The sequence below is a fragment of the Martinezella multihospitum genome (assembly GCF_900094585.1).
Lineage (GTDB): Bacteria > Pseudomonadota > Alphaproteobacteria > Rhizobiales > Rhizobiaceae > Rhizobium > Rhizobium multihospitium.
Genome location: NZ_FMAG01000004.1, coordinates 57,672 through 519,044, shown reverse-complemented (window position 1 = coordinate 519,044; position 461,373 = coordinate 57,672). Strand labels below are relative to the sequence as shown.

The following is a 461,373-nucleotide window of genomic DNA, read 5'->3' as shown; positions in this document are numbered from 1 at the left end:
AGTAGACCCCTCCCTTTACCTGATAGGACATCCCATCGTCCCCGTGAAAGACGACGATCGGTGCGTAGCTCGTAACGATGTCAGAGCCCCGATTCATAACCGAGGCTTTCTGCATCGTTGCTATTTCCACGCGGCGGTCGAGCGCGACAACAACGCCGATCGTTTTCTCTCGATTGACGCCTGCCCTAACGGCACGCCAAACGAAGCGACAGTCGAGAAGGGCTGATACCGCCGTCAATATGGCGAAGGCGGTAATGAAGGCGAATTTCTGAAACCGCTTGGTTCCGGCTTTCGGCGCGTGTCGACTCGACCTTATCAATGGGGCCTCACTCGATCTTCAGAAAAGGATGAACAGTCACATCCGTTCATCTCACCTGAACCTTTGCTCTGCCGGCGATGCCTATTGCCAACGTTGGGGCTTCTATAAGATGAAACGTAAACTGCGGTCTGCAAGGTCTGGGCTTCCGAAAATTACGATCGCTGCTGGCGGGATGTAATCTGCACGGTTGGCCCCAAGCCGCTACGCTCTTACTTCTCTGCGCCGAAGAGGTGGCGTGGCGTCATCGTCAGCCGTCTTCCGCCCTCCGGCGTAACAACCACCGTCTCGCTGAATCCAAGTCTGGCGGCTGCCGTATAGACATGGAAAACCATGCCTTCTTCCAGCGGCCAATTCGCATCCGGCAGGAAAACCCGGGAGAAATCGCTGGTGCGCGGCGTGCGGGTATAGAGACCAAGCGTATAGGCCGTTACGTTATCGTAACGCTGTCTCAGTCCTGACGACATGAGACCCTGGCGGACGATGGCATCCACCTCGCAAGCAACAATGCCCGGCTTCATGGCTTCGATTTGCCGGTCCTGCAATGCGACGATGCGCGAGGCGATATCCTGAAGCCTTGCCGACGCACTGCCGATGACGATCGGCCGCATGAGACGGGCACCATAACCGCCTACGCGTGGAATAAGCTCCACATGCAGAATATCGCCTGCAGCAAGCAATTCGCTCTTGAAAGAGCCGTGCAGGAATTGGTGATCGCCGCTGGCCTTGACGATCGGACCGGTCTCGCCGCTGTCGGCACCTTCGAGTAGGAAGGTAGCTGCCGCGGTTGCGGCAGCCGTACGGGTCGAAGAACCAGCCCGCGTACTCTGCGCTATTGCCAACATGGCCTTATCTGCGATGCCGGCGGCCTGCGTCAGAACGGCAATCTCGCGGGCCGATTTGATCCATCGCAGGCTGTCGCTGATACCAGGAAGGGCGACGAATTGCGCTTGGGGCAGATGTGCCCGAAGCCTGGCCGCCGTATCGGCGCTGAAACTGTAGGAGGCGAAGTCTGCGCCGATACGGGCGTTGGCGAAACCGCGAGCGCCGATGCTGTCGGCGATGGCCTCGTGCGGATTGATCGTATCGGCAAATCCGATGATATCGGAAATCCAGGTCTTTTCCCTGCACGGCACTTCGTCGAGCTCGCGCAGAACGAACCAAGGCGCACCGTGTCGCGGAAGAAAGGCGGCACGATACATGGTTTCCGAAACGGTATAGCCGGTAAGCCACGCAAGGAGCTCGCCGCTGTCGATCAGGAGCAGATCGACAGCGGCGGCATCCATGGCGGCATGTGCCTTGGCGATACGCCAATCATATTCGTCACGAGGAAACATCGGACTTCAGGCAACCTCGCAAATATCGAGAATGGTGAGCATGTAGACGCGGATCATGTCGAGATAGTCGACGATATCGACGCGCTCGTCCGGCATGGTGTTGTACCGGCCGCCTGGGCCGCAGACGATGCCTTCCATACCAAGTTCATGGTAAAGGTGGCCGGCATCCGTTCCGTAAAAACGCGTGGGCGTAATGGCGCCAGTCGGCTGCGTCTCGCCGCGGACGGTTTCATAGGCGGCATTGATCGAGGTTACGATGCGTGAGGTCGGCGAGACTTCGAAAGGAGGCATCAGGGGACGGCCTTCGATCATCTCCGGCACCAGCTTGGCCTTCAGCCCGGGAAAGCGCTTTTCGAGCTCGACCAATTCTGCCGCGAGATCGGCAAGGACGCCTTCCTGCGTCTGGCCGGGCGCATAGCGGGCCGAACCTCGGATGCGGACGAAATCGGCGACCTGCGGCGGGCGCCATTCCTCCAGCTCACGCCCGAGCGCACCATGGACGACGCCGACATGCCCGCGATTGATCGAGCGGTGCACTTCGCTTCTCGCGCCGCTGAAGGTCATGGCGTTGATGCGCGGGATGAGATCGCAGGCCGCGGCGATGGCGTCGACCGATTGTTCGCGTTTGGACAGGTGCCGCGTGTCGCCGGTCAGCTCGATCACGAAGCTCAGCGCTGCGGCATGCATCGTCACGGCTGCAAGATCGCTCGGCTCGCTGTTGATGAAATAGTCGGCCTTGACGCCGTTGCGGATGGCGGCGAGCGTGCCGACACCGCCCTGAAGCTCGCCGACGACATAGGTCAGGATCACGTCGCCCTTCAATTTGACGCCGGCGTCGAGCAAGGTTTTGACCGCGCAGAAGTAGGCGGCATCCCCCGCTTTCATGTTGGAGACGCCGATACCGTAGATGAATTTGTCGTCGACGAGGCCGCCCCAGGGGTCGACGGTCCAGCCCTCGGTAACCGGGTTTGTGTCGAGATGGCCGTTGAAGAGCAGGCTCTTGCCGCCGCCGGTTCCCTTCAGGCGTCCGATCGCATTGAAACGCTCGCCATTATCGAAGGGTTGCAGTTCGGACTGAAGTCCGATCGCCTCCATCTGGCTTGCCATGATGCGCGCAAGCTCGCGTTCGCCTTCGGTCTGGGAATGGCTCTTCTGGCGAACCATCATCGACAGGAAGTCGAGGCAGCTCTTCTCATCGATTGTTCCGATGAGCGATTTCGGGTCCATTTGTGATGCTCCTTAGAAGTCTCGTTCTGTAGGTGCGGCGCCGGCAGGCGTCGGGACTGCGGCAAGCAGCCGGCGCGTATAGTCGGCCCGCTCGGGGCTGGTGATGTCTTCCGCCGGTACGATCTCGAGGAGATCGCCGCGATACATCACCGCAATGCGGTGGGCGATCTGACGAATGAGGTTGAGGTCGTGGGTGATGAAGAGAAAGGCGGTGGAATGCTCGCGATGCAGTTCCAGCAGCAGCTCGATGATGGAGGCCTGCACCGAGACGTCGAGCGCCGAGGTGATCTCATCGCAGATCACCAGCTTCGGTCTGGATGCGAAGGCGCGGGCGATGGCGACGCGCTGCTTTTCGCCGCCGGAGAGCTGATGTGGATAGCGATCGGCATGGGTACGCGGCAGGCGCACCTGCTCGAGCATGTCGCCGATCCGTTGGGCGATGGCCCCATTCTCACCTTCGCCATAGAGCTTCAGCGGCCGTGCCAGGATTTCGCGAATTTTCTGGCGCGGATTGAGCGAGGCGTCCGGATGCTGGAAGATCATCTGGACATTCTTGCGATAGGTTTTGTCCATGTCGGCAAGGCCTGAAATCGTCCGCCCGGCGAAGGTCATCCGGCCCTCAAAGGGATTGAGCCCGGTCATTGCCTTGGCAAGCGTCGATTTGCCGGAGCCCGATTCCCCGACGATGCCGAGGATCTCTCCCGGCTGCACGCTGAGGCTGACGGCACGATTGCCCGCGAAGCGCTCGAAGGACCGGCCGGTCAGCGCCGACAGGAACGGCTTGCGGCCGTAGTGCACGCTGACATTCTCGACCTGCATCAACGGCTGGTCTTGATAGGACGGGCGCGTCTGCGTCAGGCGGTCGCTCGGCCGGGGCACGGCGGCAATCAGTTGGCGCGTATAATCGTGCTGCGGCGCATTGAAGATCGCATCGACCGCTCCCTGCTCGACGATTTCGCCCCGGCGGATGACGGCAACCCGCTTTGCAGTGCGCGACAGCAAGGCGAGGTCATGCGAGATATAGAGCGAGGCGACGCCGGTTTCGGCCTGCAGATCCAGGAAGAGGTCAAGGATCTGACGCGAGGTGATGACGTCGAGCGCCGTCGTAGGCTCGTCGAAGATGATGCATTCCGGATTGCAGGCGAAGGCGGTGGCGATAACCACGCGCTGCTTCTCGCCGCCCGATGCCTCATGCGGCATCCGCTTCATCATTTCTGATGGGCTCTTGAGGCCAACACGATCCAGCATGGCTTCGCCTTCGCTCCAGGCTTGCCTTGCTGTCAGGCCGCGATGGCGCCTCAGCGTTTCCGTGAGCTGCGTACCGAGCGAAAGCGTCGGGTTGAGCGAGGTGCCGGGGTCCTGGAACACCATGCTGATCCGCTTACCCCGCATGCGATTGACTTCGGCCGGCGATTTCGCCGTCAGATCTTCGCCGCGAAGCCGGATTTCGCCGCCGATCTCGCGAGCGTTTGCCGGCAGGTAGCGCATGATCGACCAGGCCATCGAGGTCTTGCCGGAGCCGGACTCGCCGACGAGGCCGAGAATCTCGCCGGCACCCACTTCGAGATCGATATTCTTCAGCGCGTGGAACGCGCCATTCGCCGTCAGATAGTCGAGCGAATAATTGCGGACCTGAAGAATGATATTGTTTGTTGTTTCTGTCATCTCAGCCTCCGGTGCGCGGGTTCAGCGCATCGCGCAGGCCATCGCCGAGAAGATTGAAGCCGATGGCGACGATGGCGATCGCGAGGCTCGGCCAGATCAGGATGCCGGCGCTGATGTGCATGTATTGTCTCGCTTCGGAGACCATCAGCCCCCATTCGGTGGCGGGCGGCTGGGCGCCCAGTCCAAGGAAGCTCAGCGTCGCGAACAGCATGACGGCGAAGGAAACGCGGATCGTCGTTTCCACCACGATCGGTGCGACGACATTCGGCAGCATTTCGCGGAGGATGATGTAGCGGGAGCTCTCGCCACGGGCGATCGCCGCGCTCACATAGTCCTGCTTGCGCACGGAAAGCGCGACGCTGCGGGTGATGCGCGCCATGCCCGGCGCGAAGGCGGCGGCAACCGCGACCAGTGCATTGATGCTGCTGGACCCGAGCAGATTGACGATCAGCAGCGCGAACAGGAGGTTCGGGATCGCCATGATCGCGTCGATGGTGCGCATGATGAATTCATCGGCGCGACCACCCAGGAAGGCGGATACCGTGCCGATGAAGGCTCCGGCAAAGGTGCCTGCAAGTGTGGCGAAGACTGCCATCGTCACGGTCGAGCGCGCGCCGATCAACAGGCGGCTCAGGATGTCGCGGCCATATTGATCAGTGCCGAGAAGGAAATTCGCGCTCGGCCCCTTGTAGCGGGCAAGGATCGACATGGCTTCCGGATCGCGCGGTGCGAGAAAGGGACCGAAGACGACGACGATGAAGACGAGGAGGACCAGGACAAGGCCGACCGCGCCCTGCGGCGTGCGCAGCAGCCGTTTGAGAAGCTCAATCATACTGGATCCTCTTGTCGAGCCATGCGTAGAGAATGTCGGCGGCGAAATTGACGATGGAATAGGTTGCCGCCATCAACAGCACGCCGGCCTGGATCGCCGGAAGGTCGCGCGTCTGGATGGCGACGATCAATTGCCTGCCGATGCCGGGGAGGGCGAAGATTTCCTCGACGACGATGATGCCGCCGAGGAGATAGCCGACATCGAGCGCGACGACCGTAATGGTCGGCAGCAGGGCATTGCGCAGCGCGTGTCCGAACAGCACCCTCGACGTGGAAAGGCCCTTGAGCCGTGCCGCACGAATGTAATCGGTATGCAGCACGTCGACGAGTTCGGAACGCACCATGCGGGAGACATGCGCAATGAGGATGATCGACACCACGCAGACCGGCAACGCCAGATGAGCGAGGCCGTCGAGAAAATTCTCGGTCAGCGGCACATAGCCCGTCGGCGGCAAAAGCTTCGCCCAATCGGCGACGAAGAGTACGGCGAGCGTTGCCGTCACGAATTCCGGCAGCGATACGCCGGCATAGGAGATGAGGCTGACGACCATATCTGCCACCTTGCCGCGGCGGATCGCAGCAAGCACACCGAGCGGTATGGCGAGCACGAGCATCAGGGCGATGGAGAGCACGGCAAGCAGAAGCGAACGGCCGAGCGCCTGGAACATGGCTGGGCCGACAGGCTGGCCCGTGCGCAGCGACTGGCCGAAATCGCCATGCAGGATGCCACCCAGCCAGTGCAGATATTGCAGCCAGACGGGGTCGTTGAGCCCCATCTGCTGGCGCAGCGCCTCTAGCGCCTGATCGGTGGCGTTCTCCCCAAGCATCATGACGGCGGCATCCGCCGGCAGGACCTGGGTGATCGCGAAGACGACGAGCGACACGATGAAGAGCGTATAGACGATCATCAAAAGCCGCTTCAGGAGATAGTTCGGTGACAAGGGCCGTTCCCTGGCGTTGGAGCGACCGGTCGCGTCAACATACGCGCCGATCTTCTTGCTATGGGATGCGTCGCGAAGGTCGTTGGCCTCGCGACGCTCATTCAGCTCGTAGGTGCCATCAGCTCCGCTTCGGCGCCTTGTCGGTCAAGGAGACGTAATCGAGACGGAAGACGGAAGCGCGGGGATGGACTTCGAAGCCGGCGATCCAATCCCGCTTGGCGGCGAGAACATCGAAGAAGACCGGAATGATGGAAGGAACCTCTTCATTCATCAGCTTCTGCGCCTCGGCATAAAGCTCCTTGCGCTTGGCTTCGTCGGTGATGCCGCGCGCCTCGTTGACGACCTTGTCGAAGGCGGCATTGTTCCAGCGCGTTTCATTCCAGGCGGCATCGGATGTGTAGAGCAGCTTGAAGATTGCGTCTGCCGTCGGCTGCATGTTGTAGAAGCCGACATAGAAGCTGCCTTTCTTCCACACTTGCTCGAGATAGGTCGCATGCGGCATCGTCTGGACGTTGATGTTGATGCCGGCTTCCTTTGCCATTTCGCGCAAGGCGACGGCGAGCTGGGTGCGCTGGCTCGGCTTGTCCGATGCAATCAGCGTCGCCTCGAAGCCGTTCGGATAACCTGCCTCGGCAAGCAGCTTCTTGGCTTCCTCGATATTGGCCTGGCGCAACGGCAGGTCGGCGTAGAAGCGATAGGAGGAATTAAGGGCAGTATCGTTGCCCGGCGTGCCGAATCCCTCGGTGACGAAGTCGACCATCGCCTGCCGGTCGACGGTGAGCGCCAGCGCGCGGCGGACGCGGGCATCGTTGAAGGGCTTGGTGTCACAGCCGAAATTGATGTTGCAGAACTGGCCGGAGGGCACGCGCAGCGGATTGACGCCTTGGGCATCCTTCATCCGCAGATATTCGGTCGGCTGCACGGTCGAAATAATGTCGATATCGCCGGCAAGCAGGGCCGAGGTCTGCGCCGAGGTATCCGGAAAGACCTGGATTTCGACACGATCGAGATAGGGGCGCTTAGGGTCGTAATAATCGGGATTGCGTTCGACGACGATCAGACGGTCGGGTTCGTAGGAGACAAGTTTGAACGGGCCGGTGCCGACGGCTGTCGTCGACAGTTTCTTGAAGTCGCCAGTCGCGATGGAAGCCGGGATGATACGCGCGACCGTATAGGCTGTCGCCACGGGAAAGTCGGCGTAAGGGGTCGAAAGCTTGAAGACGGCGGTCAGCGGATCGGCTGCGATCACATCAGCGATCGGCCCGACATTGTTGAGTGCTGGCGACGCGTTCTTCGGATCAAGGATCGCCTTGAAGGTCTTGACGACATCATTGGCGGTCAACGGCGATCCATCATGGAACTTGACGCCGCTGCGAAGCTTGAAGGTCCATTCCGTCAGCGCATCGTTGGCGCTCCAGCTTTCGGCAAGATCCGGCTCAACCGACATATCGACATTCAGCCGGGTCAGGTTGCTGTAGAGCAGCTCGGTGACCATATATTCCGGGTTGACGCGCGTCAGCAGCGGATGGATCACGCTTGCGGCCTGATCGACGGAAATGCGCAACGTGCCGCCCTTGGCGGGAGCGGCGGCTTGGGCAAAGCCGATGGCAGGCGCTGCCAGAATGGCGGCGGTGCTCGCCAGGAAATGACGTCGATTCAGCTTCAGCATTGCAATGTTCCCTTATTTTGATGGTGCGTGTTCTGGAATGAGGCCGGTCTCAAAGTCGCGGGCGAGATAGGCAAGGATGCTCTGCGCCAGCGCGACGATATCCGTGGTCGTCGTATGTTCGTCGGGGCTATGGATGCAACTCTCCGGACGTCCAAGACCGCCGAGCAGGACTTCCTGCATGACGCCCGTTTGCTGCACGTAGCCGAAGTCCGAACAGCTGGCGGCACCCCATTTGCTGAAATCGGAATCCTGATAGCCGAAGCCGAGGCTGAGCGCCTTCTGCCAGCGTGGCCAATGCGGGCCGTCCGGATCCGAGGTCGGGATGAGATGGCCGACGAGGTCGATCCCGACTTGCAACTCCGGCGATTTCGCCATGACGGTGCGGACAAGCTCTTCGATCTCAGCCCTTGCCGTTTCGTAACTCTCCTCGGGTGCATAGCGGCGACTGACAAGGATTTTCAGCTCCGCGGGAACCTGTCCTCCCGACGTACCGCCATTGACGGCGGCGATGGAAAGCTGCGGCCGCAACGGTCCGCTCGCATGCGGCGGCGCCGGCAAGGCGGATGCGAAGGCGGCCACTTGCGGCTTCAGGGCGTACAGGGCATTGAGAAGAGGAAGGGCGCCGTCGATCGCATTGATGCCCGAGCCGGTGCGGTTGCCTTCGCCCGCGTGAACCGCGTGACCGCGAACGGTGATCTGAAGATTGAAGACGCCGAAGCAGCCCGCCCAGATGCGTGGTGCCGCCGAACCGTTGAAATTGACGATATGTCCCCTGAGCATGCCCTGCTCGGCGAGATATCGGATTCCCGGATAGAGGCCACCTTCCTCATCGGTGCAAAGGAGCAGCATCGGATCGTAGGCGAGTTCGACCCCACAAGCATCGCCGGCACGCAGCGCAAGCAGCGTCGCCGCGATGGTGCCTTTCATGTCCGCAGCTCCTAGCCCGAAGAGGCGTTCGCTTTCGCGGCGCAGACAGAGCGGATCGTGTTGCCAGGCAGGGGCGGCCGGCACCGTATCGACATGGTAGTACAGCCCGCAAACCGGCTTGTTGCCGGATCGCTCGGCAATGAGATTGACTCGCGCCCCTTGGGCCGGGCCATTGCCGACCCGCCACAGCTCTTCCGGCAGGATGACCTGCCGGCAATGAAAGCCCATGGGTTCCAGCAGGCTCGACATCAGCTCCGCAAAAGCCGGATAGCCGTCTCCGGGCGGAAAAGAGGTATCGATCGCGACCATTCGCGCGAGATCGCCGACAGCGCTTTCGACGTTCTCTTCAATGATTTTCAAGGCGCTTGCAAATGGCTCCTCGAAAGATGACAAGATTTGATCGCGCATGCTCTAATTCCGAAAAAGACGCGCAGAAACACATGGAGGCTCTGCACTCGTATTTATATAAACTATATAGTAATGATGCTGTCGCTCAGGCTCCGAGTCAACTCCAAATAAGAGGCAAATAATTGCGCGAAATGCCCAAATTTTCAGCAGATGTGCCGCGTGCATCCGAGCTCTCCGTTCCGCTCTACGAAGTCGTGAAACGTCAGATCACGGAAGCGATCATGATGGGCAAATGGTCGGCCGGGACCGTGCTGCCGAGCGAGATCGCACTGTCGCAAAAGTTTGGGGTTGCTGTCGGTACGATCAGGCGCGCCCTGCAGGATCTGACCAATGAAGGCCTGCTCAGCCGCCGGCGCAAGACTGGAACCGTGGTCACCGGCCGCACGCCGCAGCACAGCCTGCGCTTTTTCTTCCAGTATTTTCGTCTGCATGGGCTCGACGGTTCGCTGCAAAACTCGACATCCGATATTCTTTCGCTGAAACGCCGCAGGGCGAACGAAGAAGAGCGGGCCGGACTGCGGCTTGATGATGCGGCTGAAGTCATCTCGATTCACCGGCTGCGCAGCGTCGGAGGCAAGCCGGTCATGCATGAAGTCATGGCACTTCCGGCAAGGATGCTGCCGGAGTTTCCCGACAAGAAGGAGGAGATTCCCTCCCTTCTTTATCTCTTCCTTCTCGATCGCTATGGGATTCGCATTTCTGCCGTGCGAGAGCAGATTGCCGCCGACATGGCAACAGAGGAGGATTGCCGGCTGTTGCAGTTGAGCATGCCCAGCGCCGTGCTGACGATCGACGAAGTGGCCTATGATCAATCCGCAGTTCCAGTTCTTGTCGCAAAACATCGTGCGACGACCAGAAGCCATCGCTATGTGCACGAGGTTCAATAGCAGGCAAAAGGCGTAGCTCTCCGGCGCCGCAATCCGGAGACCGCGCGATATTATCTCGCTGCTGGTGCGCCTGCCATTTCTGCGAAATCCAGAAGGCTTGCCTGCGTTCCTGGCCGGAGAATCGCCTAAGGACCGGAGCTTGCCGGCCGCGTCTTGTCGGTCGACGATGCGACTGCGTTCGTTCAGCTTTGAGCGTTGTGACACGCAATGTTCGCGATTTCGAAGGCGTAGGCCTCTTCGATGGCGATTTCCGCCTGTCGATCAGCTTCGGAGATTTGCCGCAGCGTCTTGCAGCTCTTCCGCCGGGGCGGCAGAATAACTTCCGTTCTTCTTGTATCACAAGCTGCTCACTCGGTGAGTTGCCCAATGATATAGAGTTAATGGTTGTAATGAAGTTTGGCTTGATTACAGCATAGCGATAGTGTGACTAGGTGCGGGGCTATGAAAATCTCGGGGCGTCCTTACGGATTTATTTTATGTTGGGAATGTGATAGCTGACATATATTAAGGCTGCGAGAGTGAGAATGGTAGAATTCAAATTTAGTGAACCACCTGTAGGAAACGGTGCTGACGACATTTCAAACGAGTGCCAACGCCAATTGCAGCCTATAGTTAGTGAAATCGTCCGGGCCGCAGCTGCAGCCGGGTGGAATCAGAAAGATGTTCTTCTAGCGATGGTGGATGTCGCTTGGGACTTGTATGAAAAGCGCCGAGGCGATCTTTAGCGGTCGCAATGGTCGACAGCCGGCGGTCATGCTCCGTCGTGAAATGGCATCCATATCCCGTACGATCAGGTGCCGAAGGCCGCAGGATCCGTTCGACCGGATCAGAAAGTGACGCGCCCTGCTGGCTTATACTTTCTTTACCATCCTCATATCTCCCCTTCCAAACTCGGTAATTTATACTATTTAATCTTGCGCTATGAGCTGGTTTGCGGCGGCATCCGGCGGGCAGTGTTGGGAAAATGAGATCTCAGATGACGTTGGGATCTCGTCTGCTTGTTAGCATTTGCAGGGTTTCGTTCGGGCGGGGCGATGAAGAATGGATTATGCGGGTGAGGTGCGCGAGCGTACCGATCGATATGTGTTCGACATAATTCCCGAAAGTGCGGGTCCGAGAAAGGCCACCATGCGGGGGAGCGTCATCAGCTCCGTTCGCGAGCCTGGATCACAGACGTTCCTGGCCAAAGAACATGCGATGGGGATCGTACTGGCTCCTATGCGTGGCTTGCGAGCGTCTCTCGGCAGCGACAAGATCACCCAATATGACGCGCCTGTCGGTTGCCTCATCATCAATCCTGCCGATGTCGACAGCACTCTTGCCTGGTCGGAAACCAGGAGAAATCTTGTCGTCGCGATTCCCCCCCAAATTCTGTCCGAACTGGCACTGCAGGAGTTTGATCTTGCCAATGTAGAACTCGAGCCTCCAGCATTTGGAACCGTCGATCCTATCGCCCTCGGCATAGCGCAGAGGATTTCCGTCGAGTTAACCGGGAAAGCAGCTCCGAATGAACTCTATCTGGATTCATTGGTTACGTTGTTCAGTACACATCTTCTCCGTACCTATGCAAACAATATGAGACAGCTTCCGTCGCCCAGGGGAGGGCTCTCCGCGAAAAGCGCTCGACGCGTGGAAGAGTATCTTCACGAACATTTCACCGAAAAGGTTCACGTCGCTGAACTTGCGGCGGTCGCTGGCATTTCGCCAAACCATTTCATCGTGAGGTTCGCCAAGACCTTTGGCATGCCCCCACACCGGTATCTGATAAATCTGCGCCTGGACCTTGCGGAAAAGCTGCTCGCCGAAGGCGAAATCGCGATTGCGGAAATCGCGTATATGGCGGGGTTTTCGGATCAAAGCCATCTGGCGACCACGATGAAGAGATACCGTGGACGGACGCCGACGGAGCTTCGATATATGCGATAGCCGCACGGGCATGAAGGCAAGCCCGGGTCTGTCCTAAGCCAGTTCGAATATTCCGAGACCTGTGATTTTCAGCGCGCCAATCGAAAGGTGTAGGCGGGGATGGAACGTTTTCTGCTCACACGGCAGAAGAGATTTTTCGAAATGGAAAGAACCGTTTGGCGCAGATCGCCTAGCGGTTCGCCTCTTCATGCAGAACAGCCTTAGGTTAAGTGTGGCAAAGTGGCTACACCTGCAACCGGCTAAGCAAAAAACCGTAATTTCCTAAAAAAATTCCGGAATTTTCTAAAATACCGTTGCGCTGAAATAAGGCCATGTTCGTGGTGGTAACCATCCGGTGCTCTATGGACATTCAATTCCCTGAATTTGAAATCTTTGCTCCGAAAATCGAGGTAGCCTGGACTGCCTTGCAAGACCGATATGCCAGCCGCCTGACCGGCCCGGAAGTCGATTATCTATTTGCCTGCCTTGTCTTCGGTTTGACCTCTCCGGCCTACGGGGAAGGGGAGCCATTGTTCCATTTCGATGTCTGCCGCGCCCTGGTGACGACGAAGCTCCCGCCAGATCGGGCTGACGCCGCGTTGTATTCCGTTCCGGAGCTGACGCAGCCATGGGCCGACACCGTCCGCGAACAGCTCGAAAGCCAGGCCGCCAAAATGGGTCGCGCGCTTCAGCAAGCGCACAATTTCAACGACGACACAGCCGCAGATGCGGATTCACGCGCGCTCGGTCGTCCAGATAGCAGCGAGGAGAAAGCAGCATGAGCGAGTGCGTTGGGAAACATCTGCAGGCCAAATCGCGTATCGGATTTGCACGAAGCTGGATTTCGGGCGGTGATGGCAATCGCCTGGTTCGCCGGCGGCTGATGGCGGTGCTGCGGATGGCATCTCGCGTGCTCGGCTTCAAGCGGAGCCGTCTGGGGCACGGGATGCTGGGTGTTGGTGGAGCAGTGGCGATGGGTGCAATCGCATTCGGGGGCATCGCCACACCGGCCCTGGCGCAGTATGCCGCCGGCGGCGGAACCGCGACAGGCGCCAACTCCGTCGCCATCGGTAACGCTACTAACGCGAATAACGCGAACAGCGTGGCGTTGGGCACTTCCAATAGCGCAACAGGCGATGCTTCGATCGCCATCGGCTATTCGATGGGTGTCAATGGCCTCAACGCCATAGGCATGGGTGTCTTCGCGAACGCCACCGGCGTCAATGCTCTTGCCGTGGGCGGAAACGCCCGCGCACTGGCAGACGGAGCTTCAGCCTTTGGTGTCAACACTACTGCAAATGGGGCGAACGCCGTCGCTCTCGGCTCGACGGCCAGCGCTTCGGGTGGCGCCTCGGTAGCGATTGGATTGGCCTCCAACGCCTCATCTTCAAACGGCTCCGCCATTGCCATGGGGGTCGGCTCCAAGGCTAACGCTGGAACGGGCGGCGGTTCTCCCGTTGCTATCGGTACAAATGCCAATGCAAGCGGCACCGCTCCTGCCGGCTTCACATTCGAGGCTGTTGCGTTAGGCTCCGCCGCGACGGCCACGGGCGCATGGTCGAATGCCGTGGGTTCGAGCGCATCTGCGACGGGAACCGGATCCAGCGCTTTCGGCACGTCGGCCACTGCGTCGGCAGACCAGTCCACGGCGATCGGGAATGGGGCGACTGCTTCTGGCCTGAGAGCCTCCTCCATGGGCTATCTCGCCAATGCCTCCAACACCGATTCCATCGCCCTCGGCACGACAGCTGCCGCCTCGGGGACCAACTCGCTCGCTATCGGTCCCACTACTGTCGCATCGGGAGATTTCGGCGTTGCTCTGGGTAATCAGGCACAAGCGATCGCCAGTGGCGGTGCCGTTGCGATAGGTTCGGGCGCGATTGTCGCAAACGGTGCGACCTCCGGCATCGCCCTCGGCAACAACGCAAACTCTGCTGCCAATTTATCCGCCGCAGTTGGCGCCGGCGCGAATGCCTCAGGGACTGGGGCCGTATCCGTAGGTTATGTAGCACAGGCTACCGCCATCAATGCAGTTGCTGTAGGCCCGAACGCGATCGCGAACCAGCAAAACACCCTAGCTTTAGGCGAGTCCTCCACTGCCAGTGGCGTGAACAGCACCGCAATCGGCGGCGGGTCGGTTTCCAGCGGGGCTCAGGCGATCGCTTTGGGCATCAACGCGAACGGTGGAGCCGACTACGCGACCGCGATCGGATCGGCGGCCAAGGCTACCGGTGCCCGTGCGTTCGCGGGTGGCCGTAACGCCAATGCCGGAGGGGACGATTCTACCGCCATTGGCACGGTGGCCGTCGCGACAGGAGCAGCCTCGACCGCACTCGGTTCGGGCGCGGTGGCACAAGGCGTGAACGGGATCGCCGTCGGCACCGCCGCCGGCTCGCTCAGCGATGATTCCGTCGCCATCGGCACGGGCGCGATCGCCGATGGCGGTCAAGCCGTCGCCATCGGTGCGGGTAACACCGCTTACGGCGACGGCGCGGTCGCGATCGGCGATCCGAGCTATGCGAGCGGCACCGGCGCCTTCACCGGCGGTGCCAACAACATCGCCAACAGCGATGGCACGGCGACCGCCACCACCGCCAACCAGGCGGCCGGCGCGGTCGCGATCGGCAACAACAACAAGGCGATCGGCCAGGGCTCCGTCGCGCTGGGCAATGGTTCCACCGCAGGCGCTTCCGGCTTCGTCGGCAATATCGCCTTGGGTAACGGCGCAACAGCGACGGCGAGTTCCGGCGACGTGGCGCTCGGTTCCGGCTCGTCGACCCTTGCAGCGGTCGGTACCGCCAGCGCCACGATCGGCGGCAATACCTATAACTTTGCCGGCACGACACCGGCGTCGACGGTCAGTGTGGGCGCGCCGGGTGCCGAGCGCACCATCACCAATGTCGCGGCGGGCCGGCTCAACAACGGTTCGACTGATGCCGTCAACGGCTCGCAGCTCTTTGCGACCAACCAGCAGGTTGACCTGAACACGACCGCGATTAACAACATCAACACCGGCGCTGGTATCAAATATTTCCATGCCAATTCGACGGCGGCGGACTCATCGGCAACGGGTGCGGAATCCGTTGCGATCGGACCTCTCTCGACCGCGGCAGGGGCGAATGCCATCGCGGCTGGTAACAATGCGACCGCCTCCGGCCTCGACGCAGCCGCATTAGGATACATATCCAAGGCCACCGGCGACTACAGCACCGCGATCGGCCCCAATGCCAATGCTACGGCCACCTCCAGCACCGCGATCGGCCAGAATGCGTTTGCAACCGGTGTTCAGGCGAGCGCTCTCGGCGCAGGCGCGAATGCCGGCGCTCAGAACGCGCTGGCGCTGGGCGCTCTCTCTTCAGCCGCCAACGCAGGCGACGTCGCACTTGGCTCAGGCTCGGTGACCGACGTAGCAGTCGGTACCGCCAGCGCGACGATCGGCGGCAATACCTATAACTTTGCCGGTACGACACCGGCCTCGACGGTGAGCGTCGGCGCGGTGGGTGCCGAGCGCACCATCACCAACGTAGCCGCAGGCAGGCTCAGCAACGGTTCGACGGATGCCGTCAACGGTTCACAGCTTTTTGCGACCAACCAGCAGGTTGACCTGAACACGACGGGCATCACCAATCTCAGCAATATCGTCAACAACATCAACACCGGCGGCGGCATCAAATATTTCCATGCCAATTCCACACTGCCGGATTCTCAAGCCCTCGGAACGGATTCGGTTGCCGTCGGTCCGAATGCGGTGGCGAACAATGCCGGTGACGTGGCCATTGGCCTGAATTCTCAGTCTGGTGCGACGACGGCGGTTTCGGGAGCCACGGTGGGAGGCACCGCCTACACCTTCGCGGGCACCACCCCGGCGGGCGCCTTCTCTGTGGGATCCGCCGGTGCCGAGCGTCAGATCCAGAATGTTGCTGCCGGCCAGCTCAACGGCGGCTCGACGGATGCAGTCAACGGCTCGCAGCTCTTTGCCACCAATCAGGCAGTCGACAGTCTCAACACGACGGTCACCACGATCGGCGGCAACCTGACCAATCTCGGCAATACGATCAACAACATCGCCGGCGACACATCGACGACCTATACCGATGCAAACGGTAAGGGCATTCGATATGTGCGTACAAACGACAGCACGCTTGCTGTCAGCGATTCCTCAGCCCAAGGCGTCGGCTCCACGGCGGTCGGCTATAACGCCACCTCAACCGCCGACAATGCGCTTGCACTTGGGATGAATAGCCAGTCGACCATCGTCGGCGGTGTGGCCCTTGGTTCGGGATCGGTTGCCGATCGCGCCCTGGCTCCGGCCACAGGTCAACTTCCGGCGGGTCCAACGAACTTCATCCAATACAACACGACGGACAAAACCCTGTTGGGCGCGGTTTCGGTCGGTTCGAGCACGTCCTATCGCCAGATTACCAATGTGGCTGACGGTAGCAGCGCGCAGGATGCCGTCACGGTTCGCCAGCTCCAGGGAGCCATTGCTTCGGTGGCGGCAACACCAAGCAAATACTTCCATGCCAACTCGACGGCGGGTGACTCCCTCGCAGTCGGTGCCGAGTCGGTTGCGGTCGGACCCACAACTGTCGTCAACGGCGACAACGGCATAGGCATCGGCAATGGCGCGGTCGTCGACCAGGTTGCCCCGGGCGGCACTGCTATCGGCCAGAATGCCCATGTCATGCTGGCTGATGGCGTTGCCCTTGGCACGAACTCGCTGGCTGCGGGCGTCCAATCGGTGGCGCTCGGTGCCGGCGCGCAGGCCAACAACATCAACAGCGTTGCGCTGGGTGCCCAATCCGTAACGACCGTGGGTGCACAGACGAACTATACCGGCTTTGCGCTTACGAGCCCGCAGACTTCCGTCGGCGAAGTGTCGATCGGTTCGGCTGGATCGGAGCGCAAGCTGACCAACCTTGCTGCCGGTTCGGCCGACACCGACGCGGTGAATGTCAGCCAGCTCAAGGGGCTCGGCACCAACGTTACCAGCCTGATCGGCGGCAACACGACGGTCAATCCGGATGGATCGATCACCGGTCCGACCTATAATATCCAGGGCAACAATTACAATACGGTCTATGATGCCTTCGGTGCGGTCGACAACTCACTGACCAACATCATGAATGGCGGCGGCATCAAGTACTTCCACGCCAACTCGACGCTGGCGGATTCCACCGCCAGCGGCACCGACAGCGTTGCGATCGGTCCACAGAGTGTAGCCAGCGGAACAAGCAGCCTGGCAGCGGGACTTGGATCTACGGCGACAGGGCAGGGCGCGGTCGCCCTCGGTCAGGGCGCACAGGCCAACAATGCCAATGATGTGGCGTTGGGCTCCGGTTCGTCAACGCAGGCTGCCGTCGGCACCTCCGGCACGGATATTCAGGGTCAGCACTACGACTTCGCCGGCACCACGCCTGTCGGAACGGTGAGTGTGGGTTCTCAAGGGGCTGAAAGAACCATCACGAACGTTGCTGCCGGCCGTATTTCTTCCGACAGCACCGACGCTATCAACGGATCGCAGCTCTATGCGACCAATCAGGCGATCGACAGTCTGCAGACGGGTGTCGGAACGATCACCAAGAACGCCGTCACCTATGACCTCAACCCCGATGGCAGCAAGAAGAACAGCATCACGCTGCAGGGCGGTGACGTGAATGCGCCGGTGGTCATTTCCAACGTCGGCAAGGGTGTCGCCCCGACGGATGCTGTGAACGTCGCCCAATTGGGTGACAGCATCACTCAGGTCAAATCCTATACGGACACGGCAGCTGCCAATACGCTGGCTTCCGCCAACAACTATACGGACCAGAAGTTCGGGCAATTGAACCGAGAACTCGGAGATGTACGGTCGGAAGCGAGACAGGCGGCTGCAATTGGGCTTGCCGCGGCATCGCTTCGCTATGACGATCGTCCGGGCAAGGTGAGCGTGGCCGTCGGCGGCGGCGTGTGGCGAGGTGAGGGCGCCTTGGCCTTCGGCGCCGGTTACACCAGCGAGAACGGACGGGTCCGGGCGAATCTGTCAGGTACGGCAGCCGGCGGACAAGTGGGTGTCGGCGCTGGTCTCAGCTTCACCTTGAATTGAGCCTGCCATGTTCAAAGGAGCGCTCTTCGGCGTCCCGGCTTTCATGGCTTGCATGCTCCTGTTCGGCTCGACCGCAGCCGGACAGGAGGTTGCTCTTCCCAACTATCGCATAAGACCTTCCGAGGTCGTCGTTCCCCCCGAGTTGAAGGCCGGCGACTATCAGAGGATCATTCGCCCGTTCGAAAACTGGACGCTGATCTGCGACGAAAACTTGAAAAGTCACCAGCGAGTTTGCAACGTCACCCAGATCATCGAGAACCAGGCGGGACAGGTCGCGTTCAGCTGGTCGCTCGCGGCCACCAAAAAGGGTGATCCCTATATGATCTTGCGTGCCGCCCCGATCGCCAAGAACGATGGCCACTTCTCGCTGAAATTCGAAGGTCGCAAGGAGCCGATCCTTGTCCAGTTCAACGGGTGCAACAATACGGTTTGCGTCGGCATGCTGCCGGTCGGCCCCGCAATGCGCGAGCAGATTTCCAAAAACACGGCGCCAACAGTCTCCTACCCAACCACGGATGGGAACACGATCAGCGTGACCGCAAACCTCAAGGGCCTTTCCACAGCTGTTAAAGCAATAAAGTGACGGACGGATTTTCAATGAGCCAACAATCGATCCACGATCGCATCATGTCCCGAAACGCGAACGACGCGGCAATTCAAAATTTAGCCGGCGAGCAAGCTAGGCCGAGGCGAAGCTGGTGGAAAGTGACCTCCCTATCGGTGCTCGCAATCGCGGTCGCCGGCGCCATCGGCTACGCCGCCGTCCGATACGACGTGGTCGGCAGTCTTTTGCCGCAGCCGGCGGTTGCTGCGGCAAATGACGCCAATCAAGCGCTGCCCGATACGCCGTTCCTGCAGCACGCCAAACAGGCTGGCCTGCAATCCTGCTCGACCGTTTTCCCGATTCTCGGGCAATTGCTGACGAGCGGGACCCAATACAATGTCCAGTCGATCTGGAACAATGAAGCCGCGGACAAGCACGCGGTGCAGGCGCTGGTCGGTATGAACTATGCCACACAGGGCTATAGCGGTCCGGCCGCCGGCATCGTATTTGCCGCACCGGTCGCATCCGGCTGCGAAGGATCAATGGTTCGCGTCGCGCCGTTCACAGCGTCTTGCCCGGAAGTCTCGGCCAAGTTCCCGAACGGAAGCAAGCTCGTCAACAACCTCGATCAGGTCGGTGTCTACCAGCTCGGCAACGATGGTGGCGATGCGATGCTTTTGCCAAGCGGAAGCGGCTGCATCGTCATTTCCGTCGCTTCCGCAGCAGGAAAACAAGGGAGCCCAAAATGAGATTGAGATCTGCCATGGCAGCAATAGGCATGCTGTTTGTCTCTGCCGGCCACCCGTGGGCCGCCGATCTTTTTACGACGGAGCAGGCGCCGGTTCCTCCGCCTGAGGAACGCGGCATATGGGCGGCCATCGCCTATTCCGCGCCCGATGAAAAATACGGCTTCTTTTGGGGGGCCGACAAACGCCAGGAAGCCATGGATATCGCGCTCAAACATTGCGAGCGGGATAAGGGCAGCAGCTGTGTCGTGGTCAGCGTATTTCGCAATCATCGGCACTGGGATGACGACGACAAGACCGGCTTTCCCTACAATCATTGCGGCGCCCTTGCCATCGGCAAGGAAAAGCGTGAGCGCGCCACACCTTGGAGCGCGAATTCGGCACCGACACGCCGCGAAGCTGAAGATCTCGCGCTTAAGGCATGTGAGCGCTCAGGTTCTCGCTGCGCCGTTCGGGAGTGGGTATGCACCTGACCTATCCCGGTCACGGCAATCATAAACAACGCACCTCGTCCCGGCGGTGATCATCTTTGACCTTAGCCCGCTGCCTTCGCTCCCAATGGAACCGGCCGCGGAAGGTCGTATTTCAAGTCGAGAGATCTTATCCCTTGTCAAATTCCACATTCACTTCATCCCGAACGGTCGGCCGCATATCTTCTGCGGTGCTTGCCTTTGTCTGTGCTGGCTTTGCTTCTTCGGCCTTTGCGCAATCGGCTCTGCCAAATGGCGCTTCGAGCCTGCAGGAGACCTACCAGGACTGGCGCGTTGCCTGCAGTCAACGCGACAAAGCGTCGGCATGCACGATTTCGCAAGATCAAACCCAGCAAAACGGCCAGAGGCTGCTTGCCGTCGAAATGCAGATACGTCCCGACGGCGGCGCGCTCGCGACGCTGCTGCTGCCTTTCGGAATTGTCCTCGACTCGGGCGTGACGCCGAATATCGATGATCAGCCGCCTTTGAAGCCGGTGCGTTTTCGCACCTGTCTGCCTAACGGCTGCATCGCCTTGCTTCCGGTCGACGCTGCAACACTTGGCAAATTGCGAACCGGGTCGCGCCTGAACCTCAAGGTCGTTGCCGACGGCGGCAACCCGCTCGGCTTCCAGGTATCCCTGCAAGGTTTTTCAGCGGCTGCCGATCGCGTGGCCTCCTTGGGCGCACGATAGAAGCCGCATCTTCTCACCGTGCGGATGGGCCGTCACGCTGCTTTTGCGGCAAATCCAGAGGTCCGGCCCTGTAGGGCTGCGATTTCCAGCATCTTCGAGAACGGCAATTTGCCGTTCTCGCAACAAGGCTGGCCGTTCGATACCGGATACCTGCGCTAGCGCGGCTCCTTCAGGAGCAGCCCGTGCAAGACAAGATCGATGTGCGCCTTCAGATAGCTTGCTTTGTCCAGAGCTCGCCGCTCATCGAAAAGCAGCTTGAAGAACAGAAAGGCGATTGCGGGCGCAACGACGGCATCGGCGAACGCGGCCGGCGCCGCTCGAAACTCCCCGAGCTTTACCCCTTCATCAATAAGCGACTGCATTTGACGCTCGAGAGGATCGATGAATATGTCGTGGTGCCTGTCGACAATATGTGGAAACCGCGAACCTTCGGCAATGACGAACCTCATCAATTCCCGCAATTTGCGATCATTGATTATGAGATCGTAGATCAGCTCGATATTTTTTCGAAGCCGCTCCGTAGCGGTCCCCTTCAGCTCATTTCCGCTTATCAATAGATCTTCGAGGGGCGTCGAAATGTGCCGGATCATTGCCTCGAAAAGCTGCTCCTTGGCCTCGAAGTAAACGTAGACGGTTCCCTTCGTAACTCCAATCCTGGTGGCTATATCTTCGACGCGTGTCGCGACGTAGCCGCGTTCGACGAACTCTTCAAACGCAGCATCCAGGATCTGAACGGGGCGGCGGGCTTTCTGCTCCGCGCGCGTCAGCTTTTTCGTATCAGGCATATCCCACCTTGAGCGTTATTCGTGGTTTGGCGTCAAGACAATTTCCATTGACTTCCTAGTCAGTCAATAATATTCGTCTGCCGAACGGATGCAAGAGGTCAAATTCATGAAAGCTGTCCTTGTCGTCGCCTGGCTCAGTGTCAGTGCCGTCGCGCTTGCCTCATGCGAAAAGCAAAGCGCGAGCGAGACGAAGCCGAAGAACGTGGAGACCGTCGTGGCGAAGGTCACGCCGGTCGTGGAAAACAACACCATCACCGGCGAAGTCAGTGCCCGGGTCGAGAGCGACCTTTCCTTCAGGGTCAGTGGGCGCATTGTCGAACGCCTCGTCGATGTCGGCTCGTCGGTGAAGGCGGGGCAGGTGCTTGCGCGCATGGATGCCGAAGAGCAAAAGGCCGATCTCGGCGTCGCCACGGCGAACCTGCAGTCGGCGCTCGCCCAGCAAACACAGGCGCAGCTGGCCTTCGACCGGCAGCAGAACCTCTTCAAGACGCAGGTTACGACCCGTGCGGCGCTTGATCAGGCTCAGGAAACCCTCTTGACCGCTCAGGGGAGCGTGAAATCGGCGCAAGCGCAACTCGACACCGCCCAGGATGCGCTTTCCTATACGGAACTGCGCGCTGATGCCGACGGTGTGATTACAGCTAGAAATGCAGAGGTGGGCCAGGTCGCGCAGGCGGCGCAGCTGGTCTTCACCCTTGCGCATGACGGTCCGCGGGACGCGGTCTTCAACGTCTTTGAGTCCCTTTATCTGGGCCGCAATCTTGAGAACAAGGTCGCTGTCAGCCTCCTTTCGGCGCCGTCTCACAGAATAGAGGCCTCCGTCCGTGAAATCTCGCCCACGATTGACTCCTCGACCGGGACGATCAGGGTCAAGGTGGCTCTCGAAGGGGCGCCGGACATGCCGCTCGGCGCTCCGGTCGTCGGTCTGTTTCGGTCCGCCGCGCGGGACGCAATCGAATTGCCATGGTCGGCAATGACGTCGAAGAGCGGCAAGCCGGCCGTCTGGGTCGTCGATCCCGCCTCGTCGAGCGTCTCTCTTCGCCAGGTCGATGTCTCCGCCTATGAAACCGGCCGTTTTGCGGTGCGGGCGGGCGTGTCGCCGGGCGAGATCGTCGTCGCCGACGGCGCGAAATTTCTGCGATCGGGCCAGGCCGTCACATATGACAACGGAGCTGCAAAATGAATATCCGCATCACAGCCGGTCTTGCGATCCTCGGGTCATTGCTGCTGACTTCTTGCGAAAAACAGGATGAAGCCCACTACGAGCCGCCGCGTCCCGTGCTTTCCGTTGTCGCCAAGTCCACCGCGGCTTCTGCGCTGACCTTGCCGGGAACGGTCGAGGCCAAGATCGAGACCCAACTGGCATTTCGCGTCCTGGGACGGGTCATAGCGCGCAAGGTCAGCGTCGGCGATGTCGTCAGGAAGGGCGATGTCGTTGCGGCCATCGATCCGCTTTCGCTCGAGCTTGCGGTCAAGAGTTCCCAGTCCGAGCTTTCGAATGCCCAGGCGCAGCTGGCAAATGCCGCATCCACGGAAGAGCGCCAACGGTCCTTGCTCGAAAGCCGATCGGGAAGCGAGGCGGCCTACGAAGAGGCCGAACTCGGCCGCAAGAGCGCGAGTGCGGCGGTTGCCAAGGCACAGGCCAATTTGGACAAGGCCGAGGAGCAGCTGGGCTATGCCCAGCTTCGCGCGGAATTCGATGGTGTCGTGACCGCAACGTCCGCCGAAGTGGGCCAGGTCGTCTCCGCCGGCCAGAGCATCGCAACCGTCGCGCGCCCTGACCAGCGCGATGCCATCATCGACATACCGGTAGCAAGCTTCGACGGTCTCAAGGTAGGCTCGCCCTTTGAAGTGGCGCTCCAGCTCGACCCGACCATCCGCGCGAGCGGTGTCGTCCGGGAGATCGCTCCGGAAGCCGAAGCCACCACCCGCACGCGGCGCACGAAAATCACGCTCATCGATCCGCCGGCGGCATTTCGCCTTGGCTCTGTCGTCACCGCGACCGCGACTGTTATTGCGGATCCGATGATCCTGCTGCCGTCCTCATCCGTGCTGGTGAAGGACGGGAAGCCGAACGTCTGGGTGGTCGATACCGCGGCTCGCAAAGTCTCCATTCGGGCAATCAAGATCGACGGGGACCTTGTCGACGGCGGTTCGGTAAGGATCGCCGAAGGCATCAGCCCTGGCGAACGCATCGTCATTGCCGGAGTTCACAAGCTTGCAGACGGCCAGGCCGTCAGGGTAGACTAAGGAAAGATCCCCGTGAAAAAATTCAATCTGTCCGACTGGGCGCTCGAACATCGTTCGCTCGTCTGGTACTTCATGATCGTCTTCATTCTGGCCGGCGCGTTTTCCTATATCGGTCTCGGTCGCGAAGAAGATCCCGCCTTCACCATCAAGACCATGATCATTCAGGCGCAGTGGCCCGGCGCATCGGCCGAGGAAGTGACCAAACAGGTCACCGACCGCATAGAAAAGAAGCTGGAGGAGCTGGATTCGCTCGACTATACGAAGAGCGAGACGGTTGCCGGCCAGACGACCATTTTCGTCGAGCTTCTGCCGACGACCAAGGCCAAGGATGTCAATGCCATCTGGATGCGGGTCCGCAATATGATCGGCGACATCAAGGGGGATTTTCCAAGCGGCGTCGTCGGACCGTTTTTCAACGATAACTTCGGTGACGTTTACGGCAATATCTATGCCTTCACCGGCGACGGGCTGACGCAGCGTCAGCTTCGGGATCTGGTCGAGGATGCACGCGCGAAAGTGCTGACGGTCCCCAATATCGGCAAGGTCGATATCATCGGCGCGCAGGACGAGGCCATCTATCTCGAATTTTCCACACGGAAGATCGCCGCTCTCGGCCTTAACCAGCAATCCGTCATCGACACGCTTCAGGCGCAGAACGCCGTGACGCAGTCCGGTTTCGTCGATGCCGGTCCTGAACGCATCGCCTTGCGGGTGAGCGGCCAGTTTACATCCGAGGACAGCCTCAGATCGATCAATCTTCGCGTCAACGATCGCTTCTTTCCGCTGACCGACGTTGCGACGATCAAACGCGGCTATGTCGATCCTCCTTCATCGCTGTTCAGATTTAACGGGCAGCCGGCCATCGGGCTTGCCATCGGCATGAAGACGGGCTCAAATCTGCTTGAGTTCGGCAAGGCGCTCGACAAGGAAATCGAGCAGGTCACGGCCGATCTTCCCATCGGTGTCGACGTCCAGCGCGTGTCCGATCAGCCCGCCGTCGTCGACGAGGCCGTGTCGGGCTTCACGCGCGCGCTGTTCGAGGCCATCGTCATCGTGCTTGCGATCAGCTTCATCAGCCTTGGCGTCCGGGCGGGACTCGTGGTTGCCATCTCCATTCCGCTCGTGCTGGCGATCACCTTTCTCGTCATGGCCTATACCGGCATTTCCATGCAGCGTATTTCGCTTGGAGCGCTGATCATCGCCCTTGGCCTGCTCGTTGACGATGCCATGATCGCCGTCGAGATGATGGTTGCCCGCCTGGAAGTGGGCGACGATCTGAGAAAGGCGGCGACCTACGTCTACACCTCGACGGCCTTCCCGATGCTGACGGGCACGCTTGTGACGGTCGCGGGCTTTATCCCCGTCGGCCTCAACACCAGTGCGGCCGGCGAATTCACCTTCACTCTCTTCGTGGTCATTGCCGTTTCGCTCCTGGTCTCATGGATCGTTGCGGTGTTGTTCACGCCACTTCTGGGCGTGACGATCCTTCCGAAGACCATGAAATCCCACCATGATCAGAAAGGCCGCTTTGCGCGCGTCTTTGCCTGGCTCCTAAGCCTTGCCCTGCGTTGGCGCTGGATAACCATCGGCGCGACCGTGGCCGCGTTTGCCCTCTCCATCGGGGGGATGAGCCTGGTGCAGCAACAGTTTTTCCCTTCCTCCGACAGACCCGAACTGATCGTCGACTGGAACCTGCCGCAAAACAGCTCGATTTCCGAGACGAACAAGCAGATGGCCAGGTTCGAACGCGAGATGCTGGCAAACAACAAGGATATCGATCATTGGACGAGCTATGTCGGGCAGGGTGCTCCTCGTTTCATCCTGTCCTTCGATGTGCAGACACCCGACGTCTCGTTCGGCCAGACGGTGATCGTCACCAAGGGGCTTGACGTTCGCGACAAGGTCAAAGCCGAACTGCAGGATTATCTGACGAAGACCTTCCCCGGAACCGATGCTTTCGTGAAGCTGCTCGACATCGGCCCTCCGGTCGGCAAGCCGGTGCAGTACCGGATCAGTGGACCCGATATTCAGAAGGTCCGGGACATCGCCCAGCAATTTGCAGGCATCGTCGGTCAGCATCCCTTGCTGTCCAACATGACCTTCGACTGGAATGAACCTTCGCGCGTCGTCAAAGTCGATGTTCTGCAGGATAAGGCGCGGCAATTGGGCGTCTCGTCTCAAGATATCGCAACGGCTCTCAACGGCATTGTCGAGGGAACGGCCGCAACGAATATTCGGGATGACATCTATCTGATCGATGTGATCGGTAGAGCCCAGACAGCCGAGCGCGGCTCGATCGAGACGCTGCAGAACCTCCAACTGGCCGGCTCTAATGGCAAATCCGTGCCGTTGTCCGCGGTTGCGAATTTCCATTATGAGCTGGAGCAGCCGACGATCTGGCGGCGAACGCGCATACCGACCATCACCATCAAGGCCGCAGTCGTCGGATCGACGCAGCCGGCGACGATCGTCAACGAACTGCAGCCGAAAGTCGATGAATTCCGCAAGACGCTTCCAAGCGGCTACCATATCGTAGACGGCGGCTCGGTCGAGGAAAGCGCCAAGGCGCAGGGGCCGATCGTGGCGGTAGCGCCGCTGATGCTGTTCATCATGGCGACGATCCTGATGATCCAGCTGCAAAGTTTCAGCAGGCTCTTTCTGGTGTTCGCTGTCGCTCCGACAGCGCTTATCGGTGTGGTTGCCGCACTTCTCTTCAGCAACGCGCCGATGGGGTTTGTCGCAATCCTTGGCGTGCTTGCCCTCATAGGTATCCTGATCCGCAACTCGGTGATCCTTGTCGTGCAGATCGAGCACCTTCGAAGCGAGGGCGTGCCGGCCTGGCAAGCCGTCATAGAGGCGACGGAGCATCGAATGCGGCCCATCATGCTGACGGCCGCTGCAGCAACGCTTGCGCTTATCCCGATCTCCAGGGAGATATTCTGGGGTCCGATGGCCTATGCGATGATGGGCGGCATCGTCGTCGGCACGGTTTTGACGCTGCTCTTCCTTCCCGCCCTGTATGTCGCCTGGTTTCGCATTCCCCGTGACGGCGCGCAGCACGAGGTGATCTAATGTCAGACATTCGAAAGGCAACCTGTGCCCCCAGGCGGCCCTGTCTTTCTGTCCTTATGGCCCTATCGATATTGGCCGGATGCGCGGGGCGGCTGGAGAATGTTCTCCAGCCGGTCGCAACGGCGGGACCGGGCACCAGCACCGTGGACATCATGGTGGCGACGACGCGCCAGCCGACCGACAAACCGGGCGAGCTTTACTCCGGCGAACGCGGAACGGCGATTTCTCTCAACGATATCGTCGTTTCCATTCCTCCCGATCGAAACCGCAAGATCGGCGAAGTGCAATGGCCATCACATGTGCCGGCCAATCCCGAAAAAGAGTTCGCTGTCCTGAAGGTCGGAAGGGTGGCGTCCGAGCGCAATATTTTCGAATGGTTCAGCAAGAACCGCAATGCCAAGCGCCAGGTCGTCATTTTCGTGCACGGCTTCAACAATACCTATTCCGATGCGGTCTTTCGCTTCGCACAGATCATTCATGATTCCGGAACCGACGCCGCGCCGATCCTCTTCACCTGGCCCTCGCGCGGCAATGTCTTCGACTATCTCTACGACAAGGAGAGCACGAATTTCTCGCGGCGGGCACTGGAAGATATGATCCTGCAATCCGCCAAAAGTCCTGATGTCGGGGAAGTGACCATTCTTGCCCATTCCATGGGGTCCTGGCTGACCGCCGAGGCTCTGCGCGGCGTCGCGATGCGCAACAAGACAATTCCGTCAAAGGTGAAGAATGTCATCCTGGCATCGCCCGACATCGATATCGACGTATTTCGCCGGCAGATGATCGAAATGGGGCCGCAGCGCCCGCATTTCACGATCTTTTCGTCGACAAGGGACAAGGCTCTGCAGGTCTCACGATGGCTCTCCGGCGGCGTCAACCGTGTCGGCGGCTTCGATTCGACACCTTATGCCGCCGATTTGGCCAAGCTCGGAATCACGGTCGTCGATACGAGTTCCGTTAAACCCGACGATGCGCTGGGCCATAATACGTTTGCGGATAATCGGGATATGGTCCAATTGCTTGGACGGCGGCTGGCAGGACAGTCGTTGGATACCGGACAAACCTCGCTTGCAGATCGGGTTGGCATGGCGGCTGTGCGAACTGCGGACTTGGCGGGCTCCGCGGCAAAAGTCGCTGTCGCAGCGCCCATGTCGATCATCAGCAATGATGCGAGACAGGTGCTGAAGCAGCAGCTTTCACCCGGCTCCCCGCCCATCGTCGATGGACGTATTTCCTACTGAGCAACGGTCGTGAAGCCCGTTGCTCAAGAATGGATCGAGTCAAACCTATAGATATTGAAGAGCGCGGCCGCATGTAGCGGCCGGCCCAAATAGCAGCCGAAACGCGGTGAGATTAAGCACTCGCACACGGTAGGATTGCGAGAGACTTAGTCGGCTACAGAATTGACGACGCGGCAGAGATTGTCGCTCATGTTGGGAGCAACTTGGCCCTGCGGCACCATGAAAAGCGCATCAATCCGGCTGCCCTTGCCGCTCTTTCTGACGACGACGCGCAGGGTCTGAGGCCGACCCGAACCGGTCGTTTCCTGTTGCGCAGTTAGCGTGCCGAGTTGTTTCTCGGCATTCACATCCACAAAGCCTTCGGCCAGAACTGCCCGCGACACCTTATCAAAGGCGACGGCTGGGCTGACTGATGGGAATTCCATCCAGGTCTTATAAGTCACGCCGGTTACGAGCGGAACGCCGGTGCTTTGATAGTGTTGCGAGCATGGGCTGGCAGCGGCGGAGCTGAGAGAGATGGTGGCGAACGCGAAAGCGTAGAAAGCTGTCTTATACAAAGCGAAAACGTCCTCTGTTGATAATACGACGATAGGTCGATGGGGCAGGGGTAGGACAGTCGCGGTGACCGACCCCGCGTGCGGTGCGTGCTGCGGCTCGATTCCCAGCGAAGCTGGCGATCGCGTTCATCTTTTCACCGATTCAATTGCCGACAGCATATTGGTGCGGCCGGGATCATCGGCCGGCGCCAATTCGAGTGCCTTCTGAAAATCGGCCAATGCGGACTTGAAGTCCGCTTTGCTTCGATAAACCTCGCCTCGCACGAAGTAGGTCGAGCTCGATTGATCGTTGAGTTCGATAGCCTTGTCGAGATCGGGGAGCGCCTGATCGTTCCTGCCGATCTTGAAATAGGAAAGGCCGCGATTGCTGTAGGCATAGGGATAGGACGGATCGCTTTCTATGGCTTTCGTGAAATCCGCAATCGCTCTGCCGAAGTCGCCGGTCATGTTGTAGGCGTCACCCCGATCGTTGAGCGCTCTTGTATCGGAAGGGTTCAGTTGCAATGCATGGGTATAGTCATCGATCGCTGCACCGTAATTGCCGTCTTTTACATACAAGCCGCCCCGCTCGACATAGGTAACCTCGAAAGTCTGCTGCAGCATGGCTGACAGTTCGGGCTTGAGGGCGATGGCCTTATTGAAATCGGCGAGAGCCAGATCATATTTGTTTTGCGCGAGATAGCCGTTGCCGCGTCCGGCATAGGCTTCCGCAAAGTCCGGTGCAAGTGCGATGGCCTTGTTCATATAGCCGATCCTTGCTTCATGATCGCCATCGCGATCGGCAAGGGTACCAAGGATGAGATAGGCGTCGGGATGGTTATCCGGCTTCAACTCTACCGCTTTCTTGGCGTCAGCGATGGCCTTCTCATAAGCCCCTTTCGCAAACTCGGCATCACTTCGCCCTGCATAGGCGATATCTGATTTCGCATCGAGTTCCAGTGCCAGGCTGAAATACTCTTCAGCCAGATCCAGCTCGTTGCCGTCAATGCTCATATAGCCGGCGCTGCTATAGGCAAATGATCGATCTGTGTTTGTTTGCGTATCGTCCTGGGCAATGGTGAGGCAAGTCGATAAGGTCTTACATATGGATGTATCGTCGTTTCGCGCGGTCGCTGAGTCAGCGGACGTTGACTGTTGTGTCCCTGTGGACTCAGTTGTTTGCACATCGCTTGCATCAGCGCGCGACGTCGCCGCCAGCTGCACTCCAAGAAGAGCACAGCACAGAAAGCCCGACAACCGCATCGCAACGCGCACGTGATTACTCCGCCAGGGCCTTGTCCAACGCGGTCTTCTGTGCTGCGGAAGGGTTGCCCAAATAGAGCTTTGGACTCTTCTCGTCCTGGATCTCCGCCCATGCCTGCGTGCCATCCGCATTAAAGAGGATTGCTGCCTGGCCGTCATTTGTCGCATGCTGCTTGGCAAGGATGCTGATCGAGTAGTCGACCGAGTCGATGGAGATGGTCTTGACCGGCTCTGCGATGAACCTGTTCTGGTCGCGCACCCAGGCAGGCGTTCCCTTGGCAGATGACAGCATGGCCTTCCATGACCGGGCATGAACCGGGTCCTTCAGAAGATCATAAAAGTTGACGTCCTCGGCGTGGGCGATGCCCGCCATGCCAGCAATCGCAAGAATGAATAGGAACTTACGCATGAATCCGTGTTTGTCCTCTCACGACAGTGGATCACAAAGGGGAGGCTCGTCGCCTCGAACGGACCTCTATCGCAGTCGCGGTATCCGCATAGCCTGACGGCGTGGCCGATGACAGCCGATTTCCGCAATCTGAACGCAAGTGCACTTGTTATGGATGATCCTGCACTGCGCGGGCGCCGAATGCAAAGCCGGCTCGGCAGATTTGCGATGCGGCCAGCAATTTCCAGCTGCGGTCTGGAAAAGCAATTGCCGCGAAATGAATCGGTGCGGGGCTCGCAGCCTCCCGTTTCGATGCGAGAGATCGCGAACGTGCAATTCTGGACGGATGTGCACTCGAGATGGAGGGGAGTAGACCTCAGTCAAGTCCGCACGTCTTGAACGGCACACAGCCGTTGAATAGACATCCCTATATTTTTCGCTGATGTCCACATCTTCGAGGCCCTCTTGATTATTTACAAGCGCATTCTCCAACGCTCTGCCGGTCGCACTTTGCTCATATTGGCCTTTCTTCTGGGTGGCGGTCCGATTGCGACGGGCCAGAGTGCAGAGGTTGCGCCGAGCATACGATCGCGGGTTCCGGGGCTCGAAATCGCGCTTCTATCGCAATTGCCCAAAGCGCCTGCCTCGGCCCAATCCCGGGAAGAATGCGACGCGCTGGTCGTTCCGAAGAGCGCGGGCGGAAAAGCGGCCGATGCTCTCGGTTGGGGAGTGACGGGGGAAGCAAAGCTCGGATCCTATGACGCAGTGAGCTTTGCCGGCGAATTCGAACCTTCGACCGCCGGTGCCTGCGAGATCAGTCAGGGCAATATCGCGCTCTTCAGCGGCACGCAGCTTTTCGTCATCATCTACGCAAATAAGAACAGCAAGCTATCGATCGGCAGGATCATCGCGGCCAAGGACAGCCTGCGCATTGTCGATGGCGACCTTGTTCAAACGCCTATTGGTGACGTCCGGCTCGTTGACGGTCGTGCGATTGAAGTCGGGCCTCTGGCGAAAGAACAATCCGTCTGTGGCGGACAGGCCGTAGTGCCGAATGTTTACGGCAAGCCCGTCGCCGAGGCTCGCGCGGCGATCATTGCCGAAGGGTGGGAGCCGTTTCGCAGTCCAGCCCCCGCCTATCAGGATTTCGTCGGCGACAATATTCGCAAGAGCGGGATCATCGAGGCGACCGATTGCTCGGGCACGGATCTGGCATCCTGCAGCTACTATTATCACAAGGGCGACATGGAACTGAGCCTCACCAGCTTCGGCGACGGCAAGCCAATGGTTTCGGACTATCAAGCGACCTGCGAGCGGTCCAAATGGCATAAGGCGAATTGACAACCGCACATGGAAGCTCCCGGCTTTCTTTTCGGCTCCGGTCTGATCGAACGCGCCGTTGATCGCAGAAGGGGGGCGGAGCTTTCGATGACGGTATCGATCAGCAAGATTGCGATATCACCCAACCGGATCATCAGGCAGAAGAAATAAAGGAACAGAAGCCACCATGTGTCGTCATCAATCCATAGCAAGAGTTCGACTGACGATCGCCGGCCTTCTGGCGATCATGGGGGTGGGTGTTGCGACTCCTTCCTGGGCAATCGACTGCACCAAGGCGAGCGATCCGATCGATAAGAGAATCTGCGGCAACGCCAGCCTCAAGGCGGCGGATGCCGCCATGGGGCAAGCCTATGCCGCGCTCCTTAAATCGGCGCCAGATCCGGAAATCCGCTCGATGCTGGTGAATAGCCAGCGTCGCTGGATCGCGGTGCGCAACGAGGGATTGAAGACCGGCTTGGACGGTTCGGCGATGCCAGCCGGAAAGCTGCGACAAGCGATCGCAGAACGCACGGCACAGCTTAGTGATCAATCGGACAAGGGATTGGTCATGCAAGCTCAGGCGCAGCGCCGCTTTCTCGCGAAATACAGCGGAGGCACCCTTGCCGGCTTCGATACGAGTTGCGAGTTCATTCCCAACGACAGGGATGGGTCGAGCTATTCCTATCAATGCAGCGGCGCCATGCATGTCCAGAACAAGGCCCGCCTTTGCAGCGCCAGCACGGAATGGGCCAGCTGGTCCCTCTATGAATATCACGCCGTGAGCACCATCGAGGGCGACAATGCGAAACCCGCAGCTTTGTGCAGCGATCAATCGGGCGATATTTGCGGCGGCGGCAAGGATGCGACCTGGACGCTGAATCCCGATGCGGATCAACATTTTCCATCACCGAAGACAGGCCTTGCCAAACTCGATGTCGAAGGCATCTGGCCGCTCGAAACGACGGATACAGACTGGTTTGACCAGTGCCTGACGAGCCCAACCTATCCGCCGGCACTATGAGGGCAGCTTGACGCGATTAAGGGCAAGGCCGGCGCGATCACCGGGAGAACCAATGGGTATTGTTTTACCAGATGAACCTATGATCAAGACGACGAGTGCCCGGCGATCGCTTCATGTCGGTTCACGGCTCGTAGCGGCTTGCGTATTTCTTATCGCCCGCACGGCACTTGCCAGCGGATCTCTGCCGCCCGAACCTCTCGTGGCCGGCCCCTTTTCGACCTTTGCCGCATGCCTGGCCTACCTGACGGAGAAGCATCAGGAGCAGACGGCCTTGGCCATGCCAAAACCTGTGGCAATGCAGGCGGGCGGCACACGTCAAACCCTGGTCTCGACGAAGGGTGTCTCTCAAGGCCCCGGTGAACAGGCCGTCTATGAGGCGGAGGTTGACTATCAAAACCGGGCCATGGACGTGCAAACGCAGCGGATCGTCACCAACATTTCCTGGGAGCGCTATTCTTTAAGTTGTCAAGGTGCTGCTTTTAATGGGACAATTCTACGCGGCTACTATCTTCCGGCGATGGAGCCAGCCCCGTAAAGAGCCGGCGCCCAGGAATAATTTTGAGCTTAGCTATCGGGGAAGCCGGCCTTCCAGCTCGGTGGCCCGCTTGGATGTCGTTTGCACCAAACAATCGTCGACAACGACCAAAGCAGCCGTGCCGCCGTCTTTGTCCACGGCACATTGCTGGTCGCGTTCGGCAATCCAGCCCCGTTGTTCGTCACGCAGCTGAATGGCGCTGGGCTGCTTCAGCTTCGCCCGCAGGGTGCGATAGGCTCGATTGAGGCGATCGTCTTGATATTCAAGTTCCGCGCCTGCGCAGTTCCGCATCGTGACGGTAACACCTCCGGATTTGTCGAGGCAGGCCTTATAAGAGGGACGCACTGCGTCGGCCTGCTTCTGCACCGTGGTTGATTTTGGCGTTCCGGCTTTTTCGGCGGGGGCCTTCTCGTCGGTCCGGCGATAGACTCGAGAAAAACTTACGTTGATGCCGCCGCACATATGATTGTCGCCGACGACAAGATAGCGTCCCAGTTGGGCCATTCTGACCTGGCAGAGACCTGGGACATTCTTATCCTGATAGGGAAGAAGTTTCTCCGGCCGACGGTCAACGCCCGGCTCATAGCCAAACGCAACTTGGGACTGCCTGCCATCAATCAGAGCTGCAAACGCGCCTCCCTGCTCACCGTTGCCGAATTGTAGATTCGCCGTGGCGTCGACGCGGATCTTGTCGCCCTGAGCTTTGGCAACGATTGCTGTATCGCTGTCTCCCCACCGCCCGAGCCAATTTGGCGCAGGCGATATTTGGGCGAGCCGCGCCAATGGCAGCCATCCTGCGGTTTTGTCATCATAGGACTGTTTTGCGGGGCTCAGATATTCGGCGCAGGCACGATTGCCATCGACCCTGCTCACAGCCACCTGATCTCCCGGTAGAAGAAATGCGCCTTTCTTGCAGAACACGGATTTTTCAGGGCACTGAAACTCTACTCTGTCTCCCGGCTTGATCTCATAAAGCCGAACTGCGAGCGGATTGTCGTCCATTGCCTCGAAGCCATAGCAATCCATTCTCTGCTCGGCCGCGGCAACAAATGTCGGACTAAACAACACCAGAGCAGACAGTAGGAGATGAAAAGAGGCGCCGTGCCAGATGTTCATGCTGGCATCCTTTCAACGAGATAGAACGTTGATGGGGCTAGACCTCGCTGCGATTTGTTGCGCTTACGGAGCGATGTTTCGCCCCACCCAGAATGCTGATCATCCATATTCATGAAGAGTGACAGGCTCCCTCGTTCGCCCGCGGATGAATACGATCTTCGGGCCTCAACGCGTTTCATGGCGCTTTCAATCTGCCAAAATTGTTATCAGCAGATCGTCCGCATAAGCGGATCGAAAGAGCAGGATATAAAGTCCCGCTCAGCAATTCGCTTCGGCACCCTTACGACACGCAGGAGTTGCCGGCCAGCCGCCTGGATGGGGATTTGAAAATATAGACGGATCTACACTTATAACGGACGCAGGGATATCGGTGCAACGCAAGCGTTCTGATAATTGCCGACCGAACCGAGACGATCCGATAGGCAACGGCCCTTGAGAATAGGCCTGGAGATATCCGGCGTGTGACGAATGAAACCATTATTGGACGTTGAATTCGCATGCTCGAACCGATGAGGAATGCGCACCTCTGGAAACCGCAGCTCACGGCCGCGATATCTGTGATCAGTGTCTGCCTGGCGTTTCCGATCGCAAGAATAAATCCTGATGCTCCGGCCGACCCAAAGAACCGGCTTAGCGGAACCTTCTTCTGAAAGATCTAGCGATGCGTTTTATTCCCCTTGCCCTTGGCGCCTTGATACTTTTTTCCACCCATGCCCTCGCAGACGATAGCTCGGCCACACTGGGAACCGGTGGCTTGATCCTTCAGAAAACCGATAAGATCGCGCTCCTCTCCGAGGATCTCTACCTTTCTGCCGCGGGCATTCGCATTTCCTACCGTTTCCGCAATCTGACGAACGCGGACTATACGACCACCATCGCCTTTCCGATGCCTGCATTCCCGGGCGGCGGATCCAACTCCACGACCGTCGTTCCTGACCCGGCAAGCGACAATTTCATGAAATTCCAAACTGTGGTCGATGGGCAGCCTGTTGCCTCGCAGCTTGAACAGCGCGCTTTCATCGTAGCCGACGGTCAGCCAGACGAGGAGATTACTGGTAAACTCAAGACATTGCACATTTCCCTGGTGCCGACCGTCGAGGCCACCGAAGCGGCGATCGGTCGCTTGACGAACGGGCAGCGCAAGGAGTTGGTGGATGCCGGTATCTTCGATAGCGGCGAGGGCGATTATAACGGACAGCCGGCCGCGCTCTATCCGCTTTGGACGCTGCGATCCAAATATTGGCGGAGTCAGACCTTTCCGAAAGGGAAGGAGATTGTCGTACAGCAGACCTATGTGCCCATCGTCGGCAGTCAGTCGACGCTGTCAATCGGCGCGCCGGACATGGATGCGGATCAGCTCAAATCCTATCGCGAGAGGTTCTGCACCGACGAAACCTTCATGAAGTCGGCCCGCTCTCTCTACAGCCGAATTTCGGACGACAACGCCAAAGGCGTTCAAGCTTTCGAGCAATATCTTTCCTATGTCATCACCTCGGGCGGCAACTGGGCCGGGCCAATCGGTAATTTCAAGCTGATCGTCGATAAGGGCGATCCCAAAACGCTGGTCTCCTTTTGCGGCAGCGGCGTGAAGAAGATCTCTCCGACGCAATTCGAGATGGATATCAAGAATTATGCGCCCGACCGCGACATCGACGTGTTGCTGCTGCGAACCGTCTCCGAGCAGTGATCTTCCGGCATGTCCAAGCGCCTCCTGATGTCAGACACGTTCCATTTTATGACAATCCATCCAGAGAACCGGAGCTCGCTCATGATGAATTTCGCTTTGAGGCTTTGCTGTTCCAGGAAAATCCTCTTCGCCCTGGCTCTTCTATTGGCCTTTCCATTCTCCGTATCGATCCAGCCTGCCTTGGCGCAATCTTCAAACCAGGCTGCCTCCCAGCCGGATCTCGAAAGCGCCGGTTCGATCGAGGATGCGCTGAACATTTGGGAGAAGCGGCTCACGCAGGAAGGGCTCATTCTGCTCGGCTACTATAACGGTTTTGCCGACGGCTCCTTCGGACCGAGTGGCCGCAACGCGATTGCAAGCTATCAGCGCGATCATAACCGTCCGGCCACGGGCAGGCTTTCCGCCCCGGACGCGCTTGAACTGGGCAAAACGGCGCTCGATCTGCGCAAGCAATTGCAATGGCGCGCACTGGACAATTCCCTGACGGGCATGACGATCTCCTATCCTGCGGGCCTGTTGGCCCAAAGGCAGGGCAACAAGCTCGGCGGCGAGACCCTGCAGACGGAGGATGGCGCCATCGCGCTGAAGACGGCCCGTTTTGCCAATAGTGGCCCGGGCGATATCGATGCAGTCTATCAAAACCTTGCCAGCGAGCAGGGCAGCACGATCACCTACCAGCTCAAGCGCCGAAACTGGTTCATCATCTCGGGCACGACCGGCGATCGAAAATTCTATTCGCGCTTCGAACAGAGAGGCAATGAGATCCGCGGCTATGATCTCAGCTGGAACGCCGACAAGAACAGCAAGATCGTCGAAAACATCTCCGTGTTGATCTCGAACGGCTTTTATCCGTTCGGGGAAAATCCGGCCGACGGCGATCCAAGCTACCCGACACTGACGAAACTTGCGGATATCGCAAGCGCCGGCAGCCGCGGATCTGCGTCAAATGGCAATGGCTCGGCAGACAGTTCGACCGACGGTCAGGCGCAGTCGGAGCAGAGCAATGGTTCCGCTGACAGCCAGACAGCGCAGGCTGGTGGCGATGACGGGCTTACGGAACAAAAGGACGGCGCACTGCCGCCACCTTCGGACGGTTCGTTGGTGACATCGGACGGCAAGGGATTGCGTTTCGTCTATCACTATTTTCCGCCGGAAGACCCAAAGCTGAATTACGCTTACAAATGGGCCGTCGATACCCACCTCTTTTTGAATATTCCCGAAATCGACGGTCTTGATGGACTTTTCGTGACGCCGCGTCCGTTGCACTACGTCACGCGTCAATGCGATACGATCAACGCATTTTACAACAAGAAGAACGGCGCGGTTTTTCTCTGCTATGAGATGATCGACAGCCTCTTGCAGATGGGCAAGGCGCTCTCGAAAGGCGCATCGGACCCGGAGGCGTTGACGCTCGAGTTCGTCAAGGACAACCTGCGCTTTATCCTGCTGCACGAATCCGGCCACGCATTGATTGACCTGCTGGATATTCCTGCGGTCGGTCGCGAAGAGGATTCCGTCGACCAGCTCGCGGCGGTCCTATTGCTCTCGCATGTCGACGACAATGAAACCAAGAATGACATTGCGCGCGTTCTCCAGCTCGCGTCCGTCTGGTTCAAGGTCAACAGCCAGTCGTCGGGCACGCCGGATACAGCCTCGTTTGCCGATGAGCATTCGCTTGACGCACAGCGCTACTTCAATCTGCTCTGCATGGTCTATGGCCTTGATCCGGCAAACAACAGCCCCATCGTCGACAATGGCATGCTGCCGAAAGAACGGGCGGCCCGCTGCCCCGACGAGGCTTCCAAGATCAATCGTTCCTGGGCGCGGTTGATGCTTCCGCATTTCTCGCCGAGATTCCAACCGAAGTCGGATGACAGCAGTGGCGACCAGCAGAACGCAGCTGCATCGCAACAGCCGGCAGGCAGCAATCCGCTCGAATGGGATCGAAAGGCCAATCCGTTCGGCAAATAAGTATCTGTGACGTCGACGCCACCGCAAACGAGGGGATGGCGTCGGCTGTCGCCTAGCAGATGTTTTCAATTGCCGGGTACGCCGAAAGGCAAGGTCCAGCCCGAAGGCCGATTATCGTGCTCTCGACGGCGATGAGAAGCGGCGTGTTTCAGCGAGGAGCCGGCGCGAATATTTTCCAAAGTGTCACCGGGAGTGTGACCGAATTCGGCTTTGAATAGGCGGTAGAAGTATTTCTCGTTGGAGAAACCATGCCGCCAGGCGATCTCGGCGATATGAGGCTGCGGCCGATTGGGATCTCCCAGCATCTGGTAAGCGCGATGCAGTCTCCTGCGCTGTATTTGCCGCATGACGCCGCCGCTGCCTTCGAACAGTTGATAGAGTTTTGCGCGCGACAGGCCTACGTCCCGGCAAATGCGATCGGGCGTAAGATTGGCATCCAGCAAATGCGCATCGATGTAGCGCAGGATCCGATTGAAGAGCGCATCTCTTATCGGGCTGGCCGCTTCAATGACGGTATCCGGCGTTAACGAAACCGCGGCGGTCAGAAGCTGCAAGGTCGATTGAACGACATAGGGGACTTCATGCTCACCCAGGCTTTCAAGATTTCGCGACAATGAAAGGAGATGGTCTCCAAGGAGACGACCAACGCCACCTGCGAGGGTCAGCCCGTGCAAAAGCTGGGTACGGCTCGGCAGGAGATCTCTCGGCACCACCAAAGAGATCACTTCACCGGCTGCAACCATGCCTTGGTTCACTTGAGCAGCATCGAGAACGAAAAGATCACCAGCCGATTTTATGGGTTGATCCGTGGTCCATCGGCACAGGAATTGGCCGCTCACCATCAAGGTGAAACGAAAGAAATCCTGGCCGTCGCTCCGTATATGCCGTTCCGTTCGATTGATCTCATAGGCAGAAGGTCGAGCCTGATTGAGCCACCGCCTGGCGGATAGGATAAGAGGACCGAGAGCCGCACCGCTTGCTTCAGCGTCAAACGCGATGGGAGCTTCGTCACGCAATATGCAATCGCAGTGATTGTCGCTGACCCAAGCATGAAACCGATCTTTTTCGGGAAAGTCGAGCGTTGAGAAATTGAACATGAAGGTTGAATGCATCTGGGCCACGGGAACTGTCTACTTCCAGGCCTGCGGCCTTTGAGCGATAGGTAGAGCAACCGGAGAATGCGACAATGGGTGTGCGATCAAACGTTTTGCGTGCTCGTGCAAAATCTAGTCCGGCACCCTTGCGGCAGGGAAATGCGACGAGATGGCTCCTCATTACATTCATGGAATCCTGCGAACCTAGAAGGCGCCGCCAGCGCCGATTGACTATTTAGATAGAACGGTCAGTATAGAAAGTCCATATGGGAATTGCTGGACAACGAGGCATAATCTGTCCATTGCAGGATGAATTTCGCTTGAGGCATCGATGAGCCCGAAAAAAGAGCAACTTATCCTCATTGCGACCGACCTGTTTTCAAGGCACGGCTTTCATCCGGTCGGCATAGACCGCATTCTGGCTGAAGCCGGCGTTGCCCGCATGACACTCTACAACCATTTTCCCGGCAAGGATGATCTGATTGCCGCCGTGCTCGATCGTCGCTATCACGATATCATGGCCAGCCTTCGGGCATGTGTTGAGCCGATGGTCTCGGCGAAGGAGCAATTGAGGGCTATTTTTGCCTGGCACGAGACATGGTTCGGCACCCCGCAATTTTCCGGCTGCCTTTTCGAGCGCGCACTTGCCGAATTCGGCACCGACTATCCAAACATCTCTACCGTCGCCATTCGATACAAGAAGACCATGACGGCATGGATGGCCGACATGCTGAAGACGCTTTTGCCGGAACCTGCAGCTGCACACATCGCTTCGATCCTCATGATACTTCTGGACGGCGCGACGATCGATGCGCGCGCTTTTCATGACCCGACCATTGCGACCAAAGCATGGAATGCCGCCGAGGCCGTCATCGAGCGGGAAATGCTGGCTTCAATGAAACCGTAGTGACGCCGGTATTTGCGATAACGATATGCATAGGATCGAAAACTTAAAGTACATGGAGCGAATCTGAAAGATCGTGACGTGCTTTAGTTCAACGGCGCACGTCCCTTGCTCCGCGCCAGACAAGAGGCACCAAAACCAGAACGACAGCCGGCAAAACAATCCAGTTGATCGTCTCCCATCCGGAGCTGTGAAGCAGCGATCCGGAGAAGAAAGAAGCGCAAGCGACGGTTCCGAAGACGAGGAAGTCGTTTGCGCCCTGGACCTTGCTCCGTTCCGCGTGCGTATGGCAATCGGCGACCATCGACGTTGCGCCGATGAAACCGAAGTTCCAGCCGATCCCCAGGAGTACCAGCGAGACCCAGAAATGGGCGATGTCGAAACCGGAAAGTGCGACGGCGGCCGAGCAGCCGATCAAGAGAAGCCCGACGGCAGCAACGCGCTCCTTGCCAAACCGGACCATAAGGCGGCCGGTGATGAATGAAGGGCCATACATGGCAAGGATATGCCATTGGATTCCAAGCGCCGCCTGGTCGATGGAGTGGCCGTGTCCGACCATGGCGACTGGGGACGCCGTCATTACGAAGGTCATGAGACCGTAGGAGACGACCCCAGTTGCGATCGCAAGCAGATACCGGGGAGAGGTCAGGATGCGAAGAAGGGCGCGCTCGGCGACATCGGTTTCGACCTTCGATTTCTGTGAGGATGACGCGCGCAGGTGCCACAGGACAGGAAACGCCAAAGCGGCAAGCATCGCCTGGCTGATGAAGCTGCCGGCGAATTCCGTGCCGGGAACCGCGTCCCTGGTCCAGATGACGAGCTGCGGGCCGATGATGGCAGCGATCAGGCCACCGATCATGACGCGGGCGATCGCCTTCTGCGCTTCCGCGCCAGTCGCATTGTCTGCCGCCGCAAACCGGTAGCTCTGGACATAGGAAGAGTAGAAGCCCGCCATGCAGGTTCCGAGGCAGAACACAACGAAATTCGATAGGATGATACCCGTCGCGGCGATCAGGCCTGAGACCATTCCGATCAGCGTTCCGAAAAGATATCCGCGCTTTCGCCCGAACCGGCGCATGACATAGGCGGCCGGCAACGTTCCGAGTGCAAGGCCGAGATTGAGTAGGCTCACCGGTAGGGTGATGAGGCCAGGATCGGGGGATAGATGCTGCCCGACGAGCCCTCCGAGTGAAATGACGATAGGGGCGTTTGCTCCACCGAACGCCTGGGCCACTGTGAGGATCCATGCATTGCCCATGCCGGCGCTCGCATCGACCGGTTCCTTATATGCGACGTTCATTTCGATTCCATTCTCGAAAGGATGTCGGCGACAGCATGTTTGGCGGCCATAACAGCACCTGCGAGATATCCTGGTTCGGAGGGACTGGTTTCACTTCCCGCCATCAGCAGACGATCTTCCCAGGGGCCGGCGACCCATCGCGGGCTTCCCGGCATGGGATGCGCGCCGCCCGTTCGGTCGGCGTCGGTGGCCGTGAACGGATCTGCCGCCCAGTCCTTGAAGATGGTGGCATGCGGTGCCTGCGCTTCAGGTCCGAACAGTCTCGTGAACTGCGCGATGCATGCAAGTTCCAGTGTCTGCTTATCGATGGTCGCCCGCGCTTCGGCGCCTAGGCCGAGAAAGCCGAAGAGTGCGGGCCGGCCCGAGGCAGAAGTCGCATCATGAATTTCGACGAGGGGGCCAACCATGCTCTGGGCTGTTCCGGAAAGTGCGTTCGTCCGCCAGAACGCCTCGTCGTAGATGGCGAAGAACTTCGCGTGCGGGGCCATCCATGTCGGAGTCTCTCGCCAACGGGCAGCAATCTCAGGCTCTTGAGGGGGTGCGAACATGACGCTCGCCTCAAGGAGCCGCGGAGGCAGGGCGGCGACCACGCGATCGGCCTTGAGGTTCTCTGTCTTGCCGTCATTCGTTTGCAGTGACAGCTCGACGCCAGCACCTTTCAGCGCCATGGCCGTCACCTTGGTTCCAAGAAGAATGCGCTCGGCGGGCAACCGCCTTGCCAGCGCCCGCACAGCGGCGCCCGTGCCGCCGACGAGCCGCATCGACTGCTGATCCTGCGTTGCGGGCGAATATCTTTGCGGTTTTTCGCGCGACATGCGCTCGAAAACCACGTCGCCGGCACTGTATTGAGGGAAGGATCCCAGATCGAGCTCACCGATGAGGGTTGCCATCGCCGGCTGCATCACGGGCCAGTACCAGGACGGGCCGAGATCGAAGCCATCCTCCGATGGCTTCCCGTCGTCGCCAACGGTCAGGATCCGGCCGCCGAGCCGGTCACGGCCTTCGATGAGAATAACATCGACGCCGGCGGAATGAAGCGCTTGCGCCGTATAGAGACCCGAAAGCCCGGCGCCGATCACGGCCACCTTGAAGGTCTTCATCTATTCGGCCCTTCCGGAAGCGGTGCATCGAACGCCTGGACGTCTTCGTGCAGAAGCGGGGCGGACTTGTACCAAACGCGCGTACCCAGAGGGCCGGCCTTGGCGTGAAACTCCAGTCCTGCTGGAAGGCGCAGCCAGCTCCAGGGATCGAGAGTGTCGCCGCTTTCGGTGAAATCGCCATCGATGACGAACAGCTCCAAACCCTCGGGGTTGGCGACCTCTACATCGGCGCCTGCCTGCCACTCCTCCATCACGACGCGTTCGTGCGATCCCTCAAAGAGGACGATCGCCGACATGACGCCTGGGCGAAGAGTGGCTATCTGACCTTCACCGGGCAGTCTGACGATGCGTTCGCGGTCGGCCGCCCTGAACTGCCAGAGCTTGACGAGGATGGTACAACCGCCATCGCTCCTGGGGGCGTGTCCGGTTCCGGGCGGATTGCGCACATAGGTGCCGGCCGGAAAATTGCCGCTCTCATCCTGGAACACGCCGTCAAGGACGAGAAACTCCTCGCCGCCGGGGTGCTGGTGGTGCAAGAAACTGCTCTCTGGCGCGTAGCGGACGACGGACGTGGCGCGGGCCCTCTCATCACCGATCCGGAACAGCATACGCCGGTCGACACCCTTGGCGGGGCTGGGCATCCATTCGAGTGTCGCGGCATGGACGAGTGTGCGCCTGGTGAGCTCTTCGTTCAATAGCATGTCAGAGCTCCGATCTGCCGCCATCGAGGACCATCTCCGCGCCGAGCATGTAGCTGGAGGCGTCGCTGGCAAGGAAGAGGACTGCAGCAGCGATCTCCTCCGGTCGTCCCATGCGTCCGACCGGCACTTGCGCGCCGACGCGATCCGCATAGGCGCGAAACTCTTCCTCGGTCTGGTTACTTCCACGATGGATCGGTGTTTCGATCGAGCCGGGACTAACGGCATTGACGCGGATTTTGCGATCGAGCAGCTCGGCCGACATCGTCCGCGCGAAAGAGCGGACGGCCGCCTTCGAAGCGGACAGGATCGCCCGGCCAGGTGTCCCCACCTGGTTTAGCCAAGACGTGTTGAGAATGATCGAGCCACCCTCGCGAATAAGCGGCAGTGCAGCCTGCACGGTGAAGAATGCGCCCTTCACGTTGGCATCCATGATCTTGTCGTAGGTCGCTTCGTCTGTGGTCGCCAAAGGCGTGCCGAGTGCGACGCCGGCATTGACGAACAGGATGTCCAGGGAACCGAAGGCCTGCTCGACTTCGGTTTTCATGCGGGCGAGATCGGCAGCCGAGGTGACATCTGCCTGGATCGCGACGACATTACCACCGAGTTCCGCTACTGCTTGCTTCAGCTTTTCTCCTGAGCGTCCGGTGATGGCGATACGCGCGCCGTTGTCTTGCAACAGGTGGGCGGCGGCAAATCCTATTCCGCTCGATCCCCCAGTCACCAAGGCGTTCTTTCCTTCAAGAACCATAGCTCGATCCTCATCTCTTCAATGATCCATATCTAGACCCCGGCATTTGCAATCACGAGGAAAAGCCGCCATATCGGGAAGAAAGAAAATCTTTGTCGTGGCCAATATGAGAAACCTCACCAGATTGAAATCGCTGCAGGCACTGGAAGCAGCCGCAAGACACGGAAGTTTCGTTGGAGCGTCCACCGAGCTCGATGTTACGCCCCCGGCTGTTGGACAGCTTGTCCGTTCCCTGGAAGACTGGGTCGGCTATCCCCTGTTCAAACGAACCCGATCCGGCACTGAACGGCTGACACCCGTCGAAGAGGCGCGGGACGCACTCGACGATATCGCGCAGGGATTGGACCTCCTTGAGTCCGGGCTGCGCAAATTGCGGGGCCGAAAGGCTCGTTCGGTCGTGGTCGTGACGGCATCGCAGGCGCTCGTCGCCAACTGGCTTCTGTCAAGGCTCGAGGATTTTTCGGCAGGCCATCCCAACATCGACGTTCGGCTTGACGTCTCGGATCGGGTGATCGACCTGTCGCAGGGAGAGGCCGATATCGGTATCCGATGCGGGCTCGGCTCGTGGAAGGGCGTGAAGTCCACCTTCCTCATGGGGGAGGAGATCATCGCCGTCTGCCATAACAAGCTCCTGCCACAGGACCAGGAAGTCACGGCCGGATGGATCGCCGAGCAAACCCTTATCCACGATGGGACGCCGCACCCGGGCGGGGATTTTCCGACCTGGAGTGAATGGCTCGCTCGATCCGGAGCTAATCAAGCTCTGGCCGATGGCGGATTGAAGATCAACTCGACTGCGGCCGTCATCCAGGCTGCCGTGACCGCGCGGGGTGTGGCTCTCGTGCGCAAGGCACTCGTCGCCCAGGAATTGGAAAGCGGCCGTCTCGTCCATCTCATGCCGGAAATCCGCTGGCCAGTGAAATGGGCCTATTACGTGGTCGCATCTGCGAAGGCTCTGCGTCGATACGAGGTAGGGGCGTTTCATGATTGGCTGGCGGGTCGTTACGCTGAATTATCAACCTTGTAGGCAACAAAGCGTCTTCAGACATCCCGCAGGTGTAGAAGATCGGGATTATCATATCTCGTGATGATGAGACTGGACGAACAGGTGAGAATAAGCAAATCTTGTGATATGAGCGTATTCTTGTTCGATCTGCCAATTTTGCCGAAAGATTTCCGATTCCCTGACAGCTATACGGGCCTCGTACGAAATGGAGAGTTGCCCGACATCAAGCCATGGGAATTTCTGGCCGGAGACATGGGGCGGTCATTGAGCTATTATGGTTCGATGCTGGAGCGATACAAGCAGCTCCCTTTGATCCCATTTGCCATCATCGCCGACAGGACCGGTTTCCATAACGATGGCTATGTCACATTGGCCCTATTTGATGGTAGTGATGTTCACGGCGAGCCGCGAGTGCGAATCTTTGATTACGCCACTCCCAAGAAATCCCCGTGGGACAATATCGCCTATCAGAATTTCGAGGCATGGCTTGAGGCTGCCAAAGCAGAATCGGCAGACCACAAGTCGGAATGCGCCGATGCAGATGCAACTGATCAAGCTTGATCTTTGATCAAGTCTTTGGTTCCTCTTCGGCACAAGGCATCGCAGCGACCAGGGTGTTCATGGTCACCCATTATTGAGGCCACCGTCAACATTGAGCGATTCAGGTGAATGCGCATTGCGCAGCTGCCCAATCATCTGAGCGAAAACAATCGCTTATGATGGTCAGCAGCATGGCTCTCTGCCGATTGACAGGCTAGGATTCCATCCTAGCTAGATGATAGATCGACATGGCCTTGCTGACGCCCTTGAGTTCCGCCTCGTTTTTCGCGAGCGGGTAGGGCGCAATAATTTCCGCCACAGCCGGCGCGCGGTACACGTCTTCCGTAATGCAAATCTCGTCGCCATCGGCAAGGTTCTGCACCCGCGCCGCTATATTCACCGTCTGACCAAAATAATCGAGCCGCTCGTTGAGCGTGACCGCGATCGCGGCTCCCCGATGCACGCCGATCTTGAGGATGAAATCACGTTGCAGGCGATCCCGGTTGAGCTGATCGACCGCCTCGCGCATATCGAGGGCTGCCTGCACCGCATCGGCCGAAGTCAAGAATGCCGCCATGACCGCGTCGCCGATCGTCTTGGTGACGGCCCCATTGTGCCGAACGGTGGCGTCGAGAAGATGCTGAAAGTGCCGTTGCACCTGAATGTAGGCGTTGAGGTCGCCTATCCGCTCATAGAGCGCCGTGGAGCCCTTGAGATCGGTGAATACGAGGGTAACGTCGAGAACCGCAATGCCCTCTGTCGCACTGATTACTTCCGAGCGAAAGAAGTCGCGAAAGGTTTGTGTCGTCAGCAGCCGCTTACCGGACAAGGACGGCTCGAATTGAAGTCTCTCGCGCTGAAACGTCGCCGATGGAAGCTGCAGTATGCCGAATACCACGGGTAGTTTACCAGTGTTGCGGACTTCGAACACGACCTTGCCGGGCGTGATGTTTGCCGCGGCGGCCACGCATTTGCCGTGGTGAAGCGTGACCGGCACATGGGGTTGCGTCAAACCCGCTCCCTTTTCGACGGGGAAGAAAAATTGAGCGTCGCTTTCGAAATCCTGGCCCAGGAGTGCGCCTTCGGTGGCATCAACTTCAAGATTGACCGTAGTATCAGGCTCTATGCGGGTGAGCACCCGCACCAGCTGTTTGGCAGCCTCGCTCCATGGCACGCCGTCCGGCAGGACACCGCCGGACGTCAGTTTATAGTGGAAGACATAATCCCAGGCCGAAAGCGTATCCGGTTGATGGAAGCGGATGCTGCGCACAGCGGGCGAAACGGTAAATGTCACCGTGATGTAATCGTCCAGTGCGGCGTCGTAATCGCTTTGACAGAGGTGGCAATGAAAATGCGTGTGCAGTTTGCGCAGGCTCCGGAAGCTCTCGACAACGTCCGAGCACATCGGACACACAAGCAGCCAATCCATATCGAATAGTCCGGCCATGCATGCATGGAGAAAAAGATCGATCCCTTCAGCCTCGGCAATCGACTTTTCCTTGGCGAACTCAATCGGATTGATGCGATAAAGCGCCTCGTCCGTGCCCGAGCGCAGCAGCGTCTCCAGCCGCGCGACAACGCGCGGACTCCAGGATTTGGCCGTTTCGACCACGACCAAGCGCTCTTCAAGCTTCTTTTCGTCGATCATCGCATTGCACCGCGATAAAGCCTCGATCGCCCTCGGCGTTCCATCAGACGTAAATACACAATTCACGAGGCCGAGGCGAGCCCATCAAGGCTTCTTGCGGGAAGCGGGGAAGGGCCTCGCCCATTCAAACGGAATTCCGTTCGGTTGCTACACCGTCTCGATCATCCGCTCGACACAGTACGCCCGACTGATCTTTTCGACCTCCTGGCGCGAGCCAAAAATCACCGGAACCCGCTGATGCAAAGAGGTTGGTTCGATGTCGAGGATCGCGGTCTTCCCCGCAATGGCGGAACCGCCTGCTGCTTCGACCAGAAAGCCGATCGGATTTGCCTCATAAAGTAGACGCAGGCGGCCGCCGGAAGCAGGCTTGCTTCGATCGGCGGGATAGAGAAAGATTCCCCCGCGGTTGAAGATGCGATGTGTATCGGCAACCATCGAACCGACCCAGCGCATATTGTACCCAGGAGTTCTGATGGACCTGTCGACATATTCGGTAATGACGTCGTCCCAGGACGGACGACGTGCCACGTTGATCGCAAACTCCTTCGTCTCCGGAGCGATCTTGGCATCCGCAGTCGTCATCACGTAGACGCCGTGTTGGTCGAGCGTGAAAATCTGTACGCCATCTCCGATCGCAAGCACCAGATTGGTTTGCGGCCCGTAAGCGGCGTAACCCGCGGCCAGCTGATTGCGGCCGTTTTTCAGAATCTCAGCCGCGGAGCTGGCCTCGATGATGGAAAAGATCGTTCCGACCGTTACGTTGACATCGAGATTGGACGATCCATCGAGCGGATCGAAGATCATCGCATATCCGCCATCGGAATGAATGAGCACCTCGGCGTCGAGTTCTTCCGATACCGCGAAAGCAACTGCCGGCGATTTACGGCATGCCTCGAGCATGATCTCGTTGGAAAGTATATCGAGCGGCTTCTGCGTCTCGCCCTGAACGTTGATAGCATCGGTTGCGCCTGTCAGACCTGACAATGACGAGCTTCTGAGCTTGTCAGAAATCTGCCGGGTAGCCTCGGCAATATTGCTAAGGATGGCGACCATGTCCTCATTCAACAATGTTCCCTTATGGGCATCGAGATAGGCTTCGAATGTCGTCATCAATGTCTTTCTCCTGCGGGAGTGTATCGTTACGGAATCAAACAATGCCCGGTGGATGCCAAGGCTGATGGGCACACAATGAGGCCTGCGCCGAGGTCAAAGCCTTCGACGGCGTCCGAACGCAAGTTTCGGATACCCGAATTCGAATGGTCTCAACGGAAGAACGATCAGGTCTACCACGCGGTCCGCGCGGTGCCGAGCGCATATGAAAGGCACGACGAAACGTGCACGGCGAGAGGTTTGACGGTGATGGCGCAGTTTCCAGGACAGAACAGCTTATGTGCGTTCAGATGCTTCAGCAGCTCATCGACAGTACGTTTGTCTGTAAGCGGAAATGAAATCGTCATTGCGCGTTTCCTACAGCGGACAGAATAGCCTAAGGCAATTAGGAGCGATTTTCTTCGCGCTGCAACAAGAATTTTTTAATGCGCAAATTAAAATCGATTAGCTTCGCATCTCGATTTTTTAAGATCGATTTAAAAACTGCACGGTCGGATTTTGATCTCGACCACGGGACTGACAGCTCGTGTTGTTGACTCGATATCAGCAAGAAAGAAGCTCTCGAAATCTCTCGACGTGCTGCCTCCTTGCATCCTCGGCGGAAGTTGTTTGAGGTCGTCCAGGCCCAAGGCGGCTAGTTTTTCGCCGAAGCCAGCAATTTGATCTGCCGCAACGCATTGCCGTAATGGCTCTTTGCGCCGAAAAATTCGGATGAGACCACAAGGCAGCCGCGTTGCGGAGCCCCGTTTCATGCGCGATATCGATCGACAAGCGAAACGAGCCGCTCTACGGCAGCTACCGCGGCAGCGCGGTCCTGCGAGAAGTTCAAGCGCACACTGCCGTCGCAGAAAGGGCTGAACTCGGTGCCGGGCGTTACGATGACGCTTGCCTGCAAACGGAGGATTCGCACGAAATCCTTGCCGCCGACCACAAGAGGAGGCAATTGCGGGAAGATATAGCTTCCTGCCTCGGTGGTGCGAACCTTGATGTCCTTGCTCGCGCGGAATAGCTTGAGGAGGTCGTCGCGAATGGCCTCGTGCTCGCGCACGCGCTGGTCCATCCAGCCTTGCGGTTCGTTGAACCAAGTGCGGAACACCGCCTGACTATAGCCGCCGGCGCGCAGGGATACGATCGCCTGCAGCTTTTCCATCCGGTTGATGATCGCCTTCGAGCCGAAGGCAACGCCCAAACGGTAACCGCTCAGCGACTCGGTCTTCGACGGCCCCATGATGGTGATCACGTTTTCCGCATCGATGGCTTCCGCGCGCAGATGCGCATAGTCGACGCCGGAATAGAGCAGCCGCGAATAAAGCTGGTCGACGATGACGGTCGCGCCATAACGGCTGGCCAGCGACGCGATCGTCTTGATCTCCTCACGCGAATAAACGACACCTGCCGGGTTGTTCGGGTTGGAAAACAGGAAAACTTTCGCACCAGCCGCGAAGGCATCTTCCAGCTGGCCAAGATCGAGACCCGCACGCCCCTCGGCATTCAGGTAGTCCATCCGAATGGGCATCATATGGCCCTCGCAGAATTCTACCAGCTTGCGGTTGGCGAAATAATCCGGCTGCACCACCGCAACCTTGTCGCCATGCGCGACGGTGGAGGCGACGGCGAGGAACAGTGCACCCTGCGTGCCGGGCGTCAGAATCATGCCATCGGCGGCGTCGATCGGGGCGCCCGTGAAGCTCGCAAGGCTAGGCGCAAGCTGCTCGCGGATCGAGAGATCGCCGCGGTATTCGGTATAGGCCTGCTTGCCACCAGCCTCCACCCCAGCGGTGAAGACTTCGAAAGAGCCCGGCGTCGGCGTAAACGCATCGACGTCGCCATGGGAAAAATCGACCTGACGTCCCGCGATCCGTTCGCCGCGCAGCAGCGCCTCGACACCGTCGGCCTGCTGCCGCACTTCCTGGCCTGGCGCGGCGTCGGTGCCTATGCGCTCGAACTTGGCTTGAATGGTCATTGAAACTCCTTTCATCGGCGGGGAGGCCGCAAGACGGGAAAGCTAAGATACCTTGGTTTTAAAGCAATAAAATATGCTTGCCAGTTTCTTCAGAAGATAGAAAATATATCTTATGGATACGAAATTCCTTGAAAGCTTCCTCATTGTCGCCGAATGCGGATCGGTTGCCGAAGCCGCGCGGCGCCTGAATATGACCCCGGCGGCAGTCGCTCAGCGCATAAGGGCGCTGGAGACGGAGCTCGGGCAGATATTGGTTGCTCGCGTCGGACGCACGGTCCGGCCCACTGCTGCGGGCCTTGCCGTGCAGCGCCACGGACCGGCGCTTGTGCGCACGGCGAGAGACCTGCGAGCAATAGCTGCAGGCGATCTTCCGAGCGGGCAACTTCGCCTCGGTGCGACGGCGACGGCCATGACGGGCCTCATCCCTCAGATTACCGCGACCCTGAGCGAGCGTTTTCGGCAGATCGACTATTTCCTTCAGCCGGGTTCGTCTGTGAACCTCTACCATGCGGTTTTGTCAGGTGAGCTGGACGCCGCTCTCATCATCGAGCCGCAATTCCCGATTCCGAAAGCATTCGGCTGGTCGACCATCCGGCGCGAACCTTTGGTCTTGCTGGCGCCTGCGGACCTGGAAATTCGCGATTTTCATCTGGCACTTACGCAGCAGCCCTTCATTCGTTATGACCGCAATCAGTGGGGTGGCCAGATCGTCGACCGTTATCTCCGCCGTCATGCCATCAGCGTGCGCGAATGGGCGGAACTGGATGCGCTGGATGCCATTGCGGCATTGGTCGATCGCGGACTGGGCGTCGCGCTTGTTCCCGACTGGGCTCCGCCGTGGCCGGAGGGGCTGCACCTGCAAAAACATCGCATGGTAGATGGCGAGCTTCGCAATATGGGTGTGCTGTGGGCGAATTCCGGCCCGCGGATTGCGGCCATTCGGGCTTTTGTCGAGGCCTGTGAAGGGGTCTCCAAAACTTGAAATCCATGTAGGAGGGAACAATGAAATATAGAACTATAGGAATTATAGGCGCAGGCGTGATCGGCAGGAGCCTGTTCGCCTATGTCAGCAGTCTGGATGGGGTCGAGATCGCATATATTCTCGTATCCGACAAGAACAAACACGCGCAGAATGCCGACATGGCTGCCTTTGTCACGGATGACGCCGAACACGCGCTCGACCGGAAGGCGGACCTTGTACTCGAATCCGCGACACCGGCTCTTTTGAGTAGGCTAGGGCCGGATATCCTTGCCCATTCAGACCTCTGCGGATTCAGTTGCTCGGCGCTGGCGGATCGCGCTGCGGAAACGGCGATGCATGCGGCCGCTATCAGAAGCGGACGGCGCTTCTTTGTCCCGCACGGTGCCGTTCTCGGTCTCGATGGCTTGCGCGATGGCCGCGAACAAATCGAAGAAGTAGTGATAACCACAACGAAAAGCGGCGCGAGCCTCGGTCAGCCGGCCGATGCCAGGGGAACGCTCTTCGATGGTTCGACCCGCGAGGCCTGCATGCGGTTTCCGCGCAACGTTAATGTCCATGCCGCCGTTGCCTTTGCGGGCATCGGCTTTGACCGTACCCGCAGCATCGTTGTCGCCGATCCCGATACGAAAATGATGCGACACCATATTGCGGTTTCCGGCAAGGGTCTCGCATGGGATATTTCGGTAACATCGCAGTCGCTCGGCGGTGTGACCGGCTCTTATACCCCGGCCTCGGCCATCGGATCGCTGAAGAGAATTCTCGGCGCCGATGTTTTCGCCAACGCCTGACATCGCACGGCAGCCGGAAACCGCTCCGATGAGATATCGCCGATGCGGTTGCAGCCGCAAAGAACGATTTTGTAAGGTTCCTGACACGGTGATCGGAAACTTCCTGCCACTGTGTAAAATTGACTTTGAGTACCTTGCTGGAAGATTGTGAATTCAAGGGAAACCTGCGAACATGAAAGCAGGTTCTCTTCTGGCGGCTCCCTGATGGACAAAAAAACCGATGCGATCGATGTCGAGGTTGGATTACGCATCCGATTGCGTCGGGAGGAATTGTCAATTGCGCAGGATGTATTGGCTGAGAAGCTTCGCATAAGCCCTCAACAGCTCGATAGATGCGAATGCGGCATCGAAAAAATCAGCGCTGGCCGTCTTCTGCGCATTTCAGAAATCCTCGCTGTACCGGTCATGTTTTTCTTCGAAAGTGCATCGGATGACGCCTTTCCCTCCAAGGAGGCGCTGGCTGATTTTCGACTTGCGAAGCATCATAAGGCCGTTCTGCGGACAGCCTTGTCCGGGATCGAAGACAAGCGGTTGCGGGCGAAAATCCTCGCTTTTGTGCAATCATCCGAACCCGACAACGAGCGCTGACCTGGCAAGATGACATTTCATTTAACGACACTCGGCAGCTGCGCCCTTTATGATGACAAGGGTGACCGCGTGAATGTGCCGAGACAGGCGCTGCTTATGCTTGCCTATCTCTACTATCGTCGACAATCGATGCCACGAAAGGATCTGGCGGCGTTTCTCTGGTCCGGCAATCTTGAGGCCGCCGGCGCTAATTTGAGGTCGACGCTCCTACGTTTGGCGACCGCGACCTCCGAATCCTCGCAGCCGCTGGTCAGCGTCGTCGCGACAAATATCGCTTTGAATTTCGACGCAGTGCGGTGCGACGTGGACACAATCGAAGGTACGTCCGGCGTTGCCAGGCTTGGCGCGCTCGCCGATGCTGTCGCCAAGAGTTTTCTGCCCGCGTATGGCAGCGGCTCTGCAGCTGTATCTGTCTGGGTACGCGACGTGCGGGCACGCTTCGCAGGCGAGCTGCGGGCCGAATTCTTCAAGATATTGAACGAATCCTCTTCGCCGCAACATCGAGGGGAATTGAAGCGCGCAGCCATTCTGCTGCTGGACTGGGATCACACCGATGATGAGGTCAGGATAGCGCTTGGCGAGAAAATCACCTCTTACATCCAGGTGATTGGCGAAGCGAAGGAGCCGAATTCGAGCCATCCGGCTCAAGATACGATTCCAATCGCCGCCAACAACAAAATGCCACGGATCGCCCTGCTTCCTCCAGAGACGCTGGCGGACTCGGAGCGAGCCGGATCGGTTGCAAATGCTGTTATCGAAGATCTGACGATCAGTCTTTGCGTGGATCGAAGCGTATCCGTCGTTGCTCCCTACACCGCCGAGCAGATCCGCGCCTCGAGCGACAAGGCAGGGCTTCTCAGGCAACATGATGTGGTCTACGCGCTCGACACGAAGAGGACGGACGACAGCCTTTTCGCTCAGCTGATTTTCATGCCACGCGACGAAATTGTCTGGGCAACGCGCGTCAAACTGGACAACGCAGCCATAACGGAGCATCGCAACGCGATCGCCGCAGCGCTCCAAAAGTCCATCATCGAGCGTGTCGGCGCCTTCCACCACATAGTTTCCGATTTTAGCTGCAAGCCTCGGGCTTACTTTGCCTATCTTGAGGGCGTGCAATGCTTGTCCCGCTTGAGCCTTCAGAATGTCCGCCGTGCGCGCAAGCACTTCAAGGAGGCGCTCGAGCATGAGCGTGGTTTTGCGGCGGCACTGGCGGGCATCGCCAGAACGCTGACGATGGAATGGGTTCTGACGGCGCGCGGCGATGCCGATCTGTTGCATCAGGCGGAAAAGATGGCGGCGGATGCAATCCGCGACGACAATCAGTTTGCCGGAGGCTTCAAGGAAATCGGCGTCGCCCGGCTCTATCGCGGAAACATAGATGGCAGTCTCGAGGCCTTGTCGAATGCCGAGGAGCTTAGCCCACACTATGCCGATGTTATTTGTAGCCATGCTGACAGTCTCACCCATGGCGCCAATCCGAAAGCGGCGTTGGTAAAGGTTTCAACGGCTCTCGATCTCAATCCACTCGCCCCGGACTACTATTATTGGACTGCCGCAGGGGCCAGCTATTTCCTTGGCGAATATACCGAGGCATTGTCCTATCTGGACAGGATGAGAGACCCGGGACCAGCAAGCAGGCTTGCCGCGGCAAGTTGGGCGATGCTTGGGGATCTTGCCAAGGCGAAGGCGTATCGACAACGCGCTTTGCGTGACAATCCGAATTTCGATCTTGAAGCATGGCTCGCCATGATTCCAAACAAAGAGCAGTGGCAGACAGAGCATTACAGGGAAGGCCTGGTGAAGGCCGGTTTTTGAAAGGAAGAGATCGTGGCAGGAGCAGTTTTGATTGGGATTAAGGGTGAAAAGGGACTTTGGCTGGCTGACCTCGAAAAGGGGACCATCGTTCGATACACGCGGCGGCTGACAGGCGATTTGGGGAAGGCTGAATCGTGGCGGGCTAAGGGGATCAGGGTGGAAAAGGATGTCGATTTCGCTGTGGCGTTAAGATCGGCGGACTCCGCGGCGTCGGGCCTTTATGAAGGCTAGGCGCTCGTTGATCGGTGTCAAACAGCTTTAGAGCCTGCTCTGCGGGCGAAACCTTGTCGAGGGTTTGGCCATATTTGGGGCAGCTCGGCATAACCCGCGTTGGCCGCCAGACGGGCCTCGATCGAATAGGTATTCCCGTTTGGTGCGCCTACGCTCCGAATTCAAAGGCGATCGTCGTCGCCCAGGGTAAAGGTCTGGATGACATTTCCGCGAAGACATCCGCGGTGATGGAAGCGATCGAGCGATCGGTCGCGACCCGACCTTACTGTTCAGCGTTTATGGCAAGCCGAGACGATCTAGACTCCAGCAGTCGTGCGGCGGATTGCTTGGATGATCTGCTGGCGACCGGCGCCCAACCGATAGAGGCCAACGAACAGATCAAATGGTCTGAAGCTTACGATCTGGCGAAGAACGCCTCGATATTCGTACCATTCGAGGCTATTCATCTCGACCGAACGCATGTCAGCCCGCGTTTTTGGGTCTCATCGGATGGGTTGGCGTCGGGAAATACTTGGCACGAAGCGGTCCTCCACGGGTTGCTGGAGCGGATAGAACGGGACGCTTGTGTCCTCTGGGGTGTTAGCGATCCGGAGCGTCGGTATGCACGCCGGATAGATCCCCGCAGCATCGCAAACGATGAAGTCGGCGAGATGCTGGAGAAGATTTCCGCAGCCGACTTCGATCTTGCGCTTTTCGATGTCACGAGTGATCTATCCGTTGCATCCGTCGTTGCTTTGCTACGGCCGAGAGGTGATGACGGCTCGCTAAGATATGTCGATTTGACGATGGGCGCAGGCACATCATTGCTCCCTGATGTGGCTGTGGCCCGTGCAATTTCCGAGGCCGTACAATCACGGATGACGTTCATTGCCGGTGCCAGAGATGATCTTGTTCCGGAGCTGTTTTCACGCCGTGCCGACCCCGCTCATTTGCAATCTTTCGGGGTGCAATGCGCGACGAAGCTCGACGAATTGCCGATGTTACAGGCCAAGGCTGCGCCAGATGCGCTCGATCAGCTTGTCAAAACACACCTGCAGCACGATATCGATCAGCTTTATGCAATCGAGCTGGCACCCGAATGGCTGCCGGCATCGGTCGCAAAGGTCTTTGCGCCGCAACTCGAACATCCGGATGGGGATCGCCGAATGCGTTTCGGCAGCCGGGCGTTTTCGGCGAGTTTCGCATGAAAGTGATCTTCGTGGGGCCGAGCCTGCCCGATGCCGAAGCGTTCGCCGACGGCTCGATGGTCATACGACCGCCGGCATGCCAGGGTGACGTCGCCAGAGCCCTTGAGGGGGGTGCGACCGCCATCGGCCTGATCGACGGTCAGTTCGAATTCACCGCACCGGTCTGGCACAAAGAGCTGCTCTTTGCCCTATCCCGCGGTGTCCCGGTGTTGGGCGCAGCCAGCATGGGCGCGCTGCGCGCGGCTGAATGCCAGGCTTACGGTATGGTCGGTATTGGCAAGATCTTTGGCGATTATGCCTCCGGGCGTCGTGAGGACGATGCAGACGTCGCTCTCCTTCATGGCCCAGCGGAATTGGGCTATCCCGCTTTGTCGGTGCCATTGGTCAATGTTGATGCGACAATCGAAACTGCGATTGACCGAGCCATTATCGGTAAGGAAGAGGCTCTGCGACTCTCCCAGGCGGCACGGCGTCTATTCTTCAAGGATCGGACCTGGAAACGTCTTGCCGAAGCCGCCGATATGGACATAGGGCAGGTGAGGGCGCTCGTCGCAAAAGCATGGACCGATCAGAAGCGCAACGATGCCATGGAGCTTATGCGCGCGGTTGCCGAGGCACCTTTGCTGGCACACATGACGGACTGGTCTTTCAATGCAACTCCGCTGTGGCGTAAACTTTTCCCACAATTTTACCGTATGTAATTGATTCTAAAATGCAGGCTCTGCGTGTGCAACGCTTTTGCAACGCACCATATCAATCGAAATATGCCAATCTACCCTAACGATATCATTTGTTGGGGCTTTAAAGTGGCTGATTTTGAGGGACAGGAACGCCAGGGAGAGATTTTGGCGCTTGCAAAAATGATGCAGTATGCTGGAGGAATAGCAAGTGAGCTCGACGCGTCGCAGGCCGTATTCCTCATAAAAGCAGCACAAGCTGCTCTTCTCTCGATTTTAGAAACCGAGTTCCCGATGCTGTCCGGCGAGCATCTGAACGGGCTTGTCAGCGACGCGCATGGTCACTGTTAGCAAGCTCTGGTCCTTCTCTTATCATCATTGCTACATCGACTTGATGTCGCGCTGACGCACAGAAACTTCAAGAGATCCAGCTTGCTTAGAAGAGTACTAACCAGAGTGGGATGGTCCGTGAAAAAGGTAAGCTCGACCGATACAGCAGGCGTCGTCGCGGATTTCAAAGAAGGGAATATGAGGGTTGCGCTTATAATATTTGGAGCAATCATCACTGCATGGCTTGCGATTGCCTACAATATCTGCCGTTCGCTGAACTGGTTCTGATCCAGGGCTGTGGAACAGGGATCGTGAAGTGACCCAGACACGCCGGCAAGACAATCGTTTATCGTGCCTATCGGCTCGCAACCCCATGCTGCTTGATACCACCGAGTGTACTGCTCCGCCCGCAAACTCTATGGGCACAGTCAACGGTGGAAAGAACCTAGGAAAACTCGGCCGGCACATGGCAGTCTTTGCTCATGCCGGGCTTACGTGGGGTTGCCAGCAGTCTCGCGGTGGAGACGATGATGGAAAGGTTGAAACGCCTCGCAAAAGGCGCTTTGTCGCAAAGCGAACTCAAAGTCATAAAGCAGGTATTCGACTTAGCTACGACACAGAGCTGGTTCGATGATGCTGAGTACAGTCGCGAGGGCTTTGCCGTCGCGCTGATCGACCTGTTTCGATACGGAATGGTCAATCCGACCCAGCTGGAAAAGATCGCGCTATTTTGGGCATTGAGCGACTTTTCCCAGACCATGTCGAGCACCCAGCGGGCTAAACTGAGATCACTCTACAGCCGATGCGAGGTAGAGGGGTAGGTTTCCTATCGAAAGGAGCCGTCTCCCTGATACCCAGGATTGGCAACCGAACGGATATTGTGATTGATCTGGCTACCTCTGCAAAGCCGATGCCCGTCGGCGTCAATCTGACGCGCAAGAGATGCCAAAACTGCCGCTTTTACTTTTGGCCGAAGAGATCGCCGCAAGCCTCACAGGCAAAGTACATCTCCTGCCTGTTACATTGAACACGGCCGGTGGCGCCTGCCCGGATGTTCCAGTCACAGATTTTCCCGTCCCACTTTAAGGTGCCCTCTATGTAACAGGGAGCGAGATCATAATCGTCGTGAAGGGTCTGCGCATTGATCCGTTTTGCGCGCGTGAAGAATTCCCGAGCCTTCGCAGGGGATAAGGCGACGTCGGATTCGCGACACCGCTCAGGTTCTTCAGAACGAAAGGCAGCGATCTTCAGATCGGCAATCTGCTCGCAATATGCAGCAGCAGATGTACATAGCAAGGCGACGGCAGTCAGAATGATAACTCGGCTGTTCATTTGCTTAGTCCTGCAATCGCGCCATCTGATTTTTACCGATATGCATGAGCTATCAATTGGGTCCTGCCCGCCCGGCGTCAACATGTGCGGTGGACGAAACGGCCCCGCCGGCATGGGCGATCAGACTATCGGGCGAACAATGGGCTAGAATATCCTCCGACGGCCCGATAAATACGACCTCCGGATAGATATGCAACCGTGGCAGCAGGCGTTCCAGCAGCCTTTTGCAGGCCGATGCGTTGACGTCTTCTTCGCCGGTCAATCTGCCGATCATCCGCATGAACCAGCCATCATAGGCCTCGATATAGAGGACCCACCGGGGCGTGTCCGGCAGATTCGCCGGCGTGTCACGGCAAAGCCAAACGGAACGCGCATGAGCAAAAAGCGGCTGCAGTACGCCGTGCAGCAGCGCGAGTTCGGATGCCTCCATCCCATGCGGAAAATGTTCTTTGGGCACGGAGTGCCCCGCATCCTGGCCGGTCCATAATTCGTCGGCGACATGCCGATAGTGCTCTGCCGTCACTTTGTCGCCCGCTTGCAGGCAGAGTTCGCAAAGACGGCGATGAGCGGTATAGGCTGAAGCGGGCGAGTTCTCGCCGATGCGATGCCACAGGGCTATCGCTCCGCCAACATCGCCATTCCGCTCCAAATTGCTGGCTCTAAGCTGAAGAAGCGGGGGATCATCGGGCGAATGCTGCAATCCCTGCGCAATTGCCTCCTGACGCAAGGGGCTTTCCGGATCAAATTTTTCCGCCAGCTGCGCCAGAAATAACCAGTCCTGTTCATCAAACGCCTGCTGTTTGCGACGATGCACCAGGTTTGTGAATTCATCATGCTGATGCCTGTGCCAGCTCTCTGCATCCCGCCAGGCTTGCGCGGCATTCTCGTGCCAGCTGGTGTCGAGTTGCTCGGCTATGCCGGACGCTTCCTTTCCCAGCCAATCCGCGGCCGCGGCCGTCTTTTCAAGGCGCCAGGGCAAGCGATCGGGAAGCGGAGCTTTCGGGTCGAATCCCGCCGATGCGGCGCGCTTGAAAAATGCGGGATGCGTGCTGCGGGGATCCGGGCTTTGACATAGAGCTTCGTGCAGCCAGACCGCCGCCTGTGCGCCGTCGCGCGGACGGCTCTCCGCCGGTTCCGCCAAAAGCTGCGTGAACGGCTGCACCTGCGTAAGCTCCTGCCCGCCAGCTCGCGCGAATATGCCCGGCCAGAAGCGGTCGGAGAGGGCTTTCTGCCTTAGAGCCAGTGCGAATTCGGCGTCCAATGCGAGATCGGCGCCGCATACCTGAACGGCTTGCGCATCCGCGAACATCTCGCAACGGCGTGAGAATTCCAGCGTTTCTCGCATCATGCGTGGCACGTACCAGGACAGAAACAGCCTGAGCGGCGCGGTGATCAAACGATGGTTGCGTTCATGCAGATCGCCCAACGCCGCCCAGCGCTGGCGCGCCAGATAGGCCCAGCGAGCGAAATGACCGTGTTGGCGGGAGATATGTGCGTATTCGTGGGCGATGACCACCGCGGCCTGATCCTTGGTCAAGAGAGCAAGAAGCGGCAGGCCGAGCACGAGGATATGCTTCGACGGACCGGATCGCGACGTGGTCTGGCAGATAGATGCGTTGAGCTCGCCATTGATGTAGACCGCCGTGAATGCCGGCGCGTCGCAGGCAAGGCGCAATCGTTCAAGGTCAGCGGCGAGAGCCGGAACCTTGTCGGGATCGAGCAATATCCCATTCGAAACCGGCGGTGGCGGCGGTACTGCGCGAGCGCGCAGGACCATCAGCCCATAGAAAAACCATGACAGCGATGGCAAGGCGAGCAGCGCCAGCAGGATTGGCGAGGATAGAAAAAAGATCAACAGGAGAGGCGAGACTACCAGCAACACGCCGGCAAAAAGCAGAAGGGCATCGCCGAAGGCAAGCCAGATCAGGGCTCGCCATCTGCCTTCCTGCGGTGCCGGGAGAAAATTGCTCATCGCGGCGCTTACTTCCGCGGCAAATGCTCTTTTGAAAGCTTCTTCCCAAGAAAGAAGGCCCGCAGTGCCCGCCCGGCCATTTGCCATCCGGTCGATCCATAGACCTGCGTTTCCATCCATTCCATCGTCGAGTGATCCGGGAAGAGCTGCTTGAAGCGATCGAACCATTGCATGGCGATGAACTCGCTTTTGGGAACGCCGTCGCCAAATTTGTATGCCAGAACGACCTCGCCATATGCGTCGCCGGCAAGCTGGTCGTCCTCATGGGTAATGAGGGATTTCATGTGAGCGACGGCCCGTTGCTTTTCGTCCTCGGTTCCGTGCCGGCGATCGACGCTTGCGAGCCGGATGATGGCAGGGCCTACACCGCCTTCCATAGCCCGGAAATAATAGCCGCGAACCTGCTCATAATTTTCGCGGATCGTCAGATCGATTTTGTGAACCTTTTCGAGGCGCCAGGCATAATTGAACATGGAGACAGGCTCACCTTCTGCGACCGAGCGTTCGAGCCAGTGATGCGCTTCCTTGTCGTCGAGAAAGCGGGGCTCGGTATCCGGCCGGTAGCCCGTTGTAATGTCGTACATGCTGGCCGCTGCCGAGTAGACGCGTCTCTCGGCAAACTCGCGCGTGAGATAGGCCGACTCCTCCTGAAAGCCTCCGTCCCATATCATGCGGCAGGCATGCATCGGCGTGAACTCATCGGGCTCATAGAACGGCTCGAGTTCGGCCGCCCGGTCGATCAGCCGCGTGGCGACGGCTGGATCTGCCTCGATCCCCCACATGCCGAACTGCCAGGCGAAGGCCGCCATGGTGAGCATCGTCGGCTCGTCGAAACGGCGTGCGGCGGTTTGCAGCACATTCGCGTAGGCGCCTTCGTCATCCTCGAAATGCTGGATCAGCATCAGGTTGGTGAAATCCCGGAACGCGCCGTCCACCCCAGGATAGGTCCGCGGCGGCTTGCAATAACGGATGGATTCGACATGACGCTGATGCGCCAGCTTCCGGTCAGCAAGCGAGTAATGGGTGAAATTGGCATATTGTCCCAGAGAGATGAAACGCAGGGGATCGGAGAGATCCCGCGCCAGCCAATTCTTAAAGATCTTCTCTCGGGCAGCGATCTCACGCGCGTCGCCCGGCTGTGGATACTCAGGAAGCGTCAATGCGTCGTGAATGCCCGGCCAGCGGACGGAATTGCGCTCCTGCTCGTTCAATTGTGCACATAGGGGGCCGGTGGCGAATTTTTCGACTTCGCCTTCCGAGCCACCCCATCTCGGGCTCAGATACTGCGCGTAGCCTGCCAGGATATCCGGCCATCGCGGTCTAAGCGAAAGGCAATAACGCAGCCAGTAGTAGCCGGGATTTTCGATGTCTCCCTCCTGCACGGGCGGAAGAGAGGAGGGAAGTGCCGCAGTGACGATGCCTGGTGGCTTCAATGCGTATCTGGCGAGCTGGGCGCAGGCCGCTTCATAAAGGTCGGGGTCGAACTCGTCGCGCTGCATGGTGTTTTCAAGCGGCGTCCCGCGAAACAGCGCGTCGACGAAATCCGGCTGGCCGAGATACTGGCAAATCTGCATCATGGTTTCAGCGGCAAGTGCCGGACGCTGCGAGAGTGCCATTGCTTTCAGCAGATGCTCGGCCGCGGTGACGCAAGCCATGTGGGCCGCCACCCATTGATCCTCACCAACGTCCGATGCCCAGGCCGCAGTGCGGATATCGCCGGCCCGACGAAAATAATGATGACCGAGAATATAGCGCGCATGATAGGAATCTGGGTGGGACCTGGCCCAGTCATTCAGCAATTCAAGCCGCCGGGCGGCGTCCACACTTGCGTGGTCAAACAGGCCGGAACTGGTTGCAAGATGCAGATAGCGATCGTCGGGAACATCGCCGGCCTGCCACCATGCCGCTTCAAGCTCGGCCACTATACGCTCAACCTCATCGAAGTGCCGCTCCAGCATTGCCTTTCGCAGTTCTTCCTGCTGACGGAACCGGATCCACTGCGGGCCATCGAGCGGCAAGGGGGATGAGCTTGTGGGAATGTGCATGCGCGGTTCCTTATTGCGTCTAGCGCGGGTCGATTGCAATTCGGCCCAACGGAGTCCCGTCGGAAACCATATCCATGGCCTGACCCGAATCCGGGCCATACGCGCCTGATGTGTAACGCGAATGCATCACGCATTTCAACCATCGGCCGTACTATCGAAAAAGATAGCGAATGAAATGGCCTCATGGTTCCGGAATGGCAGGAGGGTGGGTTCGCTATCTTGATATGGGACGCATCAAGTCGTCGAACATGAACCATCTCCTTCATCGCTCAGCGGCGCCATATAAAAGGATAGGGGCGAGGGGCTGTTGAAAGACATTCCGCCGAATTTATTCAGCTGCATGGAAGACCGGATAGGGGGTGACCGACATGATCTATCGGGCGCTCATCCTGGCTGAACCATAAGGAACTGATCAAGGGCGATGATCACTGAGACATGGTTGATCGCTGCTTTGCGGCGCCGTGACGCGCATTGCAGTGATGTGGCGCTTTTGCTCGCAAGCCAGACTGTCAGTGTTTGCGGTAGATGCCCCGAAAGGTCACGCCGTCGGCAAAAAAGCAGGAGCCTGTCTGCGACACGCGCCAGGTCTTTGCATTGAGGCCATTGAGGCCGATTCTGCACTTATCTCTGGAAAGCTCGGCATGTTCCTTCGTCAGTGGAACGGCGCCGGTTATGCTATCCGAATTGATGTCACCGGCATCGGCGTCCGGGCCAAAGTACATCGAGTCGAGACCAACTGCGACGAGGCCATCGACCGGGCCGAAGATCGAAAGGCGGCTCTTGTTACCGTCGGTGCGTTTCGAGGTAAAATGCGTCGAGGCGCTTGCCACGCCCTTGGCATACAAGAGAAAGCCGACCTGGTCCTCATCGGCCAGACGGATACAGCTGGCATCGCCGCAGGACTGTACCTTCGCAATCCAGCGCTGTTGCTTCTCGCGGATCTTGTCTGCATCGTCGCGCTTCAGGGCAGAGGCATACAGAGCCCCCATCATCTTGTCCTGTGCGAGGAGCGCTTTGTCCTGACAAATCACGTGGTCGCTTGCCGAAACAGGCTTGGCACAATCGGTACCGGCGGCTTCGACAGGCGGCGCTATTCCGCCGATGATGATCATTGCCAGGGCGGATAGCGAAACCCTCATGGGATAACTCCATTCTTCCGATGCTCCAGCTAACTATGCTTGGGAGAGGTTTCGTCAAGGTCATCTCGCTGCTGCGACAAATCCGGCAAATACCGCTGTAATCATTCGCAAGTCGCACTTTGAAATTGGAATCCGCCCGGCTACAGTCACAAATCAGATAATATGCATTATGGAACTCATCTTAGGTCTCCCATACCCGTTGCCGCATACATCGTCTTCGTTTGGCAAGCCATCGCGGATCAACTCCCTAGCATCAAAGATGGTTGCCGTATCGACGAAGATTTACTGGCAGCCACCTCGTCAGCTCTCTTCGCGTTGCGGCCGATCTGGACCAGCACATCGAGGATGAAACCATCATGATCCACGGCGCACCACGGCCAAGCCGACCGGATGAACGACGGCTGATGTCATTTACGCATGTTGTTCACGCGGCCGGCTCGCATCGGGATCGGCGCGCGCTCCGCTTGTTCCGTGGAAGCCTTTCGAACGGCCTTTTTCAGGATCAGCGGCAGGATGCCACCGGCTCGGAGAACTCGACCTCGGCATTGGTCTCTATCGCCGCCGTTGCGACAAGAATCGTCTGCTGTCCATCTTTACGCTTCACGACAACCCATATCTCGCAACGGGGATCGACGCGAGCCGGATCCGTGGCGATTTCGATAACGTCGCCCGATCCAAGCGCGAGCTCGTCTGGACCGAGGCCATCCGGCAGCCGCAGCGGCAGGATGCCCATACCGATCAGATTCCACCTGTGTATCCGCTCGAAATTCAGGGCGAGAACCGCCCTCACCCCGAGCAAGGCAACTCCCTTCGCAGCCCAATCGCGCGACCGGCAACGATGAACAAGCCAACTGCCGTTGACTTGATTATTCGTTGCCGTCTTTGGCCTTTCAAAGGAAGCCGACAGAAATCCAGGGGATGAATATAATGAGCAGCAATGCCGCGAAGAGCGCTAGAAGGTGTGGCCAAACCTTGCCGATGACATCGTCCGGTGACACGCGGCCGATCGCGCAGGCGAGGTAGAACCCAACCCCGAACGGCGGCGAAAACAGCCCGAAACCCATCGCGAATACGGCAACGATCGCGTAGTGCACTTCATCGATCCCAAGCAGCTTTGCTATCGGAAAGAGAAGTGGCCCGAAGAGGACGATGGCCGGCACACCCTCGAGAACGCTTCCCAGCACGATGAAGCTCAGGGCTGATATCAGCAGGAAACTGATCCTTCCGCCCGGAACCCCCTGCATCAACTCGACAAGATATTGTGAAAATCCGGATTGCGTCAGCGCCCAGCCCATCGCGGTCGCGGCACCGACGACGAGCAAGATGGAGCCAGACAGCGAGGCCGCATCGACCAGCATGGGATAGAGCTTTCGCCATTCCATCCGCCGGTAAAAGAGCACGCCGACGATGAGCGAGTAGATGATGCCGATCGTCGCGACCTCGGTCGCTGTCGCCACGCCCTCGACGACGGCTGTTCGGATCACGATCGGCAGGCCAAGACCCGGGATCGCAACCAGGAAAAGCTTCAGCTTCAATCCGTTACCGACCTTACGGGCGTGGCTCATATCCTCGTTCCGCGTCTGGATGAAGACGACGACGCAGAGGGCCAGCAAGCCGACGAATGCCGGAAGGAGGCCGGCGGTAAAGAGCGCGGCGATCGAAACCCCGGTAACCGAACCAACCGTGATCAGCACGATCGACGGCGGAATAGTCTCGGACATGACCGCCGAAGCCGACAATAGCGAAACCAGATCGCTCTCGCGGTTGCCGCGCTTTTTCATTTCCGGAAACAATGCCGGTGCGACGGCGGCCATGTCGGCCGCCTTGGCGCCGGAAATCCCCGAAACGAGATAGACCGCAGCGAGCAGCACATATTGCAAGCCGCCGCGCAGATGACCAATCAGGGAAACCAGGAATGCAATCATGGCCTGCGCCAAACCGGCCATTTCGATGACGGCGCCCAGGAAGACGAACATGGGCACGGCAAGGAGAATGATCGGCGACATGCCTTCGCTCATTCGGCCAGGAACGATGGAGATCGGCACCCAGCTCGCGAAATTGAGATAGGCCGCTGTGGCCAGAACGAAAGCAAAGGCGATCGGCACGCCGAGAACGATGGCAAACAGCACGATCCCTAAAAAGAAGATCAGCAAACTGTAGTTGCCGATCTCGTCAAACCAGGGCATCGCCAGCTGAAGCACCCCGAACATGAGCGCGAGAAGGACGATGCTCGCGACCATATGAGCGGGCTTGCTCGATCGTATCATCTTGTCGACGGCTGTGATCAACATAAGGACGATGCCGACCAACATGGCGGCCTCGCGCCACGCTTCGCTGATCTGAAGTACCGGCGTCACGCTGATGATGCGTTCCTCGACATGTTGCCATGCCGGCAACACCATTGCCAGCAGGAGCACAGAAACGATCATCATCGCCAAGGCATTCGCACGCTCCTGCCATGTGGGAGAAAACTTGCGGACGAAGGCGGTCAACCGCATGTGCTGACCGCGTCGCAACGCGACGACGGACCCCAGCATCGACAACCAGACGAAAAGAATTGTGGCGACTTCATCGGACCAGACAAGTGGACTGTGAAGTGCATATCTCGCGGTGGTCGCCCAACCGAGCAGGATGATTTCCGCCAGCACAAGTGCGGCAGCGATCGCTTCGACGGCTTGCCCGAGAAGACTGTCGAAACGCTGAAACGCTCCGCCTTGAGAAACGGGCTCCGCTTTAGCAATCGCCTCCATAATCCACCTCCCCATCATTCGCCTGTCCGCGCGACGCGGCTTACCTGTCAAAATCGGAATGGCATGCCGAAGGATGCCATCAAGTTACCGGCAACAAGGCGCACGCGTCGTCGAAACGCGTGCGCGCTAGTCTTTTCGGCTCAAAGCGTACCGACGTCCTTTTCCAGAAGGCCCCAGGCCTCTGCCCCGAAGCTCTCCTTCCATTTGGAGTAGAACCCGGCCTTCGAGAGCGCGTCCCGGAACGGGGCCGTTTCGACCGTGTTGAACTGGACGCCGGCGGCCTTGATGTCGTTGATAGCTTTTTCGTTCAAAGCCTTCACGTCGGCGCGCTCGTTGACCGCAGCAGTCGTCAATTCCTCCAGAACGATCTTGCGCGCATCCGCGGGGATCGCTTCCCACCGGCGGTTGTTGCAGAAAATGTGATGGCCGTCCCAGATATGGCCGGTCAGCGAGACATATTTCTGCACTTCATACAGCTTCGAACTCTCGATCAGAGCCAGCGGATTTTCTTGCCCGTCAACGACATGGGTTTGCAGCGCCGCGTAGAGTTCGCCAAAGTTCAGCGGCGTGGGAGCGGCACCGAGCGTCTGGAAGAGCGTGACCCAAAGCTGGTTGCCCGGAACGCGAATCTTCAGCCCCTTCAAGTCTTGCGGCGCGACGATCGGTTTGCTGCCGGTCGTGATGTTGCGGTAGCCGTTGTCGAGCATCTTCGGGAAAACAAAAAGGCCGGCGCCCAGAAACGCCTTCCGAACGTAATCACCCAGCTCCCCATCCATTGCTTTCCAGACATGGTCGTAGGTCGGGAAAGCGAAGGCGACCGCATTGATGCTGGCGACCGGAACGACGGTTTGGTTGACACCGGACGTCGACATGAGATCGAGAGCGCCGCCGCGGACCTGAGTGAACATATCCGACTCGCCGCCGAGTTGGCTGTTCGGATAAACCTGAAGATCAATCAGGCCGTCCGATCGCGCTCCAATCGTCTTAGCCGCCTCGGTGATCCGAATGACGCCCGGATGACCAGCCGGAAACGCCGTGCCGTAGCGCAGCCTGATTTTCGCCGCCGCGCGCGAAAGACCTGGAGTGCAAAGGAGACCGGCGGCAGCGCCAACCGTTAGCGCCCCAAACGTTCTGCGAGATATGTTCATGGTTTCCTCCCTTGGAATTTGCAATCATATTCAGAATGAAGACGTCGTTTGTTCAGTGCCAAAAAGGGCCACCGGGTGCAGGATTTAAGACTACGGTCGGCGCGCTTCTCTCCCGCCAGAATCCCGAGAAGGCCGGGTACCGCTTGCGACAGAGCATCGAAGATTTCCAGCACACACATAAGATAGGCTGCCCGCAGCCTTCTCTCCTGACCTCCCCTGAAGCAGTATTCTCGCCACCCAAGACCGATCGGTTCTCCGGCAGGCTCCATGGCCAGTTTGTAATGCTACCATGGTACTATGTCAACGATTGACATGCAAAGATGCTGCGTCCCCTGGGCTTCAGCTTTCTATAAGGTCTCGCCGCTGCTCGCTCAGGTTTCTGGCGGTGCGGAGCACTTCGCGCAAATGTGCCGCCATATCGCTTCCCGCCTTCTCGACATCCCCCGCTTCGATCGCATCGACAATGGAGCGGTGCTGCGTTAGCAAGATGCGAAGATGGCCAAGATCAGGAAGGCTCAGATAGCGAACCCGATCCATTTGCAGCTTGACGGCCTGGATCACACGCCAGCTTTTCGACAGGCCCGCCTCCTCGCAAAAACTTCTGTGGAAGGCTTCGTCGAGATCCAGGAAGAGATCCAAAGCCTCTGTATTGACGGCTTTTTCCTGGTCGTAAAGATTACTTTTGATTTCCGTCAGAAACCGCCTGGAACAGCCGCCGGCGAGACGCCTGCTGACTGCAACTTCCAGAGATTCTCGAATGAATTGAGCCTCTTCGACGTCGCGCAAGCGGATTGGGGCAACAAAGCTGCCCCTTTGCGGCAGGATGTCGATCAGTCCTTCGTCCGCCAATCGAATGAGCGCTTCGCGAACGGGTGTCCGGCTGACGCCGAGCTGCAAGGAAAGCTCCTTTTCGCTCAGCGCCTCGGAGGGCAGCATCGAGAGCGTGGTAATGGCGCGTCTTAGCCGCTCATAGACCTGGACCGCGATCGGCTGGCGGGGATTGATCGGCTCCAGCGACGGCTGCGCGGAAATTTGACGCAAGTCTTCGGCACCCGCCTGGTTCGTTCGTCTCGCCGCCATATTGCTCCGACCTCCGTTGCATCCGTTATAGTCGCATCGCACATAATTCGCCAATAATCCACAACGCACATTGACACTCTACCATGGTAGTATGTATTTCAAAATTAAATATGGCGGAGGAGCTGCAGCCTTTGTGAGTGCCGGTGTCGGCATGAGGTGATCCAGGGGATGGCAACGGGAAAATCGGATAGCTCTTCGGCAACCGTTTCAGCCGCCGGGCCAGCAGACCAATAAGGGGAAGACAGCATGAGACATATTTGGCGCTGGTTCGGACCGGTCGACAGGGTGAGCGTGCGTGACGCGGCTCAGACTGGCGCCCAAGGCATCGTCAGCGCCCTGCATCATGTACCGACAGGCACTGCATGGACTGCCGGCGAAATTCTCAAGCGGCAGAACGAGGTTCGCGCCGGCGGTCTCGAATGGGAACTCGTGGAAAGCATTCCGGTTTCCGAAGACATCAAGACCATGACCGGCGACTGGAAGACCCATATTGAAGCATGGAAGGAAAGCCTGCGACAGCTCGCAAAGGCCGGAATTTTCACGGTGTGCTACAATTTCATGCCGGTGCTCGACTGGACACGGACGGACCTGCGCTGGGAGACGGCCGGAGGCGCGCGCGCCATGCGCTTCGACCTCGTCGACTTTGTCGCCTTCGATATTCACATTCTTCAGCGGCCAGCTGCGGCACAGGGCTATCCTGAGGCGCTGATCGAGGCTGCCAGGAGCCGATTTGCCGAAATGTCGCAGGAGAAGATCGCAAGATTATCGAGCAACATCGGCGCCGGGCTACCGGGTTCGGCGGACGGCTACAGCATCGCGGAGTTGCGCGCCGCTCTTTCGCGCTATGACGGTATCAGCGCCGACATACTGCGCGGCAACCTCATCGATTTTCTTTCCGAGGTCGTACCGGTCGCAGAAGAACTCGATATGCGCCTTTGCGCCCACGGAGACGATCCGCCATGGCCGCTGCTCGGTCTGCCGCGCATCCTTTCGACCGAACAGGACTATATCAAGGTGCTCGACGCAGTCGACCGCAACGCAAATGGCGTCACCTTCTGCACGGGATCGCTGGGCGCCCGACCGGACAATGATCTGCCGGCCATGGTGAAGCGCCTCGCGCCACGAATTCATTTTGCCCATCTGCGCAATGTCACCCGCGAAACCCAGGGCTTTCCTTGCTCGTTCTTCGAGGATCAGCACCTTGACGGTAACACCGACATGGTTGCAGTCATCGCCGCACTGCTGGCCGAGGAGCGCCGCCGCAAGTCGATAGGTCGCGAAGATCACCAGATCTTCATGCGTCCGGACCACGGGCAGGAAATCCTGGATGATCTGACGCGCGGCGCCCAACCGGGTTATCCAGCCATCGGACGGCTTAAAGGTCTTGCCGAGTTACGCGGCATCGAGCAGACACTGATGCATCCCTCTTACGGAATGATGTGAGCAATGAACCGTCTCGACAAGGACACTCCGTTTTCAAGTGATGTCGAACGCCCCTCCTTCGATCCCGCGGCACTCAAGATCGGTATCGTCCATCTCGGACTGGGCGCCTTCCATCGGGCTCATCAAGCAGTCTACACCGATCTAGCTCTCGGTGCTGGTTCGCTTGACTGGGGCATTGCCGGCGCGAGCTTGCGTTCCTTGGACATCGTCGCCGACCTCAAAGAACAGGACTATCGCTACAGTGTGGTGACACGCGGAGCGACCGGCGACCAGGCCCGTATCGTCGGCTCGATCATCGATGCTATCGCCGCGAGCGAAGAGCGCGGGCGACTGCTCGGCCGCCTGACGGACAACGACACGAAGATCGTGACGCTGACCGTGAGCGAAAAGGCCTACGGGATCGATCCCGTTTCCGGCGGAATCGATCTTTCTCATCCGGCCATCGCCCATGACATCGCTCACCCGGAAGAGCCGGTCGGCGTGATCGGCATTCTCGTTGAAACGCTCGCGCGACGCATGCAGCTTGGCCGCAATCCGTTGACGGTGCTCTGCTGCGACAACCTTCCGGGCAATGGCCATATCGTCCAGCGCCTGGTCATCGAGATGGCGGATCGGCGAGATCCGCAGCTGCCACGCTGGATCGCGCGGGAAGTCCGTTTCCCTTCCAGCATGGTCGACCGCATCGTACCGGCCGCCACCGACCAGACGCGGGCGCTTGCAGCTTCCCTCATCGGGGCCAAGGATCGCCTGGCGCTCGAAACAGAGCCATTTTCCCAATGGGTGATCGAGGATAATTTTTCAGCCGGCCGTCCGGCCTGGGAGATTGGCGGTGCGATCTTCGTCCGAAATGTCGAAGCCTATGAAAAAATGAAGCTGCGGCTTTTGAACGGCTCCCACTCGCTGATCGCCTATCTTGGCCAGCTTAAGGGTCTGGATTACGTTCGCGATGTGATGAGGGTGCCTGCTCACGCCGAACGGGTGCACCAACACATGCAAGCGGTTCTGCCGACGCTGGACCCTGTGCCGGAAATAGATCTTACAGCCTATTGCGAACAGCTCCTTGCCCGGTTCTCAAATCCCGCAATCGCACACCGAACCGCGCAGATCGCGATGGATGGCAGCCAGAAGATGGCTCAGCGCATCTTCGCGCCAGCTTTGGAGCGACTTGCAGCCGGCGGCGATGCTGCGGATTTCGCAGACGTCGTTGCTCTATGGCTTGCCTATGTGATCACGACCAGCCACCTCGATGATCCGCGGGCCGCGGAGTTGAAGGCGGCCGCCGCCCTCTCTGCATCAGCTCATTCATCCGCACCCTTCTTCGACATCACCGGCCTTTTCCCGGCGACCCTACGAGACAATACGGCATGGCGAGCATTCGTCACAGCCCGACTTCAGACCTTGCGCAATGCCTGAAACGATGCGCGTACCCAAAATTGCAAGGGGATAAGATCATGGTGACGATTTCCGTTCGCGAACCGTACAAACTTGTTGTCGATGACAGGGACGCGCCGAAACCGGGACCTGGCGACGTTGCTATCCGCGTAAAGCGTGCCGGCATCTGCGGATCCGACATGCACATCCTCCATGGTTCCAATCCTTTCGCCGTCTATCCCAGGGTGATCGGCCACGAGTTCTCCGGTGTCGTCGAGGCGCTGGGCGCCGGCGTTTCCTCGCTTGCCATCGGCGATCATGTCGTCGCCGATCCGGTGATTTCCTGCGGCACCTGCTATCCGTGCCGGGTCGGACGCTCCAACGTCTGCTCGAAGCTCCAGGTAATCGGCGTTCACCGGGACGGCGGCTTCCGCTCTGTGGCGGTCGTTCCAGAAGCCAATGCCATCAAAGTCTCACCGTCGCTCGGGCTCGACGTGGCGGCACTGGCCGAGCCGCTTGCCGTTGCCGCAAATGTGCTTTGGCGAACCGAATGCACGAATGAGGATGTCGTGCTCATCTATGGTGCCGGAACGGTGGGCATCACCGTTCTCCAGGTCGCGAAAATGCGCGGCGCGCGCTGCATCGTCTCGGACATCGATGCAGACCGGCTCAAGCGCGCGAAAGAGTTCGGCGCGGATGTCGTCGTCAATTCAAGGCAACAATCCGTAGCGGAAATTGTGGCATCCGAACTCGATGGCCTCGGCCCTTCTGTTGTCATAGATGGCGCCGGTATTCCCAGCCTGCTCGAAGAAGCTTGCCGGGTTGCGGCTCCAGCCGGCCGCATCGGTTTGCTTGGATTTTCTCCCGCTCCCTGCAACGTCAGCCAGCAGGAAATCGTCCGCAAGGAACTCACGCTGGTCGGGTCGCGCCTCAACCGCCGATTCATTCCGGAGGTCGTGCGCTGGCTGGAAACCGGCGCCCTGCGACCCGAGGCGATGATCACACAGACCTTCGACGCCAGGGACGCGCGCGCCGCTTTTGATCTCGTGGAGCAGCATCCTGAACAAACGCTCAAGGTGCAACTCGTCTTTTGATAAAACTCACCCTGTCGATCGCTAACGCTCATCCTGTCAATGTTAGCGGACGAATAGAGATCGATAGGATGAGATCATATGATCCCTGGCCGCATCTGGGCCAACTCACAGCGTGAACTCAACGGATCGCCAATCCCTCGCTGTTGAAAAGGTGAACCGTTTGCAGATCGGGGCTTACCTTGATCGTTGAGCCTGCGGTCGCGGTTATCCGCTCCCGGAAGACGCAAGTGATGTTCTGTTTTCCCAGCCGACCGAGAACCATCGTCTCCGCGCCAGTCGGCTCTGTTACCGCTACCTCGATCGAGATGCCGTTTTCATCGAGGTGGAAGTGTTCCGGCCTGATGCCATAGATCTTAGCGGCGGAAGGTGCATTCGGGAGGGTGGGCAAGATAATCCCATCACTTGTTGTGAACCCGGCAGTCGTCATCTCGCCTTGAATGAAGTTCATCGATGGTGAACCGATGAATCCGGCTACGAACGTGTTGCAGGGCCGGTCGTAGAGCTCCAGCGGGTCGCCGACCTGTTCGATCGAGCCATCGCGCATCACCACGATCTTGTCGGCCATTGTCATCGCCTCAACTTGATCGTGGGTCACGTAGATCGTGGTGGTCTTCAACCGCTGGTGAAGCTCCTTGATCTCTGCGCGCATTTGGACTCGGAGCTTGGCGTCAAGATTCGAAAGCGGCTCGTCAAAAAGAAATACTTCCGGATCACGGACGATAGCACGCCCCATGGCAACGCGCTGCCGCTGTCCGCCGGAGAGCTGCTTCGGGAGCCTGTCAAGGAGAGCAGAAAGGCTGAGAATTTCGGCGGCGCGATCCACCTTTGCCTTGATTTCGTCCGAGGGCGTTCCTTTGAGTTTAAGGGCAAAGCCCATGTTCTGCGCAACGGTCATGTGGGGATAGAGCGCATAACTCTGAAACACCATGGCGATGTCGCGGTCCTTTGGCGGGAGATCGTTGACGACACGACCACCGATGTCGATTTCTCCGAAAGAAATCTGCTCGAGGCCGGCGATCATCCGCAAGAGCGTGGATTTCCCACAGCCGGACGGCCCGACAAGCACGACGAACTGCCCGTCATCGATATCAACCGAGACGCCCTTCAGGACATTGAGCGCTCCGAAGGTCTTCCCCGCCTGCCTGATCTGTACGCGCGTCATGCCTTCCTCCTCTAAAGTTTGCAATCTTTGACACTCTCGCAAACACACGAGATGTGTCCCCGGCCGTCGTCGGGCCACCATCGGTAATGCTTGAAGATCGTGTCTCGGGTCAGCCCTTGACCGCACCCATGGTCATTACATTCGTTATCTGTTTATGGAGCATGAGCACGAGCAACAGTGGTGGCGCCAGGTAGACGGACGCCATGGCCATGACACCGCCCCACGCCACGCCATCTTCGTTGCTCATCGCGATGGAAATGATCACCGGCGCTGTGCGCGCATCGTTGGATGTGAATACCAGCGGGAAGAGATACTCGTTCCAGGCACCGATCGCCACGACGAGGGACACAGCGGCAATCGCCGGTCTCAGCAAGGGCAGCGTAATTCGAACAAAGGCACCGACACGTGAGCAGCCGTCGATCATGGCCGCCTCCTCGAGTTCGATTGGAATATCGTCGACGAAAGTCTTGATCAGAAGTGTCGCCATGCTAACGGCGAACGCCGCACCGCAAAGGACCAGCGGGGTTATTGTGTCGAGCCAACCCAACTCGTTGAAGACGGGATATAGCGGGATAACGACGATGATCGACGGAAACATCCGAACGAAGATCATGAGAAATGCGGGTAGCTTCAGCCATGGTTGACGCAGCCGCGAGAACACGAATGCGGAAGCGATCGCCATAGCGAGCGTCAGAACTGTCGTCAGAGCGGTTACGATTAAGCTGTTGAACAGACTCTGCCAGAAACGCGGAAACAGGTTGGCGATGTTCTGGTAGTTGCTGACAGTCGGCTCCGACACCAGTGTCGGCGGATAAGACCAGATCAGTTCCCCAGGCTTGAACGAACTGCTGATCATAAAGACGATCGGGAAGAACGCCCAGACAACTGCGATGCAAAGGAGTACGAAGATCAGGATTCGGCCGGTCAGATTTCCGTTCATTGCTCAAGCCTTTGCCTTCGGGAACATGTCGCGATACGCGCGCCAGATGATCAGCGCCGCCATGGCCATCGTCAGGGCAAGCATCACCCAGCCGACTGCAGCACCCATCCCGAAACGGAATGTCCCAAAAGCGGTGCGATATAAGTAGTGGGATAGAAGCGAGGTGGAGGTGCCCGGTCCGCCGCCAGTCATCGTCTGGATGGTGTCGAACTCACGCACGGCGAAGATGGTTTCGAACAGCGCCATGATGGAGAGCGCCGGCATGATGAAGGGGAGCTTGACGTACCAGAAGACTTGGAAAGCATTGGCGCCATCCATGCGAGCCGCTTCCTTGACCTCACCGGGTATGCCGCGCAATGCCGCAAAAAGGATGATTGCGATGAACGGAAAGCCTCGCCAGACCGCCACGATGACGACCGCGATCATAGAGGTCAGCGGAGTGGACATCCATGGGACCGTAGGTAGTCCCAAGGACGAGATAACGTAATTGATCAAGCCGTAAGAGGGATCGAGCAAATTCTTCCAAATGACGACCCCGACCACCGGGCTGATCGCGAATGGCGCAATCAGAAGAGCCATCCAAATCCGGCGATATGGGAGCTCATTGTCGAGGAGCAGTGCGATGCCGAGCGCAACGATCAGCTGCAAGCTGACAACGCCTACGACATATGCGACGTTGCGCAGGAGGATTGTATAGAACACCGAGCTATTGAACAGCGTCGAGAAATTCTTCCAGCCGACGAACTTCGTCGGTATTCCAGGTGAATAGTCTGAGAACGCGGTCGCAAGCAACGCGATCGCGGGGATTCCGATAAACAACAGCAGCAACAGAATGGGCACTGCCACCACTCCGATGGCGATGTAGTCCTCCGCATTCCTGTTTCTTCTGCGCCGACGCCCGTCAGGCGCAGCGGTGATGCTGGTGGTGGCCATGCTAGTCATCCGATTTAAAGGTACGGCAGTGAAAACGTATCTTCCTGCGTGGGCGCAAGCGCCGACTTTGACGCGCGACTTTAAGATCGTTGGGCTCGGAGCTTCCCTCGGAGCGGCCCCGAGCCTTGACGACCAAGGCAGCGCCAGTCGAGTTTACTCGTAGATGCCCTTTAGGTCATCGGCGAGCGTATCGAGCGTATCCTGAGCTGGAGCACCGTTCACGACGATGTTTTGGACCGCGACCGCAATCGCGTCGCTTGCCTCGCTCAGACGAGGATTGCCCGGAAGCGGCGGCCTCGAGATTGCAAGTGTGTCGATACCGACTTTGTTAGCGGCGACCGTTTCGCCGAGTTTGGCGAGAGGTGCCGCGCGGCAGGGCTGATTGCCGTTAGCCATCATCATCGCTTCGGGTCCGGAACCAGCAAGGTACTTGATAAGCTCATAAGCCTGCTCTTTGTTCTGAGAGCCTTTCAGGATACCTGCACCCCAGTAGAACGACTGGCTGCCTGCGTAGTCGACGCCGCCCTTGCGAAGTTCGTCGAGGATCGGAACGTGGAAGGCAATCGTCCCGCCAGGACCAAGAGCCTGCTGGGATTCGAAGCGCGAGGTGAAGTTGTCATTGCTGACGACCATGGAGAGACGTCCGGACGTGAACATTTGATCGGCGTCGACGCTGGACCAGTTCGGAGGCATGATACCTTCCGCATAGAGGCGGTGCAGGAACTCGGCCGCCTTCACCATTGCGGGGCTGTTGACGACGACTGCTCCTTTTTCGTCGACGATTGATCCTCCAAACATCGCTCCGATGGTGGCAAACCCGGACGGAACCTGGTCGCTGATGCCGCGTACGGCGAAGCCATAGACCTTCTCGCCGTTGGCCTTTGTAAAGGTCGCCCTTTTCGCGGCGTCGTAAAGCTGATCCGGCGTCTTCGGCGGCTGCGTCACGCCTTGGTCCGCGAGATATTTCTTGTTGCCCCAGAAGATCCAGACACCGCAGCGCAAGGGAAGCAGATAGTGCTGGCTATCGATCGTTCCGGCCTCTACCGGAGCCTTCACCCAGTCCTTCGGAAAGCCTTCGACGGCGTTCTTGGCCATGTATTTGTCAAGCGGCTCAAGAAAAGCGGCGAGCCTTGGATTGGCCATCAACTGCGAGACCATGATGATGTCTTCCGCAGACTTGTTTAGCGTTCCCAGGCGCGGCAAAGCCTCGAGAATGCCTGGGCCGGTTTCGACGTTCACCGCGACCTTGACGTTCTTCTCTTTCTCAAAATCGGCGAGTGCGTCCTTTCCGTTCGTGACGCCAACGCCTCGCATCGAGGCTTCGTGGATATTCACGCCGACGACCGTCAGCTTCTTTTCCTGGGCAAGGGCGGCAGACGAAAGCGCCGCCATGAAGGCGACGGACAGAATTCGAATAGTGCGCTTCATTTGTATCCTCCCACACTGTTACGCAATCTCGTACGTTGGAGGCTCCTTCCGGTATAAATTGAAATATGAATTTTGACCGATCCAACGATTTCTTATCACTGTTAGATCGGTCTAAAAATGTCAACTTGTTTTTAGTTATGCTGTTTATTGACAGCTAGACCGGTCTAAATTATCCAAAATGAGATTCTGGAGGAACACCCATGGCAACGCAAAATGAGCCGATTGAACTCGGGATCGGACGACAACTTCTGTTCGACGACCACCTGATTGCGACGCACAGCTTGGAGCGGGTGTTTCATAGGCCCAAGGTGCATCCCGCCACTCCGGTGCTGCGGCCGGAGACGCCGATTGAGATGAACGGGGGATACTGCCCTGTTGCCTGCACCTTCCAGGATGGCGTGTTCTTCGATGCCGAAGATCAGCTCTTCAAAATGACCTACCACGCCGGTTGGTTCGCCTCCACGGCGCTCGCCACCAGCAAGGATGGTATCCACTGGGAACGGCCGATCCTCGACGTCGATGGCATGACCAATCGGATTCTCCCGATCAGCTATCCCCGGATGAGAGATGGCGGCGGCTTCTGGCTCGACACTTTCGCTAAAGATCGCTCCGAGCGTTTCAAGATGATGGTTTATTATCGTCATGGCTCGCATCCGAGCATGCCTTACACAGATTACGACTTCGATGGCGTGAAGGAGCAATTTGCCGAAGTGTACACATCACCGGATGCTATTCACTGGACACAGAGAGGTCGGACGGGCGAGTGCGGCGACAATAGCAACTTCTACTTCAATCCCTTCGACGGGAAATGGTACTATTCGCTCCGCGTGCACGCAGACCGCGGTCGCCAGCGCAGCTACGTCGCACATGATGATTTCGTTGAAGGTCGGGCATGGGAGAAGGAAGACCGGAAGGACCTTGTCGTTCCGGACGAGATAGATCATTCGAACCCTTTGGGAGAAGTACCTTCGGAAATCTATAATTTCGACGCTGTTGCCTATGAAGGCGTCATGCTCGGCATATACGGAATGTTCCGCGGGCCGCAGAATCCCGAGACCTTTTACCGCGGAGTGCCGAAGATCACCGATCTCGAGATCGGCTTCAGCCGCGACGGGCTGGACTGGGTCCGCCCGAACCGTGGTGAACCATTTCTGGCGCCATCGAAAGTGCCAGGAAGCTGGAACAGAGGATATCTCCATGCAACAGGTGGCGTTTGCCTTGTCGTTGGCGATGAACTCTATTTCTACGTCTCGGGTTTCTCAGGTCATTCACCGATGTTGGGCACGCACTCCTACGCCGGTGGATCGGTTGGTCTGGTAACCTTGCGCAGGGACGGCTTCGTCTCGCTTTACGCCAAAGAGACTGGCGAGATGACAACCAAACCACTGGTCTTCCCCGGCGGAAACTTCTTCGTCAACGCTGACTGCGCTGATGGCCGGATGCGGGTCGCTGTCCTTGACGAGCATGGATACACGATCCCCGGCTATGGCGAAGACGACTGTGAGGCGATCACTGTCGACAAGGTAACGCATGGCGTCAGATGGCGGGGTGGCGATCTGAGCGCGTTCGCCGGCCGCCCAGTGAGCTTCCGCTTCCTCCTTGAGAGGACACACCTCTACGCGTTCTGGGTCAGCCGCTCGACCGACGGCAAGAGCGGTGGATATCTTGCCGCCGGGGGGCCGGGCTATTCAGGCGTTATCGATGCGTGATTTTCACGACGGAAGGAAGGCGATCAAATGAACGAAGAGACCGAACGCCGTCTGACGATCGACGACGTCGCCAAAGTGGCAGGAGTGTCGCGTTCGACCGTGTCGCTCGTGCTGCGGAATAGCGGGCTTGTCTCGGAGCGGACAAACATTGCGGTCCGCGAGGCCGCAGAGCGATTAGGATACGTATACAATCGCACCGCCGCTATCAGAGCCCGCCACAGCTATCTTGTCGGCATCATTATTCCCGACCTGACGAACCCGTTTTATTCGGAACTCACCGCGGGCGTCGACCAAATCCTGAACGATAGCGGGTGGATTTCTCTTCTTGGCAACTCGTGGGAATCTCCAGCCAGCCAGGAGAAAATCCTGCGCCGGATGCACGAGCAGAACGTCGACGCCGTTATCGTCTGCCCCGTGACGGCGGCAGACCATACCGCTGCGGAAAACCTCACTCGGTCTGGACTGCGTGTGCTGCAAGTCCTGCGCAGGACTGAGGCGGATACGAGCTATCTTGGGATCGATTATTCCCATGGCGTGGCGCTCGCGGTTGACCACCTCTTCGAACTCGGCCACACCGATATCGTCCTCCTTGGGGGCGATCGGGCGTATTCAGCAGCCACCGAGCGCTATGAAGGATACATGTCGTCCATGCGGTCCCACGGACTAGAACCAAAGCACGTGCCATGCGCGCTTCGACGGTCCGCCGCGGCCGACAAGGTACGGGAACTCTTCGACAAGCAGAACCGGCCGACGGCATTGATCTGCTTCAACGATGTCGTGGCGATCGGCGCCATGGCGACGCTGGAACGAATGGGTCTCAAAGTCGGCCGGGATGTATCCGTCGTCGGCTTCGACAATGTAGCCGATGCGGAATTCGTTCAGCCACCTCTCACCACCGTGGACACACACGCACGCCAGCTCGGCGAACGAGCTGCAATGTTGGTTCTGGACAGTATCCAGAACGGTTCCTCCATTGCGCCCACGACGATCATGGAAACAAGCCTGGTCGTTCGTGATTCCACCGGGAGGGCTCCCTCTCGGGCATGACCGAGATCTAGCCCAGCCATCGGCGTGCAACTCCATACTTTCTCGACGCGAAGACCGACTTCGCATCCCTTCCGTTTGACCAAAGGAATGCTCTGATGAAACCTGATGTCCTTCTCGTCGAGCCCTTGATGCCCGAAATCGAAGATGTTCTGGATGCGAATTACAGGCTGCATCGTCTCTACCGCGCCAGTGACGCTGTAGAGATCGAAGCAGCCTTGTCCCATATCAAGGCGGTAGTAACAGGCGGTGGAAGCGGCCTTTCCAACGACTGGATATCCAAGCTGCCAGCCTTGGGTGTCATCGCCATCAATGGCGTGGGCACCGACAAGGTGGACCTGAAATTTGCGAGAAGCCGCAACATCGGCGTGACGACGACACCCGGCGTTCTAACCGACGACGTGGCTGACATCGGAATTGGGCTAATGCTCGCACTTCTACGGCGCGTTCCCGAAGGCGACCAGTTTGTTCGTCTCGGTCGATGGCCTCAATCTGGGTTTCCGCTTGGAAGAAGCCTCAAGGGAAAGCGGATCGGAATTCTCGGCTTAGGCCAGATCGGCAAGGCTTTCGGCAGGCGGGCCGAAGCATTTGGGATGACGATCAGCTATTGGAACCGCTCGCCCCTCACAGACTGTATTTGGAACTCGTTCCCCTCCCCCGCGGCATTGGCGGCCAACAGCGACGTCCTCGTCGTCTGCATTGCCGCGACCTCTTCCACGCAAGACATTGTAGACGCCACGGTTCTGCGTGCGCTCGGAAAAGATGGCGTGCTGATCAATATCTCGCGTGGCAACGTCGTCGACGAGACTGCTCTTCTCGACGCGTTGAACGACGGAGTGATTGGTGGCGCGGGTCTGGATGTCTTCGTAAACGAGCCGAACATCCGATCCGGATTCAGCAAAGCCCCAAACACCGTTCTCACGCCGCACCAAGGCAGCGCGACATATGAGACCCGTCTCGCCATGGGGAAGCTTGTCGTGGCAAACGTGGACGCATACTTTGCGGGGGCCACGCCACCCACGACAGTGAATTGACACTATCGACGCACGCGGATGTATTCTCGGCGGCGATCGTTGACGTTCGCATGGCTAGTCATGTCGGTGAAAGCCAGGTGATATCCGCGGGGGCAAAGGGTGTGACGATGCCCGCCAATATGGGGAGATCGCAGATTGGAAAGAACTAGGCGGACCGGATAAGCATCGCGGTAAATCGGTTTTGGCGACGCAATGGCACATAAAATCAAAATTGCTATTTTTGAGGTGACAAAATTAACTCGGTCCCGGAACTGAAACCAATAAGGGGACCATAATGGGAATGAAACTTTCATTGACCGGCGCAGGCGCCGCGATCGCCTTACTGCTGTCGAACCAGGCCTTTGCACAGACGGCCGAGGTCATGCACTACTGGACGAGCGGCAGCGAAGCCGCCGCGATCAAGGTCATTGCCGATGACGTCGCGAAAAAGGGCGGAACCTGGAAAGACAGCCCGGTCACGGGTTACGAAGCTGCCCGCGCCGCCGTTCTCAGCCGCCTTGCCGGCGGCGACGCACCCACCTCGATGGTCGTCGATCTCGGCGAAATCAAGCCGCTGGTCGAACAGGGCATCCTGGCGCCGATCGACGACATCGCCTCCACCAAGGGCTGGCAGACCTTTCTGCCCAAGCTGGTCGTCGATAAGGCAAGCGTCGACGGTCATCTCTACGCCGTTCCGGTCGATATCGGCACCGCCAACTGGATGTGGTACTCCACCAAGGTCCTGAACGATGTCGGCGTCAAGCCGCCCACAACCTGGGGCGAATTCTTTGCCGTAGCCGATAAAATCAAGGCCAAGGGCTATGTGCCGCTCGCCTTCGGCGGTCAGGCCTGGCAGGAAGCGCTCGTCTTCCGTTCGATCATGATCGCAACCGGCGGCAACAAGTTCTACACCGACGTCTACACCAAGCACGACGTCGATGCCGCCGGCGGGCCGCTGATGGTGAAATCCTTCGAAACCTTCGCCAAGCTGCGGGGCTACGTCGATGACGGCAACGTCAATCGCAACTGGAACGACGCCACCAACATGGTCATCACCGGCAAGGCTGCAATGCAGATCATGGGCGACTGGGCCAAGGGCGAATTCCAGGCTGCCGGCATGACGCCGGGCAAGGAATATGGCTGCGAGTTGGCACCGGGCACGAATGGCGTGCTGAACATCGTCTCCGACACCTTCGTCTTCCCGGTTGGCGACAAGCCTGAACAGGTCGCGGCCCGCAAGCTGCTGGTCGACGTGATGATCGCACCGGAAACCCAGCTTGCCTTCAACGCAGTCAAGGGCGCCTTGCCACCCCGTATCGACGTAAACCTCGCAAACGCCGACATCTGCACGCAGAAGGCTGCCGGACTGCTCAAGGACCCGAACGCGCTTGCCCCGAACGCCGAGTTGTCCTTCACGAGCGAAACCGTCGGCGCCATCAAGGATCTGGTAACCCAGTTCTGGAGCAACCCGTCGATGACGCCTGCCGATGCCGCCAAGCAATATGCCGACATCGTTGCACGGAACTAGGTCCTGCCGTTAGAGCGCTTCATAGAATCGCTGAAGCGCTCTAACTTTTTGTTTAGACGCAATTCCGGACGAAAAACCGCTGCGCACTTTTCCTGGAATTGCTCTAGGTGTCTGCTGCTCCGGCATGGTTGCCGGAGCAGTTTTGTAAATGAGTTGCGATGTCGACGAACGGGGCAAGCAATGTTTAAAAAGAACCTCGCGGCCAAGCTGACGCTTGTGCCCAGTGCTGTGGTCATCGCCGTGTGCTTCTACGGCACAATCCTCTGGACACTTTATATTTCGCTCACGCATTCGACGATGCTGCCGAACTACAAGTTCTACGGGTTCGGTCAGTATGCGGCGCTGCTGTCCATGCCGCGCTGGCACACGGCCTTCGCCAACATGCTGATCTTCGGCAGTCTGTTCATCGTCGGCTCACTCGTTATCGGCACGACGCTGGCAGCACTTCTCGATCGAAACGTCAAAGCCGAAGGGCTTTTCCGCGTCTTCTTCCTCTATCCGCTTTCCATGTCCTTCGTCGTGACCGGCCTCGCCTGGCAATGGCTGCTGAACCCAACGACCGGTATTGAAGCCCTCGTACGCGGCTTCGGCTGGGAAAGCTTCCAGTTCAACTGGCTGGCGAGCCCGGAAAAGGCGATCTATGCCGTTTCGATCGCCGCCATCTGGCAGTCCTCGGGCCTTGTCATGGCCATCATGCTCGCCGGCCTTCGCGGTGTCGACAGCGACATCTGGCGGGCCGCAAAGATCGACGGCATTCCCGTCTGGCGCTCCTACATCAGCATTGTGCTGCCCATGCTGCGCCCGCTGATCCTCACCTGCGTCATCCTGCTGGCAACCGCGGTGGTGAAGAGCTACGACCTCGTCGTCGCCATGACCGGCGGCGGGCCTGGCATCAGCACCGATGTGCCCGGAAAATTCGTGGTCGACCTGCTGTTCCAGCGCGCCAATATCAGCACGGCGGCAGCCGCGGCGATCCTGATGTTGCTGACTGTGATCTGCGGCCTTTCTCCCTATGTCTATATCGAGCTGAAGAGGCAGAAGCGATGACTGCGACCCCTCTCGTCCAATCCGGCGCTTTGGTAGTCCATGCCGTGCCTCGCACAGCCAAGACAAAGCCCGGCCGTATTCTTCTCTACATCATCCTTTCGCTCGCGCTGGTCTATTACGCAATACCGCTGCTGCTGGTGATCTCCACATCGCTGAAGACGGCTGACGAACTGCGCATCGGCAACATCTTCACCCTGCCCCAGGGGCTGAATTTCGATGCCTGGACGAAGGCATGGCTGACGGCCTGCACGGGCATTCAATGCAACGGCATTCACGGGAATTTCTGGAACTCCGTCGAGATTGTCGTACCCAGCGTGATTTTCTCGATCCTGTTCGGCGCGCTTACCGGTTTCGCGCTGTCGCAGTGGCAGTCGAAGCTAAGCCGCGTCATCCTGCTGTCGCTGATGCTCGGCGCCTTCATTCCCTACCAGGTCATTCTCTATCCGCTGGTCCGAATCTTCAGCACTGTCGGCCTTTACGGCACGCTGCCGGGGATCATCCTGATCCATATCATCTTCGGCCTGCCCTATATGACGCTGCTGTTCTTCAATTTTTACCAGGGCGTACCGCCGGAGCTTTCGAAGGCGGCGAAGATGGATGGCGCCGGCTTCTTCACGATCTTCTTCGAGATCATGCTGCCGATGTCGGTCAACGTCCTCGTCGTCGCCATCATCATGCAGGCAACGGGCATCTGGAACGACTTCCTGCTGGGCCTGATCTTCGCCGGGCGGGATCACCTGCCGATCACGGTGCAGCTCAATAACATCGTCAATACAACAACCGGCGTGAAAGAATATAATGTGAACATGGCTGCGACCTTCCTCACCGCCCTGCCGCCGCTTCTCATCTACATCCTTTCCGGACGCTATTTTGCGCGCGGCCTCGCTGCCGGCGCGGTGAAGGGCTAATGCAATGACACAGATCTCCGTTATCGACGCAAACAAGTCCTTCGGGCAGCAGCATATTCTTCGCGATATCAACCTGTCGGTTGCCAGCGGTGAATTCATCGTCCTGCTCGGCTCTTCGGGCTGCGGAAAGTCGACGCTGCTCAACGTCATCGCCGGCCTTGACGATCTCGACACCGGCAAGATCATCGCCGGCGACCAGGATGTGACCAATGTCGATTCCAGCCGCCGCAACATGTCGATGGTCTTCCAGTCCTACGCGCTCTACCCGACGATGACGGTGCGCAAGAACCTCGGCTTCGGTCTGCGCGTCAACAAGGTGCCGAAGGCCGAAATTGCCACGCGCGTCGAATGGGCAGCCAATCTGCTGCAGCTGACGCCGCTCCTCGATCGCCGCCCATCGCAGCTTTCCGGCGGCCAGCGCCAGCGTGTGGCAATCGGCCGGGCACTGGTACGCCGCAGCCCGATCTGCCTGTTCGACGAACCCCTGTCAAACCTCGATGCCAAGCTGCGCACCGAGATGCGGCTCGAGATCAAGAAGCTGCACCAGGAATTGCGCAGCACGATCGTCTACGTCACCCACGACCAGATCGAGGCGATGACGCTGGCGACCCGCGTCGCCGTCATGAAGAGCGGCAAGATCGAGCAATATGCCTCGCCGGACGAACTCTACGAGAAGCCCGAGACCCTGTTCGTCGCCGGCTTTGTCGGTTCACCGAGCATGAATCTGCTCTCCGCTCGTATCCGGATCGAGGACGGCGAGCCTATGGCTGCCATTGGCGATCACCTGTTACCGATCGACGCCTATCCCTTCCGGCAGCCGGCCGTCGATGGTCAGGAGATCGTCATCGGCTTTAGACCCGAAGACATCCAGCTCGCCGACGAGCGGGCAACGCTGCCGGTGCTTCCAGCGCCGATCACCTTCGTCGAGCCGATGGGCGCGGACACACTTGTCTGGTTTACCCTCGCCGAACAGAAGCTGTCGGTTCGCCTGCCCGCCGCAAAGGCGCGCCGGCTGTCGGGCGAGGCACGCCTGGCATTCAATCCGGCCACAGCCTCGATCTTCTCGAAGGAAAGCGAGCAGCGCCTCTAAAGCAATTCCAGGAAAAGTGTGGAGCGGTTTTCCGTCCGGAATTGCGTAAAAACAAAGGATAGAGTGGTTCAGCGATCCCGTGAAGCGCTGAACCACTCCAGGTGCTGCCTGCCCAGTCGCCGAATGCAGCGATTGCATCCTCATTCTCAGCAAAGCTGCTCAATCAGCCGGTCCATCATGGCATCACAGCGCTGCAGCTCCGCCTCTTCAATATATTCGTCCGGCTGATGCCCCTGGTTCATGTTGCCGGGGCCGATCACTACGGTTTCCAGACCTAGTCCTGTCGCGAACAATCCGGCTTCCGTCCCGAATGACACCTTAGTCGTGGGCGCCTCACCCAGCAGGCGCCTTCCGAAGGAAGCGGCAGGGCTGGCGTCTGAGGTTGCAAGTCCCGGATAAGCATTGAGAACCTCGATTTCGCTCTTGGCACCTGCTGAGGCGCGGATGCGGGACAGGATGTCCTCGATATTATCCTCCGCGAGATGGCGGATCTCGAAATCGACCGAGGCCCTTTCGGCAACGATATTGAGAACCTCACCACCGGCGATCTTACCCGCATGAACGGTCGTGTAGGGGATGTCATAGTCCGCGTCTTGCCAACCGGCTTCAGCGATCTCCCTTTGCGCTGCACGAAGCATGCCGACAAAATCGCAGGCGAGATGGATGGCATTAACGAAACGCGGCGCCAGCGAAGAATGACCGGCCTCGCCACGAAAGCGGGCCTGCGCCGCCAGCTTCCCCTTATGGCCGAGAGCAATCGACATGGACGTCGGCTCGCCAACGATGCAAAGCGACGCCTTGAACTGCTCCTTCATCAAAACATCGATCAGCGACCGAACGCCGACGCAGCCGATCTCTTCGTCATAAGAGAAGGCAATGTGCAGCGGCCGCTTCAATGCCTTTGCATCTATGCGATCTGCGGCGGCAAGCACGCTGGCGAGGAAGCCCTTCATGTCGGTGGAGCCGCGGCCAAACAGCCGCGTGTCCCGCTGCGTCAGCTTGAAAGGATCCGATGTCCACGCCTGTGTCGCAACCGGAACTACGTCTGCGTGGCCGGAGAGGACGATACCATCGTCCTGTTTTGGCCCGATGGTGGCAAACAGGTTCGCCTTTTCTCCGCTGCTGTCATGAACAAGGCGGCACTCGAAGCCACGCTCATTGAGATAGCCGCGCACGAAATCGATCAGCGGCAGGTTGCTGTCGGCGCTGACGGTCGGGAAGGCGACGAGGCGATCAAGCAGATCAAGCGTATTCAAGGCATACTCCCAAAAGGAGGAAGGCCCGCATTCACTGCGAGCCCTCCATCATGGTCTGTCTTCAATGGCGCACTAGTTCACCATCGTCTCTTCGTCGGCCATTGTCTTGTTGATGTCGGCCAGCAGAGCAGCAATGTCCGTCTTCGGAAAGGCCTGGCGGAAGCGCCGGTCGAAGGTGGTGAACATGCCGAAGAAGGAGTTGGCACAATGCTCCAGCATCCGGTCCGCGGCTTCTTCGTCGATCGACAGATGCTTCTGCAGGAACTGGTTGAACTTCGCCCGCGCAATCGGGTTGGCGAGCACGAAGATCGGTTGCGTGTCCCATTTCACTTCCCGGTGGCGCGAGGCGCGCGAACGGATCTGCAGTGGCGCTACCAGGTGAATGGCGCGCGAAGATGAGCCGATTTCGATGCGAACGACATCGTCATCGAGGACCCAGCGGCCCTTGCCGGAATCATAGAGAGCGAAGTCGGCAGCCGGAACGACCAGCGTCACGCGCTTCGATTCACCAGGCTCGAGATGAACCTTGGCGAAGGATTTCAGTTCATGCCTCGGCCGCTGCAGCCTCGGCTTGCTGTAGTTGACATAGAGCTGCGCCGCTTCTTTCCCGGCAACGGCGCCGGTGTTGGTCACCGTGAAACTCGCGACAACGTCTTCACCGGCGTTCAGCTCCGAGCGGTCCAGCTTCAGGTCCGAATAGGCGAAGCTGGTATAGCTGAGGCCAAAACCGAAGGGATATTGCGGCTCGATCTCGCGGGCATCGTACCAACGGTAGCCGACATGAATGCCTTCGCTGTAGTAATGACGGCCATTCTCGCCGGGATAGCTGAGATAGGAAGGCATGTCCTGCATGCGCTTCGGGAAGGTGGTGGTCAGCTTGCCCGACGGATTGACCACGCCGAAGAGAATATCGGCAATGCCGCCACCCGTCGCCTGGCCGGAGAAGAACATCTCGACGATCGACTTCACTTCCGGGATCCACGGCATGACCACCGCGTCCGGGCTGGCGATAGCAACGACGACATTCGGATTGACGGCGGCAACCGCGCTGACGAGCGCATCATGACCCGGCGCAAGATCGAGAGTTGTGCGATCCGAACCTTCGCCGTCATAACCGTTTTCGGTGCAGACGAAGATGACGACGACATCGGCGCCACGCGCACCCTCGACGGCTTCCGCCATCAGCGCCGCACGCTCGCCTTCCACCTCGCTGGTGCCGCGGTACTGATCAACCTTGATCGCATCGCCGGCCAGCTTGACGATCTCGTCGATCGGCACGTCGACGAGGGTCGGCGTCGTGGTCGCACAGCCCGAGCCCTGGATGACCGGAACACCGGCGCCTTCGCCAATCACCACCATCCGTTTGACCTTGGCAGGCGTGATCGGCAGCAACTGGTCGTCGTTCTTTAGGAGGACCATGGATTCCGCCGCCATGCGGCGGGCCAGCTTGTGATGCGCATCGCGGTCGAACACGGTGTCGCGACGTTCGCCGAGCTTGCCGGCGCGCACCAGCGCCAGCACGCGGGCGCAAGCCTCGTCAATAACCGTCATATCGATCTTGCCTGCCTCTATGGCTTCCAGCAGATCGCTCTTGCGCGTTTCGCTTTCCGGCATGTCGAGGTCGTTACCGGCCTTGAGCGACGCGGGGCGATCCTTGATGCCGTGCCAGTCGGACACGACCAGGCCCTCGTAACCCCACTCTTCACGCAGCACCTTGGTCAGCAGCCAATGATCCTCGGCGGCCTGAACACCGTTCAGGCGGTTGTAGGAACTCATGACGGTCCAGGGATTGCTCTTGGCAATCGCCCGCTGGAAGCCCTTCAGATAGATTTCGCGCAGCGCACGCTCGTCGACGACGGAATCCATCGATGTACGTTCGACTTCGGAGTTGTTGCAGGCGAAGTGCTTCAGCGAGGCGCCGACACCATTTTCCTGCAAGCCGTTGATGACGCCGGCAGCGAAATCACCGCTGACGATCGGATCTTCGGCATAATATTCGTAGGAACGGCCGCCGAGCGGCGTGCGGCGGATATTGATGCCCGGGCCGAGCAGCAGGTGCACGCCGAATTCCTGGCATTCCATGGCCAGCGCCGTCCCAAGTTCATGGGCAAGATCGACATCCCAGGAGCAGCCGAGGCTGGAGCCGTTCGGGAAGCAGGTCGCCTGCTTCATCGCGCCCCATGCCACTTCGACATGGCTGGCCCGCTGGCCGACGACGTTGAGGAAAGCGGAGAAGTCGACACCGCCGGCCTGGTCGTTGTCGATCTGATGGATCGAGTAACGCACGCCGTAGGTGCCGTCGGTCATGACGATGCTCGGAATGCCAAGACGCTCGATCGCCTTGGTCTTCCACATGCGATGCCCAGCCAGAAGGGCGACTTTTTCCTCGGTCGTCATTTCCGCGATCAGCGCCGCGAAGTCACCATTCATAAGCTTGTCTGAAGTCACGTCATGTCTCCAAGATATCTCTGCACAGGCAATCCACGGAAGACCGCCAGACCATTACCGCAAAAGCGGTTGCAATCAATCATGGCACCCGGCCGAGCGCAGAGAAATGATCTTTTTCCGAGGCGGCGCTTCGTCAAAAACTTGGCTGTCGGATCAGTCTGGCGCCTTGCGCCGCTCCATGGTGGGCGCAACCATTCCTGGGATATAGGCATCCGACACAAAGGACTGGCAGTGCTGCTGAAACATTTCGATCAGCCGTGACTTGCGGTTCTGATTAAGCGTGATGACTCCGATCACCATTGGCTTCTGACCACCGGAGATTGGAACACGGACCACCGGCCGGCCGTCCATCGCGAGTTGCGAGCGGGGCCGGACATTAGCGATGGTGTAGCCGTAGCCGTTTGCCACCATGGTGCGGATAATATCCTGATGCGCCGAACGCATGACAATAGTCGGCTCGACGCCCGATTTCGCAAACAGTCCGAGGAAATATTCACGGCTGATGGGCAGATCCAGCAGGATCAAGGGTGCATCGACGAGTTCGTCAAGGCTGATGGAAGAATAACGCGCGAAAGGGTGCGCCTCCGCGACAAGGATGTGCGGCGGCAGCGTCGCCAATGGTACGAAGTCGAACCCTTCGGGAATGAGAAGGTCATAGCTCAACGCGACGTCGATCTCGGCATGCTGCAACTTTTCCAGCAGCTCCTCATGATCGCTGACCGTCTGAATGATGCGAGTTTCAGGAAAGGCAGACGTGAAGGAGTGCGAAAGCTCCGGCATGATCATCGAAGCCAGTGTGACCATGCAGCCAAGCGACAGCTGACCTCTGATCTTATCGTTCACTTCAGAAGCGACGGTGTAGATGTTCTCCGCTTGCTCAACGAGCCGCTTCGCCTCAACCAGCATCAATCGCCCGGCCGGCGTTAGCGAAAGCCCTTTCGCGTGATGACGCACGAAGAGCTGCGTTTGCAACTCCGTCTCCAGATGGGTGATCGCCGTCGAAATCGATGGTTGGGAGATGTTCAGCCGCTCCGATGCGAGCGTGATACTTCCCGTCTCCGCAGTCGCAATGAAATATTCGATCTGGCGGAGCGTGTATCTCATCGCACCTTTATAAATCCGCTAGCCAAAAGAACAAGCAACGATCGGCGCGTTATTCATCCCCGGGAACGCCGAAGGACGGAGCGGCACTCGGATCGAGCGCGCGCCTGATATAATCTTCCATCTGCGGCTCATAGACGGACCAGAGATCCCGCAAGGCTGCGATCGGCTGATCATGCCAGTCTACACGCAAATCGACGACCGGCCAGGCGACATCGCGCACGACCTTCAGCCCGGCAGAGCGCACCGGCCCCGCTTCTCCGCCCGCCTCAAGACCAGCAACGAGGGCTTGGATAAGCCGCGATGGCAGGTCGCCCTTGGCAGCGTCGAATGCCGCGATCATCCCTTGTGGCACATCGGTGCTCGCCAGCAGATTGCCGGCGGCAATGCAGCCCGTTCCCTTCGCCATCGCATGGACACCCAGCGTCCGCTCGCCGGAATGACCGGCAACATTGCCGCGTGTATCGACGATGGCCAGCTGCCGATAGGCGGCAAAAGGCGTCGCCGCCACGAGGTGCGCCAGAGCCACATCCGCCGTTGCGCCCGCTGCCAGCATCTCCAGACCCGAAATGCCCAGACTCGGATCGGTGATATTCTGGCTGGCTACGACGCCCGCGCCGGCGCGGGTATGCGAGCAGCGCGCTGCCACAGCCGGCGAGGAGGAGGAGATGGCTATACCGAACATGCCGGTGTCGGCGCAGCGGGCGGCGATGGAGAAGGTCATGGGGTCGCGATACCTTTACTCGGGAATGACGGCGATGGCGTCGACTTCCACCAGCCACTCGGGACGGGCGAGCGCCGAGACAACGATGCCGGTCGAGACCGGGAAGACGCCCTTCAGCCATTTGCCGACGACACGGTAGACGGCCTCGCGATAGCGCGGGTCCACAATATAGATGGTGATCTTGCAGACGTGATCGAGCGACGAGCCGGCTTCTTCCAGCAGCATCTTGATATTGGCCATGGCCTGTTCCGTCTGGCCCGTGACGTCGCCGATGGCGACGCTGGCGGAGCTATCGAGATCCTGACCGATCTGGCCGCGCACGAAGACCATCGTGCCCTTGGCGACAACCGTCTGGCAAAGGTCATTGTCCAGCTTTTGCTCTGGATAGGTGTCTTTCGTATTGAACTTGCGAATGCGGGTATGGGACATGTTCGAATTCCCCGGAATTGAGAAACGTTGCTTCTTGCTACGGTGGCTTGAGGCGAATGCAGAACGTCTTGCTGAGGCCGGCTGTCAGCCGACCTTGTGGCCAGAGGGGCGGTATTCGTCATACTTGCGCTGGGTCGAGATGCGATCCGCGAGATGCTTGGCATCGTGCCAGACACCCCAGATGAAGCTCGATCCCCTGCGCGACTGCCATGGGAGACCGAGGAAGTAGATACCACGCTCGGGCGATACGCCACGCTGGTGCTTCGGACGGCCACGTTCGTCGAAGACATCCATCTTGAGCCAGCTATAATCCGCAGAGAAGCCAGTCGCCCAGATGATCGTGCGGATGCCGGCCTGCGCCAGATCGAGGCTGAGGATCGGGTTGGCAACGCAATCCGGCTCCGGTTCGATCCTGCGGGCCTCCGGATCTGCCGGCAGCTCGATGCCGTTTTGCACCGCATATGCATCGGCTTCATCCAGAAGCGCCATATAGTTGGCGTCGCCCCGCGCCAGGTTTTGGGGGAGATCATCAGAAAAGTTCAACCTGGTCCCATCACAGGAGACCGTGCGGCCGAGCAGGGTCATTCCCTGCGCCGCCAGGCGGCGAAAGTCGATCGTGTAGCCGCCGCGCGCGCCGCTTACAGCAATCGTCACGTGTTCGGTGCCAGGACCAGGTGTTTCGGCATCCCATTTTCCGAGAACTCCAAGCCACCAGCAGAAATCGCGGCCGCGATAGGCGCGCGGCGGGCGATCGTGCGGACCGACGGACAAATAGACGCGCCGTCCCGCCAGAAGCAGTTCTTCGGCAATCTGCGTCCCCGACGAACCCGCGCCGACAACGAGAACGGCACCCGCTGGCAATTGGTCCGGATTGCGATATTTCGTCGAATGCATCTGCACGATATCCGGCGCGTTCGTAATGAGACCGGGAACGACAGGAACCTGGAAAGCGCCGGTCGCGGCGACAACGTTCTGCGCCTCCATTACACCATCGGACGTTTCCACACGGAAGCCGGGGCGGCCAACGTGTCTTTCGACACTTTTCACGTCTACGCCACAGCGAATAGGAGCATCGATCTGCTTTGCGTAAGCTTCGAAGTAATCGGCAATCGCTTCCTTTGACGGAAAGCCATCTGGATCCAAATCGGGAAACGCCATTCCAGGGAAGCGGTCGTGCCACGCAGGACCATTGGCAACCAGAGAATCCCATCGTTCCGAGCGCCAGCGCTCGGCAATCCGGCTGCGCTCAAGCACAAGATGAGAGACACCAGCCTTGCTCAGATGTTCGCTCATGGCAACTCCAGCCTGGCCGGCGCCGACAACCAGAGTGTCCACGATTTCAACTGACATAGCTGCGTCCTTTTCCCAATTCCGGGCTTTGTGCGGTTTCTTATCGCAGCTGTAGTGCACCTGCCCTGGACAGAAAATTACGTTTTCATTTCGCAATGCTTAGCTTGGCGCTAAGCATCGGCGTATGATGCTGGCGCCGGCAAAGCACTCGCGATCTGATCGAAGCCAGCGGTAACCAACAAATAGCGACGGCATGAACTCACTTTCGGTCGAGGGAATTCGGTGTGGTCGTTTCACACGCGGATGATGCGCTGATCGTCATATCTCGCGAGCCTTCTGGATCAACGATCGTTACCAAGAAAGGTGGGCTGGCCCGCCAACCGGATCTGCCGTAGGGTGGCGACGCCAAATGCAGCGATGCTGCCCCTCCCAGATAACGCGCTCCTTATGCTCACTCCATCTGCTGTGCCTTTCATTGGAGATTTCTCATGAACCTCGAACTCAACGGCAAACTGGCTCTCGTCACCGGCAGCACCGCCGGCATCGGTCATGCAATCGCAGCTACTCTCGCTCGCGAAGGCGCCCATGTCGTCGTCAACGGACGAACCCAAGATGCGGTCGATCGCGCCGTCGCCGAACTCGCCGCCATTGGAAGCGGCCGCGTTGAAGGATTTGCCGGCGATCTCGGAACTGAGGCCGCCGCCGATGCGGTCACGAAACGCTTTCCAAATGTCGAGATTCTGATCAACAATCTCGGCATCTTCGAACCCAAGCCATTCGAAGAGATCCCGGATGCCGACTGGCGGCATTTCTTCGATGTCAACGTGCTTTCAGGCGTTCGTCTCGCCCGTCTTTATCTGCCGTCGATGCGCCAGCGTAACTGGGGCCGCATCATCTTCATATCGAGCGAAAGCGGCGTGCATATTCCCACCGAGATGGTGCATTACGGCGTGACCAAGGCGGCCCAGATTGCAGTAGCGCGCGGTATCGCCGAATCCGTTGCCGGCACCGCGATCACGGTCAACAGCGTGTTGCCCGGTCCAACGAAGTCGCGCGGCGTCGTGGATTTTGTCGCCGCATTACCCGGATCCGAAGGAAAGACCTTCGCGCAATTCGAGGCCGAATTCTTCGAGAAAATCCGACCAACTTCACTGATCAAGCGCTTCACCACGCCCGAAGAAATCGCAACCATGGTCGCCTATGTGGCAAGCCCGCTGTCTTCGGCCACCAATGGCGCGGCGCTGCGGGTCGATGGCGGCGTTGTGAAGAGCGCGTTCTGACTGGCGCGCGATACCGAACAGAGTCTTGACGCGGACGGGCTGATTGGCATGACGTGAGTGGCGGAAACCGCGCTCCCGATATCATTGGTGCCGACGCAAAATAGCTGGCCACTCCCAGTCTTTCCGGCGTATCGCATGCGAACGTCGTTCCGCGCAAATAGCACCCGGGGGTTTCATCGAAGGATTCAAGGCAGTCCCGAGCCCTTCGAAGACCCAGCTCGAACACGACACGGGGGCGCAAACCTGTGGCGACCTGACAAATACGCCCCGGTGAGTGCCTCAAAAGCCTGGGCGGCGCCAGAACGGTTTCCACCGAACTGGCGTCGCCTTTGACCTTTTATGCAGGCAGAGCGCCGCTCTTCTTGGCCGTCCAGGTCGCGATATAGTCCATCAGGCCAGGCGACAGGCAATCATAGGGCTCAAGGTCGGAAGATCTCAGCTTCGATCTGACCTCATCCATCTTCGAAGGATCGAAACCGCTTTCGATGATCGAGGAGACGAAAGCCGCAAAGCCCGGATACGCCCAGCCCTTGGTTTCGAAGCGCTCGGGGTGGATGAACGACAAGCCCTGGAATGGATGCTCGCGTTCGACCGGCCCGTACATGTGGACGCCGCACTCCTTGCAGGCGTGGCGCTGGATCAGGGCAGCCGGATCGACCACCGCGAGCTTGTTGCCGTTTTCCAGAACTTCGACCTTGTCCGTCGGAACTACCGCCACGACCGAGAAGTTGGCACCCGCAGGCTTCCAGCACTTCGTGCAGCCGCAAGCGTGATTGTGCGCGATATCGTCGCTAACCTTCACCTTCACAGGGTTGCTTGCGCAGTTGCAGACGAGCGTCCCGCCTGCAAAGCTGGCGTCGCTCGCCCGATATCCGGAATCGACGACCGGATGGATATTGATGCTACTCATAGATGTTCTCCTCCCTCCTGGGCCGGGCGGAATGCTCCGGCCAAGCTGCAGTCGCTCATTTCGCCAGCCTTCCAGCATGGCAGCGAAGATGATCGTCCATGAACGTCGACATGAAGAAGCAGGAATGGCCGCAGCCTTCCTGCATCCGCAATTTAAGCTTGATGCCTGCAGGCCCGCAAGCATTCTTGAGTTCCGTTGGCCGTAAACCGTCTGCGAGGAATACTTCGGAGGCTTCCTGGTTCATCAACAGCTCCGGAAGTCCGCAACCATCCTCAATGAAGGCACCGGCGTCACAGTTGCGCCGGGCAGCCTCATCGGCACCAAGGTAGAAGAAGTTCCGCGCTAGATGTCCTTTGCGATCCTCAGGCCATCGTAGATCGCAGCATGCGTATTGCGTGCAGCCACAGCATCGCCGATCCGGAAGAGCTGGAATCGGCCTTCCTTGTTTCGGGTGACCGACTGTGGCTCGCCCGTCAAAAGCTGGTCGTAGGAGGTCTCGCCCAAATTTCGCGAAAGCGGCTTGAGCTCGAAGTACAATTCATCGAGCGGGATCGTGCCGTGATTGACCACGATCTGATCCACGACACGTTGTTTGGAAACGCCGCCATAGTCGCTTCCGACATTGGCGACGATCTGATTGCCGTTCTTTTCGGCCGATTCCAGCCGGAACGTCACCGTGAAAGTTACATCGAGCTTCTGCAGCGAACGCATGTAGGGAACGAGGTTCATGGCCATGACTTCGGGAGCAAAGGATCGATCCGGCGTCATGATCTCGACCTTCGCTCCGGCCTTCGCCAGGAATTCTGCTGCCTGCAAACCTGCGTGATCGCCGGCATCGTCGAATATGAGTACGTTCGATCCCGGTTTCACGTCTCCTGAGATGATATCCCACGACGAAACCACGAGTTCGTTTCCCTTCGAAAGCACATCGGTATGCGGCAGACCGCCGGTCGCGATAATGACTACGTCGGGATTTTCAGCCGTGATGGTTTCGGCCTCAGCCCATGTGTTGAAATGAAAGGTGACGCCAAGCTTCTCGCATTGGCTCATGCGCCAATCGATGATGCTGATCATCTCTCGGCGGCGCTCGCTCTGCGCCGTGAGACGGATTTGACCACCGGGATCGTTCGCCGCTTCGAACACGACGACGTCGTGTCCGCGCTCGGCTGCTACCCGTGCGGCTTCAAGACCCGCCGGCCCCGCACCGACAACGACCACCTTCTTGCGGATCTCCGCCTTGTCGATGATGTGAGGCATCGTCTGCTCGCGGCCGGTCGCCGCATTGTGAATGCAGAACGCCATGCCGCCTTGATAGATGCGGTCCAGACAGTAGTTGGCGCCGACGCAGGGACGGATGTCCTCTTCACGCTTCTCGATGATCTTGCGGACGATGTGCGGGTCGGTCATGTGGGCGCGCGTCATGCCCACCATGTCGACCTTTCCCGCGGCGATCGCGTGACGCGCGGTTGCCACATCGGGAATCTTGGCGGCATGAAACGTCGGAAAGTTCGTCGCGGCGCGAATCTCGCCTGCGAAATCGAGATGTGGCGAATTGGCCATTCCCTGGATCGGAATCACATCGGTAAGTCCGGGATCGGTGTCGATATGGCCACGGACGACGTTGAGGTAATCAATCAATCCGCTGTCGCGCAGACGCTTTGATATCTCGAGGCCATCCGCCTTGCCGGTACCGCCGGGAAGACATTCGTCCGCCGTGTATCGGACGCCGAGGATGAAGTCGTCCCCCACCCTCTCCCGCATCGCCTTGAAGACGTCGAGACAGAAGCGCATGCGGTTTTCGAGAGAACCGCCGCCATAGGGGCCGTCGAGTTCGTTGGTGAGCGGCGATGCAAACTGGTCTATGAGGTGGCCGTAGGCTTCAAGTTCGACGCCGTCCATCCCGCCTGCCTTCATGCGCTCGGCGGCGTCGGCAAAATCCTTGATGATGCGTTCGATGTCCCAGTCTTCGAGCTTCTTTGGAAATGCGCGATGGGCCGGTTCACGGTGATGGGATGGCGATACCACGGGCAGCCAGTCTCCCTTGTCCCAGCGCGTGCGCCGGCCGAGATGCGTCAGCTGGATCATGATTGCCGCTCCCGCCTCGTGAACTGCGTCGGTCATCTCCCGGATCCATGGAACGATCTCGTCCTTGTAGGCGAGCAGGTTGTTGAATACCGGCGGACTGTCCCTGGATACGGCGGCTGAACCCGCCGTCATGGTCAGGGCCACGCCACCCTTCGCTCTCTCCAACGTGTATGCGCGATATCGTTCCTTCGGCATGCCCTCTTCGGGATATGCAGGTTCGTGAGACGTGACGATGATGCGGTTGCGCAGCGTCAGATGCTTGAGTTGATAAGGTTGGAGAAGAGGATCGTTCGACATATGCCGGGCTCCGGATTAGGAATGCAGCAGGACGCTAAACAGTAATGTACACATGTGTCAATGTCGGAAAACACATAGGTCGCTTTTCCAGACACTATTGTACATTTCCATTGTGCGACTTTTGCCGATTTGCTAGGAAACGACGATGGATCAGAGTGTAAACGACGGCGGCTGGCGGGGATCGCAGGAGGGGTGGCTGGAAGCCGCCTACTCGTTGCTGATCGATTCCGGTATCGATTCCGTGAAAATCCTGCCGCTGGCGAAGAAGCTGAAACTGTCGCGAACGAGCTTCTATTGGTTCTTCAAAGACCGCGAGGAACTCCTCGAAGCCCTGGTAGGAAAATGGCGGGACAAGAATACCGGGAATCTGGTCAAGCAGTCCGAGGCATATGCGGACTCGCTTGTCGAGGCCATGTTCAATGTCTTTGATTGCTGGCTGAACAAGGACTTGTTCGATTCCCAGTTCGAATTCGCAGTGCGCAGTTGGGCCTTGCAGTCTCCGGATATCCTCAAGGAAGTTCGTGAGGCAGATCAGAGGCGGGTGGAGGCGCTCTCGCGGATGTTCATGAGGTTCGGTTTGGAGCCGGCTTCCGCCGATGTTCGTGCGCGAACGACCTATCTTGTCCAGATCGGCTATATCTCGATGCAGTCGCAGGAAGATATAGCCATCCGAATGAAGCGCATTCCGGAATATATCGCGATTTATACCGGCCAGATTCCGCAGCAGCGGGAGCTGGATCGCTTTTTCGCCCGCCACGCTTACAAGCCAGGCTAGGATGACAGAATCGAAAAAATTGGCATCATTAGCTTTGATTGCCGAACGGCACCACAGGAATGAAACCGACGAAGGGCACCCACATCAGAAACGGCTGGGCCGGCCAAGTTGCGCCGACAGACGGCGCCACTGCTGAGGTTTTCTCGCGGATATCGCGATAGGCCTGAAAATCAATGATATTGGCAGCCTGACGGGACATTCTGGTTCCTCAAATCTAATGCCGTAAATCTACTGTTCACTGCACTACTGTGGAGAGAGCCGTACCCAATCTTGGCGAGAGCGGCGGAATGTTTTTGCAAAAGGGCGCGTCTGCGACGAAAGCTCTGCCCGAGAAACGTTCGATCATGCGGTCGTCGATCCTCTTATTGCGAGACAGGCCATATCCGTGGGTCGGCAGCCGCGACGATCGCATTCCAGTGCGCTTCACGCGCTCATTGAGAGTGGCAAAGTCCGCGCCGCGCGCGACGGGCTTCCCGAACCCCAGCAGTGCGGGATCTCTAACGGCGGCTATCTGTCGAAACCTCACAAGAACCTCAGCTTCTCGGTCGGCCGCATTCAAAGCATAAATATTCTACAAATTTTGTAGAAAAAGAACGACCTGTCTTTCTGCGGCATTCCGGTAACGCTAGCATCCTGTCCACAATCCGGTGAAGCAAACCATAGGGACATAGACATGCCGACCGAATTCATCAGCGTCACCTTTCCAAATGCCTCGACCGAGCTCGACCCTCTCGAAAATCCCGCCCTCGACCCACAATTCATCGAGCGCTATGCCCGTTCGCTCGATGATTACGGCTTCAACTACACCCTCATCCCCTATGACAGCGCGTCCTTCGACCCCTTTACCATCGGCGCGACCGTGGCGGCGCACACGAAGAACATCAAGATCATCATCGCCCTTCGCCCGAATACGATCTATCCGACGGTCGCTGCCAAATCGCTGGCGACGCTCGATCAGCTGAGCGGCGGGCGCGTGGTTGTCCATTTCATTGCCGGTGGGAGCGATGAAGAACAGGCTAAGGAAGGCGACTTCCTCGACAAGCATCAGCGCTACGAACGGCAGGAGGAGTATATCCGCATCCTCCGACGCGTCTGGCAGTCGAGCGAACCCTTTGACTTCGATGGCCGCTACTATCAATTCAAGCAGTTCCACAGCCGCGTGCGTCCAGTGAATGGCACCATCCCGGTGTCGGTCGGCGGGTCATCGGACGACGCCTATCGCATCGGCGGCGCGCTTGCTGATATCTTCGGCCTATGGGGTGAGCCGCTGGCAGAAACCAAGCAGCAAATCGACCGGATCCATGCAGAAGCGGCGCGCGCCGGTCGCAAGGACCGCCCGCGGATCTGGGTGACGTTCCGTCCGATTGTTGCGGAGACGGACGAGCTTGCCTGGGCCAAGGCGCATCGCACCCTCGACCTTTTGAAGGAAAATCGCGCAAAAGGCCTTGGCAAGGTTCCGCCATCCGCTCCTTCCCCGCAGAATACCGGCTCTCAGCGCCTGCTTGAGATCGCCTCGCGCGGCGATGTGCATGATCGGGCTCTCTGGTACCCGACCGTGACGGCGACGAATGCGCGTGGTGCCTCCACCGCCCTGGTTGGCTCGCCAAGAACGATTGCGGATTCCATTCTCGATTACGTTGATCTCGGCGCGGATCTGATCTCGATCCGAGGCTACGACAACCTCAACGACGCCATCGACTACGGCCGCTATATTCTGCCGCTCGTCAGGGCGGATCTGGCGGAACGAGGAGCACCGCGGCAAGCGGTCGCCTGATCCGCTGTCATCACGCACCAGCAAATACCATCGGATTACACCTGCAAAAATCAGCCATCGCGCGGCAAAGCCCGCGCGTGGCGTCCGTCGCTGCTTCAAAAAGGCTGATACAAAGTGTCCTATAGCACCATCGATCTGGCGGATGTGACCCGCAAGCTTGCTGCCGCAGCACCCGCGGCAGACGCATCGGGCGCCTTTCCCTGGCTTGGCATCGAAGCTGTCCATGCCGCGGGTCTTCTCGAAAGTGCGGTGGCAACACGGTTCGGCGGGAAAGGTGCGGGCATTGCCGATGTCGGACGTATCCTTGCAGCTCTTGGGCGCGGCGATCCTTCGGTCGCCCTGATTAGCGCGATGACCATATTCACCCATCTCGGACAGGCAGCGGGCAGCAAGTGGCCGGAGCCGCTTTATCGACGTTTGCTCGACGACGCACGCGATCGCCCGATCCTGCTGAACGCGGCACGGGTCGAGCCCGACCTTGGTTCTCCCGCACGGGGCGGGCTTCCTGACACATTGGCGCGCCGTACGGCCGATGGATGGTCGATCTCAGGGCGCAAGCGTTTCGTGACCGGCGCACTCGGTCTGACCCATTTCCTCGTCTGGGCGCGCACCGATGAAACACCGCAGCGGGTCGGCACTTTCGTCGTTCCATCTGAGCTTCCCGGTATCACAGTGATCGAAAACTGGAAGAGCCTGGGAATGCGGGCCAGCGGCTCGCACGATGTCGAGTTCAAAGATGTCGAGGTGCCGCTCGAAGACGTCCTCGATCTGGTCGACGTTTCCGTCGGCACGCAGGACAACCGCGCCCACGCGGCCGCTTCCGTCGCGCTGACCGCCATATATCTCGGGGCCGCAGAAGCTGCCCAGGAGGCATTCATCCGCTTCGGCCATGAACGTATACCCGCCAATCTCGGCGTTCCGATCGCAAGAACGGAAAGGTTCATTTCCGCAGCCGGCGAGATCGACCTGCTCGTAGGCGGCGCAAGGCAGATCCTGTTCAATGCGCTTGACCATTCGCTGGATGAGCCGGCAGCGCTGATCAGGGCTCGCCTTCTTGCGGCTCGCAACATACGCGACGCGGTTCAGCTCGCCGTTCGCACGCTCGGCAACCCCGGCCTGAACGGCGATCTCGGGATCGAGCGGCATTTCCGCGATATCCAATCGGTTCTTGTTCACGCGCCCCAGGAAGACACCTCGGTTTCGATTCTCGGTCGCGCGGCATGCGACAGATGGAGCCCAAAGGCAGAAGAGCCGCTGCATCCTTTCTCGGGGGAAAAGGCACACCCGGCACCCCCCGCGCCCCGGCAAGCAGGCGACACAAGAGAGCTTCTGAATGCCATTTCAGGAAGGCGGGCATGACGCGCTACATCATCATTGGAGCAGGCGCCGTCGGCGCGAGCCTTGCCGCGCAATTTGAGCTGTCAGGTATAGACTACGTCCTTGTCGGACGCGGCGCCCAGATCAGACATGTCATCGAGCACGGCCTCGTCTACCATCGGCCCTCCGGCATAAGGCAGATCCGGCTGAAAGCCTTCGACACTGCGGAGCCACCGTCATTGCGCCGGGACGATATCCTGCTGCTGACCGTAAAATCACAAGATGCTGCCGAAGCCCTCGCCTTCTGGGCCTGGCGGCCAGTCGGCCATTCGGAGGGACTGACTACCTCCGCCCTGCCGATCGTCACGTTTCAAAATGGCCTGGCAACGGAGGCGGCAGCTCTCAGGCTTTTTCCGAATATCTACGGCGCCAGCATCCTGACGCCTGCACGCTTTACGGAAACCGGCCACGTCGTGGTCGGAGGCGACCCGCAGGTGGCGATCGTGACCATCGGTCGCTATCCGCACGACACCGACGAGACGGCGGCCAAGGTCGCCCTGGATCTTAGCCGGTCGGATTACATCGCCGAGACGACCAGCGATATCAAGCGATGGAAGGCAGCCAAGCTTCTTCACAATGTGCGCAATGTGCTGGAGCTTTTCGACGGTGGGGAAGACGCACGAGCAGCGTTCAGTGCCGCCCTTGTCGAGGAGGCTGAGACCGTTCTTGAGGCGGCGGGCTACACATTCGCATCTCCCTCGGAACGCACGGTGAGCATAGCGCACTGGAAGATCGCCGAGAATTCCGGCATTCGGCCCGGACAGCAATCGACCTGGCAGAGTTTCACCCGCGGCGCTTCAAGCGAAGTCGACTACCTCAACGGCGAAATCACTCTTCTCGGGCGTCTGCATGGGATAGCGACGCCCTATAACCGTGCCGCCCAGGAAATTGCCGGATCGGCGGCACAACAAGGTGGCTTCACGGCGCTCCTTCCTTTCGCTAGTCTGCGCCGGCTTGCCGAGAACTACCTGTCTTTCTCCACCCCTATTCCTTCGAGGCCGAAAGCACATCAGACGGGCTAGTCCCGAAATAACGCATGTGAAGGCATCCGGACCGACGCAATGAAAATATCCGAGCATATCCTGACCACCGCTGGCACCCTCTTCTACAAGGAAGGCATTCGTGCCGTCGGCATCGACCGCATCGTCGACGAAGCCAATGTCGCCAAAGCCACCCTCTATCGACATTTTCCGTCCAAGGATCATCTTGTCGCGGCCTATTTGACGGAGCGCCACGAGCGCGTCCTTCTCCAGCTCAAAGAAGTCACATCCGCGGCTACGCTACAGCCGCGTGACCAGATCGCCCTGATTTTCGAACGCCTGTTTGAAAAGGCCGACAGCCCCGAATTTCGCGGCTGCGCCTTTGCGTTGGCGGTTGCCGAGCACGGCGATTCCGAGCGCGTCGTCTCCATTGCCCGCGAGCACAAGAATGCCGTGCGCGACATCTTTCGCTCCATCATGTCTGCCGCCCGGTGTTCCACCGAACAGGCCGCCGCCCACATGTCACTGCTTTACGAAGGGGCACTGGCGACGGTTGCTGTCGGCCGTGATCCCCATGCTGTTCTCGTGGCACGCGATTGTGCGTTATCCGTCTTCGATATGGCAACTGGCCAATTCATCCCTTCTGGAGGAAAGCTTTATGACCAAAACCATTGATTACTTCTTCGGGATCGGATCGCCGTGGGCCTATATAGGCCTCGATGCGTTTGTCGAAGTCGCAGCGCGATCCGGCGCTGAAATCCGCCCCTACCTCATTCCGCTGATCGTCGAAAATGGCGCGATCTATTCGCGCGATCGCCCCGACGCCCGCCGCGCATACTGGATGAAAGATCTCCAGCGTTGGGCTGCGCTTCGCGGCAAGAGGCTCGACCTTACGAATCGCTCCGCGCTGTCCGATCCGACACCCGCCGGCTTTCTCGTTTTGGCGGCTCAGCTCGAAGGGCAGGATTGGGTCGCCCTCGCCCGCGCGCTGCAACACGCTTTCTGGGGCACTGCCGCGGATATCGGCAACGCCGATGTGCGAAAGGCGATTGCCAACGCCGCGGGCTTTGACGGTGAAGCGCTCGAGGCGCGCGCGGCGCTTCCAGATATCTCCGAACTCTGGAGTAGCAATCGCGACATTGCAAAGGAAGCTGGCGTCTTCGGCCTTCCGACCTTCCGCTACGAAGGCGAACTCTATTGGGGGCAGGATAGCCTCCCCTTCCTGGAACGTCATCTGTCGGGTGAAAAGCTGGTGGCCTGACATAGTGCCGCAGACTTCAAGCCGAACAGGCCTGAAGTCTGCAGCCACTCTTTAGCCATGTCGGAGACGGCAAATGCCACGCCATCTTTGCTGCCGATCTGGAAAATGGAACGTCCTCGCGCATGACATCGGGACATCGTAACTGATCGGTGATCGGCTGCCGGCGAGGATGTTCGAGGGCTTATGGCTCAAAATCGATCCCGATGAGATCGATACGCAGACGCTGATCGCAAGCAGGATTTTAAGCCCGCAATTCCCTCACCGACAGGCCCGAAAAATGCTGATCCCTACATCAGCCAAAACCGGACAAAATAATCCATAAAATTAGTAGAAAAAGAACAACCAGTCTTTCTCCTTTTGGTTCTGCCTGCATAGGCTCTGTTTCAGGAATTCGCGGAACCCGAACCATCAGGATCTTTCTATGACCGAACGCCTTTTTTCGCTGTCCCTTTCCCGGCGCCGTCTGCTGATTACCACTTCTGCCGTGGCGACCGGTGCCTTGGTGGCGATGGCGGGCCTCACTCCAGCTTATAGCGCCGACGGTTCAGCCAATGGCGGCGACATCACTTTCCTCATCGATTCATTGGGCGACACCTGGATACCGAATAACAGTGCGATTTCCAGTTTCCAGGGTCACATATGGGGTCACGTAACCGACAAGCTCGTTTACGTGGACGCAGACGGCAAAGTCAGCCCGTGGATCGCCGAGCGTTGGGAGCAGAATGACAATGCCACGGAGTTCACCCTCCATCTCAAGAGTGGTGTAACCTTCTCTGATGGCACCCCCCTTGATGCGTCTGCCGCAGTCACCAATCTCGACATCTGGTATGCCGGACGCAAGAAAGAGGGCATCAATCCGATTGGGCTCTTCCCGAAGACTTACGATCACGCCGAGGCGGTTGACGCAACCACGGTAAAGGTCTTCTTCAAAAAGCCGACGCTCGGCTTCATTCCAACTCTTGGCTATCACGGCTCGATCCTGATTTCCCCCAAGACCATCGCACAGCCGGCCGCGCAGCAGGCCGATCTCAGCAAGACCTCCGGCAGCGGACCTTATGTGGTCGATTCCTGGAAGGAAGGCGACTTCGTCAAGCTCACCAAACGCAAGGATTACAACTGGGGGCCAGCGGCCGTTGGTCATACGGGTCCGGCCTATCTCGATACGATCACCTACAAGCTGGTGTCCGAACCGTCATTGCGCGTGGCCGCCGTCCAGTCCGGCCAGGCCGACATTGCCTATAACGCCTCGCCGCAGGAACTGACCTCCCTCAAGCAGGACGGCTTTACCGTCGCGACGCCGCGTTATCTCGGATTCGTGAACGGCTGGGCGATCAACACCAAGCTGGCGCCCTACGACGATGTCAAGGTGCGCCAAGCCCTGCAGGCCGGCGTCAACCGTCAGGAAATCATCGATACCGTCTACACGCCAGACTGGAAGCTCGCGACCTCATTCATCCAGAGCAACGTGCCCGGCGCGACCGATCACAGCGACCTTTTGGCCTATAATCCCGACAGGGCCGAGAAACTCCTCGACGAAGCGGGCTGGATCAAGGGGGCCGACGGCATACGCGCCAAAGACGGCAAGCAACTGTCGTTGACGCTCAACTCCAACCCCTATCTCGTAACCTCGAAGTCGATCGACGAACTCATCGCTCAGCAGCTCGGCAAGATCGGCTGGAAGGTCGACATCCGGGCCTACGACGTCGTGACGTACGGCCAGAAGGTTCAGTACGGCGGCGCCGGCGTGCCGGCCTACGAGGTGACGCGCAGCTTCATCGACGCCGGTACCGTCGCCAGCATCCTCACCGACGCCAATAACGGCGAGAACTGGTTCGCACTCGGAGAGAGCGACAAGAAGATCAACGATTTGCGCGATAAGATTGCCGGTGCCGGTTCTCTCGAGATCAGAAACCCGCTGCTGGACGAGCTTCAGAAATATGTCCTCGAGCAGGGCTACTTCATTCCGCGCACACAGATGGTCCAGCGCATCTATGTCCAGTCTCCGAAGCTCAAGGGCGAGACCTACAACGGCGTCGCCTACGCCAATTACTATACAGCCTCGATAAGCGAGTAACGCGCCGTGCAACCGAGAAACGTGACGAGGTGACCGGCATGAACAATGCCTATCTGAGCTACGCCACAAAACGCCTCCTGCAGGCCGTCGTCGTCATCCTGCTGACCTACGTCTTCACCTTCATCGTCGTCAGCATCCTGCCGGGCGACCCGATTACCAACGTTCTGCGCAACCCGCAAAACGGTTTCAGCGAGGCGGAGATCCAGGAAATCATCGCCGCCCAGGGGCTGGACAAGCCGGTTCTCGTGCAATTGTCGACATCCCTGTCTCATTTCCTCATCGGTGACTTCGGCATGTCGATGCGGACCAACCGGCCCGTGACCACCATGATCGCCGAGGTGCTGCCCTCGACGCTGGTTCTCGCCTTTGCGGGTCTCGTCGTCGCGTTGCTTTTGGCAATCTTGATTTCCTACGGCACTCAGTTCCTGCCAAAAAGGTTCGGCCAGGGCTTGCTGCGGGGCTTCCCCTCCTTGTTCCTGTCGGTGCCGAATTTCGTAATTGGCCTCGTGCTGATCCACATCTTCGGTTTCCAGCTCGGCCTCTTCCGCGTGATTAACCCCGATAGCTTCTGGGCAACTTTTTTCGCAGCGGTCGCGCTCGGTATTCCGATATCAGCACAGATCGCCGAGGTGCTTATCGCCAACCTCGATCACGAGTCGGGGCAGGAATACGCTGCCGTCGCGCGCAGCCGCGGCCTCGGACAGATGCGTTTGTTTGTCAGGCACCTGCTCAAACCGTCGTCGCTTCCCGTCATTACCGTCGTCGCTCTGACGATCGGCGAGCTGCTCGGCGGCTCGCTCATCACCGAAGCGGTGTTCGGGCGCACCGGCGTCGGCAGCCTGGTCCAGCGTTCAGTCAGCACCCAGGATCTGCCCGTCCTGCAAGCCATCGTGTCACTCGCAGCGGTGGTATTCGTGCTGGTCAATCTCGTCGCCGATCTTGTCTATCCGCTGCTCGACCCGCGCGTAAAACTGCTTGGTGATGCAGAGCGCCGCCCAGTCGCCTCGGACGAGGGCTCCAGCGGCATTTCCAAGTCGGTGCTATCATGACCCTGGTCTCCACCAACACCTCCCCGCGCATTGCCGTTGGCAGCCGACTTGCCGGTTTCCGATTGCCGGCGACCGTCGCACTCTCGCTTGCGATCGTAGCGATCGTGATCGCCTGGTCGCTCGCGCCTGGCCTGTTTACGAGCCATAACCCTGCAGTCGGCATTCCCGCTCAAAAGCTGCTCGGCCCCAGTGCCGGGCACTGGTTCGGTACCGACCAGCTGGGCCGCGATCTCTACACCCGCGTCGTCTATGGCTCGGCCTCCTCCGTCAAGAGCGCGCTGATCGCCGTCGTCATCGGCGCCGTCGCCGGCGGCCTCATCGGCCTGCTTGCCGGTTTCTTTGGCGGCCGCGTGGACACGGTGCTCGCCCGCCTGGTCGACGTCCTGCTTGCAGTTCCGAAATTTCTGCTTGCCGTCATCGTCGTCACCGCCATCGGCTTCGACACCACGAACGCCGCCATCGCCACGGGCATCTCCTCGGTGGCCGTCTTTGCCCGCGTCATGCGCTCGGAGGTCATCAAGACCAGGCAGGCAACCTTCATCGAGGCCTCTTTTCTTTCGGGGGGCTCGCGCTGGCACATCCTTTGGCGGCATGTGCTACCGAACGCATCGCGTTCCGTGCTGCCGCTCGCCGTGCTGCAGTTCGGGGACTCGATCCTGGTAATCGCCAGTCTCGCCTTCCTCGGTTACGGCGATCCGCCACCGGCATCCGATTGGGGTTTGCTGATTTCGATCGGCAAGGACTACCTCAAATGGCCATGGCTGGTCTACGCGCCCGCCTTCATCACGATCGCGACCGTCCTCTCTGTGAATAGGATCAGCCGATGGCTTCGCAAAATAGACTAAACGCAGCACACATTCATGTCGGTGAAAACGCGCTGCTGCCGCAGCGGTCAACACCACTGCTTCAGATCGACGGCCTGTCTATCTCCTACGGGCCGACCGAGGTCGTTGGCAATGTCGGGTTCGAACTGGGTCGCGGCAAGAGCCTCGCGCTGATCGGAGAATCGGGCTCGGGCAAGTCGACCATCGCTCGGGCAGTGCTGCGGTTGCTCCCTCGCACGGGGCAAGCAACAGGCCGCATCGCATTCGAGGGTCAGGACATATTGCAGCTCTCCGAGCGCCGCTTCCGCCAGCTGCGCGGGCGGGCCATCGGGTTCGTTCCGCAGGACCCCGGAAACGCACTCAATCCGGTGCGGACAATCGGCGCGCAAGCAATGGAAGCAGCAGCACTCATCGACGAGCCAAGCAGGGCAATCCGCAAGGCACTTGTCCTTGAAACGTTTGCACAAGTCGGGCTCGACAATCCACAGCGCGTCTATGATTCCTACCCGCACCAGCTGTCCGGCGGCATGCTTCAACGGGTGCTGATCGGCCTTGCGGTCCTACCACGGCCGCTGCTGCTGGTGGCGGATGAGCCGACCTCGGCGCTCGACGTCACGATCCAGAAGCGAATTCTCGACCTGCTCTCGCGGTTGCAGCAGGATCTCTCCATCAGTCTGCTGCTCATCACCCACGATCTCGCGATCGCAGCCGAACGGGCAAATTCTCTGGTGGTGCTCAAGAATGGTGCCGTTCAGGAAGCCGGCAGCACCGCGGCCGTCTTCGCGTCACCAACATCCACCTACGCAAAGGAGCTGCATGCGGACGTTCCGGCCCTCAACCCCGACCGATACCACAAGCTCCGAGATCCCGGCTTCCGTTTGCTTGATGTCGGCTCCGGCAAGGCACCAAAGATCGAAGTCAACGGCATCACCAAGAGCTTCACGGTCGACGGCAAGCTCCTGACGGCCGTCGATGACGTTTCATTCTCGGTGCCTGCAGGAACGACGCACGCGCTGGTCGGAGAGTCGGGTTCAGGCAAGACGACGACAATCCGGCTGCTGCTCGGACTCGACCAACCGGACAGCGGGACTATTTCGGTCACCGGAGAAAAGCTGAACGGCCGATCACACCAGTCGCTACGTTCGGTATGGCGCCACCTTCAGCTCGTCTATCAAAATCCTTTCACGTCGCTCGATCCGACCTGGAAAGTCGAGCAGCTGGTGCGTGAGCCGCTCGACAGGTTCGGCATCGGAACTCATGCGGAACGGACGGAGCGGGTCCGCGAAGCGCTCTCCAATGTCGGGCTGGATGAGCACCTGCTTTCACGCAAGCCGCAAGCCTTGTCGGGCGGTCAGCGTCAACGCGTTGCAATTGCCCGATCACTGGTTTTGAAACCGGATGTGATCGTGCTCGATGAACCGACGTCCGCGCTCGACGTCAGTGTCCAGGCCGACATTGTCGAAGTATTGCTTTCACTGCAGGCGAGCCTTGGCCTGACCTACATATTCGTCTCCCACGATCTGGCTCTCGTGCGCCAGCTCGCCCATACCGTCTCGGTGATGCAGCGTGGGCGTATTGTCGAACACGGCAGCGTCAAGGACATTTTCGACACCCCCCGTGAGCCGTACACTGTGTCGCTGCTGGAATCGATCCCGAGCGCCGGCGCTTCCCGGGTACCCCCGCCGCAATTCCGCCGGATCATTAGCCAGGAAAAGATCGCATGAGTATCGCTGCGCCTGCGAGCACCCTGCCCGCGACGTTCCGCCCCAAGCGGCGACTCGGTTTCAACACCCGGGTGTCGTTCAACGATGAGGCCGGCCCGGCGCAGGGACTGCGTGACGGGATAGAACTGTTCAAGGCGGCCGAGCGGCTGGGATATCAGTCGGGCTGGGCCTATCAGCGCCACTTCGATCACTACTTGTCCTCTCCGATCCCGTTCTTCGCTGCCGCCGGCCAACATACAAGTCACATCACGCTAGGTTCGGCCGTCATCCCGATGCGTTACCAGGACCCGATCCTGCTTGCCGAAGCGGCCGGCACCGCCGACCTCCTCATCGGCGAAAGGCTCGAGCTTGCCATCTCCACGGGCGCCAACGCAGCTTTCGATGCGGTATTCGGTTCGGTCGATACCGATGTCCGCACGGAGGCAAGACGCCGCCAGGCGCGTTTTCTGGCGGCAATCGCCGGTGAGGTTCTCCATACTGTCGGTGGTCCGGGCCAGGGTGCTCCGGAAGGCACAGAGCTGCGTGTGACGCCGCACAGCCCGACGCTACGGTCCCGTATCCGGCAGGGTTCGGCAAGCCTGCGCTCGGCTGTGCAGGCTGCCGAGCTCGGGATCGGGCTCATCTCGGGAACCGTACAGCACGACCACGCCGAAGGCGAAACCTTCGGGGAGTATCAGGCACGCGCCATCGACGCTTTCCGCACGACATGGCGCCAGAAGCAGGGCACCGAGCCGCCGCCCGTCACGGTCGCAGCATCGATCCTGGTCGGCACCACCACCGAATTGCGGGAGAAATACGCCGCTTACGACCTCGAGCGCCGAACCAAAGGGATCGGAGCCTCCCGCCCCAGCGGCGCCCTCGAACCAACCGCGCCGGCCATTCAGCCTCCAGGCATCCAGATTTCTCCAGTCTTCCACGGCACCCCCGACCAAGTGATCGAGGCGGTGCTGAAGGACCCCGGCCTGGCGGCGGCCGACGAGATTGTCCTCTTCCTGCCGCCCGCTTTCGGTCTTGCGGAGAATGTGAGGCTGCTGACCGATCTCGCCCAGACGGTGGCCCCGAGCCTTGGCTGGTCGCCGACCGCGTGACGATGCATATCTAGATCGGAGAGGCTTGTCCGGATTTCCTCTCGACCGAGACCGCCGCCCCTAAGCCATCTCTGCCGTAGCGCCAGATTCAAATTGAGCTCCACGCCATATGGCGGAGGCCTCGGAATCGGCAAACAGCAATCGCAAATGAGCGATGAGCTGGCCCGCGCGAGGATCGGCCAGACGATAGACCACGGCCTTCGCTACGCGCCTTCCGACAATGATGCCGGCGTCTCGCAACTCCCCGATCTGCTGTGAAAGCGTCGGCTGATGGACGTCGAGAATCTCCTCCAGTTCACTCACCGTCCTTGTGCCCTCCATGAGCACGCACAAGATCGCCAGCCGAACCGGGTTTGCCATGGCTTTCATGAAATCCGAAGCCGCACCGATCGCACGACATTTGACCTTCGGCTCATGCGGTCTGCGCTGGCGGCTTTTGTCGTCTTCAGTCTTGGTCATCTGTTTCGGACCCTGCATTTGACGGGAATAGTTTTCTCTTTCTCGCGAAATTTTCAGCGTCGAATTTCTCGCCATCAATTCTCTACTCATTATATAAATTTATATAACAATTGGCAACGAGGGAAATCTCTTGGCTTTCAGGATTGGCCACCATCCGAACAATCTGCACCTTCATCTGGCATCCCTCTGGCCGGGGGCATTTGCCACGATGAACCCGGAATTCGTCCTCTATCATGAAGGGCGCGACACAGCGGAAAAGCTTGTTCGCGGCGAATTCGATATCGGTGGAACGGGCTCTACCCCACCCATCCTCGCCGCAGCATCGGGGCTTTCTGTTTCCTATGTCGCAGCATCGGCACCCCGCCCGGCCAATGGCGCCATCCTGGTCAGAAAAACCTCCGACATCGAAAGCATTGCCGATCTCAAGGGGGAAGCCATCGCACTGGTCGACGGTTCCTTTCTCACTTATTTCCTTGCCAAACAGCTCGAAGAATCCGACTTGACCCTGGCCGACATCCGGCGCCGGGACATGGCGCCCGGGCCATCGCGTGACGCGCTGAAGGACGGGGCGGTTGCCGCCTGGATTGCCATGGCGCCGCATCTCGAACAGTCTTTGCTCAGCGGCGAGTTCCGCGTGCTTGCCCATTGCGGCGATCTTATTCCGAACCGCTCCCTGTTCTGGACCATCCATGAGCGAAGCCTCTCCAGGGGGGTAGCGATCGATTTTGCCGCTGAGCTGGAACGCCTCGGCAAGGAGATAACAGCCGACCCGGAAAAGGCGGCCTCCCTCCTTTCGAAAGATGGAGACGAAACGGACCGGCGGGCCTGGACGCGCGTCGTTTCGGGCCGGAACTGGCAGGCGGGTGCCGTCGACGCCAGACTTCTCCGCGAGCAGCAAGCGGAAGCCGACACACTTTTCGAGCATGGCGATCTGCTGGCCAGACTGACAATTGAGACGACAAGCGACAAAGAGATCTGAAATGAACGTACTCTGGTACATGTGCGCTCCGGACGGCGCCTATCCGTGGAAAGCCGAGGGATCGCGCACCATCGACTACGGCTATTACAAGCAGCTCGCGCAAGCCTATGATCACCTCGGCTTCACCGGCGCGTTGTTTGCCACCGGCGCCCATGACGTCTGGCCGCTTGCCGGCGCGCTCCTTCCCTATACGGAGCGGATGAAATTCCTCATCGCATTCCATCCGGGGCTCATCGCGCCGACGCTGCTGGCGAAAATGGCTGCGACCTTCCAGGAGTTCTCCAACGGTCGGCTGATGCTGAACGTCGTCTCCGGGGATGCCAAGATGCTCGGCGCCTATGGCATGATGCTGCCGCATGACGAGCGTTATCAGATGGCGGACGAATATCTGACGATCTTCCATCGGCTGATGGCTGGAGAAAGCGTTACGCATAAGGGCAAATATTTCCAGACCGAAGGCGCAAAGCTCGCGCTTCCGGCCGGATCGGCTATAAAGCCGCCTCCGCTCTGGTTTGGCGGTTCATCCGACAGCGCGATCGAAGTCGCTGCCAAGCATGTCGAGACCTACCTCTCCTGGGGAGAAACCCCGGAACAGATGGGTGACAAGGTTGCCAAGGTGAAGCTTCGCGCCGAGGCGCACGGCCGGTCGCTGAGCTACGGCATCCGGCTCTACGTCATCGTCCGGCAGACGGACGAAAAAGCCTGGGAAGCGGCTGCGGACCTCTACGAGCAAATGGATGACGCCGCGATCGCGGCCAACCAGCGCTTCGTTTCCAATACGGATTCCGTCGGCCAGCAAAGGATGAGCGCAATGCATGGCGGCATCAAGCCTGCCAACCTGCGCGATCTTGAGATCTCCCCCAATCTATGGGCCGGGATCGGCCTCGTACGACCTGGGCCGGGTACCGCCATTGTCGGCTCGCCGGACACGGTAATCCGCACGCTGGAGGCCTATCAGAAGGTCGGAGTCGACACGTTCATCCTGTCCGGCATGCCGCTCCTGGAAGAAGCCTATCGCTTCGGCGAACTCGTTTTGCCGCGGCTGCCCGTCGAGCGCGCTGCACCGGAACGCAGGCACTTCACCTGGTCGACGCTGTTCGATCGCGATCTTGGTGGAAAGCCCGCACATGGCTGAAATTTCGACCATGGATCGAAACGTCCCCGGCGATATCGGCAGTTCGCCGTCACAGAGACCGGCAGGCAAAAGACTAGCGCGATTTGCGGTCCGTCTCGTCTCGCCGGTCGCAATCATCATAGCCTGGCAGATCGCCAGCATGACGGGAGTTCTGTCGCCGCGCATTCTTGCCTCGCCCGGCGAAATCCTTGGTGCAGCGGATCGATTGATCATGTCGGGCGAGCTCATCACGGGCCTTGCCGTGTCCTTCCTGCGTGTCCTGTTCGGCTTCTCGATCGCCTTTGTCGTCGGCGTCGCGCTGGCGCTTGCAGCGGGTCTTTCCCGGCTCGGAGAATCCGCCATCGATCCGCCGCTTCAGATGCTGAAGGCCATGCCCTTTCTCGGTCTCTTGCCTCTCTTCATCCTGTGGTTCGGGATTGGCGAAGCGCCGAAGGTCGGCCTTGTTGCGTTCGGAACGGTTTTCCCGATCTATCTGACACTCCATGGCGGTATTCGCGGCATTGACAGAAAACTCGTGGAAGCCGGCCGAACACTTGGCCTCGATACAGCAGGCATCATCCGCCACATCATCATCCCCGGCGCACTGCCCTCCCTTCTGGTCGGTGTTCGATACGGCCTCGGCGTTGCCTGGCTCAGCCTCGTGGTCGGCGAACAGATCAATGCGTCCAGCGGCATCGGCTACATCATCACCTATGCCCGCGATTTCCTGCAGACGGATGTCATCGTGGTCTGCCTCATGGTCTACGCCATCATGGGACTGCTGACGGACGGTCTGGTGCGGCTGCTCGAAGCCTATGCGCTGCGCTGGCGCCCGGAGGTGATCGCATGACGCCGCCCGTCGATATTCGTGGCCTCACCCGTTCCTTCGGCGGTCCCGCAATCCTCAACGACATCGATCTGACGATTGCCAAGGGCGAATTCGTCGCCCTGCTCGGCCGCAGCGGTTCCGGCAAGTCCACGCTTCTGCGCGTGCTTGCCGGCCTCGATGCTGCGCCGGCCCGACGATTGCAACTTCCCCAACGGCGCTCCGTCGTGTTTCAGGAACCGAGGCTGATGCCATGGAAGACCGTGATCGACAACGTCACACTCGGCGTCAAGCGGCAGGATGCGCGCTCCATTACCGTGCAGGTGCTTGAGGATGTCGGCCTTTCGCATCGACAAAGTGCCTGGCCCCTCACCCTTTCCGGCGGCGAGGCGCAGCGTGCGGCTCTCGCCCGTGCGCTCGTGCGCGAGCCCGAACTCCTGCTGCTCGACGAGCCCTTTGCCGCTCTCGATGCGTTGACGCGCCTGCGCATGCACGGGCTGGTGTTCGATCTCTGGCGGAAACACAGGCCTGCTGTCCTGCTCGTCACCCACGACATCGGCGAGGCCATCACGCTCGCCGATCGCATTCTCGTGCTCGAAAACGGCCGTTTCACCAGGGAGATCGTTGTCCACCTCGATCATCCCCGTCGCCGCAGCAGCCCGGAAGCAAGCCGCATCGAAGCCGAGCTTTTGACCGAACTCGGCGTCGAACCCTCGCATGCCTGACATTATCGCTACCAAGCACGCCATCCCGGCAGATCGGAACAGGAAAATGATCACGAAACGTCAATTCTTCATCGCCATGGCAGCGATAGCCGGTATCGCGAACCTCGCGCCCGCTGCCCATGCCGCGGATCAGGTGGTGCGCATCGGCTGGCTACGCGGGCCGAATGACATCACGCTCACCAAATCACGTGGCACGCTTGAAAAAGCACTCGCCGAAAAAGGCATCAAGGTGGAATGGGCCGGTCCCTTTCCTGCGGCAGCCCCCGCCTTCGAAGCCCTGAACGCCGGCAGCATAGACATCACCGCCGGCAGCTCGACATCGGCGATCACGGCACTCGCGGCCAAAGTTCCGCTCGTCGTCTTCGCCTATCAGAAGATGGCCGCAGGTTCGGAAGGCATCGTCGTCAAGAAGGATTCCAATATCAGCTCCATCAAAGACCTTGCCGGCAAGAAAGTTGCCGTCAATCGCGGCGGCACGGGCGAATATCTGCTCATGCAGGGCCTCGCGACCAACGGCGTCGACCCGAGGAGCGTGGAGCGTGTCTATCTGAGCCCGAGCGACAGCGGCCCGAGCTTCACGCAAGGTCATGTCGACGCCTGGGCCACCTGGGACCCGTTCCTGACGATCGCCGAGAAAGCCTATGACGGCAAGGTCGTCGCCGATGGCGCCGCTATCCGTTCGGACAATGCCGTCGTCCTGGTCGCGAGCAAGGCGTTCGCCCAATCCAAGCCTGACCAACTGCAACTCGTTTTCGATGTGATCAAGTCGGAAAACTCCTGGGCCGTCGCCAACAAGACCGAAGCGGGAGCAATCTGGGTCAAGGAAATGAATGTGCCGGCCGATCTCGCGAAGAAAATTGGCGAGAACAATGCCGTACCGACCACAGCGGTCTCCAAAGCCGACATCGAACAGATCGCCAAAGTGGCCGAATGGTACGCCAAGAGCGGGATCATACCAGCCCTTCCGGATGTCGCTTCGGGCACTATTTCGCTCAAATAGACGGCAACAAGCGACGCTTTTTCCGATACCTACCACGTCGCCGCGGTCACCCTATTCGCCACCCTCCGTTCACCGAAATCACGGTTCCGGTCACGAATGATCCCGCCTCCGACGCAAGCCAGAGTACGGTGCCAGCAATGTCCGCTGCGCTACCCGCGCGGCCCATCGGAGTTGCAGCAATGATCTCTGACACGCGATCATCCGGCCAATTCTCGGTAAAGCCGGTGCCTGCAATAAAGCCGGGCGCGATCGCGTTGGCAGTGATGGTGCGCGGCGCAAGTTCGCGCGCCAGAGCGTAGGTCAGACCATGCAAACCAGCCTTCGAGGCGGCATAGGCCAGCCCGCCGGCGCGACTTCCGCCGGTCTGAGCACCGATCGAGCTGATGTTGATGACGCGGCCACCCGGACTGGCAAGCTTCGGCGCGGCGATCATGGTGGCAAGGAAACTCCCCTTCAAATTGGCATCGACGACAGCATCCCAATTCCGCTCTGCTTCATCAGCCTGGGTCGCAAGGCTGACGGGGAGAACAAAGCCTGCGGCGTTCACGAGAACGTCTATGCGATTAAAATCCGCGAATGCGCTTTCCACCTCGCTTCGATTGCCAACATCGGCCCGACGCCATTGCGTGAGCGAGCCGAGACGATCCGCAGCCTGCACAAGCCGGTCTTTGTTACGTCCCACGACCACCACCGCATAGCCGGCTTTCACCAGTGCTTGGGCGATGCCAAATCCAATCCCGCTTGCACCCCCGGTCACGATTGCAATCTGTGTTTCTGTCATTTCGGCACATCCTCCACGCATCAATTTCAGGGAGGATGAGGCAGGCCATTCGATATGTCGAATACACTTTGTAGCGCCGTTTGATATGATATATGTATTGAATGCTTAGCCTTCGCCAATTCCAGCAATTTCTTGCAGTTGCCGAAACCATGAACTTTCATCGTGCGGCAGAACGCCTCAACATGGCGCAGCCGCCGCTGACGAACGCCATCCGCCTGATGGAAGAGGAAATCGGCGTACGCCTATTCGAGCGTACCAACAGGATCACCGGTCTGACCCCGGCAGGCGAGGTCTTGCGTGAAGAAGCGCGACGGACCATAGCTCAAGCCGAACGTGCAGTGGCCTTGGCAAAACGTGCTGGCGAAGGCATCGTCGGAACGTTGCGGATCGGTTTTGTCGCCAGTGCCATCCATCATCTGGTGCCGCGGATCGTTGCCGAGTTTCGAAACGCCTATCCCCTGGTCGCGCTGGAGCTGGAAGAGGCCACATCCGCACGGCAGATCGCGGCGATCATGGCAGATCGGATGGATATTGGTCTTGTAGCGCTGCCGATTCCTCCCGGTGAGGAAACGCGTGTATCGACGAGCGTTCTGCTGGAGAGCCAGCTCGTCGCCGCGATTCCAGCCAGCCATCCTTCAGCATCGGCACCGTTGCTTCCACTTGCTGCCTTGGCAGAGGAATCGTGGGTTCTATTTCCGGAAAGCGAGGGTCCCGGGCTTCATTCAGCGATCATACGGGCGTGCGCCGAAGCAGGATTTTCACCGCGTGTCGGCCAGCGCGCCGTGCAGATGGAAACGATAGTCGGCCTGGTTGCCGCGAGCCTCGGCGTATCATTGGTACCTGAAGCATTCCTATCGTCCAAACGGGAGGGAGTCATTTTTCGGCAGATCGATGGTATCGGCACGCCCATACCTTATCAGCTAGGCTTCGCATGGCGGAACGACCAAGCTTTACCGGTCCTATCTTCTTTTCTGCGTTTCCTCGATCAACTCAGGCAAGGCGGCTCTTTGTCGCTGACAAGAGCTTAATCATTCCCCGCCTCCTCGAATTCAACTCACCGCCCATTCTTCCAGTGCTCTTTTTACATCACACTGATAGGAAACCGTATTTTCTCTCTCGCAAATTGCGCGCAGATACAATTCCACGGCATTCCGTTGAATGCGCAGTAAGAAGGGAAAATTTCTCTGGAGGCCCGCACGAGTGATATACGAATTCGTGTTCTTAGACATTGTCGACGTCGGCAATTAGGCACCCTACCGCAACAGTCACTGGATGGAGGATATATGTTTAAAGCGGTTTCTGATAGCGCTGCTGCTGCCGACGGAGGATCACTTGCGTTGTTTGTGGAACGACTTGATGGAGAATTGGAACAATTCGTCATCAATCGCTCCTTCGCTTCGCGTGGGACACCTGCCTATAACAAAGTTTCATCGAACCTTCGGTCTCTCTCCACGGACAATTGCCGGGCAGTCGCTGCCGCTCTTGAACCTCTCTTGGCAATGACCCCATCGATTCATCCGTTGGCGGATTTCATCGAAACACTTAAGAAACAGTCCAAAGAAACAAGCCAAGACCGAGAACGAAGCAATTGAGGTGACTGTGGATCGGCAGACCGGCGGCGGAGGCTGAGGCCAATGTCCGCGAAGCTGGAGTACGGAAGTTGTTCAGGTTGATTGCGGGCGAGAACAGTCCGAAGTCTATTGCCGATATCAAGAAAAAGTTGTTCGCCCGACAGGCGATCTCAAAACCCAGCGAAGCAGCACCCGCCGGGTGATCAGATGCCGGCTAGGATCTGTAGTCCTGAAGCTTCTGATTTCCTACGTTTATTTTCCCTGAGGCCTAAAGTTGACGAGCAGGGATTTGAGCTCAATTTCACGTACTCGTCTAGCCGCTTCGTCGAGGCTGACCCAATCGAGCCGACGCTGGCCTCGCTCCTTGAACTCATTCCCGATCTCTTTCACTTCCACTTGAAACATGTCAACGACGCATGGCACGACTTTGCCATCATCAAGTTCTTTCAGGTAGGTATACCGCCCGATCGGCGCTCTTCTCACCTTGCCGCGAACCCCAGCTTCTTCCCACGCTTCGATTGCGGCTGCCTCGTGAGGCTCCTTACCTTTCATAGGCCAGCCTTTCGGCACGATCCAGCGCCCGCTATCACGCGAGGTAATCACCAGAACTTCGATCTCGTGACCACCCTCTTTGTAGCGAAAACAAAGCGCGCCATATTGGCTTCGAAACGCGTTGGAAAACAGCTGTTCCGGCGTGCGTGCCAGCTGCTGCAGCAGGTGCTTCGATTTTGGGGATGCAGGCTTGCCGCCGTCCTTTTTTGACTTCATGCCATTCAACTTGTCAGATTGTCCAGCGCCCTATCCTCCTCTGACCGAGCCTCGCCACACCAACTCAGCGTGCAATTTTAAAGAGTGGCCATCGAGCCTGTTCGGTGAGGGGCTGTCGACCAGCCATGTCACTGCCTGGCGTGCAATTGAAACGACGGGCTGCGCAAAGGTCGTCAAATCATAGGACGACCATGAGGCCTGCTCGATGTCGTCAAAACCGATGACGCAGAGCTGATCCGGGATCGAAAGCGAAAACTGGTGCCGCGCCGCATCCATGAGACCGCAGGCCAGCAGATCGGTGGCACAAAACACCGCGTCCGGTCGCTCTCTTCGGGTCAGCAGCCGCTGCGCGACGACCTTGCCGGCCTCGTATCCGGTCCAGCCATGTCGCTCAACGATCACATCCAATCCGTGGGCTTTCGCGGCGGCGATAAAGCCGGCCTCACGCGCCATCAAACTTGGCGTGCCGGCTTCCGAGTTCGCGAATGCCAGCCTGGTGCAACCGGCTCGAACGAAGGCGGTCACAACACGCCCTGCCGCCTCATGGTCATCAAGATTGATCCGCAAGGGTCCTGGCTGGTCGTCGTCTCTGTTGATCAGAACGAGGCGCTGGCCGTTTCTCAGGCAGAGTTGCGTGATCGACTTGTCGGGCAGGCCCGAGAGAATGATCGACGCATCCGCCCTATACCGGATCGCCTGTTGAAGAGCACGGTCGACGCTGCCATCGGAGCGGTCGGTATTGACCAGCATGGCGACCTTGCCGGCGATCTGCAGTTGCTGTGTCAGTTCGCGCAGCAACGCGGACCGGTAAGGCGTCGCCACGTCCGAGACAATCAGACAGACGATCCCGCTCTCATTGCGCATCAGCCCGCGGGCGAGATGATTGACCTGATATCCAAGCTCCTCCGCCGCCCGCAGAACCTTTTGCCGGGTGGCCTCGGAAACGCTCGCCCCTGGCGTGAATGCGCGAGAAACCGCCGAGCGTGAAACACCCGCCCGCTGCGCCACTTCCTCAGCGCTGACAAAATCTCGTTGCGACACGTCGCTTCTCCTCTTCCATCAAAACTCCATCACAGTTTGCAATCGCGTGCAATATGTCGATCGCGTCGGTTTTGTGAAACTTTTATGACAGCAGTGGTTGACAGCGTGAGCTAACCAATGCAGCATTTGCACACGCTTGCAAAAAGCGCTCGGCGTGGAGGCGCCGCAAAGCAGGAGGACATCATGCGATTGGTCAACATGGCCGCGGCAGCCCTTGCCGCGGGAATATCGCTTATTGCCTGGTCGGCGCATGCCGCAGGCGATCTGAACGTGATCTGCTCGGCAGATCCGGAAGTCTGCGACCTGATGAAAGGGCTCTTCGAGAAGCAGAGCGACATCAAGGTCAATATGGTTCGGCTTTCGGCCGGAGAAACCTACGCCAAGATCCGCGCCGAGGCGCGCAATCCAAAGACGGACATCTGGTGGGCGGGAACCGGCGACCCGCACCTGCAGGCCGCAGCCGAGGGCCTGACGCTGGAATATAAATCACCGCTTTTCGACCAACTGCAGGACTGGGCGAAGAAGCAAGCCGAAAGTGCCAATTTCCGCACGGTCGGCGTTTATGCGGGAGCGCTTGGCTGGGGGTACAACACCGATATCTTGAAAAAGAAGGGGCTCAAGGAGCCCAAATGCTGGGCCGACCTTCTCGACCCCTCCTACAAGGGGGAGATCCAGATCGCCAATCCGAACTCGTCGGGAACATCGTACAATACGTTGGCAACACTCGTGCAGATCATGGGCGAGGACAGGGCCTTCGATTATCTCTCGAAGCTCAATGCCAATGTCTCGCAATACACCAAGTCGGGCTCTGCCCCGGTGAAAGCGGCGGCCCGCGGGGAATCGACGATCGGCATCGTTTTCATGCATGACGCGGTTGCCCAGACGGTCGAAGGTTTTCCCATCAAGGCGGTCGCACCGTGCGAAGGCACGGGTTACGAAATCGGCTCCATGTCGATCATCAAGGGCGCCAGAAATCTTGAGAACGCCAAGAAATGGTACGACTGGGCACTCAGCGCCGAGGCACAATCGCACATGAAGGATGCCAAGTCCTATCAGCTCCCCTCCAACAAATCGGCCGAGGTCCCGAAAGAGGCCCCGAAATTCGAGGAGATCAAGCTGATCGACTACGACTTCAAGAAATACGGCGATCCCACGATCCGCAAGGCCCTGCTTGCCCGATGGGACAAGGAAATCGGCGCCAAGGCCAACTGATCGTCTTTCTCGATTACCCGTGCAGGCCGGTTCCTCGTGCATCCGGCCTGCTTCATCTCTGAATTTTGCTGAACGGGATGCGAATCCGACCATGACCAATAGCAAACGCCGGCTGGATGTTGCGCTGATCTTCGGCATCGCTGCCCTGATACTACTCCCATGGTATCGCATAGAGGGCGGCTTCTTCGGCCTTGGCTGGCTGAGCAGCTTTCCCGGCGATCCCTCCACAGCGCCTGGAATCCTGCAGATCGCCAGTTACGGCCGATGGTGGCTCGCGATCGCCGCCGGGCTTTTCCTGCTCGGCGGCATCGCGCGCTTCATATCCAGTCCGATGTTGCGCGGCGCGCTCATGGCACTTGCCGGGGCATTGGGTTTTGCCTTTTTGTCGCTGCAGGGACTCGCGATCACGTCGTCGGGCTGGAGCTGGTCGATCAGCGAAACCATCTTCGGTGCGCTGGCGGACGGCCAGCCTGCGATGGGCGCCGGCGCCATTATCCTTGGCATCGTCTTCGTCCTGCTCTTTTCCTTCGGCCTTGCCGAACGCGGCGCAATGAAGGGCGATGCCTTCGTCGTCAGTGCCATTACCATGCTGATCGTCCTTGTCGCGATCTTCGTCTTCTATCCTGTCGGCAGCATGTTTGTCGGAGCCTTCCAATCGTTCGACGGATCCTTCGATCCCAGCGGCTTCACGACGAACGTCCAGGACCCGTCGATCTGGAGCCTCAGCTGCATTGTCGGCGGCGATCGCTGCGGCGTCGCCTGGCGTACGCTTTGGCTCGCCATCCTGACGGCAAGCGGGTCGACCCTGCTCGGGCTCTGCTTTGCGCTTGTCGCCACCCGCACACGGTTTCCCTTCAAGAAGGGACTGAGGCTTCTGACGATCCTGCCGATCATCACGCCGCCCTTCGTGGTCGGTCTCGCCCTGACCCTGCTGTTCGGACGGGCCGGTGTCGTGACACAGGCCGGGGCTTCGATCTTCGGAACGGAACCCAGCCGCTGGCTCTATGGCCTGACGGGTATCTGGATCGCGCAGGTTCTCTCCTTCACGCCGATTTCCTTTCTTGTCCTCATCGGCGTGGTCGAAGGCGTCAGCCCGTCGATGGAAGAGGCTTCTCAAACTTTACGCGCCAATCGCTGGCGCACCTTCTGGCGAGTGTCCCTGCCGCTGATGAAGCCGGGCCTCGCAAACGCCTTCCTGATCGGCTTCATCGAAAGCATGGCAGATTTCGGCAATCCGATGGTGCTGGGCGGCAGCCACGGGGTTCTGTCGACGGAGATCTTCTTCAGTGTCGTCGGCGCACAGAACGATCCGTCACGCGCGGCAGTCCTTGCCATGATCCTGCTCGTCTTCACACTCAGCGCCTTCCTCGCGCAACGCCTCTGGCTACAGGGCAAGAGCTTTGCAACGGTGACGGGCAAGGGCGATTCGGGCGCTCATAGCGCTCTGCCCCGCGGCCTCTCGATCGCCGTCCATGCGCTTGTCATTCCCTGGATGATCTTTACTGTCGTCGTCTACGTCATGATCCTCTTCGGTGGCTTCGTCCGCACCTGGGGTCTCGACAACACGCTGACGGTGGAACATTACGTCAAGGCCTTCTCGATCGGCCTGCGCGACGATGGCGGCCTTGCCTGGACCGGCGTTGCCTGGAACTCCTTCTGGACGACGATGGAGATCGCCCTGATCTCAGCACCCTTGACGGCTGCCGTCGGCCTACTGACAGCCTATCTGATCGTGCGACAGAAATTCGTCGGCCGCGGCCTGTTCGAATTCGCGCTGATGATGAGCTTCGCCATCCCCGGCACGGTCATCGGCATCAGCTACATCATGGCCTTCAACCTGCCGCCGCTGGAGATGACGGGAACAGCTTTGATCCTGGTTGCCTGTTTCGTGTTCCGCAACATGCCGGTCGGCGTTCGCGGCGGCGTTGCCGCCATGAGCCAACTCGACAAGAGTCTCGACGAAGCATCGCTGACGCTGCGGGCCGATAGTTTGCGCACCATCCGCAAGGTGATCCTGCCGCTGCTGCGGCCGGCGATCAACGCAGCGCTCGTCTATTCCTTCGTGCGGGCGATCACGTCGATCAGCGCCGTCATCTTCCTCGTCAGCGCCCAGTACAACATGTCCACGGCCTATATCGTTGGCCTCGTCGAAAACGGCGAGTATGGCGTCGCAATCGCTTATTCCTCCGCCCTCATCGTCGTCATGATATCAGTCATTGCCGGGTTCCAGCTGCTCGTCGGAGAAAGGCGGCTGCGGCGCGTAAACCGTGTCGCAATAACACCGTCGCCGACCGCGCCCGCATCCCTTGCTCAGGAGAAAACCGCATGAATCCGAAGGCTCCCGGTTCCGTCGTCTTCGAGAATGTTCGAAAAACCTTTGGCGCGTTCACGGCCATTCCCGATCTGTCGCTCACCATTGAGCCGGGGACACTGGTGACTTTGCTCGGCCCTTCCGGCTGCGGCAAGACGACGACGCTCCGGATGCTGGCAGGCCTGGAACACCCATCCTCCGGCCGTATTCTCATCGGCGGCAAGGATGTCACCATGCTTCCGGCCAACGAGCGTGACGTCTCGATGGTCTTCCAGAGCTATGCCTTGTTTCCGCATATGACGGCGCTCGACAATGTCGCCTATGGACTGGAATCCTCCGGCATGAAACGCAAGGCAGCACGCGAGAAGGCGGAAGACGCGCTCAACCTTGTTGGCCTTTCCGGCATGGGCTCGCGCCTTCCAGCCGAACTCTCCGGTGGCCAGCAGCAGCGGGTCGCCGTGGCACGTGCGCTCGTGGTCGAACCGCAGGTGCTGCTTCTTGACGAGCCGCTTTCCAATCTCGATGCGCGGCTGCGCCGGCGCGTCCGGACGGATATTCGCGAATTGCAGCAGCGGCTCGGCTTCACCGCCGTCTACGTCACCCATGACCAGGACGAGGCGCTTGCCGTTTCCGATCGCATCATCGTCATGAAAGACGGCGGCATCGCACAGCAAGGCGCGCCGCGGGAGCTCTACGACGCCCCGGCCTCCGCCTTCATTGCCGATTTCATGGGCGAGGCTAACGTCATGCCGTGCGATGTCGTCGAGACCGACGGCGACAGCATAACGATCGCTGTCGAAGGACTTCGCCATAGGGTCAGCGGCCGTTCGGCCAAACATGGCCCCGCCCAGCTCGCCGTTCGGCCGAACGCCATCATTCTGACGCCGAGAACGGGCGATGGCCCGTTCAACGGTCAGATCATCCATTCGGCCTATCTCGGCGACCATGTCGAATATGAGGTTCAGACCGACCGCGGCTCACTCTTCGTCGTCGATGCCACGGTCGATTCCGCCCTCCCTGCGAATACGGATGTCACGATCGCTTTCAAGGATCGTGGTATCGCCGTCATCGGCGGCTAAGCGCCGCCCAACATCAGCCGTTTAAGGACATATCGCATGACAACCGCTCCCCTTGCCGATCTCGACACACGTCTTGCGCTTGCCGAAGCCATGGCCCGCGAGGCCGGCAAGCTTGCCCTCGACTATTTCAAGCGCCGCGAGACACTGATCATCGAAACCAAGCGCGACTTGCAGGATGTCGTATCGATCGCCGACCGGGAGGTCGAAAATCTCATTCGCGGCCGCATCCATGCGGCACACCCGCAAGACAGCATTCTCGGCGAAGAATACGGACTGGAAACAGGCAGCTCCGGCTACACTTGGGTCATCGACCCCATCGACGGAACCAGCCCCTTCGTCAACGGCATGCCCAACTGGTGCGTTTCCATCGCCGTACTCCATAATGGCATTCCGGTGATCGGCGTCATCTCGGCGCCATGCCACGACGAGCTGTACGTCGCCGCACACGGCAAAGGCGCCACCCTGAACGGCAGGAGCCTCAAGCTGGACGCATCGCGCAATATCCGCAACGCCGTGACCGGCATCGGCGCCAACAATCATGTCTCGCCGGCCTTCGTCGCGAAGATGGTCGAGCAAGTGCTCGAAGCCGGAGGCAATTTTATCCGCAACGGCTCAGGTGCCCTGATGCTTGCCTATGTGGCGGCTGGTCGATTGGTCGGCTACTACGAACCCTATATGCATGCCTGGGATTGCCTGGCCGGCTATTGCCTCGTGAAGGAAGCCGGGGGTTGGTACCATCCCTTCCCGACAGAGGGGGAACGTCTGACCAAGGGGTCGGTCGTTCTAGGTGCCGCTCCGGGCGCGATCGATGATCTCAAAAAGATAGCTGGCTTATAAGTTTTCACGGTAGACAACAGTCGAGTAAGCATTAGTCTAAATGAACACGCTTGCAAGTCGGCCGCCAAGTCAGGCGGATACGCGGCGCAAAGCGGACTGGCTGATCGAGGAGGATCAGCCAATCGTTTCGTGGAAGGGATGATAATGGGAGGAAAAATGCCTAATCGCCTCGCGTGGAGCTGCCTTGTCGCGGCTGCAATTTCATTCGGAGGAACATCGCACGCGTTTGCAGCGACCGAGCTGCAATGGTGGCACGCCATGTCGGGCGCCAACAACGAGGTCGTCGAGCAACTGGCCAAGGAGTTCAACGAGGGCCAGAAGGACTACAAGATTGTACCCGTGTTCAAGGGCACCTATCCGGAAGCGCTAAATGCCGGCATCGCCGCGTTTCGCGCCAAGCAGGCGCCGGCGATCCTGCAGGTCTTCGACGCCGGCAGCGGCGTGATGATGGGTGCCGAAGGCGCGATCATGCCGGCGGCTGAAGTTCTGAAAAAAGGCGGCTATACTTTCGACAAGTCGCTCTATCTGCCCGGCATCGTTTCCTACTATTCCAAGCCTGACGGCACGATGCTGTCCTTCCCCTATAATTCGTCCTCGCCGATCCTCTATTACAACAAGGATACCTTCAAGAAGGCCGGGCTCGACCCGGAGAACCCGCCGAAAACCTGGCCTGATGTCTTTGAAGCGGCCAAGAAGATCAAGTCGAGCGGTGCATCGGCCTGCGGCTTCACCTCCACATGGCTCACCTGGATTCAGACCGAGAACTTCGCTGCCTGGAACAATGTCAGCTATGGCTCCAACGAAAACGGTCTCGGAGGCACCGACGTCAAGCTCGCGTTCAATACGCCTCTCTTCGTCCAGCATTTCCAGTCGATCGCCGATCTCGCCAAGGACGGCACCTTCCGCTATGGCGGCCGCACGTCGGAAGCCAAGCAACTCTTCACCTCCGGAGAATGCGGTATCCTGACGGAATCGTCGGGAGGGCTCGGCGACATCATCAAGAGCGGCATGAACTATGGCATTGGCCAACTCCCCTACTACGAAGGTGAAGGCCGGCCGCAAAATACCATCCCCGGCGGCGCCAGCCTTTGGGTTTTCGCGGGCAAAAGCGACACCGAATACAAGGGCATCGCCGAATTCTTCCATTTCCTGTCGCAGACCAAGATCCAGGCGCGCCTGCATCAGGTGTCCGGCTACCTGCCGGTGACAATGGCCGCCTACGAGGAAACCAAGAAATCTGGCTTCTATGAAAAGAACCCCGGCCGTGAGACGCCTATCCTTCAGATGCTCGGCAAGGCTCCGACGGCCAACTCCAAGGGCGTGCGCCTCGTCAACCTGCCGCAGGTGCGCGACATCATGAACGAGGAGTTCGAGGCGATGCTGGCCGGCAAGGAAGATGCCAAGACAGCGCTCGACAAGGCCGTCCAGCGCGGCAACGCTGCCATCCAGCAGGCCATCGGCAATTGATGTGCTGATGTGGTCTGGCCCGCGGCCGTCACGGCTGCGGGCAGTTTTCCCGTCCTAGGAGATCGCCGTGCAGCGCGTCGTCTTTCCGAACAAGATCCTTCCCTATTTCCTGGTCGCTCCGCAGATCATCCTGACGGTCATCTTCTTTTTCTGGCCGGCGAGCCAGGCGCTTTATCAATCGACGCAGCGCGAAGACCCCTTCGGGTTGAAGAGCGGCTTCGTGGGGCTTGCGAATTTTCGCGCCATCCTGGCCGACGAGACCTACCTGCATTCCCTTCAGGTGACGGTGATCTTCAGTATCGCGACGGCACTGCTGTCGATGATCGTCGCGCTCACGCTTGCCACCGCCGCCGACAAGGTGGTGCGTGGCCAGACCCTCTATCGCACCCTGCTGATCTGGCCCTATGCGGTCGCACCCGCCGTCGCCGGCATGCTCTGGCTCTTCATGTTCAACCCGGCGATGGGCACCTTGGCCTATATCCTGCGCCGCAACGGATTTGCCTGGGACCCTCTGCTGAACGGCAATCAGGCCATGGTGCTGGTCATCATCGCCGCCGCCTGGAAGCAGATCAGCTATAATTTCCTGTTTTTCGTTGCCGGGCTGCAGGCAATCCCCAAATCGCTGCTCGAAGCCGCGTCCATCGACGGCGCACGCGGCAACCGGCGCTTCTGGACGATCGTGTTTCCGCTGCTTGCGCCGACGACCTTCTTTCTTTTGGTCGTCAACACGGTTTACGCCTTCTTCGACACCTTCGGCATCATCCATGCCGTCACCGGCGGCGGGCCGGCAAAGGCGACGGAGACCCTCGTCTACAAGGTCTATAATGACGGCTTCGTCAATCTCAACCTCGGTTCATCGGCCGCCCAGTCCGTCATCCTCATGGTGATCGTCATCGCCCTCACCGCCTTCCAATTCCGCTTCGTCGAGAAGCGCGTGCACTATGCGTGAGGTGGAGCGATGATCGAAAGACGTCCCATCGCCAATCTGATCGGCCATCTGATGCTGATCCTCGGCATCATCGTCGTCGCCTTCCCGATCTATTACACCTTCGTTGCCTCGACGATGACTTCGGCCGAGATTCTGCGGCCGCCCATCTCGTTGCTGCCGGGCGGCCATTTCATCGAGAATTATGGCGAGGCGCTGAACGGCGGTGTCGAGCGCGTGGTCGGCGTCAGCCTTGAACGGATGCTGTGGAATACGTTTGTTGTCGCTGTCGTCATCGCCGCCGGCAAGATCGCGATCTCCTTCCTATCGGCCTTCGCCATCGTCTTCTTCCGCTTTCCGCTGCGGATGGTCTTCTTCTGGATGATTTTCGTGACGCTGATGCTGCCGGTGGAGGTGCGCATCCTGCCGACCTACAAGGTCATCGTCGATCTCGGCATGATCGACACCTATGCCGGCCTCACACTGCCATTGATGGCATCCGCAACGGCGACCTTCCTGTTCCGGCAATTCTTCCTGACGATCCCTGGCGAGTTGCTGGAGGCGGCGCGCATCGACAATGCCGGCCCCTTCCGCTTCATGCGCGATATCCTGCTGCCGCTGTCGAAGACCAATATCGCCGCCCTGTTCGTGATCCTCTTCATCTATGGCTGGACGCAATATTTGTGGCCGCTGCTTGTCACCAATGACGCAAAGATGTCGACGATCATCATCGGGCTGAGGAAGATGGTGGATTTCGCCGACGCGGCGACGCCTTGGAATTTCGTGATGGTGACGGCGATCCTCGCGATCATACCGCCCATCCTCGTCGTGGTGCTGATGCAGCGCTGGTTCGTCAAAGGTCTTGTAGAGACGGAGAAATAATGGCTGGGATCACCCTCAAGGACGTCCGCAAAAGCTATGGTGGCGGCGTCGATGCAATCAAGGGCGTGTCGCTCGATATCGCCGATGGCGAACTTGTGGTCCTGGTCGGACCTTCCGGCTGCGGCAAGTCCACGCTCCTGCGCATGATTGCCGGCCTTGAAAGCATCACCTCGGGCGCAGTGTCGATCAATGGCCGCGTGGTCAATCAACTGGAACCATCTGATCGCGACATTGCCATGGTCTTCCAAAACTATGCGCTTTATCCGCATATGACGGTGCGCCAGAACCTCGCCTATGGCCTCAAGAACCGCGGCATGCCGAAGGACGAGATCGATCGACGGATCGGCGTGACGGCACGCGCGCTGGAGATAGAGCAGTTCCTGGAGCGCAAGCCGCGTCAGTTGTCGGGCGGCCAGCGTCAGCGTGTTGCCATGGGTCGGGCTATCGTTCGCGAGCCGGCGGCGTTCCTGTTCGACGAGCCGCTTTCCAATCTCGATGCCAAGCTTCGAGTTCAGATGCGTGTCGAGATCAAACGGCTGCAACGGTCCCTGGCGACCACGAGTGTCTATGTCACGCACGACCAGATGGAAGCCATGACGCTGGCAGACCGGCTGGTGGTGCTGAATAACGGTCGCATCGAACAGGTCGGCACGCCCATCGAGCTCTATGAGCGACCCGCCACGACCTTCGTCGCGACCTTCATAGGCTCGCCTTCGATGAATCTTCTCAAACCTACCGAAAACAGCGGCATTGCGCTTTCGCCCGGCCGCCGCCTTGGCGCCACCGACACGACGATCGGCATCCGGCCCGAAGATCTTCACCTGGCCGACGGCGCGAGCGATGCGGCCTTCAGCGCAAAAGTGCGGATCCAGGCGGTGGAGCTCGTCGGGGCGGAAAGCTATGTCTACGGTGCCCTGGCGGACGGCCAAACCATTGTCTTTCGAGTTTCGGGACGCTCCCGGATCGCAATGGACACCGAATGCGTGGTTACCGCGTCCGCCGGAAGCCTGCATTTCTTCGACGGTCAAGGGAACCGATTAGGCCTCGTATAAGTAGTTCAAATCTTGTGGTGACGCTGTCAGAGAGCGTTGTTTTGCGGATGCCTCGGCTTTCCATGTCAGGCTCCGTCATTTATGACGGATTTATGACAACAGCTGTTTGGAGTGCCGAAAGTGAACTGGTTTCGTAGACTGATGCCGAGAGAAGACCGATTTTTTGATCTTTTCTCTCGACATTCGCGCACGATCGTCAGCGCGGCGGAAGCTCTGAACGAATTGCTGGCCGGCAAAGACACCGAGCGGCACTCCCAGCGCATCATCGAGCTCGAGAACGAGGCCGATGACATCACGCGTGAAGTTCTGCTTGCCACCCGGCGCAGTTTCATTACGCCCTTTGACCGTGGCGACATCAAGGATCTCATCATGTCAATGGACGATGCGATCGACATGATGCACAAGACGGTCAAGACGATCCGGCTGTTCGAGCAGAATAGTTTTGATCCCGGCATGCAGGAAATGGGCAAAGCGATCGTCGAGGCTGCAAAACTGGTAGCCGAGGCAATCCCCCTCCTTGATCGCATGAGTGCCAATTCTTCTCGCCTCAGCACGCTCACCGAAGAGGTCGTGAAAGTCGAGGGTCGCTCCGATGAACTACACGATCAAGGTCTAAAAGATCTCTTTCGCCGATATGGCAGCACCAACCCAATGGCCTACATTATCGGCAGCGAGATCTTTGGCGAATTGGAGAAGGTCGTCGACCGTTTCGAGGATGTCGCCAATGAAATCAGCGGCATCGTCATCGAGAACGTCTGATGGAAGCCACTCTCGCTTTCCCATTGCTGGTGGGCCTCATCGCAGTGGCATTGTTCTTCGATTTTTTGAATGGGCTGCACGATGCCGCCAACTCAATTGCCACCATCGTCTCGACCCGCGTCCTGCGACCGCAATATGCCGTATTATGGGCCGCATTCTTCAATTTCATCGCTTTCCTGTTCTTCGGGCTCCACGTCGCCGAAACCCTCGGCACCGGCATTATCGATCCCAACATCGTCACGCCACAGGTCATCTTCGCCGCACTGATGGGCGCGATTATCTGGAATATCGTGACCTGGATACTCGGCATTCCATCAAGCTCGTCGCATGCTCTGGTCGGTGGCCTCGTCGGCGCAGGCCTGGCCAAGATCGGCATGGATGCCATTGTTTGGTCCGGCCTGCTGAAGACGGCCGGCGCCATCGTCATGTCGCCACTGCTTGGCTTCGTACTCGCGCTCTTCCTCGTCCTATGCGTGACATGGATATTCGTTCGCCAGACGCCTTTCGCCGTCGACAGCACCTTCCGCGTCCTGCAATTCGTCTCCGCGTCCCTCTACTCCCTTGGCCATGGCGGAAACGACGCTCAGAAGACGATGGGCATCATCGCCGTACTGCTCTACTCTCAAGGTCATACCGGAGCGGAGTTCCATGTACCCCTGTGGGTCGTGTTATCCTGTCAGTCTGCAATGGCGCTCGGGACACTGTTTGGCGGCTGGCGGATCGTGCACACGATGGGCTCGAAGATCACCAGGCTCAATCCAATGCAGGGCTTCTGCGCCGAGACAGGTGGCGCGTTGACCTTGTTTGCCGCGACATGGCTCGGCATCCCAGTCTCGACGACGCATACGATCACGGGCGCAATCGTCGGCGTCGGCGCTGCCCGGCGGGTCTCCGCGGTTCGATGGGGATTGGCAGGCAATATCGTCATCGCATGGGTAATCACCCTGCCCGCGGCAGCTGCTATCTCTGCAACAGCCTACTGGATCACGAATTGGGTGGGATAGAACCGCTCTAGCGAATTTATGACATCTCCGGGCTGCAACCATAACCACGGGGTGGTCATGAATACTTCGCATCGGTCGACCCTGAGCCTCAGACCTATCATTGCATTGCGCCGGCAAATCTGACTAAACCATAAATACATGTTCTTGGGGGGGTTAGAACCATCGACCCAGTGAAGCACATTCGGCCCATGGCGCCGAATCCTCTATGCCCATTGCTTGCCACGCACCATATCCGGAAGAAAATTCAAAACCGGTGAATTCGCAAGCCGAACACCTTCTCCGACACAACGACGACGACAACGGTTAGGACGATCGACATGGTCGATACAGCAGCGGCCTCTGGTGTGAAATTCGTCCTAAGATAGTCGTAAATTTGGATCGGAAGTGTAGCCGTGCCGACATTCTTCAGCATGAACGAAATGGTGAAGAGATCGAAGGAAATGATGAACGCGAACAGGCAGCCGCCGATCACGCCGGGCTTGATGAGCGGCAGCATGATCCGCCTGAAGCGCGTGAATGGCCCCGCCCCGAGGCTTTTCGCCGCGAGGCTCCACGACGGTTCGTAGGCCTCCATAGCCGCCGACACGTTGATGAAGACGAAAGGCAGCGTCATCAGCACATGCCCGATCAGCATGCCGGCCATAGTGGTGGTGCCGATTCCGATCGCATAGACGAAAAACAGAAGCGAGATGGCCGTCAGCACTTCCGGCAAAAGAAGCGGCAGGAGCATGGCAAGCCGGATGCTCTCCTTCCAGCGCCCCGCATGCTGGACATAGAATACTGCCGCCATCATGCCGATGATGCCGGAGATCAGAGTGGATACCGCGGCAATCCAGAGCGAGGTCCGGATAGCCCGCCAGAAGACGTCGTTATGAAAGAACACGACGTACCATCGGAAAGACAATCCCTGCGGCGGAAAGGTCAGGAATGCTCCTGCATTGAAAGACGCGCCTACGACCACCATGATCGGCAACAGCAAAAAAGCGTAGATGATGAAGCAATAGCCGTTCAACACGTGTTTGGACATCAGCCCGTCTTCCATTTCATGCGTGTCAGATGCGCGAAGATCACGACGATCACGGCGCCGGTCAGGGACAATATCAGCGCCATGGCAGATCCGAACGGCCACTGGAAAGTATCGATGAGCGCATCGACCACGCTGACGGCCATGGTCTTGACCCTGAGACCGCCAATCAGGGCTGGCGTCACATAGGCACTCAGGGAAAGGACGAATACCAGTATGCAGCCTGCCTGGATGCCCGGCATCGCAAGCGGCAGGATAATACGCCGGAAGACCGTCAGCCCGCCCGCCCCGAGCGAGCGGGCAGCCGACTTCAGTGATGGATCGATCCCCTGTAAGGCGCTCATCAGCGGCAGGATCATGAACGGCAAGAAGACATGTACGAGCGCGATAACGATGCCCAGGGCATTGTACATCAGCCCGACCGGCCGATCGATGACACCTATGGTCATGAGGGTTTTGTTGATGATGCCGTTATTGCCGAGCAGGATTGTCCATCCGTAACTGCGGATGACGATCCCCACCAGAAGAGGCGACAGGACAAGGCCATAGGCAAGGCCACGGAACCGCATCTTTTCCCGTGACAATTGCCACGCGACCGGGAAGCCGAGGATTAGGCAGGCAAGCGTCGTGACGAGACCGATCAGAAGCGTATTGGCCACCTGCTGCATATAGAAAGAGTCGGCAAAAAGCCTCAGATAGTTCCCAAGCGTAAAGCCTGGCGCATAAGGGGAACCATTGGCCGGATTGCGCAGGCTCATGACGACGATGTTGACATAGGGCAGGACGAGGAAGAGGCCCAGCAATAAGGCGGCCGGCGCGATTAGAAGCAGCGGAAAGAACGATCTCACACGGTGCGTCATGCAATCATTCCCGGGACCCAGAAACGCTCGGTATCGACCTGAACATGGACGCGGTCTCCTGGTGCAAAACGGTTTCGCGGAAAGGTCTGGACGCTGATCGTCTCGCCGTTTTCCAGCGTAAGCCGGTAATCGATCAAGCTGCCGGAATAGTAGCTTTGCGAAACTGTCGCCGCCACGCCCTCACTCCCCTGACCCGCCGCCGCAAGCTCGATCGCCTCGGGCCGCAGCAGAACGTGAATAGGGCCGTCGCCCGCCGGCAACTTGCCCTTGACGCTGGCCATTCCGAGCGCGGTTTCGATTGCCGAAGATCCGTCGGCATTCTTGCCGGCCAGCCGGCCCGGCAGCGTATTCACCTGCCCGACGAACTGCGCCACCTCAAGACTCGCGGGCCGGTCGTAGACATCCGACGGAGCCCCATACTGAGCGATCTGCCCGCCGAACATGACCACGATCCTGTCCGACATCGTCATTGCTTCGGCCTGATCGTGGGTCACGTAGACGGTGGTAATCCCGACACGCTTCTGCAGATCGCGGATAAACACCCGCATCTCGTCGCGCAGCTTGGCATCGAGATTGGCGAGCGGTTCGTCAAGCAACAGGATACGCGGCTCGATGACCAGCGCGCGGGCAAGCGCCACGCGCTGCTGCTGCCCGCCGGACAATTGGCGCGGATAGCGATCGGCGTAACCGGAGAGTTGCACCATCTCCAGCACTCCGGCGGTGCGCGTGGCGATTTCGGACCGGGAAATCTTGCGCATCTCGAGTCCGAAGGCGAGGTTCTGTGCCACCGTCATATGTGGGAAGAGCGCGTAATTCTGGAAGACCATGCCGATGTCGCGCCTTTCGGCGGGTACATGCGAGACGTCCTGCCCGTCGAAGCGGATAGCGCCGGATGTTACGTCCTCGAAACCGGCAATCATCTTCAGCGTCGTCGTCTTGCCGCATCCGGAAGGTCCAAGCAGCGAGATGAATTCGCCGTGTCCTACCTTGACGGAAATGCCGTTGACGGCGCGAACCGTGCCATAATGCTTGGTCAGCCCTTCGATGCTCACCTCGGTCATGATCGATCTTCCAGATTGTCCGTGCGGCGACCCGCGGTATCACTGTGTCGGAGAGAATGTCGGATCGCCGTTTGGTGGGCGATCCAACCGTTAATGTGTCATAAAGGGCAGCGATCATTTCATGATCTTGGCCCAGGTTTCGGCAAAGCCCGCCTGCTTCTCGTTCATGAAGTCCCAGTCCCAGGTGAGGATCTTGTCCATCACCTCGCCGGAAATCGGCACATCTTTCTTCAGATCGTCGGGGACAACGACCTTGGCATTGGTTGGCGAGACGAAGAACTGCTTCATCAACGGCAACTGGCTCTCTGGCGATAAAAGGAAGTCCGCATATTGGTAGGCAAGATCTTTCTCGGCGCCGTTGGCAAGGATGTTGATGGTCTGGTCGAACATCAACAACCCTTCGTCCGGTACGATGACATCGATCGGTAGTCCCTGGTTGCGCAGACGTGCCACTTCGCCGAAATCGAAGGGCGCGACGACGAACTCGCCGGATGCGATGCCGGTCGAGAGATTGAAATCGGCCTGAATGACCGGCCCGAGCTTTTCCAGCGCCCTGAAGCCGGCATCGACGTCATACTGGTCCTTGCCGAAGATCTTGGAGGCCAACATCAGCTCCATCTTGCCGGCAGTATTGGCAAAGTTGTAAAGACCGATGCGCCCCTTGAACTCGGGATTGTCCCACAGATCCTTCCAGCCCTTGGGTGGGGTCTGGACCATGTCGGTACGATAGGCGAGGCCGATGGGGGAAACCATGGCAACAGCGCCCCAGCCATCCGTCTTTTTGGCGAGGGGATAAAGGTCGTTGTAGTTCGGCAACTTCGTCAGATCGAGCTTTTCGAAAAAGCCCTCCTTGCGCAGGCTCGACGCGAAAGCCTCGTTGGTCATGAGGATCGAATATGGCGGCTTTTGCGGTCCCGCGGCCCGCAGGTTGGCGCTCCAAACACGTCCGTTGCCGGCGTCGAGCGTTACCTGTGCACCACTCTTCTGGGTAAAGGCCGGCGCCAGCGTCTGGCGCCAAAACTGCTCCCAGGCGCCACCGAGCGTCGGCACCACGAGCGTCTTCGCCTGCGCCCGGACCGGCAGACCTGCTATGGCCGCTGCGGCAATCCCACCCATTCCGGCAATAACCTGCCGCCTGTTCATGTTCATCATTAACGTTCCCTCAAACTGGTTCCGACTTGGTCGATGCATCGTTGGGCAGGCGGCATTCCGCTTCTTGCCATCAGTGTTTGCCGAAGGCCTGTCTGGTCTTCAGTGCAATGTAGTCTCCATAGGTGATCGGCTCGTATTTGGCGGTTGCTCTGGCCGCGAAGGGTGCAAGGCACTCGATGACCGTGTCTTTCGATGGATTGAGAAAGAACGGAATGGACTGGCGACGCGTCGTGCCCTTGAAAGCGCCCGGCGGGTTGGCCACCCGATGCGGCGTCGACAACCATTCGTCGTTCGACCAGCGCATGAAGGCATCGCCGATGTTGATGACATAGGCACCCTCGACATTGGGTACATCCAGCCAGTCGCCCGCCCGGTTCTTGACCTGAAGCCCACCCGGCGAGGCCTCCGACCGCAGAATGGTCATAAAGCCGTAATCGGTATGGACGCCGGCGCGCAGTTGCCCGGGAAGCGGGCTTTCCCGCTGTTCCGGATAATTGATGACCCGCAGCGCCGAAAGGTGGTTTTCGAACGCCGGTTCGAAGTAATCCGACGGGAGCCCGATCGCTTCACAGAAGGCCCGCCGCAGATGGCTGGCGAGTTTTTCCATCTCGGCAAAGTAGTCCGCGAAGGCTCGCTCGAGCCCAACCGGTCGCTCCGGCCACCGATCACCGGAAAGAAGCGGGCCGAAATTCAGGCTTTCCTTGTAGTCGCCCGGCGTCTTGATGCCGAGGGTCGCAGCCAGCGCCTCGTCGGCGATCGGAGAGAAGGCGACACCGCCTTCGACCGCGGCGGCCCGCCCCTGCTTAACCTTCCACTCCTGCGGCTCATCAAAGAAACTCCGGGCGAGGTTGTAAAGGCGAGCGGTGGCCTCGACACTGACACCATGGCCCGTCACCAGGAAGAAGCCGGTTCTGCGGCAGGCATCCTCGATGGCCGCCACGACGGACCGGCCAGCGTCCGCACCGTCGATAAAAGGCGAGATATCGATGACGGGAATGCCGTCCTCATCTTCTCCCGGCAATGGGACAGTCTGCATCGTGGGACCTCCTTGATTGAATGACTGTGGCACCCGCCGGCACCACGCCGCCGGACGATGACGCGAAACGCGTCAGTCGAGCCCCTTGAAGGGGGCATCGCGAAACTCGAGATATTCCTTGAGAGACATTTTCTGCAGGTTGCGCATCCACTCCCGTCCGTCGCGGCTGACATGCAGGGCAGCGATGGCGTGGACGTTGAAATCGAAGGATGTCATCAGGCCCGCGGCAATCTGCTGATTGTTGATTGAGGACTTGGCGAATTTGATCGCCGGCACCGGCATGCGTGCCAACTTGCGCGCTAGGTTCTCGGTCTTCTCCTTCAATTGGTCGGCGGGTACGATTCTGTTGATCAAGTGCATGCGCAGCGCCTCATCGGCGTCGACCACATCGCCGGTATACATCAACCAGCGAACGTCGCGAGTGGCGAGCAGCCAGGGCATGAAAAGCGCCGGCGGGCCCGAATTGTGCCGCACTTCCGGTTCGCCGAACTTGGCGCTGTCGCTGGCGATCGTCAGGTCGCAGGCCATGACGAGTTCCAACGCGCCGGCAAGCGCATAACCATTGACCGAGGCAATAACCGGGATCGGCGCCTTCCAGATGTTGAGAAGCGCCTGCGCGTTCTCGGACATATCTGCGTGCCAGTCCTCGATATCGACGTCGTAATCGGCGCCCTGAAGGTCATAGCCGGACGAAAAGGCTCGTCCCGCCCCGGTGATGACAAGCGCGTTGACGTCTTTGTCGGCAACGGCCATGGCAACGGCGCGGTCGATTTCACGCACGGTCGTCTTGTTCATGGCGTTGAGCTTTTCCGGGCGATTGATGGTAATCGTCGCAAACTTGTCCCGAGCGTCTTTCTCGTAAAGGATTGTTTCGAACGTCTCGGAAGTGCTCATATGCTTTTCCTTTTTTCCGCGTCCTGACCGGACACCAGTTTTCGTTTCTCGTCATTGGCCGGCGCTGCCAGCAACGCCGCTCTGTTCTTTTCGAAGCGTTTGATTGACGCCATTTTGACCGGCCCGAACCCTTTGATCTGCTCCGGCAGCCGGGCAAGCTCGACTGCCCGGCTGTGCGTTGCGGCCGCAAGATTTCGGGTGAGATCCTCGATCATTGCCTGATAGTCCGCCATCAGGCGGCGCTCCATTCGGCGCTCTTCAGTGTAACCGAATGGGTCAAGCGCCGTGCCGCGCAGGAAGCGCAGCTTTTCCAGAAGGCCGAATACCGGCGCGATCAGGCTTTGGGCGACGGCGATCTTCGCCGGGTTGCCCGTACGCTTGTCGAGCCGCCGCGACAGGAGCGGCGGCGCGAGGTGATGCCTGATGGTAAAATCGCCCTCGAACTGCGCTTCGATCGCAGCCTTGAAGCTACGGTCGCGATGCAGACGCGCCACTTCGTACTCGTCTTTGTAGGCCATCAGCTTGAAGGCATTTTTCGCAACGACGACGGTAAAGTCTTCTCCGAGATCGAGCCCGCGCTCGGCCTTTCGTGCAGCATCGACCAGCGCGCGATAACGGCGTGCATAGGCGGCGTTCTGATACTCAACGAGAAACGCCTCGCGTCTTTCGATGAGACTGTCCAGCGTCTCCACGGACTTTGCCTCCACAAGATCGGCTCCAGCGGCGCGAGAGACGGTTTCCGGTGATACCACCGAGCGGCGGCCCCAGCCGAAGGCAGCGCGGTTCATGGCAACGCCGGCACCGTTCAGGGCAATCGCCTGATCGATGGAAGCAAGGCTGATCGGCACGAGGCCGCGCTGCCACGCATATCCGAGCAGAAACATGTTTGCGGCAATCGCATCGCCCATCAGCGCCGCACCCAGCCTGCTCGCTGAGACAAGATGAACCGCATCCTCGCCGGCTGCGCGGCGAAGCGTCTTCAACGTCGCTTCCTGCTGGAAATCGATCGCGGTGTTCTGCACGAAAGACGCCGTCGGCGCTAAATGATTGTCGAGAACCGCTTGCGTGCGACCGGCACCGAAGGTCGAAAGTGCGTTGCGACCGGCCGACACCACAATATCGAAGCCGAGTACCAGATCGCTCTCGCCGGCGCCGATGCGAACCGACGACAACGCCTCCGCCGCTGGCGCTACGCGCAGATGGGAAATCACCGCACCATTCTTCTGGGCAAGCCCTGTCTGATCCAGCGTCTGCACGAAAAGCCCGTCGAGATGCGCCGCCATGGACAAGACCGCGCTGACGGTAATCACGCCCGTCCCGCCGATACCGGCAAGCAGCATGTTGTAAGGTTGGGCACCCATCGTCTTCGTTACGGGCAGCGGCAGATCGTCGAACGTCGCTGCCTGAGCCGCTGCGACCGGCTTACGGATCCTGCCGCCCTCCACCGTGACAAAACTGGGACAGAAGCCCTTTATGCAGGAAAGGTCAGTGTTACAGCTCGACTGGTTGATCTTGCGCTTGCGACCGAACTCCGTTTCCTGCGGCTCGATCGAGATGCAGTTGGAGACGGCCGAGCAATCGCCACAACCCTCGCAGACCAGTTCGTTGATGAAAGCCCGCTTGTCCGACACGGCAAGCGCGCCGCGCTTGCGCCGCCTGCGCTTCTCGGCCGCGCACACCTGATCGTAAATCAGCACCGTCACGCCGCTGATCTCGCGCAACTCTCGCTGCACCTCGTCAAGCTCGTCACGATGGTTGACGGTGACATTGCGGGGCAACCTGCCTTGCCAGATTTCCGGAAGTTCGGCGACGACGGCCACGCGAGCGGCACCTTCGGCCAGCATCTGGCCGACGATACCGGGAACCGACACCTCGCCGTCGTGCTTCTGTCCGCCGGTCATGGCGACGGCATCGTTGTAGAGGATCTTGTAGGTGGCATTGACCTTTGCAGCGATGGCTGCCCGGATCGCCAGGAGGCCAGAATGGAAATAGGTACCGTCGCCCATGTTGACGAAGATATGTTTCTCGTCAGTGAACTGCGAAAGTCCGATCCAGGCGCCGCCCTCGCCTCCCATCTGGGTGAAGGTCGATGTATTGCGGTCCTCAAGTCCGATCACCATCATATGGCAGCCGATGCCCGTCGAGGCACGGCTTCCTTCGGGCAGCCTGGTCGAGACACTGTGCGGACAGCCTGAGCAAAAATACGGGTCGCGCCGCAGCGCCGGGCTTTCCGTCGCGCTGGCAGAGACGATCGCTTCCATCTCGCGCGAGCGCATATCGAACTCGTTCGCCTGCGGCCCCAGCATCGAAAGGATGGCTCGGCTGACCGCGACAGCGTCGATCTCGCCGACGGCAGACAGGAGCAATGCCCCGTCCGGCCCAAATTTGCCGAACACCCTCGGGCGCCGATCGGATGGCATGTTGAAGAGCAGTGCCTTGATCTGATCTTCGATGACCGGCCGCTTTTCCTCGACGACCAGCACGGTTTCGACATCGGCGGCGAACCGCGCGATCCCCTCCGGCTCGATCGGCCAAGCAAGGCCTATCTTATAGAGACGGATGCCGAGTTCACCGGCACGTCGTTCATCGATTCCGAGACGCAACAGGGCTCCCATCAGGTCGAGCCAGGATTTACCAGTCGAGACGATGCCCAGCCGCGCCTTCGCGCCCGGCCCCTGCCACACCGTTCGGTCGAGCCCGTTATCGCGGGCAAATGCATGGACGGCAATGAGCTTGTCTTCCAGTCGCCGCTCCATCGCATGCGGGCCATCTGGCCAGCGAAGCGACAGATTGCCCTGCGCATCGGGATAGACGATCGCGGGACGGGCCGGATCAAGATCGACGGTTGCTGTGCATTCGACAATTTCGGTCTGACACTTGAAGCCGATCCAAGCACCGGAGTAGCGGCTGAGCGCCCAGCCCAGCAGACCATAGTCGATATATTCACCGACGCCCGCCGGCGAAAGCAATGGCACCATGGCCGAGATCAGATTGTGCTCGCTCTGATGCGGCAAGGTCGACGAGACCGCCCCGTGATCGTCGCCGACAAGCAGCAGAACCCCGCCATTCGGATTGGTGCCGACGGCATTGGCATGCCGGATCACATCCATAGTGCGATCGACGCCCGGCCCCTTGCCATACCACATCGAGAAGACACCGTCGTAGCGGGCACCGGAGAACATCGCTGTCTGTTGCGTGCCCCACACGGCCGTCGCCGCCATATCCTCGTTAAGGCCGGGCTGAAAACGGATATGGTTCCGGTCGAGATAGGTCTTGGCGCGCGCCATCTCCCGGTCGAAGCTGGCAAGTGGCGATCCGCGATAGCCGGACACGTAGCCCGCAGTGTTGAGGCCGCGCGCCAGATCGCGCTGCCGCTGGATCATAGGCAGGCGCACCAGCGCCTGCGTGCCTGAAACGAGGATCTTTCCCTGCTCTACTGTATATCGATCGTCGAGACGGGGGCTTGTCGCAGGTGGTCTTGCAGCGTCTGAAAGGTCCCGCATCTACGCACGCTCCGACGCAACCGGCGACGGCATGTCGAAGACCCGGCCGGGATTGAGAATATTGTTGGGGTCGAAAGCGGTCTTCAGGCGGCGCATGGCGCGCATCTCCGCAGCGCTTCGGCAAAGAGGCAGCCACTTCTTTTTGTCAAGGCCAATTCCGTGCTCAGCGGAAATCGCACCATTGCTGCGGATGACGACTGCAAGGACGATGTCTGCTATCCGCTCATGATGGTGGGTGCGAACAAGGAAATGCAGGTTGCCGTCGCCAAGATGGCCGAAGATGTAGATTGCGGCATCCGGATCGGCGGCGGCGATTTCTCCGTCGGCGCTGTCCAGAAAGGCCTGCATGTTCGACAAAGGCAGGCTGACATCGAAGCCAGATACATGGTCCATTGAAAAGATGAACTCGCTTGCAGCTTCGCGGAGTTTCCAGATCGCATGATATTCGCGCAGAGAGCCGGACACAGCCACATCGGTCACGATGCCGCTTTGGTAGCAAGCCATCAACGCTTCGGAAAAGCATTCCTGATCACGCGCCTCGTCTTGTCCCTGCATCTCGACAAGTGCATACATGCCGGCACTGGCTGCAACGGGTGGCTGTGCACCGGTGAGAGAAAGAACCCCGTCATAGACATTCGGAAAGATCACCTCGAACGCCGAGAGCGACGGGCCAAGCGCAGCGCGCAAATGCTTGAGAAGGGCAACGGCGGCCGCCAGCGACGGCAATCCGCAAAAAGCATTCGCCTGCGACCGCGGTGCTGGATGCAACCGCAGGCAAGCGCGCGTGACGACACCAAGCGCGCCTTCGCTGCCGACAAATATCTGATTGAGATCGAAACCGGAATTATCCTTGGGCAGCCCCTTCAGACTGGTGAGGATGGATCCATCCGCCAGCACTGCCTCGAGCCCCAGAACTTGCGACCGGTACATGCCATAGCGCAGTACACGAATGCCACCGGCATTGGTGGCGGCATTCCCGCCGACGGTCGACGTGCCGCGCGCGCCGATGTCCACGCCGAAAAGCAACCCACGGCTTGCCGCCGCCTCCTGCACAGACTGAAGCGTGACGCCGGCTTCCGCGACAACGGTAGCCGTGTCCCCGTCCACGGCCGACAGGTTAGTCATACGCTCCAATGAGAGCGAAACCTCGCCGGCACGCGGTCTCGCGCCCCCGGCAAGGCCGGTCCTTCCGCCCTGCACTACGACAGGCTGCCCCAATCGATTGCATTCCGCCAGAATAGCGGAAACCTCGGTCGCGCTACTGGGCCGGAAAACAATCAGCGGGCGCTCGCCACGCTCGTCCGTCGCGTCGCCACGATAGCCGTCACCGACATCGTCACCGGCAAGCATTGCCTTCCTGTCGATCCTTCCATCCAGACGGCGCAGCAATTCTGCATGCCGGCCAACAGGCGTGGAGGCATCGTAGGCGGTCTCCGCCCGATCAATCGATCCGCCCAATTTCGTTCCCCTTGGTTATCTGGATCGAGGTCAGGTTATCGTCTATCCGATATTTGTCAAACCTATATTCAATTTTCAGTAGCGTTTTCAAAACGGGCATGGCATCAATGAAATCGAGGCAAGGACGACATTCCATGACGTTGAAATTTGATGAGGTTGTAAGGGCTGGCATCGCCAAGCAGGTTGCGGAAAACATAAAATCCGCGATCATGGATGGCCGTTTGAAGATCGACGAGCGACTTCCGACTGAAGAGGATCTGGCCAGGAGCTTCGGCATCTCACGACCCACCGTGCGCGAGGCGCTGAAACGACTGGCCGCACAAAACCTCATCCACTCGCGAAGGGGACCGCTCGGCGGAAACTTCGTCAAGAGGCCGGATCCGGAAGGACTTTCAAAGGCGATCACCGCAGCGGCGACCTTACTAGTCGGCATCGGTGCTTTCGATATCGACGAGATCATCACGGCCCGCCTTGAGACGGAGACGATCTGTTGCCGCCTCGCCTGCCACAATCACTGCGAGGCCGATCTGGAGGCAATGGCTACCGAGATCGAAATCCAGCGCGATGAGACGATCAGCGACGAGGACTTCTGTGCATCCGACGTGCGCTTTCACCGGGCACTGGTGGATTCCACCTGCAATGGCCCGTTGAAGCTGATGATGTACACGGTGATCGAGTCCTTCATCCCGATCACCAACATGATCGTGTTTCGCGTGCGCGAGCGCCGCAAGGTTGCAGGCTTCCATCGCCAGATCATGGATGCTGTCACCAAGCGCGACACTGACTCTGCAACCAAGGCTCTGACAGACCTGCTTGCATACGTCCGCAACAGCTACGCCACCGCGATGGACGCACGCGACAAAATGAAGGCTTCGCCCCAGACCTGAACGTGCGGAGGCCTCATTCAAGCATAAAAAAGGGGGACTCATGTCCGATACATTTCAAGCAATGGTCATCGACATGGTCGATGGCAAGCCGCAGGCAGCCTTCCGCCGACTTGGGCAATCCGACCTCCCGGATCACGATGTTTTGGTCGAAGTGCATTATTCGAACGTCAACTACAAGGACGGCCTGGCCCTGACCGGCAAGGGGCGCATAGCTCGACGCACTCCCATGGTGGGCGGCATTGATCTCGCGGGCGTCGTGGTGGAATCACGGTCGGAAAAATGGGCACCCGGCAACAAGGTCATCGTCAACGGCTTTGGCCTGTCCGAGACCGAGTGGGGTGGCTATAGCCGATTTCAGCGTCTCAAGCCGGAATGGTTGATGGCGTTGCCCGACACCTTCAGCCTGACTGACGCGATGGCGATCGGAACTGCCGGCTATACCGCGGCCCTGTGCGTCAATGCGCTAGAAGATTGGGGTACCATCGGCAAGGACGACCGCGAAATTCTCGTGACCGGAGCCGCAGGTGGCGTCGGCTCGGTTGCCATCAGCCTTCTAGCCAACAAAGGGTACAGGGTGTCGGCATCAACGGGCCGCCGCGAAACTCATGATTATCTAGCATCGCTAGGCGCGACCGGCTTCATCGACCGGACATCACTTTCGGAGAAAGCCGGGCCGCTGCAGCAGGAACGATGGGCTGGTGCTATCGATTCCGTCGGCTCGACAACGCTGGCCAACGTACTTGCGCAAACCGTTTACGGTGGCGCGGTGGCAGCCTGTGGCCTTGCGGCGGGTGCGGACCTACCTGGGACCGTTCTGCCGCACATCCTGCGTGGCGTCGCGCTCCTAGGCATCGATTCCGTTATGGCGCCGATGCCAAAGCGTATCCGTGCATGGCAGACGCTCGCCACGCACCTGAAAACCGACACGATCGGTGCGCTAGCTCGGATCGAGCGAATGTCTGAACTCCCGCGCTTGGCAGAGGATATCCTCGCCGGAAAAATCCAGGGGCGTGTCGTAGTGGAAGTCACGCCGTAAGCGCCTACCAGCCGGAGAGGAATGGGAGGTTCTCTTGCAAATATTCCGGTTGTCGAGGAGGTTCCATGTTCTCCGTCGTCACGCGGTTCTTTCGACGTTCATCGAGCCGAATGTGTTTTCATTAGGAAACGGCAACGCAAGGCGATGGATACCTCAGCGGTCAGGCCTCTGACAGCCCAGCATCTGCAATTGCCTGGAGCCAAAGACCTCCGCCGAATTTACGGCGGGGCAAATTTAGGATCGCACCCTCGAAATGTGGAAGGAGGCCGCATCTTTATCGACGACGGATTTGCACAACGATGCCGAGGTCGTTTCAGTTGATTTTGGGACGGTAGAGCCGAAGACAGCCTGCGCTCATTAGAATATCGTTGTAAAATTTAGCCTCATAAATGTGCCTTGAAATCGCAACAATCATACGGGCAAGCGGTAAAATTTTTTTAAATTATTTGCACTTTGCAATTAAATAGTGAATTATGAATCCGATCCAGAAGCACAGCAATGCGGGCGGTATAGTCGGCTTTTAACTGGCAGCAAAGGATGTGAGGATGACCGCAGCCCTCTTTCTCGCGACCGTGCTTTTCTGGGGTTCGGGCGCGATCGTGACATCTCTCCAGGCAAGCGCTTCCGCTCCCGAGCTGTCGGTCGCGATCCGCATGTTTCTTGTTGGATTGAGCATGCTCGGATTTTCGATCGCCACTGGCAAACCGATTACGATCGCCCGCAGCGATCGTCTTTGGGTGATGATGCAAGGCATATTGTTTTTCGGACTTGCGTTCATCGCCTTTTATAAGGCGACCAAGGGTATCCCGAGCGGGATTGCAGCCCTGGTGCTATCGAGTTCCTCGCTGTTTGCTGCCATCGCCAGCCGTTTGCTGCTGAATCTGCGGATAAGCCGCCGCGCGACGATTGGCATAGTTTGTGGTCTTCTGGGTCTTGCCATCGTCGCCGCCCCACAGATCTTCGCACTGCATCTCAACCCGCAAACTGTGACGGGCTTCATCTGGGCAGGCGTTGCGGCGATGGCGACAGGTGCGGGGACCGCGATTGCTGCGCGCAACCAGCGGCGCGGCCTGCCGATCCCGGTGCTCATGGGTTGGGGCGCATTGTGTGGATGCGGCTTCGGGGTCGCCTGGGCTGTGGTAGTCGGCACGTCTCTCTCGATACCTGTCACCGTTGGCTATCTGGCGCAGCTCGCCTACCTGGCAATTGTCGCTTCCTGCGTTACGTTTCTCATGTATTTTACGCTCATCGAGAAGGTCGGCCCTGCACGAGCGGCCTATGCGCTAACCGTTGTTCCGATTGTCGCCATAACGATCTCGGTCATCTTCGAAGGCCTGCACATCGATACCCGTCTTGCCTTCGGCGGCGCGACGATCCTTCTTGGCAATATCCTCGTTCTCAATGCCTGAGGCGGAACAATCAACCGAGGATTCTGCAATCAGCATCCTGTCCGTGTTCGCCCGCGATTCCGGCGATTCAAGTACTTCCGGCAAGACTTAATAATCCCGGCAATTCGTGCAGGCCAGTGTGTCGCGGTCATAGCTTGGGAGCTGTTTGGCGACCGATCCTATAGTCGAAAAAACGCGAATACTCACGAAGAACATCCATTGAATGGCTATTGGCTCCGCTAAAACTGCCTTAAATAAGATCGATTGCACAAAGCTTATGCATGTCTAAATTACTTGCAAATAGCAATTGATTTCCTATCAAATCTATGTTGTAGTTTTAATCATAAGAGGTAAATCGCATCGCGATTGCCCGTAAAACTAGAATCTAGGGAGATGTCCGAACCGCAACAATTTTGGAAGGCATATGTTCATGTATATGTCCTCGACACCGATCGAATCTGACGTCGTCTTCTCCGGCCGCCGCTCGGCGACCTACCGCGATGCACTCCACCTCTTTCCCGATGCCTGGCTTGATGACATTGCCGCCATGCGCCGTTTCCTGCAGCCGGTCGACGGCCGACGCGTCTTGGAAATCGGCGCCGGCAACGGTCATTTCAGCCGGGCGATCGCCGAAGATATTGGCCCTGCCGGCTTATTGGTCGCGACCGACCCGTCCACTGAACAACTTGAGGATCTCGAAGTCGAAAGTGGCGGCCGGATCAGGGTCTTCGGTCAGGCAGCGCACATGCTCGACCTGCCGATCCGTGATTTTGACATGGCCTGGTCGCGCGGCGCCGTGCACCATATTTCCGACAAGACTGCCGCCTGGAAGGCGATCGCAACCCATATGCGGCCCGGCGGCAAGCTGGTGATTGCCGACATCTTCGCCGGAACGCGGCTTGCCGCCTATTTCGACGATTTCATCGCACTGAGCTGCTGTACCGGCCACGAGGTCTCCTTCCTCTCGCGGGAATTTGCAACGAGCCTGTGCGCTCTGACCGGATGGGACAAACCTCAATTTACCGATGTCACCACCCGCTGGCGTTTCGACACCAAGGCAGATCTCGGACATTTTCTGCTATTGCTGTTCTCGGCAACCGAGATCTTCACCGACGCCGACTGCCTTGCTGCAGCGGAACGTCATCTTGACGTCGTTTCTGACGGCAACGGCATCGCCCTGCTTTGGCCGATGACGGTAATGGAAACGACAAGGCTGCCGCCCGCAAATTAATCATGGATGACCGATGACAGGCGCTTGACGCGCGACGGGACAAATCTGCCCGCGGCGAGACCTGGCGTGCACAAATTTCCTTCGGAGATCGCCTATGACATCGACCACAGCAAACCGTGGATCCACGGCCCCTCCCCCCGAAGCCCCTTTCGATGCAGGTTCATTGGTTCCGGGCGCCAGGAAACTCGGCTCGGAGACCACAGTCCATAAAGTCGGCTATAATGGTCGGCCCGGCGCATTTGCAGATGTTGCCTGCAGGATGGCGTTCCCATCCGCGGATCGCATCGCCATGCCGAGCTTGGAGACCACGATCGCCAGCACCGTCCGCGGTGAAGTCGACCGGATCCTCCTGCCATGCGAAAACAGCCTGGTTGGACGCGTGCCGGATGTGCACAGGATCGTGCCCGATAGTGGTCTGCATATCGTCGGAGAGCATTTTCAACGCGTCGAACATTGCCTCATGGCGCCGGCAGGCGCATCGCTTGCGAGCATCAGACGCGTGCGTTCGCATCCCGTGGCACTTGGCCAGGTCAGCCGGCTTATCGCCGCACTCGATCTCGAGGCCATCGCCGCTCCGACGACATCGCACGCCGCCGAGCTGGTGGCCTCTTGCGAGGATCCGAGCGAGGCTGCAATTGCCTCCGATCTTGCAGCCGACCTCTACGGATTGGATATCCTCAAACGCAATGTCGAAGACGATCCGCATAACACGACGCGATTTTACGTGCTGTCTGCCGAGCCTCAAGCGGTCGAGCAAAAGACACAGCTTCTGACGACCATCGTCTTCCGCACCCAGAACCGGCCGGGCTGCCTTTACCACGCCATTGCCGGATTTGCCGAAAACGGCATCAACATGACCAAGATCGAAAGCTATCTGGTCGGCGGGCAATTCGTGCCGTCCCGCTTCCTCTGCGAGTTCGAGGGCGATCCAGCCACGCCCGAGGTGGCTGATGCGCTCGATATTCTCGCCCGCCATGCTCGCGAGCTGGTCGTGCTCGGCACGTTTCCGATGGCGAGCCGCCATCTGCGCAACCGCAGTGAGGAAAATCTCCGCTCTTGGGGAAGCAAGCCTCCAGCCGCCTTTCGATGGTCCGATGGCCAAGAGGAGGTCGAGCGATGACGACCGCGGTCAACCGCTACGGACGCCATGGCGATCTCGTCGACGCCGCAATCGTGAAATTGAAGCTGCATTTTGGCGATCGGCTGACGACGGCGGCGGCCGTGCGTGATCAGCATGGCCATGACGTAAGCTGGCATCCCTCCTATCCGCCGGACGCAGTCATTTTCCCTGATACGGCGGATGAGGTATCGCGCATCGTCGCGACCTGCCACGCCTTTGACGTACCGGTGATCCCGTTTGGAACCGGCACCTCCTGCGAGGGACATGTTGCCGCCCTTAAGGGTGGAATATGTATCGATCTCTCACGGCTGGATCGGATTTTGACGATTCAACCGGACGACATGACGGCGACGGTCGAGGCAGGAGTTACCCGCAAGCGCCTCAACGCCGAACTGCGCGACACCGGGCTGTTCTTTCCCGTCGATCCCGGCGCGGACGCCTCACTTGGCGGGATGGCCTCGACGCGCGCCTCCGGCACGAACGCCATGCGTTATGGCACGATGAAGGACAACGTCATTTCACTCGGTGTCGTTCTGCCCAATGGTGATCGGATTCGCACAGCAAGCCACGCTCGCAAGTCGGCTGCCGGATACGATCTGACACGTCTCTGGGTGGGATCGGAAGGCACGCTCGGCATCGTGACCGACGTGACCGTCAAGCTGCATCCAATTCCAGACCACGTCGTCGCGATTTCGGCGAGTTTCTCCACGCTGGAACAAGCGGTCGGGTTCGTGCTTGTCGCGACGAGGCTCACCGACACCTTGGCACGGATCGAACTGCTCGATGAACTGCAGGTCGAGGCCGTCAATAGCTATTCAAAACTCTCTTTGCCGGTCGAGCCGACGCTTTTTATCGAACTGCATGGCAGCCGCGGGGCGGTCGACGCCGCCTTGCCGTTCATCGAGGAGGAGGCACGTGCAGCCGGCGCCAGCCGGTTTGATACGGCCGTATCGGCGGAGGCCAGAGGCAGGCTCTGGCAGGCGCGCCACGATATCTGGTGGGCCAATCTTGCGTTGCGCCCGGGCGCAAGTGCCCTTCCCACGGATAGCTGCGTGCCGGTGTCGCGGCTTGTCGAGGCCATACTTGCCGCCAAGGATGACGTGCGAGATCTTGGTCTCCTCGCCCCGATCTGCGGCCATGTTGGCGACGGCAATTTCCATCTTTGCGTCCTTTTCGATCCCGCAGACGCCGACGAGCGTCAGCGCGTCGAGGCGCTGACCAAACGTCTCGCGGCCCGCGCCATCGCCCTGCAAGGGACGTCGACCGGCGAGCATGGGATAGGCCACGGCAAAATAGCAGCGCTTGTCGCGGAGCATGGTCCGGCCATCCGGGTCATGGCCGCGATCAAACGCGCCATCGATCCCCACAACATCATGAATCCGGGCAAGATTTTCAATCTCGCCGAGGCGCCGCCTTTCAATTGAGCGAGATCCGTAAACCAGGGAGGTAGTGAGAATTTATGTCCAAGCAGCATGGCCCGGCATCGATCGCCGACTACAGAATCGCCGCGCGGCGAGCATTGCCGAAAATGGTCTTTGACTTCTTCGATGGCGGCGCCGGCTCGGAGCTGACGCTGCTCGAAAACCGTGTGGCACTGGACCGGATCCGTCTCGTCGGCTCCGCGCCGGTCGACGTCGGACATCGCTCGGCTGCGATCTCGCTCTTCGGCGAGCCGCTCACAATGCCGGTCATCATCGGACCTACCGGGCTGGCAGGCGCGGCATGGCCCGCGGGCGACCAGGCGTTGGCCAGGGCCGCCGGACGAGCGGGGATCCCCTTTGTCATGAGCTCGGCAGCCAGCGCGACCATGGAGGCCGTGGCAGCTGCCGGCGAAGGCAGAAAGTGGTTTCAGCTCTACCTGTTCCGAGACCGCGAGGTGAGCCTCAGGCTGCTGAAACAGGCCGAAGCACTGGGCTTCGAAGCAATCGAGATAACGGTCGACAACGCTATTCCCGGCAGACGGTTGCGCGATGCCCGCAATGGCTTTTCGCTGCCGTTCCGCTGGACACCCCGGAAGCTCCTGAGCCTTGCGGCTCATCCCGGATGGGCCTTGCGGATGGCCAAGGCCGGCGCTCCGCGTCTGGAAGTCATGGAAGCCGAGTTCGATCTCAAATCTGCGGGAACGATTGCCGAGGTGATGGAACAACAGCTCGACCCAACCGTGTCCTGGGACGATATCGCCTTCATACGGGATCGCTGGAAGGGGCCACTGATCCTCAAGGGATTGCTCAATCCGAGGCAGGGCAGCCGGGCAGCCGAGCTTGGGCTAGACGGTATCGTGGTCAGCAATCACGGCGGACGGCAACTCGATGGAGCCGTCGCGAGTATCGACATCCTGCCGGAATTTGTCAGTGCTGTCGGGGGCAAGCTGGCGATCCTGGTCGACAGTGGATTTCGCAGCGGCACCGACGTTGCCAAGGCGCTGGCGCTTGGAGCAACGGCCGTGCAGGTCGGACGAGCGACACTCTATGCCCTGGCGAGTGGCGGCGAGAACGCCGTGTTCAGAGCCCTTGCCATCATCGCCGCCGAACTCGATGTCGCTCAGGCAATGATGGGCGCGCCCACCATTGCCGATCTTCGACCTTCCATGCTTCGCCTTCCTCCACTGCTGTTGCGGCCCGAGCACGTTTCCGCTCGTGAACCCATGTCTCCGCGCCCGCAGTCACCATTTGCCGCCTGATCCCTCATTGCCAAACCCCTACGAGGAGATTGCTCCAGTGAAACGCAGAACCGCTTTCGTACACGCACTGGCCCTCTCGGCCCTACTCCTGTCTTTCTCCGCCACGGTCACCACCGCGGCGAACAAGACGGTAGCGCTGACCTATATTGTCGAGCATCCGGCTATCGACGCGGCCCGCAAAGGGATCGTCGATGCACTGGCCGATGCCGGCTTCATCGACGGCAAGACCATCACGCTCGACATTGCAAGCGCTCAAGGGAGCATGCCGACACAGACGCAGATCGCGAAGACATTTGCCGGCAAATCGCCCGACGTGATCGTCGCCATCTCCACACCGTCCGCCCAGGCCTGCCAGGCCGCAGCCAAAGGAGCGATCCCAATCGTGTTCTCGGCCGTGACGGATCCCGTTGCCGCCAAACTGGTCAAGAGCTTCACTCAACCGGACGGCACGCTGACCGGAACCAGCGACAGACAACCTCTGAACCTGACCTTCGAACTGATCCATAAACTGACGCCGACGGCAACGAAGATCGGCGTCCTCTACAATGCCGGCGAGGCCAATTCCGTCGCACAAGTGGCTGAGATGAAGATCGAGGCGGCGAAGATCGGCATGAGTATCGTCGAGGCGACGGCGGCACAGTCGGCTGCGGTGCCGGACGCCGCCCGCAGCCTTGTCGGCAAGGCCGATGTGATCCTCCTGCCGACCGACAGCACGGTGGTTTCCGCTGTTGAAAGCGTCGTCAAGGTCGGCGTCGACGCGAAGATCCCGGTCTATGCCAGCGACACCAATTCGGTCGAACGGGGTGCGATGGCTGCACTCGGATTCAATTATTACAAGCTGGGACGGCTGACGGGCGAGATTGCCGCCAAGGTTCTGAACGGCGCGAAGCCGGGCGACATTCCTGTCGGAACGCTGGACAGCGAGGATCTCTACCTCAATCTCGCCTCGGCCAAGAAGATGGGCGTCACTCTCTCCGAGGCGATGACACAGAGCGCAGCGAAGGTGATCGACCAATGAGCATGATTGCCCTTTCCGGAGCCTGCGAAGCAGGCCTGCTGTTTGCCCTCGTTGCCCTTGGCGTCTATCTCTCGTTCCGGGTGCTCGATTTTCCGGATCTAACTGTCGACGGCAGTTTCCCGCTCGGCGCGTCGGTCGCGGCGTCGACGATCATGGCGGGCGTACCGCCCATTGTCGCAACGCTCCTCGGATTTGTCGCGGGCGCCTCCGCGGGCTTCCTCACGGCATTCCTGTCGCTCCGGCTGAAGATCATGAACCTGCTCGCAGGGATCCTGACCATGGTCGCATTATTCTCGATCAATCTGCGCGTCATGGGTAAGCCGAATATTTCGCTTTATGGGACCGACACCATATTTTCCTGGATCGACGGGATCGCGGCGCTCGGAGTCTGGGCGAATACGGTATTGCTTCTCTGCATCGTATTGGCCGCAAAGGTGTTCGTGGACTGGTTCCTTGCCACGCAAATGGGATTGGCCTTGCGCGCAACCGGCGCCAACCCGAGGATGGCCGAGGCACAGGCCGTCGATAATAGCCGCATGGTCATGCTCGGCATGGCCCTCGCCAACGGCCTCGTCGGACTTGCCGGGGCGCTTTATGCCGAGAGCCAGGGCGTTGCCGATGTCTCGATGGGTATCGGCACGATCGTCACCGGTCTTGCCGCCGTCATTATCGGCGAAACAATCGTCGGCGCGGGGTCGGTCGCGCGAGCCACGCTCGGCTGCATCCTCGGCGCCTTGATCTATCGGCTGGTCATTGCGCTGGCGCTGGACGGTGGCGTGATCGGCATCCAGGCACAGGATCTCAATCTGGTAACCGCCGTCGTGGTTGCCGCCGCCGTCATGGCATCGAAAGCGCGGCTGAAAAAACTGCCCACCATCAGGCGCACCCGCCTGTCGGAGCGGCCGAAAGCGGAAGGAGCGGCTCGATGATGTTGAATCTCGATACGATCTCGGTCACGTTCAATCCTGGGACCGCCCTCGAAGTCGCTGCGCTGCGCGGCATATCCCTGGCGATCCCAGAAGGGCAGTTCGTGACCGTCATCGGCAGCAACGGCGCCGGGAAGTCGACCATGCTTTCGGCCATTGCCGGCGCAATCGCGCCCGATCGTGGCCGAATCGTCGTGGATGGTGTCGATGTCACGCGGTTGTCTACCCAGGGCCGGGCAACATTCATCGGCCGCGTATTTCAGGATCCTCGGATCGGAACCTGCGAGGCTCTGACCGTCGAGGAAAATCTTGCGCTCGCTTCCGCCCGCGCCGGGCGGCGCGGGCTGTCCCTTGCGCTCGGCAGACGGAGTGGACGCACTCGGTTCGAAGAGCAGCTCGCCGCTCTTGGTCTCGGACTTGAAACGAAGCTCAGGGCACGAATCGGCACACTTTCCGGCGGCCAACGACAGGCGGTAAGCTTGTTGATGGCGACATTGCTGCCGATGAAGCTACTTCTTCTCGACGAACATACGGCAGCGCTCGATCCCAAGGCGGCGTCGCGCATCCTGGCGCTCTCGGCGGAGATCAGCGAACGTCAGCATCTCACCACGCTGATGGTCACGCACAGCATGCGCCATGCTCTCGATTATGGCGAGCGCACGATCATGATGAGCGGTGGCCGCATCGTGCTCGATGTCGCAGGCGATGAACGGACTGGCTACGATGTGCCGGACCTGATTGCCCTGTTCGGAGCGGTAAGCGGCGGCGAAATTGCCGAAGACAGGCTGTTGCTCGTTTGATTGCTACCACTACCACCCGTCGCTTGTTTTCGCAACTTCGCTGGAATATATCTGCAATATGCAATTAAAAAACGATCAAACTGATAATAGGGCAGAGGAACGCGAGGATGGGACGGCGGTGAAGCCAGCCTTTCGGCTCGATCGCTGGGTGCCCTATCGCATGTTTCTGGTGGCAAGCAGCACTGCTGAGTTGCTGGCGTCCTACTACGGGCCACGATACGGCCTGTCCCAGGCGTCATGGCGAATTCTCGCCATCGCCGGCAGCCGCCCAGGGCTTTCGAGCAAGGAAATCTGTCATGCCGGAGCGCTCGATCAATTCGCCGTAAGCCGCGGTATTGCGCAATTGGTCTCGCTAGGCTTTGCCCGGCGCAATGCTGGTGCCGGTGACCGGCGGTTTTCAGCGATCGAACTCACACCTGAGGGCTACAAGGTACTCGAGGAGATCGTGTCCATTGGGCAGGCAATGGAAGCACGCATTCTCGAAAGCTTATCGGTTCGGGAGCGCGAGGCGCTACATGCCATGCTTGATCGCATCGAAGATGCATGCGCCGGAGCTGTCGCTCGTGGCTGGCAGGCGGTGGTGGCCGACATCAAATCTGGGATCTAACCCCGAATATGGCTCATCCCGATAAGCCTCCTAAATACTCTCCATCGAAAAACGGCTACGAAGTTCGCATGAAGTCTCGTGGTCCAGTCCGAAGGGATCACTCCCCAAATGGGGCCAATGTTCGGGCCAATTGACAATCTACCGAGCCACCGAACCCCATTCTTGACGATGAGCTGGCGCAAGTATACACCGTATACATGAGCACTCGCATCGTCATACTAAATTGCGCACTCGATGAATTGCAGGCTGCCGGCCTGGACAAGCTCAGTTTGCGTGCTGTCGGGAAACGGGCGGGAATGACGCCCATGGCGGTCTACCGGCACTTCCGGGATAAGGCGGACTTGCTGCATGCGCTTGGCGACCATGCTCTCTCGCAATGGCAAGCACGCGTCGAGCATATTCAAGATGTGGATCTCCGTGGCTGGATTGATGCTGTCACCCGCGCATTCATAGAGCTCGCTCTCGATTCACCGGCACTCTTTGATGCGGCTTTCGTGCTCAAGACACGCGCCGAACGTATTTATCCTCAGGACTTCAAGGGGGAGCGCTCGCCTGTGATCGGAGCGTTTGCTGTTCGCCTTGCAGACGGTCAGCGGCGCGGCTTGGTGCGCGAAGGCGATACGCTTGAAATCGCAATATTTTCCTGGGCGATGCTGCAAGGGTTGATCGGATTGCATCGTTCCGGCCGTTTCAATCTTTCTCGTGAAGATTTTACCGACATGTGCCTTCGAGCCTTAGCCGGAATTATTAACAAGGACTAGCCGATGAAAATGGGAGGAGTGATTGCCGCGCTTGTTTCCGGCGCGGTTCTTGCGGTGAGCCGCGATACAGGCCATTTGGGCTTTCTGGTTTTAGTCGGCCCGATTCCGCTTTTCCTCCACGTTTTAGGCGAGCGGCGGGCGCTGAATACATTCGTGCTAGCCTATCTGGTTGGGCTGATGGCCGAGGCCGGTCCGCTTTACTTCTATGGCGGTATCATTCCCATGGTTTATGGGATCGTAGCGCTGCTGGCCTTGTTTTTTGCCCTTTCTGTCCTCCTGATGTGGATCTTCTATCCGCGAAGCCCAACCCTTGCCGTCTTCGCTTATGCGGTCGCGACAGGAGCAATTGAACTCTTATACTCATACGTTTCGCCGAATGGCAGCTTCGGCGCACTTGGCTATGCGCTGGTGGATGTTCTTCCTTTGCTGCAGATCGCATCGCTAGCAGGCCTAAGCGGTCTCAGCTTTCTCGCAGCCATCATACCCGCCGGTATTGCAACGTTGATCCGGCGACCGACCGATTATCTTGCCGCTTCGGCATGGATTCTGCCGGTTCTCGCTGCTCTTCTATTCGGATATTGGCGATTGGCACAGCCGGACGGTGAAGCTGTTCGCGTTGCGCTTCTAAGTAACGACGAATTTGCTGGCGCCGCAACCGATGAACCGGATCGCAACGACGCAATTGTCGCTGATTTCCGTCAGAACATCGAACAGGTTGCGAGCCAAAGGCCGGCCTACATCGTCATGCCGGAAAAGATGTTCCTGCCGACGCCTGAATTCGCCCAGCTTTCCGTGAAGTTGAACACGAGGATCGTCGCCGGAATAGACCGGCCACTTGGCAATGGACGACGCTCCAATACAGCAGAGTTGACGAGACCCGATCTGTCAGCCCTGACGTATGACAAACATTACCTTATTCCAGGATTGGAAGGTGAATATGTTGCTGGCAAGGATTTGGTGAGCGTCGATCGCGTCGGGATTGCGATTTGCAAGGACATGGATTTTCCCCAGTTCCTGCGAACCTACCGCAGCCGGCACATTCGCCTGCTGCTTGTACCGGCCTGGGACTTCATTGCAGACGCAAAACTGCATGGCAAGATGGCGATCGTACGGGGCGTGGAAAACGGCTTCGCGGTCGCTCGCACAGCCAGCCAGGGCTTACTGACGTTAAGCGACAGCAGAGGCCGGATCATAGCAGAGACTTCTTCCGCAAAGGGCCAAGGCAATCTTGTCGATGCGGTACCGCTTGGTACCGGGGATACCTTCTACGCAAGCAATGGCGACGCCTTCGGCTGGTCGCTCGTCATCGTCTGCGGTGGATTACTGTTTACCTTGCTTGTCGTCAGGGTTGAGCCGCACAAGGACGCCTGAAGTGGGCATCTGCATCCGACAGATTAAGGTCGAACGCGCCTTCAGCTTAATTCGTCAGTTGATTGAGGAGGGTCATGAAGAACTTGTCAAATGACATCAGGAGGTGGGTCGGCCGAAGGCCTTGCTCCAACCATGTAGGAAATCCGCGTGGGCAGGATGTTGGCCGCCTGCCGACGCAGATCTGCACGAATTGCAGCCCCGATATATGATCGCAGATCAGTGCCTCGAAGCCAATTTGGTCACAACGATAGCCGCCTGCTTCAAGTTACGCATAGGCCGCTTCGAACCTGATGTCCTGCGCTCCTTCCCAGAGAACCAACTGCCCCAGCGCAGGTAGCTGGTCCAGATTGGAGGCCAGCGTAATAAAGTGGTTTCCGGCGAGCTGTCCCATCTTTGACGAGAAATCGACGCCGCCATAGGCAAGTAGGATTTCCGTTTCACTGATGCCACCTGGATAAAGGATAATATGGCCGGGAGCTGGATGGCTGGTATGATTTTCGTAAGGGACGCCAAAATCGCGTTCGCCGAGCGGAATCCATACGCCCTCGCCCGACCAGCGCACATGAACGATCTTGCCCTCGAAAGGCATCGCCTTCAGAAACGCCTCGCAGGTCTTTGGCGCTTTCGCCGTTTCCAGCACAGCATCGAATTCGAAGGGACCGGCGGTAATTCTCAGTTTCATTCCACTCTCTCTTTTTTGTCGTTGTCTGAAATTTCGATTTATCCAGTTGCGCGGGCACTTGTGCGTTTCCCGCAGCCGTCGAGCTTTCATCAATGCCGAAGAATCTTGCCAAGAAAGGCTTCTGTCCTCGGATTGTGACTGCCGGTGAAGAACTCCTCGCTGGGCCGATCTTCCACGATCTCTCCTTGGTCGATGAAGATGACGCGTGTGGCTACGCGGCGGGCAAAGCCCATCTCATGCGTTACCACCATCATGGTCATTCCGTCTCTCGCGAGGCCGGTCATGACATCAAGCACTTCCGACACCATTTCCGGATCGAGCGCCGATGTCGGCTCGTCAAACAGCATGGCAAGAGGATCCATGGCGAGAGCGCGCGCGATGGCCACGCGCTGCTGCTGGCCACCGGAAAGCTGGCTCGGAAATTTTTTTGCATGGTCGGTCAAACCGACTCGATCGAGCAGTTGCATGGCCTTGGCTTCCGCCATGACGGGGCTGCGCCCAAGCACGATCTTCTGCGCCAGCATGATGTTATCGAGGATGGTGAGATGAGCAAAGAGCTCGAAATTCTGGAAGACCATACCGACGCGTGTGCGCAAGTTCGGCAGATCCGTTTTCGGATCGCCCACCTCTATCCCATGGACACGGATTGAACCTTCCTGGAAGGGTTCGAGACCATTGACGCACTTGATCAAGGTCGACTTGCCTGAGCCAGATGGTCCACAGACCACTACGATCTCGCCCCGCGCCACCTGAACGGTACAGTTCTTCAGGACCGGATAGGTGCCGTAGAATTTGGAGACGCCATTGATCTCGATCATAAGCGGCCTTTCGCGAAACGAGTGATGGAAAAAGGTTGCAGCGCCCGTCCGGTCTCCCGGCCCAGGATGAGCTGTGCGGTGAGTTGACCGACAAGCGGACCGAGCGTGTAGCCGTTGGAGGTCACCGCGCTGAAGAAGCCGGGTTGCTGGGGATGCTCGCCGAGGATTGGCGCGCCATCGATATTGATATTCATGGCGGCCCAGCTGCGGATGATATGCAGCTTGCGCAGCGCCGGAACCACATGCTGGGCCACCCAAAGATTGCCCTCGAGACTCGACAGCAACGGTCGGGGATGTTGATGCACGGGATCAAGGCCGGCGGTCCAGCCGCCGCCGATGATGAAGTTGCCGTTGGCTGCCTGCTTCAATGTCAGATGGCGATCGGCATGAGCGACGAGGCAGGTTATCAGCGGGGCAGCCGCCTCGGTCACGACCATCTGCAGCGGCGCGCCGAACACGGGGATGTCGAGCCCCAGCATGGCGCCGATACGCGAGGAAAAGGCGCCGGCCGCATTGACGATGCGTTTCGCCCTGATAATGCCGCGCGATGTGTGTACCTCGTAGCCGGACGTGCCAGCCGCGATGGCGACAACCTCGCATTTCTCTATGATGCGGGCTCCTTTTGCGCGCGCGGCCTCGAGGATATGCTGGGTCGCAACGAGCGGATTGATCTTGCCCTCCTGCGGGCAATAGGCGGCGCCGAGGAAGGCCGGCGATAATCCCGGCTCCAGGGTGCGCAATTCCTCGCGACCGATCAGCCGGCAATCAATGCCGGCGCGCTGCTCGACAGCGACCTTTTCGGCGAGAAAACGCATATGCGCATCGGTCTCGGCCACCATCAGACCGCCGGTTACCTTCATCTCGAAATCGCGACCAAGCTCCTGCTGCAAGGCAGCCCAAAGTGCGATGGAATCCCGCTGCAGAGGCAGTGTTTGCGCAGCCGGCCCACCGCCGCCTTCCGCGCGCACGCCATGATCGAAGGATAAAAGCTGTGCATGCAGGCTGCCGGCATTGCCGCCGGAGGCAAGCGAATTGGCAAAGGCGCGTTCGACAACCACAACGTCCTCACCTTCGCTTGCCAGAAAAAGCGCCGTCGACAGGCCGGCGATCCCTGCCCCGATCACCAATGTCGATGTTTCACGGAACGGCAAAGGCTCGGCCGATTGCAATGGTTGCCTCTCGGGCAGCATTGCGCGCTTGTGTCCTCCCCATTCGGGCTTTTCGGCCGCAAGCGCGACCAGGGGAATGGGCCGCAACGGCATTTGCGGCGCCAGAAACCCGTGCGTCTCTCCATTGCTGCGCCTCTCACCTGCGACCTCAGCCAGCGTATGACCGCAGTAGCGGCTCTGGCAGCGCCCCATGCCAGCACGCGAAAGTCGCTTCAATGTAGCGATATCCGTAGCACCTTTTGCAATAATCGCCTTTAGGGTGCCGGCCGTTACGCCTTCACAGCGACATATGATCATCTCGTCGGCAAGCACCTCGCCTCGATCAACGGTTGCCGGCTTGAAAGCCATCCAGAGACTGGCCTGGAAGGCGCGATGGCGGGCAAGCCTTCGTTCGGATTCATGATCAGGTGCACCGCCAAGGCCCAGTTTGCGCGCGACCACAAGCCCGGCCAGCCGGCCTTGCGCTCTGGCGATATGAGCGCCGCCGAAACGCGCGGCTTCGCCAACGACATGAATATGGGACAGCGTGGTCTCGCCATCATCACTGCTCGTAACCACCAGCTCGCCGCCAACGACCTCGTGGCCGCAGCCGAGCAGGCGCGAGAGCTCGTTCGAGGAAGCAAAGCCGCCACCGATAAGGACAGTATCGGCATCCAGCTTCCTGTCACCCTTCGGGCCGGATATGGTGGCGGACTCGACGCCGGCAGATCCATGGATTGAAGTGATCTTGCTTTCCCAATGGAGCGGGATATCGGCCGCCCGCAAAGCCGCGAGCTGCCGGGCGCCGTAAACGGCGAGGCCGCCACCAAGCCTCAGTAAACCCAAGGCTTCCAGAGGCTTCGACCATGGCGACGCCGCCGCTTCGACAAGCGCGACCACCGTGCCGCCCGCCCTGTGGATCTCGTTAGCCACTTGGATATTAAGGGGGCCGTTGCCGGCGATGAGTATCCTGCCGCGGGGGACTGTGCCGTAGCTTCTAAGGAGGGTCTGCGCGGCCCCCGTAGTCATGACGCCCGCGCGTGTCCAGCCCGGCACAGGGTATGGCCGCTCGTAGGCACCGGTTGCAATCACGATCATTCGAGGCTTGCAGTAGAATGTGCCTGACGGGTTGTAGCAGGCAATGATGGCGCCACCTTCGCCGTTTTCAGCGCCCCAGACGACCGTTTCGCCAATCAAGGTCACTCCGGCCTCTCCGGCAGTTCGGATCAGATCCAGTCCTTCGCGAGCTTGCGCGTCGTGTTCCAGCCGCGCTACGGCCGACGACGTCGCAGGCTGCTTATAGTATTGGCCGCCTGCGATCTTGCGTTCATCAACGATCGTGACCTTCGCACCGGCGCTTGCAGCTGCTTCTGCAGCGGCAAGGCCGGCTGGTCCTGCGCCGATGACCAGCAAATCCATCTCGATGGTTGCGATAAATGCGGGGACGGCACAGAGATCTGCAATTTCCCCGGACGCAATAGCCGGCCGCGAAGATGGTCTGTGAACATGCATACCAGCCTCGACGGAGGTCATGCAGGCGCGCTGGCTGACTTTGCCGTCGACTGTCACGAGACAATCATGACAAGCACCCATGCCGCAAAAAAGCCCACGCGCGTCGCCCTTCAATCCGCGCGAGAAACCGTGCTGCCCACTAGCCTCGATCGCCGCGGCAATCGTCATGCCAGGCTCGGCATGAAGAGAATGGCCATCGACGACGAATTCGATGGTCGACTCTGCTGTGGATCGAGGTGCGGGCGACACGAACGGCATCCTCAGGCGTCGAATTTCAGGCCAAAATCCTGAACCAGTTTTTTCATGGCCGCATCCTGTTCGGCGGGCAGAGGCAGTCGCGGCGGGCGCGGCGCACCAGCGCCAAAACCCATATGCCGCAACAGCGACTTCGAACCGGCGACATAGGCCTGCCCGCCGACGGCCTGAATGATCGGCAGCCAATGCAGATAAAGCGCGCGGGCCTCGTCGATCTTCTTTTCGTCGGCCACCAGTTCGAAAATGCGCGCCATCGGCCCAGGAGCGATGTTGGAAGCGACCGCCACCCAGCCCTGTGCGCCCATGACGAAGGATTCGAAGCCGAGAATGCCGCCGAAAACCGTCATATTGTCGCCGGCAAGCCGGATGATATCACGCACGCGCGTCACCTCCAGCGTCGACTCCTTGATATAGTCACAGCCGTCGATTTCGGCGATCCGCTCGACCAGCTCCGGCTTCAGGTCGACATTGGCCGTCGCGGGATTGTTGTAGACCATGATGGGAATGGAGATCGATGATGCAACGGTGCGATAGTGGTGCACCAGTTCGTCGTCGGTCGGGGTCGAATAAAAAGGCGGGATGATCATGACTCCGTCTGCGCCCATCGTTTCCGCCTTGCGGCTCAGACGAACACATTCGCGCGTGTCCTCCGCGCCGGTACCAATCAGGACCGGAACACGGCCGGCCACGGTTTCGATCACCGTGCGTGCGACGCCATCGCGCTCGTCCTCACTAAGCGAGAGAAATTCTCCTGTCGATCCCAACGGTATCAGCCCGTGAATGCCCTGGCGAACCTGCCAGTCGGTAAAGGCGGCAAGCTCTTTCAGGTCTACTGCGCCATGCTCGTCCAGCGGCGTGATCATCACGGTATAGACGCCGCGAAATTTCTTGGTCATGTCGATTTCCTGCTTCTAGCGCTTTTCCGTCATGGACAGCCGGGAGTCTGCCTGACCGAAACGTTTCTCGATGTGGCTCTGGAAAAAGTCCCAGAGCGTGGTCAAAAGGAGGTAGTAGATGGCAGCTACCGAGAAGAGCTCCAGCACCATGAAGCGCTCCTGGATGAGGACCTGGGTGCGGCGCAGAAGCTCCTCCATGGAGATGACCGAGGTCACCGAGGTCGTTTTGAGAAGACCGTTGACCGAATTCCCGAGCGGCGGAATGATCACCTTAAATGCCTGCGGCATGACGATATGGCGCATGATCTGCCGCTCGGTCATGCCGAGCGCCCTGGCGGCTCTCGCCTGTCCTTCGGGAACGGCTTCGATGCCTGCGCGTATAATCTCCGCAAGGTAGGCAGCCTCATTGAGCGCAAGCCCGATCAGCGCTGCCTCGATGACGGAAAAGCGGATGCCGAACTGCGGCAGTGCCGTATAGATGGCGATCAGCTGGACCAGAAGCGGCGTGCCGCGAAACAACCAGATATAGGCCTTGGCAACCAGCTGAACCAAGCGTGCCCGCGAACGCCGCATCAATGCCAAGGTAAATCCGAGGATCAAGCCGGCACTTAACGAGACGACCGTCAGCCATATGGTGGTGAAGACACCCCCGAGAATGAAGGGGTTGAAGAGGTATCCGAAGAAACCCGACCAGCTCCAAAGCTGCATGAGCGTAACCTTCCGTTCGAAGCGCGCGGCCTGGCCGCGCGCAACCGTTCCAATGGACCGATCAATCCGATCAGCGACCAGGCCCCTTCACGGAATAGTCACCCGCCACCATGGGCAAGCCATACTTATCAAACAACGTCTTCAACGAACCGTCGGCCTTCATCTCCTTCAAGGTCGCCGAAACGGCATCGGCAAGCTTGGAGCTCTTGAAGGCAAGGGCAACGGGAGCTGGATAAAGGCCGCTCAAAGCACGCTTGAAGTCGCCGCGAGAATCATAGTCTTTCGCAACGGCATCGATCGAGACCACGCCTTGAACCTGACCGGCGCGAAGAGCCTGGTAGGCGAGCGCGAAATTGTCAAAGGTCTGGATCGTCAGGCCCGGCTTGCCCGCATCCCGCAGTTCCTTGTCAAGCAGACGCGTCTTGGTTTCCTCAAACCCGCCGATTTCCACGCCGATCGTCATGCCGGCCAAATCGTCCTTGCCGGTGATTTTCTTGTCGTAACCCGGCGCGACGGACACGCTGATCGCCTGGTCCTCGTAAGGGATCATCTGCATGATCTTGACGCGCTCTTCGGTAAAGAAGATGCCGGTGTCGATCATGTCCCAGCGGCCGGATTGCAGACCCGGCACCATGGCCGAAAACTCGATACGAATATATTCGGGCTCAAGGCAAAGGCGTTTGGCAATCTCGGTGCCAAGTTCGATGCGCATGCCCTTCAGGTCGCCGCTGGAATCGACGAATTGCAGGGGTGGCAACGTCGGGTTCGTCGACATGACGAGTTTGCCGGGCGTTATCAGATCGCCTGCCGCGACCTTCGGCGTGCATGACTGGGCAAGAGCGACTGACGTCGTCAAGGATAGAAGCGAAGCGGCAAGCAAGCCGCGTGACATTGAAAACCGAAACATGCTGACCTCTGGAGTTATTTTTGTTATGCCCAGATACTTGCATTCATCTGGGATCCCAGTTTTATACAACACTTTCCCATCGATGCAAGAGATGACTCGATTGCCGTCAGAAATTTGTGAGAACGCCTTGGCGAACCGCCTCGAGATGACGCATCATCGCTTGACGCGCGGCCTCGGAATCGCTGCCCGCCAGGGCGGCAAGAATGCCGCGATGCTCGGCAACGCCGGGCTTGGCCCGGACGACAGCCATCTGCCGCTCGAAGATCGTGGTATAGCGGCGCATCTCGCTGATCGTTGCCGCCATGAAGCCGTTGCCGCTCGCATCGGCAATCGACATGTGCAAGGCGTCGTCGAATTGCCAGACAAATTCCGGATCCGGCTCGGCATCGGCCTCGATCGTATCGAGCATCGCTTCCAGCGAATGCAATGTCGCCGCCGGCATGCGCCCCGCCGCTACCGCGGCCGCGCTGGGTTCCAGCAACATGCGCATAGCAAGACTGTCGAGATAATCCTTCAACGTAATGACACGCACGCACAATACGCCCTTGTCGTTCCGAACAAGCAGTCCCTCGCCTTCAAGACGACCCAGAGCATGGCGCATCGGAGACCGGGATACCTCATATCGGGTCGCCAGCCGCCTTTGCTGCACCACCGATCCACCCGCAAGCCGGGCCGAGAGAATTTCCGCCAGAAGCAGCCGATAGGTTTCCTCAGCCAGGCTTTCCTCAGCCGCATCGTTCATCCGGTCGTCCATGCATCCCCTTTTTGCTTCTTCCCGAGTTCAGCTATCATATGTAACACCAATTGCGGCAAGGAAAGCCGGCCATTGTCAAAGATGCCGGTGAGGCGCAGAGCGAGGAAAAGGTGAGCGACATTTCAACCATGCAGGATGCCACTTCAACCAGCGGACAGCACAATCTCGCCTCGCTCGCATATAAGGCGGTGTCGGATATGATCCGCCACCGTCGGCTGAAAGGTGGTCAGGTCATCGTAGAAGCCAAACTCGCCGAGGCGCTGGGTATTTCCCGCACCCCCTTGCGCGAAGCCCTGCAGCGGCTGGAAGGCGAAGGTTCGGTGCGAAAGGGCGACGGCCGCAACTATATTGTTCGCCGTGTCGATATCGGCGAATATCTGCAAAGCCTGCGACTGAGACTATTGATCGAGCCCGAAGCGGCCGTGCTGGCAATCCCCAACATCCCGCGCAGACAGCTGATCGTCGTCAGGCGAGAAATCAGCGATCTTCTCGACGCGACGACCTATCACACAGATGCCCATTGGGTATCGGACGACAATCTGCACAATCTCATCATCGACCATTGCGCCAATGCCGTGATGGCAAAGGTCTTGCGGGAATTGCGTGCTACCACACGCCTGTTCGAAATCGATCGGTTGAAGGACCGGCTCAAGCCGGACTCGACGGAACATCTGCTGATAATTGAGGCATTGGAATGCGGCGATGTCGAACGAACCCGTCTTGCCGTAGCCGGTCACGTTGAAAGCTTGATCGCCTTTGCACGAGAGCAATTGGAATAACGGCTTTGGGAGTGCCGAGCCTATTCAACTAAATCATTTTTCCACCCGCTTTAGCGTACAATACATCGTCGTTGACGGAGTCGATCCCTCTACTCCGTCATTCACCTAGCGAACTTTCACCGCGTAGCGGCCTAACGCTCTTGAACCAAGATGAATCCGGGACATCTAAATCTACCCCGCCATTATCGAAGCCAGGGATTGATCACTTTCATTCCAGCCGCCTCGAACAGGTTTGTGTCGCGAGTTGCTATCGCGGGGCGATGAGCTGCTGCCGTTGCAGCAATATAGCCATCAGCTGTGCCAATCGCTTTTCCAGATACTCGAGCGCGTGCCATCAATTCTGAATAAGACTGCGAAGTCGCCAGATTGAAGGACAGGATGCGCTCCGAAAAGTGAGGCAACACCTCGCCCTCAAGGCGGTCGCGGAGAATGGTTTGCCGTTTCCCTGAAGGCATAGCAGCGATCTCGAAGCGAAGTTCAGCAATTGTAATGGCGGAAATGAACAGCGTTTCGATAGCTTGGGCATCCAACTAGGCAACCACCGCCTCATCAGGAACCGGTTTCCACGGCTCGGAAATAACATTGTTACCCAACAAAATCATTCGAAGATCATCGGTTCCGCAGGTGTCTTATCGCGACCTTTCTGCAGTGCTTCAACGTCTCGGTCGGAAAGCTCAGCGTCGCGACCGATAGCCGCTAGCAAAGAGCCAAGCTTAACACGTTCAGGGGACGAACAGCTGCCTCAATAATGTCACGGATCTCAGCCTCAGTACTTCGGCCATGATGAGCCGCCCGCAGGCACGGCGCACGGTGTGTTTCGTCAGAAAGATTTCGAATAGTGACCGCCGGCATTGATATCACCTCTGAGGAAATGATGACTTTGATATCAAAATATGCAAAATGATAACGACTTGCGACCCTTTGAACTGGTTAGCCAATAAGTCGAAATATCCGTACAATGCACCACACAACTGACCCCGATCGTCCCAAGTGGTGAGCAGGTTTGGTCGGCACTTAGATCCACGTGCGAATGCAGACGACAAGTGAGCAATGTCCCGCTGCGAACACGACATGATGGCTCGCAACCGCTTGCCGCTCAGCATAAATCTTCAGGACACCCAACCCATCTGCCGTGCCTTTCGGGCAGCCACGGCCATCCAATCATATAACAACCCTTGATCCTGCTTGGAGAAACGCGCCCTATGTTTAAGCCATTCCAAGGTATCCCCGGGATGACAACGGGCGTAATCCTCACGGATCAGTGCCTCGTATTTGTCACGAAGCGCCAGATCACCCGGCTCGATGGGCAACATCAGCCCATCTGCGTCGAGATAGAGTCTTGGGTCCTCGGCTGCACTCATCGCCGCCCCCCGACTTCGTCAATATGGAGCAGGAGATCTGCCGGGTCGTCATAGACACGGATCGCACCCGCATCCCGGAGTTCTTCCCGCCCGTAACCGCCACTCAAGAGACCGACGCCCAGTGCCCTTGCGCGCACGGCCGCAAGCATGTCCCAGATGCTATCCCCGACGACGACTGCTTTTCCAATATCGACGCCGAGCGCGTCCGCCGCTGCAAGGAACAGGTCCGGATCAGGCTTGGCATATTTGACCATATCGCGGGTGATGACGGGAAACGACGAGGCGTCCACCCCGAGCGCGGCAATGTTGACAGCGGCGGTCTCCATCCGACCGCTGGTCGCTATCGCAAAGGGAATCCCGGCATCCGCCAACCAGCGCAAAAGTTCGGTGGCGCCTGGCAAGGGACGGATTTTGTGACCCAGTCGCCGATATGCCTCGGCATGGAGATGTCGAAGCCGCTCGTTCAGCTCGTCCGTAATCTCTATGCCAGTCTCTCGAAGGAGCTGGTTGGTGAACAATCCCCCGCTCATTCCGATTTTCCGATGAATCCGCCAGACTGAAAGGTCGATGCCCTCTTCATCGAGCGCCTCCTTCCATGCAAGGACATGTTGGTAGACGCTATCGACCAGCGTACCGTCGAGGTCAAAAAGAAAAGCGTGGTCTATTCGCATAGCAATCTCCCACTGTATTTTCGTTCCGTTCGTGTCGCATTGTTTATAGAGCAACGCTCGTGCCATTTCGGCAAGTTCAGAAAATCAAACAGTTACTTGATCGACATTGGTCCTCACGGACAAAGTGTCCCGATTTTCAGGCCAAAATGTCCGATTGAAACGACGCTCAACCTCGACGAATTATTTGATTTTACTAGCTATTTATGCAGAAATTCGATCGTGGAACGTCTGCTTCCACGCTGGGCCGCTGGCTCGGCATATAACGCCGTATCAACGGGGCGCATATGAAGCTGAGTTACGAGTTACTGCTCTTGAGTGCCGAATGGGTAGTGCGTCTGGGTGCGCTTGTCGTCATCCCGCAACGCCGCTCTCCCTCGTCTGCCCGAGCATGGCTACTACTGATTTTCTTTCTGCCTATCCCCGGACTTATTCTGTTCCTCGCTATCGGCAACGATCGCTTTCCAGGATGGCGGAAGGCCCGGTTTCAATCTCTCCAACCATTCTTTGACGCAACGGTCGATACCGTGCGACCTTTCCAGGCATTTCTGGAGGCGAAGCAGCCGGTCGCCGAACTTGCAACCGCTCTCGGCCGGTTTCCCGCGGTGGACGGAAACAGGGTTGAACTGATCGACGATTACGATGCGGTGATAGACAAGCTTGTGGAGGATATCGATGCCTCGACGTCTTCCGTTCACTTGCTGGTCTATATATTTGCAGACGATACCGTCGGCCAGCGAATTGCAGATGCGCTCGGACGTGCGAAAGTCCGCGGTGTCGAGGTCAGGGTCATGTTCGATCCGGTCGGATCGCATCGATGGCGGCTCGGCACATTGCGTATGCTTCATGCCCAGGGAGTGCAGGTTCGCGAAGCCCTTCCGTTGCGCTTCATCAAGTTTCGCTCTCGAGGCGACATGCGCAATCACCGCAAGCTTTTCGTCATCGATGGCAAGATCGGATACGCCGGCTCGCAGAACCTGGTCGCAAAAGACTTTCGCAAGGGGATCACGAACCATGAACTGGTCGTCCGGTCGCAAGGGCCGGTCGTGGCGGCCATGGACGCTGTCGTAAGAGGCGATTGGAGTATGGAGACGGGAGTGTTGCCCGTGAAAAGCCAAGCTCGCCCTCAACAGGCCGGGTCAGCTCGGGCTCAGCTCCTGCCAAGCGGAGAGGATTATCGGCTGGAGGGATTTGAATCCTTGCTGGTTTGGCAGATCCATCAGGCGCGGGAGCGCGTCGTCCTCGTGACGCCATACTTCATTCCTGATGAAGATATTCTCGGAGCGCTACGAACGGCCGTCGTTCGCGGTGTAACCGTCGATATCATCCTGTCGAAAGTGGTCGACCAGCGGCTCGTCAGACTATCCCAGAGCTCCTATTACGAGGATCTGCTTGTCGCCGGCATCAAAATCCACCTCTATCGTGATTATCTATTGCATGCGAAGAATGTCAGCATCGACGGTACACTCGCCATCGTGGGATCGAGCAATGTCGATCTGCGTTCTTTTCAGTTGAACGAGGAAGTCAGCCTGCTCCTTTACGACGCGGATTCCATTGAACGTGTCGATGCCATCCAGCAAGGTTATATGCAAAAGTCAGACGTTCTGGATCTGGCGACCTGGAAAACACGGTCGCCGTTTCGCAAGATTGGCGAAAACGCAGCGCGAATGGTCAACTCGCTGTTTTGATGACATCGCCGATCTTCGCCGCTGGCTTCACGCTTGTCGATCGGCATTGCCTGGATCGTCGCAGGCGGCGAAGGTTATCTCGTGGCGTATCGGATTTGGATCAGGGTCGATATCTCTATCAGTCCTGATCGCGGCTTTCGGCAATAACCTTGTCGATCAGACCTTCATTGCGTCGGATGAACTCATCACGCGATAGCCTGGAGGTACGCCACGCGGCCTGGAGACCGGAATCTCTGTCAAGCCATTGATCGCGCGTTTGATGATCGATCTTATGACGCCGGGCGTCCTGCGATCCATGCGATGCTCTGTCGTGATCCTTGGACATTGTATCATCCTTTCTGTGCCGAATTTAGTTTCATCCCGAGCAGACGATCATGGGGATCGGGAGACGGGCGGGCTCCCGCGACGGAAGTATCATTGCGACCGCTGCGCATCGACGATGCCGAACGGAAAGCAAGGGCCGATGCCGCGCGCTGTCATCTCGTTGGATGCGTCGATCAACATCAATCCCGGTTGGCTTCCCAAGGGGCGAAAGCTCTGCAACATTCCATAAGCAAATGGCGTGCCATTATGTTAATTGTTATAAATCAATATCTTATGATGTACATAATATCTGCGAAGGACAATTTATCGAAACCGGCACGGCCAAAATGTCCTGGGCACAAGAACCCAGGCGGTCGTCATCTTCGGACACGACCTTCCTTCCTGGAAAAGCATGGCTGCGCGTAAAGCCGAACCTCATCGCCGGCTTCGTTTCCGTTTTCGCATGCTCAAGTTTTCGGGGAGCTCTCCGAAGAAGCTTGCGACAACTTGATCATCGTTTGTTGCGCCATGGTCGAATTGGCGATGATGATCTGCCGCTGATCGTCGGTTCGAAGAATCGTATAGCCGAGCGAGATATCCTCCACCTCGCCCACTTCGAGGCCCGTCGGAGCCTTTATTTGCAGACGATCGCCGCGCCGGAACGGCTTGTAAAGAACAAGGCTGATCCCGGAAACAAGATTTCCCAAGGTAGCCTGTGCAGCAAAGCCGACGATCACCGACGCCAAACTTACACCGGCCAGCAAGGCGGTGCCGAGCTTGTTCAAGGCAGGGATCACATGGGCGTAAGATGTTGCCAGCAATACCCAGATCAGCAGGACCGCAAGATGGCTCAAGAACGAGAGGGTGATCTCATCGACGCGGGCAGTCTGATCATGACGCAGCACAGCCTGGAGGACTTTTCGCACAAGCCAGGACAGGATCAGGCCCTGAGCGATGAAGAACGCAGCCAGCAAGAGAGCGCCCGAAATTCGATCCGGACTTAAGAATTGCATCATCGACGAAGCACGTTCCATTGTTGAACCATTCGGTATCAAAACGATCAGGAAATCACATAGGCTCGATTTCGATCGCCACACTAACTGCGTCTGAAAAAGTCCACATCAATCCGAACACCCGGCTCCATTGTCGAGAGCTCGCTTGGTAATCGGGCAATGCCTTCAGCCATTGCAATCGCCGAAAGGCTTGCGGATGAGCCTTGTCCCAAGAACACAATAAGCGGAAGGCCATTCGGATTGTGGCCCACGGTGCGAAACGGCACGAATTCAGTTCGATCTGCCCTCTTGGGATACGTGGAGGCAGAGATCGCGGGAAACCATTTTGTACCGAATTCGCTCTTGGCCGCCATTTTGCGCAAGGCAGGGAGAACGATGTATCGCAGGCAGACCAGTGCCGCATTCGGGTTCCCAGGCAGGCCGGCAAAAAGGCTGATCCCGATGCGACCGATCTTCAGCGGTTTGCCGGGCCGCATCGCGACCTTCACGACATCCAGCGAGCCGCCGCTTTCAATCACCGCGGCTGCGACATGATCCTCGTCACCCGCGGAGACGCCTCCAGTGGTGATCGTCACGTCATAGTTCCGCGCAGCCTTTTGAATGATCTCCGTTATCAGTTGTCGATTGTCTCGGACAATGCCCAGCTCTTCCACCTCGATCCAAGCATGTTCCCGCAACATTGCGCTGACAAGAATCCCGTTCGAATTATAGATCTGGCCGGCCCCTAGCGGCTCGCCAGCAGACCTTAGCTCGGATCCCGTGCATAGGACCGCCACCCGAATTCTTCGAAACACCTCGACACTCGCAACGCCGGCTCCGGCAAGAAGCGGCAGGCGTTCCGGTGTCAACACGTCACCGATTTCGAGCAAAGCCTGTCCCTCCTGAACGTCCTCCCCTGCCCTTTTGACATTCTGCCCGGGTCGAGGCCGCTCGAAGATGGTCACCGTATCGCCCTTGCGCTCACACCGCTCTTGCATGATGACCGTGTCGAAGCCTGATGGAAGGGCTGCTCCGGTGAGGATGCGAATGGCCCGGCAGGTGCCTGGTTCTGGTCGGACAATTGTTCCTGCGGCCGCTATGCCGATAATCGGCACTGTCCATGGACCGGTACCGATCAGTTCGCCGGCATTGATCGCATAACCATCCATGGCGGAATTGTCGAACGGCGGCACGGCGGTTTCAGCTACGGGCACCCGCGCCAGTATTCGACCCATTGCGGCCAAGAGCTCGAGGCGTTCCGATTTCATCACTGGCAGGACGAGAGCACTTGCCCTGGCGGCGGCCATGTCGGGGCTGATCGGCATGCCGCTGCCGCCGGCAGAGCAATTTCGTAAATAGGTCTTCAAATCGTCATCCACACGCAAACACTTTCGCAAGAGTCCGGCTGACTACCGCACAGGTTAGCTATCAATTTTCAGGATGAGCCGAAGCAGGAACGCAACGACGGCCAGAGACATCACGCTGGCAGCCCAGATTGCGATCATCCACCCCAGACGCTTCCAGATCGAGGAGGTTTCAGCCTGCATCAGTGATACCCATGCACGCCCGCCTTACCGCGGAAAACCCAATAGGCCCACGCTGTGTAGATCAGGATTATCGGGATGATAATCATCGCCCCGACCAGCATGAACCATTGGCTCTGTGGCGGCGCGGCAGCATCCCATATCGTTACTGATCGCGGCACGATATAGGGATAGATACTGATACCGAGCCCGGCAAACCCCAGCAGGAATATTGCCAGCGCCATGACGAACGGCACCCGTTCCATGCCGCGCCTAAGGCTCCAGAAAAACAGGGCGGCGGAGATCATGACGAGAAGCGGAACCTGTGCCGTCAGCAGCACGCCCGGCATTGCGAACCAGCGGCGCCAATAGTCGTAGGTGAGAAAGGGAGTGGCAATGCTCACCGCCGCAAGAGAAACAAGCGTTGCGATACCGAGCCAGAAGGCCAATTTGCGGGCATTGGCCAGGCTGGTGCTTTCCGTCTTCCAGACCAGCCATGAAGCCCCGAGCAACGCATATCCGATCACCAGCGCGACACCGGTGAGGAGACTGAAGGGGCTCAACCAGTCGAGCCACCCGCCGGCATAGGCCTGATTGTCGACATGGACCCCCTGCAGGATCGCGCCCAGCATGATGCCCTGCGAGAATGCAGCCACCAGGGACCCAAGCGAAAAGGCAGCATCCCAGAATGCCCTGTGCCGGGGATGGCGCCAACGAAACTCGAAGGCCACACCTCGGAACACCAATCCCAGCAGCATAGCGATGACAAGCGGATAGGTGGCGGGCAGAATGATCGCATAGGCGAGCGGGAAGGCCGCAAAGAGTGCACCGCCCCCAAGGACAAGCCATGTTTCGTTGCCGTCCCAGACGGGCGCGATCGAGTTCATCGCCTGATCGCGCTCATCGCCCACGGCAAAAGTCGGGAACAATATGCCGATCCCAAGGTCGAAACCATCCATGACGACGTAGGCAAATACCGCAAAGCCGATGATCATGGCCCAGACTATGGTGAGATCCAGATATTCGGTCATGATCAATCCTCCAAAGGCAGCGCGGCGCCGAGACTTGGGGCGGGCGTGATACCGGCAGCACGCTGTGGGACCTGGGGCGGCTCGCTTTCATGCGGTTCCGGCGGCTTGGACATCAGCCGCAGCAGATAGAAAATGCCCGAGCCGAAGGCAAAAAAGTAAACGATCACAAACGCCAGAAGCGAGACTGCGACGGCGGGAGCGGCAAGCGGCGAATGGGATTCCGCCGTCCGCAATAGTCCGTAGACCGTGAAGGGCTGGCGGCCGACTTCGGTCGTGACCCATCCCGCGATCACGGCGACAAATCCCGCAGGTCCCATGCACACGGCGGCGCGATGCAACCACGCCCACTCATAAAGCTTTCGTCTGTGGCGGGCGAGAAGGCTCCACAGGCCGATGCCAAGCATCGCAAATCCGAGCGCCACCATGATGCGGAACGACCAGAAGATGATCGGCGCCGGCGGCCACCGATCACGGGGAAAGTCGTTCAGTCCTTGCATCGGCGCGAACGGATCATGCTTGAGGATCAACGACCCGAGATGCGGTATGGCAATCTCATAGCGGACCCGCGCTTCTTCATTGCTCGGCAGACCGAAGAGGATCAGCGGCGCTCCTTCAGCATGTGCTTCATAGTGACCTTCCATTGCGAGGATCTTGGCCGGCTGATGTTCCAGCGTGTTGAGACCATGTGCGTCGCCGGCGAAAATCTGGATCGGCGTGACGATCGCCGCCATCCACATCGCCATCGAGAACATCTTCCGAGCCCCGCGATTGGAATGGTCTCTGAGCAGATGCCATGCTCCGACACCACCAACGACAAACGCCGTCGTCAGGTAGGCCGCGAGGACCGTATGCACCAGACGATAAGGGAAACTCGGGTTGAATATGATCGGCAGCCATGATCCCCCCGGCACGAACTGTCCGCTCGCATTGATCTCAAAGCCGGCCGGCGTGTGCATCCAACTGTTGACCGAGAGGATCCATGTTGCCGAAATGAGCGTGCCGAGAGCCACCATGCAAGTGGCAAAGAAGTGCAAGCCTTTGCCAACCTTGTTTATTCCAAAGAGCATCACTCCCAAAAATCCGGCTTCGAGGAAGAATGCCGTGAGCACTTCGTAGGCCATCAGCGGACCGATGATAGGCCCCGCCTTTTGAGAGAATACGGACCAGTTCGTGCCGAACTGATAGGACATGACCACGCCGGAGACGACGCCCATGCCGAAAACGACCGCGAAGATTTTCAGCCAGTAGCGATAGAGATTGGCGTAGACGCCGTCCCCCGTTCGCAGCCAGAGCGCTTCGAGCACCATGAGGAAACTGGCGAGCCCGATCGAAAAGGCCGGAAACATGAAATGGAACGAGACAGTGAATGCGAACTGGGCTCTCGCTAGGATGACCGGGTCTAGGTTCTCAAGCAACGTCCGTCTCCCTCACTAAAGATCGAGTTGAAAGTGACCGCTCCTGGTGTTTTTCTATGCCGCTAGTACCCTGACGGGGATGGACTTCGCCGCCGGAGTGCCGCTGATCTTGTCGTAATATTCGAGCGGCAGAAGCGGATTGAGTTCAGGGTAGTAACCGGCGACCGAACCGCGCGGCATCGGGTAATCCAGTACGGTGAGGCCATCGACCCGGCGCTGAACCCCGTCGTCGGTAATCGTCTCCAGGGAGATGCGTGCGCCCGCTTCGAGATTGCGTTGCTTTCGATCGTCCTCGTTCATGAACAGGACCATGCGGTCGTTGTAGACGCCGCGATAGCGATCGTTGTAGCTGTAGATGGTCGTGTTGAACTGGTCGTGCGAGCGCACGGTCGCAAGCCGCAGCATGGCAGGGTCCGCGACCGGTGCGTTCACTTCCAAGCCAGGCAATAGAAGAAAATTTGCCTTGCCATTCGATGTGGGCCAGACAAGCCGACGCGGCGGAACGTCCAGGTGGAAGCCCTTGGGATTTTTGATCTTTTCGTTGAAGTCCGTGTAGATTTCCGGATAGACGGCCGCGATCTTGTCACGGATCAGGTTGTAGTCGTGGATATAGGTCTCCCACGGAACCTTACAATCGGGAAGCGTCGCCATTGCCATGCGGCATACGATCTCCACCTCCGGCTTCAGATGCTCGCTGGCCGGCGTCAGCACGCCACGCGAAGCCGTGACGTTCGACATGGAATCTTCGATCGTTACGAACTGTTCGCCGGCCGACGTAGATATCCATTCCGACCTGGCAATCACCGGAAGAATCAGCGCCTCCTTGCCGTGAACGAGGTGGCCGCGATTGAGCTTGGTGGTAATCCCGACGGTGAGCGCAAGCTTGCTCATGGCCGCATAGGATCGCTCGGTATCGGGGATCGCGCGAACGAAGTTTCCACCCATGCCGATGAAGACTTTGGCGGTCCCGTTCTCCATCGCCTCCACGGATTCAACCGTATGATGGCCGTGGTCGCGAGGCGGTTCGAAACCGAAAACGTCCCGAACGCGGTCGAGATAATCCTGCGTCGGCTTCTCATCGATCCCAACCGTGCGATCGCCCTGAACGTTCGAATGTCCGCGGATAGGCGAAATACCGGCTCCCGGCTTTCCGAAATTGCCCTTCAGCAACAGCAGATTTGCAACCTGTTGCAACAGGCGCGACCCATCCTGATGCTGGGTCAGGCCCATGCCGTAACAAATCATCGTTGCTCGCGAACGAATATAGATTTCGGCGCAGCGGCGGATCTGGTCTTCATCCAGCCCAGACGCCTCGACAAGCTCGGGCCAATCATGGGTCATAACCTCGTCGCGAATGGCATCGAGACCAACGGTGTGCTTCGCGATGAAGTCATGGTCGAGGATCGTTTCGCCCTTGGCTTCGCGCTCGAACATCACCCGCATGATGCCTTTCAGAAAAGCGAGGTCGCCGCCGATCTTCATATGGACGAATTCGCTGGCGATCGGCGTGGAGCCGAATGTCGCCATCTGGATCATATCCTGCGGTTCGGTGAAGCGTATCAGCGCACGTTCCGGCATGGGATTGACGGCGACGATCGGAACGCCGCGCTTTCGCGCCTCAACCAGATTCGTCATCATGCGCGGCGAGTTCGTGCCGGTGTTCTGCCCGATGACGAAGATCGCCTCGGCATGTTCGAAATCCTCGAGGATCACCGTGCCTTTGCCGACGCCGATCGATGGTGGCAGACCGCGGCTGGTGGGCTCGTGACACATGTTGGAACAGTCGGGAAAATTGTTGGTGCCGAACGCCCGGATGAAGATGGCGTAGAGAAAAGCGGCTTCGTTCGGTGTACGCCCAGAGGTATAAAATTCGGCCTGATGCGGGCTCTCAAGCGATCTCAGATGCTTGCCAATCGTTGCGAAGGCGGTATCCCAGTCGCAGGGCACATATTTGTCTGTCGCGGCGTCGTAGCGCATCGGCTCCGTCAAACGGCCTTGCATCTCCAGCCAGTAGTCCGACTGCTCCATGAGCTCGGAGACCGTGTGCGCGGCAAAGAAGTCTCGCGTGACCCGAAATTTGGTCGCCTCATGCGCCAGCGCCTTTGCGCCGTTTTCACAGAATTCGAGCGTCTTCTTGCAGTCGGCATCCGGGAAGGCGCAGCTTGGACATTTGAAACCACCGGGCTGGTTCATGGCAAGAAGCGCGCGCGACCCCTTGGTCACGACACTTTGCTCCAGCAGCACCTTCGCTGTCGCGGCCGCGGCACCCCATCCGCCGGCCGGATGGTGATAGCTCTTATACTGCGCTTTCTTGTCACTCATGACCCGCACTCCGCAAGTGTATCAGTGCGATCAGTAAAACACGTTATCCCATTGTTTTCCATGGACATTTTGTCCTAATCCGCCGGACAATTTGTCCGTTTTGCGGCGAGTTCTCTTGCTAAGTCTTTGACAATGCTATCCGCAAGAAATGGTACGGTTCTTGCTGGGCGAACCTGGAGTGAGAGGCCAGATGAAGCAGTCTCGTTCGCCCTTGCTGCAGTGAGGTCATTCCTCTTCGCAGCAACACGCAATTCCACTGCAATCAGGTTAAGACATGATCGTCCGAGAAACTCCGAACCTGCTCCGTCTCTTCCTTGAGATTCGAGGATCGGTGATCAGACGCATCTATCCCCGCGTCCTGATCGTCATGTTCATGTCGGCTATTGTCGTATGGGCACACACGCGACACCCCACGCTCGTTCCGCTGGTCGACGGGGCGCCGTTTTACCTGATCGGCCTGACGCTTTCCATTTTTCTCGGGTTTCGCAACAATGCCTGCTACGATCGCTGGTGGGAGGGGCGAAGGCTCTGGGGCCATCTTCTTGCGCATAGCCGCGACCTTGCCCGCCAGACAGTCATTTTGCTGCAGAGCGGCGATCAGGCGATCAGAGAGCGCGAAAGGCTGATCCGGCTGAACATCGTCCTTGTCGAGGATCTCGTGCGCCACCTGCGTTACGGAGATCGGTTAGGCGACAATGTCGAAACCCTGCTCTCGAATGAAGAAAGAGCCAGGCTTCTCAAGGCATCCAATTCGCCCAACTATATCCTGCAATTGATGGGCGGATGTCTCGCCGGCCTTTCTGCCAAAGGCTATGTCACCGACATTGAGTTCAGCATCCTCGACCGCACCATCTCGGGCATGAATGAAGTCATCGCTGGCTGCGAGCGTCTTCGCAACACGCCCGTTCCGTTCGGTTACACGCTCCTGCTTCACAGAACCGCCTACCTCTTCTGCTTTCTCTTGCCGTTCGGTCTCGCCAATATGCTCGGGCCGATTACACCGCTGGCCGCAGGCATCATTGCCTATACGTTTTTCGGGCTGGATGCGCTTGGCGACGAGCTGGAGATGCCATTCGGAACCATGCCCAATGACCTGCCGATTGCTGCGATCGCCAAGTCGATCGAGATTACCTTGAGAGAGGCCTTAGGGGAGGACGATCTCCCGGAAATGCCTAAGCCGGTGGAATCGATCCTTCTCTGATCCCTCGAAGACTGCGGCTGCACACCACCTCGCATGGCTTGGAGTAGCCATGCTGACCGGCGTATCCGGCTTGCGCGTCGGCATCGTTTTCTGTCTCGCGAAAATCCATTGAGCACGGATAGCTTACCCCGCAAAACCCGAGACGAGGCAAGCCGCTGTCCATGATCGCATCCGCCCTTAAACAGTCGTCTACGCGCTCTTGTCAGCCGCAGCCTGCGCAGGCAGCAAGGCGATCGCCGCTTCGGCGGTCAGCATCCGGAAGGTAAAGCTCTCCTGGAAGTAGAGTTCGACCGTTGTTGCCGAATGGCTGAGGTAGCCGATGGAAATGTCCTGACCAAGGTCGAGCGAGAAGTCCCCACCTCTGGTCGTCAGAACGAAGCCGCCCTTGATCGCGGGCGCCCAGATGATCCTGCCATCGACGACCTTTTCGATATGATGGAACACCGGATAGCCTTCGTCGCTGCCGCCGCTTGCGGCGGTATATTCTTCTTCACCGAGAACCAGGGCATAGGGGCCTTGGACGCCGGCGAGACGCAACTGGCTGACAGCCTTCGCAACAACGTCGGGATAGTTCTTGAGGCTTGAGGGAAGGTTCAACGCGGGATTGCTGCTGGCCTCACGAATTCCCTGGATCCCGGCTGCAGCAAAGCCGTCGAAGACGGCACGGTCTTCGCTGAAGGCTAGCTTGCGGGCGGCTTCCTTGACCGGCGACCAATCGGAATCCTCCGATCCGCGCTCGACATCGTCAATCGCAGATCGCGAAAGTTCGAAGGGAACACGAAGCTCGACAACCGCTTTGACATCGCGCAGGGAAGCCTGTACGCCGTCGCCCAGGCCCGCAACCTGTTTAAGGTGCCCGGTGCCGGCGGCTGAAAACTCGGCGCCCTTCGGACCGTCGACATCCACCACACGCCGTGCGGCCAGGTGACGCTTGAGCGTCCTTCTCGCCTCTTCCTCGACCTGCTCCCAGGCCTTGTTCGAGATCGGAGCGAGTTTCCTGTGAAGATTGTCCATATCAAACCTCTTTCTTTAAGGAACCGATCCCGAGGGAGCCGTCCGTGTTTTCATTCTGGGGAGCGGAGTTCGTATTATCCGATTGATCCGTGGAGACGGATTCAGCCTCGGCGACCGGTGAAGAGGCCGCATCGGGTTCGACACCATCAAGAAAGGTCGCCGATGGAACGAAGAAAAGGCTGCCAGTAATCGCCTGGCTGACGTCAAGCAGGCGATCGTAGTTCCCCGGCGGCCGGCCGACGAACATATTGACGAGCATCTGTTCCATACGCGCCGGAGATCGGGCGTAGCCGATGAAATAGGTTCCGAATTCGCCCTTCCCGACATCGCCGAACGGCATATTGTCTCTGACGATATCGAGCTCCTCGCCGTTCTCGACGATCGTCGTCAGCGCATTATGCGCAAAGCTCGGCTTGACGCTGTCATCGAGTTCGACGTTGGAGAATTTCTTGCGCCCAACGATACCCTCCTGCACCTCGACGGGTATCGCGTTCCATTTGTTCAGGTCGTGCAGGTATTTCTGGACGATCACATAGCTGCCGCCGGCAAAGGCTGGATCTTCGTCGTCGATGATCGCCGCGTCGACGGCTGCCTGATCGACCGGATTTTCCGTCCCGTCGACGAAACCGATCAGATCGCGGTCGTCGAAATAGTTGAACCCCTGGACCTGATCTGCGGTCGCCACCGCATCTCCAAGCCGCGACATGATCTCCATCGCGAGCTCGAAACAGAGATCCATGCGGGCCGCGCGAATGTGAAAGAGCACGTCGCCCGGTGTGGAAACCGCATGATGCACACCGTGGATTTCCTTGAAAGGGTGCAAGTCTTTCGGCCTCGGCCCATCAAACAGGCGGTCCCACATATCAGATCCGAAGGCCATGACACAGGAAAGACGACCCTCAAGATCGCGGAATCCGACCGCCCGAAGCAGCCCGCCAAGATCGGCGCACATCGACCGGACGGCCGTCTCGCTCTCGCGGCCGGGTTTGATAGTCAGAACAAGAAAAATCGCCGCGCGCGTGAGGCGCGCGACGACAGGCTGCGGGGTTGGTTTTGTTTCGTCTGCTGCCATAATCTATCCGTTGACTTCTTTCGGGATCGCACCGGAGGGCGATCGAGGAATGCTGATCGACGCAGTCACTTCAAGACCGCCCTGCGCGACAGCCCGAGAGGATTAGCAGACCTGCTCGGGCCACGGTCAGGCGGATCTTCTCTCACTGGGTGAGACGGAGTGCGCAGGGCATTGTTGCCATCACATGACTTCCGACGGATGACATTTGCTACGAGGCCTGCTTCCGCCCTACCCATTCAATCGCTGGCGTCCCGTCTGGCCTGGGCCACGGCTGCCGCCTTTCTCAACCGGCCACGCTCCGCCGGTCTGACGAGCGAAATGACTTTTTTGTCGGGTATGTCGCGCATCCCCTGATTTGCGTGTCGGGTATTGTAGGGGATGTTATTTTTCTGAGCCTGCAATTTGAGCTCAAGAGCATGCCGCGCATTTTCGACCAGGGAATGGTTCTTCGACATCGAAGCACGCCGCTGGATCTCGGCATTCAGCCGCTTCAGGCTAAGGGCCAGAACGGAAGCCTTGAGCCTGGACCCTGCGTCGGAGCTCTTCGGTGCTGCACCCTTTGGATCCGATTTTCCACGCATTTCCCGTCGCTGCTGGTTCGCCTGCGATTTGGCGCGGTCACGCATGTCGCGAAGCCGGCGCAGCAACTTGTTCAATGCGTCGTCGGGTAATGCCTGCACTTCTGGATGGCGGGTCTGCGTGACGACTTCGCGCTCCTCGGCGCTGAGTGCCCGCTCCTCCTCCTTACGGGTGATGGCCATTTCCTGTCTCCTCTTTCCAAACGACCTAAAGCCGTCGAGCGATTCTCAGCCGTGCTCGACCTTGCCGATGGCGATCTCCCCTGAATTTCGAGCGGCTCGGGTATCATCATTTCCCGCTCCGCTCGATAACAGGAGCATCTATCGAACACCCCTCCCCGATCGATTGCAACGACTTTGCTGAAGGCGCCGGGTAGCGAGCGCTTCACACAAGGTCAAATCTGCCGGGCCTAAGCTTGGATCACTCATTCTCCGGCACAGGGCGGCCGGACCGCTCTTCCTCGAGCGTCACCGCAATATCGGCATTGGCGGAAAGGCGAACCTTGTCGCCTTCGACGCCCGCAACAAAACCGAGCTCAATGTAATGGTGATGCCGACCCTTGTGAAACGCGTCGCCACTATCGCTTTTGATGAGCTTGATACGATCGCCTTCCAGTTCATCAACTGTCCCGACATGGACGCCATCGGCACCGATCACTTCCATTCCCTTTTTGATCTTATGATCCGTCACTTTTCTTCTCCTTTGCTGGCAGATTGAAATTCTGAGGTCGATTGCGCGGAGCAATGATATTCGACCGACAATGTGGATTGCAGCACTGGTCCCATGGCGCCTTAGTCGTCTTCGTCATCCATGATCTTGACGGCCTTCCCATTGAAGGTAAGCCCCTCTTTCCCGACCGAGATTTTCACCGTCGAGTCATCATGAACGTCGCCTCCAAGAAGCAGTTCGGCGAGAGGGTCCTGTACGTAGCGTTGAATGGTCCGCTTCAGCGGGCGCGCTCCAAAAGCTGGATCCCAGCCTTTCTCGGCAAGCCAGTTCTGTGCCTTCGTATCGAGCGTCAGATTGATTTTTCGATCGCTGAGAAGCTTCTTGAGGCGGCCGAACTGAATATCGACGATGCGGCCCATCTCGGTCTTCTGGAGACGATGAAACAAGATGATCGCGTCAATGCGATTGAGGAATTCCGGACGGAAATGGACGCGAACCATCGCCATGACCTCTTCGCGCACCACACTCGTCTTTTCACCCTCCGGCTGGTTGACCAGATATTCGGCGCCGATATTCGAGGTCATGATGATCAGCGTGTTGCGGAAATCGACCGTCCGGCCCTGACCGTCGGTCAGGCGCCCATCGTCGAGCACCTGAAGTAGCACGTTGAAGACATCCGGATGCGCCTTCTCGATCTCGTCGAAGAGAACGACCTGATAAGGCCGGCGGCGGACGGCTTCGGTCAATACCCCGCCCTCGTCATAGCCCACATAACCAGGAGGTGCGCCGATCAGCCGCGAGACCGAGTGTTTCTCCATGAATTCGGACATATCGATGCGAACCATCGCAGTCTCGTCATCGAAGAGAAATTCCGCAAGAGCCTTGGCGAGTTCGGTCTTGCCGACGCCGGTCGGCCCGAGGAACATGAAGGAGCCGATCGGACGATTGGGATCTTGCAGGCCGGCACGGGCGCGGCGCACGGCGGTCGACACCGCGCGCACGGCCTGCGCCTGGCCAACGACGCGCTCGCCAAGCTTTTCCTCCATGTGGAGCAGCTTGTCCTTTTCACCCTCCAGCATCTTGGTGACCGGCACGCCGGTCCACCGCGATACGACCTGGGCGACGCTGTCGGCGGTCACCGTCTCGCTGATCGAGGAGGTTTCGCTCGCCTCGATGGCGGCAAGTTTCTTTTCCAGCTCCGGAATCGTGCTGTAGGAAAGCTCACCCGCCCGCTGGAACTCGCCTTTGCGCTGCGCATTCGCAAGCTCGGTGCGATACTGCTCAAGCTCGCTTTTTATCTTCTGCGCATCGGAAAGCTTGCCCTTTTCCGCCTGCCATTTAGATGTGAGATCGGCCGATCTCTTTTCCAGATCGGCCAGTTCTTTTTCCAGCGCCTGAAGCCGGGTCTTCGATCCCTTGTCATTCTCCTTTTTCAGCGCTTCCTGCTCGATCTTCAGACGAATGACATCGCGGTCGATCGTGTCCAGTTCTTCCGGCTTCGAATCGACCTGCATCTTCAGGCGCGCGGCGGCTTCGTCGACGAGATCGATCGCCTTGTCGGGCAGGAAGCGATCCGTGATGTATCGATTGGACAAGGTGGCCGCCGCCACCAGCGCCGCATCCGAAATCCGCACGCCATGATGCAGCTCGTATTTTTCCTTCAGGCCGCGCAGGATCGAGATGGTATCCTCCACGCTCGGCTCCGGCACGAAGACTGGCTGGAAGCGCCGCGCCAGGGCCGGATCCTTCTCGACGTGTTTGCGGTATTCGTCGAGCGTGGTCGCACCGACACAGTGCAATTCGCCCCGCGCCAGCGCCGGCTTCAGCAGATTGGAAGCATCCATGGCGCCATCGGTCTTACCCGCGCCGATCAGCGTATGCATTTCATCGATGAACAGGATGATGCCGCCTTCCGCAGACGTCACCTCCTGCAGTACAGCCTTCAGCCGCTCCTCGAACTCGCCCCTGTATTTCGCACCGGCAATGAGAGCACCGAGGTCGAGCGCCAGAAGTTTCTTGTTGTGCAGGCTTTCGGGTACATCGCCATTGACGATGCGAAGCGCCAGCCCCTCGACGATCGCAGTCTTGCCGACACCCGGCTCGCCGATCAGGACAGGATTGTTCTTGGTCCGGCGCGACAGAACCTGGACCGTACGCCGAATCTCCTCGTCGCGGCCGATCACAGGGTCGAGTTTTCCGTCTCGCGCAGCCTTGGTGAGGTCGCGGGCATATTTCTTCAGAGCGTCGTAAGCATTCTCGGCCGAGGCATTGTCGGCGGTGCGCCCCTTGCGTAGCGCGCTGATCGCCGCCGTAATCGCTTGAAGGTTCACACCGGTATCGGAAAGGATCCTACCCGCATCGCTGCTACGCTCCTCGACCAATGACTGGAACAGCCGCTCGACAGTCACGAAGCTGTCGCCGGCTTTTTCCGCGATCTTTTCCGCGGCGTCGAATAGGCGGGCAAGTTCGGAAGCCATATAGACCTGCCCTGCCCCGGAGCCCGAGACCTTCGGCAATTTTTGAAGCGCATCCTCGGTCGCGCCGAGAACCGTGCGGGAATTGCCGCCGGAACGATCGATAAGGCCGGAAACGAGACCCTCATTATCGTCAAGCAATACCTTCAGCAGATGCAGGCTGTTAAATTGCGGATTTCCGTCCCGCATGGCGAGCGATTGAGCCGACTGTATGAAGCCCTTCGCGCGGTCCGTGAATTTTTCGATGTTCATTTTGGCCACCTTCTACAACGGCGATTGGACGACTGAGACAAGCTGGAACAAGTCAGCGTCAGTTGTTCGAGGAGGTCCCGGCAGGCGCCGTGCTTCCGAAGCCGGGCGATGCCGCCAGCGCGTCACGCAGCGCCTGTTCCTTGGTGTGATCCAGCGATGTTCTAAGCACCGTTCCGCCGGTGCCCTTGAGCTCATCGAGAACCTTGTCGGCGGTCATCTTGCGGATCAGCAGGAACAGCGCGGCGTTCTCCGACTTCAGATTTCTTGCGAGCTCCCTCATGAAGCCGTCATTGATGCCGTAATCGGTCAATGCACCGCCAAGTGCGCCGGAAGCGGCACCGATCGATGCGCCAAGGAGCGGCATGAGAAAAATGGACCCGATCAACAGTCCCCAGAAACCGCCGGAAATGGCGCCGACAGCCGTTGTGTTCATCAATTGAATGAGCTTGACCCTGCCATTATCCTGTTTGACGGCGATCACGGCGTCGGAAAGCTCGATCAAATATTCCTTCTGAAGGTTCACGAGGTTCTGCCTTATGGCCTCGGCTTTGTCTTCGGTCGGGTAGACGATAGCGATCAGATCGGACACAATTCTCTCCCTCGTTCCAAACCATTCGGCTTCAGGTATGGAATACTGGAGCAACCATCGTGCCAGATAGGAAAGTCCTTCAAAATCAATTGCCTATCCTCATGAAGCAACACAGGCAAAGACAATGTGTCGGCTCAGGCAGGACAAATTGTCTTTGCGTCGAGGTCTATTGCTGAGATCGGCTGGGGCCATACAGGATTTCAAGTGCCACAAGTGCTGTCAGAATATAGGTCCCGTTGGAATCCATATCCTCGTCGGTCGAGAGATCAAGCTGTTTCCAGACGCCGTCCAGGTAGCCGGCCTGTCGTTCTATGACCACCTTGTTAGCGATCTGGCCGATGGCGTCGAATTGCGCGAGATCGTAATTCAGTCCGCGATCATCGAGAAAAAGACCGTGCTGCTGCAGAAGATCGGCCATAGGCATGGATGTCTGCGTCAAATAGAAGAGCAGGTCATTTGCGTTCAACGGCTGGTCCTGCGATTGCGGGATCAGTCCGGCCTGTTCGAGCTTTTGTGCCGAGGCCTGCATATCTTTCGAAAGCTGTTCGGTCGATACGGCGGTCATTGAGGACCTCCCGGGTTCCGTTTGCGTTGAATGTCACCCGCCCGATCGCTTGTCTGTCGCACAGCTTGATCGGCGGGTCGCACAATAGCGCCGCAACAATCGTGCCACTTGTCGTTTTCAAGCCTTTTCAATGGTTCGCTAAGCGGAGTGGCACAGGCCGCGGACAAACTGTCGCCTGACACAGGACTATTTGTCCCTGGCAGGGCTGTCTCAGGTGGCTTCGGGAAGCCAGACCGTAAAGGTTGTTCCTTCACCGGGTTTGCTGGCAACCGCAATACTGCCGCCCTGGCGCGTCACGAGCATCTGGCAGATGGAAAGGCCCAAACCCGTGCCTTCGCGGCGCTTGGTCGTGAAAAATGCGTCAAAAATTCTCGTGGCGACATCTGGTTCCATGCCGCTGCCGGTGTCCGAGACCTCGATCGTTATCCCCGGTGTTCGATCCACCTCCGAATCGAATGTGCGGAGAGCCAGCTTACCGCCTTGAGGCATGGCATGAAACGCATTGACAATCAGATTGATCAACACCTGCTGAAGTTCGGTGCGGGGCATCGCGATGAGCCGGGTCGCATTGTCCTCCCGCTCTATCTCAACGGTGGTTTTCTTCAGAAGATGCCGCACCAGCGGCACAGTGTCGGTGATGACATCGGCGGGATTATATCGTTCCAGAACCCCGGCATATTCCTGAGGCTTCGAAAACTTGAGGAGATTGGTGACCATCTCGCTGATGCGCATCAATTGCTGGTCGATCAGCTTGAACTCGCTTTTGGCCCTATCGGCTTCGTCTCCGACGATGCTCTGAATGACCTCGAGATTGCCCTGTATCACGGCAATGGGATTGTTGATCTCATGGGCGACGCCGGCCGTAATTTCACCGATCGCCGCGAGCTTCTCCGACATGATCAGCTGTTTAGTTGTGGTTTCGAGCTGCTCGTTTGCCATCTGTAACGCGCGGGCCCGCTCTTCCACACGCTGATTGAGTTCCGTATTCCATAGCCGCAATTCCGCATCGCGCTCCTGAACCTGGTCGAGCAATCGGTCCAATTCCGATGCGACCTGGCCGATTTCGTCTCCCATTTTAGGAAGGCCGGTTCGCGCGGCAAGATCGCCCGTTTCGACGGCACTGATCGTCCGTGTCATGCGTTCCAGCGGTCGGAAGATGTTGGTCGCCCAAACCAGAAACAAAGGTACGGTCGCGGCAACTGCTACCCCGAAAGCGATGACGATCGCGATCAGCGTTTCTCTTTTCGCATCGGTAAATGGCTTCTGCAGGAAACCGACATAGAGCATTCCGACGCGACGATTGTAGGTATCCAGCAACGGTTGATAGGCGGAGATATACCAGTCATTGACGACAAAGGCCTGCTCTCTCCAGGTCCTCCCATATTTGAGGACCGCTTCGCCCACCTCCGGCGAAACGCGGGTTCCGATTGCACGTCTTCCTTCGAAAAGATCCACATTCGTGCTGATCCGGACATCCGACAGGAACACGGTTGCGGTCCCGCGGCTGTCGACTGGCAGGCTGGCTTCGTTGTAAATCAACCTGTTGATGGTATCGACAAACGAGGTGTTCTTGTTCAGAAGCACGCCGGCAACCAATGCGCCACGTTTCCCATCCGCCCATGCCGCCACAGTAGCGGAATGAAGAACAAGACCCCGGCTTTCCTGTTGAGTGCCTGAAGGCGAATCCGAACCCGGTTGCACAAGCGCAATCCGCGCCTGCTCTGCAAGGTCCGGTGTCAGCGCGGAAAGCTCGTTCTGGTCAAAGACATCGAAACCGGCAGATGACTTTCCATCAAGAGCCGCTTTTACGACGGGCCAGTCCCAGCGAGGCAAAGCGCTGGCAAGCGGGCGGCTACTGGCGACGACGTTGCCCGAGTCGTCGATGAGATAAAGGAAATCCAGGCCGCGATCGCTGGCCGTCTCCTTCAGGAAGGCATCAAGATCGTCGCTCGCGACACGTCCACCGGCGGTGAGATCTCGAAAGCGGGCGGATTGGCTGACGGCGGCGAGACGCTCTTCCGTGACCGCCAGCATTCTATCGATGTAAAAATGGGCGATCGTCAGATCATCGTTGACCTTGGATATCGCCAGCGCATCGAATCGCTCATTCCAGCGGTAGATCGTGATGCCTAGCAGTATGGGCAGGATGACGAGCATCGGCACGAGTGCGATTGCCAGAAGGCGATAACGGACCGATGCCTTGCGGTTTGAAATCTCGCTCGTTCCCTCACGCATTCCAGTTTACACATTTCCGGTCGATCGTTTTGCGAGAAATTCCGAGCCGCCGAGCGGCCTCCTCACGATCGCCGCCAACCTCTCGCAGCACCGCAAGAATATGCCGCTTTTCGATTTCCGCCAAGCTCTGCCCGCCGGCTCGTGCAGGAACCAGGGGAGACCTCTCCGCCTCCTCGGGAAAGTTCCCGAGGATAACAGCCCTTTCGATGAAATTCCGCAGCTCTCTTATGTTGCCGGGCCAATCATATCGCAAAAGATAGGAGCGGATGTGTTCATCGATCTCCACTGCCGGCATACCAACCTGCTGTGCGACTTCGCGCATGAACAGTCCTGCCAGTTCCAAAACGTCATTGCCGCGGTCTTTCAACGGCGGCAGTTGAATCTGGACGACATTGATCCGGAAATAAAGGTCGGCGCGGAAGGTCCCTGCTGCCACGCGTTCTTCCAGATCGGCATTTGTTGCGAAGATAAACCTGGCGTCGAACGGGAGCTCACGCTCCGAACCGATCGGTCGAACGCGCCGATCTTCCAGCACCCGCAGTAGCTTGCTCTGCAGCAAATAGGGCATCTCGGCGATTTCATCGAGGAAGATCGTGCCGCCTTGTGCATGCAGGAACAGGCCCTCACGTGTGCGGTTGGCACCTGTAAACGCTCCCTTCAGATGGCCGAACAGTTCGCTCTCGATCATGTCGGCCGGGATTGCCCCGCAATTGATCGGCACGAACAGCTTGTCGGCACGATCCGAAAGAGAGTGTATGGAACGTGCAGCCACTTCCTTGCCGGTCCCGGACGGTCCGGTCAGCAGAACAGATGTTGATATCGGAGCAACACGGGCAATCATCGCCCGAACTTTCTCGATGGCAGGCGATTGCCCAATAATATTGTTTCGAAGATAGACCTGATGGGCCGAAAAATTCAGTTGATGCCGCAAAACGTCATTCTCGCGCTGCAACCGGCTACGGTCGAGGCAACGAGCAATCGAATTTAACAGCTGGTTCGATCGGAAAGGCTTCAGAACGAAATCGACCACGCCGACGCGCACCGCATTTATCGCCGTGTCGAGATCGGCATAAGCAGTCATAAGGATGACATCGGCGAAGAAACCAGTGGCGCGCTGTTCCGCCAGCCAGTCGAGACCATTCATGTTCGGCATGATGTTGTCGAGGATAACGACATCGAAATGCTGCTGATCGAGCTTGCGGGACGCCTCGGCTGCATTCCCAGCCTCTTCGATAATCTTGCAGCGGGGACCGAGGGTCTTGAGCAGAAAGTTTCGCATACCCGGTTCGTCATCGACGACGAGGATCGACGCTTGAGCGAGCCATGGTCCGAATTCGGGATTCTTGACGCGTTCCGATATATCGTTGGGCTCTTCCTCAGACATCACCGCCACTCCTGGATGCTATTGTATCGACGATTGCGCATTGCCGTGCTGCTAAAGCATCCCGCCTCGGAGATGCTGTCAACAGTTTCAGCTGGTGCCTTAAGGCAATTTATCCTCCAGATGAGATTGCAGCTGCTCGAAGGCACGCCGCATGCCGTGTAGCTGGTCGAGCAGATGCAGGATGATGTCGACCCCGGCATCGTTCGCACCCACCTTTTCCGTCAGTTCGCGAATGAGATGCGCCCGGGCGATATCGGCATCCGAGAAACCCGGCCCGGACGGTGTGTTCTGCGGGATGACCCATTCTTGCTCGATCCATAATTCCAGTGTTTTCACCTTGAGACCCGACTGAGTGAGGAACTCCTTCTTTGTGATGATCATGACCTGTCCTCGCGTGGGTTGAAATCTCTTCCGGCCGTCCAGTTCGACACGAAGGTCTCAAGCTCTGGATCAGTGTGCTTGGGCAGGACAATCCTGAGCTTGACGAACTCGTCGCCATGTCCTCCTCCCCGCTGCGGGGCACCCTTGCCGCGAAGGCGCAGCGTCGTACCCGTGTTCGATCCTTTCGGTATCGACATGGACACGTCGCCGGTGGGTGTCGGCACGCGTATCTTTCCACCAAGCACGGCCTCATTGAGAGAAATCGGCAATTCTATCGATATGTCGTCACCGTCGCGCTGGAAGCGGGGGTCGGGCAGAACCTCGACCTGAATAAGGGCGTCGCCAGGCGCGCCCTTGCCCGCACCGGGAGCCCCCTTGCCCTTGAGACGAAGGATCTTGCCATCGACGAGGCCGGCCGGGATGGTGACGTCAAGAGTGCCCCCGCCCGGCAGCGTCAGACGCTTGTTGGCACCGGTGATCGATTCAACGAACGATATAGGCAGCGTGTAATGCAGGTCTTCGCCGCGGCGGTTTGCCCGGCTGCGCTGACTACGCCTGAGCAGGTCCGCGAAGGCATCGTCGGACTCCATGAAATCCGCAAAGCCGGATGTATCCATATACGGATGACCGCCGTCGGAATGCGCGAAATCCCTGTAATAGTGATGTTGCGATCGTTCCGCACCGGTCTCATCGATCTCGCCGGCATCGAAGCGTTTCCGCTTGTCCGCATCACCGACAAGGTCATAGGCGGCGGCAACCTCCTTGAACTTGTCTTCCGCAGATTTATCACCGGGATTCAGGTCAGGATGCAGCTTTTTTGCAAGCTTGCGATATGCGGACTGAATATCCGATGCGGAGGCGGTCGGGCTGACCCCAAGAACCTCATAGGGATTTTTCACGTCTTACTCCGGATATGATTAAGTGACCCAATTTTCGACTGAGAGCTCCGTCGGACCTCTAAGCTTCCTTCCGCGAAACGGGAAAAGGAATAAAGAAGAGCCGACCACTCATCCCCCGGGACAATCACTGCAAGTCCAGCCAGGCGCAGCGCCTCATAGCTGGATCTCGCCGCAATTATACGAGGGACGATCGAGGGGCGGATTGCCAAGCTCCGCCCCATCGATCTCAATTCGCTTTCTTCTGGTCGTCGTCGAGTTCGGTGAATTCCGCATCGACGACATCGTCGTTGCCGGAAGCCGGTGCGGCGGGTTCGGACTGCTGAGATTGCGAATAGACGGCTTCGGCCAATTTCATGCTCGCCTGCTGGAGTGCATTGACCTTGGCTGTGATCGCGTCGCCGTCATTGCCTTTCAATGCCTCACGGAGATTGGACACGGCATCTTCAATCGTCCGGCGATCGGCATCCGCCAGCTTTGCGCCGTGCTCGACTAAAGTCTTCTCCGTTTCGTGAATAAGGGCGTCGCCGGCATTTTTGGCCTCGATGGTTTCCCTTCGCTTCTTGTCCTCGGAGGCATGGGTTTCGGCATCCTTGATCATCCTGTCGATATCGGCCTCAGAAAGGCCGCCCGAAGCCTGGATCTGGATGGTCTGTTCCTTGCCGGTCCCCTTATCCTTGGCTGAGACGTTGACGATGCCGTTGGCATCGATATCGAAGGTGACCTCGATCTGCGGGGTCCCGCGCGGCGCCGGCGGAATTCCCATCAGATCGAACTGGCCGAGCAGCTTGTTGTCTGCCGCCAGTTCACGCTCGCCCTGGAAGACGCGGATCGTGACTGCGTTCTGGTTGTCCTCGGCGGTGGAGAATGTCTGGCTCTTGCGCGCCGGCACGGTCGTGTTGCGTTCGATAAGGCGCGTAAAGACGCCGCCCAGTGTTTCCAATCCGAGCGACAGAGGCGTCACGTCGAGAAGCAGAACATCCTTGACGTCGCCCTGCAATACACCCGCCTGGATCGCAGCGCCGACGGCGACCACTTCATCAGGGTTCACACCCTTGTGAGGCTCTTTGCCAAAAATCTTTTCGACGACCTCCTGGATTTTCGGCATTCTGGTCATGCCGCCGACCAGCACGACCTCGCTCACCTCCTTGGCGGTCAGGCCAGCATCCTTCAAGGCGCTGAGACAGGGTTCGATCGTCCGCTGCACGAGATCCTCGACCAGGGATTCGAATTTGGCCCGGGTGATCTTGACCTGCAGATGCTTCGGTCCCGTGGCGTCGGCGGTGATAAAGGGAAGGTTGATTTCCGTCTGAGTTGTTGTCGAAAGCTCGATCTTCGCCTTTTCGGCAGCCTCTTTGAGGCGCTGGAGGGCGAGCTTATCGGTTTTGAGGTCGATACCCTGTTCCTTCTTGAATTCCGAGCAGAGGTATTCGACAAGGCGCATGTCGAAATCCTCACCGCCGAGGAACGTGTCGCCATTCGTCGACTTCACCTCGAACACGCCGTCCCCGATGTCGAGGATGGAAATGTCGAACGTTCCGCCACCGAGGTCATAGACAGCGATCTTCGCTTGCTTCTTCTTTTCAAGCCCATATGCCAGCGCTGCCGCCGTCGGCTCGTTGATGATACGCAGAACCTCAAGTCCAGCGATCTTGCCGGCATCCTTGGTTGCCTGGCGCTGGGCGTCGTTGAAGTAGGCGGGAACCGTGATGACCGCCTGCGTTACTTTCTCTCCCAGGTTCGCCTCAGCCGTTTCCTTCATCTTTTGAAGAATGAAGGCGGAGATCTGGGATGGCGAATAGGTCTTGCCTTCCGCCTCGACCCAGGCATCTCCATTGGCCGCCTTGACGATTTTGTAGGGGACCAGACCCTTATCCTTTTCGACCGTCGGATCGTCGTATCGGCGGCCAATGAGGCGTTTCACGGCAAAGATCGTGTTGGTGGGGTTGGTGACGGCTTGTCTACGCGCGGGCTGGCCGACCAGACGTTCACCGTCGCTGGTGAAGGCGACGATCGAGGGTGTCGTTCGCGCACCTTCCGAGTTCTCGATAATTCGCGTGTTCTTGCCGTCCATCACGGCAACGCAGGAGTTGGTCGTACCCAGATCGATTCCGATAACTTTACTCACCGTATTACTCCTCTGTTTCCTTCGCGGATTGATGTTCGCGCCCCGCACAGCCGTCCGTCCGGGATCACCCCTTTGCCAGCTCGCACATGCCGCAATCCTTCAAGGAGCAACGGCGGTCATCCGGATCGGACCCCGCCGCCGTGAGGATATCGGGCGACGAACTGGTATTGCCGAAGAGAAGAGCAACAGCCGTGCCAGTTTTTGATATTCATGAATATCAATCGCTTAGAGGCGATTTGTCGAATTTCTCAGACAGGATGTCCCGCGCCGATCGGACAAAATGTCCGGCGCCACGCCGGATTTTTCATGGAAGGCTCTGTCAACGCTGACAGATATGCCGTTGCATCGACTAGCCCTGCAGCAGCGTCTTGCAGTCGCGGCAAATATACCATGCATACATTGAATTGGAAAAGAGATCCGCTTCCGACCCGATGCTCCAGATAAGCAGGAATGGATCTTGCAAACGTGCTCCCCGGAGTGGACATTTTGTCCAAAACCCCACCGACATAATGTCGGAAGTCAAATGCATCATAGCAATGGACGATTGATTACGCTGATCTTTTAGAACTGGCACGACCGTTGCTTCAATGTCGTTGCAACTATTACGCTGCCCTTTGCCAATGGCAAGCTTCGGCCCGGCAGCAGATTTGCATAGGTTTTGAATTGGGCTGCAGAGGAGATTGATCGTGCAAGAATATGATCTTTACATCAACGAAAAAAAGCCTGCCATCGGTCTCTACGTGCGTACCGGAGCAAGTCTCCCAGACTTCGCCGACCCAAAGGAATGGATTTTTGACGGCACCGACGCAGCGGACCTCCTGCCGCCGAGTGTCATCGAAGGGGTGGCCACGGCCGGACATGCATTCCGTGACATGGATTAATGTCATTCGATCGGTTGATGTGATTTTGCTGGCGTCAACTTTTTCATAGGAAACGGCGGTGTCCACAGCGATTTCCGATCCGCGCATACAGGGACGGCATTCCGCTCGAACGGCCGTCTATGCAGCATTGGCCGGCAACATCGCCGTCGCAATAACGAAGCTCGCTGCTGCTGCCATCACCGGCAGCGCGGCAATGTTTAGTGAGGCTGTGCACTCAGTCGTCGACTGCGGCAACGAAGGCCTCATTCTCTACGGATACCGTCGTGCCGTTCGAAGGCCGGACCTCGTCCATCCCCTCGGCTTCGGCCGTGAGCTCTATTTCTGGAGTTTCATTGTCGCATTGCTGCTGTTTGCATTAGGCGCCGGCGTTTCGATCTATCAGGGCGTTCGGCATGTGCTGGCTCCTCATCCTGTTGAAGACACGCAGATCAGCTATCTCGTTCTCACTCTTTCTTTCATGTTCGAGAGCGCCTCCTGGGTTGTCGGCTGGCGAGCCTTCGCAAAGGCGCGTGGCAACCTGGGTTTCTGGAAAGCATTCCGCCAAAGCAAGGATCCGCCCGCATTCATGGTGCTGTTCGAAGACAGCGCCGCCCTGATCGGCATTGCAATTGCCATGATCGGGATTGCCGCGGCCGAACAGCTTCAAATGCCGGTGCTGGACGGCATAGCTTCGATCCTGATCGGCGTCGTTCTCGCGATAACGGCGATCCTTCTGGCGGCTGAGAGTAAAAGCCTGTTGATCGGAGAACGGGCAACCCCTGCCCTTGTCGAAGCCATCTGTACCATTGCCCAGGAACAACATGGCGTGGTGCACGCAAACAGCGCATTGACGGCACAACTCGCTCCCGATCAGGCGATGGTGGCGCTTAGTATTGAATTCGACCCTACCCTATTTACCGAGCAGATCGAAGAATGCGTAGCTTCGATCGAGGAAAAGGTCCGCTCAGCACATCCCGAGGTCGTTGCATTGTTTGTCAAACCGCAGACGCTCGAGCAATTCGAAAGAGCTCGTAGGAAACGGTTCGGCAATTATCTGTTTTCAGCTACGCCGCCATAGGGGTGGGATGCGCAGATCAGCCATCTCTCCTTCGCAACCGAGAGCTTTTTCCCACTTGCGTATCTGACATGTTGTCCCGGCAGGTTTGGACAATATGTCCGCTTCATTCTTTGTCGCTAAAGCAAGCTACTGTTTTTACACGTTATTCCAATTGGCACATTCATTGCGTCCTTCCAATATGAGCGTGGAAGAGCAGCCGCTCGCCAAACTCGAAGCCGGATTCGAAATCCTTGCCGCCCGGTCGGGCAAAGGAGGCTGCAGATGACGTCGATCAACGTGATTCCCGCTCGGCGGGAGACATTCGCCAATGCACACGGGAAGTGGGGATGGTTCCTCTTCCTCGGTGTCGTCTTTATCGCCCTCGGCGCCATTGCTGCGGGCAACCTGTTCTATGCAACGATTACCGCTGTCTTCTATGTCGGCATCCTTATGACCGTGGCTGGGACATTACAGGTTCTGCACGCCTTCAGCGTCAGGACGTGGGGTGGTTTTTTGCTCTGGCTCGTCAGTGGCTTATTCTATGCAATAGCCGGTTTAACCGCCTTCGCCAATCCAGCGCTCGCGTCGGTGATCCTCACGCTATTGCTTGCGGTGTTGACCCTGTCGGCTGGTGTACTCCGACTGCTCATTGGCGTTCGCGCCCGGTCGACGAAGGGCTGGGGCTGGATCATCGCATCCGGTGCGGTGACGGCTCTTGCGGGATTGATTTTCCTGATCGGATGGCCGGTCAACAGCATCTGGCTCCTTGGCCTGCTTTTGGCGATCGACCTGATATTCCAGGGCGTGACCCTCATCGGCTTTGCCTGCCGGCTCGGAACAATACCATGAGTTCTCCCATCGTTACATTCGAGGCGCGGGTTTCGTTCCCAGCCTCCAATGACAAATCGTGACAGGATATCGAGATGAGCAACGAGAAACGGCAGCCTCACGAAAAATCGACAAAGGCCGTCGAGGGCCTGCATCCGCCGATCGAACCTGTCGAAGGAAACAACAGCCAGGAGGCGGTTGCTATCGACGAGCGCCCCTCCGAAATGGCCCTATCTGAAAAACTGAAGAGCCTGGAGGCAGATAACAAAAGCCTTCAAGATCGCCTGCTTCGCGCTTTGGCCGAGACGGAAAACGTGCGCCGGCGAGCCGAACGCGACGTGAGCGATGCACGGCAATATGCCGTTACCCAATTCGCCGGCGACATGACGCGGGTGGCCGATAACCTCGCGCGCGCAATCAGCAGCATTCCGGAGGAAATTCGTCGGGACAAAGGGCCTGTACGGACTCTGATAGAAGGCGTCGAACTAACCGAAAAAGAGCTGTTGCGTACACTGGAAAAGCACGGCGTCACCAAACTCGATCCCGCTGGCGAGGCGTTTGATCCAAACTTTCACGAAGCAATGTTCGAAACAGAAGATCCAAGTGTTCCCCGTGGCACTGTCACGATGGTGGTCGAACCTGGCTACGCCATAGGAACCCGTCCACTCAGACCGGCAAAAGTCGCAGTATCTCGTGGCGGCCCGCCACGCAGCTCTCAAAGCTGATTGTCTGCTGAGCGCGCATGCCGCCAGCGCGCAAAATCACCATAACGCGGAAACTTCTTCTATTCGATCAGGCCTTGCCGCAATGACTATTCGGAACAGACTGGAACATCGCTCTCCTCATCGGCTTCGATATCCAGTCGGTTAGTCTTTCAGGCGAAACACGCCGCCGAGCGAGGAACCATCCCCACCGCAAAACTTGCCCACCGCTGCGTCCATAGCCTTGAAGATCAGTGCGTCCTGCTTCACGACGGCCACCAGCGGCGGAAATCCTGTATCGGCCGGATCTCCCTTAGGAGCAAGATCGGCAACAACATTGGTACGGGTCACGGTGCCATTGAAAACATTCGCAACGAGATTCCCTTCAGCGATGAAACCGCAGTCGCCTGAGGTCGATTGCCCGTTCGGAATGCCGCCGACTTGCACCACTAACCGGGCACGCGCTGCTTTTTCATCAAGAAGCTTGACCTTGACGGTGCCGCCTCCGAGATCGCCACTTGCTCGCTCGTATGTATGCTCCTGGTCGGCAGCATTCGCGCCGACAGGATGGAAGGCCACCGTCCATAAGATCAAAAGCCTGGGTCCGTACGCGTTCTTGCTCAATCGCACTCTCGTTGCCTTGAAAGGTTGGCGTGTGAAAATTCGACCCAATCCACCGATCGGGCAGAATCGGTCAAAGACCAAAATAGAGCCCTGCGCACCGATTATCTAACGCTGCTTGTGCAAGTTCGTCCATAAGAGCTGCACTACCGTTCGATTTCGAAATCCGAATCTCTCGCCCATCGACATTAGCTGCCTTAAAGCGCAACCGGCGCCTCCTGCTCCGATAGATGCCTCGCCAGACGTGGGCCGACGGTTCTGCGGATACATCGCAAACACAAGGGCCACGATCTTTCTTAACGTAGCGCGAGCCCTCGATTTTATCGGGATTCGGCACGCTGTTCCGCGGGTGAGATCGCCCTTGCTTCGAGAGCTCTATGTTCGGGGTCGGAAGATGACTTCCACCGGATTATTCTGGCCGAAAACATGCGTTTGCGGTCCATAGGCGGGACTGAATTTGGGGTGCCAAGCCCTAAGCTGCGTGTCCGAGATCCACTCGAGCTCAAGCTGATCTTCCGGCCAATTCACGCTGAACTGTTCCATCACATTTACCGATGAGTGACAGATGCCTGTCTTGCCAGCCTCCAGAACGCTTGCCTGGACTTCCTCGCCCCGCGTAAGTGACCCGACCTGCGGGCATTTTCGTATCTCAACATGATAGTGTTTGCTCGGCGAATAGAGGTCTTTGACAACTTCATTCGGCCCGGTCGCGCAGGATGCCATGAATCCTAGAGACACAAGAGGGAAAAGCGCTGCAAATCTCATTGGCAATCCTGCAAGTCGGCATGAAACAGGGGAGGCTATCGAACCAGCATATGGGTGCTAACACCTTTCCTTAAGCGATGCTACGTAGGTCTCGTCTCAAATCCGCAGCCGAGTGCAGACAGGATTCTGCGTAAACGAAAATGCCCCGCACAATGTGTCCGGGGCAATCTTCTCTTGAATCCTAGCAAAACTGCGTTGCGTGGCTTCACATCAGACTAATCAGAATTCCGACCATTCCTGCTGGAGATGCTTAAGTGCGGCATTGCCCTGTGTTACGGGAGCAGCGCGTGCGGCAGGCCGGCCCGTCGTCGGGGCTGAGACAGGTCGGGCCACGGGCCTCGCCTGTGGTTGCATGCGCTCGGCTTGGCCTGTGCGGAATGCGCTCAGGAGCTCTCCGAGACGCTTGCTTTCTTCGGCCAAACCAGCGCCAGCCGCGTTCATCTCTTCGACCATTGCAGCATTTTGCTGTGTCGCCTGGTCCATATGATTAACAGCGCTGTTGATCTCCGAAAGACCCATGGACTGCTCCTGAGCGGCAGTGGCGATCGCATCCATGTGCTGATTGATCTGCAGGACTAGGTCAGCGATAACAGCAAGGCCCTCGCCGGTATCGTTGACGAGTTTCACGCCCTCGCCGACAGCAACTTCAGAATTGCCGATCAGAACCTTGATCTCCTTGGCGGCATTGGCCGAGCGCTGGGCAAGCTCGCGTACTTCCTGGGCGACGACGGCAAAGCCTTTGCCGGCTTCACCCGCACGCGCCGCCTCGACGCCGGCGTTGAGCGCGAGCAGATTGGTCTGAAAGGCGATCTCGTCGATCACGCTGATGATCTGGCTGATCTGTTTGGACGAATGCTCGATCCTACCCATGGCATTGACGGCATTGTTGACGACTTGGCTGGAGTTTTCTGCTCGCAACCGGGCGCCGCGGACCAGATCGCGTGCATCGCCAGTTCGCTTGGAGGTCGATTGGACGTTGGCCGTAACCTCTTCCAGTGCGGCCGCCGTCTCTTCCAGCGACGCGGCCTGCTGCTCGGTACGCTTGGAGAGGTTATCGGAAGCCTGCGAAATCTCGTAGCTGCCGCTGTTTACGAGTGACGCGGCCTGGCCGACCTGGGACATGGCAGCGCGCAGCTGGCTGACCGATGAATTGAAGTCGTGACGCAAAGCTTCGAACTGCGCCGCCAGCGGCGTTTCGATCTCGCAGCGCAAGTCGCCGGATGCCAAATGACGAAGTCCTGTCGCAAGCGAGCCCGTCGCTTGCAGCAGCCTCTGTTCGGCCTCTGCTTCGGCGCGGCGCTGGACTTCGACGCGTTCATTCTCCGATGTAACGCGGGCCTCGGCGGCTTCGGCTTCGAGGGCCTTGTTGCGCAAGGCTGACTGCTGGAATACCTGTACGGAACGTGCCATGGCACCAATCTCGTCACGCCGTTCGACGCCACCGATCAAGACCGAGAGATTGCCATGGGCGAGCTCCGTCATCGAACGGGTTAACGTCCCGACAGGCTTGGTGACACGAAAGACGATGACGCAGATACCCGTAATGCTCAGAACCGCGGCAACAAGGAAGGTGAGCCCGTAGGCGATCAGGCTGACGAATGCATCATTCTGGCTGGCGGCTGCCTCGGCGACCATGCCATCTGCAGCTGCCGCAGCGGTGTTCGTAATGGTCAGAAGCGCGGCGTTGCCAAGCGGGCGCCAGTCGTCGAGAGACATGACCTTCTTCTCACCGGCTGCGAACCTCGCAAGTAACGCATTGTGTTTTGCTGCGAAGTCGCCGCTGAAATAGGTCGTGGTGCCGACCTTATAGGCGTCCTTGACGACCTGCGGTGTCGAGGGATGATTGACCAGAGTGCCGATCTGTTCCCAGGTGAAATTCGCCGCGTAATCGAATTGCTGGATCTTACTGACGTCTTCGGGCTTCATCGCCTCTCCAGAGGCGAGCGTGTTGACGTACAGCAGGTTTGCAGCACCCGCTGTTGCACGGGTGTACCATGTCAGTGCACGGATCTGAATCAGTGCCGTCATTGAGGGATCACTCGTGCGGATCCGGCTTTCAATGACAGTCGAACCTGTCTCCAATGCGGTCAGGAGCTGCTGACCGAGGTCCAGCGTCGTGGCCTGCAGTGTGGGGTCGCGATCGGCAAGCTTCTTGGCGACTTCGCTGTCGAGCTTTGAGCGGAATGCGACCACCCGATCGTAGGCGTTCATGACATCGGCAATCGGGGTTTTGAGCGGCTGGTCGTCGATGGTTGCATAGACCGATTTTGCGTCAGCCATATATTTGTCGACGATGCCTCTGTCCGTTTTCAGCAAGGCAAGCGTTGCATCTTGCGCGCCAAGCTCAAGTTTGGCGAGCGACGACCCGTCACCCCGCTCGTTGCGAAAGTTGGCAAGTGTTTGGAAGAGAGCACGGTCGAGCATGGTGAATTTCGAGACGTCGGCATAGGTGCTTTCACCGCGATAAGCATCGAGCATCGAAGATCCCGTCAGCATACATAGAGCTATGCTGAGAAAAAGGAAAATTCCAACAAGTATATTGCGAAGAGAAAAAATCATAATTGCTCACCTACGTTCGGGGTGCCGTGACGCTAACCCGTTTCGTCAAAACCAGTATTTCTGGAGCTCATGTGGTGAAATTTCTAGAAGAAAAGCAGTCCGTGAGCCGTCGAGGCGCCGCCCGACCACAGGCCCATCATGCCCTGTCCAATCAAAGACGAAGCTAGCCAAGCTTTATTGAAACAGAATTAATAATGCCCGCCTAAGGTACATAGAAACAATTGCAGTTTGGATTTCTTTCATGAATCAAACTGAAGACCGCTAAATCATAGCTTGAGTTACTCGCTAAAACTGCATGCGGCCTTCCATGCCACCCAAGCGAAAAGAAGGACCTATGGAAGAAGGAGGATACTTCCTGCCGAACGACCTGATTCCATCTCCTCATGCGCTTTGACGACTTCGGCCAAGGCGTACTCGCCACCGATATGTGAGCGGATGCCTGCCTCCATCCATCTCACTGCAGCCCGAGCGGCTTCCTGATATCGGGCAAGGTCGGCGCACCAGGCCATGATGCTGGGATGCGAGAGTGATTTTCCGGGGCGAAGCTCCTCGACGGCAATGGGTGGGATCGGGCCTGCAGCCTGCCCTATCGTTATCGCCGTCCCCCATGACCTGACCGAGCGAATGCTTTTGAGCAGCATGTCACCACCGATCCCGTCATAGGCAACATCGACGCCACGATTGTCGGTCAATCGCTTGACCTCGGCGACGACATCGGCATCGCGGCCGACGATCAGGTGATCAGCCCCGCAGGACATCGCCAAATCGGCCTTCTCTTTCGAGCTGACTGTACCGATCACGGTCGCGCCCAAAGACTTCGCGCCGCGGACAAGAACACTTCCGAGACCGCCGGCGGCGGCCTGCACGAGAACGGTATTGCCGCTGCCGACCTGGCAGACCTTTTGCAGAAGCATATGCGCTGTCATACCCTTCAAAAGCGAAGCGGCTGCAGTCTTTGCCGAGATACCATCCGGAAGGCGAACCAAGCGCTCTGAGGCAATATTTCTGACCGAAGAATAGGCTCCGACTGGGCCCCCCGCGTAAGCCACGCGATCGCCTGTTTTAAAACCTTCGACTCCAGATCCGACCTCTTCGATCATACCAGCAGCTTCAACCCCGATCACGGCCGGATAGCTCGGCAGCGGATAAAGGCCGTTACGGTGGTAGATATCAAGGAAGTTCGTACCGATCGCCTGATGGCGAACCCTGACTTCGCCAGCCGCCGGCGGCGCGATCGACTGTCCCTCGACACGGAACTGAGTGACGTCACCGGGGGCAACGAGCATTACGACTTGGTCTGTCATTGGTTCATCTCCTGATTTACCGCATCGTGCCCCATGGTATATCGGTTGAAAATTCCCTATTATCGCCCAATGAATGGGAAAGAATTCACACAACCCGATTGGGATGACCTCAGGCATTTTCTGGCGCTTGCAACGGTCGGAACCTTGCTCGGCGCTGCAAAGAACCTTGGCGTCGAGCATGCGACCGTCTCCCGGCGGGTCGCGTCGCTGGAAGCAAAGCTGGGGCGAAAACTGGTTGACCGACGCGGACGCCGTATCGTCCTCACGCCGGATGGCGAGCAGGTCGCAAGTCTCGCCGCCCCTGTTGCAAGCCAGATGATGGCGATCGAGCAATTGGGACGCAGCAGTCCGACAGAGGCGCGAGGCCACGTACGCATCAGCGCGCCGCCGGCTTTGTCGACAGCACTCCTCGGACAGCCGATCGTCGATATCAGGAGGGACTTTCCCGGAATTCAGGTCACCCTGGTCGGCGAAAAGCGCTTTGCCTCCCTTAATCGACGGGAAGCGGACATCGCCATTCGAATGTCGCGCCCGGAGGAAGGTGATTATTCGATCGCCAAGCTCGGAGTAATCAACTTCAACCTCTACGCATCGCCGGACTATCTGCGGACCGTTTCTCCGGAAGACTGGACTTTTATCGGCTACGACGACTCCATGAAGTCATCGCCGCAGCAGGTTCGTCTGCAGGAAGTGGCCGGAGATCGTCCCGTCGCCATCAAGTCTTCAGTTCTGGAATATCAGGCAGCCGCAGCCAGAGCTGGCGGTGGGGTTGTCATGCTGCCTGATTTCGCGCAGGAAACCTTAGCAGGGCTGCAGCGTATCGACGATAAGCCTCTTCTTTCCCGGGAGGTCTGGCTCGTCGTGCATTCCGAAGTCACAACTGTTCCCGCTATCCGTGCAGTCGCAGACGCGCTGAAACTTGCGTTTAGCAGGCGGAAAATCAGCACAGAAACTCAACAGACCTAATTCGCGCTGTCACATCGACCATGTGAACAACCCTCCGGCGACATTCCCGTCAAACAAGCAGTTCATTCAGCTACACCGACACTATCCAGAAACATCACGTTGAATCCCCCGCAGCATCGAGCAAGGCTTCGGGAAAAAGTCGAGGGTTCGAACTTCCAGTCGGGTCAGCGCCAAGCGGAAAACTTGGTCAAGTCACCGCACCGCACAACAGGCTCCGATCAGTAGCGGTAGTAACGATGATGATGGTGGTGGTGACGATGCTTGTACCAGCCACGATGATGGCCGCGCCAATAGTGACTCCGATAGCCACGATGCGATCCCCAGTGGTGAGGCCGGTGATGTCGCGGGCCATGCCAATGGCGACGGTGATGATAACGAACCGTTTGAACGGATGACTGGACCTCCGGCTTCGTCATGTTCATCATCGGTGCTGCCGATGCAGCACCCGCACCAATCAACAGACCAATTGCCAGAAGCGATGCAAGCAAACTTCTAAAGATTTTCATAGCAAACCTCCGTCATTGTCGTCATCCTGAAACCGGACGGCTGAACCGGGCATGAACGGCTACCTCTCCCACGTTCCGATAATATTTCTTCGATCAAACGTGGGCTCACGTTAAACCTGGAGCAAAGCCGAATGGCTCGGTGATGAACCTGCTCGCTTATGGAATAGCGGCGGATCTCAAGCGCAATGCGCTTGGCCCACGCGGCTGTGCCACCAAGTGGCCCCCCGCAGCTCTTGAAGGGATATGAACCGGTGTCCCCGTTGTAAGCCTCCCATCTCAAAATCCCGACAGCGGCACAAGGCCCCGTGGCGGCTTCGTGCCAAAAGGGGCTGTGGCGTTCTTACGCCTCGATTTCAACCGATGAAAACGGACGTGAGCAGCACGCGGGCACAAAGCCAGCGGTAATTTCCTCGTCGTCGATACCCCATTTTGGCGCATTTCGACTTTACCGGGTCGAAGCGGCTCAAGGATCGCGACGTTGCCAATAGGATCGTCGACGCATACTCGGAACAGGCATCTGCGACCGCGGGCGCGACTCTATGTGTTGATAGCGGCGTAATCCGTTTCGCCGCCCGAGGGCGGGAAATATCCGCTAGAACATGGTGACGTGATTTCCAGGTGAGATTTGCCCGGCACTAGGCCCCAGGTGCGCAGCGCATGTAAGGCATTTTCAACCCCCTGCTCCGCTCTCAGCTTTTCGCCGAGTTTCTTGGCGGCTGATCGCAATTCCGGAGCGTCGGCCGCCAGAATTGCCCCGGCCAGCGCTTCCGCTGTCACGCTTTCCCTGGGCACCGCTTTCGGAGCAACGCCCAGATGTTCAAGCCTCGCTGCCCAGAACGGCTGATCGCCAAATACTGGGATGACGACAGAGGGAATGCCGGCCCTAACAGCTGCCGCCGTGGTTCCTGCGCCGCCATGATGGACGGCGAGCGTCATACGCGGCAAGAGCCAGTCATGCGGGGCGTGCTCAAGCACGAATGCTTGACTCGCATCGATATCCAAGGTCTCGCTGAGCCCACCCCATCCGGTTGCCAGAACGGCGCGTTTGCCGCTCGCTTTCACCGCACTCAGTACCTTATCGGTGAACCCGGCCGCATCATGATGCAGCATGCTGCCGAAGCCGATGTAGATGGGCACCGGGCCGCGATCCAGGAACTTTATCAACGCTTCGGGCGGTTGCCACTTTTCCGTGCTTTCCAGGCACCATGGTCCGGTCACGACCGTTTGTTGCGGCCAGCTGGAAGAGGGTTCGATCAACACGGGGCTGAAGCCGAACAGCCGGAGATGAGCGAAAAATCCCGCCTGAAAAGGCGCAAGAAGCGGATATGGCGCCAGACCCAGTGCGGGTCTGACGATCTCGTTATAGACCGGGCGTAGCGTATTCCAGACCATAAGGCGAGTGGCGTGGCCGAGCGCCTTGTTGGCGAAGCCAGGAAGACGATACATCCGTTGTGGCAACGGCAGAGGCGGAGGCATGTGGGATGGCAGCGTCGGTATCAACTGACTTTCGACGACCGGCAGCCCGAGGCTCTCTCCAAGTGACGCTGCGAGGTAGTAGACCATACCATTGCCGATAAGGAGATCCGCGTCTCGCGCTGCGGCACGGCCCTGCTCGGGCCAGTCGATCGCCATGGCCCGCAACCGGCGGCGTGCCTCCGCCAGGATCGAGAACGATGCGAGCCCTCGCTCCATCGTCCTCCGGTCGCTTCGCATCCAGGCAAAGAAGTCCCCGCTCAGCCCGGCATGGTCGATGCCATTTTCCCGCACGAGATCGGCGCAACCTGCATCGGTTGCAATGCGAACCTGATGGCCCGCTTGCAGCAATCCCCGTGCAAGAGCAACCAGGGGACGGACATCGCCTTCCGTCCCGATGGTGAATATGACGATCCGCATGAGCGCGCCTTCCCTTATGCCGTCATGGCACTTTCCGAATAATCCGGTGCACGCAGAACCAGGAATTCGCGAAGCACCTCCGCCTGAACGGCCGCGCCGATTTCGGCAGCGGGCACAGCATCAAGCATCTTCTCGTGGGCGCAATCGAGGTGGCGACGGTAGATCCGTCCGCCGACATGCTGAAGCCATGCCTCGGCGCGATAGTTCATCACATCGTCGATGGCTTTTCCCTTGCCGCGGTTGGCGGCAAAGAAGTGCATGTCCAGCGGAGCAAATCGCGGCTTGAACTTGCGGGCAAGGCCGAGGTGGTGGACGATGACGGCGCGAGCCCTGTCCAGGATGTCGGGTTCGTGCCGCTGAATTTCATGGATCAGCGGATGGTTGCCCATATCGTAACGGTCGAACAGATAGTCGTTCAGGATGGACAAGGCCGGCCGGCCGGCATCGTGTTCCGCCACCTCGATATCGAAACCGAGAAAACCGAGCGCCGCATGGACTAGCGTCATATCGTCCGGCGCCGCCTCGCGGGCCTTCTGGTGGTAAGGATAAGAATCAAGCAGCCCAAGGAAGGCGACGGCCTCGTCCTGCTCCCGCAATTGCCGGGCCATTTCATGCGCGACGAGCCCTCCGAAGGACCAGCCCAGGATATGGTAGGGGCCGTTCGACTGGATGTTGCGTATGCGCTTGACATAGTCCGCAGCCATTTCCTCAATGGAACTCGGCAGGGCCGACGGGTCGCGCAGACCCTCCGATTGCAGCGCGTAGATCGGCATGTCTTCCGCGATATGGTCGGCAAGCGAGTGAAAGGCCCACCCCATGCCGGCCACAGGATGAATGCAAAACAGGGGCGCAGAACTGCCTCTTTCGCGGATAGGAAGCACCGGATCGAGGACATCGCTCTTCGAGGTGGGATTGCCGATCAGCAGCGCAAGACTGGCAATGGTCGGCGATTCGAAGATTGCTCTCAGCGGAATGACGGCATTGATTTCCGAGTGCACGGCGGTAATCATGCGGGCGGCCGCAAGCGAATCTCCGCCAAGCTTGAAAAAGCTCTCGTGGATGCCGACCTCATCGAGCCCGAGCGTCTTGCACCATATGCGGGCGATCATCTTTTCCGTCTCGGTACGGGGTGCAACGAACCCCTCCTGAACCTGCCATCGTGGTGCCGGAAGCGCATGCCGGTCGATCTTGCCGTTCACATTGAGCGGTATGGAATCGAGCGTCACATAGGCCGAGGGAATCATGTGGCTCGGCAAGCTGTGCGCCAGTCTGGCGGATAGATCGGCCTCATCGACCGGATGACCGTGGGTCATGACCAGATAGGCGACAAGCCGCTTGTCCTGGCCCGTATCCTCACGAAGAATGACGACGGCCTGACGGATTTCCGGCTGGGCGATCAAAGCCGCCTCGATTTCGCCCGGCTCCACGCGGAAGCCGCGAATCTTGATCTGGTGGTCGTTCCGGCCGAGATATTCCACTACGCCGTCTCCGCGCCAGCAGGCCATGTCGCCGGTGCGATACATATGGCTGCCATCGTCGGAAAAGGGGTCCGGCAGAAATCGCTCCCCGGTCAGTTCGGGTCGATTGAGGTAACCCTTCGCAACCCCTGCCCCGCCGATATAGAGTTCTCCGGCAAAGCCGGGCGGCAAGGGCGCACCGTTGCGGTCCAGAATGTAAAGCCTGGTATTCCAGATCGGCCGGCCGATCGGGGGTGCGTCGAGATCCCCGCCCTTGAGCGGCATGGCGGTGGACCAGATCGTGGTCTCGGTGGGACCGTAGACGTTCAGCACCGAATGATCGAGCCTTGCCATCTTATGGGCGAGATCCGCTGGAAGCGCTTCCCCGCCCACTATGGGGCGCAGGCCTCGCACTCCATTGCCGTGCCCCTCCAGCAGCGCACGCCAAAGCGATGGTGTCGCCTGCATGATGCTGGTTTTCGACTGCCTGAGCAGCTGCGCCAAGGCAGCCGGATCGCGCACCGTTTCACGGGGCGCTATGATGGTCCGCCCTCCGACAAGGAGGGGCAGATAAAGCTCGAGCGCAGCAATATCGAAGGCGATGGTGGTGACGGCAAGAAGACGATCCTGCGCGGTGAGTTTCAGGAGATCTTGCATGGCGAACAGGAAATTCGTGAGCGCGCGATGCGGGATCTCCACGCCCTTCGGACGTCCGGTCGAGCCCGAGGTGAAGATGACATAGGCCGCATCGTCGGGCGACGGCGTTCCGGTCGCCAGATGCGGGTGGCAATCCTCCGGATGATCGAGAAATATGGTCGATATCGCCTCCGCCGGAAGCTTGGATGCAGCCTCGCTCACGGTGACGACAGCGCTCGGCTTGGCATCTTCGAGAATGAGGCTGATACGGCTTGGCGGATCGGAGGGATCAAGCGGCAGGTAGGCCGCACCCGCCTTGAGTACGGCCAGCAGACCGACCACCATCTGCTCGGAGCGAGGAACCGCCACCACCACCAGATCGCCGCGCGCGACGCCGCGCTTGCCCAGAAGACCGGCCCAGTTGTCCGAGGCGGCATCCAGCTCGGCATAGGTCAGCTCCCTGTCGCCGAAGGCAACCGCAACCGCATTGGGGCTGCGCGCCGCCTGCTGGCGGAAGAGTTCCGGCCATGTGAGATCGGGGATCGGACGGGCCGTGTCATTCCATTCCACCAGCACCTTGCGTTTCTCCTCCTCGGAGAGCAGGCTGAAGGAACTCAACATCTGCCCGGGCTCGGCCAGCAGCGTATTCATCATCTGCGTGAAGCGCGCCTCGTGCGACTGCAATTCCTCCAGGCTGTAAAGGCCGGGATTAGCATCGAAATCGATACGGATTTCGCTGCCGTCACCACGATCATAGGCGAAGATCGTCAGATCATTCATCGAGCCGTTGGACAGGTTGTGAACCGTCGTCGGATGGCCGGCGAAGCGAAGATCATAGTCGAACGGCTCGATATTCACACCGAGCCAGGCGATCTGCTCATCATGGCGCAAAAGACCGAAATCCCGCCGCATGTCCTCATAGCGATAGCGCTGATAGCGCAGCGCTCGCATCATCTGTTGCGATACCTGCTTGACGAGATCCTGCAATGTCAGGTCTGCCGAGAGCTTGAAACGCAATGGAACGGCATTGGCCATCATGCAGGGAATGCGGCGCATGGCCGGATTGATACGCGCTGTCAACATCGTCAGGATGACCAGATCTTCGTAGTCTGTCGCCCGAGCGTAGTAGGCTGCTACAAGAGCGATCATCATCTGCGGAACCGAGGCGCCCAGTTCCTTCGCCACCCTGCCGAGAACATGGGCGTTTTCTGCACTCAGATAGGTGCTGTGGCGCAACAGGCCGGTGGCTTGCGTCGTGCGCCGCTTGGCCAGGGTCGCCGGCGATGGCATCTGCTGGAGCTGTTCCGACCAATATGCGCGATCACGCTCGAAATGCTGCGATGACCGGTAGGAGCGATCAGCCTCCAGCATCTCCTCGAGATCGCCGTAGTCGACGGGAGCAGGCTCGCGCCCTTCCTCGAGCGCCGTATAGATCTCTGCAACGCGACGCGAGGACAGGCCGGCGGTGAAACCGTCAAAGGCGATGTGATGAGCCCGCTGAAACCATAGCCAATGATCGTTGGCAAGTTTGAGCAACGCACTATCCCATAGCCGGTCATGTCCGAGATCGAGGGGAGCCAGCACCTCAGCCGCCATCCAGGCTTCGGCCGTCTTTCGCGGCTCCTCGGCGGTGGAAAAATCGAGAAGGCTGAACTCCCCCTCGAATTCCGCCAGTATGAGCTGATGAGGCCGGCCTTCGATCTCGCGAATGCGAAGCCGGGTGACATCGATTTCCTCCGTCAACTGGCGCAATGCCCGCCGAAAATTCTCCGGGTTAACCGGCCCATGGATTTCGACAGATTCGGCAAGGTTGAAAATAACGCCCGCCGCCCCGACCTTCTCACCGATCCACATACCGGCCTGCGCCGGAGAAATCGGTAGAATTCTCTCCTTCCTAGTCATGTTAAATCTTAGCCCCTATCCCTTTTGAAGACCTTGCTGCAGAGAACGGCGGCGGGGACAGAACGCATTTGCGTTGCTGCTTCAGACCGCTTAGATGCCGAGCTGTCCATCGATCGGACATTCTTCTCCCGTGGCGCTGTTCCCGTATCGCCAGATTACCGTCCGGTCTTTGCTCAACGCGCTTGCCACTTTGAAACCTTTCAGCACGAGATATCTCGTGGGCATCGGCGAGGATCCGGTCGATCTGTCCCTTCCTGGATCTGCCTTGGCCACGGCGCCTAGACGCAACAACTTTTGATGGTTTATCTCGTGCGAGAATTCGCCATCAAAACCCGGGCCATCAGCTGCCAGGATCGCAATGCCAGCGCGGGGAATGACGTGCCGTCCTGCATCATCCTTCGGTCCGAGGCGGAAGAGCGGATGGACATGAATGGTGCGGCCGCACCTGCCGGGGATGCCGTCGAGCTCGCGATCGCTTTCGGAGTCTTTGCCGGACCGGGGCGGCGCCCAGGAAATGCCCAAATCGCGCATCAGAAGTCCTGCCAACGGTCAGTGCAGCGCGATTCGACAAGCCACGAATTCTGCAGGAGAACCTGGTCAGGCGGCGAAAGGAGAGCCACTCTCACTCCGCTTTTCACAGGAGTTGTCAGTGTACGGAAGTCGCTTGGATTGTCCGTCAACATGACATCTTCTTCTCCAATAGGCCCGGCACTTCGATGCTCCGCGCACATTGCGCGAGATCGCCAATCGTTGCTAGCTGCTGCGAGAGTTTTTGGCTAACCTATTGTTTTAAATGAAATAAGCAGATATTTTTATGCTGCTGCAGTGGTTTTTCGTGCAAAAACTTGCATAGCCAATACGTGCGATTGCATTATCTTGCACTAATGAAGCATTTTCCGCTCAAGATTACATTTGCGCTGCCTGTCCTGGGCCTGCTGCTATTGGCGGGACTGTGGCATTTGACGACATCCTGGATGGTAAAACACGCGCTGGCCCGGCTGGGCGCCGACGCCGAGCTTATCGCCCGTCAACAGAGCCGGTTGATCGACAGCGAACTTGCCAAGTATCGCCTGCTTCCCGTGGCTCTTGGCGAATATACCGACCTGCAAGATGCATTGGCCAGCGGCTCGATCGCTGATGCTTCACGCCTTAGCGACAAGCTTGCGTTCCTGGCGGCACAGACCGGCGCGCCGGTCATCTATATTCTTGACGGTAACGGTCGGGTCATCTCGGCTTCGAATGCCGGCAGTCCCGAAAGTTTTGTCGGTCGCAACTACGGGTTTCGTCCCTACTTCACTCAGGCATTATCGACCGGTTCTGGAGAATATTATGCCGTTGGCGATCTTAGCGGGCGGCCGGGCTTCTTCTTTTCGCGGCGGGTCGGCAACCAGCCGGGAGCGCTGGGGGTCGTGGTCATCAAATATGAGTTCCAGACGCTGCTTCACAGCTGGGCGGAGGATTCTGGTCAGACATTCGTGATCGACCCACGCGGCATCGTGCTTGCTTCCACGGATTCGCAGGAGGAAATGCGCACCTTCCGACCGCTTTCCGCCGCCGATCGTGCACAGCTGACGGCAAACGGCCAGTTCAACTACGCACCACTGGAGCCGAGCCGTCATCGATTTCAGGCCAACGGGATGATGCAGGGTCCATCGGGCGATCTGCTCATGCCCGTCGACGAACCGATCGCGGAGACGACTTTGAGGCTGATCCATGCAGTGGATACCGCACCGGCCCTGCGTGAGGCGCGCAATCTCGCATGGTTGATCTCCATTGCCACAACCATTGTTCTGGGCGCCCTCGCCGTCACCATCTATTGGCGGATGACCCGCGCGGCGCGGATCGCCGCCGATCGGGCGATACTTGAAGCAGCGGTGGAGACGCGCACCGCCGAACTCAGCACCGAGATGGCGGAACGTTCCCGTGCGGACCGCCGCTTTCGTCAGGCGAGAGAAGAACTCGCACAAGCAAATCGGCTGGCCTCGCTTGGCTCGATTACCGCCGGCCTGGCCCATGAAATCAATCAGCCGGTCGCGACCATCCGTACCCTTGCCGAAAATGCGCAACATCATCTCGCAAATGCCCGCATCGATCGCGTCGCAGCCAGTCTGATGACGACGGTCGAATTGACGGCCCGAATCGGCGCGATCACTCAGGAGATGCGGCGCTTTGCGCGGCGTGGCGGCGGCGAGACGACCCGGATGTCGCTTGATGAGGTGATCGAAGGAACACTGCTCCTGATCGGCGAGCGCTTTCGCAACGCGGCGGTACGGCTCGACCTGCCGGTGCGCGGCCAGCCCGAGGTGGTCGCCAATCGGGTCCAGCTGGAACAGGTGTTCGTCAATCTGCTCCAGAACGCGCTGGATGCCGTGGCGGGACACCCTTATCCGCATGTCGTCCTGAGCGTTGACAATGATGACGCGTGGATCATCCTTATCGTCGCCGACAACGGTCCTGGCATTGATGCCGAGTTGGGCGAAAAGATATTTTCGCCATTCGTGACCAGCAAACCCGACGGTTTGGGACTCGGGCTCGGCATTGCACGTGACATCATTGTCGATCTGGGTGGCACGCTGAAAATCATATCATCGCCCCTTGGGGGTGCGGCTTTCGCTGTCGGAGTAAGACGTGCATGACACAGACTGAGGCATTGCGTGTAATGATTGTCGATGATGACGCAACCTTTCGCGTCGCACTGGCGGATTCCTTCGCAATCGCCGGACTGGATGTTGAAATCCATGGCGATGGGCACTCGGCCTTGGCCAACCTCCAGGCAGATTTCTCGGGGGTTCTCGTCACCGATATCCGCATGCCCCGTGTTGACGGACATGGCGTCCTCGACACGATATTGGCGCGCGATCCGGAGCTTCCCGTCATCCTGATGACCGGGCACGGCGATATCGCCACGGCGGTGACCGCGCTGAAACGCGGTGCTTTCGATTTCATCGCAAAGCCGTTCGCCACCGACCACATGATCGCCAGCGTGCGTCGTGCGCTCGAAATGCGCCGTCTGGTATTGGAAAATCGACGCCTGCGCCTGGCGGCGGCCGAGGCTGAAGATAGCTTGCCGCTGCTTGGCGAGACACCGGTCATGGTTCGGCTCCGTGAGACCATTCGTGAGCTTGCGAGCGTCAATGTCGACGTGCTGATCGAAGGAGAGACAGGTACCGGCAAGGAACTCGTCGCTCGCCTGCTTCATCGCTGGAGCATGAGGAATGCCCGCAATTTCGTGGCGGTGGACTGCGCGGCGCTGCCGGACGCCGTGGCCGACGAAGTCCTGTTCGGCAATCGGCTGCAGCGCGGTCGCATCTCGGAAGCCGACCGTGGCACACTCTTCCTGGACGAGATCGATAGCATGTCCCCTGCTCTGCAGGGAAAGCTGTTGCGGGTCGTCGAGGAACGCGAAGTGCCCTCGGCGTCTGGCGAGCCACGCGTCATCGATTTGCGAATCGTCGCTGCCGCGAAGGATCATCTTGCCGGCGCCGTGGCAAATGGGCGTTTTCGTTCCGATCTCCTCTACAGGCTGCAGACGGTGCGGCTGCGAATTCCGCCCTTGCGGGAGCGACGTGCGGATGTCAGCTTGCTCTTTGCCTACTTCCTCGGCGAAGCCGCCAGGCAATTCGGGCGCCCGCGCCCACTCATCAACGCAGCGATCAAGGCGCGGCTGATGTCGGATAGCTGGACAGGCAATGTACGCGAACTGCGCAGCTTCGCGACCCAGATCGTGCTCGGCGTAGGGCTCGCCGATGAATATGAGGGCGACCAGCTCTCACTATCCGAGCAGATGGATCGCTTCGAGATCGGCATCATACAAGCGACGCTCAACTCCACCCAAGGCGACGTCGGAGAGGCTGCCGAAGCGCTCAAGCTGCCCCGGCGAAGCCTCTACGCCCGATTGCAGCGCTATGGCATCGATGGCGCTTCCTTCAGGGGGCGCCGCTGACAGAATTGTCACTTCCATCCGATTGCCAGAGTCATGGCACAATGATTTCACACAGCCGGCATTTATAGGAATCGCACAGCTGCGCGGCCTTGTAGACCGCGAAGCATGGCGTTGTCATGAGAGGAATATTTACGAGGAAGTAGGCACGTCGCCGTGGTCGACCCGGCGCGAGAATTCCGTCTCGATACCCTGCGCGAGTTTGCCTGCCTGACCGATCCAGTCCTCGCGTTCGATGCGTCCGGGAAAGGCCATGTAACTGCCGACCCATTCGGCGTTTTCATGTGTCCAGGCCGCGACCTGACGGAAGGTCCAGATACCGAGCGCGTTGAGCTTCTCCTCGTTGACATGACCGATGCCGGAAATGCGTTTCAGATTATCCGGAGCGACGCTCGGTTTCGCGACGCTCGGCGGGCGTTTGCCGGGATGGCCATCATCGCCAATGGGGGAGGCTGCCGGCGGCGACGTGCCGGGGGCGGCTTCCGTTGCAGTCGGCGATACGGATGCAAGTGTCGGCGCCGCAGTTGGTGCCGATGAAGTGGCGACCGCTGAGGACGTCGAGTCGTCTGATGATGTGGGCACTTCGCCGCGTTCGACCCGGCGCGAGAATTCGGTTTCCTGCCCTCTTGCCAGTTGCCCTGCCTGACCGATCCAGTCCTCGCGCTCGATGCGTCCGGGGAAAGCCATGTAACTGCCGACCCATTCGGCATTTTCATGCGTCCAGGCTGCAATCTGGCCGAAGGTCCAGATGCCGAGCTCGTTGAGCTTCTCCTCATTGACATGCCCGATGCCGGAAATGCGCTTCAGATCGTCCGGCGCGATGCTCGCTCTTGCTGCAGCCGGGGGACGCTTCCCGGGATGTTCGTGCTCGCCAGAAACAGGGCCAGGCACTACGGAGGCCGATACGGGCGACGCCGGCACTGGCGCTGGAGCTGGTGACGGCGCCGGTGTCGACACCGGTATGGACGACGGCTGTGGCGCTGGCGCGGCGGCCTTGCTATCCGCTTCCAGCGGCTGCGTTGCACGCAAGCTTGCGAGCCAGCTGCCAAGGAAGCAACCGACGATATAGCTGCCAACGAAGAGCAATGCCGTTTCCAGATAATGACCCGCCAGGCCCGGAAGCCACTGCAGCACGGCCACGACGAGGCCGACCACGAACAAGAGGCACAACAGCTTGAACCAACCAGGCCAGGACTGCGGCCACCAGCCACTGGCCGACCGCAGGAATGAGGTGAAACCGACGAGGCCGCCGAGCACCAATGCGAGCAGCATCCACAACCAGTATGTTGACAACAGATAGGTCATTGCCGCTTCCCCTATTTGACAGAGAATTCGATACGCCGATTGAGTGCCTTGCCTTCCTCGGTATCATTGGACGCGAGCGGGTGGGAGGAACCGAAACCGACCGCAGTCAGCCGGCTCGACTGCACGCCTGCGTCGGTCAGATAGGTGACGACCGCCTTGGCACGCTGTTCGGAAAGGGCAATGTTCGCCTTCTCATCCCCGCTCGAATCCGTATGGCCCGACACCTCGATGTTTGAACCCGGGCAACGATTGATGGTAGCGACAATCGTGTCCAGAAGGCCGGAGGATACGGGAGAAATCCGGGCCTTGCCCGTTTCGAAGTTGATCTTCGATTTGGTCACGATCCCGTTGAGCATCGATTGGCAATTGACGGCGTCGACGGCCGGCGCCGGCGCACTGACCGTGATCGTTGCGGGAGCCGCCTTGAAGCCATCGGGAAGTGCGGCTGCAAATCCGCTTTGGACACTGCTCACCGCACCATCGTAGAGCGCCTCGCCCGAGAGCGTTGCATTCGTGCCGGAGAGCGAAAAAGTCCCCTTTGCGAGACGCGACAAAGCATTCAACCCCGCAAGCGCAGCGTTTGCAAAGCCATTCGGTGCGCCGGGAGCGGCAGTCAGCTGATCATTGACGACGTCACCCGGAAAGAGGCTCTTGGCCGTATTAAGAATCTTGCCATGCGTATCGTCGTCCGGATAGTTGCCCGAAAGGATGAGCTTGTCGGTGTCCCTTGCGGCATCGAAGCCGTAGGCAGCCGCGGTCGTGGCCACTGCAGCCGTTGCGGTAGCCGCAGCCGAGGTGGCCGTCGAGGATGTCCCCGCTGCGACGGCCGGCGCGGCTGAAGTATCCGTGCCGGGCGTCACCGGCGCGATAGATGCCGGTTTGGGTGCCGCAATGTCTGATTTGGCGAGCGTAAAGCCCTCCGGCAACGTTTTGAGCGCGGTGGTGATGGCAGCGTAGGCATCGCTTGTATCGGCATTGCCGGAAATCGTCAGACCCGTATCGGACAACGAAGCGCTGCCCTTTGCCAGCTTGCCCAATTGGTCGATGCCGAACTGTGCGGCGCCGGCATAGCTGGCCGGGGCGCCGCCGGCATAGTGCATTTCATCCTTGACATCGGCCCCGGCGAAGGTCGCTTTCGCGGCGGCGACAATCTTGTCGCGCGTATCGGGATTTGGCACGCTGCCGGACAGAACGACGCTCGAACCTTCATGGGAGATGGCCCAGTTGAAGGGCTTGGCGACCTCGGGCTCCTTGGCATCGACCAGAACCTTGCGGACACCCCAAACCTGACCAACCGAGGCGGCAACCTGGTTTGCAGCATCCGGAGAAAACACCAGCCCGGTGAGAGCGACGTCCCGGCCCGCCACGCTGAACACCGGACTGAGAACAGTCGATCCCAGGGACGAGGTCGCCCTGTTGTTGAGATCGCCGTTGATGGACTTTCCGGTAATGAGGGTGGCGAGGATCCAGAGGATCGCAAGCGGGATCAGGCCCCACCACCATTTCGAAGGCTGACTCATGACTACCTCCCGAAACCAGATCGCAATGATTTAATTTATTTAATGCGAATATACTTTAAAAGCTTATGGTTGCAATGAAAATGATCGCAGGCGCCTTACCCGCCGTGACGACCCTAAAGCCACACGCCGAATGTGTGGCCTGTCGCACGACCTGCCACAGCCGATCCCAGTCCGGACAAGCGAGGAGGAATATCCGCATGCGGGGTCACGGCACGTCGGTCAGCGCACTTCCCTAAGCGCGAAAGACAGTCTCGAAACTGTCATCGGGTCGAGATCATGACGGTAATGGAAGGCCATCGAGAACGCCTGGCTCGATCCGGCAGCAACAACGCCGCCTGACGGCCTGATAATCGCCCAGGCATTCGGGCAAATCTCACCGATGCCCCTGAGCCGGCTATCCAGATCAGCCCGATGACCTGCGCGTCATCGGGCTGATAGCTTTGAACGAGCATTTCGCTGTCGTTGCTCAGCACGATCAAGGGCCGTGCAGCGAAGGCGTCTGTTTGGCTTCGTTCTGGATTTACTTCGGGGTCACGTCGAAGCCGAACCATTTCTGAGACAGCTTTGCGATCGTGCCGTCGGCCTTTGCCGCCGCGATCGCATCGTTGAACATCGCCTTCAGCTGGGTGTCGTCCTTGCGCAGGCCGACGGAACTGCCGCGGCCGAGAAGGCCGCCTTGGAAGCGCGGTCCAGTCACGGTCATGTCTTCATTGCCGGGCTTTGCCGCCGCCGTCGACAGATAGGCCATGGACGCCATGATGAGATCGACGCGGCCGGCCTTCAGGTCGAGGTCATGCTGCTCCGTCGTCTTATACTCGCGAATATCGGCAACGCCCTTCAGATACTTGTCGAGGAAGGTTGCCGCGATCGATGCCGTCTGCACACCGATCGTCTTGCCCTTGAGCATTGGTTCGAGTTCCTTCAGCGCCTTGACCGCCCCGGCTTCGTCCGTTGCGAGGGAAAACACCTGGCCCTTCATGGGAAGATCGACAAGCGAGGAATCCTTCAGGGTTGCGAAAGTCTGGCCGGTCGTGCCGTAAGAATCGCTGAAGGCAATCACTTCCTCGCGCTTGGCGGTTGCAGACATGCCCGAAATGATCGCATCGAATTTCCCCGCATTGAGCGCCGGGATCATGCCGTCGAAGGGCTGGATGACGGTCGTGCATTCGACCTTCATGTGATCGCAGAGATATTTGATCAGTTCGATCTCATATCCGTCCAGACTGCCATCCGCCTTGGTGAAATTCCATGGACGAAAAGCGCCCTCTGTCGCGATGGTGACATGCGTCCACTTTTTGTCCTCCGCGCGCACGACGCTCGCCGTTGCGAGCGTGACGACCATCATGATCGCAGTCAGAAGTCCGGTCAGGTATTTCATGATCGAGTTCCCCATTGTGATTGAGCTTAAAATTATTGGCTGATGAACTGGCGGAAGCGTTCGGAACGCGAACCGGCAAAGACATCCTGCGGCTTGCCGTCTTCCTCGACGACGCCCTTGTGCAGGAAGATGACGCGGCTCGAGACATCCCGCGCAAAGCCCATCTCATGCGTAACGACGAGCATGGTGCGTCCTTCCTCGGCGAGCGCGCGCATGACCCTCAGGACCTCGCCCACAAGCTCGGGATCGAGCGCCGATGTCGGCTCATCGAACAGCATGACCTTCGGATGCATGGCGAGCGCACGCGCGATGGCTGCGCGCTGTTGCTGGCCTCCCGAAAGATGAGCCGGATAGAAATTGCGCTTGTCGGCGATGCCGACCTTGGCGAGCAGCGCTTCCGCTTCCTCGACGCATTCGGCGCGCGAACGGCCCTGGACGTAGACAGGCGCCTCGATCACGTTCTCCAGCACCGTCTTGTGGGACCAGAGATTGAAGCTCTGGAACACCATACCAAGCTGGGCCCGGATACGGTCGACCTGCCTTCCATCGGACGGGCGATGGGCGCCGCGGGCGGTGCGCTGCATGCGGATCGTTTCGCCCGCCACGGTCACTTCACCGGAATCGGGCGTCTCCAGCAAATTGATGCATCGCAGGAATGTCGATTTTCCGGAACCTGACGAGCCGAGAATCGAGACGACATCGCCTTCCAGCGCATCGAGCGAGATACCCTTGAGCACCTCGACCGGCCCAAAGCTCTTGTGCATGTCGCGCACGCTGAGTGCGATTGGCGTGACGGTCATTGCGGATCTCCTACGGGGGCCGCCACAGCGGCGGTATCGCGCATTACCGGCGCGGGCGGGCGCAGATGCGGGCTAAGCCGATATTCGGCAAGCTGGATGAGGCGCGTCAGCACGAAGTTGATCGCAAGATAGATGGCGCCTGAGACGACGAAGACCTCGATGGCGCGGTAGGTCTCCGAAATGATCTTTGCCGCAACGCCCGTGACTTCCATCAGCGTGATGATCGAGGCGAGCGATGTCGCCTTCACCATCGAGATCATCTCGTTGCCATAGCCCGGCAGCGCCTGGCGGATGGCGAGCGGCAGAATGATGCGCCGGAACATCATAAAGCGATGCATGCCGCAGGCGCGCGCAGCCTCCACCTGCCCATGTGGCACCGAGAGCAGACCGCCACGGATGATTTCACTGGCATAGGCTGCGGTATTCAAGGTCAGCGCCAGGACGGCGCACCAGTAGGGATCGCGCAGAAACGGCCAGAAAATGCTGTGGCGGATGGCGGGGAATTGACCGAGGCCATAGTAGATCAGGAAGATCTGGACGAGCAGCGGCGTACCGCGAAAGACGAAGACATAGAGCCTGGCAAACCAGTCGAGGACGGTGAAACCCGACAGGCGAGCGAGCGCCAGAAGCAATGCGAGGATGGCGCCGAGGCAGATCGACGTCACCGCAAGTTCGATCGTCAGCGGGATCGCCGCGACAAGGCTCACAAAAGTCTCTTCAAGGAATTGCCAATCCATCAGCGTTTCCTCACACCGCGCGACAGATGACGCTCGGCCTGCCGGATGATCAGGCTGGAAAGGGTCGAGATCATCAGATAGATCACCCCTGCGATCAGGTAGAAATCGAACGGCAGTCCCGTGGAGCCCGCGCCGACCTGCGCCTGGCGCAGCAATTCGGCAACGCCGGTGATCGAGACCAGCGCCGACTCCTTGAGGACGACCTGCCAGACGTTGCCGAGCCCCGGCAGCGCATGCCGCAGGGTCAGCGGCGCGATAATCCGGCGCAGCCGCAGCCAGCGCGGCATTCCGCAGGCGATGGCAGCCTCGATCTCGCCGGGATGCACGGCCTTGAACCCGCCGCGCAGCACTTCGGTGAACTGCGCACCGGACGTGACGCCGACAGCAAGGGAACCGGCCAGGAAACCCGGAAAGCCGAGAAAACCTTCCGCTCCGAACATCTTGCCGATGGCGGTGACGACCGCGCTGCCGCCGAAATAGAAGAGATAGATCACCAATAGATCGGGAATGCCGCGAAGAACCGTCGTATAGGCGTCCGCCGTGGCGCGGGCAAAGCGATTGCCGGCGATCTTGCCCCATGCGCCTAGCGTTCCGATGCAGGCGCCGACTGCATAGCCGGCAATTGCGACAAGAATGGTCATCCAGGCGCCGGCCAGGAGAGCATGCCCCCAGCCATCCCGGCCAAAGCCGGCAAGCTCGAATAGGGTTGGCTGGTTCATGCGCCTGACCTGAAAGAATGGATCTGGGCAACGGAAGTCATGGTCTTAGCCTCGGCCAGGAACGATGGTTGCGGGACGCGCTCAATTGGCCTCGAAGGTCGGCGTGAGGTCGATCTTGCTCCATTTTTCCGAGAGCTGCTTGATCGTACCGTCCTTGGCGGCCTGCTTGATGGCGTCGTCGAATTTCGCCTTCAGGTCGGTTTCGCCCTTACGCATGCCGAGAGCGACCTCCGTTGCCAGCATCGCACCCTTCACCAGGGGACCAGACATCATCAGATCGTCATTGCCGGGCTTACCGAGCACGGAGGTTTCATAGACGCCGCTGTCGAAGCCGGCATCGATGCGGCCTGCCTTCAGATCAAGGTCGCGCTCTCCGGAACTCTTATAGGCACGCACCGTCACATCGGATCCGAAATAGGAATTGATCAATTGCTCCTGGCTGGTCGACTGGACGACGCCGACCGTCTTGCCCTTCAAAGCCTTGCCGATCTCCGCCATCACCGGATCGGCCTTTGCCTTGTCGTTGAGATTCAGGCGCTCACCCGTCATCGGCAAGGGTGAAACCGATCCATCCTTCACGAGCAGGAAGCTTGCGACGCCGCTCGCATAGGGCACGGTAAAATCGACCACCTGCTTGCGCTTCTCGTTGATGCCGAGCGTCATCACCAGATCAAATTTGCCGGCATTCAGGCTTGGGATCATCGCGTTCCATTCGCCGGCGATCAGCTCGCAATCGACCTTGGCGCGCTTGCAGAGATCATTGATGAGATCGACGTCGAAGCCGGCAAGCTTGCCGCTCGAATCCATCAGGTTCCACGGCGGGAATGCGCCTTCGATGCCGACCTTCACCTGGGTCCAGTCCTTGGCGCTGGCGGTCAGCGGAGCAAGGAAGGCAATCATGCCGAATACGGCGGCAAGCATTTTTCTATTTTTCATGTTCGTTCCCCTTTTCGGCCGCTTAAGCGGCCTTTTCTCAGATCCGGTATTCTCGGCGTCAGTTTTCCAGAGCGGCTCGCAGGGCGGCATTGGCCTCCCGCAGCGCGTGAGCGATGCGATTTCTCGTCTGACGCGCGTGAACGACGTAAAAGGCGGTATCCGGCGAGCCCTCATCCAGTCTCGCCAGCGCACGCAGCCCTTCCAGAGAGGGCCAGGCGACGTGCGGCAGCGCGGAGTCGGGATGGAAGCGTTCACCGCTCGTATAGTTCAGCGGCACCAGATGCCGTCCTGCACGCATCAGTGAGGCATCGATCCGTGCCGCTCTTTCTGGCGAGGGATCCCTCACCTGCAGAAGCGAATTTGCGTTGACGCGCAAGTCTTCGATGGCCTGGCACAGGCCGGAGATATCGAGACGGCCGGCAAACGCGGCCTGCAATTGCCCAATCTGTTCGTCGAGGGAGGCGGCATATTGCGTGTAATCCAGCGGCAGGACAGGTGACGTCAGCAGCCGCCAGAGAACCTCGAGAACAATCGCCGTGTCTCGGCAAAGATTGTCTGGATCGATATGCTCCGCGGTGTCGTGCGGCGTATGCCACCACCATCCGAGCGCCGTCAGCATCTTGACGGGGCCTGGCGGCTGATGGCTGAGGCTGCCGAACATCGAGGGGATACCGATGCCCCAGAAGGACTGATCCGCAGCGCGGCCATGACGCCTTCCGGCATGCTTCTGTCCGGTCACGTGCTCGATCACATCCGCAGCCAAAGGCCTGAGTTCGTCGATCACGCCGGAATTGGTGAGGACGGTCGCGCCCTCGCCGCCGGTGGAATCGACATTGACATGGGCGGCGCAGCGGCGATCGAGTTCGTCGAAATACTCGTCCGCGTACCAGGCAGAGCCGGAATAGCGGCCATGGGAATGACCGGACCAGAAGCATATGCGCAAGCCCCGGCGCCATTCGGCGGCCCGAAGCGCGAGCAGGCGCGCCGCCTCGAGCATTGTCGCGTTGGCGCCGCCATTGTCCATGACCCCGAAATGCCAGGTATCGTGATGGCCGGAAAACAGGACGAAAGGTGCATCTTCGCCTTTCGGCTGAAGCTCGGCAACAAGGAGCGGCGTCTTGCGCCAACCCGTATCTGCGTCCGCGCACAGCGTCGCGGTCACGGCTTCTCCGCGCGCAAGCCTTTCGCGCAGGCGGTCGCCGTCATCCTTCGCAATCGAGCAGATGACCGTCGTCGGCAGCTTGTCGCGCGTATGCTGCGACGGGCTGCCCCAGACCGGCGAGACGCACATCTCGTAGAGATGCTCGTTCGGGCTGATGTGAAGTTCGCCAAGCGCGCCGAAGGCACTCGCAAGAGCGGCCACTTCCTCGGTCGCGATACCGTCGACCAGAACGATCTTGCCAGAGACATCCTTGCCAGCGAAATCGGCTTTGGTTCCCTCGCCGACATGGATGAGATTGCCGGTTACCCCCGCAGCCGATGTCGAGACCGACATGGAATGCGTGATGCAACGAAGGTTCCAGCCATCGATCTCAACCGTGGCGGCACCTGGCAAACTGATGAAGGCATCGTGCGACAGAAGCTGCGTGCGATAGCCAAAATCATCCATCTCGGCCTGGAGATAGCGGAAGCTCTCCAGCTCCTCGGCCGTGCCCGACAACTTTACGCGGCGCGCGAATTCGCCGATATGCGCCATCAAGCGCGCACGATCGGGCTTCAGACCGGCCTCAGCCATTGGCCTTCTCCGGCAGCGGCGGCTCGACATCATCCGGGATCGGATTGACGAAGGGCGTCCCCTCAAGCCGTGCCTTGTGATCTTCCTTGGCGGCCGCGATGAGGGCAGGGTTGCGGATGAGTTCGGCGGCCGTGCTCGCCATCACCTTGGCGGCATGCTCGGTGCCCTTGTGAGCGACGGGCAGCTTGCCCTGCGCGACGAGTTGCCAGGAGTGGCCGGGTGTGCCGATCGCATAGGTGGCGCCGCGCATCTGCACGGTTGGGACGACCCAGCTGACCGTGCCGACATCGGTCGAACCGACCAGCGTGCCGTCGCCGGCGTTCAACGGAAAGATTTCCTCGCAGAGCGCCTGACCCTTCTTCGGCTTCAGCGCAAACCGGCCGTAGGAAGCGGCAATATCCTCTGCACTGAAGGTCCGCTGAAACTTCAGCGCGGTCTCGCGATCCGCGTCGTCAAACACGGGCGGCCCGAGCCGATCCAACTGCGAGAACATGCATTCCTCGAGCGGTGTATTGCCGACAAGATTGGCATCGCCGCTAATGATCTCGCTGCGAACCGTCGTCTCCGTCATCAAGGCAGCACCATCGGCAACCTTCTTGACGCGAGCGACCAGCAAGAGAAGCTCCGGCAGGGTCCGTGCCCGCACGAGATAACGCACAGTGGCGCGCGCCTGCACCACATTGGGAGCCGCACCGCCGGTATCGGTGACGGCATAGTGGATGCGCGCCGTCGACGGCATATGCTCGCGCATGTAGTTGACGCCGACATTCATCAGCTCGACCGCATCCAGCGCGCTGCGGCCAAGATGAGGTGTGGCCGAGGCATGCGAGGCACGGCCGGAAAAATGGAAATTGATCTCGTTACAGGCAAGCGAAATGGGATTGTTGACGCCAGCAAAGGCCGCTGGATGCCAGGAGATCGCGATATCGACATCGTCGAAAACGCCGGCGCGGACCATGAAGCCCTTGGAGGAGCCCCCCTCCTCGGCCGGGCAGCCGTAATAGCGCACCCTGCCCTTCAGGCCGTTTTCCGCGAGGAAATCCTTGACTGCGGCTGCGGCAAGCATCGAGCCGGCGCCCAGCATGTTATGGCCGCAGCCATGGCCATTACCGCCGTCGATCAGCGGCCGCTCTTCCGCGATACCGGCTTCCTGGCTCAATCCCGGCAGCGCATCGAACTCGCCGAGGATCGCGATGACCGGGCCATCCTCGCCCGCCTCGCCCATGACAGCCGTCGGCAGGCCGGCGATGCCGCGCTCGACGCGAAACCCCTGACGCTCCAGCATCTCGGCATGTTCTTCGGCGGATCGGTATTCCAGGTAATTCGTTTCTGGAATGTCCCAGATTCGATCGCTGAGCGCGAAGAATTCGGCGCTTTTCTTTTCGACGATGTCCCAGACCGCATCAGAATTTTGCATGGACTTGCCATCCGCCTCATATAATGGATACTAAATTGGTACCAATTTATGTGCCAATAAGAACGGATGCGCAAGAGATGAGCATGGATATTTTTTCGGCAGCGATAACGAGCGTCGTTGTTGAAAAATGCGGACCTATGATAGTCATCGCCAACTTGGGAAGGTCTGGGAGAGCTGCATGAACTCGCTGGAAGCTGAAGCGGCAGCGCCGTCGCACGAAGATATGCCCGACGTGACCGAGCTCATTCTCCAGGACATCCTCGCGGGCAGGCTCCCGCCCGGAACATGGTTGAAGCAGATCGATCTGGAGCGTCGCTACAACTGTACGAGGCCGCAGGTGCGGCGGGCGCTCGACCGCCTCGTACAGAAGCGGCTTGTCGAGCACATTCCCAATCGCGGCTATCACGTGCACGAGCAGGATGGGCGCCGCGCCCAGGAAGTGAGCGATATCCGCGTGATCCTCGAAGTGGCGATCAGCGACCGTATCGTCGCCAATGCCGGCGATGCGGATATTGCCAATTTGCGCGCGCTCGCTTCGCGCTTCGACGATCTGGTGCTCAATGGCACCATGCTCGAACTTTACGAAGCCAACCTCGCTTTTCACCGGTACCTGCTGGTACTTGCAGGAAATCAGGAGCTTGTCGAACTCATCACCGAAATCCGGCAACGCACCTCGTCCGCGCCGGTGTCGCAATGGCGAACCCGAGCCCGCATCGAGCAGTCCGGCCGCGAGCACCAGCAGATGATCGACGCAATAGAGAAGCGCGACGTCGATAGGCTCAAGGAGCTGACCCGCAGACATATTTTGCAGACATAGCTGAAATCGACCACAGCCTGAATAACAGAAGACGCGCCCGGCGGGACCTGTCGGCCGGGCTTGTGATCCCATTGCACGTCGCAGGCCGGTCACGGCCTGGACATCTGTCCCAGGTCAGTCGGTCCGTCTTGCGATGAACGGAATGATGGCGGCCGCCAGAAACAGAACACCGCTATAGGCGAATGGGCTCCACCAGCCGACGCCGTCGAACAGCACACCGCCTGTGAAGGCACCCGCGGTGATTGCCGCCTGGATCAGCGCCACCAGCAATCCGCCGCCGGCCTCGAGTTTGTCGGGGATGGTGCGGGTCATCCAAGTGTTCCAGGCAACGGGAATGGGCGTGGCAAAGAACCCGAACAGGCAGAGGAGTGCGGCAATCGCAATACCCGAGGGTGCCAGCGGGATCAGCAAGAGAGCGATTACAGCGAGCGCCGCAGGGAACCCGGCGAGGACGGCATCCAGATGCGCTCGCAGCAGGAAACCGATCAAGGAAGTGCCCAGCAGGCCGAAGAGGCCGATGCCGAGGAGAACAACCGACAGTTCGTTCACATCGAGCCTCGTCACGTCCCCAAGGACCGGCCGAAGATAGGTCGATAGTGCGAACTGGCCCATGAAGAAGAAGGACATGGCCGCCATACTGATTGCGAAGATGCGGTTGCGCAGCAGCCCGAACGGGCCGCTCCCGGCAGTCTTCGACCCCCCAGGCATTCGCGGCAAGGCGAAGATCTGCCAGACAAAGGCGATGATGCCGACCGGAACGACGATGAAGAACGCACCGCGCCAGCCTATCAATCCGCCGAGGAAGCTTCCCAGCGGCTGAGCGATGACCGTGGCCAGAGCAGTGCCGCCCTGCAGCATGGCAAGAGCCTTTGGAACGTCCTGTTCGGCAGCGATGCGCGCGACGATGGAGGTGGACAGTGACCAGAAACCGCCGATCGCGATGCCGATCAGCGCGCGGCCGAACATGAAGACGAGATAGTTGGGCGCGAATGTGATCGCCAGGCCCGAGAGCACCATCACGATCGTATAGAACAGGACCACCGTTCGCCGATCCAGCCGCCACAGCACCGTGTTGCTGAACAGGCTGGTGACGACCGCGAAAAATCCGGAAACGGAAATCGCCTGACCCGCCTGGCCGGCGGTAATGCCAAGCTCTTCGGCGATCGGGGTTAGCAGGCTGACGGGCAGAAACTCGGAAGCGACGAGGGTGAAGGTCATCAGCGTCATGCAGATGACTGCAGCCCATGGGCTGGCCGCACGCTCGACGGCGCGGTCATAGGTGGTTTCCATATCAATTGTCCAAAGTTGCTCGAAACGAGCTGTTCAGCGGATAGTCTCGATGGCGACGGAGGCCCTCGCCGCGGCGATGAATTGCCTCCTCTTCATGGCCTGTTCCTCACATCCTGAGCAGCGCCTTGATGGCGCGGCGCTCGTCCATGGCCTTGTAGCCATGCGCGACATCGGCAAGCGGAACCGCCAGATCGAAGACCTTTCCGGGATTGATTTGACGCGTCATGATGAGATCGATGAGGTGGGGGAGGAAGCGACGCACAGGAGCTGGGCCGCCGAGCAGGTTCTTCTGCTGGAAGAACAGCATCTGCCCGTCCAGCTCGACGCCATGCGGAACGCCGACATAGCCGATCGAGCCGCCGGGTCGGGCGCTATTGATCGCCTGCAGCATGGATTCCTGCGTACCGACGCATTCAAGAACGGAATCGGCTCCGATCCCTCCTGTCAGTTCATTGATCTTCGCCACGCCCGCATCGCCACGCTCGGTGACGATATCGGTCGCGCCATATTCGAGCGCAAGTTCCTGGCGTTGCTTGTGGCGGCTCATGGCGATAATGCGCCCAGCGCCCATCTGCTTGGCAGAGAGCACGCCCATGAGCCCGACAGCGCCGTCGCCGACCACGACCGCTGTGCATCCCGGAGTAACGCGTGCCGCATCCGCCGCATACCAACCCGTGCCCAAAACATCAGAGGCCGCAAGAAGGCTCGGGATCAAGTCATCCGACGGCATGGCGTCGGTCGCAACCAGGGTTCCGTCGGCAAGCGCGATCCGTGCATAGGGTGCCTGGGCGGCAGACATGAACTCGCGATGTTCGCAAGAAGACTGAAAGCCAAACCGGCAGTGCGGGCATGTGTTGTCCGAAAGACAGAACGAGCCGACGACGAATTGGCCCGGCCGGATCGTTTTCACCTCGCTGCCGACCTCCACGACGACCCCGCAATATTCGTGCCCCATATGCTGCGGCCCTGTCACCGCCTGGATGCCGCGGTACGGCCAGAGATCGGAACCGCAGACACAGGATGCCGAGAGCTTGATGATGGCATCGGTCGGCTTGAGGATCTTCGGTTCCGGAACTTCCTCGCAACGAATGTCACCGGGGGCATGAAGGACTGTTCCGAGCATGGCATGGTCTCCCGTCAGCGCGCATTGCGCCTGCCTGTTTCGTGATCGGGAGATCAGATAGCATTGCTCGATCAATCGGATTAGATAGGGTAATTTGCATGAACCTATCGAAAATTGATATTAATATGCCTCCCGAATTTGGGGTAGGACAAGATCATGCCACGGGAAAATTTCAACGAACTGCTTGTGTTCCTGGCCGTCGCCGAGGAGCGGAGCTTCACGAAGGCGGCCGCGAAGCTGGGCACATCCCAATCGACGCTCAGTCATGCCGTGAAGAAACTTGAAGAGCGCCTGGGCATGCGCCTGCTGACGCGCACGACGAGAAGCGTCGGGCTGACCGAAGCGGGCGAACGGCTGCAGCAGTCCCTGTCGCCCCGCATTGCGGAGATCGAGGCAGACATCGAAGCGTTGACCGTCTATCGGGAACGGCCGGCCGGAACCGTCAGGATCACCCTTTCCAACCATGCCATGGAAAGCGTCGTGTGGCCGAAATTATCGTCCATCCTTGCCGATTATCCTGATATCAAGCTTGAGCTCAGCGTCGATGGCAGCTTCCGCAACATCGTCGAAGACGGGTTCGATGCCGGCGTCAGGCTTGGCGAAAGCCTCGAGAAGGACATGATCGCGGTACGCATCGGCCCCGACTGGAGGCTGGTGGCCGTCGGCTCGCCAGACTACTTTAGAACCAGATCCGCACCACTGACCCCACAGGAACTGATGCGTCACAACTGCATTCGTCGACGCCTCGACCGCATCGGCGGTCTCTATGCCTGGGAGTTCGAGAAGGACGGAGAGGAGATCCGGGTCAGGGTCGAAGGCCAGCTCACGTTGAATACAGACCGCGAGATGATATCTGCCGCCCTAGACGGACACGGAATTGCCTACGTTCCGGAAAGCTACGTCGAGCATCATCTGGAAGCGGGGCGGCTTCAGCTTGTCCTAGACGACTGGTGTCCGAAATTCGCGGGCTACTACCTTTATTATCCCAGCCGCCGACAGAATCTTCGCGCATTCTCTGTCGTCATCGATGCCCTTCGGGAAAGAGGCTGAAGTCACACGAAAGGCGATAACGGCGGCCAGCATGGTAAGCGTGTCAAACGAGAACTTCAGGCTCAAAATCTGACTCGACCGCGGTTACCGCGACCGTCAACTGATAACCGCCATTGCGGATCGTTCTGAATATCGGTTCCTCAGCCGTTTCGCCAAGCTTGCGGCGCAGCCGGCTGATGAGAACATCGATCGAGCGGTCGGCCGGATCGCGGTCGCGTCTTTGAGTCAGGTCCAGCAGTTGATCACGCGACAGCAATCGGCCGGCGCGCTCGAGAAACGTCTTGAGAAGATCAAATTCGGCGCCAGTCAGCGGGATCGGCTCGCCATTGCTCCTTGTTATCCGGCTACGCTGTGGATCAAGTGTGATGTCCGCAAAACGAAAGCACTTCGCCTGAGACTCGGATGGTGTTCTAAAGTTCATGCGACGCAGGACGGCACGGATCCGCGCCGTCAATTCGCGAGGATTGAACGGCTTGCAGAGATAATCGTCGGCGCCGATCTCGAGGCCGAGGATGCGATCGATATCGTCCTTCAGTACGGTCAACAAGATGACGGGAACCCGACTGTGATGATTCTGCAAGTCGCGGCAGAGGTCGAGACCCGATCCGTCGGGTAGCATGACCTCCAAAATTACGAGATCGGGGGGACACCGAGCGAGAATCTCCCGGCAGCCATGAAGATTGGTTGCCGTCCTGACGCGAAAACCTTGGTCGCCAAGATGTTCGCTCAGAAGGTGGCGAATCCTGTCGTCGTTATCAACGACCAAGATATCGGGGACGATCGTTAAACTCATGAATATCCTCTATCGCCAATCCGGTTATCGCGGTCATTGTCGGCGCTCAGCTGATGATCGCTAAGAACTGACGAACACCGCGGCTCAAGCTGCGCGTCTCCGGACGCGACGGTCAGCCATGACCATGTCCTCGCCGTGCATGATCGGGCCGGAATGCAACGGCTCCGCGGTCCACAGGCGCAGGAGCTTCCGCGGCAGTTTCAGGGGACAGGCCGATCCGACGCAGGAGCCGTTTCAGGACTGTTTCGAAGTCATCGACGAAGGTGAAAATGACGGGGATGACGATGAGGCTGAGCAGCGTCGACATCGTCACGCCGCCGATCACGACGATGGCCATCGGCTGACGGAAGCTTGAATCGCCGCCCGTCAGGCTGAGGGCGACCGGAAGCATGCCCGATGCCATGGCAATGGTGGTCATGACGATCGGCCGCGCGCGCTTGTGACATGCGTCGATAAGCGCGTCGAACCTGGACATGCCTTGCCGTCGCGACATGATCGCATATTCGATCAGCAGGATGGAATTCTTCGTCACCACACCCATCAGCATAAGCAGCCCGATGACAGCCGCCATCGAGAAGCTGGTTCCCGTCAGTACCAGCGGCAACAGCGCACCTCCGAGCGAGAGCGGCAGGGCCATCAGAAGTGTGAGCGGCTGCAGGAAATCGTGGAACAACAGGACGAGGACGGCGTAGATACAGAAGATGCCGATCGCCATGGCCAGGCCGAAGCTCTGAAACAGCTCCGAGCTGCGCTGCAATTCGCCCTGCTCCACCAGCGTGACACCCTGCGGCAGGTGCTTGAGCGCCGGCAACGCCTGCGCCTCACGGTTGACTTCGCCGAGAATGCGGCCGTTGAGCTCGACGGAAACGGTGACATTGCGCATGCGGTCGATCCGGTCGATCTCCGAGGGGCTGCCACCGATGCGGATGTCGGCTATCGATCCGAGATCGACGCTGCCATTCGTCCCCACCACACGCATATTCCTGATATCGTCGAGATTGGTGCGCGTTTCCGGCGAGAAGCGCACGACGATCGGGATCTGACGCTGCGGCAAGGTGAGCTTTGGCAGATCCGAGGAATATTCCCCGTTCGTCGCCACACGCACGGCGCTGGCGATCGCGTTCGAGGTTATGCCGAGCGCCGCGGCGCGCGCAAAATCGGGCGTGATCTGGATTTCAGGTGCTTGTCTGGCCGCCGTCGATGTGACCGCCCCGATCCCCCGAAGCGTGCGAAGCTGCTCCTCCAGCGCCGTGCCTGCGCTGTCGAGCACGCCAGCGTCATCACCGGCAAGAGTGATGTCGAGCTTGGTGCCATTACCACCACTACCGACCTCCACACGCACTCCCGGAAGGACCGATAGTGCCTGCCGGATATCGTTCTCGATTTCCGACTGCTTTCGATGCCGATCGCCGATCGGCGTCAGGACGACCACGATCGTCGAGGAGGCAACATCGCTCGTGGAACTGCTGTCGATCCCGCCACCGGACGATGAAGAGCCAACCGAGGAGAAGACATGCGTGACGTCACGCAACGCGCCAACAACATCGGCGGCCTTACGGGTCATTGCCGCGGTCTGCTGGATGGTGGAACCGGGTTGCATCGTCAGCGTGATCTGCGTGCGAGCGTCATCCGAGGCGGGCAGGAAGCCAGACTTCAGGAAGGGAATGGTGGAAAGTGAAAGCCCGACGATGACAACCGTTATCGCAACCGTGGTCTTCCTGTAATTCAGGGCAGCCTTTGCGATCCTCATATAGGTCCGCATGATGCGGCCGTCCTTCTCCTCAGACGGATGGGCCTTCATGAAATAGGCTGCCATCATAGGCGTCAGCAGACGAGCAACGGCAAGAGAAGCAAGGACTGCGACCGCAGCGGTAATCCCGAACTGCCGGAACAGAAGCCCCGGGATACCACCCATGAAAGCCGTCGGCAGGAAGACCGCAACGAGCGTAAAGGTGGTTGCGATGACGGCGAGGCCAATTTCATTGGCCGCCTCCATCGCGGCATCGATCGGTCGCTTGCCCATTTGCAGATGGCGGGCAATGTTTTCGATTTCGACGATGGCGTCGTCCACGAGGATGCCGACCACCAATGACAGGGCAAGCAGCGTGATGATGTTGAGACTGAAACCGGCAAAATACATGGCGAGAAATGTCGGGATTACCGACAAAGGCAGCGCTACCGCCGACAGAATCGTCGCACGCCAATCCCGAAGGAAGATCCAGACAACGACGATTGCAAGAATGGCGCCTTCGTAGAGCATATGCATCGAACCGTGGTAATTCTCCATGATCGGTCCGATCGTGCTGTAGGCCTGATCGATTTGCACATTGGAATGAGCTGCGGCGAATTTCTTTATCGCCTCATCAACAGCTGCAGCGACCCCGCTATCGGAAAAGCCTTTCGAGCGCTTGATCTCGACCGCCACCACCGGTTTGCCATCGAGATAGGCCATCGACGTTCGGGACGCAAAACTGTCCCTGACCGATGCGACATCGTCGAGACGCACGGCTTGCCCGTTTGCCAACGGGATCCTAAGCGCCCTCAGCGCTTCGACGGAGGGCAGATTTCCAAGGGTGCGCAAGGTCTGCCGCGCCTCCCCGATTTCGCCAAGACCGCCCGACGTATCGGCCTGCACGGCCTTGAGCTGCGATGACACGGTCGCCGCAGTAACCCCGAGCGATGCCATGGTCGATGGGTCGAGATCGACATGCACCTCGCGATCGACGCCACCAATACGGTTGACTTGACCAACACCCGGCACCGATAGCAGCGCCTTGGTCAGATCGTTGTCGATGAACCAGGACAACTCGGTCTCGTTAAGATTGGCCGAGCGGACCGCATAGGTGACGAGCGCGGAGCTTTGGACGGTATTCTTTGTGACGCTCGGCGTCTCCATTTGCGCCGGCAAATCGGCCTTGACGCTATCGACGGCATTGCGGACCTCGTTGAGAGCCGCCTCGCTATCCTTGTCCAGTTTGAAGGAGACCTTGATCGACACGGTGCCGTCGGTGATCGTCGTCGTGATGTGATCGAGATAGCTCAGCGTGGCAAGACTGTCCTCGATGGTGCGGGCGACTTCCGTCTCGAGCTGCGTCGGTGCAGCACCATCGAGCGTAGCGGAGATATTTATGGTCGGAAGATCCATGTCCGGGAAGTTCTGGATCGCCAGCTGCTTGAATGCCCAGAGCCCACCAAAGCCAAGCATCACGAACAGCAAAATCGCCGGCACGGGATTGCGAATGGACCATGCTGAGAAATTCATCAGTTTGTCTCCGCGACCTTTACAAGATCATTGTCCGACAGGAATGCACCGCCCGACGTTACGACCTTTGCAGACCGGTCCAGGCCGGACACGATCTCGACCTCGCCATTGTTGCGGCGACCTGTTTCCACCCGCACCCGTCGCACCCGGCTGTCGTCGCCGACCGTGAAAACGTAATTGAGCCCATCGCGGAAAACGATCGCCGTTTCGGGAACAGTCACGGCCGGCGTCGTCCGCAGCTCTATGCTGCCTGTGACGTAGAACCCGATCCGCGGCTGCATATCTGTGGGTAGTGCGACATAGATGATTGCGCGGCTGGTATCCGTACTCACCGACGGCCCGACCAGCCGTACCCTACCCTCGATCCGACGGCCGTCAGGGCCGTTGATGATCGCCTTCAAGCCTTCCGAAATGCTCGGAAGGTAGCGTGCCGACACTTCCGCCTGCCATTCAACACGCTGCTGGCGAACCATGCGAAACAGCTCGGTGCCGGTGGAGACCACCGCACCAAGATCGGCTGAACGCGAGGTTATCAAGCCATCGTCCACGGCCGTGATCGTCGTTTGCCCAAGCTTGATCTTTTCGCTGTCGAGCGCCGCCTCCTCGGATGCGAGGCTTGCGGTTGCGGTCTGCTCGTCAGCAAAATATTCGGTGATCTTCTCGGCGGACAAGGCACCGGAGGTGCGAAGTTGCCGCGCCCGATCCGCGTTGGCCGTGGCTTTGGCAAGACTGGCCTTGGCCGTTGCCACGGCAGCTTCCTGCTTGCGAAGCTCGGCCAGAACACTGTCCTGCGATAGCCGCGCCAGCGTCTGTCCCTTCTTCACCACCGATCCGACATCGACCAGAACGTCGGTGATGCGCAGGCCACTCGTTTCCGAGGCTATGATTGCGTCCTGCCATGACTTCAGCCAGCCGCTCGCCGGGACGGTTTCAGGCCAGCTCCGCAGCTCCGGTGCGGCCAGGGAAACGGTAAGAGCAGGCGCTGCGGCCTGTTCCGCCGCGGCATTTCGGAAGGGAAGGGAAAGGAGAAGCGTAGCCGCGACGAACGCGGCTGCGAATCTTACGGACGGCTTTTTCAACAATGCATTCCTTGCGGTTCCTGACAGGAGCGCGAGCGGTTCCAATCGAGCAATCGATCACAGCTCATCGGCATCAATCAGTAGCCGGACGAATGTTAAGTGCGGTCAAGTGAGTGTTAAGTTATGTAAAACTTGGCCTGAGCTTCGCCTTTATATTGTATGAGTTGCCGATATGAATGATGGACAGGGTGAATGAGCAAGGTTCTTCTCATCGACGATGATGTCGAGCTAACGATGCTTTTGCAGGAATATCTCACCGAGGAAGGATATGACGTCGCAACCGACACGGATGGGCGGGCGGCCATTGCCGCCGCCGCCGCAAATACGGTCGACATCATCGTCCTAGACATCATGATGCCCCGGATGAACGGGATCGAGGTTCTGCAGCGGATCCGCAAGCTCAGCCAGATCCCCGTGCTGATGCTGACGGCAAGAGGCGACGACATCGACAGGATATCCGGCCTGAACCTTGGTGCCGACGATTATGTGCCGAAGCCCTGTTCGCCAGGCGAACTTGCAGCGAGGCTGCGGGCGATCTTGCGGCGGACGCACCAGCCGGCGGGTGCATCAATTGACGCCGTAAAAGCTGGTCGGCTCGTGATCCATCCGGGCAAAAGAAGCGCCGAATGGTGCGGCGAGCCGCTGGAGCTGACCGGCACGGAGTTCGGCCTGCTGGAAGTCCTGGCTCGCAACGCCGGTCAGCTGGTGTCAAAGCAGGACATTTCCAAGCAGGCGTTCGGAAAACCGCTTACGCCCTTTGATCGCCGCATCGATGTTCATATCAGCAGCGTTCGTCAGAAACTTGGCCTGCGAGAGGACGGGCAATCCTGGATCCAGTCCGTACGAGGCTTGGGTTATCAACTGCTCGTGGATTGACCATGCCAAAACTCTTCTGGAAGTTCTTCACGATTATCTGGCTGACGCTCGCAGCAACCGTCGGCGTCGTCATTATTATAGTCAAGCTTATCCAGGCGGTCCCCTTCGCGCATGAACTGGAACAGGACCGGCGGACACTCCTCGTCAACCTCGCTGCAAACATTCTGATCGAGAACGGCGAGGACGCCGCCAGACGTTTCGTGTTCATGAGCGAAAAAACACAACCGGTTGGTCTTTCCTTGTCGAAGACCTCGGACACCAACGCATGCCCGCAAGTGGACGCGGCCGATGCACGTTCGGTCTTGAAGGACGGGAGTTGCTACCGAATTTTTGCGGCGACGCCGATGAGTTTCACCTTTGAAAACCTTGCTCCCATATTGCCATGGCTGACGATCCTGATTTCGAGCACGATCGCGGCAGGTGCGCTCGCCCGATATCTCATCCGCCCTGTCGTGCATCTGCGAAACGGCCTGAGCGCGCTTGCGAATGGCCGCTTCGACTTCCGCATCGGCGACAAGATGGCCGGACGAACGGACGAAGTCACAGCGCTCGCGCACGACTTCGATGCCAGTGCTGCGCGATTGCAGGAACTTCAGGATGCGCAGCAGCAGCTGTTTCACGATGTGTCTCACGAATTGCGCTCACCATTGTCCCGCCTGCAGGCCGTCGTGGGCGTCCTGCGGCAAAGCCCGGCGAAACTCGATGCCATGCTGGACCGCATGGACCGGGAGGTCGAGCGCCTTGATGTGCTGGTGGGTGAAGTCCTGACACTTGCCCGGCTGACCGCCACCTCAAGCATGCCGTTGAAAATCCAATCCCTCGATGTCGTCGAACTCCTGAACGAAATCCTGGGCGACGCGGCATTCGAGGCGCAGGCACGGGATGTTTCAATCACCACCGGCATCAGCGGTTCATTCCCGGCGAAAGTCGAAGGAGAACTGATCTACAGGGCGCTGGAAAACGTCGTGCGAAACGCCGTCAAATACACGGATGCCCACTCACACATAGCCGTGCTTTGCGAGATAAAGGACGATGTCCTCAATATTCGCGTCGCCGATCAGGGGCCGGGCGTCAGGCGAGACGAGCTGGAGCGCATCTTTCAACCCTTTTCACGCGGCAAGGATGCCGTGACCGGAGACGGATACGGCCTTGGCCTTGCAATCACCCGGCAGGCGATCGAGCGTCATGGCGGCCGCGTGTTTGCGTCACTGCCTGCTGCCAGCGGCCTTACCATTACGCTCGAAATACCTCGAAAGCCGACGAGCCAAAGCAGACTGGGAAGTGGTTCGGACGCTGCGCAGCCCGTCAAAATCAACTAGCCGCGGCGATCCCAATTTCCGGCGAATTCGCCACGCGTCCTTGTTCGGCACAACCCAAGACCAGACAACTTGGGCGACGGTGGAATCGTTTGGCTATTCAGTCGGCTCCCTCGTCGATTTCCATATAGCGCGCCAATGCCAAAGCCGCATTCAGCATGTGCTCGCGCATGACCAGGGTCGCTTCCGTCGCATCGCCCCGGATCATGGCGCGCAGGATCGCCTCGTGCTCAAGGAATGAAGCTGTCAATCGCTTCGGTTGGCGCAGCTGAGTCCTGCGGAATGGCAGCAGTCTTGCCCGCAGCCTCATCAATTCATCAAACAGAAACTCGTTATGCGCACCGCGATACAGCGTTTCGTGAAAGGACAAATTGAGCTTGTCATACTGTTCGAAGTCGTCTGCCTTCGCCGCAAGTTCAGAACGCTCGTGAATTTCGGTCAGAACCGCACGCTCCACGCCTGTTATCCGATGGGTTGCAAGGCGGACGCACATGCATTCCATCTCGGCGGTTACTTCGAACATCTCCATCAGCCGCGGCAAGGTCAGTGGCAGCACAGTCGCACCGCGTCGCGGGCGAATCTCGACCAGGCCGATCGCTTCCAGCTGACGTAGAGCGTCCCTCACCGGCGTGCGGGAAGCGCCGAAGCGGCTGCTGAGCGTTGCTTCGTCCAGACTTGTGCCAGGCCTTATGGCGCCGGAGGAAATCTCATCCATCAACACCAACTTAATGCGCTGACCGATCGATCCAGCTTCGTCAAATTCCGTCATTTCAAACCTTGCTTCCGATTTGGCGTGCAACCGTTCGGTTTTACACCATCCAATTCGACAGATAGCAATCTATATGAAGCACCAAGGCGCGTCCGGCTTGTTTTGCCTGCTGGCGAGGAGATCATCGACGGCGGCGGCGGCAAGCATCGAGGTATCGCCAGGCACGCAGAACTCGTCCTCGGCGATCCTGTGCAGGATGAGGCGTCTAAGGGCCTACTCCTGCACCGTTTCGACCGGCTTTCCCATGTGGGTTCAGCCCCCTGCAATCGCCCGCACGGCAAGGTAAAGGATCGAGGGCGCAACGAGGCAGCCCAGCCCCGTATGAAACGTCGCCGTCAGCGCACCATAGGGAACGAGACGGCGATCGGTCGCCGCCAAGCCACCCGACACGCCGCTGACGGTTCCCATCAGGCCACCGAACACCATGGCACTGCGAGGATTATCGAGACCGATCGCCTTGGCCACGATCGGGGTTCCGACCATGACAAGGACCGCCTTGAAAACACCGGTCGCAATCGACAGCGCAATCACCGCCGAGCTTGCGCCCAGAGCGGCACCCGTCACAGGACCTACGATGTAGGTAACCGCACCGGCACCGATCGTCGTTATGGATACGGCATCCGTGTAACCGAAGGCGACGGCGAGCAACGAGCCGACAATGAACGGGAGCAGCGTACCGAGGCCCAGGGCAAGCGCTCCGACAAGGCCAGCCTTGCGGGCCTGCGCAACGTCCACTTCAAAGGCCGTGGCAACGATGGCGAAATCGCGCAGCATGGCTCCACCCATCAGGCCGATGCCACTGAGGATTGGAATATCCACCACCCCTTTCTCGCCTCCGGTCCACAGACCGGCCGTAAAGGCGGCAGCGAGCCCCAGAACGATTGCGATGGCCGAGCCGTGAACGCGGCCGAACAGGACATGTTTCGAAATGGCATTCGACAGCCACATGACCAATCCGACGATCGCAAACGCGGTAAGCAGGCTGTTGGCAGTCAGGTCGTGTTTCAAGATCTCCATGGCAGCCTCCCTCAGCCCGGGTTACCGGAGGCGGCAAGCTCACCCCTGGCCTTTGCTTCGATTTCGTCCATCGTGTCGCCTCTCTCGCCGACACGGCTCATCAAGGCGACAGTTGCGAAGCAAACGAAAACCGTCACGATGCCGGCGATCAGCACCAGCGGACCGCTGCGTGCAGCCACCAGCACGTTTTGCTGCGCTGCCATGGCGACGACGATCGGAATATAAAGAGCACCCCAAAACTCGACACCGAGTTTGAGCGGCAGCGTCAACAAACCTCGTCTACTCAGCCAAAGCCGCGTGGCGATGAGCAGGATCATGGCGATGCCGACACCGCCGACATTCGCCTTCACGCCAAGCGCCACTCCCAGGAGATCACCGAGGATGCTCCCCAAGAGGGTGCAAAGGGCAAGCATTGCGACACCGGAGATCATCATGAGCGATCCTCCCCGCATGCGCTTCTATAGAAATACAAACTCAACATTTTTCCTCCTCCAATGCATACAGATAAACCGCATGACGATTTTAAAATACACGTTGTTGCAGTTTTCGCAATTGTGTGTACATTATATTTCCAGAAACACGCTCTTGCGCATACAAAGGGCAATCAAATGCTTGATTGGAATACGAAAGGTCGCGACAGGCTGGCGCGTCTCGAGGCCGGCCAGCGTTTCTCTGCCGGCAAGCTCGTCGACCCGCAGCAGCTCGTCGCTTTTCTGGAAGCGATCCTGAAGCCTGGAGATCGCGTTTGTCTTGAGGGCGACAACCAGAAGCAGGCCGACCTGTTGGCCAAGGCGCTATCCAAGGTCGATGTCACCAGGATACACGATCTGCATATGGTACAGTCGGGTGTGGTCCTGCCGGAGCATCTCGACATTTTCGAAAGCGGCGTCGCCCGGCGGCTCGATTTTTCTTATTCCGGCCCGCAGTCGGCCCGCATCGCGCGCATGATGTTCGGCGGCCAGATCGAACTGGGTGCCGTTCACACCTATCTGGAACTCTTCGCTCGCTACTTTATTGATCTGACGCCACAGGTGGCGCTCATCGCCGCGGTCAGCGCGGACAAAGCGGGAAATCTCTACACCGGGCCGAATACGGAAGACACGCCGACGGTCGTCGAGGCGACGAGCTTCGGCAAGGGTCTGGTCGTCGCCCAGGTGGGCGAGATCGTTGATCGCGTGCCGCGCGTCGACATTCCCGCCGACCAGGTTCATTTCGTGGTGGACGCCAAGCGACCCTTCTATGTGGAGCCGCTGTTCACGCGCGATCCGGCGGCGATCACCGAAACGCAAATCCTGACGGCAATGCTGGCGATCAAGGGGCTGTATGTGCCCTATGGCGTGCGCCGCCTGAACCATGGCATCGGCTTCAACACGGCGGCCATCGAGCTGCTGCTGCCGACTTACGGTGAACGGCTGGGATTGAAGGGCAAGGTCTGTACGCATTGGGCACTGAACCCTCATCCCACTTTGATCCCCGCCATCGAGGCCGGATGGGTGGAGCAGATCCATTGCTTCGGGTCCGAAGTGGGCATGGAAGACTATATGCGGGCTCGCCCCGACATTTTCTTCACCGGGCCTGACGGCTCGCTGCGCTCCAACCGCGCCTTCTGCCAGACCGCCGGGCTCTATGCCTGCGACATGTTCATCGGCTCGACCTTGCAGATCGATCTTGCCGGCAACAGTTCGACCGTGACCGGCAGCAGGGTCGCCGGTTTCGGCGGCGCCCCCAATATGGGATCGGACGCGCGAGGTCGGCGTCATCCGAGCGAAGCCTGGCTGCGTGCCGGTCGGGAAGCCGACCCCACGGCAGCCACTCCCGCCCTGCGCCGTGGCCGCAAACTGGTCGTCCAGATCGGCGAGACCTTCGGCGACGGCATGGTGCCGATGTTCGTCGAGCGTCTGGCCGCCCTGGATCTGGCTGACAGACTGCAGCTCGATCTGGCTCCCGTGATGGTTTACGGTGACGACGTGACCCATATCGTGACGGAAGAGGGGATCGCCAATCTGTTGTTGTGCCGTGACAGGGACGAGCGGGAGCAGGCGATCCGGGGCGTGGCCGGTTACACCGAGGTCGGCCGCGCCAGGGACCGCAAGATGGTGGAGCATCTGCGCGAGCGCAAAGTCATCCAGCGTCCCGAAGACCTTGGAATTGATCCCTTGGATGCCGATCGCAGTCTGCTGGCCGCGCATTCCATAAAAGATCTGATGCTTGCCTCCGGCGGCCTGTACAGGCCGCCTTCCCGGTTCCGCAATTGGTAGGCCACCGCCATGGAAAATCTGCTCTATGAACTGCAATCGACGCAGACCGGCGGGACCCGCGCCGTCGCTTTGGTGGGCGTCGTCGCGTCGGGCAACCTCGAAGTATTGCTTGAACGGCGGGAGGCACCCGACCGGTGCGTCATCGAGATCGCGACGCCGGCCCATGGTTTCGCCGATCTGTGGGCAGCGGTTACCGAAGATTTCGCTGCACGCTCCGCGGCCGGCGGTCTGCGCATCACGATCAATGACGGCGGCGCCCGGCCGGATATGGTGGCGCTGCGCCTGGCCCAGGGTGTGCGGCTGATGGAGAAGCCAGAATGACCGATCCTCACAAGCTGCACCGAAGCTGGTATGAAGAATCTGCCCGTGGCCGGTTGCTGCATCTGCTCGACGCCGACAGCTTCACCGAATTCCTAGGCCCGGAACGACGGGAGACGAGCCCTCACCTCTCACTCTTCGATTTACCCCGGCAGTTCGACGACGGCATCATCGTCGGAGCCGGTCGCATCGACGGCCGCCCCGTACTGGTGGCCGCTCAGGAAGGACGCTTCATGGGCGGTGCCATCGGCGAGGTGCATGGCGCCAAGCTGACAGGCCTGCTGCATGCCGCAGCTAAGATGCGGCGGGATATCGTCATTCTCTTCGATACGGGCGGCGTGCGCCTGCAGGAAGCCAATGCCGGTGAGCTGGCCATCTCCGAAATCATGCGCGCCGTGCTGGAGGCGCGATCCGAGGGTGCGCGCGTCATCGGTCTTCTTGGCGGCCGGGCGGGCTGCTATGGCGGAGGCAGCCTGATTGCCGGCTGCTGTTCGGCACTCGTCATCTCCGAGCAGGGTCGTTTATCCGTTTCCGGTCCGGAAGTCATCGAGACGAACAAAGGCGTGGAAGAGTTCGACTCTCGCGATCGGGCGCTGGTCTGGCGAACCATGGGCGGCAAGCATCGCTACCTGATCGGCGTGGTTGATGTCTTCGTCGAGGACGATATCGCCGCTTTCCGCGCCGGTGTGATTGCCGCGCTGCAACGGCCAGCCACTTTAGACCTGACGGTGCTGCAAGCAGAACAGGCGCGGCTCGAAGATCGATTGCGCCATTTTGGCGATGCCCATGATGCCACCGAGATATGGGCGCGGCTGCAGATTGAGGACCCCGGGCAAATACCGGAGCAGGACATGGGGACTTTCCTCACCACGGCCAATATCCATCGGGAGAGTGCCGATGCAGCTCGCTGATATCCTGTCCTCACTCTTTCCCGCCGGCTATGAGATAACGCAGGCGGACGGGCTTGTTACCGGCTGGGGTCGGTTGGACCAACAAACCCGGATCGATCTGATCGGCGTTGCCGACAAGACCTATCCCGGCGTCGATGAGGCGATAGCACTGGCCGGGCATATCCTGTCAGTCGCCCGGCGGCCGGACAGTTCACCCCTTTTGTTCCTGGTCGACTCCGGCAGCCAACGTATGAGCCGGCGTGATGAACTGCTGGGTCTCAGCGAGGCACTGGCGCACCTGGCGAAGGCCCTGTGGCAGGCGGAGCGTGCAGGACACCGCACGGTCGGCCTTCTCTATGGCGGCAGTGCTGCCGGCGCCTTCATTGCCACCGCACTGGCCTGCGGATCGCTGGCAGCCCTGCCCACCGCCTGGCCCGAAGTCATGGACCTGCCATCCATGGCCCGAGTAACCAAGCTGCCGCTCGCTACGCTGAAAGAAAAGGCCGAGACAACGCCCGTCTTCGCGCCCGGCCTCGATAATCTTCTCGCAACCGGCGCCATAGCGGAAGTCTGGGATCCGGCCGCCTCCTTGAACGCTCAGCTCTCCGCACTTCTTGCCGAGCCTGTTTCGCGTGATCTGCGCGCGCAATGGGGCGCAGATCGGGGCGGCCGACCGAAGGCTGCCATGATTGCGGCCGAAGTAGAACGACTGGCTTTGCTCCATGGTTGATGTCGCCGCCCTCCGCCGCCACGATCTTGCCTATGTGCGCTCCGAAGCATGGCCGGGCTTGCTGCAGGGACAAGTCCAGGGCGAAATGGAGCCCGATCTGCTGGCATGGGCGGAATTGGGACGACCCGCAATCTTCCGCCGCCGAATCTGCAGCGACCCAGCGGATATCGTACCCTTGGGGCTGCCCCTTCCTCCAGGCATGGGGCGCAAACGGCTAGCTCTCGCCTGCCCGCCCGCTGCCGTGATACGGACGACACCTCCTCCTCTGCTGAGGGACGTGCTGCCCGCTGCACCGGCACGATGGCGTCCGACCATTGGCACGCTTCTGGAGTCAGCACCCTCTTGTCGCTGCTTCGGAAGTTTGGCTTGGCAATACCTGACCGGCCTTTCCTATCTGACCGATACTTCCGATCTCGATCTTCTGGTCGAGTGCCGCTCGGGCGCGGATGCAAGGCAAGTGACGGCTTTACTGACCGATGTTGCCGAACACGCGCCAATGCGGATCGACGCGGAATTGATCACGCCATCCGGCACAGCCGTCCAGTGGCGGGAATGGTTGACGGAAAACCCGGAGCTCCTTGTTAAATCCCATACCGGATCGGCCCTAATTGCATGGGAGACGCTCTTCGCATGACGTTTCCATTGCTGGCCGAATTAAGCCCGATTACCGTCAAACATTGCGATCCCGCGCTGATCGGGCGGCATGCCGTACGTGCGCTGATCCTGGAGGTGGAGACCTGGCCCAAGCCAGGATTGGTCAGCCACATCGACAACGGCGCTCATGCCGATATGGATGCTGCTCTCCTGCGCCGCAGCGCTCGGACGCTGGAGCCATTCTTCATCGCGCTTGCCGAGGCAGGCGCCACGGACATGGGCATGGATCACCTGCGGCAAATCGGCATGGAAGCGGAAAAGACAATGCGGGATGCGACCGTGGGAGTGAATACCCATCGCGGCGCCATCTTCGGCCTCGGCCTGCTGGCGGCGGCGGCCGGCTTGGCGGCGACCTGCGACTGGCAGGCACCGCTCGGTGCCCTTGTCGCACAGCGTTGGGGACACGACATCCTCAACAGGACACCGGAGCACGACAGTCATGGCGGCATCGTGGCGCGACGCTACCAGGTCGGCGGCGCGCGGGCCGAGGCTGCCGCCGGCATGCCGTCCGTCTACGATATTGCCCGCCCTGCGCTTGCCGAGGGGCGTCGCCTGGCCATGGGTGACGAGGAAGCCGCGAGGGTCCATGCGTGCATGGCCCTGATCGCGGTGGTCGACGATAGCAATCTGCTTTATCGCGCCGGCCCCGAGGGGTTGAATTTCGCGCGTGACAAGGCCCGCGCTTTCCTGGCGGATGGCGGGGTCGGACGGGCGAACTGGCGCTGGGATGCCAAGGCTATTCACGAGGCGTTCGTGGCACGCAATCTCAGCCCGGGCGGTTGCGCCGATCTCCTTGCCATGGCGCTGTTTACCGAGGTGTTTGAATCGTGACCCTCGCGCTGCTGTGTTCGGGTCAAGGTCATCAGAATCGGGAAATGTTCCGGTTGCTGGCAGCGGAACCCGAAGCGCAGCCCATTTTCGAAGCCGCGACCGCCGTGCTCGGGACGCACCCAGCGGACTTCTGCCGGACCGCGCCCGAAGCCGCATTGCATGCAAACCGCGAAGGTCAGATTCTGTGCGTGACGCGTGCGCTTGCGATTACTTGCGCCCTTTTCCCGACCGGCGCGCCAGGCGAAGCGATGGTGGCTGGCTACAGCGTCGGTGAAATGGCGGCTTGGGGGGTGGCCGGCATCTGGTCGCCCATGGACACTTTGAGGCTGGTCGATCAGCGTGCGCGAGCAATGGATGCTGCAGGCGGGCCGGATGACGGACTCGGCTATGTGCGTGGTTTGCCAAAGGCGGCAGTACAGGAGCTTGCCGATCGCTTCGGCTGTGCGATCGCCATTGTGAACCCCGATCTCCTGTTCATCCTCGGCGGTGCCAGACAATCGATCGATGCGCTATGCACCGCCGCACTGGAAGAAGGTGCGGTACGTGCTGCGCCGATGTCAGTGCATGTCGCCTCCCATACACCACGGCTTACCGGTGCGGTGGCGCCGTTCGACAAAGCCCTTGCCTCGGCAGTCATGAGCCGCCCGACGCTGCGCCTCATGACTGCCATCGGTGCCACGCTTGTCGTCAATCCGGAACGCGCTCGCGGTGGGCTTGCGCGGCAACTGGCCGAGAGAATCGATTGGGCGGACGTGATCGAAGCCCTGGCCGAACGTGGCGTAACGACGATCCTCGAACTGGGGCCGGGTCGAGCTCTGGCGGAGATGGCAGCTCCTGCGCTACCCGGTATAAGAGTACGTGCAGTCGACGACTTTCATAGCCTCACAGGGATTCAAGCCTGGCTGGCTGCCAACTGAAACCAGGGCTTCCTCGCTACCGGTCGTGCCGCCTGCCCTCGGATGCTGAGCCGCAAATCGAATTTGAGGTCGGAGGCGGCAAGCAACGGTGAATGAGCTTACTCCAGCCTACGGCCAGTCGTTCCGTCGAAAAGATGCAGCCGCTCAAGATCAGGTATCAACGAAAGACGGCCTCCAGCCCGCGTGGCGACCCGCTCGCGCAGCGCTATGACGAGATCGTCGGACCCGATGCGGGAGACGATCAAGGTCTCTGCCCCGGTAGGCTCGACCACGACGACTTCGGCATCGATGCCGCCCTCGCCTATGGCAATGTTTTCGGGCCGTATGCCGTAGACAACCTCTGCGCCGCGCGTGACATCGAGCTCGGCAGGCAACGGAAGGCGCGCTCCGCCATCGGCGACGAATTCCAGCGGGCCGGCACTGCTGATCTTGCCGCGGATGAGATTCATCCCCGGCGAACCGATGAAGCCGGCAACGAAGAGGTTGGCGGGTCGGTCGTACAGTTCCAGAGGCGAGCCGATCTGCTCGACATAGCCGTCGCGCATGACGACGATCCGGTCCGCCATCGTCATGGCTTCGATCTGGTCATGGGTGACGTAGATCGTGGTCGTGCGTAAACGTTGGTGCAGCTGCTTGATTTCCGAGCGCATCTGCACGCGCAGTTTGGCGTCCAGATTGGACAACGGTTCGTCAAAGAGAAATACCTGCGGCTGACGCACGATCGCGCGGCCCATGGCGACACGCTGGCGCTGGCCGCCGGACAGATTGCGCGGATAGCGGTCGAGCAGGTTTTCGAGGCCGAGGATCTGCGCTGCATCACGCACGCGCTGCCGGATCTCTTCCTTCGGTGCCTTGGCCAGCCGAAGCGAAAAGCCCATATTCGCCTCTACGGTCATATGCGGATAGAGCGCGTAGGATTGGAAGACCATGGCGATGTCGCGGCTCTTGGGTTCGACATCGTTGACCACCCGGCCGCCGATCGCGACGTCACCGCCGCTGATCTCCTCCAGTCCGGCGATCATGCGAAGCAGTGTGGACTTGCCGCAGCCCGAAGGGCCGACGAGAATAACGAATTCGCCATCCGCGATATCGATATCCACCCCATGCAGAACTTCGAAGTGACCGTAGCTCTTGCGAACACTCGTCACGCTTACCGATGCCATTATAATCTCCAATTAGAAAAGCGAGTGTCTGATCGCCAGCGCCCTTGCCGACCACCAGGGCCAGGTAGCGTGCCAAGGCGACCCTATGCGATCGTGGCTGCAGAATAAGGTTCCAGAGCCGCATCGATCGCCGCAATGCAGAGATCGCGCGCCCGAGGCAGAACCTTCTTTGCGACCACTACCGGATAGATCCGGCCGAGATACTGGCTGATGAGCGTTTCCGGAATATCGCCCTCGAAGCGGGCAAGCAGGGTCTCGACTGCCGCAGCGGCCTTCTCATCCGGCCAATAATAACGGATGCGGTCGCTATAGCTGAAGTGCCGCTGCAAGCGCTGTTCCTCGGCCGAGCCGCCATAATGGGAATTCCAGTGACCCGGATTTTCGAGCATGACAGCCTCCATCGTCGCATAGATCGCATCGGGCAGAGCCCTTCCGGCGAGAACCGACGCGATGGCATCAAGGCCATAGAGCGCCTCGCGCAGGGCAAAGGTCAGGCCTGGCCCGACCTTGAGGATCGCGAAACCGCCCTCCACGAGGGCGGCGAGCGCGTCCCCAGGCTGATAGTCCGTGGAATGCGCTTCGAAGAGCAGGCCAGGCATTTGGTCGAGAGCGCCAACCAAACCATCCGCACGATCCGGTCTGTAAAGGACGACATTGGCATTGCCGAACTCGACGCCCGGCTGAACGACGATGGCGATTACCCGCTCCAGAGCGCTTTCGACACCGGCCTTGGCGAAGGCGGCACGATGCACTGCCAGCGTGTTCAGCGCCGCCTCGGGTCGCGTGACCTCAAGCTCGTCGAGGGCATGCGTGGCGCCGCCCGGCGGCGGAACCTCGGTTCCGATAATATAGACGGGTGGCTGGCGGCCGGAGCGAAGAGCGGCCTCTTCCGCCACGCGAGCGAGCCGCGCGGCACGCTCCGCCGTCAACTCGTCGGCCAAGGCCACGGGCTCGCCCGCGCAGCCCATCGATGTATCGAGATGGATCTTTTCGAAACCCGCCTCGATATAGGCCGCAATCATTGCCTCGGCCTTCGCCATTGCTTCCTCTGCGGGCAGCTTCCGCCATGGGTTCGGGCCGAGATGATCGCCTCCGAGGATGATGCGATCGACGGGGAAGCCAACTGCGGCGGCTATGTCTTCGACGAAACGCCGGAAATCGCGTGGCGTCATACCGGTATAGCCGCCCTCCTGATTGACCTGATTGCAGGTCGCTTCGATAAGCGCGACCGCGTCGTCGGAGGCTGCTCGCTTCAGTGCCGCCTCAATAACGAGCGGATGCGCGGAGCAGACCGATGTGATCCCGCGCGGCAGTGCCTTGGCGCGACCGCCGAGAAGCTTCTTCAGCGCAATGCTACGATTGTGTTCGACGAAGGCGTTCATCCGAGCATCACAACCTTGGTCAGATGACGGGGCGATACCGTATCGACACCCTTCGACTGCGCTGCGCGTTCGCCGAGGATCTGCAGGGCCGGCAGCACGCAGAGGCCCGCGAGTGCCGGATCGCAATCGACGGTCAGTTCCAGATCGCCGGGGCCGCCAAAGCCGATGACGGTCGCCCCCTTTTGCCGCAGCTCCTCGACCAGCAGCGCTTCCGCCGCCTTCTGGTCAGCGCTGTAGAGCATGACGACCGCCGTGTTGCCATCGACGAGGCTGATCGGTCCATGGCGGTATTCCAGGGGATGGAAGCCCTGAGTGATGATCTGGCTCATTTCCATCAGCTTCAAGGCACCTTCCAGGGCAATGCCGTAGAGCGAGCCGCTGCCGAGGAAAACGAAATGCGACCGATCTTCGATGATCTTCGGGAGAGCCGCATCGAGCTGATCAGCCAGACGGCGTGCGGATTGGGCGATCGATGGCGGAATCTCTACGCCGACCATCTGCATGCCCAGAAGCAGCATCAGGCTCGCCGAGACCGTCATGACGATGCCCTCATCGCCATGGGTCGCCGCTTCGATCAGCCGGTCGCAGTTCTTGGCAAGCGAGCTTTCGGGCTCGACCGTGATGGCGGTGACGAAAACACCGGCTTTGCGGCTGGCCTTGGCGGCGGCAACCGTTTCCGTCGTTTCGCCGCTGCGCGAAAGGGCCACCAGATGGACCTTCTGCCAGCGTGGCCAGAGGCCGGCCGGCCGGTTCAGCCATTCCGCACCCGGCGCGGCAATCGCCGGATAGCCGGCAAGATTGGCATGAGCCGCAAGCGACAAAGCGAGATTGTAGGATGTGCCGCAGCCGAGAAAAACCGTCAGTTCGGCATCATGCGGGGCGGAGACCGGTCCAATCGCCTTTTCCCAATAGGGGAATTGCTCAAAGATCACCTTTTCCGTCGTATTCATGCTAGCTCCGATTTACTTGACCGATCCGGCCAGCAGACCGCTGACGAGGTATCGATTGAGAAAGATGACGACCAGGGCGGGAATGATGATGGCAATCGATCCGCTTGCCGTGATCAGCCCGTAGTCGATGAAGTTCTTGGTGACGAATTCCGGGATCAGCACCGTCAGGGGCTTCGTCGCCTGCGGCGAGAAGATGAGCGGAACGAGATACTGCCCCCATGCGCCAAGAAAGGTCAGGATGGCTGCCGCCGTCAGCCCGGGACCGGCGAGCGGCAGTACAATGTTGAAGAAGATGTAGAGCCTGCCGGCGCCATCGAGCTGTGCCGCCTCTTCAAGTGCGATCGGCAACGCCTCGAAGACGCTGCGCAACAGCCAGAGTGACAGGGGCAGGTAGGCAGACACATAGATCAGCGCCACGCCCACATAGGTGTCGACCAGATGCAGGCTGATCATGATCCGATAAAGCGGAATGAGTACCGCATAGCCGGGGATTGCGAGCGTCGCGACGACAGCTGCAAACAGGAAGCCTCGCCCCGGAAACTGGATGCGCGTGAAGGCATAGGCTCCGAGTGCCGATATCGCGACGCAAAGGAGCGTTGCAGCCACCGAAGTCACGATACTATTGATGAGTGCGGCGCGGAACTGCGACCAGACCTGAACACCACCGATCCGTGCAATATCGATGCCGAAGAGGCGCGAGAAATGATCCAGCGTGAAATGCTGCGGAAAGAAATGGATGGGTCGCGCCGAAAAATCCTCAGTCGGTGTGATCGAGCTGGCAAGCGTCCAGTAGATTGGCCCAAGAGACCAGATAAGGAGAACCGCAATGCCGGCCCAGATCAGCAAACGATGGGAAAGGCTCTGTTTCATCAGTCAAACCGGGTGTTGCGATAGACGCGCAGGACATAGACGAGTGAGACCAGCAGCGAGACCAGCGTGATCACGAGCGATAGCGCCATGCCATAGGAGAAGCGCAGGTTCTGGAAGGTCTCGAGATAGATCTGGACGAGAACGGGTCGCGTCTCAAGGCTGGAGCCTGCCAGCACCCAAGCCTCGTCGAAGAGGTTAAAGGCGTTGACGGTCGCGTTGGTCATGGCAACCGCAATGGCGCTGCGCACCAGCGGAAGCGTGACCAAGGCGAACATCTGTGTGCGCGTTGCGCCATCGATGCGCGCCGCCTCATAAAGATGGGCGGGAATGCTCTGCATGGCGGCAAGCACGATCACGACGGTCAGGGGCATCATGCGCCAAACGTGGACCACAGTGACCGCGATGATGGCGCTGGTGCGATCGTTGAACCAGACGTGGTTTTCGAATGGCAGCCCCACGGCCGACAGAATACCGTTCAGCAATCCCGCCCCGGGTTGATAGATCCAAAGCCAGATCACCGCATTGACGACGCCCGGAAGTGCCCAGGGCAGCACGACTGCTGCAAGCAGCCATTGCCGGCCGACCTTGACCTGATTGATGAGAGCGGCAGCCAGCACGCCGAACACCGTTTCAGCAACGACCGCAAGCACGACATAGAGAAATGTGTTGATCCAGGTCGTGCCAAGCGCCGCGTCGGAGAGCATGCGGGTGTAGTTCTCCAGCCCGACGAAAGGCGTTCCCGCCTGCATCGGATTGACCCTGTGCAGACTATCCCACATCGTTCTTCCGATCGGGTAGAAGACAAGGGCCGCCATCGTGATCAGGATCGGCGAGACAAGCAGTATGCCCAGCATGGTGTCGGCCTTCACGCCGGCACCACGCCTGCTCCTGCCACCGGCAGAGATTGCAATGGTCATTGCGCCATAGCCTGCTTTGCAGCTTCGGCGATGTTCTGCATAGCCTGATCGACGCTGACCTGGCCCTTCGCGGCGCTATTGATGGCCGTATTTACCGCGCTGGAGAATTCCGGATACCAGGGGGGCGTGCCCTGCGGGAACAGCGGCTCGACCGTCTTCGATTGCGCGACCAGCGTATCGCCACTCAGCAGCTGTCCGGCAGCATTGAGCTCTGACAGCGCCGATGTGCGGGTCGGCAATGCGCCATTGGCCGCATTCTTCTTCTGGAAGTCCTTGCTGGTGAACCATTTGACGAAGGCGATGGCTGCTTCCCTGTTCTGCGAAACGCGGGGAATGGCGAGCGCTTCGGGAAGGCCGAAACTGCGGGTTTCGCCGCTTGCGGTCGGCACCAGGATCGCCTCTACCTGGCCCGCCACCTTCGATTGCTTCGGGTCGTTCATCTGGCCGATCCTGCCCGGCTCACCCGAGATCATGATGCTAGTCACACCTTGAGCAAACATGCTCTCATTGATCTGGCTGTCCTTGAGGCCGGTGGAGGCGGGATCGACGAGACCTTCCTTCAGCAGCATCAATTCAAAGGCCAGCGCCTTGTAGCCGGCGGAATCCTTCGAGACGAAAAGCGGCTTGAAATCCTTGTCGAACAGCTCGCCGCCGAAGGCTTTCGTCAGCAGATACCAGCTCGTCGACGCGCCTTCGGTCGGCGAAAGCGGCAGGCCGATCGGATAGGTCGCGATCTTCTTTTCCTTGATTTGCTTGGCGGCGGCGACAAGCTCGTCGAGTGTCTTCGGCATTGTGGTGATGCCCGCATCGGCAAAATGCTTCTTGTTGATCAGCATGACGCGGAAGTCGTTGGTATAGGGCACGCCCAGCAAATTGCCATTGACCGTGAAGATCTTGGAGACGCCGATATCCTTGACCGTATCGGCGTCGATCACGTTGTTGAGCGGCAGATACCAGTCTGCGGCGCTGAACTGGCCGGTCCAAGACCAGTCGAACTCGGTGACATCGGCCGGAGCCGTCCCTGCAATCAGCGAGGTGACGAGTTTGGGGCGGATATCGTCCCAGGACAGGGTTTGCATGTTGACGTGGATACCGGTCTCGGCTTCGAAATCGCCGGGAATGTTCGGCGCCTGCGGCGAAGGCATCAACACCGTGATCGATTGGCCAGCAAGCGGTTTCGCATCCTGAGCGAGAGCCGGAACGGCGGCAACGAGCGCCGCCAGAGCGACGAATGGCAAAGTAAATTTATGCATGTTCCCTTCTTTCCTTGTTATTGAGGTCTGCTTCACCTGAATGCACCGCTGTGGTCTTTGCCGTCGCGGCGATTTGCGTGATCCAACCGTCATCCACCGGCCAGTCGAGAAGACGAGCGGCCGCCAGAAGGGCGCCGCCAATGGGAGGAAGCTTCGGGCTCACGGCCGGGCGGCCGATGCGCCGCTCGAGTGCGGCAAGCAGGGCGCGGCTTGCAAATGTTCCGCCGGCATGGGTCCAGTCGGCGCCCGGATCGCAATGCGGCGCTATGGCTTCGGCATGCTTTGCCAGTTCGGATGCCGCCTGTTCGATCAGTTGTTTCGCTACTCCGTCACCAGCGCGAGCAACGCGATCGACGAGAACCGAGAGGGAAGCGATCTCGGCGCGAGGGTTTTCGAGTTCGCTCACCCATCCTCCCAGCGCATTGACCGGGTCGATGCTGTCGAGACTCAGGAATTCGAACATGGCCTTCGCCAACACGGTCGGACGTGCCCGCCCGTCGAGGCTCTGACTGACGAAGCTGAGAGCTGCCCGCCCGATCCAATAGCTGCTGCCCTCGTCGCCGATGACATCACCCCAGCCGCCGACGCGCGCAGACGCGCCAGCGCTGTTGCGTGCCCAGGCCATCGAACCGGTGCCGGATAAGATCAAAATACCCGGCTGACCGGCAAAGGCGCCGAGATGAGCCGCATCGACATCGTTGAGAATATACCGCTTCGCTTTGGGGAAGCTGCTTTCGATCGCCTCGCGCTGCTGTTCCGACAGGTGGGCGACCTCACCATAGGCCGGCAGCGCGGCAGCAACGGCCGCCGGCTGCTCCCGCTCCAGGAAAGGGCGCAGGGCAAGATCCAGTTCGCGCCGCCAGTTCGGATTGTCCATCGGATTGACGCCGCCGCTGCGCGACATGAGCAGCACGTTGCCGGCTCTGTCGGCAAGTGCCGCCAGCACCTTGCTGCCGCCGCCATCGATGCCGAGGATCAGATCGTCGCTCATTCCGGTGCCCCGAGATCCGCAATCGTCGTCTCGACGCCGAGATTGACAAGTTCGCTGCGCCAATGCGCGGAAAGACCCGCATCGGTAATCATCTTCGCAGCGCTCAGGGGAGTGACCTTATAGGTCGCCATCGTGCCGAACTTCGAGGAATCAGCAAGCACGAAGCGGTGCGCCGAGCGGCTGAGCATGCATTTGTTGAGGCTCGCTTCGGCGCTGTCGACGCTATAGATCGCGCCGTCCGGGCTGATGGCGCTTGCGCCGAGGAAGAGCTGGTCGAACCAGATGCTCTCGAGCATCGCTTCGGCCTGCGGCCCGACGAGCGAAGCATTTTCGCTGCGAAGCTGCCCGCCGAGCAAGACGACTTCCAGATTGGGGATGTTGAGGAATTCCTGTGCCACCGTCAGGCCATTGGTGAAGATGCGCAGCGGCATCGGGTTCAGGCGGATAAGACGCGCGAGCTGCAAGACGGTGGTTCCGGCGTCGAGAAAGATTGCCGTGCGCGGGCTCAGCAAATCGTGGGCAGCTGTTGCAATTGCACGTTTGGCCGACAGATGCCGCTTGGCCCGCTCCTGAAAGGCAAGCTCCACCGAGGAGCCCTCGGCGATGCGAGCGCCGCCATGCACGCGGTCGATAGCGCCTTCTCGTTCAAGGACCTGCAAGTCCCTGCGCACCGTTGCCAGGGAAGCGCCGATGGCGTCCGCGAGCGCCTGAATGGTCGAAAATCCGTTCGCGTATAGATGGCTGCGAATAGCATCGAGACGATCGACTTTCACTCCCCCGGCCTGGCTCAACGAAGGTCCCTCTTTCACAATCATTTCTATTTCGCTCAGACTTCCACCCAATAAGATCAATGTCAATCATAATTCTGATCTTTTTTGATCTATTTCATGATCGCCATCGAACCAAAAACGCAAAAGCGCGGCCTCCTCTCTCGAAGAGACCGCGCTCGTGAATTACCGTCGGTCAAGACATGGCGGGGCTAATGGTAGGCGGGCAAAAGACTGCCGTGTTGCTCGATCAGATCGTCAACAAGAGCCCATATTTGATCGGGTGACAGCTCCGCCGAGGTGTGTGGATCAAGCAGCGCTGCCTGATAGATGCGATCCCGTTTCTTCGTCAGCGCCGCCTCGACCGTCAGCTCCTGCACGGAAACGCTTAAGCGCATGACGGCTGCGAGCTGCGAAGGTATCCGCCCGATGCGGATCGGCTGAATGCCGTTGTGATCGACATGGCATGGAACTTCGACGATGCATTCGTTCGGCAGATTCTGGATCAGGCCGTTATTCGGGACATTTCCATAGATCAGCGCGGGCTGGCCGGTGACTGCCGCATGAATGATGCCGGCCGCATATTCATTGCTCCGGCGAACATCGATCGGCTTGCCCCCTTCAAGATCGCGGCGCAACTCGTGCCACTCGGCGATCTGGACCTCGCAACGGCGGATATATTCGTCCAGGGGAATATTGAGCCGCTCGATCAGGTCGTTCCGGCCTTCCTTGATGTACCAGGACGTATACTCGGAAAAATGCTCGCTCGATTCCGTGACGAAGTGGCCAAGCCTTTTCAGAACGTCGAAACGCACTCGATCGTCAGCGGGAATGCGTCCTTCTTCAGCCAGAGCGCGCAGACGCGGATAGAAGTCCTCGCGGCTGCCATCGGCGCGCAGTTTTTCATATTTGAGAAAGAAGGCGACATGGTTGATGCCGGCCGAGAGATAGTTGATATCGGCGACGTCTTCGCCGAGACAATCGGCAAGATGGGCGGCCGTGTGCTGCACGCTGTGACAAAGCCCCACGGTGCGGATGCTCGGAGCAATCTCCTTGATCGCCCAGCAATTGATCGCCATCGGGTTGACGTATTGCATCAGCAATGCGTTCGGGCAGACCTCCTCCATGTCGCGGCAGATCGCTTCGAGAACGGGAATGGTGCGAAGCCCGCGGAAAATGCCGCCGATCCCGAGCGTGTCGGCGATGGTCTGCCGGAGGCCATGCCGCTTCGGGATCTCGAAATCCGTCACGGTCGCCGGCTTGTAGCCACCGACCTGCATCATCAGGATGACGAAATCGGAGCCATTTAGCGCCTCCCGGCGATCAAGCGTCGCCTCCACGCGCACCTTGTCGAGATGCAGCGCCTCGCAGAGCCGACGGGCAACGATTTCGGATGTTTTCAGGCGTTCCGGATCGATGTCGAAGAGGCTGATGGCATAGTCGCCACCGCTCTGACTGGAAAGGACGTCGCCCAGAATATTCTGGGCAAAGACGGTGCTGCCGGCACCGATCAGGCAGATCTTTGGCATGAAGGGATCTCCGCATGGAATGGCTTTGAACCTCAATGCCTCTTTCAATTCGGAATTTCCTCCTGCTATCAATGAAATTATTCCCGGATTCGCGCCACCAGGCAGGCCCCATGTCCAAACCCAGCAATTCCGTCGAGCGCGAGGCGCTCATCACATCCGCCGGCGGCTTTCTGATCGAGCAGCACATCGCCGACGCCATGAGCGCTGCGCATTGGCACGACCATGTCGAGCTGAACCTCCTCATGGAAGGGCAGATGACCTATATTTTCAACGGAAGGCAGGAGCAGGTGGAAGCGGGACGACTGGTGCTGTTCTGGGCCGCCATTCCGCACAGGACGATTGCAGTCACTCCCAATGCTCCGCTCATCTGCATCTATCTTCCGCTCGTCGATTTCCTGAGCTTGCCGATCGATCGCAACGTGCGGCAGTCGATCATGCAGGGACGGTTTTCGGCCGATACCCGCCCCTACCCCGCCGACGCTGTGCTCCTGCCGCAATGGATGGCCGACTGGGAGCATGGCGACACGGCTCGGCGTCGGCTGATCCTCGACGAAGTCAAGCTCAGAATACGGCGTTTCGTCCTCGATGCTCCTGACGACAATCATGACTTCGCCCGACGGCGCTCGACACCTGCCGTCAGCATTGCGGTGCAGCGCACCGAAACATTGACCGACCTTATCCATACCCGCTATTGCGAACCGGTAAGCCTGCCGATGCTGGCGGAGCTCGCCGGCATCCATCCCAGCACGGCCAACAAGATCTTCCGCAGCGTATTGGGCATCCCGGTCAACGAATATCTGACGCGTTATCGCCTGGCCCGGGCGATGCAGCAGCTCGCCGAAACGAACAGCCCGATCCTACAGATCGCCTATGATTGCGGCTTCGGCTCCAGCAGCCGGTTCTACGACATCTTCAAACGGCGGACGGGAACGACGCCGAGACTGTTCCGTTCGTCGCTCGGACGGGATGGAGGCACCGATGAGAGCGATGCAATGCCGTCCCTAAACATTTGACGGCGCCGGGCCAAAGCTTTCGCGCCGAATGAGCTTGCTTTCGATGACGTGACGCTGAGCCGTCACCTTATCCGGCGCATCGATCCGCTCCATCAGCAAGTTTACGGCCATCTGGCCCATTTCCTCTACCGGCTGTTCGATGGTCGATAATGGCGGCAGCGAATATTCGCAGACCGGAGCGCCGTCGAAGGATACAATGGAAAGATCTGTCGGAATTTTCCAGCCCATGCGTTGAACGCAGCTCATGAAGGAAATCGCCATATCATCGCTCGTGGCAATGACGGCCGTCGGCTTTAAGATGAGATCGGCAAATTCCGTAGCGGCAGCGACGCCGATCTGGAAACCGTGCTGATAGTCGAGGCTACCGCCGGACCTGACGATCGCGGTCTCCGGCAGACCCGCGGCGGCAAGCGCTTCAACGGCACCCAGATAGCGTTCATTGTCGTGATAATTGCCCTGCGGACCGGCAAGATAAAGGAAACGCCGGTGGCCAAGGGCAAGCAATTCGGCCGTGGCCTCGCGAACGGCCTGTCGATCATTGGTCACGACGCTCGGCAGGGCCGCGTGGCTCATATCGAACAAAAGGGAGACGATCGGCAGGGCCGAATCCTTGAGTGAGCGGCCACCATCGACAGGGAGATCCGAGGAAAGAATGATGGCACCGCGCACCGTGCCGCCAAAAGCCAAATCGAGGATGTGACGCTCGGAAGCCTCGTCGCGATCGAGGTTGGCAATCATCAGATGATAGCCGTTCTGGCTCAACGACCGGTTTATCCCCTGCAAGACCAGGGGAATGACCTGCGAAACACCGTAATAGAGCGAGCCCGGCAAAATGATCATGACGACATTGGACTTGCCGACACGGAGCCCTCTCGCCATGGCATTGGGCGTATAGCCGAGCTGCTTGGCAGCGGCATCGATCTTGACGCGGGTCTTCTCGTTCACACGACCGGGATTGGCGAGCGCCCGGCTCACCGTGGAGATTGCGACGCCTGCCAGCCGCGCGACATCCGCCATCAGAGGGCCGGAATGCTCTTCTGCCGGCAGATCCTTGTTATTCTTCACTTTTTGGCGTCCTTCCCAATGCCTGTTGCGCGGGATGCTACGGCAATCCCAGCCGTTTAGCAAACGTTTGCCAAAAATCACTTGCATATAAAAACGACTTGTCTACTATTCAGGCACGGCAAACGTTTGCCAATTGCAGTGCATTGAAATCATTATGGATTATTTGCCGTGGATCGTGGTTCCGCGAGCGATCTTTCATGCCTTAAGAATGGATAGTCTCATGACCTCAACGGAACGGCTGCGCTTTGGTGTCGATCTCGTCACCTTTTTCCACCCCGGATTTTGGGGCGTGGAGGATTATGACGGCATCATCGCGCTATCGCGCAATGAGCCGCGCGCCTTCTGGGACAAGATACTGGATGCCGTGCAAGCCTCCGGCGTCACCGGCGTGGAGCTGACCTTCTCGCCCTTCAACTGGCAGGATGCGACGAAGACCTATGGTTCGGTCGAGAACTTTGCCGCAGAGCTTTCCAGGCGTGGGCTGACGCTGGCGAGCGGCTTCTTCGCAGAACTCGAAGCCGCCGGCGATTTCACCGAGGCATCCGCGCAGGCCGCCATCATCGACAAGGCCGAAAAATATGCCGAGTTTCTCAAGGCTTGCGGCAGCGACATCATGGTCATCGGCGCGCCGCTTCGCCAGACGCTCGGCGCTCAACCGGCGCGGTTCTTCGATTTCGAACAGGCGCGCAAGATTGCCGATTTCCTCAATCGCCTCGGCGCCGCTCTCTACGCCAAGGGTGTGCGGCTTGCTCTCCACACCGAGGCGCATTCGATCTTCGCGGCAGCGCGCGATGTCGATCTGCTGATGCTGCTGACCGATCCCGCCTACGTGCATATGTGCCCGGATACGGCGCATATTATCGTCGCCGGCTCCGATCCGCTGCAGCTTGTCGATCGTCACCATGAGCGCGTCATCATCGCCCATTGGAAGGATGCGCTTGGCCCGATGCCGGCCGACACCGTAATCAACGAACATATTCATGATCGCCATCGCCCGTATTTCTGCGGCTTCGGTCTTGGCCGGGTCGATTGGCCGGGCTGGGCCAGGCTGCTGCGCGACCGCGGCTACGAAGGCTGGGCGATACTCGAGCTGGATGCAGCGCCCGATCCGGCCGGCGATATCGCCAACGGGCTGACGCTCGTCAGACAGGCGCTCTTGCCGATCTATCGCTGATACCAACAATCCGAAAACGAATAGCCCCGCCAAGAGGGCTTTCCTGAAGAGGTGGAACGATGAAAGATACAGTGAAAATGCTATTGATGGGGGCCGCACTCATTACGGCCTCCCTGCCTGCCCATGCGGAAGACAAGCCGCAGGCCGAGGTAATGACTTCCTGGACCTCCGGCAGCGAGGCCGCCGCCCTCGGCGTCGTCAAACAGGAGTTCGAAAAGCGCGGCGGCGTCTGGAAGGACTCTTCCATTGCCGGCTTCGGAGCGGCTGATGCGGCTTTCCAGAACCGTTTGGTTGCGGGCGACCCGCCGACTGCCAAGCAGGCCGTGCTCGGCCTTGCCAATGCCGATTTCGTCAATCAGGGCCTTATGAACCCGATCGACGATGTGGCGAAAGCCGGCAAATGGGCCGATGTCCTGCCGAAATCGATCTACGACCTCATCTCCTATAACGGCAAGGTTTACCTCTCCCCGACCGGCGCCCACGGCGAAAGCTGGGTGTTCTATTCCAAGGATGCCTTCGCCAAGATTGGCCTTAGCGAGGAGCCGAAGAGCTGGGACGAATTCTTCGCCGCACTCGACAAGCTGAAGGCCGCCGGTATTCAACCGGTCGCCTGGGGTGGCCAATCCTGGCAGGAATCCAAGGTCTTCAACATGATCCTGCTGACCCAGGTCGGCATTGACGGCTTTCTCAGGATCTATGTCGACAAGGACAAGGGCGACGCATCGACGGCAGGCGTGAAGAAGACGCTGGATATTCTCGGCAAGCTGCGCGCCTATGTCGATGAAGGGGCCGCCGGCCGCAACTGGAACGACGCGACCGCCATGGTCATCACCGGAAAGGCCGGCGTGCAGTTCATGGGCGATTGGGCCAAGGGTGAATTCGTCGCCGCCGGCAAGGAGCTGGGCAAGGATTATGGCTGCATGCTCGCGCCGCAATCTCCGGGAATGGTCTATGTCGCCGATTCCTTCTCCTTCCCGAAGATCGCTGATGCGGCCGCACAAAAGGGCCAAACCCTGCTTGCGGAGGTCGCCATGGATCCGACCGTGCAGGTCGAATTCTCGCTGAAGAAGGGCTCGGTGCCGATGCGCACCGACGTCGACAAGACGAAGCTCGATGTCTGTGCACAAAAAGGCCTTGAGCTGATGAGCGCCGGCAAGATCGTGCCGGATCAGGCTCTGATCCTCTCGCCGCAGCAGGCCGGCGCACTCAACGACTTCGTCGACGAGTTCTGGACCAACCCGTCCGAGGATAGCGCCTCAGGTGCAGAGAAGTTCTTCGCGATCTTCGAATAGCCTTCCAGCGAGCCGATCGTCGGAGTTCCCTGTCGATCGGCTCCACCCATCCTTTCGAGAAAGTTTGCCTATGCAAACCAAGCGCAGACGTCCCCTTGCTGCGACCTTTGCCCTGCTGCCGACATGGATAGCTGCGATCTTCGTCTATATCGGCACGATGGTCTGGTCAGTGCGCCTGTCTTTCACGGATTCGACCATCTTCCCGTCGTCCAACTATGTCGGCTTTGCCCAATATGCCAAGCTGTTCCGGACATCGCGATGGCTCGCATCCCTGGAAAACGTGCTGATCTTCGGCGTTCTCTATGTCGCCGGATGCCTTGCTCTCGGCTTCGTGCTCGCCGCAGCGCTCGATCGCAAGGTTCGCTTCGAAAGCGTATTTCGCACCATCTTTCTTTATCCCTATGCCATGTCCTTCGTGGTCACCGGCCTCATCTGGCAGTGGATGCTGAACCCGACCTTCGGCATTCAGGCGACCGTCAGGGCGCTCGGCTGGCAGAGCTTCGTCTTCGACTGGATCGTCAATCGCGACATGGCGATCTATACGGTGGTCTTTGCCGGCGTCTGGCAGGGTGCGGGCCTCGTCATGGTCATCGCACTGTCAGGCATGCGCGGGATCGGCGAGGAGCAATGGAAAGCGGCGCAGATCGACGGCATTCCGGTCTGGCGCATCTATACCTCGATCATCCTGCCGCAGCTTGGGCCGGCGCTTGCCGCATCGGGCATGCTGCTCTCCATGGGCGTGATCAAGACCTATGACCTCATCGTCGCACAGACTGGCGGCGGCCCCGGCTATTCGACCGAGGTGCCGGCAAAATTCATCATGGACAATCTGTTCGAGCGCCAGAACCTCGGGCTTGCGAGCGCCGGCGCCACCGTGCTCGTGCTTTCGGTCGTCATGGCCGTCGCGCCGTTTCGCTATGCGCTTCACATGCGCGCCAGAAGAAGGGGAGCACATTGATGGCGGCTCTTCATCCCCGTGGCCCCAAACCGTCATGGCTTACGGCAGGTCAGATCGGGCTCTATGCCTTCCTCATCCTTTCGGCGCTCTTCTTCCTGCTGCCGCTCTATACGATGCTGGTCACCTCGCTGAAGTCGATGGAAGAAATCCGCCAGGGCCGCATCTTCGCATTGCCCGACACCATCGATTTCAACGCATGGAAGACGGCCTGGTCGGGAGCCTGCATGGGTACCCAATGCCTGGGCGTGCGCATCGGCTTCTGGAATTCGGTCAGGATCACCGTGCCGGCCGTGGCGATTTCCGTCTTCATCGGCGCGATCAACGGCTATGCCCTCTCCTTCTGGCGGCCGAGAGGCTCGAACCTGCTGTTCGGGCTCCTGATGGCCGGCGGCCTCATCCCATACCAGATCTTCCTCTACCCGCTGGTGCGGCTGCTTGCCAATCTGAGCCTTTATAACTCAGTAGCGGGCGTAGTCCTCGTTCACGTGATCTTCGGCCTGCCGCTGGTGACGCTGCTGTTCCGCAACTATTTCGTCGCCATTCCCGAGGAACTCTGCAAGGCGGCCCGCGTCGACGGCGCCGGCTTCTGGCGGATCTTCCTCGAGATCATGCTGCCCATGTCTGTACCCATGATCGTCGTCGCCTCGATCTTCCAGTTTACCGGCATCTGGAACGACTTCCTGATCGGCCTGGTCTTTGCCGGACGGGACAACCTGCCGATGACGGTGCAGCTCAACAATATCGTCAATACCACCATGGGCGAGCGCGCCTATAATGTGAACATGGCTGCTACCATCCTGACCGCCGTCGTTCCGCTCGCTATCTATTTCTTCTCCGGCCGCTGGTTCCTGCGTGGTGTCGCCGCCGGCGCCGTCAAGGGGTAACGCCATGCAGCCAGCCGTCTCGGTCAAGGATCTCAAGATCGCCTATGGCGATCACACCGTCATCGACAAGATGTCGATCGACATCGCGCCTCGCGAATTTCTCGTGCTGCTCGGGCCGTCCGGCTGCGGAAAGTCGACCCTTCTCAACTCCATTGCCGGCCTGCAAGATATCAGCGACGGCGAGATCTGGATATCGGACAGGAACGTCACGTGGGCCGAACCGAAGGATCGCGGCATCGGCATGGTCTTCCAATCCTATGCGCTCTATCCCCGCATGTCGGTGCGCAAGAATCTCTCCTTCGGCCTGCGCGTGGCGGGTCTTCCTAAAGCCGAGATCGAGGCGCGCATCGCCCGCACGGCTTCGCTTCTGCACCTCGACAAACTGCTCGACCGCCGCCCCTCGGAACTGTCGGGCGGCCAGCGCCAACGCGTCGCGATCGGTCGTGCGCTGGTGCGCGAAGTGAACGTCTTCCTGTTCGACGAACCGCTCTCCAATCTCGATGCCAAGCTGCGCAACGAGTTGCGCGTCGAGATCAAGAAGCTGCATCAGAGCCTCGGCAACACGATGATCTATGTCACGCACGATCAGGTCGAGGCACTGACCCTTGCCGATCGCATCGCCATCATGAAGGACGGCGTGATCCAACAGCTCGCCAGTCCATCCGAGATCTACCATCGCCCAACCAATCTCTTCGTCGCCGGCTTCATCGGGGCGCCGGCTATGAACTTCATCGAGGGCGAGATTGTCTTGAAGGCGAATACGCCTGTCTTCGAAAGCAACGGACTTGCCATCACCCTCACCGGCTATCCCTTCCTGAGCACCGTCAAGGCAGGTCCCGCGACGCTTGGCATCCGGCCGGAGCATATAGCGCCGAATGGCGCGGACGTAGGTTGGCCCACCATTCCGGGCACCGTCTCGGTCGTCGAGCCGATGGGCGCCGACACCGTGCTGTGGTTCGACTGGGCAGGCCAAAGCCTCTCCTATCGTATCATGGGAGATGCCGCCCTTCAGCCGGGTACGGCGATCACACCTGGCCTCGATATCGCCAAGGCCTCCCTTTTCGGCGCTGATGGCACTCGCCTCTAAGATCACCTCCAAAGCATACGGAAGTTATCCATGTCTCAGACTGTCTATGACGCGCTGGTGATCGGCTCCGGCGCCGCCGGCTCCTTCGCTGCCAAGGAATTGACTGCCCAAGGGCTTTCGGTCCTGCTGCTCGAAGCCGGGCCGGCGGTGACCCAGAAGGATTTCGATCCGAACCGCAAGAAGGCGCCGGCGAGCAGCATCAATATCTGGGAGCGCGCCCGCGCCACGCTCAAGGGCCAGCCCATCCAGGCGCGCGCCGCCTTCTTTACCGAGCGCTTCAGCCATTTCTTCGTCAATGATCGCAAGAACCCTTATACCACCCCGAAGGATGCGCCATTCCTGTGGATACGCGGCCGCCAGGGCGGTGGCCGCCTGCACAGTTTCGGCCGGGTGCTGCTGCGCTGGACGGACGATGATTTCAAGATCCGCTCGAAGACCGGCAAGGGCGTCGACTGGCCGCTTTCCTATGACGAGCTCGCACCCTATTATGCCGAGGTCGAAGCGAGCCTCGGTCTCTATGGCAATGAGGATGGCGTGGAGACATTGCCCGATGGCGTCTATGCGCATCCGGCAAAGTTGACGCCGGCCGAAACGACCTTCAAGACGGAGGTCGAAGGACGCTGGCCGAAGCGGCATGTCGTTTCCTGGCGCTATATCGCGCCCGACGCCGAGCGGACGCCGAAACCCCTGCGAGAAGCGTTGGCGACCGGACGGCTGACCATCCGCCATGATGCCATCGTGCGTCGTATCACCACTGACGATAGCGGCAGCCGAGCGACGGGAGCCGAGTTCATCGATCGCGTGACCGGCAAGGTCGAAACCGCGCGCGCGGCCCTCATCGTGCTTTCCGCATCGCCGATCGAAAGCGTGCGGCTGCTTCTCAATTCGTCCAGCGCTCGCCATCCTGATGGGCTCGGCAACAGCTCGGGCGCCCTCGGGCGCTATTTCATGGACCAGCTTCCATGCCTTGCCTTCGGCTCCTTCTCCAAGGCGAAGGGATGGGCGGCCGATGATTCTGCTCCGGTCGATCCCTTCTACAATCCCTCCGGCGGCATCTTCGTGCCGCGCTTTGGAGAGGGCGACGCAGGCCGCGATGATTTCGACTATCAGGGAAGCATCGGCCGGGCGCCGACGCCGGATGACGAGCCTTCCCGGCTCGCCTTCTTCGGCTTCGGCCGCATGCTGCCCTATGCCGACAATCGCATCACGCTCAGTGCAGGGCGCAGGGATGCCTGGGGGATTCCTGTGCCCCATATCCGATGCGTCATGGGCGAGGAGGAACATGCCCTGCTGCGCAGGCAGGAAGAGGTGCTAATCGACATGGTGCGTGGCGTCGGCGGCGAACTGGAATTCATCGGCTCGCCCACTGGCCTCAGGGAAATGGGCCGCGGCGCCTTCCCCGATGCCGATCCGTTCAGCCGCTTCATGTTCCGCACATGGTTTCGCAAGACCATGTGCATGGGCGCCGCCATCCATGAAACCGGCGGTGCGCGCATGGGACTGTCGAGCAAGGAATCCGTCCTCAATGCCCACAATCAGAGCTGGGACATCCCCAACCTGCTCGTGACGGATGCTTCCGCCTTTCCGGGGAGCGGCATTGCCGGCACCACGCTGACGGTGATGGCCCTGACCATCCGCGCCTGCAGGCACATTGCCGACCGATATCGCGCCGGACAAATATGATCAGACGCTGCATTCGGATTGGAGTCCACAATCTTCGGTCGGCCTCCATTTTGGATATGGAGGCTCGCCCCAATCCTCCATGGCTGCGGTCTGCGCGGGTTTCACCATCCGGCGGAAATAGTTTGGCTTTGTCACCTTGCCGCTATAAGTATCAGGCATATCCTCTTGCATGAGCTGCATCGAACGATTGCGCAGGACGGAGCGATGTCTTCGACCATCAAATAATGGCTCTGAAATCAGAAGAAATTCGCGCGGAAATAGCTTGAAAAATTAGAATGTCTTTCGCGAATTGCGGGGAAATCCGGCTCTAGCGCGTAAAGCCATTAAAAGCGCACAATCCCCCCTCGCCACGAAGCGTTGAAAGCCGCTTCTTGCGGCCCGCATCCGGAGGAGATGCAGGCAAGCCCCATGATTTCACGAGCGTCGGGAACGCTTAGGGAGGAACAATGCTTGAACGACTTTTCAAATTGAGTGAGCACGGCACGTCCGTGCGCACCGAACTCATCGCAGGCGTGACGACGTTCCTGACGATGTCCTATATCATCTTCGTCAATCCTGACATCCTGTCGACGACTGGCATGGACCGCAATGCGGTCTTTGTCGCCACCTGTCTCGCAGCCGCGCTCGGTTCCATCGTCATGGGCTTTGTCGCCAATTGGCCGATCGGCATGGCGCCAGGCATGGGGCTCAATGCCTTCTTCGCCTTCACCGTCGTTGCCGCACTCGGCTTTACCTGGCAGCAAGCGCTCGGAGCGGTTTTCATCTCTGGTTGCATCTTCGTTTTGCTGACGGTGACCGGCGTCCGCAGCTGGCTGATCGCCGGCATCCCGCATTCGCTCAGAAGCGCGATTGCCGCCGGTATCGGTCTCTTCCTGGCGATCATCGCGCTCAAGAGCGCCGGCATCGTCGTCGCCAACAAGGCAACCCTCGTTGGCCTCGGCGACCTGAAACAGACCGGCCCCCTTCTCGCGATCTTCGGCTTCTTCGTCATCGCCGTTCTCGACGCGCTGAAGGTCAGAGGCTCGATCCTCATCGGCATTCTCGCTGTCACCGTTCTCTCCTGGATCTTCGGCGTCAGCCAGTTCCATGGCATCGTTTCGGCGCCGCCGTCGATCATGCCGACCTTCCTGCAGCTTGATATCGTCGGCGCCCTCCATGGCGGCCTGGTCCACATCATCCTTGTCTTCGTGCTCGTCGAAGTATTCGACGCCACCGGGACGCTGATCGGCATTGCCAAGCGCGCAAACCTGATTCAGGAAGGAAAGCCGAACCGCTTGAGCAGAGCCTTGCTTGCCGATAGTGCCGCCATCGTTGCCGGCTCGCTGATGGGCACCAGCAGTACGACGGCCTTCGTCGAAAGCGCATCGGGCGTCCAGGCCGGCGGACGCACAGGCCTGACCGCAATTACCATCGCCGCCCTCTTCATCGCGGCCCTCTTCTTCTCGCCGCTTGCAGCTTCCGTGCCAGCCTATGCGACGGCTCCGGCACTGCTCTACGTCGCAGGCCTGATGATGCGCGAGCTGACCGAGATCGAATGGGATGACCTGACCGAAGCGGCACCCGCAGCAATCACCGCGCTTGCCATGCCCTTCACCTACTCGATCGCCAACGGCCTTGCCTTCGGCTTCATCACCTATGTCGCCGTGAAAGTCTTCACCGGCCGCTGGTCGATGCTACATCCGGCAACCCAGATCGTCGCAGCCCTGTTCGTCGTACGCTTCGCCTTCTTCGCGGATTGACGGCGGAATGAATTCAAGGCCGGGCCATTCGCTGGAATGACCCGGCCTCTTGGCATTCTGCAGGAAATGGGAATCGCTTTGGCAAAATAAGGGGCGCTGCAACCACAGCGCCCCTTATTTTGTCTGCACCGATCGATATCCGATCAGCGGATCAGGAACGTCTCGTTATAGAAATGTTCCTCCAGATTGACGCCCTTGCCGCCGCGATCGATGACCACGAAGTCGGAGATGCCATCGAGTGGTGTCAGGATGCCATGCCAGACATTGCGCCATATATTGACGCCTTGGCCGGGTCTGGTGCGGAACGCCACCGGCTCGCCCGGCCCACTGTCTGTCTCGGGAGCCGCAACGACGAGGAACGGATGATTGGACAGCGGCACGAAGGCCTGGCTGCCGAGGGGATGGCGCTCGACCATCTTCAGCTCCAGCGGCAGCGCGTAGGGCTCTCCGCGCAGCCAGCTGATCATCGTCTTCGCCTCCTCGCCGATCGCTTCGACCTTCGCGAGGTCGTGATAACGGGTGCATTTGCCCGCATTGATGGGATAGCTGTGTGCGCCTTCCATCTCGATCACGTCGCCAAAAGGGGCGAATGCGGCTCTGGTCAGCGGCTGAATTTCGATTACTTTCATCCATTATCTCCCGTTTTCATTCCTCGAAGTCACCTCAGTCTGGATTGGCGATAGGTGTTGTGAAGTTCGATGCGTGGCCTGCGGCAGGGCAGCCGCGTCCGCCCGGAGTGCCAATCGCACTCCGTCCGACCAACCTAGCCGCATTATTTCCGTAAGACAGTCGTTACGGACACTGATCCCAGGAGCCGTAAAGTCTATTCCTGGTAAGCACTGTCAGTGCATGGTTGACGGGCAAGTGGGGCGTTGCGGCCAGTGCTCGCGAGAGCCGGCAGCCGTCGCCGGCTTCTTCGTCATTCAGGGCAGATTTCTATTCCGAAGCCTGTTTCACCTTTTCAGCGAACTGCCAAAGGCTGTCGATCATGTCCAAGCATGTCGCGCCGACAGCGCACGAAACGTCCCTCCAAACGTATCCGATCATCAATTTCTAACCGCAAATCGCGCACACCATTCCCCTTGGAAAATTTGAAAGTCTCGAACGATACCGCTGCTTTTCAGTGGTACCGGCTTGGCGGATAGTGAAAACAGGAGCGCTACGTTCGGGAGAAAAACATGCAGTCTCATTCGCCAGGAGCCGGACGGCTCACGACCCACGTGTTGGATACGGCGCTCGGGAAACCCGCCCAGGGCCTGCGCATTGACCTTTTCCGTGTTGATGGCGACGTGCTGCACCTTCTGAAGTCCACCGAGACCAACGACGACGGCCGCTGCGATGCACCGCTGCTATCAGGCGAAACCATGAAGGCCGCCACCTACGAGCTGCGCTTTCATGCCGGTGACTATCTCGGCCGCACATCGGAAGGCCCGATGTTTCTCGACATCATCCCGATCCGTTTCGGTCTCGCCGATGAAACCGCACATTACCATGTGCCGCTCCTGCTCTCGCCCTATAGCTATTCCACCTACCGCGGGAGCTGAGCGATGACACCGACGACGATCCGCTCCGAACTGCGTTTCATTCTCAACGGCCAGGACATCGTTCTTACCGACATAGCGCCGGACCAGACGCTGCTCGACTGGCTGCGCCTTTCCCGCTCGTTGAAGGGCACCAAGGAAGGCTGCGCCGAAGGCGATTGCGGCGCCTGCACCGTGCTTGTGGGACGGCTGACGCCTGCCGGTGGCCTCGTCTATGAAGGCGTCAACGCCTGCATCCGCTTCCTCGGCTCGCTGGACGGCTGTCATGTGGTTACCGTCGAACATCTCGCTCCTAGCGACGATCACCTGCATCCGGTGCAGCAAGCGATGATCGACTTTCACGGATCGCAATGCGGCTTCTGCACGCCCGGCTTTGTCATGTCGCTCTACGGGCTTTGGATGCAGGCGCCGAATCCGACGGATCAACAGATCGAAACGGCGCTCCAGGGCAATCTCTGTCGCTGCACCGGCTATGAGCCGATCCTGCGCGCTGCCCGTTCCATCTCCAGCTATGGCGGAACGCAGGACGACCCGCTGCTTGTCGAGCGCGAAACGATGATCGCGCGCCTGCAGGCTCTTCGCGACGGCGCCCGTGTCGAAATCGGCGACGATCGCCATCGGCTGGTGGTACCTGCGAACCTCGATGACTTCGCCTCGGTTCTCGAAGCCTCGCCAACGGCGACCGTCGTCGCCGGCTCGACCGATGTCGGCCTGTGGGTCACCAAGCACATGCGCGACATCACGCCGGTCGTGTTCATCGCCGGGCTGCAGGAGTTGAAGTCGATCTCGGTCAAAGACGGCCTCATCACCATCGGCGCCGGTGTCACCTATTCGGAGGCGATCGCGACGCTGTCGCAGCATATCCCGGCGCTCGGGCCACTGATCACGCGTATCGGCGGCCAGCAGGTGCGCAACATGGGCACGATCGGCGGCAACATCGCCAACGGCTCGCCGATCGGCGATACGCCGCCGGCGCTGATCGCGCTCAAGGCATCACTGACCTTGCGCAAGGGCGCTGTCCGGCGCACCATCGCGCTTGAAGACTTTTTCATCGCCTATGGCAAGCAGGATCGTCAGCCCGGCGAATTCGTGGAATCCATACATATTCCGGTTCCCGCCGCTGCGGAAAAATTCGTCATCTACAAGGTGACCAAGCGCCGGGACGAGGATATCACCGCCACGCTCGGCGCCTTTCGTCTGGCCCTTGCCCCCGATGGTACAGTGGCAGAAATCCGGATCGCCTATGGAGGCATGGCGGCAACGCCGAAGCGGGCCTTCGCCGTCGAAAAGGCGCTGCTCGGCCAACCCTGGCATGAAGAGACGGTGGAGACGGCAATGGAGAAATATGCCGAGGATTATGCGCCTCTGACCGACATGCGCGCGACGGCAGAATACCGGGCGCTGGCGGCAAAAAACCTCCTGCTGCGCTTCTACCTGGAAACGACGTCCAGCGCGGCGCCGGCGCAGGTATCAAGATACGAGGCCGCATAAGCCATGAACAAGCACACTCCGGATCTCAAGCCCGAAACCATTATTGGCGGCGTTCATTCCAGCCCGCGGCACGATTCCGCCCACAAGCATGTCTCCGGCGCCGCCGTCTATATCGACGACATCACCGAACCCACGGGCACGCTTCACGCCGGCCTCGGCCTGTCCACCGTGGCGCACGGCATCGTGAAATCCGTCGATCTCTCAGCGGTGCGGGCAGCCCCCGGTGTCGTCACCGTCCTCACCCATGAGGACGTGCCTGGCGTCAACGATATCTCGCCTTCCTACATGCACGACGACCCGGTGCTTGCCGCCGGCAAGGTCGAGTTTCACGGCCAGCCGATCTTCTGCGTGATCGCCGAAACGCGCGAACAGGCCCGCCGCGCCGCAAGGCTGGCAAAGATCGAGTACGAGGAATTGCCTGCTGATATCGACATATGGGATCTCGATGTCTCGACCCATCGACAGGTGGTAACGCCGCTGACGCTGAAGCGCGGCGATGCGGCAGCCGCACTCGCAAGCGCTCCGCGGCGCGTAACCGGTCGGATGCGGCTCGGCGGCCAGGATCACTTCTATCTCGAAGGCCAGGTCTCGCTTGCCATCCCTGGCGAGGATGACGAGGTCGTCGTCCATTGCTCCACCCAGGGTCCGAGCGAGACGCAGCATATGGTCGCCCATGCGCTCGGCGTGCCGAGCAATGCGGTCACGATCGAGGTTCGCCGCATGGGCGGCGGCTTTGGCGGCAAGGAAACGCAGGCGAACCAATGCGCGGCGATCGCCGCGATCGCGGCCAAGAAGCTGAAGCGCGCCGTCAAGGTCCGGCTCGACCGCGATGAAGATATGGTAGCGACCGGCAAGCGGCATGATTTTGCCATCGACTACGATGTCGGCTTCGACGATGAGGGCCGCATCCTCGGCATCGACTACACCTTCGCGCTGCGCGCCGGTTTCTCAGCCGATCTTTCCGGCCCGGTCGGCGACCGCGCGCTGTTCCATTGCGACAACGCCTATTTCTTTCCGCATGTTCATGCGAAGTCGGCACCGCTCTATACCAATACCGTCTCCAACACGGCCTTCCGCGGCTTCGGCGGCCCGCAGGGCATGGTCGGTGCTGAGCGTGTCATCGATGAAGTGGCCTTCGCCGTCGGCAAGGATCCGCTCGAGATCCGCAAGCTGAATTTCTACGATGCTATGGGCGTCCAGGGCGAACGCAACCTCACTCCCTATCACCAGAAGGTCGAGGATTGCATCATCCAGCGCATCGTCGCCGAACTGGAAGAAAGTGCGGATTATGCCGGCCGCCGCAAGGCGATCTCAGAGTTCAATGCCAAGAGCCGCATCGTCAAGCGCGGCATCGCGCTGACGCCGGTGAAATTCGGCATTTCCTTCACCAAGACGGAATCGAACCAGGCCGGCGCGCTGGTGCATGTCTATAGCGACGGCTCCGTGCACATGAACCACGGCGGCACCGAGATGGGGCAAGGCCTGCACCTCAAGGTCGCCCAAGTGGTAGCGGAAGAATTCCAGATCGATCTCGACCGGGTGAAGATCACGGCGACGACGACGGCCAAGGTGCCGAATACATCGCCGACCGCAGCCTCTTCCGGTGCCGATCTCAACGGCATGGCAGCCCAGAACGCCGCGCGCCAGATCAAGGAACGGCTGATCGCCTTTGCGGCAGAAAGCCATCAGGTGCAGCGCGATAAGGTTCTCTTCCTGCCCAACCGGGTGCGCATCGGCGACATCGAGATGCCGTTCGACGATCTCGTCAAGAAGGCCTATATGGCCCGCGTCCAGCTTTCGGCGGCCGGCTTCTACAAGACGCCGAAGATCCATTGGGACCGCAAGGCCGGTCGTGGCCACGCCTTCTACTACTATGCCTATGGCGCGGCGTGCTCGGAAGTGTCGATCGACACGCTGACGGGGGAATATGTGGTGGAGCGCACCGATATCCTGCACGATACCGGCCGTTCGCTGAACAAGGCAATCGATATCGGCCAAGTCGAGGGCGGCTTCGTCCAGGGCATGGGATGGCTGACGACGGAAGAGCTCTGGTGGGACGGCAAGGGGCGTCTTAGAACGCACGCGCCCTCCACCTACAAGATCCCGCTTGCATCCGACCGCCCGAAGATTTTCAATGTGGCACTGACCGATTGGTCGGAAGCCTATGAGCCGACGATCCATCGTTCCAAGGCGGTCGGCGAGCCGCCGCTGCCGCTCGGCCTTGCCGTCCTGCATGCGCTTTCGGACGCGGTGGCGAGCGCCGCCGATCACAAGATCTGCCCGCGTCTCGACGCGCCGGCAACACCCGAACGGGTGCTGATGGCGATCGAGCGTCTCAAGGCGGCGAACAAGGAGTAAGATCATGCCTGCCGCCCGTGAAGATATCCGGGATTTCCTGCGGCGCGAACCGGCATCGATGCTCGTCGAGGTGACGGGGGTCGCAGGTTCGGCGCCGCGGGATGCGGACGCCTGGATGCTGGTGTCGGAGCGGGCAATCTTTGCGACGATCGGCGGCGGGGCGCTTGAATATATGGCCATCGACCAGGCGCGGCGGGCGCTGCGTTCCGGCCTTACGGCAGAGCCGATGAACGTGCCGCTCGGCCCGGAGATCGGCCAGTGCTGCGGCGGCCGGGTGGGCCTTGCCTTCACCGCCGTCAACCCCAGGCTTGCGAATGATCTCATAGCTCGGAGCGATCGCGAAATGGCCGCACGCCCGCATGTTTATGTTTTCGGCGCCGGCCATGTCGGCGATGCCCTCACCATGGCGCTTTCGCTGGCGCCGTTGCGCGTCGTACTTGTCGATACGCGGGAGGAAGAGCTTGTTGCCAGTGCCGTGCCGCGCATCGAAACCTGCCTGACGGCCATGCCGGAAGCCGTGGTGCGCGACGCACCTGCCGGCAGCAGTTTCGTGATATTAACCCATGACCACGCGCTCGATTTCCTGATTGCGGCCGAGGCGCTCAAGCGCGCGGATGCCGCCTATGTCGGCATGATCGGCTCCAAGACCAAGCGTGCCACCTTCCGCAACTGGCTGTCGCGAGAAACCGGCCAGGCGGAACTTTTCGACCGCCTCGTCTGCCCGATCGGCGGCACGGCGGTCAAGGACAAACGTCCAAGCGTCATCGCAACACTTGCCGCCGCCGAGATCATGACGGCCGCGCTGACCTGGGCGAGTGACCACGCAAAACTGGTTGGAGCCGTCAGCCGCTAGACGCCGCAGCCGCCGACTCGTCTTCGAGCAGCTTGCCGATCAGCCGCTGACAGCGCTCTGCCATGAAATCGATCATCAGGCGAACCTTCGGGTCCTGGAAGCGCTTGTGCGGATAGATGGCGGCGAGCTGAACCGGAGCGGGCGGGCTCTCCTTGAGGATTTCGACCAGCCGGCCTTCCCTGAGATAAGCCTTCACCTCGAACAGCGGCTTGTTGATGATGCCGCGGTCTTCCAATGCCCATTGGGTGAGCACATCGCCGTCGTCGCTGTCGTAGGGGCCGGCCACCTCGAACTTGCGAAGGCCTTCCGCCGTGACCAGCGTCCAGTAATATTCCTTGGAGCCGGGATAGCGCAGCAAGAGACAGTCATGCTTGTCGGCAATCAGAGAGTCGGCGGTCGCCGGCACGCCGCGGCTCGCAAGATAGGCCGGCGAAGCGCACAGCACCCGCTCGCAATTGAGGATGCCGCGCATACGCAGATTGGAATCTTCCAAAACGCCGAGCTTGAAGGCAACGTCCACGCCTTCGGCAAGGATATCTACATTATGATCCGACAGGCGCACACGCACCTCGATATCCGGATATTTGTCATGAAACTCCGGAATGCCCGAGGCGATCAGCCGCCGGCCGATACCGAGCGGCGCCGTGATCCTCAGCGCCCCCTTGGGATTACGTGAGAGATCGGCGATCGCCGCTTCCGCCTCGTTGACGGCCTCGATGATCTTCACGGCCTTTTCGTAGAAGACGCGGCCGTGCTCGGTCGGCGAGAGCTTACGCGTCGTGCGGTTGAAGAGGCGCACGCCGAGATGGCGCTCCAGCTCCTTGATGCGATTGCTCGCAACCGCGGGTGTGACGCGCTGGTCGCGCCCCGCTGCCGAAAGAGTACCGAGTTCGACCACGCGAACGAAGACACGGACATTATCAAGATAGGACATGGCACCGTTCTACCACATTGGCGCGCGGAACAAACCAGGGTTCATCTTATAGATTTTTTTGAAAGTGTTGCGGATTCACCGGGATTTTCGAGAAAATCGCATGATGGCAAACAGTCCCATAAAGATCGGGAGGGAGTTCCCATGTATGAATATGCCATCGCCTGGGATTGGCTAACCTTTGCCGTCCGCTGGCTGCACGTCATCACGGCAATCGCCTGGATTGGTTCGTCATTCTATTTCGTCGCACTCGACCTCGGCCTCAAGAAGCATCCGGCGCTGCCGCCGGGAGCGTACGGTGAGGAGTGGCAGGTCCATGGCGGCGGCTTCTACCATATCCAGAAGTATCTCGTCGCGCCGGCCAACATGCCGAACCATCTCGTCTGGTTCAAATGGGAAAGCTACGTCACCTGGCTATCGGGCTTCGGCATGCTCTGTCTCGTTTATTACGCCGGCGCCGACCTCTACATGATCGACCCCGCCGTGCTCGACGTCTCCAAGCCGGTGGCGATCGCCATTTCGCTCGGCACGATCGCGGGCGGCTGGATCATGTACGACCTGATCTGCAAGTCGCCCTTCGGCAACGACAATACCCGGCTGATGGTGGCGCTCTATTTCATTCTGGTGGCGGTCGCCTGGGGCTACACGCATCTCTTTACCGGCCGTGCCGCCTTCCTGCATCTCGGCGCCTTCACCGCGACAATCATGTCGGCCAACGTGTTCTTCATCATCATTCCGAACCAGAAGATCGTCGTCGCAGATCTTATCGCCGGCCGCACGCCCGATCCGAAATACGGCAGGATCGCCAAGCAGCGCTCGACGCATAACAACTACCTGACGCTGCCTGTCCTGTTCCTAATGCTGTCGAACCACTATCCGCTGGCCTTCGGCACGCAGTTCAACTGGATCATCGCCTCGCTCGTCTTCCTGATGGGCGTCACGATCCGCCACTGGTTCAACACCCGTCATGCCGATGCCGGCAAGCCGACCTGGACCTGGCTCGTCACCGTCGTCCTCTTCATCATCATCATGTGGCTTTCCACGGTACCAAAGATCCTGACGGGCGAACCGACTACGAAGATTTCGGCTATCCGGCAGCCCTTCATCACGGCGCAGGATTTCCCGAAAGTCCGCGATACCGTCATGGGTCGCTGCTCCATGTGCCATGCGAAGGAACCGAGCTGGGAGGGCATCATCGCACCGCCGAAGGGTGTGATGTTCGAAACCGATCGCGATATCGCCGCCCATGCCCGCGAGATCTACCTGCAGGCCGGCCGCAGCCACGCCATGCCGCCGGCCAACGCCTCGCACATTACCGACGAGGAGCGTCGCCTGCTCGTCTCCTGGTACGAAAGTGCCATCAATGGGGAGAAGACCCAATGAACGAAGTCCTGATCCGTGGCCGCGTGCTGACCTTCCTTGCCGAGCCGAAAGGCATCGATGACACCGCCTCCTATAGCTATATCGAGGACGGCGCGGTCTTCGTGCGCGACGGCAAGATCGTGGAAATCGGCACCTATGGCGACATTCGTAAGCTGGCGGATGCCGGCATCAAGATTGCCGATCATCGTCCGAACCTCATCCTCCCCGGCTTTATCGACACGCACCTGCATTTCCCGCAGACACAGGCGATCGCCTCCTATGGCGCGCAGCTGCTCGAATGGCTGAACACCTACATTTTCGTCGAGGAACAGAAATTCGCCCGCGCCGCCCATGCGGCCGAGGTCGCCGACCGCTTCATGGACGAGCTGCTATCCAACGGCACGACGACGGCCGTTGCCTATTGCTCGGTACATCCCGAAAGCGTCGATGCCTATTTCGCGGCGGCTGAAGCGCGCGGCATGGGCATGATCGGCGGCAAGGTGATGATGGATCGCAACGCGCCGGAGGCACTGCGCGATACGCCACAGCGCGGCTATGACGAGACCAAGCGGCTGATCGACAAATGGCATGGTCGCGGCCGCGCGCTTTATGCGATCAGCCCGCGCTTTGCGATCACCTCGACACCCGAGCAGATGGAAATGAGCCGGGCACTCGTCGCCGAACACCCCGACTGCTACGTCCAGACGCATCTCTCCGAAAATCGGGACGAGATCGCCTTCGCGACGTCTCTTTACCCGGAAGCCAAGGACTATACGGATATCTATGCCCGTTACGGCCTGCTCAACGAGCGCATGCTGCTCGGCCATTGCATCCATATGAGCGAAAGGGAAGTCGCAGTGCTCGCCGAGAGCGGCGCGGTCGGTGTCTTCTGCCCGACATCGAACCTCTTCCTCGGCTCCGGGCTCTTCAACGCCGGCCAGTTCGATCGGCTTGGCGCGCGCTGGTCGGTTGCAACCGATGTCGGTGCCGGAACCAGCTTCTCCATGCTCGAAACGATGGATGAAGCCTACAAGGTGTTGCATCTGCAGGGTCAACGGCTGACGCCGTTCAACTCCTTCTATCGCATGACACGCGGCAACGCTTTGGCGCTCGGCTTGGAAACGCAGATCGGTTCGCTGCAGCCGGGCGCAAATGCCGATATCGTCGTGCTCGATTCGAGTGCCAAGTCGGCGATGGAATTCCGCCTGCGTACCGCGACGACACTCGCCGAAGAGCTCTTCATCCTGCAGACCATGGGCGACGATCGCTGCGTGGCCGAAGTCTATGTTGCCGGCAAGTCGATGAAGACAAAGAGCGATAGAAAGCCGGAAGCGACCGCGCGCGAACAACTACAGTTCGCCTGACCCCTTATGCGGCGGGCCGTCGACGCCATCGTCTCTGGAGGAGAGACGATGGCGAAGGCGTTTTTAGGCCCGCTTCGATTTTCCACCCATTGCCTTCGTTAATTCTCCAGCTGCGGCCCGCACCACCGGGCCGAGCGCGGCAACCTTGTCATCCGGCAGCCGCACGGCCGGCCCGGAAATCGAAATACCGGCAACGGCCTCGCCATATTCATCGAAGATCGGCGCGGCAACGCATCGCATGCCGAGCGTGTGCTCCTCGTCGTCGATCGACCAGCCGCGCGACCGGATCTCGGCCATATCCGTCAGCAACTTGGGCAGCGTATCGCGGGTTTTGTCGGTAAAATGCTGCAGCGAACGCCCCGCAAGCAAAGCTTCGATCTGGCTATCCGCCCAGGTGGAAAGGATCGCCTTGCCGATGCCGGAGGCATGGATCGGCCCGCGGCGGCCGGGGCGGAAAAAGGCGCGCATCGGCGCATGGCTTTCCGCCTGAGAGATGAAGACCACATCGCCATCCTCTTCGATCGCGATGTTGGCGGTCTCGCCGGACTCTTCCATCAACCGCTTCAAGAACGGCCGGCTGATCGTGCCGAGCTTGCGGAAGCGCAAGTAGGCAGTTCCGATCTCGAAGGCTTTCACCCCGATCGTCCAGGCGCCGGTCTCATCGTCATGCGCCACCATGCCGTGCTGGGCAAGAGAGGTCAGCAGCCGGTGCACAGTGGAAGGCGCCATGGCCGATCTGTCGGCAAGATCGGTCAAGACGGCGCCGTCGGCTTCGGCCACCAACTCCAACAACTTTAAACTGCGATCGAGCACCTGCACGGATGAAGCCGCTGCATTCTCGGCCGGCTTCCGGCCCGGCCTGCCCCTCGTCTTTTCCCGATTCTCCGCCATGACGCTCACTTTAGACCGAACGCGCGTCGCGCAATTCGGCGCGACCTGTTTGGCTTCATGACATATCCGCTTCGCTGTGATTGTTCCAGATTCGTTGAAAATGTTTATTTCCATATGATGGGATTAATTTCCATTTTAAGATTGCACTCATCGGCGCATGCGGTACCTTCGATACAGAAACGGAGGAAATCCCATGGCGAAGATGCGCGCAGTCGATGCCGCAGTGCTGGTTCTGGAAAAGGAAGGCGTCAATTGCGCCTTCGGTGTTCCCGGCGCTGCGATCAACCCCTTCTATTCGGCAATGAAGGCACGCGGGTCGATCCGCCATGTGCTTGCCCGCCACGTCGAGGGCGCAAGCCATATGGCCGAGGGCTATACCCGGGCGCGCGCCGGCAATATCGGCGTCTGCATCGGAACGTCGGGACCGGCCGGCACCGACATGATCACCGGCCTTTACTCGGCCTCTGCCGATTCGATCCCGATCCTCTGCATCACCGGCCAGGCGCCGCGCGCCCGCCTCGACAAGGAGGATTTCCAGGCCGTCGATATCGCCAAGATCGCAGCCCCCGTCACCAAATGGGCCGTCACCGTCATGGAGCCGGCGCTCGTTCCTTACGTCTTCCAGAAGGCGTTCCACACGATGCGCTCCGGCCGTCCCGGCCCGGTCCTCATCGACCTGCCTGTTGATGTCCAGCTCGCCGAGATCGAGTTCGACATCGACACCTATGCCCCGCTTGAACCCTACAGGCCGTCGGCGACGCGGGCGCAGGCCGAAAAGGCGCTTGCCATGTTGAACGCGGCCGAGCGGCCGCTGATCGTCGCGGGCGGCGGCATCATCAACGCCGATGCTTCCGACCTGCTGGTCGAATTTGCCGAAATCACCGGCGTTCCGGTCATCCCGACGCTGATGGGCTGGGGCACGATCCCGGACGATCACCCGCTGATGGCCGGCATGTGCGGGCTGCAGACCTCGCATCGCTACGGCAATGCGACGTTGCTTGCCTCCGATTTCGTCTTCGGCATCGGCAATCGCTGGGCAAACCGTCATACCGGCAATGTTTCGACCTATACGGAAGGCCGGACCTTCGTGCATGTCGATATCGAGCCGACCCAGATCGGCCGCGTCTTTGCCCCCGATTTCGGCATCGTCTCGGATGCTGGTGCGGCGCTAAAGCTCCTCCTCGACGTTGCGACGGAGTGGAAGACCGAAGGCAAGCTGCGCGACTGGTCGACATGGGCGGAGGAGTGCCGCGACCGCAAGCGCACCATGCTGCGCAAGACGCATTTCGATCAGACGCCACTGAAGCCGCAACGCGTTTACGAGGAGATGAACAAGGCCTTCGACCGCGATACCTGCTATGTCTCGACCATCGGGCTCAGCCAGATCGCCGGCGCGCAGTTCCTGCACGTCTACAAGCCGCGCAACTGGATCAATTGCGGCCAGGCAGGCCCGCTCGGCTGGACGCTGCCGGCAGCGCTTGGCGTACGCGCCGCCGATCCGGATCGTCCGATCGTCGCGCTCTCTGGCGACTACGACTTCCAGTTCCTCATCGAGGAACTGGCCGTTGGCGCGCAGCACAAGCTTCCCTACCTGCATGTGGTCGTGAACAATTCCTATCTCGGCCTCATCCGCCAGGCCCAGCGCGGCTTCAATATGGATTTCGAGGTCAGCCTCGCTTTCGAAAACATCAATGCATCCGGCGATGCGGAGCCGGGCTATGGCGTCGACCACGTCGCCGTTGCCGAGGGTCTCGGATGCAAGGCGATCCGGGTGCGCAGCCCGAACGAATTCCAGGAAGCCTTCACGACCGCAAAGCAGCTGATGGCGGAACATCAGGTTCCCGTCGTCATCGAGTTCATTCTGGAACGCGTTACCAACATCGCCATGGGCGCCGACATCAATGCCGTCGTCGAGTTCGAGGAACTTGCCGAGCGCGGCGAGGATGCGCCGACGGCAATCCTCGCTCTGCTGGACTAGAGCGGTTCAGCTTTTCAGGGACTCTCTGAACCGCTCTATCTCTTTGTTTTCACGCAATTCCGGACGGAAAACCGCTGCGCACTTTTCCTGGAATTGCTCCAAAGGAGGAACACAATGCCGAAATTTGCGGCCAATCTCACCATGCTCTTCACCGAGGCGCCGTTTCTGGATCGTTTCGCGCTTGCCGCCAAGGCCGGTTTCGAGGGCGTCGAATATCTCTTTCCCTATGACTTTACGAAGGAAGCGCTCCGCGCCGAACTCGATCGTCATGGCCTGACGCAGGTGCTGCACAATCTGCCGGCCGGCAATTGGGCCGGCGGCGAGCGCGGCATCGCGGTCCTGCCCGATCGTATCGACGAATTCCGCCGTGGCGTTGCCTCTGCCATCGACTATGCGACGGCACTTGGCTGCAGCCAGGTCAACTGCCTTGCAGGCATTGCGCCAGCTGGCGTGCCGGACGACGTGCTGCGGACCACCTTCGTCGCAAATCTCAAATATGCTGTGACAGAGCTCGGCAAGCATGACATCCGCCTGCTGATCGAGCCGATCAATCGCTTCGATATTCCCGGCTTCTATCTCAACACGCCGGATCAGGCAGCCGCGATCATCGCCGACGTCGGCAGCGACAATCTGTTCATTCAGTACGACCTCTATCACCAGCAGCGTACCGAAGGCGAACTGATCGGCACCTTCAAGAAGCACCAGGCGCAGATTGCCCATGTGCAGCTTGCCGACAATCCCGGACGCAACGAACCGGGTACCGGCGAGATCGCCTATCCCTTCATCTTCGATGCGCTCGATGCGCTCGGCTACGACGGCTGGATCGGCTGCGAATACAAGCCGCGCACCACGACCGCGGCGGGGCTCGGCTGGTTTGCCGCAGCCGGCCGCCACGCCGAAGGCGCAGCCATTCTCAATATCAGGAGCTAACAACCATGGCACATATCGGATTCATCGGCCTCGGCATCATGGGAACCCCCATGGCGCGTCACCTGCAGGATGCCGGCCACATCATCATCACCTCAAAGTTTTCCATTCCGCCGCGCCAGGAGCTGCTCGATAACGGCCTGCAATTCGTCGAAACGCCGAAGGCGCTCGCCGAAACCGTCGACACCATCATTCTGATGCTGCCGGATACGCCCGAGGTCAAGGACGTGCTCTTTGGCGAGAACGGCGTTGCCTACGGCCTGTCCAAGGGCAAGCTCGTCATCGACATGAGCTCGATCTCGCCGATCGAGACCAAGGAATTCGCCAGGAAGGTTCGCGAGACCGGTGCCGAATATATCGATGCGCCCGTCTCCGGCGGCGAAGTCGGCGCCAAGAACGCTTCGCTTTCCATCATGGCCGGCGGCTCTGAAGCCAGCTTCGAGCGGGCGTTGCCACTTTTCCAGCTGATGGGCAAGAACATCACCCTCGTCGGCGATTGCGGCGATGGCCAAGTCACCAAGGTCGCAAACCAGATCATCGTCGCGCTGACGATCGAAGCGGTGTCCGAAGCCCTCGTCTTCGCCTCCAAGGCCGGCGCCGATCCCGCCCGCGTGCGCTCTGCCCTGATGGGCGGCTTTGCTTCCTCGCGCATCCTCGAGGTGCATGGCGAACGCATGGTCAAGCGTACCTTCGAGCCCGGATTCCGCATCTCCCTGCATCAGAAGGATTTGAATCTGGCCCTGCAGGGCGCCAAGGCTCTCGGCGTTTCGCTGCCGAACACCGCAGCGACGCAGGAGCTCTTCAACCAGTGCGCCGCCAATGGGGACAGCGGGCTCGACCATTCCGGCCTCGTCAAGGCGCTGGAGCGCATGGCGAACCATCCCGTTGCCTAACATGTGAGAAACCGATGCCTGATATCGCCGATCCCCGCGCCTTTCTGGAAAAACTGTTCTACGCGGCGGTCGCTGCCGCCGATCCGGACAAGGCGCTTGCCGCCCATCTGCCGGAAAAGCCGAGGGGTCGGACGGTGGTGGTCGGCGCCGGCAAGGGGGCGGCGCAGATGGCACGCGCCTTCGAGCGTCTCTGGGATGCGCCGCTGTCCGGTGTCGTCGTCACGCGCTACGGCTATGCCGTACCGTGTGAGCGTATCGAGATTCTCGAAGCGGCTCACCCTGTGCCGGACGAAAGTGGCCTGCACGCATCAGATCGATTGATGGCAGTGGTAAGCGGTCTCACGGAAGACGATCTGGTCGTCGCCCTCATCTGCGGCGGCGGCTCGGCATTATTGCCCGCGCCGGCCGGCGATCTCACTCTTGCCGACGAAATCGCCGTCAATCGGGCCTTGCTTGCCTCCGGTGCGCCGATCGGCGCCATGAATGCCGTGCGCAAGCAGGTCTCGCGCATCAAAGGAGGACGGCTGGCGGCCCTTGCCTATCCTGCAAAGGTCGTCTCTCTCGTCGTTTCCGATATCCCCGGCGACAACCCCGCCCTGGTCGCCTCCGGCCCAACCATTGCCGACGGCACGACCCGCGCCAACGCGCTTGCGATCATAGAACATTATGGTCTCGATTTGCCTGACGCGGTGATGCGTCATCTCGAAGATGGCAGGGATGAACCGCCCCTGCCCTCGGACCCTCGTTTCGCCCGCAACGAGGTGAAGCTCATTGCTTCGGCGGCCATCGCGCTGGATGCCGCTGCCGATGTCGCCCGCAAGGCCGGCGTCGAGACCATCGTGCTTTCCGATGCCATAGAAGGCGAAGCATCGGAGGTCGGCCGCCAGCATGCGGCGATCGTAGCCAAGATCCGGCAGCGGGGTCTGGCGTCGCAAGACTCCATGCTCCTTCTGTCTGGCGGGGAAACCACGGTAACGCTCAAGGGCAAGGGCAAAGGCGGCCGCAACAGCGAGTTCCTCCTGTCCTTTGCCTGCGCCATTTCCGGCCAAAAAGGCATTTCAGCGCTCGCCGCCGACACGGACGGCATCGACGGTTCCGAAGACAATGCCGGTGCCTTTGCCGACGGCGCCACGGTTTCGCGGCTTGCCGAACTCGAAAAAAATGCGTCCGAATTCCTTGATCGTAACGACAGCTGGTCGGCCTTCGCCGCTCTCGACGACCTTTTCATCAGCGGCCCGACCGGCACGAACGTCAACGACTTCCGCGCGATCCTGCTGCAATAGATCATCGCCGCCTGCTAATCGAGCGACTCGGAGAATACGCTGCCGATGGCGTGACGCATTCTGTATTGAGCGGCGCGGTTAGAAAGCGTATGAATTCATTAGAAAGCCGAACTATTTTTCTTGCTGGCAAGGCCAACCGCTGCGGGCAAGCCGGGGATCGTATCTATCATGAATTTGTTGCACTTCCTCATTATCGAGGAGTAGCAAAGAGAACGCGCTGTCGCGCCAGTCACTTTTGATCCGGTCACCGCACGTCTTCGGTATGATTGATGGGGAGATGAAATCGCAACGCCCTTACAGCCGCCGAAGCTGCCGAGAAAATCCATATCGGCATCCGTCGACTTCATAGCAAAAGTGCAGATCAGTGGCACGTAACCTGGATCTTACCGAGCTGAAAATAGATCAGCGAGTTCCGACAAATGCTACGCCCAATCTTGAGCTGTTAAGTTTGTTTCCATTGCCCTGTGGAACTTAACCGATCTTTAACAGCCAGTTGTGCAGGCTGGAGATAGAACGGGCAAGGCCCATACCCCGAAAGCATCGGACCCTCAATGCGTCTTCTTGCCTCAATTATTTTCGCAGTCCTTACTGCGTTCGTCGCGCCCGTCCTGGCGCAGGACGTGCCGTCGGTGACGATTACCGGCTCCTCGGGCTCGGTGACGTTCGATCGCAATCAGCTTGAGGCGATGGGCCTCGTGTCGATCAAGACTTCGACGCCCTGGAATGACGGTGTCGTCAACTTCGAAGGCGTGCCAATGGCGCTGTTGCTTGAAAAGGCCAAGGCCCAGGGTGCGACGGCCACGGTCATTGCCCTCAATGATTATAGCGTCGATATCCCGACCAGCGATTTCACCAAGTTCGGCACGATCCTCGCCGTCAAGCGCAATGGCGCATATATGCCTATCGACGATCAGGGTCCGTTCTTTGTGATGTATCCATTCGACAGCAACCCCATCCTGCAGGGACAGCCCTATCACGGTCGTGCCGTCTGGCAGGTCAAGGCAATCTCCGTGAAATAGCCCCGGGCCGCATGCGCTACCTCCGCACAGCGCTGATCATTGTGATCCTGGGTTTCATCACCTCGGCGATCTATATTTCCGCCTTGGTCTTCCAGCGCCAGACCGCCCTGCAAGATGTCGGCTTGGGCAATATCACCTGGACGATAGCCCAAGCTCCGAGTGAGTTCACCAGGCTCGAACAGCGCGTCAGTGCCATGGGCATGAACGATGGCCAGGTCGATGCCCATGAGGTCAGGCTACGCTTCGATATCGTCGTCAATCGCCTCAAGACCCTTCGCTCCAACGGGGTCGAGAAGTTCGTACAATCCAACCCGCATATCGGCGAGACCCTCGACGACCTCGAAGAGGCACTCAACCAGACCCGGCCACTACTTAGCCAGCTTTCAGTGCCTGGAACACCGGCGCGGATCCTTGCGATCCTGGAGCCGATCTATCCGAAACTGGCTCGGCTCTCCAGCGACAGCAACATGTGGTATTCGGCACGCATTGCCGAAGATCGGCGCGGCCTCCTCGGGCTGCAATTGGCCCTGACCTGGGTCACTGTCGGCATGCTCATCGGCGGTTGCCTGCTGATTCTGCTGCTGCTTATTCACAATGGCCTTCTAGGCCGGGCGCAGAAGATCCTCCAGGCCAAGGAGCAGACCCTGGCGATCCAGAATGCCCGGTTCGATGCGGCAATGGAGGCCATGTCGCTCGGTCTCTGCCTGCTCGACGACCAATATCGCGTCATCGTTCACAATCCCCGTTTCCTGGCCCTGTTCGGTCTGGACGAAGTCCGGGCGAGGATCGGCACCCCCTTGGCTGATCTCATCGCGCCCGAATTGCTGCCTCCTGGATTATCAACCAGCGGGCCGCGCGGCGTTGCCGGCGATAAGGCCCGTGTCCGGAACGACATCGCCGTGCTCAGCGACCATATCCATCATCTCGCGAACGGCATGGTGCTGGCCGTATCGCACGAACCGACGGGTGAAGGCGGCTGGGTTTGCACTTTCGAGGATGTCAGCGAGCGTCATCGCGCGCAGGATCGTGTGGTGCATATGGCCCATCACGACGCGCTGACCGACATGCCCAATCGGTTGCTATTCTGGGAAAGCGTCGGTCACGCGCTGCGCGGATTGGCGGCCGGCGGCCAATTATTCACCATACTCTATCTCGATCTCGACCGCTTCAAGGAAGTCAACGACACGCTGGGCCACCCCGTCGGCGACGTGTTGCTGCGCAAGGTCGCCAGGCGGCTGCGCAACACCGCGTCACAGCATGACATCGTGGCGCGATTGGGCGGTGATGAATTTGCCGTACTGCATCGGTGTCTGGATTCCACACTCGACAGTGCCCGCGACCTGTCGGAGCGCCTCATTGCCAACATCAGCCGGCCTTATCGCGTCAACGGCAACGAGATCGTTGTCAGCACCTGCATCGGCATCGCGGTCGCACCACGCACTGGCGGTGATACCGGCCAACTGATGAAGAATGCCGACCTGGCGCTATACCAAGCCAAGGCCGATGGTAAGGGAATCTACCGCATCTTCTCCCCGCAGATGGAAGAGGAACTCCAGAACCGGCGTAATCTGGAGGCGGATATGCGCCACGGCATCAAGCTTGGGCAATTCGAGGTTCACTATCAACCACAGATTTCGCACAAGACCCGCAAGATCGTTGCCAGCGAGGCGCTGGTGCGTTGGCGCCATCCTGAGCGCGGGCTGATCCCGCCCGTCGAATTCATCCCGCTGGCCGAGGAAACCGGCTTCATCGACACGCTCGGAAAATGGGTGCTGCAACAGGCATGCGAGGACGCCCTTAACTGGCCCGAGGACGTGCGCGTTTCAGTCAACCTCTCTCCAGTTCAGTTCCGTCAGACGGATCTGGTCGATATGGTCAAGAGCGTACTGGAATTTACCGAATTCGATGCGCGGCGGCTGGAGCTGGAAATCACCGAGTCGGTACTTTTACGGGACAATGCCGCGAACATCGAGGTACTGAACCGGCTGCGTTCGCTCGGCTTGACGATCGCGCTTGACGATTTCGGCACCGGCTATTCTTCGCTGAACTATCTGCAGCGCTTCCCCTTCGATAAGTTGAAAATCGATCGCAGTTTCGTACGCGACCTGGAAAACCGGCCCGACAGCTTTGCCATCGTCCAATCCATCGCTACGCTCGGTCGCAATCTCAAGATGCTGACCACGGCGGAGGGTGTCGAGACGCAGACCCAGCTCGACATGGTCATCAAGGCCGGTTGCTCGGAGAGTCAGGGCTATTACTTCAGCCCACCTGTCCCGGAAGCCGAATTCCGCGCCATGATCGGCCGGAAGAACAGCGATACCAGCGGAGCCTCAAACGATCGAAGCCCCAAACCTGGCAGAGACAAAAGTTCTGAGAAGGCTGCAGACGCTGATTCTGCGGACGGGCAATATTAGCCCATCCTCGACTGCACGGCCTTGACCTGACGGGTGAGTGACGAGCTCTCGCAGAAAGCGACCTGCCGTTCAAAACTGATGCCAATATCGAGGGGTGCGTCCGACGACGAAGGATGGGGGCAGTCGTCGGACGCTGCACTGTCCGGTCCGAGGGTGGCATTCAGACCGGTAATTAGAATATTAGCATCTACCGTAGATTTAAGTGAGCTACCCAATTGGATTGGAAGGCGGATAGGCAGCGGCAATCCTTTTGTGTTGATGATGCTACACCGATCCATCGCAGGTTCGGCAAGGCCGGCGGCGCCTTCATTGTCTTCGAATAGAATAATTATTTTCGAAGCTAGGCTGATGACCGCCCGCTCGACATCATTTCGCACTTGTCTTTGCCGCCCTACGCGCAATCTTGACGCCTCATATTCGGTTCGTGACCTGCGAGGACAATGTGAGTTTCTCTTTTCGCGGTAGAGTGCTGGTAGCGGGATTGTCGGTTCTCCTCATCGCGGGAGAGGCTATGGCGGCCGATGACGCACGCGAACAAGAGTTCATGCGATTTATCGGGCCAGCCTATCCGCTTCTTCTTGCGAAGGCAGGCCTGTGGAAGACAAATCCGGCCGAGATGCAGGAGCTGGCCAGCAAGGCAGCCAGGGCGCTATCGGCTGTGGCCCCAGCTGATTGCGACGCTGCCGGCTTCCAGCGCGATTTTTGCGGCATGTCCATGCGAACGATGCCTTCATCCTCCATGGCGCCGAGCATCCAGGAAACGGAAGTCTTGATGATGAAGCCTTACAGAGACACGGCGCCCAAGCGTGGTGACATCATCGTGTTCTTCAGCAAATATTACGCCTCTCCGGACAAGCCGGTCTTGTACGTCAGCCGACTGATGGGTCTTCCCGGTGAAAAAGTAGAATTGCACGACGGTACGGTTTTCGTCGACGGCAAGGCCTTTGCGGCTGCGCCGACGGATCGCACGATGACGGATCTCTTCGGCAATACGGCTCGAATTCTCGAGGAGACGACGTCGGAGGGCCGGCGATATCGGACCGCAATGACGGATCAAGCGATCGCCGGCCAGGATGAAGCAGGTCCATTCGAAGTGCCCGCGGGTCATTATTTCGTGCTTGGCGACAACAGGCACAATTCTGTCGACAGTCGTTTTCCAGATCAGTTCGGCGAAAACGGATTCGTTTCTGCCAAGGATGTTTCCGGGAAGGCCGCGGTCATCTTCGTTTCTCCCGACCCTGATCGAATTGGCACGTTGCTCGAGTGAAAATCGTTCTTTGCAGTCCGAGGCTTCGCTCATGCAATTGCCGAATTCCGCCTTTATTGGCGAGAATATTATTCCAAAATCGTTTCGGAAATTAGCAAATCACTATAGGCTCGATTTCGACTCGACTGCGCTTACGCTTTGAGCGAGCTCACTGCGCCGCCGGGCAAGATAATCCTGCGAAGAAAAGCCGACATGCCCAATAGACCCTCTCCGCTCGTCGCGTTCCAGTCGAAGACTTTCCGCTCTCTCTGGTCGGCAACGCTCATCTCCAATCTCGGCGGATTGGTCGAAGGCGTCGGTGCCGCGTGGTTGATGACCAGCCTTGCGACATCACATGGCATGGTGGCGCTGGTTCAGTCCTCCACCACCCTGCCCGTCATGATCTTCTCGCTTGCGGCCGGAGCACTGGCTGACAATTACGACCGCAGGCGGATCATGCTGATTGCGCAGACGTTGATGCTCTCAGTTTCGGCGACGCTGGCGATCCTGTCCTACAGCAATGCATTGACCCCGTGGCTTTTGCTCTGCTTCACCTTCCTGATCGGCTGCGGCGGCGCTCTCCACAATCCGTCATGGCAGGCGTCGATGGGCGATGTCGTGCCACGCGAGCACCTGCCGGGTGCGGTCGCGCTCAACAGCATGAGCTACAACCTCATGCGCAGTATCGGGCCGGCGATCGGCGGCGTCATCGTCGCGGCCGCTGGTGCGGCCTTCGCGTTCCTCTTCAATGTCTTCTGTTACTTCGCCCTCATCATCACCCTTTGGCGCTGGAAGACCGCGCCCGCTCGCAATACGCTGCCGCGCGAGCCGTTCGGCAGTGCCATGTCGGCGGGCTTTCGCTATGTGCTGATGTCGCCGAACCTTCTCAAGGTCATGTGCCGCAGTTTCGTCTTCGGCTTGACGGCGATCGTCATCCTGGCGCTCCTGCCCCTCGTGGCGCGCGATCATGTCCACGGCACGGCGATCACCTACGGCATCATGCTCGGCTTCTTCGGCTTCGGCGCCATCTGCGGCGCGATGCTGATCGGCCGCATCCGCGATATTCTGAGCAACGAATGGGTGATCCGCGGTGCCTTCCTCACATTGGCGGTGAGTTGTTTCTTACTTGCCCTAAGCAACCAGGTATGGCTGAGCTGTCTTATTCTCATGCCGGCCGGCGTCGCCTGGGTGCAAGCCTTCTCGCTCTTCAATGTCACGGTTCAGCTTTCCACGCCGCGCTGGGTGGTCGGCCGCGCCCTGTCGCTCTATCAGACCGCTACCTTTGGTGGTATGGCGGTCGGAAGCTGGCTCTGGGGTGAACTGGCGGACTCCCATGGCGTCACGGGCGCGCTTTTCATCGCAAGCGTCGGCCTGGCAATAGGCGGCCTGCTTGGCCTGTTGCTGCGCCAGCCGGATTTCGAATCCCTCAATCTCGATCCGACGAACACCTTTAGTGAACCACAGCTCCAGCTCGACCTGCGTTCCAGAAGCGGCCCCATCCTGGTCATGGTGGATTACGATATCGATCAGGAGGATGTGGCGGAATTTCTAGCCGTCATGGCCCAGCGCCGCCGGATGAGAATCCGCGACGGGGCAAAGCAATGGTCGCTGTTACGCGATCTGGAAAAGCCGAATACCTGGACGGAAAGCTACCATCTGCCGACCTGGATCGATTATGTCCGCCACAGCCAGCGCCAGACGCATGCCGATGTCGAGGTCGCCGAACGCCTGGACAGATTGCACCGCGGCGACCGCCCGCCTGTCATTCACCATATGATCGAACGGCAGACGGTACCCAGGCACGACGACATGCCGTTGAAGCCCTATCTCGACGCGACATGACGTTCACGGCTGCAGACCTGCGCCGGCGGAATCGCTTCCCGCGTGCTGGCGCGCCATTTCGCGCGGCGAATAACCGAAGGCGCGCTTGAACATGGTCGTGAAGGCTGCCGGGTTCTTGTAGCCAAGGTCGATCGCGATCGTCGTCACCGGCACGCCGGCGACAAGCCGCGGAAGCGCGGCATGCAGGCAGGCCTGCTCCCGCCATTTGACGAAGCTCAGCCCCGTCTCCAGGCGAAACATGCGGGTAAATGCGCGGCGGCTCATGCGCATGTGGCTTGCCCATAGATCGATCGTATCATGCGTCGTCGGCTGCCTGAGAAAGTCCTGGCACTTCTGAGCCAGCGTCCTGTTGCGCGGGATCGGCAGGGACAATGGCAACGGCCTCAACCTTGCCAGTTCGTGCAGAAGCAATGCCATCAAGGCGCCGGCCCGATCATTCACGTCGTAATCGACCGGAATATCGACGGCTTCGGCAAGGAGCGTGCGAAGCAGGGGCGAGATTTCGACCACCTGGCAATGATCCGGCATCGTCTTGATCGCTTCGGGCTCAAGGTAGAGACTGCGCATGCTGACCTTGCCGAGCATGCGCACGCTATGGATCACGCCCGGAGGGATCCACATGCCGCGCTCCGGCGGCATGACGAGCGTGCCGTCAGGCGTGGTCACGACCACTACGCCGGAAAAGCCGTATAGCAACTGGGCGCGGCGATGCTGGTGCGGTTCGACGCGGTGGCCGTCGCCATATTCATTGCCGAGGGCAATGAGAGGCCGGTCGACATCGATGAACGGATCTATGCGGCTGTTCCTGACCATTCTGGCCCAGTCTCGTAAGAATTACGCCTTGTCGCGGTAGCGGGCGATGGTGTTTTCCAATATCAGCACGGCAGATCATTGAAAAGTGAGAGCCATGAGCCAGGTCATGAACCCGCCCCGCGCGGCCACGACGATATATCCGGTCCTGATGGTGGCCAGTCTCGGCCATTTCATCAACGATGTCACCCAGGCCCTGCTGCCGGCAAGCTATCCGGTGCTGAAGACGGGCTTTGACCTGAGCTTCTCTCAGCTCGGCGCGCTGACCTTCGTTTATCAGATCACCGCCTCGATCCTGCAGCCCTTCGTCGGCTGGTACACGGATGGACGGCCGCAACCCTATTCATTGCCGTTCGGCATGGTGTGCAGCTGCGCCGGCATGATCACGCTTGGAACGGCCTCGAACTACCCGATGCTGCTGATGGGGGCGATGCTGCTTGGCCTCGGCTCTTCAATCTTCCACCCGGAAGCATCGCGGATCGCACGCCTGGCATCGGGCGGCAAGCATGGCTTCGCCCAGTCGGTGTTCCAGGTCGGCGGCAATTTCGGCTCCTCGCTCGGTCCGCTGCTCGCCGCCTTCTTCATTCTTCCGCATGGCCAGCATGGCATGGCAGCGCTTGCAAGCCTGGCATTCGTCGGCATCCTCATCCTCGGCGGATTGGGCCGCTGGTATCAGCTGAATGGCAGCCATCTGCGTGCGCCGGCAAAATCCAGCAAGCCCCATAAGGCGCTGAGCCTGTCACGCGCCCGCGTCGGTCTTGCCATTGCCGTCCTGATCGCCCTGATTTTCTCGAAATACTTCTATCTTGCGAGCTTCACCAGCTACTACAATTTCTACCTGATGGCCCGGTTCGGCGTGACGGAACGGACGGCTCAGCTCTGCCAGTTCGTGTTCTTCGCCGCGGTTGCCGTCGGCACGATGGTCGGCGGCCCCGTGGGTGACCGGATCGGCCGCAAGAAGGTCATCTGGGGTTCCATTCTCGGCATCCTGCCCTTCACGGTCGTCCTGCCCCATGCCAATCTTGAAACGACGATCGTCCTCAGCGCAATCATCGGCACGGTCATCGCTTCCGCCTTTTCGGCGATCGTCGTCTACGCCCAGGAACTGCTGCCCGGCCGTGTCGGCATGGTCTCAGGCCTGTTCTTCGGCTTCGCCTTCGGCATGGCCGGTATCGGCGCTGCAGCGCTCGGCGTGCTCGCCGATCATACGAGCATCGAGTTCGTCTTCGAGCTCTGTGCCTTCCTGCCGCTGATCGGACTTTTGACGATCCTGCTGCCGAACGTAGAGGATTGAGGGCACTCTGGAACGGCAAGGCCCGTGAATGGAAACATCGTCGCCTTGCCGTCTACCTTTCACGAGGCGGAGATTTTCCTCACCCAGGCTTCGACGTCATCGCCGCTGCTCATGTCGGCCTGTACCAGCCCGTCGATCATAAAGGTCGGGGAAACGTGAATGCCGTTCTGCCGGGCATATTTGCAGTGCCACTTGGTCTCGCGGTCGAGATCCGGAATGGCAAAAGCCTCCTTCAACGCGACACCGCTGTAGCGCTCCAGCCGCTCGATCAGCTCATTCGGCGTCACATCCATATTCGGCCCGCCCGCGTGATGGGCGAATTCGAACTCTTCGCGGTGCGCGCCGATCGCGGCCATCACCTTCCTTGCGGTTTCCCTGCCTCCAGCAAGCGTCGAAGCGGCAAGGATGCAGCGCACCAGAACACCCGAATACATATGCCAGGGTTGAGACTGCAAGCGGATCCTAATGGTGACCCTATCCTCACCGGCTTGTGTCAGAAAGGCATCAAGCTTATTGAAGGCCCTGACCGAGAATGGGCAGGTCGGTTCCAGGAAAACCTCGAAAATGCGAGGCCCATGACCCCAGCTTAGCGGCTCCGCATGCCAGGCGGCATTGGTCATATTGATATCCTTCTTCGATCTCGAAATCCCGTATGGACGCGAAAGCTAAAGCATGACGCACAAAAGTGTGCAGCGGTTTTGTGACACGACATGTGCAAGATCAAAAGTCTCAAGAGCGAGAAGCGAATCTGCAAGATCACAACGCGCTCTGGACGGGCTCGTCCGCACCGGTCAACGCTGCGATACAAAAAGGTCACACCCATCCGGGTTTGCTGCCGGCATCATCATGAAATCGTCGAATGGCCTACAACCGGGTATTGAGCTGTCGAGCAGAGTGCCTATTTCCTCGCGCTGCAGATGTGGGCGCAAAGTCGGACCCCCCAGGATTTTGCGAGGCCGCGCTTCGCTTCCTGCTTTGCGGATGCCTACACAACCACTCGGAGTTCCAGGCAGACAATGACATTCCCGACGATCAAACTTCCCGAGAGAGCCCTGACGCTTGCTCAGAACCTTATTTCAATGCCAAAGGCCGTCTATTTCTCCCTGCCGATCCTGATCGGCCTGACCGTTTTCATGGCTGTCTCCGAAGCGCCGGGCATATTGAGGGATTGGACGATCAGCCAAAATCCCGTCAAGCTCATCAACGGCGATATCCGCGATGGAAAATGCTCGACCCGAAAGGGCTTCTTCACCACTTGCGAGGCGCACCTCAACTACGCCTACAATGGCCAAATCTATGACAAGGATGTCGAGATCATGTTCGTCGACATCCATGCCGGCGACTATGACACGGACCTCGTCATCTCCGGCGATCATCCGGACTTGGCGACCCTCAGCCTCGGGCTGGATATGCTCTGGAACCGGATCATAACGCTTGCCGTCTTCGTCGCCCTTCTTGGTGGCGCCGGCATCGCCATGATCTTCCAGATCCTGCGTGTCTGGCGTGTCCGTGGGCAATTGCACCGGGCCGCTCAGCTCGAGCCGATCCCGGTGGAAATCACCGCTTTCCAGCGGCGAGGCAAGCGGTTGACGATGACCTATACCGACAAGATTGCCGGCAGAAAAACCGGGCGAGCCGCCCATACGAACTTCGAGCCGGGACAGGAACCTCTGGTCGTCGGTGCAAAGGACGGCAAGGCCGTGGCGCTTGCCGTCTGGCATGGAAATACGGCTCTCCCGGTACTTTTGGACAACCGACTGGAGCGGATCGACATGACCGCGCAAGAGCGCGCGAGCATTCTCGCCCCGCTGACGGCAGAGCTTGGCGGACAGCCGCTGGAGCTCGTTGCCCAAGGGAAGAAAGGACCGTCCGTCATGGCGCGGCTCGCCAGGGTTTTCCTGGTCATACTTCTCTTCATCGCCGGCATTTTCGGCTACTGGGTCTGGTATGTGACCAGCGCCGACTCGCAGTTCACCTCGCCCGCCATGGATCTCAACAATATGATGCCGGCACCTCTCAACCGCTGGGGCTGCGATCAGTTGAAGAAGCGCTTCGGTGATCAACGGGCGCCCTTCGGCTGCACCGCCTCGGACTATACGAGCTGGAAGTGATGTTCGATGTGCAGCGATGGACGCGGGTTCATAAGTAGGCCGCGTCCTTTGCCTGTTCATCCAAGATCTGGAGATGGCAGGGGCTCGCGGTGAAGGAAGTCCGGTCACCGCTATATGCAGTGATGCAATGTCCCTTGCGTGCCGTTGATCGATTCAAAATTAATCACTATGATTAGAAATAAATCGAACCTCTCAGAAAGGATGATCGTGTGGCAAACTCGGCGACCAAAGTCTTGACTGCACATGTACCGCTTTCGCTGGCCGAAAAACTCGATTTGATGGCCGAGAGGCTCGAGCGTTCCCGCGGCTGGATCATGAAGCAGGCTCTGACCGCGTGGCTCGACCAGGAGGAAGAGCGCGAGCGGCTGACCCGCGAAGCTCTCTCCGACGTCGACGATGGCAATGTGATCGACCATCAGGCCGTGCAGGCATGGGTCGATAGTTTAAGCACTCACGATCCATTGCCGGCTCCACGCTGATGGAAGCAAAATGGACCAGCAAGGCACTATCCGACCTCACTCGCCTGTATGAATTTCTGGCCGCTGTTAACAAGCCGGCGGCTGTTCGCGCGGTGCAGTCTCTGACCAAGGCGCCGACCATTCTGCTGGCCAATCCGCGAATTGGAGAAAGGCTGTTCGAATTCGAGCCCCGCGAGGTCCGGCGGCTCCTCGTCGGCCACTACGAGATACGCTACGAAATTCAACAGTCGACGATCTACATCTTGAGGCTATGGCACACCAGGGAAGATCGGTAGCTGGCCTTCCCGTCAACCGCGACGACTTTGAGTAAACGCCGAACCGCCTGCATAGGCACCGATCCGAGGATTGGCTCGACCGGAGACGCCGGTCTCCCTATAATCCTCCGATCGAGGTCGCCTCCAATCCGGGCGATAGATTTGGCAGAAGCACGCAATCATGGACCAGTTCAACAGTGCCGCCACGACGCTTCTCTCCAGCAAAGATCGTGGCTGGAAAGGCTTGGAGGCGAACCTCCTTCGTATTCAAGCTGGCCGCACCCATGTGCCTGGTTCGCAGACGCATCGGCTCGGCATTCATTTCGGGCGGGCCGTGAATGCTTTTTGTGAATGCGACGGCCGTCAGCACCGGCGTCGGCAGGCGCATGGCGATATCGATATCGTCCCTGCCGGGCTGGACGGCTGGTGGGAGGATGATGGTGACTGCACCATTCTGCGGCTGACTATCCAGCAGGAACTCCTTCAATCGGCCGCGGAAGCACTCGGCAGAAATCCGGATACCGTTTCTCTGGCACCAAAATTCCAGCTTCGGGATTCCCGGATCGAATCGATCGCCTGGGCGATCAAGGCCGAAATCGAATCGCCGGTTCCGTCGGACAAAACCTATGCGGAAGCGCTGGGATTGGCGCTGGCGATCCGCCTTGTGGAAGACGGCGAACGGACTTCGGTCAGTATAGCCGCGACAGGCGCCACTTTGATAAACCGCCATCAGCGATGCCTGGTGGATTTTATCGAGGCCCATATCGATCAGTCGCTGTCCCTTGCCGATCTCGCCGCAACGGTTGGTCTCAGTGTATCGCATTTGAAGCCACTCTTTCGCGCCACTTTCGGCATGCCGGTTCATCACTATGTGCTGACGCGCCGGATCGAGCGCGCCAGATTGCTCATCCTCTCTACCGACCTACCGCTTGCCGAAATCGCTTTGGCGACGGGGTTTGCCCATCAGAGCCACATGACGCACTGGATGCGGCGCATCCTCGGCCTCACCCCCGGCATGCTGAGCCGAATGCATTCATGACTTCGATTGTCGTCCAAATCTGCAATTGACCATCCGGACCTGTGCGATGCGGCAGGCATAGATGGCTAGGCTGCAGGAAAATCGACAGGAGAAGATGCAATGCACGCAATTCTGGGCGCCAACGGCAAAGTTGGCCGCACGACCATCGCCGCCCTGCGCAAGGCCGACGTTCCGGTCCGCGCAATTCTGCGCAATGGCTCGAAAGCACAGGAATTTTCGGATCTCGGCTGCGAGATCGCCATCGCCGATATACATGACCATCAGGCACTGGCGACCGCATTCAAAGGGGCTAGCGCCGTCCAGATCATCTGTCCGGTCGATATTCGCGCCCCGCAGGCAAATTCCAGCATGAGACGACTGGTCGATTGCCTTGGCGAGGCCCTGGCAGCCGTCAAGCCGCAAACCGTTCTCGCCATTTCCGACTATGGCGCACAGCATAGCTCTGGCACCGGCGTCACCTTGATCTTCCACGCCCTCGAAGCACGGCTGCGTCAGCTGGAGGCCAGAAGACTTATCCTGCTGCGGTCGGCCGAGCACATGGAAAACTGGGCACGTCTGGCAAAGGTGGCGGCAGAAAGCGGCCGATTGCCGAGCTTCTATCATCCGCTGACCAAGCTTCTCCCGACCATCTCCGCCTACGACGTGGGCTCGCTCGCCGCCGAACTGCTTCTGGAAAAGCAGGACGCCGCTCTGAGGGTCGTCCATGCCGAAGGCCCCCGGCGCTATACGCCGAACGACGTTGCGGCCGCCATCGGTTCGCTGACCGGTCATGATGTCGTTGCCCAGCCGCTTCCCGAGACCGAGTGGCAGGCCGCACTCACGCGGGCGGGCCTATCCGAAGACTACGCGCAACTTCTCGTCGAGCTTTACACTGCCCATAATGCCGGCCGAATAGACGCTGAAAAAGATGTCGGCGAAATCCGTCAAGGCCGGAGCGAGCTGGCGGAGGTGTTGCAGCGGATTCTCAACGCATAAGGCCGTCTCCACATGCCTGGAACAGGCCGGTTGCCGCCCTCCACGCGGTTTCAGCTGCGCGGAATCGTGAGAACGACGGTCGTGCCGCCGCCCTTGCGGCTGTCGATCGTCGCATGGCCGCCATGCGCCTCGGCTATGGCCTTGACAACGGCAAGACCGAGGCCCGACCCGCCGCCTCTTCGTGTTCTGGCATCGTCAGCTCTCCAGAACCGCTCGAAGGCCCGTTCACTTTCCGCAGCCGTCATGCCCGGACCGTCATCCGAGATCATGATGACGCACAGATTATCAACTGCTTGCGAGGTCGCCTGTAGCGTCGAGCCCGGAGCGTAGCGTACGACATTGTCGATGAGCGCAAGCACTGCCTGCCGCATGCGCGCCCGGTCGGCAATGACAGGCATCTTCTGCAAATCGGTTTCGATCCTGATATTGAGGTTGGAAAGCGTCGGCATCACGGAAGCGATGATCTCTCCGATTTCCTCTCCGACGTCGAAGCGCGATTGCTGCAGCTCCATGCGTCCGGCATTCATCAGCGAAAGCGTCCTGAGGTCGTCGACGATACGGGTCAGCGCATCGATATGTCCGATCAATCCCCGGAACACCTCCTGGCTCGGTTCGAACACCCCATCCGCCAGCCCCTGCATGCGGCCGCGCAGGATCGTCAGCGGTGTACGCAATTCGTGCGCGATCGCCGAATTCGAATATTGGAGCTCCTTTTCCGCTCTTTGCAGCTCCTCCGCCATCCGGTTGAAATCGTTGATCAGACGGTCGGCTTCGCCGAAATTGCCCTCGCCGGTCGCCCGGCCGGCGAAGTCTCCATCTGCAATGAGGCGCGCAGCCTCCGTCACCGCCGTCAGAGGCTTGACGAGGCGCCGGGCAAGCCGCCATCCGACATAGGCACCGACCGCCTGGCCGATCGCTACGTTGATGCCGAGGACGACGAAATCGCTAACGGCCCAGTCGTCCGAATAGCCGGAATTCTTGAACAGCCAGTCGTAAAGGTAGCCGTAGATCAGGAACCCGAAGAACATGACGGACAGGGCGACGAAGGCGACGATCGTCGTCGACCAGATAATTTGCCTGTTAAGGCTGTTGCTAACCGAAGTCGCCAAGGCGGTAACCCACTCCCCTGACGCCGTTCAGAAGGTCGCCGACACCGGCGGCATCCAGCTTGCGGCGAAGTTTGCTCATGTGGCTGTCCACGGTGCGGTCGAGCGCATCGCCTTCGGGAAGGCAGGCATCGACGATTTCACCGCGTTCGAAGGCCCTGTTCGGGAAGCCGGCCATGTATTCGAGGATGCGGAATTCGGTTCGCGTCAGGTTCAGCAGCAAACGGTTCTCGCCATCCTCGACGACAGCCATATGCGCAACCGGATCTATGGCGAGCCGGCCGACCCTCAGCACCTTGTTCGTCGCGCTTCCCGTCGCCCGTCTCAAGATCGCCCGCGCCCGCGCGACCACTTCGACCGGGTTGAACGGCTTCACCACATAATCGTCGGCGCCGGAGCGCAGCCCATGCAGCTTGTCGAGATCGTCGGCAAGTGCCGTGACCATGATGACGGGCGTATCGCCCCTTTGGCGAATGGTGGCAAGTACCGTGTGACCGTCGAGTTTCGGCAGCTTGATATCGAGAACCACGAGATCCGGCCTCAGCCGCTGATGATGAGAAAGCGCGATCTCTCCATCCGCGGCCGTCAGCACGCGAAATCCCTCGCGTTCAAAATAACGCTCGAGAATGTCAGAGATTTCCGGCTCATCTTCGACGATCAATATCAGTGCATTTTCCATCCAGGGCTCCTTCACCGGAAAGAAACGTCAGACAAGGCCTGCACGTCAATATTCCTCTGCCCTCGTCCATGAAACCTCCACAAAACGTCGACCAAAGAACAACAATCCCAATGTTTGCTTAGGCTCGGACGAAAGTGCCACTCGCGCCCGGCGTTGAAGCGGCCTCTTTCGGATAGGTTCATGCCGTCAAGACGCGGAGCTACGATCCCGGCGCGTCACGGTCAATTGGGAATACATCTATGCAATCTGCATTCGAACTGCCTTGCTGGAAGGCAATATTGGCGGCAACGGCGATGCTCGCGCTGGTTTCCGGCCACGCATACGCGCAGGAGAGCGGCGAAATGCCCCCGCCCGCCGTCGGTGTCCTGCAAATCAAGGCGCATCCGGTGCCTGTCATGAGCGAGCTCCCCGGACGCATCGCCGCGACCAGGATCTCCGAGGTGCGTGCTCGCGTCTCAGGCATCCTCCAGGAGCGCATCTTTCAACAAGGCAGTCTCGTCCATCAGGGCGACGTCCTTTACCGGATCGACCCGAAACTGTTCCAGGTGCGGGTGGCGAGCGCCAAGGCGGCCTTGCAGAAGGCAAGGGCCGTGCAGGCCAATGCCAAGCAGCAACTGGAACGCCAGCGCTCGCTCCGTGAGCGCAATGTCTCGACGGCCGTCGACTACGATACCGCCGCGGTCAATCTTGCACAGGCCGACGCCGATGTCGCAGCCCAGGAAGCGGTACTCGACGAGGCTGAGATCAATCTCGACTATACGCAGGTGCGAGCGCCCATCACCGGCATCATCGGCGGCGCCCTCGTAACCGAGGGTACACTCGTGACTGCCGAGGGCGCCTCCAACCTCGCCCTCATCCAACAGATCAATCCGGTCTATGCCGATTTCACGCAATCCGCGCAGGACCTCCTGGCCCTGAAGCGCGCCGTCAGCGAAGGCAAACTACAGAGCCCGGCGCCCGGACAAGCATCCGTCGAGCTCGTGTTCGACGGTGGAAAGAGCTATTCCAAGCCAGGCAAACTGCTGTTTTCGAACGCGAATGTGGACCCCAATACGGGACAGGTCACGCTGCGTGCGGAGTTTCCCAATCCCGATGGCGATCTGCTGCCGGGCATGTATGTCCGCGTGCGCATAGAACAGGCCGTCCAGAAGAGCGGCATCACCATTCCGCAAAGGGCGGTGACGCGGGACGCCGAAGGCAATCCCCAGATTTTCGTTCTCTCTGCCGATCAGACGGCGCAGGTGCGCAAGATCGTTCTCGGTGGGTCTCTTGGCACCGAATGGATCGTTGTTTCCGGCCTGAATGACGGCGAAACCATCATTGCCGAAGGGGGCCAGAAGGTCGCGCCCGGCGGCAAGGTCGCCGCCGAGCCATGGACGCCGCAAAACGCCGAGCCGAACACCTCAGACCAGGCCGCAAAGTAATCAAATCATGGCACAGTTCTTTATCAGGCGACCCGTCCTCGCATGGGTCTTTGCTTTCTTCATCATGATCGCGGGGATCATTACAATCCCTGTACTGCCGGTGGCGCAATATCCCGCCGTCGCTCCGCCGCAGCTCTCCATTTCCGCCTCCTACCCCGGCGCTTCCCCGCAGGAAATCTATCAGGGGGTGACCCGGCTGATCGAGGAGGAACTGAACGGCGTCCATGGCATCGCCTATTTCGAGTCGACCTCCGACAATTCCGGCTCGGTGAGCATCAATGCGACCTTCGTCTCCGGGACCGATATCGGCAAGGCGACGGTCGACGTCCAAAACGCCGTTCGACGCGTCGAGGCGCGGCTGCCGCAGGCGGTCCGCACGCAAGGCATTCAGGTCGAAGAAGCAAGCGCCGGCTTCCTGCTGATCGCAGCCCTGACTTCGACCGACGGCAAGATGGACGAGATCGCGCTTGGCGATTACATCAACCGCAATATCCTTGGAGAGCTGCGCCGCTTGCCGGGCGTGGGCCGGGCTCAGGTCTTCGCCTCACAGCGGGCGCTGCGCGTCTGGATCGATCCCGACAAGATGGTCGGCCTGCATCTGACGGCCACCGACATCAGTACGGCGATTGCCGCCCAGAATGCGCAGGTCGCAGCCGGCCAGATCGGCGCCACGCCCAATCCGGTCAGCCAGGATCTGACCGCGACCGTGATCGTCGAAGGCCAGCTCAACAGTGCGAAGCAATTCGGCGACATCATCCTCCGCGCCAATCCCGATGGTTCGACCGTGCGCCTGCGCGACGTCGCCCGCGTCGAGGACGGTGCGGAAACCTATTCGACTGCAAGCCGGCTCAACGGCAATCCGAGCGCCGGCCTTGCCATCCAGCTTTCTTCGACAGGCAATGCCGTCGCCGTCTCGGGGGCCGTCAAGGCGAAGATGGACGAGCTGTCGAAGTTCTTCCCGAAGGGCGTCGAATATTCGATACCTTATGATACCAGCCCCTTCGTCAATGCCTCGATCGAGAAGGTCGTGCACACGCTCATCGAGGCGATCGTGCTCGTCTTCATCGTGATGTTCGTTTTCCTTCAGAACTTCCGCTACACGGTCATCCCGACGCTCGTCGTGCCCGTCGCTCTGCTCGGAACCTGCGCCATCATGTATGCGACGGGATTCTCCATCAACGTGCTGACCATGTTTGCCATGGTTCTGGCGATCGGCATCCTCGTCGACGACGCGATCGTCGTGGTCGAGAATGTCGAGCGCATCATGGCCGAAGAGGGTTTGCCGCCGAAAGCCGCGACGCAAAAGGCGATGAAGCAGATCACCGGCGCCATCCTCGGCATTACATTGGTGCTGTCCTGCGTCTTCATTCCAATGGCATTCTTTCCGGGAGCTTCCGGCATCATCTACCGCCAGTTCTCGTTGACCATGGTCGTCTCGATCATGTTCTCGGCCTTCCTCGCGCTGTCGCTGACACCGGCACTCTGCGCCACCTTCTTGAAGCCGATCGACGGAAATCATCATCAGAAGAAAGGGCTCGGCGGCTGGTTCAATCGCAAGTTCGACGGAATGACGGCGGGCTACACCAAGACCGCAGCCGGCCTTGCGTGCCGGTCGGGACGCGTGATGGGCGTCTATCTCGCGCTCGTCGTCGGCCTCGGCTATCTTTTCGTCAACTTGCCCGGTTCCTTCGTGCCGGAGGAAGACCAGGGCATCCTGATCGTCGACATTCAAGGGCCGCCGGAAGCAAGCGCCAACCGCACGATCGCATCGCTGAAGCAGATCGAAACGATTTTCAGAGCAGAACCGGCCGTCGAGAACATCTTCGCCGTCCAGGGTTTCAGCTTCTCAGGAAACGGCCCGAACTCGGCCATCGCCTTCGTGACGCTCAAGGACTGGAGCGTGCGGCCGGCCGGCAGTTCGGTGCCTGAAATCGCCGAGCGCGTCAACGCACAGTTCGCCGGATTGAAGGATGCCACCTCCTATGCGCTCTCGCCGCCGCCGATCGACGGTTTCGGCACGACGAGCGGTTTCTCCTTCCGGCTCCAGGATCGCTCCGGGCGTGGACAGAAGGCGCTGAAGCAGGCCGGAGACGAGCTGATGGCGAAGGCGGCCAAGAGCAGCGTGGTGACGAATGTCCGCATCGAAGGGATGCAGGAGGCTGCGCAGATCATGCTTGCGATCGACCGCGAGAAGGCAAATACCTTCGGCGTCGGCTTCTCCGACATCAACGATGCGATCACCGCGAACCTCGGCTCTTCCTATATCAACGACTATCCGAACGCCGGCCGCATGCAGCAGGTCATCGTGCAGGCGGATGGCCGCAGCCGTATGCAGGTGGAGGACATGATGAAGCTGAACGTCCGCAACGCCAGCGGCGGAATGGTGCCGCTCTCGTCGTTCACGACCGCCGACTGGCGCAAGGGCGATCCGCAGATCGTCGGCTACAATGGTTATCCCACGATCCGCATCACCGGCGAGGCAGCCGCGGGCAAGTCTTCGGGTGCTGCGATTGCCGAGATGGAACGCCTCGCATCCGAACTTCCGCAGGGCTTCGGCTACGAGTGGTCCGGCCAGTCGCGCGAGGAAATCGCCTCCGGCAGCCAGGCGCCGATCCTCTTCGCCTTCAGCATACTCTTCGTCTTCCTGCTGCTTGCAGGCCTCTATGAGAGCTGGTCGATCCCGCTATCGGTCATGCTTGTCGTCCCACTCGGCATTATCGGCTGCGTGCTGGCGGCGATCCTGCGCGACATGCCGAACGACCTCTATTTCAAGGTCGGGCTTATCGCAATCATCGGCCTGTCGGCTAAGAACGCCATCCTGATCATCGAGTTCGCGAAGGATTATTACGCTCAAGGCAGATCTCTATTCGAATCGGCGATCGAGGCAGCCCGTGTCCGCTTTCGTCCGATCGTGATGACGTCACTCGCCTTTACGCTCGGCGTCGTGCCGCTCGCCATCGCGACAGGCCCTAGTGCTGCCAGCCAGAACGCGATTGGCACAGGCGTCCTCGGCGGCATGATCTCTGCGACAATCCTCGCCGTCTTCTTCGTCCCGGTCTTTTTCGTCTTTGTGCTGTCCCTCCTCCGGACCAAAAGACCGGCCGAAGAGAAGGGTGCGGGCGCCGACGTCCCGTCCGCACCCACCCTCACTCCTGATCCGGATAAGGTGTGAAGGGGATTAAAGAGTGGAAGGGGGCTGGAAATGATTCAGGCCCCCTTCCGTTCGTGACCAATCAGGTCTGTTAGAAGCTGCGCTGGAAGCGCAGGATACCAGCCCGCGGATCCTGCTTTACAGAATCGAAGTCGCTGTAGACGAACCGTAGGTTGGAGATCGAAGACAGCCATCGCCATTCTTCCAATCCGGCCGTTGGCGATATCAATCGCTTCACGTCCCGTTCAATTCCTGACATATATGCGGAAAGGCGGCTTGCCGTCGCGGATATGGCGTCATGAACGGGTCAACACCGGAAAAAAGCAAGATGCGTGCACCTGCGGGCTCCGTTACGGGGCTTTGCTCTGCGTCCGCGACGATGTTTGCAGTGGGAATGGCCTTTCTGGGTTACTGGGGCGTGTATGACCAGGGGCCCTGGCGCATATCCGATTATTTTGTGGTGGCCTTAGCGATCATCGGATTTGCGGCTCTCGGTTCCGTGCCCTGGATCGTAACGACCCCTGTAGCGGAAGAAGAGGCAGAGAAAGTTGTCGGTGCCAGGCGCGCGTTGGCTTTGGGGGTTGCCTTGATCTGGCTGTCCGTTTGCATCGCGGTATGCACCTGATCCGTTCTGCCCGACTTCCATACGATAGCTGATTTCAAAACTCCACAGCCGCAAGGGATGCCGGCCTACCGGGCTATGCGAACGCCCTGAAATGATCGTGGAGCTTTTATCCTCCCGCCTCCTCGAGATACATGACATAATCAACGGCCATATGCAGCTGGAGCTTTTTTCGATGCAACGCGAAGCGGTCTGGACGCTGGCTTTGTTTGTTCTCCTTGTGTTTAGCGCCGCAGTCGGTTCGATATTGCGTGCGAGATTACCTGCCCCGCATCGCGGCAACGAGACAATAGACTTCCTCCGGGTCGTCACGGCCCTTCTTGTCACCTTTGCCGCACTCGTCATGAGCTTACTTCTGGCATCGGAACTGAATGCATTCACAACGGCTTCTCACGATCGCAACCGCTACGCCGCCGGTCTGGCAGAGATGGACCGCTGCCTGAGGAACTACGGCCCGGCATTGGATAATGAGCGACAACTCCTGCGCAGCTACACAACCGCCGTCATTGCCAGCACATGGCCGGGTGAGCCAGTTCCAGCGGGGGTGACATATCCCGACATATCAAAATTGCCTTTGACTGGCGAAGCGCCCGCTCTTGGAGCAATTCTCAACGACATGGGCCTCGGCATCGCCCGCGAGCAGCCAACCGATGCCTTGCATCAGGTGCTCGTGACCCGTTGCAATCAGCTCTTCAGCAATCTCCTGGCGGCGCGATGGACCGTGATCGAGGATGCGCACGGCTCGCTTTCGGCACCGTTTCTCGGCGTCCTGATCTTCTGGCTGATGCTGGTATTCCTAAGCTTTGGTCTTCAAGCTCCCAGAAACCCGCTCACCGGTTCCATTGTCGCCGTCGCCATCATCTCGGTGGCGAGCGTCATGTTTGTCATCCTGGATCTTGATCTTCCCTATGGCGGTCTCTTCGGCATTTCGAGCGAATCCATGCGGCATGCGCTCACCGACATGCTGGCACAATAGAGATCAATCAAGGCGTGCGCCCGTTGCCGGTCAGGCAGCTGACGCGAAACGTCGCCTTGGGAAAGCCGAGTTCCGGCAGGCATCTCCCAGCCACTCACTCATCAATCGGCTAGAGCTTGGGAAATATCGTTCGCAGTCTGGACAACGACAGGTGCGAGGCCTGCAAGGCGTCCGTCCGGCATTCTTTCGCTCGGCCCGGAAACACTCACTGCAGCAAAGACGCGCCCCGAGGAATCCCGCACCGGCGCTCCAATGCAGCGCACCCCGATTTCGATTTCCTCGTTATCGACCGCGAACCCCTTGGCCCTGATGCGCCCGAGCTCATCGAGCAGTCCGTCGAGCTTCGTGATCGTATTTGCGGTATAGGCATGCAGGCCCTCATGGGCAATCCGCAATATCAGCTCCTCGTCCTGAAATGCCAGGAAAGCTTTACCGACGCTGGTGCAGTAGGTCGGCGCCGCCTGCAACGTCGTCAGGCTGGACGCAATCATCTCCTCGCGCTCGACGCAGACCATCTGGCTTCCATCGAACATGTGGAAATGGATGATTTCGCCCGTCAGCTGCTGCAGCTTGGCGATATGCGGATGCGCCCTCGTCGGCGTGTCGAGGCTTGCCAGGACGCTGCTGCCGTAGTGAAACATCTTCAGGCCGAGCCGATAGCCCTGGCGCTTGCCATCCTGATCGAGCAGGCCGACCTCCCGCAAGGACGCGACGATGCGATGGACCGTCGTCTTCGGCAAACCTGTGGCTTCCGAAAGTTCGGCGATCGTCATGCTCGGCTTGGCGCGGGAAAACGTATCCAGCACACGCGCCATTTTGCGCAGCGATTTGGCGCCGGCATCCCTGCTTTCCGTTCCTGCCGGAACATCGTCAACAACCGCTTCATTGATCACGGAGTGCGTTTTCATATCTCTTTCCAATTTCAATGCCCGGCCATAATCCGCTTCGCTCTTGCTTCGAGTTTACGCGCAATAAATTCCAAAGAGAAGCAGACCACGAAGTAGGTTAGCGCCAATAGTGTAAATACAATAAAGGGTTGGTTGGTTCGAATAACCACCTCCCTCCCCAGCCTCGTGATTTCGCTGATGCCGACCACCGATATCAATGAGGTATCCTTGATGATCAATATGGCCTGACCGACGAGCGAGGGAATGACCGCCATCAGCGTCTGCGGGATGGTGATATCGCGCAGGCGCTGGAACAGGCTGAAGCCGACGGCTATGGCAGCTTCGTTCTGGCCCTTGTCCAGCCCCTTCAAGCCGCCGCGTATGATTTCGGTCATGTACGCACCGTGCGACAGCGAAAGGGCGATGACCGCCGTCAAAACCGGACCGATATCGATGTCATATTGCGGCAGCCCGTAATAGACGAGGAAAACGAACATCAGGAACGGCATGCTGCGAAAAAGATAGACATAGGCGCCGACCAGAAAGCGGATCGGTCTGAAGGATGACGAGGCGAGAAGTCCCCCCACAATACCGAGGCCAAGTGCGGGAAAGAACGCCGCAGCGGTCAGGAAGAGCACGATGGGAAGCCCGGTGAGAATAAGCTGAATGGCATCGCCGGCGACGGCAATAATGGTGCTCATGGCTCAGGCCCGCTTATGTTTGGAAAAGCCGGCGCGGCTTTCATAGACGTCGACAAGAAGATTGAGCACGACGCAGATGACGATGTAGATCACACAGCTTACGAGATAGGCCGGCAGGAACTGGTATGTTTCGTTGCCGACATCGTCGGCAGCCTTGGTAATTTCGAGGACGGCAATCGTGTAGAGGAGCGAAGTGTCCTTTACCAGCTGCACGAACTGCCCCGTTATCGCCGGTAGAATTGTCGGTGCTGCCTGAGGCAGGAGAACGTAACGCAGAAGAATGCGCCATTTCAAACCGAGTGACTGCGCCGCCTCGATCTGGCCCCGCGGAATGGCGTTCAGCCCTCCACGGACCATTTCGGCGATATAGGCGCCCGAATTGAAGGTGAGCGCAATCACGCCCGTCGAAAAGGCCGACAGCGTGACGCCAAGTGTCGGCAGGCCGAAATAGATGAAATAGACCTGCACAAGCAGCGGCGTATTGCGAACCAGCGAGACATAGACGGCAATGATCCTGCTGAAAATGCCACGCGAGGAAAATCGTACGATGCCGGCGACCATGCCGACGCAAAGCGCAAGCAGCAGCCCGACGAGGGCAGCCACGAGCGCATTGCGCATGCCGGTGAGATAGGTATCGCGATACTGCCAGAAGATATCGTAAGCATCCGAGATCATGTGCGGTCAGCCTAGTGACGAAGGATCTGATTGAGAAAGGCGCGCGTGCGCGCTTCTTTCGGCTGCGAGAAGAACTCGCGGGGAGGTGCTTTTTCCACCAATTGCCCGGCATCGAGAAAGGCGACCTCGGTGGCAAGTTCCCGCGCAAACCCCATTTCATGGGTGACGACGATCATCGTCATGCCGGATGCCGCCAGCTCACGCATCACCTGCAGCACCTCCCCGACCGTTTCCGGATCGAGCGCCGAGGTCGGTTCATCGAACAGCAGCAGTTCGGGATCCATCGCCAAGGCGCGGCAGATGGCGACGCGCTGTTGCTGGCCGCCGGACAATTGCGCCGGATAGCGGCCAGCCTTGCTTTCCAGTCCAACGCGCGTCAGAAGCTCCATCGCCCGCGCGGCGGCATCCTTGCGGCTGCGACCAAGCACGCGCCTTTGAGGCAAGGCTATGTTGTCGAGCACGCTGAGATGCTGAAACAGGTTGAACCGCTGGAAGACCATGCCGATCCTGCGATACAGCTGGCGGCGCGGCATCGCGGCGATGTCCTGGCCGCCGAGCAGGATCTGGCCGGCAGACAAGGATCCAGCCAGCCTGTTTACGGCACGGATGAAGGTGCTCTTGCCTGAGCCGGACGGACCACACACAACGAGCACATCCGACCGCTCGAACTGAATGGATATTCCGCGCAGGGCGTGGAAATCCCTGAAATGCAAATTGACGTCGCGCGCTTCGAAGAATGCCATCGCGATCCTCCATGACCTTGCCGAGAGACGATATGCCGAGCGTCGGCAAGTGGCCGACGCTCGTTCCCAAATCCGTCGTTATTGCAATGTCATGCGGCTGGCATTGCCGCTCTCCGGCGCATGGGCGCCGATGCCAAGCAGATCGACAAGCTTCTTGCGCTCGTCCGAAACGCCGTTGTTCTTTTCCAGGAAGTCCTTCTTCCAGGTATCACCATCGACCCAGTATTTCTTGAGCGCGGCCAGTTCACCGCTTTCCCTGATTTTCGCCAGGAAGAAATTGAGGTATTGCCAGGTGTAGGTGTCGCCTGGACGCACGGCAAAGCCCCAGGTGTCGGTCGTGATCAGTTCACGCGGTTGTTTCAAGGCTTCGAAGCCATATTCCGATTTTACCACTCCCAGGACGGCCAGATCATTGAGTGCCGCATCGACCCGGCCCGTCTTCAATGCCTGGTAGGTATCCGTGTCATTCGGGTAGGTCTGCAGCTCCGCCTTCGGGAAGAACTGCTTGGCAGCATCGACGGCATTGGTGCCCGCCTTGACGGCGATGCGCTTGCCGGCCTCATTCAGCTCCTCCCAGGATTTGCCCTGGTCTTCCGGTTTGACGATCGCCACGACGCCGGTGGAATACCAGCTCTCCGTCGTGAAAAGGATCTGCTGCGCACGCTTGAACGTCGTCGACATGCTCGTCGCCAGGATATCGGACTTGCGGCTGAGAAGGCCGGGAATAAGCCCCGCCCACTCGACATTCCGCATTTCGAGATCGACGTCGAGTTTTGAGGCGATAAGCCTGTCGAGATCCACGGAAAAGCCGGCGGCATTGCCGTTTGCGTCCCTGAACTGCCAGGGAGCAGCCGAAAGATCGTTCATGATGACGATCTTCTTGTCCTTCATGATCTCGCCGAGCGTACCCTTGGGATCATCGGCAGCCGATGCCACGCCTCCCATCACCAGCGCCAGTCCCATTGCGAGCATTGCAAGCTTCTTCATCGCTACTCCCCTTTTATTTTGTTCCGTATTGCGGAATAATAGTTATCAACAATCTCATAAGCGCACAAAATAAAATTAACTGCAACGGATATCTTGACTATTCTGATTATATTTACTTAAGTGGATGTATCGCTAATTTATATTCCACAATACGGAATAATAGCCAAATGGCGGCATCGGGAGGACAGTTGGGAAATCGAGCGGACATGATGCGTTAAACTGCCGGCTGCGCTGGGAGGCGCTCGGGCACAATCAAGATGATTTTTCAGCGATCCGCCCGCCAGGTGCCGGATCGATGCCAACTGCGCAGCGGACCGTCCAACGGCCGCGCGAGGAGATGATTTTTATGGACTATCGGGCGACCGAGTGGCCGGTTTCCGGCACGCCAGCGCGCATCAACGGAATCGAACTCAACCAGATCTGCGATATTGCCGATCTGGCGCGCGAAGATCCCGACGTAATCAAACTCTGGATCGGCGAAGGTGATCTGCCGACACCTCAATTCATACGCGAGGCCGCAGTCTCTGCATTGGCTGCAGGACAGACCCGCTATACCTACGCTCTGGGCGTGCCGGCCCTGCGCGAAGCCCTGGACCGCTATCACAAGCGGCATTTCAACGTCGATATCGGCGCTGATCGCTTCAGCATAACGGCGGGCGGTGTCCAGGCCATCATGCAGGCGATCCAGGCTGTCCTGAACCCGGGCGACGAAGTCATCGTGCCGGTGCCGGCCTGGCCGAATTTGATTGAGATCATTGGCATTCTCGGCGGCAAGGTCGTCCCGGTACCCTACCGCACCGTTGCCGGCGGCGGTTTCGCGCTCGATCTCGACGATCTGTTTGGCGCCGTCACGTCTAAGACCCGCGTAATCGCCATCAACTCCCCGTCAAATCCGACGGGCTGGGTGATGCCGAAGGAGCAAATGCTGGCCCTACGCGACTTCGCCAGAGACAAGGGCCTCTGGATCATATCCGACGAGGTCTATTCCCATTTCACCTATAACGGAGCTCTTGCCCCCTCCTTCCTGGAGATTACGGAGCCTACCGATCGGCTGATCGTCACCAATACCTTTTCGAAGAACTGGTGCATGACCGGCTGGCGCATTGGCTGGGTCATCTACCCGAAGGGGATGTCAAAGATCTTCGACAATCTCAGCCAATACAACACGACGAGCGTCGCCACCTTCGTCCAGCACGCCGCTATCGCGGCACTCGATCAGGGTGATGAATTCATCAAATCCCTCGTCGCTCGATCGACGCGCGGGCGCGAAATCATCTGCTCGACACTCGATAAGCTGCCGAACGTGCGCGTCTTTTGGCCCGACGGAACTTTTTATTTCTTCTTCTCCGTCCATGGCATGAATAGCGGCTATGATATGGCGCGCAGGATCCTGAAGGAGGCAGGCGTGGGGGTCGCTCCGGGCTCGGCTTTCGGCCCGGGTGGGGAAGAATTCCTGCGTGTGTGTTTTGCCGTTGATCCTGCGCTCATCGAGGAAGGCGCGAAGCGACTGGAAGCGTTTCTGTGCAAGCAGCAATAGGATGAAGGACAATGAAGAAGCTCATCAATCGACCCGCTGACGTGGTGCGGGAAATGCTGGAGGGCATTGTCGCTCTCGCACCCGGCCTTGCGCTGCTCGACACGGAGAATGTCGTGCTGCGCGCCGACCTGCCCGTGATCGCGGACCGGCCGGTCGCCCTGATCTCGGGCGGCGGTGCCGGCCATGAACCGGCCCATGCCGGATATGTCGGACCTGGCATGTTGACTGCGGCTGTTACCGGCGAGGTCTTCACCTCGCCGAGCGTCGATGCCGTGCTTGCTGCCATTCGCGCCAGTGCCGGCCCCGCAGGTGCACTTCTGATCGTGAAGAACTATACTGGCGACCGCTTGAATTTCGGCCTTGCCGGAGAACTCGCCGCCATCGAGGGCATCCCGACCGAGCTGGTTGTCGTGGCGGATGATGTGGCGCTTTCCGGTCTCGTACCGCGTGACCGCCGCCGCGGCATTGCCGGAACGGTGCTGGTCCACAAGATCGCTGGCGCAGCCGCGGCGAGCGGCAAGAACTTGAAGGAGGTTGCCGCCATCGCCCGGTCGGCCGCATCGCGCCTTGGCACGATGGGCGTTGCCCTCGGCGCCTGCATCGTACCGGCCGCCGGCAAGGCCGGTTTCACGCTAGCCGATGACGAGATCGAACTTGGCCTCGGCATCCATGGCGAAAAGGGCGTCGAGCGCACGAAACATCTGCCCGCGGACGCCATCACCGACAGGATCATCGGGCAGATCGTCACGGACATGCAGCTTGCGTCAGGCTCCAGGGTCGCATTGCTCATCAATGGTCTCGGGGCAACGCCGCCCATGGAGCTGGCAGTCGTCGCCCGTTGTGCGATCGCATCGCTGCGTTCGCGCGGTCTCGGGATCGAACGGGCCTGGAGCGGCAATTTCCTGACGGCGCTCGAAATGCCGGGTTGCTCGATTTCACTCCTGGATCTGGGTGAGGGCGATATCGAACGGCTGGATGCCGAGACGCCTGCAACCGCGTGGCCGCGGGGCGGCGCGATCTCGGAAGCACCCCATATCGTGCGGGTGCCGAACATACCGGAGAACGAAGCCCCGCTCGGCGATGCAGGCCGGTTCGATCCTCACGACCTGCGCCGCATCGGTCTTGCCGTCTGTGATGCGCTGGAATCTGCCGAAGCCTATCTGACAGAGCTCGACAGCAAGGCAGGCGACGGCGATCTCGGTGCAAGCATGCTTCGTGGCGCCGAGGCCATTCGCGCCTTGCCCGAAAGTGCATGGATCAACCCCGCCAACGCTCTCGTCGCAATCGGCAATGCACTGCGACGGGCGATCGCCGGAAGCTCCGGGCCTTTCTATGCAATCGCATTGACGCGGGCCGGGCGCCATCTCGGCCAGAACAATCGTTTCTCGTCAGACGATTTTCGCGCTGCCCTCGCGATCGGTATCGCTGCCATCAGCGAAATCGGCGGAGCAAAGCCGGGTGACCGCACCATGCTCGACGCGCTCGACCCGGCCTTGAGAGCGATCGAGGCAGCCGGCGTCAACGTGTCCGCCGCCGAGGCCTGGAAGCACGCAGCCTCTGCCGCGGCCGAAGGCGCACGCCGCACGGCGGATATGGTGCCGAAACTCGGCCGCGCGAGCTATCTCGGCGAAAGAGCTCTCGGCACCGAGGACGGTGGCGCAGCGGCAGTCGCGATCTGGATGGAGGCGCTGGCGACAAGTCTCTGATTTCGCTGGCGTAACGCCACAACCGACATTCGAACAACCCGGATTTCATGGCGTCTTCCTCAGGGGAAGCGATCCCTGACCTGCGCCCTGATGTCATCGGCCGATCATCGGCCATCTCTCGCTCAAAACAGGAACTTCAAACATGAATCTCGACAAAGTCTCCGGCATCATTCCACCCATCGTCACCCCTTTCACCAAGGAGGGTGATATCGATGAGACAGCCTTCCGCAACATCGTCAAATTCAACCTGAAGAACGGGGTTCATGGCGTCTGCGTCGGCGGCAGTTCCGGTGAAGGCCATACGCTGACATTCGAGGAATTCGTTCGCCTGATGGAAATCACGGTGGAGGAAGTCAACGGACAGATTCCGGTCCTGGCGGGCATCATCGCCAATTCAACGCGCGAAGCCGTGCGTCGTGCCAAAGCCATTTCCCATCTTCCGATCCAGGGCCTGCAGGTAACACCGGTCCATTATGTCTTCAAGCCCGACGAGAACGCCACTTTCGAGCATTTCAAGACGCTGACGGCGGCCACCGACATACCGGTCATCATTTATAACGTCGTGCCCTGGAACTATCTCAGCCCGTCGCTGCTGATCCGCCTCATGACGGAATTGCCCGGCGTACAGGCCGTCAAGCAAAGCGCGGGCGATCTCAAGCTCATGGCCGACCTGATGATTGGCATCCCAAAAGGCTGCAAGGTCTACACGGCGGTCGACGCCTTGCTCTATCCCTCGTTCGCGCTGGGTTGCCACGGCACCATTGCGGCAAATCCCGCCGCTGTCCCCAGTGTCTGCGTCGCTCTTTGGAATGCGGTGCAGCGCGGCGACCATGCCCGCGCCAAGGAGATTCACGAGGCGCTCCTGCGCTTCTGGAATGCGATCTATGCCGACAATCTGCCGGCCAATATCAAGACGGCGATCGCGCTTCAGGGCACCGAGGCGGGCCTGCCGCGGATGCCGATGCCGGCAACGACGCCCGCGCAGCTCGAAAACATCCAGCGCGAGCTCAGAAACGTGCTGCGCTACGAAGACAAGTAAGACCGTCGGCGGCGGGCACCGCATTGGGCGGGGCCTGCCGCCAACCCCGATCCATCGGATCGGGCTCATGTCGTCAGTCGACTCGCCTCACCGCGTGGGGTGGGTTGGCTGAAGGAGGCGATACGAGCAGACGGAAACAACAAACGATCTGAACGGGAGGAAACAGTGAGAACATCGGTCCCAGAAAATATCTCTTCAACCGAAAGCCGCGCAACCAATTCGCGGCCAGCGCTCGCCAAGGACATGCGCAAGGTCGCATTGGCGAGCGCCGTGGGCAATACGATCGAATATTATGATTTCACGCTCTACGCGACCGCAACGGCGCTGGTGTTCAACAAAATATTCTTTCCAAGCGACAATCCCCTGATCGGAACGCTCGCCGCGTTCGCCACCTTCTTCGTCGGATATTGCGCGCGCCCGATCGGCGGCATCGTGTTCGGCCATTTCGGCGATCGCATCGGCCGCAAGACGGCCCTGCTGTTGACGATGATCATCATGGGAGCCGGGACTTTTCTCATCGGGCTCGTACCCTCCTACGATACCATCGGCATATGGGCTCCGATCAGCCTCCTTCTCCTGCGTCTCGCCCAGGGGATCGGGATAGGCGGGGAGTATGGCGGCGGCATGGTGATGACAGTCGAACACGCGTCGCCCGAACAACGGGGCTTCTACAGTTCCCTGGTTCATATCGGCGTCCCGGCCGGCTTCCTGATCCCGATCGCCCTGCTTGGCATTTTGTCGACACAGATGAGCGAGGGAGCCTTCCTGTCCTGGGGCTGGCGGCTGCCGTTCCTTTTCAGCATCGTGCTGGTTGCCCTGGGCCTGTTCATCCGCTTCCAGATCTCGGAAACTCCCGCCTTCAAACGCATCCGGGAACAAGGGGAGACGGCCGCCCTGCCCGTCGTCGAAGCCGTCCGCGACCATCGCCGCAACGTGATCCTTGGAATAGGCGCCAAGATTGCCGAAAGCGGTCTCTTCAACATCTATGCCGTCTTCGCCATCACCTATTGCGTCAATTCGCTGGGCCTGCCGCGCCAAATGATCCTGAATGGCGTGCTGGTCGGCTGCGCGCTCGAATGCCTGACGCTTCCTCTGTTTGGTGCGCTTTCCGACCGGATCGGGCGGCGCGCGGTTTACATTGCCGGCCTGCTTTTTCAGGTCGCGCTCGCCGCCGTCTTCTTTGCCCTGCTGGATAGCGGCAACACGAGCAGCATCTGGCTCGCGATCGCGCTGGGCCTGGCGATCGGACACGGCTCGGTCTTCGGTGCCCAGGGCGCCTTCTTCTCCGAACTGTTTCCTGCCCGCATCCGCTACAGCGGCCTTTCACTGGTCCAGCAGATCGGCCCGATCCTTGGCGGCGGCCTCTCGCCTCTGCTGGCAACGACGCTTATGGCAGAGTATCCGGGAAACACCACTCCCATCGCCGTCTATATGGCACTGATGGCTATCTTCTCGGCTGTCTGCGCATTCGCGTTGCGCGCTGCGAGATCAGACAGTTAGAAAAACGCCATGTCGGCGGTTTCGATGTATCGCCAACTACGGCAGCCAATCCTTTTTCGGGGGAGGCTGCCGATACGGATCGACCAATCGACCCACCTGCCCCGTAGGCGTCAATAAGAGCCGGCCGTGGAAACAAAATACATTCTCGTCCGCTCACTTTCCGAAGGAATCCCGAGCCAGTTCCGCCGATCGACGAGCTTCGGACAGCGCGGGAACGTAGAGCGAGCTCAGGGTCGCCGCGAAGGTCGCTGTGAGATGATCGGCATCCTTATAGAGCGGCAAACCGTTTCGCACGGCATCGCAACGATCGGTGCTGCAGATGGCTGGAAGCGGATCGATGATCGTTGCACCATATTTTGCGGCCACACGGCTCAGGATCACATGCGAGAGCGCCTGCCTCTTCCTGATATATTCCAATGGGGGAGCAACCTCCGTTGACATGCCTTGCATCATCGCCTTGGCAACGGCCTCGGGCATGTAGCGTCCCATTTCGGGGACATCCGAGACCAGCACGACCTTGGTGCCCTGTTTGGTCAGATCGGCAATCAGGCGGTCCATCGTTTGAACGACCGACGCCGATCGATCCTCCAACGGGGGCGGTACGGAAGGATCGAAGTACGGTCCCTCATTGGGCATTTCGGCATCGTGGACATATTTGGGCCAATAGGCCACCAGGAAAACCAGTGGAATATGTCGGGCCTTAATCAGATCGTGCACCGCGCCGTTGAAATCATTGCAGAGTTCGGTATCGCCGCGCGACGTGAGCTGAACATCTGGCAAAGGCGGGCACGACGAATGGCCTGCGAAGAGACCGCTGATCCCAACCTGCTTCGCCGCCGCATCGATGGCCGGCGCCATGGCGCCGGAATGGGAATCGCCCCAAACGAGAAAAGTGGGTTTCGCCGCGTCCTCCGGCCCGAGCGGACAAAGTTTGCCTGCACGAATATCCGCAGCCGAGCGCCCCGCCGCGTCGAATTCGGCAAAGCACGGCGGCAGACTGAAGCGGCTCTGATCGTAAGTGGAAGCATAGACCCGCTGCACATCCGCCGGCAGTCGACCAGGTACGCCGCCGTGATGGGCGACATAGTCTCCCAATCCGGCAGCGGCGATTACGACGGTCAGTGCCGCAGCAAATAACGGCAAGCGCTTTATCAGACTATCGCGTCCACGGAACGGCCGCTCGATGAAGCGCCATGAGATGATGGCCATGGCGAGCGACGCCAGCGCGATCAGGCCGCCCTGCATCGGCGAAAGCTCTCGCCCCGTCACCTCCCGGCTGAAGACGATGAGCGGCCAATGCCAGAGATAAAGCGAGTAGGAGATCAACCCGACGAAGACCATCGGCCGTGACTGCAGAACTCTGCTCGCTGGCCCGAGCTCGTCGCGCGCGTGGATCACCAGTGCCGCGCCAAGACAGGGTAGCAGAGCTGCCGGGCCGGGAAAGAGTGTCCGGTCACTAAACCCGAAGACGGCAATCGCGATCAAAAGCACACCGGCGGCGGCCAATCCGGCTCGCACGTTGGATTGCTTTGGCATCGGTAGGACACCGAGGGCCAGCAGTGCTCCAATGAGCAGCTCCCAAGCACGAAATTGCAGCAGATAAAATGCGTCAGGCTGCGACCGGAACAGCGTCCATGTGCTGGCCGCGAGAGACACGACCAGCAATCCAGCCAAGATCGGCGCCATATACCGTTGCGCAAATCGGTTGAGGACCAGTAGCAGCAAGGGAAACAGAATGTAGAACTGCTCTTCGACAGCCAGCGACCATGTGTGCAGCAGCGGCTTCATCTGCGCGCCGATATCGAAGTATCCGCTCTCCTTGTCGAATTGAATATTCGATGTGAACAGGGCCGCCGCCTTCAAGCTGCGCGCGAAATAAGCAAATTCGGCTGGCATCAGCAGAAACCATGCCGCAACCGAAGACGTGGCCAGGACAGCGAACAATGCCGGAAAAATCCGCCGGATACGGCGCTCATAGAATCGGACGAGACTGAATTCGCCCTTCGCGATTTCCTTGGAGATCAGCGATGCCATCAGGAAGCCGGAAATGACGAAAAATATGTCAACGCCGACGAAGCCGCCGCCAAACCCCGGGATGCTGGCGTGATAGAGAACGACCGGAATGATCGCCAGGGCGCGCAGGCCGTCGATATCGCGGCGATAGGTGAAGCCGCCAGGCTCGTATCCGGAAACCGGCGCCACGGAAGACGAGCGCCTAAGAACAAGATTCAAATTCAACTCTCCAACACTGCCAACACGTGCATACAGCCGTAGCGTGTCGTTTTTAGGAAATAGCCTCATTGACTGACGTAAAGCTGAAAAACCTTGGTTTCGAATGTTTGTTCGAGGCGTCAGTCACGGAGCCACCAGAATGGCGCCGATGACAACAATCAAGCATCAAGGCGCCCGATGCCTTGGGGGCTGCGCTGACCGCGCACCGCGGGATTCCAGCACTTCACGTCAGGCTGGTCGTCACCAGCGCAAGAGCGACGTAACGTCCAACCTTCGCGATCGTCACAAACAGTAGGAAGGTCAACAATGGTTCTCGCAGGACGCCGGCAACAACGGTGATCGGATCGCCGATAACTGGCACCCAGCTTGCCAGCAACGACCATCGCCCATAACGACGATACCATCCCCGTGCGCGATCAAGCGCGTCGTTACCGATCGGGAACCAACGGCGGTCGCGAAACCGTTCGATCCCTCTGCCTAGCATCCAGTTGACGACAGAGCCCAAAATATTGCCGAGGCTGGCGGCAACGACGAGCCAAAGCGCCGAATACCTTTCGGTCAGAAGAAGCCCTGCAAGCGCTGCCTCGGATTGCATCGGAAGGATCGTTGCCGCACCAAAGGCGGCCACGAACAGCCCGAAATAGGCAAACAAATCGGTCATACCCTCAGAGATACTTCGTGATCGTCTTGAACTCGTCTATGGACTGGCGCTTGTCGCGCGGGAGAGCGCCAAGTGTTTCCTCGAGGCAATGATCGAGATGATCCTGAATGAGTGTCCGCTTCGCGTTGACGATCGCCTTCTCGACGGCTGATAGCTGCTGGGCGATGTCGAGACATGGCTTGCCATCCTCGATCATGGCGATGACGCTCTTCAGGTGTCCGTGGGCGCGCTTGAGCCGCTTGACGATCTCGGGATGGGTGTCATGTGTGTGTTCTGTCATGATGACCTGTATCCCCCCAGAGAGGATAACTGTCAATACCAGCCCGATTTCACGAAAAATCCGGGGATTACGAACACCGGAGGACGCGCGTGCGTCCGACAGCTGCCGCGCAACTCTTCCCGTGCGGGCCTCACAAGAGGCTGACAAGGATGAACCTGCAGAACAATGGATGGAATCGATCGTTTCAGCACTGCGGGCTAAAGACGCGGAAGAAAAAGCGCCGTTAGCGAAGGGGAACTCCAAGTGTCGCTAACGGCAAAGTTTTCCGAGATCGTCGCCGGAACCTCATCCGGTAATCGGACGGGACCGGCTGCACCGTTTCGGGTCGGGGACCTCGCGAGGCGGATCTTCCCCGAAATCACTTCAGAGACAGATCGGGCGTCAAATAATAGCTATTGAGCGGATGCGGCCGAAATCCCTGGACACGTTTGCCGATCGCGTCGAACGTGTTCACATGGACGATATCGACGACGGCCGCGTCGTCTTGCAGCTTCTGGGCGATCTTGCGGTAGAGCGCGTACCGTTCCTCATCATTGTCATTGGCGCGGGCATCCTTGATCCAGGCATCCACCTCCGGCGAGCAATAGTGCGCGAGATTATAGCTGCCCTCGCAGGAGAAATCGGAGGACAAAAACCCGGCAGGATCCAGAACGTCGGTCAGATAGTTGCGCGACAGAAATGCGAGATCGAAATTGCCCTTCAGCAAATCCGGTTCCACGGCATTATACTGAGCCTGCTTGATCGTGCTCTCTATGCCAATCTCGGCAAGCATCTGCTGGACGGCTGCGGCGATATCCTTGAATTCGGCCCGCTCCACATAGGCAATCATCTCTACCTTCAGGCTTCCTGACGTGATGCCAGCCTCCTTGAGCAGAGACTTGGCAAGGTCAGGATTATAGGTCGGCTTCTGATCCTTCGGCGCCCAGGCATCGGTGGGGCGGAAGACGTCGTTTGCGGCCGGCATCAGGCCTTCGAACAGCGCGTCGGAAATTGCCTGATTGTCGATCGCCGCCTGTATCGCCCTTCGCACGCGTATGTCGTCGAACGGCTTTTTCCTGTTGTTTATCACGAGCATGGTCGTGCGTGGCGTGGAAGCCTCGGACACGGTCGCAACGCCCGAGTCGTTGATCTGCTTGACGCTGGAAGGCGGTACCAGACGTGCAATATCCGCTTCTCCCGAGCGAGCCTGGACTGCACGCGTATTGGCGTCGAGGACGAACCTCACCTCACCTTCGCCAACTGTGGGCTTCTTGCCCCAATATGTCGGATTCGCCTTCACCTTGAGCCCCTGAGCCTGATCCACGGAGACGATCGCGTATGGTCCGGTGCAGTGGCTGACGGGATCGATCGTACCGTCTTGTCTGTAGGCGGCTTTCGAAAGGATGCTTGTTGACGGCGCGGCAAGATGGGCCGGCAGCATCGCAAGCGGCTGAACCGTCGTTATTCGCACCTTGTCCTTGCCGAGCGCTTCCACCGATTTGAATATCTTCGGCGAGAAGGCACGCGCGGCTACCTCGCCGTGGAGGATCTTGTCGAGCGCGAATGCGACCGCATCTGCGTCCAGCGGGGTTCCATCCTGAAATGCCACGTCCTGCCGCAGAGTGACCTCCCAGACGTTCGGCTCGACGTGCTTGAAGGAAGTGGCGAGCCAGGGTTCGAGCTTGCCGTCGTAGTTGACGCGAGCAAGCCCCTCGTAGCAGCCAGCCACGGTTCCGACGTAGACATCATCCGACGTCATCGCCCAATTGTTTTTTATGCTCCAGAAGTCGCCGACGACTAAGGATTCAGCGTGGGCTGTCGTTGCCAACAGAAGCAGCGGCAGCATGGAGATTCTCTTGAAAAGCTTCATGCTCATATTCCCCTTTAATGATTTTTTGGACTTTCTGGCATGTTCAGGCGATTGCGGCCGTAGGCCCGCGGTGCTTCTCGCGGATTTCCTCGATCCGCTCGAAATGATGGCAGCTCACGAAGTGCCGAACGCCGTCGTCCTCGGTGATGCTGCGGAGCTGAGGCTGCGCCTGTACGCAACGGTTATCGGCATGCGCACAGCGCGTCCGCAGACGGCACCCCTCGGGCGGGGCGAGAGGACTGGGCGGCTCTCCTCGCAGAGTATCGATCGTCTCCTCAAGGCCATGCACCTCGAGCAAGGACGAGGCGATCAGAGCCTGGGTGTACGGATGCCGGGGGCAAGCGAACAGATCGGCAGCAGGAGCGATCTCCACGATCTGACCGAGATACATGACGGCAATTCTGTCGCAGAAGCGGGACACCAGCCTGAGGTCGTGCGTGATCATCAGGATCGTAAGGCGCCGTCGCACCCTCAGTTCCGCCAGGAGATTGAGGATCTGCGTGCGCATGGAGGAATCAAGAGCTGAGGTTGGCTCATCGCAGATAAGAAACTCTGGCTGCAGAAGAAGAGCGCGCCCGATCCCGACGCGCTGAAGCTGCCCTCCGGAACACTGGTTGGGATAGCGGTCGTAGAAAGCCTCCGTAAGGCCGACCTCGCGCAGCATTTCGATCACCTTGCCCTTGCAGTCGGCGGGCATGTACATCGCATGCTGCGAAAGCGGTGCCTTCATGCTTTCGCCGATGGTCATCGAAGGATCAAGGGCCGAATAGGGATCCTGGAACACGAGTTGCATGGTGCGTCGCATCTTGCGCAGCGCCTCGCCACGCAAGGTCAGGACATCACGACCGTCGACTTTGACACGCCCCGACGTGAGCGGCGTCAGGCGCGTGAGCAGCTTTGCGATGGTGCTCTTGCCGCAGCCGGATTCACCCACGAGACCCAAGACTTCGCCATGCCGAATGGAAAAGCTGGCCCCGTCGACCGAACGTACCAGCCTCCCCCCGGACAGCGCATAATGCTTGGTGAGGCCTTCCACGACCACGAAATCAGTGCTTGAGACGCGTGGCTTCATGCAGGAACCCCTTCGCTGACGGAGACTTCGCGATCAACGACAGTCCAGCATCGCGCCTTGCGCCCACAATCGGTGTCTCGAAGGCTTGGTTCCTCCATGACACAGCGTTCCAGACAGCCATGAGCCTGTGCTACGGGACAACGCGGATGAAAGCGGCAGCCGACAGCCAGGTCCCTTGCATGCACAGCACCATGCGGCAACGAGAATAGCCGCCCCTCCGCGTCGGCCTGAAGAAGCGAGCAGCGGATCAGGGCCTGGGTATAGGGATGCGCAGGATTCTTCAGAACCTGCGACGTCGGTCCTTCCTCGACGACACGCCCCGCATACATCACGACAATGCGGTCGGCGATCGCCGAAACAACGGCAAGATCATGGGTGATCAACAGCACGGCAAGGCGGCGGCGGCGACGTTCGGCGTCGAGGAGCCGCAGGATCTGTGCCTGGACGGTCACGTCGAGCGCCGTGGTCGGTTCGTCGGCAATCAACAACTCGGGACCGGCGCCGAGCGCTGCTGCCATCATGACCCTTTGAGCCATACCGCCTGAAAGTTCGAAGGAGTAGCAATCCACCCGCGCCGCTGGGTCCGGGATACCCACTTCCCCCAGAAGGCCGACCACCTGCCGGCGATTTTCGCGACCATGGGTGCCGTTATGATAGAGGAGCGGCTCACCCACTTGAACACCGACTTTCGATGTCGGATCGAGCATGACTTGCGGCTGCTGGAACAGCATGGAAAGACGGCCGCCTCTGAGGCGGTTGAACGCGGCGGAGGAAAGCTTCTGCAGGTCCTGACCATCGAATTCAATTGCAGATGCCGACATCTTCGCCACTGAAGGCAGCAAGCGCATGATCGATAGCGCTGTCACACTCTTGCCGGAGCCCGATTCGCCTACCAGCGCAACGACCTCGCCCCTACGCACGTCGAAGCTCACTCGGTCCAGCACCGGCTGATCCAGTCCGGCGAAGTGTACTGTCAGATCGCGGACGGACAGGATTGGGTCTATGATATCTGCAGATCGGTCGGTGCTTTCGCAGGCCTTGCATGTCATGCGATCATTCTCCCATATGAGGAACAAAGGATTCACGCTGCCGAGGGGACATCCTTCCTTGCCTGGATCGCCTTGCGCATCGTCTCGACAGGATTGCCAAAGTGCCGGCGCAACTCGGCAATCCCGGCGTCCAATGTGCCGGACAAGACCAGGTCCGCGAGAAGCTGATGTTCCTGCACAAGGGCGTCGTTTCCCTTGTAACCGCCCATCAGCTTGTGCAGGCATAGCTTTGTCTCGGCCTGTACGGTGGCATAGACGCGCGACAGCCGCGGGCTTTCGGCGGCGTCGACCAGGGTTCGATGGAACTGCATGTCGAGTTCGGCAATCAGCGACCAATGGCGGCTGAGGCGGGCACGCTCCATACGGGCGGCGATGGCGCTGAGCTCCCTGTGCACGGCGATGCGCTTCTCCGCCCTGCCCATTATCTTTTCCATCGCGGTAAGCTCCAAGGGCTGACGTACGAGGTAGATGTCGATGACATCGCTTTCCGTCAGTTCCGGCACGAAGACCCCGCGATGCGGCAGACTGTTGACGATCCCCTCCTGCGCAAGCCGCGCGAGGGCTTCGCGGACAGGGCCACGGCTGACGCCGAAACGCTCGGCGAGTTCGGCCTCGTTCAACTGCGAGCCTAAGGGGAAAGTACCGTTTAGAACGCCATTGCGAATTTCATGGGCGACCTGCGTCGCCAGATTGGAGCGCGGAAGCTTGGCGTTGCCTTCCTTCAATTTCGTCATGCTAATCTCCCTGGACCCTTTCAATGTCTGTGCCACCTTTCGAGACCCTGACCGAGCCAGGTGACCGAAAGTGCGGTGAGAAAGATCGCAAGCCCTGGAGCAATGATCAGAAGCGGCACGCGATCGAAATAGTTCTGCGACGAGGCCATCATTAAGGCCCAGTCGGCATGAGGTGGCTGAACGCCGAGACCGAGGTAGGACAACCCGCCGACGGTTATCAGCTTGTGGCCGAAGCGCAGAAATGTGATCGCCGCGACGGGTCTCATGATATTGGGCAGCACATGGCGAAACAGGATGAAGCTCGGCCGGCAGCCGAGCACTTCCGCCGCAGCGACATATTCGCGGGTATTGATGGTGAGCGTGAGGCTGCGAGCGAGACGCGCGAACGGCGCCCATCCGACAACGGTCAGCGATACGATGAGCGTGACATAGCCGGAACCGAAGATCGCAACCATGAACATCGCGACTATGACATCGGGAAACGACAGGATCAGATCGACGATCCGCATCATGAGCTCGTCAAGCCATCCTCCCGCACGGGCGCTCATCATGCCCACGGCCAGGCCGATTACCACACAAAGGAGGAGCGTCAGGGCCGAGATCGCAACCGCGAACTGGCCGCCGGTGAGGATGCGGCTCAACAGATCCCGTCCAAGCTCGTCCGTTCCAAGCCAATAGGTCGCGCTCGGCGGCTTCAGGCGCTTCAGCAGGCTCTGCGCCGCGGGATCATGCGGCGCAATCCAGGGACCAAGGACGAGCAGCACCGCGATGATGGCGGACATGGCCGTGCCGGCTATGAGCGTCCAGTGCCAATGTGCCAGGAGCCGGAGAAATTTCAGCTTCGATATCGCCTGGTCTTCCGTCCACGCCGTCGACATGCTGGGATTTTGGCTAGTGGACATGGCCGGCCCTCACGGCAGGGTTGATGAACATATGCAGGAGGTCAGCGACCGTGGTGATCACCACGGACAAGATGACGATGCAGACGAAACCGCCCTGCAGCATCGGAATGTCCTTGTTGATCACCGCCTCGTAGAGCAGACGCCCCATACCTGGGATCGAGAAGATCACCTCGACGACCACCGAACCACCGAGAAGACCAGCCAGCCACATTGCAAAAAGTGTCAGCACGGGCATGACCCCATTGCGCACACCGTGATGCAAGACGGTCTGCCGCATGTTCAATCCGCGCGACAGGGCAGCCGTGATGTAGGGTGCGCTCAGCACGTCGATCATGGCGGCGCGGGTAACCCGTGTGAAATAGGCCATGGGACGCAATGACAGCACGAGAGCGGGCATGATTACCGAGGACGGACCCCGCCACCCCGCAGACGGAAGAACGCCAAGATGGAGGGAGAAGAGAAGGATGGCCATCGGAGCCATCCAGTATTCCGGGACCGCGACGAAGGTCTGCGTCACGAAAGTCGCAGCGGTATCGAACCGCCCGCCGGGACGTATCGCGCTCAATGTGCCGAGCGGAAAAGCCAACAGAAGGGCGAAGGCCAGGGAAACAGCCGCCAGGGTTGCCGAAACGCCCAGCGCACGTGCAACTTCGCCTTCCACGGGCATCTTGTTGGCGAACGAAATTCCCAGATCCCCTCGCAGCGCATCGGCGAGCCAAATCCCGTATTGCTCGTGTAGCGGCCGATCGAGCCCCAATTTCATTCTCAGCGCGTCTACAGCGTCCTGGTCGACCGCAAGGTCGCCGACGCGCGACTGAAGGATGGTCCGCACAGGGTCTCCGCCGCTCACATAGGGAACAAGGAAGGCGAGAATGGAAACCACGAATGTCGTGGCGGTTAGGAAGGCAAGACGCTGCAGCAGGATTTTCATCATGTTCGCTCGCCTCGCCCGCTACAATGGAATGCAGCCTGAAGGATATCCGCTTCGCAGCGGGCTCCTGCCCGCATCAGTCGGCTTCCTGGAGGTGTCTGACCGATAAGAAGAGGCTTCATCGCTTCGGATTCCATCTTAGATTTAGAAGCTATCCCCCCGGAGGGCATATCGTCATGATGGATTCACAATTGTAGGATTGTCAACAATAGAAATATTGGCAAAGATGTAAAAAACACCTTGATCCTATCCTCCTAGAGGGGATATAGAGTCGATCATCGACAGGACATACAGACTATATCCCATATAGGTCGTTGCCATGCTTGACTTGACAAGTCCGAATTTTCCAAATCAGCTTCTTCTGACGCAACTGAGTGACGAGGCGGGCAAGACCGCAGCTCGCGCACGCGAATTCTGCCTCGACGTCATCAAGGAATTCTATGGTTTCGACTATAGGCCGGATTGGCATGGCGACCTCGACTCGCTCCTGCTTCCGCCCGGCGGAAATCATTTCAGTAGCGCCAACCGTGGTGCCTTCTGGATCGTCGAAGACGAAACTAGCGAGATTATCGCCACGACGGGGATCCGGCACCTTGGATGGAAGCCGAACTGCGCGGCACTCTTCGCCGATCTTTATGGCGACGGCACGAATGTAGCCTCTCTATGGCGTCTCTACGTGCGGAAGGACAAGCGCGCTCACGGCCTGGGCAAGAAGCTTGCCGCGCTTTGTGAGTCCGACGCGCTCGCCAAGGGCTATGAGCGCATGTACCTCCATGCAAGTTCCGATGCAGTCGCAACCGTCGGCTTTTGGAAATCCAGGCAATATGCCGCGCTCGCCGATGACGGCGAGACCATTCATTTCGACAAGCTGATCAACGGCAAGGCAGTGCAGGCCACCGCCCTCCGATGATCATGTGAAACCAATCACGAAATCATTCCTTCGAAGCACATCTTGGAGAAACTTATGGAATCCTTCAGTTCTTTGGTCGCCCAGGGAAGCGGCGCGGCATGGCTCTATATCCCCAGCGCTATCCTCCTCGGTGCCCTTCACGGGTTGGAACCGGGTCACTCCAAGACGATGATGGCCGCATTCATCGTCGCCGTACGGGGAACGGTCGTCCAGTCGGTCCTGCTCGGGCTGGCGGCGACATTCTCCCACACACTGGTCGTTTGGGCGATCGCGCTCGGCGGAATGTATCTTTTTTCCGGTCTCGATGCCGAAACGGCAGAACCGTATTTCCAGATTGCCTCGGCCGTCATCATCATCGGTGTTGCCACCTGGATGTTCCGGCAGACATGGAAGGAGCAGCGCGCGGCCAAGCAATATGAACGCGACGTCGCCGAGTGGGAACAGACCCGTGACAAGACAATTCCGGCGCAGCGCATCGATACCGGCCACGGGTTCATGTCGATGGAAATCTCGAAGGAACGGCCGGCCTTCTGGCGCCTGCAGGTCGTCAGCGGCGACAACTGGACGGCCGAGTATGTCACCTTGACCACGGAACGCCCCGATGGCACGAAGCAGAAATTCTCCTTCGTCGACCGCAATGGCTACATGGAGTCCGTCGAAACCATCGCCGAACCCATTGATTTCATGGCTCGCCTCAGCCTCGATCACGGCGACCACGAACACGACTACGACGTCTCTTTCCTGACGGATTCGGCAGAGGCCAAAACATCCGACGGCGGCGTCAATCTCGCCACCGAGGGCTACCAGGATGCCCATGCCCTGTCCCATGCGAACGACATCCGCAAGCGGTTCGCCAACCGTCAGGTCACGACCGGACAGATCATCCTGTTCGGACTGACCGGCGGCCTGATACCCTGCCCCGCGGCAATTACAGTCCTCCTCCTCTGCCTGCAGCTCAAGGAGATTTCGCTGGGTGCCGTTCTCGTCCTGTGTTTCTCGATTGGCCTGGCCATCACGCTCGTCATGGTCGGTGCCGCCGCCGCAATCGGTGTGCGCAAGGCGACCCAGAAGTTTTCGTGGCTATCGAGCGCCGCTGCCCGCGCGCCCTATTTCTCCAGCGCCGTCATCGTGCTTGTCGGACTTTACATGGGCTATCACGGCGTCAACGGCATTATGAACCCTCATCACGAACCGGTAGAGAACGCCGCCAGCCTCCTGCAGTCCGGAGCAGGTGCAGCAACCAACGTTCAATAAGGAGGATGAGTCTTGGCACGATCGGCCGGCGAAACTCGAGATAGTCACGTCAAAGGAATGATGAATATGCCTTCGAAGACTGCAGTTCGTTCCCAAATCGCATTAGGAACAAGTTCAGGCTCATCATCCGAATCCTTGTCGGAACATGCCTTGCCGGCACATTCAGGCAAGGCTGACAATGGTCACAGCATCCATCATCATCATGAAGCAATTGCCAAACGGTTGAGGCGTGCCGAAGGGCACCTTCATACCGTCGTCCAGATGATCGATAGCGGAAGGGAATGCATCGACATCGCCCAGCAGCTCTCCGCAGTCGAAAAGGCGATCGTGCAGGCTAAGAAAGCTCTCATACAAGATCATCTCGATCATTGCCTGGAAGATGTCGTCGGAACTCTGACGCATGAGGAGCGCCGCCCGATAGACGAGTTCAAAGCGATCACCAAGTATCTCTAGCTGCCGATGCAGGTCGTGTCGGCGGAAAGGCCCCAGCCGGATCGACACGTGACACGACAAGGTCATCGACCGGAGCGATCAAAACTCGCTGAAGGATCCCCAATGGAACAGCTCGCCGGGCATATCGCTGACTTTATCGAATACCACCAGACGTATGCGTTCCTGGCTGCAGGTCTGATCGCGTTCGGGGAATCGCTCGTCATAATCGGGTTTGCGATCCCTGCCACCGCGTTGATGGTCATTCTCGGAGGACTTATCGGTGCCGGCGCAGTTCAGCCCATACCCATCGTCACTGCAACGATCATTGGCGCTATTCTTGGAGACGCTGTTTCATACTGGATCGGTCGATGGGCGGGGCGGGGCCTTGCCGATCGGTGGCCGCTCGCCCGGTACAAATCCGGCATGGCCAGAGCCCGTCTTTTCTTTCGCAGACATGGCGCTTCCTCGGTCTTCTTCGGGCGCTTTCTCGGCCCCGTTCGTTCAACGGTTCCCCTGGTGGCCGGCATGATGGCGATGGACCATCGGCGATTCCAGCTTGCGAACATAGCTTCAGCAGTCGTCTGGAGCCTCGTCATGCTGTTGCCGGGCTGGCTGGCGGCAATCGGCGCCGCGGAACTCGACAGTGTCGGATATATGGAGAGAGGTGCCGCTGTGCTCGCCTTCTCCCTTTTTCTGATCTTCGGCGCCGGAGCAGTCACGAGGAAGGTTCCTGGGGCCAATGCAACGCGGGCAAAATCGACCGATCATGCCATCCATCATTGCTGCGGAGGCAAGCACCCTGCCTGCCCCGGCCACATTTGATTACCGACGAGTCCATTCTCCCGCGACGGCGTGAGTGCGATCGGCTCATAACGATGCAATGCAAACCGCCACAGACTGGCAAATCACGGAAGGAGAATGTCAAATGTCCGAACAGCCTTCGATTCATATGGGCCATGGCCAAATGGTCGATATTGTCGGCAAGGGCGCCGACAAATGGGAGATCGCTTTCAGCGAGGCAGGCGTAACCGACTACAAGGCGCCGCCTCTCAATGAGATCGAAGCGGATGCGATCGACCTTTCCGGAAAGATCCACCCGCTAGCGATCTCCGCCGGTCCCGACGGTTCGACCGTCGTCGCCAGCGGACGGGTCGAAGGCGCCTACCGCGTCCGTGTCCGTGTCTGGCATGGCACTCACTTCCATACGCGCGAGGCCTATCTGCCAGGTGCAGCACCAATCGACGCGGTCGTCGGGCCGAATGGAGGTTCGGTGGCGGGCTTCGATGACGATCTCAAGGTGGAGGTCAAGCCGATCGATCCGGCGACCTGGGAGCTCTTTTTCATCAAGGGTGGCGCGGCGATTGAGCCGCCCGAAGCCGAGGCAGTCGTCGTCCAGGCCATCGGCCCCAGGGCCGAGGACTATCAGATCCGCAATCTGAAGACTGCAACGTCAGGCACTGGCAAGGCTCTGATCGTGGAGGGCAAGATCAAGGACGCCGTCTACGCACGCATTTCCGTCACGCGAGCTGGAAAAGAGGCCGTTCGCAGCATTCCCGTACTGCTGGCGAATTGACGCATTTGCTGACGCTGCCCTGCGGCTCGCAAGAGCAGCGTCAGCAACCTCGATCCAATAGTGGCGCAAGCTGCCTGATTGGACATCCGACACTGTCACGAACGCTGGAAATTGACCGTTTCCAAAGCCGATCTGAGGCTTTGCACCTGCAGATCCGACAGTCATTTTGCGCCTATCGCGGCGGATTTCATCAACGATAGCGATGTCGAGATCGCAGCCGAGAGGGTACAAACCTCTGATCTCGAAAACGACGCTGCGCTCTCTTGCATGCCGCGTGTGAGATCGTTGCGAGCTTCGCCGCACGCCGGTCCGAAGATGCGCACCGCCAGTCTCACTCGCGGTCCTTTTGGCAGCAGCCGTTGTAGGCAGAGACGACGGCGTCATCTTCTACGGAATAGTTCTTCCAAAAGTTCAGTTGAAGGTTCCATTTCATGACCGATGTGGTATGTATGAAATGTAACGATCGTAACAGCAAAGAGAAACGTTTTGAGCCAATGGATTTTGCTCACCTACAAGGTGCCTTCGGAGCCTGCAGCTCGAAGGGTCGCTTTGTGGCGGCGCCTCAAGGGCTTGGGCGCCATCTATCTTCAGAACGGGGTTTGCCTCCTCCCCCGCACCGACGAGAACCTACGACGGCTGAAGATGTCGGAACTGGATATCTCCGAGATGGGTGGCGAATCCGTGTTGCTGGACTCAGCACCTCTCGACGATGCTCAACTCAACAAAGTGATCGAACGCTTCAATGCAGATCGTGATGAGCTCTACCAAGAATTCATCGGGCGCTGCGACGATTTCGAAAAGGAAATCGCGAAGGAGATATCGAAGCAGAAGTTCACCTATGCCGAACTCGAAGAAGAAGACACCGATCTGAGGAAGCTCCAGGAGTGGTTCGAGCGCATCAAGAAGCTCGATTTCTACGGCGCGCAATTGGCAAGGTCGGCCGCCGAAAAGCTCAAAGCCTGCGAAGCCCTGCTCGACGATTATGCACGCCAGGTTTTCGAAGCCAACGAAGAGAATAAAGGCGGCTGAACAAGATGCGCCGAAAGGATCCACCAGTGGTCGATGTCAACGCAAAAGGCCGGCGACCGGCACCAGCCATACCCGGTGGCGTCTGGGCGCTGGGCTTCGTCTCGCTTTTTATGGACATCTCCTCCGAGATGATCCACGCTCTGCTTCCTGTCTACATGGTGACCGTTCTTGGAGCCTCGACGCTTTCCGTCGGCATCATCGAGGGCATCGCGGAAGCCACCGCTGCGATCACGAAAGTATTCTCCGGAGCCATAAGCGATTGGCTCGGCAAGCGAAAGCTTCTGGTCCTGCTGGGATATGGGATGGCCGCACTGACCAAACCGATTTTTCCGATTGCGCCGTCGATCGGCTGGCTTGTAGCAGCGCGTTTCATCGACCGTATCGGCAAGGGCATTCGCGGTGCGCCGCGAGATGCCCTGATCGCAGATATTTCACCTCCCGAAGTGCGCGGCGCAAGCTTCGGACTGCGGCAGTCTTTGGATACGGTCGGCGCCTTCCTCGGCCCAGCGCTCGCGCTGCTTCTCATGTGGTGGACTTCGGATCAGTTCAGTACGGTTTTCTGGACCGCCGTCATCCCTGCCTTCGTAGCGGTCGGCCTCATTCTTTTCTTCGTCAAGGAGCCTTCAAAGGCGCCCAGCGACAAAAGCGCGAGATTTCCGTTACGAAAATCCGATCTCTTACGTCTTCCAGGCACATACTGGCTTGTGACGGGGGTAGCGGCGATTTTTACGCTTGCGCGCTTCAGCGAAGCCTTTCTGTTGCTCGATGCCCAGAGTCTCGACATGCCAGTCATGCTAATTCCGCTCGTGCTGATCGGCATGAATTTCATCTATTCGCTATCCGCATACCCGGTCGGAGTTCTTGCCGACCGGGTCGACCGCGTCACCTTGCTTTTGATCGGCGTCGGGCTCCTGGTCGCAGCTGATCTGACGCTGGCTTTCGTTCCCGGGCTACCTGGCCTGGCTCTGGGAGTCTTGCTCTGGGGCTTCCATATGGGCTTCACGCAAGGGATCTTTGCAACGCTGGTCGCCGACGCCTCTCCGAGCAATCTGCGGGGAACGGCTTTCGGGGTCTTCAATCTCGTTTCCGGAATTGCCCTATTATGCGCCAGCATCCTTGCCGGCGGGCTCTGGGAATGGATCGGACCTGACAGCACCTTTGTCGCCGGCGCGGCTTTTGCGTCCATGGCCGGTCTGATCCTGCTTGCTTTCAGAGAGCGCCTCAAGAGGGCCTGAACTGCTCGCCTGCCTATGGCTTCAGGCAGATATCAGTGAGCTGGTGTATCCCATCGCAACACGATGGGAGACCAATGTGCAAACTCGACATTGCAATTGCCGGATCGATCAGCAGCTTGGCCGGGAACGGCTGCAGACGACCATCGGGCTGACTTACCAAACCAAGTCGGACAGGCCCGATATCAGTATTGCATGTGATAGCCGATCGGATAGAGCGGATGGGACGTGTCGTGCGGCACGTCGGATTTCTGAGCGCGCACCTCGTCCATCGATGCAGGAAGCTCGAAGGGCAGTCTGCCTTCCGCCTTCTGCTTGCCCTCGATCACATCGAACAAGGCCGCGTCGCTTGCGCCGAAATTGGCGAGGATCGCAGCGGCATGCTCGCGTATTCCCGTGAGGATCGCCGGACGGGCCAGATAGACGGTGACGATCGTCGGAACCTGCCTTGCCGTCTCCTTGAAAGCCTCGAAATCGGCACTGCCGTCCTTGAAATCCAGATCGCCTTCCTGCTGACGGGAACCGAAGAAATAGTTCATATGTGGCTGCTGATACGGCGCGTTAAGACGCACCACCGCAAAGTCGGCATCCTTGGCGTCCGCCACCACAGTAAAGCCGCGTGCCGACACGATTTTTGCATCGACGCCGTAGAGGAACACCTTTTTGCCTGACGTCGCCGGCAGCAGACCGGCCTTGTTGTCGAGCAAGACCATGGCGCGGCTTTGAGCAGCGGTTGCCTCCGCAGCAAATGCCGCATTGCCAACGATTGCCTGCGCCTTTTGCGGGTCGACATAGGGATTTTCAAAGAGGCCCTGTTCGAATTTCTGGACAAGGATACGAGTTGCAGATTGATCGAGGCGCCGCTCGTTGATCTTTCCTTCCTTCACCGCCTGAACGAGAAGATCGGAAGAGGTGACACCGCCGAACTGATCGACGCCGGCATTGACGGCTTTGGCAAAGCGGTCGACACGGCTCAAATCCTCCACGCCCCAGGGCATGCCGAAGGTTTCCTCGTTCAAAGTCGGCTTTACACCCGGCTTCTCGCCATCCAGGCAGGTTCCCTTGCAGTCGTTGGTGATCAGCCAGTCGCTGAGAACGACACCGTCGAAGCCGTAATGACCGCGCAGCAGATCGGTCAGAAGCTGCTTGCTGTATCCCGCGCCGACCGGCTCCAGCGGCTTGCCGTCGAGGGTAACGCCATCCAGGATCGAATATGTCGGCATTACGCCGCCGACCTTCGCCTTGAAAGCTCCCTCGAACGGGATGAGATGTTCTGCAAAATTATTGCCCGGAAAGGTCGCGTGGCGCCCATAGACGTTGTGGCTATCGTAACCGTCTTTTGCCGCACCGTAACCGACCCAGTGCTTGGCCACGGCAACGACACTGTCCTTGTTGATGCCGTTCTCGCCATTCTGGAACCCGGCCACATAGGCTTCCGCCATGGATTTGGCGAGTTGCGCATCCTCACCGAACGTACCGTTGGTGCGCGGCCAGCGCGGCTCGCTGGCAAGATCCACTTGCGGAGACAAAGCTTCCTGTATACCGACGGCGCGATATTCCTGGCGGACAATGTCGCCGAAGCGCCGAACGAGCGACGGATCGCCTATGGCCGCCAGCCCGAGGGTCTCGGGCCATTTCGAGAATCCCCCGGCTGAAACGCTTGCGCCGAGTACGAACTGGAAATGATTGCGCGGATCTGTACTGATCGTCGCCGGAATCCCAAGCCGGCCAGCTTCCGCGATCTCCTGAAGCTTGTTGTTCTGCTCGGCCAATAGGGCGGGATCACCCGCCAACCGCGTTATGAAAGTCACGACCTTGCGGCCGTCGATCATATCCCTGGCACGCGCAAGATCATATTCGGTCCCGACCCCCATGCCGGAGCCGGGGCCGATAGACGGAGCCGTGCCATGCATCATGAGACCGGCCTTCTCCTCCAGCGTCATCTGCTTGACGAGATCGGCAGCCCGCTCGGCAGCCGGCAGGCGCCAATCCTCATAGGGATCAAGTTTGCCATTGCGATTGAGATCCTTGAAGGAAAGGCCGTCAATCGTCAGCGTCTTGGCGACGCGAGCCGAAAGCGCCGGCTGCTCCTGCGACAGAGCTGTTGAAGCGAGCAGCGATCCGATCGCGCACAAGGCAATGAACTGTTTCATGGCATCCCTCCCGAAAGAATTTCAATCGATCCCGGCTAACTGAAGGGGCGCAGACTGCGCCGCCTCATGTGTTTCGGCGGACCTTGTCGGCCCGCCGATCCCCGTCAGTTCGCAACCGCGAACTGTAAGCATATACTAACCTAATTCATCAACGATCGGATTGCTGAGAATGCCGAGCCTGCCGATCTCCACCTCCACGACGTCTCCCGGCTTCATCCACAGCGGCGGCTGTCGCTTGGCACCAACCCCGCCCGGTGTGCCGCTGACAATGACGTCACCCGGTTCCAGCCGCGTGAAGCTGGAGCAATACTCGATCTGCCGGGCGATATCGAAGATCATCTGGCCGAAGATAGCGTCCTGCACGATTGTCCCATTGAGACGCGTCTGAATGCGAAGATCGGGTAGCGGACCGAGCTCGTCCGGCGTCATCATCCACGGCCCGAAGGCGCCGGTGTCAGGGAAATTCTTGCCCGGCGTGAACTGATGCGTATGACGCTGGAAATCACGCACGCTGCCGTCGTTGTAGCAGGCATAGCCGGCAACGTATCCAATGGCCTCATCGCGCGAGATGTAACGGCCGGGCTTGCCGATGATGACCGCCAACTCACCTTCGAAATCGAGCTCGGTCGAGACCTTCGGGCGCACGATCGGGGCGAGATGGCCGGTCTGGCTATTGGCATAGCGGGCAAAGATCGTCGGGTTTTCCACCTCCGCACGCCCCGTCTCCTTGCGATGCATTTCATAGTTCAGGCCAACGCAGAGGATCTTGTCGGGGTTGGGAATGACCGGCAGCCATTCGATTTCACTGAGTGGCGTGGCAGCAGCAGAGGCGGCAGCTTCGGCAACGCCGGCAAGACCGGCTGCTACAGCCGATTTGAGATCGGCATAGCGCGATGCGAGAGCCGCGCCAGCATCGAGGAAGCGATCATCCTCGACAACGCCCCAGGTCGTGCGGCCGGCGATCTTGACGGTGGACAGTCTCATGGTTCTTGCTCCTGTGGGGGGTCAGACTGGGCGGTGGGCGCTTTCACACCCGCTGCATTTGATCGGTGAAGCGCGTCATCTTGCCAAAGCGCTCGATGGTGCGATCCGGAAAGATCAGCGCGAAGGCGGAAATTGCGCCGATGATGAGGATTGCGGCCGTGAACAGCATGGCGTTTGCATAACCGGCCGCGACATGATCAGGCCCGGCTGCCTGCACGATCATGCCGGTGACGGCGTTGGATGCGAGTGCGGACACTGCATTTGCCGAATAGATCACGACGATCAGCCGGCCGCGCTGGACCGCCGGCGCGACGCTACCGAGCGTGATCGGGCCATAGATCGTCGTCAGACTCGGAGCGGCAAAAGCGATCGCGATCAGCGCCAGTTGCAGCGGACCGCTGACATGAACCGAAGCAATCAGCGCCAATCCACTGACGAGAAGCGCATAGCCCGAGGCGCTGCCGAGGGCGGCACGCTTGCTGACACCCTTCTGAAGCATGCGCTGAGCAATCCACGAACCGATGAGCAACAGCGGCGACTGGAAGATATAAACAGCCGAAATGATCGAGCCGGTCTCAGTCTGCGAATAGCCGAGACCCTGCTGCAGGAAGGGCGGCAGCCACGTGGCCGACATGCCGACGATCCAGTAGGACATGGTCGACATGATGATGACGCCGATCACGGTCGGGTCGAGCCAAAGCTTGCGGGCTGGAATCGGGGTCTCTCCCACCGCTGCACGGGCCTTTTCATTCTCCGCGACCGCATGCGGCCCCTCGCCGCCGATCAGTAGCCAGGCGATGATCCAGGCGATGCCGATCAGCCCGCAGAAAAGGAAGCCCGAGCGCCAGCCGTAGTGGACGATGACATAGGTGAGGATCGGCCCGCCGGCGAGCAGGCCGACACTGATGCCCTGCAACACGACGGCGCTCGGGACGCTGCGCTTTTGCGGGCTGAACCAGTTATGGCAGGCATGCAATGCCGTCGGCAGTCCGGGTCCCTCGCCGAGGCCTAGCAGGATGCGGCAGGCGACCAGAACGGTGACCGAACTGGTGAAATAGATCGGAATCTGCGCGATCGACCAGATTGCGGCGAGTATGACGAGGATCCATTTGACGGGGACGCGACCGATCACGAAAAGGCCGACGAGAACGCCAGAAATGGAGAACAAGAGAAAGAAACTGCTGCCGATCAGGCCGAACTGCTGCGGCGAAATGCCGAGGTCTTTCATGATCGACACGGCGGAGAGGCCGAAGACGAGCTTGTCGAAGAAGTTCAGCGTCTGGAACAGGAAAAGCAGAATAAGGACGGCAAAAGGTTGCCATTTGCTGGCGGTATCGGCGGTTGACTCGGACATATGTTCCTCCCAGAACCTCAAAGAAATCTGCAATTGCCGACGCTGCGTCAGGCGAGACGGGTACTTAGATCGGCGATCTGTTGGCGAAGCGCCTCGATGCTCCGGGCAGCGCCGAAGACATAATGGTCAGGACGCACGAGCGCGGCGACTGCATCATGGCGGTCGAACCAGGCCGAAAGCACGCCGGCCTTCTCCCGGAGTATCGACGGATCGATTGCGTCTGCGCCTTTGGGCACAACAGCCTTCACCACGATCCCGTCGATCGCTTCCGCGAGTGCCCGTCCCTCCGCCGACCCGATCCGGCGGCCGTCGAGCACAAGTCGCCAGACCGGTCCGGTGAAAGCATCCATCAGCCGTTGATCCGCTTCCTCGACGATGATCGGCTGCGGGAACAGCAACCCTCGCGCGGGCGTGCCTTCCCCTGCGATCAGGCCATCCTCGATGGGCGGGACGATTTCCTGGCGAGTAATCGTCAGCGGCCGACCGCCACCCTCGGCAAGAATGCGGGCATCACGCGCGGCGGCAGCCTCCGGATCGCGTTCGCAGATCGTCTGGCCGATCGCCTTGATCTTGCCGGTCAGCGACTGCACATGCCGCTTGCGTTCCACGGTGTAGGTGTCCAGCAGCGCGTCGGAAGACTGTCCCTTCAGAATGCGGTCGAGCCGCCAGACGAGATTGGAAACGTCGCGCAGGCCCTGGCACATGCCCTGCCCGATAAAAGGCGGCTGCTGATGGGCGGCATCGCCGGCGATCAGTACCCTGCCCCGCCGCCATTCGTCGGCCACCAGCGCATGAAAACGATAGGCGGCGGCACGCCACAGCTCGCCGTCTTCCGGCACAAGCCAGGGCGACAACAAACGCCAGACATTGTCGGGCTTTTCCATCTCGCGCGGGTCTTCGCCCGGCAGAAGCATGATTTCCCACCGGCGGTGGTTCTTCGGCCCCATGATGTAGCTTGTGGGACGCGCCGGATTGCAGAACTGGGCCGAAGTCTGTGGCAGCTTGCCAAGTGCGGTTTCGTGAACCTGCACATCGACGACGAGCCACGGCTCGTCGAAGACGAGATCTTCGAGCTTCATTCCGGACAGTTCGCGCACGCGGCTTGAGGCACCGTCACAGCCGACCACATATTTTGCCGCGATCCTTCGGCTCTTGCCGGACGAATCCTGAAGCGTCGCGACCACCTCATCCGCCCGTGGATCGAGATCGATCATTTCCGTGCCAAGTTCTATCGTCACGCAGTCGAAGCTCTCGGCATGGCACCTCAACACGGCCTCGACAGGAGGCTGTGTAAACACCATGCTCGGGGTATAGCCGAGCGGATAGGGCTCGGGCACCATGTCGATACGGCGGATGAGCTGCCCTTCTGCGCCGAAGTGCTGAGATGCCGTGAACGGTGCGATATGGGGAAGCACCTGGTCGGCAATACCCATATTGTCGAAATGACGAAGGATTTCGTGGTCGAGCGCGATGGCGCGCGGCTTGTCGTAGATACCGGTCAGCCGATCAACGACGAGCGTAGAATGGCCACGCGCGCCGAGCATGCCGGCAGCCACGGCTCCAGCCGGGCCGAACCCGACCACCAGCACGTCATAACGGTTCGAAATATCACTGTCGTTCTTCACAGGCATGCCTCTGCAAATGTCTACTGGGCGCGTCAGACGCCGGAAAATCCGATGGAAATCTGCGCCTTCTTGCAGGCGTCGCTCTTTGGAGGCGCAATGCCCCAGTGGTCGGTCCGGCCGGGCGGCCAGACCCATTCCTCAGGGCCTCGGGCGCGGTAGCTGTCGTCCACCTGCAGGACTTCGGCGGTGTATTCGATCACCACACCCTGCGGATCGACAAAATAGGCAAAGACGTTGTCGCCCGGCCCATGCCGGCCGACACCCCAGCCGATCGGATAGCCGTGATCGACGACACGGCCCGAACCTCGCATGACGGATTCAAGGTCAGGCATGAGGAAGGCGACATGGTTCAGTCCATTTACCGGAGCTTCGGCCAGCACAACCGCGTGATGATCGTCGTTGCAGCGCAGGAAGGCCATGAGTTTCGACCGGTCTGTCAGACGGAAATCCAGGACATCGCGATAGAATTCCGAAAGAGCCTCGATCTGAGTGCTGTTAATGTTGACATGAGCGAGGCGCCCCGGCCGGTTGGGAACCACGCGCCCTTGCTTGCGGCGGTCGCCATAGACAAATTCCAGCACCGAGCCTTGTGGCTCCCGGACAACGAAACGCTCGCCGCCCGCCGGTCCATCGGCGCGTCCAATTTCGCGCAGGACTGTGCAGCCCGCGGCAATCGTTTTTGCAAAAAGCGACGCTAGCGCCTCAGCCGTGCCGACGCGGAAACTGATCTTGCGCAATTCCGCGCGGTCGCTTTGCTTTAATTCCAGCACATGAAAATCATCGCCCGTTGCCGCCAAGAAAATCTTGGCTCCTACTTCGCCGACGACATCCAGGCCCCAGACGCGGGTATAAAAATCGACAGATGCTGCAAGATCAGGCGTACCCAGTTCCACGCTGCGTAAAGCGATAACAGGAAATTCAGTCATAGGATCAAACCTCATCCAAGCCCAGGAAGGCGCGTGCGTTCGCAAATGTCAGGCGCGCGCGCAAACTTGCATCCGCAAACGCTTCCTCGATGCGAAAGACAGGCGCTTTCTCCCGAAAATTGAAGGGATAGTCGGTTCCAAGCAGCACGCGCTCCTCGCCGAACACGGTGACCAGGTGGCGCAGCATGTCTGCATCGAAGACCAGCGAATCCACATAGAGACGTCGCGCCTGCACAGCAGGGCTCTCCTGCATGATTTCATTGAGTGCAGGGAAAGCCGAATAGCCTTGTTCGAGCCGCGGCAGCAGCGAGGCAAACGTGCCGCCGCCGTGGCTGAAGGCTATCCGCAGCTTCGGGAATTTCTGCAGCAGCCCGCCGGTAATCACGGAGGCTGCTGCCAATCCGACATCGGTCGGGTAGCCGAGCACCTGCTGAAGCGGAGCCGGCCCCAGCAGTCTGTCCATGCCGGTCGGGCGCACTGCATGCACGAAGACTGCGGCGCCAAGCCTCTCGGCTTCCGCAAAGAATGGATGGAAACAAGGATCGCCGATCGGCACGCCATTGATATTGCTGCCGATCTCAACACCGCGAAAACCGAGTTCGCCAACCATGCGATGCAACTCGGAAATCGCAAGATCAATATCCTGAAGAGGAAGGCCGCCGAGTCCGACAAAACGCCCCTCACCTTCGGCAACGATCGCGGCGATCGCATCGTTGACGTATCGGGAAAGGTCGTGGGCCGCAGTCTTTTCGATCCAGTAGCCGAAGAGTTCAGGCATGGGAGATAGAGCCTGGATGCGGATACCGGTCCTGTCCATCTCCTCCAGCCGCCGCTCAGCCACCCAGCAGGCATCGCTGACCGTGCGATAGGGCTTGTCATCGATGACGACCGTTGCGTGGCAAGCATCTGCGGCAACCATCGAGGGCCAGCCGCGGATCGGGACATCCCCTGTCGGAAGCGGAAAACGTGCGGGCACCACGTGACAGTGGATATCAATGCCGCAACAAGCGCAGCCGTTCGCAAAGGCGCCTGGCGCTCGCTTTTCCGTTCCGCTCATTAGACCCTCCCTCACTAAGATCTCTCATAATGTACAAACTTTTTGTCGTAAAGATAAAATTTATAAATTTTTCGCCGCTGCTTCCTCGTGTATATAAAAAGCGATTTGCAAGCCAGAGAGCACCATGACCGTCAACTTGCTGAAGAAAGGGGCCGAAAGCCCCGCGACATTGGCAACCAGCATTTATGAGCGGCTGAAGGCCGACATTCTCTCAACGCGCCTGGAGCCCGGCCGAAAGCTGCAGTTGCGCTTCCTGATCGAGCACTACGATGCCGGCCAGACGCCGTTGCGCGAGGCGCTGAACCGATTGACGACAGAGGATCTCGTCATCGGAAAGGAGCAGCGCGGCTTCTTCGTCAAGCCCATCAGCCTGGATGAACTGCACGAGCTGACGAAAACGCGCTGCTGGGTGGAGACGCTGGCGCTGCGGGAATCGATGACGAATGCAACGCCCGGCTGGGAAGAGGCGCTTCTGGTCGCCCATCACCGGCTGGAGCGCACCCCGCGCTCACTCAACCCGGAGCACTTCGAAGACAATCCGGAATGGGAAAGGCTTCACCGCGCCTTTCACGCACTGCTGATCGGGGGGTGTGGATCGAAGCCGTTGATAGGCTTTTGCGAGCAGCTTGCCGATAGGCTCTACCGCTATCGCGCGCTCTCGATCCGCAAGGCCTTTCGTGTGCGCAAGGTCAGTGACGAGCATGCGCGTATCCTGAGAGCCGTGCTCGACCGGGATACCGTCGAAGCCGAGCGGTTGCTGCAGCTCCATTATGGGAAAACGGCCGATATCATCCGGGCCGATCTCGATACGGCGACGCAAGGCACCGCTGCGACTGGCTCGAATACCCAACACGGGCCAAAGCACTGATCTCCCACACTCGAGAGCTGCTCATGATGCCTTGCCGCTCGAGGCCCTGGCTATCGACGCGATTGCAGCCTCCGCAGAAAGCGAAGCGCGCCGCGCAAGATAGGAACATCCGGATTGCATGCCTTGCGCCCCCACGAATTGAGAATGTGGAGCACTTGCCGGCTCAAGGATCGTCGAATATTTTGAACTGATTCAAACCGGCGGCGCGCACCAAAAAGCCAGCTTCACACAAGTCATTATCGCTACCATCCCTGCATCAGCAACGTGCGAGGAACCAATGAGCATCTTTGGTAGCATGAAAACGGCAGTTTCCGGCATGAACGCGCAGGCAAATAAGCTTAGCACCGTGTCGGACAACATCGCGAACGTCAATACAACGGGCTACAAGTCGGCAAGCACCAGCTTTTCGTCGTTGATCCTGCCCTCGGGCGGCGGCAACTATAACTCCGGCAGCGTCGAAACCAACGTCAGCTATTCGGTCACGCAGCAGGGCGATACGGTCTCCACCTCGTCGAGCAGCGACTTGTCGATTCAGGGCGCCGGCTTCTTCGTCGTGCAGGGCGCCGACGGCAAGACCGTTCTGACGCGCGCGGGCGACTTTACGCCTGACGCAAACGGTAACCTCGTCAACTCCGCTGGCTATACGCTGATGGGCTACTCCTATGCTTCGGGAGCACCGGCTGTCGTCGTCAACGGCTTCGACGGCCTGGTGCCGATCAACGTCAATCAGAGCGGTCTTGCCAACTCACCCTCGACTTCGGGCAGCTTTACGGGCAACCTCAATTCGAATGCGACCGTTGTGGTCCCCAGCTCAACCGAGACGTTGCCGAGCGCCAACAAAGCGACGACCACCGCTAATACCCAGAAAAGCTCGGTGGTCGGCTACGACAAGCTCGGCAACACCGTCATGTATGACATCTATTATACCAAAACGCAGGCTGCCACGCCTGCGGTCGCTGCTGATCCCACCGCTACACCGCCGGTCGCTGCAGTCGCGGCGAAGCCAGATCAGTGGGAAGTTGCCGTCTATCGCAATGCCGACGCGGCGACGGGCAGCGGCTCGTCCTTCCCCTACTCATCTGGCCCCGTCGCCACTAGCACGCTGACGTTCGATACAAGCGGGAACATGACAAGCGGTGGCAGCTTTACGATCACCGATCCAACGACCGGTGGGTCGATCGCAATGGATCTGACCAAGATGACGCAGAAGGCTTCGGATTTCGCTTCCACCGGCTCGACCAACGGACAGGCGGCAGCCGCAGTCACCGGCGTCACCATCGACAAGAACGGCGTCGTCTACGCGAACTACGCGAAAGGGGATCCGAAGGCGATCTACCAGATTCCGCTCGCAACCGTTGCAAGCCCGGACAAGCTAACGCTCATGAGCGGCAACGTCTATCAGGCCAATGCCGACTCCGGTGTGACCGTCACCAGCTTCGCCAACAGCAACGGTCTCGGCTACATCCAGTCGAACTCGCTGGAAGCTTCGAACGTCGATCTGGCGGGCCAGCTCACCGACATGATCCAGGCGCAGAAGAGCTATACGGCCAACTCCAAGGTGTTCCAGACGGGCTCCGACCTGCTGGACGTGCTGGTCAATCTCCAGCGCTGATTTTCCGCCTACGTAGTCAAAAGGGTCCTCCGGGACCCTTTTTTCGTATGATCCGGCGGGCGAAGCCTGTTGCTGAACACTGCCCCGACCCAGGCCTGTGGATCTGCGAACATAGCTGGCGCTTGGCTCGGCGCGTAGAGTTCGGAATCGGACAGGGCGAGAAGAATGTCGCGGATACAGCAGTCGGAAAGCGGCTTGCCTTATGCGCGGCCAGCTGCTTTCCGATTGATGAAACTCAGGGCGAGCACGGCAAAGATCAGTGTTCCCGTACCGACTTGCTGCCAATAGAAATTCAGATCGGTCAGTAACAGCCCATTGGCCACGATACTGAGCAGCAGAACGCCCAGGACGGTGCCAGCGACGTTCGGCCGCCCGAGCGGGCTGAGCGTCGTGCCGATGAAGGTTGCGCCGATGGCATTCAGCAGAAATGCATTGCCGGAAGACGGGATATAGACGGTGACGGTCGCAGTCAGAATCAGGCCGGCGACGGCTGCGATCAACCCGACCAATACGAAGATGGCCGCGATATAGGCGGGAGCCGCAATGCCGGAATAGCGTACGACGCCAGGCTGGATACCGATCGACAGGACGATGCGGCCGAAGCGCGTACGGGCAAAAATAACCGCAGCGGCCGCGATGATGACGATGGCGACTGCGAGCGGCACGGGGAAACCCCCGATCGTGCCATGGCCAAGGAAACGGAAGGCCTCCGGTACACCGTTTGGCGGCAGATAGACGGGATTGCCGCCATTGGTGAGCAGTTGCTGGATGCTGCGGCCGATGAACAGCGTACCGAGCGTCGCAAGGAACGGGGAGACGCCGATCCCTGAAATCAGCAGCGCATTGAATGCGCCGACGAGCGCCCCGGCCGCCAGGCCGGCCAATGCTGCAATTGCCACCGGCTGTCCGCCAAGGACGAGCGAGACGAAGGCAAAGCTCGCGAAATCCATCGCCGTCCCCACCGAAAGATCGATGCCGCCCGACGCGACGGCGAAGGTCATGGCGATGGAAACGATGGCAAGCAGCGTGAAATTGTTGACCAGGATACTCTGCAGGTTGGCAAGGGTCAGGAATGTCGGCGTGATCAGGGAAAAGGCGGCAAAGACCGCAACCAGGGCGAGGATCAGCCCGTAGCGCACGAGGCTGCCAGCAATCAGGCGCGGCAAGCCAGCCGTGGCGTGTGCAGAAGTATGGAGCGACATGTTCAGGCCTCCTGCCGGCGCAACAGGGTGGTTGCGGAGACCACGATGAGAATGAGCAGGCCCTGAACGCCGCTAACCAGCGTGCTCGAAATATTGAGCAGCTGGAAACCATTGGTGAGGAAGCCGACCAGCAGAGCTGAAAGCAACGTTCCAGTCACGGTAGGAACCAGCCGGCGTGAAAAGACCGAGCCGAGCAAAGCGGTGACAACAACAGGCAACAGCATCTCGCCGGAACCCGTCGTGCTGCCGCTCAGGTAGGAAACCGAGAGAATACCGGCGATGCCGCCGGAGAAGCCGCTGGCAACGAATGAACCAGCAAGCAGGCGACGAAGCGGCAGGCCGGCGGCGCGCGCAGCATCCGGAAACTCGCCAACAGCATAAAGGCGCAGACCAAGCGGCGTATATTGCACGATCGCCGTTACAATTGCCGTGAAGCCGATGAGGACATAGGCAAGGATCGGCATGCCGAGGGAGTCCGAAGCAGAAAGCGCCGAGAGGAAAGGCGTTGAGGCCGGAAGGACGGTATTCCCCGTCAGCACCAGTTCCAGGCCGGCAACGATGTTCATGACGGCAAGCGTGGCGAGCAGCGGCACGATGCCGGCATAGACGACGGCGATGGCATTGACCGCGCCAATCAATGTACCAGTCAGGAGCGATGCCATGATCGCCGTGACGTCACCATAGCCGAGTTGCGTCAGGCTGGCATAGACGGCGGCGCTCAGGCCCATATTGGCGGCGAGCGACAGGTCGATGCCGCCGGTGACGACATTGGAACCGCCGGCGATCAGGACGATCGTCAGTCCGATCGCAAGCACGCCGGAGATGGCTGATTGACCGAGCACATTGCCGATATTACCGATGCTGAGGAAATAAGGTGCGGTCAGCGAAAAGACGATCAGAATGGCCGCAAAGGCGATGAGCGATCCGAAGCGCAATGCCGCGGCCGCGATATTGCCGGTCGGTCGACCAGACCGTTCTACGGTCGGAAATCCGGAAGGCGCAAATTCAACTTCAGCCGACATGGCGCTGTCCTTCCGATGATCCGGTGGATTCGGCAAGTACGGCATCCGCCGTCGTCTCCGACGATATGAATTCCCGCACCACGCGGCCACGGAAGAGCACAAGGATGCGATCGGTGATGCCGATGAGTTCCGGCAGGTCGGAAGACAGGACTATGACGCCGGCGCCCCGCGCCGTGAGTTCGCCGATCAGCGTATAGATTTCAACCTTGGAGCCGATATCGACGCCGACAGTCGGCTCGTCGAGGAGGTAGACCTCGGAATGGCGACTGAGCCATTTGGCAATCGCCACCTTCTGCTGATTGCCGCCTGAAAGCGTGCGCAGCAAGGCATTGCGCCCGCTGGTCTTCACTTGCAGCCGCGCAATCAGCGCATCGACTTCGCGCCGTTCGCCTTTGCGGTCCAGAAAGCCGAAGCGGGTGAAGCGACCGAGGCTGGAAAGGCTCGTATTCTCCGTAACGCTGAGATCGAGCGCGACGCCGTGGCGACGCCTGTCTTCGGGCACCAGGGCGATCTTGCGACCTGCCGCCTGCGTGGGATTGGTGAGACGGACAGCCTTACCGCCGATTTCGATGCGACCGGAAGCCGGCCTATCCAGACCGAAGAGAGCACGGACCAGCTCCTTTGCCCCGGAACCGAGCAGACCGGTGAGACCCAGCACCTCGCCGCGGCGTAGCGTGAAGCTGACATCCTCGTATTTTCCTGGCGCCGAAAGCTGTTCGACCTTGAGGATTTCGTCGCCGGGTGCGACCACCGGCTTCGGAAACATTTCCTTGATGTCGCGCTCGACCATAAGCCGCGCGATCGCTGCGGCCGATGTATTCCCGATCGGCACGGAAGCAACGTCCAGCCCGTTGCGCAGCACGGTGACGTGGTCGCAGAGCGCCTCGATTTCGTTCAGGTAATGCGAGATGTAAATGACGGTCACGCCTTCATCGCGCAGGCGACGGATCAGGCGGAAGAGAATATCGGCCTCGCGACGCACCAATGCGGCCGTCGGCTCGTCGAAGACAAGCACCTTAGGCTGGTTGAGAAGCGCGCGGGTGATCTGGACGATCTGCTTTTCGGCCGTCGACAATTCACCGACCAGGGCGGTGTTCGGCAACCGGACACCGAAATAATCGTTGAGGATATCGGATGCGCGGCGCTGCATCAGCCGGCGATCGAGAAATGGCGTGCCTGGTATGCGCGGTTCCCGGCCGAGAAACAGGGCCTCGCCGACCGTAAAAGTCGGCACGAGCAGCCGATCCTGATGAATGAAGTGGATGCCGAGCTCTTCTGCGAGATGCGGGGTCAGCCTATCGAAAGCTTGCCCTTCGATCTCGATCCTCCCGTCATCCGGCTGATGAAGACCGGCAAGCAGCTTGATCAGTGTCGATTTGCCAGCGCCATTCTGGCCGACGAGACCATGGATGGTTCCACGTCTGATGCCCAGCGATGCACCTGCCAGCGCCTGCGCTCCGCCGAAGCGCTTGACGATGCCTTCGAAGCGGATGATGTCGTCTTTTGCCGTCACCGGCTGTTGGAAAGAAATGGTCGTCATCTCGGTCTCCAGCGGACATATTCCGGGCGATCCGGCCGTCGCAGCATCGCCCGGAGCGGACTATCAGCCGATGCCGAGCTTCTTGGTGACCTCGCCGACATTGGCCTTGTTGGCCAGAAGTGCGGGAACGTAGGTTTCGCGCGGCAGTGTCTGGCCGGCAAGGAGCTTGGCGACATTGCGGATGGCGGTACGGCCGATTTCTGCCGGCTGTTGAGCGACGTCGGCGCCGGCCGGCGACTTTGGATCGGCGATGAGCTGCAGCACTTCGGGGCTACCATCGACGCCGTAGGTGCGGATTTCGGTGCGGCCAGCAGCGGCAAGAGCCTGCGTCGCGCCGAGTTGCGGGATGTCCCATGCCGACCAGATCGCCTTGATCGACCCCTTTTCCGGATATTTGTTCAGAATCGCGGTGATCTGGGTGAAAGCGTCCTGTACGGTGTTCGGGATGACGTCGCGCAGTTCCGGCTGGAGGATCTTCACCTTCGGGAAATATTTGACGACATTGACCAGCTGGTCGTAGCGGATCGCGCAGGGTGTCACGCCATAGAAGCCGTTGAAGACGACGATATTGCCTTCGCCGCCGATATCGGAGACGAGCTGCAGCGCTAGGTCCTTGCCAATGCCCCAGTTGTCGGAGGTGGTGTTGTTGATCGAATTGGTCGAGCCGACGTCGACGGTCAGGACCGGAATGCCGGCGTCGCGCGCCTTCTTCAGCCAGGGGTCGATAACGCTCAGCGTGCCGAGGATCTGAACGATGGCATCCGGCTTCTGGGCAATCAGCGTCTGCAACTGCGAGACCAGCTTGCCGTCATTGCGCCCTGCATCCACGGCGATCGGCTCGCCGCCGAGGCGCTTCACCTCTTCGATCTGGGCATTATAGGCCTGCAGGTCGAAGAAGTGGTCGGTTCCGGTCGCGCTGATGGCGATGCGCTTACCCTTCAGGGACGGCTCTTCCCCGGCTGCGAAGGCGGGCTTTTGCCCGATCAACGACGCGCCGGCAACGGCAACTCCAGCCGCTGCGGATAATTTCAGCAGATCCCGTCTTCCCAGACCGCTATCGGACTTTTCGATGCTCATTACCACTCTCTCCAATTAGACCTTTGTCTATAAATTAAGTGTACTAATGAGAATGGGGAGAAATGAATTTCCAAAAAAGAGGATCGCGAGGGAAAAGAGTGGACAGAGCGGGCGCTCATCCCTCGCTGCAGTTTTCAAAGGCGATCAGCCGATGGAGACCATCTTGGCTTGCTGGGTCGGAAGCGTTGGGCCGAGCTCAAGTCCGCACCCTGAGCGCTCGCTCCGCCCTGTCCGCGATCTGGGTTACGGCATAGGCTATCACCATGTAGATCACGACCGCGACGAGGAAGGCCTCGAGATAGTAGAAGTTCAGCGCGGCGGTCAGCTGCGATTGCGCGAAGATGTCGACCACCTCGATGGCGAACCCCAGGGAAAGCGCCTTCATGATGACCATGAAGGAATTGGCAAGATCCGGTATCGCCGCGACGATGACCTGTGGAAGCATGACCCGGCGGAAGAGCTGGCTCCTCTTGTAGCCGAGCGAATAGGCTGCATCGGCCTGGCCAGTGTCGAAAGAGTTCAACGCGCCTTTGACGACCTCCGCCTGGAAGGCGGCGACGCAGGCAGTCAGAGCGACGATGAGCGTGACCCAGTTTGGTGTCGAATGGCCGTTATAGTTCACACCAACCAGCGATGCCAGGAATTGCAGGGTCGAGGGAAGACCATAGTAAGCGAGGAAGATCACCACGACCATCGGCACGCCCTTGAACGCGACCTTGTAGGCGACGACAAGCTGGCGCAGGACAGGAATCCGCCGATATTCGACCATGGCGAACAGGCTGCCCATGATCGTCGAGAAGACGAAGATCGCAAGCGCCATCGCGAGCGTGAGGGGTACGGCACCCAGAATATCCCAAAGATCGGGGAGAAGAACGTCGATATCGAACATGTAGCAACTCCTTCGATCAGACGCTTGCCATCAGCGTGGTTCTGCCGCGCTTGGCGCCTGGAGAAAATCTCGCGGAACGAAGCTCGAAAAAGCGGACGACAGACCAGGCGACCAGGCAAAGCAGCGAATAGAGCACCGCCAGCACGAGGTAGGTTTCGAACTGGTACTGGTTGTAGTCACGCTCCATGACGAGGTGAGCGGTCGCCATGACGTCGGCCGCGCCGATATACATGACGAGCGCAACGTTGTGGATCAGGTAGATGATCGAGTTGCCGTAGCCGGGGAGCGCGATGTGAACCGCCTGCGGGCCGAGAACGCGTGTGAGTTTCTGGCGGAACGTATAGCCAAGGCTGTCCGCAGCATCGTGCTGGCCGCGTTCGACGGCGAGATAGGCCGGCCGCATGACTTCGGACAGATAGCCTCCGTGATAGAGGCTCAAGCCCAGCATCGCGGCGATAGTCGGAGACATGAAGTCCGCGACGCCGAACACACCCACAAGCACCGGAAGCCCATAAAAGGCGACGAACAATTGCAGAACGACGGGCACGCTCCGGGCGTAGGATACGTAGAGATCCGCCAATTGGCTGATCACCGGGATCCTGCGAACCCGAAACGTCGTCGCAAGCAAGGCCAGCACGAAGCCGGCGATCATGGCCGTGAACGTGATCGCAAGCGTCAGCGGCAAGGCCGAGAGCAGCTCTGGGATCATTACGGAAAGGTCCACTTTGGAACACTCCTTCTTTCAGTCTTTGGCCTGATCGCCGGGATCTACGGGCGGCGTTACTTCATGTACGTGGTGATGTCCTCGCCGAACCACTTCTGCGAGAGCTTGGCAAGCGTGCCGTCGGCCTTGAGCTCCTTCAGAGCCTTGTCGATGCCATCGGAGAGGGCCTTGTTCTCCTCGGAGCGATGGATCAGGACAAAGGTCTGATTGATCGCAACCGGCTCGCTCGTCTTGATGTCGAGCTTCTGCTGGTCGATCACGGTCTGCTCGCCAAGGTTGGATGGCAGCACGAGCGCATCGTACTTGCCGTTCTGCACTTCCTTCAGGCGGTCCGGATAGGGAACGCCAGCGCTTGAGGCAGTGATTTCGATCTTGTAGGTCGGGTTTTGCTCCTGCCATGCCGTGGCGAACTTGTAGATGCCGCCGCCGGCGGTGACGGGTACGATCTTCTTGCCGATCAGATCCTTCATCTCGTTGATGCCGCTGTCCTTGCGGCTGTAGATCTTGATCAGGCTCGCGCCGATCGGCGCGTCAGGAATGAGGAACTGCTTTTCGCGGGCAGGTGCTCGATAATAGCCACCCGTCGCGATGTCGTACTTGCCGGTCGCAAGGCCAGTTTCCTGCGCGATGTCGGCAGCGCCTTCCATGACGAACTTGTACTGGGGCAGCTTGGCGTTGATCGCCTTCAGCACGTCAGGTTCGTAGCCCTGCGGCTCGACGCCGATCGCGCCCCAGGAGAGCGGTTTCGATTCCGCCGCGGTGGCGATCTTGATCGTACGAACGTCCTCGGCGAACGAGGCGGTTGCGAAGGCGATTGCGACGCCTGCTACGGCGAGACCGAGGCCACGGCGCGAGATTGAACTCATGGAAGTCATTTCAGGCATCCTTTCTACTAGATCGCGCGTTCGGAATTGAGAAACTGAGCGAGGCGCGGGTTGGAGGGTGTTTCGAAGATTTCGGCTGGAGTGCCGTCGGCCGCGACGACGCCCCGGTCCATGAAGACGATGCGGTTTGAGATGTTCTTGGCGAACTGCATCTCGTGGGTAACGAGGAGCGAGGTGATGCCCGAGGATGTCACATCCTTGATCACCTTTAGGACCTCGTTCACGAGTTCAGGATCGAGCGACGAGGTCGGCTCGTCGAACAGCATCACGTCCGGCTTGACCGCCAGGGCGCGGGCGATGCCGGTCCGCTGGAGCTGACCGCCAGAGAGTTGAGAGGGATAATTGTCGAGCTTGTCGGCAAGACCGACGCGTTCAAGCTCCTTAAGGGCGATGGCGCGAGCTTCTTCCTTCGGCTTGCGCTGCACGACGACAAGCGGGTCCATCACATTCTGGATGACCGTCATGTTCTTGAAGACGTTGAACTGCTGGAAGACCATCGCCGTGCGAAGACGGATCGCTTGAACGGCGGCCTTGTCGGGGCGTCCGTAATCCATGCGGATGCCGTCGAACGCGATCGAGCCGGAAGACGGCTTGGCCAGATGGTTGATGCACTTGAGAAGCGTGGTCTTGCCAGTGCCGCTCGGGCCGATGATCGACACCACGTCGCCGCGTTTCACCGACAGGTCGACGCCATTCAGAATTTGCGTGCTTCCATAGGACAGCTTTAGGTTCTTGATCTCAAGCATTTCGGATGTCAGGTCCTTTCGGAAGATAGTTCGGAAGGCTCTTTGGTATCGTCGTCTGCCCACTCGTCACCGAGGAGTTCCGGCGTGTCGAAAGCCTGGAGGTTTTCGAAGTGCTTCTCGCGGTCGGCGACAAAAAGGGCGCGGACAATGCCACGCGCCAGGCGGTCAGCACCTTCGCTGATTGCGGGGATGTCGCCGGTAAGCTTGCCGTGACTGAGTGTCGCCGGAAAATTGAAGCAGTGAATCCTTGCCAGCGTTGGGCACGAGCCCGGCTCCCTTTCGAGGAATTCGAACGCTTCTCCGAGATCGGGTGAGCCTTCGAGCTCCGCATTCGACATACCGGCGGGCGTCGGGAAGCGGTCGCGCCAGAGGCGGATGTGCGGGTCGAAGGCGGCCAGTTCCGGCCGATTGGCCAGCTCGATCTTGAAGCCGGTTCCAAAGATCAGGAAGTCGACGGGATAGCTGTCCTTCGGCGTCGTCACCACGACGTGTTCACCGTTCTGCTCCAGCCCGCTGATCGGGCTCTCAAGATGGAGATGGGCTTGCGGGAAGGAACTGACGCGCAAGACGCTCGGCCGTGGCGGCGGTGTCTGCTGGCCCATGGCATAATTGAGGAAGCGCCACTTCCACTCATCGGGGAGGCCGGCAAATCCATGCACGACGCCTTGGCTGCCGATGCCGGTGAACTTGTTGATCCGCGGCAGCTCCTTGCGGCGCACGAACATGTCGAGGCGGAACGCACCAGCTTCGAGAGCGGTTGCGGCATTGTCCATCGCCGATGCGCCTGCACCAACGACGCCTATCCGCTTGCCGCGCAGCTCTGCGAAATCGATATCGTCGGCGGTATGCGCCCAGAATTTCCGGTCTATGTTAGCTGCGATTGCAGGCACGAATGGCCCGCCAAGGCCATCACGGCCGGTCGCGAGCACCACATGGCGAGCGACCATCGTTTCCACTTGTCCGTCCTGACTGCAGACAAGATCAAGCATTCCGTCCTCGCGCGGCAGGATCGCATCGACGGTCACACCGTTGCGGACAGGAAGCTCGAGCACTTTGCGGTACCAGACCAGATACTCCATCCAGATTTCGCGCGGAGCCCGGTCGAGCGCGATCCATGCCTCACGCCCATAACGAGCTTCGTAATAGGCCCGGAAGGTAAGCGCCGGAAGCCCCATCGCCGGACCGGTGAGTTGCTTTGGCGAACGAAGGGTACGCATCCTGGCAAAAGTGACCCACGGCCCTTCCTGACCAGCAGGCGCCTTGTCGAGAACGAGATGGTTGGCGACACCCAGCCTCTTCAGCATCGCGGAGGCGACGAGCCCGGCCATGCCTGCGCCAATGATGACGACATCGACGACAGGCTGACCGTCGATCACGCGCGGCGGCACCCAGGATTTGGCCGGCAGTTCCAGCCAGGCGAGATCCTGCCGCAGCCGCGCCTCAAGAGCATCGAGACCGTTCGGCAAGGTGGAAAGATCGCTCATGCCGGCGCTCCCTCAGGTCGCGGAGTTTGCCCGTAAACGGTATCGGCCAGCGCTTCTGCGCCGCTCGAGTCGAACAGACGGCAGCCTGGCATCGCCAAAGCCACCGCGCGCGCCGCCTCGATCACGGCGGTGATCGTCGACGTGAGCGGCAGCGCGGCGGGCGATATGGCACCGAACAGGAAGGGGATGGTGTGATCGAGCACGCGCATCACGACGCCTTCAAGCGGCACGCCGACGACGGTCGCCGGCTCGACGATGCCAACCCCAAGCCCGGCTCGAACCAACGAAAGCGCTGTCAGTGAAGCATTGACGTCGATGATCCGGTTCGGCGAAATCCCTGCCCGTTCCAGCGCCTCATCGACCCGGTGACGCAAGCGATATGGGTTTGCCAGAGTGATGATGCGGCGGTCGACAAGATCGGCAAGGCGCACCACGTCACGGTCGGCAAGCGGATCGCTCGCGCTAATCGCGACAACGCATGGCGCCTCCGCGATCCAGTGTATTTCGAGGCCCGGATGTTCGAGCGGCAGGCTTGCGATCCCGAAATCCGCCGAACGGGCGAGCACTGCCTGAACGACGTTTTCGGCCGCAAGCGCCTGCACATGCAGATGACGTGGGATCAGATCCGGGGCAACGGCTGCTAGCGCCTGCGGAAGAACGCCCGCCGCAAGCGACGGTGTGGCCGCGATTGTCAGCGTGGGGGGCTCATCACGACCGATCGCCTCGGCACGCTCGCGGATATGTGTGAGGCTGGCGAGATGACGCTCGACCTCGGAATGAAACAGCACCCCCCGCGAGGTCGGCGTGATCCGCGGACCGCTTCGATGCAGGAGCGCATAGCCGATATCGGCTTCCAGATCCTGGATGAGCCTGGTGACCGCCGGTTGCGATCGGCCCAGCAGGCGCGCTGCCCCGGTCACGCTGCCTGCGGAAATCACGGCTGCGAAGGCTTCAAGTTGCCGAATATCGAAAGAGCTAGAATGCATAGATGACATGAAACACTCCCATTAATGTGAGTAAAGCATACGAATTCTCACTTGACGATCGGAATTAGATAATTATTCCGCATCAAAATCGCTTAATCATTATTATTTGACATAATGACACGCCGCGCCTACCTAGATGCTACCCCACAGACGCACCGAGGAGCCTGTTTTGACACTCATCGAAACCCTAGTCTCCGTGAAGCCTGGCTCCGCGCTCGCCGAAGCCATGGAAAAGCGCGCGGAGATCCTGCGCCTGAGCGAGGCAGCCCATGACGCCGTGCTGCTGCCGCGCGATCCCGGCGGCCTGTCCCATGGACTCCGGGCAGCACTTGCCGCCCGCATGGCCCGGCAAAATCACAACGAAGCGCTGGCGCGCCACTATGATGCTCTCGTGGAACGGGCGGGCGAACCCGCGATTGCCCCCCTCTCCGTACCGGGCACGACGGCGGAGGACGCACGCGTCGCCGAGATCGTTCGTCACGCCGACCGGCTGACCGTCGCACCGAGGGAGGCAGCCCGCGCGGACATAGAAGCGTTGCGCGCCAGGGGCGTGACCGATGCCGACATCGTCCGGCTCTCCGAACTGGCGGCCTTCGTGAACTACCAGGTGCGCGTTATCGCGGGATTGGCACTGATCGGAGCAAGACAATGAGTGAAGTCGTTCACGCTTTCACCACCAAAATTCCGCGTTGGCAGCCCTATGTCGTTCCGGTCGACCTGGAGACTGCGACCGAGGAACAGCGCGCGGCAATGCAGGTGACGCCGTCCAACAAGGGCATCTCACCCTATGTTCTGACACTTGCGCACGATCCGGAATCGCTTACGGTCCGCTCTCCCCTGTTCAATCTGATCATGTACGGAAAAGACGGACTCGCTTCGAGCGAACGAGAACTGGGCGCGACGGCCGCATCCGTTGTCAACCACTGCGTCTACTGCGCCGCAGTTCACGCCTCTCGGTTCATCAGCCAGACCAAAAGAACCGACGTGATCGAGGCAATCTTCGCGGACGGCCTCGATGCGGAACTCGACGAGCACCTGCAGGCGATCTTCGACTTTTCCGCACGCCTCTCGCCAACGCCGCCCGAAGCCACGAAAGCCGATGCGCAGGCATTGGCCGATGTCGGCTTCTCTGAATTGGAATCCCTCGACCTCGTCCTGTCGTCAGCCATCTTCGGCTGGGCGAACCGCTTGATGCATACGCTCGGCGAGCCGGTGACCGATTAGGTCGGATAGACCAAGATATGGACTATGGGGCTCGGGACAGCGTCAGCGGTTCCGATGATCCGCTTGCCATCACGTTCTGCCCATACGGCTGCGAAGGTTGCTGGCAAGGCCTCCCATCGTCTCTTGCCTGACGAGGCCAAGTGCAGCCGCCACGTGCCACCAGCCATGGTCTGCTTGCCGGACGATCGTGCATTCGGCGCTCACCCCCATGTGATTACCCTCGAACGAATGGCCGACGGCAATGTGGGCGACCTCCTCGGGAAGGCCCGTCACCAGGCAGACATACATTCCGAAGACGGAGTGGCGAAACGTCGGCTGTCCCGCATCCGCCGGAAAGGCAGCCCAGCGCTTTCTATTGGAAGGATCGAATTCGTAAGGCTTGCCGACATCGTGGCACGCCGCGCCGGCAAGCAGTATGGTCCAGTCAATGGCGACCTCGGGATAGGTCTCCTCGAACTCACGCGCGATGGCGTTCGTGTAGCGGAACACGCCGCGGACATGATCGGCCTGCGTGCCCTGTATCAGGACCGGCGCCCCGGGATTGCCGTCGGGCGGAATATCCGTGATGCGCCTGAAATCCGAACAGCAGAGCGAGTAGCTCCATGCCTCGACTACCTTCGCACGGATTTCGGCATCGCCGATCTCGGCAATTTCGGGAAAGTCTTCGATTACGCTTGCTCTCGTTGCCTCGGTAATGGGACGCCGCAATGTCGGATAGTGGTAGGTCATGCTTTGGCCGTTTCGCTTGCTTGCGGCGCAATCGGCGCCGGTAGGGGAAATTCCGGTGGGATAGGTTTCCTGGTCAGGGTGAGCGTCGCCGCGGCACCGAGGAGAAGCAACGCCGCTGCGATACCGAACGCCCAGTCGTAGCTACCCGTTCCGGCAACGACGTAACCGGTGATGATGGGTGCGATCAGTCCGAAAAGATTGCCGCCGAGCGCGGTGATGGCAATGACCCGCGAGACATCGCGGGGATCGCTCAAGAGGTCGCTGGCAAGCGTGAAATTCAGCCCTGCACCCGTTGTCGACCCGGTCAGCACCAGCGTCAGGACGACAAGCAGTTCGGTAAGATTTCCAACCGAAGGCGCCAGGACGATCAGAAGGGATAGGACCGCCATGGCGGCGATGAAATTCCGCCGCTTGCCGTTGCGGACAGCTTCGGATGACAATAGCCGATCACTCGCGCGGGCAATGATGAGACTGAGGACGACCGTGATCAAATAGGGAATGGCGGTGAGGTAGCCTGTATTCATGGTCGACAGTTCGCGGGTCGACTGCAGGAAGGTAGGCAGCCATGTCAGGAACAGATAGGCGGTATAGACCAGGCAGGCCTGCGTGATGACGAGGCCCCAGATGCTGCGTTGGGCAAACAGGTGCCGGATCGTCGACGGCGACGCGGATGCGATCGATCTCACGTCTCCGTTACGTTCGCGCAGGATCGTGTCGCGTTCGACATCCGACAGCCACCGTGCGTCTTCGGGCGCCTTGTACCAATACAGCCAGACGCCGAGCCAGACGAATCCAAGGATACCGAGCAACACGAAACAGACTCGCCAGCCGACGAATTCGACCAGGCCTGCGGTGATGATCGCCCCAAGTGCAGGCCCGGCCGTGGAGCCGCCGTTGAACAGCGTGGTCACGACGCCGCGTTCGCGCTCGGGAAACCAGTCCCGGATCACACGTCCCGATGCCGGATAGGAGGTGGCCTCGCTCGCCCCCATGACCAGGCGTGCCGCCAGGATCGATGCAAACCCGCTGGCGGCGGCGGTCAAGGCGGTCGCGGCCGACCATATTGCGATGCCGCCACCTATCATCTTCTTGACGCCGACCTTTTCCAGAACCAGGCCCAGCGGAATAAGGCAGATCACGTAGGTCCAGAGGAATCCGGAAAAGAGATAGCCCATCTGCACCGGCGAGAAGCCGTATTCGGCCGCTATCGGCTTCGAGGCGATCGAAAGCGCGATCCGGTCGATGTAGTTGATGATGACGGCCGAAAAAATCAGAGCGGCGATCCAGATCCGTTTATGATGCATGTCTTCCCCTTCCCTGCTCCCGCACACAAAATTCGTCTTCGTTCACGATGCCAGTCCGCCGTCGACTGCGTGGATATGGCCGGTGACGAAGCTGCTCATCCCTGAGGCCAGATAGAGCGCCACGTTGGCGACCTCGGCCGGATCGGCGTGACGCCCCAGGGGAATTTCCTGGTCGATCTGCTGGGTAACGTTCACACCGTTGAGCGCACCGATCCGGTCTTCGATCTCCTGCTGGAAACCATTGGCGATCGGTCCTGGATTGAGCGAGTTGACCCGGATGCCCCGCGGGGCAAGAGCACGCGCAGCGGCCCGCACGACCCCAGTTTGCGCATGCTTGGCCGTGACATAGGCGATGTTCTGGCCTGCCCCCTCCCCGCCTCTCGTGCCGGCCATGCTCGACGTTACGATAATGCTGCCACCATCGCGCATCCTGCGGGGACCATACTTGCATGCAAGGAAAGCGCCCTTCACGTGGATGCGATAAGTGCGATCGAACGCTTCCTCGTCGTAGTCTTCGAGCCTGCCGATTGCCCCATAGTTGCCGGCGTTGCTGAAGAGGACGTCGATTGCTCCCCATTTGGCGGCGGCGGCATCGACATAGGCCTGCACCGTTTCCGCTTCCGAGACGTCGCCGGTGAAAATCTCGACATCTGGCGATCCCAGCTGCGAGCGCGCGGCCTGCAGCGTATCCGTATCGAGATCGACCAGGAGAACTTTGGCGCCATGCTGCAGAAACAGGCGTGCCGATGCCAGGCCAAGGCTGCCGCTACCGCCGGTGATGATGCAAACCTTGTTATCAAGTAGCTTCATGGACTCGTCTCCCATCTGGTCAATCCCCATCTACTTCACGCTTCCGGCGACGAAGCCCCTTCCCAGTTGCTTTCGGATCAACGCGAGCGCCACGATCGGCACGATGAAATAGATCGTCGAACCCGCAAAGATCTGGCCGTAAAGCGGCCCCTGAGGCGGCACATAGCGCATCAGGAGCGGCAGGAAGGTCAGCGCATTGCGATCGGTCAGCACCAAAGCGAACAGGAACTCGTTCCAGCAAAAACAGAAGATCAGGACGGCGGTGGTCAGGATCGGCCCTGCGGCGATCGGCAGGACGATCCGCCAGAGGATCGTCCAGGAATTTGCTCCGTCCAGCCGCGCCGCCTCATCGATCGTCTCGGGGATAGCCGCAAAGAAACCCTGGATCATCCAAATGGCAAAAGGCAGCGAAAAGGTCAGATAGGTTGTGGTCAGACCGAAGACTGAATCCAGGAGACCCGTGCTGCGGAAGAACAGGTAGAATGGAATGACCAGCACTATACTGGGGATCATGCGCATTGCCAGAATGGCGAGCGCCAGACGGTCGAACCTGCTTCCGAGACGGGTCATGCCGAAGGCAGCCATCGACCCGAGCACGATCGAAACCAGCGTGCTTGCGGTTGCCGTCAGGAAAGAATGCCAAAGTGCCGCCCAGAACTGCTCCTGGGACAGGACGTCGCGATAGTTTTCCAGGCCGAGCCCCGGGCCGGCATCCGTCTGTACGGAGAAGGAGACAAACAGCGCCCAGAGCGGGGGGAGGATTGTGAGGGCGCAGGCGACCAAGGCCAAGGCATAGAGAAGCTTGGTCTTCATGCCCGAGCTTCCTTTGTGCCGGTGCGGTTGAGCGCTGCCATCAAGACAAGCACGAGCGCCATGATGACGACGAAGACGATGAGAGCAAGTGCCGCGCCGGACCCCATCTGAAAGCCCTGGAAGCTGGTACTGTAAGCGTAGTAGTTCAGAATCTCGGTGCTCGTGCCGGGGCCGCCCTGTGTGATGACGATGATCAGATCTATGTTCTTCAACGAATCGATGAGGCGAAGCAGCAGCGCGACCATCAGGATCGGCTTCAGCAGCGGCAGCTCGACAAGACGAAGAACCTGCAAGCGGGTCGCCCCGTCGATGACCGCTGCTTCTATCACCTCTTCCGGCAATGTCAGCAGGCCAGCAAGCAGGACTGCGAACATGAAAGGCGTCCACTGCCAAGCATCGGCGACGATCAGGCTGTAAATGGCAATGCTCGGGCTGTTGACCCAGGCAACCGGAGAGATGCCGAGCCACGAAAGAACGATGTTGAACATTCCGAACTGCGGACTGTACATGCTCTTGAAATAGAAGGCCCAGATCAGCGGCGCTATCATGATCGGGATGCAGAGCACGACGCGGAAAACCGCAAAACCCGACCAGTTCTTCTGCAGGCCATGCCTGATGAGCAGTGCAAGCGCCAATCCCAGCACGAGTTCCAGAAGGACGGAGAGACCGGTGTAGACGACGGTGACACCGACAACACGCAAGGTGTCGGCGGAGGTCAGAATATCGATGAAGTTCTGAAGTCCATTCCAGCGCTTGACGCCGGAAATCAGGTTCCAGCGATAGAGGCTGATCGACACGGCCTGCACCAGCGGCCAGCCGATGATGCCGAGCAGGCACAAAAGGCTGGGCGCGATGAAAGCGCAGGCGACGCGTCGTGACGTCATCTGCATCAATAGTAACCCGCATCGCGCATGATCTGGTCGACGGATTTCTGCGCGGTCTCCAATGCCTCCTTCGGCGATATCTCGCCGGCGAAGGCGCGGCTAAGCTGTATGCCGACCTCGCCGTCGACCTGGCTCCATTCCGGAATCTGCGGGCGTACCTTCGCCAGCTTGAGGCTCTCGGCAACCGCCGAAAACCAGGGCTTGGCGGTCGCATTCGCAGCCCAGGCGGAATTGCGGCAGGGCTGACCGCCATGCTGGACGATCATGCTTGACTGGACATCGCGGCTGTTGAACCAGGCGACATATTGGGCAGCCGGCTTCGGATCCTGGCAGTATTTCGATACGGTAAGGCCAAGGCCACCCATGACGGGCGCACTGCAGACCTTGCCCTTCGGCGGCACCGCACTCTGCAACTGCGGCTTCGTCTTGGCATCCGCGGTGACTTGCGCATCTGGAATCCACGCGACCGGATCGAGCGTACCGAGGCCGCTTGCCATCGCCTTGACTTCGTCACTTTCCGTGTAGGCTGCACCTCCCGGCGGCATGGTCTTGACGAGTTCCAGCAGGAAAGCCAGGGAATCGATACCATTCTGATCGGCGAAAATCGGCTTCATCTTGTCGTCGAACAGGACGCCGCCATTCGCCCAGTAGATCGGCAACCAGACACCGAAGGCCTTGGCGAGACGCTCGGTGCCGGCAATGAAACCGAAGCGGGAGACCTTCGGATCTACGACCTTCTGCGATGCCTTGAGAAGGTCGTCCCAGGTCTGCGGCAGGTCGAGGCCGACGGCATCGAGATGCGCCTTGTTGTAGATCAGGCGCTGGCAATTGCCGATCGTTGCCATGCCATAGGTCTTGCCATCGGCGCCGTACATGTCCTTGAACGTCTGCGGGATATCAGAGAAGAAGTCCTTCAGCTCCTCGGCCGGGATCAGATCATCCAGCGCCAGAAGATGGCCGGCCTTCGCATAGCCCTTGAGATAAATCGAATCCACCTGGACGACGTCGTAGGACGAGCTGCCAGCGGCAAAGGCGGCGACCTGTTTCTGGATTGCCTCGTTGTAGCCCATGGTGATGTTGTTGATCTTGATCCCGGTCGCCTTGGTGAATTCCGGCGATAGATCGACGAATGGCTGACCGAACATGCCTTCGCCGAGCGAAAGCACATTGATCGTCGTGGTCGCGGAAATGGCCGGAGCGGGAAAAAACTCGCCGGCGACGGCGGCACCAGAGAGCATAGCGGTGCTCTTCAGGAGCGTTCGCCGCGATAGCGAAGGCCCATTACCCTGCATAGTCGTCTTCATGTGATCCTCCCTATTGCTCCCGGAGAGGAAATAGCCACATATATGATTGACATGTCTAATTGGAAAAATTAGCCTTAATACATAGGTATATACTATGAATAACTTTTCCATTGGCCAACTCGAAGCGTTCCGTTGGACCGCTGAGCTCGGCAGCGTTCAAAAGGCCGCGGACCGCTTGAACGTGACGCAGCCCTCCTTGTCTCTTCGCCTGAAACAACTGGAAGCGGAAGTTCCGGCTCCGCTGTTCGAGAAATATGGACGCAGGCTACGCCTCACACGTCAGGGACACGCGTTCCTGTCACGCACCAGGATCGTGCTCGATGCCTATGAGGACCTGAAGAGAGCATCCCGGGTGCCGGAAATTTCGGGCACACTCCGGATCGGCATGGCCGAGGGATTTGCAGTTGCCTGCATGGCAACGCTTATTGCTGCCCTCCAGAGGGACTTCCCATTGCTAAGGCCCGAATGGACGATCGCGACAAGTGCTGGCCTCGAACAGCAACTCGCCGACGGCGAGCTTGATCTTGCCATTCTTGTCGACCCGATCGGGCTACGCGAGGTGCGCCTGTTCGCACTCGGCCGCCAAGCTAACAGTTGGGCAGCGTCGGCGGCAGCCTTTCCAGAGATCGGCGCCTGCCCTCGCGATCTTACAAAACTGCCCGTCATTACAACTCCGCCACCAACGGCAATGTATCGAGGAACGCTGGGCTGGTTCTCCGAAGAAAAGGTCATGCCCGAGAATGTCTGCCTTTGCTCAAGCTTGAATGCGGCCCTCCAGCTCGTCGCCGCCGGCCTTGGCATCGGCATCTTCCCAACCAAAGTGATCGACGCCTATCCCCTGCCAGGAGCCCTCCGCAAACTAAGGACCGATCCCAGCCTGCGGGACGGGCGCGTGTTCGTCGCCGACAGGGTTACCTCGGATCAAATGCAGACAAACGCCTTGATCACGGTGATCGAGGACACTGCAAGGTCGTTGAAATACTTCGAAGAATGACGATCTTGCGGCTTTCTGTCCGAGCGCAGGCGGATCAAGCCGCGAAGATAATTTCCCCTAAACCAGCCTCCAGCCGATGATGCGCTTCGACCGCATCCCATCCGGTAAAACTGGTTGCACGTTGACCCCGCTCGCATGTTTAAATTCGGCGTGTTCGAAGTCTAGAATTTCGTCTTACACAAGAATTTCCGAAATTCTCACAAATAGGGCAAGGATGGCTACCCTGAGATCTCCACGATCAGGCTCCAAGGCCTCCCAATGCCCGATCTCGGCAATGAACAGCATTCATTGGAAAATCCTATGCGTTTTTGCATGATAATTCCAATTAGACATACGGGCTGATGCCCTAAATATGCGTCCTCAGGCACCATGGCGGGAGGAACCCATGATGACGACGCGCAGCCTTATCGGATTTCTGATTTTTCCACGATCACCGGCTGCCATGTCGGCCGACGACGGCGTTCCAATGGCCCATGCACCATTGCGCATGAATTCGGCATCCTCTCCGTTGCGACAGGCTGCCGGCTTTCCAGCTTTCCTTGGATCTACTTCATTTCTGTCATTCGCATGGGCTCTCGGCCGGACATGCGGACACGGAGCGAGCCTAAACGACCACAATCCAAGCTTCTGTTCGTCTGGTCTGACGCCGACTTCCGCGTGAGGCGCGGAAACTCGGCCGACAAGCGAAGGCAAGAGGGCCGGTGCCCAGGCTGACAAGCCAATAATTGCGTTTCCAGTCACAATTCATTTGTCGGTGGCTCGAAAAAACAACTGCTGAACTGAACATCAAAATGGGAGGATCGTGTTCGATGCAGCGGAAATTTGGAATAAATCTGAAGGTGCTAGCGCTTTGCGCGGCTTTTCTTGGTCTGACATTGACATCCCCTCACGCAGACGAATTTGTCGCCTCGCAAGACAAGACTGTGGTGCAAACCAAGCAGGGCGCCCTTCTCGGTGCTCTCAGCGACGGAATCTACAGCTATCTTGGAGTTCCCTACGCGCAGGCCGAGCGTTTCATGCCTGCCTCCGAGGTCAAGCCGTGGAACGGGATACGGCCTGCGGTCACCTACGGCGAGAATTGCTTCATTCCGCCGATGAAAACCGTCGCCGGGGATGAACTGTTCAATCCACATCGCTATCTGCCGATGAGCGAGAACTGCCAATTCCTGAATATCTGGACACCAGGCGTAAATGACGGAAACAAGCGGCCGGTCATGGTGTGGATCCATGGCGGCGGCTTCACCAACGGCTCAGGAATCGAACTTACTTCCTACGATGGGCAGAATCTCAGCAAAAAGGGAGGAGTGGTCGTCGTAACCCTGAACCACCGGCTGAACGTTCTCGGCTTTCTCGACCTGTCGGCTTACGGAGAGAAATACAAGCTTTCCGGCAATGCCAGCATGACGGATCTGGTGGCGGCGCTGAAATGGGTGCACGAAAACATCCAGGCCTTTGGCGGCGACCCGTCAAACGTGACGATCTTCGGCCAGTCGGGCGGCGGCTACAAGGTCCGCGCTTTGATGGGCACCCCCTCGGGCAAAGGCCTGTTCCAAAAGGCGATCGTCGAAAGCGGGTCGCGGGTTGACTCGGTCACCGATCAGGCATCCTCGCGCAAAATTGCCGAACTCACCTTGGCTAATCTGGGCCTGAAGCCCCAAGACGTCGATAAGCTTGCCGATGTCGACTACTACGAGCTCCTGGCGGCCTCTGACAAGGCGATCAAGGACGCGGCGGCCCAAGGGGCCAAGGATGCCCGTTGGGCCCCGGTCCTCGACGGCGATTTCATTCCGGAAAATCCGGTTGGAGCAAAATGGGTCGATCAGGCCAGAGACATTCCCCTGATGGTCGGCAATACCCTTAATGAGTTCGAAACCGTAATCAGCAACAAACCTGCCGATCTTCTCGCCGACAACAAGAACGATTGGAGCGAGGAGCAGGCCAGAGCCAAGCTCGCACAGCGCTTCGGCGATAAGGCCGATGCCGTCGGAAAGGCATTCCTCGAAGCCTATCCGGAAAAGAAGCTCGGCGATGCCTTCTTCGTCGATCTTCGGTTTCGGCCCGGCACCATCCGTGATCTCGATCTCAAGGCCAAGCAGGGCGGAGCGCCGGTCTATTCCTATATGTTCGCCTATGAGTCGCCCGTCATGGATGGCATAGCCATGGCCTGGCATTGCTCCGAGCTTCCTTACGTCTTTGCCAATGCCGCGCTGGTCAAGACCTCGACCGGCGGCGGACCAGATGCGATTGCCCTGTCGGACAAGATGAGCCAGGCATGGGTCAATTTTGCCCGCAGCGGCAAGCCGAGCGCAGAAGGCCTGCCGGACTGGCCCGCCTATACGATCGGACACGGTACGACCATGATCTTTGACAGGCAATCCCGGGTTGCCGAGGACCCGGATCGAAAGCTGCTGCAGGCGGCAGGCGCTCTTTTAAGCGAATGACGACCGACGACAACAGCCGCAGGATGGCTGCTCCGCTCCCTAAGGAAACGCATAGCTGGCGGGGCGCCATTTTCAAGACCGCAATGCAAACCATCCAACCAATACGCAGCACGGCCAGGCGCTGTCTAAAGTTGGTTCGGCCAAGACCCAAGAGGAGGATCCAGCCAATGCAGCCAGTGTTGACGTCGACGATAGGGAACTATGTTCGGCTTTTGGCCACAACTATCGCCCTATCGATCACGCCGCTTGTTGGCGCGGCCAATGCTGGATCGCCCGTCGACGTCGTCAAGGTGGATGGCGGTCTTCTGCGAGGCGTGGCGACGGATGTGCCGGGCGTTCAGGTTTTCAAAGGCGTCCCCTTTGCCGGCCCGACCGCAGGCGAAAACCGCTTCAAGCCGCCGCAGCCGGTGCAAAAATGGGATGGAGTGAAGGTGGCGGACCACTGGGGCGATCAAGCGCTTCAGGATATCCATGGAAATCCCGTTGGCCAATTCTGGGGAGATGAATTCTATTTCGACCCCGCTTTCATGCCCAAGGCCAGCGAAGACGGTCTCAACCTCAACGTCTGGACACCTGCCGCCAGCACGACCGACAAGTTGCCGGTCTATGTCTGGATCCATGGTGGCGCGAACCACCATGGCTACGCTTCCGAGATGGAGTTTTACGCATCCAAACTCGCGGCGAAGGGAATCATCGTCGTTGCGATCCAATACCGCGTCGGCGCACTCGGCTTTCTGGCACTTCCCGAACTATCGCAGGAAAGCCCGCAGAAGGTCTCCGGCAACTATGCCATGCTGGATCAGATCAAGGCGCTGCAATGGGTGCGGGACAATATTGCCGGCTTCGGCGGCGATCCAGACAACGTCACCATCGGCGGTCAATCCGCGGGAGCGCGCAATTCCACCATGCTGCTGCGCTCGCCGCTGGCCAAGGGCCTCTTTCACCGCGCAGTCATCGAAAGTGGCTTCACGGGATTCTTCGCTTCGCCGATGATGCCGCTCGCCGAGCGGGAAACAGCGAATGCAAAAGCCATCGAGCAGGTATTCGGCAAGCCGATGACGCTCGCCGATCTGCGTCAAATTCCAACGGACGACTTCATCTCCAAAATGGCCGCCGACGGCAAGACGCAGCTTTATGAAGCGCTGCACAAGGCAACCAATATTCCTGCCCAGCATGCCATCGACGGCTATGTCTTCACCAGCGAGTCCATCGATCTCCTGCGTCCCGGCGCGCTTGACGGCCTCGATATCATGATCGGCGGCACTTCGAACGAATATAGCTCGCTGAATGGCGGTCCCGACAAGACCATGTCCCAGTCCGAATTCAACGATGCCATGAAGAAGATCGGCTATGGCGATGACTGGCAAAAGGTCTATCGACCGTCCGATCCGCGCGACGCCTATCGCATGTGGCTGCGCGCCCGGGCCGACTACAATCTGCAGAACTATCTGGTCTCCTCGGAACTGGTGAAATCGAGAAACCGGAACCTGCACGTCTATGATTTCTATTTCAACCACGCGCCGCCTGGCCGCGATTCCGAATTCTATGGCTCGTTCCATTCGTCGGACCTCTGGTATTTCATGAATTCGATGCGGGACGTGCCGGGCCAGCGGGCATGGACGGTAGCCGATTGTCGAATGGCGGAGACCATGTCGTCCTACCTGGCGAATTTCGTCAAAACGGGCAACCCGAACGGAGGCGGTCTTCCCGAATGGCCTCAGACGTCGGCCGACACCGGCGGAGCCTTCATGTGGTTCCGCGACGGCTATGCCCATGCCACAAACCAGACCCCCTATCCGGAGCGGGACGATCTCAACCGTCGGGCTGTCATGGAAGCCCAGCATCTCTCCGGTTCCGACCTGCCCCGGTAAACGCGGCATCTTCGGCAAACTATCCAGATCCTGAACGTTGAGGAGTGAAACATGATCAACGGAAAGCCCTGCGGCCGCCGTCATCTGAGCGTTGTCGCCTGCGTGAGCGCCGCCAGGCTGATTTTTCTGTCGAGCTCAGCGATGGCACAGACAGTCTATGCTCCGGTCGGGCAGATCATCGGCACGCAATCCGATGGCCTCGCCCTCTTCCAAGGCATACCCTATGCTGCGCCGCCTGTTGGCGATCTGCGCTGGGCTGCACCTCGGCCCGCCGAACCATTCAAACAGCCCTTCACTGCAGACCGGCCCGGCAATGAGTGCATGCAGAAGGCCATTTACTGGAGACCGGGCAAGGCTGCGAGCTGGAACGAGGATTGTCTCAGCCTCAATATCTACGTGCCGTCATCAGACAGGAAGAGCCTGCCGGTCATGGTCGGCTTTCACGGCGGCGGATCGGTGAATGGTGCCAAGACGGACTGGGACCCCAAAGAACTTGCCAAAGAGGGCAATATCGTCGTCACGATCAACTATCGCCTGGGCGCGGCAGGCTTCCTCGCACTGCCGGAACTCAACAAGGAATCGAAGGACGGCAAGAGCAGCGGAAACTACGGCGATCTCGACAAGATCCAGGCTCTACGCTGGGTGCATGAAAATATCGCCGCCTTCGGCGGAGATCCGGGGCGCGTGACGATCGCCGGACAATCCGCCGGCGCCAGAGGTGTCTGCTTCGCTGTCGCCTCTCCGGAAGCCAAAGGGCTGTTTCAGGGCGCCATCATCGAAAGCGGGCGGGACTGCCCAAGCATTTCCAACGAGGAGGCCGTCAAATCGGGCGAGAAATTCGTCGAAGCTATCGGTTGCTCCGCTTCCACAGACCGGTTGACTTGCCTGCGCGCCAAATCCCCTGCCGAGATTCTGGATGCTCAGACGAAGTCCAAAATGACCATCAGCACGGTTTATGGCGGCTACGCACAACCGCTGGAAACGCTGAAGGCATTTGAAACAGGCGAATTCAATCATGTGCCGATGATCGTCGGCAATACGCGCGACGAGACTCGCGTGTTCGTCTACGAGGCGAACGATTTGCTCGATCAGCCCGTAGACAAGGCCCAATATGAAACCGAAGTGCGATCGCGAATGGGCAACAAGGCCGACGCCGCGTTCAAGATCTATGGCGATGGCGCCGATACCAATCCGGGACTGGCACTGGGACAACTGGATGCAGAACAGAAATATATCTGCCCGACGGGCATCGCCGTCGCCGCTCTGGCGAAATGGACACCCCTGCATGTTTATGAATTTGCCGATGTGAGCGCACCGATCAGACCCTATGCAAACGTTCCCTCTTCCTTCGATCTAGGCGTGCCGCATAGCGCAGAGCTGCCCTATGCCTGGGGCGAAGATACCGTCGCGGGCGGACTGACTGCGTCACAGGAGAAACTCGCTTCGCTGATGCGGGGCTATTGGAGCAGCTTGACCGCACCAACCGGTTTCGCCAATGCCGGTGATTGGCCAGCCTTTGAGGGACAGGAACCCAGACGGATCATCTTCAAGGCTGGCGGAGTTACCGAAGTCGTTGCCGAGCGCGACTATAGAGCATCGCGACATTGCGATCTATTCGGCGGCAAAACGAACTAGATGGAAGAAGTTTGGTCAGGCCGTCCAAGTGCCAGGCGCAAGAGCAAACCGGACATGCAGTGTCCGATCAGGCGATCCTCCTGAATTCGGCGGTATAGGGTTGCAAGTCTTCAGCCTTCAGGTTCACGCCGAGGCCTGGCAGGTCCGGCACGCTGATCGTTCCATCGGCATTCAGGACAGGTCTTTGCACCAGCTCGAGTAAGGGATTGGGACCGACATCGAATTCCAGATAGGGAAAATGCGCTTGCCCACCGCCTCTATGTTCCGGCAATGTCGAGGCGAAGTGCAGGGCGGCATGAAAATTGACGATGCTTCCCCAGACATGCGGTATGAGCGGTCGATCGTAAAGGTCGGCGAGTACGCCTACCTGTGAGACCCCGGTCAGCCCACCGCAGATCGCGATATCGGGTTGCAGGATATCCAGGCATCCGCCCGTCAGGAACGGGAGGAATGCCGACGCATTGGTGAATGTCTCTCCGCCGGCAAGTGCGGTTGCGGCATGAGCAGCGAAAGCGCGATAACCGGCGGCATCCGTCGGCTTAGTCGGCTCTTCGATCCACAGCAGATCGGCATCTTTCATGAGATCGGCGGTTCGCATGGCGCGCCGGGCCGAGCAGGATTGATTGAAGTCGACCATCAGATCGCGATCAGCGCCGATTTGCCGTCGAACGGCAAGGACCGTCTTGGCATCGTCTTCAACCCTGTATCCGCTTCTCAGCTTGACGGCCCGAAAGCCCGCCTCCAGATATCCATCGATCTCCCGCTCAAAGTCGCGGTAAGGATGTCCGCCAGGCTTGAAAAAAGGCCCGCTTGCATAGGCTGTCACCTGTTGACGCCTGGCACCGCCGATAAGCGTGGACACCGGTATCTTGTAGGCGCGTGCGGTCAAATCGTGCAACGCCATATCCAGAGCGGCGATGGCAGGTGCGGCGGTTTCTCCTTCGACAGCCTGGCGTAAATTCCGCCACACGGACAATATGTGGGAGGGATCCTGCCCGAGTATCCGTGCCGCCAGCTGGAATTCGATGGCGGCAGCCGCGGTTCTGGGTGAGAGCCACGCCTCCCCCCAGCCCGCCAGGTCACCGGCCACGATCTCCACCAGCAAGGTTTCCCGCTTCGGAAAGGAGACCAGCGCGTTGCCGATTGGCTCCGGCAACATGGCAGCCAAATGATAAAGGCGTATTTCGTCGATCTTCATGATTATGCCTTTGTCGGAGCCTCGTCCCGACCGAGCGGGGAAAGGAGCTCTCGCATGCTTCTACCGAGAATGAGGATGAGACTGGCGGTCACTGCCATGACGATTGCCAGAAATATGAGCGCTCCCTGGAAGCCACCCGTCGCGTCGCGAACCCAGCCGATAATCGAGGGCCCAAAGAAACCGCCGGTACTGCCGACCGAATTGATGAGGGCGATCCCGGCGGCGGCGGCCGTGCCCGTCAGCAGCGTCGACGGGAATGTCCAGATGGTCGGCGACGCGCCGCCAATTCCGGCCGCCCCTAAGGTCAGGCCTGCCATCGAAACAATCGGATTGCTCGAGAAGGCAGCGATCAGAAATCCGAGAGCGCTCACGATAAATGGCCCGGCAGTATGCCAGACGCGCTCGCGCCTGCGATCCGAACTCCGGCCCACCACGATCATTGCAACTGCCATGAAGGCAGATGGAATAGCAGCAACAAAGCTGGTCTGCAGATTGGAGAGGCCGAATTGCTTGATGAACTGCGGCATCCAGATGGCAATGCCGGTTGTGCCCATGACCAGCCCGACGGCAATCAGACACATCAACAATACCTTGGGATCGACGAGCGCCTGCACGGCGGAAAAACGTCCGGACGCTTCCTGCATGTGCCGATCGCTTCGCAGGCTGTCGACAAGCCAGCCCCGTTCATCATGGGTGAGGAACTGCGCCGTTTCAGGTGATTCCGGCAAGGTAAAGAGGACCACGAAGCCCATGATGAATGCGGGCAATCCCTCGATTAGGAACATCCACTGCCAGCCATGCAGGCCTGCCACGCCGTCGAACCCCTGCAAAATCAATCCGGATAGCGGCGCACCGATCACCGAGGCCAAGGGAACGGCGACATTGAAGAGGGCGAAGGTCGAGCCGCGATATGCTCTTGGAAACCAAAGCGTAATGTAGAAGATGATGCCCGGAAAGAAGCCGGCTTCCGCGGCACCGAGAAGCACCCGGACCACATAGAAGCTGGCGGGCGACCAGACGAATGCGGTGAGCGCCGAAAGAACGCCCCATGTGATCAATATGCGCGCAATCCAAAGCCGCGCCCCGACCTTTGCAAGCATGAGGTTGCTCGGCAGCTCGCACAGAACATAACCGAGGAAGAATATTCCCGCGCCAAAGCCGAAAGCGGATGCGCTGAAGCCAAGATCAGCGTTCATGGTCAGCGCCGCAAAGCCGATATTCACGCGGTCCAGAAAGGCCGCAAAATAGCACAGCAGCAGGATCGGAATGATCCTCTTCCTTACTTTGAGTATGATGTCCGAACGCTCAGTCATGATCTTGTTCCTCCCCATCGGCCATTCACATACCGTTGAGATATTTCTATAGGATTATTGATTTTACTGAGCAAATTTGTTCTTCTGAGCTTCCGATATAGGTTTTTTAAATAATGCGGATCACCTTTGCCCAGATTGAGGCCTTCTATTGGACAGCCCAGCTGGGTTCAGTCCAGAAGGCGGCGGACCAGCTTCACGTTGCCCAACCGACGGTTTCCCTGAGACTCAAGGAGTTGAGCACGACGCTCGCGAGCGACTTGTTTCACAGGGGAAGCCGGGGGCTGGAAATCACGGCGCAGGGGCGCGATCTGTTGCCACGCGCGGCAACCATCATGGCCGAGATGCGCGGCATCAAGGAGCGGGAGTTCGATCCGAAGGTCGTCGGTCAGCTGCGGGTGGGGCTTGCAGAAGGTTTCGCCGTCACTTGCCTTGCGCCGCTGCTTGCCGGATTGTCCGACGATCACCCTGCATTGGAGCCGGAGTGGACGGTCACGACCAGCACCCTCCTGGAGGGGATGCTGATCGACAACCGGCTGGATGTGGCGGTGCTGTTGAATCCGCTGGGTGATGAGAAGCTCGATCTGCGGCCGCTCGGCCCCCAGCCGACGCAATGGGTCGCTCCAAGGGCATGGCACCTGCCGGGCGAGATCACACCAAAAGTGCTGGCCGACAGACCGATCATTTCGAATCCACCTCCATCCGCGATGTACCGGCAGGTAATGCATTGGTTTGCACTCGAAGGCTTGAAACCGGAGCGCATCATCATTTGCAATAGTGTCGCGGTCATTGGCGAGCTTGTTGCGGCAGCCCTCGGTGCCGGCATTCTGCCTGCATCCATGGCCAGGCGCTATGTGGCGGCAGGGACGGTCCAATCCCTCTCCTGCACGCCTGATATCGAGAACGGAAGGCTCTTCATCGGGTTTCGAGCGGACATAGCCGATGCCAAGATATTCGCTTTCGAAAGGACGACAGAGCGCGTCCTGCGAGAGATAGGATATCTTTCTGCCTAGAGCCGGTACGGCTGGTCTTGGCTCACGCGCCATTCGTTGGATGCGTCGCACGCGCTGCCGGCCCCAACGGTTAAATGCCCTCTGTATTGATCGGCGCACTGGTGGTCTCGCTTCGATCAAGTTGCGAAGGGCCTATTATTCGATCGCTTCTTCTCTGCCAGGGCGATAGAAAGTTACCGGCAATTATCTGAAATACCGTGCCCGAGATCGGGGCTGCAAGATCGGAAGACGGCACGACGATCGGATGAAATTTCTCACCGCTCCTGGCGATCACATTGGGATCGGTGACCTCGACCATTTCTTTCTTACATCAGAGTATGGGATCAGGGCGCCTGGCCAGCAGCCGGCCGAACGACGCCTTCTGGATATTTTCCTGTTGCAGCGTGCCATAGGAGAAAAGATGGATGTTGCTTTGAGACATGCGTCACCTTCCGATCCAACGAGATAGCAACTTCGAAATTGCCATGGTCATATAGTATCGATATATCCATGAAAACATATCGTCGTTGAGCGCCGCTCCGTAATATCCGGTATCACACTCGCGGCGGCATTCGATCCCTTCCAAACACCAGCCCCCGAACAGAGTCCATGTCCACAAACAGCATCGTCGTCTTCGATATCGACGGCACGCTCACCGATAGCGTCGCACAGCACCAGAAAGCCTTTGAAAAGGCGCTTCGCAGCTTCGCATTTCCGGCACTCCGGACGGATTGGGCCGTCTATCGGCATCATTCAGACAGCGGAACTTTCGAGGGAGCCTGGGAAGAGGCTGGTTGGTCCCAACAACCGGACCATGCCGCGCTTGAGGAACGTTTCAGATTAGAGTTCGATGCTGTTCTAGAAACCGATCCCGTTGCTCCAATATCGGGCGCGGCCGAGTTTTTGGTTGCGCTCAGACAAACCGACTGGATTCCGGTCTTCGCTACCGGCAGCCTCCGCCACGGAGCGCTCCGGAAGCTGACATCCCTCAATGTTGCTTTCGACGAAGAACTGCTCGTCACGGCGTCTGAGTATCCGACGAGAGAAGAAATCGTCTCCCATGCGATCCTGCGGGCGAAGGAAAAATACAGCATCGCCTGCACCGAGAGGGTCGTCTCCATCGGCGATGGAATCTGGGATCTGAAAACGGCGCAAAATCTGGGCCTGGAATTCCTCGGAATCGGCTTTGCCGACAAGGCGGAACGATTCCGTGCCTTGGGCGCTCGCGTTTATCCCGGCTTCGGCGACGGGCTGGCGATACTTGCCGACGCAAATCCCTTTCGGCACTGAAACCGCTCCAACACAACGGATCAAGCCTTTGACCTTCGAATTCATCGTATCCCAGGGCCGCATTGCCGACAGGACGCCCGGCGCCATACCGGGCGCAGCACTGACAGCGAAAGCGCTCCAGGAACTCACCGGACTGGTGCCGACCTTTATCGGAACACCCGCATTTGCGAAAGAAGACGATTGGTCAAGGAGCCTGCCCGAGGCAAGGGAAACGCTGGCTGCTCTACAGAACGCCGCGGCCGGAACTCTAGGGCGCGGCAACAGGCTACTCATGGTCGCCAATACCTGTTCTGCGAGCCTGGCAACTCTGCCCGTCGTCGCGCATGTGCATCCCAATGCCGTCGTTCTCTGGATCGATGCGCATGGCGACTTCAACACACCGCAGACCACGCAGAGCGGATATCTCGGCGGCATGGTTCTGGCGGCCGCATGTGGGCTTTGGGACAGTGGTCATGGCGGTGGCCTTGACCCCGCGCAAATTGTGATCGTCGGCGCAAGAGACATCGATCCTGCTGAGGGAGAGCAGCTGCAACGATCGGGTCTGCGCATCCTTTCACCGGCGGAAACGAAGCCCGAAACGATCTTGTCGCTGATCGGGGATGCCCCGGTGTGGATACACGTCGACTGGGATGTGCTTGAACCGGGCCACGTGCCGGCGGCCTACGCGATCGCCGACGGCCTGCTGCCGGAAACGCTGCGCGCTATTTTTGAAGCCATCCCGAAGGGGAGAATTTTGGGAATAGAGCTCGCCGAGTTCGAAGCCTCGGCCGACGACCTGGAAAATGCATCGTCGCTGAGCTTTCTGAGCGATACAGTATCGCCATTATTCGCGTCGGGATAGGCTGGTGTACAGTTTGATTCAGCCAACGGCGAATCCCATTGACGATGTTGATAGTCGATGCCTTCCTGAAGCCAATCTGCCGCGCCATAAGCCCGCGCTATCCATATCGGATAAGGGCGCCTCAAGATGAACCGGTTACTAAGAATAGGCGATGCGACGATCGCGATGGTGCCTGCAGTCAGAACCACGATCGGGTCGACGGCACCTCTGGCATGTAATGCGCTGCCGCCGGATCGTATAGCAGTGCTCGTGCCCGTAGTTGACGCACACGGGCCAACCACCAGTCTCCGGCGCTAGGCTTGCTGCCGAGAGAATTCATCGGTGCGGAGCCTTAATTCTTTCTACACTTTGCTTAAGCTGAGATCAGCTAGCTCTTCAAATTTTGGCACGAGCAGTTTGCCCTCGGCACTGGGTGAGTGTTATGTTATATGCAATCGATCAGTATCCATGGGACTCACTTTGAAACCTCAAATCCAGCAGCATAATCTCCGGCAGCAGGTATTGGAGATTCTTAAGACGCGACTGATTTCAGGAAAGCTTGCATCGGGTGAAATTTATTCGGCCGCAGCCCTGGCCGCCGAACTCGGCGTTTCGAATAGCCCGGTACGAGAGGCGATGCTAACGCTGGTAAATCAGGGTCTGATGGAAACCGTCAGAAATCGTGGGTTTCGTGTTATCCCAATTCGGCGCAAACAGTTGGAGGATATCTATAGCGTCCGGCTCCTGCTAGAAATACCGAGTATCCGGAAGCTGGCTACTATTCCAGATGAGGTGCGCAAAGTGGAACCTGAATTGCGCGCCAAGCTTGCTGATCTTCGTCGGCATGCCGATCAGGATGACATAGTAGCGTATTTGACGGTCGATAAGGGATTCCACCTTCAGCTTCTAGGGATACTCAACAATCCATGTTTGGTTTCGACGGTAGAAACCCTTCGCGACCAGGTCCGGCAATATGGTGTTGGTGGCGTCTCCGCTCAAACGATCCTTTCGCGCTCCGCAACTGAGCATGAAGACATACTCGAAGCCATTCTTGCGGGCGATGCTCCAAAAGCGGCAGAGCTGATGACGAGTCATATATATCAGCTTATCGAAGATTGGAGTGGGACAATATCAAAGCAGGCAAGCTAGGAATTAGCCAGCGTTTGCGCATATCATATTTGTATAATTGGCATGCAATACTAATCCCTCGGATACTTTGGGAGTTTCTCTAACTCCCCTCCGGAACTATGTTCCTCACTTCTCCATAGAAATTCTTCCTGCAAATTCGCTGGGCGTGGGGTTATCCAGCGATTAATGCTCATCGTTGCACGCACTGAGCTTAGTACTACATTGTTCAGCCTGGTTTGTTATTGGTCGCAATCGATCTCTAGTGGCTTCCGAACAGCCGGCAACAAGCATTGATCGTTGGACGCAAGGTTGATTAGCTCGATCGATGTCATCGGCATGCCTCAGACCTAAACACCCGAAGCGATCTTCCGTGAGAAAGCCATCTCAAATAATAAGTTCGCTCATGCTTTAGCCCGTGTCGCAATTTGGGTGCAGGCTTCCACTGTATTATTATTTACCGTCTTTGCGTGCCGAAACGTCGCTCTACAGTCGGCAGGCAGCGCGTGTGGGTGTTTCGACACCAATCCGCAGACCTGAACTTCGAAAGATCCAGCATCCCCGTGCCGCGAATACCAGTCAGATGGCTGGGAAACGGGCAATTCTGCTCAACTTGCAACAAAAGCTCGAATGACATATATAAAATATAACCGATAACCGATTGTGACATTTCGTGGAAAATATTCTTCAGCAGACAAATCTGCGGGACCAGGCGCTTCAGGTCCTCAAACTAAGACTGATATCCGGGGACCTTGTGCCAGGTCAAATTTATTCAGCCGCGGCTTTGGCTGCAGAGCTGGGCGTGTCCAATAGTCCTGTTCGTGAGGCGATGCTCACCCTTGTGAACCAAGGTCTAATGGAGACCGTGAAGAACCGCGGCTTTCGAGTCGTTCCGCTCAGTGAGAAGGAACGCCGCAATATTTACGAGCTCCGGATGCTTCTGGAAATACCGTCCATGGTCAAGCTCAGTGCCATGAAGGATATTGTCACAGTCCGCAGCGCTGAGCTTTCGGAATTCGCGACCAGAATGGTTGCATACGCTAAAGACGGCGATATCGTCGGCTACCTCGATATGGATCGCCAGTTTCATCTGCGCCTGCTGGAATTGCTTGAGAATGAGCAACTGCTGTCAATCGTCGAAAATCTGCGCGACCAGTCGCGACAATACGGTTTGAAGGCCCTTTCGGAGCGCGGTGGATTGGTGAGATCGGCAGAAGAACATCAACCTATTTTGGACGCGATAGTGTCAGGAAACGGGCCGCTCACCGCAGAGCTCATGACCCGCCATCTTGGCCACTTGGTCGGAGACTGGGCCTGAACACAATAAAGGCGAGGCCTTGGCCATTTGTTTGGAGCAATTACTGCTCCGAATAAAGTTAGAGAATAGCATCCTTGAGCACTGCGGTCGATGCTGCAGATGTGCTTTTGCAAATTCGCCATGCCGCCCGCATCACCACCTCTTTCGCTGCAATCGAGATTTGTCGAATATGCGCTGAGGCCTGGGATATCGCGGCTCGGAAAAACCTGATGCTCGGCAGCACGGCGGATTGTCCGCTGTACATGCCAGTTTGCAACATCGTCAGATATTGAATAGTGGACGGCCCTGCCGAAACAGGGCCGGCCTATGGATTAGAAGCCGTATTTGGGCGGCGTCGAACCTGCCTTATATATCTCGGCTGTCTTGGCTGCCCCGTAAGCCGTGTCGTTCTTGTCGAGGATCTTGCCGTAGGCGCCAGTCTGCATCAGATGTTCGTACGCTGCCTTCAGGGCTGCAAGTAGCTGCTCGGAGTTGTCGTTGCGGGCAACAGCCGTAGCACAGGGTCCGCCGCCAATTTCACCGGAGGCGTCGAGCCCCGGATTCATGCGGATTGATTCCTGTGCGCCACCACGATTAATGAGAACGCCGTCAACACGGCCACTGTTGAGAGCAAGGATCGCATTGCTGATCGACGGGAATGCACTGACCGTCGGGGCCTTGTCGCATTTTCCCGCGCCGGTCTTCAAGGTCTCGAGTTCGGCCGAACCGGCCATTGCTCCAACCGTATGGCCGCAGATGTCGGTCAGCTTCGTCGGCTTGTACCCTTTGGCCGTGGTGACCAGGAAAGAGCTGTAATCCTGCCAGTCCGTCACGAAGTCAGCGACCTTCAGGCGCTCGGCCGTGACATAGAATTCGCCGAAAGAGATGTCGTATTTGTTTGCCTGCAGGCCCGTGAGCGCCGCTGAGAACGGAATCAGGCTGATTTCCGCCTTGAGACCAAGTGTCGCCGCTACAGCGTTTGCGAGGTCTACATCCATGCCTTTGAGATCATTCCCATCCTTATAAGCGAGAGGCTTGCCGATATCCGGAACAGCAATCCGTAGGATTCCAGCATCTTTGATTGCCTTCGGAAGCAGGGCCGCGACGGTATCCGCCTTCGCAATTTCCTGTGCCTGCGCCGGCACCATCGACAAGGCTCCCAAGATTGTCGCGGTCATCACCGACAGAATGTTGCGCTTGGTAAACATCATTCATTCCCCTTGTTTTGTGGAGGTGGCTACCGATCCAATAGCAACGGCCTCGTTGACAATAATACCTTACGGGTGATATATTACCGCTTATCGACAGCAGTGCAAGGGCCTTTTTCAAGAACGAACCCTTGGGCAAGAAATTGCAAGAAACGGCTGGGGATCACGACTGTACAAATCAAAATATCGAGGTGAGAGCTGTCAAATGGATAAGCCGAATTACGACGTCATTATTGTCGGTGGGGGACCGTCGGGACTTTCTGCTGCGTGGGAACTACGCGAACGCAACCTACTTGTTCTGGAAAAGACGCATCGTTGCGGCGGCCGCCTTTACTCCATGTCACGCGGCGACTACTGGCTAAACCTCGGAGGTCATCTCTTCCCGCCGCCGGGCTCGCATATGCGCAACATTCTCCACTCGATCGGCCTCGACATCATCACCATCCCCGGCAACAAGTTCGCGATCTGGTGGGGGGGCAAGGTCTATAAACCTAAAGCTGTTTCCATGCTGCCCTTCACCATGAGGATGAGCCTTCGCGAGCGCATCGCGCTGGCCTTCCTCGGCCTTCGCATCATGAAAGCCGTGAAGGGTTGGCAGAAGGAAATGGTGCCGGTCTACGGCGAGACCAATCAGCGTCGCCGCGCTCGCGTCGCCGGCTTCATGGCAAATCAGACCTTCCGCGATTTTATCGGTCGCATACCAAAGCGCCTCGAAGATCTCTTCCAATCGGCGTCCCGCCGCGCTGCCGCGGAGGCCGAGGATCAACATGCCGGCGTCGGCGTCTCGTTGTTCGGGGCGGTCTGGGCTGGCAAGGGCGATTCCATGGCACTTAACCTGAACGGCGGCTCGGGCCGCTTCGGCGAACGGATGATGGAATTGCTTGGCGACCGGATTCGCTACCATACGACTGTAAAATCGGTAAAGAAGACGGGCGACCTACTCACGGTCGCGTATGAGACGGACGGCATCGAACATACGGCCACGGCATCGCAAGTCATTATTGCGGTCCCGGCCTATCAGGCCGCTGAGATCGTTCAGGACATTCCCGAAGAGGTCCGCACCGTCCTCAGGAAGGTCCAGTACGGCCCCTTCCCCACGATGGGCATCATAACCGACGAAACCGGCCCGATGCCATATGACGACATTTATGCCATCACCACGCCAGATGCCTCGTTCGACATGTTCTTCAACCATGCAAATCCCCTGCGCACCGGACCGAGAAAGCCGGGTGGAAGCCTGATGGTCTATTCTGGTGGTGCGCCCGCACGCGAAATGCTGAAGCTCACCGACGAGCAGATCCGGGACAAGTACCTGACCGACGTCTACAAAATGTTCCCCGAGCTGAGGGGGCATGTGAAAGAAACGATCGTTCAGCGGTGGGTGCCGGGCAACACTTATCGCCCGGCCGGCTTCAACTTCGACCCGATGCTTGCATACTGCGAACGGGACGACGTCGACATCCACTTCGCGGGTGACTATTTCGCCGAGATTGGCAACATGGAGATCGCGACCGGCACCGGGCATGAGGCGGCCAAACGTGCCCGCGCTCGCCTGATGGACAGGCAGGATCGCTCTTCCTCGCTCCATGTGGTCAGCTCTACTGGCTCGGCCAATGTTGCATCCCGGAGCTGAGGTGTGACAACTCTTCGCTTCGGCATCATCGGCGCGGGCGTCGCGGCGGAGACCCATGCCCGCGAACTTCGCAATATATCCGGTGCAGTGCTCGTGTCGGTTTTTGCGCGAAACCAGGAGAAGGCTGCGGCATTCGCCGCAGCCTTCTCGGTCCCAGCAAGCTTTTCAGACATCGAAGATTTCCTAGCGGACGCATGCCTCGACGTGGTCATCGTGACAACGCCGAATGGACTTCACTTGGACTATGCGATCGCAGCCGCACGAGCGGGCAAACATGTAGTCGTAGAGAAACCGCTGGAAATCAGTTGCGAAAGGGCAGACCGGATCATCGATGCATGCACGACATCACGCGTCGGGCTATCGGTCATCTATCATCGAGCTCACTCGCGTGCCGCCCGCCGGGCAATGGCAGACATCGTAAGCGGGGCTCTGGGACAGATATTCCTCGTCAATATTATCGATAACGAGTTCCGCCGCCCATCCTACTATGAAGGCGACGCCTGGCGGGGCACGCGTGCGATCGAGGGCGGCGGCTGTGTCATTACGCAATCGACGCATCTAATTGACCTTGCCCAACTCTTGCTTGGACCGATCGTGTCCGTCTATGCCGAAACAACGACCGCATTGCACGATATCGAAACGGAGGATGCAGCGGTCGCGGTTCTCAAATTCCAATCCGGCATCCTCGGTTCATTTTCATCGTCAACTGCAGCCTTTCCCGGCCAACGACATCTGCTGACGATAAGTGGCACCAAGGGAACGCTCATCATCAACGGTGAACATGACGAGATTCTGTTCCGTCAGACCGTCGATGAAGGAGAGACACACCCGACACCGGGGAACTTCTCCTTCGGTGACGTCCAGAATCCCCGGGAGTTCCCGACACTCGGCCAACGCGCTCAACTCCAGGCAATCGTAAATGAGCTTCAAAGCGATAGATTGCCAGCCGACGGACCGAGGGCAATGCTGTCGGTGAAAGTCGTCGAGGCAATCTATCGTTCGGCAGCAGAAGGCAGGCGGGTTGCTGTCTGAAGACGCTCTTCTGCACGCTTTACAGAACTACGAGAAAGGGGCCGATTAGGCCCCTTTTCATTTCAGCAGTGATCTTTGTCGGCCGCCTCAGGCCTTGTAGTTTTCCACCGCGCCGGGAAGCTTGCTCCACCCGGCATACCAGCTGTTGAACAGCTTGAACTGCGCCTCGACATAGCCGCGCTGGCTGTCGTTCAGGACGTCGCTTTCGTTGAAGTGCAGCTCATATTCCTTGTCTCCCTTCAGCACCATCATGTGCTTGAAGAAGAGAACCAGATCCGGACCTTCGTCGAAGGACGACAGGACGGCGAGCGCCTGCTCGAGTTCAAGCGCGCGCTGGCGTGCATCGACATCGCCCTTGGCCGCAGCCTGCGCGAGGTTGCAGAGATGGATGACTTCCTTGGGCAGGACGTTGCCGATGCCGGTGATGGCGCCCGTCGCGCCGCAATTGACGAAGCCGTGGAACACGGCCGTATCGACACCGATCATCAGCGTGACGTCATCGTCGCGGCTGGTGATGTTTTCGGCGGCATAGCGCATGTCGGCCGGACCGCCGAACTCCTTGAAGCCGACAAGGTTGGAATGTTCGGCGCGCAGTGCGAAGAACAGGTCGGCGCGGGTGGCAAAGCCATAATAGGGGCTGTTGTAGATGACGGCCGGCAGATCGGGTGCCGCCGACAGGATCGCCTTGAAATGCGCCTTCTGGGCCGCGATCACCGAGCCGCGCGACAGCACGCGCGGGATGACCATCAGACCCTTCGCACCGACCTTCTGCGCGTGTGCCGCATGGGCTACGGCCGATGCTGTATTGACGGCGCCGGTGCCGACGATGACGGGCACGCCGGCCTTGGCCAGCCGCTCGACGCCCTCCATGCGCTGCGCATCGGTCAGCAGCGGCCAATCGCCCATCGAGCCGCAATAGACGACGGCCGACATGCCCTCGGCGATCAGCTGCTTGCCCTTGCGCACCAGCGCATCGAAGTCAGGACTGCGATCCGGTTTGCACGGGGTCATGAGCGCCGGGATCACCCCGGAGAAAATGCTGGACTTCACGTCAGTCTCCTTTCGGCCTAGTCAAAATGTCTGAGAGACGGCCTTCGAGTAGGATTGTTTCTGATGACTACCGGGATGCTCCCGTCAGATAGGCGGGATTGACCGACGACAGCACGACCTTCAGCGCTTCCTTCTGGGCAGTAGTATATTGCGGAATGGGCGCGCGGACGGGACCAACTTTAAGACCGAGTATTTCACAGGCTGCCTTGACGCCGCTGTTGTAGCGGCCGTCGCCGAGCAGACGGATAATCGGATTGATCTCACGCCAGATCGAAACGAGCGTCTGATCGTCGCCGCTTTCGCTCGCCTTCTGCAGCTTTGCCAACACCGGAGCCATGAAGTTCGCGATCCCCATCACCATGCCAGGCGCCTTCAGAGCGAGCGCCGGAAGCATCAGAACATCTTCTCCGTTGAAGAAAGTGATCTCGTGCGAATGCTCGGAAATGAGAGTGTTCATCTGCGAGATGTTCGCTGAAGAATCCTTGACGAACTTGACCGAGGGAATTTCACGGGCAAGCTTCAGGAGGAAGTCGACGTCAAGATGCAACCCCGTCGCGGGCGGAAAGTTATAGGCGCAGATCGGCAGGCTGGTGGCGTCCGCCACGGCAGCATAGTAGGCAAAAGCCTCGTCGAAGCCGATCGGTTCGTAATAGGGCGTTGCCAGCATGATGGCGGTCGCGCCGACGCGTTCGGCATGCTTGGAGAACTCGATTGCTTCGCGAGATGAAGTCGCGCCGGTATGGGCAAGAACGGTAGCACGGCCAGCCGTCTGCTCGACAACGATTTCTATCAGACGCAACCGTTCCTGGTGCGAAAGGACCGAGAATTCGCCAGTGCCGCCGGCGGGGACAAAGCCGTCTACGCCATCGGCAATGTTCTGATCAACCAACTTGCGAAGCGCCGCTTCGTCGATCTTCTCACCGTCGGCAGTAAACGGGGTGACGATAGCTGAAAGTACTCCCTTGAGGGTCATCTGATATCTCCGGATAAGAGGAATTGTTAGAGCGGGGCGAAGCCGTCGGCGAGGACGTCGTCCTCATCCGCGGCGATGATCAGAAAGCCATTGATGTAGGCCCGGCCGGTCAGGGCCGGCGTCACGAACGTGCGATCCGACGTCGTTCGGACGCGCTTGGCTGTGACGGTAAAGGTCGAGCCGATAATGCTTTGGGTCGTCAACATATCGTCTGGCTCGATGCTGCCCTCGGTCACCAGCTTGGCGAACAGCGCGCTCGTCCCGGTGCCGCAGGGCGAGCGATCGATCACGCCGGGAGGCGCGACGACGACGATCTTGGCATGGTGAGGTGCTGCAGGATCGTATTCGTAGAAGAGCACTTGGTAGACGTCGAGAAGATCACCGGAGACCGGATCGTAGACACCATTGGCTGTGTAGGTATCCCTTAGACGGCGCGCAAGACGAACGACCTCGGTCGCGTTGCCACGGTCCAAAGACAACCCAATCCTTCTGGCATCTACCGAAATGTAGTAGTCGCCGCCATAGAGCAGTTCGACAGGCATCCGTTGACCGTCGACATCGCAATCTCCTCGCGAGACGACAAAGGATTCGACGTTCGTCAGCGTGATCGTGGTGAATTTTCCTCCGTCGCGGCGCGCTGTCACACCAACCGGACCGGCAGGCGTGCGAATGCTGAACTCGGTCTGGTTTGGATCATCGCGCCAAAGGTTCGGGAGCATGTCCAGCTCCACGATCACCGATGCGAAGCCGATCATGCAATGCCCGCACATGGGCGGATAGGAGCCGGGTTCGAGGATGACCGCGCCGATATCGCATCCATCCTCCTTCGATGGGATTGGCAATACTGCGCAGGTCAGGCCCCCGCCGCGCGGCTCGTGCACCAAGCGTCGACGCCAATGATCGGCATTATCACGTAGCCAGGCGCGCACGGCGTCAACCGTCGCGACCTCTGCTGGCAAGTCGATCCCCGACAATACGATGCGGGTCGGGTTTCCGCCTGTGTGCGAATCGACGGCCAGGAATTCCTGTCGGTTTGAACGATTGAGCCAATTGATTGCTGCCTGCGGAAGGATACGGCTGCCAGACATTATCTCGCTACCTCGAAAAGAGCACGGCCCAGGGCCTTGTGGTCGATGGTGATGCCGAGGCCCGGTGCTTCCGGTGCCTTGCCGCGCCCCTGTTCGGAGCGTGGCGCATATCCGGCGACATGTTCCTTGGTCCAGTCATTGAAGAAGGATGCGTGGAGAAGCGCATCGGCGCGTGTGCTCGCTGCAACGTGAGAAACCGCAGCTGTCGTGACGTCGCCGCCCCAGACGTCCTCAATACACATCGTCATGCCGAGATCCTGGGCTTGGCTGCGCATGCGCACAGCACCCGTGATGCCGCCAACACGGGCGAGCTTGATATTCACCGATCCGGCCCCGGCCTCGTATTTCGCGCGATACAGTTCTGCCGAGTTGACGACCGACTCGTCCATCACGAGGGGAAGCGAACTCATCTTCTGAACGATGGCGCAATCCATCGTGTCCCGGCAGGGCTGTTCGACATAGATGTTCAGCCCGGCGAGCTCGCGGACGGCGATGATTGCCGCCTGAAGATTCCAGCCGCCATTGGAATCGGCGACGATGACCGCGTCAGCGGGGCAAGCCTTGACGACGCTGCGCGTGCGCTCGGCATCCTCGTATGGGTCGTTGCCGACCTTGACCTGGAAGCGATTGATACCGGCTTTGCCGCGAACGCGGACAAATTCAGCCATCTCCTCGGGCGATGCCAGCGGGACCGCTTCATAAAGTGGGAAGCTCGCCTGGGCAATACCGCCGATGAGCCGGGAGATCGGCAAGTTTGCGACCTTGCCCAGAATATCCCAGCAGGCGATGTCGATCGCGCTCTTGGAGCTATTCTGACCAAGCAGGACAGCGTCCATTGCTTCGTGGACGATCGTGAGATTCGTTGGGTCCAGCCCGATCAGCGAGGGAGCCATGACGCGAATTCCTTCGCGTGTGCCTTCGGCAAAGGCCGGCAGATACGTGCCGCCGAGCGTGCTGCTTTCGCCCCATCCCTCGATACCATCATCCGTCAAAATGCGGACGAGTGTGGATGCCTGGCTCTGCGCCGCCCTCCCCTTCGACATGACGTACTCGCCATGAGCGTAGGTCAGCTCATAGCCGTAAACTTCTATGGAGGCGATTTTCATCGACTTTCCTGCCTCAGTGATTGGTAACGTGTAATATATTACATGCGACCAGATATGTGTCAACACGAGGAGCTCGCTGTTTTGAAGACCGCCTCTCGTCATCATTGGATTAGGCGAAGAGCTCCGCAAGATGCCGGTTCAGGAAGAGGTTCTGTGGGTCCATCTCATGGCGGACGCTCTGGAAGCGGTCATAGTTCGGATAGAGGGCCCTGATCCGCTCCCGATCCAGGAAATGGAGCTTGCCCCAATGCGGCCGCGCAGCAAGCGGCCTCAGAGCCTCGTCGACGGCACGCAGAAACGGATCGTAGTTGCGCCCAATCTCGCCGGATACCGATATCGACGTGCTGTCCCGCCCGCTCTGCGGCGAGATAAAGCCCCGATCGGCCTTCTGCCAGCGGACCTGCAGCGGCGAAATCTCGTACGGAAATCGCTTGAGCATGAGGCCGCGCATGATATCGACGGCTTCTCGCGCCCGATCGGCGCCGACCATATATTCGAGCTCGTGGAATTCGGCGACCGTCGTTCCGTCGGGATAGATGCGATAGGCACGGTCGGTCCTACGGTTGATCTCGCCCTCCGGAACATCCGGCAGATCGGTGGAGACCTCTCGCAACAACTTTACAAAGCAATGGTCGGCAGGAACCTCGCCTAGCTTGTACATCTGCGCCGATCGATCCGTCGGCATCCACCAGAAGGAAAAATGCCGGTACTCGGCGAGCAGATGATCCCATTGCCGAAGAACCTCGGCCATCGGCAGAATGACATTCTCTTCCTTCAACCGATATTTGGGAACGAGATCCAGGCCAATCCGCAGCACGGGTCCGAGCATTCCGACAGCAACCTGGGCCGCAAGCAGATGCTCAGGCATCGTAGCATCGATATCTACAACCTCTCCCCTGCCGCTGACGATCCGCATGCCGTTCACACGCGACGACATCGAGCCAAAACCAAGGCCGGAGCCTTTGGTACCGGTCGCGACAGCACCTGCGACGGACTGGACGTCGATGTCGCCCTGATTTGCGATCGAAAGCCCCGAATTCCACAAGGGCTCACCAAGATCGGCAATTCTCGATCCGGCCCAGACCTGGGCCGTCTTCGCCGCCGCATCGACCGAAATAACCCCGGTCAGCTTCGCCAGGTCGAGCAAGATACCCCTGGTCTCGACGATCGGCGTGAAGGAATGGCCTCCAGCTGCGACCCGGACAGGCTTGCCATCTTTCACCGCGGCCTGAATAGCGGAAATCGCTTCATCCTCGGTTTCCGGCCTGACGATTGCCTCTGCTTCGAACAGCTGATTGCCACCCCAATTGGTCCAGGAATTCTGCTTCATTTTTTGGTTCCTCGAATTTTAGCCCGCAACTGAACTTGACTCGATGACATTCAGTTGCCACTATGTAAACGGCTATCGGTTATCGATTACCAGAAAGCCTTTGAGGCATCCATAGCTAAATTTCAAGACGTTCAGGGGAACGCGAAATTGACACAGCTTATCGACCGGCAGACAAGCCGAGACTATGAACAGATGCCAGTCGTCCCGCTCAAACATCACGGACGCTGGGTCTCCGCCATGCTTCTGATCGTGATCCTGGGCGGGTTCGTGGTCTCGATGGTGACCAATTCACGGTTTCAATGGGACGTCGTTTCGCAATATCTGTTCAACAGCGCGATTTTGTCTGGGCTTCTCGCCACGATCTGGCTGACCATCGCAGCAATGGCGATCGGCATGGTGCTCGGTACCATCATCGCCTTGATGCGCATTTCTCAGAACCCGGTTCTTGGCAGCATCGCCTCCGGCTACCTCTGGATTTTCCGTGGAACACCGCTGCTGGTGCAACTGATCTTCTGGTTCAATCTTTCGGCGCTCTATCCGCGGATCACGATCGGCTTTCCGTTCGGACCAAGCCTCGGCTCCTTCGACGCCAATACATATATCACGGTTTACGTCGCAGCCCTGCTTGGCCTTGGCCTGAACGAGGGCGCCTACATGTCCGAAATCGTCCGCTCCGGCCTGAACTCGGTGCCCGTCGGACAGCGCGAAGCGGGCGAAGCACTCGGCATGTCAAGCTTCCGCGTGATGAGCCGGATCATTCTCCCCCAGGCCATGCGGGTGATCATCCCGCCGACAGGCAACCAGCTGATCGGGATGTTGAAGACAACCTCGCTGGTCAGCGTCATCGCCCTACAGGAACTGCTTTATTCCGCACAACTCATCTACACGGCCAACTTCCAGACCATTCCGCTGCTGATCGTCGCGTCCCTCTGGTATCTCGCCCTGACGACGGTGCTATCGATCGGCCAGCACTTCCTCGAGCGTCATTTCGGAAAAAGCGACCGCCGGTCGCACACGGCTGACCCCGCCTCGCGGGACAATGAAGAACAGAATACGGGGGCCGTTTGAGATGCTCGCAACACCGTTCTCCTCCTCTCCCAAACAATTCGCTGTCGACGCCCGTGGCGTTCAGAAATTCTTCGGTCCCCTACATGTTCTGCAAGGCGTCAACCTGACCGTCGAATACGGAAAAGTCTGCAGCATTCTGGGACCATCCGGCTCGGGCAAGAGTACCTTCCTGCGGTGCATGAACCATCTGGAGCGCATCAATGGCGGTTTCCTTCAGGTCGGCGGCGAACTGGTCGGCTATCGCGAGCATAATGGCAAGCTCTATGAGATGAAAAAATCGGAGGTCGCCCGCCAGCGTGCCGACATTGGAATGGTCTTCCAGAATTTCAATCTCTTCCCGCACATGACGGTACTTCAAAACATCATCGAAGCACCAACCAAGGTGAAAAAGGTCGCAAAGGCCCAGGCTATCGATGAAGCGATGATCCTTCTGTCGAAGGTCGGACTGACGGCCAAGGCCAATGCCTATCCAAGGACGCTGTCCGGCGGCCAACAGCAGCGTGTGGCAATCGCACGGGCGCTTGCGATGAAGCCGAAGCTCATGCTGTTCGACGAACCGACGAGCGCACTCGACCCTGAATTGGTCGGCGAGGTGCTCAACGTCATGCGCGAACTGGCGGCGGAGGGCATGACGATGGTCGTGGTCACCCACGAACTCGGCTTTGCTCGCGAGGTTTGCGACAAGGTGGTCTTCATGGACGGCGGTATCGTCGTCGAGGAAGGCACCCCGACCGAGCTCTTCAGCAACACCCAAACCGATCGCGCCAAGGCCTTCCTGAGCAAGGTGCTCTAGTTCATTAAATGGAGAATTTATGACATCCCTTCCCGCCACCGTTCGCACCCAAGCTCTGATCGACGGCGCGCTTATCGATGCCGAAGGCACGGCAAAGTTCGACAACCTCAATCCCGCGACCGGCAAGTTGCTGAACCAAGTTGCGGCCTGTTCGGAAGCCGACGTCGACAAGGCGGTGAAGGCAGCCCGCAGGGCTTTCGACGATGGCGCCTGGAGCCGTCTGGAGCCGCGGGAACGCAAGCGCATCCTGCTCGATTTCGCCAATATCATCGAAGCCAACGCCTCCGAACTTGCATTGCTGGATTCGATCGATGCCGGCAAGCCGCTGACCGATTGCGAAACACTCGACCTCCCCGATGTCGTCAACAACATCCGCTGGTATGCTGAAGCCATCGACAAGGTTTTCGGCAAGATTTCGCCGACCGGCGAAGGCAATCTTGGCCTGATCGTCCGCGAACCGGTCGGCGTCGTCGGCATGGTGCTTCCCTGGAATTTTCCGGCAGGCACGCTTTCCTGGAAGATTTCTCCAGCACTCGCAGCCGGCAACTCCATCGTTGTGAAACCGGCCGAACTGGCATCCCTGTCGACCATTCGCATCGCTGAACTTGCTCTTGAAGCAGGCATTCCCGCAGGCGTATTCAACGTCGTCCCCGGTCTCGGTCACGTGGCGGGGAAGGCGCTGGGTCTTCACCCCGATGTAGACGTCCTGACGTTCACGGGCTCGACGGAAATCGGTCGCCAGTTTCTACGTTATTCCGCGGACAGCAATCTCAAGAAGGTCGTGCTGGAATGCGGCGGCAAGAGCCCGCAAATCGTCATGGCGGATACAGCCGATCAACTTGAGAGAATCGCCGAGAACCTTGCAGGGGCAGCATTCTGGAACATGGGCGAAAACTGCACCTGCGGCTCGCGGATTCTGGTCCAGTCTTCGATCAAGGATGAATTCCTCGACGCCATGGTGAAGGCGACCAAGAGCTGGACGGTCGGCCAACCGACCGATCGCTCGACAAAGCTTGGTCCGCTGATAGAAGCGTCCGCTTTGAAACGCGTCGTCGGCGCCATCGAGCAAGCGAAAGCCGATGGAGCACGGATCGTAACGGGTGGCCATCGGGTTCTCGAGGAAACCGGCGGATGGTTTGTCGAGCCGACGATCGTCAGCGACGTTGCGTCTGACATGGCAATCGCGCGCAATGAAATTTTCGGACCTGTCGCTGCCGTCATGACCTTTGATACGGAGGAGGAGGCTGTACGGCTTGCAAATGACACCAACTACGGGCTTGCCGCGACGTTGTTCTCCAACGACATCAACGTGGCTGTTCGAATGGCTCGCAAAGTTCAAGCAGGGACCGTTGCAGTCAACGGTTACGGCGAAGGTGATATCACGACCCCATTTGGCGGATACAAGACCTCTGGCTTCGGCGGCTACGACAAAGGCATCGAGGCATTCGATCAATACACGCAGCTGAAGACAATCTGGGTCACCCTCGCCTGACAACTCCATGGAACGGTCCGGACTTTACTCATCCATTGAAAGACTTCGGGCCGCTCCAACCAATGCATTCGGCCTGAAGAGCCACCCTATTCCGGGATGACGATGACTGATACGGTGAACCTCTCGCTCGCGGAAGCGACGTCCCTCAGCCTTGATATTCTCGCCAATACGGGACTCAGCAAGAGCCAATGCGATGCCGTGACTGACGTCATCATCCGCGCACAAAGGGACGAATGTCATTCGCATGGGCTCTATCGGCTGCTGGGCTGTGCCCATTCGATCAACATCGGACGCGTTAACAAAAACGCCGAGCCGGTAGTTACAGACGTTGCTCCGTCGATCGTAAAGGTCAATGCCGACCATGGCTTCTCATCATTAGCCTATAGCCGCGGTATCGAGCTTGCGCTCGACAAAGCAACCGTTCAGGGGCTGTCGGCCATGGCCATCAACGACTGCTATCATTTCTCAGCCCTTTGGCCGGAAGTCGAGCCGCTGGCGGAACGAGGCTTCGCTGCGATTGCCTTGACCCCCAGCCACAACTGGGTCGCGCCAGCTGGTGGAATTCGTCCGGTATTCGGAACGAATCCGTTTGCCTTCGCATGGCCACGCCCCAAAAGGCAACCTTTTGTCTTCGACTTCGCGACAAGTGCCACGGCACGCGGCGAGATAGAACTGCATAGGCGCCACGGAAAACCAATCGCTCCCGGTCTCGCGATCGACCTGGACGGCGAACCGACGACGGATCCTTCCGAAGCGCTAAAGGGGGCGATGCTCACCTTCGGCGGCCACAAGGGCTCGGCGTTATCTGCCATGATAGAACTCCTCGCCGGTCCATTGATCGGCGACATGTTGAGCATTGAATCCAAGGCTCATGACAATGAGGCAGGAGCGGCACCCTTGCACGGCGAACTGATCATCATTTTCGATCCGGCTTCATTCCTCGGGAAGGCACTCGAGCAGAACATGAATCGAGCCGAGCTTCTATTCGAGGCGATCACCGGCCAGAACGCTAGGCTCCCCTCGCAGCGCCGCTACGAAGCTCGGCAGAAGACTGAGGCCGAAGGACTGGACATACCTCGTGCGCTCTACGACGATCTAATTAAATTTCTGCCGCCCCCTCAATACGAGCAGCGTACCGAGAAACTGTCACAGAGGTAGGAGCCCACCAATCGGTTAAACTTAAAGCTCCGGAACGCATCCCTCAATCCAGTCTTATCGCGACCTCCGCAAAAATGATCAAAGTGCTGTTCGGCACTGCAGCCACGTCCGGAGCAAATATTGGTCTATAACTCAGGCAAAGGAGTGTACCATGCCTCATATATCTGACGACAATAGATTCGATAGCGTAACCATGAGCGGTGCGTGCAGCTGGATCATGCCGGGTCTTAGTTCAGCAGAACGAGAGAACGGCCAGCATGACTGGCCATCAAGACTGCGATTTCCCTGGACAAAGGCATGTCGAAGTCTTGTCATCGGTCGAGAACTCTTGGCTTTGTCAAAGAGCTTTGCCCACTCCGTACTTTCAAAGCATTTTCAGCGGATTGAAGTGCTCCTGCCAGACGTTAATGTCAGCATCACACTTCAACCGCGTCGGCTGCTCCTGAAGTGCCAAGCGACATCATCTAAACAGCGGCCTTATATGGCTCTGCTCGCTCCATCCGATTTCCCACGCTCAATGATTGAGAGATAGCGTTCTGCCGCCTTCGTAAATTTAGCCTGCCAAATCGAGTGCGCCTCATGAAGATTTCGATCACGTATGGCTTCGAAAAGCTTCACAACATAGTTCTCCGCATCGCCCTTCCGATCCGTGTAAACGACGCCCAACAAGTTGTTGAAGCGTCGAACGTCACCTGTGAGTTCAGAAAAATAGCGTATCGTTCGCTGAAGGCCGGTAGCGTCGATGATGGCCTGCTGAAATTCAAGATCGTTCTGGACCGTTTCCGCCTGGCTCTCCAGTTCTGCGCATCGCAACGCATTGTTTGCCAATTTTTCCAGGCGCCTGAGATCGCTATCGGACAACCGATCCTCGTCCGCCATGAGATAGTCGAGCGCCAGCATCCCAAGAGCTACGCGGATATTGTAGACCTCAGTAACGCTTGCAGCTTCCACCGCGCTAACGGTGGCACCCTTGTTGCGCTTGAGCTCGACAAAGCCCTCACGCGCAAGCAATCTCAACGCCTCTCGGACGGGATGCCTGGAAACATCAAGCATTTCCGTTAGCTGCTGTTCGATCAGGCGATCTCCCGGCCTGAAATGACCGGCAATGATGGCCTTTCGGATCTGTTCGGCGGCGAACTGCGTCGCCTCCATGTTGTTCATGGGAGTGATGATCGAATCTGAACCGGTGTTAGCCATGATGCCCTCGTAATGATTGCAGAGCGTCGTACTTTACCTGTTTGCTTTTGTCGATCATATACAAAGAAGCGGTAGATCATTGGGCTGGCGCGATCCGCAGCACAGATGGCGCCAGCCCGCAAGATCATAGCGAGATCGAAATTTGCTTTGCGGGCTTGGCGCCAGCGCCCCGATAGGCGGTGATCTCGATTTCGAACAGATATTCCGGGCCACCAAGCGGCCCGCAGCTTACGCAGCTGGCCGGATCGATACCGCGAAACTTTTCGCCCATATATGCCATGACATCCGGGACATCTTCCTGCCTCGGGATGAATATCCGCCGACGGACGATGTCGGCGAGCGAGGCGCCGACAGCATCAAGAGCGCCCTCGACGTTTTTCATCGCCTGTCTGGCCTGTTCGACTGCGGTGTCTGGCATTGCCCGGGTCTTATAGTCGCGTCCGGCGGTCAACGACATGAAGATCCAGTCCCCGACCGCCACGATACGGGAATAGCCCTCCTTGTCCTCCAGGATGCTGCCCGACTTGACCTTTACGATTTCCGTCACTGAAGATTTCCTTGCTTAAATTCGGTAGAATTCCGGGAGCTTAGATCGAGATGCCGCCGTCGATCGCGATTGTCTGACCGGTCGTCATCTTTGCGGCGAAGCCGAGATAAACGATGAGTTCGGCGACTTCGGCCGGAGTGGCAAGACGTTTCATTGGCGTCGCGGCGATCGTCGTCTGCCGGCGCTCTTCGGACCATTCGATACCCCACGAACTGTCGACCGCCCCTGGTGCAACCGAATTCACGCGAACATCAGGCGCAAGCGAACGGGCGAGGTTCTTCGTGAGATTGATGACGGCTGCTTTCGAACCGCTATAGGCAATGGTGCTCGCAACGGCGCCGAGTCCGGCGATGGAAGCCGTATTGACGATCGCCCCTCCCGCATCTTTCAAGGCCGGTGCAGCCGCCTTGGAGCAGCGAAAGACGCTCATGAAATTCACGTTCAGCAGATTTGCCCACAGCTCTTCGGTGATCGAATCCAGATCGGTGATCGGTATGGGATGACGAACTCCAGGTGTCCCCGCATTGTTGACGAGCAGATCGAGGCGGCCGAGATCGGCGATCGCCTTCAGCACCATTTGCTTCGCACTCTCGGCATTACCGACGTCGCCGGGTGCTGCGACGACCTTGAAACCTTCTTCTTGCAAGGCTTTGACGGCTACCGGTCCTCGCGGATCATCGGGTAGAAAGTTGATTGCAACCGTCGCACCGCTCTTGGCGATGAGACGCACTGCTTCGAGGCCGATACCGGATGCTCCGCCTGTAATAAGGGCCGTACGTCCGGAGAGGTCGAACGAAATCATGTGTATGCTCCTTTGTGTTTAACGTGGCGCGAGGGCTAGGCGGCCGACATCTTGCAGCCGTCACCGGCCGGGCGCTTCTCGCGGCGCAGAAACTTTTGAGTTTGCTCGCGCTGAGGATTGTCGATGACCGCCTCCGCCGTGCCAATTTCGCAAACTTCTCCCTGATGAAGGAACGCGACGCGATCGGCGGATTCCCGAGCAAAGTTGATGTCGTGGGTGACGACGACCATCGTCATGCCTTCGCTCTTCAGCAGACGCATGGTCTCCAGCACCTCACCGACAAGCTCGGGATCAAGAGCAGACGTAACCTCGTCGAAGAGCATGTAGCTTGGCTCCATTGCGAGCGCACGCGCAATGGCAAGGCGCTGCTGCTGACCGCCGGACAGGCGCGACGGAAGGCTGTCCGATTTATCTCCCAAGCCCACATGTTGAAGGTGCTTCAGCGCGAGCGCTCTCGCTTCCTTGCGGCTGCGCTTTGCGACCACTCTTGGAGCCAGCGCAACGTTTTCCAGAGCCGTTAAGTGAGGAAATGCGTTGTATTGCTGGAAAACTATGCCCAGCTTGCGGCGCAGCTTGTTGATATTGGTCTTCGGATCATGGACGCTTACTCCATCAACAACGATCTCGCCGCCCTGTATCGGCTCAAGTCCATTGATGCACTGCAACAGCGTCGACTTTCCCGAGCCGCTGGCACCGATCAGGCAGAGTAGCTCGCCCTTGCTCACATCGAGACTAATCCCTTTGAGAACCGTCAGCGGCCCAAAGATCTTTCGCACGTTCCTGATTTCAATCATACGACGATCCTTCCTTCGAGACGGCGGCTATATCGCGACACCGGGTAGCAGATAATGAAATAGAAAAGTCCCGCTCCGATCAGAAGCAGCCAGGTCTCATGTGTCCGGGTGATGAGTATCTGGGTCGAGCGCATATACTCGACATAGCCGACGACACCCGCGAGCGCGCTGTCCTTGATCAGGCTGAGAACAAGCCCGATCCAAGGGGTAAGGGCCGTCCTGAACGCCAGTGGCATCGATATGTACAACAGCTCCTGGAGACCATTCATTCCGAGCGAGCGAGCGCTTCTGCGATACTGAACGGGAACCGAAAGGAGGCCCGCACGAACCACCTCGGCGGTTACCGCCGACATCCAGGCGCCAAGCGCAATAGTGCCGAACCAGAAAGGTGACGCGCCAAAGCCCAGGATCGACAGGAAGCTGTTGGCCAATATCAATTGGATAATCATCGGCACACTGCGGAGGATGTCGATGTAGGGAGCCGTGACAATTCTCGCGGTCAACGACACGGTACGCAACCAGCCAAGGGCAATTCCCACAAGAGTGCCGACAAAGGTTGCTGAAGCGGCGAGCCGGATGGTGTTGAACAGCCCCTCTGCCAGGAAATAGGCATCCGACCATACAAGGCCTTGATTTGCAAAAGAGAACTGCACGCTCAGCTCCTGTAGATAAGCCGAAAGACCAGCTGCGATGAAAACTGCAGCGCCTTGGCGATGAGGTAGTAAATGAGCGCCGTGACGAGGAAGAACTCGAATGTCCGGAAGGAGGTCGACTGCGCATATTGCGTGGCGCCTGAAAGCTCCTGTAGTCCGACCAGCATGCCCAGCGACGTGTTTAGCATGCCCCAGATGCCTTGCGTGACATAGGCGGGAAAAATGACCTTGAACATCTGCGGAAAGATCACATGAATGAAGCTCTGTGGGCTGGTCATGCCCAGAGAGCGTGAAGCGGAAAGCTGCTGTCTCGGGATCGCGGCAAGCCCACCCCTGAAGATTTCCGTCATATAGCCCGCATTGTTGAAGGAAACCGAGACCAGGAGGGCGACATAGCTGGGAATATTGATGTGGAAAGCGCCGAGTCCAAAATAGAAAAGATAGAGCTGGAAGACTGCCGGCGTGTTGCGCGACAGCTCCACCCACGCGGTCGAGAAGCGGTACATCCATCCCTCGCCACGTTGACGCGCCACGGCCATGGGCATGGCAATTACCGTGCCGATAACGAAGGCGAGGATGGTGATCTGAATAGTCACCCAAGCCCCAGCCAAAAGAAGCGGAAGCGCATCCCAGACGATGGACCAATAAAACTGATAGCCGTTCATTCAAGCACCTCAAACGCCTGCCGGCAAAGCTGCATGCCGGCAGGAGGCTTACGTTTAGAAACTGACGCCATTCGAGTTCAACGAGGGTAGCGGACCATCGCCGTAATACTTCTTGTAGACTTCAGCTCGACGCCCGCTCGTCTCCTGTTGGAAAATGAACACCCGTGCCCAGTTCAAAAATTGCTGGTCGTCGCGATGAACCGCGATGGAGCCGAAATCCGCCAACGGAGCAACGCCGGCCTGGATGAATTCTGGAAACTGACCACTTTGCTCGAGGGCGTGGAACACACCTGCAGAAATCACAATCGCATCAAGCTTGCCCTGCTGCAGTGCCAGATATGACTCGGCGTCACTCGCATAGCCTGTGTACGTGGCGCCGGTTTTCTGCCAGCCACTCGCAAGCTCTTGCTTGAACAGCTGCTCGGGTGTCGCGCCCACGACGCTGCCAAGTTTCTTGGATTTCAGATCGGAGTATTGGGTTATGCCCGTCTCCTTCCGCGTTACGACCACCATGATATTGTTGGTGTACGGCTGCGTAAAGCCCACCGTCAGCGCGCGTGAAGCCGTCGGTGTTGTCGATGAAATCAACACGTCAATGCGATTCGAAACCAGAGCAGGGATCCGGTCCGGCGATGGCGTTTCGACAATCTCCACCTCTGCACCCAGTGCTTTAGCCATGTCTTTGCAGTAGGTGACGTCATAACCGTCCGGCTGATTGTTCTGGTCTCGGAAGCCCGCTGGCGGATCGTCCAACATGGTGCCGCAACGCAACTTCTTCGATTGTATGATCTTGTCCAGGGCAGATTCTGCATTGGCATGGGATATCATCCCGGCCGCAAACATAGCCGTGGCAAGCAATATTTTGACATAGTTCTTCACGTTAAGTTCCCCTTTTTATCTTACTTGGTTGAACTAATTTGCGAGACTGCCTATAGTCGTATCAGCTCGCTTTCTTCACTGGCTTATTCTCGACTGCGATGTCCGAGAGAGGGCCAAGTTCTTTTTCAATCAGCGGCACCACCTCCTTTTTGAACCGCATGATCGAATTGTGCGCCTTTTCAATCGGCATACATCCAAAGGAAAAGTTGCACGTATAGTTGCTAGGATTAAGCCGCTTGATATCGGCGATCATCTTTTCTGCAACCACATACGGATCGCCGACCACCATGTTGTCTGCATATTGATCGAGTGTATACTCGCCGTCATAAGGTTCGTCGCGGATGTAGCCCTTGTCGTCGACGGGTAACTCGGCCTGTCGAAGATGGTAAGCCATGCGACCGACATAACGGGCGCGTTCGCCGACAGCGAGCGCTTCGCTACGGCTGTCGGTGATGTTGACATACTGCATGATCGCCAGTGGCTTCTTCAGCGGATTCTCGCCGATGGATTCCCAAGCCTTATTGAGCCCGTCTCCCATTTTGTACAATACGGGTGAGCCCAGGGTACTTGCCGCAATGAACGGTGTCGCATTCCACCTCTTGAATCTGTCTAGCAGCTTGGGATGCGACGACGTCACGAAGATCGGCGGCAACGGCTTCTGTTGTGTACTGACCGCAAAGCTCGTTTTGGGAACACTGAAGAACTTGCCCTTATATTCGACTTCCCCGTCGACCAATGCTTTCTCGATGACGTCCCAATATTCCAGGAAGACGTCGACCTTGTCTTCTATGGCCGCACCATAGCGGTCGAATTCATATTGCTGGTAGCCGGTTCCCATACCGACGACCAGGCGCCCTTCCATTTGCGTATCGGCAACCGCGATCTCCTGGGCAACGCGCAGGGGATTGTAGAGCGGCAGCACGATAACCCCCGGCCCAAGCTTGATCTTCTTTGTCCAGCCCGCCGCATAAGAGCACATCATCAGCGGCGATGGTGAACTCGAATAGTTGGCGAAGTGGTGCTCGGCAAACCAGGCAATATCGAAGTCCAATTCCTCGGCGGTCTGGACCATCTTCTTCGTATCGCGCATGACGCCGACGGCACCGTCGGGATGGTCGCGAAGGGTCATAAGGCTGAATAAGCCGAGTTGCATGTCATTCTCCTAAAAAACATTCCGAGGCGCTGGAGCGCCAATGCTCTCCGGCCATTCAAGCCGCGTTCGAAAGAGGGATCGGAGCGCCGACCGCGTAGATCCCATCCTGGTAGATCAGTGGCGAAACCTCGGCAGCGAAGCGCGAATTGCTGACCCTGCCGATGATGATGTCGTGTGTTGAATAGCTGTAGGCCCTGTCGATCTCGCAGAAGAGATTGGCCTGAGCGTCGGCGAGATAAGGAATTCCGCCCTCAAGCTCCCAACTGCCATCGAGGAAACGCTCGCTGGCGGGAACACCCCCGCTGAAACGCCGCGAGATCTCGACCTGCGATGCCTGCAGAAGATTGATGCAGTAGCGCTTTTCGTCGTGCAGCGGCGCCAGCACCGAAGCCTTCTGATTGATGCACACGAGGATCGAAAGCGGCGAGAAGCATAGCGACGTCACCGAAGTCACGGTGATGCCATGCCGTATCCCCTCGTTCTGGCAGGAAATGACGCAAACGGTGGCCGCGAGGCGCCGCATGGATTGGCGGAAGTTTTCTTCATTCTGGTCGCGCATTGGATGCTCCCATTCAAGTGCATTTAAGTTTGCAGATTATCTACAATCCGTCAACACACGAATCCGCGATGAGGGAAGTTTGTATTTAACCATTTAAGTTTACTCATAAAATTACATCTGGCGCGATCATCTGCAGACAATTTCAAATCGCGAAGACCATTAATCTGGTTCCGCACGCAGTACCGAGATCGCCCCTCCCCCGTGGCAGAGGTTTAGCTTTGAGGTTTCCTTCCGGTTCCTCCAAGGCAAGGACCACTCGAGCTCTCTTGTGGCGAACCCTCTGCATGGGTTGCATATTGTAGATAATCTGCATTATGCTCCGAGAGAAGTATTGAGGGAAAACGACAAGGCAGTCGGCCGCTTGCGATGAGCCTGGGAGGGACAGATGTTTTCCGACGCTTTTGAAATTCATGACGACCGCTTTCGGAGCCTGATCCTTCCGAACGTTCATGTCGAGAAACTATGGACCGGCGGGCGGTGGCTCGAGGGGCCGGCATATTTCGCCGCAGGCCGTTACCTGCTTTTTGCGGACATACCCAACGATCGGCTCATGCGCTGGGACGAGACGAACAATTCCGTTTCGATATTCGAGAGTCCTTGCGGATTTCAGAATGGGCATACCATCGACCGCGAAGGCCGGCTGATCGCATGCGAACATGGATCACGCAGCGTCTCGCGTGTCGAGCACGACGGTTCTCTAAGCGTCCTCGCATCGCACTATCAAGGCAAACGACTGAATTCCCCGAACGACGTCGTGGTAAAGTCCGATGGCGCCATCTGGTTCAGCGACCCGACCTACGGCATCGACAATGACTATGAAGGACATCGAAGCCCGTCCGAGATCGGCAGCTCCAACGTCTACCGCGTCGACCCCGCCGACGGCCACGTCTCGATCATTGCAGACGATTTGGCCAAACCAAACGGCCTTGCCTTCAATCATGACGAGTCGAAGATCTACATTGTCGACAGCGGCGCTACCCATAGTGCTGATGGTCCTAGACATATTCGCGAATTCGACGTCGCACCGGACGGCAAGACGCTGGGTAAACATCGGATCCTGGCGACATGCGATCAGGGCATCTATGACGGCATGCGCCTTGATGAAAAGGGAAACATATGGGTCGGTGCGGGCGACGGTGTTCATTGCCTGAGCAGCGAAGGGGAATTGCTAGGCAAGATCCGCATCCCGGAAACGACCGCCAACGTCGTCTTCGGCGGCGCCAAGAAAAACCGCCTGTTCATCTGCGCGACCCAGAGCCTCTATGCCGTCTTCCTGCAAACCAGGGCGATGGCTCGCCCGGCGGCGACCTAGGCCATCTCGATCGTGATCATCCAATCTGTAAGCTTCACTAAGGGAACCAAACAAATGAGCTCATCCTTCGCTGAACAAGTCGTCGTGGTTTCAGGCGCCGCTGGCGGTGTCGGCCGCGAAGTCGTGGTGAAACTACTGGAACAAGGCGCGCGCATCTGCGCGACCGACATCACATCATCGGTGCAGGATCTCGAAAACCTCGCGCCGGACCGCATCGTCACCGTCGCGGCGGACGTTACGCGAGCGGATGATGTCGAACGAATTTTCAACCGCGCGGAAAATGCTTTCGGCCCGGTCGATGTCCTGATCAACAATGCAGGCTTCATCATCTCGAAATCGGTACACGATACCAGCGAGGAGGAATGGGACAGCGTCATGAACGCGAATGCCAAGGCGTTCTTCCTGATGGCGAGACGAGCCCTCCCCTCCATGATCGAAAGGCAGTCCGGCTCGATCGTCGCAACCGGCTCGATCTCAAGCGTCGTGGGCCTCCCCGAACAAGCCGCATACTGTGCGGCCAAAGGCGCGCTGTTGCAGCTCGTTCGACAGATGGCAATCGACTATGCGCCGAAAGGTATTCGCGTCAACGCCGTGGGCGCCGGCTCGATCAACACGCCATTCCTGACACGATACCTCGAAGGATTGGAAAATCCGAAAGCCGGAGAGGCAGCCATCAAGAGTGCCCACCCCCTGGGACGATGGGCTGAACCCGCCGAGATAGCAGACGCGATCATATATCTTGCGAGCCCACATGCGTCCTTTGTCACCGGGCATATCCTCATGGCTGACGGAGGCTACAGCGCGCGGTGAAACGATTAAGAGGTCAGCTGTGGTCTACTACGGGACAAACGATAGAAAACGCCAATGCGTCGAGTTTCACAACGCTCTGACCCGTATTTTTCATTTGGCGTTAATCCATTCAGTCGTCGTGAACCCATTGAGGAATTTGCTATATCGATATCGTTAGAGGGTCACAGCGAAATGCAAAACTGGGTGAAATCGCGACACAAATGAACACCGTTCGGTCACAAAGGCGGTGCGCCCGCCGGATGTGAGCGCAAGGATTTCCGGAGCGGCTGTAACGGAGTTCGATACAGGCAGGGTTCCTGTGACGACATTGCCGTCCACAATTGAGAGGACCGTCAGCAGATCGCGATAATCGCCATCGGCGGGAGCCAGCAGACCCGTCGCATAGGTCTTCCCCACGAAATCGCCGTCGGAAATAGCGGCGACGGTTCCCGCCGAGATCCGACGCAGCAGATCCGCCGTCTCCGTCGCGGCTGCGTTCAGGGAGGCGGCGCAACCCAGAGTGACGGCGAGCGAACCGATCAAGATATCAAGATGCATTTTTAACTCCTTATGGACCGCGCAATCACACGTCAGCCAACTCCGGTCTCAAGGGACATTGGCCTCAATTCTGATTTGAATCCAATTGGAATACTGGACTCTGTGATTATTAAATCGCATCAATATCGGATGGATATCCGTTCGCTCGCCTGCTTCGTCGCGGTTGCCGAGGACCTGCATTTTCGCAGGGCCGCCGAGAGGCTGAACCTCACCCAGCCCGCACTCAGTCAACGCATTCGCGTGCTGGAAGAAGAGGTCGGCACGACACTGTTCGAACGCGATCGCCGTGGCGTGGCATTAACGGCAGCGGGAGCGGCATTTCTTGATCCCGCGCGCGCAGCCGTGGCAAACGCAAACCTCGCGAAAACGAGAGCGCTGCGCGCCGTGTAGGACGAGATTGGGCGGCTGCGGCTCGGTTTCACTGTCATAGCCTTCTATGGCACGCTGCCTGAGGCCGTGCATGCCTTTCGCGCCCGATATCCGGACATAACGGTCGAACTGACCGAGATGAATTCACCGGCATTGGAGCAGGCCTTGCTGGCCGGTCGCATCAATCTGAGGATATTGCATCCGCCCATCGCGATATCGTTCAGGAGGTCACACCGATGACGACGCTCACTGGTCTTGTCGCGGCAGGCGTGGGCATGGGTTTCGTCACCGATGGCATTGCGGCGGTCGGACGACCCGGCGTGGCGTTCCACTCGATCGAACCGGAGCCGCCGGATTTGCCGATTGCCGCCACCTGGTTATCACCGGACCTTTCGTCGCCCGCCGCGCGTTTCCTCGATATTGTCTCTGAATATACCGCCAAAAAAGGGGCGACGTAGAAGCGCACCGCTCAGTGCCCTCCTCCAAGATTTTTAGCTGCTTTGCGCAGATCGAGCGCATCGAGCTGCCGACGCCTAGTCGGCCTGGGCCAGATCAGGGTTGGCATGCAAGCTCGCCAACCCTGATCGCGGAAGATGAAATCCAAAACGTTTTGACTTGACTCCCAAAACGTTTTGGAGAATCTTTTGTGCCGTTCTGGAGGACGATCTTGGCAAACCTCAAGCAGCTTGCACAGTCCCTCGGACTGTCGATCACCACGGTTTCCCGTGCACTCGACGGTTACGACGATGTCTCTGCCGCAACCCGGAAGCGGGTGAGAGAGGCTGCAGAAATAGTTGGCTACCGCCCGAACGCATCGGCACGTAGGCTAAGGAAGCAACGTGCGGAACTGGTTGCCATCACGCTGCCGAGCGACCCCGGCCATATCGGTCCGCCGCATTTCCTCGACATGCTCTCCAGCTGTGCTGAGCATCTTGCGAGTGCTGGCCTCAATCTCGTCATCGCGCCTGTGCCACGCGGTGAAAGCGAACTCGACATCTGCCGTCGTTTCGTTGATGGCCGCCGCGTCGACGCCATGCTTCTCGTCCGCACCAGGCGGCAGGACGAACGCGTCGAATTTCTCCAGTCGCGCGGCATTCCCTTCGTTACCAACGGCCGCACCGAAAGCCTCGTGCCGCATCCCTATATCGACGGCGACGGTTTTGCCGGGTTCCACGCGGCAACGGTCCGTTTTCAAGCCGCCGGTCACCGCCGCATCGGCCATGTTGCCGGGCCGCAGGAATATTACTTCGCACATGTGCGCCGCACGGGCTGGAAGGCCGCGATGGACGAGGCAGGTCTGAATGCCGATCTCTGCGCCGAAAGCGCGCCCACGGAACAGGGCGGTTATCTCGCCGCACTGGAATTGCTCCGGCAGCCTTCGCGTCCCACCGCGCTCGTTTGCTCCACGGACGAAATGGCAATCGGAGCGCTCAGAGCACTACGCGAGATCGACGGCGGCGACGCGATCAGCATTGTCGGTCACGACGACCTGCCGACAGGCGCCTTCACAAGCCCTTCCCTGTCGACCATGCGCATGACCGGCGAAAACCTCGGTGCGAGCTTCGCCTCGCTGCTGTTGCGGGCGATCGCCGGCGAGCCTGCGGAGGAATTGCAGGAGCTTCACGCGATCGAATTCATCGATCGCGACAGCCATCGCCGTCCGATGAAGGTGACATGAGCAGACAGTGCATCACAGACAAAAACAATGAAGGAGGAGAGAATATGAAACCTATCACGTCATTCGGAATTCTGGCTTCCACTGTGCTGGCCTTTGCTTCGCCGGTACTTGCCCAGACGGTTTTCGTATCCACCCAGCTTCGTCCGATCGAAGAGGCGACCGTGGTGCGGCAGGACCTGCTGAAGGATGCCGGCAAGGTGGATTATGTGGTCGAGGAACCGCCGCAGTTCGCCGTACGCATGGAAGCCGAGGCCAAGGCCGGCAAGCACACCGTCAGCCTGGTCGGCGCGCTGCACGGTGAGCTTTCACCACTCGCCGACAAGGATCAGCTCGAACCGCTTGATAATCTCGCCAAGAAGCTCGCCGCCGGCGGCATGCCGCAATCGCTCCTCGATCTCGGCAAGCTCGGCAAATCCACCCAGCAATACATTCCGTGGATGCAGGCAACCTATGTCATGGCCGCCAAGAAGGAAGCCCTGCAATACCTGCCGAAGGGCGCCGATATCAACGCCATCACCTACGATCAGCTGATCGAGTGGGGCAAGAATATGCAGCAGGCGACGGGCCAGCCGCAGATCGGCTTCCCGGCCGGCCCGAAGGGCCTGATGGCACGTTACTTCCAGGGTTATTTCTACCCGTCCTTCACCGGTGGCGTAGTGCGCACCTTCAAGAACGCCGATGCCGCGGCAGGCTGGGAGAAACTCAAGGCGCTCTGGGCCTATGTAAATCCCAACTCGACCAATTACGACTTCATGCAGGAGCCGCTGGCCGCCGGTGAAGTCATGGTCGCCTGGGACCATGTCGCCCGACTGAAGAATGCCATTTCCGCCTCGCCGGACGACTATGTCGTATTCCCGTCTCCGGCCGGCCCGAAGGGGCGCGGATACATGCCCGTTCTCGCGGGCCTTTCGATCCCGAAGGGTGCCCCGGATGCGGCGGGCGCGATGAAGATCATCGAAACACTGACGACCCAGAAGATCCAGCTGCTCACCGCGTCCAAGGTCGGCTTCTTCCCGACGCTGAACGTCCAGCTGCCGCCGGATCTCGACAAGGGCGTCGCACTTCTCGCCGGTGCCGTCACCAAGACCCAGTCGGCCAAGGATGCAGTGATCTCGCTTCTCCCAGTCGGCCTCGGCGACAAGGGCGGTGAGTTCAACAAGGTCTATATGGACAGCTTCCAGCTGATCGTGCTGCAGAACCAACCCGTCGGCGACGTGCTCGCCAAGCAGGGCGCCGTCATGGCCAAGCTGATGACCGATACCAAGGCTCCCTGCTGGGCACCGGATGCCAAGAGTGACGGCGCCTGCCCGGTTCAATAATCCTCCCTAGGGTGCCTGGACGCGAATGTCCGGCCATTCTTTCCTGCAACCCTGCTTTTCGAGGCGGGAGTCCATGACCCAAAACCGACCCTGGATCCCCTATCTGCTGATCCTGCCATCCGTCGTTTTCCTCGGCCTGCTTTTCATCGTGCCGCTGGTGCAGACGATCTGGCTGGCCGTCTCGGATGACGGCATGCCGTCGCTTGTAAACATGCAGCGCATGGTGACGGACATCAATTTCATCCATTCGGTACAAAACACGTTCCTGCTGACGATCGTGGTCGTACCGGTCCAGATCGCCATCGCGCTCGCCATGGGCACGATGGTCGCCAAGATCGGCCGCGGGCGGGAGACCATTCTGTGGATTTGGACGATCCCGCTCGGCATTTCGGACCTCGCCGCCGGCCTCGTCTGGCTGTCGATCCTCCAGAATACAGGTTATTTCAACTCGCTGCTCTTCAGCCTCGGCGTGATCAGCCGCCAGGCGAGCTGGCTCTCCTACCAGACGCCGGTTGCGCTTTTCATCGCCATCGCGGTGGCGGAGATCTGGCGCGGCACGGCGATCGTCATGGTCATCATCGTCGCCGGCCTCAACCAGGTGCCGAAGGAGTTCAAGGAAGCCGCCGAAATCTTCGGGGCCGGTCCATGGACGCGTTTCTGGAAAATAACCCTGCCGTTGATCCGCCCGGCGCTGCAATCGGCCCTCATCCTGCGCACCGTGCTCGCCTTCGAGGTCTTCGCAGTCGTATACGCACTGGGCGGCCGTAATTTCCCGGTCCTCGTGGGCGAAGCCTACAACTGGCAGAACCAGAACCAGAATTACAGCGTCGCGGCCGCCTATGCGGTTCTGATCATGATCATCTCGCTCGCCGCAACCCTCGTCTATCTCAAGGCCTTCAAGGTCGATCCGGAGCGCCTGCCATGAACACGCAAGCCATCGGTTCCGAAGCCGCCGCTGCCAATCCCGCAAGCTTCGTTTCATCGCGCCGTTGGTTGCTCTGGAGCGGTATCGCCGCACTTTGCGCCTGGGTTCTGGTGCCGATCTATCTCGTGGCGCTAGGCGCACTCGGAGGGCGACAGGGCGTCTACATCTGGCCGAAGACCGGCCTGCCGACCGGCATCTCGCTCGAACCCTTCATCATCTTCCTGCAGACGGAAGGGGTCGTCCGCTCCTTCCTCAATTCGCTGGGCGCCGCGGGCATCACGGTAGCCCTCTCCATCCTGCTCGGGGCGCCTGCCGGTTATGCGCTCGCCCGCTACAATTTTCCGGGCAAGGACAGCTACCGGCTGTTGGTTCTGCTGACGCGCGCCTTCCCGCTGGCGATCCTGGCGCTGCCGCTCACCGTCTCCTTCATCCGGCTCGGCCTTTACGATACGATCGTCGGTGTCGGCCTGATCCATACGGTCCTGGCGCTCCCCTTCGCGGCTCTAGTGACCCAAGGCATTTTCCTCGGCGTCCCGAAGGAGCTGGAAGAAGCCGCATGGGTTTTCGGCTGCACCCGCATCCAGGCCTTTTTCAAGGTCGTGGCGCCGCTCGCCTTGCCGGGCATCGTCGCAACGGCAGTCTTTGCGTTCGTCATCTCGTGGAACGAAGTCTTCGCCGCCTCGGTGCTGACGGTGCGCAACCGCACGCTAACGGCCTATCTGTTGACGGTGCTCTCCGAAAGCCCGATGCATTATCGCTTCGCCGGCGGCCTGATGCTCATCCTTCCCTCGGTTGTCTTCATCTTCGCGGTCAGGCGCTACCTTTTCGCGATCTGGGGCATTTCCTCCAAATAACGGGACCAATTCCATGGCCAATATTGTCATCGACCGTGTCCGCAAGAGTTTCGGGGCATTCCAGGCCCTGAAAGAGGTCTCGCTGACGATCAACGACAGTGAATTCGTCTCGCTTCTCGGCCCGTCCGGCTGCGGCAAGACCACGCTCCTGCGCATCATCGCCGGTCTCGAAACCGCATCCGGCGGCGATGTCCGCATCGGCGACAAGTCGGTCCTCGGGCTCGCTCCCAAGGACCGCGGGCTCGCGATGGTCTTCCAAAACTACGCGGTCTTCCCGCATATGACGGTCTACGAAAACGTCGCCTTTGGGTTGCGCATGCAGAAGGCGGACGAGGCGCGCATCAAGGCGCAGGTCGAAAAGGCCGCCGGCCTGCTGCATATCGAGCAGTATCTCGACCGTTATCCGAACAAGCTTTCGGGCGGCCAGCGCCAGCGCGTCGCCGTTGCCCGCGCGCTTGCCGTCGAGCCCAAGGTACTCCTCATGGACGAACCGCTCTCCAACCTCGATGCGCTGCTTCGCCTCGAAATGCGCACCGAACTCAAGACGGTGCTGCAATCGGCCGGCACGACGACGATCTACGTCACGCACGACCAGACGGAGGCAATGGGCCTTTCCGATCGCATCGCCGTCATGCACGGAGGGATCGTCGAGCAGGTCGGCTCGCCGGTCGATGTCTACAATCATCCCGCAACCCGCTTCGTCGGCGGATTCATCGGCAATCCGCCGATGAACTTCATCAAGGTACCCGTCCTGAACGGCCATGTCTCTGCCGGTATCGAGCAACTGAATGCACCGCAGGAAGCCGGCAGGGAAATCATCCTCGGCCTGCGCGGCGAGGCGGTCGAGCTCGCGGGCCTGCCCGAGGGCCTCGAAATGAAAGTGCGGGTCGCCGAACCGATGGGTTCGCACCTGCTCCTGACCGGCTCGATCCACGATCAGCCCGTGCGCGTCATCCTGCCTGCCTCCGAAACCGTCAGGAGCGGCGATACGATCGGCCTGAAGCTCGATCGCAAGCGCATCACCTGGCTTTCGCCCGAAAGCGGCCAATCCTTTCCGGCCGTGACGGCCTAGGGGCGTCCCTCCCCAATACCGGAGTACCGACATGAACCTCCATATCGATCAAGCCAAGCGCATTCTCGTCGCCAACGACCGCGGCGGCTATACGGTGCCGACGGACCGGCTCTATCCCTTCCAATGGAACTGGGATTCCGCCTTCGTCGCCATGGGCTTCGCGCTCTATGACACGGACCGCGCCTATCGCGAACTGGAGCGGCTGGTCGAGGGCCAGTGGGCGGACGGAATGATCCCGCATATCGTCTTCCACCAGCCGAGCGATACCTATTTTCCAGGCCCGAACGTCTGGCGCACCCGCCACACGATCCCCACCTCCGGCATCACCCAGCCGCCCGTTTTCGCCATCGCGCTCCGCAAGCTGCACGAAGCCACCGGTGACAAGACCCGTACCCTGCCGCTCTATGAGGCGGCCCTGAAATGGCACCGCTGGTGGTATGCGGCCCGCGACCCTGAAGGGACCGGCCTCGTTGCCCTGCTTCATCCCTGGGAAAGCGGCAGCGACAATTCTCCCGCATGGGACATCGCGCTCGCCCGCGTTCCCACCACCACCGACACGCCTGTCGTGCGCAAGGATACCGGCCATGTGAACGCTTTGATGCGTCCCCGCAACGAGGACTATCAGCGCTTCATCCACCTGGTTGACACCTATGCCGCCTGCGACTGGGAGCCGGCCAGACAGTGGGCGAAGGCATCCTTCAAGGTCGCCGAGATCCAGACCACCGCGATCCTGCTCAAGGCCGGCGAAGATCTCGAAGCACTCGCCCACGAATTCGGCCGTATGGAAGACGGGTCCGAGATCGCCGCGCTCAATGAAAAAACTCGTAACGCGATCCTCGCCCAGTGGCGACCCGATCTGTCGCGTTTCGTATCCTGCGATCTCGTTTCGGGCCAGGATATCGTGGCACCGACACAGGCGGGCTTCATCCCGCTTCTGTCGCTCGATCTCGACAAGGCGGTCGTCGGCGCTCTCGTCGATGAAATGAAGGCATGGTCCAAGGGGATGAAAGTCGCCTTCCCGACAGTAAAGCCCGGCATCGACAGCTGGGAGCCGAAACGCTACTGGCGCGGCCCGGCCTGGGCGATCATCAACTGGCTGCTGATCGACGGCCTGAAGCGCAATGGCCGCGTGGACGATGCCGAGAAGCTGCGCAAGTCGACCATCTCGGCGATCGAGGCGGAGGGTTTTGCCGAATATTTCGACCCGGTCACTGGGGAAGGCTGCGGCGGCCTTGGCTTCTCCTGGACGGCTGCAGCTTATATGTGGCTCGTCGCGTCATAAATTTAGGTACCGGTCGCGCCCGCGAATAAATCTTGGGTCATGCACCAGTCTAATAGATTTCAACCAGAAGCAATCCAGTACTGTGCAGTTGAAAGGATCAGAACCGACGACCCAACATTCCCAGGTGAGCGCCTTCTCGGTATCGGTCAAGAACGTCGCCTGAAATCACAACGCGACGCCTGAGAGAGAGTCGATCGGCGACCAGGTGCGGTTCGCGTAGTGAAGATCGAAAAGTCCGTGATATCCGCCGTGGTGGAAGAGCCAAAGTGCCGATCCGGAAGAAGAGATAGTTCCGCCCTGATGTCCCCTAGGCATTGCGCGACGGAAGTAGCCTTACCGAGGCTAATCGAGCACGGCATGAGACGCAGTTCTTTTTGCCTATCCTCCGACGGAATGAAAAAGTGAATCCCTGGGAAGCCAGCTTCGCAGAATATGCATTCTAGGAAAAATATAAAGATACTTTAGTTTGGCTCGGGCTTGTTTCGGAGGGTATGATGAAGATCACAAGACGAGCTTTCACCGCGGTCGTGGCCGGTGCCATCACAGCGCCGCTGACGGATATTCGAATTGCAAGGGCGGCCGACAAGGTCGTACGCATTGGCTACCAGAAATATGGAACGCTGGTGCTCCTCAAGGGCAAGGGAACGCTGGAGAAGAAACTCGAGGCGATCAACTATAGGGTTGAGTGGGCAGAGTTTCCTGGCGGTCCCCAGCTCCTCGAGGCGCTGAATGCGGGTGCTGTCGATTTCGGATCGACCGGCGAAACTCCACCAATTTTCGCACAGGCCGCGAACGCTCCGCTTATCTACATTGCACATGAGCCGCCCGCCCCGCGCGGCGAAGCCATTCTCGTCCCGAAAGATAGCCCGATAAAGTCCGTCGCAGACTTGAAGGGTAAAAAAGTCGCCTTCAACAAGGGCTCGAACGTACATTATCTACTCGTGAAGGCCCTTGAGGAAGCTGGCTTGACCTATGAGGATGTGGAGCCATCCTTTCTTGCGCCAGCCGACGGCCGCGCAGCCTTTGAGAGGGGCGCAGTCGACGCATGGGTCATCTGGGATCCCTTTCAAGCCGCCGCGGAAGTGGCTATCGAAGCGCGAGAGCTTAGAAACGGTGAGGGCATCGTCCCCAACTATCAATTCTATCTCGGCACCAACGCGCTGGTCGACAATCACGCCGGGGCGGTTGACGTCCTGATCGAGGCTATCTCGGAGGTTGACGCATGGACCAAGTCCGACACGGCGGCCGCGGCTGCGGAACTATCGCCGTCGGTCGGCATCCCGGAACCTATCCTTGTCAAGGCGCTAGAGCGTCAATCCTATGGCATCAGCAGCCTCGATGACTCCGTCGTGGCGCAGCAGCAGGCCATCGCCGACACATTTTTCGAACTCAAGCTCATCCCCAAGAAGGTGACGGTCGCAGACGCTGTGCGCAAGAACAAAGCATAACGCCGTCTTCAAGACCTCCGATAATGGTCAACCGAGGAGGTCGGCCGCCGTCTCGCTTGACGTTCAAGCAGGGCACCCGTTTCGCTCCGCGGCGTTATGCTGTGTTGATTTCTATCTAAAACGGACCAATTGCGCGTTTCGCACCGGTTAATACGGATACCTCTAACTTTTTGGAATACTTTGATTTTCTTCGCTGACGTAGAGAAGATGAAAGTGGATAAATGGGTCAAATCAAGATGGCAACTAACACGAGTTTGGGTGAACCGTTTCTGCGTTACATCGAAGACACTCGCTGAAGAGAATTTTCGCAGTTCGAAGGGAAAAATATTTCTATAAATTCCATAGAAATAGATGGCTTGGCTTTCACGCGCCACCACTTGCCCCCTACGCTACCTTTTCATCTCAAGGACAATGCCAAAGCTTTGGGGATCAATATGCGCTTATTTCGTTCGGTTGTGATGGGTGTCGCGGTGGTTTTGGGGCTGGGGCTGACATCCGCTGAGGCAGCTGATCTTTCAGAAATCCGGATCGATTGGGCCACCTATAATCCGGTCGGCCTGCTTTTGAAGAAGGAAGGCCTTCTGGAAAAGGAATTCGCCAAGGATAATATCAGCATCCGTTGGATGCAGTCGGCCGGTTCGAACAAAGCGCTGGAATTCCTGAACGCCGGATCGATCGATTTCGGTTCAACCGCGGGAACCGCGGCCTTGATTGCACGGGTCAACGGCGAACGCAGCCTCCCGATTTGGGTCCGCCGTTCCGCGAAGCTTTGAAGGCAGCGAAAGAAAGATAGCTCTGGGCCTGAAGGTACGTTCACTTAAAATAGCCACGGATGCCCTCGTACAAGGGAGCTTTTTTCCGCGCGCATTCGAGGAAGGTTTGCTCGTCGACGCCGAAGCCGCTAACGGCGTTGCGCTGTGGTTCAAGGAGTAAATTTGAAGGGTCTGAGTTTGCGGGCGATAGCAATGGGTAAGAAGAGAAAAGGAATTTTGCATGGCCAACCAACCCATCACTAGACGCATCGTGCTTGCCTCTCGCCCTTCTGGGAAGCCCGTGGCTGCGAACTTCCGGCTTGAGGAGGAAACGCTGAGAGATATCACCGAAGGTGAAATCCTTCTTCAGATCCTTTATCTGTCCCTCGATCCCTATATGCGGGGCCGCATGGATGATGAGAAGTCCTATGCGGCCCCGGTCAAAATTGATGGCGTGATGGAAGGCGGGACGGTGGCGCGCGTCATCAGTTCGCGCAATTCGGCATTCAAGCCTGGAGACATCGTTCTCTCCCATTCCGGCTGGCAGAGCCATGCAATTTCGGACGGCAATGGATTGCGCAAACTCGACCCCAATGTGGCGCCGATCTCGACGGCACTCGGCATTCTTGGAATGCCCGGTTTCACCGCCTATGCGGGACTGCGCAATATCGGGAGACCCAAGGCGGGCGAAACATTGGTCGTTGCGGCCGCAAGCGGCGCGGTTGGTTCGGCAGTCGGCCAGATAGCGAAGATCTTCGGCGCAAGAGTGGTTGGGATTGCCGGTGGTGCAGACAAATGCCGCTATATACGCCAAGAGCTCGGCTTCGATGCGGCGATAGATCATCGCGCGCGTGACTTTCAAACCCAGCTTACATCGGCCTGTCCAAATGGTATCGACGTCTATTTCGAAAATGTCGGTGGGCATGTCTGGGACGCGGTGTTTCCGCTACTGAATGATTTCGCGCGTATCCCGGTCTGCGGGCTAATCGCACATTATAATGAAGGTCCCTCCACCTCGTCCGGGCCTGATCACTTGCCTGCGGTGATGCGTTCCATATTGCGGAAAAGTCTGACGGTGCGAGGTTTCATTCAGCGCGAATTTGCCGATCAGCGCCCCGATTTCTATCGTGAGGCCCAACAATGGATCGCCGAGGGACGCCTCAGATACAGGGAGGACATCGTAGATGGGCTTGAAAACGCTCCTGCAGCTTTTCTTAGTCTTCTCGAAGGACGAAATTTCGGCAAGCTGATCGTGCGCATCGCCCCGTGAACTATGGCGGTTGCCATACAATCTGTCAGCGATGGCTTGGGCGACTTTCAAGCTTGGATGCAGCTATCCGCAGGCATACTGGTCATGCTACCGATATGTCTCTTCTCAAGAATGCACATCATCACATTTGAATTTTAGGATGTTACCCTGCTGATGGATGCATGCAGGATTTAAAGCTCTTGAAAAGGATCGAACCGAAGGCCATCCAAATCGAACAATCACATCACCCTCTGAACTGGGAAGCCCCTTCCTTACGGAACGAATCTTTCAGTATGATGGGCGTGAGGGCTAAATTAGCATTTTCGTCGAACGGCGACGCCGTTACTTAGCTACTGGGCCTGATTCCAGCCCGAAAAATGGAGCGGATGACGGGCGGGCATCAGCCCGCCCAGATGACACCAGAAATATCGCTTCACCACGAATTCGCAGGCATCTTAGCACGAATATCCGTCTTGACCGGCAAATCCAGATCACCACTATTTTACGGGACTTATTTTCGACGCGAGAGCAGCGCCGGACTTCTGGACACTGTAATGGACGGCAACCCGCTCGCCGACCTTGAAAGACTCGACTTCGATGTTTTCAGGCAGGTTGATCGTCGTTCCCGTGGACAACGTAATCTGGTCCGCTTTCGCGTCGATATTGGTGATGGTTGCGGTCTCATCACGAGCAAGCGCCATGCCCGCCGCCAGGATCGAGATCGCAAAGACACCGACCGAAAAATATCTCTTCAACATAATTCACTCCTTTGATTTACAAGCGTTTGTGGTCTGACCGGCTATCGCCAGCCACTTGGAATCTAGGTAGCGATCCTTCCCTGCACTTTGCCGAGTTCTTACAAATCGGACATCAACGACGATTTTGCTGCAACCAGATAAAGCTATGATTTTTCAATTAAAATCAGCAGGGCAAAGCGTGCCGGCACAAACGTTTTCGCGGCGAGAACCTTCAATGTCAGACGGAACCGATGCAGATAAACGGCTTCATGTCGCCCAATGGCATTGGAAGAAGACGAGCAATGTCTCTCGTTTAAGAAATGCAAAATTCCGGAGGGAAAACCTCCGACGACGACCCGCTGGCATGCGGATAGAAAACGACGGGAGGCTTTTCTCTCCGGATGTCATTGACAGCAGAAAAGATGCAGGTCGCACCCTCTTTCGACGATGCGGCTTGCGAGCTCGCCCTAAAAGTGATCCTGCTCAGCTTCCGGGGCAGTTTCAGGTTCGTAGGTGACCGTCATGTACATCACAGTCACTATGATGCCACCCAGAAACAGGATGCTCGTATAGATCGTTCCGAATCCCAGACCGCCATATTCCAGCGGCTGGGAAAGAAGGTCTCCGAAAGATGCACCGAGCGGCCGCGTGAAGATGTAAGCCAGCCAGAAAGCCAGAATGCCATTCATGCCGAAGTTGAAATGGCCGATCGCAATGACGGCAATGATGCCCAGGAAGATCAGCCCGGTCATGATGTATCCGAGGCCGAAGACTTCCGCGACCATATCGCCGACTGCCGTACCCAATGCAAAGGTAAAAAGGATCGCCAGCCAATAGAATGCCTCGCGTCTTGCCGTGAAGATCGAGTGAATGGACAGCGTGCCCTCTTTCTTCCACCAGATGAAGAAAGTAAGCGCGAGAGCAATCGTGAAGCCGACAGTCGATACCTGCAGGGGTACTCCCAGATTGTCCGTCAGGTTATCGGTCAAAAGCGTTCCGACGATACTGATCATGACGACGGCAGTCCAATAGACCCAGGGCACGTAGCGTCCCTGCAGAAACTGCAGGGCAAGCGCGCCGATCAGAACCGCCGTCATGATCGCGGATGTTGCGGTCAGCCCGAGGCCCATGTTGACGGCGAGATAATCGGCGGCCGTCTCTCCCATCGTGACGGCAAGCAGCTTGATCAGCCAGAAGTCGCCGGTGATCCGCGGAACCCGATTGAGGACATTGCTTCCGATGACATATGACAGCGAGCTCATGACATATCCCCGCTTTACTTGCCCATCAGCGTCATTGCCTCTTGCAGAAAGGCATCGGCGCGCTTGTCATCGTCTGCATTACAGCGCTCGACAGCCTTCACCTCCAGTGCATCGACCTTCGATTTGGCATCGGGAGCCAAATTTGCTGATGCTTTCGCGGTGCGCATCTCCTTGAGCACATCTTCGCATGGGCGGGCAGCGGCCGCGTAACCGGCAACGGGAAGTGTGACCAGACAGGAAAAAAGGGCGGCATTCAGGAGGCGGAAAACATTGCGCTCGGTCATGGGGGGCTCCGATAGGCGGCCGGACTGCCGCATGGTTGATGGTTGATCGTTGGCCACACCACAGATGCGACCGACGCCCGATGTTCTATGTGCCCACCTTTACGGAGCCTTTGCTCCAACAATACCGTTTCGTAAGAAATGCCGATGCGCTCATCCTTACGCATTTGTAAGAAGCCGTTCAGGTTGCAGACACCTTCTTGAGGCATGTCTAGGCAGCAATCGTGTCGCGCATTGATGGAGCCTGGACGGGCATGAAGATCCTAGTGGTGGAAGATGATCAGAAGACCGCGGAATACATCTCTCGCGGACTGAATGAGGCCGGCCATATCTGTGACATCCTCTCAGACGGCACTGATGCGCTCTTTCAGATCACCAGGGAACCATATGATGTGCTGGTCGTCGATCGGATGCTTCCAGGGCTCGATGGCCTGTCCCTGGTGAAGGCTGCGAGAGCGGCAAAGGTCAAAACGCCGGCAATGTTCCTGACGTCGGTCAGCGGCATTGACGACAGGGTCGAGGGGCTCGAAGCCGGCGGAGACGACTATCTGACCAAGCCATTTGCCTTCTCCGAGCTTCTGGCGCGCGTCAATGCCCTGGCACGCCGGCCGCCGGTCCAGGACCGGAAGACCGTGCTCAAGATTGCCGATCTTGAACTCGATATCGTGAAGCGCCAGGTGCATAGGCGTGGGGTTGCCATCGATCTGCAGCCGCGGGAATTCACCTTGCTGGAGGCACTCATGCGCGGCGAAGGCCGCGTGCTGACGCGCACCATGCTTTTGGAAAGCGTGTGGGATTTTCACTTCGATCCGAAGACGAGCGTTGTGGAGACCCATATCAGCCGGCTGCGCGCGAAGATCGACAAGCCGTTCGATGTTCCCCTCCTCCACACAGTTCGCAACACTGGCTATTGCATACATGCACCGCGATAGATTGCTACGCAGCACGCCGTTCAGACTGGCGATATCCTTCGGGCTCTTCTTCATCGTCGCCTTCCTCATCGCCGGCTTCTTCGCCTATGGCCTGATGACGCGCGAGTTGGCGAGATCGCTCGACGTGTCCATCAAGGATACCTATTCGGTCGTGGCCTCGACCTATTCCTCGAACGACCTGGAGGATCTCATCGCGGCGGTGAACACCTATTCGATCCTCAAGCGCCCGGAAGACCAGATCTTTCTCTTGCTCGACAGCAAGGGAGAAAAGCTCGCCGGAAATGTTCGCGCCGCAACAGTGAAACCCGGACTTGCGACCGTTCCTGCAACCCTGTTCGGACTTGATGATGACGATCCGCTGCGTCTTGTCGCCGGCAATGTCGGTGGCAACAGCCTGGTCGTCGGCCAGAGCTACCGTGAAACAGACCGGATCGAGCAGATTGCTTTGATGAGCTTCGCCTGGGCCTCGGTCATCATCATCGCGACAATCGTCCTGGGTGGAACCGTGGTTGCGACGCGCACGCAGCGCCGCTTGGAAGCGATCGAGCGAACTCTGATCGACGTCTCGGCGGGGAATCTGGCTCGGCGAATTCCGACCCGCGGCAATGGCGACGATATCGATGTCGTCTCCACACTTATGAACCACGCTTTTGCCCGGCTCTCCGCGCTCGTCGAAGGCATGCGGCAGGTCAGTACCGATATCGCACACGATCTGAAGACGCCTCTCAATCGGCTTGGATTGACGATCGAACAGGCGCTGCAGCGACTGGAGCGGTCGAAAGATGCGACAGATCTGCTTCTTGACGCCAGCGATGAAATAGCCCGGATCAACGCAACCTTCGAAGCCCTGCTTCGCATTTCGCAAATTGAAGCAGGCGCACGAAAGTCGCGTTTCAAACCGGTCGATTTGTGGGCCGTCATGACCGCGGTCGGAGAAATCTATACCAACGTCGCGGAAGACAGCGGGCAAAGCCTGACATTGGTACCATTAGCACACGGCCCATGTACGATAAACGGCGACTGGGAATTGCTCACCCAGCTCTTCGTCAATCTTGTCGAAAACGCCATCACCCATTGCCCACCCGGTACGACCATTACCCTGTCGCTGATGCCTGAGGAGCAATATTATCGCGCCTGCGTGGCCGATAACGGCGTCGGTATTCCCGACGAAGAACGCGAGCTGGTGTTCAGGCGGCTTTATCGCCTGGACAAAAGCCGAACGACGCCGGGCAACGGGCTAGGGCTCAGTCTCGTGAAAGCTATTGCAGACCTTCATGGCGCCTCCACCCTGCTTGATGACAACAAACCGGGGCTGCGCGCCTGCCTACGCTTTTCGGCTGTTCGGAGCAAAATCGGGGCTGAGGTGTGAGCAATAAACACGATAGCCAACGGTATGTGGCATGATCTGCCAGCCTTTCGGTCCAGAGAAGAGACCAAACGGATCTTAATCTCGTCCGCGAGCATCCTCTCACCTGCTTTCCTGTGCCGGCCTCGACGAGCTAACCGCAATTCGTCGAGGGCTAGGATCGTGCAACTTCACCTGTTACGAAAGGTAAGGGCTGACCGTACCTTTACAGCTGCGACATGGCAATCGATATCCTTCAGCTCTGCCTGACGCTTTCACTCCAGCCTAAACCAGCGCAACCATCTGCTTAGTCCAAGCAAACCGATCAGCACGGAGGCGTACATCAGCGCCCCTGTAGTGATCTGAAGGAAAACAACGACCCGCCAAGAAAAATCCTGGGCGAAATTCTGTCGGATCAGTATCACTGTTGCGGTCATTATCAGGCTCGGCGGCAGGATCAGTACGATGACACCTTTCGAAATCGTCAGCCAATTTACATTCGCGATCTTGGTCTGCAAACCGATGCAAGTCGCCAGCGCAAATGCCGCCGTGAAGCATTGGGCGATTGCCAGCTCCTTTAGCCCGAACCGCGCAACCAAAACGATGACAGCCAGCGAGACGGAGACGTTCAACAGAGTGACAGGCAGCCGGTATCGGATCGCTCCAACCACAGACAGCGACGCCTCGTTGATATATCCGGGCGAAAGCAGCAGTTGCCGCAGACAAAGAAAGGGGACTATCGAAGCTGCCGGCAGCCAGACCTCGCCAAGCACCAGATGCACGGCGGACTCCGCCAGCTGCGCCAGTCCGAGATACATGGGCGCGGCAATGGCGAGGAGGAGAACAAGGAATCTGACACCCGCGGAGCCGACCGATCGCGCCGGCGCGTCGGGATGCAGATGGGCGCGCCGAAACACCACCCAACTCAACGATCGTGCCGGCTCGCCCAACAGTTCCGAAACAACCGCAACAACACGTTCGGCCGCACGGTAGAATCCTGCATCCGCCACTCCAAGAAAACTTCCCACGACCAGTGTACCCGAATAGGAGCCGAGAAAAACGATCAGACGATTTCCGACGATCTGGCGCGAGAATGTTGCGATCTCGGCAAACATGGGCCTCGTCAGGCGCAACCGCGGCAGCCGCTTGGTGGCACGTATCGATCCGATCAGCAGAATGAGCTGGCATACTATTTTGGCTGCTGCCAGTGCCGATGCATGCCCATACAGCCGCAGCAGCACCACAGCGGTGATCAAGCCCGAGACCTCGCCCATCACTCTGACGATCGCGCGCTGCCGTAAGCGTCCGCCGGCCACGAGCAGGCCATCAAAAGCCGCGGTCAGCGCTGCGGGCAACATCCAGCAACTGAACAAGGCAAGAAGCAGGCTCCGCATCTCATCTCTCGTGAGCGCGTAAAAGATGGCGGCGGCGGCCACGCCGAGGGCGGTGAAGAGGGCACCACTGAGAAGCGAGGTCGTGGCGACCTCATCGAAGCAGTCGTCCTCATGCCGCGCTTTCATCAGGAACTCCGCCCAGCCGCCTTCCGCCACCACCACCAGCAGCATCGCAATGGCGGAAACGAACGCGAACAACCCGAATTCGGCTGGGCTCAGCACTCGTACTGCGACGAAGAACGTCGCGATTTGCGAGAGCTGCGAAACGATCTTCGCTGCGACGATCCAAACTCCGCCAGTGACGATCATCGGCATGAGCCGCCGTTGCGCCGTTCCATCCGCGCGGGACTGATCCGGATGTCTCTGCGATTGCGCGTTTTCGATCGGGAAAAGCATTGGCTACGTTCCATCAAGGAAGAACCGGCCGCGGATCGCGCGAAGGCGAGCGTTGGCGGCCGGCGTATATTCACGGATTACCGGACTTCAAGACGGAAGATGACCGAATATCGCAGATCCCAGTCCACCTCGCTGCGGTCGATGGGCTCTCGCGCCCAACGAAGCCAGGGCCAACCGGCTTTCAGGCCCTCCCAGGTCCAAATTTCTTCCTGGTTCGTCAGCACGGGCCGAAATCCGGATGACTTCAATACCCTCGTTTTAACGTCGAGATCGATTCCATCGACGACCAGATATCCGCCTGCCGTGACCAGCCTTGTGATGTTGCGGAGGCATCGCTCCGCTACATCGTCTTCCATTGGTCCCATGAAATTATTTGCCAGCAGAAAATCCTGTCGACCGAGAAGTTCCAGCAGCTGGTCATCGGTCGCATCCGCTGTCACCCAGCTGATACCTTGCCTTAGCCAGTCTCTCACCTGCATCGATCCATCCGGAAGAGGTTGCAGAATGCCGAGAAGCGACGATACGTCGACGCTTGCGATTTCAGCCCTGCCCGCGGCGTATAAGCTTCCTTCAGCCGCCGGGACGTCCGGGTGGTAGACGCCTCGCCTTGCCGCATCGACTACGACATCGGCTATGTCTGCTCCGTACGCTTCAACGCGCAGGTCGTTCCTCAGGCTCCTGATCGTATAAAGTACGGAATACAACTCCGCTCCGGTGCTGCAGCCAATCGACGCGATCTTGAGTCTGCTGTCGCGCGGATACTGGGATGCGAGCGTTCCGATCAGGGACAATAGCGGCGGATTGCGCATAAATTGCGTATAGTGGGATTGGAACCGCCCGGTATACCGGGTGAAGTTGCGATAGATATATCGCCCGACGCGGAACATGGGTGGTGTCCGCCGGACAGAACTGGGAATGATCTCCCACAGCGCGCGGCAAAGGCGAATGGGGGTCTGACGGAGAGAATTGGAACCTGTCATGATAGTGGACATCAAAAACTCCTTCGAACGTGGCATTGACTTTCCTCTTTTCCTCGAGAGACCAGTCGCCGACGTAAATCAGGCGGGAACGGAGAAGCTGAGCTGCGCCATTTTCGAATGTGCGGGGCCGGCTTCCTGGTTCACGCAGGAAACAAGAAGCACCGCCCAATCAAGCGCAAAGTGTCGCGCGTGAAGTCGCTCTACGGAGGATGATGGAAGCGTCGGGAATCGGCAGGAGACAGCGGTGGCCGCTGCAACACGAAATACATCTGCCCAGTCCAAAGGAATGAAAAGAAGAGGGTCGGACAAATGACGTCAAATATTGAATGAACGGCAGTGCAACGTTTACAAAGGTAAAGCGGGTGTCGCGTCTGCTTCGTTTCATCACCATAGCTCCCGGCACACTCGCGTGAAATACCCGTCGACGCAGCTGGCGGCGCTCCCCACGTCAGTTCATGATGACCTTTCCCCGAGTGGACATGTGGGACGTTCATGACCAGCGCGACCACCGCCAGAAACCCGGCGATCAGCAGAAAGTTGTGGGCCATGTTGATCGAGAGCTTTTGCATACATGGGTTTTAAGATTGCCGATGCCTCGCCTCAATTCGGCAAATGGGCGTGGGATAGGTCAAATGGAGTAACGACAACAGCCTATATGAGGCCATTGGAATATTTGTCGCTGTCGCAAAACAGAACGTCTAGGCCCACTTTGACATAAGCCCATTGTTACTGGATTGCAGGCTGTTGGTGCTGCCATGGTCCGAGGAGATCCAGCCGCCACAAGGCGCGCTCCGGCAGGACGCATGCCATTGGCGGAATCGGAAAGAATACTGTCAAAAGTTTTTTGGCGCGGTCGCCGGACGCTAATCGCCATCCGAATAGGCCAGACCCGCATGGGCGGAGAGCCACGCCTGCCGGCGGCTCACGGTAACGCCGCCCCCTATGCCGTGTCCGGCTCAGCGCTTATAAAAGTAAGCTTTTGGTTACTTTAGAATAGCATAATTAAATCTTTAGTTCAGGTGAATGTCAGCTGTAAGCGGCACGAATCACACAGATCTGCTAGCCGGGGGTCGACGTGCGAATACTATTGATCGAGGACGATGCGATCTTAGGAGATGCCTTGCGCGATCATGTCGCGGCCGAAGGCTGGGACATCGACTGGGTGGGCGATCTCCACGCGGCTATGCATGCAGTGGACACGGCCTCCTATTCGTTAATCCTTCTAGATCCAGGCCTGCCTGACGGCTGCGGGCTGGAGCTGCTGAAGTATTTGCGGACACGTTCATTCGTGACATCCGCGATCATTATCTCCGCCGGCAATCACATCGATGACAGACAGAAGAGCCACCAACTCGCCGCGGCTGACTATCTGATCAAGCCATTCGGCCTTGGCGAACTGACCAATCGCATCAGAACGGTCGTCAGCTCCGGCTGTCCAACATCCTCGGCATCCTCGGCGACTGCTCTTGGGAACCATCCGAAGGATGCGATCGGCACGGCTCTCTCACCGCCGGAATATCCCGCTGTCAAGTCGACAACGAAAGTGATTCCAAGATGGCAGTGGCTACGATCACGCAAAGCGAAACTAACCGGTCTTCTGACCGCAATGCTGGCTGCTCCGGCCGCGGCGTTCGGTATCCATCTCGCCGTGCTGCAGTGGAACGGCAATTTTCATGCCGTCATCCCCGGTGAGCTCTATCGCTCCGCTCAACTTTCGCCGACACAGATCGAGACTTACGTGCGTGAGAACGGCATTCGCTCGATCGTCAATCTGCGTGGCGAGAACCTCAAACATGATTGGTACAATCAGGAGGTCAAAACGGCGCAGCGCCTGGGAGTCGAACATATCGACTTCAAAATGTCAGCGCGGAAAATAATGACGCCCGACAGGGCCGATCAATTGGTCGATATTCTGCGCTCTGCGCCAAAGCCCATCCTCATCCACTGTCAGGCAGGCGCTGACAGAACCGGTCTTGTCGCCGTCATATACAGCCAAAAAATTGCTGGCATGAGTGCGAAGGCGGCCGCAGAGCAGCTTTCCATCACCTATGGCCATATTGGCATCCCCTATTTGTCGAAAACATACGCAATGGACGAGAGCCTGCAGAATTTGCAGGAGTATTTCGGCCAGTACGATTGAACCGGGCGCGTGCCCTCCAAACGGCAAGTTCAAATCGTGAGGATAGTTTCTTCTCTGCCGCGCCAAGCGCCGTTGTTTCGGAATGACCACTGAGCGTCTTGTCAACCGAATGTAAGGCGCTACGGATGGCACTCCGGGATGAGCTCGCTCGCAACGTGCTTGCCTGGATATCTTCATCCTTCCATGGCTGGTCTGATCCTGGTTTCTCTTCGAGAGCGTCTCAAGAGAGGTTGAATACCTACCCGTGCCATGACGCGACCCTCGAGACTTCAGGTAGGTGTCAGTCATTTCGGGCATCGCATCGCGAGACGATAGGAGACCAAATGTACAAACTCGACGCTGCCATCACCGGATGGATCAACAGTTTGGCCGGAAACGGCCTTCTGGACCAGGTCCTGATCACTATCTCCAACATCGGTGTTCCCCTGCTCATCCTGGCCGTCGCCGGCCAATGGTGGAGCGGCTCAGAACGAGCACATACACGTCACGTCCTCGTCGCCGCTGGATTGACCTTTCTGATAGGACTGGGGATCAACCAGATCATCTTGCTCTTCGACCATCGCATCCGCCCGTATGATGCTGGGATCACCCGGCTTCTGATCGAGCGCAGTACCGATCCTTCATTCCCATCCGATCACGCGACGGCGAGCTTTGCGATTGCCGCGGCTTTCCTGATCCACAATCTGCCGAAACGGGGACTCTTCTTCCTTGTGGCAGCAGTTCTCGTGTCCTTTTCACGCGTCTACATCGGCACGCATTACATCAGCGACGTCATGGGCGGCGCGCTGACGGCGATCTTCGCAGCGATCCTCGTCCAAACCCTCTACAAGCCTGAAACGCGTATCGATCGCTTTATCACCAGCATTCTCTAGACGCCGATTGCCCCGAACATGCGCATGGGGCCTGACTGCTCACCAGGATATCACAAGAGAGCGGAAGCTTTGTTGGCGGCAGTCTCCCGCTCGAACCGATCGAAGGCGTCATAGACCCAGGGCTCGTAAGATTCGACAACCCACCCAGCGCGGCAACGGTTGCGCGATCTGACTGTCCAGAAGAGCCGGAAGTCTATAAATCGCATCGCTTTCAACCAAAACGGAGCTTGCGGTCCCATAACACCGGCAATCCGATAGTTGTCCATCCATAAGAAACTCGAAAACTAGAGCACTTGGTAGGTGTTGCAAAATTGACAGCCCCACCTGCAGCACCTTTCTCAGCGACGAATAACTATTGCGGTCGGATGCGCTTGTGCTGGGCCGTGCTCTAGATCAAATGCGACACCGATGACAATAGTCGGTCCGACCTTGTCGTAGTTGCCGCCTGTTTCCGTCGCGCGGGTATTTCCCTCGTTCCCGAATTTCTTAGCCATGCTTGCGCGTCCAATATCCGCAGCGACTGATCAGTCCAACGATCCCCCTTTCCCTCAGCAACAGAGCGCTCTCTGAAGAAACGTCCGCAAAGAAAGTGGTGTTAGAAGAAACTACTGGAGGCGAGTTCGCAGCAGACTTATCGTTGCCTCGCAGAGAGCACGACCTGCAAATGCGACGGCTGCTTAGAACGGTGTCCTCGCAGCCAATCGAATGCCAGATAGATGACCGGTGTCGTAAACAGCGTCAGTGCTTGCGAGACGACCAGGCCACCGACGATCGCAATGCCAAGGGGAACGCGCAATTCGGATCCAGGCCCGGTTCCCAATGCCAGTGGAACCGCCCCGAACAATGCAGCAAGCGTCGTCATCATGATGGGCCGGAACCGCAGCATACAGGCCTGTCGTATCGCATCTTGCGGCGCCAGCTTCTGCGTTCGTTCGGCAACAAGAGCAAAGTCGATCATCATGATCGCATTCTTCTTGACGATGCCGATCAAAAGAATGATGCCGATCATCCCCATGATGGATAGGTCCAGGTTGGCCAATTTCAGGGCCAGCAAGGCTCCAAGTCCCGCAGATGGCAGCGTGGAGATGATCGTCAGCGGATGAACGGCGCTTTCATAGAGAACACCCAGCACGATATAGACCGCGACGATGGCGGCCAGAATGAGCCAGGGCTGGCTTCGCAGCGAATCCTGGAATGCCTGCGCCGTCCCTTGGAAGGTGCCGATGACGGTGGCCGGCATGCCCGCGCTCGTCTCCGCTGCCTTGATGGCCGTCACCGCGTCGCTGAGGGCGTTGCCCGGCCTCAGGTTGAAGGAGATCGTCGTTGCCGGGATAGACCCCTGGTGATTTATGGAGACCGGCAGAACGCCTGTCTTCAGCGATCCGAGTACGCTGAGTGGAACAAGCTTACCGGTGGTGGAAGACTTGACGTAAAGGTGCGACAGCGCCTCGGGTGACAGCGCGAACTGCGGCGCAAGCTCCATCACGACGTGGTACTGGCTGACCTGCGTGTACATCGTAGCGATCTGTCGCTGCCCGAAAGCATCGTAAAGCGTTTGATCGATCTGGGAAACGCTGACACCGAGCCTGGATGCCGTCAAACGATCGATGTCGAGCGTGAGGCTGGTCGCAGCCTTCTGCTTGTCGGAAATCACGTCCTGCAACTCAGGAAGGCCCTTCAAAACCTTGGTCATCGCCGCCGCCCATTTGTCGAGCTCCGCCGTATCTGGGTCTTGAAGCGTGTATTGATACTGCGACGCGGAAGACCGTCCACCGATCTGGACATCCTGGCGAACCTGCAGACCGACCGTCAGCCCCTCCAAACCCGCCGTCGCAGTTCGCAGACGAGCCAGCACTGCCGATGCCGGGCTTCGCGTGCCGATCGGCTTCAGATTGATCTGAAGCTGGCCGACGCTGGCCGACGGACTGGGGTTGATCCAGTAGGCAACATTGTCGACGGCCGGGTCGACCATGACGATGTGCGCGAGTTCCTGCATCTTCGTCGACATGTCCGCAAAGGATATGTCGGTTGCCGCCTGCGCCTGCCCTTGAACCCATCCCGTATCCTGTTGCGGGATGAAGCCCTTCTGGATGGAAACGTAAAGCCAGCCCGTCACCGCCATTGTGGCGACCGCAACGATAAGGACTATGATGCGGCTGCGAAGGACGACGTCGAGTGCTCTTCCATACCCCGCCGTGCATTTTTCGAAAAACGTCTCCGACCAGCGGAAGAGCGCACCGTGCGGCTTGTCGTGATCATGCTTGATCAACCAGGCGCACATCATCGGGGTGACCGTCAGCGAAACGAGCCCCGATATCATGATCGCCACGCTGATCGTAACGGCAAACTCACGGAAAAGGCGACCGACAATCCCGCTCATCAGCAGGATGGGAATGAAAACGGCAACCAGGGAGACAGTCATCGAAACGATGGTAAAGCCCACCTCTCGCGATCCCTCGACAGCGGCCTCGATAGTGGACTTTCCCTCTTCGACATGTCGCATCACATTTTCGATGACCACGATGGCGTCATCGACGACAAATCCGACGGCGATGGTCAATCCCATGAGCGAGAGATTATCGAGGCTGTAGCCGGCGATGTACATGACGGCAAAAGTACCGATCAAGGACAGCGGAATGGTTGCCGCCGGAATGATCGTCGCCCACAGATTTCGCAGAAAACTGAAGATCACCAGTACGACAAGGCCGATGGTGATGAGGATCGTCACCTTGACGTCGTCGACCGAGGCCTGGATCATGCCCGACCTGTCGGCGACAACCGACAGCTTGATGCCGGCCGGCAGCCCTGCCTCCATTTGTGGCAGCTTCGCCTTGATGCCCTGAATGGTATCAAGCACGTTTGAACCGGCCATTTTATGGACATCCAGCATCACCGACCGCGTATCCTGCAGCCAGGCCGCCTGGTTGACGTCCTCCGGAGCCGACACTACCGTCCCGAGATCTTCTGCGCGAATGGGCGAACCGTTCTTATAGGCGATCACCATCGAACGAAATGCCGGAACGTCCATGATCTGGTCGGTCGCATCGAGAACGATGGTCCGTCCATTGCCGGCCAGCTGCCCCTTGGGCTGATTGACGGTCTGAAGGCCGACGGCGCTTCGAATATCCTCCAGCGTCAGCCCTCGCGCCGCAACCTTGTCCGGATCGAGCTGGATGCGGATCGCCGGCCGCTGGGGCCCATGGTAATCCACCAGGCCCACACCGTTCATCTGCGAAACCTGCTGTGCGATGATGTCTTCCGCATAATGATCGAGTTCGGTCGTGGGAATGCGGTCGGATGTGAGCGCCAGCGTCAGGATCGTCGCTTCCGCCGGATTGCTCTTGTGGAAATCGGGCGCGGCCGGCAGATCCTTGGGCAATTGACCGCTGGCGGCGCTGATCGCGGCCTGAACGTCCTGCGCGGCGGCATTGATATCCCTGTTGAGATCGAATTGCAGCGCAATCGAGGTTCGCCCGGACGAACTCGTCGACGTCATCTGGGATACGCCCGAGATCGTCGAAAGTTGATTTTCCAGCGGTGTGGCAACCGATGTCGCCATTGTTTCGGCGCTTGCGCCGGGAAGAGAGCTTGAAATCTGGATCGTGGGAAAATCGACCTGGGGCAGCGATGCGATAGGCAACAAGCCATAGGCGATAGAGCCGACGATCAAAAGTCCGGCAGCCAGGAGGCAGGTTCCGACCCTACGCTGGATGAAGATTTGTGAAAGGTTCATTGGACTGCCCCCTCGCCGGCGACGGCCAGCTTCTTACCGTCAGGGCCTTGCGTGGAGATAACGGTTCCATCGGCAAGCCGGGACTGACCGGAGGTGACGACAATCTCGCCGCTGGAGACGCCTTGCGTGACTGCGGTGAGGCCCGAGTAAGCAATGCCGGTGGTCACCGAGGCGGCGGAAACCTTGTTGCCCGGCTTTACGACGAAGACATACGGACCTGTCTGCCCGTTCTGTATCGCCGATGATGGCACGACCGTCGAATTCGGATCGGTGCGCAGCGTTATGTTTGCCGTCACCAACTCTCCGGGCCAAAGTGACAGCTCGTCGTTTGCAAACACAGCCTTCAGCTTCACCATGCCGGTGGATGAATCCACCTGGCTGTCTATCGCGCTTAGTTTTCCGTCGGCCAGATGCTTGGCACCGTCGCGACTATATGCCGAGACGGTCAGTTGGCCCTTTGCCTGTCCCGCAACCAGATCGGGAAGATCATCCTGTGTCAGCGTGAATTCGACGGCGATGGGGCGCATCTGCGTGACGGTCACAACGCCCGTCGCATCGGTTGTACGCAGGATACCTCCCTCCTGCTGCTGGCGCAGGCCTACTCTGCCGGCGATCGGCGCCGTGATGGTTGCGAACTCCAGATTGAGTTTCGCAGTATCGAGCGCCGCCTTTCCGGATGCGGCCGTGGCGTCCATGACCTTGACTTGCGCGGCCGCTGTCTGGGCCGCCTGTGTCGTGCCGCTGCCCGTGGTCGTGAGCTTCTGTGCCCGGGCATCGTCGATCCTGGCCTGCTCAAGCTGAGCCAGTTCCTTGTCGTAGTCCGCCTGTGCCTGTGCCACGGCTGCCGCGTAGGGACGTGGGTCGATCGTCGCAAGGACATCTCCAGCCTTGACATCCTGTCCTTCGGCGAAGGCGATATGCTGGAGCTGGCCGTCGACGCGAACCTTCACATCTACAGCGGTCAACGAGGAAACCACACCGAGACCACTGCGCACGACAGGCAGATCTTTTATTGCTGCCGTCGCGGTCTGCACCGGGACCGGCGCGCGTTCGGATGCCGATGCTTTGGTTTTGCTAAGACCGGCCCCCGGCCAATAGACGAGATACCCGGCTACTGCTCCGGCTACAGCCAAAGCGCCTATCCCCAGAAGATAAAATGGCCTAGCTGAACTGTTTGACCCTGCACGGGAACGATCCACTGCAAAACTCCATAAAGCGTTAATTGCGCAGGGACACGGAGACCCGTCACGCGATGCTTAGAAATGTGACGGATCGCAAATGGCTGGTAATTCGCGCCAGGATGAAAAATTTTTTATGTTACGCCGAAGCTGCGGATTATGGCTTGATGAGATACCCGGCGCCTGGAACCGTGATAATCATGCTTGTCGTTGCGCCCATGTCGATCTTCTTGCGTAAACGGTGGACATGCATGTCGACGATATTGCCGCGGGGATCGAAGTCGTAGTCCCACGCCGCCTCAAGCAGCATCGCACGGGTTACGACGGAACCTGCGTTGCGCATAAGAGCCTGCAGAAGGAGGAATTCCCTGAACTGCAGATCAATGATGCGTTCCTTCCTGCGCGCAATTCGCCGCCGAAGATCGAGCGACAAATCGCCGACGACCAGCGTGTTCTCGCAGCCCTCCGTTACGAAGTGCTTCGTAATGGCTTCGATGCGGGCAAGGAGTTCGGAGAAGAAGAAGGGCTTGGCGAGGTAGTCGTCGCAGCCGGCACGCAATCCCTCCACACGATCCATTGAGCTCGCCAGCGCGCTCACCATGATCACCGGCACATTGACCTTCATCTCGCGAAGGCGCCTGACGAGCTCGATGCCGTCAAGCTTGGGCAGAAGCCGATCTACCACCAGGCCGTCGTAAATCAGCTCCATTGCAAGTACGAGGCCGAGTTCACCATCGCCTGCGACATCTACGACATGCCCGGATTCGGAGAGGCCGCGCTTCAGATAGGCCGCACTTCGGTCATCATCTTCAACTACCAGCAAGCGCATTCAATCCTCGTTGAAGACAGCACGTCGTTCCAAGCGCTCGCGAAGATGAAATTGATTTCATGTTCAGGCGAACGAATATTCAACATTGATTATCTAGATAATGCGCGGAAACTAGTCAGCATTCTTGGAGGAAATGTGTCGAAGATACTCGTGGTCGAGGACGACCTGGGGACGGCGTCGGAAATCGAGGCGGCACTTGTGGACCACGGCTGTGCCGTAACACAATCGGCCGATGGCCGGGACGGGCTGGTCAAGGCGATTTCCGGCACATTTGACGCCATCGTGCTGGATCGCATGCTCCCCGGCACCCTCGACGGGCTCGGATTGCTGGCTGCTTTACGGGCAGCTTCGGTGCAGACCCCGGTTCTGATTTTGAGCGCGCTTTCAGCGGTTGACGAGAGGGTACGCGGCCTCAAGGCAGGCGGCGACGACTATCTGACAAAGCCGTTTGAAGCGCTCGAATTGACGGCGCGGCTGGATGTCCTCATGCGCCGCCGAACCAATACGACTCAGGAGACGGTTCTGAAGGTCGCCGATCTTGAAATCAATCTTCTGACACATACCGCCAGCCGGGCCGGCAACATTATCGATCTTCTGCCGCGGGAGTATCAATTGCTTGAATATCTCGCCCGGCATTCAGGCCAAATCGTTACACGTACGATGATGTTTGAAGAAGTGTGGCACTATCGCTATGGCGAAGCGACCAATGTCATCGATGTCCATATCAGTAAACTTCGCAAGAAGCTGGATCTGCCTGGCCTTACGCCCTTGATTCGAACGCTTCGTGGCTCAGGCTATGTTCTCGATGCGACTAATTGAACTTTTCAGGACAAGCGGTTTCCGATTGGCGCTTGCCTTCCTCCTCGTCTTCGGCGCGGCGGCAAGCGCGCTGTTTCTGTTCGTCGATTGGCAGATGCAGGGCTTTCTCGACCAGAGAAGCGACGAATGGCTGAGGCGTGAAATGCAGTCGCTTCAGAGCCTGCCCACGGACGCGATCGTTTCACGCCTATCCGCCCGAAGCCAGGATTTGACGAACACTGAGCGCCCCTTTTCGCTTTTCGATCAGAACGGCAAATTAGTCGCCGGAATTCCGCTTGCCTATCCCGAACGATCCATTTTCGACACTCCCTTCGATTTCGCCGACCACAGCGCGACAAGAAAAGGTCATTACAGAGGGTTGCTGCATCGGCGTGCCGATGGCGGCTCCATCCTTGTCGCGCAAAGTCTGCATGAGCAACGCGAATTTCGCGAGCGTCTCGAAAATGCGACGCTGTTTGCGTCATTGACAACAGCGATTCTCGGACTTGCAGGCGCGATCGCCGTCGGCTTCGGCGCGGTTCGTCGGCTCGACGCCATATCTGACGCGGCCGCACAAATCATGAAGGGGGACCTCAAACAACGACTACCGACCGGCCGCGCCGGTGGCGACATCGATCGTCTCGCCAAAGTGGTCAATGAAATGCTCGACGAAATCGAGCGCCTGATGCAGGAGGTGAAGGGCGTTTGCGATAATATCGCTCACGATATGCGTACGCCGCTCACCCGCCTTCTGGGCAGCCTGGAGCGCGCGCGCCGGCGCGCGACCAATATTGACGAATATCATGGCTATATCGACGAAGCGCTCGACGAGATACGCGGCATTCTCAAGACGTTTGGCGCGCTTCTGCGTATTTCGGAGGTGGAGGATGGCCTGCGCAGATCAGGCTTCGTCGATATCGATCTGAAGGAGATCGCACGCGATGCCGTCGATTTCTTCGAGCCTGCAGCCGATGAGTGCGCGGTCACTCTTGCCTATGTGTCGAGGACGGAGCAGCCAGCGATCATCTCAGGCGACCCGAGCCTGATCTTTGAAGCAATCGCCAATCTGATTGACAACGCGATCAAGTTTACACCGCCGGGAGGGAGCGCAACCGTCCGCGTCGAAGGCACCGAGCGCGGAGTGTTCGTGGCCGTCGAGGATACAGGCATTGGAATTCGCTCCGAAGACGCCGAGGCCGTGCTGCGGCGCTTTTACCGAGCCGAGAGAAGCCGTCACTCCCCGGGCAACGGATTGGGCTTGAGCCTAGTAGCCGCAATCGCCAGGCTTCATGGCATGCGCCTGGAAATCTCCACACCAAATATTGGCACTTGCGTTCGGCTCGCAACATAAGCGTCAATGCCAACAGACTTCGAAAACGAATGCTCTTGAAGGGATTAGAACTACGCTCCGCGCAATGAAATCCACAGGATACGCCTATCTAGGCAATGTCAGAGAGTCTAACACACGTCACAGCCACGCTTTAATGCCGCTGACACAACGATACTTATTAGTCCGCTCAGCGAGGCCTAAACGGAATCGCCGACCCAATCTTCATGTCCATAGCGTATTCGGATCACGAAAATTGCTCCATCCTCCTCAATCCGATAGACAATAAGATGGGCTTTGAAAGGATGAATTCTGACCGGCGGCGAAATCTCTTCCCGCTCACGAGCCATTCGCGGGTTGGCAGCGATCAGGTTGTGGTTTTGCATTTAACCGGGTTCTTCCTCACTTTGTGTGGAGCTTCGCGATATCAATTTGCCTCATCCGCGCTCTGAGAAGCTCCGAACCCGCTCTGCCGTACATTGCACGCTTGATCGTCTTCAGTCGGCTGATCTGACCCTCCGCCTTACCGTTGCTCCAGGGCAAGTCGATGGCGTTGCGCACGGCGTCGATATCACGGCGGAGGACTCGTGCGAAACGGGCGAGGGAGGTGAGTCTGGAATCAATGGCATCATCGATGCCATCCTTCGAGCTTCGTCGAATCTCTGCCACGAAATAGTCCGCGAAATCGCATGGAGAAGCTGCGCAAAGCAGCAAACGTATATGATCCCTGTTTGAGCGCATCCGCTTTCCGCGCTTGATTGCTGGTCAGTGCGCCGCGCGGCTTTATGCAAAGAGCAGCCGCGACAACCGGTGAGATCAGATGACCGGTTTGCGGGTCACGTATAGGCGCATTGTCATATGTTCTGTCGGCAGGCCCAATCCGAGCCGGCGCCGTATCACTCTCATCCTTAATCTGCTCCGGCCTCTCGGCGCGACGCCATGTTGCCAGGAGGCGTTCGAGATTGGAAAAGCTGTCGGTATATCCGCGGCGCCTGATGTCGTGGAACAAATGCCGCCCACGGCGGTTGCCATCCTTCCAACATTGGGCTCGAAAAGCTTCGAAGTATAGAGGAGAGGTCGGCCGTAGCGCACTCCTTCGTCGATCTGGTGGACTTTCGAATGTCAGCCACTTCGCGATGCTGCGGCGGCCATATCCCGTGCGACGCGCGATGTCCGAGCAGGTCAAGCCTTCTTTGCTCAAGGTGTGCACCGTCTCGAATACCTCCTTCCGGGACTGCCGATGTGCCTGGCGAAGCTGATTGCGCAACGGCGTTTCAGGCGCCTGCTCACGCAAATTCCGATCGTCACAGTCCTTCTCGATATCCTCGTCTGGCAGCAGTGCCCGGCCTGAGAGGCTCATCTGTTCCTCAATAGCAAGACGCAGATTTTGGATGAGATGAAAGTGGTCCGCCACTTGCGACGCTTTCGGGGCACCTTCGCGAGCAGCCTGCGCGTAAAGCCCGCATCGATCTCGGCTGACGACTTCGATAGCCGGGTGCTGTTTCAACCATCGTGCAACGCTTGCCACACTCCAGTCTTCGAGAATGTCCATGACCTTCCGGCGTTCGAGATCAACGATGATCGTGCCGTAGCGCCATGATTTCCTCCAACTCCAATCATCGATACCGATGATCCGTGCCGAGGGTTCGTCGTCGACCCGTGAAGCATTTCGCTTCAAGTGCCGCAGGATAGTATCGTCGCTGATCGGCATCCCAAGCCGTCTCATCAAGTGCTCTCCGGGCCGTCCGCCAGTGCTGTGACCCAGCAGGCCGACCATTTCGGCGACCCTCCTGGTCCTGCGTGCGTAAGGCGAGGCAATCCCCGGGACCGGGTCGGTGAATGTTTGCCGTTTGCACTGCCGATATCTGCAACGCCCGCGGCTTAACTGAAGCTTGACCGTCACTTCATTGCCCTGAATCGGCAGGTCCTGGAGACTGCGGTCGACCAACCGTGCCGACTTCCGCTCTGATGTCGGCAATCCGGGCATATGCCCGAGGATGGTCCGCACGCAGACACAACCCAATCACCTTCGCCATTAGACGCGACGCTTTGTACCTTAATGCCCGGACCGGGAGACCATTTCGATTTTGTTCACATGCCAGCCCATAGCGGCATAGTTACCAACGATTTGTTAACCGCAGAAAGTGAGGAGGACCCCGTTTAAGTGCCAAACGACATGACCATCTTCTTCGACTTGAACCCGAACGTCAGCCTGATCAACGATTTCAAATTGCCGAGATCAGCCCCGGCAATATGGCTGAGATATTTCACCTGCCGATGCTCCATTTCCTCAAGGCATTTGTCTGCCTCACGAGATATATGTGGTCTCTGAGTTTGTATTTGTGAGTACATCTGAATCTGCATTCGGATCTTCGATTATTTTTTCCGCCTCTATCAGCCGATACTCCATCTGCTTCCTGCATTCGACGAAGCGGGTAATCTCCATCGCAAATTGCGCATTCCTGCGTGCGTCGTAGAATTCCGCGATCGTTGCGCCGGAAGCTTGCCGCTCTTGCTCCAGGAGCTCCCTCAATCTCCTCATTTCGTCCTTAAACGCAAAATAGACCTGCATGGTTTGAACTAAATGTAGCGTTCTATCTGACATGGTTTTCAGTCAACAAGTTGGCGTTTACGAAAACATCGCTCAAGAGCATGATCTATTCTTTAGTGATGCTCGTAACGATATCCATAATTTCATTTTAATTTACAATTCCATTTAGTTAGTGCGGCAATCACGAAGACTTATTGCCTGTCGCGTATAGTTTCCTGCCTATTCGTGCCCCCGCACATTGGTTACGATGGCTTAATTCGCCAGTCTTATCTTGTCGGAACAATAGATGCTCTGCCAGGACGGAATTCCTTTGCTATCCTCGAGCGTTCGGCAGCATAATTCTCCGCAATTATGGGGTAGTCGTCGGGCAATCCCCATTTGGTGCGATATTCATCGGGCGTCAGGCTGTATTTGACGCGCAAATGACGACGTAACGACTTGAACTTTCGACCGTCCTCCAGGCATATGATGTAATCGGGAGCCACCGAACTCGCGATGGGAACAGCGGGCTTTTGCCTCTCGGGAGTTACAATGCTAGCCCTAACATCAAGGACACCTGCCAAGCTTCCGTAGACCCCTTGGATAAGATCGGGAACCTTGTCACATTCGATGAAATTATTTGCGACAAAGGAGCAAATGATATTGCGGGTGCAACTGAGCAGCTGGGAGTGAATTTCAGACAAATGGTGTTCTCGCTAATGAATCTGCCAACTTTGGTCCAATTGGAACCATTTTTTGGAAGATGAGACGGATCAGCTCCTTTAGGATTGTGATCTTGCGCCTCAACGTTTCCTGTAAGGAATGTCCTCTTTGTGAACGTGCTTACTGCTGACGAACCATCAGCATCCCACTGATTGCATCAAGCAAGGCCTGATACCCAGATCCGGAGTTCAAATTGTCTATCGCCAGGACCGAACTTTCTTAAACAGTGCGGCCCCGGCGATAGGGCCGACAGGCGTGCCGGCCATGGCTTGGTGTCGATTGACCTACAGTTGATGAAACTTCGACCAATATGCACCTTGTCGCGATATACGCTTTGTGGTCGCCTTTGCGCTCTCTGCTGAATCATTGCTACCGTGTTTCAACCAGCCAATCGAAGAAGCAGGTCCATCGGTAACACAGCGTCAATCTCGGAGCCATCAGGTATAGACCTGACAGGCAGGCCGGCGTGGGCTCCGTTTGCAAGGAATTTCGAGGCCGCCTAATTTGTGGAAATCTATTCCGCAATTATTGTGTTGCGCAACGATCCCGCGTTTTTTGAGCATAAGAGCAGGGAAAAGCGCGGAATTTCGATGCGATAGAGTGGAAATTAGAACGAACAGTAGAATAATATTCTCCAGTCGATGGCTTCCACTTCGGACTCTTGGGCGTGATGATCAGAGGTAGAGTCATCAATTGGAAATCCCTGCTTGCCTCTGCCCTGCCGCACTGAGAGGCAGTTGTATTCGAATCGAGCCTGCGCCTTCTATCTCAAAGCTTGATCAATTTGTTTCGTATCGCATATCGCGCAAGATCGACCGCCGTATGCAGTTTCAATTTCCTCATCGAGGATGTTCTATGGGAATCAACGGTTTTGATGCTCACGCCCAAAAGCCCGGCAATAGTTTTGTTGGACTTTCCTTCCGCGACGAACTGTACCACTTCGCGCTCCCGCGGCGTCAGGGAATCACGATCATCGAGCCCCCCTGCACTCTCCTCCGCGTCGGCAATGCTTTGCTGCACTTGTCGGGACATATAGATTTTGCCGCTTATCAATGCCTCCACCGCCGCAAGAAGGCTGGCATCCTCTTCGGTCTTGAGCACATAGCCGCGCGCGCCCGCATTCATGATGTCTCGCACCAGCGCATGATCCTCGTACATCGTATAGACCAGAACGCTGATTTTCGGCATCTTTCGGCATAGCTGCCGGCTTACCTCAAGTCCGTTGATGATCGGCAGGCAATGATCGAGAATGATAATGTCCGCGCCATGCTCGAGAGAGAGCTGAACGGCTGCTTCCCCATCATCGGCCTCCGCGCAAATGCACCAATCGGGCCGGTGCGCGAGAGCAGCCCGTATTCCCGCCCGAACGATCGGGTGGTCATCTGCGATAATGATCTTAGACATATGCGCCGTCATATTCCTCAATTCTCAGCACTAGCTCGATACGCTTTTCCGGTTCATCCATCAGGCGATCATAAACTCACGTGAAGTCTCCGGCTTTCGCAGAATATTGCAAGGAGCTGGTTCCGGCATCCGATGCGCCGCCAGGCGCGCTCAGCGGAAAACGAAGCTTTAGGCTCGTTCCTTTTCCCTCTTCACTGAAGAGTTCGACCTGACCTCCGCATCTCTCAATGAAATCATATACTTGATTAAGGCCCAAGCCATTGCCCAAGCCCTGCCCCTTTGTCGTGAAGAATGGATCGAATGCCTGCCTGCGCACATGTTCGCTCATCCCTGTTCCCTCGTCGCGAACAGTGACCTCGGCCCAGTGGGGAATGTCGCCCGCTTTCTGTTCCCCGACCAGACGAAGATCGATGAAGATGGTGCCTCCGGCAGGCATCGCATCGCGGGCGTTCAAAACAAGATTGACCATAGCGGCCCGAAATTGCGTGCCATCGAGGACGCACACGGCCACGGCATCTGCAAATGTCTTGACAAGCGATATTCTGGGTCCCGCGGCTTGTCTCAACATCGGCAGGACGTCATCGATAAGAAGTCCCAAATCCGTCGCCTCCGCCTGAAACTGTCTATCGCGGGCATAAGAGAGCAGTTGGTTGACCAACTCGCGACCCGACGCCAGCGACACGTCCAGCTCGTCCAGAACGCCAAGCGCTTCCGGACGATCGCTGACAGTTGGGCGAAGAAGGAGGACGGATGAACGGATGACCCTCAACAAGTTTCCAAGATCGTGGGCCACGCCGCCGGCAAAACGGCCGATCGACTCAAGCCTCTGTGTCCGCTCCAGCCTCTGTCGCGCCAGTTCCTCGCGACGGCGATACCGCCATGCCAGCCACTCCAGCGTGGCCAGCAGAAGCAGAAGTATTCCGGCGCCAGCCGTTTCGATCATGGCATGCGAGCGCCAGGGCTCCATCACGTCATCTTCATTCAGGGTGGCAAGCATGACGAGTGGAGCGCTATCCAGCCGCTGATAGCCGACCACGCGCTTGACCCCGTCAATCGGGCTATCAGACCACAGGACGCCGCGATTGCCCTGGGCAAGGAGGCTTTTGAACGGTTCGGCATCCGCAAAGGACTTGCCCACGACCTCTTCGTCATTTGGAGAGCGCGTCAACAATGTTCCATCGGCCAGCAGAAGCGCGATCGTCCCGCCACCCACCCATAGCTTCTGGTAGAATTCCTTGAAGTAACGCGGCTCCATTGCAGCAACGACGACGCCCGCGAAGCGCCCGTCCTTCCCTTCGATACGCCGGGTCAAGCTAATGAACCAAACGCCGACCGATCGGCTCTTCAACGGCGGGCCGATATGCAAGGCTGGCGAGGGATCTTGAGCATGCGCCTTGAAATAGGCCCGATCGGCAAGGCTGACATGCGGTGTCGTCGGATAGTCCGTATCATGGGTGATGTACCCGTCAGGCCCGATCACAAAAATTGCCCGGACATAGGGCAGCGTGCTCAACCTATTATGCAGTTCGGCCCGGAAATCGGCGCTGTTGACGGGCAGTGACGGATTATCCGCCAACTCTTTCACAATATCCTGGATGTTCAGATCAATTGACTGCACCGTCCTGGCCGCTTGCTCGGACAAGACATGAACCAGATTGAAAACGGTCCTTTCGCCATCTTGCCGCGCGGCCAGATAGCTTCGCCACAGCTCGGCAGACAGGAGTACGACGATAAATAGCGCCAAGATCAACGTCGGTGCCGATTGAAGCCCTCGGCGACGGATCTTTGACCACATGATTGCTCGCGCGTCCAACTCCGGGAAATACCCCTATAGCTACACCGGTGGATCTTTACGTGCCGTGCTAGTTCTCGGCAACAGAAAAATGCCTCGTGCCGCGCCGCCTGAGAACCCCACCCGATTGACAGCGATATCGCCAAGCGGACTGATTTGCCGGGCGACACGATGCATTCCTGAGGAATGAGAAAGTGCGATCCGATCAGGAAATCCGGGATGGCAAGATCCGTCAAAACGGATTTCCGCCCGGTTCGACGCCAAACGTTCGATGTCGCCCTCCGCTACCACCGGAAGCAACCGCATTTGGTGCACGTTCTTATGACAAGGGAGGCGAAGCATGGCTAAAATGATCCATTCCATGATCCGGGTACTGGACGAGCAGCGCTCGGTCGAGTTCTATCGGCGGGCCTTTGGCCTTGCCGTCGCTGATCGCCTGGATTTCGACACCTTCGTTCTCATCTATCTCGGCAATTCCGATACGGGTTTCGAACTTGAACTGACGGTCAACAAGGGCCGAACCGAACCCTATGCGCTCGGCGACGGTTACGGCCATCTGGCCGTCTCGGTCGGCAATGTCGCCGCGGAGCATGGGCGCCTCCTCGCACTCGGCTTCGATCTGGGCAGGATCGTGGACTTCAACCATGATGGTGCGCCATTTGCCCGGTTCTTCTTCGTCAGCGATCCTGACGGCTACAAGATCGAAGTCCTGCAGCGCGCCGGCCGCTATCTCTGAACAGCTCGTCGATCCGTCACAGGACATGCTTGTAGACCGTCGTGCGCGAGAGGCGAAGCTGGCGCGCGGTCTGCGAAACATTACCGTCCGTCCGGCGGTAGACGGCCCGGATCTCCTGACATTTCGCTCGGCTGAGCGGACGTTCCCTGCATCCATCGCAACAATCCTGAAGGTTTCCGGCCATCGAGCTTCCATCGTCGAAGCTATCCTCATCCAGGTAATCGGCGTGACGATGGATCAATGCGCGCTGCAGCGCGGTTCTCAATTCCCGGATGTTGCCCGGCCACTTTCTGCGAAAGAGCGCGGCGACAGCCGCATCCGTGATCGGCGTTCCTGGCGCCATCTCTTCCAGAACCTGGCGGACGATCGCGGCAAAATCCATTCGCGCCCCCAGAGCCGGCAGATGAATGGCAAAGGCGTTCAGCCGATAATAGAGATCCGCGCGAAACAGTCGCTGCGCCACCATTTCCTCGAGATTACGGTTGGTGGCCGAGACGATCTGCACATCTACCTTCTCGGCCTTGTGCGCACCGACCGCACGGACCTCCATGCTGTCAAGGAAGCGTAAGAGAGAAGTCTGCGCCGCAAGCGGTATGTCCGCCACCTCGTCGAGAAACAGGGTGCCGTGGTCGGCGGCGCGGGCGAACCCCAGCGCGCCCTTGGCGCGCGCATTGGTGAAAGCACCGCCCTCGTGGCCGAATATTTCCGAGATGAACAGATCTTCCGGCACCGCGCCGCAGTTGACGGGTACGAACTCGCCCTTCCGCTGGCTCAGGCGATGGACATGCCGGGCCATCAGCTCCTTGCCAGTTCCCGTTTCCCCTGTGACGTGCACGGGCATCCTGAGCGCTACGGCATCCGCGAGATTGGCAAGCGCCTGTCGGATCGAGCTGTCGTCACAGACGAAGTCCGGCAAGCCCTCTTTCGGCAGTAGCGCGGGAACGGCAGGGCCGCTTTGCCTCGCCGGTAGGCTGTTCCCGCCCTGGGCGATCTGGCGGCAGGCCATGAAGACGCCGCTGCCCGCACGATCGCGAATACGGATGATGCCGCCGTTGAGGAGCCCATCCATCGCTGTTCCGAAACCGGATTCGAACAGCGCATCGAAGTGGCTGCCGCGCGTCGTCGGCAGACCGGCCAGCAATGCCCTTCCGGAACGGTTTATGGAGGTAATGTCACCTGCCGGCGATACCGAGATCAGGCCGGCGGACAGGGTGTCCAGATACTCCACACGCGGATGGAAGGCGAAGACGAAGCTGCTGGAATAGTCCTGAAATACGAGGCCGTTCTCGATCTGCGACGCAGCCATACGCACGAGAGCATGCGTGTGCTCCTGTCGCGCTTCGTGGGCACAGGAAGCATCGAGCAGACCGAGGATCTCGCCATGCGAGTTAAAGATCGGCGCAGCCATGCAGCTCAGATGGCCGTGACAGGCGAAATAATGTTCTCGCCCATAGATAGCCACCGGCTTCTCGATCATGGCGGCTAGTCCCAGCGCATTTGTGCCGCGCTCACTCTCGTTCCACATACTGCCCGGAATGATCGCACGTCCGGCGGCGCTATCGGCGAATTCTCGGTCGCTGATCGTATCGAGGACGATGCCATCGGCATCCGCGAGCGCGATCATGAAGTTCGATCCGGCAATCTGCGAATGCAGCAGCTGCATTTCTGCAAGCGCCAGTCGGCGCATGGAGACAGCGGCCTCGCGACGCGCGCGGACATCGGAAAATGGCACGACGCTGTGCTGCGGCATGGCGCGTGGATCGAGGCCGCCCTCGCGACACCGCTGCCAGCTCTCCGCGACGATCGGCTGAAGGGTACCGACCGGGAAACGATCACCCCTCTCCAGTGCTTTGCGTGCCCGGTCCATTCCAGAAAGGTGCTGCATGGTTCCTCCTCATGCACCATGACATCGAGGATAACAGCAGCCGGCGAGATGACAATAGACAGAAACTGGACAGTTCCGCAGTTCACCGCGTTCATCCGATGAACAAGCGGAGTCGGCGATGTCGGATTATCTTGTTGATAAGATTAGGAAATACAATCTGGAACAACAATTGCAGCTGTGTATCCCGCAACGGGCATCGATCCCGCCGATGGAGGAGACATCAGCATGAAGGCACAGGTTCTGAACAAATATGACGACGATCTGAAAGCGGAGCAGTGGGTCTCACTACAGGAGGTCCCTGATCCCCAGATCAAGAAATCCACCGATGTCATCGTCCGCATCGGCGGCGCGGGAGTCTGCCGTACGGACCTCCACATCATCGAAGGCGTGTGGCGCCCGCATATGGACCCGAACGGCGATAGCCTCCTGCCTCTGATCATGGGCCATGAGAATGCCGGCTGGGTGGAAGCTATCGGCAAAGAGGTCGAGGGTATCAAGGTCGGCGATCCGGTCATCGTCCATCCGAAGATTTCCGGCGGCACCTGCCTTGCCTGCCGGCGCGGCTTCGACATGCATGGCCCCGGCAAGTTTCCGGGCCTGGATTGCAACGGCGGCTATTCCGAATATCTCTGCACCTCGGAGCGCAATATCGTTGCGCTGCCGAAGACGCTGGCCCCCAAGGACGTCGCGCCCTATGCGGATGCGGGACTGACCGCCTATCGCGCCGTAAAGAAGGCGACGCGGCATCTGCTGCCCGGCGAAAACTGCGTCGTCATCGGTGCCGGCGGGCTCGGCCATATTGCCATCCAATGCCTCAAGGCGATGTGCGCCGCTGACGTGATCGTCGTCGATATGTCCGACGATTCGCTGGCGCTCGCGCGCAATATCGGCGCCGACAAGCTCGTGAAGGCGGATGGCAACGAGGTCGAAGCCGTGCTGCAGTTGACGCAGGGCCAGGGCGCCGAAGCCGTCATCGACTTCGTCGGCGAAAAGGGCACCACCACCAGGGGGCTCGCGATGACCCGGCCGATGGGCAGCTATTATGTCGTCGGATATGGCGAGGATATTCGCGTGCCGACAGTGGACATGGTCATCACCGAGAAGAACATCATCGGCAACCTTGTGGGAACCTGGGCCGAACTGGTGGAGCTGATGGCGCTCGCCGACCGCGGCCTGGTCGATCTGACGACCGTGGAATACAGGCTCGCCGACGCCAATCAGGCGCTCAAGGATCTGCACAACGGCAAGATCCATGGGCGTGCCGTGCTGATCCCTTGAGCACATCGGCTCCGACACCAGAGCGGTCCAATGTTTCACGGAATCATTGGACCGCTCGATCTTATTATTCTGACACAATTCCGGACGGAAAACCGCTGCGCACTTTTCCTGGAATTGCTCTAGGACATGCGCTCTCCGTCCACATCCCGGCCGGAGAACCTTGTTGTGAGCGAATTGCAGCGCGAGGGAGGACGAAAAAATGATGTGCAGAGTCTTGAGCCATCAGGGCCAGGATCGGTTCACCAAGGTCAACCGTTCGGTCCGGATCGGCGGGCATTCGACCAGCGTGCGGCTGGAATCGGCCTTCTGGAATGCATTGGAGGATATGGCCGCCATCGAGGGGCTATCGACATCGAAGCTGATCGCGGAACTTTACCACGAGGCTTTGGAGCAACATGGCAATATGCCCAATCTCGCCTCGATGCTGCGGACCGTCTGCCTGCTCTACCTGCAGGAACGCAATGCGCAGACCGCGATACAGCCGCGGGGGGTCTGATCCGGGCGTGGTTGCCCTCGGCGCGGCATGGAAAGCCGCGCCGAAACAGCCTCCAGAAACATGTTCATGCCTTGGGTGGCGCGGCCTTGCTGCCGGCATCGGCCTTGCCTTCGGCGATCCAGCGTGCGCCGAGGACCAGTGCGCCCATGCTGAAGTCCCTGCCGTGGATCGCGACCATCTCCTGTGACAACCTGGCGATCTTCTCAAAAAAGGCGTCCTTGCTCTTTTCCTCGTCGGAGAGTTCGACCTGCATGATTTCCTCCATTCATGGTTCGATTATTTGAAAAGCTGCGCCGGGAAAGTGACGATAGCGATGGTGCCGAGCGCATCGCCCATGGCGAGATGCCGGCCATCGGCGGTCCACTGAAGCGTCGTAACCGGCCCACCGGTTGCCCGCACGACTAACTCCTCGCGTGCGCCCAGAGGCGCCACCACCACCTGGCCGTTAGCATAGCCGGCGGCCACGAGGCGACCGTTCGGCTGGGCCGCAACGGTTTCGACCAGGACCAGGCCCTTGCGGCCTGTCGTCAGCGCACCCGCAGCGCTGTCGCTGAACGGCGGGTTGTCCATCGACCAGCCGGCGATGCGATAGGCGCCGGCGGCGACAAGCGCATTTGCCTGCGCGCTCCAGGCCGCCGCGCGCACCTCTCCGGGGAAATCGGCAAGGAGCACCTGGCGGCCGGAACCGACATCGACGAGACATAGTCCCGCCCCCTCGATGCCCAGGGCCAGCCAGCGGCCATCGCCGCTCCATGTCAGCGACAGGGGACGGGAGGAGAGCGGAATTTCCAGGAACGGCGGCAAACCGTCGGCGATCCGATGCAGGGTGAGGCTTGCCGAGCCGGCAACCGCCAGCATCGTCCCATCCTCCGAAAAGGCGATCCGCTCGGCAGCCCCGTCGCCAAGATCGCGTTGCAGGGCGAATGCGCTTACGGCTGAATGCACATGAAGCATGTTGCCGGCAGCAATCGCGGTCGATCCCGTCGTCCGGCAGTAATCGAAAGCCCGAACCGGCTCAGCGCCAGAGAAGACGGTTTGCGCCATCTCGCCGGCGCGGCTGAGACGCACCAGATCGCCCTTTGTCCCTGCGGCGAGAAAACAGCCGTCGTCGCAGGCACAGGCCGACCCGGCGCCCTTGACCCGCGTGACGATGAGTGGCGCGGCCTTGCCCTGTCGGGGCGTTATCGTCGTCTGACCCCTGTCGACCACAATGCGGGATTCCGGCGGCTCATTGTCCGCCATTCTCGCAAAGGCGACCGAACCGTCCTCGCAGACCACGGCAAGCAATGTCCCGTCGTCGTTAAAACAGATGTGGCGAACGGGAGCCGGCCGCTGCCAGCTGCGGGCGAGAAGGTCGAACAGAGTGATGTTGGAAGCGGCCTGCTGGTTCATGATTATCCTCCCCTTGCAACGGCGATCAGGCGATCGATATGAGCAATTGCCGCCTCTGCCGCTTCGATCTCCGCTACGCAATCGGCTTGGCTCGATTGGATGCCGGAGGCTTGTTCTTCGGCCTCGTTCAATGCCTCAGCGAGCTCATTGTTGGCGTGATCCCGTTCCAGCGCCAATTGCAGGCGCAGGATCTCCATCTCGGTGCCCGACATCTCCTGAATCAGCTTGTGTGTTTTCGCGGTGAGAGCCGAGACACCGGCCACGAGATCAAGTCGGCGCTGCAGCAGATCCTGGATCGGTTGATCTTGATCGCTCATGATGAGATCCTGCCTGTCGTGCCGGCGCCCATGCGCCGCGTGGATTTGAGCAAGAGGAGCCGCGAGATGTTCGAAACGATCGGCAGCACGTTCTTCCAGGCCCTGCGCCAGGCAGCCGAACGCCATCTCGAGCGTGACCATCCCTGTATCGAAGCGCTCGACGCCGCGGCCCGCGATACCGGTCCGGCGGCAATCGCCGCTGCGCAGGAGGCGCTTGCCGCACTCGATCCGACGATCATGGGCGCGCTGATGGCCGAAGCACACAAGCTGCTGCGCGAAAACCCTGGACGGATTCTCGACAGCTGGAATCCAGCCGGCATCCGCCATTGATGCTGATTGAGGCCGCTCATCGGGTCGCCTCTCCCGGCGCTTTCCAGGCTTCGAGCATGGCGGGCAAATCTGGCAGCTGCGTCCTGAACTGCCGCTCCGCCAGATCGATATGGCTGCGAAGCTGATCCCATACGTCCACACGGATCATCGTGTCTCCCGTCAGTTGCTCGACCTCCTCGACGCGAAGCTGCTTCGACAGCGAGACGCCAGAAAAGACGAAATCGCGCAGCAGGATCGCATGCCTTTCGGCGAAGGCATGGATCATCGGATGCGTTTGGTCGGTAATGCCGGCGACGGAAAGTTCGCGCAGGATGAACCGCTGGAAATGGCTTTGCATCAGGTGCTGGCTTTCTCCCAGGAAGCGCATCACGAAGACGAGGTCTCGCTGCATCAGCCGGGCGAGCTCACTGGTGATGTCGCCTCCGACCGGGCCGAGCGGCGATTGATGCTCGTCCTTGCCTGCCATGAGCCTCTTCCAAATCCAAAATAAACATCGTTCAGGTTAAATATAATCCATGAATATCATGATGTCGATCATTGTTTATTTCGCAATTGCAAAAGATTATAAGCAATCATTGCAAATATAAATAAAGTTACATCTGTAAATTACGATTGTAAAATAACTTTACACTATTTCACGCCCGCCGTCCGAAAAACCCGCAAAGTGCTGGGAAACTCTATTTGGCACACCCCTTGCATCGTCTACTCTCATAAAACTATCGCGCTGACAGCGGCGACAGAAGAACGAAGGAGTTGGGGAAGCAGCTAGTCATCCGGATGAGGAGTCCGGACCTTCCTCGAAGACCTTTGCCTCGATCGACATGAATGGCCGGCCCACCGGGACGCGCGCATGCGCATCCCGTCGTCGCGCCCTTCCAACTTTCGCTCGCGGCGCTTCTGGCGCCGTCCCAGCCGGGGCCTGAGGCCCGCGGCACAACAAAGTGGAGGCTGAGGACGATGTCGTCTTTGACACTCAATAAGATAACCTCGCAGCGGGGCATTTCCGTCGGCGAGGCGACCAAGCGGATTTCCGATCTCGGTTGGAATCCGAGCTACGTGCAGGAAGCGATGACGTTTCCGACGGACTACAAGATCACCAAGGCGCCGCGCGATCCGATGAAGCAGGTGCTGCGCTCCTATTTCCCCATGCAGGAGGAAAAGGACAATCGCGTCTACGGTGCGCTCGACGCAGCGCTGCGCGGCGACATGTTCCGCAATGTCGAGCCGCGCTGGGTGGAATGGATGAAGCTCTTCCTGGCGATCATTCCGTTCCCGGAAATCTCCGCCGCCCGCTCCATGGCCATGGTCGCCCGCATCGCGCCCGGTGAAGACCTGCGTACCGGCTTCACCATGCAGATGGTCGACGAGTTCCGGCATTCGACCATTCAGATGAATCTGAAGAAATGGTATATGGAGAACTATATCGATCCGGCCGGCTTCGATATCACCGAGGAAGCCTTCGGCAAGTGCTATGCCACGACGATCGGCCGCCAGTTCGGCGAAGGCTTCATCACCGGCGACGTGATGACGTCGGCCTGCCTCTACCTGACCGTCGTCGCCGAGACCGCCTTCACCAACACGCTCTTCGTCGCGATGCCATCGGAAGCCGCCCGCAACGGCGACTACGCCCTGCCGACCGTGTTCCTGTCGGTGCAGTCCGACGAGAGCCGGCATATCGGCAATGGCCACTCGCTGCTGATGGCTGCCCTGAAGGAGCCGGAAAACCACCTGCTCCTGGAGCGCGACTTGCGTTATGCCTTCTGGCAGAACCATGCGATCGTCGATGCCGCCATCGGCACCTTCATCGAATACGGCACCACGAACCGCGACAAGGCCAAGGAGTCCTATGCGGAAATGTGGCACCGCTGGATCTTCGAGGACTACTATCGCACCTACATGCTGCCGCTGGAAAAATACGGCATCAAGATCCACCACGACGACGTTCACGAAGCCTGGAACCGCATCACCAAGAAGAGCTACGTCCATAAGGTCGCACAGTTCTTCGCCGTGGGCTGGCCAGTCAATTTCTGGCGCATTGAGGCCCAGCGTGAGGCCGACTTCGAATGGTTCGAGCACAAGTATCCGGGCTGGTACGCCGAATTCGGCGAGTTCTGGAAATGGTACGACAAGCTCAGCCGTCCGGGCCAGACGCCGATCACCTTCAGCACGGAAACCGGCTATGTCTATCCGCACCGCTGCTGGAGCTGCCTCGTCCCTTGCCTCATCCGCGAGGATATCGTGACCGACGAGATCGACGGACAGATCTACACCTTCGCGCACGAACTCGACCGCTGGACCGCCGTCGAGGCCTTCGCCGACGAGTATCAGGGCCGCCCCACGCCCGCGATGGGCCGCTTCAGCGGCAAGCGCGAGTGGGAAACGCTCTATCACGGCTGGGATCTTGCCGATGCGATCAAGGACCTGAACTTCGTCCGTTCCGACGGCAAGACGCTAGTGCCGCAGCCGCATCTGCGCTTCGACCCGAAGGACATGTGGACGCTGGATCACGTTCGCGGCCATACGCTGCTGTCGCCGCTGACGCTGCTTCGCGAAATGTCCCCGGCGGATCGGGAAAAGAGCCTCGCCGAATACCGCGCAGGCTTCACCATCAATCCTTGCCACTAAGCGCGTGACGCCAGGCGGAAGCCGGTCATCCGGCTTCCGCATTTCAAGATGAGGCCGCTCTTCGGCAAATCGGGAGCGGGAGGAGATTGGGAGAATTCCAGATGGCTGACGCTCAAAAAGCGCATGTGGCGGCCCATAGGGTCCGCCTCGAGCCGGTCGGCGTCGAATTCGAGGTCGAGAACGGGGAGACGGTCCTGAACGCCGCCTTCCGGCAAGGCATCTCGCTGCCGCACGGCTGCAAGGAGGGGCAATGTTCCGCCTGCAAATGCGTGCTTCTCGATGGCGAAGTCGACATGCTCAAATATTCGACCTTCGCGCTGAACGACATGGAAAAGGAATCCGGACACATATTGCTGTGCCGATCGATCGCCTATTCCGACATGGAGGTGGAGCTCCTCAACTATGATGAGGAAGTCCTATCGAAAGCGATCGCGGTGAAGACCTACAAGGGACATATCTCCCATGTCGATGCGCTGACCCACGATATCAGAGGCATACAGATCGAGCTTGGTTCCCCGATGAAGTTCTGGGCGGGGCAATATGTCGACATCACGGTCACCACGGAAAAAGGGGAGACGATTACACGTTCGTTCTCCATGGCAAATACGCCGCGCGAAACCCAGAAACTCTCCTTCATCATCAAAAAATATCCCCAGGGAAAATTCTCCGGAGAGCTTGATTCCGGAGGCATCCGCGTCGGAGCCGACGTTACCGTCGTCGGACCTTACGGAACCTGCTTCCGACGGGAAGAACGGGAAGGACCTCTGATCCTGGTCGGAGCGGGCTCCGGCATGTCGCCGGTCTGGTCGATCCTCAACGACCATGTGCTGAGCGGCGAGACCCGTCCCGTCTATTTCTTCTACGGGGCAAGGACGCCGGACGATCTCTTCTATCTCGACCGGATCGTCGCGCTCGTCGAGCGCCATCCGGACGTGACCTTCATACCGGTGCTGTCGCATGCCGACGAAGGCAGCGACTGGTCGGGTGAACGCGGCTTCGTGCACGAAGCGGTCGACGCCAAGCTCAAGGAGCTCGGAATCGACGGCGAAGGCGACGTCTATGCCTGCGGGCCGCCGCCCATGATCGATGCGCTGCAGCCGGTCCTCTTCATGAACGGCTTCGAAACAGAACGCATCTTCTTCGACCGCTTCACCACTTCGTCCTCGGCAGCTCCAGGTCACTAGAGCCGGACGGAGAACAAAGAGCATCAACCAAAGTGCAACACGGGAGTGAGAACCATGCCAGCATTATCGAGTTCCGTAGGGTCAGGTGCGGCGGGAGCAGCGATTTTCGCCGATTCCGACAGCCGTAAGTATCGGTATTTCGAGCCCAAGGGCCAGCGCGCCACGCATTACGAGGACGTCACGGTCGACGTCCAGCCGGACCCGGAACGTTACCTGATCCAGAACTGGATCATTTCCTTCGCCAATGGCAAGGGCGCCTACGTCAAGGACAACACCGCCGCCAAGAGCTCCAACTGGCACGCCTTCCGTGCCCCGGACCAGGAATGGGAACGCACCCATTATCAGCGCCAGTCCAAGATCGAGACCATGGTGCAAAGCGTCATCACCAATGCGCGTCGCGCCGGTGCCCCCAAGACCTTCGACAAGGCATGGGCCAAGATCCTGCAAGCGCATCTGGGAGCCTGGAAGCATGTGGAGTTCGGGCTCGGCACTTCGCTGATGCAAGCTCAGCGCTACGGCTATACCCAGATGATCAACAACGCCACGTTGACCAACTCGTCCTACAAGCTCCGTCTGGCGCAGGACATCACCCTCTATCTCGCCGAGGTCGGCATGGATATTGCCGGCTGGGACGATGAGCTCGGCAAGAAGACCTGGCTGGAGGACAGCATCTGGCAGCCTGCCCGTGAGGCGATCGAGACCATCATGGGCGCGAGCGACTATCTCGAGCAGTATTTCGCGATCAACATCGTGTTCGAGCCGCTCGTCGGCGAACTGTTCCGCTCGGGCTTCCTGATGCAGGTGGCCGCCGCCAACCACGACTTCGTCACGCCGCCGGTGATCTCCGCGGCCGAAGCCGACTACGAGCGCAATCTCGCCAATACCATCGACCTCATGTACCTGCTCGCCAACGACAATTCCTACGGCGACTACAACAAGAAGATCTTCCAGGGCTGGCTCGCCAAACATGGCGCCCTGGCCGACAAGGCCGCGCAGGGGCTTCAGCCGATCTGGTCGATGCCGCATTCCAAGCCGGTTTCCTTCGCCGACGTCCAAGCCCAGTCCCAGGAACGCCTCGGCAAGATTCTCGGTGAACTCGATCTCAAGCGTTAATCGAAGGAGTGTTTTCCATGTCAACCGTTGCACGCAACAATTCGCACGACAACATCTTCAAGTCCATGAAGGATATCACCTTCGAGCAGACGATTTCCCACCAGTGCGGCGTCACCATGAACGATTCCGTCGAGGCGCGCGCCATCGCCGAATTCATGAGCCAGAAGCCCGGCGTGATCGTCACCTACCAGCCGGCCATGATCCGCATCGACGGCAATGGCAAGCTGATCTTCAAGATGGACGAGATCAGCGAATATCTCGGGCGGGAAATGACCGCCGAAATCTTCGAGGTCAACACGTCAACGCATTACGGCCGCATGGTCCGAATCGATGACAACACCGTGATCCTCTTCGGCAATATGGACGAGGTGTTCGAATATATCTGACATCCGGAACGGCGATTGGCGCGCCCGCCCGTCTGTGGGCGCGCCTCGGAACAGGACAAGTTTGGAGGAGAAAACCATGTACGTCACACCCGAAGGCAAAGAGATTTTCGTCATCGACGGCCATACGCATTTCTGGGACGGCAGCCCCGAGAACCAGAGCAACATTCACGGCAAACAGTTCATCGACTGTTTCTACGGCTACCACACGGGCTTTAGCCCGAAGGAACACATCTGGCCCAAGGAGAAATTCGAGAAGTACAGCGCGGATGACCTCTATAATGATCTATTCATCGATGGGCCCGACGATATCGCGATCATCCAGTCCACCTATCTCAAGGACTTCTACAAGAACGGCTTCAATACGATTGAACGTAATGCCGAGGTGGCAAAACGCTATCCGGAGCGCTTCATCGTCAACGGGTCATTTGATCCCCGTGATGGCGAAAAGGCCCTCGAATACATCCATTTCATGAAGGAGACCTACGACGTCAAAGGCGTGAAGATGTACACCGCCGAGTGGAACGGGTCCTCGAAGGGCTGGAAGCTCACCGATCCGGATGCCTACAGATGCTTCGAACTGTGCGAAAAGCTCGGCATCAAGAATATTCACGTCCACAAGGGACCGACCATTATCCCGCTCAGCAAGGACGCATTCGACGTCGCTGACGTCGACTACGCCGCGACCGACTTCCAGAACCTGAATTGGATCATCGAACATTGCGGCCTGCCGCGGCTTGATGATTTTACCTGGATCGCCACGCAGGAGACCAATGTCTATGGCGGTCTCGCGGTCGCATTGCCGCTGATCTACAATCGCCCGCGGCATTTCGCCGAGATCATAACGGAACTGTTGTTCTGGATCGGTCCCGACAAAATCCTGTTCGGCTCCGACTACGGCATCTGGACGCCGCGTTGGCTTGTCGAGCGGCTCTGGGCGCTTCATCTCCCCGAGGATGTTGTCGCTGGTCGCGGCGTGCAGCTTACGGACGAGGCCAAGGAGAAGATCCTCGGCCTGAATGCCGCACGGCTCTACGACATCGATGTCGCGGCCAAAAAAGCCGCTTTTGCCAAGGCCCCAGTGCAATTGGAAGCGGCGGAGTAAGCGACATGACCTCCGCCACTCTGTCAGAACGCCGCCAGGGGGAACTCTGGCGGCGCCTAGGAACGGTCAACGACCCCGAGCTCGACGAACCCGTGACCGAGATGGGCTTCGTCGAACGAGCTGAAATTCTGGGCGATGGTCGGGTCGAGGTGGATTTTCGTCTGCCGACCTATTGGTGCTCGCCCAATTTTGCCTTCCTCATGCTGGAAGATCTCAAGATCGCACTCGAGGCACTGTCCTGGTCTCCAGCGTACCGCATCACTCTGCATGACCACATGTTCGCCGAGGAGGTAAACAAGGGCATTGCAGACGGCCGGAACTTTGCCGAGATTTTCAGGTCTCTCGCCGATGAAACCAGTCTCGAAGAGGTCAGGGAGAAATTCCGGCAGAAGGCCTTCAAGCGACGGCAGGAGGCCGTGATCCTCGACCTTCGGGCTACCGGACTTTCCGACAGGGAGATCGTCGGCATGCGGCTTACGGATCTGGACGCCCTCTATGCAGGGGACGACGAGACGGCCAAACGCGGGCGCCGCTATCGCGAAGCTCTGCTCTCACGCCGGCCCGACTTGCGCTCACATGACAATGCGATCGTCGATTGGGACAGCAGAACGGTCGAAGCGGATGGGCTAGCCGCTCATCTTGCCGATCTGCGCAGCGTGCGCATCAACATGGAGTTCAACGGCGCGCTTTGTCGCGGGCTGAAGCAGACACGATACAAGGAGATGGAAATCGTCAACGGCGAGCCGACGCTAGTCGATTTCATCGTCGGGCGCGTTCCCGCGCCCACCGCACCATCGCCCACGACCGACCACTAAGATCACAGCCTACCGGAAAGACCCGGGAGAGAAACCGCCGTCAAGGCGGAAGGAGGAGGAGTCATGCCGAAACTGATGCTACACAATTCCGAAGCACGGCGCGCGCTTGCCCGGGGCGTCGGACGACTGGCCGCCGCGGTCGAGCCCACGCTCGGACCGCGGGGAATGAACGCCATGATCGACCGTCCAATCGGCACGCCGCTGGTCACGCGCGACGGCGTCAGTATCGCCTCGGAAATCGAATTGTCCGATCGGTTCGAAAACATGGGCGCACAAGTCGTCCGAGAAGTCTCTATGCAGACGAACGAGATCGCCGGTGACGGCACGACGACTGCTATCGTGCTCGCCAATGCGCTGGTACAGGAAGGAATAGCAGCCAATGAGCGAGGCGCAAAATCCGTGGATCTCTGCAAGGGCATCGATCTTGCAGTGGAGAAGATCGTCGAGGTTTTGAGAAACAGGGCCACGCCTGGCAAGGGCAATGGCGTGCTGTCAGCGGTCGCCAATATCGCCGCCACCGATCCAAAGCTCGGCGCACTTGTCGCCGAAGCGTACGAACGGGTAGGTACGGAGGGCGTCATCACCACCGATTTCAGCGTGACGACCGACACCACGCTGGACGTGGTCGAAGGAATGTCATTCGATCGCGGTTACCTTTCGCATCACATGGTCACGGATCAGGAGAAGATGGAGGCCGTCCTGGAACGCCCGCTCATTCTGATGACCGATCTCAAGATCAAGGACCCGTCCTCCCTCGATGCCGCCCGCCGCATCGCCGATGCGGCGGACCGGCCGTTGCTGATCCTTGCAGAAGAGATGTCACCCGAAACCATCGTGACCTTGCTGGGCAAGGAGGGTGCCGGCAAATATCTGGTCATACATCCCCCGGAATACGGCCATTGGCGGAAGGCGCTGATGGAGGATCTGGCGATCTTGACGGGCGGCCGGGTCATCGCGCGCGATCTCGGCGGTCGCCTGGAAGACATTGCCGCCAAAGATCTCGGTTCGGCCGAGCGCGTGAGAACCAGTTCCACCTACACCACGATCATCCGCGGCGGCGGTGATCCGGCGGCGATTGCCGCGCGGCGAGCACAGGTTCAACGTCAGTTCGACGTGGCACCACCCAATATCGAGCAGGACAAGCTGCGCGAGCGGCTCGCCAAGCTTTCCGGCGGTACGGCGGTGATCTATGCCGGCGGGGTGACACCCGTCGAGCAGAAGCGCACCATCCAGCTCATCGAAGATTCCCTGCATGCCGTGCGCGCAGCGGTGGAGGAAGGCGTCGTCGCCGGGGGCGGTTCGGCGCTCGCTCAGGTCGCCTCGGTTCTGGACGAAGTCCTGCAAACGGTCAGCGGCGACGCGGCGGAAGGGGTGCGCCTCGTCAAATCCGTATTGACGCGGCCGCTTTCGCGCATTGCCATCAATGCTGGCGCCGATCCGGCGGCGATCATTGCAGAGGTCACCCGCGTCAACGGCGGTCATGGCTACAACGCCTCGACGGGCAAATATGAGAACATGATCGAGGCCGGCATCATCGATCCGGTGCGCGTCACCTATACGGCGCTGCGCAACGCAGCATCGGTCGCGAAGCTCATTCTGACGACGGAAACGCTGATCGGCGATCTCGAGGAGGGTGAGCCGGACCCGACGGCCGGGCCTGCGCTGGGCGGTGGGGCGGAGCGACTGGGACGAGCTTAACCGCAGCCGGTCCTGAGAGGCGCCCGGCCGCATCCGCACATTGGGATCACAATCATGAACCAGCTGGCTGATCACAGCCAGCTGACACGTCGCAGGATATCTGCGTCTCCCACGACGCGGCAAGCCGCCTGTAAAGCTTCTCGACAGGACCCAACGATGCCTTTCGAGGAATAGCACTCTGAAACGACAAGGAGAAGGTAATGGACCAAAAAACTGACATCATAGGCAAGTGTCCGTTTCCGCATGGGAACACGAGCGTTTCGGCCCGTTCGAACCGTGACTGGTGGCCGAATCAGCTGAACCTTCGGATTCTTCACCAGAACACGGCGCTATCCAGCCCGATGGGCAAGGCGTTCAACTACGCCGAGGAATTCAGGAAGCTCGATCTGGACGCCCTGAAGAAGGACCTCACCGCCCTTATGACGGATTCGCAGGAATGGTGGCCGGCCGACTTCGGCCATTACGGCCCGCTCTTCATCCGCATGGCCTGGCATAGCGCCGGCACCTACCGCACCGGCGACGGCCGCGGCGGCGCCTCCTCCGGCACGCAGCGTTTCGCGCCGCTCAACAGCTGGCCGGATAACGTCAACCTCGACAAGGCTCGCCGCCTGCTCTGGCCGATCAAGCAGAAGTACGGCAACAGCATCTCCTGGGCCGACCTCCTGATCCTCACCGGCAACGTCGCACTGGAATCCATGGGCTTCAAGACCTTCGGCTTCGGCGGCGGTCGCGAAGACGTCTGGGAACCCGAAGAAGACATCTACTGGGGTGCGGAAGACACCTGGCTCGCCGACAAGCGCTACTCCGGCGACCGCGATCTGGAAAACCCGCTTGCCGCCGTGCAGATGGGCCTCATCTACGTCAATCCTGAGGGACCGAACGGCAATCCGGACCCGCTGGCTGCTGCTCGCGACATCCGCGAAACCTTCGCCCGCATGGCCATGAACGACGAAGAAACCGTCGCCCTCATTGCCGGCGGCCACACCTTCGGCAAGACCCATGGTGCGGGTGATGCAGCCCATGTCGGCCCCGAGCCGGAAGCAGCCGGCATCGAAGAACAGGGCCTCGGCTGGAAGAACAGCTTCGGCAGCGGCAAGGGCGGCGATGCGATCGGCAGCGGTCTCGAAGTCACCTGGACCTCGACGCCGACCAAGTGGAGCAACAACTTCTTCTGGAACCTGTTCGGTTACGAATGGGAACTGACGAAGAGCCCGGCTGGCGCCCATCAGTGGGTACCGAAGCACGGCGCCGGCGCCGGCTCGATCCCGGATGCACATGACAAGTCCAAGCGGCATGCTCCATCCATGCTGACGACCGACCTCGCGCTCCGCTTCGACCCGGCCTATGAGAAGATCTCTCGCCGCTTCTTCGAAAACCCGGATGAGTTCGCCGATGCCTTTGCCCGCGCCTGGTTCAAGCTGACCCATCGCGACATGGGGCCGCGCGTCCGCTACCTCGGTCCGGAAGTGCCGAGCGAAGAGCTCATCTGGCAGGATCCGATCCCGGCTGCCGGTCGCGCATCGATCGATGTGAACGATGTCGCAGCTCTCAAGGCCGAGATCGCTGCATCGGGTCTCACCATCCCGCAGCTGGTTTCCACCGCCTGGGCTTCGGCCTCGACCTTCCGCGGCTCCGACAAACGCGGCGGCGCAAACGGCGCTCGCATCCGTCTTGCACCGCAGAAGGATTGGGAGGCCAACCAGCCGGCCCAGCTCGCATCCGTGCTGCAGAAGCTCGAAGGCATCCAGAAGAAGTTCAACGATGCCCAGACCGGCGGCAAGACGGTATCGTTTGCCGACCTCATCGTGCTCGGCGGCTCCGTTGCCATCGAGCAGGCTGCGAAGAAGGCCGGTCATGACGTGGCCGTTCCCTTCGCTCCCGGCCGTACCGATGCGACGCAGGAGCAGACCGATGTCGAGGCCTTCGCCGTTCTCGAGCCGATCGTCGACGGCTTCCGCAACTATCAGCGGCAGGACTACACGGTCTCTTCCGAAGAGCTGCTGATCGACAAGGCGCAACTGCTGACGCTGACGGCTCCGGAAATGACCGCCCTCATCGGTGGTCTGCGTGCGCTGAACGCCAATGTCGGCCAGAGCCAGCACGGCGTCTTCACCAAGCATCCGGAAACGCTGACCAACGACTTCTTCGTGAACCTGCTCGACATGGGCACGGAGTGGAAGGCCGTCTCCGACGCCAAGGACGTCTTCGAAGGCCGTGACCGGGCAACCGGCGATGTCAAGTGGACCGCGACGCGTGCCGATCTCGTCTTCGGCTCCAACTCGCAGCTGCGCGCGATCGCCGAAGTCTACGGTCAGGCCGATGCCGAGAAGAAGTTCGTGCAGGACTTCGTCGCGGCCTGGACCAAGGTCATGAATGCCGACCGCTTCGACATCGCTTGAAGTCAAGATCGGTCGATCTCTGGAGCATGATGACTTTTCTCCAAATCGTCATCATGCACTAGCAGTTGCTGACATTATTCGGCGATGCGGGCCTTTTGTTTCAGGCGTAGCTACGCTTGATCCCGAACTGCTCCATTTTCCGATAGAGGGTGGGTCGCGATATTCCGAGTCGATGCGCGACTTTGCTCAGATTGCCGTGTTCGACCGACAATGCACTCATGATGGCCTGCCGTTCGGCCGCGGCAAAGCTGAGCACTTGGCTTCCGGCCTCAATGGAAGCGTCGCTGCCGGTCGGCGCCCGCATGACCATTTCAGCCGGCAAATCATCGACGCCGACCAGGCGGTGGCGGGCTAAAAGATGCAGACGTTCAACAAGGTTTCGCAGCTCTCGCACATTACCTGGCCAACGATAGGCCAGCATCGTATCGAGTGCCTCGTTCGTGAACCGCAGCGAAGATGTGCCCCTTCGCTCGGCCAGTTTGTGGTTGAAGTGATCAAGCAGCAGCAGACAGTCGTTCCCACGCTCTCTCAAGGGCGGTACGTGGATCGTCACGGTGCTAATCCGGTAGTACAGATCGCGCCGGAAACGGCCGGCGGCGACCTCCTGCTTGAGATCGCGATTGGTGGAGGCAACAAGTCTTACATCGACTGGCCTTGAGCGACTGTCCCCAAGACGATGCACGACACGCTCCTCAAGCACGCGCAGCAGAAATGGCTGGATATCCAGCGGCATTTCCCCAATTTCATCAAGGCTCAGCACCCCGCCATCGGCGAGTTCGAAGACGCCTGCCTTACCCTCGCGGGACGCGCCGGTGAAGGCGCCGGACACATGGCCAAACAGCTCGCTGCCGAACAATTCTTTTGTCACCGCACCGCAATTGAGCGCGATGAACGGGCTGCTGCCGGACTTTCGGCTACCGGCATGAATGAGGCGTGCAAAAAGCTCCTTGCCGACACCGGTCTCCCCTTCGATCAGCAGCGACGTCACGTCCTGCGTCTCGGCAACGCGGCAGGCTATGTCGACTGCCGCACAAAGTTTGTCGCTTTCACCGACGATATGAGCACACGCCTCCTTCTGTCGGTCCGAAGCGCGGCTATTGAGCGATACAATTCGCCTGCTCGCGTTTTTCGAAAATACCACCGCCGCCCCGCGAATATCGCCGTCAAGTTCCAGCGGGCAGACATCGCAGTCGCGCATCGCCTCCGGAAGGCTCGTCGCAACCGTGTCGAGAAAGCCGGAGCCGGTGAGCTCCGGCGACCAACAGTTCAAACTGCCTTCGCCAAATCGGCGGCCCTCGAGCAGCGGCACGTTGTTGTGGTAGATTGCCCTGCCCTGTCGGTCGATGATCAAGAGGCCGTCAGTTGCACGGTAATTATTGGCGGACGCAATGAAGGCCTCAAGCAGCCGCATTCGTTCTGTGATCTGCGAGTCGGCCAGTGCTCTTTCTATCTCGCGCGCCGCCGCCGCAACCAGTGCGATATTATGGGGGCGGAAAATATCTGGGTGCCCCGAAAGATCGACGACACCGATGATCTTGCCGTCAAAAGGATCACGGATCGGTGCCCCGGCACAGGTCCAGCTCTTGATGCCCGCACAGAAATGCTCAGCGGCGTGGACGAAGACCGGCTCTCCGGTCCAAAGGGCCGTGCCGATGCCATTGGTCCCGACAACCTCCTCGGTCCATTTTCCGCCGACACCGAGATGGATGTCCATGCCGTCAAAAATGGTTCTCTTGTCGCCGATGACATCAATCAGAACACCGTCGTTATCGGCCAGGACAAGCATGGCGCCTGTTCCGTCGAGCATTCGGCCGATCGTCGAAAAAGGATGTGCGGCAGCTTCCAGCAGCTCCGAACTACCACGCGTCAGCGCCTCGACAGCATCCCGGTCTGTCTCGATCGGCGCCTCGTTGCGCTGCGCATCGATACCGCCTTTGGCACAGCGTGACCAAGAGTCGTGGATGGTCGAGCGCACCGGCAGAGATTGGCGCCTGGTCTTATATCTACCCTCCAAAAGGCTTTCCCAGGCGCGGGTCACGCCAACCTCATCATAGTCGGACCGTATCAAGGCACCGCCTGGCACAAATGCCGGCACCTGCGGTGACCGTCTCAAGGGAATGTCGCTCATATCATGCAGATTCCGCTTCATGCAGCTCTCACATCCCCCACTCGGAAAGGATCTGGCGCCTCACAGTCGATATTGGCGTTATCGGGCACATTGCCATTAGGCTTCAGAGCCGATGTCGAGGCGCCGCCCGATATCGGCCACAAGCTCTTTTGCATCGTAAGACGAACCGATAGTCACGCCATCCATATCGGCAAGCGCGGCGGCCGTCTCATCGTCGAGGGGTGCGACATAGCGATTGCCGGCAACAGCGAGTGTGAAGGTCTTGCTGCTACCGGTTTCGCGAATGTCACCGAAATGCCAAAGCTGCCGGCCGGAATGTAGGTCGACGGCGACCACACGGCCGTTGGGCGTCACCCTGATCTGGGGTTCCGGCTTGGCTTCTGCCGCGGGCGTGTGACCGATATGGATGATCAGGCCCTGTGCCTGGGGCGCCAAACGTGGCTTTTTGGATTGGGAATAACGACCATTGCTGAGTTGGTCGGCAAGCTTGGTTATCACGCCGCGGTTCTGCTCGATGAGGCGTTTAATCTGGACGTCCTCGCGACGAGGTCCGTCCCGCTTCGAAAATATCTCGACCATGAATCCTCCCAGATCATGATTGCATTTTCTGACGCGTTGTTATCGCGAAAGCCTAGCACATTTCCTCCAATGCACCAGCGTAAAGCTATACCACCCAAAAACACGAAATGGTGGTGCAGGAGGGCGGCGTTGATCCTTTCTTCTCAGTCATAAGATCAACATGAACGGTTGCAGCCGACAAGGTGAGACTTTGAAGCGCTAGGGTATGGATGCCTCAACAATCGGTCTCAATCGGGGTGACATACCGCCTAATGTTAATACTTTCAGCGCAAATTGGCGGGTGGGCTGTGCCACTCGGTGAAGGCCTTGCCGATCACCTTGCCATCCTCCTCCCGCTGCAACAGGCAGAAGGATCGCCGTCGATCCGGAGAAAGTCCCATTAATTCTACGCGCACGACGTCGCCAGCACGGATATTCCCCGAAAAGAAGAGTTCCCGCCTCGAAACATGAGGAGGCTCCGAAAACCATCGCCCGAAGGCACGGTCTGCAAGGGCCTGGAATTCGGCAAAGTAGAAGAGCCCGGCACCGTTGAATTCCTGGAACACATCCGGCTCGAAGCGGAAGTAGCACAGGGCCTTAGCGGATTTGGCCGGCAAGCCGAAATGGGTCTCCAGCGTGCCGGCACGCAGCAGTGCGGCTGTCCTTGCCAGGGCATTATCCGCAACCGGCGCCGTCAGGCCGGGCAGGGGAACGCGGGCAATAGAGTGGTTGTCGCCCTCCCGCATGCGGCTAACGAAGGTGGAGAGCAGTTCTACCTCGCCGACCAGTCTCCCCCGTGTCGATAGCCGGTGGCGCGTCGCGATCTGCATGCGCGAGACGGGCGAGAGCGCGGAGTGGATCGTCAAGACGTCATTGGCACGCACCTCGCCGAAGCGGGCATGTTCCAGCGCGGTCGCACAGATCGCCGCATAGGCCTCGCCGCCATCTGACGTGCGAAAGTCGGCATTCTCCATGCCGAGATGGTGTGCAAGCATCAGCCAGTGGCGATGCCCGAGCTCCTTCATTGTCCAGGTCTCCGACAGACCTGACGGCGTCAGATGCGGCATGCCAATCAGGACATGCGGCGCAAGTGCCTGTCCCATGAGCTCGTACGCCGAGGGTTCCGGCGGATGAACGTCGAGGATCGCGACACTCATGTTCATGCGCTGACCACCTGTTTCATCATCGGACGTGATGCCTCGAGATGGGCGATGAGGTGGTTCACCACATGTTCGGCATCCTTGCCAACGGCCAGGAAGCGGCCGGAGCCCCAGGTCCAGAGCCAGGGCAGGCCGAGCACATAAACACCGTCCACGCTGGTCACGCCGCGGCGCTGCACCGGATAGCCGGTGCCGTCAAAGATCGGCAAGCCAACGAAGGACCAGTCCGGTGAAAAACCGGTCGCCCAGATGACGGAAGTGACGCCGTCAGCCTTAAGGTCGAGTTCCGCCGGCTCGATTTCAGGCTCCCAGAGTGGCGTGTACACGCTCGCAGCTGGCGCCTTGATATCCTTTTCGGCAATGTGACGGTCGATCAAAGCGTTGATACCGTTATAAACACGGTCGGCATTATCGAGATTGGCTTTCAGATTCGGCTCGAAAATCATCTTACCACCGGAAACACCCTCCATGCGGCCATAGAGTGACATGCCCTCCAGAGCGAATTTGCGCAGATCAATGTCGCGCCCGCCGTCGCGGCCGGTGAGGTAATGGTTGGTGTCATGCTTCTTCTTGGTCATGCCATCATGCTCGATGGTAATGTCGTACTGACCGACGTCAGCAAGCCAGTCGACAACATCGCGACCGCGATAGAAGCGGGCGCAACGCGGTGCATTGCCGGTGACCATATGCACCTTGCGACCGGCCAGATGCAGATCCTCGGCAATTTGGCAACCGGACTGGCCTGAACCGACGACGACGACCGCCCCTTCTGGCAGTTGGCTGGGATTGCGGTAGTCCGCCGTGTGAATCTGCAGGATGTCGTCCGGTAATCGCTCGGCGGCGCGGGGAACGGCTGGCGCACTGTAGAGGCTGGTTGCGATGATGACGCTGTCGGCGGTTACGTTGCCCGCCCAGGTCTCGATCTTGAAGAGATCACCAGATTTCTCCACCGACGTGACGGCAGTGCCTTCCAGAACCGGTGCATCAACTTTTTTTACGAAACGGTCGACATAGGCAATAATCTCGTCCTTGACCATGAAGCCATGCGGGTCGTCGCCGTCGTAGGGATGGTCCGGAAGCTGGCATTGCCAGTTTGGGGTAACCAGGCAAAAAGCATCCCAACGCTCGTTCTTCCACTTATGCGCGACAGTCTTCTTTTCGAAGACCACATGATCGATACCTCGCTTTTTGAGGTAATGGCTGGCCGAGAGCCCGGCCTGTCCGCCACCGACGATGACGGTACTGTAGTGCGGCTTGAGGAGAATGGTCATGGAAGCTCCTTTCAGAGGATAAAGCTTTGGCAACGCACATGGGCGTCAGCATCAGAGAGGAAGAGCGCACCGGCCGACTCGATGCGAGCGAGCTGGCTGCGGGCAAGCGAGCACGGGTAACCGAATTTGGCCTCCACACGGTCGCTGGCAATGATCAGAGCCTTGCGGCTGCGATCGAGGAAATCGCGGATTGGATATGTCGCCCCCTCCTCGAAGAAGTCGCGGATGATCAGCGAGGGCGAATAGCAGGTCTCCTCGCGGCCATCGGGCCAAGCGATGACGAAGCGCATTTCAGGCATGGGCAAGCTCCTTCAATGTCTCGTAAGCTTGGAGATGAGCGGCCGCAGTATGGTGCCAGCTATGTCGAGCGGCGAGCTTCAGTCCGTGCGGGATCAACCGCCGACGCACTGGCGGCATGAGCGAGACCGCCATGGCTTCTGCGATCGAGGCCGCACTAGTGGGGTCGCACCAGATGGCATTATCGGGCATCAGATATTCGGTAAAAGGCGGAACAGATGAAACGGCAACCGGCACACCGCTTGCCATTGCCTCAAGCACCACCAAGCCGAAGCCTTCCTTGACGGAGGCGAAGACCAGCGTATCGGCCAGTCGATAGAGCGCCGGCATGTCCTTATCGGCGACGGCGCCAAGGATGTGGACTGCGGCCGCATGTTCGCCGAGCGAGCCAAGAACCGAGCGAAACGCGGCCTGATAGCCGTGATGATCGAGCAAGGAAGCCCCGCCGGCGATGACGAACTGCGCGTCTGGTCGAACGGCGCGCAATTGCCGGAAGGCCTCGAGCATGGCGATTGTGTTCTTGCGCATCTCGATACCGCCGACGGACAAAAAAACGGGGCCAGCCGGTAGATCAAGCCTGCGGCGCAGTTCGCTCCCATCCACGGAAGGCGAGAAACGCGTCGTATCGACGCCATTGCCGACGACGGTGGAACGGATGCCTCTAGTCTCCGTCAGCGTCCTGCTCCACATCGAACTGACAGTGAAGAACAGATCAGCACGGTTGATAGAACGGTCCTGTAGCTCCATCAGCCTGGGATCGGCGAACTGGTCAATATGGTGCACGGTCCGTGCAAAGGCGGGGATCAGCCCTTTTTCCTTCAATGTCGCCAGCGCATTGCCGGAAATACCGTCATGGGCGTGGAAAATATCGAAATCACGCGCAGCCGGACTTGCGAAATGCCTGACATAATCGGCGATCCGCTGCTCGACCATCGCAGTCATGCCGGCGGAGGCGGGCCCAACTGGAATGCACGCCATGCCGCAGGCGGGTGTGCGGAAAAAGCCGGTCCCCTTGGCATCAGGTGCATGCAGCACGACCTCATGGCCAAAGCTGGTAAGTGCTTCGGAAAGCTGCATGGCATGCATCACGCCGCCGCGCGGATTTGTGGAGTGGGAGAGCATCGCAATGCGCAGCGACCGGCTCATGCGGCATCCTCTCGCCGACCAAGCTGCAGCAGCGGCGTATCTAAATAGTCGCGGATCACGCCACGCCGGGTGCCGTTCGTGATTGCCACTTCACTGCCGGCGGTGACCCGGCCGATGGCCGCAGCGCTAAGATTGCGGGCGGCAAAGCGTTGGATCACCTCATCGGCGTTCTCAGCCGGGGTGGAGATCAGGTAGCCGAAACTTGGGAAGGTGGCGAGCCAACGTTCGAGTGCTACGCCCTCAGGCACCGGGATTGCTGAAACATCGATATCGATGCTGACCCCTGAGCACTCCGCCAACATGATTGCCGTTCCGACAAGACCGCCCTGGCTGATGTCCTTGGCGGCCACTGCCAGTCCCGCTTCGGCAATCTGAGGCAGGATGTCCAAGTCCGCACGCAGCCGTGCGGGTAGCACATCGGTTGCCGCATCCCAGTTGTTGAAGGGTTCGCGATAGCGACCGCGGTGATCGATCGCAGCTATCAGCACATCACCCGCCTTTGCATCGAAGCTCGTCAGCAGCTTTTCTGCCCTGCCGAGAATGGCGACCGAGAGCTGGCTGCGATCAGTACGTATGTTCGTATGGCCGCCGACAATCGGCACGCCGAAGGTCTGTGCTGCTGCCCGCATTCCCGCCAGCACCGGCGCAGCGCCTGCCTCACCATTCGCCCAGACGGCATCGACGACGGCAACGGCCCGCCCTCCCATGGCGGTGACGTCGGATATGTTGACCATCACTCCGCACCATCCGGCAAACCACGGATCAGCAGCGACAAACTCGTTGATAAAGCCCTCGATGGCAAACAGGAGGTAGCCGTCGCCACCAGGCAAGACTGCGCAATCGTCCCCCACCGCCACCTTCTGGTCGGCAAGGCTAAGGCTGGCTGCGATGGTGCCGATATCGGCCTTGGCTGCGATGCCGGAGGCGACCGAAAGTCTTGCCGCCAGAGCCTGGATGTCGATCCTCTCACCCATCACGCAGCCCTCTTTGCCAGCGCCACAAAGCCCGCTTCCGGCGTCGAGCAGGGTGGATACCAGGCAAGGTCCGCCTTCATCCTTAGATGCGGCTTGCTGTAGATCTCAAACTCCTCGACGATATCCCAGTGCAATCGGCGGAAGAGCAGTCCGTTTTGAACCTGTACATTGGCAAGGAAGGTATGACAGCCCATCGCATTGGCCGAGGAGACTGCGAGCCGGATCAGGGTTGCACCAAGCGCGCCGATCTTGCGGAAATCCTCATGGACCGCGAGCCGCGATCCCCACCAAAGGCCTGGTTCCTCCTGATGGATGCGCACCGTGCCGACCAGCCTGTCGGCGGCAATGCCCATCATCGAGAGCGCCACGATCGGGATCGCGTGGTCGTCCGTCCCATCGCGGTCGTCCTTTTCGAAGATCTTCTGTTCCTCGCAGAAGACGGCGCGGCGTAGCGCATGAGCTTCCTGCCGCTCCCAACAGGAGGTTGCGAACTTCACCTGGAATTCGCTAGCGCGATAGGGTTCGAACGGCTCGAGCATCATTTGGTCAGCGTCCTTTCATAGGTCGAAAGGGCCGAGCATGCGCCACACTTGCCGCAGCCGGCCTTGATATCGACGGCCTTCAATCCGCCGGCGACCAGCATTCTTGAAAGCGGCCCGAGGATCGAATGCATGAAATCAGGCTTTGGCGCCGGATGGCTTTCAAGGGGAGTTCCCGAAATCGGCACAAAGGGGACGACGAAGGGATAGACGCCGATGGCGATCAGCTTTTCGCAGATATCAAGAATCGCCTCACGCGTATCTCCAAGGCCGGCGAGGATATAGGTCGAGACTTGGCCGCGACCGAAGACATCGACGGCCGCCCTGAAGGAGGCCATGTATTTCTCGATCGACACCTGCGCCTTGCCGGGCATGATGCGGGCCCGTAGTCCAGGGGTGACCACTTCAAGATGCATGCCGAGTGCATCGACGCCGGCTTCTTTCATGATGGAAAACCAGACGTCGTCTTCCGGCGGCTCGCACTGCGCTTGGATCGGCAGATTGACGGCTGCCTTGATGGCCCGGGCACTGTCAGCAAGGATCGAGGCACCGCGATCCAGCCCCTTCGGCGTACCTGTCGTCATAACCATGTGCTTGACACCGTCGAGCTCAACGGCTGCTTTGGCAACTTCCGCCAGCTGCTCCGGCGTCTTGTGAGCAACGGTGCGGCCGGCGGCCAGCGACTGGCCGATCGCGCAAAACTGACAGGTCTTCGTGCGGCTCTGATAGCGGATGCAGGTTTGCAGTACCGTGGTCGCCAGCACATCTCTGCCGTGCAGCACGGCGATCTGTGAATAGGGAATGCCGTCAGCCGTCGTGCGCTCGTAGAAGCGCGGGCGTAGCGGAAAGGAAACCTCGCCGAGCACGCGTCCGTCGCGACTGACGCGGCTCCTGCCGGCCTCGTCAGGCTTTTCCACCAGGTAGGGGCTCTCGAAGGCAGGTGCGGTGTGCACCGGTACCATGACCGTCATTCCGTCGACGGTCAGCGCCTTGTGATCAGATGGGCCGGCGCCACCGCGGCGGCTTTCGTGCCCGGCTTTGGGATCAACGAGCCTGGCCCCGAAGGACTGCAGCTCGTTGATCAGAGTCTCGGTCGAAAGAAAGGTCGTATTCTCCATCGGTCTTGGTCCTTGTTTCTGACATTTCGAAAGAATTGGCGGAGGCGACCATCGGCGCTGTAGCGCGGCCGTCGATGACGAGGTGCAGGAGTTCGGGTCGGGCATAGTGGCCGACCGAATCCATCATCCGCTTGCGCTTGGTGATGAGGCTCATGTCAAGATCGGCGATCAAGATGCCCTCGCCCTCGGTGATCGGCGGAGCGAGGTGTTTCCCTTCGGGCGAGACGATCGCCGTCATGCAGCCGCCGCGGAGCGCCTTTTGCAGCCCTTGGTCCGACGTGATGGAGGTGATCTGCTCATCGGTCAACCAGCCCGTGGCGTTGACGACGAAGCAGCCGCTTTCGAGCGCATGGTGGCGTATCGTCACTTCGATTTGCTCGGCAAAGATCGGCCCGACCATTGAACCGGGAAATTGGGCGATATGGATTTCCTCGTGCTGCACCATCAGCGCATAGCGGGCGAGCGGATTATAGTGTTCCCAGCAGGCAAGGGCACCAAGCCTGCCCACGGAACTGTCGATCACCGTCAGGCCGGAGGCATCGCCCTGGCCCCAGATCATTCGCTCGTGAAAGGTCGGCGTAATCTTGCGGCGCTTTAAAACAAGCGCACCATCGGCATCGAAGAGAAGCTGGCTATTGTAGAGCGAGCCGTGGTCGCGTTCGTTGACGCCGAGCGCCACGACGATACCGTATTCACGGGCAGCCGCGGCCACTGCCTCCGTTGCCGCACTGGGAACCGAGACGGCTTCTTCATAGAGGCGCAAATGTTCACGGCCCGAAAGCACCGGTGGCAGGACGAAGGAAAAATACGGATACCAGGGAACGAAAGTCTCTGGAAAGACGATGATCTCGGCACCTCTGGCGGCCGCCTCACGAATGGTCTCCAGCACGCGTGCCAGCGTCTTCTCACGCGAGGTCAGGTCCGGCGCTATCTGCGCGGCTGCGGCCCGGACGATCTTGTTCTTGTCCATGTCGGAATCCTTCGATTGGGTGGAAGAGGCGGAGAAAAACCTCCACCTCTTGCGACGCACTCGGCCAATGGTCAGAGCGTCCAGGTGTCGAGGATGAGAGCGTTTTCCTTGCGGTGCAGCAGGACGATATCGAGCACGTCTAGCGGACTGATTGGTATGATGCCGGGGATCAGCGCGCCTTCGCCGTGGCCATAGAGAGCCTGAAGTGCAAAGCGGCAGGCATAGACCTTGCCGCCGTCGGCGATGATTTTTTCGATGCGGTTGTTGAAGTTGAGGTGCCCCGGAAACGCCTCATCGCCCAACCTGGGAAACCCCCGCTGCACGCCGAGCGTGACACCCGGACCGTAAAGCAAGATCGATGTCTCGAAGCCCTTCTGAATCAGGCGCGACGCCTGCAGCAAGTTGACGAACCCGATCGAGCCCTCGAAGGCGACGGTGTGGAATGTTACGAGCGCCTTTTCTCCGGGTGCAGCTTTGACGTCCTCAAAGACCTTCGATTCGTAATCGACGAGAAAATCACCCTTCTGATTGGCGGGTTTGGTCACTGCTGGCATATTGAATCACCTCTCCTGATAGTTGACGGCCGCAGCGGTGGCCGCGGCTTGCGGGGAGAGATATGCAAGCGATATGCCATTCAATAAAACATCTAATTTGCAACACTTTGCCAATAATGATGCATTCTATTTTGCATATGCTATGCCAAAAATATATGCATATCAATGCCTATACTATCATCTCGATGCCTATGCCATCATCGAAAACGCACGTTTTGCCGAGTTCCACCGAGAGCAGCAATAGATCAAAATACCCGCCGCGCCTTGCGATTGCCTCCGCTTCCGACCATAACGATTTACAGTCAATTTCCCCGTCGATTTTTTCGGATCAGTTTTACCTGGGGCGCTAGCGGCGTGATACGCAACACGATACTATCAATTTTCCGATCTCGAATGACTGTATCTCATGTACGACTGGACACCTGATCTCTCCAACACCGACAAGCCCCGCTATCTAGCACTCGCCGACCGAATTGCCGCCGATATCAAGAGCGGCAAGCTGACGGTAGGCGACCGCATGCCACCCCAACGCAAGCTCGCGTCCCGTCTCGGGGTTGATTTTACAACCGTAGCGCGCGGTTATGTGGAAGCCCAGAAGCGCGGTCTCGTGGAATCACGCACCGGCCAAGGAACATTCGTGCTTGCGCAGGCCAAACCGTCGCGGTCGATTGCCCCTTCGCCTCGCCCACGGACGGACGCCGTCGACCTGTCGATGAACCTTCCTCCCGAACCGGATGACCCTGATCTGATCGAGCGCATGCAGGCCGGCCTCGAAATGGTGGGCCGGGATATTGTCTCCCTATTGCGCTATCAGGGATTTGGCGGTGGCGTCTCCGACAAGGAAGCTGCATCACTCTGGCTCAGCCGGCGTGCCGTCGTGCCGGCCCAGGAGCGCATCTTCATAGCGCCCGGCGCTCACGCTGCCCTGATCGGCATCCTTGGCATACTGGCAAAGCCTGGCCAGGTCGTCCTCAGCGAAGCGATTACCTATCCCGGCGTGCGGTCGATTGCAGCCCAGCTCAATCTATCGCTCGTCGGGCTGCCGATGGACGATGAAGGCATCGAACCCGACGCCTTCGCGGCCGCCTGTTCGAAAATGTCGCCAAAGGCGCTCTACCTCAATCCGACGCTGCAGAACCCGACGACATTGACCATGTCGGAAAAACGCCGGGAGATGATTGCTGTGATCGCCAGGCGTTGGGGGGTGCCGATCATTGAGGACGATGCTTACGGCTTCATTCCCCAGCACGGCCCGGCACCGCTCGCATCCGTCGCGCCCGATATCACTTGGTATATCGCCGGCCTTGCCAAATGCATCGGAGCCGGTATGCGTACAGCCTACGTCGTAGCTCCGGATGTCAGATCGGGATGGGCTTTCGCCGCCGCGGTCCGCGCAGCCACCGTCATGGCTTCCCCTCTTACAGTTGCGCTTGCGACCCGCTGGATCGAAGATGGTACCGCTGACGCTATTCTGCGCTTCATAAAGACCGAAGCCGCCGCGCGCCAGCTCATTGCCCGGCAGACGTTGAAGCCGGAGAGCTATAAGAGCGATCCGTTCAGCTTCAATATCTGGTTGCCGCTACCCCAAGGCTGGACCCGTTCGGCCTTTATCGGTCACATGCGCGCAACCGGTATCGGCGTGGTCGCCAGCGATTCCTTTACCGTCACGGGCAATCCTCCGGAAGCGGTGAGGATTTGCCTCGGAGGACCAGCCTCGCGCGCCAATGTCGAGCGGGCGCTGGCCTTTGCAGCCCACGCGCTGGAAGAACTCCCGGAAGTCGCAACATCATTCTTGTAGGACGCCGCGCCTGAAAAAGGGGCAGTTATCGAGATCACGCACTTTGCGCTCTCGGGAGCGTCCAGGGAGGTCACATCCACATCAAACTCGCAGATAGGACACTTGCGCGAGGGTATGAAGACGGTGTGCACTATTCGCGTCGAGACCGATAATTTTTTGGACTCGAGCACTCCATCAGTATCGTTTTGTTTGGAGAGAATGTAATGGCGGCGCTGCGGAACCTGGCCGTGAGTCATGATGCAAAACCTATTCCCTTACTATTCAAGTCGCCGCCGGAACTTGCCCGCTTTTAAGATCATCTTTGACGTTCTCCGATGTAGATAGCTCTTGAAAGGAATCGAACCGACGATCTCAATAATATGTCCGCCCTCGTTGATCGCTCCAGTTGGAATGCTGATCTTATGACAGCGTTATTCCGAACGAGTTTCGTCGACTCTGACATGCAAATCATTGGCCTTGCCAAGGCGGCATTACCGATTTTCGCTCCATCAGGCAAATAGACGATATACGCAACAAATGAGCGAAGATCATCTCATATGCCTCGACGACCTTTTCAAAAACTACAAGCCTCCCTCGTCGCTCGCCGCTCTTACATCGAGCAGCAGACCAAATCTCAGATCGCCGATGAACTTGGAATATCAAGGTTCAAGGTGGCGCGACTGCTCGACACTGCTCTGGCCGACGGAATCATTCGGATCGAAATCAACGATCAAGGCGACATCAACACTGAACTCGCCGAAAAGCTGCGACAAAAGTTCGGACTGAAGGCAGCCCTCGTCCTGGACGGTCCGGATGTACCGATAGCACCCTGAAGTTCAAATAACTCCGCCGGCAAGACGTTGGATAGCCACCAGATTCCTACTAGAAAAGACCCAATCTTGGCCCACAACTTGATACTTGGTTCGGGCCAAGGGCGCTTGGAAAACTGCCTGCACAAAAGCCGCCGCTGGCGCTCGATTTGTTCTCGTTTGCCGTTAGCGTACTTCGGCGTTAGCAACACATAGTAAAAGCTTGTCGGAAGAACCCTCCGACAATCAAATTGGGGTAGAGTTCGCCATCAACTAAGATCATGGACAAAAAGCAAAACGACGCCTATTTTATCGCTAGGTAATACCTAGTAATATGAGGCTGCCATGGCTACTTCTCTCAAGATCGATGACGAACTAAAGAACCGAGTTCAGAACCTCGCCAGCCAACGACGGCGCTCGGCTCACTGGATCATGCTCGAAGCCATTCAGCAATATGTTGAACGTGAGGAAGCGCGCGAAAACTTCAGACAGGAGGCTTGGGCGTCCTGGGCGGCCTATCAGGAGACCGGCCGACATCTTACCGGACAGGAGGTGCGCACTTGGCTGTGCACCTGGGGCACGAATGCGGAAAAGTCGGTGCCTGAGTGCCACGAGTAATCGTTACCGAAGGCGCGGCACAGGGCTTGGAACGCTGCAGGCTATTTTTGGCGGCTAAGGCGCCGACTGCCGCAAGTCGGGCGGGCCAGGCTATCGAACGCCAGTTCCTGTTGCTGGAATCAACGCCTCTTATTGGCCGCCCGCTTCCGGACGACGCTCAATTGCGTGAACTGGTTATCCCCTTTGGGGACTCTGGCTACATCGCGCTTTACCGATACGAGCCTGATGGCGATATCGTGTTTGTCCTCGCTTTCCGGCATCAGAAAGAAGCCGGCTACTGACACCACTACCCGTATAGCGCTGCTTAGCGAGGTAGATTTCAGAACACGGCGTTACCAGGCATCTTACTGCCGCACGTGCGTTTTCACCATCACACCATTTGTCCCGCCCGCGCGGCGACATCGAAGGCTGACGTCAGTATCCGGAGTTCGCCATACGCTCCGATTGTCCATCCCTGTTTCAAGGCTGAAGCAACACTATTATACTCTCGCTCTTGAAAGGATCAGAACCGATGGCCCAACATTTCCTAGGTGAGCGCCTTCTCGGTATCGGTCAAAAACGTCACCTGAAATCACAACACGACGCCTGAGAGGTAGTCGATCGACGACTTGATGCGGTTCGCGTAGTGGAGATCGAAAAGTCCTTGAATCCGCCATGGTGGGAGGGCCAAAGTGCAGATCCCGAAGAGAAGTAAGGCCCCGCGAAGAGCATCTGGCACCGACCGAAACGCAAAGCCCTAGAGTGTCTGCACTAGGACTTACAGCCTTCAGCCTTTCTCAGCCAGCAGGCCCTCACGGTGGAGCAACCTCCAATAAAAGCGGCACCTTCAAGAAGCGCCGCTTGGAGATTTGAATTCCGCCAGAAAGGCGTCAGGCGCCAGCGGTCTGTGTGTGGGTCGCAAGCTGCTCATCGTGGTTGTTGAACAGAACATGCACGGCGTCGTGTCCCATCGGCGCGTAGTTCTGCAGCGTGGCGACCACATGGGTCTCGGAGCCGGTATTGATACTGACCTTCGTCGAGTTGGTTGCAGCATCTACCGCCGCCGTCATCGACGCCACCGCACTCGCCTCGATCATGCCCGGATGTTCCCCGACCAGTGCATTGAGCAGATTCGAGACATCCAGCTTGTCGCCCTCCCCCTTCGGGCTGAAGTCGGTGATGACGTCGGCCATGTTGAGGTTGTGCAGGGCCTTGGCATCGAGAACGAAGGTATCCGCACCAGCGCCGCCCGTCATCGTGTAGCCGCCGTCACTCGTCAGCGTGTCGTTGCCGTCTGTCCCATAGAGATGGCCGATCCCCCCGCTGAAGTCGATCTCGGCAGACAGACCGTCGTGACCCAACGAGAAGTCACTGGCCGAATACTCGCCGGTGAGGCCGACCGAAGCGGTATGGCTGCCATCGGTGACGGTCAGCACGCCGCCAGTTTTTGCCGCGTTCTCCGCATAGGAGAAGCTGGCGGTCGCGGCGGAGATGTCGCCGAACCGCAAGGCGTCATTGTCATCGAGGCCGGCGATCGTGCCGGTGAAGGCGGCCGCGTGGTCGATCGTGATCGTAGCCTGAGTGTCCTTGCCAAGCGTGATTGCCTCGTTGAACGAGCCACCGATTTCAAGACCGGCGTGACCCGACACCAGCACGGTGCCGCTGCCGCTGACATTGCCCTCGAGGTTGACGTTGCCGCCATTCGCCCACACCACGCCGTTGTTGACAACGTCGCTGTGTATGTCGAGGCCGCCGGCGCCGGTCGCCTCGAGCGTGCCGGAGTTGTTCACCGCGTTGATACCGGTATCGATGACGAGCGCGTGGCTGCCGTCGGCGATGATCGTGCCCTCGTTGACCAGCGTCAGGTGACCGTCGCCGAGCTGGCCGGCGCCGGAAATGGTGTTGTCAACATTGGTCAGCGTCACATCGTCGCCGGTGCCGAAGATGACGTTGTGCGCATCGTCAGACAGAACCACCGAGCCGCCGCCGGTCAGCGTGAGGCCGTGCTGCACGATTTCGAAATCCGTCTCGTTGCCGGTCGAGGCGAGGTGGATGCTGCCGGTATTGTCGAGCGTGCCGCTGAACGGCATTAACGAGCTGTCAGAGAGCACCATGTCGCCAGTGTTATGGGTCACCACCGCCTCGTTAAAGAGGAAATCGTTCGCCGTCAGAGACGCGGCGCTGACGCCCGCCAGCGTGATGGTTTCGCCCTCGCCGAGCGTGATGACAGCATTGCCCGATGCGTCGGTCGATAGATGGGCCAGCACATCCGCGAAGCTATTGAAGCCCGCAAAGCCGATCAGATCGATCTTGTCATGCGCCACATCGAACTTGTGCACGACATCGGTGC

At 59.1% G+C, this 461,373-nt stretch carries 409 protein-coding genes and 7 pseudogenes (2 of these 416 running past the window's edge); 201 read left to right on the top strand and 215 right to left on the bottom strand.

The genetic code is table 11. From position 1 onward, the window contains the following. The 8 genes from GA0061103_RS35665 to GA0061103_RS18490 form a co-directional block, all read right to left on the bottom strand. Positions 1 to 97: the 5' portion of a DUF3592 domain-containing protein gene (locus tag GA0061103_RS35665; protein WP_425349515.1), read on the bottom strand. It extends 212 nt beyond the left edge of the window; only the first 97 of its 309 coding nucleotides appear in the window; its start codon is at positions 95 to 97; the stop codon falls past the left edge of the window. 431 nt (positions 98 to 528) lie between these two features. After that, positions 529 to 1,653 (bottom strand): M24 family metallopeptidase, encoded by a 1,125-nt coding sequence (locus GA0061103_RS18520; protein WP_092713641.1) that lies wholly within the window; start codon positions 1,651 to 1,653, stop codon positions 529 to 531. Positions 1,654 to 1,659: 6 nt separating this feature from the next. Then, positions 1,660 to 2,880, bottom strand: a complete 1,221-nt coding sequence (locus tag GA0061103_RS18515; RefSeq protein WP_092713639.1) for a M20 family metallopeptidase — start codon at positions 2,878 to 2,880, stop codon at positions 1,660 to 1,662. Between the two features lie 12 nt (positions 2,881 to 2,892). Then, positions 2,893 to 4,545 carry a dipeptide ABC transporter ATP-binding protein gene (locus GA0061103_RS18510; RefSeq protein ID WP_092713637.1) on the bottom strand — a complete coding sequence of 551 codons (1,653 nt, stop codon included), beginning with the start codon at positions 4,543 to 4,545 and terminating at the stop codon, positions 2,893 to 2,895. Position 4,546: 1 nt separating this feature from the next. Beyond that, on the bottom strand, positions 4,547 to 5,377 hold the full coding sequence (locus tag GA0061103_RS18505) for an ABC transporter permease (protein WP_092713635.1): 831 nt from the start codon (positions 5,375 to 5,377) through the stop codon (positions 4,547 to 4,549). Beyond that, on the bottom strand, positions 5,370 to 6,317 hold the full coding sequence (locus tag GA0061103_RS18500; RefSeq protein WP_092713633.1) for an ABC transporter permease: 948 nt from the start codon (positions 6,315 to 6,317) through the stop codon (positions 5,370 to 5,372). The genes GA0061103_RS18505 and GA0061103_RS18500 overlap by 8 nt, the downstream gene beginning before the upstream one ends. 118 nt (positions 6,318 to 6,435) lie before the next feature. Continuing rightward, a complete protein-coding gene (locus tag GA0061103_RS18495) occupies positions 6,436 to 7,986 on the bottom strand; it encodes an ABC transporter substrate-binding protein (RefSeq protein WP_092713631.1) in 1,551 nt (516 codons plus the stop codon). A gap of 12 nt (positions 7,987 to 7,998) precedes the next feature. After that, positions 7,999 to 9,321, bottom strand: coding sequence for a M20 family metallopeptidase (locus GA0061103_RS18490; protein WP_092713629.1), 1,323 nt, complete (start codon positions 9,319 to 9,321; stop codon positions 7,999 to 8,001). Positions 9,322 to 9,452: 131 nt separating this feature from the next. On the opposite strand from GA0061103_RS18490, the gene GA0061103_RS18485 reads away from it, so the two are divergent. From GA0061103_RS18485 to GA0061103_RS18445, 8 genes are all read left to right on the top strand, one after another. Next, a complete protein-coding gene (locus GA0061103_RS18485) occupies positions 9,453 to 10,208 on the top strand; it encodes a GntR family transcriptional regulator (RefSeq protein ID WP_092713627.1) in 756 nt (251 codons plus the stop codon). A 1,041-nt stretch (positions 10,209 to 11,249) separates the two neighbouring features. Continuing rightward, on the top strand, positions 11,250 to 12,134 hold the full coding sequence (locus tag GA0061103_RS18475) for a helix-turn-helix domain-containing protein (protein WP_092713624.1): 885 nt from the start codon (positions 11,250 to 11,252) through the stop codon (positions 12,132 to 12,134). Positions 12,135 to 12,445: 311 nt separating this feature from the next. Further along, positions 12,446 to 12,895 (top strand): hypothetical protein, encoded by a 450-nt coding sequence (locus tag GA0061103_RS18470; protein WP_245304797.1) that lies wholly within the window; start codon positions 12,446 to 12,448, stop codon positions 12,893 to 12,895. Beyond that, positions 12,892 to 18,198 carry a beta strand repeat-containing protein gene (locus GA0061103_RS18465; protein WP_092713622.1) on the top strand — a complete coding sequence of 1,769 codons (5,307 nt, stop codon included), beginning with the start codon at positions 12,892 to 12,894 and terminating at the stop codon, positions 18,196 to 18,198. Before GA0061103_RS18470 ends, GA0061103_RS18465 begins: the two co-directional genes overlap by 4 nt. 7 nt (positions 18,199 to 18,205) lie before the next feature. Then, positions 18,206 to 18,781, top strand: a complete 576-nt coding sequence (locus tag GA0061103_RS18460; protein WP_092713620.1) for an invasion associated locus B family protein — start codon at positions 18,206 to 18,208, stop codon at positions 18,779 to 18,781. Positions 18,782 to 18,795: 14 nt separating this feature from the next. After that, positions 18,796 to 19,491: a hypothetical protein gene (locus GA0061103_RS18455; RefSeq protein WP_092713618.1), complete on the top strand. Its 696-nt coding sequence runs from the start codon at positions 18,796 to 18,798 to the stop codon at positions 19,489 to 19,491. Further along, positions 19,488 to 19,961 (top strand): DUF4189 domain-containing protein, encoded by a 474-nt coding sequence (locus GA0061103_RS18450; protein ID WP_092713616.1) that lies wholly within the window; start codon positions 19,488 to 19,490, stop codon positions 19,959 to 19,961. Before GA0061103_RS18455 ends, GA0061103_RS18450 begins: the two co-directional genes overlap by 4 nt. 134 nt (positions 19,962 to 20,095) lie before the next feature. Beyond that, entirely contained in the window at positions 20,096 to 20,650 is a 555-nt protein-coding gene (locus GA0061103_RS18445; RefSeq protein ID WP_425349514.1) for an invasion associated locus B family protein, read from the top strand. 155 nt (positions 20,651 to 20,805) lie between these two features. Here the strand turns inward: GA0061103_RS18445 and GA0061103_RS18440 are convergent, their stop codons facing one another. Further along, positions 20,806 to 21,435, bottom strand: coding sequence for a TetR/AcrR family transcriptional regulator (locus GA0061103_RS18440; protein ID WP_092713612.1), 630 nt, complete (start codon positions 21,433 to 21,435; stop codon positions 20,806 to 20,808). 106 nt (positions 21,436 to 21,541) lie between these two features. On the opposite strand from GA0061103_RS18440, the gene GA0061103_RS18435 reads away from it, so the two are divergent. The 4 genes from GA0061103_RS18435 to GA0061103_RS18420 are packed head-to-tail and all read left to right on the top strand — an operon-like array spanning position 21,542 to position 27,998. Continuing rightward, positions 21,542 to 22,618: an efflux RND transporter periplasmic adaptor subunit gene (locus tag GA0061103_RS18435; protein WP_092714367.1), complete on the top strand. Its 1,077-nt coding sequence runs from the start codon at positions 21,542 to 21,544 to the stop codon at positions 22,616 to 22,618. Next, complete coding sequence (locus GA0061103_RS18430) at positions 22,615 to 23,685, top strand: efflux RND transporter periplasmic adaptor subunit (protein ID WP_092713610.1); 1,071 nt, start codon at positions 22,615 to 22,617, stop codon at positions 23,683 to 23,685. Before GA0061103_RS18435 ends, GA0061103_RS18430 begins: the two co-directional genes overlap by 4 nt. Positions 23,686 to 23,697: 12 nt before the next feature. Continuing rightward, the gene (locus tag GA0061103_RS18425; protein ID WP_092713608.1) at positions 23,698 to 26,757 is read left to right on the top strand and encodes an efflux RND transporter permease subunit; all 3,060 of its coding nucleotides are present in this window, start codon (positions 23,698 to 23,700) and stop codon (positions 26,755 to 26,757) included. Continuing rightward, positions 26,757 to 27,998 carry an alpha/beta hydrolase gene (locus GA0061103_RS18420; protein ID WP_245304796.1) on the top strand — a complete coding sequence of 414 codons (1,242 nt, stop codon included), beginning with the start codon at positions 26,757 to 26,759 and terminating at the stop codon, positions 27,996 to 27,998. Before GA0061103_RS18425 ends, GA0061103_RS18420 begins: the two co-directional genes overlap by 1 nt. A gap of 146 nt (positions 27,999 to 28,144) precedes the next feature. Here GA0061103_RS18420 and GA0061103_RS18415 read toward each other — a convergent pair whose 3' ends face one another. From GA0061103_RS18415 to GA0061103_RS18405, 3 genes are all read right to left on the bottom strand, one after another. Continuing rightward, positions 28,145 to 28,555 (bottom strand): hypothetical protein, encoded by a 411-nt coding sequence (locus tag GA0061103_RS18415; RefSeq protein ID WP_245304795.1) that lies wholly within the window; start codon positions 28,553 to 28,555, stop codon positions 28,145 to 28,147. Positions 28,556 to 28,681: 126 nt separating this feature from the next. Then, complete coding sequence (locus tag GA0061103_RS18410) at positions 28,682 to 29,809, bottom strand: tetratricopeptide repeat protein (protein WP_167376609.1); 1,128 nt, start codon at positions 29,807 to 29,809, stop codon at positions 28,682 to 28,684. A 4-nt stretch (positions 29,810 to 29,813) separates the two neighbouring features. Then, on the bottom strand, positions 29,814 to 30,206 hold the full coding sequence (locus GA0061103_RS18405) for an Ivy family c-type lysozyme inhibitor (protein WP_092713606.1): 393 nt from the start codon (positions 30,204 to 30,206) through the stop codon (positions 29,814 to 29,816). A 444-nt stretch (positions 30,207 to 30,650) separates the two neighbouring features. On the opposite strand from GA0061103_RS18405, the gene GA0061103_RS18400 reads away from it, so the two are divergent. The 3 genes from GA0061103_RS18400 to GA0061103_RS18390 all read left to right on the top strand — a co-directional run bounded on the left by GA0061103_RS18400 (position 30,651) and on the right by GA0061103_RS18390 (position 33,061). Next, positions 30,651 to 31,526 carry a hypothetical protein gene (locus GA0061103_RS18400; protein ID WP_092713604.1) on the top strand — a complete coding sequence of 292 codons (876 nt, stop codon included), beginning with the start codon at positions 30,651 to 30,653 and terminating at the stop codon, positions 31,524 to 31,526. A 166-nt stretch (positions 31,527 to 31,692) separates the two neighbouring features. Next, positions 31,693 to 32,526 (top strand): lysozyme inhibitor LprI family protein, encoded by an 834-nt coding sequence (locus tag GA0061103_RS18395; RefSeq protein ID WP_092713602.1) that lies wholly within the window; start codon positions 31,693 to 31,695, stop codon positions 32,524 to 32,526. 52 nt (positions 32,527 to 32,578) lie between these two features. Next, complete coding sequence (locus GA0061103_RS18390) at positions 32,579 to 33,061, top strand: hypothetical protein (protein WP_141694442.1); 483 nt, start codon at positions 32,579 to 32,581, stop codon at positions 33,059 to 33,061. Between the two features lie 33 nt (positions 33,062 to 33,094). Here GA0061103_RS18390 and GA0061103_RS18385 read toward each other — a convergent pair whose 3' ends face one another. Continuing rightward, positions 33,095 to 34,177, bottom strand: coding sequence for a lysozyme inhibitor LprI family protein (locus GA0061103_RS18385; protein WP_092713598.1), 1,083 nt, complete (start codon positions 34,175 to 34,177; stop codon positions 33,095 to 33,097). A 661-nt stretch (positions 34,178 to 34,838) separates the two neighbouring features. On the opposite strand from GA0061103_RS18385, the gene GA0061103_RS18380 reads away from it, so the two are divergent. Both GA0061103_RS18380 and GA0061103_RS18375 read left to right on the top strand, forming a co-directional pair. Beyond that, entirely contained in the window at positions 34,839 to 35,864 is a 1,026-nt protein-coding gene (locus tag GA0061103_RS18380) for a DUF4424 domain-containing protein (protein ID WP_092713596.1), read from the top strand. An 81-nt stretch (positions 35,865 to 35,945) separates the two neighbouring features. Beyond that, complete coding sequence (locus tag GA0061103_RS18375; RefSeq protein WP_245304793.1) at positions 35,946 to 37,835, top strand: DUF4344 domain-containing metallopeptidase; 1,890 nt, start codon at positions 35,946 to 35,948, stop codon at positions 37,833 to 37,835. Between the two features lie 65 nt (positions 37,836 to 37,900). Here GA0061103_RS18375 and GA0061103_RS18370 read toward each other — a convergent pair whose 3' ends face one another. Further along, positions 37,901 to 38,947: a helix-turn-helix domain-containing protein gene (locus GA0061103_RS18370; protein ID WP_245304827.1), complete on the bottom strand. Its 1,047-nt coding sequence runs from the start codon at positions 38,945 to 38,947 to the stop codon at positions 37,901 to 37,903. Positions 38,948 to 39,260: 313 nt separating this feature from the next. Here GA0061103_RS18370 and GA0061103_RS18365 point away from each other — a divergent pair, with 313 nt between their 5' ends. After that, entirely contained in the window at positions 39,261 to 39,836 is a 576-nt protein-coding gene (locus GA0061103_RS18365; RefSeq protein WP_092713592.1) for a TetR/AcrR family transcriptional regulator, read from the top strand. Positions 39,837 to 39,924: 88 nt separating this feature from the next. On the opposite strand, the gene GA0061103_RS18360 is transcribed toward GA0061103_RS18365, so the two are convergent. Genes GA0061103_RS18360 through GA0061103_RS18345 form a run of 4 tightly spaced genes read right to left on the bottom strand, consistent with a single transcriptional unit; the run spans position 39,925 to position 43,682 of the window. After that, the gene (locus GA0061103_RS18360) at positions 39,925 to 41,133 is read right to left on the bottom strand and encodes an MFS transporter (RefSeq protein WP_092713590.1); all 1,209 of its coding nucleotides are present in this window, start codon (positions 41,131 to 41,133) and stop codon (positions 39,925 to 39,927) included. After that, positions 41,130 to 42,233, bottom strand: a complete 1,104-nt coding sequence (locus GA0061103_RS18355; RefSeq protein WP_092713588.1) for a flavin monoamine oxidase family protein — start codon at positions 42,231 to 42,233, stop codon at positions 41,130 to 41,132. The genes GA0061103_RS18360 and GA0061103_RS18355 overlap by 4 nt, the downstream gene beginning before the upstream one ends. Further along, positions 42,230 to 42,934: a cupin domain-containing protein gene (locus GA0061103_RS18350; RefSeq protein WP_092713586.1), complete on the bottom strand. Its 705-nt coding sequence runs from the start codon at positions 42,932 to 42,934 to the stop codon at positions 42,230 to 42,232. Before GA0061103_RS18350 ends, GA0061103_RS18355 begins: the two co-directional genes overlap by 4 nt. A gap of 1 nt (position 42,935) precedes the next feature. Then, positions 42,936 to 43,682, bottom strand: a complete 747-nt coding sequence (locus GA0061103_RS18345; protein WP_092713584.1) for an SDR family oxidoreductase — start codon at positions 43,680 to 43,682, stop codon at positions 42,936 to 42,938. A gap of 106 nt (positions 43,683 to 43,788) precedes the next feature. Between GA0061103_RS18345 and GA0061103_RS18340 the strand changes: the two genes are divergently transcribed. Then, positions 43,789 to 44,709, top strand: coding sequence for a LysR substrate-binding domain-containing protein (locus tag GA0061103_RS18340; protein WP_092714361.1), 921 nt, complete (start codon positions 43,789 to 43,791; stop codon positions 44,707 to 44,709). Positions 44,710 to 44,814: 105 nt separating this feature from the next. Next, on the top strand, positions 44,815 to 45,249 hold the full coding sequence (locus tag GA0061103_RS18335; protein WP_092713582.1) for a hypothetical protein: 435 nt from the start codon (positions 44,815 to 44,817) through the stop codon (positions 45,247 to 45,249). Positions 45,250 to 45,442: 193 nt separating this feature from the next. Here GA0061103_RS18335 and GA0061103_RS18330 read toward each other — a convergent pair whose 3' ends face one another. From GA0061103_RS18330 to GA0061103_RS18320, 4 genes are all read right to left on the bottom strand, one after another. Beyond that, the gene (locus tag GA0061103_RS18330; protein ID WP_245304792.1) at positions 45,443 to 46,876 is read right to left on the bottom strand and encodes an adenylate/guanylate cyclase domain-containing protein; all 1,434 of its coding nucleotides are present in this window, start codon (positions 46,874 to 46,876) and stop codon (positions 45,443 to 45,445) included. Between the two features lie 147 nt (positions 46,877 to 47,023). Then, positions 47,024 to 47,986, bottom strand: coding sequence for a class 1 fructose-bisphosphatase (locus GA0061103_RS18325; RefSeq protein WP_092713578.1), 963 nt, complete (start codon positions 47,984 to 47,986; stop codon positions 47,024 to 47,026). Between the two features lie 173 nt (positions 47,987 to 48,159). After that, positions 48,160 to 48,333, bottom strand: coding sequence for a hypothetical protein (locus tag GA0061103_RS35075; RefSeq protein WP_167376608.1), 174 nt, complete (start codon positions 48,331 to 48,333; stop codon positions 48,160 to 48,162). A gap of 401 nt (positions 48,334 to 48,734) precedes the next feature. Further along, positions 48,735 to 49,949 (bottom strand): pyridoxal phosphate-dependent aminotransferase, encoded by a 1,215-nt coding sequence (locus GA0061103_RS18320; RefSeq protein ID WP_092713576.1) that lies wholly within the window; start codon positions 49,947 to 49,949, stop codon positions 48,735 to 48,737. A 112-nt stretch (positions 49,950 to 50,061) separates the two neighbouring features. Here GA0061103_RS18320 and GA0061103_RS18315 point away from each other — a divergent pair, with 112 nt between their 5' ends. The 9 genes from GA0061103_RS18315 (at position 50,062) to GA0061103_RS18275 (ending at position 57,371) form a co-directional block, all read left to right on the top strand. Then, positions 50,062 to 50,931, top strand: a complete 870-nt coding sequence (locus tag GA0061103_RS18315) for a LysR family transcriptional regulator (protein ID WP_092713574.1) — start codon at positions 50,062 to 50,064, stop codon at positions 50,929 to 50,931. 20 nt (positions 50,932 to 50,951) lie between these two features. Further along, entirely contained in the window at positions 50,952 to 51,719 is a 768-nt protein-coding gene (locus tag GA0061103_RS18310) for an aspartate dehydrogenase domain-containing protein (protein WP_092713572.1), read from the top strand. Positions 51,720 to 51,923: 204 nt separating this feature from the next. Next, positions 51,924 to 52,307 (top strand): helix-turn-helix domain-containing protein, encoded by a 384-nt coding sequence (locus tag GA0061103_RS18305; RefSeq protein WP_092713570.1) that lies wholly within the window; start codon positions 51,924 to 51,926, stop codon positions 52,305 to 52,307. A gap of 9 nt (positions 52,308 to 52,316) precedes the next feature. Further along, entirely contained in the window at positions 52,317 to 54,125 is a 1,809-nt protein-coding gene (locus tag GA0061103_RS18300; RefSeq protein WP_092713569.1) for a hypothetical protein, read from the top strand. A 245-nt stretch (positions 54,126 to 54,370) separates the two neighbouring features. Further along, the gene (locus tag GA0061103_RS18290; RefSeq protein WP_092713565.1) at positions 54,371 to 55,543 is read left to right on the top strand and encodes a YcaO-like family protein; all 1,173 of its coding nucleotides are present in this window, start codon (positions 54,371 to 54,373) and stop codon (positions 55,541 to 55,543) included. Continuing rightward, on the top strand, positions 55,540 to 56,244 hold the full coding sequence (locus tag GA0061103_RS18285) for a TfuA-like protein (RefSeq protein ID WP_092713563.1): 705 nt from the start codon (positions 55,540 to 55,542) through the stop codon (positions 56,242 to 56,244). The genes GA0061103_RS18290 and GA0061103_RS18285 overlap by 4 nt, the downstream gene beginning before the upstream one ends. Before the next feature lie 105 nt (positions 56,245 to 56,349). Further along, positions 56,350 to 56,571, top strand: coding sequence for a hypothetical protein (locus GA0061103_RS18280; RefSeq protein WP_092714359.1), 222 nt, complete (start codon positions 56,350 to 56,352; stop codon positions 56,569 to 56,571). Between the two features lie 117 nt (positions 56,572 to 56,688). Continuing rightward, positions 56,689 to 56,838 carry a hypothetical protein gene (locus GA0061103_RS35070; RefSeq protein ID WP_167376607.1) on the top strand — a complete coding sequence of 50 codons (150 nt, stop codon included), beginning with the start codon at positions 56,689 to 56,691 and terminating at the stop codon, positions 56,836 to 56,838. Between the two features lie 194 nt (positions 56,839 to 57,032). Beyond that, on the top strand, positions 57,033 to 57,371 hold the full coding sequence (locus GA0061103_RS18275) for a hypothetical protein (protein WP_092713561.1): 339 nt from the start codon (positions 57,033 to 57,035) through the stop codon (positions 57,369 to 57,371). Between the two features lie 139 nt (positions 57,372 to 57,510). Here the strand turns inward: GA0061103_RS18275 and GA0061103_RS18270 are convergent, their stop codons facing one another. The 8 genes and pseudogenes from GA0061103_RS18270 to GA0061103_RS18230 all read right to left on the bottom strand — a co-directional run bounded on the left by GA0061103_RS18270 (position 57,511) and on the right by GA0061103_RS18230 (position 68,016). Continuing rightward, positions 57,511 to 57,882, bottom strand: coding sequence for a hypothetical protein (locus GA0061103_RS18270; protein ID WP_092713559.1), 372 nt, complete (start codon positions 57,880 to 57,882; stop codon positions 57,511 to 57,513). Between the two features lie 52 nt (positions 57,883 to 57,934). Further along, positions 57,935 to 59,446 (bottom strand): M48 family metalloprotease, encoded by a 1,512-nt coding sequence (locus GA0061103_RS18265; protein ID WP_245304790.1) that lies wholly within the window; start codon positions 59,444 to 59,446, stop codon positions 57,935 to 57,937. A gap of 416 nt (positions 59,447 to 59,862) precedes the next feature. Then, on the bottom strand, positions 59,863 to 61,899 hold the full coding sequence (locus GA0061103_RS18260) for a DUF4034 domain-containing protein (RefSeq protein WP_092713555.1): 2,037 nt from the start codon (positions 61,897 to 61,899) through the stop codon (positions 59,863 to 59,865). Between the two features lie 509 nt (positions 61,900 to 62,408). Next, positions 62,409 to 63,038, bottom strand: a complete 630-nt coding sequence (locus GA0061103_RS18255; protein WP_092713553.1) for a lysozyme inhibitor LprI family protein — start codon at positions 63,036 to 63,038, stop codon at positions 62,409 to 62,411. Between the two features lie 407 nt (positions 63,039 to 63,445). Further along, a pseudogene (locus GA0061103_RS18250) lies at positions 63,446 to 63,867 on the bottom strand (aconitate hydratase AcnA); the annotation flags it as partial. Between the two features lie 61 nt (positions 63,868 to 63,928). Beyond that, the gene (locus GA0061103_RS18245; RefSeq protein ID WP_092713551.1) at positions 63,929 to 65,788 is read right to left on the bottom strand and encodes a TRAP transporter large permease; all 1,860 of its coding nucleotides are present in this window, start codon (positions 65,786 to 65,788) and stop codon (positions 63,929 to 63,931) included. Between the two features lie 140 nt (positions 65,789 to 65,928). Continuing rightward, positions 65,929 to 66,936: a TRAP transporter substrate-binding protein gene (locus tag GA0061103_RS18240; RefSeq protein ID WP_092713549.1), complete on the bottom strand. Its 1,008-nt coding sequence runs from the start codon at positions 66,934 to 66,936 to the stop codon at positions 65,929 to 65,931. A gap of 339 nt (positions 66,937 to 67,275) precedes the next feature. After that, complete coding sequence (locus GA0061103_RS18230) at positions 67,276 to 68,016, bottom strand: GntR family transcriptional regulator (protein WP_092713545.1); 741 nt, start codon at positions 68,014 to 68,016, stop codon at positions 67,276 to 67,278. Positions 68,017 to 68,262: 246 nt separating this feature from the next. Here GA0061103_RS18230 and uxuA point away from each other — a divergent pair, with 246 nt between their 5' ends. The 3 genes from uxuA to GA0061103_RS18215 are packed head-to-tail and all read left to right on the top strand — an operon-like array spanning position 68,263 to position 71,924. Next, positions 68,263 to 69,459, top strand: coding sequence for a mannonate dehydratase (uxuA, locus tag GA0061103_RS18225; RefSeq protein WP_092713543.1), 1,197 nt, complete (start codon positions 68,263 to 68,265; stop codon positions 69,457 to 69,459). A gap of 3 nt (positions 69,460 to 69,462) precedes the next feature. Then, on the top strand, positions 69,463 to 70,872 hold the full coding sequence (locus GA0061103_RS18220; protein ID WP_092713541.1) for a mannitol dehydrogenase family protein: 1,410 nt from the start codon (positions 69,463 to 69,465) through the stop codon (positions 70,870 to 70,872). Positions 70,873 to 70,910: 38 nt separating this feature from the next. Further along, entirely contained in the window at positions 70,911 to 71,924 is a 1,014-nt protein-coding gene (locus GA0061103_RS18215) for a Zn-dependent oxidoreductase (RefSeq protein WP_092713539.1), read from the top strand. A gap of 118 nt (positions 71,925 to 72,042) precedes the next feature. Here the strand turns inward: GA0061103_RS18215 and GA0061103_RS18210 are convergent, their stop codons facing one another. From GA0061103_RS18210 to GA0061103_RS18195, 4 genes are all read right to left on the bottom strand, one after another. Continuing rightward, positions 72,043 to 73,086 (bottom strand): ABC transporter ATP-binding protein, encoded by a 1,044-nt coding sequence (locus GA0061103_RS18210; protein WP_092713537.1) that lies wholly within the window; start codon positions 73,084 to 73,086, stop codon positions 72,043 to 72,045. 109 nt (positions 73,087 to 73,195) lie between these two features. Then, a complete protein-coding gene (locus GA0061103_RS18205; RefSeq protein WP_092713535.1) occupies positions 73,196 to 74,026 on the bottom strand; it encodes a carbohydrate ABC transporter permease in 831 nt (276 codons plus the stop codon). A gap of 3 nt (positions 74,027 to 74,029) precedes the next feature. Beyond that, positions 74,030 to 74,959 carry a carbohydrate ABC transporter permease gene (locus GA0061103_RS18200; RefSeq protein WP_167376606.1) on the bottom strand — a complete coding sequence of 310 codons (930 nt, stop codon included), beginning with the start codon at positions 74,957 to 74,959 and terminating at the stop codon, positions 74,030 to 74,032. 153 nt (positions 74,960 to 75,112) lie between these two features. Next, the gene (locus GA0061103_RS18195; RefSeq protein WP_092713531.1) at positions 75,113 to 76,387 is read right to left on the bottom strand and encodes an extracellular solute-binding protein; all 1,275 of its coding nucleotides are present in this window, start codon (positions 76,385 to 76,387) and stop codon (positions 75,113 to 75,115) included. 200 nt (positions 76,388 to 76,587) lie between these two features. On the opposite strand from GA0061103_RS18195, the gene GA0061103_RS18190 reads away from it, so the two are divergent. The 7 genes from GA0061103_RS18190 to GA0061103_RS18160 all read left to right on the top strand — a co-directional run bounded on the left by GA0061103_RS18190 (position 76,588) and on the right by GA0061103_RS18160 (position 84,726). Beyond that, positions 76,588 to 78,096, top strand: a complete 1,509-nt coding sequence (locus GA0061103_RS18190; protein ID WP_092713529.1) for a hypothetical protein — start codon at positions 76,588 to 76,590, stop codon at positions 78,094 to 78,096. Positions 78,097 to 78,123: 27 nt separating this feature from the next. Beyond that, positions 78,124 to 79,143 (top strand): LacI family DNA-binding transcriptional regulator, encoded by a 1,020-nt coding sequence (locus tag GA0061103_RS18185; protein ID WP_092713527.1) that lies wholly within the window; start codon positions 78,124 to 78,126, stop codon positions 79,141 to 79,143. Between the two features lie 95 nt (positions 79,144 to 79,238). Beyond that, positions 79,239 to 80,174 (top strand): 2-hydroxyacid dehydrogenase, encoded by a 936-nt coding sequence (locus GA0061103_RS18180; RefSeq protein ID WP_092713525.1) that lies wholly within the window; start codon positions 79,239 to 79,241, stop codon positions 80,172 to 80,174. 280 nt (positions 80,175 to 80,454) lie between these two features. After that, complete coding sequence (locus GA0061103_RS18175) at positions 80,455 to 81,681, top strand: ABC transporter substrate-binding protein (protein WP_245304789.1); 1,227 nt, start codon at positions 80,455 to 80,457, stop codon at positions 81,679 to 81,681. A 180-nt stretch (positions 81,682 to 81,861) separates the two neighbouring features. Further along, entirely contained in the window at positions 81,862 to 82,728 is an 867-nt protein-coding gene (locus GA0061103_RS18170; protein ID WP_092713521.1) for a carbohydrate ABC transporter permease, read from the top strand. After that, positions 82,725 to 83,636: a carbohydrate ABC transporter permease gene (locus GA0061103_RS18165; protein WP_092713519.1), complete on the top strand. Its 912-nt coding sequence runs from the start codon at positions 82,725 to 82,727 to the stop codon at positions 83,634 to 83,636. The genes GA0061103_RS18170 and GA0061103_RS18165 overlap by 4 nt, the downstream gene beginning before the upstream one ends. A 4-nt stretch (positions 83,637 to 83,640) precedes the next feature. Further along, positions 83,641 to 84,726, top strand: a complete 1,086-nt coding sequence (locus GA0061103_RS18160; protein WP_092713517.1) for an ABC transporter ATP-binding protein — start codon at positions 83,641 to 83,643, stop codon at positions 84,724 to 84,726. A gap of 146 nt (positions 84,727 to 84,872) precedes the next feature. Here GA0061103_RS18160 and argE read toward each other — a convergent pair whose 3' ends face one another. The 6 genes from argE to GA0061103_RS18130 form a co-directional block, all read right to left on the bottom strand. Next, positions 84,873 to 85,982: an acetylornithine deacetylase gene (argE, locus tag GA0061103_RS18155; protein ID WP_092713515.1), complete on the bottom strand. Its 1,110-nt coding sequence runs from the start codon at positions 85,980 to 85,982 to the stop codon at positions 84,873 to 84,875. A gap of 72 nt (positions 85,983 to 86,054) precedes the next feature. Next, entirely contained in the window at positions 86,055 to 88,412 is a 2,358-nt protein-coding gene (locus tag GA0061103_RS18150) for a beta-glucosidase family protein (protein WP_092713513.1), read from the bottom strand. Positions 88,413 to 88,583: 171 nt separating this feature from the next. Continuing rightward, positions 88,584 to 89,534, bottom strand: coding sequence for a LysR family transcriptional regulator (locus tag GA0061103_RS18145; RefSeq protein ID WP_092713512.1), 951 nt, complete (start codon positions 89,532 to 89,534; stop codon positions 88,584 to 88,586). A 49-nt stretch (positions 89,535 to 89,583) separates the two neighbouring features. Beyond that, complete coding sequence (locus tag GA0061103_RS18140; protein WP_092713510.1) at positions 89,584 to 90,255, bottom strand: DUF1028 domain-containing protein; 672 nt, start codon at positions 90,253 to 90,255, stop codon at positions 89,584 to 89,586. A 15-nt stretch (positions 90,256 to 90,270) separates the two neighbouring features. After that, entirely contained in the window at positions 90,271 to 90,684 is a 414-nt protein-coding gene (locus tag GA0061103_RS18135) for a RidA family protein (RefSeq protein WP_092713508.1), read from the bottom strand. 84 nt (positions 90,685 to 90,768) lie between these two features. Further along, a complete protein-coding gene (locus tag GA0061103_RS18130) occupies positions 90,769 to 92,034 on the bottom strand; it encodes a flavin-containing monooxygenase (protein WP_092713506.1) in 1,266 nt (421 codons plus the stop codon). A 428-nt stretch (positions 92,035 to 92,462) separates the two neighbouring features. On the opposite strand from GA0061103_RS18130, the gene GA0061103_RS18125 reads away from it, so the two are divergent. Then, entirely contained in the window at positions 92,463 to 93,254 is a 792-nt protein-coding gene (locus GA0061103_RS18125; protein WP_092713504.1) for an SDR family NAD(P)-dependent oxidoreductase, read from the top strand. A 337-nt stretch (positions 93,255 to 93,591) separates the two neighbouring features. Here GA0061103_RS18125 and gfa read toward each other — a convergent pair whose 3' ends face one another. Next, positions 93,592 to 94,164: an S-(hydroxymethyl)glutathione synthase gene (gene gfa, locus GA0061103_RS18120; protein WP_092713503.1), complete on the bottom strand. Its 573-nt coding sequence runs from the start codon at positions 94,162 to 94,164 to the stop codon at positions 93,592 to 93,594. A gap of 342 nt (positions 94,165 to 94,506) precedes the next feature. Continuing rightward, complete coding sequence (locus tag GA0061103_RS18110; RefSeq protein ID WP_092713499.1) at positions 94,507 to 96,546, bottom strand: NADH:flavin oxidoreductase; 2,040 nt, start codon at positions 96,544 to 96,546, stop codon at positions 94,507 to 94,509. Positions 96,547 to 96,691: 145 nt separating this feature from the next. Between GA0061103_RS18110 and GA0061103_RS18105 the strand changes: the two genes are divergently transcribed. Beyond that, complete coding sequence (locus GA0061103_RS18105) at positions 96,692 to 97,321, top strand: TetR/AcrR family transcriptional regulator (RefSeq protein ID WP_092713497.1); 630 nt, start codon at positions 96,692 to 96,694, stop codon at positions 97,319 to 97,321. A 28-nt stretch (positions 97,322 to 97,349) separates the two neighbouring features. On the opposite strand, the gene GA0061103_RS35065 is transcribed toward GA0061103_RS18105, so the two are convergent. After that, complete coding sequence (locus GA0061103_RS35065) at positions 97,350 to 97,520, bottom strand: hypothetical protein (protein WP_167376605.1); 171 nt, start codon at positions 97,518 to 97,520, stop codon at positions 97,350 to 97,352. Positions 97,521 to 97,994: 474 nt separating this feature from the next. Here GA0061103_RS35065 and GA0061103_RS18100 point away from each other — a divergent pair, with 474 nt between their 5' ends. From GA0061103_RS18100 to GA0061103_RS18055, 10 genes are all read left to right on the top strand, one after another. Next, the gene (locus GA0061103_RS18100; RefSeq protein ID WP_092713495.1) at positions 97,995 to 99,095 is read left to right on the top strand and encodes an LLM class flavin-dependent oxidoreductase; all 1,101 of its coding nucleotides are present in this window, start codon (positions 97,995 to 97,997) and stop codon (positions 99,093 to 99,095) included. 114 nt (positions 99,096 to 99,209) lie between these two features. Beyond that, positions 99,210 to 100,454: an acyl-CoA dehydrogenase family protein gene (locus tag GA0061103_RS18095; RefSeq protein WP_092713493.1), complete on the top strand. Its 1,245-nt coding sequence runs from the start codon at positions 99,210 to 99,212 to the stop codon at positions 100,452 to 100,454. Beyond that, positions 100,451 to 101,494, top strand: coding sequence for a ketopantoate reductase family protein (locus GA0061103_RS18090; protein WP_092713491.1), 1,044 nt, complete (start codon positions 100,451 to 100,453; stop codon positions 101,492 to 101,494). Before GA0061103_RS18095 ends, GA0061103_RS18090 begins: the two co-directional genes overlap by 4 nt. Before the next feature lie 39 nt (positions 101,495 to 101,533). Beyond that, positions 101,534 to 102,127: a TetR/AcrR family transcriptional regulator gene (locus GA0061103_RS18085; protein WP_092713489.1), complete on the top strand. Its 594-nt coding sequence runs from the start codon at positions 101,534 to 101,536 to the stop codon at positions 102,125 to 102,127. Next, the gene (locus GA0061103_RS18080) at positions 102,111 to 102,713 is read left to right on the top strand and encodes a 2-hydroxychromene-2-carboxylate isomerase (protein WP_092713487.1); all 603 of its coding nucleotides are present in this window, start codon (positions 102,111 to 102,113) and stop codon (positions 102,711 to 102,713) included. Before GA0061103_RS18085 ends, GA0061103_RS18080 begins: the two co-directional genes overlap by 17 nt. A gap of 421 nt (positions 102,714 to 103,134) precedes the next feature. Further along, positions 103,135 to 104,787 carry an ABC transporter substrate-binding protein gene (locus GA0061103_RS18075; protein WP_092713485.1) on the top strand — a complete coding sequence of 551 codons (1,653 nt, stop codon included), beginning with the start codon at positions 103,135 to 103,137 and terminating at the stop codon, positions 104,785 to 104,787. A 38-nt stretch (positions 104,788 to 104,825) separates the two neighbouring features. Then, positions 104,826 to 105,836 (top strand): ABC transporter permease, encoded by a 1,011-nt coding sequence (locus GA0061103_RS18070; protein WP_092713483.1) that lies wholly within the window; start codon positions 104,826 to 104,828, stop codon positions 105,834 to 105,836. Continuing rightward, a complete protein-coding gene (locus tag GA0061103_RS18065) occupies positions 105,833 to 106,681 on the top strand; it encodes an ABC transporter permease (protein ID WP_092713481.1) in 849 nt (282 codons plus the stop codon). Before GA0061103_RS18070 ends, GA0061103_RS18065 begins: the two co-directional genes overlap by 4 nt. Then, positions 106,660 to 108,384 carry a dipeptide ABC transporter ATP-binding protein gene (locus tag GA0061103_RS18060; RefSeq protein ID WP_092713479.1) on the top strand — a complete coding sequence of 575 codons (1,725 nt, stop codon included), beginning with the start codon at positions 106,660 to 106,662 and terminating at the stop codon, positions 108,382 to 108,384. Before GA0061103_RS18065 ends, GA0061103_RS18060 begins: the two co-directional genes overlap by 22 nt. Next, the gene (locus GA0061103_RS18055; RefSeq protein ID WP_092713477.1) at positions 108,381 to 109,472 is read left to right on the top strand and encodes an LLM class flavin-dependent oxidoreductase; all 1,092 of its coding nucleotides are present in this window, start codon (positions 108,381 to 108,383) and stop codon (positions 109,470 to 109,472) included. Before GA0061103_RS18060 ends, GA0061103_RS18055 begins: the two co-directional genes overlap by 4 nt. Positions 109,473 to 109,532: 60 nt before the next feature. On the opposite strand, the gene GA0061103_RS18050 is transcribed toward GA0061103_RS18055, so the two are convergent. Then, complete coding sequence (locus tag GA0061103_RS18050; protein WP_245304787.1) at positions 109,533 to 109,931, bottom strand: ArsR/SmtB family transcription factor; 399 nt, start codon at positions 109,929 to 109,931, stop codon at positions 109,533 to 109,535. Positions 109,932 to 110,061: 130 nt separating this feature from the next. Here GA0061103_RS18050 and GA0061103_RS18045 point away from each other — a divergent pair, with 130 nt between their 5' ends. Genes GA0061103_RS18045 through GA0061103_RS18025 form a run of 5 tightly spaced genes read left to right on the top strand, consistent with a single transcriptional unit; the run spans position 110,062 to position 114,575 of the window. Next, the gene (locus GA0061103_RS18045; protein ID WP_245304786.1) at positions 110,062 to 110,910 is read left to right on the top strand and encodes an ABC transporter substrate-binding protein; all 849 of its coding nucleotides are present in this window, start codon (positions 110,062 to 110,064) and stop codon (positions 110,908 to 110,910) included. 1 nt (position 110,911) lies between these two features. Continuing rightward, complete coding sequence (locus tag GA0061103_RS18040; protein WP_092713473.1) at positions 110,912 to 112,045, top strand: LLM class flavin-dependent oxidoreductase; 1,134 nt, start codon at positions 110,912 to 110,914, stop codon at positions 112,043 to 112,045. After that, positions 112,038 to 112,874, top strand: a complete 837-nt coding sequence (locus tag GA0061103_RS18035; RefSeq protein ID WP_092713471.1) for an ABC transporter permease subunit — start codon at positions 112,038 to 112,040, stop codon at positions 112,872 to 112,874. Before GA0061103_RS18040 ends, GA0061103_RS18035 begins: the two co-directional genes overlap by 8 nt. Further along, the gene (locus GA0061103_RS18030; protein ID WP_092713469.1) at positions 112,871 to 113,575 is read left to right on the top strand and encodes an ABC transporter ATP-binding protein; all 705 of its coding nucleotides are present in this window, start codon (positions 112,871 to 112,873) and stop codon (positions 113,573 to 113,575) included. The genes GA0061103_RS18035 and GA0061103_RS18030 overlap by 4 nt, the downstream gene beginning before the upstream one ends. 46 nt (positions 113,576 to 113,621) lie before the next feature. Further along, positions 113,622 to 114,575 (top strand): aliphatic sulfonate ABC transporter substrate-binding protein, encoded by a 954-nt coding sequence (locus GA0061103_RS18025; RefSeq protein WP_245304785.1) that lies wholly within the window; start codon positions 113,622 to 113,624, stop codon positions 114,573 to 114,575. Between the two features lie 46 nt (positions 114,576 to 114,621). Here GA0061103_RS18025 and GA0061103_RS18020 read toward each other — a convergent pair whose 3' ends face one another. Continuing rightward, the gene (locus tag GA0061103_RS18020) at positions 114,622 to 115,356 is read right to left on the bottom strand and encodes an SDR family NAD(P)-dependent oxidoreductase (protein WP_092713467.1); all 735 of its coding nucleotides are present in this window, start codon (positions 115,354 to 115,356) and stop codon (positions 114,622 to 114,624) included. Between the two features lie 101 nt (positions 115,357 to 115,457). On the opposite strand from GA0061103_RS18020, the gene GA0061103_RS18015 reads away from it, so the two are divergent. Both GA0061103_RS18015 and GA0061103_RS18010 read left to right on the top strand, forming a co-directional pair. Next, positions 115,458 to 116,384: a LysR family transcriptional regulator gene (locus GA0061103_RS18015; RefSeq protein WP_092713465.1), complete on the top strand. Its 927-nt coding sequence runs from the start codon at positions 115,458 to 115,460 to the stop codon at positions 116,382 to 116,384. A 255-nt stretch (positions 116,385 to 116,639) separates the two neighbouring features. Further along, a complete protein-coding gene (locus tag GA0061103_RS18010; RefSeq protein WP_092713464.1) occupies positions 116,640 to 116,948 on the top strand; it encodes a hypothetical protein in 309 nt (102 codons plus the stop codon). A gap of 231 nt (positions 116,949 to 117,179) precedes the next feature. Here the strand turns inward: GA0061103_RS18010 and GA0061103_RS18005 are convergent, their stop codons facing one another. After that, positions 117,180 to 117,695, bottom strand: coding sequence for an NUDIX hydrolase (locus GA0061103_RS18005; RefSeq protein ID WP_092713462.1), 516 nt, complete (start codon positions 117,693 to 117,695; stop codon positions 117,180 to 117,182). A 30-nt stretch (positions 117,696 to 117,725) separates the two neighbouring features. Beyond that, positions 117,726 to 118,736 carry a LacI family DNA-binding transcriptional regulator gene (locus GA0061103_RS18000; RefSeq protein ID WP_092713460.1) on the bottom strand — a complete coding sequence of 337 codons (1,011 nt, stop codon included), beginning with the start codon at positions 118,734 to 118,736 and terminating at the stop codon, positions 117,726 to 117,728. 183 nt (positions 118,737 to 118,919) lie between these two features. On the opposite strand from GA0061103_RS18000, the gene GA0061103_RS17995 reads away from it, so the two are divergent. From GA0061103_RS17995 to GA0061103_RS17950, 10 genes are all read left to right on the top strand, one after another. Then, positions 118,920 to 119,948 carry an ABC transporter substrate-binding protein gene (locus GA0061103_RS17995; RefSeq protein ID WP_092714354.1) on the top strand — a complete coding sequence of 343 codons (1,029 nt, stop codon included), beginning with the start codon at positions 118,920 to 118,922 and terminating at the stop codon, positions 119,946 to 119,948. A 91-nt stretch (positions 119,949 to 120,039) separates the two neighbouring features. After that, positions 120,040 to 122,277 (top strand): ABC transporter permease, encoded by a 2,238-nt coding sequence (locus tag GA0061103_RS17990; RefSeq protein WP_092713458.1) that lies wholly within the window; start codon positions 120,040 to 120,042, stop codon positions 122,275 to 122,277. Continuing rightward, positions 122,274 to 123,338 (top strand): ABC transporter ATP-binding protein, encoded by a 1,065-nt coding sequence (locus tag GA0061103_RS17985; protein ID WP_092713456.1) that lies wholly within the window; start codon positions 122,274 to 122,276, stop codon positions 123,336 to 123,338. The genes GA0061103_RS17990 and GA0061103_RS17985 overlap by 4 nt, the downstream gene beginning before the upstream one ends. Positions 123,339 to 123,374: 36 nt before the next feature. Then, positions 123,375 to 124,175, top strand: coding sequence for an inositol monophosphatase family protein (locus GA0061103_RS17980; protein ID WP_092713454.1), 801 nt, complete (start codon positions 123,375 to 123,377; stop codon positions 124,173 to 124,175). 156 nt (positions 124,176 to 124,331) lie between these two features. Continuing rightward, positions 124,332 to 125,642: a sn-glycerol-3-phosphate ABC transporter substrate-binding protein UgpB gene (ugpB, locus tag GA0061103_RS17975; RefSeq protein WP_162747711.1), complete on the top strand. Its 1,311-nt coding sequence runs from the start codon at positions 124,332 to 124,334 to the stop codon at positions 125,640 to 125,642. A 67-nt stretch (positions 125,643 to 125,709) separates the two neighbouring features. After that, positions 125,710 to 126,591: a sn-glycerol-3-phosphate ABC transporter permease UgpA gene (ugpA, locus tag GA0061103_RS17970; RefSeq protein ID WP_092713450.1), complete on the top strand. Its 882-nt coding sequence runs from the start codon at positions 125,710 to 125,712 to the stop codon at positions 126,589 to 126,591. A gap of 9 nt (positions 126,592 to 126,600) precedes the next feature. Beyond that, a complete protein-coding gene (ugpE, locus tag GA0061103_RS17965; RefSeq protein ID WP_092713448.1) occupies positions 126,601 to 127,449 on the top strand; it encodes a sn-glycerol-3-phosphate ABC transporter permease UgpE in 849 nt (282 codons plus the stop codon). Continuing rightward, the gene (locus GA0061103_RS17960) at positions 127,449 to 128,501 is read left to right on the top strand and encodes a sn-glycerol-3-phosphate import ATP-binding protein UgpC (RefSeq protein ID WP_092713446.1); all 1,053 of its coding nucleotides are present in this window, start codon (positions 127,449 to 127,451) and stop codon (positions 128,499 to 128,501) included. Before ugpE ends, GA0061103_RS17960 begins: the two co-directional genes overlap by 1 nt. A 141-nt stretch (positions 128,502 to 128,642) precedes the next feature. Then, complete coding sequence (locus GA0061103_RS17955) at positions 128,643 to 129,260, top strand: DUF47 domain-containing protein (RefSeq protein WP_092713444.1); 618 nt, start codon at positions 128,643 to 128,645, stop codon at positions 129,258 to 129,260. Continuing rightward, the gene (locus GA0061103_RS17950; RefSeq protein ID WP_092713442.1) at positions 129,260 to 130,264 is read left to right on the top strand and encodes an inorganic phosphate transporter; all 1,005 of its coding nucleotides are present in this window, start codon (positions 129,260 to 129,262) and stop codon (positions 130,262 to 130,264) included. Before GA0061103_RS17955 ends, GA0061103_RS17950 begins: the two co-directional genes overlap by 1 nt. A 244-nt stretch (positions 130,265 to 130,508) precedes the next feature. Here the strand turns inward: GA0061103_RS17950 and GA0061103_RS17945 are convergent, their stop codons facing one another. From GA0061103_RS17945 to GA0061103_RS17910, 8 genes are all read right to left on the bottom strand, one after another. Then, entirely contained in the window at positions 130,509 to 131,291 is a 783-nt protein-coding gene (locus tag GA0061103_RS17945; RefSeq protein WP_092713440.1) for an ABC transporter permease, read from the bottom strand. Continuing rightward, positions 131,291 to 132,148 (bottom strand): ABC transporter permease, encoded by an 858-nt coding sequence (locus tag GA0061103_RS17940; protein WP_092713438.1) that lies wholly within the window; start codon positions 132,146 to 132,148, stop codon positions 131,291 to 131,293. The genes GA0061103_RS17945 and GA0061103_RS17940 overlap by 1 nt, the downstream gene beginning before the upstream one ends. Beyond that, positions 132,145 to 133,209, bottom strand: coding sequence for an ABC transporter ATP-binding protein (locus tag GA0061103_RS17935; RefSeq protein ID WP_092713436.1), 1,065 nt, complete (start codon positions 133,207 to 133,209; stop codon positions 132,145 to 132,147). The genes GA0061103_RS17940 and GA0061103_RS17935 overlap by 4 nt, the downstream gene beginning before the upstream one ends. Positions 133,210 to 133,323: 114 nt before the next feature. Next, entirely contained in the window at positions 133,324 to 134,361 is a 1,038-nt protein-coding gene (locus GA0061103_RS17930; RefSeq protein ID WP_092713434.1) for an ABC transporter substrate-binding protein, read from the bottom strand. 70 nt (positions 134,362 to 134,431) lie between these two features. Beyond that, positions 134,432 to 135,397, bottom strand: coding sequence for an isopenicillin N synthase family dioxygenase (locus tag GA0061103_RS17925; RefSeq protein WP_092713432.1), 966 nt, complete (start codon positions 135,395 to 135,397; stop codon positions 134,432 to 134,434). A 72-nt stretch (positions 135,398 to 135,469) separates the two neighbouring features. After that, entirely contained in the window at positions 135,470 to 136,291 is an 822-nt protein-coding gene (locus tag GA0061103_RS17920) for an enoyl-CoA hydratase/isomerase family protein (RefSeq protein WP_092713430.1), read from the bottom strand. After that, on the bottom strand, positions 136,288 to 139,794 hold the full coding sequence (locus GA0061103_RS17915; RefSeq protein WP_092713428.1) for an indolepyruvate ferredoxin oxidoreductase family protein: 3,507 nt from the start codon (positions 139,792 to 139,794) through the stop codon (positions 136,288 to 136,290). The genes GA0061103_RS17920 and GA0061103_RS17915 overlap by 4 nt, the downstream gene beginning before the upstream one ends. Then, on the bottom strand, positions 139,795 to 141,252 hold the full coding sequence (locus tag GA0061103_RS17910; RefSeq protein WP_092713425.1) for an FAD-binding oxidoreductase: 1,458 nt from the start codon (positions 141,250 to 141,252) through the stop codon (positions 139,795 to 139,797). It lies immediately after the preceding gene. Positions 141,253 to 141,386: 134 nt separating this feature from the next. Here GA0061103_RS17910 and GA0061103_RS17905 point away from each other — a divergent pair, with 134 nt between their 5' ends. The 13 genes from GA0061103_RS17905 (at position 141,387) to GA0061103_RS17845 (ending at position 155,077) form a co-directional block, all read left to right on the top strand. Further along, positions 141,387 to 142,139, top strand: a complete 753-nt coding sequence (locus tag GA0061103_RS17905; RefSeq protein ID WP_092713423.1) for a FadR/GntR family transcriptional regulator — start codon at positions 141,387 to 141,389, stop codon at positions 142,137 to 142,139. 40 nt (positions 142,140 to 142,179) lie between these two features. Beyond that, positions 142,180 to 143,175, top strand: coding sequence for an MDR family oxidoreductase (locus GA0061103_RS17900; protein WP_092713421.1), 996 nt, complete (start codon positions 142,180 to 142,182; stop codon positions 143,173 to 143,175). Between the two features lie 545 nt (positions 143,176 to 143,720). Further along, entirely contained in the window at positions 143,721 to 144,584 is an 864-nt protein-coding gene (locus GA0061103_RS17895; protein WP_092713419.1) for a DMT family transporter, read from the top strand. A 409-nt stretch (positions 144,585 to 144,993) separates the two neighbouring features. Next, on the top strand, positions 144,994 to 145,794 hold the full coding sequence (locus GA0061103_RS17890) for a class I SAM-dependent methyltransferase (protein ID WP_245304784.1): 801 nt from the start codon (positions 144,994 to 144,996) through the stop codon (positions 145,792 to 145,794). A gap of 94 nt (positions 145,795 to 145,888) precedes the next feature. Next, a complete protein-coding gene (locus GA0061103_RS17885) occupies positions 145,889 to 146,914 on the top strand; it encodes a prephenate dehydratase domain-containing protein (protein WP_092713415.1) in 1,026 nt (341 codons plus the stop codon). Beyond that, positions 146,911 to 148,338 carry an FAD-binding oxidoreductase gene (locus GA0061103_RS17880; protein WP_092713413.1) on the top strand — a complete coding sequence of 476 codons (1,428 nt, stop codon included), beginning with the start codon at positions 146,911 to 146,913 and terminating at the stop codon, positions 148,336 to 148,338. Before GA0061103_RS17885 ends, GA0061103_RS17880 begins: the two co-directional genes overlap by 4 nt. Before the next feature lie 35 nt (positions 148,339 to 148,373). Beyond that, the gene (locus tag GA0061103_RS17875) at positions 148,374 to 149,594 is read left to right on the top strand and encodes an alpha-hydroxy acid oxidase (protein ID WP_092713411.1); all 1,221 of its coding nucleotides are present in this window, start codon (positions 148,374 to 148,376) and stop codon (positions 149,592 to 149,594) included. A 37-nt stretch (positions 149,595 to 149,631) separates the two neighbouring features. After that, positions 149,632 to 150,612: an ABC transporter substrate-binding protein gene (locus GA0061103_RS17870; protein WP_092713409.1), complete on the top strand. Its 981-nt coding sequence runs from the start codon at positions 149,632 to 149,634 to the stop codon at positions 150,610 to 150,612. Further along, complete coding sequence (locus tag GA0061103_RS17865; protein ID WP_092713407.1) at positions 150,609 to 151,541, top strand: ABC transporter permease; 933 nt, start codon at positions 150,609 to 150,611, stop codon at positions 151,539 to 151,541. Before GA0061103_RS17870 ends, GA0061103_RS17865 begins: the two co-directional genes overlap by 4 nt. After that, positions 151,541 to 152,338 carry an ABC transporter ATP-binding protein gene (locus GA0061103_RS17860; protein ID WP_162747638.1) on the top strand — a complete coding sequence of 266 codons (798 nt, stop codon included), beginning with the start codon at positions 151,541 to 151,543 and terminating at the stop codon, positions 152,336 to 152,338. Before GA0061103_RS17865 ends, GA0061103_RS17860 begins: the two co-directional genes overlap by 1 nt. Continuing rightward, positions 152,310 to 152,945, top strand: coding sequence for a MarR family winged helix-turn-helix transcriptional regulator (locus GA0061103_RS17855; protein WP_245304783.1), 636 nt, complete (start codon positions 152,310 to 152,312; stop codon positions 152,943 to 152,945). The genes GA0061103_RS17860 and GA0061103_RS17855 overlap by 29 nt, the downstream gene beginning before the upstream one ends. 197 nt (positions 152,946 to 153,142) lie before the next feature. Continuing rightward, positions 153,143 to 153,706: a TetR/AcrR family transcriptional regulator gene (locus tag GA0061103_RS17850; RefSeq protein WP_092713401.1), complete on the top strand. Its 564-nt coding sequence runs from the start codon at positions 153,143 to 153,145 to the stop codon at positions 153,704 to 153,706. A gap of 18 nt (positions 153,707 to 153,724) precedes the next feature. After that, positions 153,725 to 155,077: a nitrilase-related carbon-nitrogen hydrolase gene (locus GA0061103_RS17845; protein WP_092713399.1), complete on the top strand. Its 1,353-nt coding sequence runs from the start codon at positions 153,725 to 153,727 to the stop codon at positions 155,075 to 155,077. A gap of 265 nt (positions 155,078 to 155,342) precedes the next feature. On the opposite strand, the gene GA0061103_RS17840 is transcribed toward GA0061103_RS17845, so the two are convergent. From GA0061103_RS17840 to GA0061103_RS17810, 7 genes are all read right to left on the bottom strand, one after another. Beyond that, the gene (locus GA0061103_RS17840; RefSeq protein WP_092713397.1) at positions 155,343 to 155,759 is read right to left on the bottom strand and encodes a DUF3830 family protein; all 417 of its coding nucleotides are present in this window, start codon (positions 155,757 to 155,759) and stop codon (positions 155,343 to 155,345) included. Positions 155,760 to 155,848: 89 nt separating this feature from the next. Continuing rightward, positions 155,849 to 156,577, bottom strand: a complete 729-nt coding sequence (locus tag GA0061103_RS17835; RefSeq protein ID WP_092713395.1) for an amino acid ABC transporter ATP-binding protein — start codon at positions 156,575 to 156,577, stop codon at positions 155,849 to 155,851. After that, positions 156,574 to 159,495 (bottom strand): FAD-dependent oxidoreductase, encoded by a 2,922-nt coding sequence (locus GA0061103_RS17830; protein ID WP_092713393.1) that lies wholly within the window; start codon positions 159,493 to 159,495, stop codon positions 156,574 to 156,576. The genes GA0061103_RS17835 and GA0061103_RS17830 overlap by 4 nt, the downstream gene beginning before the upstream one ends. A gap of 2 nt (positions 159,496 to 159,497) precedes the next feature. Continuing rightward, on the bottom strand, positions 159,498 to 160,388 hold the full coding sequence (locus GA0061103_RS17825) for a dihydrodipicolinate synthase family protein (RefSeq protein ID WP_092713391.1): 891 nt from the start codon (positions 160,386 to 160,388) through the stop codon (positions 159,498 to 159,500). Positions 160,389 to 160,403: 15 nt separating this feature from the next. Next, the gene (locus tag GA0061103_RS17820) at positions 160,404 to 161,096 is read right to left on the bottom strand and encodes an amino acid ABC transporter permease (protein ID WP_092713389.1); all 693 of its coding nucleotides are present in this window, start codon (positions 161,094 to 161,096) and stop codon (positions 160,404 to 160,406) included. Between the two features lie 70 nt (positions 161,097 to 161,166). Further along, positions 161,167 to 162,003: an ABC transporter substrate-binding protein gene (locus GA0061103_RS17815; RefSeq protein ID WP_092713387.1), complete on the bottom strand. Its 837-nt coding sequence runs from the start codon at positions 162,001 to 162,003 to the stop codon at positions 161,167 to 161,169. Between the two features lie 106 nt (positions 162,004 to 162,109). Then, complete coding sequence (locus GA0061103_RS17810) at positions 162,110 to 162,757, bottom strand: GntR family transcriptional regulator (protein ID WP_092713385.1); 648 nt, start codon at positions 162,755 to 162,757, stop codon at positions 162,110 to 162,112. A 128-nt stretch (positions 162,758 to 162,885) separates the two neighbouring features. Between GA0061103_RS17810 and GA0061103_RS17805 the strand changes: the two genes are divergently transcribed. Next, positions 162,886 to 163,536 (top strand): GntR family transcriptional regulator, encoded by a 651-nt coding sequence (locus GA0061103_RS17805; RefSeq protein WP_092714352.1) that lies wholly within the window; start codon positions 162,886 to 162,888, stop codon positions 163,534 to 163,536. Between the two features lie 182 nt (positions 163,537 to 163,718). On the opposite strand, the pseudogene GA0061103_RS17800 reads toward GA0061103_RS17805, so the two are convergent. The 4 genes and pseudogenes from GA0061103_RS17800 to GA0061103_RS17785 form a co-directional block, all read right to left on the bottom strand. Next, positions 163,719 to 164,138, bottom strand: a pseudogene (locus GA0061103_RS17800) (PIN domain-containing protein). After that, positions 164,135 to 164,388, bottom strand: a pseudogene (locus GA0061103_RS35390) (FitA-like ribbon-helix-helix domain-containing protein). Before GA0061103_RS35390 ends, GA0061103_RS17800 begins: the two co-directional pseudogenes overlap by 4 nt. A gap of 257 nt (positions 164,389 to 164,645) precedes the next feature. Continuing rightward, positions 164,646 to 164,897, bottom strand: a complete 252-nt coding sequence (locus tag GA0061103_RS17790) for a hypothetical protein (RefSeq protein ID WP_245304782.1) — start codon at positions 164,895 to 164,897, stop codon at positions 164,646 to 164,648. Continuing rightward, entirely contained in the window at positions 164,894 to 165,568 is a 675-nt protein-coding gene (locus tag GA0061103_RS17785; RefSeq protein WP_092714348.1) for an HAD family hydrolase, read from the bottom strand. The genes GA0061103_RS17790 and GA0061103_RS17785 overlap by 4 nt, the downstream gene beginning before the upstream one ends. A gap of 284 nt (positions 165,569 to 165,852) precedes the next feature. Between GA0061103_RS17785 and cls the strand changes: the two genes are divergently transcribed. Beyond that, positions 165,853 to 167,253: a cardiolipin synthase gene (gene cls, locus GA0061103_RS17780; RefSeq protein WP_092713383.1), complete on the top strand. Its 1,401-nt coding sequence runs from the start codon at positions 165,853 to 165,855 to the stop codon at positions 167,251 to 167,253. A 118-nt stretch (positions 167,254 to 167,371) separates the two neighbouring features. Here the strand turns inward: cls and GA0061103_RS17775 are convergent, their stop codons facing one another. The 7 genes from GA0061103_RS17775 to GA0061103_RS17745 all read right to left on the bottom strand — a co-directional run bounded on the left by GA0061103_RS17775 (position 167,372) and on the right by GA0061103_RS17745 (position 174,839). After that, entirely contained in the window at positions 167,372 to 167,578 is a 207-nt protein-coding gene (locus GA0061103_RS17775; RefSeq protein WP_092713381.1) for a hypothetical protein, read from the bottom strand. A gap of 445 nt (positions 167,579 to 168,023) precedes the next feature. Further along, positions 168,024 to 168,590: a mechanosensitive ion channel family protein gene (locus tag GA0061103_RS17770; RefSeq protein ID WP_245304781.1), complete on the bottom strand. Its 567-nt coding sequence runs from the start codon at positions 168,588 to 168,590 to the stop codon at positions 168,024 to 168,026. A 62-nt stretch (positions 168,591 to 168,652) separates the two neighbouring features. Further along, positions 168,653 to 169,915: a molybdopterin molybdotransferase MoeA gene (locus GA0061103_RS17765; protein WP_141694440.1), complete on the bottom strand. Its 1,263-nt coding sequence runs from the start codon at positions 169,913 to 169,915 to the stop codon at positions 168,653 to 168,655. A 54-nt stretch (positions 169,916 to 169,969) separates the two neighbouring features. Continuing rightward, positions 169,970 to 170,095, bottom strand: coding sequence for a DUF2474 domain-containing protein (locus tag GA0061103_RS17760; RefSeq protein ID WP_092713377.1), 126 nt, complete (start codon positions 170,093 to 170,095; stop codon positions 169,970 to 169,972). Further along, on the bottom strand, positions 170,095 to 171,102 hold the full coding sequence (cydB, locus tag GA0061103_RS17755) for a cytochrome d ubiquinol oxidase subunit II (protein WP_092713375.1): 1,008 nt from the start codon (positions 171,100 to 171,102) through the stop codon (positions 170,095 to 170,097). The genes GA0061103_RS17760 and cydB overlap by 1 nt, the downstream gene beginning before the upstream one ends. Positions 171,103 to 171,104: 2 nt before the next feature. Further along, complete coding sequence (locus GA0061103_RS17750) at positions 171,105 to 172,517, bottom strand: cytochrome ubiquinol oxidase subunit I (protein ID WP_092713373.1); 1,413 nt, start codon at positions 172,515 to 172,517, stop codon at positions 171,105 to 171,107. Between the two features lie 54 nt (positions 172,518 to 172,571). Then, the gene (locus GA0061103_RS17745; protein ID WP_092713371.1) at positions 172,572 to 174,839 is read right to left on the bottom strand and encodes an FdhF/YdeP family oxidoreductase; all 2,268 of its coding nucleotides are present in this window, start codon (positions 174,837 to 174,839) and stop codon (positions 172,572 to 172,574) included. A 274-nt stretch (positions 174,840 to 175,113) separates the two neighbouring features. Between GA0061103_RS17745 and GA0061103_RS17740 the strand changes: the two genes are divergently transcribed. Then, entirely contained in the window at positions 175,114 to 176,040 is a 927-nt protein-coding gene (locus tag GA0061103_RS17740) for a bestrophin family protein (protein WP_092713369.1), read from the top strand. Between the two features lie 189 nt (positions 176,041 to 176,229). Here GA0061103_RS17740 and GA0061103_RS17735 read toward each other — a convergent pair whose 3' ends face one another. The 12 genes from GA0061103_RS17735 to dnaK form a co-directional block, all read right to left on the bottom strand. Next, positions 176,230 to 177,054, bottom strand: a complete 825-nt coding sequence (locus GA0061103_RS17735; RefSeq protein WP_092713367.1) for a family 1 encapsulin nanocompartment shell protein — start codon at positions 177,052 to 177,054, stop codon at positions 176,230 to 176,232. Position 177,055: 1 nt separating this feature from the next. Next, positions 177,056 to 178,126, bottom strand: coding sequence for a Dyp-type peroxidase (locus GA0061103_RS17730; RefSeq protein WP_092713365.1), 1,071 nt, complete (start codon positions 178,124 to 178,126; stop codon positions 177,056 to 177,058). Positions 178,127 to 178,362: 236 nt separating this feature from the next. After that, the gene (locus GA0061103_RS17725) at positions 178,363 to 178,887 is read right to left on the bottom strand and encodes a hypothetical protein (RefSeq protein ID WP_092713363.1); all 525 of its coding nucleotides are present in this window, start codon (positions 178,885 to 178,887) and stop codon (positions 178,363 to 178,365) included. Positions 178,888 to 179,125: 238 nt separating this feature from the next. Further along, on the bottom strand, positions 179,126 to 179,368 hold the full coding sequence (locus GA0061103_RS17720; protein WP_092714344.1) for a DUF2171 domain-containing protein: 243 nt from the start codon (positions 179,366 to 179,368) through the stop codon (positions 179,126 to 179,128). Positions 179,369 to 179,496: 128 nt separating this feature from the next. After that, positions 179,497 to 182,100, bottom strand: coding sequence for an ATP-dependent chaperone ClpB (gene clpB, locus GA0061103_RS17715; protein ID WP_092713361.1), 2,604 nt, complete (start codon positions 182,098 to 182,100; stop codon positions 179,497 to 179,499). Between the two features lie 58 nt (positions 182,101 to 182,158). After that, positions 182,159 to 182,689: a DUF1269 domain-containing protein gene (locus GA0061103_RS17710; RefSeq protein ID WP_092713359.1), complete on the bottom strand. Its 531-nt coding sequence runs from the start codon at positions 182,687 to 182,689 to the stop codon at positions 182,159 to 182,161. A 166-nt stretch (positions 182,690 to 182,855) separates the two neighbouring features. Next, positions 182,856 to 183,254 carry a hypothetical protein gene (locus GA0061103_RS17705; RefSeq protein WP_092713357.1) on the bottom strand — a complete coding sequence of 133 codons (399 nt, stop codon included), beginning with the start codon at positions 183,252 to 183,254 and terminating at the stop codon, positions 182,856 to 182,858. A gap of 210 nt (positions 183,255 to 183,464) precedes the next feature. Beyond that, positions 183,465 to 185,489 (bottom strand): sensor histidine kinase, encoded by a 2,025-nt coding sequence (locus tag GA0061103_RS17700; protein ID WP_092713355.1) that lies wholly within the window; start codon positions 185,487 to 185,489, stop codon positions 183,465 to 183,467. Beyond that, positions 185,482 to 186,873, bottom strand: coding sequence for a sigma-54-dependent transcriptional regulator (locus GA0061103_RS17695; protein ID WP_092713353.1), 1,392 nt, complete (start codon positions 186,871 to 186,873; stop codon positions 185,482 to 185,484). Before GA0061103_RS17695 ends, GA0061103_RS17700 begins: the two co-directional genes overlap by 8 nt. Positions 186,874 to 186,972: 99 nt before the next feature. Next, positions 186,973 to 187,254, bottom strand: a complete 282-nt coding sequence (locus GA0061103_RS17690) for a chaperone modulator CbpM (protein ID WP_342587979.1) — start codon at positions 187,252 to 187,254, stop codon at positions 186,973 to 186,975. Then, a complete protein-coding gene (locus GA0061103_RS17685; protein ID WP_092713351.1) occupies positions 187,251 to 188,153 on the bottom strand; it encodes a DnaJ C-terminal domain-containing protein in 903 nt (300 codons plus the stop codon). Before GA0061103_RS17685 ends, GA0061103_RS17690 begins: the two co-directional genes overlap by 4 nt. Before the next feature lie 226 nt (positions 188,154 to 188,379). Beyond that, positions 188,380 to 190,278, bottom strand: a complete 1,899-nt coding sequence (gene dnaK, locus GA0061103_RS17680; RefSeq protein ID WP_092713349.1) for a molecular chaperone DnaK — start codon at positions 190,276 to 190,278, stop codon at positions 188,380 to 188,382. A 686-nt stretch (positions 190,279 to 190,964) separates the two neighbouring features. On the opposite strand from dnaK, the gene GA0061103_RS17675 reads away from it, so the two are divergent. From GA0061103_RS17675 to grpE, 4 genes are all read left to right on the top strand, one after another. Then, positions 190,965 to 191,159 (top strand): hypothetical protein, encoded by a 195-nt coding sequence (locus GA0061103_RS17675; RefSeq protein ID WP_092714340.1) that lies wholly within the window; start codon positions 190,965 to 190,967, stop codon positions 191,157 to 191,159. 85 nt (positions 191,160 to 191,244) lie between these two features. Continuing rightward, positions 191,245 to 192,216: a cation diffusion facilitator family transporter gene (locus tag GA0061103_RS17670; protein WP_092714338.1), complete on the top strand. Its 972-nt coding sequence runs from the start codon at positions 191,245 to 191,247 to the stop codon at positions 192,214 to 192,216. A gap of 261 nt (positions 192,217 to 192,477) precedes the next feature. Continuing rightward, positions 192,478 to 193,044 (top strand): HdeD family acid-resistance protein, encoded by a 567-nt coding sequence (locus GA0061103_RS17665; RefSeq protein WP_092713347.1) that lies wholly within the window; start codon positions 192,478 to 192,480, stop codon positions 193,042 to 193,044. Between the two features lie 74 nt (positions 193,045 to 193,118). Then, positions 193,119 to 193,748 carry a nucleotide exchange factor GrpE gene (gene grpE / locus GA0061103_RS17660; protein ID WP_092713345.1) on the top strand — a complete coding sequence of 210 codons (630 nt, stop codon included), beginning with the start codon at positions 193,119 to 193,121 and terminating at the stop codon, positions 193,746 to 193,748. Between the two features lie 141 nt (positions 193,749 to 193,889). Here the strand turns inward: grpE and GA0061103_RS17655 are convergent, their stop codons facing one another. The 3 genes from GA0061103_RS17655 to GA0061103_RS17640 form a co-directional block, all read right to left on the bottom strand. After that, on the bottom strand, positions 193,890 to 194,348 hold the full coding sequence (locus GA0061103_RS17655; protein WP_092713343.1) for a hypothetical protein: 459 nt from the start codon (positions 194,346 to 194,348) through the stop codon (positions 193,890 to 193,892). 981 nt (positions 194,349 to 195,329) lie between these two features. Next, a complete protein-coding gene (locus GA0061103_RS17645; RefSeq protein WP_092713339.1) occupies positions 195,330 to 197,669 on the bottom strand; it encodes a methyl-accepting chemotaxis protein in 2,340 nt (779 codons plus the stop codon). A gap of 332 nt (positions 197,670 to 198,001) precedes the next feature. Beyond that, positions 198,002 to 198,973, bottom strand: a complete 972-nt coding sequence (locus tag GA0061103_RS17640; protein WP_092713337.1) for a quinone oxidoreductase family protein — start codon at positions 198,971 to 198,973, stop codon at positions 198,002 to 198,004. 69 nt (positions 198,974 to 199,042) lie between these two features. Between GA0061103_RS17640 and GA0061103_RS17635 the strand changes: the two genes are divergently transcribed. Next, positions 199,043 to 199,939, top strand: a complete 897-nt coding sequence (locus GA0061103_RS17635; protein ID WP_092713336.1) for a LysR family transcriptional regulator — start codon at positions 199,043 to 199,045, stop codon at positions 199,937 to 199,939. 187 nt (positions 199,940 to 200,126) lie between these two features. Here GA0061103_RS17635 and GA0061103_RS35060 read toward each other — a convergent pair whose 3' ends face one another. From GA0061103_RS35060 to GA0061103_RS17615, 4 genes are all read right to left on the bottom strand, one after another. Continuing rightward, positions 200,127 to 200,291 carry a hypothetical protein gene (locus GA0061103_RS35060; protein ID WP_167376604.1) on the bottom strand — a complete coding sequence of 55 codons (165 nt, stop codon included), beginning with the start codon at positions 200,289 to 200,291 and terminating at the stop codon, positions 200,127 to 200,129. A gap of 691 nt (positions 200,292 to 200,982) precedes the next feature. Further along, on the bottom strand, positions 200,983 to 202,338 hold the full coding sequence (locus GA0061103_RS17625) for a glycosyltransferase (RefSeq protein ID WP_092713333.1): 1,356 nt from the start codon (positions 202,336 to 202,338) through the stop codon (positions 200,983 to 200,985). Between the two features lie 14 nt (positions 202,339 to 202,352). Next, positions 202,353 to 206,333, bottom strand: a complete 3,981-nt coding sequence (locus tag GA0061103_RS17620; protein ID WP_092713331.1) for a non-ribosomal peptide synthetase — start codon at positions 206,331 to 206,333, stop codon at positions 202,353 to 202,355. Positions 206,334 to 206,423: 90 nt separating this feature from the next. Further along, complete coding sequence (locus tag GA0061103_RS17615) at positions 206,424 to 206,864, bottom strand: hypothetical protein (RefSeq protein ID WP_092713329.1); 441 nt, start codon at positions 206,862 to 206,864, stop codon at positions 206,424 to 206,426. A gap of 353 nt (positions 206,865 to 207,217) precedes the next feature. On the opposite strand from GA0061103_RS17615, the gene GA0061103_RS17610 reads away from it, so the two are divergent. Both GA0061103_RS17610 and GA0061103_RS17605 read left to right on the top strand, forming a co-directional pair. After that, a complete protein-coding gene (locus tag GA0061103_RS17610) occupies positions 207,218 to 208,969 on the top strand; it encodes a sensor histidine kinase (RefSeq protein WP_092713327.1) in 1,752 nt (583 codons plus the stop codon). Continuing rightward, entirely contained in the window at positions 208,966 to 210,276 is a 1,311-nt protein-coding gene (locus GA0061103_RS17605) for a sigma-54-dependent transcriptional regulator (RefSeq protein WP_092713325.1), read from the top strand. Before GA0061103_RS17610 ends, GA0061103_RS17605 begins: the two co-directional genes overlap by 4 nt. 129 nt (positions 210,277 to 210,405) lie before the next feature. Here the strand turns inward: GA0061103_RS17605 and GA0061103_RS17600 are convergent, their stop codons facing one another. From GA0061103_RS17600 to GA0061103_RS17560, 10 genes and pseudogenes are all read right to left on the bottom strand, one after another. Next, complete coding sequence (locus tag GA0061103_RS17600) at positions 210,406 to 211,578, bottom strand: hypothetical protein (RefSeq protein ID WP_092713323.1); 1,173 nt, start codon at positions 211,576 to 211,578, stop codon at positions 210,406 to 210,408. A gap of 11 nt (positions 211,579 to 211,589) precedes the next feature. Continuing rightward, a complete protein-coding gene (locus GA0061103_RS17595) occupies positions 211,590 to 213,098 on the bottom strand; it encodes an OmpA family protein (RefSeq protein ID WP_092713321.1) in 1,509 nt (502 codons plus the stop codon). Positions 213,099 to 213,393: 295 nt separating this feature from the next. Then, a pseudogene (locus GA0061103_RS35660) lies at positions 213,394 to 213,505 on the bottom strand (IS5/IS1182 family transposase); the annotation flags it as partial. 113 nt (positions 213,506 to 213,618) lie between these two features. Beyond that, complete coding sequence (locus GA0061103_RS17590; protein WP_092713319.1) at positions 213,619 to 214,476, bottom strand: transporter substrate-binding domain-containing protein; 858 nt, start codon at positions 214,474 to 214,476, stop codon at positions 213,619 to 213,621. A gap of 32 nt (positions 214,477 to 214,508) precedes the next feature. After that, complete coding sequence (locus tag GA0061103_RS17585) at positions 214,509 to 215,276, bottom strand: ABC transporter ATP-binding protein (protein WP_092713317.1); 768 nt, start codon at positions 215,274 to 215,276, stop codon at positions 214,509 to 214,511. Then, on the bottom strand, positions 215,273 to 216,013 hold the full coding sequence (locus tag GA0061103_RS17580) for an ABC transporter permease (RefSeq protein ID WP_092713315.1): 741 nt from the start codon (positions 216,011 to 216,013) through the stop codon (positions 215,273 to 215,275). Before GA0061103_RS17580 ends, GA0061103_RS17585 begins: the two co-directional genes overlap by 4 nt. After that, positions 216,013 to 216,732, bottom strand: a complete 720-nt coding sequence (locus tag GA0061103_RS17575; protein ID WP_092713313.1) for an ABC transporter permease — start codon at positions 216,730 to 216,732, stop codon at positions 216,013 to 216,015. The genes GA0061103_RS17580 and GA0061103_RS17575 overlap by 1 nt, the downstream gene beginning before the upstream one ends. 81 nt (positions 216,733 to 216,813) lie before the next feature. After that, positions 216,814 to 217,668 carry a transporter substrate-binding domain-containing protein gene (locus GA0061103_RS17570; protein ID WP_092713311.1) on the bottom strand — a complete coding sequence of 285 codons (855 nt, stop codon included), beginning with the start codon at positions 217,666 to 217,668 and terminating at the stop codon, positions 216,814 to 216,816. 58 nt (positions 217,669 to 217,726) lie between these two features. Next, entirely contained in the window at positions 217,727 to 219,403 is a 1,677-nt protein-coding gene (locus GA0061103_RS17565) for a M28 family peptidase (RefSeq protein ID WP_092713310.1), read from the bottom strand. Continuing rightward, positions 219,396 to 220,820, bottom strand: coding sequence for a M20 family metallopeptidase (locus GA0061103_RS17560; protein WP_092713308.1), 1,425 nt, complete (start codon positions 220,818 to 220,820; stop codon positions 219,396 to 219,398). The genes GA0061103_RS17565 and GA0061103_RS17560 overlap by 8 nt, the downstream gene beginning before the upstream one ends. Positions 220,821 to 220,998: 178 nt before the next feature. Here GA0061103_RS17560 and GA0061103_RS17555 point away from each other — a divergent pair, with 178 nt between their 5' ends. Beyond that, the gene (locus GA0061103_RS17555) at positions 220,999 to 221,637 is read left to right on the top strand and encodes a GntR family transcriptional regulator (RefSeq protein WP_092713306.1); all 639 of its coding nucleotides are present in this window, start codon (positions 220,999 to 221,001) and stop codon (positions 221,635 to 221,637) included. Between the two features lie 114 nt (positions 221,638 to 221,751). Here GA0061103_RS17555 and GA0061103_RS17550 read toward each other — a convergent pair whose 3' ends face one another. After that, positions 221,752 to 222,927 (bottom strand): MFS transporter, encoded by a 1,176-nt coding sequence (locus GA0061103_RS17550; RefSeq protein ID WP_092713304.1) that lies wholly within the window; start codon positions 222,925 to 222,927, stop codon positions 221,752 to 221,754. 106 nt (positions 222,928 to 223,033) lie between these two features. Next, entirely contained in the window at positions 223,034 to 224,050 is a 1,017-nt protein-coding gene (locus GA0061103_RS17545) for a zinc-dependent alcohol dehydrogenase family protein (protein ID WP_092713302.1), read from the bottom strand. A gap of 156 nt (positions 224,051 to 224,206) precedes the next feature. On the opposite strand from GA0061103_RS17545, the gene GA0061103_RS17540 reads away from it, so the two are divergent. Further along, entirely contained in the window at positions 224,207 to 225,100 is an 894-nt protein-coding gene (locus GA0061103_RS17540) for a LysR family transcriptional regulator (RefSeq protein ID WP_092713300.1), read from the top strand. A 43-nt stretch (positions 225,101 to 225,143) separates the two neighbouring features. Here GA0061103_RS17540 and GA0061103_RS17535 read toward each other — a convergent pair whose 3' ends face one another. The 3 genes from GA0061103_RS17535 to GA0061103_RS17525 form a co-directional block, all read right to left on the bottom strand. Continuing rightward, the gene (locus GA0061103_RS17535; protein ID WP_092713298.1) at positions 225,144 to 225,893 is read right to left on the bottom strand and encodes a response regulator; all 750 of its coding nucleotides are present in this window, start codon (positions 225,891 to 225,893) and stop codon (positions 225,144 to 225,146) included. Between the two features lie 112 nt (positions 225,894 to 226,005). Further along, complete coding sequence (locus tag GA0061103_RS17530; protein WP_092713296.1) at positions 226,006 to 229,155, bottom strand: efflux RND transporter permease subunit; 3,150 nt, start codon at positions 229,153 to 229,155, stop codon at positions 226,006 to 226,008. Beyond that, the gene (locus GA0061103_RS17525) at positions 229,155 to 230,261 is read right to left on the bottom strand and encodes an efflux RND transporter periplasmic adaptor subunit (RefSeq protein ID WP_208603535.1); all 1,107 of its coding nucleotides are present in this window, start codon (positions 230,259 to 230,261) and stop codon (positions 229,155 to 229,157) included. The genes GA0061103_RS17530 and GA0061103_RS17525 overlap by 1 nt, the downstream gene beginning before the upstream one ends. A gap of 165 nt (positions 230,262 to 230,426) precedes the next feature. On the opposite strand from GA0061103_RS17525, the gene GA0061103_RS17520 reads away from it, so the two are divergent. Together GA0061103_RS17520 and GA0061103_RS17515 are read left to right on the top strand one after the other, a co-directional pair. Continuing rightward, on the top strand, positions 230,427 to 231,110 hold the full coding sequence (locus GA0061103_RS17520) for a response regulator (protein WP_092713292.1): 684 nt from the start codon (positions 230,427 to 230,429) through the stop codon (positions 231,108 to 231,110). A 2-nt stretch (positions 231,111 to 231,112) separates the two neighbouring features. Next, positions 231,113 to 232,429 (top strand): HAMP domain-containing sensor histidine kinase, encoded by a 1,317-nt coding sequence (locus GA0061103_RS17515; protein WP_092713290.1) that lies wholly within the window; start codon positions 231,113 to 231,115, stop codon positions 232,427 to 232,429. A 97-nt stretch (positions 232,430 to 232,526) separates the two neighbouring features. On the opposite strand, the gene GA0061103_RS17510 is transcribed toward GA0061103_RS17515, so the two are convergent. From GA0061103_RS17510 to madL, 3 genes are all read right to left on the bottom strand, one after another. After that, on the bottom strand, positions 232,527 to 233,195 hold the full coding sequence (locus tag GA0061103_RS17510; protein ID WP_092713288.1) for a GntR family transcriptional regulator: 669 nt from the start codon (positions 233,193 to 233,195) through the stop codon (positions 232,527 to 232,529). A gap of 252 nt (positions 233,196 to 233,447) precedes the next feature. Further along, positions 233,448 to 234,212 carry a malonate transporter subunit MadM gene (madM, locus tag GA0061103_RS17505; protein WP_092713286.1) on the bottom strand — a complete coding sequence of 255 codons (765 nt, stop codon included), beginning with the start codon at positions 234,210 to 234,212 and terminating at the stop codon, positions 233,448 to 233,450. 11 nt (positions 234,213 to 234,223) lie between these two features. After that, on the bottom strand, positions 234,224 to 234,646 hold the full coding sequence (gene madL, locus GA0061103_RS17500; RefSeq protein ID WP_092714336.1) for a malonate transporter subunit MadL: 423 nt from the start codon (positions 234,644 to 234,646) through the stop codon (positions 234,224 to 234,226). 174 nt (positions 234,647 to 234,820) lie between these two features. Between madL and mdcA the strand changes: the two genes are divergently transcribed. Genes mdcA through GA0061103_RS17465 form a run of 7 tightly spaced genes read left to right on the top strand, consistent with a single transcriptional unit; the run spans position 234,821 to position 240,810 of the window. Then, entirely contained in the window at positions 234,821 to 236,470 is a 1,650-nt protein-coding gene (gene mdcA / locus GA0061103_RS17495; protein WP_092713284.1) for a malonate decarboxylase subunit alpha, read from the top strand. Between the two features lie 9 nt (positions 236,471 to 236,479). Then, complete coding sequence (mdcC, locus tag GA0061103_RS17490; RefSeq protein ID WP_092713282.1) at positions 236,480 to 236,791, top strand: malonate decarboxylase acyl carrier protein; 312 nt, start codon at positions 236,480 to 236,482, stop codon at positions 236,789 to 236,791. Further along, positions 236,788 to 237,699 carry a biotin-independent malonate decarboxylase subunit beta gene (locus GA0061103_RS17485; protein ID WP_092713280.1) on the top strand — a complete coding sequence of 304 codons (912 nt, stop codon included), beginning with the start codon at positions 236,788 to 236,790 and terminating at the stop codon, positions 237,697 to 237,699. Before mdcC ends, GA0061103_RS17485 begins: the two co-directional genes overlap by 4 nt. Beyond that, positions 237,686 to 238,408, top strand: a complete 723-nt coding sequence (locus tag GA0061103_RS17480; RefSeq protein WP_092713278.1) for a biotin-independent malonate decarboxylase subunit gamma — start codon at positions 237,686 to 237,688, stop codon at positions 238,406 to 238,408. The genes GA0061103_RS17485 and GA0061103_RS17480 overlap by 14 nt, the downstream gene beginning before the upstream one ends. Beyond that, positions 238,401 to 239,042 carry a malonate decarboxylase holo-[acyl-carrier-protein] synthase gene (mdcG, locus tag GA0061103_RS17475; RefSeq protein WP_092713276.1) on the top strand — a complete coding sequence of 214 codons (642 nt, stop codon included), beginning with the start codon at positions 238,401 to 238,403 and terminating at the stop codon, positions 239,040 to 239,042. Before GA0061103_RS17480 ends, mdcG begins: the two co-directional genes overlap by 8 nt. Continuing rightward, entirely contained in the window at positions 239,039 to 239,893 is an 855-nt protein-coding gene (gene mdcB, locus GA0061103_RS17470; protein WP_092713274.1) for a triphosphoribosyl-dephospho-CoA synthase MdcB, read from the top strand. Before mdcG ends, mdcB begins: the two co-directional genes overlap by 4 nt. Beyond that, positions 239,890 to 240,810, top strand: coding sequence for an ACP S-malonyltransferase (locus tag GA0061103_RS17465; protein WP_092713272.1), 921 nt, complete (start codon positions 239,890 to 239,892; stop codon positions 240,808 to 240,810). The genes mdcB and GA0061103_RS17465 overlap by 4 nt, the downstream gene beginning before the upstream one ends. Before the next feature lie 98 nt (positions 240,811 to 240,908). On the opposite strand, the gene GA0061103_RS17460 is transcribed toward GA0061103_RS17465, so the two are convergent. The 9 genes from GA0061103_RS17460 to melA form a co-directional block, all read right to left on the bottom strand. After that, complete coding sequence (locus GA0061103_RS17460; protein ID WP_092713270.1) at positions 240,909 to 241,973, bottom strand: ABC transporter ATP-binding protein; 1,065 nt, start codon at positions 241,971 to 241,973, stop codon at positions 240,909 to 240,911. Positions 241,974 to 242,056: 83 nt separating this feature from the next. Beyond that, positions 242,057 to 243,355 carry a D-tagatose-bisphosphate aldolase, class II, non-catalytic subunit gene (locus GA0061103_RS17455; RefSeq protein ID WP_092713268.1) on the bottom strand — a complete coding sequence of 433 codons (1,299 nt, stop codon included), beginning with the start codon at positions 243,353 to 243,355 and terminating at the stop codon, positions 242,057 to 242,059. Next, entirely contained in the window at positions 243,352 to 244,305 is a 954-nt protein-coding gene (locus GA0061103_RS17450; RefSeq protein WP_092713266.1) for an SIS domain-containing protein, read from the bottom strand. Before GA0061103_RS17450 ends, GA0061103_RS17455 begins: the two co-directional genes overlap by 4 nt. Positions 244,306 to 244,317: 12 nt before the next feature. Further along, entirely contained in the window at positions 244,318 to 245,175 is an 858-nt protein-coding gene (locus GA0061103_RS17445; protein WP_092713264.1) for a carbohydrate ABC transporter permease, read from the bottom strand. After that, positions 245,175 to 246,092: a carbohydrate ABC transporter permease gene (locus GA0061103_RS17440; protein ID WP_092713262.1), complete on the bottom strand. Its 918-nt coding sequence runs from the start codon at positions 246,090 to 246,092 to the stop codon at positions 245,175 to 245,177. The genes GA0061103_RS17445 and GA0061103_RS17440 overlap by 1 nt, the downstream gene beginning before the upstream one ends. After that, positions 246,089 to 247,345: an ABC transporter substrate-binding protein gene (locus GA0061103_RS17435; RefSeq protein ID WP_092713260.1), complete on the bottom strand. Its 1,257-nt coding sequence runs from the start codon at positions 247,343 to 247,345 to the stop codon at positions 246,089 to 246,091. Before GA0061103_RS17435 ends, GA0061103_RS17440 begins: the two co-directional genes overlap by 4 nt. Continuing rightward, positions 247,338 to 248,336 (bottom strand): N-acetylglucosamine kinase, encoded by a 999-nt coding sequence (locus GA0061103_RS17430; RefSeq protein WP_092713258.1) that lies wholly within the window; start codon positions 248,334 to 248,336, stop codon positions 247,338 to 247,340. The genes GA0061103_RS17435 and GA0061103_RS17430 overlap by 8 nt, the downstream gene beginning before the upstream one ends. After that, the gene (locus GA0061103_RS17425; protein ID WP_092714334.1) at positions 248,333 to 249,127 is read right to left on the bottom strand and encodes a DeoR/GlpR family DNA-binding transcription regulator; all 795 of its coding nucleotides are present in this window, start codon (positions 249,125 to 249,127) and stop codon (positions 248,333 to 248,335) included. The genes GA0061103_RS17430 and GA0061103_RS17425 overlap by 4 nt, the downstream gene beginning before the upstream one ends. 188 nt (positions 249,128 to 249,315) lie before the next feature. Next, a complete protein-coding gene (melA, locus tag GA0061103_RS17420) occupies positions 249,316 to 250,632 on the bottom strand; it encodes an alpha-glucosidase/alpha-galactosidase (protein WP_092713257.1) in 1,317 nt (438 codons plus the stop codon). Between the two features lie 110 nt (positions 250,633 to 250,742). On the opposite strand from melA, the gene GA0061103_RS17415 reads away from it, so the two are divergent. After that, the gene (locus tag GA0061103_RS17415) at positions 250,743 to 251,645 is read left to right on the top strand and encodes a helix-turn-helix domain-containing protein (protein ID WP_092713255.1); all 903 of its coding nucleotides are present in this window, start codon (positions 250,743 to 250,745) and stop codon (positions 251,643 to 251,645) included. Here the strand turns inward: GA0061103_RS17415 and GA0061103_RS17410 are convergent. Continuing rightward, positions 251,634 to 252,710, bottom strand: a complete 1,077-nt coding sequence (locus GA0061103_RS17410; protein ID WP_092713253.1) for a LacI family DNA-binding transcriptional regulator — start codon at positions 252,708 to 252,710, stop codon at positions 251,634 to 251,636. The genes GA0061103_RS17415 and GA0061103_RS17410 overlap by 12 nt on opposite strands. Positions 252,711 to 252,930: 220 nt before the next feature. Here GA0061103_RS17410 and GA0061103_RS17405 point away from each other — a divergent pair, with 220 nt between their 5' ends. From GA0061103_RS17405 to GA0061103_RS17370, 7 genes are all read left to right on the top strand, one after another. Beyond that, positions 252,931 to 253,884, top strand: a complete 954-nt coding sequence (locus tag GA0061103_RS17405; protein WP_092714332.1) for a sugar phosphate isomerase/epimerase family protein — start codon at positions 252,931 to 252,933, stop codon at positions 253,882 to 253,884. A gap of 59 nt (positions 253,885 to 253,943) precedes the next feature. Next, a complete protein-coding gene (locus GA0061103_RS17400; RefSeq protein ID WP_092713251.1) occupies positions 253,944 to 255,176 on the top strand; it encodes an ABC transporter substrate-binding protein in 1,233 nt (410 codons plus the stop codon). Positions 255,177 to 255,246: 70 nt separating this feature from the next. After that, positions 255,247 to 256,134: a carbohydrate ABC transporter permease gene (locus tag GA0061103_RS17395; protein ID WP_092713249.1), complete on the top strand. Its 888-nt coding sequence runs from the start codon at positions 255,247 to 255,249 to the stop codon at positions 256,132 to 256,134. Then, complete coding sequence (locus tag GA0061103_RS17390; protein ID WP_092713247.1) at positions 256,134 to 257,018, top strand: carbohydrate ABC transporter permease; 885 nt, start codon at positions 256,134 to 256,136, stop codon at positions 257,016 to 257,018. The genes GA0061103_RS17395 and GA0061103_RS17390 overlap by 1 nt, the downstream gene beginning before the upstream one ends. 4 nt (positions 257,019 to 257,022) lie before the next feature. Then, positions 257,023 to 258,105, top strand: coding sequence for an ABC transporter ATP-binding protein (locus GA0061103_RS17385; protein WP_092713245.1), 1,083 nt, complete (start codon positions 257,023 to 257,025; stop codon positions 258,103 to 258,105). Between the two features lie 30 nt (positions 258,106 to 258,135). Continuing rightward, positions 258,136 to 259,788 carry a GMC oxidoreductase gene (locus GA0061103_RS17380; protein ID WP_092713243.1) on the top strand — a complete coding sequence of 551 codons (1,653 nt, stop codon included), beginning with the start codon at positions 258,136 to 258,138 and terminating at the stop codon, positions 259,786 to 259,788. Between the two features lie 446 nt (positions 259,789 to 260,234). Continuing rightward, complete coding sequence (locus GA0061103_RS17370) at positions 260,235 to 261,527, top strand: NCS2 family permease (protein WP_092713239.1); 1,293 nt, start codon at positions 260,235 to 260,237, stop codon at positions 261,525 to 261,527. Positions 261,528 to 261,670: 143 nt separating this feature from the next. Here GA0061103_RS17370 and GA0061103_RS17365 read toward each other — a convergent pair whose 3' ends face one another. Then, positions 261,671 to 262,156 carry an ureidoglycolate lyase gene (locus GA0061103_RS17365; protein WP_092713237.1) on the bottom strand — a complete coding sequence of 162 codons (486 nt, stop codon included), beginning with the start codon at positions 262,154 to 262,156 and terminating at the stop codon, positions 261,671 to 261,673. A 549-nt stretch (positions 262,157 to 262,705) separates the two neighbouring features. Between GA0061103_RS17365 and uraH the strand changes: the two genes are divergently transcribed. The 4 genes from uraH to xdhC are packed head-to-tail and all read left to right on the top strand — an operon-like array spanning position 262,706 to position 267,770. Continuing rightward, positions 262,706 to 263,071: a hydroxyisourate hydrolase gene (gene uraH, locus GA0061103_RS17355; RefSeq protein ID WP_092713233.1), complete on the top strand. Its 366-nt coding sequence runs from the start codon at positions 262,706 to 262,708 to the stop codon at positions 263,069 to 263,071. A gap of 3 nt (positions 263,072 to 263,074) precedes the next feature. Continuing rightward, positions 263,075 to 264,559 carry a xanthine dehydrogenase small subunit gene (xdhA, locus tag GA0061103_RS17350; protein WP_092713231.1) on the top strand — a complete coding sequence of 495 codons (1,485 nt, stop codon included), beginning with the start codon at positions 263,075 to 263,077 and terminating at the stop codon, positions 264,557 to 264,559. 3 nt (positions 264,560 to 264,562) lie between these two features. Further along, on the top strand, positions 264,563 to 266,917 hold the full coding sequence (gene xdhB, locus GA0061103_RS17345) for a xanthine dehydrogenase molybdopterin binding subunit (RefSeq protein ID WP_092713229.1): 2,355 nt from the start codon (positions 264,563 to 264,565) through the stop codon (positions 266,915 to 266,917). Between the two features lie 4 nt (positions 266,918 to 266,921). Continuing rightward, positions 266,922 to 267,770 carry a xanthine dehydrogenase accessory protein XdhC gene (gene xdhC, locus GA0061103_RS17340; RefSeq protein ID WP_092713227.1) on the top strand — a complete coding sequence of 283 codons (849 nt, stop codon included), beginning with the start codon at positions 266,922 to 266,924 and terminating at the stop codon, positions 267,768 to 267,770. Here xdhC and GA0061103_RS17335 read toward each other — a convergent pair. Then, positions 267,760 to 268,704 carry a LysR family transcriptional regulator gene (locus tag GA0061103_RS17335; protein WP_092713225.1) on the bottom strand — a complete coding sequence of 315 codons (945 nt, stop codon included), beginning with the start codon at positions 268,702 to 268,704 and terminating at the stop codon, positions 267,760 to 267,762. The genes xdhC and GA0061103_RS17335 overlap by 11 nt on opposite strands. Positions 268,705 to 268,845: 141 nt before the next feature. Between GA0061103_RS17335 and GA0061103_RS17330 the strand changes: the two genes are divergently transcribed. Together GA0061103_RS17330 and guaD are read left to right on the top strand one after the other, a co-directional pair. Next, on the top strand, positions 268,846 to 270,084 hold the full coding sequence (locus GA0061103_RS17330; RefSeq protein ID WP_092713223.1) for a urate hydroxylase PuuD: 1,239 nt from the start codon (positions 268,846 to 268,848) through the stop codon (positions 270,082 to 270,084). Further along, entirely contained in the window at positions 270,081 to 271,427 is a 1,347-nt protein-coding gene (gene guaD / locus GA0061103_RS17325) for a guanine deaminase (RefSeq protein ID WP_092713221.1), read from the top strand. Before GA0061103_RS17330 ends, guaD begins: the two co-directional genes overlap by 4 nt. A gap of 63 nt (positions 271,428 to 271,490) precedes the next feature. Here the strand turns inward: guaD and bhcR are convergent, their stop codons facing one another. After that, entirely contained in the window at positions 271,491 to 272,318 is an 828-nt protein-coding gene (bhcR, locus tag GA0061103_RS17320) for an HTH-type transcriptional regulator BhcR (RefSeq protein ID WP_092714330.1), read from the bottom strand. Positions 272,319 to 272,511: 193 nt separating this feature from the next. Between bhcR and gcl the strand changes: the two genes are divergently transcribed. From gcl to GA0061103_RS17275, 8 genes are all read left to right on the top strand, one after another. Next, entirely contained in the window at positions 272,512 to 274,296 is a 1,785-nt protein-coding gene (gene gcl, locus GA0061103_RS17315; RefSeq protein WP_092713219.1) for a glyoxylate carboligase, read from the top strand. Positions 274,297 to 274,410: 114 nt separating this feature from the next. Further along, positions 274,411 to 275,226 carry a hydroxypyruvate isomerase gene (hyi, locus tag GA0061103_RS17310; RefSeq protein WP_092713217.1) on the top strand — a complete coding sequence of 272 codons (816 nt, stop codon included), beginning with the start codon at positions 274,411 to 274,413 and terminating at the stop codon, positions 275,224 to 275,226. Positions 275,227 to 275,231: 5 nt separating this feature from the next. Next, positions 275,232 to 276,116, top strand: coding sequence for a 2-hydroxy-3-oxopropionate reductase (gene glxR / locus GA0061103_RS17305; protein WP_092713215.1), 885 nt, complete (start codon positions 275,232 to 275,234; stop codon positions 276,114 to 276,116). A 14-nt stretch (positions 276,117 to 276,130) separates the two neighbouring features. Then, positions 276,131 to 277,399: a glycerate kinase type-2 family protein gene (locus GA0061103_RS17300; protein ID WP_092713213.1), complete on the top strand. Its 1,269-nt coding sequence runs from the start codon at positions 276,131 to 276,133 to the stop codon at positions 277,397 to 277,399. Positions 277,400 to 277,950: 551 nt separating this feature from the next. Further along, a complete protein-coding gene (locus GA0061103_RS17295; protein WP_092713211.1) occupies positions 277,951 to 278,418 on the top strand; it encodes a putative pterin-binding protein in 468 nt (155 codons plus the stop codon). Between the two features lie 11 nt (positions 278,419 to 278,429). Further along, positions 278,430 to 280,832, top strand: a complete 2,403-nt coding sequence (locus GA0061103_RS17290; RefSeq protein ID WP_092713209.1) for a putative bifunctional diguanylate cyclase/phosphodiesterase — start codon at positions 278,430 to 278,432, stop codon at positions 280,830 to 280,832. 511 nt (positions 280,833 to 281,343) lie between these two features. After that, on the top strand, positions 281,344 to 282,099 hold the full coding sequence (lepB, locus tag GA0061103_RS17280) for a signal peptidase I (protein ID WP_092713205.1): 756 nt from the start codon (positions 281,344 to 281,346) through the stop codon (positions 282,097 to 282,099). Positions 282,100 to 282,291: 192 nt separating this feature from the next. Beyond that, positions 282,292 to 283,920, top strand: coding sequence for an MFS transporter (locus GA0061103_RS17275; RefSeq protein ID WP_141694439.1), 1,629 nt, complete (start codon positions 282,292 to 282,294; stop codon positions 283,918 to 283,920). Positions 283,921 to 283,923: 3 nt separating this feature from the next. On the opposite strand, the gene GA0061103_RS17270 is transcribed toward GA0061103_RS17275, so the two are convergent. Beyond that, the gene (locus GA0061103_RS17270) at positions 283,924 to 284,733 is read right to left on the bottom strand and encodes an AraC family transcriptional regulator (RefSeq protein WP_092713203.1); all 810 of its coding nucleotides are present in this window, start codon (positions 284,731 to 284,733) and stop codon (positions 283,924 to 283,926) included. Between the two features lie 106 nt (positions 284,734 to 284,839). Here GA0061103_RS17270 and GA0061103_RS17265 point away from each other — a divergent pair, with 106 nt between their 5' ends. Continuing rightward, complete coding sequence (locus tag GA0061103_RS17265) at positions 284,840 to 286,024, top strand: MFS transporter (RefSeq protein ID WP_245304779.1); 1,185 nt, start codon at positions 284,840 to 284,842, stop codon at positions 286,022 to 286,024. Between the two features lie 59 nt (positions 286,025 to 286,083). On the opposite strand, the gene GA0061103_RS17260 is transcribed toward GA0061103_RS17265, so the two are convergent. Further along, on the bottom strand, positions 286,084 to 286,644 hold the full coding sequence (locus tag GA0061103_RS17260) for a DsbA family protein (protein ID WP_092713200.1): 561 nt from the start codon (positions 286,642 to 286,644) through the stop codon (positions 286,084 to 286,086). A gap of 396 nt (positions 286,645 to 287,040) precedes the next feature. Between GA0061103_RS17260 and GA0061103_RS17255 the strand changes: the two genes are divergently transcribed. The 5 genes from GA0061103_RS17255 to GA0061103_RS17235 all read left to right on the top strand — a co-directional run bounded on the left by GA0061103_RS17255 (position 287,041) and on the right by GA0061103_RS17235 (position 290,882). Continuing rightward, positions 287,041 to 288,135 carry a hypothetical protein gene (locus GA0061103_RS17255; protein ID WP_092713198.1) on the top strand — a complete coding sequence of 365 codons (1,095 nt, stop codon included), beginning with the start codon at positions 287,041 to 287,043 and terminating at the stop codon, positions 288,133 to 288,135. A 209-nt stretch (positions 288,136 to 288,344) separates the two neighbouring features. Further along, entirely contained in the window at positions 288,345 to 288,614 is a 270-nt protein-coding gene (locus tag GA0061103_RS17250; protein WP_092713196.1) for a CopG family ribbon-helix-helix protein, read from the top strand. Beyond that, complete coding sequence (locus GA0061103_RS17245; protein ID WP_092713194.1) at positions 288,614 to 288,889, top strand: type II toxin-antitoxin system RelE/ParE family toxin; 276 nt, start codon at positions 288,614 to 288,616, stop codon at positions 288,887 to 288,889. The genes GA0061103_RS17250 and GA0061103_RS17245 overlap by 1 nt, the downstream gene beginning before the upstream one ends. Before the next feature lie 160 nt (positions 288,890 to 289,049). Beyond that, positions 289,050 to 289,907, top strand: a complete 858-nt coding sequence (locus tag GA0061103_RS17240; protein WP_092713192.1) for an AraC family transcriptional regulator — start codon at positions 289,050 to 289,052, stop codon at positions 289,905 to 289,907. Positions 289,908 to 290,006: 99 nt separating this feature from the next. Further along, a complete protein-coding gene (locus tag GA0061103_RS17235) occupies positions 290,007 to 290,882 on the top strand; it encodes an NmrA family NAD(P)-binding protein (protein ID WP_092713190.1) in 876 nt (291 codons plus the stop codon). 50 nt (positions 290,883 to 290,932) lie between these two features. On the opposite strand, the gene GA0061103_RS17230 is transcribed toward GA0061103_RS17235, so the two are convergent. Then, on the bottom strand, positions 290,933 to 291,991 hold the full coding sequence (locus GA0061103_RS17230; protein ID WP_092713188.1) for a sensor histidine kinase: 1,059 nt from the start codon (positions 291,989 to 291,991) through the stop codon (positions 290,933 to 290,935). Further along, a complete protein-coding gene (locus GA0061103_RS17225) occupies positions 291,975 to 292,667 on the bottom strand; it encodes a response regulator (protein WP_092713186.1) in 693 nt (230 codons plus the stop codon). Before GA0061103_RS17225 ends, GA0061103_RS17230 begins: the two co-directional genes overlap by 17 nt. A gap of 239 nt (positions 292,668 to 292,906) precedes the next feature. Here GA0061103_RS17225 and GA0061103_RS17220 point away from each other — a divergent pair, with 239 nt between their 5' ends. From GA0061103_RS17220 to GA0061103_RS17205, 4 genes are all read left to right on the top strand, one after another. Further along, positions 292,907 to 294,091 (top strand): efflux RND transporter periplasmic adaptor subunit, encoded by a 1,185-nt coding sequence (locus GA0061103_RS17220; protein ID WP_092713184.1) that lies wholly within the window; start codon positions 292,907 to 292,909, stop codon positions 294,089 to 294,091. Positions 294,092 to 294,098: 7 nt separating this feature from the next. Beyond that, positions 294,099 to 297,263, top strand: coding sequence for an efflux RND transporter permease subunit (locus tag GA0061103_RS17215; protein ID WP_092713182.1), 3,165 nt, complete (start codon positions 294,099 to 294,101; stop codon positions 297,261 to 297,263). Between the two features lie 277 nt (positions 297,264 to 297,540). Continuing rightward, positions 297,541 to 297,867 (top strand): hypothetical protein, encoded by a 327-nt coding sequence (locus GA0061103_RS17210; RefSeq protein WP_092713180.1) that lies wholly within the window; start codon positions 297,541 to 297,543, stop codon positions 297,865 to 297,867. Between the two features lie 172 nt (positions 297,868 to 298,039). Next, positions 298,040 to 298,840, top strand: a complete 801-nt coding sequence (locus tag GA0061103_RS17205; RefSeq protein ID WP_092714328.1) for a bestrophin-like domain — start codon at positions 298,040 to 298,042, stop codon at positions 298,838 to 298,840. A 101-nt stretch (positions 298,841 to 298,941) separates the two neighbouring features. Here the strand turns inward: GA0061103_RS17205 and GA0061103_RS17200 are convergent, their stop codons facing one another. From GA0061103_RS17200 to GA0061103_RS17180, 5 genes are all read right to left on the bottom strand, one after another. Then, complete coding sequence (locus GA0061103_RS17200; RefSeq protein WP_092713178.1) at positions 298,942 to 299,748, bottom strand: IclR family transcriptional regulator; 807 nt, start codon at positions 299,746 to 299,748, stop codon at positions 298,942 to 298,944. A gap of 14 nt (positions 299,749 to 299,762) precedes the next feature. Further along, the gene (locus tag GA0061103_RS17195; RefSeq protein ID WP_092713176.1) at positions 299,763 to 300,428 is read right to left on the bottom strand and encodes an amino acid ABC transporter permease; all 666 of its coding nucleotides are present in this window, start codon (positions 300,426 to 300,428) and stop codon (positions 299,763 to 299,765) included. A gap of 3 nt (positions 300,429 to 300,431) precedes the next feature. After that, entirely contained in the window at positions 300,432 to 301,103 is a 672-nt protein-coding gene (locus GA0061103_RS17190) for an amino acid ABC transporter permease (protein WP_092713174.1), read from the bottom strand. An 11-nt stretch (positions 301,104 to 301,114) separates the two neighbouring features. After that, positions 301,115 to 301,846, bottom strand: a complete 732-nt coding sequence (locus tag GA0061103_RS17185; protein ID WP_092713172.1) for an amino acid ABC transporter ATP-binding protein — start codon at positions 301,844 to 301,846, stop codon at positions 301,115 to 301,117. 78 nt (positions 301,847 to 301,924) lie between these two features. Beyond that, positions 301,925 to 302,833, bottom strand: coding sequence for a substrate-binding periplasmic protein (locus tag GA0061103_RS17180; protein ID WP_092713170.1), 909 nt, complete (start codon positions 302,831 to 302,833; stop codon positions 301,925 to 301,927). A 346-nt stretch (positions 302,834 to 303,179) separates the two neighbouring features. Between GA0061103_RS17180 and GA0061103_RS17175 the strand changes: the two genes are divergently transcribed. The 4 genes from GA0061103_RS17175 (at position 303,180) to GA0061103_RS17160 (ending at position 308,615) form a co-directional block, all read left to right on the top strand. After that, positions 303,180 to 304,370, top strand: coding sequence for a pyridoxal phosphate-dependent aminotransferase (locus GA0061103_RS17175; RefSeq protein ID WP_245304778.1), 1,191 nt, complete (start codon positions 303,180 to 303,182; stop codon positions 304,368 to 304,370). Positions 304,371 to 304,381: 11 nt separating this feature from the next. Continuing rightward, positions 304,382 to 306,076: a dihydroxyacetone kinase family protein gene (locus tag GA0061103_RS17170; RefSeq protein ID WP_092713168.1), complete on the top strand. Its 1,695-nt coding sequence runs from the start codon at positions 304,382 to 304,384 to the stop codon at positions 306,074 to 306,076. Between the two features lie 142 nt (positions 306,077 to 306,218). Next, a complete protein-coding gene (locus GA0061103_RS17165; RefSeq protein ID WP_092713166.1) occupies positions 306,219 to 307,115 on the top strand; it encodes a dihydrodipicolinate synthase family protein in 897 nt (298 codons plus the stop codon). Positions 307,116 to 307,280: 165 nt separating this feature from the next. Then, positions 307,281 to 308,615 (top strand): MFS transporter, encoded by a 1,335-nt coding sequence (locus GA0061103_RS17160; RefSeq protein WP_208603526.1) that lies wholly within the window; start codon positions 307,281 to 307,283, stop codon positions 308,613 to 308,615. Between the two features lie 153 nt (positions 308,616 to 308,768). On the opposite strand, the gene GA0061103_RS17155 is transcribed toward GA0061103_RS17160, so the two are convergent. The 9 genes from GA0061103_RS17155 to GA0061103_RS17115 form a co-directional block, all read right to left on the bottom strand. After that, on the bottom strand, positions 308,769 to 310,847 hold the full coding sequence (locus tag GA0061103_RS17155) for an acyltransferase family protein (RefSeq protein ID WP_092713164.1): 2,079 nt from the start codon (positions 310,845 to 310,847) through the stop codon (positions 308,769 to 308,771). A gap of 223 nt (positions 310,848 to 311,070) precedes the next feature. Continuing rightward, a complete protein-coding gene (locus GA0061103_RS17150) occupies positions 311,071 to 311,508 on the bottom strand; it encodes a YqaA family protein (protein ID WP_092713162.1) in 438 nt (145 codons plus the stop codon). Between the two features lie 4 nt (positions 311,509 to 311,512). After that, positions 311,513 to 311,788, bottom strand: a complete 276-nt coding sequence (locus GA0061103_RS17145; RefSeq protein ID WP_092713160.1) for a metal-sensing transcriptional repressor — start codon at positions 311,786 to 311,788, stop codon at positions 311,513 to 311,515. A gap of 358 nt (positions 311,789 to 312,146) precedes the next feature. Next, complete coding sequence (locus tag GA0061103_RS17140) at positions 312,147 to 313,637, bottom strand: ABC transporter substrate-binding protein (RefSeq protein ID WP_092713158.1); 1,491 nt, start codon at positions 313,635 to 313,637, stop codon at positions 312,147 to 312,149. 43 nt (positions 313,638 to 313,680) lie between these two features. Next, entirely contained in the window at positions 313,681 to 314,709 is a 1,029-nt protein-coding gene (locus tag GA0061103_RS17135; protein WP_092713156.1) for an ABC transporter ATP-binding protein, read from the bottom strand. Beyond that, positions 314,706 to 315,758, bottom strand: coding sequence for an ABC transporter ATP-binding protein (locus GA0061103_RS17130; RefSeq protein ID WP_092714322.1), 1,053 nt, complete (start codon positions 315,756 to 315,758; stop codon positions 314,706 to 314,708). Before GA0061103_RS17130 ends, GA0061103_RS17135 begins: the two co-directional genes overlap by 4 nt. Positions 315,759 to 315,790: 32 nt before the next feature. Then, the gene (locus GA0061103_RS17125; protein ID WP_092713154.1) at positions 315,791 to 316,492 is read right to left on the bottom strand and encodes a GntR family transcriptional regulator; all 702 of its coding nucleotides are present in this window, start codon (positions 316,490 to 316,492) and stop codon (positions 315,791 to 315,793) included. Between the two features lie 20 nt (positions 316,493 to 316,512). Further along, on the bottom strand, positions 316,513 to 317,394 hold the full coding sequence (locus GA0061103_RS17120; RefSeq protein ID WP_092713152.1) for an ABC transporter permease: 882 nt from the start codon (positions 317,392 to 317,394) through the stop codon (positions 316,513 to 316,515). Beyond that, complete coding sequence (locus GA0061103_RS17115; RefSeq protein ID WP_092713150.1) at positions 317,384 to 318,328, bottom strand: ABC transporter permease; 945 nt, start codon at positions 318,326 to 318,328, stop codon at positions 317,384 to 317,386. The genes GA0061103_RS17120 and GA0061103_RS17115 overlap by 11 nt, the downstream gene beginning before the upstream one ends. A 316-nt stretch (positions 318,329 to 318,644) precedes the next feature. On the opposite strand from GA0061103_RS17115, the gene GA0061103_RS17110 reads away from it, so the two are divergent. The 7 genes from GA0061103_RS17110 (at position 318,645) to GA0061103_RS17080 (ending at position 324,758) form a co-directional block, all read left to right on the top strand. After that, complete coding sequence (locus GA0061103_RS17110; protein ID WP_092713148.1) at positions 318,645 to 319,235, top strand: GNAT family N-acetyltransferase; 591 nt, start codon at positions 318,645 to 318,647, stop codon at positions 319,233 to 319,235. A 54-nt stretch (positions 319,236 to 319,289) separates the two neighbouring features. Further along, entirely contained in the window at positions 319,290 to 320,489 is a 1,200-nt protein-coding gene (locus GA0061103_RS17105) for a nickel/cobalt efflux transporter (protein WP_092713146.1), read from the top strand. Between the two features lie 189 nt (positions 320,490 to 320,678). After that, complete coding sequence (locus GA0061103_RS17100; protein ID WP_280949800.1) at positions 320,679 to 320,942, top strand: metal-sensing transcriptional repressor; 264 nt, start codon at positions 320,679 to 320,681, stop codon at positions 320,940 to 320,942. Positions 320,943 to 321,044: 102 nt separating this feature from the next. Beyond that, a complete protein-coding gene (locus GA0061103_RS17095) occupies positions 321,045 to 321,743 on the top strand; it encodes a DedA family protein (RefSeq protein WP_092713144.1) in 699 nt (232 codons plus the stop codon). Positions 321,744 to 321,846: 103 nt separating this feature from the next. Beyond that, positions 321,847 to 322,494 (top strand): hypothetical protein, encoded by a 648-nt coding sequence (locus GA0061103_RS17090; protein ID WP_092713142.1) that lies wholly within the window; start codon positions 321,847 to 321,849, stop codon positions 322,492 to 322,494. Positions 322,495 to 322,980: 486 nt separating this feature from the next. After that, positions 322,981 to 323,523, top strand: a complete 543-nt coding sequence (locus GA0061103_RS17085) for a Chromate resistance protein ChrB (protein WP_092713140.1) — start codon at positions 322,981 to 322,983, stop codon at positions 323,521 to 323,523. A 26-nt stretch (positions 323,524 to 323,549) separates the two neighbouring features. After that, positions 323,550 to 324,758: an MFS transporter gene (locus GA0061103_RS17080; protein WP_092713138.1), complete on the top strand. Its 1,209-nt coding sequence runs from the start codon at positions 323,550 to 323,552 to the stop codon at positions 324,756 to 324,758. A 182-nt stretch (positions 324,759 to 324,940) separates the two neighbouring features. Here the strand turns inward: GA0061103_RS17080 and GA0061103_RS17075 are convergent, their stop codons facing one another. The 6 genes from GA0061103_RS17075 to GA0061103_RS17050 form a co-directional block, all read right to left on the bottom strand. Next, positions 324,941 to 326,908, bottom strand: a complete 1,968-nt coding sequence (locus GA0061103_RS17075; RefSeq protein WP_092713136.1) for a glycoside hydrolase family 3 protein — start codon at positions 326,906 to 326,908, stop codon at positions 324,941 to 324,943. 135 nt (positions 326,909 to 327,043) lie between these two features. After that, complete coding sequence (locus GA0061103_RS17070; RefSeq protein WP_092713134.1) at positions 327,044 to 327,892, bottom strand: fumarylacetoacetate hydrolase family protein; 849 nt, start codon at positions 327,890 to 327,892, stop codon at positions 327,044 to 327,046. Between the two features lie 43 nt (positions 327,893 to 327,935). Further along, a complete protein-coding gene (locus GA0061103_RS17065; RefSeq protein ID WP_092713132.1) occupies positions 327,936 to 329,246 on the bottom strand; it encodes an MFS transporter in 1,311 nt (436 codons plus the stop codon). Between the two features lie 47 nt (positions 329,247 to 329,293). Then, entirely contained in the window at positions 329,294 to 330,877 is a 1,584-nt protein-coding gene (gene mhpA, locus GA0061103_RS17060) for a bifunctional 3-(3-hydroxy-phenyl)propionate/3-hydroxycinnamic acid hydroxylase MhpA (RefSeq protein WP_092713130.1), read from the bottom strand. Positions 330,878 to 330,903: 26 nt separating this feature from the next. Continuing rightward, positions 330,904 to 331,797 carry a VOC family protein gene (locus GA0061103_RS17055; RefSeq protein ID WP_092713128.1) on the bottom strand — a complete coding sequence of 298 codons (894 nt, stop codon included), beginning with the start codon at positions 331,795 to 331,797 and terminating at the stop codon, positions 330,904 to 330,906. 4 nt (positions 331,798 to 331,801) lie between these two features. Next, positions 331,802 to 332,854, bottom strand: coding sequence for an amidohydrolase family protein (locus GA0061103_RS17050; protein WP_092713126.1), 1,053 nt, complete (start codon positions 332,852 to 332,854; stop codon positions 331,802 to 331,804). A gap of 124 nt (positions 332,855 to 332,978) precedes the next feature. Between GA0061103_RS17050 and GA0061103_RS17045 the strand changes: the two genes are divergently transcribed. Together GA0061103_RS17045 and GA0061103_RS17040 are read left to right on the top strand one after the other, a co-directional pair. Beyond that, positions 332,979 to 333,722, top strand: coding sequence for a GntR family transcriptional regulator (locus tag GA0061103_RS17045; protein ID WP_092713124.1), 744 nt, complete (start codon positions 332,979 to 332,981; stop codon positions 333,720 to 333,722). 277 nt (positions 333,723 to 333,999) lie between these two features. Beyond that, on the top strand, positions 334,000 to 335,334 hold the full coding sequence (locus GA0061103_RS17040) for a flagellar hook protein FlgE (protein ID WP_092713122.1): 1,335 nt from the start codon (positions 334,000 to 334,002) through the stop codon (positions 335,332 to 335,334). Between the two features lie 200 nt (positions 335,335 to 335,534). Here the strand turns inward: GA0061103_RS17040 and GA0061103_RS17035 are convergent, their stop codons facing one another. The 10 genes from GA0061103_RS17035 to GA0061103_RS16990 all read right to left on the bottom strand — a co-directional run bounded on the left by GA0061103_RS17035 (position 335,535) and on the right by GA0061103_RS16990 (position 345,897). Further along, positions 335,535 to 336,536 (bottom strand): ABC transporter permease, encoded by a 1,002-nt coding sequence (locus GA0061103_RS17035; RefSeq protein WP_092713120.1) that lies wholly within the window; start codon positions 336,534 to 336,536, stop codon positions 335,535 to 335,537. Between the two features lie 2 nt (positions 336,537 to 336,538). Next, complete coding sequence (locus tag GA0061103_RS17030; RefSeq protein WP_092713118.1) at positions 336,539 to 337,558, bottom strand: ABC transporter permease; 1,020 nt, start codon at positions 337,556 to 337,558, stop codon at positions 336,539 to 336,541. After that, positions 337,548 to 339,098: a sugar ABC transporter ATP-binding protein gene (locus GA0061103_RS17025; protein ID WP_092713116.1), complete on the bottom strand. Its 1,551-nt coding sequence runs from the start codon at positions 339,096 to 339,098 to the stop codon at positions 337,548 to 337,550. The genes GA0061103_RS17030 and GA0061103_RS17025 overlap by 11 nt, the downstream gene beginning before the upstream one ends. 63 nt (positions 339,099 to 339,161) lie before the next feature. Beyond that, positions 339,162 to 340,175: a sugar ABC transporter substrate-binding protein gene (locus tag GA0061103_RS17020; RefSeq protein WP_092713114.1), complete on the bottom strand. Its 1,014-nt coding sequence runs from the start codon at positions 340,173 to 340,175 to the stop codon at positions 339,162 to 339,164. 196 nt (positions 340,176 to 340,371) lie between these two features. Further along, entirely contained in the window at positions 340,372 to 341,064 is a 693-nt protein-coding gene (locus GA0061103_RS17015; RefSeq protein ID WP_092713112.1) for an amino acid ABC transporter permease, read from the bottom strand. Between the two features lie 16 nt (positions 341,065 to 341,080). Continuing rightward, the gene (locus GA0061103_RS17010; protein WP_092713110.1) at positions 341,081 to 341,788 is read right to left on the bottom strand and encodes an amino acid ABC transporter permease; all 708 of its coding nucleotides are present in this window, start codon (positions 341,786 to 341,788) and stop codon (positions 341,081 to 341,083) included. A 56-nt stretch (positions 341,789 to 341,844) separates the two neighbouring features. Then, positions 341,845 to 342,663: an amino acid ABC transporter substrate-binding protein gene (locus GA0061103_RS17005; protein WP_092713108.1), complete on the bottom strand. Its 819-nt coding sequence runs from the start codon at positions 342,661 to 342,663 to the stop codon at positions 341,845 to 341,847. A gap of 17 nt (positions 342,664 to 342,680) precedes the next feature. Further along, a complete protein-coding gene (locus tag GA0061103_RS17000) occupies positions 342,681 to 343,418 on the bottom strand; it encodes an amino acid ABC transporter ATP-binding protein (protein WP_092713106.1) in 738 nt (245 codons plus the stop codon). Positions 343,419 to 343,426: 8 nt separating this feature from the next. Next, on the bottom strand, positions 343,427 to 344,902 hold the full coding sequence (locus GA0061103_RS16995) for an NAD(P)-binding domain-containing protein (RefSeq protein WP_092713104.1): 1,476 nt from the start codon (positions 344,900 to 344,902) through the stop codon (positions 343,427 to 343,429). Next, on the bottom strand, positions 344,899 to 345,897 hold the full coding sequence (locus GA0061103_RS16990) for a LysR family transcriptional regulator (protein WP_092713102.1): 999 nt from the start codon (positions 345,895 to 345,897) through the stop codon (positions 344,899 to 344,901). The genes GA0061103_RS16995 and GA0061103_RS16990 overlap by 4 nt, the downstream gene beginning before the upstream one ends. Positions 345,898 to 346,057: 160 nt before the next feature. Between GA0061103_RS16990 and GA0061103_RS16985 the strand changes: the two genes are divergently transcribed. Together GA0061103_RS16985 and GA0061103_RS16980 are read left to right on the top strand one after the other, a co-directional pair. Continuing rightward, positions 346,058 to 346,540, top strand: coding sequence for a CMD domain-containing protein (locus GA0061103_RS16985; protein ID WP_092713100.1), 483 nt, complete (start codon positions 346,058 to 346,060; stop codon positions 346,538 to 346,540). Next, on the top strand, positions 346,537 to 347,112 hold the full coding sequence (locus tag GA0061103_RS16980; RefSeq protein WP_092713098.1) for a peroxidase-related enzyme: 576 nt from the start codon (positions 346,537 to 346,539) through the stop codon (positions 347,110 to 347,112). The genes GA0061103_RS16985 and GA0061103_RS16980 overlap by 4 nt, the downstream gene beginning before the upstream one ends. A gap of 69 nt (positions 347,113 to 347,181) precedes the next feature. Here the strand turns inward: GA0061103_RS16980 and GA0061103_RS16975 are convergent, their stop codons facing one another. From GA0061103_RS16975 to GA0061103_RS16950, 6 genes are read right to left on the bottom strand one after another with little or no spacing between them, the layout of a single operon-like run. Next, positions 347,182 to 347,841, bottom strand: coding sequence for an HD domain-containing protein (locus GA0061103_RS16975; RefSeq protein ID WP_092713096.1), 660 nt, complete (start codon positions 347,839 to 347,841; stop codon positions 347,182 to 347,184). Next, on the bottom strand, positions 347,838 to 349,145 hold the full coding sequence (locus GA0061103_RS16970; RefSeq protein ID WP_092713094.1) for an MFS transporter: 1,308 nt from the start codon (positions 349,143 to 349,145) through the stop codon (positions 347,838 to 347,840). The genes GA0061103_RS16975 and GA0061103_RS16970 overlap by 4 nt, the downstream gene beginning before the upstream one ends. Positions 349,146 to 349,187: 42 nt before the next feature. Further along, complete coding sequence (locus GA0061103_RS16965) at positions 349,188 to 349,955, bottom strand: SDR family NAD(P)-dependent oxidoreductase (protein WP_092713092.1); 768 nt, start codon at positions 349,953 to 349,955, stop codon at positions 349,188 to 349,190. Between the two features lie 30 nt (positions 349,956 to 349,985). Continuing rightward, a complete protein-coding gene (locus tag GA0061103_RS16960) occupies positions 349,986 to 350,768 on the bottom strand; it encodes a carbohydrate ABC transporter permease (RefSeq protein ID WP_092713090.1) in 783 nt (260 codons plus the stop codon). After that, on the bottom strand, positions 350,765 to 351,658 hold the full coding sequence (locus tag GA0061103_RS16955) for a carbohydrate ABC transporter permease (protein ID WP_092713088.1): 894 nt from the start codon (positions 351,656 to 351,658) through the stop codon (positions 350,765 to 350,767). Before GA0061103_RS16955 ends, GA0061103_RS16960 begins: the two co-directional genes overlap by 4 nt. Then, entirely contained in the window at positions 351,658 to 352,956 is a 1,299-nt protein-coding gene (locus GA0061103_RS16950) for an ABC transporter substrate-binding protein (protein WP_167376602.1), read from the bottom strand. Before GA0061103_RS16950 ends, GA0061103_RS16955 begins: the two co-directional genes overlap by 1 nt. Positions 352,957 to 353,050: 94 nt before the next feature. Between GA0061103_RS16950 and GA0061103_RS16945 the strand changes: the two genes are divergently transcribed. Then, positions 353,051 to 353,950 (top strand): LysR family transcriptional regulator, encoded by a 900-nt coding sequence (locus GA0061103_RS16945; protein ID WP_092713084.1) that lies wholly within the window; start codon positions 353,051 to 353,053, stop codon positions 353,948 to 353,950. Between the two features lie 360 nt (positions 353,951 to 354,310). Here the strand turns inward: GA0061103_RS16945 and GA0061103_RS35575 are convergent, their stop codons facing one another. Further along, positions 354,311 to 354,439: a hypothetical protein gene (locus tag GA0061103_RS35575; RefSeq protein ID WP_280949799.1), complete on the bottom strand. Its 129-nt coding sequence runs from the start codon at positions 354,437 to 354,439 to the stop codon at positions 354,311 to 354,313. A gap of 320 nt (positions 354,440 to 354,759) precedes the next feature. On the opposite strand from GA0061103_RS35575, the gene GA0061103_RS16940 reads away from it, so the two are divergent. The 3 genes from GA0061103_RS16940 to GA0061103_RS16930 all read left to right on the top strand — a co-directional run bounded on the left by GA0061103_RS16940 (position 354,760) and on the right by GA0061103_RS16930 (position 359,897). After that, on the top strand, positions 354,760 to 356,391 hold the full coding sequence (locus GA0061103_RS16940) for a carboxylesterase/lipase family protein (RefSeq protein ID WP_092713082.1): 1,632 nt from the start codon (positions 354,760 to 354,762) through the stop codon (positions 356,389 to 356,391). A gap of 167 nt (positions 356,392 to 356,558) precedes the next feature. Then, positions 356,559 to 358,262: a carboxylesterase/lipase family protein gene (locus GA0061103_RS16935; RefSeq protein WP_092713080.1), complete on the top strand. Its 1,704-nt coding sequence runs from the start codon at positions 356,559 to 356,561 to the stop codon at positions 358,260 to 358,262. A gap of 51 nt (positions 358,263 to 358,313) precedes the next feature. Next, on the top strand, positions 358,314 to 359,897 hold the full coding sequence (locus GA0061103_RS16930; protein WP_092713078.1) for a carboxylesterase/lipase family protein: 1,584 nt from the start codon (positions 358,314 to 358,316) through the stop codon (positions 359,895 to 359,897). Positions 359,898 to 359,964: 67 nt separating this feature from the next. Here GA0061103_RS16930 and GA0061103_RS16925 read toward each other — a convergent pair whose 3' ends face one another. Together GA0061103_RS16925 and GA0061103_RS16920 are read right to left on the bottom strand one after the other, a co-directional pair. Continuing rightward, positions 359,965 to 361,095: a mandelate racemase/muconate lactonizing enzyme family protein gene (locus GA0061103_RS16925; RefSeq protein WP_092713076.1), complete on the bottom strand. Its 1,131-nt coding sequence runs from the start codon at positions 361,093 to 361,095 to the stop codon at positions 359,965 to 359,967. Between the two features lie 2 nt (positions 361,096 to 361,097). Then, complete coding sequence (locus GA0061103_RS16920; RefSeq protein WP_092713074.1) at positions 361,098 to 362,408, bottom strand: MFS transporter; 1,311 nt, start codon at positions 362,406 to 362,408, stop codon at positions 361,098 to 361,100. Positions 362,409 to 362,521: 113 nt separating this feature from the next. Between GA0061103_RS16920 and GA0061103_RS16915 the strand changes: the two genes are divergently transcribed. After that, positions 362,522 to 363,418 (top strand): LysR family transcriptional regulator, encoded by an 897-nt coding sequence (locus GA0061103_RS16915; RefSeq protein WP_092713072.1) that lies wholly within the window; start codon positions 362,522 to 362,524, stop codon positions 363,416 to 363,418. A 70-nt stretch (positions 363,419 to 363,488) separates the two neighbouring features. On the opposite strand, the gene GA0061103_RS16910 is transcribed toward GA0061103_RS16915, so the two are convergent. After that, positions 363,489 to 363,716 (bottom strand): hypothetical protein, encoded by a 228-nt coding sequence (locus GA0061103_RS16910; RefSeq protein ID WP_092713070.1) that lies wholly within the window; start codon positions 363,714 to 363,716, stop codon positions 363,489 to 363,491. Positions 363,717 to 364,006: 290 nt separating this feature from the next. Between GA0061103_RS16910 and GA0061103_RS16905 the strand changes: the two genes are divergently transcribed. The 5 genes from GA0061103_RS16905 to GA0061103_RS34770 all read left to right on the top strand — a co-directional run bounded on the left by GA0061103_RS16905 (position 364,007) and on the right by GA0061103_RS34770 (position 368,222). Continuing rightward, complete coding sequence (locus GA0061103_RS16905) at positions 364,007 to 364,687, top strand: HAD family hydrolase (protein ID WP_092713068.1); 681 nt, start codon at positions 364,007 to 364,009, stop codon at positions 364,685 to 364,687. A gap of 28 nt (positions 364,688 to 364,715) precedes the next feature. Next, on the top strand, positions 364,716 to 365,528 hold the full coding sequence (locus tag GA0061103_RS16900; protein WP_092713066.1) for an arginase family protein: 813 nt from the start codon (positions 364,716 to 364,718) through the stop codon (positions 365,526 to 365,528). A gap of 447 nt (positions 365,529 to 365,975) precedes the next feature. Beyond that, complete coding sequence (locus GA0061103_RS16895; protein ID WP_092713064.1) at positions 365,976 to 366,656, top strand: GntR family transcriptional regulator; 681 nt, start codon at positions 365,976 to 365,978, stop codon at positions 366,654 to 366,656. 649 nt (positions 366,657 to 367,305) lie between these two features. Continuing rightward, positions 367,306 to 367,950 carry a GntR family transcriptional regulator gene (locus tag GA0061103_RS16890; RefSeq protein ID WP_092713062.1) on the top strand — a complete coding sequence of 215 codons (645 nt, stop codon included), beginning with the start codon at positions 367,306 to 367,308 and terminating at the stop codon, positions 367,948 to 367,950. Between the two features lie 74 nt (positions 367,951 to 368,024). After that, positions 368,025 to 368,222 carry a hypothetical protein gene (locus GA0061103_RS34770; RefSeq protein WP_141694438.1) on the top strand — a complete coding sequence of 66 codons (198 nt, stop codon included), beginning with the start codon at positions 368,025 to 368,027 and terminating at the stop codon, positions 368,220 to 368,222. 39 nt (positions 368,223 to 368,261) lie between these two features. Here GA0061103_RS34770 and GA0061103_RS16885 read toward each other — a convergent pair whose 3' ends face one another. Beyond that, positions 368,262 to 369,140, bottom strand: coding sequence for a transporter substrate-binding domain-containing protein (locus GA0061103_RS16885; RefSeq protein WP_092713060.1), 879 nt, complete (start codon positions 369,138 to 369,140; stop codon positions 368,262 to 368,264). Positions 369,141 to 369,342: 202 nt separating this feature from the next. On the opposite strand from GA0061103_RS16885, the gene GA0061103_RS16880 reads away from it, so the two are divergent. Then, positions 369,343 to 370,770 (top strand): flavin monoamine oxidase family protein, encoded by a 1,428-nt coding sequence (locus GA0061103_RS16880; protein WP_092713058.1) that lies wholly within the window; start codon positions 369,343 to 369,345, stop codon positions 370,768 to 370,770. Positions 370,771 to 370,773: 3 nt separating this feature from the next. Then, a complete protein-coding gene (locus tag GA0061103_RS16875; RefSeq protein ID WP_092713056.1) occupies positions 370,774 to 371,802 on the top strand; it encodes a Gfo/Idh/MocA family protein in 1,029 nt (342 codons plus the stop codon). A gap of 87 nt (positions 371,803 to 371,889) precedes the next feature. Here the strand turns inward: GA0061103_RS16875 and GA0061103_RS16870 are convergent, their stop codons facing one another. From GA0061103_RS16870 to GA0061103_RS16850, 5 genes are all read right to left on the bottom strand, one after another. Further along, entirely contained in the window at positions 371,890 to 372,852 is a 963-nt protein-coding gene (locus GA0061103_RS16870; RefSeq protein ID WP_092713054.1) for a dihydrodipicolinate synthase family protein, read from the bottom strand. A gap of 67 nt (positions 372,853 to 372,919) precedes the next feature. Beyond that, the gene (locus GA0061103_RS16865) at positions 372,920 to 373,825 is read right to left on the bottom strand and encodes a dihydrodipicolinate synthase family protein (RefSeq protein ID WP_092713052.1); all 906 of its coding nucleotides are present in this window, start codon (positions 373,823 to 373,825) and stop codon (positions 372,920 to 372,922) included. Positions 373,826 to 373,851: 26 nt separating this feature from the next. Beyond that, positions 373,852 to 374,913 (bottom strand): proline racemase family protein, encoded by a 1,062-nt coding sequence (locus tag GA0061103_RS16860; protein ID WP_092713051.1) that lies wholly within the window; start codon positions 374,911 to 374,913, stop codon positions 373,852 to 373,854. Beyond that, positions 374,913 to 376,019, bottom strand: a complete 1,107-nt coding sequence (locus tag GA0061103_RS16855; protein ID WP_092713050.1) for a mandelate racemase/muconate lactonizing enzyme family protein — start codon at positions 376,017 to 376,019, stop codon at positions 374,913 to 374,915. The genes GA0061103_RS16860 and GA0061103_RS16855 overlap by 1 nt, the downstream gene beginning before the upstream one ends. A gap of 109 nt (positions 376,020 to 376,128) precedes the next feature. Next, positions 376,129 to 377,349 (bottom strand): D-arabinono-1,4-lactone oxidase, encoded by a 1,221-nt coding sequence (locus tag GA0061103_RS16850; protein ID WP_092713049.1) that lies wholly within the window; start codon positions 377,347 to 377,349, stop codon positions 376,129 to 376,131. Positions 377,350 to 377,496: 147 nt separating this feature from the next. Between GA0061103_RS16850 and GA0061103_RS16845 the strand changes: the two genes are divergently transcribed. From GA0061103_RS16845 to GA0061103_RS16830, 4 genes are all read left to right on the top strand, one after another. Continuing rightward, entirely contained in the window at positions 377,497 to 378,417 is a 921-nt protein-coding gene (locus GA0061103_RS16845) for an amino acid ABC transporter permease (protein ID WP_245304777.1), read from the top strand. A gap of 1 nt (position 378,418) precedes the next feature. Further along, complete coding sequence (locus tag GA0061103_RS16840) at positions 378,419 to 379,210, top strand: amino acid ABC transporter ATP-binding protein (RefSeq protein WP_092713048.1); 792 nt, start codon at positions 378,419 to 378,421, stop codon at positions 379,208 to 379,210. Between the two features lie 19 nt (positions 379,211 to 379,229). Then, complete coding sequence (locus GA0061103_RS16835; protein WP_092713046.1) at positions 379,230 to 380,702, top strand: aldehyde dehydrogenase; 1,473 nt, start codon at positions 379,230 to 379,232, stop codon at positions 380,700 to 380,702. A 102-nt stretch (positions 380,703 to 380,804) separates the two neighbouring features. Then, positions 380,805 to 381,860, top strand: coding sequence for an Ldh family oxidoreductase (locus tag GA0061103_RS16830; protein ID WP_092714316.1), 1,056 nt, complete (start codon positions 380,805 to 380,807; stop codon positions 381,858 to 381,860). 477 nt (positions 381,861 to 382,337) lie between these two features. On the opposite strand, the gene GA0061103_RS16825 is transcribed toward GA0061103_RS16830, so the two are convergent. The 9 genes from GA0061103_RS16825 to GA0061103_RS16785 form a co-directional block, all read right to left on the bottom strand. Continuing rightward, the gene (locus GA0061103_RS16825; RefSeq protein ID WP_245304776.1) at positions 382,338 to 383,057 is read right to left on the bottom strand and encodes a GntR family transcriptional regulator; all 720 of its coding nucleotides are present in this window, start codon (positions 383,055 to 383,057) and stop codon (positions 382,338 to 382,340) included. 124 nt (positions 383,058 to 383,181) lie between these two features. After that, positions 383,182 to 383,604 carry a RidA family protein gene (locus tag GA0061103_RS16820; RefSeq protein ID WP_092713044.1) on the bottom strand — a complete coding sequence of 141 codons (423 nt, stop codon included), beginning with the start codon at positions 383,602 to 383,604 and terminating at the stop codon, positions 383,182 to 383,184. Positions 383,605 to 383,644: 40 nt separating this feature from the next. After that, positions 383,645 to 384,406 (bottom strand): SDR family NAD(P)-dependent oxidoreductase, encoded by a 762-nt coding sequence (locus tag GA0061103_RS16815; protein WP_092713042.1) that lies wholly within the window; start codon positions 384,404 to 384,406, stop codon positions 383,645 to 383,647. A 35-nt stretch (positions 384,407 to 384,441) separates the two neighbouring features. Next, the gene (locus tag GA0061103_RS16810) at positions 384,442 to 385,200 is read right to left on the bottom strand and encodes an amino acid ABC transporter ATP-binding protein (protein ID WP_092713040.1); all 759 of its coding nucleotides are present in this window, start codon (positions 385,198 to 385,200) and stop codon (positions 384,442 to 384,444) included. Further along, entirely contained in the window at positions 385,197 to 385,853 is a 657-nt protein-coding gene (locus GA0061103_RS16805; RefSeq protein ID WP_092713038.1) for an amino acid ABC transporter permease, read from the bottom strand. The genes GA0061103_RS16810 and GA0061103_RS16805 overlap by 4 nt, the downstream gene beginning before the upstream one ends. A gap of 2 nt (positions 385,854 to 385,855) precedes the next feature. Beyond that, positions 385,856 to 386,518: an amino acid ABC transporter permease gene (locus tag GA0061103_RS16800; RefSeq protein ID WP_092713036.1), complete on the bottom strand. Its 663-nt coding sequence runs from the start codon at positions 386,516 to 386,518 to the stop codon at positions 385,856 to 385,858. A gap of 54 nt (positions 386,519 to 386,572) precedes the next feature. Further along, positions 386,573 to 387,397, bottom strand: a complete 825-nt coding sequence (locus tag GA0061103_RS16795; protein WP_245304775.1) for an ABC transporter substrate-binding protein — start codon at positions 387,395 to 387,397, stop codon at positions 386,573 to 386,575. Positions 387,398 to 387,458: 61 nt separating this feature from the next. Further along, positions 387,459 to 388,550 carry an LLM class flavin-dependent oxidoreductase gene (locus GA0061103_RS16790; RefSeq protein ID WP_092713034.1) on the bottom strand — a complete coding sequence of 364 codons (1,092 nt, stop codon included), beginning with the start codon at positions 388,548 to 388,550 and terminating at the stop codon, positions 387,459 to 387,461. A 55-nt stretch (positions 388,551 to 388,605) separates the two neighbouring features. Further along, positions 388,606 to 389,109 (bottom strand): flavin reductase family protein, encoded by a 504-nt coding sequence (locus GA0061103_RS16785; protein ID WP_092713032.1) that lies wholly within the window; start codon positions 389,107 to 389,109, stop codon positions 388,606 to 388,608. A 385-nt stretch (positions 389,110 to 389,494) separates the two neighbouring features. Here GA0061103_RS16785 and GA0061103_RS16780 point away from each other — a divergent pair, with 385 nt between their 5' ends. Together GA0061103_RS16780 and GA0061103_RS16775 are read left to right on the top strand one after the other, a co-directional pair. Next, the gene (locus GA0061103_RS16780) at positions 389,495 to 390,421 is read left to right on the top strand and encodes an SMP-30/gluconolactonase/LRE family protein (RefSeq protein WP_092713030.1); all 927 of its coding nucleotides are present in this window, start codon (positions 389,495 to 389,497) and stop codon (positions 390,419 to 390,421) included. A 54-nt stretch (positions 390,422 to 390,475) separates the two neighbouring features. After that, on the top strand, positions 390,476 to 391,231 hold the full coding sequence (locus GA0061103_RS16775; RefSeq protein ID WP_092713028.1) for an SDR family NAD(P)-dependent oxidoreductase: 756 nt from the start codon (positions 390,476 to 390,478) through the stop codon (positions 391,229 to 391,231). 153 nt (positions 391,232 to 391,384) lie between these two features. Here GA0061103_RS16775 and GA0061103_RS16770 read toward each other — a convergent pair whose 3' ends face one another. Then, entirely contained in the window at positions 391,385 to 391,768 is a 384-nt protein-coding gene (locus GA0061103_RS16770) for a hypothetical protein (protein WP_245304774.1), read from the bottom strand. A gap of 129 nt (positions 391,769 to 391,897) precedes the next feature. On the opposite strand from GA0061103_RS16770, the gene GA0061103_RS35385 reads away from it, so the two are divergent. The 12 genes and pseudogenes from GA0061103_RS35385 (at position 391,898) to GA0061103_RS16715 (ending at position 402,737) form a co-directional block, all read left to right on the top strand. Beyond that, on the top strand, positions 391,898 to 392,158 hold the full coding sequence (locus GA0061103_RS35385) for a LysR family transcriptional regulator (protein ID WP_245304773.1): 261 nt from the start codon (positions 391,898 to 391,900) through the stop codon (positions 392,156 to 392,158). A gap of 66 nt (positions 392,159 to 392,224) precedes the next feature. After that, entirely contained in the window at positions 392,225 to 392,377 is a 153-nt protein-coding gene (locus tag GA0061103_RS35380) for a LysR substrate-binding domain-containing protein (protein WP_245304772.1), read from the top strand. Then, complete coding sequence (locus GA0061103_RS35375; RefSeq protein WP_245304771.1) at positions 392,374 to 392,595, top strand: type 2 periplasmic-binding domain-containing protein; 222 nt, start codon at positions 392,374 to 392,376, stop codon at positions 392,593 to 392,595. Before GA0061103_RS35380 ends, GA0061103_RS35375 begins: the two co-directional genes overlap by 4 nt. Positions 392,596 to 392,804: 209 nt before the next feature. Continuing rightward, positions 392,805 to 393,815: a substrate-binding domain-containing protein gene (locus tag GA0061103_RS16760; protein WP_092714310.1), complete on the top strand. Its 1,011-nt coding sequence runs from the start codon at positions 392,805 to 392,807 to the stop codon at positions 393,813 to 393,815. Between the two features lie 44 nt (positions 393,816 to 393,859). Next, the gene (locus GA0061103_RS16755) at positions 393,860 to 395,134 is read left to right on the top strand and encodes an ABC transporter substrate-binding protein (RefSeq protein WP_092713026.1); all 1,275 of its coding nucleotides are present in this window, start codon (positions 393,860 to 393,862) and stop codon (positions 395,132 to 395,134) included. 73 nt (positions 395,135 to 395,207) lie between these two features. Further along, the gene (locus GA0061103_RS16750) at positions 395,208 to 396,059 is read left to right on the top strand and encodes a carbohydrate ABC transporter permease (protein WP_092713024.1); all 852 of its coding nucleotides are present in this window, start codon (positions 395,208 to 395,210) and stop codon (positions 396,057 to 396,059) included. After that, positions 396,056 to 396,913 carry a carbohydrate ABC transporter permease gene (locus GA0061103_RS16745; protein ID WP_092713022.1) on the top strand — a complete coding sequence of 286 codons (858 nt, stop codon included), beginning with the start codon at positions 396,056 to 396,058 and terminating at the stop codon, positions 396,911 to 396,913. The genes GA0061103_RS16750 and GA0061103_RS16745 overlap by 4 nt, the downstream gene beginning before the upstream one ends. A 13-nt stretch (positions 396,914 to 396,926) precedes the next feature. Next, positions 396,927 to 397,985 carry an ABC transporter ATP-binding protein gene (locus GA0061103_RS16740; RefSeq protein WP_092713020.1) on the top strand — a complete coding sequence of 353 codons (1,059 nt, stop codon included), beginning with the start codon at positions 396,927 to 396,929 and terminating at the stop codon, positions 397,983 to 397,985. A 31-nt stretch (positions 397,986 to 398,016) separates the two neighbouring features. Next, positions 398,017 to 399,267: an MGH1-like glycoside hydrolase domain-containing protein gene (locus tag GA0061103_RS16735; RefSeq protein ID WP_092713018.1), complete on the top strand. Its 1,251-nt coding sequence runs from the start codon at positions 398,017 to 398,019 to the stop codon at positions 399,265 to 399,267. A gap of 494 nt (positions 399,268 to 399,761) precedes the next feature. After that, a complete protein-coding gene (locus GA0061103_RS16730) occupies positions 399,762 to 400,715 on the top strand; it encodes a sulfonate ABC transporter substrate-binding protein (RefSeq protein ID WP_092713016.1) in 954 nt (317 codons plus the stop codon). Positions 400,716 to 401,149: 434 nt separating this feature from the next. Further along, positions 401,150 to 401,467: pseudogene (locus tag GA0061103_RS16725) on the top strand (aliphatic sulfonate ABC transporter substrate-binding protein); the annotation flags it as partial. Positions 401,468 to 401,708: 241 nt separating this feature from the next. Next, on the top strand, positions 401,709 to 402,737 hold the full coding sequence (locus GA0061103_RS16715) for an NADP-dependent oxidoreductase (protein ID WP_092713014.1): 1,029 nt from the start codon (positions 401,709 to 401,711) through the stop codon (positions 402,735 to 402,737). Between the two features lie 476 nt (positions 402,738 to 403,213). Here GA0061103_RS16715 and GA0061103_RS16710 read toward each other — a convergent pair whose 3' ends face one another. The 3 genes from GA0061103_RS16710 to GA0061103_RS16700 form a co-directional block, all read right to left on the bottom strand. After that, the gene (locus GA0061103_RS16710) at positions 403,214 to 403,474 is read right to left on the bottom strand and encodes a DUF1344 domain-containing protein (protein ID WP_092713012.1); all 261 of its coding nucleotides are present in this window, start codon (positions 403,472 to 403,474) and stop codon (positions 403,214 to 403,216) included. Between the two features lie 446 nt (positions 403,475 to 403,920). After that, complete coding sequence (locus tag GA0061103_RS16705; protein WP_092713010.1) at positions 403,921 to 404,715, bottom strand: COG4705 family protein; 795 nt, start codon at positions 404,713 to 404,715, stop codon at positions 403,921 to 403,923. 14 nt (positions 404,716 to 404,729) lie between these two features. Beyond that, positions 404,730 to 404,999, bottom strand: a complete 270-nt coding sequence (locus GA0061103_RS16700; RefSeq protein WP_092713008.1) for a hypothetical protein — start codon at positions 404,997 to 404,999, stop codon at positions 404,730 to 404,732. Between the two features lie 251 nt (positions 405,000 to 405,250). Between GA0061103_RS16700 and GA0061103_RS16695 the strand changes: the two genes are divergently transcribed. Both GA0061103_RS16695 and GA0061103_RS16690 read left to right on the top strand, forming a co-directional pair. Continuing rightward, on the top strand, positions 405,251 to 405,928 hold the full coding sequence (locus GA0061103_RS16695; protein ID WP_092713006.1) for a winged helix-turn-helix domain-containing protein: 678 nt from the start codon (positions 405,251 to 405,253) through the stop codon (positions 405,926 to 405,928). Further along, on the top strand, positions 405,915 to 407,297 hold the full coding sequence (locus tag GA0061103_RS16690) for a sensor histidine kinase (RefSeq protein ID WP_092713004.1): 1,383 nt from the start codon (positions 405,915 to 405,917) through the stop codon (positions 407,295 to 407,297). Before GA0061103_RS16695 ends, GA0061103_RS16690 begins: the two co-directional genes overlap by 14 nt. A gap of 251 nt (positions 407,298 to 407,548) precedes the next feature. Here GA0061103_RS16690 and GA0061103_RS16685 read toward each other — a convergent pair whose 3' ends face one another. Then, entirely contained in the window at positions 407,549 to 409,063 is a 1,515-nt protein-coding gene (locus GA0061103_RS16685; protein ID WP_092713002.1) for an oligosaccharide flippase family protein, read from the bottom strand. A 77-nt stretch (positions 409,064 to 409,140) separates the two neighbouring features. Beyond that, a complete protein-coding gene (locus GA0061103_RS16680; RefSeq protein WP_245304770.1) occupies positions 409,141 to 410,055 on the bottom strand; it encodes a CheR family methyltransferase in 915 nt (304 codons plus the stop codon). Between the two features lie 1,063 nt (positions 410,056 to 411,118). On the opposite strand from GA0061103_RS16680, the gene GA0061103_RS35615 reads away from it, so the two are divergent. Next, positions 411,119 to 412,183, top strand: coding sequence for a response regulator (locus tag GA0061103_RS35615; RefSeq protein ID WP_092712999.1), 1,065 nt, complete (start codon positions 411,119 to 411,121; stop codon positions 412,181 to 412,183). A gap of 323 nt (positions 412,184 to 412,506) precedes the next feature. After that, positions 412,507 to 413,055 (top strand): phosphatase PAP2 family protein, encoded by a 549-nt coding sequence (locus tag GA0061103_RS16670; protein ID WP_092712997.1) that lies wholly within the window; start codon positions 412,507 to 412,509, stop codon positions 413,053 to 413,055. A 338-nt stretch (positions 413,056 to 413,393) separates the two neighbouring features. Here the strand turns inward: GA0061103_RS16670 and GA0061103_RS35055 are convergent, their stop codons facing one another. The 4 genes from GA0061103_RS35055 to GA0061103_RS16650 form a co-directional block, all read right to left on the bottom strand. Further along, positions 413,394 to 413,549, bottom strand: a complete 156-nt coding sequence (locus tag GA0061103_RS35055) for a hypothetical protein (protein WP_162747627.1) — start codon at positions 413,547 to 413,549, stop codon at positions 413,394 to 413,396. A 137-nt stretch (positions 413,550 to 413,686) separates the two neighbouring features. After that, positions 413,687 to 416,788, bottom strand: a complete 3,102-nt coding sequence (locus tag GA0061103_RS16660; protein ID WP_092712994.1) for an efflux RND transporter permease subunit — start codon at positions 416,786 to 416,788, stop codon at positions 413,687 to 413,689. Further along, positions 416,785 to 417,921: an efflux RND transporter periplasmic adaptor subunit gene (locus tag GA0061103_RS16655; RefSeq protein WP_245304769.1), complete on the bottom strand. Its 1,137-nt coding sequence runs from the start codon at positions 417,919 to 417,921 to the stop codon at positions 416,785 to 416,787. Before GA0061103_RS16655 ends, GA0061103_RS16660 begins: the two co-directional genes overlap by 4 nt. Positions 417,922 to 418,123: 202 nt before the next feature. Continuing rightward, a complete protein-coding gene (locus tag GA0061103_RS16650) occupies positions 418,124 to 418,795 on the bottom strand; it encodes a response regulator transcription factor (RefSeq protein WP_092712990.1) in 672 nt (223 codons plus the stop codon). Between the two features lie 135 nt (positions 418,796 to 418,930). On the opposite strand from GA0061103_RS16650, the gene GA0061103_RS16645 reads away from it, so the two are divergent. Further along, the gene (locus GA0061103_RS16645; protein ID WP_092712988.1) at positions 418,931 to 419,614 is read left to right on the top strand and encodes a response regulator transcription factor; all 684 of its coding nucleotides are present in this window, start codon (positions 418,931 to 418,933) and stop codon (positions 419,612 to 419,614) included. Then, on the top strand, positions 419,601 to 420,944 hold the full coding sequence (locus GA0061103_RS16640; RefSeq protein WP_245304768.1) for a sensor histidine kinase: 1,344 nt from the start codon (positions 419,601 to 419,603) through the stop codon (positions 420,942 to 420,944). Before GA0061103_RS16645 ends, GA0061103_RS16640 begins: the two co-directional genes overlap by 14 nt. Positions 420,945 to 421,120: 176 nt before the next feature. On the opposite strand, the pseudogene GA0061103_RS16635 reads toward GA0061103_RS16640, so the two are convergent. From GA0061103_RS16635 to GA0061103_RS16610, 6 genes and pseudogenes are all read right to left on the bottom strand, one after another. Beyond that, positions 421,121 to 421,294: pseudogene (locus tag GA0061103_RS16635) on the bottom strand (type II toxin-antitoxin system RelE/ParE family toxin); the annotation flags it as partial. A 28-nt stretch (positions 421,295 to 421,322) separates the two neighbouring features. Beyond that, a pseudogene (locus GA0061103_RS16630) lies at positions 421,323 to 422,981 on the bottom strand (ISL3 family transposase). 247 nt (positions 422,982 to 423,228) lie between these two features. Further along, positions 423,229 to 423,525: a hypothetical protein gene (locus GA0061103_RS16625; RefSeq protein ID WP_092712984.1), complete on the bottom strand. Its 297-nt coding sequence runs from the start codon at positions 423,523 to 423,525 to the stop codon at positions 423,229 to 423,231. Between the two features lie 212 nt (positions 423,526 to 423,737). After that, the gene (locus GA0061103_RS16620; protein ID WP_092712982.1) at positions 423,738 to 424,154 is read right to left on the bottom strand and encodes a Ros/MucR family transcriptional regulator; all 417 of its coding nucleotides are present in this window, start codon (positions 424,152 to 424,154) and stop codon (positions 423,738 to 423,740) included. Between the two features lie 787 nt (positions 424,155 to 424,941). Next, entirely contained in the window at positions 424,942 to 425,589 is a 648-nt protein-coding gene (locus GA0061103_RS16615) for a response regulator (RefSeq protein WP_092712980.1), read from the bottom strand. 64 nt (positions 425,590 to 425,653) lie between these two features. After that, complete coding sequence (locus GA0061103_RS16610) at positions 425,654 to 427,372, bottom strand: hybrid sensor histidine kinase/response regulator (protein WP_092712978.1); 1,719 nt, start codon at positions 427,370 to 427,372, stop codon at positions 425,654 to 425,656. A 337-nt stretch (positions 427,373 to 427,709) separates the two neighbouring features. On the opposite strand from GA0061103_RS16610, the gene GA0061103_RS16605 reads away from it, so the two are divergent. Further along, complete coding sequence (locus GA0061103_RS16605; protein WP_092712976.1) at positions 427,710 to 428,105, top strand: VOC family protein; 396 nt, start codon at positions 427,710 to 427,712, stop codon at positions 428,103 to 428,105. 16 nt (positions 428,106 to 428,121) lie between these two features. On the opposite strand, the gene GA0061103_RS16600 is transcribed toward GA0061103_RS16605, so the two are convergent. Then, the gene (locus GA0061103_RS16600) at positions 428,122 to 429,990 is read right to left on the bottom strand and encodes a sigma-54-dependent Fis family transcriptional regulator (protein ID WP_092712974.1); all 1,869 of its coding nucleotides are present in this window, start codon (positions 429,988 to 429,990) and stop codon (positions 428,122 to 428,124) included. A 225-nt stretch (positions 429,991 to 430,215) separates the two neighbouring features. Here GA0061103_RS16600 and GA0061103_RS16595 point away from each other — a divergent pair, with 225 nt between their 5' ends. Both GA0061103_RS16595 and GA0061103_RS16590 read left to right on the top strand, forming a co-directional pair. Further along, on the top strand, positions 430,216 to 431,268 hold the full coding sequence (locus tag GA0061103_RS16595) for an NAD(P)-dependent alcohol dehydrogenase (RefSeq protein WP_092714308.1): 1,053 nt from the start codon (positions 430,216 to 430,218) through the stop codon (positions 431,266 to 431,268). Between the two features lie 199 nt (positions 431,269 to 431,467). After that, positions 431,468 to 431,764, top strand: coding sequence for a ribbon-helix-helix domain-containing protein (locus GA0061103_RS16590; RefSeq protein WP_342587975.1), 297 nt, complete (start codon positions 431,468 to 431,470; stop codon positions 431,762 to 431,764). Between the two features lie 64 nt (positions 431,765 to 431,828). Here GA0061103_RS16590 and GA0061103_RS16585 read toward each other — a convergent pair whose 3' ends face one another. From GA0061103_RS16585 to GA0061103_RS16575, 3 genes are read right to left on the bottom strand one after another with little or no spacing between them, the layout of a single operon-like run. Continuing rightward, complete coding sequence (locus GA0061103_RS16585; RefSeq protein WP_092714306.1) at positions 431,829 to 432,017, bottom strand: hypothetical protein; 189 nt, start codon at positions 432,015 to 432,017, stop codon at positions 431,829 to 431,831. 23 nt (positions 432,018 to 432,040) lie between these two features. Next, complete coding sequence (locus tag GA0061103_RS16580) at positions 432,041 to 433,156, bottom strand: WD40 repeat domain-containing protein (protein ID WP_092712970.1); 1,116 nt, start codon at positions 433,154 to 433,156, stop codon at positions 432,041 to 432,043. Between the two features lie 2 nt (positions 433,157 to 433,158). Further along, positions 433,159 to 433,473, bottom strand: coding sequence for a hypothetical protein (locus GA0061103_RS16575; protein ID WP_092712968.1), 315 nt, complete (start codon positions 433,471 to 433,473; stop codon positions 433,159 to 433,161). A gap of 66 nt (positions 433,474 to 433,539) precedes the next feature. Between GA0061103_RS16575 and GA0061103_RS16570 the strand changes: the two genes are divergently transcribed. Beyond that, positions 433,540 to 433,803, top strand: a complete 264-nt coding sequence (locus GA0061103_RS16570) for a hypothetical protein (RefSeq protein WP_141694437.1) — start codon at positions 433,540 to 433,542, stop codon at positions 433,801 to 433,803. A gap of 16 nt (positions 433,804 to 433,819) precedes the next feature. Here GA0061103_RS16570 and GA0061103_RS16565 read toward each other — a convergent pair whose 3' ends face one another. After that, positions 433,820 to 434,269, bottom strand: a complete 450-nt coding sequence (locus GA0061103_RS16565) for a hypothetical protein (protein ID WP_092712964.1) — start codon at positions 434,267 to 434,269, stop codon at positions 433,820 to 433,822. Between the two features lie 491 nt (positions 434,270 to 434,760). Between GA0061103_RS16565 and GA0061103_RS16560 the strand changes: the two genes are divergently transcribed. From GA0061103_RS16560 to katG, 8 genes are all read left to right on the top strand, one after another. After that, positions 434,761 to 436,428: an aromatic/alkene/methane monooxygenase hydroxylase/oxygenase subunit alpha gene (locus GA0061103_RS16560; RefSeq protein ID WP_092712962.1), complete on the top strand. Its 1,668-nt coding sequence runs from the start codon at positions 434,761 to 434,763 to the stop codon at positions 436,426 to 436,428. Between the two features lie 101 nt (positions 436,429 to 436,529). Further along, complete coding sequence (locus GA0061103_RS16555) at positions 436,530 to 437,612, top strand: NADH:ubiquinone reductase (Na(+)-transporting) subunit F (RefSeq protein WP_092712960.1); 1,083 nt, start codon at positions 436,530 to 436,532, stop codon at positions 437,610 to 437,612. Between the two features lie 54 nt (positions 437,613 to 437,666). Continuing rightward, positions 437,667 to 438,725, top strand: a complete 1,059-nt coding sequence (locus tag GA0061103_RS16550; RefSeq protein ID WP_092712958.1) for an aromatic/alkene monooxygenase hydroxylase subunit beta — start codon at positions 437,667 to 437,669, stop codon at positions 438,723 to 438,725. A gap of 17 nt (positions 438,726 to 438,742) precedes the next feature. Then, a complete protein-coding gene (locus GA0061103_RS16545) occupies positions 438,743 to 439,111 on the top strand; it encodes an MmoB/DmpM family protein (RefSeq protein ID WP_092712956.1) in 369 nt (122 codons plus the stop codon). Positions 439,112 to 439,187: 76 nt separating this feature from the next. Beyond that, positions 439,188 to 440,213, top strand: a complete 1,026-nt coding sequence (locus GA0061103_RS16540) for an amidohydrolase family protein (protein WP_092712954.1) — start codon at positions 439,188 to 439,190, stop codon at positions 440,211 to 440,213. A 5-nt stretch (positions 440,214 to 440,218) separates the two neighbouring features. After that, a complete protein-coding gene (locus GA0061103_RS16535) occupies positions 440,219 to 441,028 on the top strand; it encodes an iron-sulfur cluster assembly protein (protein WP_092712952.1) in 810 nt (269 codons plus the stop codon). A 63-nt stretch (positions 441,029 to 441,091) separates the two neighbouring features. Next, positions 441,092 to 442,726, top strand: coding sequence for a molecular chaperone GroEL (gene groEL / locus GA0061103_RS16530; RefSeq protein WP_092712950.1), 1,635 nt, complete (start codon positions 441,092 to 441,094; stop codon positions 442,724 to 442,726). 200 nt (positions 442,727 to 442,926) lie between these two features. After that, complete coding sequence (gene katG / locus GA0061103_RS16525) at positions 442,927 to 445,125, top strand: catalase/peroxidase HPI (RefSeq protein ID WP_092712948.1); 2,199 nt, start codon at positions 442,927 to 442,929, stop codon at positions 445,123 to 445,125. Positions 445,126 to 445,225: 100 nt separating this feature from the next. Here the strand turns inward: katG and GA0061103_RS16520 are convergent, their stop codons facing one another. The 11 genes from GA0061103_RS16520 to GA0061103_RS16470 form a co-directional block, all read right to left on the bottom strand. Next, positions 445,226 to 447,100: a sigma-54-dependent Fis family transcriptional regulator gene (locus GA0061103_RS16520; protein WP_245304767.1), complete on the bottom strand. Its 1,875-nt coding sequence runs from the start codon at positions 447,098 to 447,100 to the stop codon at positions 445,226 to 445,228. A 249-nt stretch (positions 447,101 to 447,349) separates the two neighbouring features. Beyond that, entirely contained in the window at positions 447,350 to 447,832 is a 483-nt protein-coding gene (locus tag GA0061103_RS16515; RefSeq protein ID WP_092712946.1) for a hypothetical protein, read from the bottom strand. Positions 447,833 to 448,095: 263 nt separating this feature from the next. Next, positions 448,096 to 448,968: a Pnap_2097 family protein gene (locus tag GA0061103_RS16510; RefSeq protein ID WP_092714302.1), complete on the bottom strand. Its 873-nt coding sequence runs from the start codon at positions 448,966 to 448,968 to the stop codon at positions 448,096 to 448,098. A gap of 2 nt (positions 448,969 to 448,970) precedes the next feature. Next, the gene (locus GA0061103_RS16505) at positions 448,971 to 450,242 is read right to left on the bottom strand and encodes an MSMEG_0569 family flavin-dependent oxidoreductase (protein WP_092712944.1); all 1,272 of its coding nucleotides are present in this window, start codon (positions 450,240 to 450,242) and stop codon (positions 448,971 to 448,973) included. Between the two features lie 11 nt (positions 450,243 to 450,253). Beyond that, complete coding sequence (locus GA0061103_RS16500) at positions 450,254 to 450,541, bottom strand: MSMEG_0570 family nitrogen starvation response protein (protein WP_092712942.1); 288 nt, start codon at positions 450,539 to 450,541, stop codon at positions 450,254 to 450,256. Further along, the gene (locus tag GA0061103_RS16495) at positions 450,534 to 451,685 is read right to left on the bottom strand and encodes an MSMEG_0565 family glycosyltransferase (RefSeq protein WP_092712940.1); all 1,152 of its coding nucleotides are present in this window, start codon (positions 451,683 to 451,685) and stop codon (positions 450,534 to 450,536) included. Before GA0061103_RS16495 ends, GA0061103_RS16500 begins: the two co-directional genes overlap by 8 nt. After that, positions 451,682 to 452,659: a sll0787 family AIR synthase-like protein gene (locus GA0061103_RS16490; protein WP_092712938.1), complete on the bottom strand. Its 978-nt coding sequence runs from the start codon at positions 452,657 to 452,659 to the stop codon at positions 451,682 to 451,684. Before GA0061103_RS16490 ends, GA0061103_RS16495 begins: the two co-directional genes overlap by 4 nt. Then, positions 452,659 to 453,201 carry an MSMEG_0567/Sll0786 family nitrogen starvation N-acetyltransferase gene (locus GA0061103_RS16485; RefSeq protein WP_092712936.1) on the bottom strand — a complete coding sequence of 181 codons (543 nt, stop codon included), beginning with the start codon at positions 453,199 to 453,201 and terminating at the stop codon, positions 452,659 to 452,661. The genes GA0061103_RS16490 and GA0061103_RS16485 overlap by 1 nt, the downstream gene beginning before the upstream one ends. Continuing rightward, positions 453,198 to 454,316 (bottom strand): MSMEG_0568 family radical SAM protein, encoded by a 1,119-nt coding sequence (locus GA0061103_RS16480; protein ID WP_092712934.1) that lies wholly within the window; start codon positions 454,314 to 454,316, stop codon positions 453,198 to 453,200. The genes GA0061103_RS16485 and GA0061103_RS16480 overlap by 4 nt, the downstream gene beginning before the upstream one ends. Further along, entirely contained in the window at positions 454,243 to 455,286 is a 1,044-nt protein-coding gene (locus tag GA0061103_RS16475; RefSeq protein WP_092712932.1) for a Nit6803 family nitrilase, read from the bottom strand. Before GA0061103_RS16475 ends, GA0061103_RS16480 begins: the two co-directional genes overlap by 74 nt. Before the next feature lie 71 nt (positions 455,287 to 455,357). After that, complete coding sequence (locus GA0061103_RS16470; RefSeq protein ID WP_092712930.1) at positions 455,358 to 455,840, bottom strand: MSMEG_0572/Sll0783 family nitrogen starvation response protein; 483 nt, start codon at positions 455,838 to 455,840, stop codon at positions 455,358 to 455,360. A gap of 406 nt (positions 455,841 to 456,246) precedes the next feature. On the opposite strand from GA0061103_RS16470, the gene GA0061103_RS16465 reads away from it, so the two are divergent. The 4 genes from GA0061103_RS16465 (at position 456,247) to GA0061103_RS16450 (ending at position 459,325) form a co-directional block, all read left to right on the top strand. Further along, complete coding sequence (locus GA0061103_RS16465) at positions 456,247 to 457,638, top strand: aminotransferase-like domain-containing protein (RefSeq protein ID WP_092712928.1); 1,392 nt, start codon at positions 456,247 to 456,249, stop codon at positions 457,636 to 457,638. Positions 457,639 to 458,174: 536 nt separating this feature from the next. After that, positions 458,175 to 458,450, top strand: a complete 276-nt coding sequence (locus GA0061103_RS16460; RefSeq protein ID WP_208603524.1) for a sugar-binding transcriptional regulator — start codon at positions 458,175 to 458,177, stop codon at positions 458,448 to 458,450. 321 nt (positions 458,451 to 458,771) lie between these two features. After that, the gene (locus GA0061103_RS16455) at positions 458,772 to 459,044 is read left to right on the top strand and encodes a CopG family ribbon-helix-helix protein (protein WP_092712926.1); all 273 of its coding nucleotides are present in this window, start codon (positions 458,772 to 458,774) and stop codon (positions 459,042 to 459,044) included. Beyond that, the gene (locus GA0061103_RS16450; RefSeq protein ID WP_092712924.1) at positions 459,032 to 459,325 is read left to right on the top strand and encodes a type II toxin-antitoxin system RelE/ParE family toxin; all 294 of its coding nucleotides are present in this window, start codon (positions 459,032 to 459,034) and stop codon (positions 459,323 to 459,325) included. The genes GA0061103_RS16455 and GA0061103_RS16450 overlap by 13 nt, the downstream gene beginning before the upstream one ends. 588 nt (positions 459,326 to 459,913) lie before the next feature. Here GA0061103_RS16450 and GA0061103_RS16445 read toward each other — a convergent pair. Next, positions 459,914 to 461,373, bottom strand: the final stretch of a protein-coding gene (locus GA0061103_RS16445; RefSeq protein ID WP_092712922.1) for a T1SS-143 repeat domain-containing protein. 13,969 nt of this gene lie beyond the right edge of the window; only the last 1,460 of its 15,429 coding nucleotides appear in the window; its start codon lies off the right edge, out of view — the gene reads right to left on this strand; its stop codon occupies positions 459,914 to 459,916.

Coding starts and splice junctions, on each gene's coding strand:
- GA0061103_RS18520 (WP_092713641.1), bottom strand. CDS start 1,653: ATGTTTCCTCGTGACGAATATGATTGGCGTATCGCCAAGGCACATGCC.
- GA0061103_RS18515 (WP_092713639.1), bottom strand. CDS start 2,880: ATGGACCCGAAATCGCTCATCGGAACAATCGATGAGAAGAGCTGCCTC.
- GA0061103_RS18510 (WP_092713637.1), bottom strand. CDS start 4,545: ATGACAGAAACAACAAACAATATCATTCTTCAGGTCCGCAATTATTCG.
- GA0061103_RS18505 (WP_092713635.1), bottom strand. CDS start 5,377: ATGATTGAGCTTCTCAAACGGCTGCTGCGCACGCCGCAGGGCGCGGTC.
- GA0061103_RS18495 (WP_092713631.1), bottom strand. CDS start 7,986: ATGCTGAAGCTGAATCGACGTCATTTCCTGGCGAGCACCGCCGCCATT.
- GA0061103_RS18490 (WP_092713629.1), bottom strand. CDS start 9,321: ATGCGCGATCAAATCTTGTCATCTTTCGAGGAGCCATTTGCAAGCGCC.
- GA0061103_RS18485 (WP_092713627.1), top strand. CDS start 9,453: ATGCCCAAATTTTCAGCAGATGTGCCGCGTGCATCCGAGCTCTCCGTT.
- GA0061103_RS18475 (WP_092713624.1), top strand. CDS start 11,250: ATGGATTATGCGGGTGAGGTGCGCGAGCGTACCGATCGATATGTGTTC.
- GA0061103_RS18470 (WP_245304797.1), top strand. CDS start 12,446: ATGTTCGTGGTGGTAACCATCCGGTGCTCTATGGACATTCAATTCCCT.
- GA0061103_RS18465 (WP_092713622.1), top strand. CDS start 12,892: ATGAGCGAGTGCGTTGGGAAACATCTGCAGGCCAAATCGCGTATCGGA.
- GA0061103_RS18460 (WP_092713620.1), top strand. CDS start 18,206: ATGTTCAAAGGAGCGCTCTTCGGCGTCCCGGCTTTCATGGCTTGCATG.
- GA0061103_RS18455 (WP_092713618.1), top strand. CDS start 18,796: ATGAGCCAACAATCGATCCACGATCGCATCATGTCCCGAAACGCGAAC.
- GA0061103_RS18450 (WP_092713616.1), top strand. CDS start 19,488: ATGAGATTGAGATCTGCCATGGCAGCAATAGGCATGCTGTTTGTCTCT.
- GA0061103_RS18440 (WP_092713612.1), bottom strand. CDS start 21,435: ATGCCTGATACGAAAAAGCTGACGCGCGCGGAGCAGAAAGCCCGCCGC.
- GA0061103_RS18435 (WP_092714367.1), top strand. CDS start 21,542: ATGAAAGCTGTCCTTGTCGTCGCCTGGCTCAGTGTCAGTGCCGTCGCG.
- GA0061103_RS18430 (WP_092713610.1), top strand. CDS start 22,615: ATGAATATCCGCATCACAGCCGGTCTTGCGATCCTCGGGTCATTGCTG.
- GA0061103_RS18420 (WP_245304796.1), top strand. CDS start 26,757: ATGTCAGACATTCGAAAGGCAACCTGTGCCCCCAGGCGGCCCTGTCTT.
- GA0061103_RS18405 (WP_092713606.1), bottom strand. CDS start 30,206: ATGCGTAAGTTCCTATTCATTCTTGCGATTGCTGGCATGGCGGGCATC.
- GA0061103_RS18395 (WP_092713602.1), top strand. CDS start 31,693: ATGTGTCGTCATCAATCCATAGCAAGAGTTCGACTGACGATCGCCGGC.
- GA0061103_RS18390 (WP_141694442.1), top strand. CDS start 32,579: ATGGGTATTGTTTTACCAGATGAACCTATGATCAAGACGACGAGTGCC.
- GA0061103_RS18385 (WP_092713598.1), bottom strand. CDS start 34,177: ATGAACATCTGGCACGGCGCCTCTTTTCATCTCCTACTGTCTGCTCTG.
- GA0061103_RS18380 (WP_092713596.1), top strand. CDS start 34,839: ATGCGTTTTATTCCCCTTGCCCTTGGCGCCTTGATACTTTTTTCCACC.
- GA0061103_RS18375 (WP_245304793.1), top strand. CDS start 35,946: ATGATGAATTTCGCTTTGAGGCTTTGCTGTTCCAGGAAAATCCTCTTC.
- GA0061103_RS18370 (WP_245304827.1), bottom strand. CDS start 38,947: ATGCATTCAACCTTCATGTTCAATTTCTCAACGCTCGACTTTCCCGAA.
- GA0061103_RS18365 (WP_092713592.1), top strand. CDS start 39,261: ATGAGCCCGAAAAAAGAGCAACTTATCCTCATTGCGACCGACCTGTTT.
- GA0061103_RS18360 (WP_092713590.1), bottom strand. CDS start 41,133: ATGAACGTCGCATATAAGGAACCGGTCGATGCGAGCGCCGGCATGGGC.
- GA0061103_RS18355 (WP_092713588.1), bottom strand. CDS start 42,233: ATGAAGACCTTCAAGGTGGCCGTGATCGGCGCCGGGCTTTCGGGTCTC.
- GA0061103_RS18350 (WP_092713586.1), bottom strand. CDS start 42,934: ATGCTATTGAACGAAGAGCTCACCAGGCGCACACTCGTCCATGCCGCG.
- GA0061103_RS18345 (WP_092713584.1), bottom strand. CDS start 43,682: ATGGTTCTTGAAGGAAAGAACGCCTTGGTGACTGGGGGATCGAGCGGA.
- GA0061103_RS18340 (WP_092714361.1), top strand. CDS start 43,789: ATGAGAAACCTCACCAGATTGAAATCGCTGCAGGCACTGGAAGCAGCC.
- GA0061103_RS18335 (WP_092713582.1), top strand. CDS start 44,815: ATGAGCGTATTCTTGTTCGATCTGCCAATTTTGCCGAAAGATTTCCGA.
- GA0061103_RS18330 (WP_245304792.1), bottom strand. CDS start 46,876: ATGATCGACGAAAAGAAGCTTGAAGAGCGCTTGGTCGTGGTCGAAACG.
- GA0061103_RS18325 (WP_092713578.1), bottom strand. CDS start 47,986: ATGACGACATTCGAAGCCTATCTCGATGCCCATAAGGGAACATTGTTG.
- GA0061103_RS35075 (WP_167376608.1), bottom strand. CDS start 48,333: ATGACGATTTCATTTCCGCTTACAGACAAACGTACTGTCGATGAGCTG.
- GA0061103_RS18320 (WP_092713576.1), bottom strand. CDS start 49,949: ATGACCATTCAAGCCAAGTTCGAGCGCATAGGCACCGACGCCGCGCCA.
- GA0061103_RS18315 (WP_092713574.1), top strand. CDS start 50,062: ATGGATACGAAATTCCTTGAAAGCTTCCTCATTGTCGCCGAATGCGGA.
- GA0061103_RS18310 (WP_092713572.1), top strand. CDS start 50,952: ATGAAATATAGAACTATAGGAATTATAGGCGCAGGCGTGATCGGCAGG.
- GA0061103_RS18305 (WP_092713570.1), top strand. CDS start 51,924: ATGGACAAAAAAACCGATGCGATCGATGTCGAGGTTGGATTACGCATC.
- GA0061103_RS18300 (WP_092713569.1), top strand. CDS start 52,317: ATGACATTTCATTTAACGACACTCGGCAGCTGCGCCCTTTATGATGAC.
- GA0061103_RS18285 (WP_092713563.1), top strand. CDS start 55,540: ATGAAAGTGATCTTCGTGGGGCCGAGCCTGCCCGATGCCGAAGCGTTC.
- GA0061103_RS18275 (WP_092713561.1), top strand. CDS start 57,033: ATGCCGGGCTTACGTGGGGTTGCCAGCAGTCTCGCGGTGGAGACGATG.
- GA0061103_RS18270 (WP_092713559.1), bottom strand. CDS start 57,882: ATGAACAGCCGAGTTATCATTCTGACTGCCGTCGCCTTGCTATGTACA.
- GA0061103_RS18260 (WP_092713555.1), bottom strand. CDS start 61,899: ATGCACATTCCCACAAGCTCATCCCCCTTGCCGCTCGATGGCCCGCAG.
- GA0061103_RS18255 (WP_092713553.1), bottom strand. CDS start 63,038: ATGAGGGTTTCGCTATCCGCCCTGGCAATGATCATCATCGGCGGAATA.
- GA0061103_RS18245 (WP_092713551.1), bottom strand. CDS start 65,788: ATGGAGGCGATTGCTAAAGCGGAGCCCGTTTCTCAAGGCGGAGCGTTT.
- GA0061103_RS18240 (WP_092713549.1), bottom strand. CDS start 66,936: ATGAACATATCTCGCAGAACGTTTGGGGCGCTAACGGTTGGCGCTGCC.
- GA0061103_RS18230 (WP_092713545.1), bottom strand. CDS start 68,016: ATGGCGGCGAGACGAACGAACCAGGCGGGTGCCGAAGACTTGCGTCAA.
- uxuA (WP_092713543.1), top strand. CDS start 68,263: ATGAGACATATTTGGCGCTGGTTCGGACCGGTCGACAGGGTGAGCGTG.
- GA0061103_RS18220 (WP_092713541.1), top strand. CDS start 69,463: ATGAACCGTCTCGACAAGGACACTCCGTTTTCAAGTGATGTCGAACGC.
- GA0061103_RS18215 (WP_092713539.1), top strand. CDS start 70,911: ATGGTGACGATTTCCGTTCGCGAACCGTACAAACTTGTTGTCGATGAC.
- GA0061103_RS18210 (WP_092713537.1), bottom strand. CDS start 73,086: ATGACGCGCGTACAGATCAGGCAGGCGGGGAAGACCTTCGGAGCGCTC.
- GA0061103_RS18205 (WP_092713535.1), bottom strand. CDS start 74,026: ATGAACGGAAATCTGACCGGCCGAATCCTGATCTTCGTACTCCTTTGC.
- GA0061103_RS18200 (WP_167376606.1), bottom strand. CDS start 74,959: ATGGCCACCACCAGCATCACCGCTGCGCCTGACGGGCGTCGGCGCAGA.
- GA0061103_RS18195 (WP_092713531.1), bottom strand. CDS start 76,387: ATGAAGCGCACTATTCGAATTCTGTCCGTCGCCTTCATGGCGGCGCTT.
- GA0061103_RS18190 (WP_092713529.1), top strand. CDS start 76,588: ATGGCAACGCAAAATGAGCCGATTGAACTCGGGATCGGACGACAACTT.
- GA0061103_RS18185 (WP_092713527.1), top strand. CDS start 78,124: ATGAACGAAGAGACCGAACGCCGTCTGACGATCGACGACGTCGCCAAA.
- GA0061103_RS18180 (WP_092713525.1), top strand. CDS start 79,239: ATGAAACCTGATGTCCTTCTCGTCGAGCCCTTGATGCCCGAAATCGAA.
- GA0061103_RS18175 (WP_245304789.1), top strand. CDS start 80,455: ATGAAACTTTCATTGACCGGCGCAGGCGCCGCGATCGCCTTACTGCTG.
- GA0061103_RS18170 (WP_092713521.1), top strand. CDS start 81,862: ATGTTTAAAAAGAACCTCGCGGCCAAGCTGACGCTTGTGCCCAGTGCT.
- GA0061103_RS18165 (WP_092713519.1), top strand. CDS start 82,725: ATGACTGCGACCCCTCTCGTCCAATCCGGCGCTTTGGTAGTCCATGCC.
- GA0061103_RS18160 (WP_092713517.1), top strand. CDS start 83,641: ATGACACAGATCTCCGTTATCGACGCAAACAAGTCCTTCGGGCAGCAG.
- GA0061103_RS18150 (WP_092713513.1), bottom strand. CDS start 88,412: ATGAATGGTGACTTCGCGGCGCTGATCGCGGAAATGACGACCGAGGAA.
- GA0061103_RS18145 (WP_092713512.1), bottom strand. CDS start 89,534: ATGAGATACACGCTCCGCCAGATCGAATATTTCATTGCGACTGCGGAG.
- GA0061103_RS18140 (WP_092713510.1), bottom strand. CDS start 90,255: ATGACCTTCTCCATCGCCGCCCGCTGCGCCGACACCGGCATGTTCGGT.
- GA0061103_RS18135 (WP_092713508.1), bottom strand. CDS start 90,684: ATGTCCCATACCCGCATTCGCAAGTTCAATACGAAAGACACCTATCCA.
- GA0061103_RS18130 (WP_092713506.1), bottom strand. CDS start 92,034: ATGTCAGTTGAAATCGTGGACACTCTGGTTGTCGGCGCCGGCCAGGCT.
- GA0061103_RS18125 (WP_092713504.1), top strand. CDS start 92,463: ATGAACCTCGAACTCAACGGCAAACTGGCTCTCGTCACCGGCAGCACC.
- gfa (WP_092713503.1), bottom strand. CDS start 94,164: ATGAGTAGCATCAATATCCATCCGGTCGTCGATTCCGGATATCGGGCG.
- GA0061103_RS18110 (WP_092713499.1), bottom strand. CDS start 96,546: ATGTCGAACGATCCTCTTCTCCAACCTTATCAACTCAAGCATCTGACG.
- GA0061103_RS18105 (WP_092713497.1), top strand. CDS start 96,692: ATGGATCAGAGTGTAAACGACGGCGGCTGGCGGGGATCGCAGGAGGGG.
- GA0061103_RS35065 (WP_167376605.1), bottom strand. CDS start 97,520: ATGTCCCGTCAGGCTGCCAATATCATTGATTTTCAGGCCTATCGCGAT.
- GA0061103_RS18100 (WP_092713495.1), top strand. CDS start 97,995: ATGCCGACCGAATTCATCAGCGTCACCTTTCCAAATGCCTCGACCGAG.
- GA0061103_RS18090 (WP_092713491.1), top strand. CDS start 100,451: ATGACGCGCTACATCATCATTGGAGCAGGCGCCGTCGGCGCGAGCCTT.
- GA0061103_RS18085 (WP_092713489.1), top strand. CDS start 101,534: ATGAAAATATCCGAGCATATCCTGACCACCGCTGGCACCCTCTTCTAC.
- GA0061103_RS18080 (WP_092713487.1), top strand. CDS start 102,111: ATGACCAAAACCATTGATTACTTCTTCGGGATCGGATCGCCGTGGGCC.
- GA0061103_RS18075 (WP_092713485.1), top strand. CDS start 103,135: ATGACCGAACGCCTTTTTTCGCTGTCCCTTTCCCGGCGCCGTCTGCTG.
- GA0061103_RS18070 (WP_092713483.1), top strand. CDS start 104,826: ATGAACAATGCCTATCTGAGCTACGCCACAAAACGCCTCCTGCAGGCC.
- GA0061103_RS18065 (WP_092713481.1), top strand. CDS start 105,833: ATGACCCTGGTCTCCACCAACACCTCCCCGCGCATTGCCGTTGGCAGC.
- GA0061103_RS18060 (WP_092713479.1), top strand. CDS start 106,660: ATGGCTTCGCAAAATAGACTAAACGCAGCACACATTCATGTCGGTGAA.
- GA0061103_RS18055 (WP_092713477.1), top strand. CDS start 108,381: ATGAGTATCGCTGCGCCTGCGAGCACCCTGCCCGCGACGTTCCGCCCC.
- GA0061103_RS18050 (WP_245304787.1), bottom strand. CDS start 109,931: ATGACCAAGACTGAAGACGACAAAAGCCGCCAGCGCAGACCGCATGAG.
- GA0061103_RS18040 (WP_092713473.1), top strand. CDS start 110,912: ATGAACGTACTCTGGTACATGTGCGCTCCGGACGGCGCCTATCCGTGG.
- GA0061103_RS18035 (WP_092713471.1), top strand. CDS start 112,038: ATGGCTGAAATTTCGACCATGGATCGAAACGTCCCCGGCGATATCGGC.
- GA0061103_RS18030 (WP_092713469.1), top strand. CDS start 112,871: ATGACGCCGCCCGTCGATATTCGTGGCCTCACCCGTTCCTTCGGCGGT.
- GA0061103_RS18025 (WP_245304785.1), top strand. CDS start 113,622: ATGATCACGAAACGTCAATTCTTCATCGCCATGGCAGCGATAGCCGGT.
- GA0061103_RS18020 (WP_092713467.1), bottom strand. CDS start 115,356: ATGACAGAAACACAGATTGCAATCGTGACCGGGGGTGCAAGCGGGATT.
- GA0061103_RS18015 (WP_092713465.1), top strand. CDS start 115,458: ATGCTTAGCCTTCGCCAATTCCAGCAATTTCTTGCAGTTGCCGAAACC.
- GA0061103_RS18010 (WP_092713464.1), top strand. CDS start 116,640: ATGTTTAAAGCGGTTTCTGATAGCGCTGCTGCTGCCGACGGAGGATCA.
- GA0061103_RS18005 (WP_092713462.1), bottom strand. CDS start 117,695: ATGAAGTCAAAAAAGGACGGCGGCAAGCCTGCATCCCCAAAATCGAAG.
- GA0061103_RS17995 (WP_092714354.1), top strand. CDS start 118,920: ATGCGATTGGTCAACATGGCCGCGGCAGCCCTTGCCGCGGGAATATCG.
- GA0061103_RS17990 (WP_092713458.1), top strand. CDS start 120,040: ATGACCAATAGCAAACGCCGGCTGGATGTTGCGCTGATCTTCGGCATC.
- GA0061103_RS17985 (WP_092713456.1), top strand. CDS start 122,274: ATGAATCCGAAGGCTCCCGGTTCCGTCGTCTTCGAGAATGTTCGAAAA.
- GA0061103_RS17980 (WP_092713454.1), top strand. CDS start 123,375: ATGACAACCGCTCCCCTTGCCGATCTCGACACACGTCTTGCGCTTGCC.
- ugpB (WP_162747711.1), top strand. CDS start 124,332: ATGCCTAATCGCCTCGCGTGGAGCTGCCTTGTCGCGGCTGCAATTTCA.
- ugpE (WP_092713448.1), top strand. CDS start 126,601: ATGATCGAAAGACGTCCCATCGCCAATCTGATCGGCCATCTGATGCTG.
- GA0061103_RS17960 (WP_092713446.1), top strand. CDS start 127,449: ATGGCTGGGATCACCCTCAAGGACGTCCGCAAAAGCTATGGTGGCGGC.
- GA0061103_RS17955 (WP_092713444.1), top strand. CDS start 128,643: ATGCCGAGAGAAGACCGATTTTTTGATCTTTTCTCTCGACATTCGCGC.
- GA0061103_RS17950 (WP_092713442.1), top strand. CDS start 129,260: ATGGAAGCCACTCTCGCTTTCCCATTGCTGGTGGGCCTCATCGCAGTG.
- GA0061103_RS17945 (WP_092713440.1), bottom strand. CDS start 131,291: ATGTCCAAACACGTGTTGAACGGCTATTGCTTCATCATCTACGCTTTT.
- GA0061103_RS17940 (WP_092713438.1), bottom strand. CDS start 132,148: ATGACGCACCGTGTGAGATCGTTCTTTCCGCTGCTTCTAATCGCGCCG.
- GA0061103_RS17935 (WP_092713436.1), bottom strand. CDS start 133,209: ATGACCGAGGTGAGCATCGAAGGGCTGACCAAGCATTATGGCACGGTT.
- GA0061103_RS17930 (WP_092713434.1), bottom strand. CDS start 134,361: ATGATGAACATGAACAGGCGGCAGGTTATTGCCGGAATGGGTGGGATT.
- GA0061103_RS17925 (WP_092713432.1), bottom strand. CDS start 135,397: ATGCAGACTGTCCCATTGCCGGGAGAAGATGAGGACGGCATTCCCGTC.
- GA0061103_RS17920 (WP_092713430.1), bottom strand. CDS start 136,291: ATGAGCACTTCCGAGACGTTCGAAACAATCCTTTACGAGAAAGACGCT.
- GA0061103_RS17915 (WP_092713428.1), bottom strand. CDS start 139,794: ATGCGGGACCTTTCAGACGCTGCAAGACCACCTGCGACAAGCCCCCGT.
- GA0061103_RS17905 (WP_092713423.1), top strand. CDS start 141,387: ATGACGTTGAAATTTGATGAGGTTGTAAGGGCTGGCATCGCCAAGCAG.
- GA0061103_RS17900 (WP_092713421.1), top strand. CDS start 142,180: ATGTCCGATACATTTCAAGCAATGGTCATCGACATGGTCGATGGCAAG.
- GA0061103_RS17895 (WP_092713419.1), top strand. CDS start 143,721: ATGACCGCAGCCCTCTTTCTCGCGACCGTGCTTTTCTGGGGTTCGGGC.
- GA0061103_RS17890 (WP_245304784.1), top strand. CDS start 144,994: ATGTATATGTCCTCGACACCGATCGAATCTGACGTCGTCTTCTCCGGC.
- GA0061103_RS17885 (WP_092713415.1), top strand. CDS start 145,889: ATGACATCGACCACAGCAAACCGTGGATCCACGGCCCCTCCCCCCGAA.
- GA0061103_RS17880 (WP_092713413.1), top strand. CDS start 146,911: ATGACGACCGCGGTCAACCGCTACGGACGCCATGGCGATCTCGTCGAC.
- GA0061103_RS17875 (WP_092713411.1), top strand. CDS start 148,374: ATGTCCAAGCAGCATGGCCCGGCATCGATCGCCGACTACAGAATCGCC.
- GA0061103_RS17865 (WP_092713407.1), top strand. CDS start 150,609: ATGAGCATGATTGCCCTTTCCGGAGCCTGCGAAGCAGGCCTGCTGTTT.
- GA0061103_RS17860 (WP_162747638.1), top strand. CDS start 151,541: ATGTTGAATCTCGATACGATCTCGGTCACGTTCAATCCTGGGACCGCC.
- GA0061103_RS17850 (WP_092713401.1), top strand. CDS start 153,143: ATGAGCACTCGCATCGTCATACTAAATTGCGCACTCGATGAATTGCAG.
- GA0061103_RS17840 (WP_092713397.1), bottom strand. CDS start 155,759: ATGAAACTGAGAATTACCGCCGGTCCCTTCGAATTCGATGCTGTGCTG.
- GA0061103_RS17835 (WP_092713395.1), bottom strand. CDS start 156,577: ATGATCGAGATCAATGGCGTCTCCAAATTCTACGGCACCTATCCGGTC.
- GA0061103_RS17830 (WP_092713393.1), bottom strand. CDS start 159,495: ATGCCGTTCGTGTCGCCCGCACCTCGATCCACAGCAGAGTCGACCATC.
- GA0061103_RS17825 (WP_092713391.1), bottom strand. CDS start 160,388: ATGACCAAGAAATTTCGCGGCGTCTATACCGTGATGATCACGCCGCTG.
- GA0061103_RS17820 (WP_092713389.1), bottom strand. CDS start 161,096: ATGCAGCTTTGGAGCTGGTCGGGTTTCTTCGGATACCTCTTCAACCCC.
- GA0061103_RS17815 (WP_092713387.1), bottom strand. CDS start 162,003: ATGTTTCGGTTTTCAATGTCACGCGGCTTGCTTGCCGCTTCGCTTCTA.
- GA0061103_RS17810 (WP_092713385.1), bottom strand. CDS start 162,757: ATGGACGACCGGATGAACGATGCGGCTGAGGAAAGCCTGGCTGAGGAA.
- GA0061103_RS17805 (WP_092714352.1), top strand. CDS start 162,886: ATGCAGGATGCCACTTCAACCAGCGGACAGCACAATCTCGCCTCGCTC.
- GA0061103_RS17790 (WP_245304782.1), bottom strand. CDS start 164,897: ATGAGTGCAGCCGAGGACCCAAGACTCTATCTCGACGCAGATGGGCTG.
- GA0061103_RS17785 (WP_092714348.1), bottom strand. CDS start 165,568: ATGCGAATAGACCACGCTTTTCTTTTTGACCTCGACGGTACGCTGGTC.
- cls (WP_092713383.1), top strand. CDS start 165,853: ATGAAGCTGAGTTACGAGTTACTGCTCTTGAGTGCCGAATGGGTAGTG.
- GA0061103_RS17775 (WP_092713381.1), bottom strand. CDS start 167,578: ATGTCCAAGGATCACGACAGAGCATCGCATGGATCGCAGGACGCCCGG.
- GA0061103_RS17770 (WP_245304781.1), bottom strand. CDS start 168,590: ATGGAACGTGCTTCGTCGATGATGCAATTCTTAAGTCCGGATCGAATT.
- GA0061103_RS17760 (WP_092713377.1), bottom strand. CDS start 170,095: ATGCAGGCTGAAACCTCCTCGATCTGGAAGCGTCTGGGGTGGATGATC.
- cydB (WP_092713375.1), bottom strand. CDS start 171,102: ATGACCGAATATCTGGATCTCACCATAGTCTGGGCCATGATCATCGGC.
- GA0061103_RS17745 (WP_092713371.1), bottom strand. CDS start 174,839: ATGAGTGACAAGAAAGCGCAGTATAAGAGCTATCACCATCCGGCCGGC.
- GA0061103_RS17740 (WP_092713369.1), top strand. CDS start 175,114: ATGATCGTCCGAGAAACTCCGAACCTGCTCCGTCTCTTCCTTGAGATT.
- GA0061103_RS17735 (WP_092713367.1), bottom strand. CDS start 177,054: ATGGACAATCTTCACAGGAAACTCGCTCCGATCTCGAACAAGGCCTGG.
- GA0061103_RS17730 (WP_092713365.1), bottom strand. CDS start 178,126: ATGGCAGCAGACGAAACAAAACCAACCCCGCAGCCTGTCGTCGCGCGC.
- GA0061103_RS17725 (WP_092713363.1), bottom strand. CDS start 178,887: ATGGCCATCACCCGTAAGGAGGAGGAGCGGGCACTCAGCGCCGAGGAG.
- GA0061103_RS17720 (WP_092714344.1), bottom strand. CDS start 179,368: ATGGAAGTGATCGGTGCCGATGGCGTCCATGTCGGGACAGTTGATGAA.
- clpB (WP_092713361.1), bottom strand. CDS start 182,100: ATGAACATCGAAAAATTCACGGACCGCGCGAAGGGCTTCATACAGTCG.
- GA0061103_RS17705 (WP_092713357.1), bottom strand. CDS start 183,254: ATGACCGCCGTATCGACCGAACAGCTTTCGAAAGATATGCAGGCCTCG.
- GA0061103_RS17700 (WP_092713355.1), bottom strand. CDS start 185,489: ATGCGTGAGGGAACGAGCGAGATTTCAAACCGCAAGGCATCGGTCCGT.
- GA0061103_RS17695 (WP_092713353.1), bottom strand. CDS start 186,873: ATGTCTGAGGAAGAGCCCAACGATATATCGGAACGCGTCAAGAATCCC.
- GA0061103_RS17690 (WP_342587979.1), bottom strand. CDS start 187,254: ATGATCATCACAAAGAAGGAGTTCCTCACTCAGTCGGGTCTCAAGGTG.
- GA0061103_RS17665 (WP_092713347.1), top strand. CDS start 192,478: ATGACGTCGATCAACGTGATTCCCGCTCGGCGGGAGACATTCGCCAAT.
- grpE (WP_092713345.1), top strand. CDS start 193,119: ATGAGCAACGAGAAACGGCAGCCTCACGAAAAATCGACAAAGGCCGTC.
- GA0061103_RS17645 (WP_092713339.1), bottom strand. CDS start 197,669: ATGATTTTTTCTCTTCGCAATATACTTGTTGGAATTTTCCTTTTTCTC.
- GA0061103_RS17640 (WP_092713337.1), bottom strand. CDS start 198,973: ATGACAGACCAAGTCGTAATGCTCGTTGCCCCCGGTGACGTCACTCAG.
- GA0061103_RS17635 (WP_092713336.1), top strand. CDS start 199,043: ATGAATGGGAAAGAATTCACACAACCCGATTGGGATGACCTCAGGCAT.
- GA0061103_RS35060 (WP_167376604.1), bottom strand. CDS start 200,291: ATGGCCCGCGACATCACCGGCCTCACCACTGGGGATCGCATCGTGGCT.
- GA0061103_RS17625 (WP_092713333.1), bottom strand. CDS start 202,338: ATGCGGATCGTCATATTCACCATCGGGACGGAAGGCGATGTCCGTCCC.
- GA0061103_RS17620 (WP_092713331.1), bottom strand. CDS start 206,333: ATGACTAGGAAGGAGAGAATTCTACCGATTTCTCCGGCGCAGGCCGGT.
- GA0061103_RS17615 (WP_092713329.1), bottom strand. CDS start 206,864: ATGCGCGATTTGGGCATTTCCTGGGCGCCGCCCCGGTCCGGCAAAGAC.
- GA0061103_RS17610 (WP_092713327.1), top strand. CDS start 207,218: ATGAAGCATTTTCCGCTCAAGATTACATTTGCGCTGCCTGTCCTGGGC.
- GA0061103_RS17605 (WP_092713325.1), top strand. CDS start 208,966: ATGACACAGACTGAGGCATTGCGTGTAATGATTGTCGATGATGACGCA.
- GA0061103_RS17600 (WP_092713323.1), bottom strand. CDS start 211,578: ATGACCTATCTGTTGTCAACATACTGGTTGTGGATGCTGCTCGCATTG.
- GA0061103_RS17595 (WP_092713321.1), bottom strand. CDS start 213,098: ATGAGTCAGCCTTCGAAATGGTGGTGGGGCCTGATCCCGCTTGCGATC.
- GA0061103_RS17590 (WP_092713319.1), bottom strand. CDS start 214,476: ATGAAATACCTGACCGGACTTCTGACTGCGATCATGATGGTCGTCACG.
- GA0061103_RS17585 (WP_092713317.1), bottom strand. CDS start 215,276: ATGACCGTCACGCCAATCGCACTCAGCGTGCGCGACATGCACAAGAGC.
- GA0061103_RS17580 (WP_092713315.1), bottom strand. CDS start 216,013: ATGGATTGGCAATTCCTTGAAGAGACTTTTGTGAGCCTTGTCGCGGCG.
- GA0061103_RS17575 (WP_092713313.1), bottom strand. CDS start 216,732: ATGAACCAGCCAACCCTATTCGAGCTTGCCGGCTTTGGCCGGGATGGC.
- GA0061103_RS17570 (WP_092713311.1), bottom strand. CDS start 217,668: ATGAAAAATAGAAAAATGCTTGCCGCCGTATTCGGCATGATTGCCTTC.
- GA0061103_RS17565 (WP_092713310.1), bottom strand. CDS start 219,403: ATGGCTGAGGCCGGTCTGAAGCCCGATCGTGCGCGCTTGATGGCGCAT.
- GA0061103_RS17560 (WP_092713308.1), bottom strand. CDS start 220,820: ATGCAAAATTCTGATGCGGTCTGGGACATCGTCGAAAAGAAAAGCGCC.
- GA0061103_RS17555 (WP_092713306.1), top strand. CDS start 220,999: ATGAACTCGCTGGAAGCTGAAGCGGCAGCGCCGTCGCACGAAGATATG.
- GA0061103_RS17550 (WP_092713304.1), bottom strand. CDS start 222,927: ATGGAAACCACCTATGACCGCGCCGTCGAGCGTGCGGCCAGCCCATGG.
- GA0061103_RS17545 (WP_092713302.1), bottom strand. CDS start 224,050: ATGCTCGGAACAGTCCTTCATGCCCCCGGTGACATTCGTTGCGAGGAA.
- GA0061103_RS17540 (WP_092713300.1), top strand. CDS start 224,207: ATGCCACGGGAAAATTTCAACGAACTGCTTGTGTTCCTGGCCGTCGCC.
- GA0061103_RS17535 (WP_092713298.1), bottom strand. CDS start 225,893: ATGAGTTTAACGATCGTCCCCGATATCTTGGTCGTTGATAACGACGAC.
- GA0061103_RS17530 (WP_092713296.1), bottom strand. CDS start 229,155: ATGAATTTCTCAGCATGGTCCATTCGCAATCCCGTGCCGGCGATTTTG.
- GA0061103_RS17520 (WP_092713292.1), top strand. CDS start 230,427: ATGAGCAAGGTTCTTCTCATCGACGATGATGTCGAGCTAACGATGCTT.
- GA0061103_RS17515 (WP_092713290.1), top strand. CDS start 231,113: ATGCCAAAACTCTTCTGGAAGTTCTTCACGATTATCTGGCTGACGCTC.
- GA0061103_RS17510 (WP_092713288.1), bottom strand. CDS start 233,195: ATGACGGAATTTGACGAAGCTGGATCGATCGGTCAGCGCATTAAGTTG.
- madM (WP_092713286.1), bottom strand. CDS start 234,212: ATGGAGATCTTGAAACACGACCTGACTGCCAACAGCCTGCTTACCGCG.
- madL (WP_092714336.1), bottom strand. CDS start 234,646: ATGATGATCTCCGGTGTCGCAATGCTTGCCCTTTGCACCCTCTTGGGG.
- mdcA (WP_092713284.1), top strand. CDS start 234,821: ATGCTTGATTGGAATACGAAAGGTCGCGACAGGCTGGCGCGTCTCGAG.
- mdcC (WP_092713282.1), top strand. CDS start 236,480: ATGGAAAATCTGCTCTATGAACTGCAATCGACGCAGACCGGCGGGACC.
- GA0061103_RS17485 (WP_092713280.1), top strand. CDS start 236,788: ATGACCGATCCTCACAAGCTGCACCGAAGCTGGTATGAAGAATCTGCC.
- GA0061103_RS17480 (WP_092713278.1), top strand. CDS start 237,686: ATGCAGCTCGCTGATATCCTGTCCTCACTCTTTCCCGCCGGCTATGAG.
- mdcG (WP_092713276.1), top strand. CDS start 238,401: ATGGTTGATGTCGCCGCCCTCCGCCGCCACGATCTTGCCTATGTGCGC.
- mdcB (WP_092713274.1), top strand. CDS start 239,039: ATGACGTTTCCATTGCTGGCCGAATTAAGCCCGATTACCGTCAAACAT.
- GA0061103_RS17460 (WP_092713270.1), bottom strand. CDS start 241,973: ATGGCATCGGTAAGCGTGACGAGTGTTCGCAAGAGCTACGGTCACTTC.
- GA0061103_RS17455 (WP_092713268.1), bottom strand. CDS start 243,355: ATGAACGCCTTCGTCGAACACAATCGTAGCATTGCGCTGAAGAAGCTT.
- GA0061103_RS17450 (WP_092713266.1), bottom strand. CDS start 244,305: ATGAATACGACGGAAAAGGTGATCTTTGAGCAATTCCCCTATTGGGAA.
- GA0061103_RS17445 (WP_092713264.1), bottom strand. CDS start 245,175: ATGAAACAGAGCCTTTCCCATCGTTTGCTGATCTGGGCCGGCATTGCG.
- GA0061103_RS17440 (WP_092713262.1), bottom strand. CDS start 246,092: ATGACCATTGCAATCTCTGCCGGTGGCAGGAGCAGGCGTGGTGCCGGC.
- GA0061103_RS17435 (WP_092713260.1), bottom strand. CDS start 247,345: ATGCATAAATTTACTTTGCCATTCGTCGCTCTGGCGGCGCTCGTTGCC.
- GA0061103_RS17430 (WP_092713258.1), bottom strand. CDS start 248,336: ATGAGCGACGATCTGATCCTCGGCATCGATGGCGGCGGCAGCAAGGTG.
- melA (WP_092713257.1), bottom strand. CDS start 250,632: ATGCCAAAGATCTGCCTGATCGGTGCCGGCAGCACCGTCTTTGCCCAG.
- GA0061103_RS17415 (WP_092713255.1), top strand. CDS start 250,743: ATGTCCAAACCCAGCAATTCCGTCGAGCGCGAGGCGCTCATCACATCC.
- GA0061103_RS17405 (WP_092714332.1), top strand. CDS start 252,931: ATGACCTCAACGGAACGGCTGCGCTTTGGTGTCGATCTCGTCACCTTT.
- GA0061103_RS17400 (WP_092713251.1), top strand. CDS start 253,944: ATGAAAGATACAGTGAAAATGCTATTGATGGGGGCCGCACTCATTACG.
- GA0061103_RS17395 (WP_092713249.1), top strand. CDS start 255,247: ATGCAAACCAAGCGCAGACGTCCCCTTGCTGCGACCTTTGCCCTGCTG.
- GA0061103_RS17390 (WP_092713247.1), top strand. CDS start 256,134: ATGGCGGCTCTTCATCCCCGTGGCCCCAAACCGTCATGGCTTACGGCA.
- GA0061103_RS17385 (WP_092713245.1), top strand. CDS start 257,023: ATGCAGCCAGCCGTCTCGGTCAAGGATCTCAAGATCGCCTATGGCGAT.
- GA0061103_RS17380 (WP_092713243.1), top strand. CDS start 258,136: ATGTCTCAGACTGTCTATGACGCGCTGGTGATCGGCTCCGGCGCCGCC.
- GA0061103_RS17370 (WP_092713239.1), top strand. CDS start 260,235: ATGCTTGAACGACTTTTCAAATTGAGTGAGCACGGCACGTCCGTGCGC.
- GA0061103_RS17365 (WP_092713237.1), bottom strand. CDS start 262,156: ATGAAAGTAATCGAAATTCAGCCGCTGACCAGAGCCGCATTCGCCCCT.
- uraH (WP_092713233.1), top strand. CDS start 262,706: ATGCAGTCTCATTCGCCAGGAGCCGGACGGCTCACGACCCACGTGTTG.
- xdhA (WP_092713231.1), top strand. CDS start 263,075: ATGACACCGACGACGATCCGCTCCGAACTGCGTTTCATTCTCAACGGC.
- xdhB (WP_092713229.1), top strand. CDS start 264,563: ATGAACAAGCACACTCCGGATCTCAAGCCCGAAACCATTATTGGCGGC.
- xdhC (WP_092713227.1), top strand. CDS start 266,922: ATGCCTGCCGCCCGTGAAGATATCCGGGATTTCCTGCGGCGCGAACCG.
- GA0061103_RS17335 (WP_092713225.1), bottom strand. CDS start 268,704: ATGTCCTATCTTGATAATGTCCGTGTCTTCGTTCGCGTGGTCGAACTC.
- GA0061103_RS17330 (WP_092713223.1), top strand. CDS start 268,846: ATGTATGAATATGCCATCGCCTGGGATTGGCTAACCTTTGCCGTCCGC.
- guaD (WP_092713221.1), top strand. CDS start 270,081: ATGAACGAAGTCCTGATCCGTGGCCGCGTGCTGACCTTCCTTGCCGAG.
- bhcR (WP_092714330.1), bottom strand. CDS start 272,318: ATGGCGGAGAATCGGGAAAAGACGAGGGGCAGGCCGGGCCGGAAGCCG.
- gcl (WP_092713219.1), top strand. CDS start 272,512: ATGGCGAAGATGCGCGCAGTCGATGCCGCAGTGCTGGTTCTGGAAAAG.
- hyi (WP_092713217.1), top strand. CDS start 274,411: ATGCCGAAATTTGCGGCCAATCTCACCATGCTCTTCACCGAGGCGCCG.
- glxR (WP_092713215.1), top strand. CDS start 275,232: ATGGCACATATCGGATTCATCGGCCTCGGCATCATGGGAACCCCCATG.
- GA0061103_RS17300 (WP_092713213.1), top strand. CDS start 276,131: ATGCCTGATATCGCCGATCCCCGCGCCTTTCTGGAAAAACTGTTCTAC.
- GA0061103_RS17295 (WP_092713211.1), top strand. CDS start 277,951: ATGCGTCTTCTTGCCTCAATTATTTTCGCAGTCCTTACTGCGTTCGTC.
- GA0061103_RS17290 (WP_092713209.1), top strand. CDS start 278,430: ATGCGCTACCTCCGCACAGCGCTGATCATTGTGATCCTGGGTTTCATC.
- lepB (WP_092713205.1), top strand. CDS start 281,344: ATGGCGGCCGATGACGCACGCGAACAAGAGTTCATGCGATTTATCGGG.
- GA0061103_RS17275 (WP_141694439.1), top strand. CDS start 282,292: ATGCCCAATAGACCCTCTCCGCTCGTCGCGTTCCAGTCGAAGACTTTC.
- GA0061103_RS17270 (WP_092713203.1), bottom strand. CDS start 284,733: ATGGTCAGGAACAGCCGCATAGATCCGTTCATCGATGTCGACCGGCCT.
- GA0061103_RS17265 (WP_245304779.1), top strand. CDS start 284,840: ATGAACCCGCCCCGCGCGGCCACGACGATATATCCGGTCCTGATGGTG.
- GA0061103_RS17260 (WP_092713200.1), bottom strand. CDS start 286,644: ATGACCAATGCCGCCTGGCATGCGGAGCCGCTAAGCTGGGGTCATGGG.
- GA0061103_RS17255 (WP_092713198.1), top strand. CDS start 287,041: ATGACATTCCCGACGATCAAACTTCCCGAGAGAGCCCTGACGCTTGCT.
- GA0061103_RS17245 (WP_092713194.1), top strand. CDS start 288,614: ATGGAAGCAAAATGGACCAGCAAGGCACTATCCGACCTCACTCGCCTG.
- GA0061103_RS17240 (WP_092713192.1), top strand. CDS start 289,050: ATGGACCAGTTCAACAGTGCCGCCACGACGCTTCTCTCCAGCAAAGAT.
- GA0061103_RS17235 (WP_092713190.1), top strand. CDS start 290,007: ATGCACGCAATTCTGGGCGCCAACGGCAAAGTTGGCCGCACGACCATC.
- GA0061103_RS17225 (WP_092713186.1), bottom strand. CDS start 292,667: ATGGAAAATGCACTGATATTGATCGTCGAAGATGAGCCGGAAATCTCT.
- GA0061103_RS17220 (WP_092713184.1), top strand. CDS start 292,907: ATGCAATCTGCATTCGAACTGCCTTGCTGGAAGGCAATATTGGCGGCA.
- GA0061103_RS17215 (WP_092713182.1), top strand. CDS start 294,099: ATGGCACAGTTCTTTATCAGGCGACCCGTCCTCGCATGGGTCTTTGCT.
- GA0061103_RS17210 (WP_092713180.1), top strand. CDS start 297,541: ATGAACGGGTCAACACCGGAAAAAAGCAAGATGCGTGCACCTGCGGGC.
- GA0061103_RS17205 (WP_092714328.1), top strand. CDS start 298,040: ATGCAACGCGAAGCGGTCTGGACGCTGGCTTTGTTTGTTCTCCTTGTG.
- GA0061103_RS17200 (WP_092713178.1), bottom strand. CDS start 299,748: ATGAAAACGCACTCCGTGATCAATGAAGCGGTTGTTGACGATGTTCCG.
- GA0061103_RS17195 (WP_092713176.1), bottom strand. CDS start 300,428: ATGAGCACCATTATTGCCGTCGCCGGCGATGCCATTCAGCTTATTCTC.
- GA0061103_RS17190 (WP_092713174.1), bottom strand. CDS start 301,103: ATGATCTCGGATGCTTACGATATCTTCTGGCAGTATCGCGATACCTAT.
- GA0061103_RS17185 (WP_092713172.1), bottom strand. CDS start 301,846: ATGGCATTCTTCGAAGCGCGCGACGTCAATTTGCATTTCAGGGATTTC.
- GA0061103_RS17180 (WP_092713170.1), bottom strand. CDS start 302,833: ATGAAGAAGCTTGCAATGCTCGCAATGGGACTGGCGCTGGTGATGGGA.
- GA0061103_RS17175 (WP_245304778.1), top strand. CDS start 303,180: ATGGACTATCGGGCGACCGAGTGGCCGGTTTCCGGCACGCCAGCGCGC.
- GA0061103_RS17170 (WP_092713168.1), top strand. CDS start 304,382: ATGAAGAAGCTCATCAATCGACCCGCTGACGTGGTGCGGGAAATGCTG.
- GA0061103_RS17165 (WP_092713166.1), top strand. CDS start 306,219: ATGAATCTCGACAAAGTCTCCGGCATCATTCCACCCATCGTCACCCCT.
- GA0061103_RS17150 (WP_092713162.1), bottom strand. CDS start 311,508: ATGACCGATTTGTTTGCCTATTTCGGGCTGTTCGTGGCCGCCTTTGGT.
- GA0061103_RS17145 (WP_092713160.1), bottom strand. CDS start 311,788: ATGACAGAACACACACATGACACCCATCCCGAGATCGTCAAGCGGCTC.
- GA0061103_RS17140 (WP_092713158.1), bottom strand. CDS start 313,637: ATGAAGCTTTTCAAGAGAATCTCCATGCTGCCGCTGCTTCTGTTGGCA.
- GA0061103_RS17135 (WP_092713156.1), bottom strand. CDS start 314,709: ATGAAGCCACGCGTCTCAAGCACTGATTTCGTGGTCGTGGAAGGCCTC.
- GA0061103_RS17130 (WP_092714322.1), bottom strand. CDS start 315,758: ATGACATGCAAGGCCTGCGAAAGCACCGACCGATCTGCAGATATCATA.
- GA0061103_RS17125 (WP_092713154.1), bottom strand. CDS start 316,492: ATGACGAAATTGAAGGAAGGCAACGCCAAGCTTCCGCGCTCCAATCTG.
- GA0061103_RS17120 (WP_092713152.1), bottom strand. CDS start 317,394: ATGTCCACTAGCCAAAATCCCAGCATGTCGACGGCGTGGACGGAAGAC.
- GA0061103_RS17115 (WP_092713150.1), bottom strand. CDS start 318,328: ATGATGAAAATCCTGCTGCAGCGTCTTGCCTTCCTAACCGCCACGACA.
- GA0061103_RS17110 (WP_092713148.1), top strand. CDS start 318,645: ATGCTTGACTTGACAAGTCCGAATTTTCCAAATCAGCTTCTTCTGACG.
- GA0061103_RS17105 (WP_092713146.1), top strand. CDS start 319,290: ATGGAATCCTTCAGTTCTTTGGTCGCCCAGGGAAGCGGCGCGGCATGG.
- GA0061103_RS17095 (WP_092713144.1), top strand. CDS start 321,045: ATGGAACAGCTCGCCGGGCATATCGCTGACTTTATCGAATACCACCAG.
- GA0061103_RS17090 (WP_092713142.1), top strand. CDS start 321,847: ATGTCCGAACAGCCTTCGATTCATATGGGCCATGGCCAAATGGTCGAT.
- GA0061103_RS17075 (WP_092713136.1), bottom strand. CDS start 326,908: ATGAAACAGTTCATTGCCTTGTGCGCGATCGGATCGCTGCTCGCTTCA.
- GA0061103_RS17070 (WP_092713134.1), bottom strand. CDS start 327,892: ATGAGACTGTCCACCGTCAAGATCGCCGGCCGCACGACCTGGGGCGTT.
- GA0061103_RS17065 (WP_092713132.1), bottom strand. CDS start 329,246: ATGTCCGAGTCAACCGCCGATACCGCCAGCAAATGGCAACCTTTTGCC.
- mhpA (WP_092713130.1), bottom strand. CDS start 330,877: ATGCCTGTGAAGAACGACAGTGATATTTCGAACCGTTATGACGTGCTG.
- GA0061103_RS17055 (WP_092713128.1), bottom strand. CDS start 331,797: ATGACTGAATTTCCTGTTATCGCTTTACGCAGCGTGGAACTGGGTACG.
- GA0061103_RS17050 (WP_092713126.1), bottom strand. CDS start 332,854: ATGAGCGGAACGGAAAAGCGAGCGCCAGGCGCCTTTGCGAACGGCTGC.
- GA0061103_RS17045 (WP_092713124.1), top strand. CDS start 332,979: ATGACCGTCAACTTGCTGAAGAAAGGGGCCGAAAGCCCCGCGACATTG.
- GA0061103_RS17040 (WP_092713122.1), top strand. CDS start 334,000: ATGAGCATCTTTGGTAGCATGAAAACGGCAGTTTCCGGCATGAACGCG.
- GA0061103_RS17035 (WP_092713120.1), bottom strand. CDS start 336,536: ATGTCGCTCCATACTTCTGCACACGCCACGGCTGGCTTGCCGCGCCTG.
- GA0061103_RS17030 (WP_092713118.1), bottom strand. CDS start 337,558: ATGTCGGCTGAAGTTGAATTTGCGCCTTCCGGATTTCCGACCGTAGAA.
- GA0061103_RS17025 (WP_092713116.1), bottom strand. CDS start 339,098: ATGACGACCATTTCTTTCCAACAGCCGGTGACGGCAAAAGACGACATC.
- GA0061103_RS17020 (WP_092713114.1), bottom strand. CDS start 340,175: ATGAGCATCGAAAAGTCCGATAGCGGTCTGGGAAGACGGGATCTGCTG.
- GA0061103_RS17015 (WP_092713112.1), bottom strand. CDS start 341,064: ATGTTCGATATCGACGTTCTTCTCCCCGATCTTTGGGATATTCTGGGT.
- GA0061103_RS17005 (WP_092713108.1), bottom strand. CDS start 342,663: ATGACTTCCATGAGTTCAATCTCGCGCCGTGGCCTCGGTCTCGCCGTA.
- GA0061103_RS17000 (WP_092713106.1), bottom strand. CDS start 343,418: ATGCTTGAGATCAAGAACCTAAAGCTGTCCTATGGAAGCACGCAAATT.
- GA0061103_RS16995 (WP_092713104.1), bottom strand. CDS start 344,902: ATGAGCGATCTTTCCACCTTGCCGAACGGTCTCGATGCTCTTGAGGCG.
- GA0061103_RS16990 (WP_092713102.1), bottom strand. CDS start 345,897: ATGTCATCTATGCATTCTAGCTCTTTCGATATTCGGCAACTTGAAGCC.
- GA0061103_RS16980 (WP_092713098.1), top strand. CDS start 346,537: ATGAGTGAAGTCGTTCACGCTTTCACCACCAAAATTCCGCGTTGGCAG.
- GA0061103_RS16975 (WP_092713096.1), bottom strand. CDS start 347,841: ATGACCTACCACTATCCGACATTGCGGCGTCCCATTACCGAGGCAACG.
- GA0061103_RS16970 (WP_092713094.1), bottom strand. CDS start 349,145: ATGCATCATAAACGGATCTGGATCGCCGCTCTGATTTTTTCGGCCGTC.
- GA0061103_RS16965 (WP_092713092.1), bottom strand. CDS start 349,955: ATGAAGCTACTTGATAACAAGGTTTGCATCATCACCGGCGGTAGCGGC.
- GA0061103_RS16960 (WP_092713090.1), bottom strand. CDS start 350,768: ATGAAGACCAAGCTTCTCTATGCCTTGGCCTTGGTCGCCTGCGCCCTC.
- GA0061103_RS16955 (WP_092713088.1), bottom strand. CDS start 351,658: ATGCAGATGACGTCACGACGCGTCGCCTGCGCTTTCATCGCGCCCAGC.
- GA0061103_RS16950 (WP_167376602.1), bottom strand. CDS start 352,956: ATGAAGACGACTATGCAGGGTAATGGGCCTTCGCTATCGCGGCGAACG.
- GA0061103_RS16945 (WP_092713084.1), top strand. CDS start 353,051: ATGAATAACTTTTCCATTGGCCAACTCGAAGCGTTCCGTTGGACCGCT.
- GA0061103_RS35575 (WP_280949799.1), bottom strand. CDS start 354,439: ATGCGCAATGGTGCATGGGCCATTGGAACGCCGTCGTCGGCCGACATG.
- GA0061103_RS16940 (WP_092713082.1), top strand. CDS start 354,760: ATGCAGCGGAAATTTGGAATAAATCTGAAGGTGCTAGCGCTTTGCGCG.
- GA0061103_RS16935 (WP_092713080.1), top strand. CDS start 356,559: ATGCAGCCAGTGTTGACGTCGACGATAGGGAACTATGTTCGGCTTTTG.
- GA0061103_RS16930 (WP_092713078.1), top strand. CDS start 358,314: ATGATCAACGGAAAGCCCTGCGGCCGCCGTCATCTGAGCGTTGTCGCC.
- GA0061103_RS16925 (WP_092713076.1), bottom strand. CDS start 361,095: ATGAAGATCGACGAAATACGCCTTTATCATTTGGCTGCCATGTTGCCG.
- GA0061103_RS16920 (WP_092713074.1), bottom strand. CDS start 362,408: ATGACTGAGCGTTCGGACATCATACTCAAAGTAAGGAAGAGGATCATT.
- GA0061103_RS16915 (WP_092713072.1), top strand. CDS start 362,522: ATGCGGATCACCTTTGCCCAGATTGAGGCCTTCTATTGGACAGCCCAG.
- GA0061103_RS16910 (WP_092713070.1), bottom strand. CDS start 363,716: ATGGTCGAGGTCACCGATCCCAATGTGATCGCCAGGAGCGGTGAGAAA.
- GA0061103_RS16905 (WP_092713068.1), top strand. CDS start 364,007: ATGTCCACAAACAGCATCGTCGTCTTCGATATCGACGGCACGCTCACC.
- GA0061103_RS16895 (WP_092713064.1), top strand. CDS start 365,976: ATGGGACTCACTTTGAAACCTCAAATCCAGCAGCATAATCTCCGGCAG.
- GA0061103_RS16885 (WP_092713060.1), bottom strand. CDS start 369,140: ATGATGTTTACCAAGCGCAACATTCTGTCGGTGATGACCGCGACAATC.
- GA0061103_RS16880 (WP_092713058.1), top strand. CDS start 369,343: ATGGATAAGCCGAATTACGACGTCATTATTGTCGGTGGGGGACCGTCG.
- GA0061103_RS16865 (WP_092713052.1), bottom strand. CDS start 373,825: ATGACCCTCAAGGGAGTACTTTCAGCTATCGTCACCCCGTTTACTGCC.
- GA0061103_RS16860 (WP_092713051.1), bottom strand. CDS start 374,913: ATGTCTGGCAGCCGTATCCTTCCGCAGGCAGCAATCAATTGGCTCAAT.
- GA0061103_RS16855 (WP_092713050.1), bottom strand. CDS start 376,019: ATGAAAATCGCCTCCATAGAAGTTTACGGCTATGAGCTGACCTACGCT.
- GA0061103_RS16850 (WP_092713049.1), bottom strand. CDS start 377,349: ATGAAGCAGAATTCCTGGACCAATTGGGGTGGCAATCAGCTGTTCGAA.
- GA0061103_RS16840 (WP_092713048.1), top strand. CDS start 378,419: ATGCTCGCAACACCGTTCTCCTCCTCTCCCAAACAATTCGCTGTCGAC.
- GA0061103_RS16835 (WP_092713046.1), top strand. CDS start 379,230: ATGACATCCCTTCCCGCCACCGTTCGCACCCAAGCTCTGATCGACGGC.
- GA0061103_RS16830 (WP_092714316.1), top strand. CDS start 380,805: ATGACTGATACGGTGAACCTCTCGCTCGCGGAAGCGACGTCCCTCAGC.
- GA0061103_RS16825 (WP_245304776.1), bottom strand. CDS start 383,057: ATGGCTAACACCGGTTCAGATTCGATCATCACTCCCATGAACAACATG.
- GA0061103_RS16815 (WP_092713042.1), bottom strand. CDS start 384,406: ATGATTTCGTTCGACCTCTCCGGACGTACGGCCCTTATTACAGGCGGA.
- GA0061103_RS16810 (WP_092713040.1), bottom strand. CDS start 385,200: ATGATTGAAATCAGGAACGTGCGAAAGATCTTTGGGCCGCTGACGGTT.
- GA0061103_RS16800 (WP_092713036.1), bottom strand. CDS start 386,518: ATGAACGGCTATCAGTTTTATTGGTCCATCGTCTGGGATGCGCTTCCG.
- GA0061103_RS16790 (WP_092713034.1), bottom strand. CDS start 388,550: ATGCAACTCGGCTTATTCAGCCTTATGACCCTTCGCGACCATCCCGAC.
- GA0061103_RS16785 (WP_092713032.1), bottom strand. CDS start 389,109: ATGCGCGACCAGAATGAAGAAAACTTCCGCCAATCCATGCGGCGCCTC.
- GA0061103_RS16780 (WP_092713030.1), top strand. CDS start 389,495: ATGTTTTCCGACGCTTTTGAAATTCATGACGACCGCTTTCGGAGCCTG.
- GA0061103_RS16775 (WP_092713028.1), top strand. CDS start 390,476: ATGAGCTCATCCTTCGCTGAACAAGTCGTCGTGGTTTCAGGCGCCGCT.
- GA0061103_RS16770 (WP_245304774.1), bottom strand. CDS start 391,768: ATGCATCTTGATATCTTGATCGGTTCGCTCGCCGTCACTCTGGGTTGC.
- GA0061103_RS35385 (WP_245304773.1), top strand. CDS start 391,898: ATGGATATCCGTTCGCTCGCCTGCTTCGTCGCGGTTGCCGAGGACCTG.
- GA0061103_RS35375 (WP_245304771.1), top strand. CDS start 392,374: ATGACGACGCTCACTGGTCTTGTCGCGGCAGGCGTGGGCATGGGTTTC.
- GA0061103_RS16755 (WP_092713026.1), top strand. CDS start 393,860: ATGAAACCTATCACGTCATTCGGAATTCTGGCTTCCACTGTGCTGGCC.
- GA0061103_RS16750 (WP_092713024.1), top strand. CDS start 395,208: ATGACCCAAAACCGACCCTGGATCCCCTATCTGCTGATCCTGCCATCC.
- GA0061103_RS16745 (WP_092713022.1), top strand. CDS start 396,056: ATGAACACGCAAGCCATCGGTTCCGAAGCCGCCGCTGCCAATCCCGCA.
- GA0061103_RS16740 (WP_092713020.1), top strand. CDS start 396,927: ATGGCCAATATTGTCATCGACCGTGTCCGCAAGAGTTTCGGGGCATTC.
- GA0061103_RS16735 (WP_092713018.1), top strand. CDS start 398,017: ATGAACCTCCATATCGATCAAGCCAAGCGCATTCTCGTCGCCAACGAC.
- GA0061103_RS16730 (WP_092713016.1), top strand. CDS start 399,762: ATGAAGATCACAAGACGAGCTTTCACCGCGGTCGTGGCCGGTGCCATC.
- GA0061103_RS16715 (WP_092713014.1), top strand. CDS start 401,709: ATGGCCAACCAACCCATCACTAGACGCATCGTGCTTGCCTCTCGCCCT.
- GA0061103_RS16710 (WP_092713012.1), bottom strand. CDS start 403,474: ATGTTGAAGAGATATTTTTCGGTCGGTGTCTTTGCGATCTCGATCCTG.
- GA0061103_RS16705 (WP_092713010.1), bottom strand. CDS start 404,715: ATGAGCTCGCTGTCATATGTCATCGGAAGCAATGTCCTCAATCGGGTT.
- GA0061103_RS16700 (WP_092713008.1), bottom strand. CDS start 404,999: ATGACCGAGCGCAATGTTTTCCGCCTCCTGAATGCCGCCCTTTTTTCC.
- GA0061103_RS16695 (WP_092713006.1), top strand. CDS start 405,251: ATGAAGATCCTAGTGGTGGAAGATGATCAGAAGACCGCGGAATACATC.
- GA0061103_RS16690 (WP_092713004.1), top strand. CDS start 405,915: ATGCACCGCGATAGATTGCTACGCAGCACGCCGTTCAGACTGGCGATA.
- GA0061103_RS16685 (WP_092713002.1), bottom strand. CDS start 409,063: ATGCTTTTCCCGATCGAAAACGCGCAATCGCAGAGACATCCGGATCAG.
- GA0061103_RS16680 (WP_245304770.1), bottom strand. CDS start 410,055: ATGTCCACTATCATGACAGGTTCCAATTCTCTCCGTCAGACCCCCATT.
- GA0061103_RS16670 (WP_092712997.1), top strand. CDS start 412,507: ATGTACAAACTCGACGCTGCCATCACCGGATGGATCAACAGTTTGGCC.
- GA0061103_RS35055 (WP_162747627.1), bottom strand. CDS start 413,549: ATGGCTAAGAAATTCGGGAACGAGGGAAATACCCGCGCGACGGAAACA.
- GA0061103_RS16660 (WP_092712994.1), bottom strand. CDS start 416,788: ATGAACCTTTCACAAATCTTCATCCAGCGTAGGGTCGGAACCTGCCTC.
- GA0061103_RS16650 (WP_092712990.1), bottom strand. CDS start 418,795: ATGCGCTTGCTGGTAGTTGAAGATGATGACCGAAGTGCGGCCTATCTG.
- GA0061103_RS16640 (WP_245304768.1), top strand. CDS start 419,601: ATGCGACTAATTGAACTTTTCAGGACAAGCGGTTTCCGATTGGCGCTT.
- GA0061103_RS16625 (WP_092712984.1), bottom strand. CDS start 423,525: ATGTCAGATAGAACGCTACATTTAGTTCAAACCATGCAGGTCTATTTT.
- GA0061103_RS16615 (WP_092712980.1), bottom strand. CDS start 425,589: ATGACGGCGCATATGTCTAAGATCATTATCGCAGATGACCACCCGATC.
- GA0061103_RS16610 (WP_092712978.1), bottom strand. CDS start 427,372: ATGTGGTCAAAGATCCGTCGCCGAGGGCTTCAATCGGCACCGACGTTG.
- GA0061103_RS16605 (WP_092712976.1), top strand. CDS start 427,710: ATGGCTAAAATGATCCATTCCATGATCCGGGTACTGGACGAGCAGCGC.
- GA0061103_RS16600 (WP_092712974.1), bottom strand. CDS start 429,990: ATGCAGCACCTTTCTGGAATGGACCGGGCACGCAAAGCACTGGAGAGG.
- GA0061103_RS16595 (WP_092714308.1), top strand. CDS start 430,216: ATGAAGGCACAGGTTCTGAACAAATATGACGACGATCTGAAAGCGGAG.
- GA0061103_RS16590 (WP_342587975.1), top strand. CDS start 431,468: ATGATGTGCAGAGTCTTGAGCCATCAGGGCCAGGATCGGTTCACCAAG.
- GA0061103_RS16585 (WP_092714306.1), bottom strand. CDS start 432,017: ATGCAGGTCGAACTCTCCGACGAGGAAAAGAGCAAGGACGCCTTTTTT.
- GA0061103_RS16580 (WP_092712970.1), bottom strand. CDS start 433,156: ATGAACCAGCAGGCCGCTTCCAACATCACTCTGTTCGACCTTCTCGCC.
- GA0061103_RS16575 (WP_092712968.1), bottom strand. CDS start 433,473: ATGAGCGATCAAGATCAACCGATCCAGGATCTGCTGCAGCGCCGACTT.
- GA0061103_RS16570 (WP_141694437.1), top strand. CDS start 433,540: ATGTTCGAAACGATCGGCAGCACGTTCTTCCAGGCCCTGCGCCAGGCA.
- GA0061103_RS16565 (WP_092712964.1), bottom strand. CDS start 434,269: ATGGCAGGCAAGGACGAGCATCAATCGCCGCTCGGCCCGGTCGGAGGC.
- GA0061103_RS16560 (WP_092712962.1), top strand. CDS start 434,761: ATGTCGTCTTTGACACTCAATAAGATAACCTCGCAGCGGGGCATTTCC.
- GA0061103_RS16555 (WP_092712960.1), top strand. CDS start 436,530: ATGGCTGACGCTCAAAAAGCGCATGTGGCGGCCCATAGGGTCCGCCTC.
- GA0061103_RS16550 (WP_092712958.1), top strand. CDS start 437,667: ATGCCAGCATTATCGAGTTCCGTAGGGTCAGGTGCGGCGGGAGCAGCG.
- GA0061103_RS16545 (WP_092712956.1), top strand. CDS start 438,743: ATGTCAACCGTTGCACGCAACAATTCGCACGACAACATCTTCAAGTCC.
- GA0061103_RS16540 (WP_092712954.1), top strand. CDS start 439,188: ATGTACGTCACACCCGAAGGCAAAGAGATTTTCGTCATCGACGGCCAT.
- GA0061103_RS16535 (WP_092712952.1), top strand. CDS start 440,219: ATGACCTCCGCCACTCTGTCAGAACGCCGCCAGGGGGAACTCTGGCGG.
- groEL (WP_092712950.1), top strand. CDS start 441,092: ATGCCGAAACTGATGCTACACAATTCCGAAGCACGGCGCGCGCTTGCC.
- katG (WP_092712948.1), top strand. CDS start 442,927: ATGGACCAAAAAACTGACATCATAGGCAAGTGTCCGTTTCCGCATGGG.
- GA0061103_RS16515 (WP_092712946.1), bottom strand. CDS start 447,832: ATGGTCGAGATATTTTCGAAGCGGGACGGACCTCGTCGCGAGGACGTC.
- GA0061103_RS16510 (WP_092714302.1), bottom strand. CDS start 448,968: ATGAGTGTCGCGATCCTCGACGTTCATCCGCCGGAACCCTCGGCGTAC.
- GA0061103_RS16505 (WP_092712944.1), bottom strand. CDS start 450,242: ATGACCATTCTCCTCAAGCCGCACTACAGTACCGTCATCGTCGGTGGC.
- GA0061103_RS16500 (WP_092712942.1), bottom strand. CDS start 450,541: ATGCCTGAAATGCGCTTCGTCATCGCTTGGCCCGATGGCCGCGAGGAG.
- GA0061103_RS16495 (WP_092712940.1), bottom strand. CDS start 451,685: ATGAGCCGGTCGCTGCGCATTGCGATGCTCTCCCACTCCACAAATCCG.
- GA0061103_RS16490 (WP_092712938.1), bottom strand. CDS start 452,659: ATGGGTGAGAGGATCGACATCCAGGCTCTGGCGGCAAGACTTTCGGTC.
- GA0061103_RS16485 (WP_092712936.1), bottom strand. CDS start 453,201: ATGATGCTCGAGCCGTTCGAACCCTATCGCGCTAGCGAATTCCAGGTG.
- GA0061103_RS16480 (WP_092712934.1), bottom strand. CDS start 454,316: ATGGAGAATACGACCTTTCTTTCGACCGAGACTCTGATCAACGAGCTG.
- GA0061103_RS16475 (WP_092712932.1), bottom strand. CDS start 455,286: ATGGACAAGAACAAGATCGTCCGGGCCGCAGCCGCGCAGATAGCGCCG.
- GA0061103_RS16470 (WP_092712930.1), bottom strand. CDS start 455,840: ATGCCAGCAGTGACCAAACCCGCCAATCAGAAGGGTGATTTTCTCGTC.
- GA0061103_RS16465 (WP_092712928.1), top strand. CDS start 456,247: ATGTACGACTGGACACCTGATCTCTCCAACACCGACAAGCCCCGCTAT.
- GA0061103_RS16460 (WP_208603524.1), top strand. CDS start 458,175: ATGCCTCGACGACCTTTTCAAAAACTACAAGCCTCCCTCGTCGCTCGC.
- GA0061103_RS16455 (WP_092712926.1), top strand. CDS start 458,772: ATGGCTACTTCTCTCAAGATCGATGACGAACTAAAGAACCGAGTTCAG.